Origin of the sequence: Halosimplex litoreum, from assembly GCF_016065055.1 — an archaeon.
In the GTDB taxonomy this organism is placed as follows: domain Archaea; phylum Halobacteriota; class Halobacteria; order Halobacteriales; family Haloarculaceae; genus Halosimplex; species Halosimplex litoreum.
In genome coordinates, this window is the sequence record NZ_CP065856.1 from 3,236,285 (window position 1) to 3,687,353 (window position 451,069).

Here is a 451,069-nt window from a genome sequence, read left to right on the forward strand (position 1 = left end):
GGACGCCGCCGACGAATCGACGCCGGTCTCGACTGTCGCCGAGGGAGACGCGACGACGGCGACGTCGACCCCGGAACCGGAGTCGACACCGACGGCGACGCCAGTCCCCGACGGTGACGACGATGCGTCGGGCGGTGGCGGTGTCGCCGGCCTGGTGGGCTGGCTGTTCGGCGGTGGGCTGCTCGCGCTGGCCGGTGTCTCGATACTGGCGGGCCTGTCGTCGTGGTTGGACGGGGGCGGTTCGGGCGACGGACCGACGCTCGGGCCGTTCTCGTTCGGCTGGTCGTTCGGCGGGGACGGCGTCTCGCCGGCGGGACTGGTCAAGCGGATCCCGCAGACGACCATGGTCGCGCTCGTCGGTGCGTCGACCGGCACTGCCCGGGTCCTGTCGACCGCGGGCTCGGTCGCCGGGGACGTCGCCGCGGGACTCGCGACCGTCGTCGGTGGCGGGTCGCGAGCGACGGGCGGCCTGCTCGCCGGGCTGGGCGGGCTGTTCTCGTCGTCGAGCGGATCGCTGCTGTCGATCGGAGGAGTCCTGTCGGGACTGGCTAGCGGCGAGTCGGACAGTGCGAGCGGGCGCGCGCCCGACGCCGACGCGCGGACGGCCGCGGCCGTCGACCCCGAATCGAGTGACGACCCGATCCGGACGGTCGAGGGGGCGTGGGAAGCGTTCGCCGACCCGCTCGCGGTCCGCGATCGGGAGGCCCGGACACCCGGAGAACTGGCGCGGACCGCGGTCGACCGGGGGGACCCGGCGGACCCGGTCGAACGACTCAGAGACGTGTTCAGAGACGTCCGCTACGGCGGCGTAGCGGCGACCGACGACCGAACGCGGACCGCCGTCGAGGCGGCCAGGGACGTGCTGTCCCGGCGGGAGGACGAGGAATGAACTCGCCGCCGTCGGCCGGACCGGACCGCGACCCCAGCCCTTGGAGTCTGATCATCGTTCCCGACGTCGACTTCGACCGCGGGCTCGGTGGGCGACGGGTCCGACTGGCCGCGGCCGCGGTCGGCGGTATCGCGCTCGCGACGGCGCTCGCGCTGGTCGCCGGCGTCGGCGGCCAGCGATTCGCCGACGCGGTCGACGCGGTGGTCTGGCCGGCCCGCCCGCTCGTGTACTTCGTCGCGCACTTCGCGCTCGTCCTCGGCGCCTGGTCGCTGTGGCGCGGCCGCTCGACGGGCGAGGCGACCGACGTTTCGCTCCCCGACCCGGACGACGCCGGCGGAACCCGAGACCGACTGGTCGGTGATTCGATGGACGAAGTGCTCGACGCGCTCGGCGACCCAGAAGCCCCCGTCAAAGAGTGGCGTCGTGCGGACGTGCGGGCACGGATCCGCTCTCTGGCGGTCGACGTGCTCCGAGAGGCCGGAACCGACGACCCGGAGGCCGCCCTGGCGACGGGCGAGTGGACCGACGACCCGCGCGCGGCGGCCTACCTGGGCGACGACGTGCCGTTGCCGGTCCGGATGCGCGTCGCCGACTGGGCGGGTGGCGATCCCTATCGTCGGCGGGTCGCGGCGACCGTCACGGAGCTGTCGGACGTCGCCGGCGTCGAGACGGAGGTGGCCGAGGCGTGAGCGACACGCGTTCCGGGACGACGACGGACGAGCCCGACCCCTCGGCGCCGGCCGTCGACGCCGACGGGCCGGATACCGGGTCCGAGGTCACGGCCGAGCCCGACGGTCCGGACGCCGATTCCTCGGCTGCTGCCGGCGAGCCGGAACCGTCGATCACGGGCGACGGGTCGGGCGTGACGCTGGCGGCGACGACGGGCGCGGAGACGACGGCGACGGGCGTCGAGAACCGCTGGGTCGCGGGCGTGGTCTTCGCGCTCGTGTCGGTGGCGCTGGGCGTCTTCCTGTCGAACACCGGTCTCTTCCTGGCTTCGCTCGTCGGGCTGGTCTACGCGGCGTACGCGTCGCTGTCGCGGCCGCCGTCGCCGTCGCTGGTCGCGGAGCGCCACGTCGAGCCGGTCGATCCCGCGCCGGGTGACCGAGTCGCGGTGACAGTGCGTGTCGAAAACGCCGGGGACACGCCGCTGGCGGACGTGCGCGTCGCCGACGACCCACCGGCGGACCTCGACGTGGTCGAGGGCGACGCCCGCGACGCGGGGACGATCGAACCCGGCGACCACCTCGCGGTCGAGTACGAACTCTACGCTGTCCGCGGCAAACACGCGTTCGGGGACGTGACGGCCGTCGCGCGCAGCGCGGCCGGCGAGGCAGCCAGGCGGACGGTCTTCGAGGCGGCGCAGTCGATGGTGTGTCACGCGGCGGTCGACTCGCTGCCGCTGGCCACCCAGACGGGGATCGGCGCGGGGCGCGTCGAGACGGATTCCGGCGGCGAGGGGGTAGAGTTCTACGCCACTCGCGAGTACGCGCCGGGCGACTCGGCCAGCCGCGTCGACTGGAACCGATACGCCTCGACGGGCGAGCTGACGACGGTCACCTACCGTGAATCGAAGGCGGCGACCGTCGCCTTCGTCGTCGACGGTCGGATCCAGCGCCGCGCCGCGGACGGCGACCCGGGCGCGCGGGACCTCTGCGGGTACGCCGCGGTCAGGCTCGCGGACGACCTCCTCGACGGGGGGACCCAGGTCGGGGCGTCGGTGGTCTCGGCGGCCGGCGCCGATTACTTCAAGACGCAGGGGACGCTCGCGCCCGCCACTGGGACCGAGCAGTCGCTACGGTTACGAGCGCTGTTGCGGACGAAACTCGGCGTCACGGTGGACGACCTGGGCACGACGGTCGGCCGCTCGTTCGCGACTGCGACCGGCGACGCCGAGGTGGCCGGTCGTTCCGACCGCTCGGCGGGGAGACGAGGGCTCCTCGTCGGCCAGCGCCGGCTGACCGACGAGATTCCGGCCGGTGCGCAGGTCGTCTTCGTCTCGCCGCTGCTGGACGACGACGCCGTCCGGGCGGTCGAGCGGCTGGTCGCACACGACCACGCGACGACCGTCGTCAGCCCGGACCTGACCGGGCGGGCGACGGCCGGTGCGGCGGTCGAGCGGATCCGGCGGGCCGCCCGCGTCGGCTCGGTGACGGGCGCTCGACGGGCGCGCGTCGTCGACTGGTCGCCCGACGAGCCGCTCCAGGTCGCGGTCGACCGCGCGGCCGCGAGGTGGGAGCGATGAGCGTCGCCCACCCGCGGGCCGGTGTCGTGTCGGCGCGGGGCGCGCTCGCGATCGCGGTGTGTGCCGCGGTCCTCGCCCTCGCGCTCTCCGGCGCGGGTGCGGTCGGGGTCATCGGTGTCGGGGGTGCGGTCGTCCTCGGGTGGGGCGTCGGCGCGCTCGACCCGTCGCGGACCCGTCGACTCGCCACCGGGAGCGTCGCTGTCGCGGTCGGCACCACCGGTCTCGTGGCGGCGACTGGGTGGCTCGTCACGACGGCGGGTCGGGCCGGTCACGCGGTGGTGCTCGCGGCGACGGCGGCGGTCGCGCTCGCGGCGCTGGCGGGGCTCTCCGACGGGGCGACCGATCGGCTGACCCGCGTCGCCTCGGAGTCGGGGTTCGTCGCGATCGTGGCGACGGCGCTCGTGGTCGCGTGGTTCCTGCTCGTCGGGACGGGGTTCGCGCCCGAACTGGTCGTGTGGTCGTTCGAGGGGGCGACCGCGGCGCCGGTCAGCGCAGCCGTCTGGTTGCAGGTGCTCGGCGTCGCTGCCGGGATCGCGGTCGATCGGGCGTCGCGCGCGCTCGACTCACTGGTTCCCGGGCGGGCCGCGCCGGAGTCGGGGCTGGCCGCGTCGTTCAGGCTGCCGCTCGACGACCTGCCGCGGTGGTACGCGGTGACGCTGGTCGTCGGGACACTGTTCGGGTCGGCGGCGGTCGTCCGTGACGCCGTCGCTTCGGCGCTCGCCGCGCGGCCGCTCGTCGGTCGCGCCGTCGACGCGGTGTTGCTGAGCGGGGTCGTTCACGGCGCGCTCGGGGTCGTCCTCGCGCTGTCGCTCTGCGTCGCCGCCGCCCCGTCGGTCCACCGAGCGGTCGTCTTCTGGACCGGTCCGTCGCCGGGGAACACGGTCGCGCACGGCGCGGGCGGGCTCGTCGTCGCGTCGCTCGCTATCGGTGGCGGTGCCCTCGCGTCGCTCGCTCGCGTCTTCGGCCTCTCGGCCGCCGCGGGGATCCCGAGCGCGGTCGCCGTGGCCGTGCCCGGGCTCGTCGCCGCCCTCTGTGCGCTCCTGGCGGTGCTGGCGTTCGTCCACGGTATCAACCGCGTGACCGATCTGTTCGTCCGCCGAGGGCACGGCTTCGCGGTCGGTGCCGGGTTTCTACTGGTCGGGACGGCGCTGCTCGCCGACGCGCTCCCGACGGCCGCGGTCGTGCTGGCGGCGGCCGCGGCACTCGCCGTCTGGGACCTGGGCGTCCACGCCGTCGGGTTCGAGCAGGACCTGGGTGGCGTCCGGCCGTCGACGCGGACCGAACTCGCGCACGCGACCGCCGCGGGGGCAGTACTGGTCGGTGCCGTCGTCGTCGCGCTCCTCGTCGGGTACTTCGCCGTCCCGATCCGGGTCCCCGACGACCGGGCGACCGTCGCGCTCGCGCTGGTGATGGTATCGGTCGTCGCCTTCGCGGTCGCGTCGCGCGAGTAGCCGCGGCCCCCATCGCTTAAGCTGGTTCCCGTGGAATCGCCGGATATGGCCGACGAAGATGTGGTCGTGGTCGGCGGCGGGCTGGCCGGGCTGACCGTGGCGGTGTTCACTGCCCGGGCCGGACTCGACACCCGCGTCGTCTCGACCGGCGAGCCGATCCTCCGACGCAACGCCCACTTGGAGAACTTCCCCGGCTTCCCAGCGGGCGTCAACCCCCGACTGCTGCTCGACTCGACGCGCCAACAGGCCGAGCGCAACGGGGTGCAGTTCACCGAGGCCCGCGTCGAGCGAGTCGCCTCGCTCGACCCCGAGGACCCGCCGTACCCCGAGGACGGCGATCTGGGGCCCGACGACGAGGTGTCGGGGTTCACCGTCTCCCTCGACGAGGGCGACGCGCTGACCGCCACCTACGTCGTCGCGGCGTCGTGGTCGGACCCGTCGTACCTCGACGACCTGGACGTCTCGCTGGTCCAGCGCGGGTCGAAGCAGTTCGTCGGTGTCGACGACCTCGGGCGGACGGACGTCGACGGGCTGTACGCGGCCGGCCGGTTGGCCAAGCAGTACCACCAGGCGGTCGTCGCCGCCGGTCACGGCGCGCAGGTCGCGATCACGCTCCTCGAGGATTCCGACCGGCCGTTCTATCACGACTGGGTCGTTCCCGAGGGCTACTTCACCGAGCGCGGGCGGGATGTCCCGCCGGGCTGTGAGGAGATCGACGAGTCCGAGCGGCGGCGTCGCGAGGACGAGGCCCGTGCGGCCGTCCGCGAGTCGGTCGCCGACCCCCATCCCGACGAGCCGACGATGCACCCCAGTGTCGCCGACGAGGAGTGACGCGACCGGCCTCACCGACGGCGAGCGCGTCGCTGGGTGGCCGGGGGCTCGATACATCGGCGCTGGGGCGCTGGATCGGCCGAGGACCGTGTGACCGCGGTTGTGCGCGGTCGATGAACGAACGGAACACTGAATAGCTCGCTCGCGACGACTATCCGGTGGGTGTCAGAGGCATCCCCCATCGGATCGGACACCCACTCTCCCCCTCGGTCCCCGCTTTTCGCTCTTAGCGCGTCGAGCGACGGCGCTTTCGGGCTGAAGCCGCTGTCGGCGGCCGACGCGAGCCGTCTCTTATAAGTCGCGGCGGCGAGAAGGTGCGGGCGATGCTGGACGGCGTCAACGTCGCGCTGGGAGTCACCGGCTCGATCGCCGCGGTGAAGACGGTCGAACTCGCCCACGAACTGCGTCGCCGCGGCGCGAGCGTCAGAGCGGTCACCACCGACGCCGCCGAGGGGATCGTCCACCCGTGGGCGCTGGAGTTCGCGACCGACGAGCCCGTCGTCACCGAGATCACCGGCGCCGTCGAACACGTCGAACTCTGTGGCCGCGAGGGGTGGGCCGACGCCCTCCTGATCGCGCCCGCGACGGCCAACACCGTCGGGAAGGTCGCGGCTGCGGTCGACGACACGCCGGTCACGACGTGTGCGACGACGGCGCTCGGTGCGGGCGTCCCAGTCGTCGTCGCCCCGGCGATGCACGAGCCGATGTACGACCACCCCGGCGTGCTGGCGGCCATCGACCGCGTCGAGTCCTGGGGCGTCCACTTCGTCGACCCCCGCGTCGAGGAGGGCAAAGCCAAGATCGCGACCGAGGACGCCATCGCGGTCGCCACGGCGCGGGCCGCTACCCCGGACCCGCTCGCGGGTCGCCACGTCGTCGTCACCAGCGGCGCCACCACGGAGTCCATCGACCCGATCCGGACGCTCTCGAATCGGGCCTCGGGCAAGACCGGCCGCGCCGTCGCCCGCGCCTGTCACGTCCGCGGGGCGGACGTTACCCTCGTCCACGACGGCGACGAGGTGCCCTACGCCGCAGTCGAGTCGGTCGAGTCGGCGGCGGAGATGCTGGCGGCGACCCGCGAGGCCGCCGCGGGCGCGGACGCGCTCGTCTCGGCGGCGGCGGTCTCCGATTACACCGTCGAACGCCGCGAGTCGAAGATCCGGTCGGGAACGGAGTCGCTGACGCTGGAACTCGATCCGACGCCGAAGCTCGTCGACACCGTCCGCGAGGAGTTCCCGGACCTCCCCATCGTCGGCTTCAAGGCCGAGACCGACGGCGACGACGACGCGATCGTCTCGCAGGCTCGCTCACTGCTGGAGCGGGCGGGGATGGCTTTCGTCGTCGGCAACGACGCGAGCGTGATGGCCGGCGACCGCACGCGGGCACTGATCGTCCATAGCGACGACGCCCGCGAGTTCGAGGGCCAGAAGAGCGGTCTCGGCGCGCGAGTCGCCGACGAACTCGCGGCGGAACTCGACTGAGACGACCCGGCCCCGTCCTCGCGGTCGCACGTTTTTCAGTCGCCGTCGGCCGCGTTCCGAGACCCTTCGGTGCCCAGCTCGTCCGCGGTCGACAGGATCTCGGTGAGAGCGGTGGTCTGCGTGACCCGAACAGCGGCGAGGCCGACGAGGAGGACGTTGCCCCACAGCCCGGGCTGGAAGAGCAGGTAGACGGGTTCCAGCGCCTCGAAGGCGGGAACGGCGTTCGGTACGGTGAGGACCAGGAAGCGCAGCCCGTAGGCGTGGCAATGCACCAGAAGGACGCCGAGCAGGACGAGTTCGGGGTAGCCGTTCCGCTCGATCTCGCCGGCGAGCAAGAGGACGGCGACCGGCAGGAGCGCGACGAAGTAGTATGTGTAGGTCTGGGGGGTCAGCAGCGGGAAGGCGGCGACGCCGAGCGCGAATACCGTCCGGCGCGCTCGCGGCGGCGCGAGGAGAGCGAGGGCGGCGATGGCGGCGGAAGCGGCGACTCTGAACGCCTGGGCCGTCCCGAGCGTCGCGTTCGCGGGGAGCCACGCGAGCGGTTTGTAGTACGGCGCGAGCCACAGCGTCGGCGACCGGGCGCCGTCGCGTCCCTGCGTCACTCCCCAGTGAAGCACGTCGAGATACGTCAGGTGCGCCTCGACGCCGAAAAAGCGGACCGAGAGCCAGACGACGGGCGGGACGACGAGGAGCGCACCGACCAGCCGCCGGCGGTCGTGGAGCAGGTGCGTGCCGATCGGCGCGTAGGCGAACTTGAGGACGGCGACGCCCGCGGTGGCGGCCCCGGCCAGCAGCGCCCACGGGGAGTCGCGGAGGCCGGTGTCGGCGCTGTCGGACCCGCAAGCGCCGGCGTCCGGGCCGACCGCGGGTCCGCGCCCGTCCCGCACCAGCGCCGCGGCGGCGAACGAGAGCAGGCCGCCGATGAACAGCGCGGTCTGGCCGAGCTTGGCGGTCAGGACGGCGGGGTGGAACCCTGCGAGTAGGGCCGCCAGCCCGACTCGCTCGAACCATCTGAGGTCGTAGCCCAGCGCGGCGACCAGCGCCTGCAGCCCGCCCCAGCAGAGGACGCCGCTGGCCAGCAGCCAGGCCATCGCGCCGTCGCGGAACGAAAGCAGCGCCTCGAACGGCCAGAACAACAGGACCACCACGGGCGGGTAGAGGTACGTGCCCCAGAACCCGCCATCCTCGTTCCGCGGGTAGAGCGACCGTCCGTCCTGCCAGCGGTCGACGGCGCCCGTGTAGGCGCCGAAGTCGCCGAAGCGGAAGTCCGACGCGAACTCGACGGACGACCGGAGCCACCAGTCGACGGCCGGATACGCCAGCAGGGACGTCAGGAGGAGCGCGGCGACGGCGACCAGCACCGGGCGTTCGCGGCGGCGCGCCCACAACCGCTGCAAAAGCGACATGCTCGCCGGTACGATATATATACACGAATGTCTTTCCACACATCAAATAGCTCTTTGAGCCTCCGTAACCGAGCGATCTCGACGGCGATGGGGACCTCCGTCGATACGGGAGAGTGGTCCGCGTTCAGGGTTCGGCGACGACGACCAGCCGCGTCGACTCTCGTTCGAGCGGCTCGCCGTCGAGCCCGGCGTACAGCGAGACCGACTCGAAGCCGGCGTCGCGACACAGCGCCGCGAGTTCGGCGGGCGCGTACAGCCGCACGTCGTAGACCATCTCGCCCTCGTAGTCGTACCCCTCGTCGGTCGCCGCGAAGACGCGACGAGTCGTCTCCATGCGGGCCGTCTCGGGGTCGTAGTCGGCGGATTCGACGACCAGTCCGTCCTCGTCGTCCTCCGGGATGCCAGCCGGGCGAAAGTCGGCCAGCACGCCGTCGCGGTTGACGAGTTCGAGGACGAGCGCACCCTCCTCGGCCACCCGTTCGTGCATCCCAGCTAAGACGTCGCGATTCGTCGCCTCGTCGAAGTACCCGAAGGAAGTCCAGAGGTTGTAGACGACGTCGTACTCGTCCGTTCGCTCGGCGAGGTCGCGCATGTCGGCGCGTTCGACGGCCACCGCGTCGCCGACGCCGCGGTCGGCGACCCGCTCGCACGCCCGGTCGAGGTACGACTCGGAGATATCGATCCCCCGGACCGTGACGCCGCGGTCGCCGAGTTCGACCGCGTGGCGACCGATGCCGCAGGCCACGTCCAGCGCCGACTCCGGATCGATGTCGTGGTCGGACAGCAGGGCGAGCAGGTCGTCGGCCTCCTCGGCGGCGTCGTCGAGGCGGTCTTCGAGGTGACGACGGAACACCTCGGGGTTCTCGCGGTAGACCGACTCGGTCCAGTGAGTCATACGGGCCGATCGGTCGGTGGAGTGAAAAGCGACGTGGGGGCGTGCGATCCGGTGGCAGAGACAGTCGCGCCGGGAGGTCCCCGGGGCGACCGGCGATGGCACCGTCGGCGTCGCCGGTCAGACGACCAGGACGAACAGGACGCCGATAGCGACGAGCGCCACGAGCACGATGCTGGTGCTGATGCCGGCGCGGAGGGTCGTCGGTTCCTCGCCGGTCGCGCCCGTGATAGCCGCGCGCGGGCGCGCCGCCACGGCCGTCGAGCGCTCGGCGAGCGCCACCGCAGTGCGGTCGACCGCGGCGTACAGTTCGGTGACGCCGACGACGAGCGCGCGGGTGCCGTACAGCGCCGCGGGGTTGTACAGACTGTCGACGTCGGGGACCCGCCCCACCTTCGACAGGGGCTTCTTGACGAGGACGAACCCGACGAGGCCGATGACGGCCAGCGCGACGCCCTCGACGACGTGGTCGACGGTGTAGGTCTCGTAGACGTGGCCGACGGCGGCGTCACTGGTCACGTCGAAGGGGAGAATCGAGAACAGCGCGCCGTCGACGATCCCGTAGAAGACACACAGCGCGGCGACGCCGACCATGGCGACGGCCTGGCCGCGGTTGGCGTCGGCGACGCTTCCGTCGTACTCTCCGTGGAGGAACGCGTAGTAGCCGAACTTGATAAAGGAGAGGAAGGTGCCGACGCCGCCGACCAGCAGCAGCAGCTCTAGCGTGTAGAAGTCGCCGACTGCGAGCGGTCCCTTCACGAACTCGTAGTGGCTCGCCGAGATGACGATCCCCTTGCTGACGAAGCCGTTGAAGCCGGGGAACCCGGCGATCGACAGCGCCGCGACGGCGAAGGAGACGGCGGTGATCGGCATCTCGCGGCCGAGGCCGCCGAGTTTCTTCAGGCTCTCTTTGCCGGTCCGGTAGACGACGACGCCGGCGGTCATGAACAGCAAGCCCTTGTAGAGGATGTGGTTGAACACGTGGGCCATCGCGCCGGCCTGGCCGAGCGCGGTGCCGATGCCGACGCCGGCGACCATGTAGCCGACCTGCGACTGGATGTGATAGGACAGCAGCCGGCGCATGTCGTTCTGGAACAGCGCGAACGTCGCCCCGAAGACGGCCATCAGTCCGCCCATGTAGGCGATCGCGACGTTGCCCTCGGGGAACGCGCGGTACATGCCGTAGACGCCGGTCTTCGTGGTGAACACGCAGAGGAAGACGCTGGCCGCGACGTGCGGGCGCGGGTAGGTGTCGGGCAGCCAGGCGTGCAGGCCGATGAAGCCGACGTTGACGCCGATGCCGACCGCCGCGAGGACGGGCGCGACCGGTCCGGCCATCCCGGCCTCGGCGGCCGAGAAGAGGAACGAGTCGACTTCGACGTAGTGCCAGACGACGGCGCCCAGCAGGAGCGTCCCGCCGACGCCGTGCAACAGCGCGTAGCGGAAGCCGGCTCGGACCGCCCGGCCGCCGTAGTACCACACGAGGAGGGTGCTGGTCACGGCCATCAGCTCCCAGAAGAAGACGAGCGAGAGCCAGTCGCCGCCGAAGACGGCGCCGAGGCTGGCGGCGACGTAGCTCAGCGCGAACGCGGTCTGGATCGAGTCGGCGTCGCTGTAGTAGGAGTAGATCACCGCCGCCGCGGCGATGAACCCGAAGATCAGGCCCATCAGCGTCGAGAAGCCGTCGACGTTGTACAGCACCACGTCGAACCCGAACAGCTTCGCCGGGAGGTGTTGGCCCTCGGCAGTCAGCCAGACGTAGGGGACGACCGCGGCCGACGCGAGGGCGCCAAGCGCGTGGCCGGCCTTGCGGCCGAGGAACGGGAGTAGCAGCGCCGCGATCGCGACGGGAACGAACGGCGGGACGATCGGGTCGACCATCAGACGCTCACCCCCGTCACGCCGGAGACGACGAGTCTCACGATCCGCAGGAAGACGGCCGCGTCGGGGACGATCCCGAGGACGACGGAGCCGGCCGCGGCGAAGCAGATGGGGCCGAGCATCAGCCAGGTCGACTCCTCGCCGGTCCACCGGCGGTGTTCCCAGGCGAGGTGCTCGTCGTGGCCGTGGTCGTCGGCGTGCCCGTGGTCGCCGTCGGTATCTCCGCCGGCGTCGTCGGAGCCGTCGTCAGGCGACCCGCCGTCGGTAGCCACGTCACGCTCGCCGAAGCGACCGCCGAGGACCGCTTCGACGAGCGGTTTGGGGTCTTCTTCGCCGGGCGATTCGAAGAAGGCGGCGTAGACGATCGGCCAGAAGTACGCGATGTTGAGGATGCCCGAGACCAGCAACGCGCCCGTGAAGACCACGTTCACGCCGCCGGCCTCGACCGTCCCGATGAGCAGGAAGTACTTGCTGACGAAGCCGGCGACTAGCGGGATCCCGGCCATCCCCAGCGCGGCGACGCCGAAGGCGGTCATCGTCAGCGGCATCCGTCTGCCGATCCCCGCCATGTTGCTGATGTCGTCGGTGTGGGTCTCGACGTGGATCGCGCCCGCACAGAAGAACAGCGTGAGCTTCATGAACGCGTGGGCGGGGATGTGCAGGAGGCCGCCGACCAGCGAGTACGGGTGCAACACCGCCAGCCCGAGCACGATGTACGACAGCTGGCTCACCGTCGAGTAGGCCAGCCGGCGCTTGAGGTTGTCCTGGCGGAGCGCGATGACACTGGAGGCCACGAGCGTGAACGCGGCGATGGCCGCGAGGATCGTCCCCATCCCGAGTTCGGCCATCAGGTCCGGTCCGAACACGTCGAGCACGACCCGCGCGATGCCGAAGACGCCGGACTTGACGACCGCGACCGCGTGCAGAAGGCCGGAGACGGGCGTCGGCGCGACCATCGCGTCGGGCAGCCACGAGTGGATCGGCATGAGCGCGGCCTTGACGCCGAAGCCGGTGATCAGCAGGGCGAAGGCGACGCGGGCGACCGTCGGGTCGGCCGTCGCCAGATCGGCGATCCCGCCGGCGGCGAAAGCGGTCGTGCCGGTGGCCCAGTAGATCAGTACCGCGCCCGCGAGGACGGCGACGCCGCCGCCGAAGGTGTAGGTGAGGTACTTGCGGCCGGCGGCGCGGGCCTCGTCGGTCTCGTCGTGGGCGACCAGCGGGTAGGTCGCGACGGTCAGCAGCTCGTAGAAGACGAACAGCACCAGCAGGTTGCCGGCGAAGGCGATCCCGATCGCCGAGGCGACGCTGCCGGCGAACGCCGCGAAGTAGCGGGTCTGGTCGTGTTCGTCGAGCCCGCGCATGTAGCCCACGCTGTAGAAGCTGGTCACCACCCACAGCAGGCTCGCCAGCAGAGCGAACAGGACGCCGAGCGCGTCCGCGCGGAGGACGAAGTCGACGCCAGGGACGAACGTGCCGAAGTCGGTGACGTAGGTGTCGCCGGCGAGCACGCCCGGGACCATGCTGGCGACGATCCCCAGCTTCGCGAGCGCCGCGAGCACCGTCCACGACTCCCGGAGGTTCGGCCGTCCTCGCGAGGCGAGGATCGGGACGATGGCGACGGCCGATACGAGCACTGCGGCGACCGGTCTGAGAGAAGTGAGTTCCGTCATGACAGGAGCCGTTCGATGGTTGGTTCGAGGAGCTGTCCGTACTGGAACGCGGCGACGCCGAGGACGATAGCCAGGACGGCCGCGCCGACGACCGTCGCGCGCATCCCGAGAGAGACGCGCGGGGCCGACCCGGTGGTCTGGTCGCCGGTCGGTCCGGTACCGTCGGTGACGACGGCCGTCGTCGCGCCGGTCTCGGCCGACTCGACGCTGGCGGCGGGTTCGGGCGCTTCGCGGAAGTACATCCGCTCGACGATCCGGGCGAAGTACGCCAGCGTCAGGAGCGTGCTCGCGAAGATGACGACCGCGAGCGGCCAGGCCTCGGCCTCGACGGCGCCCAGGGCGACGTACCACTTACCGACGAACCCGACGGCGGGCGGGACGCCCACCATTGCGAGCGCGAGGACGCCGAACGCCCCCGCGCCCGACGGGAGCCGCTCGGCGAGCCCGTCGTAGCCGTCGATCGAGCGGGCGCCGGTCTCGGTCGCGACCAGCCCGCTCGTCAGGAACAGGCCGCCCTTCATGACCGCGTGGCCGACCAGGTGGATCGCCGCGCCCGTCAGCGCGGTCCCGTTCGCGACCGCGATAGCCGCGAGGACGAGCCCGAACTGCGAGACCGACGAGTAGGCGAGCATCCGCTTGATCTCCGTCTGGCTCACCGCGAGGAGGCTCCCGACGACGATGCTCACGACCGCGGCGACCGCGAGCACCGTCTGAGCGAAGCCGTTGTCGGCGAGGAAGTCGACGGTGAAGACGGTGAAGACGATCCGGATCAGCGCGTAGGCGGCGACCGTCGAGACCAGCGCCGAGATGAACGCGCTGACGGAGTCGGGCGCGCCGGCGTAGGCGGTCGGCTGCCAGGTGTGGACCGGGAAGACCGCCACCTTGACGAACAGGCCGACGACGAGCAGGCCGAACGCGGCCTGCACGAGCGGGTCCTGGTAGCCGACCGCGGCCAGCTGGTCCGACAGGTCGGCCATGTTGAGCGTCCCGGTCGCGATGTAAGCGTAGCCGATCCCGAGCAGGAACAGCGACGCGCCGACCGTGCCGACGAGCAGGTACTTCAGCGCCGCCAGGGCCGAGCGGCCGCCGTCGCCGCTGGCGACCAGCGCGTAGGCGGTCAGGCCCGTGATCTCCAGGAACACGTACATGTTGAACACGTCCCCGGTGATGCTCATGCCGGTCAGGCCGCCGACCAGCAGGAGGTACGTCGCGTAGAAGGGGTTCGACCGCGGGCCCGCGGTGCGCGCGTACGCGAGGACGCCGAGCGAGACGACGGCGACCAGCAGTGCCATCGAGGCCGACAGGCCGTCGACGACGAGTTCGATCCCGAACGGTCGTGAGAAGCCGCCGACGACGTAGCGCACCGGTTCGTCGCCGAACGCGCGCGTGGCGAGCGTCCCGACTGCGAGGACCTGCGCGAGGGCGGTGACGACGGTGATCGGCCAGCCGGTGCGCGGCCGGACGAGCCCACCGAGCAGCACCGCGACCGAGCCCAACAGCGGGAGGGCAACGACGAGGGCGGGCAGGTCACTCATCGTGGCTCACCTGCCGGATGGCCTCCTCGTTGAGCGTGCCGTACTCCTCGTAGACGCGCACGACGAGCCCGAGCGCGACGGCCGTGAGACTCACGCCGACGACGATGGCGGTGAGGATCAGGACGTGGGGCAGCGGGCTGACGTACGGTTCGGGCGCGGTCAGCAGCGGCGGGCTCGCGCCCGTCACGAACGCGGCGGTGATGAAAAACAGGAAGATGCCCGTCTGGAAGACGTTCATCCCGATCACCTTCTTGACCACGTTCCGGTTGGCTATCAGCATGTACGTCCCGACGCCGAGCAGGAGAAACGAGACCAGATAGTAGAGCCGGTCTGCGAGTAGGTCTATCACGCGAGATCACTCCCGTCGTCGGCCATTCCCGCGGCGATGACGAAAAAGAGGCCGGTTACGATCCCGGAGACGACCAGCCCGATCGCCAGCTCGACGAACTCGATACCGTACTTGATCGCGTGGGGGACGGGGTAGACCTCGTACTCGAGGAAGCCACCGCCCAACAGTACCGACCCGATGCCGGTCAGCAGGAAGGCGAGCACCCCCAGGCCGACGAGCGCGACGGCCAGACGGGGGCCGACCCAGTCGCGCGTCGTCTCGATGCCGAAGGCGATCGCGAGCATGAGCACGACCGTCCCGACGATGACGCCGCCCTGGAAGCCGCCGCCGGAGGAGTCGGCGCCGTGGAACATCACGAACAGCCCGAGCGTGAAGACGAACGGGGTGATGATCCGGACCGTCGTCATGATGATCGGGCTCTCGACGTAGAGTCCGCGGCCGTCCTCGGCCGCGGCTCCGTCCCCGACTGGGACCTCTTCGGCGTCGCTCATCCGAGCACCTCCCGGTCGAGGACGACCAACAGGCCGATCCCCGCCGAGTAGACGACGACTGCCTCGCCGAGCGTGTCGAACCCGCGGTAGGCCGCCAGCACGGCGGTCACGGCGTTTTTCACCTCGGTCTCCTCGTAGGCGTTGTCGAGGTAGTAGTCGGTCACGTTATCGCTCGCGACGGCCGACCCGGGGTCGCCGACCGCGGGGAGCGCGACCAGTGTCGTCGACAGCACGGCGACGAGCGCGAGCGAGACGGCCAGGGCGCGCAGGTCGACCGATTCGAGGACCTCGTCGTCGGCCGGGCGAACGGTCTTGGCGATGGTCAGCAGGAACAGGACCGTCATGATACCGGCGCCCACCGCGGCCTCGGTGAGCCCCACGTCTGGCGCGCGCAGGAACACCCAGATGACGGCGATGCCGAGGCTGTAGGCCCCGAACGCGATTATCGACCCGAGCACGTCCCGAAGCAGGGCGGTCGCGACCGCACAGGCGAGGACGAAGGCGACGAGGCCGACTTCGAGTGCCCCCGTCATGAGTCGTCCTCCGTCGTCCACGGCTCGATGCCTTCCTCGATGGCGGCCCGAGTGATCGCGTGGGCGGCCGTGGGGTTCGTGAGGAACATGAACACCAGGAGCAGGAGGACTTTCACCGACGACAGCCCGGGTCCGAACGCGATGGCGACGGCCGAGAGCGTCAACACGGCGCCGAGCGTCTCGCTTTTCGACGTGCTGTGGGCGCGCGTGTAGAGATCCGGGAGTCGGACCAGCCCGACGGCGGCCACGAGCGCGAAGAACACGCCGCCGGCCGCCAACACCAGCACTGCGATCTCGCGGGGCGCCATCAGAGCACCCCTCCGCGTTCGACCGAGAACTTCGAGATCGCGATGCTCAACAGGAAGTTCAACAGCGCGTAGACGAGCGCGATGTCGAGCGCGCCCGCTTCGCCGATGGCCGCCGCCAGCAGCGCGATGACGATGACGACGTTCGACCCGATGACGTTGATCGCGATGACGCGGTCGGGCATCGTGGGCCCGTCGACGATCCGGTAGACCGCGACCAGCGACGTGATGACGAACGCACCGGCGGTCGCCAGGAGGGCGTCTTCGACGAGCGTCACGACTCTTCGCCCTCCTCGGTGGTGCGCTCGCTGGGGCTGGGGATGCGCGCGGCGGCCAGCCCGTAGAAGACGAACCTGACCGCCCGTTCGAGCGACCCGTCGAACAGGTCCGCCCGCGAGTCGCGCGTCAGCGTGTGGACGGTGAAGTGGCGCCGCGACACGTCGACAGTCAGCGTGCCCGGAGTGAGCGTGATGCTGTTGGCGAGCGTCGTCACCGGGAGCGACGACGACACCGCGGCGTCGAACTCGACGAGCTTCGGGTCGATCGGTAGGTCCGGGTGGAGCACGACGTAGGCGATCTTGACGTTCGCTACGACGATCTCCCAGAGCAGATACGGTACGTACAGCGCGAACCTGACGAGTCGCTTGACCGACCGGACGGGCTCGACCGGTGCGGTGAGCGAAACCCCCCACAGCGCCACCGCCACGATCCCGGCGGTGATGGCGCCGGTGACGAGTTCGAACGTCGCCAGCGACCCCGCGAGGAGCAGATAGAAGAGATAGGAGACGCCGAACAGCGCGAGGAACTGCGCGACCGTCCCGCGCCTGACGAGCAGCGGGCTCCGCCGCTGGCGCTGGACCGGCGCTTCCGTCACGTCGAGACCGGCCCGACGAACCTCACTCTGGAGAGGGGGCAACAGCGGCGTCGTCCCGAGCGGATTGAACTCGGGGTCGAACACCGCACAGTCGAGGTCGAACTCGCGCGCGTATCGAGTCAGCACCTCGGCGTAGTCGCCCGGGCTGAACAGGTACTCGCGAGTGCCGACCAGCCCGGTCTCGACGGTCACCGCGTCGCTCTCCTCACCCAGGTCCTCCTCGGCCCAGACGGCCACTTTCTCGAGGAGGTCCCGCGCCTGCTCGGTCTCGGGGGACCCGTCGCCGACGCTCGACCGATCCGAGACCGGATAGACGAAGTGGACCGCAGCGGACTCGGCGCCGTCGTCGATGCGATCGAGCGCCTCCTGGAGCGCGTGCGCCACGGTGGACCGGAGGGTCGGGGACTCCGAGACCGGCACGAGAAAGCCGGCTCCAGTCACTGGGCTGGCCCCCTCGACTCACGGAGCGTCGTTCGGACGAAGGTGGGTGTCATCAATCGTTCGGTTGATTCTTAGCCGGAACTCGTTAAAGGATTTCTTTCTCCCCCGACTGTCTGGCGGTCTCTTCCGTTCTCGTCGCCGCATCGGACGGTCCGGCCGGTTCCTCGCGAGGGAACGCGAGATCGCCGCGCCCGGACACCGTTCGGCGTGGCGAGACGCCATTCATTATCAGTTTTGAGTTCGGTACAGCGTCCCCTGAATTTCCGAATTTGATAATACGGTGGTGACGCTTATGTGTCGCGGCGGGCGAGTCACAGACGACACGCACCGATCGTCGCCGGGTCCGTCGCGGCTGGCTCGGTCCGGTGGCGACTCGCCGGGGACAATCCCCACGCATCGGGCGTGACGATAACCAATGAATCTCAAACGACTACTCAACGACGACGACGCGGTGTCGCCGGTCATCGGGGTCATCCTGATGGTCGCTATCACGGTCATCCTCGCGGCCGTCATCGCGACGTTCGTCCTCGGACTCGGCGACCAGGTCAGTAACACCTCCCCGCAGGCCTCCTTTAGCTTCGAGTGGGAGGTCGATACCAACGACTACGGCAACCTCACGGTCACGCACGACGGTGGTGAAACGATCCAGGCGCAGAACCTCTACCTGCGTGGTTCCGAGGGGTCGAACGCTGCTCCCACCGCCGATCTCGATTCTTTGGGCGAGACCTGGGATAACGATGCGTACAGCGACGATGTCGGCCCGACTTCAGAGGTGCAGGCGGGGATGTCGATCCGGCTCGACGGGATCGGCTCGGACGGCGAGGTCAGCCTGGTCTGGCAGAGTACCACCGGCGATAGCTCAACCACGCTGAAGACGTGGACCGGTCCCGACGCCTGACGACTCACCGAGTTAGGAGCTGTTCCGAACTCGCCGGGTGACTTCTCCCGTCTTTTTCATATCTGATTTCGAAGGTAGGTATCGTATCTGAGAACGAACTGTCCCGGGACAGTCACTTCGGCGAGTCGCAATCGTCCCGACGGCTCCGAAACGCTCTTAGCATATGCCCATCGAATCACATATCGTCGACTGGGCGGGCTGATCGCCCCTCGCGAACACGGGTCCACATCATGAGCAACGAGACGAGACGGTTTCCGACGGGCGCGGACGGGGACGTGGAGCTGTCGAAAGGGGAGATATTCGACGTCCTACAGAACCAGCGCCGTCGGTACGTGCTGGAGTATCTCAAGCGCTACGACGAGCCGGTCGGGCTGAGCGACCTCGCAACGCAGGTCGCCGCCTGGGAGTACCAGACGCCGGTCGAAGAGGTGACCAACGACCAGAAGAAGCGCGTCTACACGACCCTCCAGCAGACCCATCTCTCCAAGATGGAGGAGGCCGGCATCGTCGAGTACGACACCGAGGACAACACGGTCGCGCGGACGCCCTACACCGAGGAACTGACGGTGTACTTGGAGATCGTCCCCGGCTCCGAGTTCCCCTGGCGGGAGTTCTACCTCTCGCTCGGGTCGATCAGCTGCGCCATCGTCGCCGCGCTGTGGACCGGTCTCTTCCCGCTCACGCTCCTGACGCCGCTCGAATGGGCGACCGTCATCGCCGCGACGTTCACCGTCTCCGCTGCCTATCACACCTACAGCGGCGCCGACATGCAACTCGGCGACGACGAGTACGTCCCAGACGAGTTCGAGCAGTAACGACACCGCGATCGGACGTCGAGCCGACACTACTCCGCGACCACAGTTTTGGGAGATATCTCGTCTATCGAGTTCTCTCCGCTGGAATTCTCCGTAGTGATAGCTGGACTGCGCCGACTCAAGACGGGTCTGAACTCGCGAAAACCCGTGAACGGTGAGCGGAATTAACTACCGAGACTGCCGGAGGTGACGATAGCATTCCCGGGGTTCGGCGGGCCTACGCCTGCCGATCGGGATGCAGGCACACACACATATGAAACTCAAGCAACTACTCGACGACGACGACGCGGTGTCGCCGGTCATCGGGGTCATCCTGATGGTCGCGATCACGGTGATCCTCGCGGCTGTCATCGCCTCGTTCGTCCTCGGACTGGGGAACCAAGCACAGCAGGGGGCACCGACGGCGACGATCGGCTTCGACTACGAGCAGATCGACGAGAACTCGGGTGGATCGAACTGGGGGGTTCTGAGCGTCACTCACGACGGCGGCGACTCCGTGAGTAGCAACGAACTGTACGTCCGGGGGAGCGGGTTCAATTCCAGTGGAGCGAACTACGACTCGGGCGCCCCATTCGAGGGGTCCGCCGCCGTGGGTGCGGAACTAGAGAACTACGTCGCCGACAACGGTGGCGGCCAGATCAACCACGTCGAAAGTGGCCCCTGGAACGGCACGGCAAGCGGTGACGACAGCGCCGTCGTCTCGGGGGACCGCGCCAACGTCTACGTGAGTTCGGACTACGAGATCAGCGTCGTCTACCAGGCCCAGGAGGGCGACACCTCCTCGACGCTCAACGAGCAGGACGGCCCCGACGCCTAGTTCGGCTCACTTCGGCCCGATTTTGCGGTTCCGATCCTCGCCAGCCGCGGCCGTCGGCTTTATGACAGTCGGGCGCAGTCATCCGCCAATGGATCGGGGTCGCGCGCTCGTCTACGCCACCGCCGCGGTCATCGTCGGCGTGACCGTCCTCAGCGGCCCCGCTATCGGCCTCGTCGACCTGACGACGCCGCGCTACGACATGTCGGGACTCGGCGAGGGCAACGCGACGGTCGACGAGGTCGAACTCCCGTCGTCGGTTGCGATCGACCGCGGCTATCAGTCACAGTCGTACTATCTCACCGTCCCCGACGCGCGGATCCACCTCGCCGCCATCGACGGCAAACCGACCGTGGCCTACGGCATCGACATCCCCGCGTTGGGGTACTCCCGCTCGACGACGCACTTCCTGAGCGACGGCGACACCGGCTGGGCCTCACTGTCGCTACGCGAGGACACGCTCGCCGACGACGCGGTCGACGCCGACCGGTATAACGGGACGCTCTCGCTCGTGTTGCGCGACAGCGGCGGGAAGACCCTCGTCGCGAACCGGACGGTCCCCGTGGAGGTGAGCGGATGAGCACCGGACGCGCCGAGTCGGTCGCCTCGGTCGACGTTCGCGAACGGGTGGCGACGGCTCGAACGGTGCTCGTCCGCGCCGTCGTCGGCGACCGCCTCGGGCTCGTCGTCTTCCTCGGAACCCTCCTCGCGGTCGGCGTCACCTGGCGGGTCGGCGTGTTCATCACCGACAACTACACGCTGGCGAACGCGCTGGTGGCGCTCGCCGACGGGAGTCTCGTCGTCGACGAGGCGGTGTACGGCTCTCTGGAAGCGCCGGGGATGAACGTCCACGATGGACGACTCTACGGCCGGAACTACGGTCAGGTCGCCGTCGCGGTCCCGCTGCTGTGGGGTCTGCGGGCAGTCACGGCGGTCGCCGATCTCGGGCTCGTCTTCGCGGCCGGGTGGTCGCTCCTCCTGCTGGCGTTCGCGGTCCAGGTCGGCCAGGTCACCGGTCGAGAATCGACCTGTGCGACGACGGGTGCCGTCCTCGCGCTCGCGTCGTTCGCGGCCAGCGCCGCGCTGGCGGAACCGATCCCCCCACGCCTGCTCCCGCTTGCGGCGCTCCAGCTCGGGACGGTCCTCGCCACCGCCCTCGTCGCGACGACCGTTTACCGACTGCTCGCTCGCATGCACGACCGACGGCTCGGCATCGCCGCGGCCGTCGCGTCGGTCCTCGCGACGCCGGTCGGCTTCTGGGCGGCGATCCCCAAGCGCCACGTCACCGTCACGGCGCTCCTCGTGGGCGTGGTCTACGCGTTCTACCGCAGTCGGTCGGTGGGCGAAAACACCGACGACCGCGACGCGCTGCTCTCGCCGACCGGCTTTCGCGCGCTGGCCTACGCCCTCGTCGGGCTGTACACCTGGGTCCACGCGGGCGAGGCGTTCGCCGTCTTCCTCGCGCTCGTCGCCGTCGACCTGCCGACGGCGCCGTCGAACGACCGACGGACCCTCGCCGTCGTCGGCACCGCCTTCGCCGCGTCGCTCGTCCCCTTCTTCGCGACCAACGCCGCTATCTCCGGCGACCCCGTCCGCCCGCCGCGGATGCTCTCGGAGTTCGCCGTCTCGACCGACGGCGGCGCGTTCGGTGAGGCGGGCAGTGGCGGGGGCGGTGGAACCGGTGGCGCCACGAGCGACGGGTCGCCACCGCTCCTACCGGCACCCGTTCGAACTATCGTCGCGACGGCAGCCGAGCGGTCCGGGCTCATCTTCGGCCCGTTCGTCGCCGGTGCGAAGGCCGTCGTCTCCGACCCGGAATCGTTGTACCGAACCTTCGTCCGCGCCGGCTACGACGGGTACATCGGCGCCCGCGACAACGACCAGGCGATCAACCTCTCGGTCCTCGAATCGGCGCCCGTCCTCGCGGGCGTCGCCGCGCTCGTCGCGACCGGGGGACGCCGCGCGACCGACGCGGTTCGCGGAAGCGGGACCGACCGAGGTGTAGGTGACCGCCTCCGACGGTCGGTTCGAGCGGTCCGAACGTCGCCGGTCGCCGCCACCGACGCGTTCGTCGCCCTCGTCGCCGTCCTGTTCACGCTGATCTACATCCCTCGGTTGCCGCTGTTCGCTCAGGTGACCGTCCGATACCTCCTGCCGGTGTACGTCCTCACCGTCTACGCGCTGGCCCGCCAGCCGTGGATGCGTCGGGTTCTGGCCGAGCACGGCCGCGCGGCACTGTGGAGCTACCTCGGCGGCGTCCTCCTGGGCGCGCAACTGGTCTTCGTCGCCGTCACGGTCGGCTCGTTCGGGCGCGGCGGCGCCTTCCAGCTCCACGCCGTCGTCGGCCTCGTCGTCGGCGTCGCCTTCGCCGTCTCGGTGCTCGGGAGCGCCCTCGACGAGCGGGTCGACTCGCTGACGGCCGTCACCGGTGGGCTCGCCGCGGCACTGGGGACCGATCTGGCGCTGCTCTCGGCGTTCGTCTACTTCCGGTACGGCCCTCACGTCTTGCCGGTCGCCGACTGGCTGACCGACCTGCTGGCGTCGGCGTAGCTAGTCAGGCTTTTTGCTCCCCGTGGTCATTCCCCGGGCATGAACCGCCTCAAGCAGTCGCTGCTCGACGCCCCGATCATCGAGAAAGAGGGGTATCACTACTTCGTCCACCCGATCAGCGACGGCGTGCCGATGCTTCGGCCCGAGCTGCTCCGGGAGATCGTCATCAAGATCATCCGCAAGGCCGAACTGGAGAACGTCGACAAGATCGTCACCCCCGCCGCGATGGGTATCCACATCTCCACCGCCGTCTCGCTGATGACCGACATCCCCATCGTCGTCGTCCGCAAGCGCCAGTACGGCCTCGACGGCGAGGTCGCGCTCTCGCAGGTCACCGGCTACTCCGAGTCGGAGATGTACGTCAACGACGTCTACGAGGGCGACCGCGTCCTCCTGCTGGACGACGTGCTCTCGACGGGCGGCACCCTCTCCGGGCTCACCGGCGCCCTCGAAGACATCGGCGCCGACATCGTCGACATCGTCTGCGTCATCAAGAAAGACGACGGCCCCAACAAGCTCGCCGACGCCGGCTACGACGCCAAAACGCTCATCAACGTCGTCGTCGAAGACGGCGAGGTCGTCATCACCGACGACCAGGGCGACGACTGACGCGGCGCTCGATTCCTGCTACACCGCTCCGACCGCGACCGCACCGAAGTACAGCCCCGCGAGCACCAGCGCCGCACCGACGCCCCGCACGAGCCGTCGGATCCCGCTGTTCGACTCGCCGTCGGTCCCGTACTCGCCGCCGCGGTCGCCCGGAACCCGCCCGACAGTGTGCGCGCGGACGACGACCTCGGGCGCCGCGATCAGAACCGCACCGAGACCGACGCCGAGGACCCCGGCCAGCAGCGTTCGGTAGTCCATCTCAGCTCCGCAGCTTCTCGATGCGCTTCTCCATCGGCGGGTGGGTCGCGAACAGCCGCGCGAGGCCGCGCTCCTCGCCGAAGATGCACAGCGCGTTGACCTGCTCGTCGACCGCCGACTCGCTGGCGCGCTCGTTGCCCCGGCTGATCTTCTCCAGCGCACGCGCGAGCGGCTCGCCCGAGCCGATGGCGCCCGCGGCGTCGCTGTCGGCGACGTACTCGCGGTACCGCGAGATGGCCATCACGAACAGCATGACGAGCATCTGGACGACCTGGCCGACGACGATGGCCAGGAAGAAGTCGGCGATCTCGTTGTCGCCGGTCAGCAGGACGACCCACTGGGCGACGATAGCGACGATGGAGGCGATCCCCTGTCCGAGCACCATCATCACCACGTCACGGTTCGCGATGTGGGCCAGTTCGTGTGCGAGCACGCCCTCGACCTCGTCGGCGTCGAGCGTCGCGAGCAGTTCCCGCGAGACCACGACCGTCCCGGCGCCCTTCCGCCCGACCGCGAAGGCGTTGGGCACGCCCATCCGGGCGATCATGAGCCGGGGCTTGTCGATGCCCATCTCCTCGGAGAGTGCCTCGACCTGCCGATGGATCTCCGCGTACTGCTCCTCGGGCATGTCTTCGGCCCCGACGCTCCGGATCGCGGCCCACTTGCCGATCTTGTACTGGACCCCCACGAACAGGACGCTCCCGACCAGGACCAGCCACAGCGGGACCGAGAACGCGCCCATCGCCACGACCGCGGCGACGGCGTAGAACGCGAACAGGATCGATCCAACGACCGCCATCCGCGCGGTGAGACTCGGGTGACGCATACGTGACGTGTTCCCGTCCCGACGCCTCAAGAACCCTCCGCTTGTCGTCGGTCGACTGCGAAGTCGACGCTCGCGGACGTACTCTATCACTGACGGGTGTCTCAGGAGATTCTCCGGGTCACGATAGCAAGCACACGCGAAGCGGTGCTCGCCGTGTCGTTCGCGGCAAAACCATAGCGGGAGGTAGATTTGAACTACGTCCAGACGTGCTCGCTCACTTCGTTCGCTGCGCACGACTCGCCTACTTCAAATCTCTTCGACTCTGGTTGCCGCTCATGCTGGCTCGCACACGCTTCGCGGTGCTCGCCGTGTCGTTCGCGGCAAAACCATAGCGGGAGGTAGATTTGAACCGGAGGCAGACGGTCGCCTCACTGCGTTCGACGCTGCGACTGCCAGGGTTCAAATCTACTCGAGTATTTCGAGGAAACAGGCTCACTCGTCGCTACGCTCCTCGTTCGCGTTGGTTCCTCGAAAATAGCGGGAGGTAGATTTGAACTACCGATCTGCGGGTTATGAGCCCGCCGGAATCTCCTGGCTATCCCATCCCGCTACCAGTTTGTACCGGCGACCACCCATTAAGGGTTGTGATTCGTTCGCCGTCCGTGAATTAGTCCCGCGGTCAGGTCTCGTGGACCTGCCAGGTGAACAGGCTCTCGAAGACGTAGTTGACGAACATCGCGACGCCGATCGCGAGCGGGCTCGCGAGCAGGAACCACAGGTCCGTCTCGAAGACGACGACGGTCACGTCCAGCCGCTGGGTCAGGTACCAGTAGATGCCGAACTGGATGAGCGACCCGCCCGAGCGGACCAGGTGTGATTTGCCCAGCCGATGCAGGAACGCCCTCGACCCGGGTTCCCCCTCGTCGGCGAACGTCCAGTGCTCGTTCACCGCGAACATCACCAGGATGGCGGTCTCGATCCCGATCGCCTTTGCGACCAGTTCCGGAACGCCGAACCCCAGACCGAGCAGCGCGAGCATCGCGTTGTCGGCGACCGCACCGACCGCGCCGACGGAGACGAACTTGCCGAACCGCACGCCCGAGAGCAGCGCGTCGATCCGGGAGTCGTCGCTCCCCTCCAGGCTCGTCTCGCCCGTTCCGTCGACGTTCCCGTCAGTCATGCTTGTCCACCAGCGCGGTCGGGTCCTCGCGAGTCGCGGCGATGGCGTTGTGGACGCGGCTGTCCCGGATCTGTTTCGCGCGGTGGCGCGAAGAGAGCAGCGCGCGGGCGAGTCGAACGGACGTTCGGACCGGCGAGACGGTCGAACCGGGCTTGTCCTCCCAGGTGATCGGCACCTCGGCGACGTCCAGCTCCAGCGCGCCGGCCATCGCGACCAGCTCTACGTCCCAGGCGAAGCCCGGCTCGTAGAGGTGCTGGCGGACGGCCTCCCACGACTCGGCGGTGATGGCCTTCGCACCGCACTGGTAGTCGTACAGATCGGCGTCTAACATCCGGCGGGCCAGCCAGGCGAAGCCGTCGCCGAGGAACCGGCGGGCGAACGTCTGGTGGCTGGTGATCGTCGAGTCGGGGTGGCGGCGGGAACCGACGGCCACGTCGGCGCCCCCGTCGGTGACGGCCGCGAGCACGCGGGCGAACTCGGCGGGGCCGGTGGAGCCGTCGGCGTCGACGAACCCGAGCACGTCGGTGTCGAGCGCCTCGTACCCGGCGGTGACGGCGGCGCCCTTGCCGCGACGGTACGGCGAGCGGTGGACGGTCGCCGGCAGGTCCGAGAGGGCGGCCGCGACCCGGTCGTCCGCGTCGTCCAGTTCGATCCGGATCGCGTCGGGAGCGAGCCGCTCGTCGAGGGCGCGGACGTACCCGGTGAGTCGGTCCACGTCGGGGCGGAAGGCGGGGACCACGAGACCGACGGACGCGCTCATCGTCTGCAGTGACCACCGGGGCGAGTAAAAACCGTTCGGAACGAGCGACATCTTGGCGACCGCGGTCGCAGTCGAGCGTTCGTCGGCCGCGGTCACCGATCCCGACGACCGCTACCGGGAGCCGTTCCCCGGAACCCCAGGTGGTCCACAAGAAGTATAGGCTCCGGAGACGGGCACTCTGATAATGGAGTACGGTCTGGTCCTCTGGTGGCTCGTGGCCTACCTCGCCTTGCTTGCCGTGGGGATGCCGCTCGCGGCCGCCCTGTTTCCCCGCCTCGCCGACCGCGGGGCGGGCGTCGCGCTCCCGACGGCCCTGGCCGTCCTCTGGGTCGTCGCCTACCTCCTCGGACACGTCTCGCTGACCGCCGGCTTGCTCGTCGGCCTCGCCGCGCTCGCGGCCGCCGCCGGCGCCGCGTTCTACCGCGCCAGCGGGACGGAGGGAACCCCCCTGTTCGACCGCCGTCGCTACGCGGAGGCCGCCGCCGTGTTCACCGTCGCGTTCCTGTTCATGATCGCCATCCGCGCGGTCGACGCGGGCGTCCACCCGTTCCTCGGCGAGAAGTTCCTCGACTTCGGCATGCTGCAGTCGCTGTTGCGCGCCGACCAACTCCCGCCGGAGGACATGTGGTTCGCCGGTCGCCCGGTCCAGTACTACTACGGCGGCCACCTGATAACCGCCCTGCTGACGAAGATCACCGGCACCGAGGCCCGCTTCGCTTACAACCTCGCCCTCGCCGGGTTCTACGGCATGCTCGTCACCGCCGCCTACGGACTCGCCGGGTCTATCGGGGCGAGCCGCGGCGTCTCGCGGGTCCGCGCGGGTGGGTTCGCCGCCTTCTTCGTCGGGTTCGCGAGCAACGTTTCGACGCCGGTCTATTTCGTCGCTTGGCTGCTCCCCGACGGGATCGCCTCCTTTTTCGCCGGGTTGTTCGGGACGGGGTTGGGACGGGTCGGCGCCGACGGACTGACGGCGTTTCGCTACTGGGACGCCAGCCGCGTCATCGAGGGGACGATCAACGAGTTCCCGCTGTTCGCCTGGCTCAACGGCGACATGCACGCCCACATGATGTCGACGCCGTTCGTCCTGCTCACCGCGGCGCTGCTCTTTAGCTACTACCGCACCCCCGAGACCGACCTGACCCGACGGCGACTGCTCGTGCTCGCCGTCGTGCCGCCGCTCGCCGGGATGCTCGCCGTCGTCAACACGTGGTCGTTCCCGACCGCCGGCGGCCTGACCTTCCTCGCGCTCGCGCTCTCGCCCGCCGACCCGGTGACGCTGTTGCCCGCGTCGGTCGCCGAGCGCGTCCCTCGACGGGAGAACTGGCAGCGCGAACTCGCCCGTCACGGCGTCGCGCTCGGCGGTGCGGTCGCCGTCGTCGCTCTCGGGCTCGTCTGGTCGCTCCCGTTCTGGCTCGGCACCGCCAGCGGTCGCTCGATCGCCTTCTTCCCCGACCGGAGCTCGCTCGGCGGGCTCCTGTTCGCTCACGGGGCGTTCGTGCTGCTGTTCGCGATTCACCTGGCCCGACACTCCTTCGGGGAGGTCGACCCCCAACACGTCGCCGAAGCGGTCGTCATGGTCGGGATCGCCGTGGGCGTCGCCTGGCTCGGGGGCTCGGCGGCCGCGGTCGGGATCTTCGGCCCGATGATCGTCGTCGCCTGGGTCCTCCTGCGAACGCAGGCCGACGTGGTCCACCGGGCGACCGCACGGGCCGCCGGCACCGCTCGCAAGATGGCCACCGACGGCGGGACTGCGACTGGCGCCGCCACCGGTGAGACGCCGCCCGAAACCGCTTCCGGAACCGACCGCGGCCTCACCGAACGGCTCCGCGACGTGGTCGGCTTCGAGACGCTTCTGATCGTCGCCGGTGCGGGTATCGTCGTCCTCGTCGAGTTCGTCTACGTCCAGGAACAGGCCGGACCGGGGCGGATGAACACCGTCTTCAAGACCTACGCCGACGTGTGGATCCTCTGGGCGGTCGCCGCCGGGGCCATCCTCGCCCACCTCGTCGAGAACCACTCGCCGGGACTGGCGCTGTCGGGCGAGCGCTGGGCGTCGGTCTTCCGCGCGCTCGCGGTGGTTCTGATCGTCTCTACCTCGCTGTACGGCGCGCTGGCACTCGGCGGCCACTTCGCCGGCGACGGCTACTTCAGCAGGTACAACCACCCCGACGACCCCACGCTCGACGGGTTCACCTACATCAACGAGACCCATCCCGAGGAGTACGCCGCGATCCAGTGGTTCGAGGACCTCGAGGGTCAGCCCAACATCGCCTCGGCGCCCGGCCAGGACATGTACCGCTGGACCAACCCCGTTTCGAGCCTCACCGGCGTTCCGACGCTCGCCGGGTGGGCCCACGAGGTCGGGTACCGCGGCGGTGAGTCCTACCGTGCCCGCGTCGACGACGTGAACACCATCTACACCGGGTCCCCCGAACAACGCGCTTACTACCTCGACGTGTACGAGGTCGAGTACGTCTACGTCGGGTCGAACGAACGGTCGGCCTACACGAACGGCGACCTGGCGGTCTTCGACTCGATGGCGGGCGTCACCGTCGAGAAACAGTGGGACGGCGCCGCCGTCTACCGGGTCGACCAGAGCGCGCTGGAGTACACCGGCAAGAGCGACTGAACGGCGGGTCCCTCCCGACCCATCACTGCGACTGGGAGTGGCGCCGCCGGTGGACGATCCCCTGATTGTTCGCCGCCTTCTCGACGAACGACCGGAACGCTTCGCCGGTCTCGCCGTCCTCGTCTAACACCGCCGGCTCGCCGGCGTCGCCGCCTTCGCGGACCGCCGGGTCCAGCGGGATCTCGCCGAGGAACGGCATCCGCGCCTCCTCGGCGAACGCTTCGCCGCCGCCCTCGCCGAAGATGGCGTGGTCGCCGCCGCAGTCCGGGCACCTGAACGAGCTCATGTTCTCGACGATGCCCAGCACGGGCGTCTCGTGCTCGCCGAACATCTCCAGCCCTTTCCGGGCGTCGTCGATCGCGACTTCCTGGGGCGTCGTGACGATGACGGCGCCGGTGACGGGGACGCTCTGGAGCAGCGTGAGCTGGGTGTCGCCGGTCCCCGGCGGCAGGTCGACGACCATGTAGTCGAGGCTCCCCCACTCCACGTCCTCCCAGAGCTGGGTGAGCACCTTGTGGACCATCGGGCCCCGCCAGATGACTGGGTCGTCTTCACCCACGAGAAAATCCATACTCATCAGCTTCGTGCCGTACCGTTCCGGCGGCACCAGCGTCTCCTCGGGGGTCGCCTGGGGTTGTTGGTCGGCGGCGAGCATCCGTGGGACGTTCGGACCGTACACGTCGGCGTCGAAGAGTCCGACCCGGGCGCCGAGTTGCGCCAGCCCCGCCGCGAGGTTCACGGCGATGGTGCTCTTGCCGACGCCGCCTTTCCCCGACGCCACGGCGATGACGTTCTCGACACCTGGTAGCACCGACCCCTCGGCGACGAGCCCGCTGTCGACCTCGGCGTCGAGTTCGATCCGCAGGTCCAGGCCCGACAGTGCCTCGCGGACGGCCCCCGCGATATCGGTCTCGGTCGGGGAGTAGGGCGCCCCCAGCGCCAGCGAGACGCGGACTTCCTCCTCGTCCATCTCCACCGAATTGACCAGTCCGAGCGAGACGATATCGTCGCCCAGATCCGGGTCCTCGACGGTGCCGAGCAGGTCGAGCACGTCGTCTTCGTTCATACTCCGTCTCCGGTGGTCCCGGCGAAAAGGGTTGTGGAGCCTTCCTCGTTCGACTCCGCGCCTGCCGGCGATAGCGTAGAACGCACGATCATACCACGGGGTCTACCAGAATCACGAACATTTTTATATCGGAGGGGCAGAACGTCGTCCCAACGACATGATGTACAGGGGACAGGGGGTTTCGAGAGTCGTAGCGAGCGCCGTGCTGGTCGTCTCGGCGGTGTGTGCCGGTGTTCCGGTCGCGAACGCGACGGGCGCGGGCGGTCCGGACGACGGGGGGAACGAATCACCGCTGGCCGACGCGGGACTGGACCGGACCGTCTCGACTAACACGACGGTGTACTTGGACGCGACGGGGTCTCGCGACCCCGATGGTGAGGTCGACGACTACCGGTGGCGGATCGAGCTGCCCGACGGGACCTACGGGACACCGTCGTGCGAGCGGTGCGGGCGGACGACGTTCGTGCCGCGTGCGACCGGGACGTACAACGCGACGGTCACGGTCACCGACGGGGACGGCGCGACCAGTACCGACACGCTGCGGGTCCACGTCGAGGCGTCGAACGGTCCATCGGTGATGCTCTCGGGACCCGAGAGCGTCACAGAGGGTCGCGTCGCGGAGTACTCGGCGACGCTAGCGGCCGGCGCGAACGACCTGGCGGGGGCGCTCTGGGAGGTGGACGACCGCAGAGTGAATCGGACGGTTCTGACGGGTGAGAGCGCGACCAGTGAGCAGACGGTGGGGTTCAGACGCGCCGGGCAGTTCACGGTCAGAGTCACGGTGGTCGACCGACTCGGTCGCGAGCGCACGGCGACGAAGAACGTGACTGTCACCGAGCCTGCAACGTCCGGCGTGGGTAGCGGTGGCGACGACGGGTCGGAATGTTCGCATTTCAACAGGGACGACGACCGGTACTGTCACCACGATAGTATGACGATCGACAACCAGGGTATCGTCATCTCCGACGCCGACAACGACGATACGACCGAATGGGCTGGCGTCACCCTCGACGAGGAGTTCGCGCAGAACCACGAGGGCGTGTCGTACGACTCTATCGACGACGTCGCGACGTTCGAGAGTAAAGAAGCGTACAAGGAAGCGTTAGGGGTAGATTCTGCGAACGTGGATCCAGATTCTGATGTAAACTCGCGAACTACAGACGCCACTAATGGACAAACAAATAATAATTCGTTCAGTCAGAACAGCTCTGATGACGGATCTGAACAGAATGAAGAAAAATCAGATGAATCAAATGAGATGCCTGACAGAGTTTCTGATAGAATAGATCGAATGAGGGGCTCAAATTCGTTAGAGAGAGACTCTAATAGAGGAGATTACACAACCGAAAGAACCGGACGCGTGCCTCTCCGCAAAGATAACGGTGGGCCTCGGTTTTAAAATATATGAAAAAAATTATTAATAGCGAACAATCGCGGATGGTGAAATTTGCATTGGTTCTATTCGGACTGTTGTTTACGATTGTGATTGTCTCAGTGTATTCTGGTTTAATTCCCTCACTTAGCATCTATTCAAATGATATGGAAGATCCAACTAAAACTTTGACTTCTACAGAAGGCAATTCGAATACGCCAGCAGAAACAGCACCGGATCCGATCCCAAGTACAGTACGTTCTCCTACTCAGTTCCAAAAGTCCACACCTATTCAGACTCCAACCCTCTCATCGACACCAGTTCCAACACCTCGACCGACCGTGTCTCCAACAGCAACACCGGCCCCGACACTAACACCGACACCCACAAGTAAATTTTCGAACAAAAAATATGATGAGTTTGTAGGGGCGGTCTTTGGGGAAACAGAGGTTGATACTGGAGTCCCGATCAGGATCCGTGCATGGAGTGTCGCGGAAGGAAATTCATTGATTGTAGTTTTAAATTTGACATCGGAATCGAGAAATGATGCTAGAAGGGCCAAGGAAGTGAATACGCTTGCCACCAGCGGATATGTACAGGCGGTTGCTCACCACGACCTAGAAAGGATTAATGGTAAAATAACAGATAGGCTACGGATCGCGGAAGTGAACAACACTGGTGCCCAGCCAAAGACCCTCGTTGTCAACACATCACTTGCACGAGAATATTATACGGGTCAGATCGATGCGGCAGAATTCACCGAAGAGTACTGGAAAACTGAGCGAAACATGACGGCTGACGAGATAGAATACGTATACAATATGGATAGCAGGACAGGAAATCAAACGCTCTACAATGGGACCGGCGACTGATCTTACAGATCAGAACTAGTATATCAGTCATATTCCATTGCTAAATTATTCTTTAGCTAATATATATCCGCACCCGACCCTGACACCCTGGCGATGACGTTATCCGACTTCGGTCTCGCGGACGGCGGCCGACTCCACGAACTGTCGCACGACCACCTCTCGAAAACCGAACAGATCGACCACGACGCACCCACGTTCGATACGGGGACGACGATCGTCGCGATCGCTGCGGACGACGGGGTGGTGATGGCCGCGGACCAACGGGCGAGTCTCGGCGGGCGGTTCACCACGAACAAGAACGCCGAGAAGATCTCGCGGGTCCACCCGACGGCCGCGCTGGCGATCTCGGGGTCGGTCGGTCCGGCCCAGATCCTGAGTCGGTCGTTGCGGGCCGAGACCACTCTCTACGAGTCCCGACGAGAGAAACCGATGAGCATGCGCGCCCTCTCTCGGACCGCGGGCCATCTCGTGCGCGGGTTGCCGGTCGCGCCGATCCTCGCCGGCGTCGACGCCGAGGGCGGACACGTCTACGAACTCGACGGCGGCGGGAGCGTGATGGCGACCGACTACGCCGCGGGCGGGAGCGGGATGCAGGTGGCCTACGGCGTGCTCGAACGGCGGTTCGACCCCGGGGCTACGCTCGACGAGGCGACCGAAGCGGCTGTCGACGCGGTCGAAGCGGCGAGCGAGCGTGACACCGCCAGCGGCAACGGCGTGACGGTGGCGACGATCACGGGCGCGGGGGTCGAAATCCGAGGGATCGACGACGGTCGAGACGCGCCGAGCCGCGACTTCACGGGGGAGGAGGTGGCCTGATGCAGTCGAACGACCAGCAGGCGTACGACCGCGGCGTGACGGTCTTCTCGCCGGACGGTCGGCTATATCAAGTCGAGTACGCACGCGAGGCGGTCGAGCGCGGCAGTCCCGCGGTCGGCGTCGCGACCGACCACGCGGTGGTGTTCGCCGCTCACGTCAGCCCGCGGTCGCCGTTGATGGAGCCCGATAGCATCGAGAAAGTCCACGACCTGAACGGACGGCTCGGGGTGGCCACCGCGGGGCACGTCGCCGACGCGCGGCGGCTCGTCGACTTCGGGCGGCAGTTCGCCCAGCGCGAGCGCCTACGCTACGGGGAGGCCCCGGGTGTAGAACCGCTCTCGAAGGCCGTCGCCGACCGGATCCAGGAGTTCACCCAGACCGGTGGAACACGACCGTTCGGGGCCGCGCTGCTGGTGGGCGGCGTTCCGGAGGCGATCCCGGCGGTCGAGGGAGGCGCAGATCCCGACCCGCGGCTCTACGAGATCGACCCCTCGGGAACGCCCACCGAGTGGCGCGCGACCGCGGTCGGCCGCGGGAGCGACGCCGTCCGCGACCACCTCGAAGCCGAGTACTCGACGGGGCTGGACACCGGTGCGGGCGTCTCGCTCGCGCTCACCGCGCTGGCCGAGAGCACCGGGGAGTCGCCGACCGCCGAAGAGATCGACGTGGCCGTACTGGACGGGGACGGTTTCGACGCGCTCGACCGCGACCGACGGGCGACCGCGCTGGCCGACGCAGGACTCGACGCGGCATCGTGACGGGCGTCGCCACGCGTCGGCGGGGATCCGTCAGGACTCGGCGGTCCCCGACTCCGCGGCGTCGTTCGCGTGCACGCCCTCGGTGTCGTCCGTCGACACCGCCGCCGAGTCGCTGTCGGCGTTCGCGTCGACGGGTCCCCCGTCGTCGGCTGGTTTGCTCGCCGTCGGTCCGTCGTCGTGGGACTCCCGGCGGTGGTCGACGACCCGTCCGTCGCCGGCGACGTAGCAGACGAGGTCGTCCCCGTCGAGGCGGACGCTGACGACGATACACCACGGGTCGCGAGAGACGACTCGCTCGCGCCACTCGCTGCCGACGTTCCAGATAGGGCGGTCGCGCACGTCGCTGTCGTGGTCGTGATAGAAGGCGACGACCGCCGGGTGGTCGAGCAGTGTCAGTGCGATCGGGCAGCGCAGGTCGGCGCCGCAGGTCTCACAGCCGTAGACCGCCTGGACCGGGACGTACTCGTCGTTCCCCCGTCGCTCATCGGATACCCGTTCGTCGCGCTGGTCCCCCTCGCTGTCGCAGCCGGCGACTGGTTCGATCCGGGTCGAGACGGGTCCGGCGCACTCGGGGCAGACGCCCTCGCCGAACGAGTCGATGCGTCGGCGGTGGTGGGCGTCGATGGCGTCGGCGAACTCGTCTGAACCGCGGTCGGCGTAGCCGCCCGGGGGGAGCGAGAGTCGAAGGACGGTTCCATCGCAGCGCTCGCAGCCGACCTCGGTGACGTTGTCCGCGACGGCGGCGACGAGCCCGTCGTCGTCACAGAGCGGACACGGCTCGGTCAGGTCGACGGGGTCGCGGTCGACGCTCGCGGTGTACGTGTCGGCGGCGACGGCGCGGGCGACCGAGCGGCCGGCGTCGGTCAACTCGTAGCGCTCGTCCGCCCGCTGGCGGACGAACCGGTCGGTGAGCTGGCGGAGGTGGTAGGCGAACCCGGCGGAGGTGTCAGCGTCGGTGGCCTCGACGAGCTCGGAGAACGCGCGAGGCGACGCCGCGTCGAGCGCGCGGACGACGGCCAGCCGCGTCTCCCCGCCCAGGGCCCCGAACGCGTCGCTCGGTGCGGGGGCATCGGGATCCTCGGCGTCGCTCGCGGTGGCGTCGGCGGAGCCGCGGTCCGGCGCTCCGCACCCGTCCTCGTCTCGCCGGCCGTGGGACATGACACGGTCGTGCGTGCCACGGCCGTTTCAACCTGTCGCCGGGCGTGATCCCCGTGCCGGCCCAGACGGCTGTGCAGAAACCTTGCAACTGGCACCGGCCTTATTACCGCCGGGCCGAAAGAGGAGATATGCTCGCGGACGAGTTCGGTCGGGAAGTATCGGGCGTGCGCGTCTCGCTCACCGACCGATGCAACTTCGACTGCGTCTACTGCCACAACGAGGGGCTGGGCGACACCCGCGGCCCGATGGCGCCCCGCGAGCACGAGATGAGTACCGACGACGTGGTCCGCTTTCTGGAGGTCGTCGCCGAATTCGGCGTCGACTCGGTGAAGTTCACCGGCGGCGAACCGCTCCTGCGCGACGACGTAGCGGAGATCGTCGCCCGCACGCCCGAGACGATGGAGGTCTCGCTGACCACGAACGGGACGATGCTGCCGGGTCGAGCGGCGGATCTGGTCGACGCCGGGGTCGAACGGGTCAATATCTCTCAGGACGCCCTCGATCGGGAGACGTTCAAGCAGGTGACCCAGGCGGGCGCGTACGACGCGGTGATGGACGGCGTCGACGCGGCGCTGTCGGCGGGGCTCGCGCCGGTGAAGCTCAACATGGTCGTCTTCGAGCAGACCGCGGGGTACGTCCCCGAGATGGTCGAGCACGTCGCCGCGAACGAGGGGCTGCGCCTGCAGCTCATCGAGTACATGCCGGAGATCGCCGGCCACCCCGAGTGGGCGGTCGACATCGATCGGGTCCACGACTGGCTCGCCGAGCAGGCCGACCACGTCGAGCGTCGCGAGATGCACGACCGCAAACGGTACTGGATCGCGCGAGACGGCGTCGACGGCGACGCGATCGCCGACGACGGTGCGGTCGACGAGTCGAAGGCCGGGATGGTCGAAATCGTCGACCCCGTGGAGAACCGGACCTTCTGCGCGAACTGTCATCGCGTGCGCGTCACGCACGAAGGGTACCTGAAGGGCTGTCTCAATCGCAACGACGACCTGCGGCCGATGGGCGAGATGACCCGCGCAGGGATCCGCGAGACCTTCCGCGAGACGGTCGCGAACCGCGTCCCCTACTACGGGGAGTACATGATCGAGGAGGACGGTGAGTGGGTCGTCAACGAGAGATATCTGGACGACCCGCCGGCCGGCGGGGCCGACGCGTACCCGACCGTCGACGAGACGCCCGCCGAGACCGACGACTGATGATCGTCGCAGCCGTACTCGCCGGTGCGGCGACCGCGCTGACGGTCGTCCTCGTCTGATCAGCCGAGTTCGGCCAGCGTCTTCGTAACGATTTCTTCGACGTCGGTGGTCCCGTACCGCTCGCGAGTGGTTTCGTGCATGCGTTCGTCGGCCCCATTCCACGACTCGGCGGTCCAGAAGCGGGCGTCTTGCGCGTCGGTCCCGGCGTCGAGCTCGCCACGGGTGTCCGCCCGGTGGACGGCGTACTCGAAGCCGACCATGTGCTTGCCGTCGGCGACCCAGGTCCCGCGGCCGGCGACTAGCGTCAGGTCGTCGCGGTCGACGCGGAGTCCGGTCTCCTCTTCGAGTTCGCGCGCGGCCGCGTGGTCGGGGTCCTCTCCCCAGTCGACGTGGCCAGCTGGCGTGCCCCACTGGCCCGCCGACGGGCCGACGGCGCGCTGGATCAGCAACAGGTGCTCGTCGTCGACGACGGTGACGGACGCGCCGGGGGTCGGGCTGTGGAAGACGTACCGCTCGCAGTCGTCACAGACGGACGCGCCGGGTGCGAGGTCGGAATCGCGGAGCTCCTGGCCGCAGTACCCGCAGTAGTCGGGCGCGAAGTTGGTCATCGATCGGCGGTCGGCCGCCCGGCTGTTAACGCCTGCGTCGATTCGATCGTGAGGGTCCCACGGGACGGCGGGCGGGGGGGTACCGCGCTCCCTCAGGGCCGCCGGAACGTGTAGGTGACGCCGTCGCGCTCGACGCGGAGTTCGCCGGCGTCGTAGTCGAAGACGAGGCGCTCGGCGACACCCGAAAACTCGTGGAGGGGCATCCCGGTCTCGACCCGGCCGCCGGGATGGACCGTGACGTGGGTCGTCCCGCGAAAATCGGCGACGAGCGACCCGTCGTCGCGCTCGGAGACGGCGCTCGGCCCGGCGAAGCGTTCGAGGGCGCGTCTGACGGCCTCGCCGTCGGCCGGGTCGACGGATTCGGTGTCGGAGTCGGCCATATCGACACGACGGCCCGGACGGGCAAAGCGGTGACGGAGGGTCAGGTGAGCGTCGCCGTCGGCCGGTGGGCCGAGGGCCGTGCCACCGATCCCCGCGATGGATTCACTCCGTGATGTTTAAATAGAGGCCGGGAGGTAATTCAGGTACGCTCGTGCAGGGGCACCGGGTCCCGAGTCCGACGCGACGGTTCGCGTGAGGGCGCTAGTATACAACCGCACGCTGCAAGTGCGTGTCGTGGTAGCCAAGCCTGGCCCAAGGCGCAGGGTTGCTAACTCTGTGGCGTACAGCCTCCGGGGTTCGAATCCCCGCCACGACGCTCACACCCGAATCACAGACACATGAGTGCAGAAGACCAAGACCCGGACGAGGAAGAGGAGGACATCCGCTACTTCGTCCGAATCGGCCAGACCGACCTCGACGGCACGAAGTCCGTCGAGCGGTCGCTCACCGACATGAACGGTATCGGCCATCGCGCGGCCCGCATCATCGCCGAGGAGGCCGGCATCGACCGCCGGGCTGTCTTCGGCAAACTCGACGAGGAGGACATCGACGAGATCGTCGCCCTCGTGGAGGGCTTCGCCGAGGAGGCGCCCGAGTGGCTCGTCAACCACCGGAACGACTTCTTCGCCGGCGACAGCACCCACGAGACGGGGACCGACCTCGAGATGTCCCGCCGTCAGGACATCAATCGCATGAAGATGATCGACTCCTACAAGGGCGTCCGGCACAAGCGCGGACAGAAGGTCCGCGGTCAGCGCACCAAGTCCACCGGTCGCTCCGAGGGCACCATCGGCGTCAACGTCGAGGCCATCAAAGAAGAGCAGGCCGAGGCGGCCGAAGCCGAGGGGGATGACGAATAATGGCGCTCGGTAGCAACACCAAGTTCTACGAGACGCCCAACCACCCCTACCAGGGCGAGCGCATCAGCGAGGAGTCCGCCCTGCTCGGCCAGTACGGCCTCAAGAACAAGGAGGAGCTGTGGCGCGCCCAGTCCGAGCTGCGCGCCTACCGTCGGGAGGCCCGGAAGCTGCTGGGCCAGACCGAGACCGAGGGCGCCGCCAGGGAGACCGAGGAGTTCCTCGCTCGCCTGAAGCGCATCGGCGTCCTCGACGAGACGGACTCGCTGGACGACATCCTGTCGCTGGACGTGACGGACATCCTCGAACGGCGGCTGCAGACGGTCGTCTACCGGAAGGGGCTGGCCAACACGACGAGCCAGGCCCGCCAGTTCGTCTCCCACGGTCACGTCACCGTCGAGGGCCAGCGCGTTACCCGCCCCTCGAAGAAGGTCGACGTGAGCGAGGAAGGCGCCGTCGAGTTCGATTCGACGAGCCCGCTGACGGACGAACTCCACCCCGAACGCGCGGAGGACCAATAACATGAGCGAGACCCAGGACGACAAGTGGGGTATCGCCCACGTGCACGCATCGTTCAACAACACGATCATCACGATCACCGACGAGACGGGCGCCGAGACGCTCGCCAAGTCCTCGGGCGGGACCGTCGTCAAGCAGAACCGCGACGAGGCCTCGCCGTACGCCGCCATGCAGATGGCCGAGGTCGTCGCCGAGGAAGTCCGAGCGCAGGGCGTCGAAGGAGTTCACGTCCGCGTTCGCGGTCCGGGTGGGAACCAGCAGACCAACCCCGGTCCGGGCGCACAGGCGACCATCCGCGCGCTGGCGCGAGCCGGCCTGGAGATCGGTCGCATCGAGGACGTGACCCCGATCCCGCACGACGGCACCCGCGGTCCCAAGAACGCAGGATTCTAACCATGGAGGACTACGAGGTCGAGTTCGTCGAACGCGGCGACCGGGAAGCGCGATTCCTGGTGCGGGGGATCACCCCCGCGTTCGCCAACGGCATCCGTCGCGCGATGGTCGCGGACGTGCCCACCTTCTCCATCGACGAGCTTCGCGTCGTGGAGAACTCCAGTGTGATGTTCGACGAGCAGATCGGGCTTCGACTCGGGCTGGTCCCGCTGACCACGCCCGAGGGCGAGTTCGAGATCGGCGACGAAGTGACGCTGGCGCTCGACGTAGAGGGGCCGAGCCGCGAGGAGACGACCGAGACGGTGACGGCCTACTCGGGCGACATCGTCTCCAGCGACGAGATGGTCCGACCCGCCAACGACGACATCCCGATCATCGACCTCAAGGCCGGCCAGCGCCTCGAAGCCGAGGCAGACGCCGTGCTCGACCGGGGTCGAGACCACGCAAAACACCAGGGCGGCGTGGCGGTCGGCTATCGCCACCTCCAGCGCGTCGAGGTCGTCGGTGACAAAGGCGAGTTCGCCGACGAGGAACCGCACATCATCCGCGGCGTGATCGAGGAGGACGGCGAGCTGGTCCACACCGACGAGTTCGGCAACGACCTGACACAGCGCTACCCCGGCAAAGAGATCGAAGTCGAGGACGTGTCCAACGCCTTCGTCTTCCACGTCGAGACCGACGGGTCGCTGACGGTCGACGAACTCGTGACCCGGGCGGTCGGGTCGCTGCGCGACCGCGCGGACGAACTGCGACAGTCGATCCAACTGTAACGATGCACGACACCCCTCGAACCAACGGCGTTCGCATCCGGTCGTCGGGCGGCAGTTCCGACGACCACGAGCGCCCCGCTCGTCCGGCTGGAAACGCGCGGACGGCGGACCGATCGGGCGCTGTGGGCGCCGCGATCGAAAGCGGTTTGAGGGGTGCGGTGAAACAGACGGTTGCGAGCAGGGATAGCCAAGTCAGGCCAACGGCGCAGCGTTCAGGGCGCTGTCCCGTAGGGGTCCGCAGGTTCAAATCCTGCTCCCTGCACTTTTCTAGGAGAAACGTATGAGCAAGAGCAATCCGAGACTCAGTAGCCTCATCGCTGACCTCAAGACGACCGCCCGCAACTCGGGCGGCGACGTCTGGGGCGACGTGGCCGAGCGCTTAGAGAGTCCGCGGCGCACCCACGCGGAAGTCAACCTGGGTCGCATCGAGCGATACGCCCAGGAAGACGAGACCGTGGTCGTGCCCGGCAAGGTACTCGGCAGTGGCGTCCTGCAGAAGGACGTGACCGTCGCCGCGGTCGACTTCTCCGGCACCGCCGAGAAGAAGATCGACCAGGTCGGCGAGGCGGCACCGCTAGAACAGGTACTCGAGAACAACCCCGAGGGATCGAACGTGCGGGTGATCCGATGAGCCTCGCCGAGTTCGAGGCCGACGTGGTCGTCGACGCACGTGACTGCATCCTCGGTCGCGTCGCCTCACAGGTGGCCGAGCGAGCGATGGACGGCGAGCGCGTCGCGGTGGTCAACGCCGAGGCGGCGGTCATCACCGGGAGCGAAGACGACGTGATCGGCACGTTCGAGACGCGCCGGGAGCTGGGCTCCGACCAGGGGCCGGCCTACCCGAAGCGACCGGACGGCATCCTCAAGCGGTCGATCCGCGGCATGGTGCCCTACAAGACGACGCGCGGTCGCGACGCGTTCGAGAACGTCCGCGTCTACGTGGGCAACCCCTACGACGACGACGGCGAGGTGCTCGAGGGCACCTCGCTGGACCGACTGTCGAACATCAAGTTCGTCTCGCTCGGCGAGATCAGCGAGGCGCTGGGAGCCAACAACACATGGTAACGAACACTTCGGGAAAGAAGAAGACGGCCGTGGCCCGCGCGACGATCCGCGAGGGCGAGGGTCGCGTGCGTATCAACGCACAGCCAGTCGAGTTGACCGAGCCGGAGCTGGCCCAGCTGAAGATGCTCGAACCGTTCCGCCTGGCCGACGACGACCTCCGCGAGGGCGTCGACGTCGAGGTGGACGTGCAGGGTGGCGGCGTGATGGGGCAGGCCGACGCGGCCCGCACCGCCATCGCCCGCGGGCTGGTCCAGCACACCAACGACGCCGAGCTGCGCGACGCCTTCATGGAGTTCGACCGGTCGCTGCTGGTCAACGACGTACGCCAGAGCGAGTCCAAGAAGTGGGGCGGCCCCGGCGCACGGGCCCGCTACCAGAAGTCCTACCGGTGATCTCGCCATGATGGTCCCGGTCCGGTGTTTCACGTGCGGCAACGTCGTCGGCGAACACTGGGAGGAGTTCAAGGCTCGCACCCGCGAAGCCGAGGAGCCCGAGGACCCGGAGAAGGTCCTCGACGACCTGGGCGTCGAACGGCACTGCTGCCGGCGGATGCTCGTCTCGCACAAGGACCTAGTCGACATCGTCGCACCCTACCAATGAGCCAATCGTACAACCGCTACGAGAAAGCCCGCATCATCGGCGCGCGAGCGCTGCAGGTAGCCTACGGGGCGCCCGTGCTCGTCGACACCGAGCAGACCCAGCCCATCCTGATCGCCGCCGAGGAGTACGACTCCGGTGCACTGCCGTTCACCGTCCGTCGGGGTGAGCGATGACGCTCGTCACCGACGTGCGGCTGCGCCGCGTGCTCGACTCGCGGGGCAACGCCACCGTCGAGGCCGACGTGCTGACCGAGGAGGGCGGCTTCGGTCGCGCAGCCGCACCGAGCGGCGCCTCCACCGGCGAGTACGAGGCCATCGAGCTGCCGGCCGCCGAGGCCATCGCGAAGGCTCGCGAGGACGCGATCCCCCGACTCGTCGGGGAAGTCCACGCGGGCAACCAGCGCGAGGTCGACGCGGCGCTGGCTGCCGCCGACGGCACCGACGACTTCTCGGGTATCGGCGCCAACAGCGCGGTCGCCATCTCGATGGCCGCCGCGAAGGCCGGTGCCAGCGTGACCGGCGCCCCCCTCTACCAGCACCTCGGTGGGACCTTCCGCGGGAACACGTTCCCGATCCCGCTGGGCAACATCGTCGGCGGGGGCGAACACGCCGCCGACGCGACGGACATCCAGGAGTTCCTCGCGGCGCCCGTCGGGGCGCCCTCCGTGTCGGAGGCGATCTTCGCCAACGCCGCGGTCCACGGGAAAGTCCACGACATCCTCGTGGACCGTGACGAGCCCGCGGGCAAGGGCGACGAGGGCGCGTGGGCACCGTCGATCGACGACGCCGAGGCCTTCGAGATCGTCGACGAGGCGACCACGGCCGTCGCCGACGAGGTCGGCTTCGAGATCCGCTTCGGCCTGGACGTGGCCGCCGCGGAGATGTACGACGAGGACGAGGGCGGCTACGTCTACTCCGACACGGTGCGCTCCACCGAGGAGCAGGTCGAGTACATCGCCGACCTCGTTCGCGAGTACGACCTGAAGTACGTCGAGGACCCCCTCGACGAGGACGACTACGAGGGCTTCGCGGACCTGACCGAGCAGGTCGGCGACCGGACCCTGGTCTGTGGCGACGACCTGTTCGTGACCAACACCGACCGGCTGGGCGACGGTATCCAGCAGGGTGCGGCCAACAGCATCCTGATCAAGCCCAACCAGATCGGGACGCTGTCGGACGCGTTCGACGCCATCGAGCTGGCCGTCGAGAACGCCTACGGCCACGTGGTCTCACATCGGAGCGGCGAGACCGAGGACGCCACCATCGCACACCTCGCAGTCGCGACGGACGCGCCGTTCATCAAGACGGGCGCGGTCGCGGGCGAGCGCACTGCCAAGCTGAACGAACTCATCCGAATCGAGGACAACGCAGTATGAGCGGAAACGAAAACGAAGGTCTCGACGCCAGCGAGTCCGACGTCGACCCCGAGGTCGACGAGGAGACCGCGGCGGCCGAGACAGAGACTGAGGAACCGGCCACTGGGGCCGACGAGCGGGTCGCCGACGAGGCGGCCGACGAGGAGCCGGCCGAGGAGGCCGACGAGGGGCCCGCCCTCGACGAGGACGTCATGCCCGACGACGAGGCAGACCTCCTCATCCCCGTCGAGGACTACCTGGCCGCGGGTGTCCACATCGGTACCCAGCAGAAGACCAAGGACATGGAGCGGTTCATCCACCGCGTCCGCACCGACGGGCTGTACGTGCTCGACGTGAGCATGACGGACACCCGTATCCGGACCGCGGCGGACTTCCTGGCCAACTACGACCCCGAGCAGATCCTCGTGGCGTCGTCGCGCCAGTACGGCCGCTTCCCCGCCGAGAAGTTCGCCGACGCCGTGGGCGCCCGCGCCCGCACCGGCCGCTTCATCCCGGGGACGCTGACCAACCCCGACTACGAGGGCTACATCGAGCCCGACGTCGTAGTCGTCACCGACCCCATCGGTGACGCCCAGGCCGTCAAGGAGGCCATCACCGTCGGCATCCCGGTCATCGCGATGTGCGACTCCAACAACCAGACATCCAACGTCGACCTGGTCGTCCCAACCAACAACAAGGGGCGCAAGGCCCTGTCGGTCGTCTACTGGCTACTCGCCAACGAGACGCTCGATCAGCGCGGCGCAGAGCCGTCCTACGGTCTCGACGACTTCGAGACCGAGATTTAACGGTCGCCGTTCGACTTCCGCATTGTTTTCACTGACTCTGTAGCGACTGCGTCGAGTCGACGCATCCGCACAAAGTATTACCGCCGTGAGTACTGAGAGCGGGGCATGGACGGACGGGAACGCGCCGTGTTCGGGTGGGCGGCCACCGCGGTCGTGTGGCTGGTCGGGATCCTCGCGGCAGCGCCGCTGGTCGGCGGCCACCCGCTGGCGGTGGCCGCGCAGGCCGTCATCGAGGCGTCGCCCGGCGCGGTCGCGACGCTGGCCATCGAGACGCTGGGTGCGGCCGCACAGCCGGCGTTGATGGCCGGGATCGCGATCGCGGCGGTGGCCGCCGCGGCCGGGATAGCCGCCTTCGCGGAGGGGTACGGGACCACTCGGACGCAGGAACGTCGTCTCGTCACCGCGGTTTCGATACTCGTGGTCGTCCTGACGGCGGCGGGTTTCCGGGCGGCGGGCGACGGCGTTTTCTGGCGGTGGACAGCGGCGACGGCGCTGGCGCTGTTGCCTCCGGGGCTCCTCCGGATCGTCGGTGACCGGCACCGCCCAAGCGTGGGGCGGCGCCGGACGCTCCGGAACCTCGGCGGCGCGGTCGGGCTGGCGGCGGGCGGCGCTCTCGCGGCCCGGAGTCTCGGCCGCCCGGGGACCTCCGGCGACGGCCCCCAACCCGGCGAGTCGCTCGACGCGGTCGCCGAGAAGCGCGAGGAGGGGACGACGACGCCGGACTCCGGGCGGACGGCGACGCCCTCGGAGAACGGCGAGGTGCTCGAATCGCGCAGTACCACCGAGAACGTCGTCGTCTCGGTCGCCGAGGCCGACGCCGACCCGTCCTTCGGCTACGGCTTCGCGGGGATGCCGGCGGCGGTCGGGACGGCGGCCGACCACTACGTCGTCGACAAGAACGTCTCGAACCCGAGCGTCGACGCCGAGCGCTGGTCGCTGTCGGTTCGCGGCGCGGTTCAGGAGTCGTACGAACTCTCCTTCTCGGACGTGGTCACCCACCCCGAGGCCCGTGACATAACGGTCACGACGGCGTGTATCTCCAACTCCGTGGGTGGCGACCTGATCAGCACCGCCGAGTGGCGGGCGGTGCCGGTCCGTGCGTTGCTGGAGGAAGCGGGCGTCCCCGACGCCGCCGAGGACGTGGTGACGCTGGCGGCGGACGGCTACACGGAAGCGATCCCGTGGGACGCGGTGCGCGACCGCGAAGACATCGTCCTCGCCGTCGGGATGGACGGCCGGACGCTGCCCAAAGAACACGGGTTCCCGGCGCGGCTGCTGATACCCGGCCGTTACGGGATGAAATCGACGAAGTGGGTCGAGGCGATCGAGGTCAGCGCCGGCGAACACGAGGGCTACTGGGAGGCTCGCGGCTGGGTCGAGGAGGCCGTCGTCAACACGCTGTCGTACGTTCGGGGAGTCCAGCGCCGGGGGGACCGCGTGGCGGTCGGCGGGGTCGCCTACGGCGGTCGACGCGGGATCGACCGCGTCGAGGTGAGCTTCGACGGCGGCGACACGTGGGCCGACGCCGACCTCGAAGCCCCGCCGTCGCCCCACGCCTGGCGGCGCTTTCGTCACGTCGCCGAACTGCCGGACTCGGGACCGAAGGACGTGGTCGTCCGAGCCACCGACGGGACTGGCAGCCTGCAGACGAGCGAGCAGACGGGGGCCCACCCCGGCGGCTCGACGGGCTGGCACTCCGTGACCGTCTCGCTGTAGGCGGCCGTCCCGAGTCGCCGCGGACCAAGCCCGTCGGACCGAGTGCCACTTTTATAACCGAGGTGGCTGAACGGGGGCGCATGGACGAAGGTAACACGCTCGTCAACGCGCTGATCGGTGCCGTGGTATCGACGGTCGCGGGCTTTTTCCTCCCGTTCGCGCCGCTGTTCGGCGGCGCGCTCGCGGGGTACTTCCAGGGTGGGACGCGCTCCGACGGGCTGAGAGTCGGCGCGATCTCCGGAGCTATCGCGCTGTTGCCGTCCCTCGCACTGGGATTTCTCGTCCTCAGTGTCTTCGGGTTCATCGCGCTGGGGAGCGGTGAGGCGGCTGGCCTGGCTATCGGTGGCATCATCCTCCTGTTCCTCTTCGTGTTCGCCGTGCTCTACTTCGTCGGCCTGAGCGCCCTGGGCGGCTGGATCGGGAACTACGTCAAGTACGATACGGACATCGACGTCTGAGCGAGGCGGATACTGGTCGCCTCTCAGCGACCGCCCTTCGGAAACCATTACTTCCCCGCGGGTCCGACGAGCGAGCATGGTTACCGCGAGCGCCCCCGGGAAAGTGTATCTCTTCGGGGAGCACGCAGTGGTGTACGGCGAGCCGGCGGTGCCCTGCGCCATCGACCGCCGCGCGCGGGTGACGGTCGAGCGTCGGGCCGACGACCACCTTCGGGTCCACGCCGAGGACCTCAGCCTCGACGGCTTCACCGTCGAGTACGGCGGCGCGACCGACGCCGATCCGGACGTGGACGTCTCCCAGTCGCTCGTCGAGGCGGCGACGGGCTACGTCGACGCTGCGGTCGAACAGGCACGCGACGCCGCCGACGCGCCCGACGCCGGGTTCGACATCACCATCGAGAGCGAGATCCCGCTCGGTGCGGGCCTCGGCTCCTCGGCGGCGGTGACTGCCGCGGGCATCTACGCGGCCGCGGAGGAACTCGGTGCGGACCTCACGACCGACGAGGTCGCCGAGCGCGCCTACTCCGCCGAGCTGGCCGTCCAGGAGGGCAACGCCTCCCGCGCGGACACGTTCTGTTCGGCGACCGGCGGCGCCGTGCGCGTCGAGGGCAACGACTGCCGCTCGCTGGACGCGCCCGAGCTCCCGTTCGTCGTCGGCTTCGACGGTGGTGCGGGCGACACGGGCGCGCTCGTCGCCGGCGTGCGCGAGCTGAAGGACTCTTACGACTTCGCGGCCGACACCGTCGCGGCTATCGGCGACCTGGTCCGTAGCGGCGAAGCGGCGCTCGCGGACGGTGACACCGAGGAACTCGGACAGCTGATGGATTTCAACCACGGCCTGCTGTCGGCGCTGGGTGTCTCCTCGCGGTCGCTGGACGCGATGGTGTGGGCGGCCCGCGACGCGGGCGCGCTCGGAGCGAAACTCACGGGTGCCGGCGGCGGCGGCTGCGTCGTCGCGCTCGACGAGACCGAGGAGACCGAGACCGCGCTGCGATACCTGCCCGGCTGCGAGGAGACCTTCCGGGCGGAGCTGGACACCGAGGGAGTCCGCGTCGAATGACGACGGTGTTGAAACTCGGCGGGAGCGTCGTCACCGAGAAAGCGTCCCCGGAGACCGTCGACGACGCGGCCCTGGCCCGGGCGGCCGAGGCGGTTGCCGACTTCGACGGCGACCTGGTCCTCGTCCACGGCGGCGGGAGTTTCGGCCACCACGCCGCGGCCGAGCGTGGCGTCACGGCGGAGTCGGGGACCCGCTCGGCCGCCGACGCCCGCGCGATCCACGACGCGATGGGGCGGCTGAACGCCGCGGTGCTGGACGCGCTCCACGAGGCGGGCGTCGCGGCGCTCCCGGTCAGACCGCTGTCGCTCGCCAGCCGCGACGCCGACGGTGACCTCTCGCTGCCGACGAGGAGCGTGGCGGCGATGCTGGCCGAGGGGTTCGTCCCGGTGCTCCACGGCGACGGGGTCGTCCAGTCGGGGGCCGGCGTGACGGTCACGAGCGGCGACGACCTCGTCGTGGCGCTGGCCGAGGACGGCGGGCTCGACGTGGACCGGGTCGGCCTCTGCTCGACGGTTCCCGGCGTTCTCGACGGCGACGGCGAGGTGATCGAACGGATCGAGCGGTTCGCGGACGCCGCCGACGCCCTGGGGGGCAGCGACGCGACGGACGTGACCGGCGGGATGGCCGCCAAGGTAGAGAAACTGCTCGCGCTCGGTGCGCCGGCGCACGTCTTCGGGCCCGAGGGCCTCGACGCGTTCGTCGCAGGCGGGTCACCCGGAACCGTCGTCCGCGGGGAGTGAAGGAGGTCGCGGCGCGGACGAGACGTGTCGCCGACCCGAACGGCGTAACCTATTAGGTCGGGCTAGGCAATGGAGGTGATATGACATCGGTCCCCCGCCGAGCGGCGTTTCGGTACGGCTTCTACCTCTTCTCGTACTGGCTGGTACTGGTGGCGGTCTGCGCCGCGTCGGTCGGTGGTGGCGTCTGGGCGCTCACCGAGGGGAACGTCGATTCGCTCGACGTGACCGCCGAGGGCGTACAGGCGGCGGCCGGCGGCTTCGCGGTCGTCCTCGGCGTCTTCGTCTACGGCGCCGGCCAGGCCGGGCTCGCGTACAAGCTCGTCGCCGACGGCACGCGAGCGGGTGTCGTCGGCGCCGTGGAGCCGTCCGACGACACCGAGAGCACCGCGGGAGACGAGGCCGACGCCGACGACGAACCGGAGTCCGCGGTCGACGACGGTACGGCCGGGGCGAGTTCGACCGCCGGATCCGACGACCCCTCGAGCGGCGGTGCGAACGCCGACGACCGACCCGAGCCAGAGCCCAGGGAGCGAGGGACCGCTACGCCCCGGACCGGGCCGGCGGCGGCCGACAGCCGTGACGACGAGCCCGCTGAACCGGCCGGGGGGTCGCCCGTCTCGTCGGACGGGGCGGACGGGACACCGACGCAGGCCCCCGGTGTCGATCCCGAAGGGGCCGGCGGCGACGAGCGGCCGACCGCTTCGGACTCCGACGATTCGGTCGCGTCCGGGGTCGACGAATGGTCGCCCGGCAGCACGGACGAACCGAACGAGACGACGGCAGACGAGTGGACGTCCCACGGCGGCGCGAGCGACGAAGTGACCGAGGCCGACCACGCGGAGGGGGCCGACACGCTCGCCGGGACCCGCGGAAGCGACAGCGAGGTCCCGACAAGCGAGAACGTCGGCGACGTGACGGAGGCCACGCCGGCGGCGGACAACACTGCGCACTCGTCCGACGGCGAACCCGGGACAGACGACCCGTCCGAACCGGACTCGGAGCCCGACGCCACCGGGGAGGCTGATGCGGCCGCAGACGCTGAAGACGCCGAAGACCCACGGGAATCGCCGGAGGACGTGGCCAACGAGAGCGGTATCGCCGAAGAACTCGGCTTCGGGCAGGCGGGCGGACCGGCCCGGGGGTCGAGAGACGGCCCCGACGCGGCCGAGAGTTCGGACTCCAGCCCGGACGCGTCGAACGACGACGGGGTCGATCCGGACGACGGCACAGAGGGAGGTTCCGGCGCCGGTCAGACGTCCGGCGGCGACGCCACGCGGGAAGTCGGACCGGAGGCCTCCGACGGGTCGGCCGAGGACCCGCTGGCACCGGACGAGTCCGGGGACCCGCTGGGCCCGGACAGCGGCGGCGACCCGCTCTCGTCCGGCGACGGTGAGGACGGCGATAGCGAAGACGGGACACCGGCGGCCGTCCCGGACGACCCGGGCGAGGAACCGGAGCCGTTCCCGACGGACGACGGGGGCGAGTCCGCCGACCCGCTGGCACCGGACGAGTCCGGGGACCCGCTGGGTCCCGGTGGGAGCGACGACCCGCTCGCCGACGAAGAGGACCCGCTGGCACCTGCCAGGGACGGACCGTCCGACGAGCCGACCGCGCCCGGCGGTAGCGAGTCGGACGATCCGCTGGCACCGGGCTCGACCGGTGACGAGCCCGCGACCGACCCTGGCGTGAGCGATGCCGACCCGGAGTCGTCCGAGCGCGACGGCGAAGACGATGGAGACGAGTCGGCGACGGACGAGGACGGCGACTGGACGACGGGACCGGGACACCTCGACGAGGAGTGACAGCTCGCGGAGACGAGTCGGACGCTTTTTAAAACCTCACTGTCTATGTAGAGGTAACCGAGCATACGGCCGCCCGGGTGCGGAGTGGGCGGCCGGCTGACGCATCGGGCGCCGATGCGGACTGCGCTCCGACCGCGCCGGTGGCGCGAGGGCCGTCGCACCCACACGACGGCTCTCGGGTCGGTCGACCGGGGCGGCCCGGAGCGGGGCAGTTACGCGAGCGTCCACTGTTCGCCGGTCGCACCGCCGTCGCGGGCGAGCCTTCCTCGGAGTGCAAACCATGGAAATCGAAATCGCAACTATCGGCGGCTACGAGGAAGTCGGCCGCCAGATGACGGCAGTTCGCGCAGGCGACGACGTCGTGGTGTTCGACATGGGCCTGAACCTCTCGAAGGTCCTCATCCACGACAACGTCGAGACCGAACGGATGCACAGCCTCGACCTGATCGACATGGGGGCGATCCCCGACGACCGCGTCATGTCCGACCTGGAAGGCGATGTGAAGGCCATCGTGCCGACACACGGCCACCTCGACCACATCGGCGCCATCTCCAAGCTGGCCCACCGCTACGACGCCCCCATCGTCGCGACGCCCTTTACGATCGAGCTGGTCAAACAGCAGATCAAAAGCGAGGAGAAGTTCGGCGTCCAGAACGACCTGCAGAAGATGGAAGCGGGCGAGACGATGTCCATCGGGGACCGCAACGAACTGGAGTTCGTCAACGTCACCCACTCCATCATCGACGCCATCAACCCGGTCCTGCACACGCCCGAGGGCGCCATCGTCTACGGGCTGGACAAGCGCATGGACCACACGCCGGTCATCGGTGACCCCATCGACATGAAGCGGTTCCGCGAGATCGGCCGCGAAGACAACGGGGTCCTCTGTTACATCGAGGACTGTACGAACGCCAACAAGAAGGGGCGCACGCCGTCGGAATCCGTCGCGCGACGGCACCTCAAAGACGTGATGTACTCCCTGGAGGACTACGACGGCGGGATCGTCGCCACCACCTTCAGCTCCCACATCGCGCGGGTCACGAGCCTCGTTGAGTTCGCCGAGGACATCGGCCGACAGCCGGTCCTCCTGGGCCGTTCGATGGAGAAGTACTCCGGCACGGCCGAGCGCCTGGACTTCGTCGACTTCCCCGACGACCTGGGGATGTACGGCCACCGCAAGTCCGTCGACCGCACGTTCAAGCGGATCATGAACGAGGGCAAGGAGAACTTCCTGCCGATCGTGACGGGCCACCAGGGCGAGCCCCGGGCGATGCTCACCCGCATGGGCCGCGGCGAGACGCCCTACGAGATCGACGACGGCGACAAAGTCATCTTCTCGGCGCGGGTCATCCCCGAGCCCACGAACGAGGGCCAGCGCTACCAGTCCGAGAAGCTGCTGGGCATGCAGGGCGCGCGCATCTACGACGACATCCACGTCTCGGGCCACCTGAACAAGGAGGGACACTACGAGATGCTCGACGCGCTCCAGCCCCAGCACGTCATCCCCGCTCACCAGGACATGTCCGGCTTTTCGGACTACGTCAACCTGGCCGAGAGCGAGGGGTACAAGATGGGTCGGGACCTGCACGTCACGCGCAACGGCAACCTGATCCAGCTGGTCGAGTAGTATGAGCCGACAGTCCCAGGCGGCCGTCGAGCGGGCCATCGTCGCGCGGCGCGAGCGCGTCAATCAGGCGGTCCCCGAAGAGTTGCCGGTCGGCGAGCCCGAGCGGCTCTACGAGGCGGCGCGCTACCTGCTCGACGCCGGCGGGAAGCGCCTCCGGCCGACCGTCGTCCTGCTGGTCGCGGAGTCGCTGGCCGACGTGGACGCCGACCCCGAGACCGCCGACTACCGGTCGTTTCCGGCCGACAGCGGGACGGTCGACGTGCTCAAGGCCGCGGTCAGCGTCGAGGTCATCCAGTCCTTTACTCTCATCCACGACGACATCATGGACGACGACGACCTCCGCCGCGGGGTCCCGTCGGTCCACCGCGAGTACGACCTCTCGACGGCGATCCTCGCCGGGGACACGCTCTACTCCAAGGCCTTCCAGTACCTCGTCGAGACCGGCGCCGCCCCCGAGCGCACCAACGCGGCGTTGATGGAACTGGCGACGACCTGCACCCAGATCTGCGAGGGGCAGTCGCTGGACATCGACTTCGAGTCCCGCGACGCCGTCGCCACCGACGAGTACCTCGAGATGGTCGAACTCAAGACCGCGGTGCTGTACGCGGCCAGCGCGGCCATCCCGGCCATGCTCGTCGGCGCGGACGACGAGACCGTCGACTCGCTGCACGGGTACGGCCTCGACGTCGGTCGCGCCTTCCAGATCCAGGACGACCTGCTCGACCTGACGACGCCCAGCGAGAAGCTGGGTAAACAGCGCGGGTCGGACCTCGTCGAGAACAAGCAGACGCTCATCACGCTCCACGCACGCGAGCAGGGCGTCGACGTGGACGACCTCGTCGAAACCGACTCGGTCGAAGCCGTCGACGAGGCCGAGATCGAAGCCGCCGTCGAGCGTCTGCGGGAGGCGGGCTCGATCCAGTACGCCCGTGAGACCGCCCGAGACCTCATCGCCAGCGGCAAGGACAACCTCAAGCTCCTCCCGGACAACGATGCCCGCGCCCGGCTGGAGGATATCGCCGACTACCTCATCGAGCGCGAGTACTGACGCCGCGTTCGGCCCGGTCGCGCGGTTCTCGCGCCTTCGCCGTCACCGATAGCGGCTGCGTCGGTCCCGCGGGCGAGGCGCTCACCGTCCGTTCCACGAGTCGAGCCCGTGACCGTCCTCGACGAGGTCGCGCAGTCGGTCGACGAACCGAGCGGCGGGGGCGCCGTCGACCACGTCGTGGTCGAAGGTGACCGTGAGGTGGAGGATCTCCCGGGCTTCGAGTTCGCCGTCGACGATCCGCGGCTTCTCCGCGATGCCGCCGACGGTCAGTTGCACCGTGTAGTTCGTCGGGCTGAGGGCCCACCCGCCGCCGCTGCCGGCCATCCCGACGGACGTCACGGCGACCGTCCCGGCCGTCTCCGTCCAGCGGCGTGGGAACCACTGGGGGAGTCGCCAGACGAGCCGCCGCACGGGGCCCGGGAGCCGGAAAGCGAGCGCGGCCCACCGCGAGAGCTCGGTCGGGTCGGTCGAGCCCTGAGCCGACCGGATATCGTCGTGGAGCGACCGCAGCGAGCGTCGGTTCGCACCGCGAACGACGTGCGGGACGGCGATCCGATCGCCGTCGACAGCGGTCTCGACGAGCACGTTCACGTCCACGTCGTCGAAGACGTGCAATCGCCCGCGCCAGTCGCGATAGGCGTTGACTCGCGGGTGATCCTCGATCGCTCGCGCGAGACAGCCGACGAGGAAGGCGGTGAATGACGGCGCGTCGCCGGTCGCCGCCTCGATCGTTCGGATGGCCTCTCTCGCCGCAGTCACGTCGACTTCGACGAGCCCGTGGACGTTGCTCCGTCGGCCGGCCGCACGCATGTAGTCGACCGTCCCGCGACGGCGCGGTGAGACCCGCTCGATCCGCTCGCCGCGGTGGTCGCGGTCGTCCATAGAGCCAGTAGGGCGGGCGGACGCATACGTGTTGGCTGGGAGACCGGTTGCGTGCGGCGCGGGGCTCGGTTCGACGACGCCGGGGACCGACCGAACCCAACGCGGTTTTCACGCGGGGGACAGAACCGTCCGGTAATGGACGACGACGTACGCGAGCAGGCCGAGGAGGCCGCGGAGGTCAACGCGCTGTTCAACGCGCTGAAACACGACAGCGACGCGCAGGTCGGGGCTATCATGGGGCCGCTGATGGGCGACAATCCCGAGTTCCGCGAGCACGGCGACGAGATGGCCGGCGTGGTGGCGCCGGTCGTCCAGCGGGTCAACGGCATGGACGCCGGCGAGAAACGCGAGCGACTCGCCGAACTCGCGCCCGAGCGTGTCGAGGAGCTCGACGCCGAGGACGAGGAGGACGACCAGGTGCTCCCCGATCTCCCGAACGCCGACGAGTACGACGAGATCCGGATGCGGCTGGCGCCGAACCCGAACGGCCCGTGGCACCTCGGGAGCGCGCGGATGCCCGCCGTCATCGGGACCTACAAGGACATGTACGACGGCTGGATGCTGTGTCGGTTCGACGACACCGACCCCGAGACCAAACGACCGGACCTGGACGCGTACGACGAGATCGTCGACGCGGTCGACTACCTCGGGTTCGAGCCCGACGAGGTGATCGAGGCCAGCGACCGGGTCGATATCTACTACGACCACGCGCGGGAGCTGATCGATCTCGGTGGGGCCTACACCTGCTCCTGTTCCGGCGAGGCGTTCTCGGACCTGAAGAACTCGGGCGAACCGTGTCCCCACCGCGACAAGGACACCGAGACGGTCCACGAGGAGTTCGACGCGATGGTCGACGGGGAGTACGACAGCGGCGAGATGGTCCTGCGAGTCAAGACCGACATCGAGCACAAGAACCCCGCCCTGCGGGACTTCGTGGCCTTCCGGATGATCGATACGCCGCACCCGCGCGAGGAAGCCGCCGACTACCGCTGCTGGCCGATGCTGGACTTCCAGAGCGGGATCGACGACCACCTCACGGACATCACCCACATCGTCCGCGGGATCGACCTGCAGGACTCGGCGAAACGGCAGGGGTTCGTCTACGACTACTTCGGCTGGGAGTACCCCGAGGTCGTCCACTGGGGTCACGTCCAGATCGACGCCTACGACGTGCCGATGAGTACCTCGACTATCATCGAGCGGATCGAAGCGGGCGAACTCACGGGCTGGGACGACCCGCGCGCGCCGACCATCGCGAGCCTCCGACGGCGGGGGATCCGCGGCGAGGCCATCGTCGACGCGATGGTCGAACTCGGGACCTCCTCGTCGAACGTGGACCTGGCGATGTCGTCTATCTACTCCAACAACCGCGAACTGATCGACGAGGAGACCGACCGCGCCTTCCTCGTCCGTGCGGAGGGCCCCGGAACCGAGGGGAGCGTCGACCTGCCGATCTCGGGCGGGCCCGACGAAGGCGAGCCGCTCGTCCACCCCAACCACGAGGACCGCGGCCGGCGCTCGATCCCCGTCGAGGACAGCGTCGTCGTCGAGACGGCCGACCTCCCCGCGGAGGGCGAGCGCGTCTGGCTCAAGGGCTACGGCTGCGTCCGCTACGACGACGGGGAACTCGTCGCGACGGGCGACGACCTCGACGTGGTACGCGAAGGCGACGTGGACGTGATCCACTGGGCACCGGCCGACGGACCGCGCCTGCGCCTGCGGACGATGGACGGCGACGTGACCGGCGTCGTCGAACCGGGCGTCCTCGACTACGAGGTCGAGGACCTGGTCCAGTTCGAACGGGTCGGGTTCGCCCGGCTGGACGACCTCGACAGCGACCCCGCGGTCGCCTACTACACCCATCCCTGACCGTACGCGGACCCCGAGACCGCCGAGGACGCCCGTGATTATCGCCCACGACTGGACACCGGAAACACATCTCTGGCGAACGGGTCCGTCGTGGCGCTCGACGGACACGAGCGTACTCAAGAACGATAACGCTGCATGATGTGTCATGCTCATTGGCTTTCGGGCGGGCCGTGTAACACGGAAGCGTTGTCTATATGAGCGTCATCGCCGAGATTAGCATTCCCGCGACGGAGTTCGAGCTGGGACGTATCATGGACGTGTCTGATTCGGGGACGGTCGAGCTGGAGTCGCTCGTCCCCACCGGGGAGCGGGCGGTCCCCTTCTTCTGGGTCTACGGTGCGGACTTCGAGGCGTTCGAGGAGACGGTCTACGAGGCCTCGTCGGTCGACGACCTCGTCCAGATCGACACCTACGACGACCGCGTCCTCTACACGTTCGAGTGGTCGGTCGAGAACGACGCGGTTTTCCGGGCCGTTCGCGCGGTCAACGCCTACATCCTCAACGCGACCGGAACCGGTGACTCCTGGCGGTTCGAGCTGCGGTTCCCCTCTCACGACGCGATGTCTACCTTTCAGGAGCGGTGTCGCGAGGACGATATCGGCTTCGAGGTCATCCGCGTCTACAACCCGAGCAAACCCGACCTCGGTCCGTGGTTCGGGTTGACCGAGCGCCAGCGCGAGGCGATCGTCCTCGCCGTCGAGGAGGGGTACTACGACATCCCTCGCGACTGCACGACGGTGGAACTCGCCGACGCACTCGGCATCTCCGACCAGGCCGTCACCGAGCGACTCCGGCGAGCGATCGTCAGACTCGTCACCAACACTATCCTCACCTCGCCCGAGAACTGACGGCGACCCCGTCTGAGGTGACTGGCCGAGAGGGAGCGGTAGCGAATCCAGTGACCACGGCGCCGCTCCCCGCCGCTCGCACCCGAGCGGGCCGTCGTCGTGCGGTTCGACGGCAGCAAGGTTTACGGTGGCCCGGCCGGTGACTCTAGGTATCCATGGCCATCGATCCGGAGTTCGAGACCAACCGCGACGTCGCCGAGGAACACGAGGGACACAACGTCTGGGGCCCCGTCGAGGAACCGGAAACGCTGGGCATCCACGGGACGCACGTGGCCGTCGACTTCGACATCTGTCTGGCCGACGGCGCCTGTCTCGAGGACTGTCCGGTCGACGTCTTCGAGTGGGTCGACACCCCCGACCACCCCGAGAGCGAGATCAAGGCCGACCCGGCCCACGAAGACCAGTGTATCGACTGCATGCTCTGTGTCGACGTCTGCCCCGTCGACGCGATCGACGTCGACCCCGGCCGCGCCGGCCGCATCTGAGACGGCCCGGCTCGGTGGCCGGCCACGATCGCGTTCTGTACTTTTACCAGCTGCTTTCCGGATACTCTCCACTGTTTTCACCGAAATCCAAGCTACGGGGGCCGAGAGACCGATTCTCCTCGGAAAGATACCGTTGTTAGTACGTGCCTCAGACGCGCGGTTTCGGTAGACGAAAAATTTACCCATTGTCCGCTCGGCTACCAAACTGTGTGATACCAATATGCATACTGTCGTACTGACCAAAGGCGTCCCGGACTTCAGGGAAGGCCAGGTCTCCTTCGACGATGACGGTCACCTAGAGCGGGGGAAGACGCCGACGGTGATGAACCCGAACGACAGACACGCGCTCAGGGCGGCGCTGCAGACGAAGGTCCGCAACGGGGGGACCGTCTCGCTGATGAGCATGGGGCCGCCGGGCTACATGGAAGTGCTCCAGGAGGGCATGCGGGACGTGTACGCGGACGACCTGTACCTGCTCTCGGACCGGGAGATGGGCGCGGCGGACACCTGGGCGACGGCGATGACCGTCGCGACGGGTATCCAGAAGCTGGCGGACCCACCGGACCTGGTGTTCGCGGGCTTCAAGACCGCCGACGGCGAGACCGGCCACACCGGCCCCCAGACGGAGTGGTGTCTCGACATGCCGCTCGTGACACACGTCATCTCGCTCGACATCGCCGAGGACGAAGGGATCCTCAGGGCCAAGCGCCTCGTCGAGGGGGACGTGGAAGAGATCGAGACCGTCGAGGCGCCGCTGCCGGCGTTCGTCGTCGCCGACCCCGAGTTCGAACCGACCTACCGGCGGGCCGACCACCGACTGAGACACAAAGACCTGCGCGAGACCGCGGGCGACAGGGCAGACGAGTTCGGCGAGTACCTCGACGACGGCTCGGATCTCGACCCGACCGACTGGGACCGGTTCACGATGTGGGACCACGCGGCGCTGAACCTCGATCCGGACTACATCGGGCTCGACGGCTCGCCGACGATCGTCGCTGGCGTCGACCCCATCCCGAAAGCACCCAGCGAGCGGGAGGCGACGGTGGTCGACCCGAACGACGACGCGGCCATGGGGGGCGTCGTCGAAGAACTCGCGCCGTACGCGGGAGGTGACTGACCATGCCGGAGATAGACCCCACGGACCACGAGATCGCGGAGCTAGGGCCGAAGGTCAAGGACGTCGACGATGCCGACGAACTGCGGGAGATGCTGGAGTTGGAGGAAGGCGGGGAGGACCGCGCTCCCGTGAAGACGCTCATCGAGAGCCGCATCGAGAACGTCGAGGGGGAAGACGAGGAGATCGACCCCGAATCCGTCGATCTCTCCGATCTCACCGTCGCGGATATCGCGAACCTCGTGCGGGATATCGACGACGCGGCCGTCCTCGAAGACATGCTGGAGCGCGAGCGAGCGGGCCGAGACCGAAAGACCGCGAAAGGCCAGATCGAAGACCGCATCGAGTCCATCGAGGGCAGCGACGAGGAGGGCGACGGCGAGGAACTGGAGTACGTGCCGCCCGAGGAGAAACACCCGGACCTCGACCACCCCACCGCCGACAAGCAGTGGGTCGAGCGGCTGGAGGACGCCGAATATCGGGACATGTGGGTCTACTGTGAGACCCAGCACGGCGAGCTGATCGACGTCTCGATGGAGATGCTCGGCAAGGCCCGCCAGTTGATGGACGACTACAACGAGGTCCCCGCGAGCGACGCGAGCGGGGAGTCGGAAGACTCGTCTTCCGGAAAGTACGGGGGCGACGAGGACGGCGAGCCCGAGAACGTGGTCGCCGTCCTGATCGGCGATTCCGTGAGTGGTCTCACCGACCAGGTGATCGAGTACGGCGCCGATCGGGTCGTCACCCTCGAAGACGACCGGCTGGCCCGGTTCCGACACAAACCGTACACGGAGATCTTCTGCTCGATGGCTCGCGCGGGCGGCCAGGTCGCCGACGACGACCACGCCGAGGTCGACTGGAAGGACTACGACGAACCGCGCTACACCGTCTTCCCGGCGACGAACAACGGCCGTGACCTGTCGGCGCTCGTCCAGGGCGAACTCGACTCCGGGCTGGCCTCGGACTGTTCGGGCCTCTACATCGAGGAGGCGATGATCTCCAACCCCGCGAAGACGGGCAACCCCGGCGACAGCGTGGAGTTCGAGCGTATCCTGCACATGAAGCGCCCGGACTTCTCCGGGTTCGAGTACTCGACGATCCTCTGTATCGACAAGCCCTTCCGCGACTTCCACCCCCAGGGCGCGTCGGTCATTCCGGGCAGCTTCGAGATCCCCGAGGCCGACCCCGAGCGAGAGGGGGAGGTCGTCGAGTACGAGATGGATCTCGACGAATCGTGGTTCGGGGTCGACGTGACCGACTACGACACGCTCGATTCGGGGATCGACCTCACCGGCCACGACGTGGTCGTCGCGATGGGGCGCGGTATCGGCGATTCGCCCACGGAGGGGATCGAACTCGGGCTCGATCTGGTCGACGCGTTCGACGACGCCGCCCTCGGTCTCTCGCGGGGGGTGATCACCTCCTCGTACAACTTCGAGGGACACGTCGAGGGCTACATCGGCGAGGATCGACAGATCGGCGAGTCCGGGCAGGTCGTCGAACCGGACGTGTACGTCGCCGCGGGCATCTCCGGGGCGATCCAGCACAAGGTCGGGATGGACGAGTCGGACACGATCGTCGCGATCAACTCCGACCCCGACGCGGACATCCGGGGGTTCTCCGATTACTTCGTCGAGGGCGACCTGTTCGAAGTGGTGCCCCGCTTGACCGAGGCGGTCGAGGCGGGTGAACTGGCGACGGCGGTCGCGGAGGCGAGCGACGACTGACCATGACTGACGACTACGAACACTACGAGGCGGTCGTCGTCGGCGCCGGCCCCGGCGGCGCGGCGGCGGCCGCGACACTCGCACGGAACGGCGTAGAGACGCTGGTCCTCGAACGAGGGGTCGACGCCGGCTCGAAGAACGTCTCGGGGGGGCTCATATACGCCGAGGAGTCCTCGCCGTACACGATCGACGAGCTGTTTCCCGGCTTCCGCGAGGAGGCGAGCGACCGCGAGGTCACCGAGCACTACATCCACAACGTCGCCGGGCGAGAGGTGAAGACCTTCGACCTGGGCGAGTTGCACCACCACGACACCGAGTGGGCCGACTCGGTGCTCCGGCGGAAGATGGACTCGTGGCTCGCCCGCGAAGTCCACGAGATGACCCGCGAGACCGGCGGCGGTCTCCTGACGGAAGTCCGGGTGAACGGCCTCCTCCGGGAGGGCGCGGAGATCGTCGGCGTCACCTGCGACGAACTCGACCCCATCGAGGCCGACGTGATAATCGCGGCCGACGGGGTCAACTCCGAGCTGGCCCGCGACGCCGGACTGATGGACTGGGAGGAGCCCGACGAGTGGTTCCAAGGGGTCAAGGCGGTCGTGGATATGCCCGAAGGCGCCATCGAGGGTCGGTTCGACGTCGACGGAGACGAGGGCGTCGCCCACCTGTTCTCGGGCGACCTCTTCGAGAACGTCCGCGGTGGTGGGTTCCTCTACACGAACGACGAGTCGCTGTCGATCGGGACGGTCTTCCACCTCGACTCGATCGCAGACGAGCGCGCCGAGCCCCAGGAGCTGCTGGACAACCTGCTCACCCATCCCCTCCTGACCGACTGGCTCGGCGGCGAGTACGACGAACTGGAGTACTCGGCGAAGCTCGTCCCGGACTCGAAGAAGGTGGCTCACCCCTCGCCCTACCGGGATCGACTCCTGCTGGTGGGCGACGCGGCCGGTCAGATGCAGGCACAGGGACCGATCATCAAGGGGATGAACCACGCCGTCACCGCGGGCGCGCTCGCGGCCGAAGCGTTCGTCGACGCCAGGTCGCGAGGCGACACGGACGCCGCCGGCGAGCGCTACGTCGCCAAGCTGGAGGCCGAGGGCGTGATGGACAAGCTCCGGCCGACCCGCTACAGGACACTGGGGAAGCTCGGCGAGGTCGGGCCGGTCGCCTCGGCGATGGACGCCGTGACCGACTCCGTGGTCGGCCGGGCGGCCATCTCCGCGCTGGGCGACCGGGCGGAGTCGCTGTTCAACTCCCCGTTCCTCATGGGGATGCTCCCGGACACGCGGATGGGCTACGTCACCGTCCCGACGGTCATCGCCGAGGAACTCGGCGAACCGGTCGACGGCCTCAACACCGTCGAGCCGCCGGAACTAGACGACCGGATCGGCGACCTGACCTACGACGTCGACGAGGGCAACCCTCACATCGAACTGCGCGACAACGCCTTCGCCGCCAGCGGAACGGCGGTGACGGCCTGTCCGGTCAGCGCAGAGGACTTCGGCGGGGGCTGCTATCGCGACGAGTACGTCGGCACGAACGGCACCGAGGAGCACGTCGTCAGCCTCGACACCCAGCCCTGCGTCGAGTGCGGCACCTGCGCCGTCGTCGCCGACACCGACTGGACCCACCCCCGCGGCGGCAAGGGCGTCGAGTACGAACGGGGGTGAGACGGGCGGTATCCCGGACTCCGCTCACCGGCTTCCATGTCATCACAGTACCGCGACCGCATCGACGACCTGTCCGAGAAGGCGGCGGCCGCCCGCGAGTCGTTCGACCCGCCGGCGGATCCGCCCGACGAGGAGCGCGCGCTAACCGTCTGCCGGGAGGGCATCGGCGCGGCCGTCGCCGTGTACGTCGACGCCCGCTCGGGCGAGTGGCACCGCTTCGGCGAGGCGGAGTTCGAGCGGCTGGAGCGCGCACTCAACACCTACCTCGAACTGTACGCCCGCTGTTACGGCGTCGACACGGTCCCGGACCACTCCGTCCGCACGGCCGCCGAGGCGCTCCTCGACACCCACGACGTCGTCGACGTGGCCCGGATCCTGACCGGTGTCCCCTCGCGCGACGAGTGAGATCGTCGGCCGACCGATTCGCCCGCAGACGCGGTTTTATGCCGATCGACCGTGATAAACGCTAAGTGTCACGGCGTGGTATGGTCTCTCATGGAGCTCACGGCAGAACTCTCGTTCGACCACGACGACCGGCGTGACATCTACGACTACGTCGAGCGCCACGGGTCGGTCGAGCCCCGGAAGGTCCGGCGGGCGCTGGAGATGGAGCCGCGGGCGTTCGGTCATCACGTCGCGATCCTCAAACGCGACGGTGTCCTGCTCGAATCGGAGGCGGAGTTGCGGATCGCCTACGACGACGAACTGGAAGAGGAGTTCAGTTCGGACGGCGTCCAGGTGACGATCCGCCGCGCCCGGGAGGAGGATCTGACCGGGCTCGTCGGCGTGATCCGCCAGGCTATCGGCGGGGGTACCTACGTCGACGCCGAGACGGTCGCCGACGTGGTCGACCACGAAGAGGTACTGTTGCGACACAACGAGTTGCAGTCCCGGGTGTTCTTCGTCGCCACCGTCGACGGCGAAGTGGTCGGCTGGGTCAATCTCAACACCCACGAGACGGCGAAACTCGACCACACGGCCGAACTCACGGTCGGCGTTCTCGACCAGTACCGCGGCCACGGCATCGGGAGCGAACTCCTCGAACGCGGCGTCGAGTGGGCCAGCGACAACGGCTACGAGAAGATCTACAATAGCGTCCCCGAGGCCAACGAGGGCGCGATCGACTTCCTCGAAGCCCACGGCTGGGAGGTCGAGGCGGTCCGCGAGGACCACTACAAGATCGACGGCGAGTACCTCGACGAAGTGATGCTCGCGACGACTGTCTGAGGGGTCGACGACGCCGCCGCGACTCGCGCCCGGCAAGCCCGGAACCCGCGAGCCGGCGTCGGGTCGATTCGGCGACGGCTCCCCGGTACACCACGGTAGACTTTTATACAGCGTTCTCACAAAGTCGTACCCGATGACGGCCGACGACGAGGACGAACTCGATACGGCGTTCGAGCTGCTGGCCGACCGACGACGGCGTGCGGTCGTCACCGTGCTCCGCACGGCACCTCGAGGGGCGCTGGAACTTCCGGCGCTCGTCGACGCCGTCGCGACGGAGTGCGAGGCCGACCCCGACGCGTTCGCCTCGACGCTCCACCACAATCACCTCCCGAAACTGGACGACGCCGGCGTCGTCGAGTTCGACCGCGAGGAGGGCGTGGTCAGCTACGACTCCCACCCGCTCGTCGAGCGGTGTCTCGACGTGGCTCAGTCCTACCGTTCGGACCAGTGGATGCGCGGCCCCTCGAAGCCGGAGTCGGAGTGACCGACGGTCGTCGCCCTGGCCCTCGTCTTTCGGTGCCTCAGGGCCACTCGCCTTCGTAGCCGTCCAGCGGGTCCGCGACCACGCCGTCCTGCCGGGCGATCACTCGCGCGTGCCCGGTGCAGACCCGCCGGTCGTCCGCCCAGGGGACGTGTACCTCGACGACAGCCTCGTCCTCGCAGCCGTCTTCCGCGCACTCGACCATACTCCCATTTCGGCCTCCGCGAGGGTAGTCTTTGGTGGCGGCATCTCGGAATTTCAGTACAGGTAATGTAGTTAGCGGTGCGGTCGGCGCGTGCTGTCGAGCGTGCCCGCCTCGTGGCGGGCCGCTCGAAACAGCCGCGCGAGGGATTCGCGACGCTCGTGTCGCGAATCGGCTGGGGAGGTACGTGGCTTTTTGCGGTTGCTGTGCTGGGCGGTCCCTGGTGGACTGAAAGGGCGAGGCGTGCTCGCGTCCAGTTTAGTCGCTTGAGCGGGCACTATCCGCGCGGGCGGTGCGGAGAGCGCGGATATCCCGCTCAGCGACCGCGAGCGCGCCGAGGGCTTTCACCACCTGCTGTTCTCTGCGGTCGCGGTCGTTCGACTTCGTTTCGCGACGGGTCCGCACAAAACAACCACTCAACTCGCACACCGTACCGAACAGTCGTGCTCTCGGCCTCACAGCAGGACGACGCCGACCATCGCGACGAGGACGCCCGCGGTCAACAGGATCTGCAGGACGCTGGAGGTGAGCATGCCCAGTAGGGTCACGCCGGCGGCGCGGGCGCTCTCCTCGAACTCGCCGCCGTCGACCAGTTCGAGGACGAACACGGTGCCGGCGGTGCCGACGAGGAATCCCAGCGGGCCCCACACGAGCCCGACGAGGCCGACGACGGTGGCGATCACGGTCGTCCGGGTGGAGGCACCGCCGGCCTTCGCGGAGACGGCACCGGCCAGCCAGTCGGTCGCGACGGCGATCAGCGCGACGAACAGCAGGCCCGAGAGGACGAAGACGTTCGGTTCGGCGAAGCCACTGGCCCACCAGTAGACGACGACGCCGGCCAGCGAGAGGATGCCGCCCGGGACGAGCGGGGTGACGCTGCCGACGACGCCGCCGACCAGCAGGACGAACGCGACGATCACGAACAGGTCTGCGGGGAGGGCGGAGAGTGCGGGGAGTTGCATCATTTCAGTCGCTCCAGCTCTTGGGTCGTCTTGGAGCCGCCGAACCGTGAAAGCAGTGGTCGGGTCGCCGCCCCCAGCGCCCGCATGCACTGGCCGTGGGAGTGAAAGTCCAGTTCCTCGGCGACGGCTCCCCACGAGTGGCCCTGCAGCGCTTTCCGGACGAGCAGCCGCTCCTGGCGGGGCGTCAGCAGCGCCTCGCTCGGTTCGCCGTCGGCGTCTTCGCCCGTCGTCGGCCCGCCGGCGTCGGTCAAGTACCGGACGGTCAGCCGCCGGAGCGGTCGCGGCGAAGTGTCGAAGATGCCGGCACCGCCCGTCATCCCGGCGAGCAGGCGCCACTCCCACTCGGTGAGGTCGAGGTCCGTCGTCCCGTCGACGCTCCGCAACGCCGCGCGCACCACGTCCGGGTCCATATCGTCGAGCGGGTCCGACAGCATCGCCGCGACGCGGTCGACGAACCACCGCGAATGGCGGTCGGCGAGGTCGCGGCCGGCGTCGCTGGTGGGAGCGAGCATCACCGCGGAGTACTCGCCGCTGGCGTCGTTGCGGGTCGTCGAGAGGTGGACGGTCGAGAAGCCGTTGGCACGCCAGAAGTCGAGCAGTTCCGGCGTCGCGCCGTAGCCCGTGCCGAGCCAGTCTACGTCCTCGGCGAACTCCGACCGGACCTCCGCGAGCAACCGCGACCCGAGCCCGCGCGAGCGGACGGCGTGGTGGGTCGCGATCCGGAGCACGCGCAGCCCTTCCGGGACGCCGGCGTCCTCGTCGCGGAGCTGACTCGTCAGCACGTCGGGGATCATGTTCCCCCGCACGCGGCCGCCCTCGTACATGTGCGCCCGCAGGTCCGCGGGGAGGTTCCCCTCGCGCGCCAGCAGCGCGACCGAGACGACGTGGCCCTCGTGGGTGAGCGCGCGAACGGTCACGTTCGGCGCGTCGAGCAGGCGAGCCAGGTCCGACGGCTCCGTGCGGTAGTGGGCGGCGACGAGCAGTCCGAAGGTTTCCCGGAGCAGGTGTTCGTCCGCGAGCAGGTCGGCGGCGTCGAAGGCGCGGTAGTCGGGCGACGGCGAGTCGCGACCGGTGTCTTCCACGAGCGAGTCGACGGCGGGACCCGCGTCGAGTAGGAGCGCGCGGAAGGCCCACACCTCGACGGGATCGCCGGCGGCGTAGCGGATCGGGTCGGTCATCGACACGTCGGTCACGTCGAAGTCGCTCTCCTCGAGGCGGTCGCGAAAGCGCACGGAGAACCCCCGACCCGCGCCCTCGTAGCCGTGAACCGTGGTCGCGAACGCCGCCGCGGGGGCGTCGAGGAACCGTTCGAGCAGCCCCACGGGCAGCGCCGCGGCCTCGTCGACGACGACGGCGTCGGGACCGTCCGGTAGCTCGGCCGCGGTCGTCGGCTTCTCGAAGCGGACGCGGCCCTGAGACGTTTCGAGCAGCGTCGGATCCGACTCGTCGGGGTCGCCCGCGAGCGCCCTCGCGTCGACCAGCACTTCGCGGGCGCGAGCGAACACTTCCGCGGCGCCGCGGTACTGTGGCGCGGTGACGAGCACGTCCCGGCCCGCCAGTGCGAGCGCCCCCGCCGCGAGCCCCGCGGCGCTGGACTTCCCGCGCCCGCGGTCGGCCTCGACGACGAGGGCGGTACCCGGCTCGCCGAGCGCTTCGAGGGCCTCGACGGCCGTCACCTGGTCGTCGGTTCTGCATCGCCGATAGACGCTGTCGGGGAACGCGGCGTCGTCCGGGGCCGCCGGCGGGTCGACGGGGCGGTGCGGCGCGGGCTCGGTCAGCCCGTCGCGCTCGACGGTCGGTTCGGTCGTGCCGTCGCCCACGTCGACGATGGCGATCCCGGGATGAGCGCGCAGCAACCCCACCAGCCGACGCCGGAAGTTGCCCGCCACGTCTGCCACGTCGAACGGCGGGACGGCGAGGCTCTCGTCGAACCCGTCGCGGCGGTCGGGCCACGAATCGAGCGAGGGGACACAGAGGACGAGCAGGCCGCCGCCGTCGACGGCGCCGACCGCTCGCCCGAGCGCGTTCGGGCGACACGCCTCGTGACAGTCGACTACGAGCGCGCCGTGGGTCGTCCCGAGCAGGTCGCCGGCGCTGGCAAGCGTGATCCGCTCCCAGGGCGTCCCCTCGGACTCACCGAGGTAGGTCACGTCTCGCGACTCGATGTCGACCGCGTCGAGGGCGTCGACGGCGGCCGCGCGGGTGGCTTCGCCCTCACCGGCGAGGACGAGCAGCCGCCGTTCGTTGGTCGCGCGGGCTTCCTCGCGGAGTGCGTTCGCGACGCGGTCGACGGTCATGGGCTCCCGTCCGCCGCCGAGCGACAAATGCCCGCCGATCGGGTCGACATAGCGGTCGGCTGCGGGCCGCTTACCGGTCGCGGGACCGTCGGTCGTAACGGCAGTTGATCGGGGGACGACAGTGTGTCGAGGATCTGCCACGCGAGGGCGTCGAGCGGGCGTGACGTGTGCAGGCGGCTCGCACGCGGGGTCGTCTTCGAAAGTGCTTTTAGTACTCCTCTGCCAGATGGGTGTACAGCCCACGCGGGGTTGATGATGCTCCTAGCCTCTCAGGATATTCCGCCGCGATTTTCTCGCGGCGCCCGGGTCCGACCCGGCGGCGGGGGAGCGCGAGCCCACGCGTGGGAGGTGATCCACAAATGCCAGTATACGTAGATTTCGACGTGCCCGCGGACCTCGAGGACGACGCTCTTGAGGCCCTCGAGGTCGCACGAGACACAGGCACCGTGAAGAAAGGAACCAACGAGACCACCAAGGCCGTCGAGCGCGGCAACGCCGAGCTCGTCTTCGTCGCCGAGGACGTCCAGCCCGAGGAGATCGTCATGCACCTCCCGGAGCTGGCCGACGAGAAAGAGATCCCGTTCGTCTTCATCGGCACGCAGGACGAGGTCGGCCACGCCGCCGGGCTCGAAGTCGGCAGCGCGGCCGCCGCGGTCGTCGACGCGGGCGACGCCCAGGACGACGTCGACGACATCGCCGGCAAGGTCGAGGAACTCCGGTAGGTGACCTTCGATGTCTGCTGAAGAATCCGACGGAGACGGCGGTTCCACGGCCGCCGAAGTCATCGAAGTCGTGGGCCGCACGGGGATGCACGGCGAGGCCATGCAGGTCAAGTGCCGGATCCGCGGCGGCGAGAACCAGGGCCGCATCATCACGCGAAACGTCCTCGGGCCGGTCCGGGAGGGCGACGTGCTCCAGCTCCGCGAGACCGCGCGCGAGGCCGACCAGATCGGAGGCCAATAATGCCACGAACGCGCGAATGCGACTACTGCGGCACCGACATCGAGCCCGGGACGGGCACCATGTTCGTCCGCGTCAACGGCTCGACCATCCACTACTGCTCCTCGAAGTGCGAGAAGAACGCCAACCTCGGTCGCGAGTCCCGCGACCTCGAGTGGGCCGGCGAGGAGGAAGCCGCCGAGGCCGACGACGACGAGGAGTCCGAATCGACCGCCGACGAGCGCCCCACGGACATCGAGGACCAGGGCCAGGACGTCGACGCGCCCGGTGACACCGACGAGGACCTCGAAGACGTCGAACCTGACGAGGCCGTCGAGGCCGGCGCCTCCGACCCCGACGAGGCCGAAGCCGACGAGGCGGACGCCGACTCCGAGGACGACGAGTCCGACGCCGACGAGGAGGAGGCCGAGGCTCGATGAGCCACCACGACGAGCGCACGTTCGTGATGGCCAAGCCCGACGCCGTCCAGCGCGGGCTCACCGGCGAGATCGTCACCCGCCTCGAAGAGCGCGGGCTGAAGCTCGTCGGCGCGAAGTTCATGCAGATCGACCAAGAGCTCGCCGAACAGCACTACGGCGAACACGAGGACAAGCCGTTCTTCGACGAGCTCGTCGAGTTCATCACCAGCGGTCCGGTGATGGCGATGGTCTGGCAGGGCGCCGACGCGACCCGTCAGGTCCGACAGATGATGGGCGCGACCGACCCCGCCGACGCCGCACCCGGCACGATCCGCGGCGACTACGGGCTCGACCTCGGTCAGAACATCATCCACGGCTCGGACCACGAGGACGAGGGCGCCAACGAACGCGAGATCGAGCTGTTCTTCGACGAGGACGAACTCGTCGAGTACACCCGCTCGGACGAGCCCTGGGTGTACGAAGACGAAGGCCACTGAGTCGCTGAGTCCCCGCTTTTCCGCCGTCGCTGCGCAGCGGGCGACTCGTCGCCCGCCGACGCGCTTTTATTACAGTCGACCGACGTGCCCAGCGTGTCGTATCGAGAGCCGCGGGCGGCCACGCTTCTGGTCGCTCTCGGGGCGGCGTTCGCCGTCTGGGCGAGTGTCGGTTCGTGGGCGATGACGCCGCTCGCCGTCCCGGCGGAGATGGCGTTGAACCCGAACGTCGGGAAACTCGCGTATCTGGCGGCGGTCGCGCTCACCGTCGCGCTCCGGGGTTGGGGAGGCGAGACGGACTCGCTCGTGTTCGCCGCTGGCGCGTGGCTCGGATTCCTCGCCGTCGGCCCCCCGGTCGTGATGCTCGGTCACGGTCCGCTGAAACTGCTGTTCGGGAGTCTCTGTCTGTTCGCGGCGGGCGTCCTCGGGCGGTGGGGCGACCCGGCGCTTCGGGCCCGGGACGCCGTGCCGGGGTGGCCGTCACCGCCCGCCGACGGGTGGGTCGCCTTCGGCGGGTACCTCCTCGCTGCGCTCGGGTGGGTCCCCCTCGGGCCGGCCGCGGTGACCGCTCTCCGGCATCCGGAGAAGGGACTCCTGCTCGCGCTACTCGTTCTGCCCGGCGTCGCGTTCTGTTGCTACTGGTGGGGGCCCGGCCTGCGCGTCGCGTTCGGATTCGTCGGCGCGGCGTTGCTGTTCGCGGCGCTGCTCCCGCGCGGTTCGGAGATGGACGACACGACGTCCCGACTGGTCCGCGGGTTCGCGCGGGGCGGAGCGGTGTTCGTCGCGCTCGCGTCGGCGGAACTGTTGCGGCGAGCGGTAGGGGCGGTCCGGTCGCCGTCCGGGACGGGGTGACCGGGTCTCGTCCGACGGGCGTCGGACGTTCGGCTTCGCCGCAGGTGATACATTTTTCTCACCCCCTGATCTATAGGGTGTCGTGCAGACGACATCGGCCGCAGATATCGAAGCCGTCCTCGACGAGTCCGGCCCGGACTACGAGGAGTTCAGCTACGAGGCGGCCACGGGGGGGACGCGAGCGGACGTGTACATGGTCACGCTCGTCTACCAGGGTAACGAGTACGAGGTGGTAGTGAAGTTCGAACCGCCGGGCGACGACCGGTTCGCGGTCGAGCCGAAGCTCCACGAGTACGTCGCCGACCGGACCGAGATCCCGATCCCGCGCATCCTCGTCTTCAAGCGCGAGCCCGAGCGGTCGGTGCCGCCCTACTTCGTCACCGAGCGGGTGCGCGGGGACAACCTCGCCGACCAGTACGGCGCGATGGACCAGAGCCACTGGGAGCGGGTCATCGAGCAGGTCGGGACGATCATGGGCGACCTGCACTCGGAGATCGCCTTCGAGGCGTTCGGTCGGCTGATGCTCTACGACGACCGGATCACCATCCGCAACTGGCGGGGTAACTGGCGGGAGTACTTCGCAGACCTGACCCGCTCGCACATCGACCGCCTCGGCGGGACGCCCTTCGAAGGGATGCAGTCACGAGCCCGCGACGCCATCGAAGACACCCTGTCGCTGGTGCCCGAAGACGGGATGCCCCGGCTCGTCCACGACGACATGCAGCCGACGAACCTGCTGTGCATGCTCGACGAGCCGGACCCGATCACCGCGGTGCTGGACTGGCAGGACACGCTGGCCGCCCACCGGGACTACCAGCTCGCCCAGTCGGAGTTCCTCTACATCGACTCGACGTTCGACGACCCGCAGGTCTGCGAGCGCCTGCGCGAACAGCTGTACGAGGGCTACCGGACCCACGCGGCGTTCGACCCCGGCGAGACCTACGAGCGGACCAAGCCGATCTACCAGCTGTCGACGCTCCTGTGGCGGATGACGGGCTTCGACGACGCCTTCGCCGAGGACGACCTCGGCCGCGCCCGCGCGGAGTTCCAGTACCGCCAGCAGTTCGACCGCCTGATCGCCGAGCTCCCGCGGTAAGGACCCGCCGCCCGCGATCCGTTCGATCCGACACGACCCCGTTCGCTGCGACCGGACTTGTTGTGTCGGAGACCTGTTTTCGATAACGAAGTTCTTAAGTTATCGCTCCACAGACATTCCGGCGGGATGCCCTCCGTGCCGTCCCCGACGACCGGCCCCGACGGTTCCGTCCGCCCGCGAGAGTCGACGTCGTCGCTGGCGGGGGCGTCGGTCGTACCACCTGCTCGCGGTCCGGGACTCTGCCGCGCTATCGTCCCCGCCGCTCCCGGCTGCCGTCGAGGACCGCCGACGAACCGCCGCTCGCACTACTGCCGCCCCTACTCCCCATCCCTCCCTTCCGCGTCACCCGCACCGAGTCGCCAGTCGCGAACCGTATCTCCTCCGAGACATGAACCGGACCAAGACGATAGCTCTCGCGCTCCTGATCGCAGTCGCATCGCTTCCGGCCGTCGCGGCCGCCACCAGCGTGAACGTGACCATCTCGTCGGTCGACGTGACCCCATCCGAACCGGTCCCCGGCGACGACGTCACGATCGAGCCGACCATCGAGAACTTCGGCAGTAGCTCCGCGGGCTACTTCGTCGACCGCGTGCGGGTCGTCGAGGCCGACGGTGGACCCCATCCCGAAGAGTACGCCGACGTGAAGAACATCGGGACGATCCCGGCCGGCGGCGAGCGGTCGGTCCCGCTGTCGGTATCGTTCGACGAGCCCGGCACGTACGACCTGCAGGTAAACGTCTCCGGCCGTGACACGGAGCAAGACCGGGTGACACGGCTGAGCTACCCGGTGTCGGTCACGGTCGAACAGCGCTATCCGCAACTGGACATCGACGCCAACGACTCCGTCGCGGGCGTCCGTGCCGACGGCTCGGTCACCGTCGCCAACAGCCTGTCGAGCCCCATCGAGAGCGTCGAACTCGCCGTCGGCGGCGAGAACGTCACCGTCACCAACCGTCGGGAAGTGCTCGCGACGGTTGCGAGCAACGCCTCCCGGACCGTCGCGTTCGACTACCGCGCCGACGACGCGGGTCGCCACCGGATGACGGCGACGCTGACCTACACGACCGCCGGCGGCGTGACCGACACGGTCACCGACACGGTGACCGTCCGGACGGCGACCGAACGGCCGCAACTCGACATCGACACGAACGCTTCGATCGCCGGGCTGGCGTCCCACGGGACCGTCACGGTGGCCAACGGACTCGGCGCGGCGGTGACGAACGCCGAGTTGACCGTCGCCGGCGACGGCGTCACCGTCCGCAACGACCGCTCGGTGTTCACACGCATCGCCGACGGCGAGTCGGCGACGGCCGCCTTCGACTTCCGCCCGTCGACGGCCGGCGACCACGAGCTGACCGCGACGCTCACCTACTCGACGCCGGGCGGGGCGAGCCGGACCGTCACCGAGACGCTCACCGTCGGCGCCGACCCGCTGGCCGACAACGTCGCGCTGGACCTGAGCACCCGCGAGGGAGGCAACTCCCAGGCGGTGACGGTGTCTGTGCTCAACCGAGGTAACGCGCCGATCTCGAACGTCAGCGTCCGCGCCACCTCGCCGAACGCCTCGGTCGGACAGGCGCTCGTCGACCGCGTCGCCGCCGGCGAGTCACGGGCGGTTCGTCTGAACGCGACGCTGTCGGGCGACCGCGCGGCCGTCGACGTGGACGCTACGTACGACGTGGCCCGCCAGCGTGGAGAGGCAACGGCGTCGACAGCGCTCACACAGGCGCCCGGCACGATCAGTCTGACCGGGATCGAGGTCGTCCCCGAGGGCGGGCGACTGCGCGTCTCGGGGAGCGCGAGTAACCTCGGGACGACCGACGCCCAGAGCGTTCTGGTCAGGGTCGACGACACGGAGCGGGTGACGCCGACTGCCCCGAACCCCGAGTACTTCGTCACGACCGTCCCGGCGAGTGACTTCCGTTCGTTCGACGTGTACGCGGCCGTGCGGGGCAACGTCTCGGCGATCCCGCTCGAAGTCGAGTACCTCGTCGACGGCGAGCGACACACGCGGACGTTCGAGGTCGACGCCGCGGGCGCGAGCCGCGCGCTCGCCGTCGGTCCGGACGTCGAACCGCAGTCCGCCGGCGGCGGATTCCCCCTCCCGCTGGCGATCGGTGCCGTCGTGGTGGTGGTCGTGCTCGCGCTGATCGTCCGCACCTGGAGGGCGAGCCGTGGCGGTGATTGAAGCCCGGAACGTCGTCAAGCGCTACCGGACCGGCGGGGAGACGCTGGAGGCCCTGGAGGGGATCGACTTCGCAGTCGAGCCCGGCGAGTTCGTCTCCATCATGGGGCCCAGCGGCAGCGGCAAGACCACGCTGTTGAACCTCCTCGGACTCCTCGACGACCCCAGCGAAGGGGAGGTCCGGCTCGACGGCGAGGACGTGACCGGGCTCTCCGACAGCGAACGGACCCGCTCGCGCAAGCGCACTATCGGGTTCGTCTTCCAGGACTTCTATCTCGTCCCGACGCTCACCGCGAAGGAGAACGTCGAGGTGCCCGCCCTGTTCGACCACGACCCGTCGGTCGAGGAGCGGTCGGTCGACCTGCTCGAACGGATGGGGCTCGGGGATCGGCTCGACCACAAGCCCGACGAGCTGTCGGGCGGGCAGAAACAGCGCGTCGCCATCGCCCGCTCGCTCGTCAACGAGCCGCGCGTCCTGCTGGCGGACGAGCCGACCGGCAACCTCGACCGGGAGACCGGTCGGACGATCCTCGACGAGTTCGTCGCGATCACCGAGCGAGACGTGGCCGTCGTCGCCGTCACGCACGACGAGCTCGTCAACGAGTACGTCGACGAGACGGTCGAACTCGTCGACGGCCACCTGGGCGAGGACGTTCCCGGGGACGGCGGGCACTCGAGCGCCCCGGAAGCGCCCGGCTCGGAGCCGCGACCCGGTGACGGTGATCGGCCGTGATGGAGCGGCTGTTCCGTCGGGTCCCTGCACTGCTGATGGCCCGACGCAACATCGCACGGACGAAAGTCAGATCCGTGCTCGCGGCGCTGGGCATCGTCATCGGCGTCATCGCGATCGCGTCGCTCGGCATGTTCGGATTGACCCTGCGCTATCAGCTCACGGAGAACCTCGGCGATATCGCGAACGAGGTGACCGTCGAGCCGAACCGGGAGGACGTCCGGACGCCCAGAGCCATCTCGCGACGCGAAGTGCGGGACATCCGGCGCATCGCCGGGTCGAGCGCGTCCGTCGTCCCGATCCAGCAGCAGAACCTCCCGGTCTCGCTGGACAGGGGACCGCCGAGCAACCGGTTCGTCCAGAGCGTCGAGTCGCCCGCCGCCGTGTACGACGCCGCGGAGGGGTCGATCCCCGAGAACTTCCGGAGCGGCGTCCTCGTCGGCCAGGGGATCGCCGCCGAGAACGACATCGACCCCGGCAGCACCATCGCTATCAACGGCACGTCGACGCCGGTGCGGGCGGTGCTCGCGCCCGGCGACTCGGTCGGCTTCCTCCCGTCCGAGAACGCCATCGTCGTCCCCTCGTCGTCGTTCGACCGGCGGGGCTACTACCGCGTCATCGTCCAGGCCGAGGACGGCGGGGCGGCGAACGAGACGGCGATGGCGCTGCGCGAACGGCTCAACGAGCGCCGCGATCGGTTCACCGTCGACGACAACTCCGACCTCGCCGACCAGATCGGCCAGACGTTCCGGGCGCTGAATCTCTTCCTGCTCGGCATCGGCTCCATCTCCCTGCTGGTCGCCGGCGTCAGCATCCTCAACGTGATGCTGATGAGTACCGTCGAGCGCCGCCAGGAGATCGGGGTGTTGCGCGCCGTCGGCTTCCAGAAACGCGACGTGCTGAAGATCATGCTCTCGGAGGCCGTCCTGCTCGGTATCGTCGGCGGTATCGCCGGCGCCGCCTTCTCCATCGTCGCCGGGATGGTGATCAATCACTTCATCCTCGGCGACGCGACCCTCGCCTTCAGGCCCGGGAACTTCCTCTACATCGGGCTCGCCTTCGCTTTCGGCGTCGGGACGAGCCTGCTCAGCGGGCTCTACCCGGCGTGGAAGGCAGCCAACGAACGCCCCGTCGAAGCGTTGCGGAGCTGAAAACCCGTCGTGGCGGTCGGCTTCTCCCCGTTTCAGTCGGCGTGGACCGTCAGTCGCGGGCTCGCGCGGTCGACGGCCACCGTCGCGAACTGCTCGAACCATCCGGACTCACCGCTTTCGAGGGCGTCGAGGCAGTCCTGGACGGTAAAGTTGATCGCCCCGGTCTCGTCGGCGCAGGGGAACACCGCCTGCAAATCGCTGCCCGCGTAGACGGCGAGCGACGCCATCGGGAAGACGACCACGTCGTGGACCGCGTCGCTACCGATGTACGAGCGCTGGCGGCGTTCGAAGGCAGGTTCGAGCCGGTAGCCGTTTTCGCTCGCCCAGTCGCCGAACTCGTCGTAGGTGGCCAGCGCCGCGTCGCGGCTGTCCTGTTCGGGCGTCCGGATGCGCTGCCAAGAGGCGTCGACCTCCGTGTCGGTGACGACGCCCTCGGCTTCCAGATCCTCGACGCGCCCGAGGATGCGCTGTTGCCGGTCGTAGCTGCCGTACGTGTCCCCCCGAAGGTAGAGTTCGATCCGCTGGTCGGTCGTGTCCGTCATGGTGTCTATCACTTGATCGATCTCTCGGGCGGCCCCCTCAAAACGCTTTCCGCCCTATTCCTTCGAGGGACTCTAGGGACCTAGTATGGGTCGCGCCGACACCGTTCTCGTGCGGGCCTCGCCACTTCCATGCGACCCGTCTGCGAGCGGAGAGGGCGTCCGTCTGCGCGTTCGGCCGGAGAGATCGAGTCCGCAGTCAGTCGTCGGCGGAGGCGGTCTCGCCCGCGGCGGGCACGTCGATCTCGCCGGCGTCGAGTTCCGCTTCGACTTCGCGGGCGGCGGTGACCATGTTCTCCATCTTCGCGTAGGCCTTCTCACGGGGGAGCAGCTTCAGCCCGCAGTCCGGAGAGATGGTGAGGTGCTCCGGCGGGACGACTTTCAGGCCCTGGCGGATGTTCTCTTTGATCTCTTCGACGGTCTCGACCTCGGCGGTGTGGTTGTCGACGACGCCCAGCGCGAGGTCGAGGGTGAACTCGGGCTCGGTGAACACGTCGATCTGCTCGTAGTCGCCGTTGGTGAGCTCCAGGTCGAGCTCGTCGATCGGGTAGTCGAGCACCTCGGGGTAGATCCGCGAGTAGTCGCCGTAACAGACGTGGAGACCGATGCGGACCTCCTCGGGGATGTCCGCGACGATGCGTTCGAGACAGTCGCCGACGATGGCGTGGTCGTCGGGCGTGGTCGCGAGCGCGGGCTCGTCGATCTGGATATAGCGGGCGCCGGCGTCGACGAGCTGCTCGATCTCCTCGTTGACGAGGTCGGCCAGGTCGTAGGCCAGCGCCTCGTCGTCGTCGTAGGCCTCGTTGAACGTCCAGTTGGCGAGGGTGTAGGGCCCGGTGATGGGCACCTTGACGGGGCGGTCGGCGACGGAGTCGGTGAACTCGAACTCGTCGACGAGCCACTGCTCGCCGTACTCGACCTCCTCGGCGACGCTGGGCTTGTTGAAGTAGTTGTGGCCCCACACTTTGACGCGGCCGTTGAACTCGTAGCCCTCGATGCGCTCGGCGAAGTACTCGACCATCTCCGTCCGTCGCATCTCGCCGTCGACGACGGTATCGAGGCCCGCGCGCTCGTGCTCCTCGGTGATCAGGCGGGCGGCGTCGTCCTTGGCCTCCTCCCACTCCGTGTCACCGAAGTTGTCGTCGTCGTCCTCGTAGAGCTCGCGGGCGCGGTCGAGCCACTTGGGCTTCTTGTAGCTGCCGACGACCGAGGTCAGCAGGAAGTGGTCGTTGTCGTGGTCGGCCGGGCGAAACTGCTCGCGGTTGTCGGCGGGTCGGTCGGTCATGCCGTCACCTCCGCGCGCTCGACGGCGCCAAGCGCCGCCAGCTTCTGCTCGAACCTGCCGGAGGGCAGGTAGAACGTCGGCGTGTTGATCGTCGCGTAGGCCGTCTCGAAGTCGACGCCGTGGGCGTTGTCGAGCGTCCACTCGACGCGTTCGGCGATCTCCGAAGGCTCCTCGACGAGCGTGTTCTGCCCGTCGACGATCCCCAGCGCGATGTCGTCTTTGGCACCGTACTCGCTGATCACGTAGGCGTTGTCCTCGTGGTTGGCGACGAAGTCGAAGCCGACCGCGTCGACGTCGGCGTCCATGAGATGGGCGTACACCTTCTCGTCGATACCGCCGTCGCCCCTGTGGGACTCCCAGTAGGTGTGGGCGACCACGTCGGCCTCGGCGGCCCCCGCGACCGTGTCGATGGCCTCGCTGGCGCGCTCGTCGGCGCCGTCGTCGGGCGCCGACTCCAGCAGCGAGGGTTCCAGCAGGAACAGCGTCTCGACTTCGGGGAACCGCTCGGCCTCGGCGGCGAGGAAGTCGGCCAGCGCCGAGAGGAAGGCGGCCTCGTCGCCGTAGTGCTCGTCCGTCGCGAGCTGGCTCAGCGTGTACGGGCCGGGGAGGACGGCGTTGAGGCTCTCGTCCGTGAGCTCGGCGGTCGCTTCGAGGTCGGTGGCCACGTCGCCCGTGGCCGAGAGGTCGCCGGTCACGACGGGCTCTCGATAGAAGTTGTTGTTGTCGAAGTAGCGGACGATCCCGCGGGTCTCGACGGCGTCGGCGACCGCCAGCGGGTGGGTGAGCATGTCGTCCCACCGGAGCTGGCCCTCGACGACCAGATCGAGGCCGGCGTCGGTCTGGAGGCCGACGACCTCCTCGCGTGCTCGGTCGTAAGCGTCGCTGATCTCGGCGCTCTCGTCACCGGAGACCAGCCCGCCTTTCTGTCGGCCCTTCAAGTTCGCGAGTTCGTCCTTCGCCCAGTCCGGTACCGGAAACAGGCCGGGCGTCGTCGAGCGTACCTGTGTCATTGGAACGTCCTACGAAATGACGCCCTATAATATTTCTTATCTCGTTTGATGCGCTGTGGTAATCTCTGTATCGGAAAGATAGTCAGAAGGTCTATACGAAACCTGTCGGAACACGAGGGCGTGTCACGGATCCCGCGCCCCGGTCCGACCGCGATTCGGGTCCTCGGCGTGGTGGTCGCCGTCGGGTCGCTGGCGCTGTTGCTGTCGTACCCCTACCACATGCGGTATCACTACAGCGTGCCGGCGATCGGCGACCACTACATCGTCCCCTTCCTCGGAGTGTTCCTGGCGTTCGCCTGGGCCGCGGCGGTCGCGTGGGGGGCCGCGACGGCGCTTCGGGGTCGGATCCGTTCGCTGACGCCGCCGCTGGCGTGGATCGCGGTCCCGCTCGCGCCGCTCCCCGCGGCCCTCGACACCTACCACCAGCCGACGACCGACGTGGCGCCGGCGCCGCCGCGGATCGCCGAGTGGACGCCGCCAGCGGGGCCCGTCGAAGTCGCCGTTCGCGTGTTCGAAGTCAACGGGTTCTGGCGGCTGGGCTGTGTGCTCTTCCTCGCGATGGGCGTCGCGCGGGCGCGGGGACAGCGCCGCTGGCTGTACGGGACCGCCGCCGCGCTGGTCTGGTACGGCGGCGCTCACGGTATCGTCACGTCGGGACTGCTCCACGGAGCGCTCGTCCGGTCGTTCGTCGCCGCTGTCCCCGGTGTCGCCCTCTTCGTCCTCGGTGCGAAGCTGGCCGCTCCGGAGGGCGACGAACCCGACCCCGAGAACACCGACGGTGCTGTCGCCGCCTCGTCCTGACTCAGTCGTCGAGCGCGAACCGCATCACCAGCAGCGTCTCGAAGGGGTGTGACTCGCTCGCGACCTCCTCGCTCGCGAGTCCGTTCTCGGTCGCCCGCTCGCGCACCGCGTCGGGATCTGTGAGCGAACTCACCAGTAGATAGGCCGCCCCGTCCGGAGTGAGCACCCGCGATACGTCGTCTAAGAACGGATCGATGGCCGCGCGGCCGTTCTCGCCGCCCGACAGCGCTCGCTCCATCCAGTCGTCCCATTCTTGTTCGGCCTCGGTCGGGAGATACGGCGGATTGAACGTCACCACGTCGAACGCCCGGTCCCGGAATGCCCCCGTCAGATCGGCCCGGACGACCGGCATCCCGGCTTCGGCGGCCTGCCGACAGGCGTGGGGATTGAGATCCGCACCGACCGCGTCGGCGCCCGCCTCGCGCAGCCGCGCGGCCACGTAGCCCGAGCCGGTGCCCACGTCCAGCGCCCGGTCGCCCTCGCCGACGCGCTCGACGACGGCGTCGGCCAGCAGCTTCGAGTCCTCGGCGGGCTGGTACACCTGCTCCACGTCGCGCTGGGCGGCCAGTCCCGGCTTGCCGGCGGATTCGTCACTGTCCGCCTCGTCCGCTTCTGACCGGTCCTCGGTCATTGGGGCTCGCCGGGGTCGCCGACCTCGTACGCCAGCGTCGCCAGGTCCGCGAACTCCGCGGGCGTGACGTTGCCGGCGCGGGCGCTCATCAGGCCTTCGTCGGCGGCCTCGACCACCGCGTCGGGGTCGCCCAGCCCGGAGATGTGGGCGGTGTTCCGGACGGCGTTGCGCATGGTCTTCCGACGCTGGGTGAACACGGCCTTCAGGAAGGCCATGAAAAAGTCCTCGTCGTCGACCTCGTAGTCGGGATCGCTGGGCGTCGTCCGCACCACCGCGCTCTGGACCGCGGGCGGCGGCGAGAACGCTTCTTTGGGGACGGGTTCGACCACCTCGGCGTCGGCGTAGTGGCCCGCCGTCACCGACAGCCGGCCGTAGTCGTCGGTCCCCGGCTCGGCGGCCATCCGCTCGGCGAACTCCCGCTGGAACATGAGCACGAGCGGTCGCTTCTCCGGGAGCAGGCGGAAGGCCAGCTCGCTGGACGGGCCGTAGGGGAGATTCGAGATCGAGGCGGTGAACTCGGGTAACTCGACTTCGAGCGCGTCACCCTCGACGACGGTGAGGGCCCCCGCTTCGATCTCGGGGGCAAACTCCTCGCGGAGGAACGCGGCCAGGCCGGGATCGCGCTCGATAGCCGTCACCCGCTCGCCCGCGGCGAGCAGGCGGTCGGTCAGCGCGCCGGTCCCGGCACCGATCTCCAGGACGTGCGAGAGGTCGACGTCGGCCTCCGTGGCGTACTCGGGTAGTCGGTCCAGCACCCGGTCGTCGACCAGGAAGTGCTGGTCGCGGTTCGGGTCACCGCGGACGCCCGCCCGCCGGAGCAGCGCGTCGGGGTCGCGCGTTCCCGTTTCGGGTTCACTGTCGCTGTCGGCGTCTCCCTCTCGCGTGTGCTCGCCGTTCATTCCTCGTCCCGGCGGGCGAAGGTGCGATACTTGAGGTCGTCCTCGCGGATCTCCTCCAGGATACGCTCGACGACGACCTCGCGGGGGTTGTGCAGCCCCTCGACGCGCTCGCCCAGATCGTCGAAGCTCTCGAAGGGACCGCGCTTGCGCTCGTCGAGGATCGAGTTCCGGAGCTTCTTGCCGATTCCGGGCAGGAGGTTCAGCTGGTGGAGTCGCAGGGTGATCGGCTGGGCGTCGTTGTAGAAGTCGACGAACCGCCGCTCCTCCTCGTCGACGAGGTCCTCGACGGCGTAGTCTAGTTCCGACTGGGCGCCCCCGGTCAGGTCCTCGTACTCGACCTCGCCGGTGCGTTCGATGGCGTCGGCCGCCCGATCGACGACCAGGTCGTCGCCGATCGACACGCCGGCGTCGGGCCCGAGGACCACCTCGAACAGGCGGAAGTCCTCGCGCCCGAGCGCGTATGCGAGCGGTTGTTTCTGATACTGCGGCCGGTCGTCCTCGGTCCGACCGTGGGCGAGAAAGTCGAGGACGATCGCCGTCGGCCCCCCAGGATCGCCGTCGCTGCGCTCGGTGTCGCTCATGACAGACGAGTAGGGCGAGACGGAACTTAAACCCCCGCTGTCGGGCGCTTGGGAAAGGGAGACCGGTCAGGCGTACTTGGCGACGACTTCGAGGATGGCGTCGAGTTCGTCGCCCGAGAGGGTAAAGCGCTCCTGTGCGTAGATCGACCGTAGCTCGTCCCGATCTCGGGGGCGGAGGTTCGCGATCTTGTAGGCGGTCGGTTCGTCGACCTTCTCCAGTTCCTGCAGCTCGGCGACGAACTCGCGGGACTCCTCGGGGTCGAGGACGGCGAAGCGGTTGACGTGCTCGATGGCTCGCGCGAGCTCGTAGCGCATCTCCCGGTCCTCGTCGGCGGCCCGCTCGCGCTCGAGCTCCTCGAGGACCGCCTTGGTCTCGGCGACCGTCAGGTACTCTTCGCCGACCTTCTCTTTGAAGATCGTCATGCCTGGCTGCGGAGGTGGGCGGGCTTGACGATCAGCGTCTTCTCGACACTGCCGTCGGTAACGGCTATCTTGTAGGCAGAGCCCTGTTCACCGACGATCTCGCCGGTCCGACCGTCGAAGCGCGGGTGGTAGCGCCCGTCCGGGACGCTCGGGTCGATCTTCAGGTGGACTTTCTCACCGGTCTCGTACTCGGTGACCGCGCGCTGGGGCGGGGACGTACCGCTGTCTCGAGGGTCGTTGCGGAGCTTCTTGCGCGTCTTCTTCTGGGGTCCGTTGGAGTTAGGCATTCGTGCGGTTCCGTTCTCCGGTCACGCTTATAAATCGCACGTTACGCGGTCGTGTCCGGGGTGCGAGTGGCCGCCACGACCGGACGATCGCCGTCGGCGAGGGCGGGTCTCGCCGGTGGCGCGGCTCGGCGGCCGGACTGCGACGAAAAGCGAGCGAGTCGTTACAGGCGACCGACGTCGCCGACTTCGACGCTTTCGACGCCCTCGACGCCGGAGAAGGCCTCTTCGACGGCCTCGGTGCCGCCGGCCTCGTCCGGGACGACGACGGTCGGGAGCAGGGCGACGAGGCCGAAGGCCACGTCGTCGCGCTCGAAGCCGTTGATCTTCGCGCCCTCGGGCAGCGACGCTTCGAGGCGCTCCTGGAGCGCGTCGAGGTCGATCTCGGGGTTCTGCGGCATGACCTTGATCTGGGCAGCGACTTTCCCCATCGTTACGGCCCCATGAACCCGCAGTCCGGGCACTCGTAGAGGTTGCTCTGCTTGCGGCACTTCGCGCAGCGGTAGATCTGCTGGCCGCAGTCGGGACACTTGAACGCGGCGGCGTTCGTGCCGGCGATGTTGATGCCGCACGAAACGCACTTTTGCTGGCGTTTCTGTTGGCTCTCGCTCATACCACTCCGTATCCTCTCACGGTTTTTAACCGTTGTCAAAGGCGCCGGCCGGCACTCGACGGTCGCAGTGGTCGCGCTGCGTCGCGCTACCCGAAGTTCTCGACTTTCGCGTCCTCGGGGTCCCCGCCCGCGGCTTCCACGGCAGCCGTCGCGTCGTCGAGGAAGTCGGCGAAGCCGTAGACGAACACCTGCGTGTCGTCGGTCAGCTCCGGTTCGACCGACGACGCGAGTGGCGACGACGGTGCGACGACGGCCACGGAGGCCCCGCGCTCGTTCAGCTCCGTCAGCCGGTCGTCGTGGATCGGCGCGGCGTCGCGGTAGACGATGGCGGCCTCGCCGCCCTCGTCGAGCGCTCGCTCGGCGATCCCGATCGCCGGACCGACGCCGGGCCCGCCCGCGAGCACGAGGACCCGATCCTCGCCCTCGTAGTAGGCGTCGCCGTACGGGCCCGAGACGGTGACGGTGTCGCCGGCGGCCAGGTCGGCGAGTTCCGGGCCGACCTCGCCCTCGGGGTCGATGCCGACGGTGATCTCGAACGTCCCCGCTACGTCCGGCGAGGAGATCGTGTAGAAGCGCGCCTCCTCGACGCCGTCGAGGGCGACCTTCACGAACTGCCCGGGCTGGGCGTCGAACCCCTCTGGCGTCTCGAAATCGATGGCGATAGCGTCCTCGCCGACCGACTCGACCGCGACGACGGCGACTTCGGTGTCGTCCATGCTCCCGTGTCGCGGCCGGCGGCGCATGGTCCTTTCGTTCCCGGGTGCGAGCGCCGTCGGTCGAGCCGTCTGGAGCGGGCGTCCGTTCACCATCGCAGGACGCGATCTCCGGACGTTCGAAACCGGCGATTTTCGTCCGTGCGTCCACTTTTCCGTCCGTCTCAGGGGGATTAGTTCCGGCCCATTACAGAAGTCTTTTTGCGGGGCGGGAGATATTCCAATGCAGTATGCCCGAGGACCTGAACTGGGCCATCGGCGGTGAAGCCGGTGATGGGATCGACTCTACCGGGAAGATCTTCGCACAGGCACTCTCGCGTGCCGGCCGTCACGTCTTCACCTCGAAGGACTTCGCGTCACGGATCCGGGGCGGATACACCGCCTACAAGGTCCGGACGTCCGTCGACCGCGTCGAGAGCGTCGTCGACAGACTCGACATCCTGATCGCGCTCACCGAGCGTACGATCGACGAGAACATGGACGAACTGCACGAGGGCAGCGTTATCATCTACGACGGTGAACGCTCCACGATGCAGGACGTCGAAGTTCCCGACGGGATGATCGGCCTGTCCGTGCCGCTGCAGCGACTCGCCGAGGACGCCGGCGGCGCCATCATGGCGAACGTCGTCGCCCTGGGCGCGGCCTGCGAAGTGGCGCAGTTCCCCATCGAGAACCTGGACGAATCACTGAACAAGCGTTTCGGCGACAAGGGCGAGGCCATCGTCGAGAACAACAAGGAGGCCGCCCGCCTGGGCCAGCAGCACGTCCAGGAGGAGTACGACCACGACTTCGACTACGACATCGAGACCACCGACGAGGACTACGTCCTGCTGAACGGCGACGAGGCCATCGGCATGGGCGCCATCGCCGCCGGTTGTCGCTTCTACTCTGGCTACCCGATCACGCCCGCGACCGACGTCATGGAGTACATGACCGGCCGCGTCGAGCAGTACGGCGGCAAGGTCGTTCAGGCCGAGGACGAGCTCTCCGCCATCAACATGGCCCTGGGCGCCGCTCGCGCAGGTGCACGCGCCATGACGGCCACCTCGGGCCCCGGTATCGACCTGATGACAGAGACGTTCGGGCTCGTCGCGACCACGGAGACGCCGCTGGTCATCTGTGACGTGATGCGCTCCGGTCCCTCGACCGGGATGCCGACCAAGCAGGAGCAGGGCGACCTCAACATGACGCTGTACGGCGGCCACGGCGAGATCCCGCGGTTCGTCGTCGCGCCCACGTCGGTCTCGGAGTGTTTCTGGAAGACCGTCGAGGCGTTCAACTACGCCGAGAAGTATCAGACACCCGTCTATCTGGTCTCGGACCTCGCGCTCGCGGTCACCGAGCAGACGTTCCCGCCGGAAGTGTTCGACATGGACGAGGTCGAGATCGACCGCGGCAAGGTCGTCGACGAGGACGAGGTCGACTCCTGGCTCGACGAGCGCGGCCGCTTCCAGGCGCACTTCCCGTCCGCCGACGGCGTCAGCCCGCGGGCGTTCCCGGGCACGACCGACGGCGCGCACATGACTACCGGCCTCGAACACGACGAGCTCGGGCGCCGGACCGAGGAGGAGGCGGTCCGCCTCGAACAGGTCGAGAAGCGCCAGCGGAAGGTCGAGACCGCCAAGGAACAGGAGGAGTGGGACTACCGCGAGTTCGGCGACAGCGAGGCCGACACGCTCGTCATCTCGTGGGGCTCCAACGAGGGCGCCATGCGCGAGGCCCTCGGATTCCTCGAGGAGCGCGGCCACGACGTGCGCTTCATCTCGGTGCCCTACATCTTCCCGCGGCCCGATCTCTCCGCGGAGATCGAGGCGGCCGACGACGTGATCGTCGTCGAGTGTAACGCCACCGGGCAGTTCGCCGACGTCATCGAGCACGACGTGCTCGAGCGCGTCCAGCGGGTCAACAAGTACAACGGCGTGCGATTCAAGGCCGACGAACTCGCAACGGAGATCGAGAACACACTCACGGGCGCCGACGCCGGCGCCACGGAGGTGGAGGCAGAATGAGCTCCGACGTTCGATTCACAGACTTCAAATCCGACAAGCAACCGACCTGGTGTCCCGGCTGCGGCGACTTCGGGACGATGAACGGCATGATGAAGGCCCTCGCCGAGACGGGCAACGACCCCGACAACACGTTCGTGGTCGCCGGCATCGGGTGTTCCGGCAAGATCGGCACCTACATGCACAGCTACGCGCTCCACGGTGTCCACGGCCGCGCCCTGCCCGTCGGCATCGGCGTCAAGCTCGCCAACCCGAACCTCGAAGTGATGGTCGCGGGCGGCGACGGCGACGGCTACTCCATCGGCGCGGGCCACTTCGTCCACGCCGTCCGCCGCAACGTCGACATGTCCTACGTCGTCATGGACAACCGCATCTACGGCCTCACCAAGGGCCAGGCGTCGCCGACCAGCCGCCAGGACTTCGAGACCTCGACGACCCCCGAGGGCCCGCAGATGCCCCCGGTCAACCCGCTCGCGCTCGCGCTCGCGTCCGGAGCGACGTTCATCGCACAGTCGTTCTCCTCGGACGCCCAGCGCCACGCCGAGATCATCCAGAAAGCCGTCGAACACGACGGCTTCGGGTTCGTCAACACCTACTCGCCCTGCGTGACGTTCAACGACGTCGACACCTACGACTACTTCCGCGACTCCATCGTCGACCTCGACGAGGAGGACCACGACCCCCACGACCGCGAGGCGGCCAAGCAGAAGATCCTCGAGGGCGACAAGGAGTACATGGGCGTCATCTACCAGGACGACGACTCCGTCCCGTGGGAGAAACGCGAGGGCATCGACCAGGACATGTCCGACATCCCCGACGGCGCCCCCGAAGACGCGATGGACCTCGTTCGCGAGTTTTACTAAACCATCTTTTTCACGGAGGGGTGGGCAAACCGCGCCCACCCCTCAACCAAAAACATGGGTGAAAAAGCCGCCTCCGCGTGGCTTTGCCCCGCTCCGGCGGTCGAACCGCGCGCCGAGGCGCGCGGATACTGACCGCGACGCCATCCGCACTGCAACTGCACCGCACAGCATCGCCACAGCACCCGCACAGCACTACCACCGCACCCGCACCGCATCCGCAACCGGATCCTTTCAACCCGAAATCACTTGGCCGACCGCCGTCTCAGTGCTCGACGTGCAGCGGCTCGGCACCGCACTCGTCGCCCTCCTCGCCCTGGTCGCGCTCGCGGGAGCCGCGGGCACGTTCGGCGCAGTCGAGGGCCCCGCACTGTCCGGTGGCGGGACGCCGACGGGACCGGCGACGCCCACCGAGGTGCCGCCGCCGACCGGCGCACCGGGTGGCGCGGCCGATTCCGAGGTCCGGCGGGCCGACACTCCGACGACGGCCGCGGCGGACGACTCCGGCGGCGTCTCGCCGTTCGTCGTCCCCGCCGTCGGCGGCTCGCTGCTGGCGGTCGGCCTGCTCGTCGTCTTCCTGACCGGGCACGACGACCGGGCGCCCGCTGCTCCCGAAGAGGGATCCGAGGGCGAGGGCCCGACACCGGCCGTCTCGCCGTCGTACGACTCGCACGACGAGAACGCGGTCACGCGGGCGTGGCGCCGACTCCACGACCGGTCGGACGCCGAGGAGACGGCGACGCCCGGTGACGTGGCGGCGCGGGCACTCGACCGCGGCCTGCCGGGAGACGCGGTCGCGACGATCACCGACCGGTTCCGCGTGGTCAGATACGGCGGGGAGTCGGCCGAGGGCGACCGCGGAGAACCCGCCGTCGAGGCCGCCGCAACGATCGATTCGGGGGACGAGACGGACGGTCCGCCCGCCGAGTCCGACGCGGCCGACGCCGAACCGGCCGACTGCGACTCGACCGACGGTCGGTAAAAACTTGTAGTTGGGACGAACACTCTCGCCTGTGAGACGATTCGTGACCGCCCTGATCGCCCTCTTCGCGCTGGTCGCGCTCGTGACGGCCGCCGGGTCGTTCGGCGGTCCCGACCAGCCGACGCTGTACTCCGGAACGACGCCGACCGAACCGATGCCGGTCGGGCCGCCCCCCGCCCCAATCGGCGACGCTGGAAACGGCACGAACGCGACCGACTCGCGCGACGTGATCGACAGGGAAACACCGGTTCCGCCCCAGGAGAGCGGTGACGGTGGCGGCGTCTCGACGCTGCTCGTCGCCGGCCTCTTCGGTGGCCTGCTCGTCGCGGCCGTCGTGGCCGTCCTGTTGACCAGGGACGACGCCAGAGCGCCGCCGCGAGACGAGAGCGGCGGCGGCGGGCCCGACGGACCGCCCACACCGACGGTCGAACCGACCTACGACTCGCCCGCCGACAACGCGGTCGTCCGCGCGTGGCGCCGCCTGCGCGACCGCTCGGGCGCCGACGAGACGGCGACGCCCGGTGAGACGGCGGCGGCGGCCGTCGACCGGGGCTACCCCGACGACGCCGTCGAGAGCGTGACCCGCGGGTTCGAGGCGGTCCGATACGCCCGGCGGTCCCCGACGGACGAACAGGACCGGCGCGCTCGCGAGCTGTCCGACCGGCTCGACGCCGGCGCCGACGCCGGGACCGACGGCGGTGAGAACGCGTGAGTCGACGCCGTCGAGCCCTGTTGGCGGTGGGACTCGCCGCCGTCGTCGCCGGGGTCGTCCTGACGTTCCGGCCGGGACTGGTCGCGTTCGACTGGGCGACGCTGGCGACGCTCGGCATCTGGGTCGTCGCACTCGCGGGCGTCGCGGCCGCGGCTTTCGAACGGTTCGAGAGCGACGACGCGCCGCTCGGCGGTCTCCCGCGGGTGGGCGAACGGCCCGACTACGGCGTGCCCGGCGACGACCTCGCCGCGGCGGTCGCGGACGCCGGCGCCGGCCAGCGCGACGCGGCCGACCGCGACCGCGTCCGCGAGCGGTTGCGCCTCGCCGTCGTCGACGCGCTGGAGCGGTTCGCGGGCGACACGCCCGAAGAGGCCGAACGCCGAGTCGCCGAGGGCTCGTGGACCGACGACCCCGACGCGGCCGCGCTGTTCGCCGACGGCGACGACTCCCGCCACGAGGGCGTCGAGCCCGACTTCGACCGGCGGGCCGAGCGCGCCGCGGCGGCCGTCGCACGGCTCCGGGACCGAACTGACCGGGGCGAAGCGATCGGCACGGACCGGAGCGATCGAGTCGGCGATTCGCGCCGTTCCGGAGGTGTCGCCGATGACTGAGGCGACGACCGTCGGTGCCAGCCTCTCCCGCGGGGAGGGGCGGCTCGAACGGACCGGCCGCTGGGGCGGGATCCACGGGCTCGCCCTGGCGGCGACGGCGGTCGCCATCCTGGTCGGGAAGCCGGTCGCCATCCTCACGGGACTGGCCGGCGTCGGCTTCGCGGCCTACAGCCGGATCGCCGAGGCGCCCGAGCCCGAACTGGCCGTCGAGCGCCACGTCAGCGACACCGACCCCGAACCGGGCGAGACCGTCCGCGTCACGCTCACCGTCGAGAACGAGAGCGGGACGACGCTGCCGGATCTGCGCTTTGCCGACGACGTGCCGGCGGGTCTGGAAGTCGTCGACGGGACCGCACGGCACACCACCGCGCTGCGACCGGGCAAGCGCGCGTCGATCGCCTACGAGTTCGAGGCCGTTCGAGGTCGCCACGAGTTCGACAGCCTCACCGTCGTGACCCGGGATATCAGCGGTGCGAGCCGCCGTGTCGCCCGGCGGGCGACCGACCGCTCGACGGTGGTCTGTCGCCCGACGTTCGAGGGACGGACGGTCCCGCTGGGCGAGTTGGCGACGCAGCTGCCCGGCAGCCAGCCCGTCTCGGCGACCGGGGAGGGACAGGCCTTCCACTCGCTGCGGGAGTACCGGACGGGCGACCCGCTCGGGAGCGTCGACTGGAACCGCTTCGCCAAGGACGGCGAACTCGCGACGCGTCGGTTCGAACAGCCCCGAACGGTGAAAGTCGTCCTGCTCGTCGACGCGCGGGCCGCCGCCTACGTGACCGCGGGTGACGGACGCCCGGCCGTCGACGCCTGCGCCCACGTCGCGGGCGCGCTCGTCGGTGGCCTCGCCGAAGCGGACTGTCACGTCGGGCTGGCGGCGCTGTCGCCGCGGGAGTGCTGGCTCCCACCCGCTTCCGGTCGGTCCCACCGCGAGCGACTGCTCGACGCGCTCACCACGCACGACGCCTTCGGCTGGCGTCCGCCGACGGAAGGTGACGAGGCGACGGGCGACGGTGACGGTTTCGACCGCTTGCTGACGCGAATCCCGGGCGACGCGCAGGTCGTACTCTGCTCGCCGTTCGTCGACGACCGGCCCGTCGAAGTCGCCCGGGCGCTCGACGCCCGGGGGCACGACGTGACCGTCGCCAGCCCGGACGTGACCGCCGACGACTCCGCCTATCGCCGCCTCGCGGCCACGGAGCGGCGGGTCCGTCTCGACCAGTGCCGCCGCGCGGGGACCGCCGTCGTCGAGTGGACCGACGGCGGCGACCGCGGGTCGCCGCGACCCCGCACTGGGACGGCCGCGGTCGACGGATCCGGTCCCCGCGTCGCGACCGACGGGGGTGAGGGCCGATGGCGGTGAGCCGTCCGCCCGACCGACGGCGGCCGCGGGCGAGCCACGCGCTGGCTGTCCTCGCGTCGGTCGCGGTGGTTGCGGCGGTCCGCGGGTCGACGATGGCGACGCTGCTCGGGCTGGCCGGCGCCGGGGCGGTCCTCGCCGGGCTGGTCCGGCGCTCGGAGTCGTCGGTCGTCTTCGGCGGTGCGGCGCTGTTCGCCGCGACGGTGCTGGCGGCGACCGGGCCCGCGTCGGTGGAGTCTGTCCTCCTCGGCGGGTTCGGCGCCGTGATCGCGGCGGATCTCGGGACCTTCGGGCTCGGGATCGACCGCGACGCCGACCCGGCGGTTGCGACGACCCGGGTCGAGCTGTTGCACGCCGTCGGGAGCGGCGTCGTGGCGGTCCTGACCGCGGGCGTCGGCTACGCGTTGTTCGAGGCCGCCCCACGCGGCGGCTCGCTCGGCGTCGTCGCGCTGTTGCTCGGCGGCGTCGTGCTGGCGTGGCTGTTGCGCGAGTGAGTCGGCCGGTCGCCGACGCGACCGGGGCGTCGGTCGACCGCCCGCGGACCGCGTGCGCAGGGCGGAAACGTCTCACACGGGTTCGTCCCGTTCAGGAACGTTCATTACGCAGACGCCGGACCAATGTCTATGAGCGACCGCTTTGACGTGGTGATCGCGGGTGCCGGTCCCGCCGGAGCGCAGTGCGCGCGGGACCTGGCCGCCAGGGATTACGAGGTGCTCGTGCTGGAGACCGAACCCGAGGCGGAGTTCCCGCGTCAGAGCAACAAGTCGACCGCCGGGACCTTCCCCTCGATGATGGCGTCGTTCAACGTCCCGGACGAGGTCGTCATGAACTACACGGAGACGGTGGTGCTGGAGTCACCCAACGACCACTTCGTCCGCGACCAGCCCGGCGCGGTCCTGGAGTTCGCCGACTTCAAGCGCTGGCTCGTCGCGGAGGGGCGCGAGAACGGTGCCGAGTACCGCTTCGACTCGCGAGTCTCCAAGCCTATCGTCGAGGACGGCGAGCCGGTCGGCGTCCGCTACGACGGCAGCGAGGAGGTCTACGCCGACGTCGTGGTCGACGCGACGGGGCCGGCGGCGCCGCTGGCGAAGGATCTCGACGTCACCGACCTCAAACGGGAACGCCAGGCTATCGGCGTCGAGTACGAGTTCGAGGGTGTCGAGGCCGACCACCCCGAGTTCGCCGATTGTACCGACGCGATGATGCTCCGGCTCGACCACGACCTGGCCCCCGGCGGCTACTCGTGGCTGTTCCACACCGGCGAGGACACGGCGAAGGTTGGGCTCTGTTACATCCAGAACGACAGCCACCGTGACTACGCCAAGGAGGGGATGGGGATCGACGACTACCTCGAGTACTGGCTGGAGAGCGACCCTCGATTCGAGGACGCGACGCGACTGGACGGCAAGCAACACCGCGGGTCGGCGCACATCCAGAAGCCCGGGCAGATGACCACCGACAGCTTCATCGCGATCGGCGACACCGTCCCGACCATCGACCCGCTGTGGGGCGAGGGCATCCACAAGGGGATGCGCTCGGCGCGAGCGGCAGCGGCCACGGCCGACCGGGCGCTGACCGGGACGGTCGACACCTCCGCCGAGCAGATGGAGATCTACAACACGCTCTGGCACAGCGACGTGGCGCCGAAGATGGACACGCGCCTGCTGATGACCGAGTTGCTGTATCTCACGCCCAACGACCGCTACGACCGGTTGATGGCCGACCTGCGTCGGGCCGACGGCGATACGCTCGCGAAGATCAACAACGGAAATCGGCTGGCGATGCGGGACCTGGTCCACCTCGACGACCTGCCCCTGCTCGCGCGGTTCGTCCGCGAGCGACTGGACAACTGACCGCGATGGACCGCTCGGGGCCTGACCGAGCGGTTCGCGCGCGGTCGGAAGCTGGAGTCCGCGATCCACGCGCGTTTCCATCGGCGGGCCGACAGGATTTTACCACTCCGGGTCGCGTCCACGGGCATGGAACGGGAACCGAGCAGGCGACGATTCGTCAGGGGTTGCTGTCTCGCCGGTGCGGGGGCGCTCGCGGCGAGCCATTCGGTCGGCGGCGCGACGGCGAGCCGCCGGCAGGAAGTGCCGCCGACGCGCTGGAACCGGACCTACGATCAGGGGACGACCGCGGACGCGAACGGGCTGGCACCCGCGCCGGACGGCGGATTCGTCGTCGTGGGGACGACCGAATCCGGGGACGACGCCGTGAGCGAGATCTGGCTCTACAAGACGAGCGCCGCCGGTCGATTGGAGTGGCAGACGACGTTCGCCGAACGGGGTGTCACGGAAGGGTTCGACGTGGCGGCGGTCGAGGACGGATTCGTCGTCGTCGGCCACACTCACGAGGAGGGCGATAGCGACCAGGACGCGATCGCCGTGCGCGTCGACGGCGAGGGGACCGAACAGTGGCGGCGAACGTTCAACGCCAGACCGAGGACGACCGACACGATGCGAGCCGTCACTGTCGACGACCAAGGGCGGTTCGTCTTCGTCGGGTGGACGAGCCGATTCAGGGACGCGTGGGTGGTGCGGATGGCCGACGACCAGTCGATCGACTGGGCGGAGACCTACGGTCCGGGCGACCGCAACCAGCTTCACGGCGTCGTCGCCGCGGACGGAGGGTACGTCGCGGTCGGCGAGACCGACGACACCACCGGTGACACTGCGGGGTGGGCCGTCAAGCTCGACGACGGGGGTGCACAGATGTTCTCTCAGCAGTTCAAGAAACGATCGGGCGACCAGATCAACACGTACGACGACTACAACGTCCTCTACGACGTGGCGGAGACGCGCAACGGGTTCGTCGCCGTCGGCGCCAACGCCTTCGACCCGCAGACGAACGACCGGCGAGGCTGGGCGCTGGAGATCAACATCAACGGCGGCAAACTCTGGGGAACGCGCGTCGAGTCCGACACCCACACCGTGTTACGGAGCGTCACCGGTGGGAACCTGGAGTACTACGTCGCCGGCGAGACCGCCACGAACGGCAGCGGCGACGACGCCAGAGGGTTCGTCGCGAACCTCGGGATCGAGGGCGAACCCAAATGGCAACACAGCTACGGTTCGGGTTCGAGTGAGTTCTCCGCGTTCCACTTGACGGGCGGCGAGGGGATGGTCTGCGTCGGAAGCACGGCGGCGTCGGCCGGCGGTGACACGAGCGGCTGGGGCGTGAAGGTCGGCGGCGAAGCGGTGGCGACTGCCACCCCGTCGGCGACGCCCAGCTCCACTCCGTCGCCGACGCCCGCGCCCGACGACGGCTCGACACCGACGTTCACTCCGACGCCGACCGACGAACCGGACGGCACAGACGCGATGGGTGCCGGGACGAGCACTCCGGCGCCGACGGCCTCGGGCGGTCCGGGGACTGCGACTCCCGATGGCGACGGCGGGGGCGAAGCGACGACGACCGGCGACGGCGATGGCGGCGGGCTCTCGCCTGCGGTCGTCGGTGTCGGCGCGGTCATCGTCGCCCTCGGGAGCGCCGGCGTGCTCTACAACCGGTTCCTCGGCGACGACGGGGGCCCGGCCGGGTCGGACGGGGGTGCCGACGGATCTTCGTCCGACGGCACCGACGACGGTGGTGACGGCGGCGACGACAGCCCCGACCCCGTCGAGACCAGCGAGCCCGACACCGACGGTACCGAAGAGGTTCAGGCAGCCCAGACAGTCGTCGAGGGTCCCGACGACGAGACCGCGGAGTAGCGGAGAGCCCGGGGGCCAGCTTCCGGAGTCGCAACCCATATTGGCCGTTCGTCCCGACTCCCGTGTATGTCTCGAGAGACCCACTCGTCGGAACGCACGGATCGAGTCGACGGGATGCCGACCTTCGGACTCGGAACCTGGGAGAACGAGAACCCACAGCAGTGCGCCGAGAGCGTCCGGACGGCGCTGGAGATGGGGTATCGCCATATCGACACCGCCCAGATCTACGGCAACGAGTCGGCCGTCGGCGACGGTATCGCAGCGGCCGGGGTTCCGCGTGAGGAGGTCTTCCTCGCGACGAAGGTGTGGATCGACCACCTCGACCGCGACGGCGTGATCGAGACGACCGAAGAGAGCCTCGACAAACTCGGCGTCGACAGCGTCGACCTGCTGTACGTCCACTGGCCGTCGCGGACTTACGACGCCGCGGAGACGTTGCCGGCGTTCGAGGAACTGGTCGATCGTGGCCTGACCGACCGCATCGGCGTCTCCAATTTCGAGCCGCACCACCTCGAGACGGCCCGCGAGGTGCTCGACGAACCGATCTTCGCCAACCAGGTCGAGTGTCACCCGCTGCTCCAGCAGGAGGAACTTCGAGAGTACGTCGAGCGAACGGATATCGAACTCGTCGGTTACTCGCCGCTGGCCCGCGGCGGCGTCTTCGACGTACCCGAACTGTCCGAGATCGCCGAGAAACACGGCGTCAGCGAGGCGCAGGTGTCGCTGGCCTGGCTCCGCGAGACGGGCGTGACGGCGATCCCGAAGGCCACCAGCGAGGCGCACATCCGCGACAACTGGGAGAGCCTCGACCTCGAACTCGACGGGGACGACCTGGCGACCATCGAGGGGATCGACCGGACCGACCGACAGGTCCACACCAGCTTCGCCCCCGACGCCTGGGACTGACGACGGCAGGCGCCCACGGTTCGACCCGGGATCCGAGTTCAGTTCTCGGAACTGGCGATACTGTCGTCGAGAAGACGTGTCGGGCGTGAGTAGCGAACGGCGGCGGCGAGCAACAGAAGAGGTATACAGGGCGCTGCCAAATTCCGGAACATGTCAGTCGGGAACCGGCAGGGGGTCGTCGAAGCCATCCGCTTCGACCTGAACAAGTTCCACGAGACCTGGATGGGGCTGCTCTATCCGCGCCAGCGTGGCGCGGGCGACACGGTCCTCGGGAAGTGGCAACCGCAGACCACGCGCGAGCGGGTCACCTACACCGCGTGGGCGGCGCTGGGGGCGCTCGTCGTCGCGGTGCTGTACCCGCTCGCCCTGTTCGGCGTCGTCGTCCGCTTCCACGCCCGGAAGATCGACGTCTCCGTGGAGAAACTCGGTGCGGTCGGCGTGCTGCTGCTCGCCGTCCTCGTCTGGGGCGGACTGGCGGCGCTCGTCGAGTTCCGCCTCGATTACTCCAGCCAGGAGGCCAACGCCATCATCGCCGCCAGTGTCGTCGCCATCGTCTCAGCGGGGCTCGCGGTGGCCTTCCGTGCGATCGGCGGGCGGATCACGACGATCGTCTTCGCCTACCCCTTCGGCATGACGGCCATCTTCCTGCCGCCGGTCGTCGCCGCCCTCGTCTCCGACGACGTGGCGCAGTTCAGCATCGCCTACGCCGACCAGATCGCCGAGCTCGTCCGCCAGGAAGTCCTCGGCCCGGTCGGGCTCCGGAGCTACGTCGTCGAGAAGTTCGACATGACGGAGTTCGCCTACGTGCTCATCTGGATCGGCATCTCCGTCCCGCTGGGATGGCTGCTCGGCACCACCGTCGCGCTCGCCGACTTCATCCGCCCGAAAGGAGAGTAAGCCCTCGGGCTCGTCGCCCGCTTCGCTGTCCGTGACTCACAGCACGCCGGCCGGATCGATAGCCGTCGGCTCGGGCGCGCTTTCCGCCCCGTCGCCGCTCGCGACGGCGACGGTACCCGTCGACTCGCGGTCGACGAGTACCGTCCCGCCCGCCAGTACCGGCGCGAGGACGCCCGCGACGACGGTCCCCGGTTCGGCCAGGGGCGCTCGCACGGCGACCTCGTCGCCGCCGTCGAGGTCGTACTCCTCGACCACCCGGTCGGCGGCCCCAAGCAGTCGCTCGTGGGTGAACGCCTCGTCGGCGGTCGCGAGCGCGGCGTCCGTCGGGACGACCCGGTCGGGCGGACTCGTCGGGTTCTCGCTCCACATCTCGGCCTCGAAGTGTGCGAACTCGGGATCGTCGGGCACGTCGCCGTAGACGAACGTCTTCGTTCCCGGGCCGGGGTCGTACGCGTCGGCGCGAGCCGCGGGGACGACCAGCGCCTTCGCGGACGGCGACTCGTCGGGGTCGAAGCGGGTCGTCGCACCCAGGAGGCTCGCGCCGAACAGGGCGAGCAGCGGCGGCGGGGTCAGCGAGTCGCCCGCGTCGACGCCGACGGTCGCGCCGCCGCGGACGCCGTAGTGGCGCAGGATGTTGCCCGTCTTCCAGGTGTTCGTACAGAACTTCTCGTAGCTGTACGACCCGGCCCGGCTGTCGGTCCGCACCGCGAGGTCGTCGGTGCGCCGCTCGCGAGCGACGAGGTCCCCGATCACGTCCATAGCGGCGCTTCGGACGGTGTCGGCAAAAGGAGTCCGACACGGAGTGGGAGAATCCGTCCGGGCCGGGTCGTCGACGTGCGGTTCCATCGGCCGAGTCGTCGCTCCCGCGACGCTCGGTTCGCGTGTGGGTGTCTCGGTCGTTTCTGGTCGACGTGGTGTGGAAGAAACGGAGCGGAAAGCGGCCGCAGTCGACGGCAAGCGTTGAAATCCCTCGCCGCGCTCGCTAGCAGTTGGATCGACCGCAGTCGACGGCAAGCGTTGAACGCCCTCGACGCGCTCGCTCACGGCTCACTTCGTTCGCCGTTCGCATGTCGAGGCGCTCGCTTCGCTCGCGCCTCGCACTCGCGGTCGCTGAAGCGGGATATCCGCGTTCTCCACACGGCCCGCGCGGATAGTGGCCCGCTCAGACGACCACGCGAACGCGAGCGCGCCTCGCCCGTTCAGTCCGCCAGGGCGACACGGCATCGTGGCCGTCCCGCACAGCACCGCAGACGGCCACACACCTCCCCAGCCGATTCCTTCGCTCGCTGTGCTCGCTCAGTCATCCCTCGCGCGACTGTTTCGAGCGGCCCGCCACGAGGCGGGCACGCTCGACAGCACGCGCCACCGCAACCGCTAACTGCCTCACCGTCTCGAGCGCACCGATGCCGCGAGCGCACGAACGACGACCCGCGGGACGGATGAGTAAGCGTGATTGCGACCCGCTCCGTACTCCCCGTCGTGACACAGTGGGTCGAGAACCCGACGGGCGGGCGCGACCGCGGGGTCGCGGCGCTCGCACGCGCGTGGGCGGAGGTGCTGGTCAGGCCTCGTCGCCTCTTTCGGTCGGGCGTGGCGCCGGGGGACCAGGCGCCCGGGCTGGTGTTCGCCGGGGCGGTCGTCCTCGTCGAGGAACTGACACGCGTCGCGACCGGAGCGGCCGCCTATCCGGTGTTGAGCGGACAGCCGGTGCTCTCGACGCTCCTCTTTCTGGCGCTCGCGGTCGTGCTCGTCGCGCCGGCGTCGTTACACCTCACCGCCGCGCTGCAGACGGTGATCCTCATCGCGGCGGCGCCGAACCGTGCGGGCGTCAGCGAGACGGTGCAGGTCATCGCCTACGCCGCGGCGCCGTGCGTGTTCGCCGGGCTCCCGTTCCCGGGCGTCCGCGTCGCCGCGACCGCCTACGCGAGCGTCTTGCTGGCTGTCGGGGTCAGCGACGTCCACGACGTCGCGTTGCCGAAGGCCGCCGTCCTGACGGCCGTCCCCGCGGCGCTCGTCTTCGGCTACGGCTTCCGCGGGTTCGCCGCGCTCTCCGAACTGACCGGACTCACCTGGGCCGACGTGGCCGCGAGTCTCGCCTGAATCGATCGCGAGCGCCACCGCGCGCGGTGGCCGCTCCGCCCCACCGACCACGGTCGTTTAAGCGCGCGCCGACCGGATCGCGGATATGTTCACGCTCGACCTGGAGGAGTTCACGTTCGAACTGAAAGAGGGAGCGATCAAGCACGTCGGCCCATCGAACACGTCGGCGACGGCGAAACTGTACGACGTGGAAGGGGTGGAGGTGCGGGAGTTCGGTGACGAGCGCGTCAAACTCGCCTTCGAGGACGACGAGGGCAACGAGGTGGAGGTCGCGCTGTTCCCCGAGGCGGCCGCGGAGGTCGCCCGCGGGATCGAGGCGCTCGAAGACGACAGCCGCGTGTTCGAGTGAGTAGAACGGCCCGAAACGGACTATAGCGACTTCTGAGGGCGTTTCGGTCCCGAACTAGGGCGAAAATCCGGGCCGGCGAGTGACGGACGCGTTTCGACAACCGTTTTAGGCCCGGGGCATTTCTACCTGCCAATGGGTTCGTGTATCATCTGCGGGAAGTCTGTCGACGGTCGCATCTGCGACCTTCACGAGGAAGACGTCGTCTTCGAGTTCCGCGGGAACCAGCCCGACCAGCTGTCGGTCAACCGCTACTACCGCGGAACCGTGGACGGGTACGCCGAGTTCGGCGTGTTCGTCGACATCGGCGACAGCGTCACTGGACTGCTCCACCGGAGCGAACTCGACCGACGACTGGAGAGTCTCGACTGGGAGTCCGGCGACACCGTCTTCGTGCAGGTACAGCAGGTGCGAGACAACGGGAACGTGGATCTCGGCTGGTCGATCCGCCAGGCCGAAGAGGAGTTCCGCGGGACCCTCGTCGACGACCCCGACCAGGGCGCACCGTATCTCAAAGAGGACGAATCGGGAAATGAGGACGCGGCAGCCGACGACGGTTCGGCTGCCGACGCGTCCGGCGACAGCGAGGAAACCGACGCGGCCGAGGAAATCGACGAGGCCGACGCAGCAGCTACCGACGACACGGACGTGACGACCGAGAGCGACGAGAGCGACCAAGGGGTCGAGCCGACCTCGACCGCCGACGCCGCCGCGACCGAGGCGGACGCGGGGCCGAGTGAGGGCGGGGCGGCCGCGGCCAGTGGTGGCGCCGCCGCTGCGGTCGCCGAGGAGGAGACGGACGAGAGAACGGACGAAGCGACGGAGCCGGGTCACGTCGCCATCGAGACGCTCGAGGATCGAGTCGGGGAGACCGTGCGACTCGAGGGCGTCGTCGAGAGCGCTCGTCAGACCAGCGGACCGACCGTCTTCGAGATCCGCGACGAGACCGACAGCGTCGAGTGTGCCGCGTTCAAGGAGGCGGGTGTTCGCGCCTACCCCGAGATCGACACCGACGACGTGGTCCGCCTGGACGGCGAGGTCCGCGAACGCCGCGGCGAGCTCCAGGTCGAGACCGAGGCGCTGGTGAAACTGGAGGACGAAGACCGGGCGACCGTCGAGGACCGGCTCGCCGACGCGCTCACTGCCCAGGCCGAACCGGAAGCGGTCGACCCTATCGCCGCCGACGAGACGGTCGAGGCGCTGGCCGACGACGTGCGTGACGTGGCGACCGCGGTCCGCCGCGCGGTGCTCGAGGAGCGACCGGTCGTGGTTCGCCACGCGGCGACCGCCGACGGCTACGTCGCCGGCGTCGCGCTGGAGCGGGCGACGCTCCCGCTCGTTCGCGACCAGCACGACCAACACGACGCGGTCTACCACTACTTCGACCGCCGCCCCCTCGAAGAGGGCGTCTACGACATGGACGACGCGACGAAGGACGCGACGCGGATGCTGGAAGCCCGCGAGCGTCACGACGAGAAGCTGCCGCTGTTCGTCTTCGTCGCCGCCGGCGCCACCAGCGAGTCGCTCGACGGCTTCGAGCTGCTCGACCTGTACGGCGCGGGCCGCGCGCTGGTCGACGACGTTGCGGTCGACGCCGAGATCGGCGAAGCGGTCGACGTCGCGGTGGCCCCCGACGGGACCGACGCACAGAAGACCACGACCGCGACGCTTTCCGCCAACGTCGCCGCCCACGTCAACGACGACGTGCGCGACGACCTCCAGCACCTCCCCGCCGTGAGTTACTGGGAAGACACGCCCGAGGCGTACGCCGACGCCGCCAGCGAGGCCGGCTACGACGCCGACGCCGCCCGCGAGGTTCGCGAGGCCGTCGCGCTGGAGGCGTACTACCAGTCCTACGAGGACAAGCGCGAGCTGATCACCGACCTGCTGTTCGGCGAGGGCGACGGCCCCGGCGGACTCGCCGGTCACGTCAGCGAGCAGTTCCGCGAGAAGCTCGACACCGAGATCGAGACCGCGGAGGCCAACCTCGACACCCAGACCATCGAGGGAACGGAGATCGCGGTGCTCGACACCGACGCGTTCACCCACCGCTACGAGTTCCCGCCGACCAGCCTCCTGCTCGACGAACTCCACCGCCGCCACCGCGACGACGTGAGCGCGGTCGTCGGCGTCTCCGACGACGAACTCCACATCCGCAGCGACCACGCAATCGACGTGCGCGACGTGGTCGACCGCGCCCGCGAGTGGGTGCCCAACGCCGGGCTGACGGCCAAGTCCGCCCGCGACGGCAAGCTGGAGTACATCGCCGGCGAGCGCTCGGCCGTCCTCGACACGGTCATCGACGTCGTCGCCGACGAAGTGGCCTGACGACGGATCTTTTTGCCGTTCCTCGCCGTTCGATCGTCCATGAGCGACGGCGATAGCGACCCGGTCGTTTCGGCCGCAGACTTCGACTGGGACGAGTACGACCACGGCGAACGGGAGTTCCGTCGGAAGCGCCTCGGTGGCGCGGCCGGCGGCGAAGACTTGGGCACGAGCCTCTACGAACTCGAACCGGGAAAGCGGACGTGGCCCCGGCACTACCACGCCGGCAACGAGGAGGCCATCTACATCCTCGGTGGTGAACTGACGCTGTATCTGGAGCGTGGCGCGGACTCGGACGAGGAGGGCGAGCGGGCGGTGACCGAGCACGCCCTCGAACCGGGCGACTACGCGGCGCTGCCGAGCGGGCCGGACCACGCCCACGAGGTCGAAGCCCGCGGCGACGACACGGCTCGGTTTCTCGTTATATCGACGATGAACGAGCCCGACCTGTCCGTGCTCGTCGAGCGCGACGCGGCGATGCTATTCGCAGGGGGTGCGCCCGGCAACTACGACGACCGCTACATCTCGCAGACCGTGGACCTGGACGCCGAAGTAGAGTACTGGGAGGAGTAGGCGATTCCGGCCTCTCTGGGTCGACCACCGCTATCGTCGGCTCCGGATACATCGTCGCGGCGTTCGCCAGTACTTCTCATCTACAAGCACTCCACTATCGACTATCAGTCAAAATACCAATATCTGAAACCATTAGGTAAAATGTTTTCTAGACATAACAAGCAACAATAACAAACGCCCGGCAGTAGTAGTTGGCTCGCAATGAGCAACGAAGAGACAAGCAGCCGGTCGATGGACAGCGACACTGATCATTCCGAGGCAAGCCGCCGACAGGTGCTACAGGCGGTCGGTAGCAGCGCGGTGCTGGGTGTGGGCCTCTCGCAAGCCTCTGGGAGCGTAGCGGCTCGAGACGACGATAGCTACGAGACGGAACGACTCTCGAAGAAAGAGGCGGGAGAACTCCGTGGCGAAGTGATGTCTTCGAGCGCGTTCAAGACGGTTCGCCAGGAGTTGCAGGATAGGGACTTCTGGCCGAGCTTCGGTGAGAGCGCAGTGGCTGCGAGAGTCACAAGTACGGAATCCGATGAAGAGTGGTCCGTATTCAAGATGAACTGTGAGTACAGAGGAGATAAATCTGGTGATGATGGCAACAAAGCGATTCTGTACGCAAGGAAGGACGACGGAAGGCTGTTCGTCCGTAGTATCTTCCGGAGAGACAGTGATCCAGTCAACGTCTACGAATACGAGTGCGATGTCGGAGACAATTCGTCAGCAGGTAGCGCGGAAGAGATGTCACATTTCGTGATCCCTGTCTCAGGAGGAGGTGACAACTGATGCCCCCCGAGATCTCCGGTTACGACTGTGGTGGTTCGATACAGGTCGAAGAGCTATGTGGGTTATTTCACGATAGCGATAGTCAATTGAACGATTTCTTCGACGACCTCGGTATCGAAACCAGTTTCAAAGAAGTCTCGTGTGCAAGTGTCGGGATATCTAGTGGAGCGGCCGCAGCTACAGGGGTACTAAGCGGATGGCAAGGATTTGCCCTATTTAGTACGGTCTGTGGTGGAACTACGATGGGTTGTATCATTAACGATGCGATACGTAACAATACGCCCTGCGGAAGTCAAATTATCGACGTTTACATTCCAGAGTCGATCGATGACGGTGCCGAGTATCCACCTGTGCTATTACTAATTCGATGCGAGAAGGATGTTTCAGACGATATTGAGCAACTGACTGAAGACATTACTGATAGACTGGACAATGCAGCCGATGAGGCAGTCGATATTACAATAAAAACTGGTACCGAGATCGCCGATCAATTGAAGGACGCAGCCGGGTCGTTAAACCAACTCACCGACGATATTATAGATGCGGGTCAAGATATAATCTTCTGAACGACAGACGATGTCTTCTATTCTGGACTGGGATCGATACGAGATAGCGATCGTGGTGGTACTGTACCTCCTCGCAGGTGTCGAATTAACCAGGGGGGACGAGGATGGATTCACCATCTATCTTGCCGCGGGAACGGCTACTCTCATTATTATGCTCTCGATCAAGTGGTGGCAGTCAGACAAATAGAGAATCAATGAAGATCGTATTCACAGGATTCGAACTATTCGGTATCGCGTTGGTCCTCACCGCTGCCATCGTCACGACGTACGACTTTGGGGTCCATTACGGGACGACGAGTGGATGGATCCTCTTAGCCTTGCTCGGGATGGCGATAGCCACCATCCACAACATCAGGTATCCGCGCGTGGATCAGAACCCGAACGATGCAACGACCGAGTAAGGATTTCTAACTCTGCCTTGTTCGTTCACCATTTTCGTTCCGTCGACAAAATCGATGCGGACGCACGGTTACGGCCCGGATCTGGAATCTCGGTGAAGAACGACGCACGAGATCCCGAATCGGTTTACCAACCGCCTTCGGCTGGCGCTTCCATCTGAGAAGCGGATAGCAGCACGACCGGGCCAGTGGCGAAAAGGGCCGTTTGAACGTACGGAAGCAGTTTTTCCGTGGGGAGCGACCCGGCGACTATGCGACGACGCGCCCTCCTCGCCACCCTGGCGTTCGGGTTGACGGGCTGTCTCGACCTGGTTGGTCGGGACGGCAACGGACCGACAGCCCACGGTACTGGCCCCGAGCCGACGCCCGCGACGGACGCGACGACGCGAACCGTCGAACCGGCCGAGCAACGCGCTCCGCAGTCGGACCCCGAAGCCGAGTCGCCGACCGAGACGTATCGGCTCGGCGACGGGCCGCCCAGCGGCGCGCAGGCGCACGAACTCGTCGTCTGGCGGGACGGGCCGGTGCGGCCTGTGACCGTGGAGGTATCGGCGCCGGAAGCGGACATCGCCGTCTCGCCGACGCCACAGCTGGAACCCGGTGCGTACCTGCTGTTCGAGCTGACCGAGCGGGTCGACTACGAGGTGGCCGTCCACGTCAAGGGCGGGACGTGGTACGGGTTCGACCTTCCGGGGAGCTACGTCGACTGCAACGACTCGCGGACGACCGTCCGAGTGCCCGAGTCCGAGCCGGTCGAGTACGGGACGTTCACGACAGCCATGGGCTGTCGGGTCACCGTATCGTCACCGACCGCCGACGGAGACGAGTGAGCCGGTCGGGGATCGGTGAAACGGCGACGCCGTTCCTGGCTCGGCCGTCCGCTCACTCGCCCGCCTTCGGGTCGAACACGCCCCGTCGAAGGCCCTCGCGAACGGGTTCGTGTTCGGCGTCGGTCGGCGGCGGCGCGGTGACCAGCAGCGCCTCCAGCCGGCCGCCGTCGTCGGCCTTGACGCCGCGGTCGATCCCTGCGAGGACCGCGACCACGTCGCCTGGTTCGACGCGGTGGTCGGTGTCGCCCTCACGGACGACGCCCGTCCCATCGCGGACGTGGACGACCACGTCGCTGTCGGGCGCGTGGACCGGGATGAACTGCTCGGGCTCGAAGTAGCCACAGACCGCCTTCAACTGGTCGCTTCGGAACGCCTCGCGGGCGCTGAAACTGTCATCGTCGTACTCCCGTTCGGCGTCGAAGTCCGTCGCTGGCATCGTCTAGACGACGGAGCGGCGGGGAAAGGCCGCTTGGCCGAACGGGTTCGGTCGCTGTCGACGGCGCCCGAACGAGACGGTCGCAGATCAGTCCCGAACCGCGCGGATCCCCTTCTTCGCTCCGTAGTAGGCCCACTCCGCGGAGTAACAGAAGACGCAGCCGCGGAACGTCGGCCTGTTCGACCTCTCCTCGGACTCGCCGGCGTCGGCGGTAGCGGTCATGTACGGAGCGGAGGACTCGTCGGATAAGAAGGTACCGTCGACGTGCGCGGCGAGCGCACGGGCCGAAGGCCGCGCGATAGGCGAGCGACACGCTTATTCGCGCCAGGCGACGATCCCTGACAACGCGATGAGCACCGAGACGCCGGACGCGAGCGAGCCCGAAGCGGACGAACCGGAGGCGTTCCTGAAGGCCTGCCGGGAACTCGTCGACCGCATCCTCGCCGGCGAGATCGAGAAAGACGACGTCGAGAACGCGAAGAAAGAGGTCTGCGGGAAGTACTCCTCCCCGAAGGTCCCCAGAAATTCGGACCTCATCGACTTCGGGCCCGACGAGCGCCGCGAGGAGCTGGAGGCGGTCCTCCAGCGCAAGCCCGTTCGCACCGCGTCGGGCGTCTCCCCGATCGCGATCATGACCTCGCCGAAGCGCTGTCCCCACGGGAAGTGTCTGTACTGTCCCGGCGGTCCCGACTCGGAGTTCTCCTCCGCGCAGTCGTACACCGGCCACGAGCCCGCGGCCGCCCGCGGGGTCCAGAACGACTACGACCCCTACGGACAGGTGCGCCTGCGGCTCGAACAGCTCCGCCAGATCGGCCATCCGGTCGACAAGGCCGAGCTGATCCTGATGGGCGGGACGATGACCGCCCGGAGCCACGACTACCAGGAGTGGTTCGTCAAGCGCGCCCTGGAGGCGATGAACGAGTACGACCCGGAGGGAAACCCCCAACCGGCGGAGGACAGGAGCTTCGCCCAGGACCCCGAGGATCGCGAGTTCAGCTACGTCGAGGACGTGATCGCCGAGAACGAGACCGCCGAGGTGCGCAACGTCGCCACGACGTTCGAGACCAAGCCCGACTGGTGCGACCCCGAGCAGATCGACCGGATGCTCGACCTCGGCGCGACGAAGGTCGAGGTGGGCGTCCAGACCACCTTCGAGCGGATCAATCGGGAGATGCACCGCGGCCACGGCACGCAGGACGCCATCGACGCCAACCGCCGGCTGCGCGACTCGGGGTTCAAGGTCGGCTTCCACATGATGCCCGGCCAGCCCGGGATGAGCAAGGAGATGTGTCTGGAAGACTTCCGACGCATCTTCGAGAACACCGACTGGCGACCCGACTTCCTGAAGATATACCCCACGCTCGTCGTCGAGGGGACCGTGACCTACGACTGGTACCGAAAAGACGAGTTCGAACCGCTCTCCAACGACGAGGCGGCCGAGTTGGTCGCGGAGATCAAGTCGATGATCCCCGAGTACACGCGCCTCCAGCGAGTGCAGCGGGACATCCCCGCGGACTTCATCGAGGGCGGCGTCTGGAAGTCCAACCTCCGACAACTGGCCCGCCAGCGCATGGACGAGCACGGCTGGACCTGCGACTGCATCCGCTGTCGGGAAGTGGGGCATCACGACGAGGAGCCCGAGGAAGTCACGCTCGCCGTCGACACCTACGAAGTGGCGGGTGGCCGCGAGCACTTCGTCAGCTTCGAGGACCGCCAGAAGGGGGTTCTGGTCGGGTTCTGTCGGCTGCGGTTCCCGAACGACCCGGTCCGACGCGAGCTGCAGGACGCTGCAGTGGTCCGCGAACTCCACGTCTACGGGAGCGAAGTCGGGGTGGGCCAGTCCGCGGGCGAGGGGAGCGGGAGTCACCAACACCAGGGGTACGGCAAGCGACTGCTGGCCGAAGCCGAGCGGCTGGCCGCCGACGCCGGCTACGACAAGCTGGCCGTCCTCTCGGGTATCGGCGTTCGGCAGTACTACCGCGAGAAGCTCGGCTACCGCCAAGACGGCCCGTACGTGAGCAAGCGACTGTGAGAGCGGCCGATCCGTCGTCCCGAGCGCGAACGGGGTGAGCGCTCGGCTTTTTCGCCCACGTTTTTGCCGAGCGGGTCGCCGAGCGACCCCGAGGGAAAAAGGTGGGACCTGGCCCGTACGTGAGCAAGCGACTGTGAGAGCGGCCGATCCGTCGTCCCGAGCGCGAACGGGGTGAGCGCTCGGCTTTTTCGCCCACGTTTTTGCCGAGCGGGTCGCCGAGCGACCCCGAGGGAAAAAGGTGGGACCTGGCCCGTACGTGAACAAGCGGCTGTGACCGAGGCCGCCAGTCACAGCCGGACGGGAGACCGCTACTCGTCGGTCGCGTAGCCCCCGTAGTCGATTTCGGCCCAGTAGAGGCCCCCATCGTAGCGGACGACGTAGGACCCACCGTAGTCGGTCTCCTCGACCGGATTTTGGGCGCGGAACCGGTCGACCAGCGCGTCGAACGCTCGGTTGTCGCTGTCCTCTACCCAGTAGGTCTCGTTGAGAGAATCGTTCACGAGGTCACGCTCCCCCTGGGAGAGCCCGGAGAGTTCGAACTCGTAGCGCTCGCGGAGCGAGTCCGCGTAGGTCTCGTGGCTCCCGGCGACCTCGCTCGCCTCGTAGCGGTAGACGGTCAGCTCCGTCCGTTCGGCCTCCACGTCGATAGGGTAGACCTCGCCTTCGTATCTCACCGCGTCGTACTCCTGTGCCGGCACCAGCACCGACGACTCGGCGTCGTCTTCGGTGTAGGTGCCGCCGACGCCGAAGTCGAATCCCGGTTCGAGGGCGCCCTCGTCGGGCAGGTCCCGAGAGAGCACGAACGCCAGGGCGTCCCTGTCGACAGCCGGTAGCTTCTGGTAGTCGACGACCCGCCCGTCGACCGTGGAGGCGTTGAAGTCGATCCGGATCCCGAACTCGTAGCCCGGTTCGGTCCCGTTCTCGGCGTACTCGACGGCGTAGAAACGGCCGTCGTGCCGGAACGGGAGCTGCTCGTCGACGGGTGGGCGCTCGCCGACTGCCGTGGCGGTGCCGTTATCGATCGCTCGCCGCACCACGCGTTCGTCTTCGTCCGGCGAGCCGTCCGTAGGCAGGACGTGGCTCGCCTCCTGGGCGAGCGCGCGGTCGTCGACGGGTGTCAACGACAGCGACCCCTCGGCCGAACAGCCGCTTAGCCCCGCGACGAGAGCGACGAGTGCGAGAGCGAGCGCCGTCCGGTGTCGCATACCGGACGGTCGCGGACGCGATAGGAGTGTCTTGTGCAGACACAAACCCTGATTTGACCCTCCGACGACCGGTATCGGTCGCGGCCAGCACCGTTTTGCCGCTCGCTCGCTAACTGGACTGTACATGCCGAAGCGACTCGCCGAGGGGGTCTGGCTGCTCGACATCGGACTGGTGCCGCCGTTCGCGACCAACGGCTACCTCGTCGACGACGGGACCGTCACCCTCGTCGACCCCGGACTGCCCTGGAACCGCCCGTCTCTGGGCGCCGAGCTGTCGGAGATCGGCTACGAGGTGGGCGACGTCGACCGCGTGTTCCTCACCCACTACGACATCGACCACACCGGTGGCCTGCGGGCGCTCGACGGCGAGTTCGACGGGCCGGTGTACATCGGCGCCGACGACCTCGCGCTCGGACGCGGCGAGAGCGAGCCGAAGCTGCTCCACCACAAGGGACTGTTCCACCGCGCGGCGCGGCTGATCTATCCGCTCCCCGACCACATGGACGTGCGCGGCGTCGAAGACGGCGACGAGATCGGCCGGTTCACCGCCTACCACACGCCCGGCCACAACCCCGGCCACACCGTCTTCGTCCACGACTCGGGCGCGGCTTTCCTCGGTGACCTCACCTGGGAGGACGACGGCCGGCTCACCCCTCCGTTCTGGCTCGACTCCTACGACATGCGAGCGCTGACCGAGAGCATCCGGGACCTGAGCCAGCGCGCTCCCCCGTTCGAGGTCGCCGCGATGGGCCACGGCACGCCGCTGATCTCGGGCGGGCGACAGGCGCTTTTGGAGTGCGCCGCTCGGTTGTGAGAGAAACCGGGTTGCCCCGGCCCGCGACGGACGGTGCGACAGGCATTTGCCGCCGAGCACGGACGGTGTGATATGGACAGAAAGCGGGAACTGACGAGCGTCGACCTCGCGGCGCTCGCCGGCGAGCTATCGGACTACGAGGGTGCGGGCGTCGGGAAGGTCTACCTCTATCCCGACCGCGACCTGCTGCGGTTCCGGATGCGCCACTACGACCTGGGACGGACGGAGCTGCTCGTCGAGGTCGGCGAGGACAAACGGGTCAACGTCACCGACCCGGACAACCTCCCGGCGGCGCCCGAGCGACCGCCGAACTTCGCGATGATGCTCCGCAACCGGATGCAGGGGGCCGAACTGGTCGACGTGTCGCAGTTCCAGTTCGACCGCATCCTCGAACTCACCTTCGAGCGCGACGAGGAGACGACCACGATCGTCGCCGAGCTGTTCGGCGACGGCAACGTCGCCATCCTCGACGGCACCGGCGAGGTGATCGACTGTCTCGAAACTGTGCGGCTCAAATCGCGGACGGTCGCGCCGGGCGCCCAGTACGAGTTCCCGAGCGCGCGGTTCAATCCGCTGGGCGTCGACTACGACGCCTTCGAGGCGCGGATGCGCGACTCCGACTCCGATCTGGTCAGGACGCTCGCCACGCAGCTCAACTTCGGCGGCCTCTACGGCGAGGAGCTGTGCACGCTCGCGGGCGTCGATTACAACGTCCCAATCGAGGAGGCGACCGACGACCAGTTGCGGGCGCTGTACGACGCCCTCCGGCGGCTGGCCGACCGGTTGGCCGACAGCGATCTGGACCCCCGAGTCTACTACGACCTCGACGACCCCGACGCCGAGGATCCGACGGACGACGACGGCGCGATCGAGGGCCAGCGCGTCGACGTGACGCCGATCCCGCTGGCGGAGTACGACGACCGCTACGGCGAGCCGTTCGACTCGTTCAACGAGGCGCTGGACGACTACTTCACCTTCGCCAGCGACGAGGACGACGATACCGGGGGCGACGCCGCGGGCGGCGACCGGGGACGGCCCGACTTCGAGTCGGAGATCGCCAAACACGAGCGGATCATCGAGCAACAGCGGGGGGCAATCGAGGACTTCGAGGCCCAGGCCGAGCGCGAGCGCGAGAACGCCGAGGCGCTGTACGCCAACTACGACCTCGTCGACGACATCCTCTCGACGGTTCAGGGCGCCCGCGCGGAGGACCGCTCGTGGGACGACATCGAGGAGCGCTTCGCGGAGGGCGCCGAGCAGGGCATCCCCGCCGCCGAGGCGGTCGTCTCCCTCGACGGCAGCGAGGGGACCGTGACCGTCGAGATCGACGGCGAGCGGGTCACGCTGGTGGCGAACGAGGGCGTCGAGAAGAACGCCGACCGACTGTATCGGGAGGCCAAGCGCATCGAGGGCAAGAAGGAGGGCGCCGAGGAGGCCATCGCCCAGACCAGAGCGGAACTGGAAGCAGTCGAGCAGCGCAAAGAAGAGTGGGAGGCCACCGACGCCGGCGACGCGGGCGGGAACGGGGGCGGAGACGGCGACGGCGAATCGGACGACGAAGACGGGCCAGTCGACTGGCTCTCCGAGCCGTCGATCCCGGTCCGCCAGTCCGAGCACTGGTTCGAGGCGTATCGGTGGTTCCACACCAGCGACGGCTTCCTCGTCATCGGTGGCCGGGACGCCGACGACAACGAGGATCTGGTCAAGAAGTACCTCGACCGCGGTGACCGCTTCTTCCACGCGCAGGCCCACGGCGGCCCCGCGACGATCCTCAAGGCCACCGGCCCCTCCGAATCGTACGACGACGACGTAGAGGTCCCCGAGTCGAGCAAGCGCGAGGCCGCGCAGTTCGCGGTCTCCTATTCGTCGGTCTGGAAGGACGGCAAGTTCGCCGGCGACGTGTACGAGGTCGGCTCCGACCAGGTGTCGAAGACGCCCGAGAGCGGCGAGTTCCTGGAGAAGGGGGGCTTCGCCATTCGCGGGGATCGCACCTACTACGAGTCCACCGAGGTCGGCGTCGCGGTCGGGATCACTTGCGAGCCCGAGACGCGCGTGATCGGCGGCCCGCCGGCGGCCATCGAACCGAAAGCCGAGACGACCGTCGAAGTGGAACCGGGACAGTTCGCCCAGAACGACATCGCGATGCGGCTCTACCGGGAGTTCAAAGGCCGCTTCGCCGACGACGCGTTCGTTCGGAAGGTCGCCAGCGCCGACCGCATCCAGGAGTTCCTCCCGCCGGGCGGCAGCCGGTCGGTCGACGACTGAGCGGATCCGACGGTCGGAACGGTTCCGACCGCGTTCAGTACTCGTTACCCAGGAAGATGTCGGCCGGGTCGGCGCCACCGCGAGACGGCATCAGCGGGTAGCTCCGCCCGCTGACGGGCGGTGGTCCCTGGTCCGCGGGGGTCGCCATCGATCCGCCGGCCGCGGTGGTTCCGGACCCTGTCGGTGCGTCGGGACCCCCCTCGTGCCCTTCCGGACCGAACGAGACCGTCGGGAGCCCCTCCGGGTTGTATCCGGTGTCGCCGGCGCTGGCGCGTCCGGCGGAGAGGTGTTCCCCCGGGAGAGAGTCGAGTTCGGTCGGCTCGTCCGCGGTCCTCTCGATGGCTTCCCCGCGGTTACTGCCGACCGACACGCCCTCTCCTTCGTCGTCGATAGTGATTGAGACTCGCATAGTCGATCACTTCCAGTGGTAGACGTAGCGAGCCCGGAAGCGCGTCGCGACGTTCGCGATGTTCTTCACGTTGATGTAGTAGAACAGCCGGCCGTTCGAGTCCATCTTGACGGAGTGGACGGAACTCTCGATGCGACCCTCCGGGTTCAGCGGGTCGACGTAGTAGTCGACCGAGTATCGGGGGTCCCACGGACCGGACCACCAGAGCTGGTGCTGTCCGGGGTTCAACGACCCGGAGAAGTGGTCGACCGGGTCGCTGACGCCCTGGATCGTCGCCTGTTCCGTCGTGGCGGTGTCTATCGCCCCAGCGGCGTCTTGGGCCGACGGTGCTCGGCGGCGTTGGTCGCCGATGGGTGTGGCCGGCTGGCCCTGCTGCATCTGACCCGCCGACGGGGTGCCGCCCGCGTTCCCGCTGGCGCCGGAACTCGTTCCGCGGCGGGCCGACATCGGTTCGAGCGTGCCGTGTTCGTCCTGCACGGTTCCCATCGGGATACCGAGGGTGATCCGTGGGCTCCCGGCGAACAGGAGGTCCGTGCCGTAGAACCCGTCTGAACGGAGCGTCCCGATGACGCTCCCGCTGTCGCCGCCGCTGCTCATCGCGCCGAAGACGTCGAGCCCCTCGAACTCCAGTGGCTCGGTGAACGGGTGGCCGTAGTTGACCTTCGCGCGCAGGTCGGTCGCGATCAGCTTCGAACTCGTCACGCCCGTCGTCCGCCCACTCTTGACGTGGGCCTCTCCGTACCGGGCGTTCGCCCAGCCCTCGAGGTCCGGGATCCCGAGGATGTCCCCCTCGACGATATCGTCCTCGACTCGGACGAGCGCGCTGTCGGTCCGATTGACCTCGTCTTCGCTCAGCTCGGACCACTCGAGGAGCTCCCCGATGGTGTCGTCCGGCGCCGACCCGCCGTCGTGACGGCCCGGCTGGAGGATGCTGTCACCGGCGCTCGCCCGTTTGGCGGGTGCCGCGACGTGGGCGTTGGTCAGGAAGACCGTCTCGTTGTCGCTCGTGTACAGCGGTGAGGTTCCGAGTGTCCCCGCGGAGATTTCGGTGTGTCCGACCGACACGCCGGCCGAGGCCGGTCGCCACTTGTCCATCCGCGTCTGGGCCGGTCCCACCGCGCCGACGTACTCCTGTCGGCCTGGCCGCTCGATCGGTCGACCCGTCGCCGGCTCGCTGGGCCGCCGGGACACCGATTCGTCCGACCGCGCGTACTGCTGGGCCAGCGCGTAGAACTCCCCACCCGCGTCCACCACGTCCGTCTGTACGGTCTCTTCGTCCGCGTCGACGGTCTCGGGAACGAGGTCGTCGTCCGCGAGCTCCGCCGCCGGCAGCTTCCGTCGGACGATCACCACGACCGCCTCCTCGTCGAGGACGTCCCCGTCGCTTCGCTTTGGCCCCCGTCCCACTGCCATCACGTTCGGTTTCTCCAGTAGTTCGTCCTCTGTCGACGACGGGATGTCGCCGCTGAATGATTTCACTTGCATATATCGGTTACCCTCGCTTGCCTCCCCCCTCGGAAGGCGTCTCGTGGTTCGATTCTCGAACGGATAAACCGGGGAAATAGTTCTCGATATGAGAAATCGATCGATATCGTTCGTTTGATATTTATTTCGAACAGTATCTCCGAGTTATACACTGTCGACGATATCGGTTCGCCGGGCCATCGCCGTCCGATATCGCGTAACTACCCGACCGAAAGGTCGTCCGAACGGTCGCAGTCTCGCAGGCCCCGACGACGACACACTCACCCGATCGTGGTCCGCCTTTATCGGCACGGTCGTCCGTACCACCTGCGTGTCGAAAGCTGGTACTGAGACGTAGGGTCTCGATCGGTACCGGCGACCACCGAGCCAAAATCTGGCTGTTTCCGTCGATCGCACGCGGACATCGCACGGTCGACGCGCCGTTCGGCGGGGACTACCGTCGACCCCCGTCCCCCCACCGACCTCGGTCGTCGTTCGGTTTCGGGTACCGTTCGGTTTCGGGTACCGTTCGGTTTCGGGTACCGTTCGGTTTCGGGTACCGTTCGGTTTCGGGTACCGTTCGGTTTCGGGCACCGTTCGGTTTCGGGTACCGTTCGGTTTCGGGTACCGTTCGGTTTCGGTCAGGACTCCGGTTCGACGCCGACGGCGTCGTAGTCGGCCTCGCGGAGGGCTTCGACCAGCCCCTCTTGATCGACGTCGGCCTCGTAGTAGAACACCACGTCGAAAGTGCCCTCGCGGAGCAGCTGCTGGCACTCCCAGACGAACTCGTCGTCGTCGAGGGTGAGTCCCTGGTGCTGGTTGACGCCGAACTCGCCGTCGTCGTTGCCCGAATAGACGTACGTGTCGGTCGGCTCGATGCCGGCGTACTCGGCGATGTAGTTGCCGATCTCCAGGGTCGACTCGTGGAGCGTCGGTTCCTGGTCGCCCGACAGGTCGGTGTGGACGATCACGCCGACGAGCTCGATCTCGCCGGGTTCGAGGAGTGCCTGGGCGCGCTGGTAGAGGTCGGTGTCGACGGCGTCTGCGTCACTCATTGTCGCCACTCCGACGCGCTGGCTCTTGTGTCCCACGGTCTCGAGCCGGGAAACGCCCGGCGATCGCGACCGCTCGCCGAAGGTATTCGGGTCGGAAGCGGCGCGGGTTCGGTGGCGAGAGCGGCCGCTCACCGGTGAGACGGACCGTGGTGGGAACCCACCAGGAGCCGCAGTTACAGGCGCTCGAGGTTCGTCGCGCGCGGGCCTTTGTCGGCCTGCTCGATGTCGAACTCGACTTCCTGTCCCTCTTCGAGGTCCGGACCGCCCACGTCCTCCATGTGGAAGAAGACGTCCTCGTCGGCGTCTTCCGTGTCGATGAAGCCGTAGCCGCCGGTGTCGTTGAAGAAGTCGACCTTGCCGGTCGCCATCGTTACAGACGCTCCAGGTTGGTCGCTCGGGGACCCTTGTCCGCTTGCTCGATATCGAACTCGACTTCCTGACCCTCTTCGAGGTCGGGGCCGCCGACGTCTTCCATGTGGAAGAAGACGTCTTCGTCCGCGTCGTCGGTGTCGATGAAGCCGTAGCCGCCGGTGTCGTTGAAGAAGTCGACTTTCCCGGTCGCCATTGTTACAGACGCTCCAGGTTCTCGGCGCGCGGGCCTTTGTCTGCCTGAACGATGTCGAACTCGACTTCCTGCCCCTCCTCGAGGTCAGGACCGCCGATGTCCTCCATGTGGAAGAACACGTCCTCGTCGGCGTCGTCAGTGTCGATGAAACCGTAACCGCCAGTGTCGTTGAAGAAGTCAACCGTACCGGTCGCCATTGCAGTTACCCAGACGAGATGAGCCTATTAAAGTCTGGCGGGTCCTTCGAAAAGTGTGCTACCACACGTCACGTTTCGAGCGCGACCGCCTCGGCGAGCCGCTCGACGGGGTGTGGCGGCGAGTCGCCCGCTTCGTGGTCGTCGAGTTGCGACCGGCAGGAGGCGCCGGGGGCGACGACTTCGTCCCCGGGACTGTCGTCGACCTGGTCGTAGAGGATCGACGCGATAGCCTTGCTCATCGAGTAGTGTTCGGCCTCGTAGCCGAAGCTGCCGGCCATGCCGCAACAGCCCGAATCCAGGGCGTCCACCTCGTAGCCCGCGCGTCGGAGGGCGCCGACGGCGTGGTGGTCCTTCTTGATGGCTTTCTGGTGGCAGTGGCCGTGGTAGGTGAGCGACTCGGCGGGGGCGTCGAAGTCGATCGACTCGTCGAGGCGGAAGCGGTCGACGTACTCGCAGACGCCGTAGGCGTTGGCCGCGACCGTCTCGACGGCCGCGCCCGAGAGCAGATCCAGGTAGTCGTGCTGGAACATCACCGCGTCTGACGGTTCGACGACGACCAGATCCCAGCCGTCGGCGATCCGCGGGGCGAGTTCGTCGACGTTGCGGTCGGCGCGCTCGCGGGCGGTGTCGAGAAAGCCCTTCGAGTGGGCGGCGCGGCCGCTGGCGGCCACGTCGTCGGGGACGTCGACGTGGACGCCGGCCGCTTCGAGGACGCGAACGGCCGCCTTCCCCGCTTCGGGGTGGCTGTAGTTGGTGTACGTGTCGGGGAAGACCAGCGCCTTGCGCTCGGCGTCGGCCTCGGGGACGCCCGCGTCGCGGCCGGCGAACCAGTCGACGAACGACTCGCGTTCGAACGTCGGGAGCGTCCGCTCGCGGGCGATCCCCAGCACGCGCTCGGCGACGAGACCGCTCCCGGGGAGCTTCTGCAGCCAGTTCGAGACGGGCGCGGTGGCGGACCCCAGCGCGCTCAGCCGGTCGACGTTGGCGAAGACGCGCTCGCGGAGGCTCGTGCCGTGCTCTTCGTGGTGGGCGTGTTCGACCTCCGCCTTGAGCTTCGCCATGTCGACCTCGCTCGGGCAGTCTTTCGCACAGCCCTTGCAGCCGATACACAGGTCCATCACCTCGCTGACGAACTCGTCGTCGGTCGGGTCCTCGGGGAGGTCGCCGCTCATGGCTTGACGAAGCATGTTCGCCCGGCCTCGCGTGGCGGTCACCTCCTCGTCGGCCGCGCGGTAGGTCGGGCACATCACGCCGCCGGTGGTGTCCTGGCTGCCGCGACAGCCGCCGCAGCCGTGGCAGAGCTCGACCATGCCCTGCATGCCGTTGTCGTTGTCCCAGTTGAGGTCGGGCTCGAAGCCAGCATCGAAGCCGTAGTCGGGGTCGAACCGCAGGTCCTCGGTCATGTCGACGGTCCGGGCGCGGTCGGGCGCCTCGCCAGCCGCCACGTCGGCCGCGTCGACGCCGACGACCTGCCCAGGGTTCAGGAGCCAGTCGGGGTCGAAGGTGGCCTTGATGTCGCGGAACAGGTCCCACACCTCCTCGCCGTAGAGTTTCCGGTTCCACTGGGTCCGGGCGCGGCCGTCGCCGTGCTCGCCAGAGACCGACCCGTCGTACTCGACGACGAGGTCGGTCACCGCGTCGGCGATGGACTCCATCGCGGCCACGCCGTCGACGCTCTTCGTGTCGATCAGCGGCCGGATGTGCAGACAGCCCGGCCCCGCGTGGGCGTAGAAACTCGCGTAGGTGTCGTGGTCCTCCAGGACCGCCTGGAAGTCGGCGACGAACTCCGCGAGGTTCGCCGGCGGGACGGCGGTGTCCTCGATGAAACTGCCGTGTTTCGCGTCGGTCGTCCGCGAGAGCAGGATCGGCAGGCCGCTCTTGCGCAGTTTCCAGAAGCGAGCGCGGTCGGCTTCGTCGTGGGCCTCGCGGGCCGCGAACGCCCGAATCGGCGCGTCGGTCACGTCGGCTGCCCCCTCGGTCGGGCCGGTCTCGGTGGTCGCCGCGCCGACCAGGGCGTCGCCGAGCCGCTCGGCGTCCACCGTGTCGCCCACTCGGTCGGCGATCAGGTCGGCGACCCGCTGGCGCCCCTCCTCGTCGGTCTCGGCGTAGAACTCCACGAGCAGGACCGAGCCCGTGCCCTCGGGGAGCACCGAGTCGACCAGGTCGCCGAACTCCTCGGTGTCCGCGGCCAGATCCAGCAACACGTCGTCGAGCACTTCGACGGCGGCGGGGTCGTGTTCGAGGATCGGCTGGACGTCCTCCAGCGCGTCGAGCAGGTCGTCGTAGGTGAGCAGCGCCAATCCCTTCGTCTCGGGGACCGGCTCTAGCGAGACGGTCGCCTCGGTGACGATCGCGAGGGTGCCCTCGCTGCCGGCGAGCAGACGGGCGACGTTGACGGTCGCCGGAGGTCCCTCGGGAGCATCGGCGCCCTCTGCGTCCAGTGCTTCGCGGGCCTCGGCGACGAACGTGTCGAGGTTGTAGCCCGAGACGTTGCGCTTCAGCTCGGGAAACGCCGCTTCGACGGCGTCGATCTCCTCGTCGACGACCCTGGCGAGGACGGTATAGATGCGAGCTTCGAGGTCTCCGTCGGGGTCCGCGCGCTCGCGGAGTTCGTCCAGTGTCACCGCGCCGAAGCGAGTGACGGTCCCGTCGGCGAGGACGACTTCACATTCCTCGACGTAGGCGTCGGTCTTGCCGTACTGCAGCGAGTGGGCGCCCGTGGAGTTGTTACCGATGGCACCGCCGAGTGCGGACTTGTCTCCCCAGGCGGGGTCGGGCGCGAACTTCAGGCCGTGGGCGGCCAGCTCGGCGTTCAGCTCGCCGAGGATGGCGCCCGGCTCGGCGCGAGCCGACCGCCCGTCGGGGTCGACCGCGAGAACCCCGTCCATGTGGCGAGTGAAATCGAGGACGACGGCCTCGTTGACGCTCTGGCCCGCGAGTGACGTGCCGCCGCCCCGGGGGAGTACCGGGATGGCCCGCTCGGCGCAGTAGGAGACGACGGCTGCCACGTCGGCGGTCGACTCCGGGTAGACGACGCCGACGGGCGTCACTTCGTAGATGCTCGCGTCCGTCGCGTACAGCTGCCGCGAGTAGTCGTCGAACCGCACCTCGCCCGCGACCCTGTCGTCTAAGTCCGCGACCAGTCCCGGTCGTGCCACCGCGTCGGCCGCGTAGTCGTAGTCCGCTCGTGGGTCGCCCGCCGGGTCGGACTCCGACCGGTCGCTCGTTCCCATGCTCCATGGCTACGCGACTCGGTGGATTAAACCCCAGCCATCGCTAGCGGGGGCGGTTCGGTCGACGGGAGAGTGGCGGCCGGAGGCCGCCGCCCGTCGCGATGTCAAAAAGCTACCCGTAGCCGAGTAGCCGTTCCGATGACAGCACCACGGTAGTGGGCCAGTGGTGGTGGTGGCTGCAGTGGCTGGCAGTGGCTAGTTCGCGTGCGATACTCGTCGGCTCGGGGTCGTCCCCCGACGGCTCGAACGTGCTCGGCCGGACGCTGTTTCACTCCGACCGTTGCATTTCCACATCTGGCGCTTTCGGACATAAGTCTTGTCTACAATGAAGTGGTGTGGTCCTAATATCGATTATCCGTACACGAATTCTCGGAACGATCGATCGCGACTGGTTCGCGAAGGGAGCCGAACGGCGGAGTTCGAACGGGAGCGCCGCCACCGTGGTGGCGGGTGCGAGAACCGATCAGAACTCCTGCCAGTCGGTGGGCTGGCCGGCGAGGCCGAGGACGCGAGCCTCGCGGCGGCCGTCTTCCTCGCGGATCTCGATCATGCCGTCGAAGGCCTGTTTGATGACCTGCAGGGTCTGGTCGTCGTGGGCCGAGGAGTCGATGGTGAACAGGCCGAGGTAGCCGGCGGAGTCGAACCGCGAGGAGAGGACGTGGCAGAACTTGAAGACGGTCTTGCGGTCCGTGTAGGTGAGCATCGTCGACAGCGAGGTGAGCGCGAAGCGCCCGTTGTCGGCGCCGTTGTTGTGGAGGTACTCGAGGCACTCGGTGATCCCGATACCGATGCCGGTGAGATCGCCGGGCGAGGAGACGTGGTAGACGTAGCTGCCGGCGGCGGTGGCCTCGCCGCGGCGGCTGCCGTCGCCGCGGCAGTCGACGACGCTGATCCTCGATTCGTCCGCTCGGGGCGCGCGATCGAGGAAGTCTTCGAGGACGTTCTCGGCGCGGTCGCCCGTGGTGACGACGAGCGAGCCCTGGTCGCGCTCGGCACCGTCGGCCAGCACCGACAGCGCCAGGTCCTCTTTGCCGCTCATGGCGGGGCCGGAGACGAGGATGTTCGACCCCGGGCGGACCGACTCCAACGCCTCGAAGTCGAGCACGTCGGTCAGATCGTACATCGTCTCGGAATCACTACTCCTCGACATCGCTCAGTCCCCGCAGGGTCGCGATGAAGTCTTCGTCGTCGTCGATACCACCCAACGTGTCCGACAGGTCCTCCTGCAGTTCGTCCACCCGTTCGCGGAGTCCGAGATACTCCTCGTTGTCGGCGAGTTCGGCGCTGCTCTTGGTCGCTTCGAGCGTCGCCTGTTTCTCGACCAGCGAGTAGTACTCCTGTAGCATGTCGTCGTAAGCCGACCGTTCCAGCAGGTTCTCGACCGTCTCGTGGAGCTGCTGGCTCCGGATCGGCTTGCAGAGATACGCGTCGAACCCCATCTCCAGGATGTCGAAGTCGGGCTCGACCGCCGTCACCATCGCCACCCTGCAGTCGAGCTCACGCTCTCGGATCCGCGCTAACACCTCGTCACCGGAGAGCCCCGGCATCATCCGGTCGAGGAGGACCACGTCGACCTCGTCGTCGAGTTCGGCCAGTCCCTCGTCGCCGCTCCCGGCCATCCGGACCGCGTAGTCGTCGGCGAGCCAGAGGTTGTACGTCTCCGCGACGTCGGGCTCGTCCTCGACGATGAGCACGACTGGCGTTTCCGATCCTGTCATCTGCTCTCTACGGCGTCGTTATCGTTCATCACACATAGCCCTGTGGGTCCGAGTCGTTCGCGTGATAGCGCCACGTGACGGGTTTTCCTCCGTCTCGCCGACCTCGCGGAACCCCCGATGGTCGCCCCGACCGCGGCGGTCGTGGCACGGAGCCCCGACCCCGGTCGCGCCGGGCCAGTCGCGAACCGGTACCCTCACCGCTCCGGCGCGAGTATCGACGGCCGTGATCGAAAACGTCGCCCGCGGCCAGCAGGTCTTCACCAGCAACGCCTTCCTCGTCACCGGCGAGCGCACCGTCCTCGTCGACGCCGGCAGCGAGTTCGACGCCGCCGCCGAAGTCCGCGACCGCGACACTGCCCTCGACGCCGTCGTCCTCACCCACACCCATCCCGACCACGTCGGCAACACTGGTGCCCTCGTCGAGGCGTTCGACTGCGACGTGTGGGGCTTCGACCCCGACCACGAACTCGTCGACCACGCCATCGCCGACGGCGACTCCGTCCAGATAGGCGACCACAGCTACGAGGCGTTGCACACCCCCGGTCACAAGGACGACCACCTCTGTCTCTACGCCGCCGGCCCCGAGGTCCTGTTCGCGGGTGACCTCGTGTTCGCCAACGGGAGCTTCGGCCGGACGGACCTCCCCGAGGGCGACCGCGGAGTCCTGATCGACAACATCGAGTACCTCCGCGACGCCGTCTCGCCGGAACTGGCCGAGATGCACACCGGCCACGGCCCCAGCGTCACAGAGGACCCCTACGACCACGTCGAGGCTGCGCTCCGGGCCGCGAAGTTCTGAGACGGCGGCGGGGTCCGAGGTCTCGTGACCGAACGCCTCCAGTACGGCAAATAGCGGTGCGGCGGTCCGGGCCGTCGTGCGTGTCCTCACGAGACCCGGACCGGGCGGGACGGCTCCCCGTCGTCAGAACGAGTCTTTGATCTTCTCGAAGAAGCCCTGGCCGACGTCGACCTCCTCGCCGCCGGCCTCGGCGAAAGCCTCGAGGGCTTCGCGCTGTTCGGCGTTGAGGTCGTCGGGCGTGACGACCTGGACCTGGACGTACAGGTCGCCGTCACCGCGCCGTCGGAGGCGGGGCATGCCCTTGCCGGAGAGCCGGAACGTCTCGCCGCTCTGGGTGCCGGCGGGCACGTCGAGTTCGACGGCGCCGTCGACGGTCGACACCTCGACGGTGTCGCCGAAGACAGCCTGCGGGAAGGAGATGGGCTCCTGGTGGTGCAGGTCGGCGCCCTCGCGGTCGAAGTCCGGATGCTCCCGCACCGAGACCTCGATCAGCAGGTCGCCTTTGGGGCCGCCGCGCTCCCCGGGGGCGCCTTCACGCTCCATGCGGAGGGTCTGGCCGTCCTCGATACCGGCGGGGATCTCGACGGAGAGGCTGGCGTCCTCGCGGACGACGCCGTCGCCGCGACAGGTCGAACAGGTCTCCTCGTAGACGGTGCCCTCGCCCTCGCAGCGCCGGCAGGTCTGGCGTTGCTGGACTCGGCCCATCGGCGTCTGCTGGGTGGTCGTGGTCTGGCCGCGCCCGTTGCACTCGGGACACTGCCGGGAGTCGGTATCGGGTGGGTGGCCCTGGCCGTTGCAGTCGGGACAGCTGTCCGGGCGGGTGACGTTCAGTTCCTTCTCGACGCCGTGGTAGGCGTCTTCGAGGTCGATCTCGAGGGTCGTTCGGAGGTCCCGGCCTTGTCGAGGCCTGTTCGAGTCGCCGCGGCCGCCGCCCCCACCGAAGAACGTCTCGAAGATGTCGGACATGTCGCCGAAGGGCCCTTGGCCGCCGCCACCGCCCATGCCCCCCATACCGCCCATCCCCCCCACGCCGCCGGCACCGCCGTTGTCGGTGGCGCCGTGTTTGTCTGCCTCGACGTAGCGGTCGTGGCCGAGCTGGTCGTACATCTGCCGTTGTTCCTCGTCGGTGAGGACCTCCTTGGCTTTCTTGACCTGCTTGAACTTCTCCTCGGCGTCGTCCTCGTCGCTCACGTCGGGGTGATACTCCCGGGCTTTCTCCCGGTAGGCCTCCTGGATATCCTCCTCGCTGGCGTCTCGGGAAACCCCCAGCACCTCGTAGAAGTCCTCGCTCATCGCTTGTGCCGGTGTAGTCGATTGAGGTACTTCAATAGAACGGGTCTCGACTCGCGGCGGTCTCGACCGGAGTGTCGTCGGTCTCGGGCGGCATCGAGGCCGTCTCGGACGGCGTCGAGGCTGGCTCGATCGCTACTTCGTAGTCCCGGTCGTCGCCGGGGTAGTCGAACGCGAAGGACATCGACCCCTCGTCGTAGAACACGTCGTAGCGGACGGAGTTCGAGGCCGTCTCGCCGGGCGGGACCGTCACGTCGACCCGCTTCGGGAGGCCGCTGTGACGGAAGCCCGCGAGGAAGCGCCCCTCGCGGTCGCCGTCGTTGGTAGCGGTCACGCCGAGTTCGATCGAGCCGTCAGCGGGGATGGGCTCGGGGATCGACACGCTCGATAGCGAGAGGTCGGGCGCCGAGGCCAGCTCCGTCACGTCCGACCCCGACAGCGGGTAACGACGACCGTCCACCGCGAGCGCGGCGCTCTCGGTCTCGACGGTCGGCACGTCGAATCGGAGAGCGCCCTCTCGTCGCTCGTCCGTGTACACCGACGATACGCCGGGCGTCCGGTTGTGTATCCCCTCGACGGATCGCGCCGGCTCGAACCGCCGGTCCACGAGTTCGAGCGCGAACGCCTCGGGCGGTCGACCGAGTTCGCCGGCCGGCAGGGAGACGAACGCGAACTGGGAACGGGTCGGCTCGGTCACGCCGATGCCGTCCACGTTCACGATGTGACGGTACGACGCCCGGAGGACCGTCGGGACCGTCGGGAGCGACTCGGTGGCGGTAGACTCCGCCGTCGCTGTGGAAGTGGCCGTCTCGCTCGTTGCAGGCGGAGTATCTCGGCCCGGAGAGTCCGTTTCGGGCGAATCGGGTCCGCCGGCACAGCCGGCGAAGCCGGTCGCGAGCGGCAGGGCGGCGAGGAACTGGCGGCGACGTATGCCGAAGCGTCCCGCGCCCTATAGTAAGTGTCTTCTGTCCGGAACGAACCCGTTCGGACTCAGTCTCGATACGGCGGCTCGTCGAATGCCGCGCTGCAGCCGTCGCAGACGGCGACGATACCCCCGTCGTCCAGCGTCAGCGTCAGCGCGTCGCTCCCGCAGTCGGGACACGGTGCCGGGACGCGCTCGGTGTCGCAGCCCGGACAGACGAACGCGAGTTCGTCCCCGCTGGCGTCGAGCGCGAAATCGGCCTCGCCGCAGCCGAGACAGCGAACGGGCACGCGAACGTCGGCTGTTTCGCGGGGCGCACCGACGGCGAGTGCGACCAGATCCGATTCGCCGCGGTTGTACCCCGACTGGTACTCCTCGGGGGCGAACCGGACCGCCTCGGCCGCCTCGACGGTGATCTCGCGGGCGGTCTGAAGAGCGCCAGCGTCGTCGGGGTCGTCAGGGTCGCGACCGGGGAGCGTCTCGAAGGTCGCGGTTCCGTCGAGGACGACGAAGACCTCCTCTTGGTCGACGTGAGCGTGGAGGCCGCTCGGGAACCCCTCACCCGGGGGGACTCGGTAGCGGTTGATCGACACGCCGTCGGTGCCCAGCGGGCCGGAGAGCCCGCGGCGGTCGGTACCCGCCGCCGATACGTCGGTCGGCTCGTCGTCGTCGAACGCGACGCGTTCCATGTCGGCCAGTCAGGTTCGACCGAGAAATTTCTGTGGGCGGATGCCCCGATGGCCGGTGAACTCCGTCCTACACCCCGAGCCACTCGTCGTTGCGGACTTCGTAGTCGTTCGACCGGCAGAAGTCGGCGGCGCGGCGGCGCACGTCACGTGACCCCGGAAGTGTCTCCCGCTCGCGGATCCGTTCGACGAGCCAGTCGGCGATCACTTCGACGCCCTCGTCGTCGTCGTCGGCGTCGATCGCTTTCAGCTCCCGGAGCGTCCGCTCGTAGGCCTCGTACTGCGAACTCCCGAACTCGGCGGACTGGTGGTCGTCGGCCGCCTCGACTACCCGTTTCATCGCCGCGGCGACGGTCGGTCGCTGGACCCGTGCGCGGACCGCTTCGGGGCCTTCGTAGGTGTCGGTCTCCGTCCGCGGAACCAGTTCGGCGACGTCGTGGGTCCCTTCCGCGGAGTCGATCGCTCGGTCGCCGACCGCCTCGACGACGTCGGCTCCGGTCGCGGGGAAGGTCACCGACGCCAGCTCCGCGTCGAGCTCGTCGAGCTCGCTGTCGTCGAGCGGTGGCTCGGTCTCCTCCCATCGCTCCAGCTCCTCTATGATCTCACGCCGCCGCTGTCGGTTCTCCCGGTCGCGCGCCTGTTTGTCTCGTCCCTCCTTTCTGTCTGGCATCCCCGCGAAGTTGGTCCGTCGCCGACCTAACGGTGGACCCGGCACTCGCCGGTAGCGTCGTGACAATCCCGGTTCAAAAATCGAGTTCAGCGAACCCCTTTACCGACGGCGACCGATCGTTGTGCCATGGCAACGGAGCCCACAGACGGGCCGGACGGCTACGAAGAGGCCGCGGACGTCGAGACACTGCGGGAAGACGGCCGCGCGGTGACGACGGTCGGCGGCCACAGCGTCGCGCTCTTTCACCACGAGGGCGAGGTGTACGGGGTCGACAACCGCTGTCCGCATATGGGCTTCCCGCTCGCGAAGGGGAGCGTCGAGGACGGCCTGCTGACCTGTCACTGGCACCACGCGCGGTTCGAACTCTCCTGTGGGGACACCTTCGACATCTGGGCCGACGACGTGCAGACGTTCCCGACGGCGGTCCGCGACGGCATCGTCTACGTCGACCCCGATCCGGAGACGGACGTGGCGCCGGAGGTCCACTGGCGCAACCGTCTGGTCGACGGTCTCTCGGAGAACCTCTCGCTCGTGCTCGCCAAGAGCGCGATCCACCTCGACCACCACGACGAGGGCTTTTCGACGCCGCTGGAGACGGCGGTCGACTTCGGGACGACGTACCGGGTCGACGGCTGGGGTCGGGGCCTGACGACGCTGGGCGCGATGGCGAACCTCTACGACGAGGTCGACCACGACGAGAAACGACGGGCGATGTTCCTCGGTCTCCGCGAGGTGGCGAGCAACTGCGCGGGCGAGCCACCCAGATTCGACCAGTACGCGCTGAGCAACGAGGACCTCGGCAAGGACCGACTCAAGTCGTGGTTCCGCGAGACCTGCGAGGTGCGGGACTCGGACGGTGCCGAGCGCTGCCTGCGGGCGGCGACGGCGACCCTGCCGCCCGAGGATCTGGCGGAGATCCTCGTCGCCGCCGCGACCGACCACCTCTACATGAACAGCAGCCACACGGTCGACTTCGTCAACAAGGCCTTCGAGACGCTGGACCACGTCGGCTGGGACCGGGCGCCGGACGTGCTCGCCGCGACGGTCGACACGATCACCGGCGGCTCCCGGGCCGAGGAGAGCAGTTCCTGGCGCCAGCCGGTCGACGTGGCGCAGCTCTGTTTCGACGCTGACGACGACGTCCCCGACCTCGCCGCAGCGGGCGACGGGAAGACCTGGGACCGCCCCGACGACTTCGTCGACCGACTGCTGGGCGACGACGCCCGCGCCATCGACGAGGCGCTCCGGGAGGCGGTCGCCGCGGGCGCGACGACCGAGCAACTCGCTCACGCCGTCGCCGTCGCGGCGCTCCGGCGGGTCGCGGGGTTCGCCACCAGCAACGAGTTCGGCGACTGGAACACGGTCCATCACACCTTCTCCTTCGCCAACGCGAGCGAACGGCTGGCGAGTCGTACCGACGCCGACGACCTGTACCGTGCCTGCTGGCAGGGCGCGATGTCGGTCTACCTCGACCGCTTCCTCAACCAGCCCGCCGCGCCGCTACCCGAAGTCGGCGCCGGTGAGGACGAGGAGCCCGCCGAGCTGCGCGAGCGGCTGCTCTCGACGTTCGACGAGCAGGGCCGCGTCGACGAGGCCGGGCGGATCGTCTCCCGGCACTTCGACGCCGGCGGCGATCCCGACGCCCTGAAGCGGACGATGGCCGAGGGACTCCTCCGAGAGGACGCGGGCTTTCACACCCTCCAGAACGTCGAGGGCGGGTTCGCGCAGTTCGCGGCCGCCGAGAGCGATAGCGAGCGTCGGTTGGCGTTGATCGCGCCCGCCAGGTACATGGCCGCGCACTTCCCGACCCGACGGGAGAACGAGCAGACGTTCGCCATCGCCGAGCGACTGTATCGAGGCGAGGCGATCCACGAGGCCGCGGACGACTGACGCGGCCGGTCGACTCGCTCCCCGCCGCCGGCGCCGACCGCCGCTGGCCTTGAGAGCGCCTGCAATACGCTGATTCGGTTCGCGGTCGCAGTCGTGTGCGTGCGTTCACACGTCTCGGGCCGAACGCGGCGACCCGCGGCCGGGGCCGTGATAGCCGGGCGGCGGGAGGTCGGGCGATGAGCTTCCTCACGATACTGCCGCTCGCGATCGTGATGGTCGCCGGTCCGCAGATCCTCTCGGCGATCTTCCTGGCGACGAGTCGGGATTGGCGGCGCAACTCCGCGCTGTTCGTCTCCGGGGCGGCGCTCTCTATCTCGACGGTGGTCGCGCTGGCGTACTTCCTCGGCATCGGGTCGCGAAGGGCCGGCGACGACTCGAACGGACTCCTCTCGACGGTGGTGCTCGTCCTGATCCTCGCGGCGATGATCTCGACGTTCCTCGGGCGCGAGGAGTCCGAGCCGCCGAAGTGGATGGGGAAACTGGAGCGGGCCACGCCGCGATTCTCCTTCCGACTCGGATTCCTGCTGCTCGGCGTGTTCCCGACCGACATCATCACGTCGGTCGCTGTCGGGTCGTACCTCGCTTCGAACGACCTCCCGCTGGTCGACGCCGCGCCGTTCGTCGCGCTGACCCTGCTGTTGCTCGCGCTGCCCTCGCTCGGTGTCCTCCTGCTCGGTGACCGCGCGGAGACGGCCCTGCCGCGGATCCGCGACTGGATGAACGACAACGCCTGGCTCGTCAACGAGGTCGTCCTCGCCTTCTTCTTCGTGTTGACGGTCACGTGAGCGCCGCTCCACCGAGGAGTCAGTTCGGTCGCCAGCCGCGGGACCCCGACACCTAACTACCAGGCGCGAGTTGCGTCGGGTAATGACGAGAGGGTCGTCCCGGCTGGTCGGCGACGAGCGCGGCGGGGTCGAGCGATGGGTCGTCTGGCTGGTCGCGCTCGCCGTCGTTGGCGGGCTCGTCGGCTCGGTGGTCTACCTCGACGACGAACTCCGCCGGGACAGCCCCGGCGCCGACTTCTCCGTGTCGTTCGATTCGCAGACGGGAACGATGACCGTCGAACACGCCGGCGGCGACCCGATCGTCGACCGGACGACCGAACGGCTCTCCCTCGTCGTCCTCGACGGCTCGACCGGGACGACCGAGGAGGTCGTCTGGGTGAGCGATGCACCCGGCGCGACCAAGCGCGGGGTGGGGTATCCGGTCCGGCCCGGCGACTCGCTGACGATCGACGACCCGCGCGTCGACAGCGACGGCGACGGGAGCTACCTCGACGCCGAGCGCAGCGTGGGGGTCTACCTGGAGTCCGGCGATTCGGTGCGGGTCGTCTGGACCGGGTCGATGCGCGGGACGACCCAGACCGTGACGCTCGCCAACGCGACGCTGGCGTGATTCGGTTGCGTTCTCCGAGTGGACGAACGTGCGAGAGACAACGACTGATGAAAGCCCTCGACCCGCTCGCGGTCGCTGCGCGCCATATCCGCGCTCTCCGCACCGCCCGCGCGAATAGGGGTCGCGCAGACGACTGAACTGCACGCGAGCAGGGCGGTCGGCGGAGCCGACCGCCGCAAGCCGTGGCGGCTTCGCCGCCACGCGCGCCTCGCCCGTTCAGTCCACCAGGCGACCCGCACAGCGCCATACCACACACCTCCCCAGCCGATTCGCTCACTGTGTTCGCTCATCCCTCGCGCGGCTACGGTCGCGCGCACGAGAGCGCGCGACAGCGCGCGCCGTCCGGACGTTTCACCGTTCTCGACCGCTTCAGACCCCTTTCCGCATCAGGTGGCTGCGGAGCACGTCGTTCTCCTTGGACCCCGCGACGGGGTTGACGAGCACGACGACGTCGTCGCCCCCGAGGTGGCCGCCGTCGGCCAGTTCCTGGGCCGCCGCGGCGCCGACGCCGCCGGTGGCGCTGACCTCGATGCCTTCCTCGTTCAGCTGAACTGCGGCTTCGAGCGCGTCGTCGTCGCTGGCGCCGACGGCCCAGCCGCCGGTGTCCCGGACGGCGTCGAGCGCGAGCGCGCCGCCGGCCGGGTCGGGGACCTCCAGCGAACCGATCAGCGTATCGGGCCGCTCCCAGAGTTCGGTGTCGTCCGCCCCCTCGTCGTCGGCAGCGACGACGGGCGCACAGTGTTCGGGCTGGCCGACGTGGAGCGCGGGCGACTCCTCGACGAGGCCCGCCGCCTGCAGTTGCTCGGCGGCGAGGTGGCTGCCGACGACGCCGAGGCCGTGGCCGGTCGGGTGGACGACGGCGTCGGGGACCGCCCAGTCGAGCTGCTCGACGACCTCGAACAACAGCGTCTTGGCACCTTCGTGGCGGTAGGGAGTGTCGAAGGGCGCCAGCGAGTGCCAGTCGGCGTCGTCGTCGTCGGCCATCGCGGACTCGAAGGCGTCGACGGCGTCGGGGTAGCGCCCCTCGACGACGCTCATGTCGCCGCCGTGGACGTTGGTCATCGCCTTGGCGACGAACGTCGAGCGCGTCGGAACGAACGCCTCCGAGTCGAGGCCGGTGCGGGCGGCGTAGGCGGCGGCGCTCTGGCCGGCGTCGCCCGTCGTCGGGAGCGCGACCTCCTCGGCGCCGTGGTCGCGCGCGGCGGTCACGGCGAGGGCGGTCCCCCGGTCGGCGGTCGTGCCGGTCGGGTTCGCACCCTCGTCTTTGAGGTAGACGGCCCCGACGCCCAGCTCGTCGGCGAACTCGGGTGCGGCGACCAGCGGTGTCGTCCCCTCGTCGAGCGTCGCGAGGGCGTCGCCGGGGAACGGGAGCAGGTCGGCGAAACGGGCGATCCCGTCGAAGCGCTCGTCGGCGAGCGACTCGCGGGTCACGTCGACGGTTGCGTGGTCGTAGCTCGCGCGGAGGACGCCCTCGCAGTCCGGGCACCGGCGCGGGGCGGTCGCGGGGTCGTGGGTCGCCGCGCAGTCGACGCAGACGAGGCCGTCGAGCGACGTGGTCGTATCCATATCGGGCTCGCAGGCTCGGACCGACTAAGCACTGTTCGTTCGTGGCTGGGGGAGCGGCGAACGCGTTCGCCTCGTGGGGCGGCGCCCGACGGCGACCGGAGACAGGGGGCGTTTAGTGGGTCGGGCCGAAGGGGAGGGTATGAGTGAGGTCGTCATCGTCGGCGGAGGACTGGCTGGCCTGGTCGCCGCGCGGCGCCTGGCCCGGGACGGCGCGGACGTGACGCTGTTCGAACGCCGCGACGAGCTGGGTGGGCGCGTTCGTTCGCGCGAGGTCGATGGGTTCACGCTCGACCGCGGGTTCCAGGTGATGTTCACCGCCTATCCCGCCGTCCGCGAGGAACTCGACCTCGACGCGCTGGACCTTCGCACCTTCGCCCCCGGTGCGACCATCGCCCGCCCGGACCACCGTTCGACGCTCGCCGACCCGTTTCGGGCCCCGCTCTCCGCCATCGAATCGGCACTCAACCCCGACGTGACCCTGATGGACAAGCTCCGCGTCCTCCAGCTCCGCCGCGAACTCGGCAACGCCGACCCCGACGCCCTCCTCGACGGGCCGACCGAGAGCATCCGCGAGTACCTCGACAGGAAGGGGTTCTCCGAGAAGTTCGTCGAGAACTTCGCCGCGCCGTTCTACGGTGGTATCACGCTCGACCGCTCGCTGTCGACCGACGCGGGGATCTTCCGCTACACCTTCTCGATGCTCTCGCGGGGCGCCACCGCCGTCCCCGCCGACGGTATGGGTGCTATCTCCGACCAGCTCGCCGTCCGCGCCCGCGACGCTGGTGTGTCCATCGAGACCGGAACCGAGGTCACCGCCGTCGACGGTGGCGCGGGCGAGGCGACCGTCGAAGCCGGGTCGGAGACGGTCGACGCCGACGCCGCGGTCGTCGCGACCGACCCCAAGCGCGCCCGAGAACTGACCGGTGTCGAGTCGATCCCGACCGACGCGCGCGGCTGTGTCACCCAGTACTTCCGGACCCGCGAACATCGGTCGCTCGATACCGGCCACCGACTCGTCCTCAACGCGGTCGACAGCTGTCCGAACACGATCGCTCCGCTGTCGACCGTCGCGCCGGAGTACGCGCCCGACGGCCACGCACTGCTCTCGGCGACGACGCTCGGCGTCCCCGACCGCTCCGACGAGGAACTCGCGACCGCCGTCCGCGACGCCCTGGTCACCTGGTACCCCGAACACCGATTCGACGAGCTCGAACTTCTCGCCACCGACCGGATCGAGTTCGCCCAGTTCGACCAGCCGCCGGGCTTCCGCGACGGTCTCCCCGCCGTCGACGCGCCCGAGGGAGCAGTCTGCCTCGCCGGCGACTACACGCAGTGGTCGTCGATCCAGGGCGCCCTGGAGAGCGGTCAGGTCGCGGCCGAGGCCGTCTCGGACACGGTCTGAGTCGCCGACGGCCGACTCGGCTCAGTCGCCAGCGGTCACGCCGGTCGTACCGGACCCGTCGAAGCGCAGTGGGTCGTCGGTCCAGTCCACGTCGGTGTTCTGCCGCGAGCAGTACGGCGCCAGCGACGACGCCGAGACCAGTCCGCGGAACACGCCGTCGTCGACGACAGGCAGGTGTTTCACGCCGACGGTCCGCATCCGCTCGGCGGCCTCGTACACAGACGTCCCCGGAGTGATCGTCGTCACCGGCGCGGACATGATCGCCCGAACCGGCGGTCGCTCGTCGGTCTCGGCGACCATCGCGACGATGTCGCCCTCGGTGACGACGCCGAGGACCGCCTCCGCGTCGAGCACGACCAGCGCCGACGCGTCGGGCGCCCGCAGCTGCTCGGCCGCCTCGGTCACGGGCGTCTCGGGCGTGATCGTCCGCGCGCTCGGAGTCGTTACGGTCTCGATAGTCGTCTCGATCATCTGTGGTCATTGCTACCAACCTACAGTACTTAATCGTCATGGACATACATTCTAGACAGCCTAGTATTGTTCGTAGATTTTCGTTATAAACGCCAGTGAAATGCCTCTTCGATCAGTCAGGCTTTGTGAAACTGGACGTCGATACGCTCGCCGGTCCCGTCACAGCATTCGCGAGAACTGACCGAGCGGCGGAAACGTGAGCGTCTCCTCGCTCTCTTCGTCGAAGACGACCGGTCGGTACTGCGAGACGCCGGTGACGACGGGCGACAGTTCCGGCCGCGCCGTCCCGACGCGGCCGTTGACCGAGACGCCTTCGACGAGGCGGTTGAACGACGGGAGCACGAGCACGTCCGAGCGGCGATAGGCGCCGTCGCCGACGAGAAAGCAGGGGCGTTTCTGGCCCTCGATCTCGATGGCCGGGTGGTCGTGGCCGACGACGTAGGCGTCGGCCGCGGCGTCGGGCTCCTCGTGGCCGTGGGTCACCACGACAGTCTCCTCGCCGTCCGTGTCGAGTTCGTACTCGTCGTGGAGTTCCCCCGAATAGGCCGCGCCGAGCATCGTGTCGTGGTTACCCTCCACGACGACGAGGCGCGCGCCCGCCTCCCGGACCGCCCGGACCACGCCCGACAGCGCCTCGTCGGCCGAATCGGGCACGTAGTCGAACGAGTGGAACACGTCGCCGGCGAGGACGACTTCGTCGGGCTCGAAGCGGTCGAGCAACCCCGCCAGGCGCTCGACGCAGTCCTCGCCGGCGCCGATCGGGAACTCGACGGTCGAGGCCTCGACCTTCCCGAAGTGGGTGTCCGCGAGGACGAGCGTGCCGTCGATGTACGCCGCCCGGTCGCGATACTCGGGGTCCATCGCCCGACTCTCGGTACCCGGTCGGCAAATGCCTGACGCACCGCCGGGACGGTCGACCGCGTTCGCCCCCTACTCGTCGTCCGCCGTCGTCGCCCGGTACTCGGCGGCGGTAACGGTGAACCGATGTACGTCGGCGACCGAGCCGTCCACGTTCACCTCGAAGTTCCGCAGGAGACCCTCGCGGCGGCCGCCGTGGGCTTCGACGTACCGTGAGACGGCTTTTCGGGACTTCTCGTTACCGTCGTGGACGGTCACGACCACCGTTTCGAGGTCGAGCCGGTCGAAAGCCACCTCCATGAACGCGGCCGCGCGCTCGCCGGAGTAGCCGCGGCCCCAGAACGGCTTTCGGAGCCACGCGCCGAACGTCGCGGTCTTCGCGTCCCAGTCGACGGCGAGACCGGTGAGGCCCGCGAACTCGCCCGCGCCGTCCTCACCCGGTTTCGGGCGGATCACGTAGGTCGCGCCCTCCCCGCCCTGGCGTTCGTCGGTGACCAGTTCGAGGAACTCCGCGCTCTCTCTCGGCGTCTCGTGCGGGTCCCAGGTGACGTATTCGGTGATCTCGTCGATATGGGGCGCGCCCTCGCGGACGTGTTCGTACAGTGCGAGCGGGTCGACGGTCTCCGTCGTCGCCGCTTCGAGGACCAGCCGCTCGGTCTCGACGCGCTCGGGGAACAGGTCGGACACACTTCGACGCGGGCGGGCCAGCAAAAAAGCGCTTTCCCGGGGATGACACGGCGTCGCAGGGGCCGACCCACGGCGGGGAGATTTATACCGGCGGGGTCCCCAGACGGGAGTATGGTCGACGTCCTCGCGAACAAGCGCGCGGCGACGCGGTTTCGCGTCCTCGTGGAGATCGCCGAGCGCCAGCCGGCGGTCAGCCAGGGCGAGATCGCCGAGGCCGTCGGCGTGACCAGCCAGGCCGTCAGCGAGTACATCCGCGACCTCGTCGAGGACGGCCTCGTCGAGAAACAGGGCCGCTCGCGCTACCGCGTCACCACCGAGGGCGTCGACTGGACGCTCCAGGCCGCCGCGGACGTGCGCCGCTTCGCCGAGCACGTCACCGACGACGTGCTGGGTTCAGTTCAGGAGGACGCCGCCGTCGCCACCGACGCCATCGAGGAGGGCGACACGGTCTCGCTGTCGATGCGCGAGGGGCTCCAGCACGCGACGCCGCTCGATCCCGACGGCGGAGCGGCCCAGACCGAAGCTGCCACCGGCGTCGCCACGACCGACGCCGCCGCGGGCGCGGTCGTCGGTGTCACCGGCTTCGAAGGGGTCATCGATCTGGACCCCGGTGAGGTCCGGGTTCTCCAGGTGCCGTCGATCCGCTCGGGCCGCCCCGACGACGACCGACTCGACGACCTGGCCGACGCCTGCGACGGTGCCGATCTGGTCGTCGCCTCGGGGGTCGAGGCCGTCGGCGCGCTGCGTTCCGTCGACGTGGATCCGGCGACGTACTTCGCCGCCGGCGAAGTTGCCGCCGACGCCGCCTCTCGCGGTCTCTCGGTCGTCGTCGTGGCCATGGCCGACGGGGTCGGCCGGGTGACCGACGCCCTCCGCGACACCGGCGTCTCCTACGAGGTGCGATGATGACCGACGAACTGGACACAGCAGTCGAGGACTTTCTCGACAAGACCGACGCAGCGCTCTCCGAATACGACGACGGCTACGCCGACGCCGACGCGACGCTCCGCGTCGTTCGCAGCCACCTCGCCGACCTGCGCGAGGCCGCCGAGGAGTGAACCGCTCCCGAACGCTTCCCGTCGAACCGTCGATGTGCTCGACCGTTCGGCTTAGGTTCCGCCGTTCTGTGCGATGAAGAACAGGACCAGAACGACGACGATGGCGAGCATCAGCAGTCCGCCGCCGCTGCTCTCCTCCGCCTCGTCGTACTCGTTCCGGGTCTGGTTGACGTAACTCGCCGAACAGCCGAGCTCGGCGGCGATTTCGGCGTCGGACTGCGAACTGTCCCGTCGATGCTCCGAGATGATGTCCTCCTGTAGGTCGCTCCAGTCACTCATGTTCACACGGCCACGCTGGGTGGCAACGAGCGAATACGTCTCTCGTACCCACACTTAGTTCCTGCCATCGGTGACCCGGTGCGCCTCCACGGTGTTCGAGGACTTGCGGGGGCAACACCGATAACGGAGCCACGCGAACGATTCGCACATGACAGACGTAGTGATAGTCGACGGTTCGCGGACCGCTCACGGCGCGATGCTCGGCTCGCTCTCGGACGTGCGCGCGCCGGAGTTGGGCGCGACGGTGCTAGAGGACCTGATCGACCGCTCGGGCGTCGAACCCGAGGATCTGGACTGGGTCGGCCTCGGCAACGCCGTCCAGGCGGGCGTCGGGCAGGTGCCCGCGCGGCAGGCGGTCACCCGAGCGGAACTTCCCGAGGAGACGCCGGCGACGACCGTCAACGAGGCGTCGGGGTCGGGGTTACGGGCGATCACGCTGGCGGTGGATCGCATCGCTGCCGGTCGGGCCGACATCGCCGTCGGTGGCGGCATGGAGTCGATGTCGAACGCTCCGTACCTCCTCAGAGAGCTTCGTGAGGGGCGCCGGCACGGCGACACCGAACTCGTCGACTCGATGATCTACGACGCGCTGTGGGACGTGGGTTACGACGCCCACATGGGCGAGCTCACCGAGCGACTGGCCGAAGCGCACGATATCGGCCGGGAGGAGCAGGACCGCTACGCCCAGCGGAGCAACCGTCACGCCGCCGATTCGGTCGCGGAGGGCCGCTTCGACGAGGAGGTCGTCCCAGTCGAGGTCGGTGACCGTCTCGTCACGACCGACGAGGGGCCTCGAGCCGACACGTCGTTGGACCGGCTGGCCCAGCTCCCGGCGGCCTTTCGGGAGGGCGGTACCATCACGCCGGGCAACGCCTCGAAGCTCGCCGACGGGGCCGGCGGTGTCGTCCTCGCGAGTGCGGAGGCGGCCCGCGAGCACGGTCTGGGTCCGATGGTCCACGTCGAGGACTACGCGGTCGCCTACCGCGACCCCGCGGAGTTCTCGCAGGCCGTGGGCGACGCCATCGAGAAGCTGCTGGGGCGGAACGACCTGGCCGTCGACGACGTGGACCACTACGAGGTCAACGAGGCCTTCGCCGCCCAGACGGTCTACGTGCGCGATAGGTTGGGGATCCCGGAGGAGCGGCTGAACCCGCTCGGCGGTGCGGTGGCGCTGGGCCACCCCATCGGCGCCAGCGGCGGGATCCTGACGACGACGATCGCCCACGCGATGGTCCGGGAGGACCACGACTACGGGGTGGTGGGGATGAGCGTCGGCGGCGGCGGGGCAGTGATGGCGTTGCTGTCGAGGTAGCGGTTCGACCGCCGGCGTCGTCGCGAGTGAGCGTCGGCGGCGGCGGGGCAGTGATGGCGTTGCTGTCGCGGTAGCGGTTCGACCGCCGGCGTCGTCGCGAGTGAGCGTCGGCGGCGGCGGGGCAGTGATGGCGTTGCTGTCGCGGTAGCGGTTCGACCGCCGGCGTCGTCGCGAGTGAGCGTCGGCGGCGGCGGGGCAGTGATGGCGTTGCTGTCGCGGTAGCGTGGTGGTGTCGCGGTAGCGGTTCACCGCCGGCGGAATCTCTTTGTCGCCGACGGCTGTCGGTTCGACCATGACACTGACAGCGGTGATCGCCGGTGTCGGTCCCGGCCTCGGTGAATCGCTCGCGCGCAAGTTCGCCGCCGAAGGCTGTCGAGTCGCGCTGTTGGCGCGGTCTGGGGAGTATATCGACGGTCTCGCCGATGACCTGCCCGGTCCAGGGGGACTCGCCGTCCCGACCGACCTCGCAGAACCCCACGAGATCCGGGCGGCGTTCGAGACGGTCCGTGCGGAACTCGGGCCCGTCGACGTGCTGGTCAACCACGCCAGCGCGGGCTCGTGGTCGGGACTGCTCGACGCGTCGGTCGAGGACGTCGACCGGGCGTGGGCGGTCAACGGCCGCGGGGCGTTCGTCGCCTCGCAGGAGGCGGCCGAAGACATGGTCGACGGCGACGGTGGGACCATCGTCTTCACGGGTGCCACGTCGGCGCTCCGGGGGCGCGACGGCGCGATCGGTTTCTCCGCGGCGAAGTTCGCCGCCCGTGGGATGGCCGAGAGCATGGCGCGGGAACTCGGGCCCGAGGGCGTCCACGTCGCCCACGTCGTGATCGACGGGCAGATCCTGCCACCCGGGGCGAGCGAGGGCGACACCGACCGCGACGCGGAGTCGTACCTCGACCCCGACGAGATCGCCGAGAACTACTGGCACCTCGTCGAACAGGACCGCTCGGCGTGGACGCTGGAGCTGGATCTACGGCCCCACGTCGAGGCGTTCTGACCCTCTCGCCGGACCCGGTGTCGTTTTGAGCGCGACTCCCTAACCACGGGTCGATGGACATCCGCAGGCGCCTCGTCGACGCCGAAACGGTCGACCGACTCGTCGACCGCACGCCAGCGCCGCTGTCGGTCGCCCGGGTCGGGCTCGGTGCGATGGTGTTGCTCGCCGGCGTCCACAAGCTGTTCGCGCCGGGCGTCTGGGCGACGTACGTCACCGACTGGCTGGCACCGTGGCTGGTCGTCTCGCCGGTCGCGTTCATGCTGATCAACGGCGTCCTCGAGGTGGGGTTCGGTGCGGCGATCGTCGCCGACCGGGCGACCGCGGTCGCAGCCGGCGTCGCCGCCGTCTCGTTGTCGGGGACGACCGCCTACCTCGCCGTCGCTGCGGTCGTCGAGGGGGGCTTCTTCGTCGACGTGTTCGTCCGCGACGTGGGCCTGTCGGCGCTGGCGTGGGCCGTACTCGTCGACGCGCTCCGGCGGTCCCGTCGATGAGCGGGCTGCGTCGCGACCGAGCGGCGAATCCGAACTGCGCAGAACGAGCGGCCGCAGTCGGTCAGTCCTCGCCGTCGTGTTCGAGGCCCTCGGTGAGCGCGACGACGTTCTCGGTCTCGCCGTCGAGCCGTTGCGGGTGGACCCCGACGGCGACGACGTAGTCGCCTTCGTGCTGGAACTTCGTGGCGTGGACGTACACGTCGACCTCTGTGCCCGAGAGCGCCGCCGTTCCCTCGAACTGCTGGAGGGTGCGCTGGCTGCCTAGCGTCTGCACGCTCCGGTTCTGGACGCGATCGCCGACGCGCAGCCCCTCGTACTGAGACTCGAACTGTGCGAGGACTTCCTGGGTAGACATGTCAGCGATGGGATTGAACGTCTGGCCGACGACGTCCACTTCCGGGCTGGCGAAGGTGACGAACACCGCCGCTCGCTGGGAGCCCAGCGGGCCGAGGTCCACGGCGCGCTCGTATCTGGCTTGCTGGTTGGTCACTTCGACCTGTCGGGTCTGGCCGGCGGCGCTGAAGTTGCGCGTGACCGTCGAGTTCTCGACGGCGAGCTCCTCGTAGCCCGTCTCCGAGATGGCATCGTCGCTCGCCGTCGCCGGCGACGCGCCGAACGCCAGCGCGCTCTGCCCGGTGATGAACCCACAGCCCGCCGTCGCCGTCACGAGGACGACCGCCAGTGCCGCGAGCAGCTGCCGTGTGTGCATACTCCGACGTTTCGTCAGACCACGGGTAAGTGTGGTGATCCCTCGAAGTGACCGATATCGTCGGTATAATCGGTTCCAGCGCCGGCTGATACCGCGACCCGACTCGTAATTATTGGTTTATTTATGTCTAGAGGAGAGTCAGTTCTCGTGGATGAGCCCGAGGATCCGTTCCTGGTACTCGCCGAATGCGGCGTCGGTCCGGCTGCGCGGCCGGTCGAGGTCCACGTCGACTACCTCGGCGACGGTACCTGGGCCACTGGAGAGGACGACGACGCGGTCGGCGAGCGTGACGGCTTCCTCCACGTCGTGGGTGACGAACAACACGGTCTTTTCGGTCTCGGCCCAGATATCGAGCAGTTCGTCGTGGAGCATGGTGCGGGTCTGGGCGTCGACGCTACCGAACGGTTCGTCCATCAGGAGCAAGGCGGGGTCGACGGCGAGCGCGCGGGCGATGCCGACGCGCTGTTTCATCCCGCCGGAGAGCGCGTTCGGGTAGGCGTCCTCGAAGCCGTCGAGCCCGACGAGGTCGATCATCTCCTGGGACTGCTCCAGGCGTTCGCTGGCGGTCGTGTCCTGCTGTTCGAGGCCGAAGGCGACGTTCTCGAGGACCGTGCGCCAGGGGAACAGGCCGTACTCCTGGAAGACCATCCCGCGGTCCATCGCCGGGCCGGTGACCGGCTCGCCGTCGAGGCGGACCTCGCCGTCAGTCGCTCCTTCGAGCCCGGCGATGATCCGGAACAGCGTCGTCTTCCCGCAGCCCGAGGGGCCGACGAGACAGACGAACTCCCCCTCCTCGACGGAGAAGGAGACCCCGTCGAGAGCGCGGACCGGGTCGTCGTCCTCGGTGCCGAAGACCTTCGTCACGCCGTCGACGGTGACGCGGCGGTCGCCCTCGGCGGCGCCGTCTACTCGCGCCACGCCAACACCCTCCCTTCGACGCGGCGAAACAGGGCGTCGCTCGTCAGGAAGACGAGGCTGATGACGAGCATGTAGACGACGCTGACCTGCGTGTCGAGGTTCTGCGAGGCGTTGATGATCTGGTAGCCGACGCCCGGCGCACCGAACAGTTCGGCGGCGACGACGATCATCCAGCACTGCCCGATGCTGGTCCTGATCCCGGTTAGGATCTCCGGCGAGGCGCTGGGCAGGACGACTTTTCGGATCATCCCCCAGTCGCTGTGGACGCCCAGCGACGCGGCGACCTCGCGCTGACCCTGCGGGACGCCCTCGACGCCGCTGTAGGCGTTGTAGAAGTTGATCCAGAACGCGCCGATGGCGACGATGAAGATGGCGCCGCCGTGGCCGATACCGATCCAGACGATTGCGAAGGCGATCCACGCCAGCGGCGGGATCGGACGGAGCACGCGAGTCACAGGCGTGAACAGGTCGTCGAGCGTCTCGCTCCAGGCCATCGCGACCCCGAGCGCGACTCCGAGGACGGTCCCGATCAGGAGGCCCGGGACGTAGTGGACGAGGCTCTGGAACAGCTTGACGACGAGTTTGCTCCCGGTCAACTCGCCGAGAAGCGGGAGCGTGACCGTTTCGGTCTTTGCGAGTTCGCCCCCGAACGCTGCCGCGACCGCGACCGGCGACGGGAGGAGGTAGGTCCGCCCGATCGCCATCGCGCCGGCCTGCCAGACCGCGAGAAAGGCCAGTGACCCGACGAGTCCGAGCAGGATCGAACGGCGGTCGAACCGCTCGGCGAGCGAGGCGCGTGCCCCGGTCGCGGCGGTCTCGGTCTCCCCGTCGGCCGCCGTCTCGACGCTCATAGGGAGTCGTACACCTCGAAGTCGAACATCGCGGACTTCGAGAGGTTCTGATCGGTCTTGCCGAGGCGGTTCGCGTACTCGCTGAACGTGACGGCGTGCTCCTCGATCGCGTGGGGGTCGCTGACGAAGGCGCTGGCTCTCGAGTCCATCGCGGCCTGGGCCGTCGACTCCTCCAGCGAGTCGATGAACGACGCGGCGTGGCCCGCGGCCGTCTCCGGCTCGTTCACGGCGAGGTCGGTCGCCTTCCGGTGCTGGCGCAGGAACTCGACGGCGATCTCGGTGTTGTCTTCGCGCAGGCGGTCGTGCATGAGCGTCACCGCCGCCGGCTGGCCGGGCATGAAGTCGCCGGCCCACGCGATGGACTGAAACGGTGCGTCCTCTTGCTCGACGATCGTCGGCACCGGCTCCATGATGCTCGTCCCGTCGACCTCGCCGGCCAGCAGCGCCTGCTGGACGGCCGACGCGCCGCCCAGGCCCGTGATGTTCACGTCTTTCTCGGGGTCGAGTCCGAGTTCCTGGTCGATCCAGTAGCGCAGCAGGATGTCCGGGACCGACCCCGGCGGGAAGGTGCCGAAGGTGAACTTCCGTCCGTGCTGTTCTTCGAACTTCGCGAAGGCGTCTTTGCCGTGTTCGTCCCACAGCGCCGCGAACTCGTCGCTCGCGAGGACTTTCATCGCGTTCTCGATGTTGGCGGCGGTGATCTTCGAAGGGATCCCCTTGTCCATGATGATCATCGCGGGGACGACCCCGAACATCATCACGTCGAAGTTCCCCTTCGCGGAGGCCTGGACGATGCTCGGCCCGTCGGGGAACTGCTCGCCGGTGACGGGAACCGACAGCTCGTCGAAATAGCCCTCCTCCTCCATCACGAAGTACTGCATGTCCGGGTAGATAGGCATGTAGGCCACCCGCAGCTCGTCGAGACCACTCGACGACCCCGTCACGCCGCTACAGCCCGCCAGACCCGTACTCCCCAGGAGTGTCGTGCCACCGATGCCTTTCAGATACGCCCGCCGCGAGACGCCCGCGTCGTCGCCAGTCATTGTACAGGAGTAACGGACAGAACCACTTCGAGCATCCGATACCCGTAAGTAGAGCCGTCAGCCCGGCCGTAGTGGAACCTCCTCGAGAGCCGCTGAGACTCGGAGATACGCCGAAAGAAGCGTGCCACAGGCAGCATCGGCGTCCGAGATAGCGGCAGATACTGCACGGTCCGGCGAGTCGATCAGCCCGAGCGGGCGGACGTGGAGAGAGTGCGAGTCGGACCCTCAACAGTTATCGGGGAGCGCGCCCGCGAGTGAGGTATGACGGAGTTCTCTCGACGCGTCGAACAGGTGTCGATAAGCGGGATCCGGGAGGTCTTCGAGGCCGCCGGCGAGGACGCGATCAACCTCGGGCTGGGCCAGCCGGACTTCCCGACGCCAGAGCACGCCCGCGAAGGCGCTATCGAGGCCATCCGCGCCGGCGAGGCCGACGAGTACACCTCGAACAAGGGCACCGAGTCGCTCCGGGAAGCCATCTCACACCGCTACGCCGAGGACCGCGGGATGGAGGTCGATCCGAACGATGTCATCGCCACCGCCGGCGGCAGCGAGGCGCTGCATATCGCCATGGAGGCCCACGTCGACCCCGGCGAGGAAGTGATCTTCCCCGATCCCGGGTTCGTCTCCTACGACGCGCTTACCCACATCGCCGGCGGCGAGCCGAAGCCCGTCCCGCTGCGCGAGGACCTGACGATGGCCCCCGAGACCGTCGAGGAGGCCATCACCGACGACACCGCCGCGTTCGTCGTCAACAGCCCCGCCAACCCCACCGGTGCGGTCCAGTCGCCCGAGGATATGCGCGAGTTCGCCCGCATCGCCGACGAGCACGACGTGCTCTGTATCTCCGACGAGGTGTACGAACACATCGTCTTCGAGGGCGAACACCGCTCGCCCCTAGAGTTCGCCGAGAGCGACAACGTCGTCGTCGTTGGCGCCTGCTCGAAGACCTACTCGATGACGGGCTGGCGGCTGGGCTGGGTCACCGGCTCGAACCGCCGGATCGAGCGGATGCTGCGGGTCCACCAGTACGGCCAGGCCTGTGCCACCGCCGCCGCCCAGCACGCCGCCGAGGCCGCGCTGACCGGGCCGCAGGACCCAGTCGACAAGATGGTCGCGGCCTTCGAGGAACGGCGCGACGTGTTGCTGGACGGCCTCGCCGACATCGGCCTGGACTGTCCCACGCCGAAGGGCGCCTTCTACGCGATGCTGAAGGTCCCCGAGGGTTTCGTCGACGAGGTGATCGACCGCGGGGTCGTGGTCGTCCCCGGCGAGGCCTTCGGCGACCACGGCGAGGGCTACGCCCGCATCTCCTACGCCGTGAACGTCGAGACGCTGAAGGAGGCGCTGGCGGTCATGGGCGAGGCCTACGACGCGGTGGCCTGAGCGACTGGCCGAGGCGGTCGCGGCCGACATTCGCGTGCGGAACGTAGAAACGTCTCGCGGTCGTACCTGCGGTCAATGGACCAACTGACGCCGTCGAACGTCCCCACCTACGAGACCAAGGCGGAGGGACGGTCGCTGTGGGACCGCTGCGCAGACCGCGGGCTCCCGGTGGTCGCCGTCCGCGAGGGCGAGCGCGGCTACGTCGTCCGCTACGACCTCCAGCACCTCGACGGCCAGCTCTCCGAGCGAGCCCTCCGGAGGCTCCGCGAACACGTGCGCTCGCTGCGGTCGTACTCCGTCCGCGTCGACCCCGACTCACAGACCGAAGGCGTCGGCGGCGAGACCGGTCACGTCGCGGGCGAACTCCACGCCGAAACGGAGGACGACGCCCGCAGGCTCGCCTCCCACGTCTCCTCGTTCGTCTTCGACGACGACAACCTCGTCTGAGCGGCCACTGCGTCGCGTCTCCACGCGCTACGTAGATTCCCGTCGCCCGTGTAGCGTCTCGTGGACGCCGAGCACCAGCGCCGGCACGACGACCATGAAGATGTGTTCCTCCAGGGGGATGCCGACGAACTCGACGCCGGTTCGCAGCGGGATGGCGAACACGCCGACTTCGAGCGTGTACCAGTCCCAGACGTACGCGAGCGGGTAGACGACGGCGACGGTCACTGCTGTCCGCCGGAGCGCCCCACGGCCGGCCCGGACGAGCAACCCGAGTGCGAACGACCCGAAGACGACCTCCGTCGCGAGGTAGGTGTACGGCCCCAGGACGCCGATGTCGGGGAGCGGGACCGCTGCGAGCGGTTCGACGACGGCCGCGACCCCCAGCACGACTCCGCCGACGGCGCCCCCGAGCGCGAGACGGCCCGAGGCTCGGTCCGTGGGGCCCGCCGCGACCGCGAGCGCGGTCGCGATCCAGACGACCGCGGCGAGGCCGGCGCTCGGCGGGACGACGCCCGCGACGGTCGCCCAGAGCGCGAGGACACCGAGAGCGAAGGTGGCGGCGACGAGCCGCGCCGCGCGGTCGCTGTCCATACCGTCGTATGAGGTCGCACTCACATGAGCGGTCGGGTGCGCTCCCGAGCGTCGTTCGATCCGTGTCACCACCGCGTCGACGTCGGAGCGGGAACGGCGCGAGCAGCGCGGCTCCGAACGCTCGCCGACGCAGTGCCGCCGGACGAGGAGAACGGACGCGTCGTCGCCCGCTTCCCCAGAGAGAGTTCCCCTCCCAGCACCCCCGCCCAGAAGCGGAGGATGAGGGGAACAGAGACCAACTCGGCCAGGCCGAGAAGCAACGGGGTCCCGAACATCGTCCGTCTGAAACGTGCCCCAGGGCCACGTATGCTTTCGGAGTGTCGAGCGGCCGATGCTGGTGTCCGTGATCGACACCGCTGCCGCTTCGGTCCGAGACCTAATCCTGCGAAAGAACGTTGTCGCTCCCGGCCGAACGGGATCCCATGGCGGAGGCAACGCACGCCAGCGAGGAAGTGCCGGTCGTTCGAGCGCTGCTTTCGCAGGTGCACCCAGTGTTCATGCTGCCGCCGCTTTCGGCGTCGCTGTTCGGCGGCGTCTTCGCCGGATCGGTCGACCCGGTAGCCGCGGGGGCACACGTCGCCGCCCTCTTTTTCGCCGTCTACACCGCCCACGTCAAGGACGGCTACGTCGACTTCCACGTCCGCGGCGAGGACGACAGCCATCCCCTCTCGGCGCCGGCCTGCCGGCGTGCGCTCGCCGGATCGACCGTGGGGTTCCTGGGGGCACTGGCAGCAGTCTGGGCGCTCGCGGGACCGGGCGCGGCCGCGCTGACCGCGCCGACGTGGGCGCTGGGATACTTCCACGCCCCGCAGCTGGATACCGACACCGTCGGCGCCACGATGGGCTACCCGACCGGGATCGCGCTCGGACTGCTCGGCGGGTTCTACGTCCAGGCCGGCCGGCTCACGCCCGCCGTCGTCGGGCTCGCCGGCGTCTTCCTCCTGTTTCTCTCGGGAATCAAAGTGATCGACGACGCCCAGGACTTCGAGTACGACCGCTCGATCGACAAGCGAACGGTCGCGGTCGTGCTCGGCGAACGCGGCGCCTACCGGGCCGCGTACGCGCTCATGGCGACGGGGATGGTCGCCGTCGTCGCGCTGGCGCTGGGGCTCCGTGCGATCCCGCCCACCGCCGGACTGGCCGCGGTCGTCTTCGGCGCGGTCGCGCTACTCGCTCGTCGCGCCGACCCGGAACTCGCGACCATGCTGCTCATCCGCGGCTCCTACCTCTTCCTCGCCGTCCTCGTCGCAGCGGTGTGGTTCCGACCGCTGAGCTGAGCGGAGTGGATCGACGGCCGACCAACCGCGTTCGTTCGACCGGTCGCGCTCGACCGGAGTAGGCACCGGATACGCTCTCCGCGGACCGCCACCGATTTAGGGTCGGACGCGGTACCTTAGTGGCGGTATGGACGACCTCCGAACCGGACTCTCGTACGGCGACGTTCTGCTGGTTCCCCAGCGGTCGCCCGTCGACAGCCGAAGCGACGTCGACCTCTCGACGCGGCTGACCGACGACGTCGAACTCGACACCCCCCTACTGTCGGCCCCCATGGACACCGTGACGGGCCCCGACGCGGCGATCGCGATCGGCCGTGCCGGCGGGTTCGGCACGATCCACCGGTTCATGACCGTCGACGAACAGGCCGCCGCCGTCGAACGCGTGGTCGACGCCGACCAGCAGGTCGGCGCCGCCGTCGGCATCGCCGAGGACGCCGTCGCCCGCACGGCCGCCCTCGTCGACGCCGGCGTCGACTGCGTGATGGTCGACGTGGCCCACGGCCACCTCGACCGCTGTCTCGACACGGTCGAACGCCTCCGCGCGGAGTTCCCCGACACCGACCTGGTCGTCGGCAACGTCGCGACGCCCGAGGGCGTTCGCGATCTGGCGGCCGCCGGCGCCGACTGCGTGAAGGTCGGCATCGGTCCCGGCTCGCACTGCACGACCCGCCGGGTCGCGGGCGCGGGCGTCCCGCAGCTCACCGCCGTCGACGACTGCGCCGACGCGGCCGACGACCTCGATATCCCCATCGTCGCCGACGGCGGCATCCGCTCGTCGGGCGACGCCGTCAAGGCGCTGATGGCCGGCGCCGACACGGTGATGATGGGGAGTCTCTTCGCCGGCACGGAGGAGACGCCACCCGGGATCGTCGAGGTCGACGGCGAGCGCTACAAGAAATCCCGCGGCATGGCGACGACCGCCGCCGCCGAGGACCGATCGGACAAGGAAGGCGCCGGCGAGGCGGTCGACGCCGACGAGGGCGTCGAAGGCTTCACCGAGTACAAGGGTCCGCTCGGCGACGTGGCCGCGGAGTTCTGCGCCGGCATCAAGTCCGGTCTCTCCTACTGCGGCGGCCACACGATCGAGGCGGCCCGCGAAACGGCCGAGTTCATCCGCGTCGAACAGGCCGCCAAGGAACGGGAGGGCGCCCACGGCGACCACGACTGGGAGACCGTCGTCGTCGACGACTGAGGTCCCGGTGGGACGGCGAGCGGACCGGCGCGGTTGTTTTCACCGAGGCCGTCGAACCCAGAGTATGAGCATCGCCGCGGACGGCGTACGGTCCGGCGAGATGACCCTGGCGTTCGAACTCGACGCCATCCGCGCCTTCGACGACCCCGGGGTGGTGGTCGCCGACGCCCGCGAGTGGAGCCGCTCCGTCGGCGTCGTCGCCAACGACACCGAGGCGGTTCGCGCCTTCGTCGACGAACGGGACCTCCGGCAGGACTTCGAACTCGGGGATCGGGACATCTGGCTGATCATGGAGGGGATCCGCGAGGACAGCGACGCGCCGCGGCACGTCTTCGTCGGCACGACCCCCGAGGACAGTCGGATCGCCGACGCGACCGGCTGGGAGTACCGCACGCCCGCCGAGGTGGCCGACGCCGCCGGGTGGTCGCTCGCCGCCCGCGACGGCCGTTCCGGGTCGTCCGATCCGGGACTGTTGGCACGCCTCTGGGCGCGTCTCTCTCGGTGAGAAGTCACCCGGACCGCTGCCCCATCAGTTCGCCGTCGAGACGATCTTGATCACGTCGCCCTCGTCGAGTTCCTCCTCGTCGCTGACCCGCATGTTCTTCCGGGCGTCGACGGCGTGGAGGTAGCCGTCGCCGATGTCGGAGTGGACGGCGTAAGCCAGGTCCTTCGGCGTCGAGCCCTCACCGAGGAGGAACGCGTCGGGGAGGGTATTCCCCTGCCCGTCGGTCCAGTGGGTCTCGTCCTGGACCGGGTAGGCCGTGATCTGGTCGAGCACGTCGTAGACGGCCGTGTCGAGCGCCCCCTGGACGCCGGTGCCGCCGTGGTCGGCCATCACGTCGCGGATCTGCTCCAGTCCCTGGGCCTGCTGGTCGCTCACGTCGCCGACGATCTCGAAATCGGCGTCGCCGGGGTCGTAGTCGACGACGCCCGCCTCGGCGGCCTTCCGCAGAGCGAGTTCGCCGTCCGCGGTGGTCGGGATTGTCGCCTCGTTGCGCTCCTTGAGCGCCTGAACGTTCTCCGGCGGCGCCACGTCGGCCTTGTTGGCGACGACGACGATCGGTTTCGTGCGTGCCCGGATCTCGCTCGCCAGTTCCTCGCGATGGGCGTCGGTCCACTGGATCGGGTCCGACGGGTAGTCCAGATCCCGCAGCGTGCGGGCCACGTCCAGCTCGGTCGCACCGACGCCGGTCAACAGCTCCGTCAGTTCCTCGTCGATGTCGAAGTCGGGCGAACGCGAGGCCCGCTCGACGCCCTCCCAGTTGCGGTCGACGATGCTCGCCAGCCACAGGTCCATCTCCTCCTCGATGAACTGGAGGTCCTCGACGGGGTCGTGCTCGCCCACCTCGACGGGTTCGCCCTCCTCGTCGGTCCCGCCGGACGCGTCGACGACGTGGAGGATGGCGTCGGCGTTCGACAGCTCGTCGAGGAACTGGTTGCCCAGGCCGCGGCCCTCGTGGGCGCCGGGGACGAGGCCGGCCACGTCCAGCAGTTCGACGGGAACGAACCGCTTGCCGTCGTGGCAGTTCTCCTGCCCGCAGCGCTCCTCGCGGTCGAGACAGGGGCAGTCGGTGCGGACGTGGGTGACGCCGCGGTTGGCGTCGATGGTCGTGAAGGGGTAGTTGCCCACGTCCACGTCGGCCATCGTCGCCGCCTTGTAGAAGGTCGACTTGCCGGCGTTGGGCTTGCCGGCGAGCGCGACAGAGAGCATGCGACCGAGTACCGTCGGCCGGGAGAAGCCGCTTTCGGTCCCCGCTATCCGTTCGACGGCCCCTCGGTCGGATTCCTCTCACGGCTCGACCCGTGGGCTTCCCCCTCGACTCTCCGTGATTCGCCCTCGACCGACAGCCCCCACGGGATCGCTACTCCGAACCGACATCCAGGACGACGTTGATCAGCCCCCAAGAACCGACCGCGACGACCAGGAGCACGACGCCGACCCAGCCGGGAATCTGTGACTCGACGGTCGTTCGCGACGCCCGCCGCCCCATACCGAACGCTGCCAGTCCCATCAGCAGGAAAAACAGCGGTACTCTCTGTACGAGCCGTTCGACGTAACTCATAGAATATCTTTTTTGCCAATATGTTATAAATTTATCTACTACTGGTGCTCCTCGGTAGCGTCGGGTTCGTGGGGGCGTCGATCGGACGTCGGCAGTGTGTCGGCGAGTCAGTCCGCGTCGGGGACGACTTCGGCGTCGTCGTGACCGGTCTCGCCGTGACCCGTATCGGACCCCATCATCGGAACGACGCCGTCTAGATCCGCCTCGACCGCCTCGCGGCTCTCGACGGCGGACGGGTCCTCCGTCCCCTCACCGCCGACGCTGTCTTCGGGGTCTGCCCCCTCGTCGGTCGCTTCGTCGTCGGCAGCCGTCGGCTCGTCGTCGGTCGCTCCGGCGTTGTCCGACTCGGTCGCGTCGTCCTCCGTCTCGACCGCTCCGTCGCCGTCCTCCCTTGCGGGAGCGGGGCCGAGCGCGTCGCGAACCTGCGTGAGTTCGCCGCTGACGCGGATCTTCCCCTCGACGACGGCGTGTTCGTGGAGCTCGACGTCCGCGGCGGAGATGTCGCCCCAGACGGTCGCGCCCTTCGCGACGGACACGTCCCCGCCGCGGGTGGTCACGTCGCCTTTGATCTCGGTGTCCGGACCGACGACCACGTCGCCGCGGGCGCGGAGGCTACCGAAGATCGTGTTGTCGCCGCCGACCTCCAACGACTCGGCGCGGACGTTCCCGTGGAGGCGGCAGTCGTCGCCGACGGTGGCCGGCGTCGAGACGCGCCAGGCGTCGTCGCTGACGCGGGCGCCTCGCGGGATCACGACCGGCTGGGCCTCGTCGTCGTCGGCGTCGACGAGTTCGCTCGCCAGGTCTTCGGCGGCCTCCTCCTCGCCGATACGCAACAACTGCGAGAGGTAGACGACGAGGAAGACGACCGTCGGCATCGGGTTGCGGATCTTGATGTGGCCGTTGGCCTCGAAGCTCTGCTCGATGTCGACGTCGTCGCCGATGTCGACGTTGCCGGCGACCTTGAGTTCGCCGCCGACGCGTGTTCGCTCGCCGAGATAGGCGTCGCCACCGACGAGCACGTCTTCCTCGACTTCGCTCCACATGTCCAGCCGGCAGTCGCCTGCGGCCTCGATGTGGCCGTCGAAGGTGACCCGCTCGCCCGCCATGACGTCGTCGCCGCGGACGCCGAACTCGACGGTGCTCTGCCCGCCGACGATCACGTCCCCCTCGGTCACCAGGTCGTGCTCCTCGACCGTGGTTCCGTCGGGGATCGCGAGTTCGTCGAGCGGGTCCGAGCGGATCGGCACACCCGACATAGCGATTTCGGTCGTAATAAACCCTCACACCGCGCACGACGGGCGTCTGACGCGTGTCTGACGGTGCCGGTGTGGGTAGGGGGCGCCCCGCCGTGGCGCAGCGCGGCGCGCGGATCTCCAGATATTTATCCGGCGGCGGTATACGAGTGGACATGACGGTACTTTCCTTCGACGAGCAGGGAGTCGACGTGGTGTACGAGGGTCACGACTTCCGCCTGGAGAAGTCGCTCATCGAGGACGCTACGGAGAAACCCTACCCGGAGGTCACCGACCACGAGGTGCTCAGACTGGTGGAGAAAGACGCCGCGCCGTCGGGCGAAGCCCGCCGGATAGCCGACATCGTGGAGTGACCACGGCCCGTCTCAGGTCCCGGTCTCGACGCGGGTCTTCACGTTCGCCAACGTCGTCCGCAGCTCTCGCTCGTTGTACCGCCGGACGAACGGCGCGGCGACGGCCGACAGCACTCGTCCGGGCACCTCGTACCGACCGGTGTACGTGAGCCGGGTCCGACCCTCGAGGGACTCGAACGCGAGGTCGATCTCGCCGGTCAGCTGACCGCGCATCTCCAAGACGATCCGCTCGTCCGGTTCGTGGGTCGTCTCGACGAGTTCCCCGTCGAGCGCGACTCCGGCCATCCGAAACGTGTAGTCGAGACGTTTGCCACCGTTGGCCAGCGACTCGACGTTCCGGGCCTCGGCGAGGCTCGGCGTCACCGTCACGTGGTTGTGCGGGTCGTCCATGAACGCGAACACGACGTCGACCGGCGCGTCGACCACCGTCGATTCGCTGACTTCGATCATGACCCATCGTCGGGGACCCAGCACCGAAAAGGGACGCCCGACTCAGAGCGGTCCCGAGAACGCGAAGAACGGGACGACGAACAGCAGCGCGAACAGCACCGCGAGGACGAGGCCGTAACTCGCCAGTGTCGCCGCGGCCGCGACCCACGCGGGGCCGTCGAAGCGGTCGAGCGCGTTCACGGTCGGAGAACGGCGCCCGCGGACTTAGTCGTTCGGTCGGGATCGAGTGTAGATCTCCCGATCGATCCCGTCGCTGTCCCGCGATCGCAACCACGAGCCAAATTCTTTAGGCCTGCTCGGTAACCGACTGGAGTCAAAACGATCGGGTAATGAGTGTGCTCCGGGCAGTAACGCTGCCGTCGGCGTTCGACGACTTGGACGTCGGGGTCGCCCTCCACGACGCCGAGAGCGGTGGGGTTCTGGACGCGAACGAGAGTCTGGAGCGACTGTATGGCTACTCGACGGCGGAGCTCCGTGAGATGACCGTGGGGGAGTACACGGCGCCGTCGACGAAGTACACGCAGGCGGAGGCCACCGAGCGGATCCGGGCGGCCGCCGAGGGGGAGCGCCAGTCCTTCGAGTGGCAGGTCGAACGGGCGACGGGTGAGCTGCTCTGGGTCCGCGTGCGGCTCAGTCCGACGACGATCGACGGTCGGACGTGCGTCCTGGCGGAAGTCGACGATATCACGGAGTACCGAACCCGCGAGCGGCGGTTGCGACTGCTCTCTCGGATCGTCCGCCACAACCTCCGCAACAGGATGAACCTCGTGCAGGGTCGGGCCGGTCACCTCCGGCAGGCGATCGACGACGAACGATTGGCCGCCGAGGTCGAGGCGATCGAGTCGGTCGCCGACGAGGTCGGCGGGCTCAGCGATTCGGTCTCCCAGATCGAGGAGATGGCCGAACCCGACGCGACCGAGCGGGAGCCGACGAACGTCCGCGCGGTCGTCGGGCCCGTCGTCCAGGCTGCACGCGAGGCCTACTCCGATGCGGACCTCTCTCTCGCTATCGACGAGAACGCCTGGCTCATGGCCGACGACGGGTTGCGGTACGCGCTCGAACACGCCGTCGAGAACGCGCTCGAGCACAACGACCGCGACGCGCCGACGGTCGAGGTGAGCGTGACCGCGGACGACCACGGTCAGTGTGTGATCCGGATCGTCGACGACGGGCCACCGATCCCCGACGTGGAGACCGACGTGCTCGACGGGACCGTCGCGGCCAGCAGCACCTACCACGGCACCGGTGTCGGCCTCTGGGTGATGCAGTGGTGCGTCAACTCGCTGGGCGGCGAACTCTCCTTCCGGGAGACCGACCCGCGCGGGAACGTGGTCGAGATCGCGCTGCCGAGAGTCGACGACGACCACGGGCGTCGCTGACGGGAACGAGCGTCGGTCCCGGTCGGCGCCGACTCGTCGACCGGAACGGGGGAGAAGGTGGACGCGGTGGCGGTCGTCTCAGGCGAAGGTGCGCGAGACGTCCTCGTCTTCCTCCTCGGCCTGGATCTTGTCCCAGGCGTCGAGGAAGTCCTGCATGCGGACCTCGGTGCGGTCGTCGCGGATGGCGAACATCCCGGCCTCGGTGCAGACGGCCTTCACGTCGGCGCCGGAGGCCTCGCCGGTCATGTCGGCCAGCTCCGTGAAGTCCAGCTCCTCGTCGAGGTTCATCGAGCGGGTGTGGATCTTGAAGATCTGCTCGCGGCCCGCGACGTCCGGTTTGGGCACTTCGATCAGGCGGTCGAAGCGACCAGGGCGGAGGATGGCGCGGTCGAGCATGTCGAAGCGGTTGGTGGCGGCGATGATGCGGATCTCCCCGCGCTCCTCGAAGCCGTCCATCTCCGAGAGCAGCTGCATCATCGTCCGCTGGACCTCGGCGTCGCCGGAGGTCTTCGAGTCCGTCCGCTTGGCTGCGATGGCGTCGATCTCGTCGATGAACAGGACCGACGGCTCGTGCTGACGGGCGAGTTCGAACAGGTCGCGAACGAGCTTGGCGCCCTCGCCGATGAACTTGTGGACGAGCTCGGAGCCGGCCATCTTGATGAAGGTGGCGTCGGTCTGGTTGGCGACGGCCTTGGCGAGCATCGTCTTGCCGGTGCCGGGCGGGCCGTGCAGGAGGACGCCGCTCGGCGGCTCGATGCCGACCTCCTCGAACATATCGGGGTTCTTCAGCGGCATCTCGACGGTCTCGCGGACCTCTTCGAGCTGGTCCTCGATACCACCGATGTCCTGATAGGTCACGTCCGGCGACTGCTCGACCTCCATAACGCGAGCGCGCACGTCGGTCTCGTCTTCGAGACTCTTGACGATCGAGAGGGAGTTGTTGACCGCGACTCTCGAGTCGGGTTCGAGGTCGTCGCGCATCTCGTCGGTGACCTCGGTGATGGCCTCCTGGTTGTTGCCGTGCTGTTTGATGATGACGCCGTCGTCGGTCAGCTCCTGCACCGTGGCGACGAACAGCGGCGACTGCTTGAGCTTCTTGTTCTCGTGGGTGAGCCGCTCTAATTTCTGCTGGTACTTGTTGTTCTCCGCGTTGGCGTCCAGCAGCTTGTCCCGCATCTCCTCGTTCTGTGATTCGAGCACCTCGAGGCGCTCCTCCAGTGCCTCGATTTTGTCCTGTTGGGAGGCGTCGTCGTCGTACGGCAGGTCCACCTCGTCCACGGTGTCGGTCATTACACCCCTGCTAGCGGATGGGATAATAAGAGGTTTCGGGTCCGACGGGTCACTTGCCGATCGGAGACGTCTCCGGAACGTCCGACGCCGTCTGCCGATTCTTCCGGTACGACTGTGTGATATGTTACCGTAGATATCTAAGACCTCGACCGGCACGGTGTGGGCGACGCGGTTCTTGCCGATAGATTCACGGAGGTAATTATTCGAAACGGGAAATATTATTAGTCTGTATCCAGAAGCGGGAGACACGATGAGCACGTCCGAAACTACGGAAGCGGAATCGGCGGCCGGAGAGGGCTGGGACGCCGTTCGCGACCTGCCGCCCAGCGCCAAACTCGTGGCCAAGACCCTGGAGTACAACGACGCGCTGACCCAGAGCCAGCTCGCCGAGGAGACGCTGCTGCCGCCACGGACCGTCCGCTACGCCCTGAACCGGCTCGAAGACGTCGACGTGGTCAGTTCGCGCTTCTCCTTCGCCGACGCCCGCAAGCGCATCTACACGCTCGATATCGAATAGGCCCGACCCTCGGCCGGCCCGCAGCCCTCACCTTCTCGCCGTCCGCAGGTTTCTAATTCGCCGTACTCCGGGAGTAGGTCGACCGTACCCGCCGGGAGCACTTTCACCGCGCTCGCGACACCTCTTTAGGTCGGGGTTTCGTACGCTGTCGTAGATGACGCGTGTGATACACACGGGGGACACTCACCTCGGCTACCGGCAGTATCACCGACCGGAGCGCAAGCGGGACTATCTGAACGCGTTCCGGCAGGTGGCCGACGACGCCGTGGCCGAAGACGTCGCCGCGGTCGTCCACGCCGGCGACCTGTTCCACGACCGGCGGCCGACCCTGGACGACATCATGGGAGCCCTCTCGGTCCTGCGGACGCTCGACGACGCCGGCGTGCCCTTCCTCGCCGTCGTCGGCAACCACGAGGCCAAACGCGAGGGCCAGTGGCTCGATCTGTTCGAGTCGCTCGGGCTCGCCACCCGACTCGGCCCCGAGCCCGTCGAGGTGGGTTCGACGGCGTTCTACGGGCTGGATTTCGTCCCGCGCTCGAAGCGCGAGGGCTTCGAACTCGACCTCGAACCACACGACGCCGACCACGCCGCCCTGGTCACCCACGGCCTGTTCGAGCCGTTCGACTTCGGCGAGTGGGACCCGGCGGAGATCTTCGCGACGACCGATATCGAGTTCGACGCGCTCCTGCTGGGGGACAACCACCACCCCGAGACCGCGCAGGTCGACGACACCTGGGTCACCTACTGCGGGTCGACCGAGCGCACCAGCGCCAGCGAACGCGACGAACGGGGGTACAACGTCGTCGCCTTCGACGGCGACGTGGACGTGCGTCGACGCGGCCTCGACACCCGCGAGTTCGTCTTCGTCGACCTCGAACTCGGCGAGGGCGAGGGCGTCGACCGCGTCCGCAAGCGCGTCGGCGAGTACGACCTCGACGACGCGGTCGTCGTCGTCACCGTCGACGGCGAGGGCGAACCGGTCACACCCGCGGCCGTGGAGGAGTTCGCGCTCGACCACGGGGCGCTGGTCGCCCGCGTCACCGACCGTCGGGAGACGGCCGAGGAGGGCGAGCGGGAGATCTCTTTCGCCGACCCCGACGACGCCGTCCGCGAGCGGGTCCGCGAGCTGGGTCTCAGCGACGCGGCCCGCTCGATCGACGAGACGGTCCGGGCCAGCAAGGTCGCCGACTCGAACGTCGACGACGTGGTCGAAGACCGGGTCGCCGACCTCGTCGAGGACGGCGACCTCGCGGCGTTCGAAGCGGTCGATCTAGCGGGCGACAGCGACGAATCGGAACCCACCGACGCCGGCGCCAACGGGCACGAAACCACTGAATCCGACGGCGAAGCCGAAGCCGCCGAACCCGGCGACGGAGCCGTCACCGCAGGCGCTGCGGCCGACGGCGGGGCCGACGCACCTCCCGAGAGCGAAGGCGAGGACGGAGCCGACGGGGAGAGCCCCGCGGAGGACGGCGACGGCCAGGCGACCTGGGGTGAGTTCCAGTGAGGTTCGAGCGCGTCAGACTCTCGAACTTCAAGTGTTACGACGACGCGGACGTGCGGCTGGACCGCGGGGTGACGGTCATCCACGGCCTCAACGGCAGCGGCAAGTCCTCGTTGCTCGAGGCCTGTTTTTTCGCCCTCTACGGCTCGAAGGCGCTGGACAACACCCTCGACGAGGTCGTCACTATCGGGGCGGACGACGCCGAGGTAGAGCTGTGGTTCACACACGACGGCGACTCGTATCACGTCGGGCGTCGCGTGCGCGCGACCGGCGAGCAGGCCCAGACCGCCAAGTGCGTCCTCGAAGGCCCGGACGTGACCATCGAGGGGGCTCGGGACGTACGGGCGCACGTCGAGGAGCTGTTGCGCATGGACGCCGAGGCGTTCGTCAACTGCGCGTACGTCCGCCAGGGCGAAGTGAACAAGCTCATCAACGCCACACCCGGCGAGCGCCAGGACATGCTCGACTCGCTGCTCCAGCTCGGCAAGCTGGAGGAGTACCGCGAGCGCGCCAGCGACGCCCGCGTCGGCGTCGACCGCGTCCGCCGGGACAAGCGCGGTTCGCTCTCCCAGCTCGACGACCAGATCGAGGACAAAGAAGACGAGAACCTCCACGCGCGGCTCAACGACCACCGGACCGAACTGGAGGAGGTGACCGCCGAGATCGACCGGTTCGAAGGCCAGCGCGAGAAAGCCGTCGAGACGCGCGATCGGGCGGCGGAGATCCTCGACTCCTACGAGGAGAAACACGCGGAACTCGACGACGTCGAATCGGATATCGAGGAACTCCGGGAAGCCATCTCGGAGACCGAGCGCGACCGGGAACAACTGGCCGAGCAGGTATCAGACCACCGCGAGACCCGCGAGGACCACCGCGCGGAACTGGGCGACCTGCTCCCCGAAACCGAGCTGGAGGGCAGCGCCGACGACCCGCCCGAACCGGCCACCGTCGAGTCGCTGCTCGAGGACCTCGCCGAGCGTGACGACGAACTGCAGGAGACGCTGCAGGACGTGACCGCGGCGGTGTCCGAACACAGTACGAAAGCCGAGAATTTTCGCGAGGCGGCCGCCGACCTCGAATCGCAGGCCGAGTCGAAGCGCGAGCAGGCCGCCGACCTCGAATCGGACGTGGCCGAGACGCGCGAGTCGCTCGCCGACCGTCGCGAGAAGATCGAGGATCTGGCCGAGCGAATCGAGTCCTTGGAGAGCGAGTTCGACGACGCGCCCGTCGACTTCGGCGAGGCCGAGTCGTTCCGTGCGGAAGTCGCCGAGGAGCTGAACGAGGTCCGCGAGCGGGTCGCCAGTCTCGAAGCCGACGCCAAGAATCAGCGAGAGGGGATCGCGGAGGCCGAAGCGCTGCTGGAGGAGGGCAAGTGTCCCGAGTGCGGCCAGGACGTCGACGGCTCGCCCCACGTCGAGTCGATCGACGACGATCGCGAACGTCTGGCCGACCTCGAGGCCGACCTCGAAGACGCCCGTGAGCGCCGCGACGACCACGAAGACCGGATCGAAGAAGCGGAACGGCTCGTCGAGGTCGAGTCCGAGATCCGGGAGTGTCGCACGAACCGCTCGAACGTCGAGCAGCTCGTCGACCAGCGCGAGGCCACGCTCGAAGAGAAGACCGAGCAGGCCGAGCGGCTCCGCGAGGAGGCCGACGACCTCGACTCGGAGGCGGCGGAGAAGCGGGAGGCGGCGGAGGAGCAGGCCGACGCCGCACAGGAGTCCCGCGATCGGGTCGGCGAGATCAACGGCGAGCGCGGACGCATCCGCGAGCGCCGCGAGCGCCTGGAGCGCGTCGACGAACTGCTCGAGGCGATCGCCGACGCGACCGACGCGGTCGAGCGCTTGCGCGACCGGCGCGAGCAACTGGCGGAGACCAACGACGAGCGCCGCGAACGGCTCGCGGAGAAACGCGACCGGCGCTCGGACCTGCAGGCGGAGTTCGACGACGAGCGGGTCGAGGAAGCCCGAGAGCAGCGCGACAACGCCGCTGACTACGTCGAGAAGGCCGACGCCAAGCTCGAATCGCTGCGCGAACGGCGCGACGAGCTACAGAGCGCGATCGGCGGCGTCGAGGCGGAGATCGAGGAGCTCGAATCGCTGCGTGAGCGCCGCGAGGACCTCGCCGAGCGCGTCGAGCGCCTCGACTCGCTGTACGACGAGGCCGAACGCCTCCAGCGGATGTACGGCGACCTCCGGGCCGAGTTGCGCCAGCGCAACGTCGAGAGCCTGGAGGCGATGCTCAACGAGATATTCGATCTGGTCTACCAGAACGATTCCTACGCCCGGATCGAACTCTCCGGCGAGTACGAACTCACCGTCTACCAGAAGGACGGCGAGCCGCTCGACCCCGAACAGCTATCGGGCGGCGAGCGCGCCCTCTTCAACCTCAGCCTCCGGTGTGCGATCTACCGGCTGCTCGCCGAGGGCATCGAGGGCGCGGCGCCGATGCCGCCGCTCATCCTCGACGAGCCGACCGTCTTCCTCGACTCCGGCCACGTCTCCCAGCTCGTGGAACTCGTCGAGGCGATGCGCGAGTACGGCGTCGAGCAGATCCTCGTCGTCTCCCACGACGACGAACTCGTCGGCGCCGCCGACGATCTGGTCCGCGTCGAGAAGGACTCGACGACGAACCGCTCGTCGGTTCGGCGGGAGCGTCCGGAGGACCGGCTCGCCGAGGCCGTCGAAGCCGACGATTGAGGCCGGACCGGGTGCAACGCTCGGATAGGTCCGGGGTTCTGGCGACCCGTGTTACCGAGCGGGCCGCGCGAGCGAGTCGCCGGGCGGCGTCAGAAGCCCGATTCCGAGTACGTACCACACGGTCCCGACACCGAGTGTGTACGCGACCCCCGGACCATCAGAACACGAGGCGGGTCAGTCCCGCGGTACCGATGACGTAGCTGACGACGGTCACCACTGCGAATCCGCCGCCCGCCCCCAGTATCGCGAGGAACAGCTCCAGCGCGACGGCGGCGGCGACGCCGACCGCGAACGCGACCGGGGTCCGCTTCGGACGCTCGCCGACGAGGTGTGTCCGCAGTCGCGCCCCGTTCATATCCCTCCGTCGCGAGCGCTGACGTGAATGTTTTGTCAGGATTCGCCGGTGGTCGGGTCGTCGCCGGTCGCCTGGCTGTCCGCGCTTTCGCTGCCCGCACCGTGACCGCGCATCGCGGCCAGCCCGGCGCTCGCTCGCTCGGTCGTCTCGTAGCCGCGGACGCCGGTCGCGTCGGTCTCGGCCACCAGCCCGGCGGCCCGGTACTCCGAGAGCAGGCCGTGCAGGTCGCTCTCGCAGAGGTCTACCGCGCCCGTCAGCGTCCGCACGTCGACGGGCGAGCGGGCGTCGATCTCGAGCAGGAGCCCGAGCGAGCGGTCGTCGTGGACGGCGCTCGCCACGGCCCGGACCGGTTCGGGAACGGCGCGGCTGGCCGTCTCCAGCGGCGACTCGCCGTCGACCGGTTCCAGTTCGTCGTTGGCGACGTGGCGGCGCTCCCCCGTCTCGGGGTCGCGGACGAGCGACGAGTCGCTCGACTCCTTCAGCAGGATCAGGCGGCGACCGGCGTCGTCGCGGACCGTTCGCATAGCTGCTCGTAGCGACCTCGCGGGGTTAGCGGTTCCGGTCGCGGCGGCGAGCGGTCGGGCCCGGTCCGCCGCTCTCAGTCCTCGGTGGCTTCGGAGTCGGTGGCTCCGCCCTCGGTCCCGCCGTCGGCGGCGGCCTCGGGCGATTCGGACGCTCTGGAGCGACGGAACGCGCGGTACTCGCGGACGCCGTAGAGGAACGAGACCACACCGAGGGCGACCAGCGGGCCGCCGACGTTCCAGTCACCCTCGAAGTAGATGAACATCGGCCCGAGCGCGAGCGCGAGGAAGGCCACGTCGAAGACGACGACCAGCCGCCAGAACGTCCGGCTCACCTCGGGGTCCACGTCGGTGTCGAACGCGTCGGCGTCGTCGACTTCACCGTCGTCGGCCCCCTCGCCACTGCTCTCGCCGTCGTCCTCGCCGGGAATCGAGACGGACGGGACGTCGACCTCGGGCACGTCCGGACCGAGCGAGTGCTCGAAGCGCTCGGGGTCGCCCAGCAGGCCGCTCTCGTCGTCCGCACCGTCCTCGGACACAGCCGCGAGTAGCGCGCTGACCGGCAAAAGGGTTCCCACTCGGTCAGGGTCGGAGGGTCGAGCGAGTTTCAGACCATCCGCCCGAGCGAGACGGCGTCGTCGGACTCGACCCAGGCGAGCGGGTTGTCGGTGTCGAAGAGGACCACGCCGCCGTCGACCTCGTAGGCGTCTGTGGCGGCGACGCCCTCGGGGTCGGCGGGTGCGACTCGCACGTCCACGGACGGCTGGCTCTCGGCACTGTCCGCCTCGTCGGGTCGCGTCGCGTGGTCCGTCATGGCTTCACGCCCGGGTTTGGTACACCGTGACAAGTATCTTCTGCCTGTACCAACACTGGCCGGTCCAGCGCTCTCCCGCGTTCGGTGCAGCGGAAGGCTATCGCGGATGCGGTTGGCGGTGCTGTCGGCGCGTGCTGTCGAGCGGTGCGAGGGCGACTGGAAGGAGCCCCCGATGCGAGCGGGGAGCGAAGCGACCCGCGAGCGTGCCCGCCTCTTGGCGGACCGCTCGAAATAGCCGCGCGAGGGATGAGCGACGACAGGAGTGAATCAGCTGGGGAGGCTCGTGGCCGTCTGCGGTTGCTGTGTGGTGGCGGTGCTGTCCCTGGTGTCCGCGCGACAGCGTTCGCGCGGGGTCGGGAGAGCTTGCTCTCCCGGTGGACTGAACGGGCGAGACGCGCGTGGCGGCGTAGCCGCCACGGACTGTGGCGGTCGGCGGAGCCGACCGCCCGCTCGCGCTTGTGTAGTCGCCTGAGCGGGCACTATCCGCGCGGTGCGAGGCGCGCAGCGCCTCGAAGCGAATAGCGTGGGAGCGAAGCTCCCACGGACCGTGCGAGCGGGCCAGTGGCCCGCGAGCAGACGGCCCTGCCGTGAGCGGGCGGTGTCGGGAGCGCGGATATCCCGTCTCAGCGACCGCGAGCGGGTCGAGGTCGTTCGACGCCTGCTGTCTCCGTCGAGTGCGGTCGCGGCTGTTCGAGTTCAGTCCGCGACTCGTCCGCCAGAACAACTCCTCGACTCGCACCCGAATCTCTCGCTCCTGATCCCCGATACCGCGACTATTTTAGTCGGGCCCCGCCAAGCCCGACCAACATGGAGCAAACGGAGTTCGGGGACTTCGGGGCCGGAGCGGATCGGCCCGCCGACGAGGCCGAGGCCGTCGCCGGGAACGACACCGGCGGCGAGGTCGCGACAGTCGTCGACGCCGACTCGGCACGGTTCCCCGACGCCCAGGGCACGGTCACGCTGACCGTCACACAGGTTGACTACACCGTCGAGTACAGCGGTGACGACGAGTTCCCAGTCGTCCACGTCTTCGGCCGTCGAGAGCCAGGCCCGGACGACGATCACCCGCCCCTCGAACACGTCGAGGTGTACGACTTCGAGCCGTACTTCTACGCGCCCATCGAGAACGTCGACGACCAGCGCATCGCGGGGTACGACGGCCTCGTCGACTACCGCGAGACCGACGAGCAGGGCGAACCGTTCGAGTCCATCCGCGGCGACCGCCTCGCGAAGATCGTCGGCCGCACGCCCCGCGACGTGGGGCAGATCCGCGACGACTTCGAGCACTACGAGGCGGACATCCTCTTCCCCAATCGCCTGCTCATCGACAAGGACATCGAGAGCGGCGTCCGCGTGCCCGAACGGCGCACCGACGACGGCACCATCCGCGTCCCTCATCAGGAGGTCGAGGCCGTCGACGACAACGCCACGCCGCGGGTCAACACCTTCGACATCGAGGTCGACGACCGCAACGGCTTCCCCGAGGACGGCGAGCAGACCATCGTCTGTCTCACCTCCCACGACTCCTACGACGACAAGTACATCAACTGGCTCTACGAGTCGCCCGACGGCGTCGACGGGCCCGCCGCGCTGGGGGCGTACGACCCGATCGAGGCCGATATCGACGCCGAGGTTCGCGTCTTCGACTCCGAACCGGAGATGCTCGACGCGTTCATCGAGTACATCGAGGAGACCGACCCGGACCTGCTCACTGGCTGGAACTTCGCCGACTTCGACGCGCCCTATTTCCTCGACCGCGTCGAGGAACTGGCGGGGCCGAACCACGACTACGACCTCGACATCGACCGACTCTCCCGGGTAAACGAGGTGTGGCGCTCGGACTGGAACGGCCCGGACATCAAGGGCCGGGTCGTCTTCGACCTCCTGCGGGCGTACAAGAGCACGCAGTTCACCGAACTGGAGTCCTACCGCCTGGACGCCGTCGGCGAGATGGAACTCGACGTGGGCAAGGAGCGCTACCCCGGCGACATCGGCGACCTCTGGGAGGACGACCCCGAGCGCCTGCTGGAGTACAACCTCCGGGACGTGGAGCTGTGCGTCGAACTGGACCGCAAGCAGGACATCATCGCCTTCTGGGACGAGGCGCGCAAGCTCGTGGGCTGTAAGATCGAGGACGCCCCCACCGCCGGCGACGCCGTCGACATGTACGTCCTCCACAAGGCCTACGGCGAGTTCGCGCTCCCCTCGAAGGGCCAACAGGAGGCCACCGACGAGTTCGAGGGCGGCGCCGTCTTCGACCCGATCACCGGGGTCCGCGAGAACGTCTCGGTGCTGGACCTCAAATCGCTCTACCCGATGTCGATGACGACCATCAACGCCTCGCCGGAGACGAAGGTCGACCCCGAGACCTACGGCGGCGAGACCTACCACACGCCCAGCGGCGTCCACTTCCGGAAGGAACCGGACGGCATCATCCGGGAGATGGTCGACGAACTCCTCGAAGAACGGGAGGAGAAGAAGTCCCTGCGAAACGACAACGCCCCCGGATCTGAGGACTACGAACGCTACGACCGGCAGCAGGCCGCGGTGAAGGTGATCATGAACTGCTTCACGCCGGACACCGACGTGCTCACACCGGACGGCGTCCGCAACATCCGGGACCTCGACGTGGGAGACTCCGTCTACTCGCTGGACCCGGAGACGATGGAGATGGAGGTCAAGCCGGTCGTCGAGACGCACGCCTATCCCGACTACCGGGGCGAACTCGTCGACGTCGAGACGAGCAAGACGGACTTCCGCGTGACGCCGAACCACCGGATGCTCGTCCGGAAGAACGAGCGAAACGGGATCTCCTGGGATCAGGACGACTACCGGTTCGTCGAGGCCGGCGACCTCGATCGGGCGACGAACTACGAACTCCCGCACGGCTGGGACGGCCCGGACGGTGAGCGGATCGACGAGGTCGACTTGACCGAACTACTCGACGACTACGAGGTGTGGGTGCGTCCGGAGGTCCACGGCCACACGTTCGCCGCCGAGATCGGATACTACCCCGACAAAGTGCTCAAAAACGACGTCGGGCAGGAGGGGTACGTCTTCTCCGCCGAGGAGTTCGAGGCCCACAGGGAGTACATCGACAGCGTCGCCGAACGATGCTTCGTCCACGCCGAAGCGAACAGGAAGTGGATCCCGAGAACCTACGGCGGTGACGACTTCCTCGAACTGCTGGCCTGGTTCGTCACCGAGGGGAACGTCTACACGTCCGAAGAGAAGCAGTTCGGCGACAACCTTCGTGGGTCCGCGACTACGGTCAAGATCGCACAGGACGCTCCCGTGGCGACCGACGGAGGCGAAGGCGGCGCGGCTGCCATCGAAGACGATCACCACGCCGCCATCGGCGATCTGCTCGACAGGATGGGCTTCGACTACTACGTCGACGACCAGTCCTACCAGTTCACGTCGCGGCTCCTCGGTCGGTATCTCGAAGACGCCTGCGGTGACGACAGCTTCGCCAAGCGGGTCCCGGAGTTCGTGTTCGATGCATCACGCGAACAGAAGCGACGGTTCCTGGACGTGTTGCTCGACGGCGACGGTGACCGTCAAGAGAACTCCTGGCGGTATTCGACGGCCAGCGAGGAACTGCGCGACGACGTGCTCCGTCTGTGCGCCCATCTCGGCCTCACCGCGAATTACCGGAAAGACAGCGGCAGCTGGCGGATCTACGCCACCGAGAACGCGAAGAACACGCTCCGGATGCACCGCAGCGGCTCGCGCAGCGAGGCCGAAGACGGCGTCTACTGCGTCACGGTCGAAGACAACCACACGCTGATGGCGGGCCGCAACGGGAAGTTCCAGTTCGTCGGCCAGTCGCTCTACGGCGTCTTCGGCTGGGACCGCTTCCGCCTCTACGACCGGGAAATGAGTGCCGGCGTCACCTCCACGAACCGGGAGGTCATCAGCTTCACCGAGCAGGCGGCGAACGAACTTGACAAAGAAGTTATATATGGAGATACTGACAGTGTCATGCTCGAACTCGGCGGAGAGACGCCGAAAGAGGAGGCTATCGAGCGCTCGTTCGAGATAGAGGATCACATCAACGACCGCTACGACGAGTTCGCGATCGAGGAGCTCAACGCCGAGCTCCACCGCTTCCAGATCGAGTTCGAGAAGCTCTATCGGCGCTTCTTCCAGGCGGGCAAGAAGAAACGGTACGCCGGGCACATCATCTGGAGCGAGGGGAAAGACGTCGACGACATCGATATCACGGGCTTCGAGTACCAGCGCTCGGACATCGCGCCGATCACGAAGGAAGTCCAGCTGCAGGTCATCGAGATGATCGTCCACGGGGAAGACCTCGAGGACGTGAAAGACTACGTTCACGACGTCATCGAGGACTTCCAGAACGGCGAGGCCAGCCTCGACGACATCGGGATCCCCGGCGGTATCGGGAAGAAGCTCGACAACTACGACACCGACACCGCGCAGGTCCGCGGCGCGAAGTACGCCAACCTCCTGCTGGACACCAACTTCGCGAGCGGGTCGAAGCCCAAGCGGGTCTACCTGAAGAAGGTCCACCCCGAGTTCTTCCGGGAGATCGAAGCCGAGATGGATCTCGACCCCGCGGAGGACCCGCTGTACGGCGAGTTCAAGCGTGACCCGGACGTGATCTGCTTCGAGTACGCCGACCAGGTACCCGACGCCTTCGAGGTCGACTGGGACAAGATGCTCGACAAGACGCTGAAAGGCCCCATCGCCCGCGTTCTCGAAGCGCTCGACATCTCCTGGGAGGAGGTCAAAAGCGGCCAAGAGCAGACGGGCCTCGAGAGTTTCATGTGAGTGCCGGGTGCCCGTCCGTCCGAGCGTCGAATCGGCGGGGCTCCGCCTAAGCGGAGTCTACACCTCGGGCGCGCTCCCGGGGCCGTGGTTCGGGTTCGTCGCGGGTCCTGGTCGGAGCGTTCCGTCGCGAGTCGACCGCCCGGTAGAGCGCGGCGGCGAGACCCAGTCCTGCGAGCGCGAACGCGGCCCGGCGGCCGGACCGGCCGGCTCTCGGCACCCGTTCGGTCGCCCGTGCCGTCAGCGAGTGCTGTGCTTCGACGAGGTCGCCGAACTCGCGGGCGAAGCGTACGACCTCCTCCCAGTCGGTGTACTCGTAGTCGCGAGAGGTATCGGTGTCGCCCGTCGTCACTGCCGCGGCGAGTTCGAAGAACCACTGCACCGGGCGGCTGTACCGTGTGTAGTTGATGGCTCCGGCGAAGTTCCCGACACGGTCGGGATGCCAGCCAGTGTCCGCGAAGAGGTCCTCGGCCCACTGGAGCGAGCCCGACTGCGCCGACTCCCACGGCACGGCGGCGGCGAAGGATAGCTGGAAGAAGGCCGACGGCCGCGACGACAGCGCCGCGCGATGCTCCGCGACGAACTCGACCACGGCCCGCTGGTGTCGGTTGTTGTTCACCGAAGCGCCGACCACCACGCCGTCGAACGAGTCGACCGACTCGGCCGGCGGGTTCGAGACGTGCCGGGTCGTCACCTCGTGGCCGCGGTCGACGAGCACGTCGTCGATACGTCTCGCGACCACCGCGGTCTGGCCGGTGGTAGTCCCGTAGATGACGAGGATCGAGGCCATACCGATCGAACGATCGCCGGAGAGAAAGCTTCATTTGCCGTCTGGCGCGGACTGTTCGTCGACTGTATGCGTGCAGTTCCGTCGGGTTCGATGCGACCACGGAGTTTCCAATACCCTAAACTCGATTTACGAATCGCAAACGTCGGTCGTGGAAACTCGAAACTATTATCAGCGATAGCCCCGTGATTTAGGATGACCGAAATATATGGCTGTACTCGAAATAGACAACCTGCAGGCGAAGGTCGCAGAGGACGGCGGTGAACAGATCCTCGAGGGTGTGGACCTGGACGTCGAGTCGGGCGAGATCCACGCGCTGATGGGTCCGAACGGGTCGGGCAAGTCCACACTGGCGAAGGTCATCGCGGGCCACCCGGCCTACGAGGTCACTGGCGGCGAAGTGCGCTTCCACATCGAAGAGGACGAGTTCGAGGACATCGAGGTCCCCGCGGATCTGCAGACGTGGGACCTGCTCGATCTGGAACCGAACGAGCGCGCGGCGCTGGGTATCTTCCTGGCGTTCCAGTACCCCGCCGAGATCGAGGGCGTGACGATGGTGAACTTCCTGCGGACGGCGCTCAACGCGAAGCTCGAGGAGCGCGAGGAGCTGTTCGAGGACGAGGACGAGGAGGATGAAGCCGAAGCCGACGAGGGCGGTGACACCAAAGAAGACGCCGCGGGCTACGACACCTCTCCGATGGAGGGGCCCGCCGACGAGGGCGAGGTCGGCGTCGCGGAGTTTCAGGAGATCCTCCAGGCAAAGATGGAGCAACTCGACATGGACGAGAAGTTCGCGAACCGCTATCTCAACGCGGGCTTCTCCGGCGGCGAGAAGAAGCAAAACGAGGTCCTCCAGGCGGCGATCCTCGAGCCGTCGGTCGCGGTGCTCGACGAGATCGACTCCGGGCTGGACATCGACCGCCTGCAGGACGTCTCCCAGGGTATCAACGCGCTGCGCGACGAGCAGGGCGCGGGCATCCTGCAGATCACCCACTACCAGCGCATCCTCGACTACGTGGAGCCGGACCACGTCCACGTGATGCTCGACGGCGAGATCGCCAAATCCGGCGGCGCGGAGCTGGCCGAGACCCTCGAGGACGAGGGCTACGACTGGGTCCGCGAGGAAGTCTACGAGGCGGCCTGACGTGCATAGCCTGATACGGCTACAGACCATACACACGATACAACAATGAGCTCAGATCAAGACCATCTCAAGGAGACCGACACCGAGGCCCGCTTCGAGTTCAAGAAGGAGGAAAAGTCCGCCTTCGAAGCCGAGAAGGGGTTGACGGAGGAGACCATCCGGGTCATCTCCGAGGACAAGGACGAACCGGAGTGGATGCTCGAGCGGCGCCTGCGCGCGCTGGAGCAGTACCACGAGATGCCGATGCCCGACGACTGGCCGGGCGCACCCGACATCTCGGAGGTCGACGTCGACGAGATCGTTCCCTACATCCGCCCGGACATCGAAACGCGCGGCGGGGTCGACGACTGGAACGACCTCCCCGAGGAGATCCAGGACACCTTCGACAAGCTCGGTATCCCCGAGGCCGAGAAGAACGCCCTCTCGGGCGTCGGCGCCCAGTACGAGTCCGAAATCGTCTACCAGAACATGCAGGAGCGCTGGGAGGAGAAGGGCGTCATCTTCTGCGACATGGACAAGGCGGTCCAGGAACACGAAGAGATCGTCGAGGAGTACTTCATGACGAAGGCCGTGCCGCCGAGCGACAACAAGTTCGCGGCGCTGCACGGCGCCATCTGGTCCGGTGGGTCGTTCGTCTACGTCCCCGAGGACACGACGGTCGACATGCCCGTCCAGGCGTACTTCCGGATGAACTCCGACGGCATGGGCCAGTTCGAGCACACGCTCATCATCGCCGAGGAGGGCTCGGAAGTCCACTACATCGAGGGCTGTTCCGCCCCGAAGTACTCGGAGTTCAACCTCCACAGCGGGGGCGTCGAAGTGTTCGTCAAGGAAGGTGCCCACGTCCAGTACTCGACGGTGCAGAACTGGTCGAAAAACACCTACAACCTCAACACCAAGCGCGCCATCGCCGAGGCCGACGCCACGATGGAGTGGGTCTCCGGCAGCATGGGTTCGAAGGCGACGATGCTCTACCCGAGCACCATCCTCAAAGGGCCCGGCGCGACGGACAACCACATCACCATCGCCATGGCCGGCGAGGGCCAGGACATCGACACCGGCGCGAAGGTCTACCACAACGCGCCCGACACGAAGTCGACCATCGAGTCCAAGTCCATCGCCAAGGACGGCGGCCGCACCAACTACCGCGGTTTGGTCCACATGGCCAACGGCGCCGAAGGCGCGTCGACGTCCGTCGAATGTGACGCGCTGATGTTCGACAACGACTCGACGTCGGACACGATGCCGTACATGGAGATTCAGGAGAACGAGGTCGACGTGGCTCACGAGGCGACCGTCGGCAAGATCGGTGACGAGGACGTGTTCTACCTCCAGAGCCGCGGCCTGGACGACGACGACGCAAAGCAGATGATCGTCGCCGGCTTCATCGAGCCGATCACCGAGGAACTGCCCATCGAGTACGCGGTCGAGCTCAACCGCCTCATCGAACTGGAGATGGAGGGCTCGCTCGGGTAACCCCCGGTGATCACCATGAGTACGCAGGTACACGCGAACCTCACAGAGGCACAGGTAACGGAGATCAGCGAACAGCTCGACGAGCCCGAGTGGCTCCTCGAGACCCGTCTGGACGCGCTGGCCGCGCTCGACGAGCTGGACATGCCGGACGTCATCACGACGCCCGGTCCGCGCCACTGGACGAACCTCGTCGACCTCGACTACGAGTCACTCGTAGACCCGCTGGAGTGGGAGCAGGAGAAAGACCGCGTCGAAGCCGAAGGCGCCGACGTGCTGGCGTGGGACGAGGCCCTGGCCGAGCACGGCGACCTGATCGAGGAGCAGTTCGGGAGCGTCGTCGACCCCCAGCGTGACTTCCTGACGGCGCTGTCGACGGCGCTGTTCTCGGCGGGCACGCTCGTCTACGTTCCCGAAGGCGTCGCCGCCGAGGACGTGAAGATCCGGACGACACAGAACAGCCGCTCGCTGTTCAACTACACGCTGGTCGTCGTCGAGGAGTCGGCCTCGGCCACGATCCTCGAACGACAGAGCATCGGCGCCGACGTCGAGGGCGACCAGTACTACTCGGGCGTCGTCGAGGTCGTCGCCGGCGAGAACGCGAACGTCCAGTACGGGGCGCTCCAGAACCTCGGCGAGGACACCTACAACTTTCAGGTCAAGCGCGGCCACGCCGCCGACCACGCCTCAGTCGACTGGATCGAGGGCAACATCGGCTCGCGGCTCACGAAGTCCAGCGTCGAGACCCGACTCCTGGGCGAGGGCTCGGAGAGCCAGATCGTCGGCGCCTTCTTCGGCCACGACGACCAGCACTTCGACATCAACAGCCGCGTCTGGCACGAGCACGAGCACACCACCGCCGACCTCGTGACCCGCGGCGTCCTCGACGACGAGGCTCGCTCGGTGTACGAGGGGGTCCAAGACGTTGGTACCGACGCCTGGGACACCAGCTCTTACCAGCGCGAGAACACGCTGATGCTCAGCGACGACAGCGAGGCCGACGCCTCGCCGAAGCTGATCATCAACAACCACGACACCGAGGCCAGCCACTCCGCGACCGTCGGCCAGGTCGACGCCGAGGAACTGTTCTACATGACCTCCCGCGGCGTCGACGAGGAGCGCGCGAAGAACATGCTCGTCGAGGGCTTCTTCGTGCCCGTCCTCGAGGAGGTCGCCGTCGACGAACTCCGCGAGGACATGGACGAGTTGATCGTCGAGCGGCTGACCGAGTAATTCCCTCCCGTTTTCGCCCGTCCTGGCGACGTTCCACTCCCGTTCCCGGGTCTCGAAAACGCGCCCGTCGGTTAAGTATCGTGATGACGTTAGACACACCAACGCATGCGTCCACTGCACCTCTTGCCCCTCGTGGTCGCCCCGGTCGTCCCGCTGCACACGGGCCACCTGCATCTGGTGACGGACTCGGTCCTCGGGGTGGCGGTCGGGGTCGCCGTCGTCGGGCTGTACGTGCTCGCGCTCCGCTGGGCCGGTGACGACCGGACGGGCGGCCGCGACCACGGGCCCCAGGACAGGGAGAGTCGTTCGAATCGGTGAGCCCGTGGTGGCCGGCGAGTGCGCCGACTGCGTCCTTACAGTCGCAGTGGCGAGGGAAGGACTTACGTCCCCGCCTGCCTGACCACTGTCTATGAATCACGCGACGGGCGTCGACCACCAGGGGGGCCCGCGATGAGTCTCACCGTGCCCGTCGGGTCCGACCACCAGCTGGCCCGCCTGCTCCAGATCGGTATCGTCCTGGAAGAAGTCGTCGAGGCGCGGGCGTCGAAACACGCCAGCGACAGCGGAGCGGACCTGACCGACGACGTGCGAGCGATGCTCGAAGACGCCGCCGAGGAGTCCGCCCGCCACCGCGACCGCCTGGAGGACCTGATCGGAGAACTCGACGCCGAGACGGTCGCCTACGAGGAGATCGAGGCGCTCGTCGAGGCCCAGTACGAGGCCGACGAGGACTTCGACGGCGTCCTCTACGACCAGCTGTGTAACGAGGAGACGGCCTACAAGTTCTACGACGACCTCATCGAGGCCGTCGAGGCCTCGGACGTACAGTTCGGTATCGACCGCGGCCGACTGCTCGACACCCTCGCAACCATCCGCGAGGAGGAGGCCGAGGGCGTCGAAGAAGTGACCGAACTCATGGAGGAGCGACGATGACCGCCGACGGCCCGGTGTGCCGCCGGCAACCCACTCGAACGGAGGGATTCCTGTGAACACGGCCGACCAGTACCTGAAAGCCATCTACCTGATCCAGCAGATCGAGGACGGCCCCGCGTCGACCGGTGACCTCGCCGACCGACTCGACGTGAGCCCCGCGAGCGCCAACGAGATGATCGGCAAGCTCGAAGACCAGGGGCTGGCCGAACACGAGAAGTACAAGGGCGTCTCCCTCTCGGACGAGGGCATCGTCCGCGCCCGCGACGCGCTCCAGAACTACTGCATCATCGAGCGGTTCCTCGTCGAGGTCCTCGAAGTCGAGGAGTTCCGCGGTGAGGCCCGCCAGCTCGAGAGCGTCATCGACGAGACCGTCGCCGACCGACTCGACACCATCATCGACCGCGACCCCGCCTGTCCCGACTGCTTCGACTCCGAAGACGACGTCTGTGGCCTACTCGAAGTCCCCGCGACCGCCGACGACTGACGGTCAGAGCGTCCGGCCGTACGTTTTTGACGGATACCGCGACCACTCCGTGGTGTGCCCGACTGTCCGACCTGCGGGACGTCGCTTTCGAGCGAGGCCGGCAAGCGCCAGCACCACGCGAAAGTCCACGGCGAATACCTCCCGAATCGGACGTGTGAGGACTGTGGAACAGACTTCTACGACCCGAAGGCGCGGCTCGCCTACTGCGACGACTGCGACCCGAACGCGGGCGAGAACAACGGCAACTGGAAGGATGCGACCGAACGGACCGACTGCGAGCGCTGCGGCGACGAGTTCGAGTACTACCCCTCGGACAAGAGAGGCGTCTACTGTCGCGACTGCGTCCGCGAGGCCGACGAGTTCCTCGGGGACAGCTACGCCGAAGTGCACGATATCGAGCGCGTCGAACGGGAGTGCGAGTACTGTGGCGATTCGTTCTCGGTTCTGCCCTGTGCGATACGTGACGGTGGCGTGCGCTTTTATAGTCGGGACTGTCTGAGTGACGCACTCTACGACGGCGGAAGCAATTCTGGAGCGTACAGCGGTGACTGGTACCGAGTGAGGCGCCGGGCGCTCGACCGTGACGACCATCGATGTCAGCACTGCGGGAAAGAGCGCGAGGAGATCGGTCGCGAACCGGACGTCCATCACATTACACCGATCCGTACGTTCGACGACCCACAGAGGGCGCATTCGGTCGATAACGTCGTGGCGCTCTGTCGGAGTTGTCACCTACGCGCCGAGTCAGGAGAGATTTCGGCCACGGAAATCCGACCGGAGTGACCGTCGCACGATGCCGGAACGAATAAAATGACTCGGCGATAATGGTGAATCGAAGTCCCGTGGTGTAGTGGCCAATCATATGGGCCTTTGGAGCGACACGGCGTACGCGACCCATTCATACGCCGTGTTGCGGAGCGAGCCTATGACAGCGGTTCGAATCCGCTCGGGACTATGACAAAAAATTACACTTCTTCCGAACCTGAGTCTTGAGGTGCGACGGGTCACTCTGGTAGCGTTCGTGCCGCTCAGACCGGTTCGTGCGTCGCCCGATACCCTTCGTCGGTCGACTCGACGGACTCGACTTCGTAGAAGCGGATCTCGCGTTCCTGCTTCGTCCTGACCGGGAAGTCGTAGTGGACGGCGTCGTAGCCGAGGTCGTCGCCTTCGGCTCGAACGTCGGCGACGAACTGGCGGTGTCGGTCGAGGCGTTCGGCGACGACCGACCGGGACAGTGCGGACGCGTCGGCCACCGCGTCGTCGAACACCTCGGCGAAGGCGGCTTCGCGCTCGTAGCCGACGGAGTCGCGGCCGGCGACGAGTGCGGCCAGCGAGGTGGTGCCGGTGCCCCAGAACGGATCGAGGACGGTGTCGCCGTAGGCCGAATACATGTTGACGAGGCGGTAGGGGATCTCGAAGGGGAACGCGGCGGAGCGCTCGCGCAGGTCGTCGTGGTCGAGGCTCTGGAGTTCGCCGCTCACGTCGGTCCACACGTCGGAGAACCAGCGGTTGCGCTCCTCCCAGAAGTAGGCGGCCTCGTAGCGCCGGTCCGCGCCGGGCTCGAACGACCGGGAGTCGCCGCCGTTGCGGAAGAGGAGGACGTACTCGTGTTCCAGCGTGACGTAGGCGTTCGGTGGGAGCATCCCCGAGCCCATAAACTTCGCCGCGCTGTTGGTGGGCTTGCGCCAGAGCACGTCCGGTAGCGGGTCGAACCCCAGCGACTGGAACGCTTCGAGCACGCGAGCGTGGTTGGGGTAGACCCGGAAGCTCCCGTCGACGGTCCGAGTCGCGTCGCCGACGTTGACGCAGGCGATCCCGCCGTCGACGAGCACCCGCTCCAGTTCCGCCCACACCTCGTCGAGGACCCCGTGCATCGCCTCGAAGGCGCGCTGGCCGTCGCCGTCGGCCAGTGCGTCCCCGACGGCGGGATCGAGCGCGCCGAAGGTGTCGTCCCACATCTCGATCATCGGGTACGGCGGCGAAGTCACGACCAGGTCGACGCTGTCGTCGGCCAGCGTATCGAGTTCGCGCGCGTCGTCGACGACCACCCGATGACTCGTCTCCATCGTCTCCCACCTCCCGCCCGCGGTCCTTGAGTCTCCCGGCATCGGACCGCCCCTCGATGTCCCTTCTCGGAGCTGTTCGCGGCGAGTTGGAGTAGTCGCACGCGGCAACGAGCGCCGAAAAGCCCTCAGCGCGCTCGCTAGCTGTCGATTTTACCGCACTCGACGGTGGGTGTTGAAAGCCCTCGCCGCGCTCGCTAGCTGTCGATTTTACCGCACTCGACGGTGGGTGCTGAAAGCCCTCGCCGCGCTCGCTAGCTGTCGATTTTACCGCACTCGACGGTGGGTGCTGAAAGCCCTCGCCGCGCTCGCTAGCTGTCGATTTTACCGCACTCGACGGTGGGTGCTGAAAGCCCTCGCCGCGCTCGCGGTCGCTGAGACGGGATATCCGCGCTCTCCGCACGGCCCGCGCGGATAGTGGCCCGCTCAGACGACCACGCGAACGCGAGCGCGTCTCGCCCTTTCAGTCCGCCAGGACCGCCCCGCACAGCACCGCAGACGGCCTCGTGCCTCCCCAGCCTCTTGCGCTCCGCGCGCCTGCGGCGTGCGGTGCTCATCCCTCGCGCGGCTAGTTCGAGCGGCCCGCCACGAGGCGGGCACGCTCGACAGCACGCGCCACCGCGACTGTTCCGTACTGGCTCGATCCGAACGCTGACGACCCGATCAGAGATACGCGGCGTCCCACCGGGTCGGTTTGCGGGCGTTGCCGCAGCTGTCGCACTCGATGCGGCCCATCGCGTCCATGGCGTTGGCGAGGCGGTTGCAGTTGCTGCAGAAGTAGCCGTAGTGGTCGGTTCCGTCCTCGTCGCTGTAGACGGTGTAGAACTTCGCGGCGGAGCCGTCGTCCCAGTCGGTCTCGTCGACGTAGACGGTCGCGCCGTCGGCGCTCTTGATGGCCTGGAGGCCGTCGTCACCGGACTCGGCCCAGACGTTCTCGACGTGGTGGTGACCGGCGATCTCGAGGCCGGCCTCGTCGACCCGCTCGAAGCCCTGGGCCTCGTAGAACCCGTTGCCGTCGATGTTGTCGGCGAGGACGCGGCCGACCATCCGGTCCGCGCCGGCATCGGTCAACCGCTCGCGGGTCTCCTCGAACAGCGCCGTGCCGACCCCCTCGCCGCGGTAGGCCGGGTCGACGTGGAGCCACAGCAGCGTCGCGTCCCCGCCGGCGAGTTCGCTCTCGGCGAACCCGACGACCTGTCCCTCGCGGTCGGCGACGAGCAGGTGCCGGTCCTCGTCGTTCGTCGCCTCGTCCAGCGCCGCCTCGTCGTACCACTCGGAGACGGCGCCGGTGATCGCCTCCGGACTCAGCGAGTACGACGCCTGCAGCGACCGCCGCGCCACGTCCCGGATCGCCGGTCGGTCCCCCCGCTTTGCGGTGCGTACGTTCATACGTCAAACGTTGACACGCACCACGATAAAACCACGCCACACCACCGATCGCGTTCCGAATCGAGAATCGTTCCGGCCGCACGCTGGACGCGCGTCGAGATCGACGGGGGATACGGAGTGGCACCGGGGCGGCGTTCGGGTTCGCCGAACGACGGATCGGCCGACTGTGCGTGGTTCGTCGGCCATAGATCGGACGTATAGGATTCAAAACCGCTGTTTTCGCCGGTTTCAGCGGGGTCGAAACCGGCGGGCCACGGGTGTCGTAACGCCTAAGAGTCGAACGCGCCTTTCTATCCGTAAGATGACTAACGCACGTATCTCTTGGAGGTGGTTCCGTGGGCGTCGAAATTAGGGAGTCGCCCGTCTCGGCCGAGGCGTTCGCGGAGATGGAGGCCTTCGTCCACGACTACCTGGCGGCCAGCGTCGAGAGCGAAGACGACGGCGGTCGCATGCGGTGGTACCCCTGGCACTCCGCGGAGTACCGGTTCAACCACATCCTCAACGTGGTCGAACTCTCCGAGGAGATCGCCGAGGCGGAAGGCGCGAACGTCGACGTGACTCGCGTCGCCGCCCTCTTCCACGACATCGCGAAGCTAGAGGTCGACCAGGATCTTCACGCGGAAGAGGGCGCCCGCGTCACCCGCGAGTACCTCACCAGCCACGGCGACTACCCGGCGTCGTTCGTCGACGAGGTCTGCGCCGCCGTTCGCGACCACTCCTATCAGGGCGAGCTGACCGACCTGCCGCTGGAGACCCAGTGTCTCATCGAGGCCGACCTCCTCGACAAGGTCGGCGCCAACGGTACGGCGCTGATGCTGTTGCGGATGGGCTACGAGTCCCGCACGCACATCGACGCCGCCGAGATGGTCGGACGCGTCCTCGAACGAGGCGTCGACGCCCGCGACCGCGTCCGCAGCGACGCCGCCGAGAGCATCTGCCACCGGCGGCTCAAGCGCGTCAGGTGGTTCAAGGAGTGGCTCGAAGGCGAAGTCGCCGACGTCGAGCCCGAAGAGCAGCCCGGACCGCCCGGCGGGTCGGACTGACGGGCCGAACGGCGAGCGACTCCGGCGGTCGATCGCCCGAGGACGGCCGACTGCTCCTCGGATGGCAACCGCAGTTCACAGGCCGGCCAGCGTCCGGACCGCCGTCCAGCAGAAGGTGACGCCGAAGCCCGCCAGCACCAGCGCCGAGACGACCGCGGCGGCGGCTGCGAACGCGTCGACTCGTCGCCCGACGCTCACCAGCGCCGCCGGAAAGGCGGTGATCCAGACGACGATGCCGCCGAACAGCCCCGCCAGCAGCGCCGGGCTCCCCGTGCGCACGACGAGCGTGCCCGTCAGGTCCGCGCCGACGACGGGCAGGTACGACAGCACGTCGACGGTTCCCGGTTCGAGCAGACCGACGCCGACGGTCAGCCAGAACAGGATCTGGTAGGGGTTCGTCAGCGCGAGGACGAAGGCCTTCGTGAACCCGCGGGCGTCGGCGTCGTCGGCGTCCGGGCCCGAATCACCCGACAGAAAGTCCGAGCGGGCGTCCCGCGCGGCGCCGGCTGCGAAGTACAGCATCAGCAGGCCGCCGACGCCGACCATCGCCGCGCGGACGGTCTCGGCGCCCTGCAGGAAGGCGACGACGCCCGCGAGCGACAGGACGAAGAAGACGAGGTCGGCGGTCATCGCACCGAGCCCAGCGGTGAAGCCCGCGATCCATCCGCGGAGGGCGCTCTCCTCGGCGATGACGGCGTTCATCGGCCCTGGCGGTGCCGCTAGCGCGAGACCGAAGACGACGCCGACGCCGAACGTTCCCGCGGCGGTCGCGACGCTCATCGGAGCGCTACTGATACATGCCCATCGGCTGGGCTCTCGAACTCTCGTCCTGTGCTTCCTGCATCCGCCTGGCGAGGTTCTCCCGAGCCTGGCTGATCTCCTCGGCCTGTTCGACGAGGTGGTCGGTGTCCACGTCGACGCCGCCGATCGGGCCGATGCCGTCCAGCAGGACGACCCGCGCCGCCTCGGGGTCGGGGAAGTTGCGGTTGGCCTCGACGACGAGTCCGAGCGCGTCGAGGCCGCTCCGTTCGGCCTCGTACAGCAACGCGCCGGTCGGGCCGCTGATGACGCCGCTCTCGGCGGGCGCCGCGATGTCGTGCTCGTCGAGTAGCCGGGTCGCGTCGCCGCTGGCGACGCCGTAGAGGCTCGGGACGCCCTCTTTGTCCGCAGGGAGCCCGGAGACGTACAGCCCCGTCGCGTCGCGTTCGTCGAGCCAGCCGGTCAGACAGGTCGCGAAGTCCTCGGCGGCGTTCGGCGAGACCGGCACGTCGCTCTGGAGCACGAGCAGATCCCGGTCCTCGTCGGCGTAGAGCCGCACCGGCGGCTGGTAGGTCGGGTCGTCCTCCCCGAAGACGGCGACCTCGGGGAGCCCCTCGCAGCGACACGAGCCGTAATGCGTCATCTCGAGCGCGTCGACGAGGTGGTCCGCGGCGATCTTGCCGACGAGACCGACGCCGGGGAGCCCCTCGATCAGCGTCGGCTCGTCGAGTTCGATGTCCTCGCGGTGTACGTCGATCTGCGCCATACCGTTGTCCCGCCCGCCAGCGGCTTAAAACCGAGCGCGGACGGGCCGACTTCGGGCCCGCGTTCGGTCGCGACCGGCCGCGTCGGGTCCGAGCCGAGGGGGTTAACACGGGCGACAGCGAAGGGAGCGCCAATGGACGTACTGGAGCGCTACGAGTCGCTCGTCGACGATTTCGACGCCTTTCGCGCGGCCTGTGACCGCCCGCTCCCGTCGGTCGTCCGCGTCAACACGCTGAAGACGACCGTCGAGCGGGCGAAGGCCGCCCTGACGGAGGCCGATATCGCCCACGAACCCGTCGGGTGGCACGACGGCCTGTTCGCCCTCCCCGACGACCAGCCCGGGACGAACTGGCCGTACGTGCTCGGGTGGATCCACGGTCAGGAGGAGGTCTCGGCCGTCCCCGCCGCCGTGCTCGACCCCCAACCCGGCGAGCGCGTGTGGGACGCCTGCGCCGCGCCGGGCAGCAAGACGACTCAGCTCGCCGCGCTGATGGACGACCGCGGCCTGCTGGTCGCCACCGACAACAACCTCGGGCGGATCTCCGCGCTCCGGTCGAACGCCGAGCGCGCCGGCGCCACGAACGTCGCCGTCACCCACGAGGACGCCCGCAATCACTCGCTCAAACCGTTTCGCGCCCCCGATTCGGACGTGCGCGAGGGAGCGCCCTACGACCGCGCGCTCGTGGACGTGCCGTGTTCCTGCGAGGGGACCATCCGCAAGAACCCCGACGCGCTGGACGACTGGGAACTGGACCACGTCGAGGGCATCTCGGGCGTCCAGAAGGGCGTCCTCCGCCGCGCGATCCAGACCACCCGCGAGGGTGGGACGGTGGTCTACTCCACCTGCACGTTCGCCCCCGAGGAGAACGAGGCCGTCCTCGACCACGCCCTGGCCGAGGAGGCCTGCGAGCTGGTCGAGTTCGACCTCCCGCTCGATTCGACTCCCGGCGTCACCGAGTGGCAGGACGAGCGGTTCGACGACTCGGTCGAGCGGGCCAAGCGCATCTACCCCCACCACAACGACACCGGCGGCTTCTTCTGCGCGAAACTGGAGGTGACCGCCGAATGAGCGACGGAGACGACGCGAGCAGTGCCGAGTCGACGCCCGCGAACGACGGGACGCGCTTCGATCGGCTGCCCGCGACCGCCGACGAGCGGGTCGTGGAGGGCCGCCCCACTCGCGAGGAGGTTCTGGACTGGTGGGACGAGCGGTTCGCGATCCCGCCGGAGACGTTCGACGGCCACACGTTCTGGGAGCGCGGCTCGGGCAAGATCTGGGCGTTCGCCGACGACGTGGACTCGCCCGTGGCCGTCGAGGGGCTCGGCCTCGCGTTCCTGCGGACGCGTCGCGAGCACTGGAAGCCGACGCTGGAGGCGGTCCAGCGGTTCGGCGACAGCGCCGACGAGTGTGTGATCTATCTCTCTCGGGAGGCAGCCGCCACCTTCGTCGCCGGCGACGACCAGGAACTGGACTGGGACGGCGACTGGGGCTACCTGATCGTCGCGACGGAGATCGCCGGCGAATCCGAACCCGTCGGCGTCGGCCTCTACGTCCACGGCGAACTCCGCTCGCAGGTCCCGAAGGGTCGCCGCCGGGAGCTGTAGGGGCCGAACGACACTGCCGCCTACGCCTCGCACTCGCGCTCGCGGACGGTCCCGCCGCTTAGCCCCTCCCACTCGACGCGATAGCCGAGCGCCGACAGCGCCGCACCGGCGTCGTCGAGGCCGTACTCGTCGAGGATATCCTCCGCTTCGCTCAGAGTCATCCCGGCCTCGATCCGCTCGCCGAGGGCCGCGAGTACCGCGGGTCTGACGAGCGTTCGACCGACGCGCTCGTGCTCGGGGAACGACTTGCCGTCGACGGCGTCCTCGCTGACGCCGTACTCGGTCGCCAGCGACTCGATGGTCACCACGTCGGCCTCGGGCCGGAGTTCCTCGGGCAGGTCGGCGGCGTGTTCGGCGACGAGGTCGTCCTCGTAGCGCCGGAGCGCGTCGCGAACGTCCTTGACGCGGACGGTGCCGGAGTAGGGGATCGCGCGGTGGTCGCGCGCTTCGATGGCCTCGCCGGCGCCGAGGCTCTCGTCGACGGCCACCAGCAGTTCCACGTCGTCGATCGCGTCCAGCTGAGCGAGTTTCTTCTCGACGTACTCGGGCGTCCAGAAGCCCATGATCTCGAAGAACACGCGGAAGTCGGCGTGGCGGTAGTCGAAGGCGAAGTCGGGGATGGCGACGCTGGCGCCCGCTTCGAGCGGTTCGGGCTCGCGCACGAGGTCCCAGTCGAGCCCCAGCGACTCGAAGCGGGTCGCGAAGTCGGCCTCGACGCCGCTGTCGTAGCTCACCTCCGTGACGGGTTCGACGCCCGGGACCGCCACGTCCGAGTCGGTCAGGACCATCTCGCGGTCGGTGCCGCGGTCGTCGACGGTCGCCGTCAGCGTCCACTCCTCGGCCGTGGCGACGGTGCGAAGCAGGCGGGCGAACCGGGTGCCGTAGCGCCGGGTCGCCCGGAACAGGGCGTCCGGGCCGGTGACGACGACCTCGCGGCCGGCGTCGGTCGTCCGGACCTCGTACATCAGTCGGAGGCGCTTGACGGCCGAGACGAGCGCCTTCGGGTCGGACGAGCGGACGCGCACTTCGGTCGCGTCGAACAGCGCCGTCTGAGCCAGTGAGAGGTTGTACTGGGCGACCAGCTCTTCTGGGTCCCATCGCGGGTCGATCTCGGCGAGGACCTGTCGGTCGTCGAGGTCGGCGTACAGCGTCGCGGCGAGATCGTCGGGGTCGGCGTCGAGGCGGTCGGCGGCCCGCCGGAGCGCGCGCTCGCGGTCGTCGGCGGTGACGACGCCGACGGCTTCGCTCGCGGCGAAGGCGGCCTCGCGGGCACGGCGGGGGTCGACGGGCGCGCGGACCTCGAAGCGGGCCTCCCGATCCAGGAGCTTGGCGAACCCGCGGACGAGCTTGAAGTCGTCGGCGTCGCGTTCGAGGTCGGTCAGCGCCGAATCGAGGTCCGAACGGGTGTGGTCGACGTGGCCCTGGTAGACGCCGAGGACGCGGGCCGCGAGGTCGCGGTGGTCCTCGTCGGCGAACTGCGGGTGGAAACCGCCGCCGGCCCGCGAGACGCGCAGCAGGTCCTTCGTGAGCACGGCCGCCACTCGGTCGGCGGACGGTAAAAACGCGACGGGGCGGGCCGACCCATCGCTCGGGTTACTCCGGTTCGGCGGCGCCGGAGCCGGGCCCTTCGGAGCCGCTCGGGACGCTGGTGAACTCGTCGAGCGTCACCTCGCGCTCGGCCGGGGGCAGTTCCCGGTCGGGGTTTGCCAACAGCGGGAGGACGAGTCGCATGAAGACGACGACGAACACCAGCAGGACCGGCCCGAGGAAGATACCGTACCAGCCGAACAGCGCCGGGCCGAACAGGTACGCGAACATGACCAGGCCGGTGTTGAACATCCGCCCCGAGAGGTACGGTCGGATGTACGTGCGGACGACGTTGTCGAACGCCAGCATCATCACGGCGAGGAAGAGGACCGGGTACCAGAGCAGCCGCGGGTCGGTCGTCGCGGCCTGGGCGGCCATGACGCCCGCGATGAGGAAGTAGACGATCGACCGGCCGACCAGCGGGACGAGCGTGAACACGCCGGTGACGACGGCCAGGAGGACGATCGATGGGATCGCGATGTCGCCGGGCGCGAGCAGGTCGAAGGCCGTGTAGATCACCGAGGTCAGCACGACGATCGCGAGGATGGTCAGCGTGTAGCCGAAGAAGATGGAGCGCAGTCCCTCGTCGACCGTCGAGAGGTAGCGGACCGCCAGGCTGTCCTCGCCGAACACCTCGGACTCGAACCAGCCCGCGATCCCGCGGTCGCTGACGAGCAGGAAGAAGCCGATCAGCAGCGAGACGAACACGTTGTACAGCGTCGCGCCGACCGCACCGATCAGGCCGGTGACCGAGCCGACGACCGCCTGCACGGACGGGTCCCGGATCAGCGTGACGGTGACGTCGTACACCTCGGTCGGGGTGTCGGGCAGGTCTGCGGGCCCGACGGGCAAGCGGCCGAGGAGGTCTTCGAGGGGTACGTTGGCCAGCGCCGAGGCGAACTGTCCGGCGGCGACGACCAGCAGCGCCCCCAGCAACAGGACCACCGGGAGGACGATCAACAGGAGCGTGAGCATCGCGACCAGCCCCGGCGAGCCGACGCGACTCTCGAGCCGTCGGGTGATCGGGCGCGACACGTAGTAGATGAACAGCCCGAACACGAGCCACGGGAGGAATCGAAGCGCCACGAAGGCGAGGACTCCCAGCAGCCCCAGTCCGAGCACCCACCAGGCCAGGCGCCGCGGGGCTACGTCGTCGACGGTTCCCGGCATCGGCGTGTCAGCGTGTGCCATACTCTGAGCTACGATACCGGTCGGAAAGTGTGTTGTCTCGGTTTCACGTAGCGATACCTGTCGTTCGCTGACGGGAAACGATCCGGTAGCGAGGCCGGCCAGGGCGTCGTCGGAGCGTCCACGGCCGACGGGAAGATACTTACCGGACCGCACTCGGGGGAGCAGTATGCAACGACGGACGGTCCTGCGCGGGCTGGCTGCCCTCGCGGCGGGGGCGGGCGCGGGCTGTACGGCCGACGGCGAGGTGCCGGCGACGGCACCCGAACCACCCGAGGGGATCGCCACTCCCGAGGAGGGCGGCGACGGTGGAGATAGGGGGGGCGGTGGCGACGACGGCGACGCCGAACCGACGCCCGACCAGCAGCGGTTCGTCGTCCCAGGGCGGACGTTCCGGTCCGACGAGAACGGCGACCTAGTGGTCGAAGTGACCGTCCGCAATCGCGTCGGCGTCGCTCACGAGGCGGTGATGACCGTGACCGTCGAGGCCGGCGACAGGACTTTCTCCCCGTCTCGACACGTCGTCCTCCAGCCCCAGGCCAGCGGCCTGTTCGAGATCCGCTTCCCTATCACGGAAGGCCAACTGACCGGTTTCGCCATCTCTTTCGACTCCGGTCCACCCGAGACGCCGATCCCCGACGGGACCGTGACGCCCTACCCAGAAGACAGGGTGGCTACCGAAACCGGAACACGGACCGACCGGGTAGACCGAACGGCGACGGACCCGAGTGCGTCCGCGACGGCGGTCGCCGCGTCGACTGACTCCACCGGATCGACCGCGAGTTCGAGCGAGTAGCCGAGTTCGCGGGCCAGGGGTGTGGCGCGCGCCGCGGACGCTCGGTCGTAGCGACCCGCTCTACCGTCGTTCGTCGTACCGGACCGGCAGCGATTCGACGCCGTAGACGAACGCGCTTCGGGTCGGCTGGAGCGTGGTCTCGGCGAGTCGCACGCCCTCGACGCGGTCGAGCAGTTCCGAGAGCGCGACCTCGGCCTCCAGCCGTGCCAGCGGCGCTCCCAGACAGTAGTGGGTGCCGTGGCCGAACCCGAGGTGCTGGTTCGGCGACCGGTCGGGTCGGAACGCGTCGGCGTCGTCGAACCGACGCTCGTCGCGGTTCGCGGAGCCGAGCCAGACGACGACGCGGTCGCCCGCCGCGATCGTCTCGCCGCCCATCCGCACGTCCTCGGTCGCCACGCGACTCATCGCCTGGACGGGCGAGCGGTACCGCAGCACCTCCTCGACGGCGCGGGTGAGCGCGCGGTCGTCGCCGCGCAACCGCTCGAACAGGTCGGCGTCTTCCTCGGCGAACGTGCGCACGGCGTTGGCGATCAGGTTCGTCGTGGTGATGTTGCCGGCGACGAGCAGGAGCATACACGTCCCGAGCGCCTCCTCGTGAGAGAGGCGCTCCCCGGCGTCGGTCTCCTCGGTGACGATGACCGACAACAGGTCGTCGCGGGGGTTCTCACGGCGCTCCTCGATCGCCTCCAGGAAGTACTGCCCCATCTCCATCTGGCTCCGCTGCTGGCGCTCGGTGAACCGCTCGGCGCCCTCGTCGTCGCTCGCGGCGGCCACGAGGGTGTCCGACCAGCGCTTGAATCGGTCGCGGTCCGACGGCGGGATCCCGAGCAGCTCGGCGATGACCGTCACCGGGAACGGGTACGCGAGATCCGCGACCACGTCCAGCTCTCCGCCGCCGTCGACGGCGTCGTCGAGCAACTCGCCGGCCAGTGCACGGAAGTGTGACTCGCGGTCCGCGAGGGTTCGGGGCTGGAACCAGTCGTCCACGACGCCCCGAAGTTCGTCGTGGCGCGGCGGGTCCTCGAACAGCATCGTGTCGAGGATGAGCCCCTCTCCCGGCTCGGTCGGCTCCTCGAAGTCGTCGGCCCGACTCGGGTCGACCGAGAACGTCTCGTCGTCGTCGAGCGCACGCTTGACGTCCTCGTACCGGAAGACGTCCCAGGTGCGACGCTCGGGGTCGTATCGGACCGGCGCCTCCTCGCGCATGCGTCGGTACCAGTCGAACGGGTCGAGCCAGGACTCGCGGTCCTGCAGCGCTTCCGGGACTCCCTGGAGTCCCCGGGGACCTGCCGAACTCATACCTGTGCTTCGAGTGCGACCGTGCTAAACCCTCCGCCGGGTCGGGTCCAGTTCGCACGTAGACCGGCGGTACGTGGCCTGTTCGCGGCGCAAATGGGCACGCTTCCGGAAGTGTGAGCCGTCACCGCCGCCGTCGCGCCACCCGTTCCTCCGCGGTCTCCTCGGTCACGATCTCGTACAGTAGCGCCCGCTGGCCGAGAGGCGCCACAGCCGCCTCTCGAGCCTCCGAGTCCGCGGACTCGGAGACGCCGGCCTTCGGACGCAAGATCCGCCCGAGCCGCTGGGTGAACTCCCGCTCGCTCCCGCTGCCCGAGAGGACGACCGCGACGTTGGCGTCGGGCACGTCGACCCCCTCGTCGAGGACGTTCGCCGTCACGACCCGCGAGTACTCGCCCGAGCGGAACCGCTCCAGTATCTCTCGGCGCTCGTTCGCACTGGTCTCGTGAGTGATCGCCGGGATCAGGAACCGCTCGGAGAGGCGATAGACGAGGTCGGTGTGGGCAGTGAAGACGATGATCCGGTCGTCTCGGTGGCGGTCGAGCAGCGTTTCGAGCCGGTCGACCTTCGCGTCGGCGTTCATCATCACCTCGCGGGCGCGCTGTTTGGCCAGCAGCGCCTCTCGCGCCCGGGGGTCGCTCCCGGAGCGCTTGACGAGCTCCTGGTAGTCGCTGCCGCTTCGCATCTGGATGCCCGACGTGGCGAGGTAGTCGGTGAACGTCTCCTGGTGGCGTTCGTACACGTCGCGTTCCTCGGGCGTCAGCTCGACTTCCAGACGCTTGATGTCGTAGTCGGCGAGGTGTTCGCCGGCGAGTTCGTCGACGGCGACGCGGTGGACGAGCGGCCCGACGAGCGCTTCGACCGCCTCGTGGGCACCGTCGGGGCGCTCGAACGTCGCGGTCAGGCCAATCCGGGCGGGCGCGGCGAACAGGCGGGCGATGTCGCGGTAGCCCTCGCCGCCGAGGTGGTGGACCTCGTCGAAGACGACGAGGCCGAACCGGTCGCCGAGTTCGTCCGCCCGGAGGTACGCCGAGTCGTACGTCGACACCGTCACGTCGGCGAGTCGTTGCTCCCCGCCGCCCAGCTGGCCTACCTCGCGGCCGAACTCCCGTTCGAGTTCGCGGCGCCACTGTTCGAGCAGGTCGATGGTCGGGACGACGACGAGCGTCGGCGCCTCGATGGCTTCCATCGCCGCGATACCGACGACGGTCTTGCCGCTTCCCGTGGGGAGTTCGAGTACCCCTCGCCGGTCGGCGCCTTCCCAGTCGTCGAGCGCGTCGCGCTGGTACTCGCGGAGTTCGTACGTCGAGTCGAGCGAGAGGGGCGGCAGGTCGAACACACGGTCCTCGTAGGCGATTCCGCGTTCCTCCAGCGCAGCGAGGAGGTCGACGTAGCGGTAGGCAGGCGCTCGACCGGTCTTCGAGCGGGCGTCCCGTTCGACGAACGGCAGGTCCCCGAGCGCGTCGCTCCCGGTGATCCGGACGGTGCCCTCCTCGTAGACGAGCCGGACGGTCACTGTCCCGGGATACCGCTCCCCGGGAGTTAAGCGGTGCGGGCCGCGGTCGCCCGGCCGGTGTCCGTCGCGAAGGCGGAGCGGCCGACCCGTCGTCGGTCGGATTCTCAACCCTTTTGTCGCCGCGGCGACTGGCTTGGGATATGAGCGAGCAGGACGCGTCCGACCCCGCTGAGGCCGCAGACGAGCAGCCAGGCGCGACCGCGCAGGAGGGGGGCGCGAGCGACGACCCCGTCCGGCCCGACGAGGTCATCGACGCCGAGGAGGCGGGCGACGGCGACGCCCACGGCGAAGCGACGGTCGACGGCGCGGTCGACGTCGACGAGGAGCTAGTCGACCGGGTCGCCGAGTCCGACCCCGAGTCGGTCGCCCACGAGCTCGCGGCGCTGCGGACGCGCGTCGACGGTCTGGAGGACCAGCTCGACGCGCGTGAAGAGGAGCTCGACGACCTGACCGACAAGCTCAAGCGCAAGCAGGCGGAGTTCCAGAACTTCAAGAAGCGGATGGAGAAACGGCGCGAGGAGGAACGCGAGCGGGCGACCGAGGACCTGGTCACTCGCCTGCTGGACGTGCGGGACAACCTCCGGCGCGCGCTCGAACAGGACGAGGACGCCGACATCCGCGGCGGCGTCGAATCGACGCTGCGGTCGTTCGACGACGTGTTCGACGCGGAGAACGTCGACGTGGTCGAACCCGAGCCGGGCGAGGACGTGGACCCGCACCGCCACGAGGTGCTCGTCCGCGTCGACTCGGACCAGCCCGAAGACGCCATCGCCGAGGTCCATCGCCCGGGCTACGTCATGGCCGACAAGGTGATCCGCGAGGCGCAGGTCACCGTCAGCGACGGACCCGCCGAGTGACGCCACCGCCGGACGTGGTGACGGCGCCGAACCTGTACTTGGGTTGATTTTTCGGCGACGTTACGCTCGTATTGCGGTCGGATTTATAGGCACCGGTCGGTGTCGGGAGCGGAGCCACAGATCGGCCGTTTCCGGGCGTCTGTAGGGGGTCACCGTCGGTCGCGTCTAGCAACTTTTAACCGGCACAATCGGGTATAGACGCGTAAGATGGCGAGCAACAAGATTCTCGGAATCGACCTCGGGACCACGAACAGTGCGTTCGCGGTCATGGAGGGGGGCGACCCCGAGATCATCGTCAACCAGGAGGGCGAGCGGACGACACCCTCGGTCGTCGCGTTCGACGACGGCGAGCGTCTCGTCGGCAAGCCCGCGAAGAACCAGGCCGTCAAGAACCCCGACGAGACGATCCAGTCCATCAAGCGGCACATGGGCGAGGACGACTACTCGGTCGAACTCGACGGGGAGGAGTACACGCCCGAGCAGGTCTCGGCGATGATCCTCCAGAAGATCAAGCGCGACGCCGAGGAGTACCTCGGCGACGACGTCGAGAAGGCCGTCATCACCGTCCCGGCGTACTTCAACGACCGCCAGCGCCAGGCGACGAAAGACGCCGGCGAGATCGCCGGCTTCGAGGTCGAGCGCATCGTCAACGAGCCGACCGCGGCCGCGATGGCCTACGGCCTCGACGACGAGTCCGACCAGACCGTCCTCGTCTACGACCTGGGCGGAGGCACCTTCGACGTCTCCATCCTCGACCTCGGTGGCGGCGTCTACGAGGTCGTCGCCACCAACGGTGACAACGACCTCGGTGGCGACGACTGGGACCACGCGATCATCGACTACCTCGCCGAGCAGTTCCACGACGAGCACGGCATCGACCTGCGCGACGACCGCCAGGCGCTCCAGCGGCTCACCGAGGCCGCCGAGGAGGCCAAAATCGAGCTCTCCAACCGCAAGGAGACACGCATCGACCTGCCGTTCATCACGACGACCGACGACGGACCCCTCGACCTCGAGGAGAAGCTCACCCGCGCGAAGTTCGAGTCGCTGAGCGAGGACCTCGTCGAGCGGACCGTCGGCCCGACGGAGCAGGCCCTCGAGGACGCCGGCTACGGCGAGGGCGACATCGACGAGGTCATCCTCGTCGGCGGCTCCACGCGGATGCCACAGGTCCAGAACCGCGTCGAAGAGATGACCGGCCAGGAGCCCAAGAAGAACGTCAACCCCGACGAGGCGGTCTCGCTCGGTGCGGCCATCCAGGGCGGCGTCCTCAGCGGCGACGTCGACGACATCGTCCTGCTCGACGTGACCCCGCTCAGCCTCGGCGTGGAGGTCAAGGGCGGTCTCTTCGAGCGGCTCATCGAGAAGAACACGACCATCCCGACCGAGGAGTCGAAGATCTTCACCACCGCCGCGGACAACCAGACCCAGGTCCAGATCCGCGTCTTCCAGGGTGAACGCGAGATCGCTTCGGAGAACGAACTGCTCGGCGAGTTCGCGCTCTCGGGTATCCCGCCGGCTCCCGCGGGCACGCCGCAGATCGAGGTGTCGTTCAACATCGACGAGAACGGCATCGTGAACGTCTCCGCCGAGGACAAGGGCTCGGGCAACGAGGAGAACATCACCATCGAGGGCGGCGCCGGTCTCTCGGACGACCAGATCGAGGAGATGCAGCAGGAGGCCGAGGAGCACGCCGAGGAGGACGAGCAGCGCCGCGAGCGCATCGAAGCCCGCAACGAGGCCGAGAGCACGATCCAGCGCGCCGAGACCCTGCTCGAGGAGAACGAAGACGAGGTCGACGCGGAACTCGTCGAGGACATCGAGGCCGAGATCGACGAGGTCCGCGAGGTTCTCGAAGACGAGGACGCCGAGACCGAGGAGTACACGGAAGCCACCGAGAGCCTCGCCGAGGCGCTGCAGGAGATCGGCAAGCAGATGTACCAGGACCAGGCCGCCGAGGGCGCGGCCGGTGCCGGCGGCGCAGCCGGCGCGGCGGGCGCAGGCGGCATGGGCGGTATGGGCGGCGCCGGGCCGGGCGGTGCTGCTGGCGCCGGCGGCGCGGCCGGCGGTCAGGGCGAGGAGTACGTCGACGCGGACTTCGAGGACGTCGACGACGAGGACGAGGACTGAAACGACGAGTCTTCGCCGTCGACTCGACAGACGGAGACGACGAGTAAGGGCGGACGTCGCCCGCGTCGACTCGACAGACGGAGGCGTCGAGTCCGAGCGTCTCGGAACGAGTTTAGACGGTGATTTCTTTCGGATCTCTCTCCGACGACGGCGACGGACGGGTACCGAGAGCGACCGTCAGTCGGGACCGAACGGCACGTCCCGGTGACGGTATCGTCCCGGTACGTCGGTCGCGAGAGGGTCCCGTGACCGGCGGACGCAGGACGGTCAGCCCGCGTGGCGTTTGGCCGTCGTGTAGGCTTCTCGGACGCGTTTGAACTCGTCCTCGTCGCCGCCCTGGTCGGGATGGGTCTCCTTGACCTTTCGTCGGTAGGCGGCTTTGACCTCGTCGAGGCTGGCCGTCGTCGCGAGGCCGAGTTCGTCGAACGCGGCCGTTGCGGGGTCGCGGGTCTCGGCCGGCTCGGCCGGACCGAAGTCGACGTCGGGCACTTCGAAGGGCAGACGGTCGCCCAGGTGGACCCCGGGCATCTCGTGCTCGACGAGTATGGGGACGGTCGGCGAGCGGTCGATGCGGTAGTACGCCTGTGCGTCGAACGTGATCGCTACGTCGCGCTCGGGGAGGTAGAAAGCGACCGACTGTCCCTCGACGAGGTGCTCTTCGGCGTAGGCCTCCCCGATGGCGTCGAGGTAGTCACGCAATTCGACCCGGCGGCGCCGCTCGCCGCCCTCGCGACCGTGGGGATGTCGCCGCGTCGGAAACAGCCGGTCGGCGGCGACGAACAGGCAGGCGGCGAGGACGCTGCTGGCGAGGCCGAGGCCGAGCCCGACGAGCAACCAGCGGGGCAGCCCGAACAGCGCGTCGAGTACCACGCGCGACCGTTGGCGTCGCTCGACTATCAAAGTCTCGCCAGCGGATCGTCGGTCGGGTCCCGGGCGGGAGGCGAACGAGGGAGGGGCGACCGTCGAGTGACTCGTCGCGGTCTGGCGCGAGAACCGCCGCGATCAGCCGATGTAGCGCAGGTCCTCGTCGGAGGGCGTCGGCGTCCCCTGGTCCATCTCCTGGATCTTGCGGACGACCTCTTCCATCTCGTCGGCCCGCTCTTCTAGGGAGGCGTAGTCGACCTCGAAGTCGACGACTCCCTGGAGCACTTCGAGGACCGCCTGTGCGCTCTTGGGGTCGACGAGGTAGCCGCTGGTCTCGCCCATCAGACAGGCCGCTTCGAAGCCACGGCGCTCTCCGAGACCGAGCAGCAGGCCGCTGACACCGACGATACCGCCGGCCGGCTCGTCTTCGCGGAACTCGACGCCCACGTCTTCGAGGTCGTCGACGACCTCGTCGGTGGTCGCGGCGCCCAACACGGAGTACTCCTCGATGAGTTCACCGGTCGGGACGCCGCCCAACGCGAAGGCGCGGGAGACGCCGTGGTCGTCGGCGACGTCGAGGAAGGTCTCGGTCAGGCCGTAGTGGCCGCGGTTGTCCTGGGCCTGGTGGTCGCCGGTGAGTACGAGCATGTCTCGGCCGTCCTCGGGGCGGACGGCGTGGAACTCCGCGCCCGCCAGCTCCGTGCGGCCGTCGTCGACGCTGACCTGTGGCGGGAAGTGCGTCGAGTGGACGCGCTCGACGGGCTCGCTCTCGATCTCTTCGAGGAGGTGTTCGGCGGCGAGTTTGCCGACGTGGCCCACGCCGGGCAGTCCCTCGACCAGTACGGGGTCGTCGAGATCCACGTCCCCCAGCGCTTCGCGTTCGAATTCGTCCATGCGCCCTAGTCGCGGCGCCGCTGCTTAAGTGCGCGTCGATACTCCCCGTAGCTGTCTTCGGGCGAGAACGGTGCCGGCGCGGAGTTGACCGCCTCGGCGCCACAGTCGGGACAGGTGTCCGAGAGCGTGTACCGCGGCCGATCGTGGGCCGACCGCCACGCCGAACAGACGAGAATGTCGGATTTCATGGGTGGACTGAGTCGGGACTGCCGACGCGGTGGCGCCCGCAGGCTACTCCGCTTCGACCTCGCGGTCGCGGTGGTAGCGCCCGGCGCCGCCGTGGTCGCCGACGACGTCGACGGCGCGGTCGGCGCTCTCTTCGAGGTGAGACTCGGCGGTCTTGTAGTCGGGCGCCCGTACCTGGATGCGGTACTCCGGCGAACCGACGTACGTGACGTCGAGCTCCACTTCCTCGGGGATCTCGCCGTTGCCCTCGGCGGCCTGCAGCGCCTCCTTGAGCACGTCGACGCCGTCGCCGCTGGGACACTCCAGCGTGACGTAGCCGGTGACGTTGACGTACGGCACCGAGACGTTCTCGCGGGCGGTCTCGACGATGGCCTCGACTTCCTCGTCGTCCAGATCCGTCTCGTCGAGTGCCTCCTCGCCGTGGATGGCGGCCTCCTCGAAGCCCTCGTACATCGAACCGAAGGCGGCCAGCAGCTCGTTTGCGATCGCGGCGTAGGTCTCGTCGTCGATGTCCTCGCCGAACGCCAGCAGCATCCAGTTGTCGGCCTTCTGCTCGTTTTTCCACTCCTGAATCTTGTCCTTGCGCTGGTGGTCGTTGACGTCCTTGATCGAGAGATCGATCTGCTGGGACCCCTGATCGACGTCGAGCACCTTCGCGACGACCGTCTGTCCCTCCGAGACGTGGTCGCGGACGTTCTTGATCCAGCCGGAGGCGACCTCGCTGATGTGACAGAGACCGCGCTTGTCCTCGTACTCCTGGAGGTCGACGAAGACGCCGAAGTCCTCGATCTCGTCGACGCGTCCGACCACGAGCTCACCGGGGTCGGGCCAACCGCTGTATTTCATTATCGTGCCTCGACGGTCTCGAGGACCTCTCCCTCGATGGTCGCTTTGCCGCCGGTCGGTCGGGCGAGCGTGTGCCCGCAGACCTCGCAGGCGACCTCGCTCGCGGCCTTGCCGAAGACGATCTGTTCGTTCTCACAGTCCGGGCACGCGACGCTGAAGAAGTTTCCTGCCATCGTTAGTCCTGAAGGTCCAGTTTGCCGGCGCGCCATCCCTCGCGGAGGTGGGCCTTGCCGCAGTCGGAACAGCGGTACTTGAGATCGGTCTTCTGGGTCGGTTTCCCACCGGAGGGAACCTTCGAGAACTTGCCCGCGTTCCCGTAGCCCGAGCGCGTGCGCTCGGCCTGGCGCCCGTTGACCTTCGTCATCCCCGAGGTGCGACCGCTCCGAACGCGCTCGACCTCGTGTTCGTTGTGCTCGTCGCAGTGCGGACAGTACGTGTTAAATCGGCGTGGCATCTCCATAGATATCGACCTTGCGGACGGCTTGGACATCCCCGCTTAAAACCCGTTTGGTTCGCACCGAGCGATCGCCCGAGATCGCCGGCTCGCGCCCCCTCTCGTGTGAGATCGATGCGCACGATGCGGGGCGTCTCGCCGTCGATCACAGCGTGGTCGTCACCTGTTCGCCGCTGACGACCTCCGGGACGATCACTTCGTCGGCACCCGCGCGCCGGGCGACCGACTCGTACATCTCGTCGCCGACGCGGGCGACGATTCGCGCGTCGGGCGCGAGTTCGTCCGTCGTGATCGCGACCTGAATGTTGACGTTCGCGTCGTCGACGGCACCCACGACGGCGTCGGCTCGTTCGGCGCCGGCCTCGACGAGCAGTTCCTCGCGCCGGGCGTCGCCCTGCACGGCGAGGAGGCCGTCGTCGAGCGCGCGCTCGTACTGGCCGTCACCGGTCTCGACCACGACGACCGGTCGGTCCCGGTCGCGAAGCTGTCGTGCGATCGTCTTGCCGAAGGTGCCGTACCCGCAGACGACGACGTGATGCTCCGTGTTCTCGATGGTGCGTTCGACCTGCATCCCTCTGAGTTCCCTGCCGATCTGTCCGCCGAAGGTCGCCGAGACGACCGTCTCGCCGATCCACAGCCCCGCGAGGATCAGCCCCGACTCGACGACGAGTGCGAACGCCCGCAGCGACCGCGCCGGCGCGTCGTGGGACGCGACGAATATCTCGATGCTCGTCGGGTCGAGCAGCCAGAACAGCGCCTCGACGGCGCCGACACCCGCGAGAGCGCCGAACCCGACCACGCCCGCGACCACCAGCGCCGCGAACGCGGCGACCGGGCGGCCGACGCGGCGCGTCAGGGGGCGACTCAACAGCGCTCGGACGTACTCGCCTGCCACGGTTCCCTGGCTCTCGGCGGCGCTGATAAGTCTCACCTGTTAAGACATAATGTCCCCTTGGACGATTCCCGGGACCTTCGACGCCGGACGGCGGTCCGTGGTCGGTCGCCATCGGGCGAGCCCTGGCCGCGGATCGCCCGCGCTCGGGCCGCTGGGGCGGCACTCGTTCGAAGTCACTAAGTACGCCTCCGTCGAATCGTCGGGCATGAAGAAGCTCATCGTCCACGGTGACCCCGGATTCCGGAAGGACGCCGTCATCTCTGTCGACGGCGAGGAGCTGGTCGTCTTCGGCGTCGCGCGCCAGGGCGACTGGCACGGCCCCGACCGCCCCCAGCTGTGGTGTACCGTGGGCAGCGAAGACGAGCGCGACACCTATCAGCGCCGCGAGTACATCCCCAACTTCCTCGACACCGAGGCGGTCGACGCCGAAGCGGTCGAAGTCGTCGAGAAACCCAGCGCCTGAGCTACCCGTTTTCCGAGGTCAGACGAGGTCGACGTACGGCGGCGTCTCGTCGTAGGCCACCACCGTGCTCGTCCCCGGCGAGCCGGTCGGTGACTTGCGGAGGGTGAGCCACTCGATACCGTCGTCGCCCCGTTCGATCCGGATCGTCTGGCGGCTCGTGTCGACGAGGAACTCGACGAGCGACGTGTCCTGGACGGCCGGATTGATGGTGTAGACGACGATATCGTCCTCGTCGGTGTGGTGGGCCGCGGCGTGGTAGCGCACGTCCCTGACGCGCTGGCGCGACACTTGTTCGAGCAGTGGTTCGGTGTCGACGAAGGCGAACAGCGGTCGGTCACCGCTGCGCTCGTAGCAGCACTCGCTCAATCGGCGCCAGTCGCGCTCCTCCTCGTCGTAGGTGAGGACGTTGCGGTGGTCGTCCCCGTTGCTCTCGGCGAGTTCGAGGACGAACAGCCGGTCGTCGTCGAGCAGCCCCTCGACGGTCCAGTCGGTGTCGCTCCAGTAGCGGTCGAGCCGGGAGAGCGATACCTCCGCGGGGAGGGCGACGGCCGCGGCCATCCCCGCCTCGATAGCGCTCGCGAGCATCCGCGCGTTGATCGCGTAGTAGCCGGTGGTGCCGTCGTGCGACAGGAGGGTGAACCCGCCGCGGACGAGCCCACCGCCAAGTAACCCGTCGAGCGCGTCGATCCCGGTCGAGAGGTGGTCGTGGCCGAGGAGTTCGCTCGGTGGCGTGCGCTGGGTCGGCTGGACGGTCGCGCCGTCGGCGCCGAGGACGAGTTTGTGTCTGCGAGTGTCGTGGTCGCGCCCGCGGAGCTTTCCGACACGCAGGAACGTGTGGCGCTGGTTCGCGCGCTCGACCGACGACAGCTCGATCACCCCGTGCGTCGCGTACCGCAACAGGTCGCTGGCGACGCCGTCACCGGTCCCGCCGTCCTCGGCAGTCAACAGCGACGTGGCGTCGAAAGTGTCGGAAAACAGACGAATCAGGTCGTACGTCGAGCGCCAGAACGAGACCTCGTCGGCGGCGATCGGTCGCAACCCCGAGAGGCTGTCGAGCAGGATGCGGTCTTTCGGGCCGTACTCCGAGAGGTAGTGGACGACGTTCTCCCGAGTAAAGGGGAGGTCGAACCACTCGGCGACCGCGCGGTCGCCGCCCTCCAGCGTGCGGACGACCAGGTCGTCGTCCCGTTCCATCGTGTCTCCGGGCTCGCAGTGGACGGTGATGACGGTCAGGCCCTCGTGGCCCAGGTCGAACGGGTACGGCTCGAAGGTGTCTTCGAGTTCATCGACGGTCTGTTCGGTACTGACGAACAGACAGTCCTCGCCCGCGTCGAGTCCGGCCTCGAGGAACTGCATGCCCAGCGTCGTCTTGCCGGTCCCTGGCGGTCCGGAGACCAGTAGGCTTCGCTTGTCCGGCACGCCGCCACCGAGCAGTTCGTCCAGCCGTTCGCACCCGGTCGAGAGGCCCATCGTTTCTCAATGGGGTTCGTTCGGTAAATCAATTTGGCAGACTACTGTGGTATCTCGGCTGTTCGCGGTGTGGTCGTAGTCGCGGTCGCTGCCGACCGTCGGCGGGGACGAACGAGCCGCGGCGGTGAGGGCGGCTCCCACCCGAAAGAAACGCTTTACTGTCGGCCGGGGCGACGACTCGGTATGGACACGGCCGAGCGATTCGAACTCGCGACCCGCAACACGGCGGAGGTCGTCGAGGAATCGGAGCTGGAGGAGCTGTTCGACGACGGGGAGCCGTCGGTGTACATCGGCTACGCCCCGACCGGCGAGATGCACATCGGCCACTTCACGACGATGCGCAAGCTCGCCGACTTCCTCGGCGCCGGGATGGACGTGACCGTCCTGATCGCCGACCTCCACGCCCACCTCGACGACAACAAGAGCCCTTTCGACCTGCTGGAGGCCCGCTCGGCCTACTACGAGGCGACCATCGAGGCGATGATCGACGCCGCCGGCGCCGACGCCGACCAGATATCGTTCGCCCGCGGCAGCGACTTCGAACTCGGCGAGGACTACACGCTCGAACTCCTGCGGATGGCCGCCGAGACGACCATCTCCCGCGCTCAACGGGCCGGCAGCGAAGTCGTCCGCGAGTCCGACTCACCCAAACTGGGCGGGCTGCTCTACCCGCTCATGCAGACCCTCGACGTGGACGCGCTGGACGCCGACGTGGCCTACGGCGGCATCGACCAGCGGGGCATCTACATGCTCTCGCGAGAGATCCTCCCCGACCACGGCGGCGACGCGCCCGTCTGCATGTTCGCCCCCCTGCTGTCGGGCCTCTCGGGCGGGAAGATGTCGGCCTCCGACGAGTCCTCGAAGGTCAACCTCAACGACTCCCACGACGAGGTCGTCGAGAAGATCGAACAGGCGTACTGTCCCGCCGGCGAGCGCGAGGACAACGGCGTCCTGGAGTACATGGAGTACCTCGTCTTCCCTATCCTCGACGAGCGCGACGAGGAGTTCGTCGTCGAGCGCCCCGAGGAGTACGGCGGCGACCTGACCTACGAGGACTACGGCTCGCTGGAGGCGGACTTCCTCTCGGGCGAACTCCATCCGGCCGATCTCAAGCCCTCGGCGGGTGCGGCCATCTCCGAGGTCGTCGCCCCCATCCGCGAGCGACTGAACGACCGGCCCGAACTGCTCGCCGAGGCCTACCCCGAGAAGTACGACTGAGCAGTGACCGACGACGAATCGCCGGGAGACGGACCGTCTACGGGGTCGGTCCGCGCCACCTACGACCGCATCGCCGCCCACTTCTCGAAGACCCGCGAGTACGCCTGGCCCGAGATCGAGACCTTTCTCGACGACCGGTCCGGTGCGGTCGGGCTGGACGTGGGTTGCGGTAACGGCCGGCATACGGAGTTGCTCGCCGAGCGGTGTGAGCGAGCGTTGGGCGTGGATCTGAGCCGGGAGATGCTCGCGACGGCGCGTGAGCGGTCGGCCGAACGCGGCTTCGACTACGGACTGGCACAGGCTGATGCGAGTTCGCTGCCGGTTCGGAACGATCGCGTGGACATCGCCGTGTTCGTCGCGACGCTGCCCCATCTGCCGACGCGAGAATCGCGCGTCGTGGCGCTCGACGAACTGGCGCGAGTGCTGTCCCGCGAGGGGCGTGCGCTCGTCAGCGCCTGGTCGACCGAACACGACCGCTTCGACGCCGACGAGGGGTTCGATACTTCGGTGGAGTGGACGCTGCCCGGTGGGGAGGGCGTCGAGCGGTTCTACCACATCTACGACCCCGACGAGTTTCGGCGCGATATCGAGGCGAGTGGGCTGGAACTGGTCGACTTCGAGGTCTCTAGCGGGAACTGTTACGGTACGGTCCGACCCGAGTGAGTCGCGACGACCCAGTGTCGGAACCTCCGGCAGGCGCCCGACGGGGTGGCCGACCACGACGCCACGGTCGCCCACCGCCACGATCGGTCCGGGTCGAAAGGAAACACCCTTACTTCGGGGTGTAGAACGAACGGATGCGCGACGGTGGTGAGCGAACGCGGTTCGTTCGCGACCCCCGAAGCGAGAGACGCGACGCGCGCCGGTGGTCTAGTGGTAGGACCTGAGCCTTCCAAGCTCATGGCCCGGGTTCAAATCCCGGCCGGCGCAGTGAGCGACCGACGAGAGCGAACGAGCAGGCCAAGGATTTGAACCCTGGGAGTCACAGCCCGCGCAGGGCCGGAGGCCCGAGCAGGAATGTCTCCATCCGGTTCAAATCCCGGCGGGCGCACTTTTTCCTCACTTCGGTCGTGCGCCGCCCGATGTCCGCGAACGCGGGGCGTTCGCTCACTCCCGGCCGGCGCACTCTTTCCTCACTTCGGTCGTGCGCCGCCCGATGTTCGCGAACGCGGGGCGTTCGCTCACTCCCGGCCGGCGCACTCTTTCCTCACTTCGGTCGTGCGCCGCCCGATGTTCGCGAACGCGGGGCGTTCGCTCACTCCCGGCCGGCGCATCCCAATCCGCTCGAAGCCGCCTCAGGGGCGGTGCTTCCGGTCGGTACCAAGCGGAGACGAGCCGAATCGTGCGGCTCCCACACAACGCCTCGGCACCGGGTTTCGCAGCACTGTTCGGGAACGCTCACGAGCGCCTCGTGGAGCGTTCGGTCGAGACGAGTGGGTCGGTCGGACGCCACTCGTGGGTAACGCGCTGTTACCGGTGGTAAGCGGAGCCAATCGACGACCGGCCGGGCCCGTTCGGTGTGAGGAACCGGCGTGGCCGGTATTCGGTGATGCAAAGTTCGGACTGGCCGCGACCGGACGGGGTTGCTCGAGCTTACGTTTCGCGGCGAGTCCGTGGGCGGAGGATAACAAAGTGTATCTCGGCCTTGTCCTCAGTCGCATGACTTACGATAGATACACGAAAGCGATAGTCGGAGCCGTCGCGCTGACACTCGTCGTGAGCGCGCTCGCGGCGAGCGGAGCGGCGTCGTTCTCGGCACAGGAAGAGACGACCACACAGACCCAGGAGACGTCGTACCTGCGGATCGGGCACTTCTCGCCCGACGCGCCCGCGGTCGACGTGGCGATAGACAACGAGACTGTCGTCGAAGGCGCGGAGTTCGGTGACGTGACCGGATACCTGGCGCTGGACGGCGGCAACTACACCGCGACCATCACGGCCGCGAACCAGTCGAGTAGCGTCCTGTTCGAAGGCAACCTGACGCTCGAACCGCGGACGGTCGGGACGCTCGCCGCCAGCGGCGAGTTCACGACCGGGTCCGAAACCGAGTTCGAGCCGGTCCTCTTCGAGGACAACGCCTGGGAACCGGACAACGATACCGCTGCGGTGAGCATCGTCCACCTCTCGCCGGACGCGCCCTCGGTCGACGTCGTCGTAACCGAAGGCCCGACCGAGAACGAGACGGAGACCGAAACGGCGACCGAGACGGAGACGGAGACCGAAACGGCGACCGAGAACGAGACGGAGACCGAAACGGCGACCGAGACGGAGACGGCCACCGACTTCGCTACGGCGACCGAGACGGAGACGGCCACCGACTTCGCTACGGCGACCGAGACGGAGACGGCCACCGACTTCGCCACGGCGACCGGGACGGCAACGTCGACGCCCTTCGGTGCGACCGAGACCGCAACCGAAGCGGGCGGGGCCGGAACGGCCACCGACACCGTCGGCATCGACAACCTAATGCCTGCACAACAGGAGAGCGACGAGACCTACCTCGCGCGGAACCTCTCGTTCCGCAACGCTACTGACTACGTGAACGTCCCGGCCGGTGACTACACGGTCGAACTCCGTAACAACGAGACCGGTGAGGTGCTCGCTACCGTCAACCTGCCAGGTCTCGAGGGTGGTACCGCCTATTCGGTGTTTGCAGCTGGCTACGCCAATCCCGACGAGGCGCCTGCCGGCTCCTCGTTCGTCACGATTCCGGCTGAAGATGCGACTCTAACCGTCTCCCTGCCCGAGGTGGCGACCGACATGGCCACCGACACCGAGACGGCCACCGACACCGAGACGGCCACCGACACCGAGACGGCCACCGACACCGAGACGGCCACCGACACCGAGACGGAAACCGACACCGAGACGGCGACCGATACCGAGACGGAAACCGACACCGAGACGGCGACCGATACCGAGACGGAAACCGACACCGAGACGGCGACCGATACCGAAACGGAAACCGACACGGAAACCGATACCGAGACGGCTACCGACACAGGCGTCGGAACGCCGACGGAGACGGCGACCGAGGCCGGCGCGTAGACTCACGAACGAGACTTTTTTTGAGCGGTGTCGAGCGATGTGAAGAGATTCAAGATAGCAGCGTGCGAACGCTCGAGCGTGAGCGACGACACGCGAACGAACGGCGACGACGACCGGACGGTTAGCGACGCCGCTCGCGGCGACCAGTCAGGGCCGGAGAAGGCCGTCGACGAGTCGAACCCGCGCTACGGTCGGGTGACTCGACACCCGACTGCGGGGCCGTACAACTCCATCTTCCACTGGACCGACGCCCGCCACCCGCTGCGGGTGATGGTCAACTACGTCGTCGTCCTGGCCTGTCGAGTGTGTCCGAGCATGCGGTTGAAAAACTGGCTGTTGCGTCGCATCGGCGTCACCGTCGGAGCGGGTGTCGCATGGGGACTGGAGTCGACCCCCGACGTGTTCTGGCCGGATCTCATCACGGTCGAAGACCACGCGATCGTCGGCTACGACGCGACCGTCCTCTGTCACGAGTTCCTCCAGGACGAGTACCGCACGGGCGAAGTCGTCATCGGTGAACGGGCGATGGTCGGGGCCGGCGCCGTCGTCCTCCCGGGGGTCGAGGTGGGTGCGGGCGCCCAGGTGGCCGCCAACTCGCTGGTCACCGAAGACGTGCCGCCCGGCGCGACGGTCGCGGGCGTCCCGGCGACCGTTCAGGATGGAGACTGAGCGAGTGGTCGGGGCCGGTGGACTCAGTCTCGGATACGGACGATACCGCTCGCGAAGACCGTCTGGTTCGGGAGGATGTACTCCTCGCCGTCGCTCTCGATGCGCGTGGTGAACACGTCGACTTCCTGGACGATGCCTTCGTTGTCGTCGATGCGGACGCGGTCGCCGATGCTGTACGGTTCCCGTAGCAGGAGGTAGATCCCCGCGGCGGCCGAGCGGAGCAGGTCCCAGAACGCGACGAGCGCCACGACGACGACGGCGAAGGCGTAGACGCCCAACAGGACGACGAGCGCCATCGTTTCGACACCGAGCTGGCCGAGCGCGATCAGGATGGCGACGTAGAAGATGCTGTACTTGACGAGTTCGGGGATGATGCTGACTTCCGGAAGCTTGACGCTCCGGAGGCGCTCGCCGACGGAGAGCTTGGCTTTGTCGCCGACGACCAGGCCGATGATGAGCGCGAAAGCGGCGACGAACAGACTCGGGAGGAACCCGGTGAACCGCTGCCAGAACAGGTCGGGGTTGCCCAGCTGCGCGAGGTTCACCGCGAGGACGATGGCGAGGACGTAGGCGAAGACGGCCGCGATCGTCGAGACGATGCCGACCGTCGACGTGCCGAAACTTCTGGCCGTGCGCTCGAACGGCGTTCCTTCGACCGCGTCGGAGACACCGGCGCTCCGCAGGAACGTCCGCGTCCACCGCCAGACGATGTAGCTCCCGATCACGCCGACGAACAGGACGGCGATCGAGGCGGCAAACGCCCCGCGCTCGGAGAACACCGACCGGATGACTTGTGGCCACTCGATCTGCATCAGTACGCCTCCGGATCCAACTCCAGAATGAGTTCACCCGCCTTGAACGCCCGTACCAGCCCGTCGCTCTCCGAAAGGACGATCGCGATAGCGTTCGTATCCCGCGTGATCGCGCCGGCAGCCATGTGGCGCGCGCCCAGGCCCTTCGGGATGTCGACCCCCTCGGCGGAGGGTTCGAGATACCGGTAGGCGGAGACGATCTTCCCCGAATCGGAGATGACGAAGGCGCCGTCGAGCCGCGAGAACTCCTTGAGCATCACGTTCACGATCGGGTCGCCGACGTGGACGTGCGATTTCTCGAAGGGGTTGTACGAGAGGGGCCGCGACTTGTTCATCACCTTTCCTGCGTCGCCGACGACGAACAACGCGCCGACGGGCTTGCCCTTCTGACCCTTCTTGCCGAGTTCGACCGCGACCTCGAGGACATCCCTGATCACCGAGGGCTCGGCCCGCGAGTTGGCGAACAGGTCGTAGACGCCCGACTTCTCGAACTCGTCGGCGCGGACCCGCGCGACCGTGTCGGCGTCCTCGCCGAACACCTTCGCGAGACAGACCAGGTCGGCGTCCTCGTCGACGTAGCCGTGGTCGACGGCCCCCTCGACGCCGAAGCGGATCCGGTCGCGCAAGTCCTCGAACTCCAGCGGCAACTGCACGAACGCGTCGGCCTCTACGTCGTTGTCCGGTCCGACCACGACCACGTCGTCGCCGGCCAGCGTCTCGTAGTGAGACTTCCCCGGCGAGAACAGACAGACCGCGTCCGCGTCGGCGACCAACTCCTCCAGAAACTCGTCGAGCCCGGTCATTGTCGTATCAACTCATCCGACAGGAAAAAGCGTTTCGGCACGTCTGACCCATGTCACGCGTTCGTCTTGCGTGGTGGCAGAACTGCTGGTCCGCGACCATCGGAGGCGTCTGAAAAGACACTACTATGATAATTCTGGGAGCGCCTGGTAGCGCGACAGCACGCGGTCGCGAACGTCGGCCATCGGGACGCCGGTGGCGCGGGCGAGCGCGAGCGCACCGCCCATCGCGACGCCCTCCTTGGCCTCACCGCGGACGTAGCCGTCGAACGCCGGATGGTCGCCCTCGTCGAACCCCGGGTCGGTGACCGTCACCGACAGGTCCAGCGACTCGGCGACGGCGTCGAGGTCAACCGAGGTGTCCGCGGCCACGAAGCTCGTCGTCGCCAGTTCGAGCCGCCCCTCGACGCCGGCGTGGCGCACCAGCGTCGCCACCGTCGCCATCTGGGTCCCACCGGCCAGCGTCACCGCCGTGTCGGTCTCCAGACAGCCCAGCGCGGTCCCCGCGACCACGGCGAGTACCGGATCACCCATCCGTCGGAGCGCGACCTTCGGCTCGCCCGCCGCCGCCCCCTCGTCGAGACCGCTCGTCACCAGGCCCTCGGCGACCACCTCGCGCTTTCGCTCGAGTGGGTTCTCCGGGAGCGAGGAGGAGACACCGACCCCCGCCCCCCGGCCTTCGCGCTCGCCCAGCGCCGCCTGGACGCCCAGCGCGGTCGTCGTCCCGCCGGGGATCGACTCGCCGAGATAGATCGCCTCGTCCGGGAGCGCCCGCCCGAACTGTCGCGCCGCCTCGAAGGCGCCGTGCGCCGTCGAGACCGGGTCTTCCTCGCGGACGTCGCCTCCGGGTCTGGCACCCACGGTCACCGTCGGCGCGCCCGTCGGCTCGGCCAGGCCGGCGTCGACGACGGTCAGGTCGAAATCAACCAGATCCCGCACGGCCCGGGTCACCAGCGCCGGCGTCGGCGTCCCGGTCGGACTCACCGGCACGACCGGCGCCCGGATCGGCTCGCCGTAGCTCACGATCTCCGCGTCGGCGCTCGGCGTGTGGACCATCGCGTCGGCGTCCGCCCCGGCCGCGCTGATCCCGTCGATCGTCGCCGTCTCCGTCGTCCCGACGGCCAGCACTACCCGCACTACTCGGTCCTCCGTGGAGCGCGGTCGAACTCTCTACCCACTCGGTCGGTCATACCGTCGGATTCGGCGGCGAGCGGTTAACTCCGTCGGCACCGGTGTCGGCCGTTCGAGAGTAGCGGTCGGGCAGCCGAGTACGTCCGCCGCGTGTTGCTCGCAGCAAACTGCGCGGGACCGGATCCGAACCGGACCCAGACGTGCTCGCTCGCAACGCTCGCTGCGCGCGACTGGTAGGGTTCATATCCGGTCCTGTTCTCTCACTCCGAACCGCTCGCTACGCTCGCGATTCTCCGTTCAGTGCGCGGGACCGGATTTGAACCGGCGGACCCCTACGGGACAGCGTCCTAAGCGCTGCGCCGTTTCCTGGCTTGGCTACCCGCGCCCAGTCGACGGTATCCCCGACGGCGACAAGAAGGTGTCGTTTGCCTCGACGGAGCGGTCAGTCGGCGAACTCGACGCCGCGGAACTCGAAGCGAGCGCCGCCGTCGTCGCTCTCGGTCACCGCGGCCTCCCAGCCGTGAGCGCGCGCGACCTGCCGGACGATCGCCAGGCCGTACCCGGTCCCGTCGGTGGTCGTCGAGTAGCCGGACTCGAACACGTCCCCGCGGTCCGCGGCCGGGATACCCCGGCCGTCGTCTTCGACGACGACACACCCGCGGCCGTCGACGCCGACCCTGACCTCTACCGTCCCGCGTCCGTCGCCGGTGGCCCCGTGGTCGGCCGCGTCCTCGGGAGCGTGCGATTGGGGGCTCGTCGGGCCGTGTTCCACGGCGTCCTGCTGAGCTTGCGAAGCAGGGCTCGTGGAACCGTGTTCCACGGCGTCCTGCTGAGCTTGCGAAGCAGGGCTCGTGGAACCGTGTTCCACGGCGTTGACGAACAGGTTCTCCAGCAACTGTGTCAACCGGCCGCGGTCGGCGACGACCGTCGCGTCGTCGGTGACGACCAGCGAGCTCTCGCCGGTGGCGACGTGGTCCCAGCCGCTGCGAGCGACCGCGTCGAGCGAAACTGGCTCGGTCTTCCCGAGTTCCTCACCCTGGCGAGCCATCTGGAGGAGGTCACGGAGCAGCTCGTCCATCCGGTCGAGCGCCGAGAGGGCGTCGTCGAGGTGGCGCTCGTCGCCGGTCTGGCGAGCCATCTCGATACGGTGTTTCACCGCGCCCATCGGGTTGCGTAGGTCGTGACCGATGACGCTGGCGAACTCGTTGAGCCGGTCGTTCTGCTCGCGCAACTGGCGCTCGCGCTCCTTCTGGTCGGTGATGTCGACGTAGACCGCGTAGCCGACGGGCCGCTCGCCGGACTCGACGGGGATGTTCCGGAAGAGGAACTCACGGTTCCCGTCGGTGGTCTCGCGCTCGATCTCGACGTGGAGGCGCTCGCCGGCGCGGACTCGCTCGTCGAGCGACGCCGCCTCGTCGCCCTTTCCCTCGGGCACGACCAGGTCGTTGAGCGGTTCGCCGACGGCGACCCCCGGCTCGTAGCCGAACGTCTCGACGAACGCCCGGTTGGCCGATTCGACGACGGGTTCGCCCTCGACGAACGCGTACTCGATGACCGGGTCCGGCGTGTCGGCGAACAGCGCGTCGAGTCGCCGCTTCGCCCCCCGGTCGCGCTCGTTGGCACCATCGCGTTCGATCGCGCGGTCGACGGCGCTTACGAGCGCACGGTCCGACGACGCGGGCACGTACTCGTCGGCGCCGGCGGCGACCGTCCGATGGGCGAGCGACTCGTCGCCGGCGCGTGCGAACACGACGACCGGCGGAGCGTGCTCGCTCTCCTCGACCGCTTCGACCGTCTCGACCGCTTCGATCGCCGAGCGCGCGTCGGTGTCGCAGACTGCACACCGGGGTCGCTCGGCTGCGACCGCGGCTGCGGCCGACTCGGGCGACGACCGGACGACCGCGTAGCCGGCCCGCTCCAGCCGTTCGGGGCCGCCGGTCCCGTCCGGCCCCGTTTCCCCCTCGGTCGCCGACCGCTCGCCGACCCACAGTACCCGCACCCCGTCGCTCATTGTCCACCACTGTGTCCCCCGCTCGTTTACATGTATCGGCCTGGTTGCCGGAACTGATAGCGTCGCTCAGTCCCGCGCCGACCCGCGCTGTTCCGTTCCACCCCGTCGGCGTCAGTGGGTCGCACCGACGTTCTCTAGACTTTCCGGGCAGGCCGGGTCGGGCTCGATGTTCGCGTACTCGACGACGCGCCGGCCCAGCGTCCGCACGCGTTCGGCGTCGCGCTCCTCGCGCAGCCGCTCGCCGTCGAACTTCGACCGAACCGTCGGGAGCGCGACCTGGTGCGGGACGACCCAGGCGTTGAGAGCCCGGCAGACCGACCGCAGGTGGTCCAGCGAGGTGATCGGGAAGGATCCGCCGGCGACACAGAGCAAGCCGACGGTGGCGTGTTCGAACTCGTCGAACCCGCAGTAGTCCAGCGCGGTCTTGAGCACCGACGAGTACGACCCGTGATAGACGGGCGTCCCGAGGACGACCGAGTCCGCCCGTCTCACTCGCTCGCGCAGTTCCGCGGCGTCACCGGCGTCGCGGTCGTCGCCGTCGAACAGGGGCAGGTCCAGCTCCCGAAGGTCCAACAGGTCGACGCTGGCACCCCGGTTCTCGGCCTCGTCGAGCGCGATTCGCAGTGCCTTGCGCGTGTAGCTCTCCTCGCGGAGACTGCCGCAGAGAGCGACGACGTGGGGTCGGTCTGGCATACCGGTACTCCGACGGGACCGGAAAAAAAGTCTCGCCAGTTCGGCTCGCCGCGCGCCGCTCACCGTGCCAGGCTGGCGACGCCGGCCTCGTGGTCGAACGCGACCAGACCGTCGTCGTCGAGATCCGAGAGGAGGCCGGCGAGCCACTCGCGGCCGTACTCGCCGTCGGGCGCGTAGTCGACACGGATCTTCGGGCCGAGTTCGTCCAGCGCGAGCTCGTCTGACCGGCCGAGGACGTTCACGACTCGCCCGCGCATCTGCCGGCGACTCCCCTCGAAGTCGGGTTGGGTCGGCACGTCCGGCGCCGTGAAATCACCCGTCGCGTAGGCGTGACACCACTCGCGCCACGGGCAACTCGCCTCGTCGCAGGTGGGCGTCTTCTCGCAGGCTACCCCGCCCAGTTCCATGATCGCGTTGTTCCACACCCGTGATTCGCCCTCTGGCATCAGTTCCGAAGCGACTCGCTCGAAGGTGTCGTCGTCGTCCGGCACGTCGAACGCGCGGTAGAGCACCCGTTTGACGTTCGTGTCGACCACGGCGTTCCCGTTATTAAAGGCGAAGCTCGCGACGGCGTTGGCGGTATAGGGCCCGACGCCCATCAGATCGGAGAGTTCGTCCGGTTCCTCGGGGAACTCGCCGCCGTAGTTACCCTCGACCTGGCCCGCGGCCTCGTGGAGGTACTTCGCGCGGTTGTTGTAGCCGAGGCTGTGGTCGCTCCAAAACCCCACCACGTCGGCGCGGTCGGCGGCCGCGAGATCCGCGGTCGTCGGCCACCGATCCAGGAAGGCCTCCCAAGCGGCGACCACCCGCGAGAGCTGGGTCTGCTGGCTCATCACCTCGGAGACGAGGATCTCGTAGGGGTCGTCGGTGCGCCGCCAGGGGAAGTCGCGGTGGTCGGCCTCGTACCACGTCACCAGCGCGTCGCGGACGGCGTCGGCGTCGTCGGGCAGGAACGCGTCCGCGTCTGGACCGGCGTCGGCGTCACTCATCGACAGTCGGTATCGGTCGGACCCGCTTGTGGGTGGCGATCGCTGACGGGCCAGACCGCGAAAACGGCGTCAGACCGTCGCTGTGAACGCGGGCGCGGCAGCCACGAAGGCGCCGACGACCGACTGGAGCGCGTTCGAGACGGCGGCGACGACCGTCTCCCAGATAGAAACGTCCGTGACGATGGCGAGGAACGTGTCGAGACCGAAGAAGAAGAACACGCTCGCGCCGAACAGGTGGGCCTTCGCCGCGTCGAACCGATGGGCGAACGTGCTGAAGAAGTACGCGTTGGCGAGGCTGATCGGGACGATGACGAGCATCTCCCCCACCCAGATGCCGGGGTGGGCACCGTACTGGACGGCGAGGCTGATCGTGACGATCTGGGTCTTGTCGCCGAACTCGCCGACCGCCATCAGCACGAATATCGGCAGGAAGCTCCCGAAGCGGTCGGGCACGTCCCGGCCCAGCACCGACACGTCGAGGTCCCCGCTCCCCCCGACGCCCGCGTACCCGCCGTCGGTCTCTGCCGCGACGGCCTCGGCGGACGGCTCGGCGTCGGGGCGGGCGCGACCTCCCTCGGGGATCGACCGGACCAGCAGGACCCCGAACAGCAGGAACAGTCCCCCGGAGATAGCGTCGAGGTACACCGGCGGGAGCGCGCCCTTCAGCGCCTGGCCGAACCAGATCTCCAGCGCCGTCCACCCGGCGAACGCCAGCCCAGCCGCGCCGACGACCGTCAGCGGCCGGAACCGCGTCGACAACCCCGCGATGATGAACTGGACCTTCTCCCCTGGCAGGACGATCAGCTGCGCCACCATCGCCGCGAACATCACCGTCAGAAACCCGTCCACGACTGACTCACCCCCTTCCGACCGGGTGACCACACGGCGGTGATCCGCCGGACGGGCTGCACGTGACGCATCATATCCCCAAATTAGACCCGTCTAAATCAAAAGCCTGGCGAACGCGGTACCGGGCGACTGTGAGCGAACCGATCGGGGTGGCCACCGTCCGACGGCGTCAGTCCGGTGCGACCACGTCGGCGCGGTCGAGCGGGGACGCCTCCGTCCAGTAGCGCTCGAAGGCGCTGTCGGCCCACTCGCGGACGACGGGGTCGTCGGTGTCGATGGACGCGCGGAGGACGCCGCTGTCGTCGCGGACCAGCAGGTGGACGCGGTCGTCCGCGACGGTCCCGGCGACCGGGACGCCCGCCGAGCGGACGCTGACGGTCGCGGCTTCCGCGTCGACGAGCGCGAGCAGATGCTCTCGAAGCGTCGCGTCGCTCGCGAGCGCCTCGACCGCACCGGGCGAGAAGACGCCGCGGAATCGAACCGTCTCGTCGGTCGCCCGGTCGGCCATCAGCGAGAGCGTCTGTTCGTTGAACGCGTGGGAGAAGGCCCGGACCTCCGCGGCGTCGCGCTCCAGGTCGAGCAGTCGCTGGACCGGCGCGTTCGGGCGAGTCCCCGTCGGGACGGTGATCGTCGCGTCGGTCAGGCGGGCGAGGTCGAACTCCAGCTCGTCGGTGGGGAGGTACGCGACGATGTCGCGCAGATCGCGTTCGAGATCGAGCGCTTCCAGCAGGTCCGAGAACGCGTCGGCCACGAGTCGCCCCGTCGCCGTCGATTCGTAGCCGCCCTCGCTCCGCTGGACCCACGACCGGTCCTCGAAGTCGGCCAGGATCCGCCCGAGCGTCGCCTGCGAGGCGCCGGTCTCCTCGGCCAGGTCCGACCTGCTCCGCGAGCCGGCCGCCAGCGACTGTAACACCGCCACGCGGTTGGCCGAGAGCGCGAGGAACTCCACGTCTTCGAGCGCCGCATCCATACCGGGAGTGGCACACCTCGGGGTAAACAGTTTTCGGGCCGACCGAGCCGCCCCTCGTCGCTCGACTCGCCGGCCGATTTCACGGCGTGACAGGCTTTCAGCCCGTGCAAGCACGACGATCGATGCGGCGTTTCCCCGCCGCTCAAAAATTTCTAAACGGGACTATAAGGCCCCCTATCGTACGATTTGTTACGATGTCCTCTCGCTCACTCTACTCACAGTCGGTTCGGTCGGCGTGTGCTACCCGGTCGTCACGTTCGGGTGCGACCGGTCGGGGCCCCTCGGAGGTGGCGTGGTGATCGACCGCCGCACCGTCGTGGCCTTTCTCGCGACCAGCGTGCTGTTCGGCGGGACGTTCGTCGCGGCGAAGGCGGGGCTGGACAGCTTCCCACCGCTGCTGTTCGTCGCGCTCCGGTTCGACGTGGCGGCCCTGGCGCTGGCGGCCTTCGTCGTTCTGACCCGCTCACGCGAAGCGCTCGTCCCCCGGACCCGGGGCGACCTCGGCGGGATCGTCGCGACGGGGCTGTTCGCTATCGGCCTGACGAACGCCCTGCTGTTCGTCGGCCAGCAGTACGTCACCAGCGGCGTGGGCGCCATCATCGCCAGCCTCAACCCCATCCTGACGCCCGTCTTCGCCGCGTTCCTGCTCGCCGACGAGCGTCTCTCGGCGCGCGGGGCCGTCGGCATGGCGCTGGGCCTGCTCGGCGTCGGCCTCGTCGCCAACCCCGATCCCGCGACGCTGCTCTCGGGCGGTCTGTTCGGCGAGGCGGTCATGCTCGTCAGCGCGACCTGCGGCGCGCTCGGCTCGGTGCTGATCCGGCGAGCCGACGCCGACCTCGACAGCACCGTCCGGACCGCCTGGGGCCTCCCGCTGGCCGCACTGGTCACCCACGCCCTGAGCGTCGCCGCCGGCGAGTCGGTCGCCGCGGTCTCCTGGACGCCCCGGGCCCTGCTCGCGCTGGGGTACGTCGCCCTGTTCGCCGGTGCGCTCGCCTACATCGCGTACTTCGGACTCATCGACTCCGTCGGGGCGATCCGGGCCAACCTCGCGTTCTACGTCGTCCCGGTCGTCGCGACGCTCGGCGGGTGGGCGCTGCTGGGCGAGACCATCTCGGGACTCGCCGTCGCCGGCTTCCTCGTCGTCTTCGCCGGCTTCGCCGTCATCGGAAGCGAGTCGTTCGCCCAGCCCGGCCTCCGGGAGACGCTTCCGGGGCGCCTGCTCGCCTCCGAGAGCCTGCGCTCGCTCGACGACGCCTACGCGACCGACGGCGGGACCGCCTCAGCCGACCCCCACTCTGTGAGCGACTGCCGGATCGACGGCAGCGGGCCGGGCTGTCCCGCCGACGACTGACCCTCCTCCGACGCACCGACCCACCGCCAGCCGCCTTCGCGTCACTCCCCTTCGAACTCGGGCTCGCGGCTCGCGACGAACGCGCGGACGCCCTCCTCGTGGTCGTCGGTCGACGCGGAGACGATCTGGGCGGCGGCCTCGTTCCGGACCGCTTCGTCGAACGAACTCGTCGGTCCCTGCTCGACGAGCCGCTTCGACTGTTTCAGCGCGACCGTCGGTCCCGAGGCGATCCGGTCGACCATCCCCGCGACGCGCCCCTCGAACGCCTCGTCGGCGTAGACGTGGTTGAACAGGCCCACCTCCTCCGCGCGGTCGGCGTCGATGAGTTCGCCGGTGTACAGCAGCTCCTTCGCGACGTTCTCGCCGACGATCCGCGGGAGCAGGTGCGAGGCGCCCGAATCGACGTTGAGGCCGACCTGGCGGAAGCCGAAGCTGATCGACGCCGACTCGCTGGCCAGCAGGAGGTCGCAGGCGACCGCGAGCGCGCCGCCGGCGCCGTAGGCGGGGCCGTGGATCTTCGCGACGGTGGGCAGGTTGCAGGTCGCGACCGCCCGCACCGCGCCGGCGGTCTCCTCGACGATGCGCTCGACGCGCTCGTGGGCCGGCACCGCACCGTCTCGCGGGTCGCGCTGCTCCCCGCTCGACCGTTCTGAGGGCTCGCTTCGCTCGCCCTCCAGCCCCTCGACCATCGCGTCGATGTCGCCGCCGGCGCAGAATGTAGGGCCGTTGCCCGCGAGGACGACGCAGCGGGCCTCGTCTGGGACCGCCTCGATCGCGTCGATGAGGTCGGTGGCGACGCCGCTGGTCAGCGCGTTGCGCATCTCGGGACGGTCGAGCGTGACCGTCGCGACGCCCTCGGCAACGTCGAGCGTGACGTGTTCCATGGCCCCACCGTGGGCCGCCGCCCCGTTAAGCGTGCGTGGCGATGGCGCGCGCCCGACCGCTTGCTCACCGCGCCCGACCGACGCCGGTCGGTCCGTCGGTCGTCGGCCCCACACTCGTTTGGGGGTATTTTGAGGGACGAGTCCGGAGTCGTGACCGTATGAGAGTTCACTGGCACCGTCGCGACCTGCGGGCGGCGGACAACCGCGGCCTCGCCGGCGCGGCCGGGCTGCTCGAAGACGTGCCCGCCGACGGCCCGGTCGTCCCGCTGTTCGTCTTCGACCGCGACGTGCTCGCCCACGCCGGACCGCCCCGCGTCGCGTTCATGCTCGACGCGCTCGACTCGCTACGCGAGTGGTACCGCGACCGCGGGAGCGACCTCCTCGTTCGCCGTGGCGACCCTCGTGAGGTCGTCCCCGCCGTCGCCGACGAGTTCGACGCCGACGCCGTCACCTGGGGCGCCGAGGTCTCCGGGTTGGGTCGCGAGCGCGACGACGCCGTCGCGGCGGCCCTCGACGACGCCGGTGTGACCCACCGGGCTTTCGAGGACGCGCTGCTCCACGAGCCCGGCTCGATCCGCACCAACCAGGGGGAGGTGTACTCCGTGTTCACCTACTTCTGGAAGAAGTGGCGCGACCGGGAGAAAGAGTCGCCTGCCCCGGTGCCCGACGATTCCGATCTGGCCGAGGTCGACGACGGCGACGACACGCCCCTGCCGACGCTCGACGACCTCGGCTTCGACGAACCGGAGGCGGACGTACCGCCGGCGAGCACCGACGCGGCGCGCGACCTCCTCGACGCCTTCTGCGAGGGGGACGTGTACGACTACGACGACCGCCGGGACTACCCAGCCGACGAGTGTACCTCGCGGCTCTCGGCGCACCTGAAGTTCGGTACCATCGGCATCAGAGAGGTCCACGAGGCGGTCCGCGAGGCCAAGTCGGCCGCGGCGGGCGCCGACTACGACTCCGCCGAGGAGTTCGAGTCCCAGCTCGCCTGGCGGGAGTTCTACCACCACGTCCTCTGGAACGAGCCGAGCGTCGTCACGGAGAACTTCAAGTCCTACGAGCACGGCATCGAGTGGAACCACGACCCCGAGGCGCTACAGGCCTGGAAAGACGGCGAGACGGGCTATCCGATCGTCGACGCGGGGATGCGCCAGCTGCGCCGTGAGGCGTACATGCACAACCGCGTGCGCATGATTGTCGCCTCCTTTCTGACCAAGGATCTCCTGCTCGACTGGCGGGAGGGCTACGACTGGTTCCGCGAGAAGCTCGTCGACCACGACACCGGAAACGACAACGGCGGCTGGCAGTGGGCCGCCTCGACCGGCACGGACGCCCAGCCCTACTTCCGCGTGTTCAATCCGATGACACAGGGCGAACGCTACGACCCCGACGCCGAGTACATCCGCACGTACGTCCCCGAACTGGGCGACGTGCCGGCCGACGCGATCCACGAGTGGCACGAACTGGACCAGGGTCGCCGCGAGATGCTCGCGCCGGAGTACCCCGCACCGATCGTCGACCACAGCCAGCGCCGCGAACAGGCCATCGACATGTTCGAGCGGGCACGGGGGGAGTGAGCCCCGCGAACTCGACGAAAGATCGGGACGAGTCCGGCGAGAGATGCGCGGTGACCGACCCCGACAGTAATCACGTCGCCGCTCGTACGGTGGGGCGATGCGACTCGATGCGGACAACGCCGTGGCGTACCTCCGGGAGTCTGGCGTGATCCCTGCGGACGCGAGCGCGGCGGTCGAACCACTCGGCGGCGGCGTCTCGAACGCCGTCATCCGGGTCTCGTGGGCGGACGACGCGGTCGTCGCGAAACAGCCGTTCCCGGACCTCGACGTCGCGGAGCAGTGGCCTGCGGACGTGGCCCGCGTCCACAACGAGGCGGCCGCGGCGCGCGTCTACGGTGACGTCGCAACGGCCGTCGACGACCGCGGAATCCACGTGCCGGGCGTCCGTTTCGAGGACTCCGCGGAACACGTGATCGTCCTCGACGCCGCACCCCCTTCGGCCGAGACGTGGAAGGCCGACCTCCTCGCCGGCGAGGTCGACCCCGAGATCGCCACGCGACTCGGTGCGTTTCTCGCGGCCGTCCACGAGACCGCCGGCGGTGACCCCGAGGTCGAAGCCGCGTTCGACCGATACGAGCCCTTCGAACAGCTCAGGCTCGACCCGTACCACCGCACCGTCGCGGAGCGCCACCCCGACCTCGCCGACCGCATCGAGCGCGAGGTCGAGCGGATCCGCACGACGCGCTCGACGCTCGTCCACGGCGACTACAGCCCGAAGAACGTCCTCGTCGACGAGTCGACCGGGGACACTCGGCTGTGGGTGCTCGACTTCGAGGTGGCCCACTGGGGCGACCCGATCTTCGACCTCGCGTTCGTCTGCTCGCACCTGTGCATCAAGTCGGTGTACCGGGCCGAGCACGGCGAGCAGTACGTCGCCGCGGCCGAGTCGCTGCTGGCGGCGTACCGCGACGCCGTCGGACTCCCGGCCGAACGCGAACGCCACTTCCTGACCGAACTCGGACTCTTGCTCGTCGCGCGGGTCGACGGGAAGTCACCCGTCGAGTACGTCGAGCGCGAGTCGACGGCGGAACTGATCCGGACGCTCGGCCGGCGGTCGCTGACCGGTGACGTCGAGACGTTCGACGAGTTCGCCTCGATACGACGCGCGGAACTGGAGACAGTATGACGAAACGAACACGGACGGAGACCGAGAGGGACTGGCATCGATGACGGAGATAACCGACGTGCGGGCGTGGGAGGTGCTCGATTCCCGGGGCGACCCGACGGTCCGGGCCGCGGTCGAGGCGGGCGACGTGACCGGCCGGTTCACCGTCCCGGCGGGCGCGAGTACCGGACGCCACGAGGCGGTCGAGCGCCGCGACGGCGGCGACCGCTACCGCGGATTGGGCGTCCGTGACGCCGTCGCGGCCGTGAACGACGACCTCGCACCGCTGGTCACGGGTCGCGACGCGACCGACCAGTCCGAGCTAGACGCGGCGATGGTCGACCACGACGGCACGGCGTCGCTCGAACGACTGGGCGCCAACGCCGTCCTCGCGGTGTCCGGTGCGGTCGCTCGCGCCGCGAGCGCGGCGACGGATCGACCGCTCCACGACCACCTGGCCGCGACTCACGACACCGCGCAGTCGCTCCCACTCCCGATGGTGAACGTGATCAGCGGCGGCCTCCACGCCGAGGGCGGTATCGAGGTGCAGGACTTCCTCGTCGTCCCGACGGGCGCGGAGACGTACGGCGAGGCGCTGGAGGCCGCCTGGGACGTCCGGCGAGCGGTCCGCGACGGGATCGTCGCAGACGGCCACCGGCCGCTCGTGGCCGACGAGGGCGGCTTCGCCCCGCCGCTCGCGAGGGTTCGAGACGCGTTCGAACGCCTCGTGAGGGGGATCGAGTCCGCCGGCTACGAACCCGGCCGCGACGCCGCGATCGCCGTCGACGTGGCGGCGAGTCACTTCTACGACGCGAACGCGGAGACGTACGAGATCGAAAGTGAGGGACGGACGCTCGACCGCGCGGGGATGGCCGACCTCGTCGCCGAGTGGGTGGACGCGTACCCCGTCGTCTCGGTCGAGGACCCGCTCGCAGAGGACGACTGGGACGGCTGGGTCGGGCTCGCCGACAGGCTCCCCGCGGGCGTGCAACTGCTCGGTGACGACCTGCTCGTCACGAACGCGGACCGGCTCGACCGGGCGTTCGAGCGCGGCGCGGCCTCGGCGGTACTGGTAAAACCCAACCAGGCCGGGACGCTGACCCGCGCCGTCGAGGTGGTCCGCGAGGCGGAGCGGGCGGGTCTCGCTCCAGTCGTCTCGGCGCGGTCGGGCGAGACCTGTGACGCGACGATCGCCGACCTCGCCGTCGGTCTCGGCGCCGGCCAGATCAAGATCGGCTCGCTGGCCCGCTCCGAACGACTCGCGAAGTACAACCGACTCCTCGAGATCGACCGGGAACGGTCGCTTCCGCTCGCCGACCCGTTCGGCGAGTGACCGCCGGTCGACCGCCGCTCGACGGCCCCGGCGACCCTCACTCCGCGGCGAAGGTGAACACCGGCTTGCAGGTCTCCGAGTCGAGGAACGTCTCGAAGGCTGTCTCGGGGTCCGCTGGCGAGAACGACGTGTCGACGATCTCGGCGGCGGCGACGGTCCCCGCGTCGAGGAGCGAGAGCGCCCGCTCGAAGTCGCGCCACACCGACCCGTAGGAGGTCTCGACCTGCACCTCGCTCCTGACGAGATCCGAGAGAGCGACCTCGCTGGCTTCGCCGGGGAGTCCGACGACGACGATCTGGCCGCCCTTGCGCACCCGTTCGACGGCCGTCTCGATCCCGCTCCGGTGGCCGGTGGTGTCGAAGACGACGTCGAATCCAACGCCGTCGGTCGCCTCGGCGGTGACCGTGCCGAGGTCCGTCTCGTCGAGATTCACCGCGTCGATGCCGAGTCGTTCGACCAGCGGGAGCCGGTACGCCGTGTCGGCGCCGAGGCCCGAGACGGTCACGTCGGCCCCGAGCGCGTCGGCGACCGTGGCGACGAGCACGCCGATGGGACCCGGCCCCTCGACGAGGGCGGTGTCGCCGGGCGTCAGGACCGACTGTTCGTAGACGGCTCGGGCGGCGACGCTCAGTGGTTCGGTGATCGCCGCGTGTTCGAGAGGGACTCCGTCGGGGACGACGTGCAGATTTTCGGGGTGCGCGACGGTGCGGTCGGCGTAGGAGCCGTCGCGGTGCATCCCTTTCACGGAAAAGGCCGCGCAGACGTTCTCCTGGCCGTTGCGACACTGGAAACACTGTCCACAGCGCCGCGTCGGGTCCTCGACGACGCGGTCGCCCGGTTCGACCTCGGTGACCGACTCGCCGACCGACTCGACGACGCCGGCGTACTCGTGGCCCATCACGCGCGGCAGTTGGACCCACTCGTAGCCGCCGTGATAGCGGTAGGCGTGGGCGTCGCTCCCGCAGACGCCAGTCGCGTGGACCGCGACGCGGGCCTCCTCGGGACCGATGGCGGGCGGTTCGCGCTCCGATACGTCGACTGATTCCGGTCCGGTTTGCACGATGGCTCTCATGGGTTAGGAGGCTCCGACACCCCGGTCGTCGGTCGACGATTCGTCGCCAACTGATAAAACACCACCGCGACCAGACCTATCGGGACGGACGATCGGCCGGTTCGAACGCTGCGGTCGAATCGCTCGAATCGGCCGGCTCCAGCGCTGCTCCGTTCTCCCCTTCCTCAAAGTTTAACAGGAATCCAGCCGACCATACGAACGGAGGAGATCTCTATGCCAGAACATTCCGATCCCGAGCTTCCGCCGCTCCCGTACGACTACGACGCGCTCGAGCCGCATATCAGCGAGCAGGTGCTGACGTGGCATCACGACACCCACCATCAGGGGTACGTCAACGGTCTCGAATCCGCCGAGGAGACACTCGCCGAGAACCGCGAAGCGGGCGAGTTCGGCTCGTCGGCCGGCGCGATCGGCAACGTCACCCACAACGGCTGTGGCCACTATCTGCACACGCTGTTCTGGGAGAACATGGACCCGAACGGCGGCGGCGAGCCCGACGGTGACCTGGCCGACCGCATCGAGGAGGACTTCGGTTCCTACGAAGGCTGGAAGGGCGAGTTCGAGGCCGCTGCCGGCGCCGCCGGTGGCTGGGCGCTGCTCGTGTACGACCCGGTCGCCAAGCAGCTGCGCAACGTGGCCGTCGACAAGCACGACCAGGGCGCTCTGTGGGGCGCACACCCCGTGTTGGCCCTGGACGTCTGGGAGCACTCGTACTACTACGACTACGGTCCGGACCGCGGCGACTTCATCGACAACTTCTTCGAGGTCGTCGACTGGGACGAGGTCGCCGACCAGTACGAGACCGCCGTCGGCCACTTCGAGTAACGACGAGTCAGTTCACCACGGTCATTTTTTGTGCCCGACCGGCCAGCCGCTGGTCTCCGCAGTTCGTCGGTACTCTACCGGGGCCACCGCTCGCGTTTCGAGGGCTTTAGGCGTCGACCGGCTGTACCCGAGTCCATGCCACGACCGAAAGACGACTTCGACGACCTGCGGCCCCTAAAGTTCCACGAACCGGCGGAAATACTCGACAGCGACGAACTGTACACCATCTACGAGATCGGTCGCCTGCTGCAGGGGCTCGACGCGGAGGCCGAGCTGGACATCGAGACGGAGAACGTCCTGCTGGACTGGGCCATTCCATGGATGATGGGCCACAGCGAGCAGTTCGTCTTCGCCGAACCGGAGGCCGACGACGAGCCGGGGTACTACGGGCTGGCGCCCGGTGTCGACGCCGAGGACACCGCCGAGCAATGATGCGCGAACGGGACCGGGAACCGGGGGAGCGACCGGAACGGGAGCGCGACCGATGAGACTGCTCGTCGCCGGCGGCGCCCGGGTCGACGCCGGGAAGACCACCTTCTCGACGGGGCTGGTCGAGCGGACGGGGGCGGTCGGGTACAAGCCCCGCGCCGGTAACGACTACTGGTTCGACCACGACGACTATCTGGAAGCGACCGCTAACGGCCGCCTCTACGGCAAGGACGCACGCACGCTCGCCGCGGCCAGCGCCGCCGACGTGCGACCCGAGGATATCAACGCCGTCCACCGGCTCTGGCGACCCAGCCCGGGCGGCGGGAGCGGACTGCTCGGCAAGGACGACCGGGAGTTCCTCGTCGACCGCGTCGGCGAGTCGTTCGTCGTCAACGGGACCGTCGACCTCCCCGAGTCGGTCCGCGAGGCGCTCGCGCTCGCCGACGCGCCGCGGGTCTCGACCGTCGCGGGGTTCAACGAGGTGATGACCGATCGGCACCTCGCAGAGCAGCGCGCGCTGCGCGAGAAGATCGAGTCGGCCGACCGCGCGGTCGTCGAGTCCTACGCCGACGTGGCCCGACCGTTCCGCGAGATCGACCCCGACGCCGTCGCCGTGGTCGAACCCGGTCGGGTCCGCGTGTACGACGGCGACCGCTACGCGAAGGGCTGTGCCATCGCCAGCGGCGGCCCCGACGCCGGGCAACTGGAAGAGCGGGTCGGCGACGTGACCGGCCTGATCGAACCGACGACCGACGCCCGGCTGCCGCCGCTCTCGAAAGCCGAGCGGGGCGACCCCGCTGCCGTCGCCGACGCCTACGACCACGCCTACGACGCCGTTCTCGCCGCCGCCTTCGACTGACCCGACCGGACGTGCTCGACGCGACCCGGGAATCGACCGCCATGCGTTCGTCGTGGATTTATGTCCCTCGGATCCGTAGGGAGCGGTGATGTACAGCGCCCGCGATCAGGTCGAGAACTCAGAGTGGCTCGACGAGGTCGAAGCGACCGCCGAGCGCCTCGACATGGACGAGGCCGCTCGGTCGCGGGCGGCCGACCTGTTCCTCTCGAACGTCCCCGAGACCGACCGCTCGAAGCGGGCGGTCCTCGCGACGAGCGTCTACGTCGCCGGGCTCGTCGAAGGCGACGGTCGCAGCCAGCAGCGCGTCGCCGAGGTCGCCGACGTCTCCCGGCTCACGATCTCGAAGCGCTACGAGGCGATGCTCGAGAGTCAGGGACTGGACGCGCCGAGCTGGTAGTCGTCCTCGGAGCGGCCAGCCGGAGTCCGAACGGGAGTCAGGCGTCGTCGGCTCCGGCTTCGGGGCCGCCGTCGGCCGACGTGTCGGTGGCGCCGCTGGCGGTCTCGGCGTCGGTTTCCCCGGGGGCGCCGCGGCCGGCGCGATCGGGGGTGAGTGCGCCGTGTTCGTCGATCTCGCCGCGGACGATGCGAGTGCTGGAGATGATCTCGCCGTCCTCGGCGTAGACGTGGTCGACGACCTCGATGTCGAGCGGCTCGACGCCGTCGTCGCGGCGGATCTCGTTGATGCGCTTGCCGCCGGTCTCGGTCTCGGGGGAGACGACGATGGCGTCGAACTGCGGTTCGGGAGCGAACCCGGTCGGGTCGTCGATCCGCCGGATCTCGTAGTCGCGGTCGTATTCGTCGGCGAGCGCGGCGAGCTCGGCGTCGAGGTCGCGGTGGCGCTGGTCGTACGGGCGGACGTAGCGGTCCTCGCGTCGGGTCTTCGGGGCCAGGCCGTCGCTCGTCAGACCGACCGTCGCGTCGCCCAGTTCGAAGGCGCGCCTGAACAGCGCGCGGTGCCCGTCGTGGACCGGGTCGAAGGTACCACCCAGCGCGACGTTCATACTGGCTCAGTCGGGCCAGGCCGGTAAAGTGCCTTCGGCTTTCGGTGCCCGCCGCCACGGCGCGATAGAACGGTTCTCTCGGTCTCGTTCGTCGTCCGGGTCGCCAGTGTCGCCGATCTACTCGTCCGGGTGGCCAGTGTCGTCGCGTGGCGGGTCGTCCGCGTCGTCCACACCGTCCGCGGTTCCCCACTCGTCGGTTGCGCCGTCGTCGACTGCGTCACCGTCGCCGGCTGCGCCGTCACCGTCGGCGTCGCTCCCCTCGTCGGTCTCGGGGTCGTCCTCGACGGTGATGGTGACGGGCTCGGAGTCGACGGTCGGATGCTCGTCGTCGCTCCCGAGGATCTCGTCGAGGTTGAACACCGTGTTGAGCTCTTCCTGTACGTCGTCGACGACGTTGCCGACGAGTTCGCTCGGCGCCATCGCCGCGTACTCGTAGGGGTTGTTGCCCGCGCCGTCGTTCTCGCGTTTCCCCCTGGTCACCTTCCCCTCGTCGTGGAGCTCCGCGAGCGCTTCGCGGACCGTACTGGGATACAGTCCCGTCCCCTCCGCGATCTCGTCGCTCGTGCTGTCGGCGTTCTGTCGGAGATAGACGTAGATGCGGGCGCGGGTCTCGGTCTCGAGCACCCACGAGAGCATGTCCACGATCCCCTCGTCGAAGCCCGTCACCGCCCTGTCGGCCTCCTCTTCCAGCCGTTCGCGGACGTTGCCTCCCTCCTGGGCGTCCGCGTCGGGCTCGTCGGTCCCCTCGCTGTCGTCGGCAGGATCGTCTGTAGACATACGTCGCCTCTACGAGGACGAAAGCCCCAGCCGGGTAAAAATCTTGCCGACGTTCTCACTCGCGCGAAATCGCCGGACAGCGCTCTGCTCTCGCCGCGCTCACTCGTACTGCAAGCGCAACGAGTCACAGAGCGCGTCGGCGCCCTCTTGCCCGCGCAGCCGACGCTGGCGTTCGGCCCCGCTCTCGGCCTCGTAAACCTCGCGGATGCCCGAGACGCCCAGGCGCTCGGCTTCGCGGTCGACGATCTCGCCCAGGTCGACGGTCGACTCGAACTCGCGACCCAGCAGCGCGGCGTCGTGGCCGTGGCGCATCGCGCGCCACTTGTGCTCGTCGTACAGCTCCCGGCGAGCGTCGGTGGTCGACTCGCCGTCCTCGTAGCGGGCCGCCAGGTCGGAGACGAGCGCGTGGGTGTACTCGACGAACGCGAGTACCTTGTCGGGGTCGGCCTGGCCGTCCGGGGTGCGGACTTCGACGGTGCCGTGCCCGGAGTGGGGGCGCACGTCGAACCAGAGCTCGCCGCGGTCGTCGATACTGTCGGTGGCCAGCATCCGCCGCTCGAACTCGTCGAAGGCGTCGTAGTCGTCGAAGCGGGTCGGCATCCCGGTGTTGGGAAGCGCCTCGAAGATCTTCGCTCGGGCCGACTGGAGGCCGGTGTCGAAGCCGTTCCAGTACGGCGAGTTGGCCGACAGCGCCAACATGACGGGCAGGTGCCAGCGCAGTTCGTTGGCGATCCACACCGCCTTGTCGGCGTCGTCGACGCCGACGTGGACGTGTAGCCCAGCGGTCGTGTTGCGGTGCTGGGGATACTGGATGCGGTCGAGTTGCGCTCGATAGCGCGATTTCTCGGCGTGTTCGAGTTCGCGCCACTTCGCCAGCGGGTGGAGCCCGGCAGCGGCGATATCGAAGCCGTGAGCGGTGGCGTGGTCGACCAGCGCCTCGCGGACCGCGAGCAACTCCGCCCGAGCGTCGGCGGGGTCCTCGATGATCGACGTCTGGGACTCGATGACGCACTTGAACAGCTCGTGGTCGAGACGTCCCTCCAGGAGTTCGGGTGGGTCGGACTCGTAGACGAGTTCGTCGGTGCCCGAGGTGGGCCGGCCGTCCTCGTCGACGACGTAGTACTCCTCTTCGATGCCGATCGTCCCCATCCGACTGAACGCCTCGCGCGAGCCCCGGTCCATCGCTCCGTACGACGGGGCGACGGCGCTAAAAATTTCCCTTCGCAACACGCCCGCTGCCGTGCCCCGTCTCTCTGGCACCGCCAGCGCGACCGCTCTGGGGTGTTAGAGAGACGGGGTAGGTCAGTCGACGGTGGCCCACGTGGAAACCACGCGAGCTGAAAGGTGTCGCTGACCGTGCCGTCTGTTACGATCGACCCCTTGCCGACGGATAACACCTCCGGTACGCCGAGGAATGCCCGGCGAGGCCGCGACCACTCACCGCGGTGTCGCGACCACGCCGAGGTGGTCGTCGTGGTGGGGGGTCAACCGCCGGGTTTCGAGCACCTCGTAGGCCGATTCGAGTTCGGCGAGCGCGTCGTCGAACACGTCGGCGGGGTCGCGGGTCACGTCCTCGCTGCGGGCCTTGATCGCCAGCAGGAGTCGGCCGTCCTCGCGGAGGAACTCGGCGTTGGCAGTCGCCACTTTCGCCTGCCCCCGCGTCGCTACGTCCTGGACGATGGCGTCGACCGGCTCGACGACGTGGGCGTAGGTCCCCGGCTTGCGCGCGTCCTTCAGCAGGGGAAAGAGGTTCCCACGGGGCTCGGCGGCGTCCAGCAGGTCCCGGACCGGCCGGGCGGCGAACTCGACGCCGTAGGTCGGGCCGGCGAAGTCGGCGACGTGGCTGGCGGTCGTCCCCGACGCCGCGCCGAGATAGAGGACGGTCTCGCCGCCGACCAGGCCGGTGTCCATCCCGAGTTCGAGCATCGCGCCCAGCTTCGAGCGGTCGGGGTTCCAGGCCCGGTACTCGCCGTCGGTCGGCTCGCCGTAGTGGGGCTCGCCGCGGGTCGCCAGCCGCTCGCGCCCCTCGAACGCGCGGCGCTCGACACCCGCGGGCAGATCGCTCACGAGCCGTCACCTCCGTCGGTCGCGGCGCCGTCGTCGCTCTCGCCGCCGCTCCCGGCGCCGTCCCCGTCGACCCCGCGGACGGTCGCGATGCGCTCGTCGAGTTCGGCGTCGAGGTCGGGCTTGCGCTCGCCGCTGTAGTGGTCGACGCGCGCTGCGATGGTGAGTTTGCCCGCCAGCGCTCGCGCCGCCGACCCGCGCTTGTCCGGGCGCGTCCCGCGGACGTACTCGTGGGTGAAGATGACGCCGTGTTTCGGCGACGGCGCCGACCCGCGGAGGTGCGCGAACAGCGCGTCTTCCGCACCGAGGACCTGCACCGTACTGGAGGGCTGTTTCGCCAGCGCGTCGAGCCCGCCCGACAGGGAGACCAGCCGCGCCGCCAGCACCGGCCCGGCCATCGCGGCGAGGTTCGGCGTGACGGAGGGGGTCGTCTCCTCGACGTAGGCCCGGAGTTCGTCGGCCTCGTCGGCCAGCGCGGCCGTCCGCTCGGCGAGCGCGACCAGGCGGGCCTCGCTCGGGTCCGCGGGTTCCTCGGTGCGTTCGGCGAGGTCGCGGGCGTACTCGACGCCGGTTCCAGCGTCCTCGAAGCGGGTGCCCGCCCACTCGGCGACGCGCTCGGCGAGTTCGTTGGCGGTACGCTCGCAGTCGTCCATGGCGCGGACCGCGTGGATGAGCTGTTTGTCGTCGGCGCGCTCGCGTTCGTGGACGCCGGCGCTGGCGGCGGCCATCGTCGCGTCGTGCAGGCGCTCGTAGTACTCCGACTCGTCGTCGGCGAACCCCTCGTCGACGGCCAGGGCCGGCCAGTCGGCTGAAGAGTCCGCCGACCCGCCGCGGACCCGGTCGGCCGCGGCCTCGGTGTCCCCGGGGTCGAGCCCCGCGAACCATCCGTCGTGTTCGGTCATGTCTGCGAATTCACCGCCGGTCGGAAAAAGCACGCCGGTGTCGCCCGGTTCGCCCGAGTCGTCTACGCGCGCTGCTCGCCGGTTTCGCGATCGCTCGACTCTCCGGGCGAGAGGGAGCGATAAGCCGAGCGATCGCCGTCCGCGGCGGCTCCGCGACGGTCGATCTCTTCCGTCTGCGTACCCCTCCGACCGCGATATCCATTCGTCACGCCCGCCCCACACGGCGACTCCGTCCTCTTCCGAGCGGACCGCTGTTAGCACACTTCTCGGAATAGTTATGATTTCACGGAGCCAACTGGGTGGTGATTACGATGGCACCGAACGACCCGTTCAGCGAGATGGACCGACTCTTCGAACAGATGCGACGGAACATGCACGCGGCGTGGAACGCGCCGATCGGGTCCTGGGACGAGCGGGGGCCCCGACCGGCGTTCGAGGCCGAGCGACGGGGGGCGGACGACGGCGAGATGGTCCGTCCCACAGGCGACTACGGCGACGTGAACCTCCAGTTCGAGCGGATCGACGACGAGTTCGTCGTGATCGGTGACCTCCCGGGGTTCGAGCGCGAGGAGATCGACGTGCAGTTCGACGACGGCTACCTCTCGATCGAGGCCGTCCACGAGGTCGAGGACGACGAACACTACCGGACCCGCCACGTCTCCGAGCGGGCGCGGATCGCCGACGACGTGGTCGCCGACGAGGCCACCGCCACCTACAGCAACGGCGTCCTCGAACTCCGCTTCCCGCTGGCCGATTCCGGCGACGGCGCGACCGCCATCGACGTGGAGTGAGCCACCGCGCGGACCTCTGACAACTCCGTTTCCGTTTTCCGCACGTTCAACCACCGAGAGCCGACCGAACGTTCGATAACATATATCACACCTGGGATCCTACGGGACGTATGAATTCTCCGGAGCCCACTGGCCAGTGGTGGGCCGCAGAGCAGTCCTACACCGACGCGGTCGTCGGGGAGGACACGCTCGCAGCGATGTTCGAGGGAGCGGCCGACCGCTACGGGTCGGCGCCGGCCCAGCGCTACAAGGGCGGCGTCTACGACCGGTCGCTCGCACCCGGGGTGATCCCGGCGGCGCCCGACGGGGAGTACGCCGACGTCTCCTACGAGGAGATGCGGTCGATCGTCCGGCGACTGGCCGCGGGGTTCCGGGACCTGGGGGTCGAAGCGGGCGACCGAATCGCCATCTTCGCGCCGACGCGGATGGAGTGGGCGCTGGCGGATTTCGCGGCGCTCGCGGCCGGCGCCGCGGTGACGACCGTCTACACCGATTCCTCGCCGAAACAGGTGCGGTACCTGCTCGACGACCCCGAGGCGACGGGCGTCGTCGTCGGCGACGATTCGCTGCTGGAGCGAGTGCAAGCGGTCGAAGAGGACCTCGATCTCTCCTTTTCGGTCGTGATGGACGAGACCGCGCCGGACGGTCCGGCGGCAGACCGCGAGGACGCTCTGACGATGGCGGAGCTGTACGAGCGTGGCGACGAGACGTTCGACCCGGACGCCTACCGGAGGTGGATCGACGAGCGCGACCCCGACGATCTGGCGAGTATCATCTACACCTCGGGCACCACGGGCCAGCCGAAGGGCGTCCAGCTCACCCATCGAAACTTCCGGGCGAACGTCAACCAGTGTCGCAAGCGCATGGGGCCGCGCCCGGACAAGGGCGAGACACCGGTGCTCGACGAGGGCTCGCGGACCATCTCCTTTCTCCCGCTCGCACACGTCTTCGAGCGACTGGCCGGACACTTCCTCATGTTCGCCTCCGGGGCCACCGTCGGGTACGCCGAGAGCCCGGACACGCTCCCCGAGGACCTGGGCTTGCTCAGCCCGACGACGGGCGCGAGCGTCCCTCGCGTGTACGAACGTATCTTCGACAATATGCGCGAGCAGGCCAGCGACTCGGCGGCCAAACAGCGGATCTTCGAGTGGGCCGTCGGCGTCGCGCGCGACTACGCGCGAGCCGACAGTCCGGGCGCCGTTCTCAGCGCCAAACGCTCGCTCGCCGATCGGCTGGTGTACTCGACGGTCAAAGAGCGGATGGGCGGGGAGATCGAGTTCCTCGTCAGCGGCGGCGGGAGCCTCAGCCAGGAACTCGCGGAGATGTTCCTCGGGATGGGGATCCCCATCGTCGAGGGGTACGGCCTGACGGAGACGGCGCCAGTCCTCTCGGTCAACCCGACCGAGGCGATCCGTCCCGGGACGATGGGCCCGCCGGTGACCGAGGTCGACGCCCGCGTCGACGAGTCGGCGGTCGGCGACGGCCAGTTCCCCGAGGCCGAGGGGCCGGTCGGCGAGCTCGAAGTGACCGGCCCGAACGTCACCGACGGCTACTGGAACATGCCCGCCGAGACCGACGCGACGTTCACCGCGGACGGCTACTTCCGGACGGGCGACATCGTCGAGATAACGCCCGAGGGGTACCTCCGGTACAAGGACCGGCTGAAGCAACTCATCGTCCTTTCGACGGGGAAAAACGTCGCGCCGGAGCCGATCGAGGACCGGTTCGCGACCAGCGACCGGGTCGACCAGGTGATGGTCGTCGGCGACGACCGCAAGTTCGTCGGTGCGGTCGTGGTCCCCAACTTCGAGGCGGTCCGACGGTGGGCCGACCGCGAGGGGATCGACCTGCCGGCCGACGACGAGGCGGTCTGCCGCGACGAGCGGGTCCGCGAGTGGGTCGGCCAAGCGCTCGACGAGGTCAACGCCGACCTCGAACGGGTCGAGCGGATCAAGGCCTTCGAGCTCGTCTCCCGAGAGTGGACCGCCGACAACGACCTGTTGACCCCCTCGATGAAGAAAAAGCGCCGGAACATCCGCCACGTCCACGACGAGGCCATCGAGCGGATCTACGAGGAGCGGGCCGCCGCTACCGCCGAGTGACCACTGACGGGGCCGGTCGGTGGCGGGGGTGCGGGCCGGACCGCGTGGCGACGGTCGGGCGGCCCGACGCCGTTCGGATGACGTAATCGCTTTGCCGGACGGTCTCGCAGAGGACGATATGACACCGAGCGGCGGGCGGTACGACGCGATCGTCCTTGGGGTCGGCGGCGTCGGGAGCGCGGCGACGTACCACCTCGCCCGCCGCGGCGCCTCCGTCCTCGGTCTCGAACGGTTCGACGTGCCCCACTGCCGAGGCTCCTCGCACGGGCGCACCCGACTGTTGCAGCGCTCGCTCGACACCGAATCGACGACGATGGCCCTCGCCGACCGCGCCCACGACGCCTGGCGCGCGCTCGAGACCGAGACCGGGCGCGACCTGCTGACCGAGACGGGGTCGCTGGCGGTCGCCGTCGGCGGCGACGACCCCGTCGCGAGCGCGCGCCAGGCCTGCGAGCGCCACGACCTCGACTACGACTCGCTGTCGGGCGCCGATCTCGCCGAGCGGTTCTCCGGCTACGACTTCCCCGACGACGCCGACGCGCTCTATCAGCCCGACGGCGCCGTCGTCGCCTCGGAGCGGGGAGTCGTCGCGCACGTCGCCGCGGCCCTCGACGCCGGAGCCACGGTCCGAGCGCGCGAACGCGTCGTCGACTGGGAGCCGGTCGACGGCGGCGTCCGCGTCGATACCGACCGCGACACCTACCGCGCCGACCGGCTGGTCGTCACCGCCGGCGCGTGGGCGGCACGGGCCGTCGACGCCCTCGAAGGCCTGCTCGAACCCTGCCGCCACGCGACCGCCTGGTTCGCCCCGAGCGGCGACCGGTCGGCCTCGCTCGCGACCGGTGACCGCCTCCCGCCGTTCGTCGCGACCGTCGACGGCGAGAACTACTACGGCCTGCCGGGCCCGGATCTGCCGGGGATGAAGTTCGGGCGGAGCGATTTCAGACCCACCGCACCGGACGCGCTCTCCGACCCGACCCAGGCCGACGAGCGGCCGCTGCGCGCGTTCGCCGACGAGTACGTCCCCGGCGCCGCCGGGCCGACGCTGCGACTCTCGACCGGGCTGGTCACGAACTCCCCGGACGGCCGGTTCGTCCTCGACACGCTCGCGAACGGACGCGTGGCGGTCGCGGCCGGGCTGTCCGGACGGGGCTACAAGTTCGCGCCGGCGCTGGGCGAGATCCTGGCCGACCTGTCGCTCGACGGCGAAACGGAGTTCGATATCTCGGGGTACGCGCTCGACCGGTTCGAGTGATCACTCGTCGGTCGACCGCGGTTCCGCTCCGTCTCCGGTCGGGGAGTCGTCGGCCGACACCTCGCCGTTCGACTGCGCCGACCCCGTTCCCGGACCGTCGACGGGTGCGAGCGCGCCACTTTCGCCGTCGTCCGGGCGGAACTCGTAGCGTGTCGCACCGTCGAGGACGACGAAGGTCCCCGAGTCGGTGTCTTCGATGACGCGGCGCTCGGAGTCGATGGCCACGTCGACCAGCCCCGTCAGCGAGTCGACGGTGACGACGCGGTCGTCGCCGGCCGGTGGGACCCGACCCGTCGAGATCCACTCCCCGAAGGAGTCGCGCTCGCGGGCGAGCGCCATCGTTTCCCGCGTCTCCGAGTCCACGTCGAGTCGGCCGGTACGGTCGAGCGCCGCGACGAGCACCGCGCCGACGAGTCCGACGACGAGCGCGAGGGCCCCGCCGTAGCGGGCCAGCGGGTCCGGGTCGACGGGAACGGTCACCTGCTCGGTGACTGGTTCGTTCCGCTGGCCCGCGGTCGTGGTCGTGACGCTGTAGGAGTCGCCCCGCGGCGTCACTTCGAGCGTCGCCGTCCGGTCGCCCTCGAACGTCTCGCCGGCCGCGGTCGCCGAGACCGTCGTGTCGGCGACCAGCCGGACCTGGACGTCCCCGCGCGAGGAGCCGAGTTCCTCCCGGACCTGCTCGGCCAGCTCCGACTGGGCCGTGACGTTGAACTCGTAGGGGACCGCGAACTCGCGCCCGGGCGCCAGCGACTCGGTGCGTTCGGATGCCACCCGCTCGCTCACCCGCCAGAGGACGCTCTCGCCCTCGCCGGCCTCGACGGCGCGGACGACGAGTCGGAGGTCGGTTCGCACGGTCGCGGGGTCGGCGTCACCACTGTGGCGGAAGACGTAACTGCCGTTGAGCGTCGGTGTCACCGACGAGAAGTACACCGAGCGGTTGCGCAGGACCGCACCAGCGTCGAAGGCGCGCGTGTCCCGTTGGACGACCGCGCCGTGCCGGAGTTCGTCGTCGGCCGTCCACGTTGTGACGGTTCGCTCCTCGGTCGTCGTGTCCGGACCGGTGAACGACTGGTAGGCGACAAAGCCGCCGGCGGCGGCTAACAGAAGACAGCCCAACACGACGACTCTCGGGTTGGCATTAAGATACGCGCGAACCCGGAAAACTGCGGAATACTCCTCTCGTTGCGCCACGATATTTCGTATTCTATGCAGACTACAAAAATAGCGGGGGTAGATGTCGCGGGACTTCCCTGCGAGCGTCGTGGCGTGGAAGATCGATCTACGATATTCGGGTCGAAGATCCAAGAATCGATCGGCGTGTCAGCAACTGACGTTGGAGACGTTCTCCGAGATGCGGCTCTCGGGTACTTTCGAGCCGTTGTCCTGTACCGACTGGTTAGCGACCACTTCGCCGGTAACCCTGGCGTTTTTTTCCAGTGTGACCGATCCGTTCTTCGAACGGACTGAACCGTTGACCCTGACGTTTTTACCGACGACGATATCGCTACTGGCGCATATGTCTCCGTTGATGGTCGTACTCCCTGGGCCGGTGAGTGTGACAATTCCCCCGGCGTCGATGCTCCCGTTGACAGTCCCGTTTTTGCCCACCGAAACACTTCCGTTTGCGGAAACATCTCCGTTCTGCGTCGAGTTCTTCGTCACATCAACACTTCCACTGGTGTCGATGTTTCCGTTCTCTTTTCCGTCGACGACGACATCACTCGACTCACAGGAGATCGGGAACGCGGATGTGGTCACTCGTTCCGCGTCGATCGACGCGTTGTCTGCTGTCGCAGAAAATTGGAGGCGGACACGGTAGGAGTCTCCGAGACTGTCGGTCGTCGAATTACACCGGAGCCGTACACCGAACTGGTCGGCCCCGCCGACCGTCTCGTCGATACTCGCTGTCAACGGGGGGTTCTGAACGACCGTTCCGTCCGACTGGGTAACCCGGACCATCGTAACAGACAGGTTGCCCTCCAAGATCCCCCCAACGTTGTCGATCAGTTCGAACAGGACGGTCGAGTCATCGCTATCGGTGATCTCCGCCGACCCGGATTCATCGGCAATCCCCAACAGCGCTGTCTCGTCCTGATCTGCGATATTAACGGCGACACCCCGACTGGCCTCGACGGACGTGAACGCCGACGAGCCGAGCCCCATCGCGAGCGCACCGCTCCCGAGACAGGCCAGCGCCGCCCGCCGCGTCAACTTCTCACCCATGCTGTCACCCTATCGACCGCCCACCGATCGCAAAACGGCATCGGGCCCACGACCGATACCGTTCGGCTGTTACACGTCAATAGAGTTGTTGATGGATAAATGCTTTTCGTTGCCGGTTGAATTCGAAATGCCGTAGTACGGTGTGTATAGGCCCTTTCGGGCGTTATCTCGTTCTGAAACAGCCTCTCTGAGGCACAAACTATTTATCTGAGAACAATATGGTATGTAGTAACCACCGTTCAGGTGGGTGTGTGTGAAACGATGAAAATGAATCGGCGGCAAGCACTGATAGGTATCGGGTCACTGGCTGTGGGTAGCGGCGCCGCGCTGGGGAGCGGGGCGTTTACGAGCGTCGAGGCGAACCGATCGGTTGACGTCTCAGTCGCCTCAGACAGTAGCGCTCTGCTTGGGATCTCTCCGAGTGGACCGTACGCCGAGGACAGTAGTTCCTCTGACGAAGCAGTTACACTAAGCATCGGTTCTGCTGGAAGTAACGCCGATGGGATCAACGACGATGCGATAACCAATCTTGGCGATGTGCTGACGTTGACGAACCAGGGCGACTCAAGTGAGGGCGCTGTCAGTGTCTCGTTCCAGAATGAATCGAGCGGCACAGTCGCAGTCGAGATCACTGGGAACGATGTGGACACTGTCATCGAACTATCGTTCGATTCCAACGTTGACGAGTCCAGTTTGTCTGCAGGAAGCGGTGTCGACGTAATCGCGACGGTGAATACTGGCTCACAAGCAGACGTCTCGAATGCTGACACAGAGGACTCGGTTACCATCGTCGCGAACTCGGTCTAGCGCCCGAGCCACGACAGCCTATCGCCTCTTGGCATCGACAGCGAAGGTCAGCAGTTCCCTCACTCCCTGAGGGCCATAGCTACAGTATACAGAATCACCAGGGCCGAGGGACTCAAACGACCGAAAGTAAGAATTCAGAGTAGTTCGATATATGTGAGATATTTGGTCCGGATCTCCGCGGCTGCTGTGCTCTGTTTAGGATTTGCTCTCGGAACCGGCGCGTTCACCAGCGGCGACCAGGTCGTCGACGGTGTCTTTCTCAACCCAGCCAACTCCGAGAACGGCGACGCCTACGCCGAACTCAACGATGAGAGACAGCTCCGCGTCGAACTGACGAACCTCAACCCCCAGGCGATAACGACGGTCGACGACGTGTTCACGATATCGACGACGAACCACGGGAGTCGCGTCTGGATCGAACACGACGCGGACCAAGACGTGACGTTCTACCGCTCGGACACAGGTGACTCCATCGGGAGCCAGAACGAGCAGATCACTCTGAGCGAGAACGAGACGGTTCCGGTCGGACTGCGGGTTGACGCCGAGAGCGAGACGGTCGTGCTGAGTCGGATCACCGTCCGTGCCGAGATCAGACCGACGGCGACCGCCGGCCCGACGGCCGCTCCGACCACGACCGTCTCGGCCGGGCCGGGCCCGTCCACGCCGTCGCCGACACCCGACCCGACGCCGGTCCCGACAGCGCCGCCAACGACAACCGCGACCCCGGCGCAACCGACGAGCACCCAGGCGCCGACCACGGCTCCGGTGACCACGGCGGCGCCGACACCCGCCACGCCGACGGCCGCTCCGGGGACTACGACCGCGCCCGGGACGACGACCACACCGACGACCAGTCCGACGGACGACGGTCCGACGGCCACCGAAGACAGCGGTTCGACGCCCGACGGGACGACGGCACCGCCGACGACCGCTCCGCAGACCACGAGTCCGCCGTCGACGACCGCGCCGGCCATGACGGCCCCACCGGACGACGGGTCGTCGACTCAGACGGCATCGACGCCGACGGCCGAGTCCGACGACGAAGCGCCGACCGCCTCCGTACCAACGACCGCGCCGCCGCAGGACGATCCCGGAACGAGCGTCGCCCCCGGCGTGACGGTGTCGACCCCCGACGACGGCGACACGGAGATCGGCGGGTTCTCGCCGGTCCAGCTGGGCGGTGCCGTCGCCGCGCTGGCCGCGCTCGCGCTCGGACTCCTCGCCTGGGGCCTGCTCGGCTCGTCGTCGGCGCTCGTCCTCGTGGCCGACGCCGGAGACGGGCTGGCAGTCCGCCCGCAGTCGCTCACCGACGACTGGTACGACACGCGCGAGGACGGCTTCGCGTTCCGGTTCGCAGAGACCGACACCTGGGTCGAGGCCGCGGGCGACGGCCCCGTCACCTTCGAGCGAGCGGTGACCGTCACCAACACCGGCGATGAGCCCGCGCGGGTCACCGTCCCCGACGCCGAGTCGCTCTCCGGCGTCGGGCTCTCAGCCGACGGCGTCGACCTGACCGCCGACGGGTTCGTCCTCGACGGCGGCGAGAGTGCCGACCTGACCCTCGAACTCCCCGCCGACTTCGACCCCGACGGGGAAGTCACACTCCGGTTCCGACGGTCTCCGCTCGACTGATCTCGGTCGATATCGTTCTCGATTTTCGGACTATATCTAAAATGGGTGTATATGCCCAATAGTGAGCTCTTTGAACACTTCGGCCGCGCTGAGTATCGCTTGTGATACTGTTGCCGTGTAGCTTTACAACGGCTCGGTCGAAGGGTCGGTCAGTGAGCGATCCGACGTCGGTGCGCCGGTCGAGCGCCCTGCGACTGCCGAGGGGAGTCGCCGAGCGAACGCGGTGGCTCGATCTCCTGGCGTTGCTGGCGGTTCCGCTCGTGCTGGTCGCGGTCTTCGAACTACCGGAGACGCTCCGGCGGTCGCTGGCTTTCGAGTACACCGACCCCTCGATCACGGCCGCGTTCGTCTCCGCGTACGTCCACGTCGGTCCGGCGCACTTGTTGACTAACGTAGGTGGCTACCTGCTCGTCGTGCCGACGGCGTACCTGCTGAGCGTCGCCAGCGGCCATCGACGCCGCTTCTTCCTGGCGTTCGCTACCTTCCTCGTCGCGTTCCCGCCGGTGCTGTCGTATCTCAACCTCGCCGCCGTCCGGACGGCGAGCGGGCTGGGCTTTTCGGGCGTCCTGCTGGCGTTCGTCGGCTATCTCGCCTACGCCATCGCCGAACACCTCCAGGTGAACCTCCGGATCGGGCCGACGACCTCGGTCGCTCCGACGCTGTTCTTCCTCGGGTTCGCCGTCGCGGCACCGCTGAGCGTTCGGTCGGTCACCGTCGACCGCGCGACCGTCGCGCTCGGGACCGGCGGACTCGTCCTCGCGACGCTGCTGTCGGCGCTGCTGTTCGCGCTATCGGCCGCCGACGAGTCCGGATCGCTGCGGCGTCGACTGCGACTCGCGACCGCTCGCCGCGGCTCGTTCGAACTCGGCGTCCTCTCGCTCGGACTGTTCCTCGCCTTCCAGTTCGTCGCCTTCCCCCCGCGACCGACGGCCGGCCCGGGAACGGTCAACCTCTACACGCACCTGCTCGGCTACGCGCTCGGATTCATGGTCACCTACGTCAGCGTCCAGCTGTTCGCCCGTCTGGACGCCGGTCGGCCTGCACGATGACCCGGGTCCTGGAGCGCTAGCCGTGAGGAATCACCGCCCAAAGGCCCGGCCGGGACGCTTAAACCCGACCGTTCCCGATCGATGAGCGTGACGCTCCGGGCCTACGCTGCACGCGCGTTCGAGGTGGCACTCGTGGTCGCGCTCGTCGCGCTGGTCGCCGGAGCGGTCGTCGGCCAGCCCGTCCTCCTGAGTTTCGTCGAGACGGGCAGTATGGAGCCGACCATCGACACCGGCGACGGGTTCGTCGCCGTGCCGTCGGTCCTCGCCGGCCCGCCCAGCGAGGGCGACGTCGTCGTCTTCCGCGCCCAGGAATTGCAGGGCGGCGGACTGACGACCCACCGCATCGTCGGCGAGACCGACCGCGGCTACGTCACCCGCGGCGACGCGAACCCGTTCACCGACCAGGACGGCGGCGAGCCGCCGGTCACCGAGGACCGGATCGTCGCCCACGCGCTGCAGGTCGGCGGGGACGTCGTCGTGATCCCGTTCCTCGGGACGGCGATCGTGGGCGTGCAGGACGCGATGATCGGCCTGCAGAACGCGATCGCAACGTCGGTCGGCGTCGACGCCTTCCTCGGACCGCAAGGTGTCGGACTGGTACTGTTCGGCGTCGGGATCGCGCTCTTCGGGCTCTCCGCAGTGCTCGGCCGAGTCGAAGGACCCTCGCGTGACCGCCGTCGGGACCGCTCGCGCGGCGGCGGCCTCGACGCACGACGAGCGACGCTCGTCCTGCTCGTGGTCGTCCTGTTGCCGGCCAACGCTGCGATGGTCGTCCCCAGCGGCGTCCACGAGATGACCGTCGACGGAGACACGATCGCCACGGCCGAGGATATCGCGCCGGGAGAACAGGCCTCCTGGGAGTACACGGTCCGCAACAGCGGGTTCGTCCCGGTGGTGGTCGTCTTCGAGTCGACCGACCCCGAAGTCTCGATCCCCCAGTACCGTCGGGCGCTCGGTCCCGGTGGCACCCGCGAGCTGTCGATCGGCGTGACGGCGCCACCGCCGGGCGAGACCCGCACCGGAACTGTCCGCGAGTACCGGTACCTGCTCGTCCTGCCGCCCGCGGTGATCGAAACGCTCCACGATAGCGGCCCGGTGGTCGCCTGGAGTGTGATCAACGCCGTCCTCGCCGGTGGACTCCTCTTGCTCGTCTCGAAAACGGTCGGCTTCGGCCGCGTCCGCACGGGCGCGGCCAGCCGGGTCTCCCTGTGGGTCCGCCTGCGCCGGCGGTTCGGGTGAGAAGATCGACTCGACGGGTCGGTCGGACCGCCGAGTCGCCGTTCAGGCCAGCCACTCCTCGGGCTTGGTGTCGTAGTCGATGTCGTCGGCGGCGAGGTGCTCGACGGCGTCCCAGGGGAGTTCCTCGATCGTGACCTCGTCGCCGTCGTAGCGGATCAGCCGGCCCACTTCCTCGGGTTCGGGCTCCCGATCCCGTCGTTTCGCGACCTCCACGTCGTGTTCGTCGAACTCCTTGACGATGGTCTTGAGGTTGACGGGCCGACCCCAGAGTTCGAACACGCGTTTCAGGGTGTCCTCGGCCTGCCCGAGGTCGAGCATGACGCCGTTGTACTGGTGGGCCAGCAGGAGTTCGTTGCGGTTGTTGTAGTTGCCGTCCTCGACGACGACGGTCGGCTTGCCGAAGTTGGTGAACTGCAACATTAGCTTCTTTTTCACGTCGGTGTAGTCCGTCGAGGTGACCCGGTAGTCGCCGGTCGACTGGGTGTACTCGTAGGTGAAGTACTCGTTCTCGTCGACGAACTCCTGGGTGAGGAACTCGTCGAGGAAGGTCACGTCGTTGTGGGACTCGCGGATCTCCCGCATGCGGTCCCAGCCGCGGGCGTAGTCGACATCGGCGAGAGCGTCCTCGACGGAGCCGTACCGCGAGTCGTCGAACATGTATCGCGAGACCCGTTCGAGTTCCTCCTGACTGACCCGCGAGAGGAACCCGCGGTTCTGTGGCTTGGTCAGCGAGTAGTGTCGTTCGGCCAGCCCCTCGTAGGTCAGCACCTTCCAGGGGTAGGTCTCGACGTCGATCTCGCCAGCCCGGCTCGCGGGCTCCCCGCTCGCTCGTTCGGAGTCGCTGTGCGCCTCCCGCGCCGCTTCGAGCGCCCCGGCGTCGACCCGCGGGTCCTCGGGGTCCAACTCGTCGAGGTGTTCGACTACGGAGGCCATCTCGGCGTCGGGTTCGACCAGTTCGAGCACCCGCTCGAAGTCGACGGTGTCGTGGAAGTTACGCCAGGTGACGCCGTCGACGCGGAGCAGGCGCTCGACGATCTCGCGGCGGTTCGTCGTGTTCTCGACGTAGTTCCAGATCTCCAGGCCGAGTTTGTAGGGGTTGAGCCCGGACGACCCGAGCACCTTCGCCATGTGGTCGGCGTAGAGGACGAACTCGTCGTCGCCGGCGAAGGTCTCGCCGGTCATCATCGCCGACTCCCAGTAGGCGGCCCACCCCTCGTTCATCACCTTCGTCATCTTCTGGGGGGCGAAGTAGTACGCCTCCCGGCGGAGCATCTCCAGCACCTCTTTCTGCCAGTCGGCCATCTCCGTGGCTTTGGCGGCGTCGCCGTCGTACTGCATGCCGTGCTTGCGGAGGAACCCGAGCACGTCTTTCTCCGGTTGGGCCGGGAACGTGGCGCCCTCCTCCTCGTCGGTCTGGGCCTCCAGCCACTCCTCGGTGAAGACCTGCCCTTTGACCTCCTCGGAGAGGTCGAGCTCTTCGAGCTGTTCGGCCACGTCGGCGGTGTCGTGCTCGTCGATGAGGTCGATCCGCGTGTCGATCGGCTCGTAAGGGACGTGCTGGTCGATGTTGTCCTCCAGCGTGAGGACGTGGTCGACCCACTTCTCGACCTCGCCGCGGTCGATCTCGGGGTCGGTCATGAACCCCTCGATGGCGTCGGCGTGACGCGCGAGCATCGCCGCGGCGTTGGGTCTCTCGGCGAACATGCCGAACCACTCGTTGTTCGCGAAGAAGTCGGCGTGGGCCTCGACGTGGGTGATCACCGCCTTCTGGTCCGCGAGGGTGTTCGACTCCTGGAGGAAGGCGTGGGAGGGGTCGTCGTTGTTGACGATCTCGAAGGCCTTCCCGCCGAGGAACTGCCCCTGTTTCTGCTGGCGGTCGTACTGCATGCCCCAGCGCCAGTGGGGGTACCGCTGCTGGAACCCGCCGTAGGCGATGAGTTCGTTCATCTCGTCGTAGTCGACGATCCAGTAGTTCACCTCGTAGGGGTCCAGTCCGAACTTGCGGGCGAGTTCGTTCGCTTCGTCGACCGGCTCTTCGAGGTCCGCGGCGATGCGCTGGGCCTCGATCCGGTCGCTCATCGGTCTGCTCATTGTGAGTCGTCCTCCGTGCTGAGGATGTCGTAGATAGCGTCGACCACGTCGTCCGGCCCGGAGACGTAGGCGACTGCCACGTCGTCGGCGTCGCGGAAGCTGCGCTCGACCTCCTCGGCGTGGGTCGCGTTGATCGCGTTCCCGCTCGGCTGGGTCTCCACGTACGCGTGGAGGTTCGCCGGGATCTGCTCCATCAGTGGGACGACGTGCTCTTCGGTGTCGTTGCTGGAGTTCTCGGAGTCGCCCGCCGCGAAGACGTAGCGGTTCCACTCGCTCCAGGGGTACTCCTCCAGCAGCTCGGCGGCCAGGTCGTACGCGCTGGAGATGCGGGTGCCGCCACCGGAGCGGATGCCGAAGAACTCGTCGCGCTCGACCTCCCAGGCGTCGGCGTCGTGGGCGATGTAGACGAACTCGGCGTTGTCGTACTTGCCCTGGAGGTACCAGTCGAGGGGGGTGAACGTCCGCTCGACCAGTTCCCGTTTCTTCTGGCGCATCGACCCGGACACGTCGCGGATGTTGACGACGACGACGTTCTTCTCGCGCTCCTCGACGATCTCGGGGTAGCGGTAGCGCTCGTCCTCCCGGCGGAAGGGCACCTCGTCGATGCCCTCCCGGCGGATGCGCTGGGCGGTGTCGACCCGTTCGGTCTCGGCGTCCATCTCCTCGAAGCTCGCCCACGTCGTCCGTTCGTCGCTCGGTATCTCGTCGTAGGCCTCGTCGATCCAGGCCCGGGAGACAGGCATGTTCTCGCCGCGGGCCCACTCGAACACCTTCGCGGGGCCCCAGCCGTCGATCTTCAGCGCCTCGCGGACGTAGTCCCGGTCGAAGTCCATCGCGAGCTTGCGCTTGAGCCCTTGCTTGAACAGCCGCTCGAAGTCCAGCGTCGAGGTCGGGCCCGAGCGGGTGATGTCCGTGAAGTCGCCCTCGGTCTCCTCGATGACCTTCTTGCCTTTCGGTTCCAGGTCGAGCCCGAGCTGTTCGTCTAACTCCTGGGCGAACTCCTCGGGGTCCATCTCGTAGTACTCGTGCTCGCCGCCCTCCTCACCGGGGTCGCCGTCCTCGTCGCCGTCGTCGCCCGGCTGGGGCTCGGCGTCGACGGGGTCGCCTTCCTCGGCGTCGCCCTGGCCGACCCCGCCCTGGTCGCGCCGGTCGTAGGCGAACTCCGGGAGGTCGACGATCTTGATCGGGACCCGCACCGAATCGGGGCGGCTCTGGCCCAGGTCGCCGTACTGGATGAACTCCGAGAGGTCCTGTCGGCGGTCCTCGCCGACTTCGCGGTAGCGTTCGAGGTCGTCTCTCAGTCCCATCCGTCGCTCACCTCGGGTCTCGGTTCAGTGGCTATCAGTCCCATTTGTAACTCACCTGGCTCATGACGTGGCGGCTGGTCAGCTCGGCCGACGCCTCACTGTAGTCGTACATCTCCTGCATGTTCCGGACGGTCTCGTCCTTCAGGTTGGCAGTCTCCGTACCACTGGGCGGTTCGTCCCACTGGCGGGGGTCGAAGTCCTCGTAGGTCCGTTTCACGTCGTCCCACGAGTGGCTGCCCAACACCGTCTGGATCACCGGGATCTCCTTGGGCGAGACGTCCGCGACCCTGAACTCCTCGTCGCGGCGCTGCCAGGCGTGGCGGTTGAGGGCGGTGATGATCTTGTCCTCGCGGAACGCCTCGACGGCGTCGTCGGGTCGGTTCCCGGCGTAGTTGCTCTCGTCGAAGCGACCGAGGTGCTCGACCTCGAAGACCTTCATCTTCAGCGGGTCGGGGTCGACGTACTCGCCGCGGTCGTTCTCGATCTGCTCGTCGGTCGACCACGCGTAGACGTGCTCGATGTACTCCTCGACCGTCGCCTCGTCGACGCGCTTGTCTCGCATCATCGCGTCGAGCACGTCCGACTCCTGCTCGCCGAAGACGTGGTTTTTCACCGGCACCACGCGCTCCTCGAAGTCGGCCGCCTCGGCGTTCGAGAAGACCGGCGCCGTCGACAGGTCCTCGGCCATCGCGTTGAGGATGTCACGGGGCATGACGACGTGCTCGACCGGCAGGTCCCCGTGGTGGCGGTCCTGCTCACGATGGAACAGGTCGGCGATCTCGTCGCGCGTGTACGTGACGGGGATCCCGTGGTCGCCGTCGGTGCCCCCCTCGGTGAACTCGAACTCGTCTGCCTCGACGCGCTCGTCGCCCTCCCGGAGGTAGCCGCGGTCGAAGAGGAGGGCTTTGTCGACCAGGTCGTGGCCGCTGGGCACGTCGCTCACGTCGAGCCTGGTGACGACCGCGTATAGCGCTGCGGCCTCCAGGGCGTGGGGCGCCAGTTCCTTCGCGTTGATCTCGTCGTGTTCGTCGCGGACCCGCACCGTCAGGGGCTCCTGGATCCACTCCTCGAGTTCGCCCCACGACTCGGCGTCCCACACCTCCGTCTCGTCGGTCAGCTCCCGTCGCAGGAGCTCGGTCTCCAGCGAGAGGTTGGTCAGGTAGGTAAACTCGTGTTTGTCGAGGCGGCGCTTGAGTGCCTTCAGCGGGTCCTGACCCTCGCGGTCGGCGTGCTGGTTGAGCTGGGCCTCCAGGTCGGGGTTGGAGATGATGACCATCTGGGTGTCGATGTCCATCCCGATGCCCTTGTCCAGCTTCACCGACTTCTCGTCGGGGACGTTCAGCAGCTTCTGCAGCAGGTCGGCGTGCTGGGCGGCGTCCTCGACCACGGTGAGCAGGCCGTTGCCCTGCGAGAGCACGCCGTCGTAGGAGAAGGCCTGCGGGTTCTTCCGGCCGCGGGAGTCCAGCTCCTGGAGCATGCCGCGCATCCACGAGCCGACCAGCCGCTCTTTGGGCGGGCCCTCGTCCTCGGAGTGGAGGACGCCGATGCCCCGGCCCACGTCGACGACGTAGTTCTTGACGCGGAGGTGCTGGGGGTCGGTGATCGCCGAGAACAGCTCCGTGACGCCCTGCCGCCGGTAGTGTTCTTCCAGGTAGTCGTAGGCCTCCCGGCAGAACGGGTCGAGTTCGCCCTCGACGCGGACTGGGATGTGGTCGTCGGTGTTCTCGTTGAGCCGGGCGACCAGGTCCTCGCGAACGTCCTGGGGGAACACCGAGAGGGGATGGGACTGGACGGGGCTCTCGTACCAGTCGTCCTCGTCTGCGACCGGCTCGTCGGCGTAGGTCAGCCCGGCCGAGTCGCCGCTGGTTCCGGCGACGTTCCACTCGACGGTGTACCGGCGGCCCTCGTCGGTCTTCGAGTACTCGCGCAGGCCGTTGATGAGACAGCGTTTGAGTTCGGACTTGCCCGTGGCCGTGGGGCCGTCGAGCCAGACGATCTTCTCGTCTTTGCCCCGGCCGGCGGCGATCGACCGCAGGTCGTCGACGAAGGCGTTGAGAACCTCGGTGTTACCGAGGATGGCGTGTTCCCCGTCGTTGTGCGGGTCGTCGAAGAAGCGATAGCGCTCCTTCCCCTCGCCCTCCTCGATTACCGTCCGAGTACCCGCCGCTTCGATGGCGCTGAGGAGGTACTTCGAGGCGTGGGCGGCCAGGGCCGGGCGCTCGAGCACGAGGTCGACGTACTCGGCGAGGCTCCGCGGCGCCTCGTAGGTCCGGTCGAGCGAGGCGTCGGCCTCGCCGATGAAGTCGTTGCCGCTCATGTCACTCTTCCATCTCGCTCTTTGCGACCTCCGCACCGGCGAACTCTAGCACCTCCCGCGCACCCTCTTCGGAGTAGCCCTGTTCGATGAGCGCGTCGATCCACTGGTTGCGCTCGTCGTCGTCCATCTCGCCGCTCGACACGAGTGCCGAGAAGTTGATGTTGTGCTTCTTGTCCTCCCAGAGCTTCCGTTCGAGGGCGCGCCGCAGGCGGTCGTTGTCCTGCGGGTTGAACGTGTCTCCTTCGCGCGCGCGCCGGGAGACCCAGTTGCTCACTTCCTGGCGGAAGTCGTCTTTTCGATCCTCGGGTAGGTCCAGTTTCTCCTCGACACCCCGGAGGAACTGCTCGTCCGGTTCCTGCTCGCGGCCCGTGATCTCGTCTTCGACCGTGTCGTCGTCGATGTAGGCCATCACGTGGTCCATGTACTTCTCGCCCTGGCGCTGGATCTCGTCGACGTCGTAGGCCAGCGCGTGGCGCACGTCCTCGATGGCTCGCTCCTTGTACTCCTCGCGGACGAGTTCGAGGTAACGGTGGTAGGTCTCGAACCGGTCTTCTGGGATCGAGCCGTGGTTCTCGATGTTGGCTTCGAGGTGATTGAACGTGGTCAGCGGCGAGAGGAACTGCCGATCCCGGTGCATCGAGTCCATGATCGCCTCGGCGATCTCGTCGCCGATGAACCGCGGGGAGACCCCCTCCATCCCCTCGCCGATCTCGGCCTTCTCGGCGGCCTCGTCGCGGAGCTTCTTCACGTCGACGTCCTCGGCCTCGTCGATCTCGCCGTTGTAGGCCTTGGCCTTCTGGATCAGCGTGACGTTGCCCGTGTCGGGCTCTTCGATGCGGGTGAGCACGCCGAACAGGCCGGCCATCTGTAAGGTGTGGGGCTCGACGATGATGTCGGGAAGATCCGCGTTGTTCAGCATCTTCCGGTAGATCTTCGCCTCCTCCTCGTACTGGAGGACGTACGGGAAGTCGATCCGCTTGGTGCGGTCGTTGAACGCCTCCATCTTCTCGTCGCCCTTCTTGTCCTTGTACTCGGGCATGTTCGTCCGCCCGACGATCACCTGGTCGATGTCGATCCGGGGGTTGTTCTTCGGCTTGATCGTCTGTTCCTGGGTGGCGTGCAGGAAGTCGTAGAGGAACTCCCGCTGCAGCTTGAGCAGTTCCTCCCCGGAGAAGATACCGCGATTGGCGTTACAGAACGCCCCGGAGTAGTCGAACGCCCGGGGGTCCGATTCGCCGTAGACGGCGATCTTCGAGTAGTTCACGTCCCCCGTCAGCTCGGTTTCGTCCTGGTTTTTCTTGTCCTTGGGCTCGAACGTCTCGATGGCCTGGCGCATGTTCTCGTCGGCGACCAGGCGGACGATCTCGACGTGGTTCTCGAGGACCTGCTGGAGGTCGTCGTCGTAGTGAGCCAGCAGCCGGTCCATGTAGAACTCGCTGGCCGGATCGAGGGCTTGCTCGTTGCGGATCGTGTAGGGGGCCTCCAGCTCCTCGTTGATGTCTTCGATGACCCGGTCGCGTTGCTCCTGGGGGAGCAACACGAGCGGGTCCTGGTCCATCGGGGAACGGACGGTGTCGTCGGCCGGATCCTGGTCACCGATTACGTCACAGAGGTTCGTCCACCGGAAGGTGTACATCCGCCCGGCGTCCGAGCGAGTGTAGTCCTCGTAGTAGCGACGCACCTGGCGGTCGAAGTCGGACTTGCCGGAGCCGACCGGGCCGAGGAGGAGTTTGATACGTTTCTGGGGGCCGAGCCCGCGCGCGCCAGATTTTACCTTGTTGACGAACTCGTGGATCGACTCGTGGACGATCCGTCCGTAGAAGGTATTCTCACCGTCGTTGAGTGGGTCTTCCGAGGCGAGATCGTACTCGACGACGCCGGCGTCCTCGTCGTACTCGGTGCCGTAGTAGTCGAACATGTCGGCAACGCGCTGGTGGGCGTTGCGGGCTATCTTGGGCTCGTCGTAGAGCTGATCCAGGTACGCGTCGAACGACCTGTACTCGCGCAGGTCCGCCGGGATCGTGTCTCTGTACTCTTGGCTCAGCTCTTCGAGGGTTTCCTGTGTCATGCTATCACGGACAGTTCGCGTCGAACTGTACTTGCGTCAACGCGCGTGCGGTGACGGTCGCGACCGGCGAAGGCCGCTCGTGGGCTCGATGCATCGCCCCCGGGACTGCCCACTCGCCACCGCGGCGCCGCTCGACGACGAGTGGCCGTCGAAACCGCCGGGACGAGTCTAGAGTCACGTGTGAACACCTACCGACCGCGAATCGCACGGGCGACCCTGCGGTGTCTTGGGCAGCGTACCGTGGCGCAACCACCGATACTATTTATCGTATGAGTTCTGCCGAGGTATAAGCCTTTCCGCGACAACTGCGTATTCCCCCGTTAATTCCGAGGAATGAAACTCGAAAATAGCACGAAGGAGGTGGGTTCGTGTGATTTGTAACCATGCGAAGCGTGATTGGTATATAAACGGCGGACGCCCAAGCCGGACGCGCTCGCCCCGGCGGCGGATCTGCGGGTGGACCGAACGGGCGTACGGAGTGGGAGCGACCAGGCGGACGAGTCGGGGTATTCGGGCCGGCCGGGCGCGGTGCGGTTCCGGGACCGCTACCGGTACCGACCGCGACACTCTTGGGCCGCGGGCGCCGACCGTGAGACATGACACTCGAGGGACTGGCCGACGGCTGGGTGGTCTGGTCCGAGGAGCGCGAGAAAATCGTGTTGGCGTACCGGCCCGACGTCTTCGACGGTGTGGGGTTCCCCGCGCCGTGTCTGCCCACGATCTACCTCACCAAGGGTCGCCGTAGCCGTCACCCGGGAACGGAAACGCGACCGAGCGACCCCTGGGTCGTCACGCTCTCCCTCGAACCGGAGGTGAACCGCTCGCCCGACGAGTACGAGACCCGCGACGCCGCCACGGCCGGCGCCGTCGAACTAGCCGGACGCTTCGCCGCGGGCGAAATCGATTACCGTGCTATCTACCAGGTCCCCCGCGAGGACTACTTCGCGAAGCTCGACGAGCTGACCGAGCGCCGCGGCTGACACGCCGCCAGCCCGGGTTACCGCCGCGACCGGAGAACACCTCTAGCGTGGCCCGGCCGGGAAGCTTAATCCGCGTCATCGCCAACGCACGGGCATGTCGACGCTCACGCTCATCGGTTCTCGCCTGGCCGAACCCGGACAAGAGTTCGTCTACCGGGGCGAGGCGAGCGTCTGTGACGGCTGTCCGTACCGCGACCAGTGCCTCACCCTCACCGAGGGGCGACGCTACCGCGTCGACTCCGTCCGCGAGAACGCCAGCACGCTCGACTGCGCCGTCCACGACTCGGGTGTCGTCGCCGTCGACGTCGTTCCCGCCACCGTGCGCGCGAACGTCGCCAGCGCCAGCGCCTACGCCGGCAGCAAGGTCTCGTTGGAAGGGTCCTGTCCGCACACCGACTGCCCGAGCCACGAACTCTGTGAACCCGAGGGCGTCGACTTCGACGAACAGCGCCGCATCGAATCGGTCGTGGGAGACCCACCCCACGATTTCTGCGCGCTGGATCGGGAGCTGACGACCGTCGAGTTCGAGGCCCACGAGGAGTGACGCCGCGCGACCCGCGAGCACCCGAGTGACGCGGCCGACCGACGGGCACGCCGTACGTCGACGACGACTGGGTGAGCAGTCCCACAGCCGGGAAGACCGTGCTCTTCACCGAGCGCCCGGACGACCCCGGTCGGGACCCGCTGCGGTTCGAGATGTGGCTCGACGCCGACGGGTCGCACGGTCCGATGCGTCACGTCCACCCAGAGCAGGAGGAGTTCTTCACGGTCGTCGGCGGGCGACTCGGCGTCTCCCACGAGGGGGTGCCGGCCGAGTACGGGCCGGGCGAGCGCGTCGAGATCGCCGCTGGCGACGAACACCGGTTCTGGAACGCCGGGTCGACCGAGCTACATCTCCGTGGGGGCGTCGATCCGGGGCTCCGAACGGAGGCGTTCATGCGAATCACCTACGGGCTGGCCCGAGACGGCGAACCGGTCACGCCGTCCGGGATGCCCCCGAACCTCGTCCAGGTCGCCGTGCTCCTCGCCGCAGCGGTCGGGCGACTGCTCGGGTACGAGAACGAGTATCCGGAGCATCGGCCCTGACGGTCGACTCGCACGCTACGAGTCTGCCGTCGTTCACCCCGAGAGCGTGCCGACCCGCTCGGCTGTGTAGCCGAACACGTCCTCGTAGCCGTACGCCGACAGCAGGACGGGGTGGAAGTCTTTCTCCGCGAGCACGGCCTCGCCGTCGGCGGCCGCGATCCGCTCGCCCGCCAGCACCTCCTCGAAGTTGTCGACGAACACCTCGTACTCGTCGGCGGCTGTCTTGGGGACGGGGTCACCCAGGCGGAAGACGGGGAGGTCGGTCCGGCGGTGCGCCTTCTCGTCGGGCAAGGCACCGGTCGCGGCGAGGAATTCGCCGACCACCTGTCGAGCGTTTTCCGCCGCCTGCTCGGTACCCTGATACCCGCATTCGACCTCGACCGTGTCCGGGGCGACTTCGAAGATACGACCCTCCGCGTGGCCGGTCTCGACGACCGCGTCGACCGACAGCCGAGGACAGATCTCGCGCGCGAGGTCGCGGACTCCGTCGACCAGCGCGAACATGCCGCCGTAGGACTGTGTCGTGTGCAGCGCGAGCGTCACGCAGCCGCGGAGCTCCTCGCCGAGCGCGTGCGCCAGCCGTATTTCGTGGCTCCGCCCGTCGGCGCGGCCCGGGAACGACCGGTTCAGGTCCGCCTCAACGTAGCGCTCGCCCCGTTCGATGGCCGCCTCGTTGGCGATCACGAGCTTCACGGGCCGAGCTACCTCGGGCCGGGACTGCATGAACTGTTCGACCGCCCGGACGCCCGCGGGCTCGTCGCCGTGGATCCCGCCGACGACCGCGATCTCGGGCTCGCCGTCTCCCAGCGTCTCGACTCGCATTCGCCCCGATATTACGTGTTCGGCCGTTTATGTGGTGTGTTTCGTCCCGACCGCCGTACCGTCGGCGCCCCCGAAACGGCCTCGGTAGTCGGCCTTCTCCAGCGCGCACGCGGGCGGGACTGGTAGGGGGCCGGCGCGCGACCGACGAGCGGTCCGCGCCGGTGCCCAGTTGGTCCGCGCGGCGCGCCCCCCGTCGCCGAACCGGCCCGTTCTCCCGCAGTTCCTGTCGTCCCAGCTATCGGATCCGCTGCTCCGGTGGGAAGCTATCACTGGCAGCGACGGTTCGACCGATCCTGATACATAAAGCCGTCCATTCGATCCCGTCAGAGAGGGCTTCTAACGCGTGTTTTTCCCTCACAAGGCGGCCCTCGCTTCGTAAGGGTTTTACAGTCGTCACCCATCGGATGAAATACGTTCGACGCGCGGTGGAAGCGGGGGTCACCCGTGGTCCGCCGTGCTCGACACATGCGGAGCGGAAGACAGCTCCTTCGACCGGGCTCACACTTAAATCCGGTGTGGCTGCGTACGCCACTCCGGTGCAGTCGTGTGATTCCGAACGAAGGTCGGCGCGTCTTTCGGAACCATTAAGTGGGGTAACCCACTACGATGATATCCGCACGAGGGACGACGGGCGACCCACCTGGGACCCGGCGTCCGACCCATGAGGATTCCACCCCTGCGGTCCGCCGTACAGATGGGATCTGATGTGAGCCTTGACAGTTCGGTGATACCCGACGCGGTGCGATACGGTGTCGCCGACTGACGGACCAGACATACACGCACACGTTCACACGTGTGCTACACGTTGATAGCGTGTCTCCGCCAGATCCCGGCTTCGCCGGGAACATTCCGGTTGATCCTGCCGGAGGCCATTGCTATCGGAGTTCGACTTAGCCATGCTAGTCGCGCGGGTTCAGACCCGCGGCAAATAGCTCAGTAACACGTGGCCAAACTGCCCTACAGATCGGAATAACCTCGGGAAACTGAGGCTAATGCCGAATAGAGCTTCCACGTTGGAGTGCCGGAAGTTCGAAACGCTACGGCGCTGTAGGATGTGGCTGCGGCCGATTAGGTAGACGGTGGGGTAACGGCCCACCGTGCCGATAATCGGTACAGGTTGTGAGAGCAAGAGCCTGGAGACGGAATCTGAGACAAGATTCCGGGCCCTACGGGGCGCAGCAGGCGCGAAACCTTTACACTGCACGACAGTGCGATAGGGGAACTCCGAGTGCGAGGGCATAGAGCCCTCGCTTTTCCACACCGTAAGGTGGTGCGGGAACAAGTGCTGGGCAAGACCGGTGCCAGCCGCCGCGGTAATACCGGCAGCACGAGTGATGGCCGATTTTATTGGGCCTAAAGCGTCCGTAGCTGGCCGTGCAAGTCCGTCGGGAAATCCAGTGGCTCAACCTCTGGGCTTCCGGCGGAAACTGCTCGGCTTGGGACCGGAAGACTCGAGGGGTACGTTCGGGGTAGGAGTGAAATCCCGTAATCCTGAACGGACCACCGATGGCGAAAGCACCTCGAGAGCACGGATCCGACAGTGAGGGACGAAAGCTAGGGTCTCGAACCGGATTAGATACCCGGGTAGTCCTAGCTGTTAACGATGCCCGCTCGGTTCGGCGCAGGCTACGAGCCTGTGCCGCGCCTCAGTGAAGACGTAAGCGGGCCGCCTGGGAAGTACGTCCGCAAGGATGAAACTTAAAGGAATTGGCGGGGGAGCACTACAACCGGAGGAGCCTGCGGTTTAATTGGACTCAACGCCGGACATCTCACCAGCACCGACAACGGTAATGATGGTCAGGTTGATGACCTTACCCGACGCCGTTGAGAGGAGGTGCATGGCCGCCGTCAGCTCGTACCGTGAGGCATCCTGTTAAGTCAGGCAACGAGCGAGACCCGCGTCCGTAATTGCCAGCAGCACCCTCGTGGTGGCTGGGTACATTACGGAGACTGCCACGGCTAACGTGGAGGAAGGAACGGGCAACGGTAGGTCAGCATGCCCCGAATGTGCTGGGCAACACGCGGGCTACAATGGCCTGGACAATGGGTAACTACACCGAGAGGTGACGTTAATCCCCTAAACCGGGTCGTAGTTCGGATTGAGGGCTGAAACTCGCCCTCATGAAGCTGGATTCGGTAGTAATCGCGTGTCAGAAGCGCGCGGTGAATACGTCCCTGCTCCTTGCACACACCGCCCGTCAAATCACCCGAGTGGGGTCCGGATGAGGCCATCATGCGATGGTCGAATCTGGGCTCCGCAAGGGGGATTAAGTCGTAACAAGGTAGCCGTAGAGGAATCTGCGGCTGGATCACCTCCTACTGACCGGGACCGGGGCGTCGCCCCGGCCCACAAGTCCTGCCCCGACGAGGCAGGCACCGGTGACACCCGACCGCGCCGGTCGGGCACCGAACTGTCAAGGCTCACGTCACCCCCTCACGGGGGAGACCGAGCAGGCAGCGCACCTCTTTCGAGGTGTTCTCGGTTCGACTCCGAGTCGGTCAATACAAGCGGGCAACGGCGCCCGCCGAACTGATGCACCAGCCCGTGAAAACGCGGCTGGGAAGGGTTCGATGCCGTCTCCGACGACCGCCGGGGATGGACGATGACGACCGTGTGTACGTGCAATCCAGACGTCAACTGGATCCGTATCATCGGGATACGTGTATCCGACGTAGTGGCTACTATGCCACTCGGTGAATGGCTCGGCTCGAGTGCCGACGAAGGACGTGCCAAGCTGCGATAAGCCTGCGGGAGCTGCATGGAAGCGAAGAACGCAGGATGTCCGAATGGGAATCCCCACCGCAATTGCTTCGCGCAATGGGGAACGCCGGGAATTGAAACATCTTAGTACCGGTCGGAAAAGAAATCAAGTGAGATATCGTCAGTAACCGCGAGTGAACGCGATACAGCCCAAACTGAAGGCTTCGGCCGATGTGGTGTATTGGGCCGGCGATCAGCGTCCGAACGTTCTTGTGAAGTCTCCTGGAACGGAGTGCGATACAGGGTGAAAGCCCCGTAGCGAGAACTTCTACGACGTGAGCCGGTTCCGGAGTAGCGGGGGTTGGAAATCCCTCGTGAATACGGCAGGCATCTACTGCCAAGGCTAAATACTCCTCGAGACCGATAGCGAACAAGTAGCGCGAGCGAACGCTGAAAAGTACCCTCAGAAGGGAGGCGAAACAGGGCCTGAAATCGAGTGGCGATGGAGCGACGGGGCATGAAAGGCCCCTCCGAAAACGACCTGCCCGCGAGGGCACAGTAGGACCGGAGGGGAGCCGATGTTCCGTCGTACGTTTTGAAAAACGAACCAGGGAGTGTGTTTATTCGGCGAGTCTAACCGGTTCATCCGGGAAGGCACAGGGAAACCGACATGGCCGCAGCGCTTTGCGTGAGGGCCGCCGTGTTCAAGCGCGGGGAGTCGAATTGACACGACCCGAAACCGGACGATCTACGCGTGGGCAAGACGAAGCGTGCCGAAAGGCACGTGGAGGTCTGCTAGTGTTGGTGTTTTACAACACCCTCACGTGACCTACGTGTAGGGGTGAAAGGCCCATCGAGTTCGGCAACAGCTGGTTCCGACCGACAAATGTCGAAGCATTACCCCTGTCGAGGTAGTTCGTGGGGTAGAGAGACTGATTGCGCGGACCGCCCTCGAGAGAGGTCGGCCGTGCTGTCAAACTCCGAACCTACGAACGCCGTCGACGCAGGGAGTTCGGTGCGCGGGGTAAGCCTGTGTACCGTGAGGGAGACAACCCAGAGTCGGGTTAAGGTCCCCAAGTGTGGACTAAGTGCGATCGAAGGTGGTCTCAAGCCCTAGACAGCCGGGAGGTGAGCTTAGAAGCAGCTACCCTCCAAGAAAAGCGTAACAGCTTACCGGCCGAGGTTTGAGGCGCCCAAAATGATCGGGGCTCAAGTCCACCACCGATACCTGACCACGCCCGTAACACGGCGATTGTGTAGGTCGGCGTTCCGATTGGGTGGAAGTACGGCCGAGAGTTCGTATGGACCGATTGGAAACGAAAATCCTGGTCATAGTAGTAGCGACAGTCGGGTGCGAATCCTGACGGCCAAAAGAGCTAGGGTTCCTCAGCACTGTTCGTCAGCTGAGGGTTAGCCGGTCCTAAGTCTCACCGTAATTCGAATGAGACGATATGGGAAGCAGGTTAACATTCCTGCGCCGCTGTCAATTGAAAGTCGACGCCTCGGGTTCACCTGAGCCGGGCCATCGCCCGGTCGAACTATCCAACTCCGTGGAAGCCGTAATGGCACGAAGCGGACGAACGGTAGGATAGCGAAAGTCAGGCTAGCCTGGGGCCCGTGAAAAGACGATGACAGTGTCCGTACCGAGAACCGACACAGGTGCTCATGGCGGAGAAAGCCAAGGCCTGTCGGGATCAATCGACGTTAGGGAATTCGGCAATCTAGTCCCGTACCTTCGGAAGAAGGGATGCCTGCCTCGGGAAGAGGCAGGTCGCAGTGACTCGGGGGCTCGGACTGTCTAGTAACAACATAGGTGACCGCAAATCCGCAAGGACTTGTACGGTCACTGAATCCTGCCCAGTGCGGGTATCTGAACACCTGGTACAACAGGACGAAGGACCCGTTAACGGCGGGGGTAACTATGACCCTCTTAAGGTAGCGTAGTACCTTGTCGCTTCAGTAGCGACTCGCATGAATGGATCAACCAGAGCCCCGCTGTCCCAACGTTGAGCCCGGTGAACTGTACGTTCCAGTGCGGAGTCTGGAGACCCCCAAGGGGAAGCGAAGACCCTATAGAGCTTTACTGCAGGCTGTCGCTGAGACGTGGTCGCTACTGTGCAGTGTAGGTAGGAGCCGTTACACAGGTACCCGCGCTAGCGGGCCACCGAGGCATCCATGAAACACTACCCGGTAGTGACTGCGACTCTCACTCCTGGCGGAGGACACCGGTAGCCGGGCAGTTTGACTGGGGCGGTACGCGCTTGAAAAGATATCGAGCGCGCCCCAAGTCCATCTCAGCCGTGTCGGAAACGCGGCGAAGAGTGCAAAAGCAAAAGATGGACTGACAGTGTTCTTCCCAACGAGGAACGCTGACGTGAAAGCGTGGTTTAGCGAACCAATTCGCCCGCTCGATGCGGGCCATTGCTGACAGAAAAGCTACCTTAGGGATAACAGAGTCGTCACTCGCAAGAGTACATATCGACCGAGTGGCTTGCTACCTCGATGTCGGTTCCCTCCATCCTGCCCGTGCAGAAGCGGGCAAGGGTGAGGTTGTTCGCCTATTAAAGGAGGTCGTGAGCTGGGTTTAGACCGTCGCGAGACAGGTCGGCTGCTATCTATTGGGGGTGTCATTGGTATCTGACGGGAACGTCCGTATAGTACGAGAGGAACTACGGATGGTGGCCACTGGTGTACCGGTCGTCCGAGAGGGCGCTGCCGGGCAGCCACGCCACACGGGGTAACGGCTGAACGCATCTAAGCCGGAAACCCACCTGGAAAAGAGATACCGCAGAGGTCACTCGTAGAAGACGAGTTCGATAGACTCGGGGTGTGCGCACCGAGGCAACGAGGTGTTCAGCCCGCGAGTACTAATCGACCGAAGCCACCAATCATTCCGTATCTGATATACGTACCCGATGATTCGGGTCCGGGCGTAAACTGGATTGCACGTACACGCGGTCGTCGCATCGAGCTACCGATACTGGCATCCGAACGGAGCGTTCGGACGCGGTTCGATTCCGCGGATCGGCGTTAGGGCGGCCATAGCGGCGGGGCGACACCCGTACCCATCCCGAACACGGACGTTAAGCCCGCCTGCGTTCCGGCGAGTACTGGAGTACGAGAGTCTCTGGGAAACCTGGTTCGCCGCCTCCACTCATCTCCCGGCCACATTCGGCCGGATTCACTACCCTCGACCAGCAACCGCTGGTCGAGGGTCTCCGTATTTTATACGCGGAGCGGCAGCTATCGCGGTCGCGATCGTTCGAGAAGGAGTTACTCCAGTTGTTCGGCGTAGGTGAAGTCGAGTTCGGTCGCTTCGGGGTAGTCGCCGTCGAGTTCGATCCGCCAGTCGTGGATCGCGGTCGGGTCGGAGAGTGCGGTCGAGAGTGTCGCGCGTACGTCGGCGAGGTCGACACCGTAGAAGTCGTCGGGGAGCCCGTCGAGATACTGGAGCGCGGTAGAGAACAGCGAGCGCATGCCGTCGTCGTTCTCGAAGTCGAAGTGCTTGTACGCGCCGGCTGCGACCTGGACCATTCCGTGAAGGAACTTGCTCTCTGCGGAGCCGCGGCCGTAGTTGTACCACTCGTCCTCGAAACAATCGTGTGATTCGTGGAACTCGCCGCTGTTGAACAGGGCGACGCCGTGGACGACGGCGCGCCGGAGTGTGCCGTGCTCCCAACCGTTGGACGCGCCGCGGTCGGCCCGCCACCCGGTGGGATCGCCCGACGTAGGTGGTCCGACGCCGTAGTCCCGGGTGTGTTCGTCCATTGTGAACTATTCGGAGTTCCCGCAGTGTAATCCCGTCGGTCCGGGCGAAGGATGATGCGGTCTGTACGGGCCAGCGCGAACGGGAACCCACGGTTGTTAACCCCTTCCCTCCCGAGCGAGAAGTCATGGAAGCCTCGTTCGAACACGAAGTTCCGGTTCGCTATCGCGACCTCGACACCTACGGTCACGTCAACAACGTCGTCTACGGTACCTACTGTGAGGAGGCGAGAGTCGCCTACGTCGAGGAAGTACTCGAGCTCGACGAGCTCGACGAGTTCACGGCCGTCGTCGCGTCGCTAGAGCTCGATTTCCGGTCGTCGGTGACGGAACTGACGGCGGTCGACGTGGGGGTCTCGGTCGTTCGAATGGGGGAGTCGAGTTTCACGATGGCGTACGAGATCCGGCAGGACGGCGAGCTGGTCGCTGAAGCGGAGACGACACAGGTGTTCGTCGATCCGGAGACGCGCGAATCGCGACCCGTCCCGGATGCGTGGCGCGAGCGGGTTCGCGAATTCGAGGGACTGGACGACTGAGCCGCGTGTCGTTCAGACGGTCTCGTCGGGCTCGTAGGCGTCGGCCATGCGCGTGGCTTCGGTGGCGTAGCGTTCGCGCTCCTCGGGGTCGGTGACGCTCCCGAGGTTGTTCGGGGGGACGTCGACGGCGGCAGTCGTCTCGCGCACGTCGTTCGTGAAACTCGTCAGTGCGCGTTCCTTCCGGAAGTAGCGTCGGCCGTCCGGGGTGGCGTAGACGAGGATGATGATGTTCTGTTCGTCGTCGGAGTAAGTGCGTTCGACGAGCCAGGCGCGGACGGTCCCGTCGTCCGCCGCCGCGGTCGAGCCTGCTGTCGGGGTGTCCGTCTGTTCGGTCATGCCGAAGCGTAGGTGTCCGACGTGCATAGGGGTTCGCTCGACCCCTCGGGAGGGTCGACCGCGGCGTGGTCAGGCCCCCACCGGGTCGGGTCGCTCGCCGACGGTGATCTGGACGCGCTGGACGTCACCGTCACGGAGGACGGTCAGGTCGACCGTATCGCCGGGCCGAGTCTCGGTGACGAGGTACGTGCCGAGAGCTTCGCCGCTCCGTAACTGCTGACCGTCGATTGCGAGGATCAGGTCCCAGTCGGTGGGGACGAGGCGATCCCCGACTGTTTCGACTTCGGTCGGGCCCTGTAGCGCGCCGGCCGAGGGGCCGTCTTCCAGAACGGAGACGACGGCGAGGCCGGTGGTGCGGTCGAGATCGTTACCGTCGGCGATCGTGGGGGTGACGGGCGTCGTCCGGACGCCGATGTACGGGTAGTCGAACTCGCCGTCGTCGAGGAGTTCGGGGACGACGCGCTCGACGACCGACGGGGAGACGGCGAAGCCGATGTTTTCGGCGCCCTGTCGGGCGATGCCGGCGGTGTTGACGCCGACGACGTCTCCGTCACAGTTCACCAGTGGTCCGCCGGAGTTGCCGGGGCTGATCGGCGCGTCCGTCTGGACGACGTTCGGGATCTCGAAGCCCAGCCGGGTCGGAAGCGTCCGGTTCAGGCCGCTGACGATCCCGTGGGAGATCGTCTCGTCGAGCCCGAATGGGTTGCCCAGGGCTGCGACGCGCTCGCCGCGCTGAGGGTCGGTGTCGGCGAGCGAAAGCGCCCCAGTTCCTGCAGGTGGATCGGACACGCTCACCACGGCGAGATCGGCGTAGGTGCTGTGGCCGACGACGGACCCCGACCGGAACTCGCTCCCCTCGAACTCGACCTCCACTTCGGCTGCGCCACTGACGACGTGGGCGTTGGTCACGACGTAGGTGTCGTCGGTCGCATTCGTGTCGGTCCCGTTCTCGACTTCGTACACGAACCCGGAGCTCTGTCCGGAACTCGTCCGGATGGAGACGACCGACCCGGCGGTCTCGTCGAACAGCGACTGGTAGTCGCAGGCCGGTTGCCCCTGTCGAGCGTCTTCGAGGGGGGCCGCGCCCGGTACGATCGCCGTCACCCCCGCGACGCTGCCCGCGGTGAGCAAGACCGTCACGAGTACCGCTGTCGTTGTCCGTCGCATCGTCCGTTCGTCGCTTCGAGCCGGGGAAGGCCCCCCGAATCGTTTCGTCGCGATGGCACGGTCAAATCCGAACTACCGACCGGAGTTGAAACCGGTTACTACGGAGGCCGATACCGGGTACCAGATAGGCGGTCGATACCCCAGACCTCTCTCCGAGCGGCAGTCCGCGGGACGGCGAGACCGTAGCCTATTCAAGCGCCTCGATCGAATCTGGACGTGCGTGCGAGGGTAGCCAAGCCTGGAAACGGCGGCGGACTCAAGATCCGCTCCCGTAGGGGTCCAAGGGTTCAAATCCCTTCCCTCGCACTGTGTGGCCCTCGCGGCCCCTCGCAAAACAGTGCAGGAAGCCCGCTTCGGAGCGGTCTTCCCTCGCAAATTCCTTACCGACGTTCCAGACGGAGCTACAGCTTGAAACGGCGGCGGACTCGGGATCCGCTCCCGTAGGGTCCTCGTGAGCGAAGCGAACGAGGGATCGGAAGTCGCGTTCGCTGAGCAGGTCGAGGCGAACCGTCTTCCGGTGGTCCGAGAGTTCAAATCCCTTCTCTCGCAAACTTCTCACGGAACTGGCGCTCGAGCGATTACTTCGTCCAGAAATCGGTCTCTCGGGGGCAGGTTTATGAGAATCCAGTCTAAACGTTGAGGTATGGCAACGGACGACACGGCGACCAATCCACTCGACGTGCCACCGCTGGAACATACCGCTTTCTTCGACATCGATACCAGAGACGGTTACGTCCGCATCGACCAGTCGTGGGGCGACCAGACGCTGTACACGCCCGAGGAGGCACGCGACATCGCCGAGTCGATTCTGGAGATGGCCGACGACGCGCAGGGGTCAGAGTAACGGTCCGAGACCCGGAGGTCGTCCAATCGACCCTACCGGGGTGGGAGGCGCGCTACAGTTCGTCGAGCCCGTCCACTCGGTGATCACCGAGGACGCATTGACCGCGTTCGAGCGGGTCGGCTCGCTCGACGTGAACGGCGTCGAGCCCGGCGTTCCAGGCGGCGCCCACGTCGACGGGGTCGTCGCCGACGAGGGCGCCTCGGTGTCCAGTTGAACCGATGTCGAGGCGGCGTATCGCGTGCTCGACGGGAGTCGGGTCGGGCTTCCAGCCGACGTCGTCGTCGCAGCAGACGACGGCGTCGAACCAGTCGGCGATGTCGTGGTACTCGAGGAGCGGTTCGGTGAGATAGGACTGACAGTGGGTAACGAGGCCGGTCGGGCGGTCGAGGTCGCGGACGAACGCGGCGGCGTCGTCGTAGACGAACGTCGACTCGGCGCGGGCGCGCGGATCTTCGACCGCGTGGAAGGTCTCCCAGAACCGTTCGGGTGTGAGCGCGCGGTCGGCGAAGACCTCCTCGCGGGCGCCGCCGACGCCGTACCACAGCAGCTCGGCCTCGCGGTCGGTGAACGCGTGGCCCAGTCGGTCTCCGATCTCGGTAACGAGTCGTCGGGGGTAGTCGGGGTCGATGTCGACGACGGTCCCGTCGAGATCGAACAGCCAGAAATCGTACGCGTCACGGGCCATCGGGATCTCTTCGGTAGGTCGGTGGCGAGTAAGTACCTTCCGGCGACGGCCTCGTCGTCGAGTACCTCACGCCAGTCCCGTAGCGGCCCGACCGGGCGGATTTAAGCACCGGACGGACGACGGTGTCGACGTACCATGGACCTACGGACGCTAGTGAGCGACCCTGAGGCCTTCTTTACCGTCCGACAGGAGGGCACCTCGCTGGTCGGACCGACGGCAGTGGTCGCCGGCCACGCGCTGCTGGCGCTGGCGGTGACGGCCGTCGTCCTGCAGGCGGTCGGCGACGTCGTGACGCCTGCCGACGCGGGGGCGATCGTCTACGCCTCGGGCGAACGACGCATCTCGGCGCCCCGGCAGGTCGTCCTCTCGCTGTGGGCCACGGGGGCGCTCTACTTCGTGGGCTGGATCGCCGTCGCGGTCGTCGCCTACCTCGTTTCGCTGTACTTCGACGGTAACGGGTCGTTCCGTCGCCTTCTCGCGTTCGTCGGATGGGCGTTCGTGCCGACGCTCGTTCCGACGGCCGTGCGGACGTTCGCGGTCGCAGCGATGTTCCTCGACGCTCCCGAGTTCGCTACGGAGGCGGCCCTCCAGGAGTGGGCTCGGTCCGAACTCGCGGACCATCCGGCCCGCTTGGCGGCGATCGCCGTCCGTCCGCTGTTTACGCTCTGGACGGTCTCTCTGTGGGTTCTCGCCGCCGAGTACGCTCGCGAACTCACCCGACGACAGGCGCTCGCCGCCGTTGCCCTGCCCGCGGCGCTCGCGACGCTCAACGCCGTCGGGACGCTCGCGACGGCCGCCGGTCGCGTCTTGGGCCTGCTGTAGGCGCTCAGATCTCCTCGGTGACGTGGATCGAACTCCCGAGGTACTTCGTCAGCGCCTCGTCGACCGTCTCGGCGTTGAACGCGTCCAGATCCGCGGCGACCGCCGCGCGCAGGTCGTCGAGGTGGGCCCGTGTCGTCCGCAACTCGCGGAAGTCGACGCTGTCGACTCCCACGTCCAGCGTCTTCGGCGACCGCGCGCATGTGTGCCGCGTCGCCGCACTCGCCACGCCAGAGGTTGTCCCGGAAGTACAGCCAACCCGGCTCCCCGGGGGGATCCGCCCCCCGGAACACCGTCGTCTCGAAGGTGTCGGGCTGGGCCCAGACGTCCCGATCGGTGGGGTCGAGCCGCACCGTCACTCGAAAGACGTAGGCCGCGGCCGGTGAGCCGCTCCCGCCGTCGTCGCCCCGCCCCATCTCAGCGCAGGTCGTCGAACCGCTCGGCGAGTTCGATATCTTTGTCGGTGATGCCGCCCTCGTCGTGGGTGGTCAGCCGCACTTCGACTTCGCGCCAGCCGATGGTCATCTCGGGGTGGTGGAAGGCGTCCTGGGCGACGCCGCCCGCGCCCGCGGCGAAGCCGACGCCGTCGAGGTAGGCGTCGAACTCGTAGGTTCGGACGATCTCGTCGCCGTCGCGCTCCCAGTCGTCCGGTAGCTGTGCCTCGACCTCATCGTCGGATAGCAGATCTGCCATGTCGGACCCGTGGGGCGGTACGCGCATGAAAGTTCGGCCGACGAGTCGAAGCGTCCGGGGTCTGGGTCGAGACGACCGCTCCTCGAATTCGAAGTGCGAACACGACGACCGCTCCTCGAACTGGAACCGCAGACAGCGTGAAAGCCCCCGACCGCTCCGGTCGGCCCCTTTCGTTCCCACCCACGTCGGCTGATCGGCCAGTCTGTGCGGGCGGGAATGAAAGGAGCGACGCGCTCGACGAAGGACGGGGAAGCAAGCACCGCAACGAGCGAAGCGAGTGAGGAGCACAGCGAGCCGCCCGAGTCGAGCGCGTCGGGGATTTCACGCTGTTTGCGGTGGCAGTCGGTGGTGTAGCCTCGATCAGGGGCGCGGTCACGGGAGTTGGCACTGACGGACGAAGCGAACTGTCGCAGGCAAAGTTAGTTTAGGATCGCACCGCGCCTAGTCGTCGCCCATCTGGTCGAAGGCGGCGTCGGGCATCTGGTCGCGGAGGTGTTCGGGGATCGCGTCGCCCCCGTGAGACTCGCTCTCCGCGCCGAACTCGGGGTCGAACAGCTGGAGTGCGGTGTTGATGGTCGACCAGTCGTCTTCCTCGGCGGCGTCCCGCAGGCTCTTGGTCGGCGCGGCGAGCAACTGGTTGACGACGGCGTCGGCCATCGCTTCGACGACCTCGCGCTGGCTCTCGTCGAAGTCGCCCTTGTCGAGGGCGGTCTCGACCTCCTGGGCCTTGACGCGCTCGGCGCTCTCGTACATCGCCGAGATGACGCGGTCGGCCCGCTTGCGCTTGTACTGGGCGAGCAAGTGCTCGAACTCGACGTCGATCATCTCCTCGACGGCCGTGGCTGCCTCCGCGCGCTGGGCGCGGTTCTCGTCGGTGACCGTCTGCAGCGCGTCCAGGTCGCGGACGGTCACGTCGGGGAGTTCGGTCACGGTCGGCTGCACGTCACGGGGCTGAGCGATGTCGACGACGAAGGTTTCGCCGGTGTCCGAGACGGTCGATTTCTCGAAGACGTAGTCGGTCGACCCGGTCGCGGTGACGACGACCGCCGCGCGCTCGACGGCCCCGTCGAGGTCGCCCAGTTCGACGACGGTCGCGCTGGCGTCGACGGTCTCGGCGAGGTGCTCGGCCCGCTCGACGGTGCGGTTGGCGACGTAGAGGTGGTCGACCCGCGACGCGAGCGACTGGGCGGCGAGCCGACCCATCTCGCCCGCGCCGACGACCAGCGCCTCGGCGCCGTCGACGCCGACCTCCTCGTCGGCGAGCGTGACCGCCGCGCTCGCCAGCGAGACCGACCCCTCGTTGATGGCCGTCTCGGTGCGCGCGCGTTCGCCGACGTGGATCGCTTTGGTGACGCCCTCTTCGAGCAGGCGACCGACGCCGCCGGCCGCGCGGGCGTCCTCGTAGGCGTCTCCGACCTGGCCGAGGATCTGGTCCTCGCCGACGACCAGCGATTCGAGCCCGGACGCGACCCGCATGAGGTGGCGCAGGCTCTCCTCGTGGCCGAGTTCGACCAGTACGTCCGATGGCACGCCCTCGAAGAAGGCGGCCAGCGCCGCGCGGCCGTCGGGGCCGTCGCTCGTGACGACGTAGGCCTCGACCCGGTTGCACGTCTGGAGGACGTACGCCTCTTCGACGGCGGGCACCGACAGCAGGCGCTCGACGCCCGCGCGCTGGCTCTCGACGGTCGCGGCCTCGAGCTCGTCGATCGTCGCGTGGTCGATGTCGACGCTCGCACCCGAGATGACGCCCGTGCCGACCGTCACGCTGTCTCACCTGTCACGTCCGAGATCACGTCCGCTGCCACTTGTCGAGGGTTCGGTTTCCCACTATCTAAAGCCTTCCAAACCGCGTCCGACCGCACGACCGCCCGCACCGCCTCCCTGCGCAGGTCCGGATCGACACCGTCGGCCTGTAGCTCCGTCCGGATCTCGCCGGTCAGTTCGGCCATCGCGCCCGCGTCGGCGATCTCGTTCTCGATCCGCTGGCGGAGCAGCCGACTCAACGCCGGGCTCGCGCCGCCGGTCGCCACCGCCGCGACCACCGGGTCGTCCCGGACCGTCGCCGGGACGACGACGCTTCCGGGGTCGCGCTCGCCGTGTTCGTCGGTCCGATTGACCAGCGCACCGCGTTCGCGAGCTTCGGTCTCGATCCGCTCGTTCAACGCCCCGTCGTCGGTCGCCGCGACCGCGAGTGCGGGGTCGGTCCGGTCGAGCCAGTCGGGAACGTCGTCGGGGTCGGGCGCTTCGCGGACCAGTTCCGCGCCGCCGAAGTCGGCGTCGGCGAAACTCGGGCTCACGACGACCACGTGTGCCTCGCGGTCGAATCGGCGGGCTTTCCGGGCACCGACGCGGCCGCCGCCGAATATCAGGACCGTCTCGTCGTCGAAGTCGTGGAGCAGTGGGATCACGGGTGGTGTTTCGGTGTATCGTGTTCGTCGGTGACTCTCAGGCCGTGTTCGCGTCCGCTCGTTCCTCGATGCGGATGCCCGTCTTCTTCAGGATGCCCGTCGAGAACAGGGTGTCCCAGTCGTCGTCGGTCACGTCCCAGTGTTCGGCCATCTTCTCGCGGACCTGCTCGACGCGGGCCTCGCTCTCTTCCTCGCTGCGGCCGTGGGTCATCGCGAAGAAGTTGTACGGCCAGACGCCCTCGTGGCGCGGCCGCCGGTAGCAGTGGGTGACGAAGTCGAAGGCGGCGACCGCCTGCCCCACTTCCTCGACGGTTTCGTCGGGGACGTCCCAGACGGTCATCCCGTTCTCGGAGTAGCCAAGCGAGTAGTGGTTCGGGATGACGCCGACCCGCCGCACTTTCCCCTCGTGGTCGAACCGTTTGATCGTCGAACGCACCCACTCGGCGTCCTCGTCGAGTGCGTCGGCCACGTCTTCGTAAGGCGTCCGCGTCGTCGGCAAGCCGCCCTGGATCTCGACGACGAGGTCGCGCTCGCGTGGCGTCAGACTGTCGCGGTCGGCCGGTTCGACGGCCGGTCCCAGCCCCGACAGGTCGATCCCGCCGTCGCTGTCTTCGAGCGGCCCCTCGACGGGGAACTTCGCACCGACGTGGAACTCCCGCTGTTTGGGGAGGTTGTACGTCTCCTGGCCGGTCTCGTCCTCGATCTCGGCGAGTACCTCGTCGACGCGGGCCTCGTCGGCGACGCTGACGACGAACCACATGTTGAGATGGGGGTGTTCGCGCTCGTAGTTGTGCGCCACCTCGGCGTGAGCGTTGACCTGCTCGGCCACCTCGTCGAAGCGCTCCTCGGGCGCGTGCATCGCGACGAGCGTGGCCGTCCCACCGATCGCCTCGGCGTCGATGAGCGCGCCGAATCGCGTGAGGACCCCCTCCTCGTCCATCGCCGCGAGGCGCTCGTGCAGTTCGTCGGCAGTCACGTCCACCCCGTGCTCGCGGAGCGCCTCGGCCGCCGGCTCGTAGGGGTCCGCGACGACCGGGAACCCGCCCTGGTAGGCGTTGAGGATCGCCCGGTCGACGTCGTCGAGGTCGGTCATACCCCGAACTCAGGTATCGAGCGGCATAAACGGCCCGTCTACGCTCGAGCGGCCGCGAGGGCACGTCCCCAAAACGGTATGTCGCACGCTAGCAAACGGAGATGCATGTCCGACGACCGAAACGACGGCGCCGCGGAGATGATCGAGCGGTGGAACAGCGTGTTCAGGTCGCTCGCGGCGGAGCCGCACAGGCAGATGGTGGTGGCGCTGCTGGAGGCCCCGCCCGACCGGGAGCTGTCGCTCCCGGAGGCGGCCAATCCGCCGTACCTGCCCGGTGATCCCGAGAAGCTGTACGTCGAGCTGGTCCACTCGCACCTGCCGGCGTTGGCCGAGCACGGTTTCGTCGAGTGGGACCGCGAGCCGCTACGCGTCCGTCGCGGGCCGGCCTTCGAGGAGGTCGCCGTCGTCTTCGAAGCGCTGCACGCTCACGCCGACGAGATCCCGGTGCAGCTCACCGAGTCGTGCCAGCGTCTGGAAGAACGCAGAGAAGGGTGTGAAACGTGAGCGCGACGGACGCCCTCCCGCTGGGTCTGGTGCGAGCGGTCGCCGCCGTCGAGAGCGTCGAACTACACTCGGCGTCTCGGCGTACGACTACGTCGCCACCGAGGCCCTCGGTTCGATGGCCGCGATGGGGCGCGAAGAGTGGGAACTGACATTCGTGGTTCTCGGCCACTCCGTGACAGTCGACGGGACCGGCGCGATCCGGGTCGACGGCGACCTGATCCGTCGGAGCGAGGGGGTCGGTCCGGACGAACCGCTGTAACCGGACGAAGGGGGACGCGACTACTCGAAGACGAGGCCCTCGTCGTCGTACAGCGGGAACTCCTCGCAGAGACCCTGTACGATCTCGGCGACCTCGGCCTTGACGTCCTCGTCGTCGGGGTTGTCGATGACCTCGGCGATGCAGTGGCCGACGGTCTCGCAGGCGTCCTCGTCGAAGCCGCGGGTCGTCAGCGCGGGCGTGCCCGCGCGGATGCCCGAGGCGACGAACGGCGAGCGCGTCTCGCCGGGGACCGTGTTGGCGTTGAGGACGATCCCCACGTCTTCGAGCGCTTCCTCGGCCTGTTTCCCGGTCACGTCCGGGTGGGAATCGCGCAGGTCGACGAGCACGAGGTGGTTGTCGGTCCCGCCCGAAACCAGCGAGAAGCCGTGCTCTTCGAGGTGGTCGGCCAGCGCCTGGGCGTTCTTCAGGGTCTGCTCGGCGTACGCCTCGAAGTGCGGCTGCAGCGCCTCCTGGAAGCCGACGGCCTTGCCGGCGATGTTGTGCATGAGCGGGCCGCCCTGGGTGCCGGGGATGATCGCCGAGTCGATGGCGTCGCCGTACTCCTCGTCGGCCATGACGATGCCGCCGCGGCCGGCGCGGATGGTCTTGTGCGTCGAGCCCGTGACGAAGTCCGCGACGCCGACCGGCGAGTCGTGGACACCGGCGGCGACCAGGCCGGTGATGTGCGCGATGTCCGAGAGGTGGTAGGCGTCCACGTCGTCGGCGATGGCCTGGAACTCCTCCCACTGGACCTCGCGGGGGTACGCGGAGAAGCCCGAGACGATCATGTCCGGGTCGAAGTCCTCCGCGTGGGCGCGGACCTCGTCGAAGTCGATGCGGCCGGTCTCCTCGTCGACCTCGTAGTTCTCGACCTCGTAGACCTGACCGGCGAAGTTCTTCGGGTGGCCGTGGCTGAGGTGGCCGCCGTGGGTCAGGTCCAGCGAGAGGATCTTGTCGCCGGGTTCGAGCATCGCGGTGTAGACGGCCATGTTCGCCTGCGAACCCGAGTGAGGCTGGACGTTGACGTACTCGGCGCCCCACAGCTCCTTGGCGCGGTCGATAGCGAGCTGTTCGACGGTGTCGGCGTGCTCGCAGCCGCCGTAGTAGCGCGAGCCCGGATAGCCCTCGGCGTACTTGTTCGTCAGGACCGAGCTCTGGGCTTCGAGCACCGCCTCGCTGACGTGGTTCTCGCTGGCGATCATCGCCAGCGTGTCGCCCTGGCGGTCGACCTCCGCTTCGAGCGCGTCGGCGACTTCGGGGTCCACCGACCGGACCGTCTCGTAGTTCATGGTGTCCACTCGGCGTCGCTCCGTCAATAATCTACCTTTTCGACGAGCCACCGAGCCCGCTCGTCGCCGGTCTGCGCCGTGAATTCGGAGTCCCGGACGGGACCGTGATGGATCGCCGGCCTGGGGCCCCCTTCGGGTCAATTCAACGAGCACTGGCGGTAAAATTAAGTGTGATAATGAGAAATACCATAGCTATCAGATGAGTTCGAACTTTCTCGAGGCGGACGTGGGTGCCGTTCTGGCGGGCGTCTTTCGGGACAGCAGCGGCGTCGTCTACGCGGTCAACCCGACACGCGAGACTATCTCCGAGCTGATATTCGGGCTCCACGAGGTCGAGGCGCGGCCGACGGTTCGGCTGCTCGCTCCCGGTGACCCGATCAAGGACGTGCTCGCGGACTTCGTCGTCGCGGGGCACGCCGCCGACCTCGTCGACGCCGGGACGCTCGAGTTGCGGGTGCTGGCGGACGCTCCCGAGGCGTCGCTGCTGGTGACGGAGTCTGCGGTCGTCTCGCTGGTCGTCGCCGACGAGCGCGTCGGCGGACTGACCACGACGGACGACGCCTTCGTCGGTGACATGCGGGGGCGCTACGAGCGCGAGTGGGCCGACGCGGAGGCGTACTCGCTCCGGACGCCGCCGCTGTCGGCGGTCCGCGAGACACTCGCCGCCGACATCGGTGCCGACACGGCCGAGGACTTCGACGACCTGCTCGACTCGCTGGACGTCGCGAAGGGCGACGGCGAGGGGCTGGGCGAAGTCGCCATCGCCCTGCTGGTCGCTGCGCGCAACGGCCAGTTGCTCTACGATATGAGCAAGTGGGGCGAAGACGTGGGGCTGGCGAGCAAGGCCACCTTCTCGCGGATGAAGACCCGTCTCGAGGACAGCGAGGTCGTCACCACCGAGAAGGTGCCCATCGACGTGGGTCGGCCGCGTCTCCGGCTCCGGCTGGCCGAGGACCTGCGCGACCTCGACACGCCGGAGCTGGGAGCGGTCGCCCAGGATCGACTGGACGAGTGACCGTCGCCGCGAGAGCGCCGCCCACTGAAGTGCCGAGGACCGACCCGCCCCGAAGGTCGCCGACGGCCGGTCACCGCTGACGAGTCCCCGGGCTTTTCTACCCGTCGCGCCCTCCGGGCTGGCATGACAGTCGAACTCGTCGGATCCGGCCCCGCTGCCGACGCGGTCGCGGCGGCGCTGGGCGACGCGGACGAACCGCTCGAACGGCCCGAGAGCGCGGCGTTCGATCCCGGGACGCGACTCGCCGTGGTGGTCGACCGGGCGGGCGCGGCGACGTTCGAGCGAGCGAGCGACCGGGCGCGAGAGGCGGGCGTCCCCTGGCTCGCGGTCGAACTCGGCGGTGTCGGTGGCGTGCCGGTCGTCGACGCGTCCGTCGCGGCGTTCGACCCGGAGGGGGCCTGCTACCGGTGTCTCGCTGCACGCGTGGAGTCGAACGTCGACGCCGACGCCGACCCGACCGCCGCGCCGGCCGACGCCACTGCTCGCTTCGCAGGCGCCGTCGCCGGCCGTCGCGCTACCCAGCTACTCGACCCCGCAGCGACCGACCCGCTCGGGACCGTAGTCGAACTCCCGCACACCGAACGCGAGTTCCTCCCGGTGCCGGCCTGTGACTGCGGCGAGGGCCGCGACCGCGTCCTCGACCGCGGCCACCTCGAACGGGACGTGGAGCGGTCGCTCTCGCGAGCCGAACGCGGCCTCGACGACCGCGTCGGCGTCGTCCAGCAGGTCGGCGAAGCCGAGTCCTACCCGGCGCCGTACTACCTCGCCCAGATCTGCGACACGAGCGCGTTCGCTGACGGCGCCGCCTCCAGACAGGCGGCCGGCGTCGACCCCGGCTGGGACGCCGCGTTCATGAAGGCGCTCGGCGAGGCCTACGAGCGCTACTGCGCCGGCGTCTATCGCGAGGGGGAGTTCAAGACCGCCGCAGCGACCGATCTCGCCGACGCCGTCGCGCCCTCGGAGTTCGTTCGCCCCGAGAGCTGGGTCGGAGCCGAAGGCGGCGGGACCGATTCGGGCGGCGACCGCGCCGAGCGCCCGTGGGTCCGCGGGACGGACCTGGTCACGGAACAGCCCGTCTCCCTGCCCGCCGAGGCCGTCCACTACCCGCCGCCCGAGCGGACGATCCGCCCCGCCGTCACCACGGGACTCGGCCTCGGGAACTCCTCCGTCGAGGCGCTGCTGTCGGGGCTGTACGAGGTCGTCGAGCGCGATGCGACGACGATCGCCTGGTACTCCACGTTCGACCCGCTCGGTCTGGACGTGTCCGACCCCGGCTACGAGCGGTTGGCCGCCCGCGCCGGCGCCGAGGGACTCGACGCGACCGCACTCCTGCTCACGCAGGACGTCGACGTACCCGTCGTCGCGGTCGCCGTCACCCACGAGGCGTGGCCGGAACTCGCACTCGGGACGGCCGCCCACCTCGACGCCGGCCGCGCCGCTCGCAACGCCCTCGCCGAAGCGGTCCAGAACTGGGTCGAACTCGACGGGATGGGTCGCGAGGGCGCCGCCGAGACCGACGGCGCTATCGGCCACTACGCCGACCGCCCGGCCATCGTCGACGAGTTCGTCACCCCTGAGACGACCGTCGACGCCGCCTCCGTCGGACCGGCGACCGTCCCCGAGGGCGGCGCCCACCTCGACGCCGTCCTCGACCGTGTCGTCAACGCCGGTTGCGCCGCGTACGCCGCCCGGACGACCACCAGAGACGTGCGACGGCTCGGTTTCGAGGCCGTCCGCGTCGTCGTCCCGAGCGCCCAACCGCTCTTTTTCGGCGACCCCTACTTCGGCGAGCGCGCCCGCTCGGTCCCCACCGACATGGGCTTCGAGCCCGCCCTCGACCGCGACCACCACCCCTATCCCTGACGGGCCGCCAGCCGCTTCGAGTCCGTCCGCTGCCCCGATTTATTGTACCCCGCCCAGGACGCGGAATATGCAACGAAAACGACTAATACGAGGATTTATGTCGGCGGGTGGGCATAGTTGACACGGAACCTGGCGTCGCTTCTGCAGGCCCGAAGCGGACCGTCAGAGGAGTGCATCATGGTATCCGAGTTCGACCTCCCGTGTACAGACTGCGACCGAGAACTGGTGCGGACGAGCGTGGCGTCGCCCGCGACGGGCGGCGAGGTGACCGTGGCCGAGTGCCCGACCTGCGGCAGTCGCTACTACCCGGAGTCGGCGCTCGAAACGGTCTGACGGTCGGGATTCTCCGTCGGCTTTCGACGTACCCAGGAGCGGCCGGGCCGGCCCGTCGGCGACCCGACGGCCGCCGCTCAGATCGCGAACGTCACTCGGAGGATGTCCCGGGTGCCCGGGCCGAGCCCGACGGCCGCGGCCGCGACGAGCAAGAGCACGGCGTAGCGCGGGCTCTCCTCGAAGATCCGCTCGTCGAACAGCCACACGATCCCCAGGGCGACGGCGAGTTTCACGAACAGGAACGGCCAGGAGGTCCCGACGACGGCCGACAGCGACGCCGGCTGAAGCGCCTCGGTGACGTCGATGATCGCCCGGTTGGCGACGTGTTTCGCTCCGTAGGCGTCGATGGGGTGACCCAGCTCGGGCAGCCAGTCGGCGGCGACGACGTTGGCCACGCCGTCGATGGCGTGCGCCCAGAGGATCCCCAGTCCGACGATCCCCGTCCCCGCGTTGATCGCGGGCTCGTAGCGGTCGGCGCCGACGTACAGGAGGTAGGCGAGCACGGACGCAAGTCCCACGTCGACGAGCAGGATCTGCGGATAGAAGGAGACGTACTCGCGGGTGAACGCGACGACGAAGAGGTACCCGAGCGTGAGCGCGAGGACCCCGATCCCGAACCCGGCCAGCGCCCGGTAGCGGTTCCGAACCAGCTCCCGAGCTTCGAGCCACATGCTCGCCAGCAGCGCCGCGAGGGTGATCAGGAACACCGTCACGTAGATGATCGGGCTGATGAACAGTACGTTCAGCGGATAGCTGACGACCGGCTCGACGCCGGCCGCGACCGCGGCGTCGGTCGCGTCCTCGACGACCCGGACGGCGCCGCCGAACAGCATGAACGGGACCAGCGAGAGGAACAGTCGTTTGTCCCCGCCCACGTCCAGCCGGTCGAGCAGCAGGTAGACGCCGCCGAGCATGAACACCAGCACGGCCATGTAGCCGAACGTCGAGACGGTCGTGTAGCCGGTCTCGGCGACGACGCCGGTCGCGGCCCGACAGGCAGCGCTGCTCCCGAGCAGTTCGATCCCGTCGCCGGTCAGGACGGCACAGCGGGCGTTGTTGGCGTCCGAGTAGATCGGTCCCCAGAAGTACCGCCAGACGAACTGGTCGTAGACCTGCCGGGTGGCGACGAGGGACCCGACCGCGAGCGCCGCCACGAGCGCGACGAACGCCCCCAGCCAGGTCCGCTCGGTCAGCACCTGCTCGTTCTCCATGGCCGGTATCCCGCGCGTCTCGCTGTTTAGCCTTCCGGTGCGAGGTCGACCGCAGGGAGACCTCGAAGCGAGCGGCGGAGCCGCGAGCCGCGTGGCCGAGCGCAGCGAGGCCACGGACCTGACGAGCTGGGAACGAAGCGACCCACGAGATACGTCGGCGAGCGGACGACACGACCACCGGCACGCCGGCCGACCCGCTACACCGACTCGGCCGCCCGCGCGACCTCGCAGACCGCTTCGTGAGCCTCCCCGTTGCTCGCGACGACCCCCTCGCTGTCCCGGGTCCACGGCTCGCCGGCCAGGTCGGTGACCGTTCCGCCGGCCCGCCGGACGAGGTGGATCCCGGCCAGCGAGTCCCACGGATCGGGCGTGTACGTCGAGAACGCAGCGTCGAGTTCGCCGCTCGCGACGAACGACAGCGTCGCCTGCATGCTCCCGAACCGCCGGAAATCACCCAGATCGTCGATCACTGCCTCGGCGATGGCTCCCAGCTCGTCACCCGCCCCGCGCTCGAAGCGGCCGACGGGCGCGACCGCGAACGTCTCCGGGTCGGTCCGGTCGCTGACCGACAGCGCCGACCCGTTCCGGGTTCCCGTCTCGGCCCCTGCGGCGTACATGTCCTCGGTCGCCGGCAGGTAGACGGCCGCCGCAGCTAGATCCCCGTCGGCCACCGCCGCGACCGCGGTCCCCCAGGTACGCAGCCCGCGCGCGAAGTTCGCCGTCCCGTCGATCGGGTCGACGACCCACGTGTCACCGGTTTCGGGAACCGCCGACAGGATCTCCGTCTCCTCGCCGGCCGGCCCCATCGGCACCGCCTCCTCTTCGCCCACGACCGCGTCGTTCGGGAACTCCGCGCGCAGCGTCGAGACGACCTGCCGCTGGGCGTCTCTGTCGGATTCGGTCACCAGGTCGTTCTTGTCCGCCTTCGTCTCGACGGCCAGGTCCCCGCGGAACGCCTGCCGAGCGACGGCGCCGCCCGCCCGCGCCGCCCGCTCGGCCACCGCCACTCGCCTGTGTGCGTCTGTCACGGTTCGGTGTCCGCGCTCCGCGGAAAAAGGGGCTGTGGTACCGTCGTCCGCCCGACCCTCACCGGGACTCGAACCCGTCGAGCCCGTCCACCAGCGGGGAGACGTCTTCCAGCAGTCCGTCCAGTTCCCGCACGCTCGGCTTCTCCAGTCGGTCGGGGTTTGCCAGCACCCGGACGGACTGGGAGCCGACGGGGACGAAGCCGAGCCCCAGTTTCGCGGCCGTCGCGCGCAGTCCCAGCCCCGCGTCGGCGTCGCCGGCGGCTACGGACCTGGCGGGACTCTCGAAGGCTCGCGCGGCGCGGTCGAACCCCGAGACCGACTCCGTGACCGTCCGCCGCTCGACGCCGCGGTCGTCGGCCAGGTCGGCCAGCGCGTTCGAGAGGTTCGTCCGCAGTCCCGACTCGGTGCCGCGGTTGACGAACGACAGGTCCCTGTCGACGAGGTCGGCGAGCCCCGTCACGCCCGCCGGGTTGCCGGCGGGGACGACCAGGCCCCACTCGCGGGACCAGCCGCCCAGGTCCGTCGCGTCGGCGACGCCCTCCGCGTCGGCGTCGTACGGGCCGGCGACGACGGCCACGTCGGGCAGACGGTCGCGCAACTCTCGGAGTCCGCCCCTCGAACCGCGAGCGAGGTACCGCGGCCGCTCCAGGCGGTCCAGAGCCCGCGAGAGCGCGGGGTCGTCCTCGCCGACGCCCAGCAGCGTCGGCGGGCGCACTTCCGGCGAGAACAGGTCGACGGTCACACTCTCGCCGGCCGAGAGACGGTTCCTGTCGGCGGGCACGTCGACGACGCCGTCGGCCGCGGTGAGCGTCGTCGTCGCGCCGCTGCCCTTGTCGACGGGGTAGACGAGCGTCTCGCCCGCCTCGTCCTCGATTAGCCCGACCGCGAGCAGGCGCCGGCGCCCCTCCTCGGTGCGCTCGGTGACGGCCATCTCCCCGTCGATACGGGCGGTTCGCGACTCGGGGAGCCCCGCGGACGACCGGATCGCCGGCGCGACGAACGTGCGGAAGATGGTCAGCGCCGACACCGGGTAGCCCGGCAGGCCGACGTAGGCGGCGCCGTCTCCCCTCGTCTCACCGCTCTCGTCGCTCGCACCGGATCCGCCGCCGATCCGGCCGACGAGCATCGGTTTCCCGGGCTTGATCGCGACGCCGTGCAACAGGAGTTCGCCCCGGTCTTCGACGACGCGATACACCACGTCGACGGCGCTGGCGCTGGTCGACCCCGAGGTCAACACCAGATCGCAGTCGGCGGCCGCGTCGAGGAGCGTCTCCTCCATGGCGTCCATGTCGTCGCCGACGTGGGGGTAGACGACCGGGTCGCCGCCGGCCTCCTCCACGGCGGTCGCCACGGCGTAGCTGTTCACGTCGTGGATCTGGCCCGCTCGGTGGTCGAGGTCGCCACCGGGACGGACGAGCTCGTCACCGGTCGAGACGATGGCGACCCGCGGTGTCGCCCGGACCGGCACCTCGTCGACGCCCAGCGCCGACAGCAGTCCGATCTCCCGAGGCGTCAGACCGGTTCCGGGACCGAGAGCGCGTTCGCCCGCTGCGATGTCCGCGCCGGCGAGCATGACGTTCTCGCCGGGCGTGACTGCGGTTTCGATGCGCACGTGGCGGTTCGCGTCGGAGTCATCTTCCCCCTCGTCCGGCGCTATCTCTTCGGTGCGCTCGACGATCACGACGGCGTCGGCGCCCTCGGGCACGACGGCGCCGGTCGATATCTCGACCGCCTGGCCGTCGTCGAGCGCCACGCCAGGCGTCTCGCCGGCGTGGACGCTCCCGACGACGGGGAGCGTAACGGGCTCCGAGTCGGCACCGTAGGTATCCGACGCTCGCACTGCGTAGCCGTCCATCGCGGCGCGGTCGAACCCGGGCACGTCGAGCGCCGCGTCGATCCGCTCGGCGAGGACCCGACCGCGAGCGTCTTCGAGCGGGACGCGCTCGGTCCCCGGCGACAGGTCCAGGGAGGCGACGACTTCACGGGCCCGCTCGGGGTCGGCCAGGTCGCGGAACTCCTTGCGCTCGCTCATATCGACGCCTCCCACCGCTCGACGGAAACCGTTTCGCCCGCGGCCAGCCGTCCACGTTCGGGTTCGACCGCCACCCAGCCGTCGGCCCGCGCCAGCGTCGACAGCGGTTCGTCCGCCACCGGGCGAGCGGTCGGCACCGCCGTCCCCCTGCGGTCGCCCTCGAGCGCCACCGGATGGACCGATTCGATCCCGCGCTCGCTCTCGACCGGAGCGCCGAGTTCGGCCCCGAGGGTCCGCGGTTCGGGCGGTTCGCGGCCGGCGAGCCGGGCGACCGCCGGGGCGACCAGTCGCGTCGTCGCGACGAACGCCGCGACGGGGTCGCCGGGGACGGAGAGGACGGGCCGCTCGCGGACGACGCTCAACGCGGTCGTCCCTGCGGGATCGGCGGCGACGCCGTCGACGAGCACCTCACCCAACCGCTCGACCACACCGACGATCCGGTCGGACTCGCCGGCGCCGGTCCCGCCGACCGTCACGATCAGGTCCTTTGTCAGGTCGCGCTCGACGGCCGGCCTGAGGGCGTAGGACTCCGACTCCACCGGGTCTCGAAGCACCACCTTCCCGCCAGCCCGCTCGACGAACTCGGCGACGGTCGTCCCGTCGGTCTCGACGACTTCGCCGGGGTCGGGGTCGCCGCCGGTCAGACCGCCGCCGACCGGGACGATCCCGACCGTCGGCCGCTGGCAGACCTCGAGGCGCGTTCGCCCGACAGCGGTACAGAGCGCCGGGTCCGACGGACCGACCCGGTCGCCCGCGACCAGGACCGCTTCGTCGACCGCGACGTCCGCACCGGCCGCGCGAACACCCTCGCTCGGTTCGACGGGAGCGGTGACGGTCAGTTCGGTGTCGGCCACGGTCGAGAGGCCCGTCCCCGGCGCGTCGACCGCCTCGAGGGCGACGACTGCGTCGGCGCCCTCCGGCAGCGGCCGACCGGCGTCGACTCGGATTCCGTCCCCGGGTTCGATGCCGGCGGCCGTCCCGTCGTCGGGGCGCTCGGCGAGCGAGAGCGCGACGGGGTCGCGGTCGGTCGTGCCCTCGGTGTCGGCGGCGCGAACGGCGACGCCGTCGCGGGCGGCCTGATCGAAGCCGGGAACGGGGCGGCGGGCGACGACGGGCGCGGCGACCGTGCGGTCGACGGCGGTGCTGACCGGCAGCGTCTCGGTCCGGTCGATCGGGGAGACGAGTTCGTCGAGGCGCTCGCGGACGGTCGCGAGCGCGGGTGGGTCCGCCGTCGTCCGGCGTCGTTCGTCCATACCCGAGGTTTCGGCGCGCGGCAAATAAGCGGTCGGACGTCGCCGTGGCGGTCGGTCGCCGACGGTCGACCCGCCGCGGTCGGGCGGGTGCGACCGCGGGGTTTAACGCCGTCGCATCCTTAGCCACGGTTATGTCAACGTTGCGTGATGCGCTCCGAGACCTGCCCGACGCGGTGTTCGCGGACGTGTTGGAGAGCGACGACGCGTACCTGCTGGTGCTGGACCTGCCGGGCGCGGCCGAGGCGACGGTCGACGCGGCGGTCGAAGGCAGTCGGCTGCGCATCGAGGCGCGCCGCGAGAAGGACGTGCCCGCCGACTTCGACTACGTCTCGGAGGAGCGCTCGCTGTTTCTCGACGTCGAACTGCCGCTCCCGCCGGGCGTGACCGGCGCGGGCGCCGCCGGCTCCATCGACCGGGGCGTCCTCGAACTCGAACTGCCGAAGGCGGAGGCCGCGCCGGAGACACAGATCCCGATCGACGAGTAGCCATTCACGTGAATCCACGCGCCTACTGGCGGTTCGTCGTCGTCACGTGGCAGTTTCTGCCGTTGCTGGTCGCGTACACGCGGGACCGCAACCGGTTTCTCTTCTTCGGCAGGGGTCGGTCGGTCTCCTCGGAGACCCGCCGCGAGCGAGCGCGGGTCCTGCTGGACACGCTCCTGACGCTCGGGCCGACGTTCATCAAGCTCGGCCAGCTGCTGTCGACGCGGCCGGACGTGCTCCCGCCGGAGTACATCGAGGAGCTCGAAGAGCTACAGGATCGAGTCCCGCCGGCCGACTGGGAGCGCGCTCGCGAAGTACTCGAATCGGAGGTCGGGCCGGTCGAGCAGGCGTTCGACGAGTTCGACACCGAGGCCATCAGCGGGGCCAGCCTGGGCCAGGTGTACTACGCGACGACCGAGGACGGCGAGGTCGCGGTGAAGGTGCGCCGGCCGGGCGTGAAAGGCCTCATCGAGTCGGACCTGCGGGTGATCCGCTGGTCGCTCCCGATCCTGATGTACTTCGTCGACGAGTCGCGCTCGTTCTCGCTGCAGACGCTCGCCGACGAGTTCGACAAAACGATCCGCGAGGAGATGGACTACGGCCGCGAAGCGGAGATGCTCACCGAGATCCGCGGTAACTTCGCCGACGACCCACGGCTCCGGATCCCCGAGGTCGACGAGGCCCGGTCGACGAAGCAGGTGCTCACGATGGAGTACGTACCGGGCACGAAGATCACGAACATCGACGAGCTGGACGACCGCCACCTCGACCGGACGGAACTGGCCGAGACCCTCCAGGAGGCGTACCTCCAGATGATCATCGAGGACGGGGTCTTCCACGCCGACCCCCATCCGGGGAACCTCGCGGTGCAGGACGACGGGACGCTCGTCTTCTACGACTTCGGCATGAGCGGCTACGTCGACCCGTTCATCCAGGACAAGATCGTCGACTTCTACGTCGCCGTCGCCGACCAGGACATCCAGGCGATCCTCGACACGCTCGTCGAGATGGGCACGCTCTCGCCCGAAGCCGACCGCAAAGTGATGGCCGACGTGCTCGAACTCGCCATCGCGGACGCCCGCGGGGAGGACATCGAGCAGTACCGCGTCCAGCAGATCGTCCAGCAGGTCGAGGACACCATCTACGACTTCCCGTTCCGCTTGCCGGCCAACCTCGCGCTCGTCCTCCGGGTCGCGACCGTCGTCGAAGGGGTCTGCGTGACGCTGGACGAGGACTTCGACTTCATCGACGTGGCCACGGGCTATCTCCGCGAGCAGGGCTTCCTCGCCGACACCGCTCGCGAGTACGTCGAGGACCGCGTCGACGAGGTCCAGGAGGCCACGAAGTCCGCGGTGCGGACGCCGCCGAAACTGGAGGAAGTGCTCGACCAGGCCATCAACGAGGACCTGCAGGTCGAAGTCGACATCCGCGACTCCCAGAGCCTCCTCGATCGGATCGCGAAACGGCTCATCTACGGGATGGTGCTGGCCAGCGCCGTCTTCTCCTCGGCCGTCCTCGTCGCCTTCGAGCAGTTCACGGCCGCTGCCGTCGCGGTCGGCTTCACGGTGTTCGTGGGGCTGCTCCTGTTTCTCTCCTTCCGCGACCGCAAAGGCATCCGCGCCCAGCCGCAGTTCACCCGACAGAGCATGCGCGAAGGCGACCGCGAACGGTAGTGACGGCCTGGAGAGTGCAGCGGTGGGGTCGAACCGCCTGGATTTCCGGGGCGGAGACGTTCCGTACCGTTTATACCGGTCGCTCGTTTACGCCGCGGTATGGCAACGAAGCAGGTCGAGGTCCGCGATCTGGACGAGGGCAGCTACGTCATGATCGACGACGTAGCCTGCAAGATCAACGCCTACAGTACGGCCAAGCCCGGCAAACACGGCAGCGCGAAGGCTCGCGTCGAGGCCGAGGGCGTCTTCGACGGCAAGAAGCGCAACCTCTCCCAGCCGGTCGACGCGAAGATCCGCGTCCCGATCATCAACCGCAAGCAGGGGCAGGTCGTCTCGACCTCCGGCGGTGACGAGGCGCAGGTCATGGACCTGGAGACGTTCGACACGTTCACGCTCGCGCTCCCCGACGGGGTCTCGATGGAACCCGACGACGAGATCGAGTACCTCGAGATGGAGTCCCAGCGCAAGATCGTCTGAGGCCCGAGTAGGATGTTCCCCGGCGCGGCCGCCGCGCGGGCCGACGCAGCGTACGCGCTCGTCGGCGCACCGCTCGACGCCTCCACCTCGTTCGAGCCCGGGGCCCGCTTCGGCCCCGACCGCGTCCGGCGGTACGCCGAGGCCTTCGACGACTACGACCACCACACCGACCGGAACTTCTCCGAGTTGGCCGTCTACGACCACGGCGATATCGGCCCCACCGCCGACACCGAGGAGTATCTCACGTTCCTCCGCGGGGCCTGCACCGACTTTCGCGAGGAGGGGGCGGTCCCGCTGCTGGTCGGCGGCGAGCACACGGTGACCGTCGCGGGCGTCCGCGCGGTCGACCCCGACGTGTTCGTCTGTCTCGACGCCCACCTCGATCTCCGGGAGTCGTACGCCGGCGACCCGCTCAGCCACGCGACCGTCACTCGCCACGCCCTCGACGTGGCGGACCGAGCCGTGATCCTGGGCGCGCGCACCGGGAGCGAGGCCGAGTGGGACCGGGCGAGCGAAGCGGACGTTCGCGTCGTACCGCCAGCCGAAGTGACCGACTGGGAACCCGACTTCGACGCCGACGAGTCGGCCTACCTCAGCGTCGATATCGACGGGTTCGACCCGGCCTACGCGCCCGGGACGGGGACGAAGGAACCGTTCGGTATCGAACCGCGGACGGGGCGGCGCGTCGTCCGCGAGGTCGCCCCGCACGCGGCGGGGTTCGACGTCGTCGAGGTCAACGACCGCGACGACGGCCAGGCGGCGACCCTGGCGGCGAAGCTCCTGCGGGCGTTCGTCTACAGTCACGCGGCGGATCGATAGGGGGTGCGAATCGGGCCGTTCCCGCCGCCGGTTCGCGGCCCGCTCCGACCGTCGGCACCGACTGTTTTACGTCGGCCGAGATACACGGTGGGGGCATGGACCGACTCTCGTCCTGTTACTTCTGTGGCGCCGCCCTGGACGCCACGCTCGAAGAGCATCCCGTGGTCCCCGCCGCGCTCCACCCGGGGACCGAGACTCAGAAGACGGTCGTCCTCTGTCGCACCTGCCGGCGGAAGCTCGACGCCGTCCTCGACACCGTCGTCGACGCGGTCGAAGCCAACGCCGGTGACGTCACCGCCGGGTCCGGCTCAGGGGGGGCGGCGGGCTCGGACGGATCGACGGGTTCGGGCGACTCGACGGCTGGGGCTGGCGCCTCGGAGGGGGACATCGAATCGACGCTCGGCGACGACGACGAGATCCTGTCGCCGCTGGGCGACGAGGAGCCGACCGCCGAGGAGGCCGCCGAGGCCTCGGACATGGAGTTCGGCGACGACCGCGCGGCCGACGACGAGTCCGATTCCGAGAGCGAGTCCGAGGACAGCGACGGCGAGTCGAAAGCGCGCAAGTACACCCGTTCGCGGGGCGCGGGCTTCCGCAAGGAGGACGACGGCCCGACCGAGACGGGGTCGCTCACCGGAGGCTCCTTTGACGCCGAGGACGAGGAGGACGACACCGACTCGAGGTCGCTGACCGGCGACGCGTTCTCCGACGACGGTGACGACGCTCGCTCCGCCGGAACGGACGGCTCGACCGCCGAGTCGACGGGCGATCCGCTGGCGAACGGGTCCTCGGACGGATCCGCCCAGACCCCGTCGGACGAATCCGGTGGCGACGCCGGGTCGGCCGACGAGTCGGGCGGGTCGTCCGGCGACGGGTCGGACTCGGGCGAGAGCGGCGGCGACCACCGCGTCTCGATGAGCCGCCTGGAGAACACGAAGGTGATGCGCCTGCTGGAGAACCGCGAGTTCCCGGTCGAAAAGGCCGAATTCGTCACCGTTGCGGCCAACGCTTACCAGGTCTCCCAGAGCGACTGCGAGAAGGTGATCGACCTGGCGGTCGAGCACGACCTCCTGCGCGAGGAGAACGGGCAGCTCTACGGCGGCGACCCCTGACATCGGCGCCACGGTCCCCCTTTGCTCCGAACGTCACGTTTCGACGCGCTTTCCGAACCCACAACGAATAGGGGCGCCTCGGTCGAACGGGCGGGCATGGACCTCTCGACAGTCTGCGAGCGCTACGACGAGCGGCTCTCGCCCGGCGAGTACGCCGACGTGGACGCCAGCGCCAACGGCCTCCAGGTCGGTCCCGACGAGGCCGACGTGGAGACGGTCGCGTTCGCCGTCGACGCCGCCGGTGCGACGATCGACGCGGCACTCGACCGCGGCGCGGATCTCCTGGTCGTCCACCACGGGCTCTCCTGGGGCGGCATCGACCGCGTCACCGGCCTCGACTACGACCGCATCGCGCCCCTGATCGAGTCGGACCTCGCGCTGTACGCGATGCACCTTCCGCTCGACGGCCACGACGACCTCGGCAACGCCGCCGGCGTCGCCGACCTGCTCGGGCTCGAAGCCCGCGAACCGTTCGGCGAGATCGGCCCGGTCACCATCGGCCAGCGCGGACGGGCCCCGGAGCCGTTCTCGCCCGACGGATTGGCGTCGCTGCTCGAATCGGAGCTGGACACCGGCGGCGAGGGCGTCCAGCACTTCGCCTTCGGGCCCGACGAGATCGAGGACGTGGCGGTCGTCACCGGCGGCAGCGCCGACTGGCTCGAAGAAGCCATCGACGCCGGCGTCGACGCGTTCGTCACCGGGGAGGGGAAAGGGAAGGTGTACCACCAGGCCCGCGACGCCGGCGTGAACGTCTTCCTCGGCGGCCACTACGCCACCGAGACCTTCGGCGTGCAGGCGCTGCAGGACCTCGCCGAGGAGTGGGGCCTGGAGACGACGTACGTCGACCACCCGACCGGGCTCTGAACGGGTCGACCCCGGTTGCGCGACGACGGTTGCGAGGGGATCGCAGGCCACCGGTATTCTCAAACCCTTCCGCCTCGGACCGGGCCGTATGCCTATCGAGGTCGAGGGCGCGTCGACGACGGCGCGCGTGATGGTCGACGACGAGTCGCTGGTCGAGGAGAACTGCCTGTCCCAGATCCGGGACCTCGTCGACCACGAGGCGTTCACCGAGCCGGTCCGGATCATGCCCGACACGCACTGGGGTGCGGGCGCGCCGATCGGCTTCGCCATGCCGTTGGCCGGCCGGGTCGTCCCGAACGTCGTCGGCGTCGACGTGGGCTGCGGGATGGCCGCGACGAACCTCGGCCCCGAACTACCGCTGGAACACGACGAGCGCGAGCGCCTGGTCCGCGAGGCCGTCCCGACCGGGCGGTCGGTCCACGACTACGACGACGCTCCCCACCTGGTCGAGCGGTTCCCCTTCGAGCGGGCCGACGACGTGTTCGACCGCTTCGAGACGGCCTACCGCGACCGGTTCGACCGCGCCGTCGACCCCATCGAGTTCGACTTCGACGGCTACGACGGCGACTACTTCGAGTCGCTGTGCGAGCGCGTCCTCGCCGACCAGGCCCAGGGGATGGGCTACGTCATCGAGAGCGCCGGCACCCTCGGCGGCGGCAACCACTTCGTCGAGTTCGCCCGCGCACAGGCGTCGGGCGACTACTGGCTGGTACTCCACAGCGGGTCGCGCTACCTCGGCAAGGCCGTCGCCGAGTACTGGCAGCACAGGGCCAACAGCTACCGCAACACCGACGCGATCCGCGAGGCCGTTCCCGACGAACTGACCGAGTACCTGAAGTCCGACCCCGAGACCGTCGCCGACGCCGACTGCTTCGAGTGGGTCACCGGCGGCAAGGGGGAGTCCCACCTCCGGAAGGACCGCATCCGCGCGGACTTCGAGGGGCGCCGCATCGAGGAGGTCTTCGACACGCTCGGCGACCTGCGGCCCGAGACGGGCCGCGACAGCGACCTCGACTACCTCGACGGTCGGGAGGCCCACGGCTACCACGTCGACATGCTGTTCGCCCAGCAGTACGCCCGCTGGAACCGGGAGCTGATGAGCGACGCCATCTGCGAGACGCTGGGCGTCGAGCCCGTCGAGCGGTTCCAGTCGGTCCACAACTACATCGACTTCGAGGATCTGACCATCCGGAAGGGCGCGACGCCCGCCCGCGAGGGGCAGCGACTGGTCGTGCCGTTCAACATGGCCGAGGGGTCGGTGCTGGCCCGCGGGAAGGGCAACGACGAGTACCACCGGACCGCACCCCACGGCGCGGGCCGCGTGATGGGTCGGCGGCAAGCCCACGAGGAGCTGTCGGTCGATGCGTTCGCCGACGCCATGGACGGGATCTACTCCGAGTCGGTCGGCGAGGCGACGCTGGACGAGGCCCCGATGGCCTACAAGTCCGCCGAGCGCATCGCCGCGGCGCTGGCCCCGACCGCCGAAGTCGAGGACCGGCTCGAGGTCGTCCACAATCTCAAGGCCACGGATTGACCGCCGGATCGGACACCGGAGCGGCGGTCCGTCAGTCGACGCGGTTCCGTTCTATCAGCGGGACGATCCGCTCACGAACGACGGTCGCATCGACGCGGTTCCAGCCGCGTATCGAGACGCCGCTGCCGAGTATCACTCGCCGTCGGCCGAGACCGACAGTTCGAACCACCAGTCGACGACGGTCGGGCCAGAGTCCGTCCCCTCCTCCTCGGCGGCTTCGTCCCACAGCGCGACCGACGCGTCGAACCGGTAGGTCCCCGGTCGAAGGTAACCGTCGACCGTGTAGTCGTCCCATACCTCGTAGGTGGTCGCGACCGTATCGTCCGATTCGAAGGGGTATCGTCCGCAGCCGTAGCCGTCGAAGCCGACGCTGTCGCGCGGCGGGCGGTCGCGCGTCCAGCACTCGCCAGCGCGGTCGGTCGGCGCGTCGCCCACCCGGTAGAGCCAGAGCCCGTTCGGCTCGCTCCGGCCCGCCCCTCGGTTCAGGATGTGGCAGCGACCGTCGTCGATGACGTCGATCTCGCGGTCCGGTCCGTCGTTTCCCAACCCGACGGTCACCCGCGCCGGCGCCTCCGCGGTCGACCGTCCTCGTTCGATCGTGACGGTCGCCGAGAACTGTGCCTCGTCGGAGGCCGTCGCCGACCCCGCGAGTTCGACGCGGCGGGGCTCGGGTGACTCACAGGTCGGCTGGGTCTCGGTCTCCGAGTCCGTCCGCTCCGGCGACCCCACCGTTCGACAGCCGGCGAGCGCGGCCGAGGCACCCAGCGAAGCGAGGACCGTTCGTCGTCGCACACCGCCCGGTTCCGGTTCGACCGGTATAGGCTTCCGGGGACACCGACCGATTCGACCCGTGCGCCGCGGGCCGCCGTGGTACTACCCCTCACCCGATACGTACAGTGTGAAACTGTCGCACGACGCTCGAAACGGCCGAAAACCGGCGATCGGACGTATTCGATTGGAAACGCTTTAGCCCGACGCTCGGATACTGCGGGCAATGAGTTACCGCATCGGACTCGTCGGCAAGCCCTCGGTGGGCAAGTCGACGCTGTTCAACGCCGCGACGATGAACGACGTGCCGGAGGGCGCCTATCCGTTCACGACGATCGACCCGAGCGTCGGCGAGGCGTACGTCCGCGTCGACTGCGCCGCCCCGGAGTTCGACCACTCCTGTACGCCGAACACGGGCTACTGCGAGGCGGGCAAACGGTTCGTCCCGACCAAACTCGTCGACGTGGCCGGCCTCGTCCCCGGCGCCCACGAGGGGCGCGGGCTGGGCAACCAGTTCCTCTCGGACCTGAACGAGACCGACGTCCTGGTCCACGTCGTCGACTTCTCCGGCGAGACCGACATCGAGGGCGAGGCGACCGAGGACCACGACCCCCGCGAGGACATCGACTTCCTCGAAGCGGAACTTGACATGTGGTACCTCGACATCCTCGAGAAAGGCATCGAGCGGTACAGTTCGGGGTATCACGGCCAGGATCGCGACATCGAGGTCGACCTGGCCGAGCAGATGAGCGCGTTCGGTATCGGAGAGGACGCGATGAAGCAGGTCATCCTCTCGCAGGGCCTCGATCTCGACCCCGACGAGTGGGAAGAGTCGGACCGCGAGGCGCTCGCCCGCGAGATCCGCCTGCGGACGAAGCCGATGGTCGTCGCCGCGAACAAGATGGACAAGCCGGTCGCCCAGGACAACTACGACGAGATCACGAGCGACGACGACTACGACCACCTGACGTTCGTCCCCGTCTCGGCTCACGCCGAGAAGGCGCTCAAGTCCGCCGACGAGCAGGGCGTCGTCGACTACCGCCCCGGCGACTCGGACTTCGAGATCGTCGACGACGTGAGCGGCGAGCAGGAGGCAGGGCTCGAACAGATCCGCGAGTTCGTCACCGAGTACGAGGGCACCGGCGTCCAGCGTGCGCTCGAAACCGCGCTGTTCGACGTGCTCGACGCTATCGCCGTGTTCCCCGGCGCGGAGAAACCCCAGGAGGACGGCACGTTCCTCCAGGACTGTTTCGTCCTCCCGGACGGTTCGACCGCCGAGGACTTCGCGTACTTCCTGCACACCGACATCGGCGAGGGGTTCCTCCACGCGACGGATATCCGCTCGGGCCGGCAGGTCGCCGCCGACACCGAGCTCGACCACCGCGACGTGGTCGAGATCACGACGACGAACTGAGCGAGCGATTCAAGAGACCGTGCGCCCTCACCGGTGACAACGTGACGACGCCGTCGTACGACGACGTCGCGACCCACGAGGACCTCCTCGCGTGGTCGCGAGCCTACTGCAAAGACGTTCGCCGGGAGTGGCTCGTCGACGTGCGCTTCGACCTCGTCGAGTGGGAGGTCTCGACGCGGTCGAAACGGCGCGCGGCGGCGGTCAAACGGCCGAAGATCCCCGAAGCCGAGGTCGGGACGCCGATCGACTGGGAGCGCGCCGAGGCCGCTGGCGGTCGGGTCGCCGACGGGCGGCCGTTCTCGGCGACGATCTCGCTGACCTGGGACGCCTTCGACGCCTTCGACCGCGCCCAGTGGGAGTCGACGCTGCGGCACGAACTCGTCCACCTCGAACAGTACCAGCGCTGCGGCACGACCGGTCACGGCCCGGCGTTCGAGACTCGCGCGCGGGAACTCGACACGGAGGTCCACTGCGAGACGTTCGCCGAGGCGAAGTACGTCCTCCGCTGTGGGGAGTGCGACGCGCTGGTCGCTCGCCGCTACCGCGACTGCAAGATCGTCCGGCGAGCGGAGGAGTACCGGTCGTCGTGTTGCTCGGCGGCGCTGGCCGTCGAGTAGCGATCCGTGGGCGACCGCAGCTGTCGGCGCTCGCTCAGACCATCGCGCCCGCGTCCTCGTCGCGGTGCTCGCGAGCGTACGCGACGAGGCGGTCGGCGTACGACGAGAAGAGCGGACACCGCACGTTCGTCTCGGCCAGCGCGCGACGCGTGTTCTCGTCGGTGTACGTGGTGGGCTGGGAGAGGTAGGAGAGCGCCGCCGGCTCGACCCCCAGTCCGTCGGCGACTGTCGGCACCCGCTCGGTCGCGACGCGGGCGAGTTTCGTCGTCCCGCGGACGGGGACGGCCCGGCGACCGGCCGCCCGCGCGAGCGTTCGGACGAGTTCGCGTATCGTCGGCGGATGCGGATTACAGAGCTGGTAGACCTCTCCGACCGAGTCCTCGCGGGCGGAGATGGCGGCCAGTGCGTCGACGACGAAGTTTCGGGGGACGACGTTCAGCCGATGGGCCGAGGGGCGCAGCGGAACGGGCACGACGGCGACGGGCCACTGTCGGAGGATCAGTTCGAGGAGATAGTACGGCCCGTCGAACTTCTGGGTTTCCCCGGTTCGGCTGTCGCCGACGGCGATGGCGGGACGGTAGACCGTCGCCGGGAGCCCGTCGGCCATCGCGGCCCGGACGAGTCGCTCGGCTTCGAACTTGGTGGCCTCGTAGTAGTTGTGAAACGACTGGCCGACGGCCAGGTCGCGGTGGGTGAAGACCCCGTCGTAGCGGCCGCTGACGTAGCAGGTGCTGACGTGGTGGAAGCGGTCGACGTCGGCGCCGAGCGCGAGCCGGAGGACGTGGCGCGTCCCGTCGACGTTGACCCGCTCGGCGAGCGGTCGCGCGACGCCCAGATCGTAGACGGCGGCGAGGTGGTAGACGACCCGGGTCTCGCGCCGGAGGCGGTCGTAGTCGTCGACGGCCAGGTCGGGGTCGGTGATGTCGCCCTCGACCAGTCGAATCCGATCCCGCGGGACGCCCGCGGCGTCGGCGAGGGCGGCGGCCCGTCGGGCGGCCACATCGCGGTACTGCGTCTGCACGAGACAGGCGACGGGTTCGTCGCTCCGTTCGAGCAGCCGCTCGACGAGCGCGGAACCGAGGAAGCCGGGGAAGCCGGTCAGCAGTCGCACCGTCACTCCCCCCACGGACCGGGAAGCGACCGGTTCCGGAGCCAGCGCAGCGGACCGAGCGTCGCCGTCGCGGCCGCGGCGGCGAGGCGGTTCGGGACCGCGTCCGGGAACGCGAGCGGATGGCCGCGCTGGGTGACGACCGTCCGCGAGTCGGTGTAGTCGCGGATCCCCTCGCGGCCGTGGCGGCGACCGACGCCGGAGTCGCCGACGCCGCCCATCGGCGCGTCCGTCGAGGCCCACATCGCCCGGTACCCGTCGTTCACCGAGACCGTCCCGGCCTCGATCCGGCGAGCGACGCGCTCGCCGCGGGCACGGTCGCCCGTCCACACGCTCGCGTGGAGGCCGTAGTCGGTGTCGTTGGCCCGCTCGACGGCCTCGTCGACGCCGTCGACGGGGACGAGCGAGACGACGGGGCCGAACGTCTCCTGGCTCGCCGCTGTCGCTTCTTCGGGGAGGTCGGTCAACACCGTCGGCTCGTAGACCCACGGACCCACGTCATCGCGTCGTCGCCCGCCGGTCTCGACGGTCGCGCCGCGCTCGCGGGCGTCGGCGACGTGCGACTCGACGGTGTCGAGCTGGTGGTCCCCGATCAGCGACCCCACGTCGGGTCCCCAGCCGAGTCCGACGCCGAGGGACTGGCGTTCGGTCGCGGCGACGAACCGGTCGCGGAACTCGTCGAAGGCCGAGCGGTCGACGTAGACGCGCTCGGTCGCGATGCACAGTTGCCCGGCGTTGGCGAACGAGCCGTTGACCAGTCCGCGAACCGTCTTCGCGAGGTCGGCGTCGTCGAGGACGACGGCGGGGTTCTTTCCCCCGAGTTCGAGCGAGGCGTCGATCAGGTGCTCGCCGGCCAGCGCCGCGACCTCGCGACCGACCGCCGTGCTGCCGGTGAACCGCAAGTGGTCGACCCGCGAGATCAGCGGTTCGCCCAGCCGCTCGCCGTCGCCGGTAACGACCTGGAGCAGACCCTCGGGCAACCCCGCCGATTCGAGGAGTTCGACCGCTCGGAGCGCGGAAAAGGGGGTCGCCTCGGCGGGCTTGAGGACGGCGCCGTTGCCGGCCAGCAGCGCGGGCAGGAGGTCCGAGACGGCGAGCGTGAGCGGGTAGTTCCACGGGGAGATACAGCCGACGACCCCCACCGGGCCGACGTGTTCCACGGCGCGGGTGAGCCCGGGGACCACGCCCGTCCGCCGTGTCGGTTCGAGGTGGCCGGGGCCCTCGCGGGCGTAGTAGTCGGCCGTGGCGACGAGGTCGAGGACCTCCTCCAACGCGTCGAAACGCGCCTTGCCGGTCTCGACCTGGACGATATCGAGCAGGTCCGGGCGGGTCGCGGTCACCGCGTCGGCGAACCGCCGGAGAACGTCGGCGCGCTCGGCGATGGGCGTCGCGGCCCACTCCCGCTGTGCCTCGCTCGCCGCCTCGACCGCCGCAGCCACGTCCTCGGCGGTACACGACGGGACGGTACCCACGGACTCACCGGTAACCGGCGAGCGGACGTCGAGCGGGGCGCGGTCGTCGACCGTCGTGACGCCCGTTCGCAGGCGGCCCTGGCGACCTGTCGACAGCACCGACTCGACCTTCGAACGACTCATGGCGGTAGCAAGGGAGCCACACATTTCGGTGTTTCCCGCGAGCGGGGCCCGTGGGTCGCAGGTCTCCCGGTCCGTCGTCCGGCCGCGACGGCCCGCTCCGGATCGCGGCCTTGAAACGCGCGGCCGGCCGACGGTGGAGCAATGACCGACGAGACGCCCCGAGAGACGTTCGAGCACGACCCGATCGGCCACGCGGAGGCGCGAGCGGGTATGACGGTCGGCGCGCTCGCCGACGAGTACGGGTCGGCCGGCATCGGCGCGAACGCGCTCCACGAGGCCGTCGACGTGTACGCCGAGATGCTCGGTGACGACGACGTGACCAACTTCTTCGGCCTCGCGGGCGCGATGGTGCCGACCGGGATGCGCCGGATCGTCGCCGACCTGATCCGCGACGGCCACGTCGACGCGCTGGTCACGACCGGCGCGAACCTCACCCACGACGCCATCGAAGCCATCGGCGGCAAACACCACCACGGCGAGGTCCACGCCGAAGGCAAGACCGAGCGCGAGCACGACGAGCGCCTGCGCGACGAGGGCGTCGACCGCATCTACAACGTCTACCTTCCCCAGGAGCACTTCGCGCTGTTCGAGGGGCACCTCCGCGAGGAGGTGTTCCCGCCGCTCGAAGCCGAATGCGAGGAGTCGGGCGCCGTGAGTATCCAGCGGTTCACCGAGGAACTCGGGCGGGCCAACGCCGAGGTGAACGAGGCCGACGACGTCGACGAGGGCGCTGGCGTCGCAGCCGCGGCCTACGAGCACGACGTGCCGGTCTACTGCCCGGCGGTGCAGGACTCCGTGCTCGGCCTCCAGGCGTGGATGTACTCCCAGACGAGCGAGTTCACGCTGGACGCACTTTCCGATATGACGACCATCACCGACCAGGCGTTCGACGCCGAGAAGGCCGCCGCCATGGTCGTCGGTGGGGGCGTCCCGAAGAACTACACGCTCCAGACGATGCTCGTCGCACCGGACGCCTACGACTACGCCGTCCAGCTGACGATGGACTCCCCCGAAACGGGCGGACTGTCCGGTGCGACGCTCGACGAGGCGCGTTCGTGGGGCAAACTGGAGAAGGCCGCTCGCAACGCTTCCGTCTACGCCGACGCGACGATCACGCTCCCGCTCGTCGTCGCCGCTGCGCGCGAACGGATCGCGGACGGCGAAGGCGACCGCTAACGACTTCTGGCCCCACCCGTACACGATCGCTACTCCCCCCGTCGACCGGTCGGGCGCCCGTTCTCCGGGACCGAATGATTTACTCGGGTTTTAATAATTAATTCTATGTGCTCGATTAGCAAACGAACAGAGAATATATCACCTTTATCACGACCGAATGTGATCGATCGAGTACGATGTCACAACACGGGACGGCGATCGAGTCGCCGACCGCGGCGCTCGGGGACCCCCGATCGGCGGACAACGTCGAGTACGACCCGTCGTTCGCGTCGTTGCGCGAGCACTCGGCCGGTCTGGAGACGACGACGGAGTACGGCTCCCCGTCGTACGTGAGCGAGCACCGGTCGCGCAACGCCGACCGGACGGCCAACGCGCTCGACCGCGATTTCGGCACCGTCGACCACGGCCACGTCGAGACGGCGGTCGACGCCGCCGCCGACCGCGAGATGGTCTGTCTGGACCGGCAACTGGGTCGCCATCCGGACAACACCTACGTCTGTCGCTACTACGTCCCGAAGGAGTACAGCCGCATCGCGTTGGCGTGGGCCAAGCTCTTCGAACCCGCACCCGCCGATGCCGACCCCGACTTCGTGACCGTCCAGGTGCCGGACACCGACGAGGTCGCCGTCCGCGTGCTCCCCGACGAGGGGTTCACAGCGGTCCTCGGCACCGACTACACCGGCGAGGCAAAGAAGTCCTTCCTGCGGCTGTTCATGTTCGACGCGAAACGCCAGGGCGGCCTCGGCCTCCACGCCGGGACCAAGCGAGTCCGACTCCAGTCCGACGAGGACGGCCAGTCAGCGGCCGGCGACTCCGACCTGGAGACGGTCGGGCAGGTCTTCCTCGGCCTGTCGGGGACCGGCAAGTCCACCCTGACCGCCCACGACCTGGGCCTCGAAGCGCCGGAGGACGCGACGATGCTGCAGGACGACGTCTGCGCGTTGCGACCGGACGGGACCGTCGCCGGCAGCGAGGGCGAAGGGCTGTTCATCAAGACCATCGGCCTCGACGGCGACGAGCAGCCGGATCTGTACGAGGCCGCGACCCACGAGTCGGCGGTGCTCGACAACGTCGACGTCGCCGAGGACGGAACGGTCGACTTCGACAGCGACGTCCACACCGCCAACGGTCGCGCCGTCGTCAAGCGCGAGCACCTCCCGTCGGCCGACGAGGAGATCGACCTCCCGTCGGTCGACCAGGTCTTCTTCATCACGCGCAACCCAGCGATGCCGCCGCTCGCGAAGCTCTCGCCCGAGGAGGCCGCCGCGGCGTTCATGCTCGGCGAGTCCGTCCAGACGAGCGCGGGTGACCCGTCGAGCGCCGGTGAGGCCATCCGCGTCGTCGGCACTAACCCCTTCATCGTCGGCAGCGAGGGCGAGGAGGGCAACCGCTTTCGCGATCTGGTCGCCGACCTCGACGCCGACGCGTACCTGCTCAACACCGGGACCGTCGGCGACCGCGACATCGGCGTCGACGACACCGTGGCCCTGCTCCGGGCGGTCAGTCGCGGCCGCGTCGAGTGGACCGACGACGCGACGACCGGGCTGACCGTTCCCGACACCGTACCGGACCTGGACACGAGTCGGTTCGACGTGGGCGAGGCGCTCGACGACGCCGACGAGCGCATCGCCGACCTGCGAGCCGAGCGCCGCGAGTACCTGGCCGAGTTCGAGGATCTCGACGACGCGATCCGGAACGCGGTCTACTGAGTCGGGAGCGACGGACGGAGGAGCCGTTCGGGCCGGTGGAGGAGTCGGTCGCCGACGAACGACGACGGTCGGTCGACGACGGTCGAGCGTCAGCGGGGATCAGACTTCCTGGGCTCGCTCTCTGGAGACTTCGGCGATACCGCTGTTGGCCGAGCAGGTCGGGCAAGCGTGGACTTCGCCGCCCTCGTCGGCGAAGACGCGTGCGAACTGTTCGGAGACGTGCGTATCGCAGTGGGCACAGGCAGGCATACGTTGAAATTCCCGGACTGTCGTCCGTTCGAAGACAGGTCTCGATCCCTACAAGACCGTTTTCCGACCTGGGACCCAATTTCCCCCGAATTGCGGTCGAAATCAGACTCAGAAGGGCTGTCTCTGCGGGTCGGGCGCCGCGCACTCGTGACCGCGAGCGGTGACACGGGGCTGTCAGGCGCCTCGGTTCGGACCGGCCAGACGGCGCGTTCGGGCCCTTCAGGCGTCGCCGCGAGCGCGGTCGACGAACTCGTCGGGCAGGTCGTCGATCTCGCCGGCCTGGACCGCCCAGAGGTTGGCGTAGAGGCCGTCTTCCTCCAGCAGTTCCTGGTGCGTCCCGCGCTCGACGACGCGCCCCTCCTCCAGCACGAGGATCGTCTCGGCGTCGGTCACCGTCGACAGCCGGTGGGCGATGACGAAGGTGGTCCGGTCGGCGGCCAGGCGGTCGAGCGAGCGCTGGATGAGGACCTCGGTCTCGGTGTCGACTGCGGAGGTCGCCTCGTCGAGCACGAGGATGTCGGGGTCCTGCAGCACCGTCCGGGCGATGGAGATGCGCTGGCGCTGGCCGCCCGAGAGGCGGGCGCCGCGTTCGCCGACCTGGGTGTCGTAGCCGTCGGCCAGTTCCGTGATGAACTCGTGGGCTTCCGCGGCTTTGGCGGCCTCGACGATCTCCTCGCGCGTAGCGTCGAACTCGCCGTAGCGGATATTCTCGGCGACGGTCCCGTCGAAGAGGTACGTTTCCTGGCTGACGTAGCCGATCGACTCCCGCAAACTGCCGACGGTCACGTCGCGGACGTCGTGGCCGTCGACGCTGATCGCCCCCTCGTCCACGTCGTAGAGCCGCATCAGGAGCTTGACGGCCGTCGACTTGCCGGCGCCGGTCGGGCCGACGAACGCGACGGTGTCGCCGGCGTCGGCGTCGAAGCTCACGTCTTCGAGGATGGTCTCCTCACCGTCGTATGAGAAAGTCACGTCGTCGTAGGCGACGTCGCCGCGCACGGACTCCAGCTCGACGGCGTCGGGCGAGTCCTCGATGCGAACGGGCGTGTCCATCAGCCCGAAGATCCGCTTGCCGGAGGCCCTGGCGTTCTCGAACCAGTCGATGATGTTCGAGATCTGGGCGAGCGGGTCGATGAACCGCTGGGTGAGGAAGATGAAGACGACGAAGTCGCCGACGGTGAGCTCGCCCGAGAAGAACAGCGGCGGGCCCGAGAACAGCCAGAGGCCGCCGACGACGAACGTGGCGACGAACGACAGCCCGGCCAGGAGGCGCATCCCCGGACGGTAGAGGAAGGCCAGTTTCAGCACGTCCATGTTCGTCGTGTAGAAGTTCCAGGAGGCCTCCTCGACGCGGTCGGTCTCGAACTCCTCGGTGTTGGCGGTCTTGACGAGCTGCATCCCGCCGATGCTGTTTTCGAGGCGGGTGTTGAGGTCGCCGACGCTGGAGCGGACGGCGTCGTATCTGGGCGCGACCCGGCGGCTGAACCAGATAGTAAAGAGGGTCATCAGCGGCACGCCGACGAGGGTGACGAGGGCGAGCTGCCAGTTCATCGAGAGCAGCAAGGCACCGATGGCGACGACCATGATGACGAGGCGGAAGCCGTTCTTCAGCGCCTGGTCGAGGTAGCGTTCGAGGTTCGTGGCGTCCTGGTTGAGGATGGACATCGCCTCGCCGGTCTGTTGCTCGTCGAAGAAAGCCATGTCCAGTTCCTGCATCTTCCGGAAGGTGTCGACGCGGACGGCGTGGAGCGACCGGTGGGCGAAGATGTCGCTCGTGATCGCCTGGGCCCACGTCGTGACCGCGGTGACGACGAACGCGCCGACGATCAGGTACACGGAGAACCAGAACTGCGCTCTCGGCTCGGTCGGGAGCCACCCTTGGGGCACGAGCGGCAGCGAGTAGGCGTTCGAGCCGCTGAAGATGGCGTCGATGGCCGTCCCGAGTACCAGCGGTGGGACGAGACTGGAGAGGCGGGCGACGAGGTTCATGGCCACCGCGACGGCGAACCAGTGGACCCGCGGCAGGCCGTACTCCTTGAATACCCGACGGAGCGGCGCCGCTACCTCGTCGACCCGGTCTGCGACCGCGACTGTAGTGCCCTCGGACATTCGGTCGTGTCGGCTCAGTCGACAGACGTGCAAAAGCGTTCGCATTACGGGAGGTCGATAGGTCAGATACCGGAGAGCGATTCCGGGACCCGTGGCGGACTCGTTCGGGCCCGGGAATCCGTTTCCCGACCTATCAGTTATCGGTCAGCGACGAGCACGTGGACCGGTCCGGAGCGGTCGACGCCGACCGGTCGGTCGAACGCAGCCAACAGGTCGCGGCTGGTCGCGACGTGGTCGGAGACGCCGGGGATAGCGACGCGACCGCCGGCGAGGGCGAGGAAGACGAGCAGCTGGTCCGCCGTGTGTGAGTCCACGGCGGCGTCGCTCCCGCGGAAGCGGCGGACCTGGTCGGTGACTTCGGCGGCGACCGCCTCGGCGGGCGTGCCCGGTGCGCCGTAGGCGTCGAACCCGGCCAGTGGGTGGTGCCGGTCGTCCCACTGCCCTTCCAGACCGTCGTCGGTTCCCTCGCTGTCGCCGTCGTGGGTCGCGCCGTCGAGCCGCACGGCGAGAGCCGATCCCGGACCGTCGCTAGCGACGTACGCCGCTCGCCGCTCGAGGACTTCGATCCCCCGTTCCTCGAGCGCGTCGGTCGCGGCGTCGGCCTGGCGGTCGGCCACCTCGGCGTCGACGAGGTCGGTAGCCGCTTTCGAGTAGACGCGAGCGCCAGTGGGTTCAAGCGGTGTGTCGAGGGCGACGGGCGAGAGCGTCGAGGGCCAGAGGAACAGGGTGGCGCGGCCGCCGCCGGCGGGGTAGAAGCCGGTCCGGTCGAGTTCGACCGCGGCCGCGAGACCGAACCGACGGAGCAGTGGGAGTTTGACCCCGCGGTAGTAGGCCAGCGACGGTGACCACGACACGTCGGTCCCACCCGTGGCGGTGACCGCGAGCGGGTCGTCGATCGCCGCCGCCAGCGGGAGGAGCGTGTCGAACAGTAGCGTGACGCTCCCAGCCGTCCCGACGTCGACCTCGTAGCGGCCGCCCGTAAGCTCGCCGGGGTCGAACGTCACCGACTCCGAGCCCAGATCCGTTCCCTCGACGGTCGCGTCGGCGACCGCAGCGGCCGTCTCGACGGCGGCGAGGTGCTGGGGTTTCAGCCCCGGTTCCGGCCGGTCGCCCCGCACGTCGCCGATCGCGACGGGCTCGGCGTCGAGCATCGACAGCGTGAGCGCGCTCCGCAACAGTTGTCCGCCCCCGTCGCTCCCGTCCACCTCGAACATACGCGAGGGTAGCCGGTCGCCCGGTAAAGTGTTCCCGGTGACCGCCACCGTCGCGTTCGCGCCGGCACGGCGGTCGCGGGCCGGTGGGGACGGAACTGACGGTTTCACGGCGTGAAGCGCCGGTCGCCGACGGTCACCGACCGGCGGGATGTCTGACAGCGTGCGGTCGAGCGAGCGACCTCGGCCCGGTCGTCACTCCGTGCGGCTCTGGACCATCCGCTCGACGCGGCCGACGAGCGTGTCGGCCCCCGTCGCGCGCTCGACCATGTCGCTCATCTTCGTCTGTTCGAAGTAACTCGCGAACGCGAGTATCGTCGGCGGCCAGAGGCCGACGAACAGGCCCTGCTCCTTGTCGCCCCGGGCGTAGAAGAAGAACCACGACAGCACGACCGACCCCGCCGCGAGGATCACCGCGGGGTCCGTCCCTGTGTCTCCGGCCGCCTGCATCGCGTCTTGCTGTTGGTCTTGGGTTGCCATGCACGCCTCCTTGCGGTGGCTGGGGCTTAGTTAGCCGCCGAGTAGCCGACACAAGCCGAGCTTACCGTCGGCAACCCGAGCGTACCCGGGGACCGCGTGCCGATCGGGCCGTCGTCCGCGGTGGAAACCGACTTCCCGGCCGACCGCGTAGGCTCGGCCGGCCGATGACGACCCGCGGTTCCGAGCCGGCCTGACGACCCGGCCGTGACGACCCCTATGAGTTCCGAGGCCGAACCGTTCCCGACGAGTCACGTCTCCGCGTTGGCGTTCCTGGACGCATCCCGAGCCGACTCGTTCGTCTCACCTGCCGAATCTCGGGACGAGTCGGACCCGTCCGGTGAGTCGTCGTCCGGTATCCGGCGCGGCAGGAACGTCGAGACGACGAGCAAGAGCAACACGACCAGTAGGAGCACCAGCAGCGTCGCGCGCTGGGCGTCGAACATCGCGGTCTCGAAGACCCGTTCGAGCAATCGCCGCTGGGCGGGCGCCAGTCGACCCAGGAACTGCTGTTGGGTGGCTTCGGTCGCCGTCTCGGCCGCGTCTTCGAGGGCTATCACCAGGTCGGCCCGTCGGTCGGCCGAGACGGTCGCGTCTTCGGCTCGGAGCACCCCGTCGACGACGCCTCCGTAGAACCGACCCAGGAAATACGAGCCGACCACGGCCGTCCCCAGGGAGAACCCGATCGAGCTGCTCACGTTCAGGACCCCGGAGGCCTCGGGGGAGTCGGCGGTCGGGACGGCCGACATCGTCATGTTCCCGATCTGAGCCACGACGAGCCCGACGCCCGCGCCGTAGAGCGCGACCGGGAGGGCCATGCGTCCGATCGTCTGGTCGGGGCCCGTCTGCTCGTACAGCAGTCCCAGTCCGAGACCCATGCAGACGATGCCGACCTGGATCAGCGTCCTCGGCGAGACGTACGCCCGCCAGTCGGCCGTGAAGGTAGCGAAGAGGATCGACGCGACGGAGTACGGGAGCAACGCGACGCCGGTCTCGAAGGCGCTGTACCCCAGCACCGCCTGGAGGTAGACGGGGAAGACGAATCCGAACCCGGCCGAGACGATCGAGCGAACGTTGTACGTGACGACGCCCGCCAGGAACGGGCGGTTCGTCAGGACGCGCAGCGGAACGAGCGGCGCGCGCCCGGCGCGTTCCAGTCGGCGCTCGTACTGGACGAACGCGGCGAACGCGAGGAGCCCGGCGCCGAGGAGCCAGACCGCCGGCGACGTGCCCAGCGGGTTGAACTGCACGCCGCCGACCGAAAACGGGCGCCGTTCGACGACCCACCCGTACTTCCCGCTGAGGAGGAACCCGGTGACGAGCGCCGTCGAACCGACGATGGCCAGCGCCGTCCCGCCTCTGTCGAGCGAACCGCGCGTCTCCGACAGCGGCTCGGGGCTCACGTATCGAACGAAGACGAGACTCGTCGCCACACCGACGAGCTGGAGCGCGAACCCCCACCGCCAGCTCGCGTACGTGGTCAGCACGCCGCCGATGATCGGCCCGAGCGTGGATCCGGCCCCGTGTACGCCGGCGAGGAGTCCGAACGCCTTCGCGCGGTCGGTGTCCTCGTAGCTCGCCGTCAGCACGGTGAACGTCAGCGGGAACAACACGGCGGCAGCGCCGCCTTCGACGAGCGACCAGCCGACGTAGAGGACCGTCGTGTTCCAGCTGATCGCCGCCACGACCGTCCCGGCGGCGTAGACGACCAAGGCGACCGCCATCACGCGCCTGCTGCCGTACCGAGACGGCAGCGTCCCGGCCGGGAGGATCAGCGCGGCGATCACCAGCGAGTAGAGGGCGACCGCCCCCTGGATCGCGGTGACCGTGGTATCGAACTCGGCCACCATCGTGGGGATCGCGACGTTCATCAGCGACGCGTTGATGACCACGATGAACGTCGTCAGACTCACGGCGACTGCCGGGCCCCAGTATCTCGCTCGCGCCCCGACTCTCTCGGGGAGACGGGAGGGGTCGTCGGACGCGGGATCGTTGGGGGGCGGATCGTTAGGGGGCATCCAGTGCGCACCCACTGCGGCCCTCAGCCGGTGCGGACTTAGTTACCGAGCGGCAAACGCGGCGTTCGGTCCTGCGATGCGAGGCGGCCGCGCGCTCCCGACACCGTCGCTCGCGTTCGACTCCTGAACGACGTAGCGGTAGCCGACCATCGAGTCGAGCAAGCTGTCGACGGGCGCGCGGTCGTCGCGCAACACCGGTACGTCGTCGGTTCGGGGCGGGTCGGCGTAATCCTCGATCGCGTCGGAGAGGTCGATACCGATGTCCCGTCGGTCGTTGCGGTCGCGCAGTTGCGCCTCCGAGATCCGGGCGTCGGACTTCGTCGCGACGATCTCGATGTTCTGGACGATGCCCGCGCCGCCGGTCGGGAAGCTGTACGTCTGGGGGAACACCCGGTCGACGGTCGCGTACTGCGCGCGGTAGAACTCCGAGGCGGGACCGCTCGCGGCCGAGATCACGTTCGCGAACAGGATCCCGTCGTCGTCGAGCCGGTCGCTCGCCAGACCCACGAACTCCCGCGTCGTCAGCTCGAAGGGCACCTTGTCCTTCTGGTAGGCGTCGAGGACGACGAGGTCGTACGTGCGGTTCGTCTCCCGCAGGAACTGGCGACCGCCCCGGTTGTAGACGTTCAGCCGCTCGGACTCGCGCACGCCGAAGTACTCCTCGGCGGCCGCGATCACGTCGGGGTCGATCTCGGCGACGTCGACGGTCACGTCGTAGTCGTTCGCGAAGCGTTTCGGGCCGGTGAAGCCGCCGCCGCCGACGAACAGCACCCGGTCGATCTCGTCGGGGTCGTCGGCGAACAGGAAGGGCAGGTGGAAGTAGCGGGTGTACTCGAAGACGTGTCGGTTCGGGTTGGAGAGATCCATCGCGCTGTGGGGCTGGCCGCCGAGGTACAGCGTCCGGGTGTCGCCCAGGTCGACCACCTGTAGCTCCTGGTAGGGCGTCTGGGTCTGGTGGACGACCTCGCCCTGGACGGTGTAGCCGGCGGCGCCCGTGGCGGCCGAGGCGACGAGCAACAGGGCGACGAACCCGGTGAGCGTCGCGCGCCGGCGGCCGACCGGGCGGCTGACCGCCAGCGCCGCCAGTATCGAGAGCCCGCCGAACACGAGCGCGATCGCGTCGATCCCCAGCGAGGGGATCAGGAAGTACGTGGTCGCGAACGCGCCGACGATGCTGCCGACGGTGCCGAGCATGTAGACGTGGCCGGAGGCCTCGCCGACGCCCTCCTTCGCCGATAGCTCGGCGGCGTAGGGGCTGATGTAGCCCAGCATGTACGTCGGCGGGCCGAACAGGATCGTCACTGCCGGGAGCGAGGCGACCCGGCTCGGCAGTGGGAACCCCGCGGCCGCGCGCAACAGCAGGTCGCCGGCGAACACCAGCACGGCGACGTACGCGGCGGTGAGGAGGAACACGCTCGCCATCCGCCCGTTCGTCGCCCGCTCGGCGGCCTGTTTGCCGCCGCGGTGGTAGCCGTAGCTGAGCGCCGCGAGGAAGACGCCGATGATGGTGCCCCAGGTGTAGATGCTGCTCCCGAACTGCGGCGCGATCATCCGACCGGCGAGAATCTCCAGCCCCATGCTCGCGACGCCGGAGACGAACACCGCCGTCTCCGGCTTGCTCAGTCGGAGCGACTCCAGCGAGCGAGTCGAACCCATTGTCGGTGGCAAGGGCCGAAGCGGGATAACTGTTCGACAGCGACCGCGGGACGGTCCGAGCGCTCCGCCTCCGTCTCAGCGGGCGCGGAACGACCGGATCGTGTCGCGCTTGACCTCGCGCCGCTCGACCTGCTCGAAGCCCAGGTCCCCGAAGACCTCGTTCCAGTCGCGATAGTACAGCGGGAACTCGTCGCGGACGAAGTTCACGTCGGGGTCCTCCTCGCGCTCCTCGCGCTCGGCGTCGGCGGCGGCGTCCTCGATCTCGGCGGTCACGAGCGCGTCGCCCGCGATCCGGGCGATCTCCGCGAACACCCACTCGGCGTCCGGGTGGATGTGCTGGAGCGTCTCGACGGAGTAGACGGCGTCGAAGGCGTCGTCGTCCAACTCCTCGACGACGTCCTCGATCGCCTCGGCGTAGAAGGTACCCGAGTCCCACAGGTCGGGGTACTGGTCGGCCATCACGTCGAAGGCGTCGGGGTTGAGTTCGACCCCGTGGAGGTCGGTAAAGCCGTCGTCGAACAGGTGCGAGAGGTGACGCCCGGAGCTACAGCCCAGCTCCAGCACCGACGCGTCGCGGCCGACGCGACCGCGAAGGATCTCGCGGACCGTCTCGCTCGTCTCGTCGGGGCCGTAGTGGGCGTAGTACGCCGGCGAGTACTCGCCGGTGCGGTCGGCCCACTGGCGCCGAACGTCGTGAGAATCCACACTGTGACGGCGGGCGCCAACCGTATAGTCCCGTCGGGCCGGCCCCGACACCAGAGCGGTCCCCGGTGGCCTCCGACGGCGAGAACTGCGGATCCCGTCGGCAACCGTCCCCGAACTGCCGGATCGGTCACCGATCCGAGACGAAATGTTGTATGTGGACGTTCGTGTTCCCAAATGCGCTTTAGAAAAAATTCGTTTTCTAAATTCTATTTTTTGCGGACGAATGCGGAATACTTATCCGTGAACCGGGCATCCGTTTATTCGCAATGGCAAACGGTAAGGTCGACTTCTTCAACGACACTGGCGGTTACGGTTTCATCGACACCGAGGACTCTGACGACGACGTTTTCTTCCACATGGAGGACGTTGGCGGTGAGGATCTGACGGAAGGTACCGAGATCGACTTCGAGATCGAAGACGCCCCGAAGGGCCCGCGCGCGACGAACGTCGTCCGCGCCTAACTGAGGTTCGTACCGTCGCCTGACGGCGACCAAACATCTCGATTCTACCGACGACTTCACCGGCGAGCGACCGCGCTCGTCGGACCGGTCCGCGCTCCCGTCCCGGAGCGACGTGTTTCTTTACCGGTCGGTCTCTCGAGGGGGTATGAGCAGCGACGGGGGCGATCCGCCCGACGACACCCGCGAGCGAGTACGCTTCTACCTGCTCGACCACCGGACCCCGCTCGGGAAGTTCGTCGATATCGGGCTGCTCGCGCTGAATCTGGTGTTCATCGGCGTCTTCGTCGCCCAGACCTACCCCGTAGATTCGGCGACGCGGGCGCGCCTCTGGGACCTGGAGGTCGCTATCGCGGGCGTGTTCGTCGTCGAGTACGTCCTCCGGCTCTACGGCGCCCGCGACCGACTCTCGGAGGTCACCAACCCCTACACGGTCGTCGACCTGCTGTCGGTGCTCCCGACCGTCCTCGTGATCCTCTATCCGGTCCCGGCGGTCGTGTTGAACGTGGGATTCCTGCGCGTCCTCCGGGTGATCCGTGTACTGCGGTTCTACCGGTTCACCCGCGACGAGGACTTCTTCTTCGGGTCGGTCTCGGGCGGTGCGCTCCGGGCGATCAAGCTCCTGTTGACGGTGCTGGTCGTCCTGTTCGTCTCGGCGGGGCTGTTCTACACCGTCGAACACCGCGCGAACCCGAACGTCGAGCACTTCGGCGACGCCTTCTACTACGTGGTCGTCACGCTCTCGACGGTCGGCTTCGGCGACATCGTTCCGGTGACGCGAGCGGGCCGATGGGTCACCGTCACGAGCGTCCTCGCGGCGATCATCGTCATCCCCTGGCAGGCGAGCAAGATCGTTCGCGCGTGGACTAGCGACGACAAAGTGCCGACGACCTGCCCCGACTGCGGCCTCACCGGTCACGACCCCGACGCCTCCCACTGCAAGGCCTGCGGCCACGTCGTCTATCAGGAGTACGAGTCCGACGAGTGACGACCCGGCGGACGGATGTGGGAACACTGCCCCACACGCGGCCGCACGCTGATACCTGGTTGTATCTCGTAACCCGGTTCGGTCCGTCCAACGGGGTTCCACGTCCGATAGCTGATACTTATCCGGATACGGTACGACGGTCCAGACGAGATGACCGACGCTTCGAGCGGTTCCGACGGAAGCGACGAGGAACGAACGGCTGCGGACGGCGGCGAGGCGGTGGCCGTCGAGCGGTCGCCGCTGACCGAGTTCACGCCGGAGGTCGCCGCGAATCGCGACCCCGACCACGACGTGGCGCCGGTGTTCGTCAACCGGTGGTCGCCGCGGGCGATGACGGGCGAGACCGTCGCCGACGAGGACCTGCGGGCGCTGTTCGAGGCCGCGCGGTGGGCGCCCTCGTCGCGCAACAACCAGCACTGGCGATTCCTGTACGCCGAGCGCGACGACGAGATGTGGGAGACGTACCTCGACCTGCTGGCCGAGGGCAACCGGGCGTGGGCGGTCGACGCGGGCGCGCTGCTGGTCGTCGTGTCGAAGACGACCTTCGACTACAACGGCGAGCCGGCCGGCAGCCACTCGTTCGACACGGGCGCGGCGTGGCAGAACCTCGCGCTGGAGGCCACGCGCCGTGGGCTGGCGACCCACCCGATCGGCGGCTTCGACCACGAAGCCGCCCGGGAGCGACTGGACGTCCCGGAGGAGTTCGACGTCGAGGCGATGGTCGCGGTCGGCCACCGCGCCGACCCCGAGACGCTGTCCGAAGACCTCCGCGAACGGGAGGTCCCCAACGGCCGTAAGCCCCTCGAAGAGATCACCCACGAGGGCAGTTTCGACGCCGACGGCGACTGACAGCGTTCGGTGACGGTCGCGGTCGGGCCCTCGGCGAAGGCCCGGTACTCAGTCGGCGCTCACTTCGGTCCCGCACTCGGGGCAGACGAGGTCGAACCCCTCGTCGGCGGGGACCGCCCGGACGTTCTCCTGGTCGCACTCCGGACAGGGCTGGGGGATCCGCACGTCCTCGCTGTCACGCGGTGCGCCCATCGCGAACGCCAGGAGCTCGCCGTCGCCGTCGTTCCTGCCGGACTGGAACTCGCCGGGCGCGAAGCGGACGGCCTCGCCCGACCCGACGGTGACCGGGTCGCCGGTCGTCTCGAAGACGGCCTCACCTTCGACGACGACGAACACCTCCTCCTGGTCCATGTGGGCGTGCAGCGCTTCGGAGAACCGCTCGCCGGGTTCCAACCGGTAGCGGTTGACCGCGAAGTCCGTCGTCCCGAGCGGGTCCGAGAGCCCTCGGCGATCGATGTCGCTGCCCATCGTCGTCGGCTCGACGTCGTCGATGTCGACTCGTTGCACGATCGGCGATTGGGACCGACGTCGCAAAAACGGTCGGGGAACAGCGATCCGGACCCGCACCCGCCGGGGCTCAGTCCCCACGCGCCGAGAACGGGTTCGGGAACGGTCGGGCGGCCTCGACGGTCTCCGAGACCTGCGTGACGACGAGGGCGAGGCCGACGCAGCCGCCGACGGTCGCGAGGACGAACGGGACGGCGAAGCCGAACCCGACGAGGATACCCGAGAACAGCGTCCCGAAGGCGACGCCGAGGCCGAAGCCCATCGTCAGGACCGACAGCGTCGAGCCGGAGGTCCCCTCACCGGCGAGGTCTCCCGCGAGCGCCAGCGACGGCGCGAACACCGCGGCGACCGCGACCCCCTGCAGGAAGCGGACGACGACCATCGCCGTCGACGAGTCGACGAACCCCTGGGCGAACGTCGTCGGGAGCAGCAGGACGAACCCCGCCACGAGGAACGGGCGCCGCCCGTAGCGGTCGCTCAGTCGTCCAAGCGGCACCTGGAAGACGACGTTGGCGAGGACGGTCGCGCCGAACTGCACCGAGAAGAGGAACGTGCCCTGGTCGAGGCGGGTGTTGATCGTGTTCGCCAGCGGCGCGTAGATGGCGATCGACAGCGCCATCACGACCGTCGCGACCCCGAGCGCGAAGACCGGGTCGAGCCCGCCGTCGGACGAACGGACGCGGATCGCGATATCCTCGGCGGCCTCGCCGCTGGTGCGTTCGGGGTCGTGGATCAGTAGAGCGACGAGCAGGAAACTGACCGTCGCGCCGGCGACGGCGACGAGGAAGGCGGCGTCGAACCCCGAGACCGTCACGCCGCCGACGGTGTAGGGCCCGGCGGCGACGACGCCGCCGGCGACCAGCGGGCCGATCCCGAACCCGAGCAGCCGGAAAGTGTTGAACAGGCCGAAGTTACTCCCGCGCTCGTCCTCGTCGGAGAGTTCGTTGACCAGCGCGACGGTGACGGGGATGTTACAGGCGGCGCCGACCCCCTGCAGCGCCCGCATCGCCATGATCGCCCGGTAGTCGGTGAAGAAGACGTAGCCGGCGCTGCCGACGGCGACGAGGGTCAGGCCGACCAGCAGGAACACGCGGCGGCGGCCGGTCCGGTCCGAGAGCGACCCCGTGAACGGCTGGCCGAAGCTGTTGAGGAAGCCAAAGAGCGAGAGGACGACGCCGATCAGCAACTCGGTCGTGACGGTGAACGTGACGCCGCCGACGGTCGTCGTCGTGCCGACGACCGACGGAAGCGCGACGAGTTCGCTCCCGATGTACAGCGGGAGCACGACCACCAGGAAGGAGTTCGCCAGCGCGTTGACCATTCTGGCGAGCGCGAGCGCGAGGATCCGCCCGTCGACGTCGAACTCCATCACCGCGTTCCAAGGAACGGACCGCTATCAGTCTGTTCACCGAGGCGCAGCCGCCATCGGGTGCGTGGCCGCCCGGTATCGGCGGCGTCGGTCAGTCGCCGGATCCCTCGCGGGCCGCTCGAATGTGCTCGCGGGCCTCCTCGGGAGTCATCCCGCGGACGTCACAGGCACACGACAGCAACTCGGGGTCGGTCAGCTCGTCGACTTGCTCGACGGCCTCGCGATTCAGCGCGTCGGCGTCGGGGTCGTACTCGAAGGTGACGCGGTGAGAGACCTGCGTGACGCCCTCGATGCGGTGGTCCTCGTCGGGGTCGGGGTTCGCGATGGCCTCGGCGTGTTCCGCTCGCATCGTCTCCTTCCACTCGTCGAGGGTCGCCTCCGGGTCGCGCTCGTCGCTCATGTCTCGGGAATACCGGGGACGGGGGAAAAGTCCGACGGGCCCCGGTCGCGGGGGACGGGCGCTCGTCCGCGGCCGACGAGCGCGCTCGGGGCTACAGCTGCAGTCGGCGGACGGTCGTGCCCGACGACTCCACGTCGGCGGCGCCGGCGGCGACGATCACCTGGTTCTCGCCGCGCTCGATGCCGACGGTCGTCTCGAACTCGGTCCCGTCGGGTTCGAGGACGACGCCCTCGACGGGCGTCTTGACGGCGACGCGCTCGCCGGTCGTCTCGCCGGAGACGACCAACTGGTCGCCGCGGAACTCCGTGTCCACCCGGAGCGCGGGGCTTCGGTCGGGTTCGTGGAGCCGTTCGTCGCGGTAGCGCTCGCGGACGACGGCGGGCGTCTCGACGGGTTCGCCGGCGCTGACGCCGTGCGCCAGGCGGACGTACTGGGCCATCGACCACGCCAGCGGCGTCGCCGAGCCGGTCCCCTCGCCGAACACCCAGTCGTAGTCGGTGGCGTGCTCGCGGTCCCACACCTGTTCGGCGATCATCCGCCCGGAGTTGGCGAACTCCTGCATCGCGCGCAGACAGTCCGCCGGGGAGAGGTCGGGCTCGTCCAGCTGCAGCTCGTACTCGCCGCGCTCGCCGGTCAGTAGCGGCCAGAGCCGGCCCTTGCCCTTGTGTTCGACCGACCACGGACCGCCCACGTCGCCGCGCTCGCGCTCGCCGTAGCCGTCGCCGTTGTAGCGATAGAACCCCGCCGCCGAGCCGGCGTCGACCCTGATCGTGTCGTCGACCTCGGCGACGGAGTTGCGGACCACCTCGTCGTCGGCCTGTTTGATACCCAATCTGACCAGATCGAGGAAGCCGCCGTCGATGATGTCCCGTTCGTCCAGGGTCGGGCCGGCGTTGGCGAGCGTCCGCAGGTGGCCGGCCTCGGGGTCGCCGTCGCGGGTCACGCGGACGTAGTAGGGCGTCTCGTCGTGGCGCTCGGTCCCGGTCTCGGTGGCGGTCCAGTCTTCGACGTTGTTGACCCACTGGTCGGCCAGCGCCGTCCAGACGAGGGCGTCTGCCTCGTGACCGGTGTCGACCGCGAGCTTGCCGGCGCAGGCCAGCCCGGCGATCTCGGCGGCGATCGAGGAGGGCGAGTAGCCCGATTCCTCCTCCCAGCGCTCCTGTGCGCTCTCGGGGCCGTTGCGGGCGACGTAGTCGGCCGAGCGGCGGACCTGTTCGTAGTCGTAGTCGACCTCGTCGAAGTCGAGGCCGCGCTCGGCGAGGTGGTAGGCCATCACCGCCGGGTAGGAGATGTTGTCCATCTGCTCGCCGCCCCAGCGGGTGATGCCGTTGACGTAGGTGTTCTGCGGGATGAAGCCGTCCTCGTCCTGCTGGTACTCGTAGATGTACGCCAGCTGTTCGGCGGCCACCTCCAGCTCGCCGACGGTCTCGAAGACGGTGAACACCTGGTAGAGGTCCCGCGACCAGACGAAGTTGTAGCCGTAGCCCTTCGGTTCGTCGGCCGAGACGGCCTCGCCCCACGGGACCGACGGCGAGGCGATGGAGGCGCCGGCGTAGGTCTTGTCCTCGACGGCGTAGAGGCTCATCAGAGCGGTGCGATACTGGGCCGCCAGATCGCGGTCGTCGGCGACCGAGTCGGGCAGCGAGCGGTCGGCGAGGAAGTCCGCCCAGGTGTCGGTGTACTCGGCGCGAACGGTCTCGAAGCCGCGGTCGAGGGCGCCGTCGGCCTCGCCCAGCGCGGCGGCGGTGTCGGCGGCGCGGGCGAACCCGAGCGCGAGTTCCGAGTCGACGGCGGCGCCGGTGCCCAGGCGGCCGACGAGGACGACGCTCTGGTTGTCGACAGTGTCGAGCGGTTCGGGACGGACGCCCTCGGCGAACAGCGCGCGCAGCGGCTCGCTGCCGGCGGCGCCGACTGTCGCCCACTCGAAGCGGTCGCGGGCGGCCATCGCCATCGCGACGGAGTAGCCTTCGCCGTCCTCGTCGACGAGGAACGGCTCCTCGGTCTCGCCGGTGTAGGCGGTCGGATCGCGGGCGACGAGGTGGTGGGCGCCTTCCTCGCCGAGGCGCAGGCCGCGGTCGGCCGCGGCGCTGTTGACCAGCGCCGTGTCGGCGACGGCGAACACCTCGTAGTCGCCGTCGTCGTCGTCGGCCGAGAACTGGACGTCCGCGAGCACCGCGTCGTGTTCGGGGTCGGTCGCGTACTCGACGGTCAACTCCCACCGGTGGCCCCGGCCGTCCCCGGCCTCGGTGAAGACGTGCCGGAACAGCAGGGCGTCGTCCGACGCGGGTTCGACCCGTCGCTCGACCGTGTCGTCGCTGACGCGCGACTCGTTGTGCGTCCGGATGGTGTAGTCGTCGTCCGCCCGGTCGTTGACCAGAAAGTCGAGCGTCCGGAGGTTCATCAGGTCGACCTGCGGGAACCGCACCTCCGTCATCGCGCCCTCGGTGAGCGTGAACCACACTCGCGAGGGGTCGGCGGCGTCGTGGTCGGCCGCGGTGCCGAGCCCGTACTTCTCGCCGGTCGTCCAGCGCATCCGGTCGGTCGGACCCTCGATATCGGACGTACGAGCCGGCAGCGCCGCCTCGGCGTCGAGCAGCGCGGTCGTGCGCAGCCGGAGCGCGTGCGACCAGCCCAGCGGCGCCGCGCAGTCGAGATCCCCGTCGTCGAACGCCTGCTCGGCGAGGTAGCCGGCGTCGGTCGTCAGCGGGCCGTCCTCGCCCAGCAGCTCGTAGAGGTCCGCCGCGCGGTCGAGGTACGCGTCGCCCTGCCGACCGCGCTCGTTCAGGAGGACCCCGACTTCGGCGGCGGCGACGGCGCCCATCCCCGTCGTCGCCGACCACACCTTCTCGCGGTCCTGGTCGGCGGTCCGCCAGTCGTCGCCCTCGTAGCGGACCAGGCCCGCCAGCTCGCTCTCGGGGGGGTTGCGGAACAGGCCGTCCAGCGTCGTCACGACGTGCTCGGCCACCCGCTCCAGCCGGTCGTCGTCGAGCGTGGTCTCCGGGACCGCGTCGTAGGCCGCGACCGCTTCCGCGAGCGACAGCGTCGCCGCGTCGAGCCGGCCGTCGGGCTCGCCGTCGACCAGCCGCATCGGATACGCGCCCCGCTCGGCGTCGTAGACCTCGTCGAGCCCGTCGAACACCGCCTCGGCGGCCGCCAGCGCCCGGTCGGCGAGCTGGCGGCCGACCGGCGCTCGCGCGACCGCCGCGAACGCCTGGACGTACGTCGCCGCGGTGTGGGTGAACCGCCCGGTTGCGTCCTCCCAGACGTTCTGGCAGGGTGCGGGCAGCCCGTCGTCGCCGACGGTCCGTGTGAGTGCGTCGACGGCCTCTGCGACGGTCTCGCGGACCGAGACGGTCAGGTCGTCGTCGAGGACGGCCCGGCGCTCGCGGAGCAGCGTCGCGAGGAAGGCCACGGCGGAGGCGGTCTGGTCGGCCTGGTACTCGACGGCGTCGTCGTCGCGCTCGACGTTCGCGTTGGCCCAGCCGGGCGCGAGCGAGCCGTCGACCGCCCAGACGCGGTGGGGCCAGGTGCCGTCGGGCAGCTGGGCGTCGCAGTGGAAGCGGGCGGCCCGCTCGACGAGTCCGCCGACCGGGAGGTCGAGACGGTCGCCCGCGGCGAGGACGTGGCGGGCGACCTCGGCGTCGTCGCGGAACCAGACGTAGCCGTAGCCGCCCGAGTTGGTGTGGAACGGGTCGAACTCCGGGGCAGCGATCCGCGCGCCGGTCGGCCCTTCGAGCAGGTCCGCGACTCGCAGGTCCGACCGCACTAGGTCCGACCGCGGCGTCGACTCGGGCACGTCGACGGTCGTCCGGTCGCGAGCCGCCGCACGGAGTTCGTCGGCGCTCGCGTGGCCGCCCGCACAGGCGCGCAAGTCCGCGAGCGCCCCGCCCCTGTCTACCTCGCGGTGGTCCGACAGCTGGGTGACCAGCGTCGTCCGGTTGCTCCGCCCCTCCCGTTCGAGCGGGGCGGTCACGACGAAGTCGCCGGTCATCCGCGTCTGGTCGCGGGCGCGTTCGCCCTCGCCGCGCGGGAAGTCGACCGGGTCGTCGTCGACGATCTCCGCGAAGCGCTCGGGTCGCTGGCCCCGGACCCCGCTGATACCCGTCGAGGCCGTCAGGTAGTCGTGTTCCGTCCGATGGAAGACCTCCAGCACGCTCGATCCGGTGGGGCCACTATCTTCGTGGACCAGCGCGCCGACACCGGCTTCCTCGCCCTCGGGCGCCATCGTGAGGAAGCCGACCAGCTGGGCGTCCTGCGGGACGGCCCCGCGCAGTTCGACGTGCGTGACGTGGGCTCGTCCGAGCGTCAGGTCGTACTGGTGGACCGTGAACGAGCCCGCGTCGTACTCGGTCTCGACCAGCCGCGTGTCGCGATAGTAGTGCTGGCGGATGGTCTCCAGATCGGCGAACCAGTGGGTCCCCCGCTGGGTCCGAACCCCCAGCTTCGAACGGTCGATCCCGTGTAACCCCGAGAGCGGCGCGGAGTAGTCGCGCAGCGACCCGTTCGGGTCCACGTGGACCAGCCGGTCGCCGTGGCCGGAGAAGGCGCCGGTGACCGTCCTCGTCTCTTCCGGGAAGCGCTCGCCGCGTGCTCGTTTGTACTCGTCGAGCGCCGTCGTCAGCCGCATACCGTCACCACGCCCGTTCCGTATATAAATCCCGCCTCGCCCGCAGGCGTTGCCACGCGGTCACACCGAGCACGGATCGACGGACCGCAACGCCGCGAACGACCCGCGAGCGCGCCTCGACGGCGCGCGACCGGTCCGGCCGTCAGCGTCTCGTTCCCGACGGGGCCGCCGGCAGGACGGCGACGCTGTCGACCCGGAGCCCCTCGACCGTCGCGACGGACTCGCCGGTCAGCAGATCCGTCGCGCTCGAAGCGGCGTCGACTGCCACCGTCGCCGGCTCCGCGCCGAAGTTCAGGACGACGACGACGGCGTCGTCCGATTCGCCGCCCTCGCGGCGGAACGCGACCACGCGGTCGTCCCACCCCTCGCGAACGTCGTACTCGACCCGTTCGAGGTCGGCCGCGGTCGCCAGCGCGGGCCGCTCGCCCCGGAGCGCGGTCAGCCGGCGGACGTGCTCGCGCAGCGACTCGTCGGCGTGGGCCCAGGCGAGGTCGTCGCGTTTGCCCCGCTGGCCGAACTCCTGGCCCGCGTAGACCATCGGCGCGCCGGGCAGCGTGAAGAGCGCGCCCAGCGCCGCCTCGGCTTCGGGTCGTCCGCACTCGACGAGATAGCGCGTCTCGTCGTGGTTCTCGGCGTAGAGCATGAACCCGGCGTGGTCGGGAAAGCCCGATCGGGCGCGGTCCTCGACGGCGTCGAGGACGGCCTCGGCCGGCTCGCCGTTGCCCACCCGCCGGAGCGCGGCGTAGGTCGTCGAGTCGAAGTGGACGTCGAACAGCCCCGCCTGGAAGTCGGGGATGTAGGGGATGGTCTCGTCGAGCAGCAGGAACTCGCTGTCGCGGGCCTTCAGCCGGTCGTGAACCTCCCGCCAGAAGGCGTTGGGGACCGCCCACGCCATGTCGCAGCGGAAGCCGTCGACCAGCGGCGCCCACTCGTCGACCGCGTCGAGCAGGTGCCGGCGCACCGGGAGATGCGAGAAGTCGAAGTTGGCGATCAGCTCCCAGTCGAAGTACGTCTCCGGCTCGCCCGGGCCGCGCCACTCGTACCACTCGCGATACTCGCTGTCCGGGTCCGAAACCGCCGCCTGGTAGTAGGGGTGAGCCCGCGCGGAGTGGTTGCAGACCAGGTCGAACAGCACGCGCATGCCGCGGTCGTGAGCGGCGTCGATCAGTCGTTCGTACTCCTCGCGGGTCCCCAGGTCCGCGGCGAGCGAGAAGAAGTCGGTCACGTTGTAGCCGTGGGGCGCGTCGTCGGTCGAAAGCACCGGCGTCAGCCACAGCGTGTCGACGCCGAGCCCCTCGATGTAGTCCAGCCGCTCGCGGATGGCGTCGAAGACCCCGCCCGCCGTCGCGGCGTCGCTGCCCTGTCCGGGGAACGTCCGCACGTAGATCTCGTAGATGACCGAATCCTCGGCCCACGCCGGCGGGTCGTAGGGGCGCTGGATGGTGACGTCCCCTCCGTCGAGCCGGATATTGACCGCGTCGGGGACGCTGTACCCGTGGCGGCCCACCGCGACGGCGTGGACCCTGGCGCGGTCGGAGACGGCGTCGAGCGGGATCGTCACCGTGCCGTCCGCGATCCGGGCGTCCTCGCGGTCGAGGTCGTCCCGGTCGTCGAACAGGACGGCCACGTCCAGGTCGGCGGCCGTCTCGGCGCCGTCGGGGTGGGGCCGCGGGTCGGCCTCGACGACGACGTCGTCGCCCGCGACCGTCGCCGAGAGCGAGAGTCGCGGTCGGCCGCCTCCGTCGGGGTCGGCTGGCGTTCCGTCGGTCTCGTCCGTCCGTCCGGAGCCGTCACCGGCGTCGCCGCTCGCGCCGGCGGCGGCCTCGTCGGCGGTGGTCTCGGTCGCGCCCGACCGGGGATACGACGGGGCCTCCGACGCGGGCGCGAGCCCGCCGGGGAACGCGCGGACGGTCAGTTCGTGACGGCCGTCGGGCGCGTCGAGCGCGACGACGTAGCGACCTGGCTCGTCGGGGTTGAAATACTCGACCGGTTCGTCGCCCAGCGTCGCCGTCGAACCGGCGGGCGCGGCCGCGACCGTCCAGGCGTAGGTCGCCGCCGGATCCGGATCGCGCGGCGCGAGTTCGACCTCGTCGCCGACGGCCACGAATCGCGGCGGTCCCGGGTGGTGCATGCCCCCACCTGCGCGCGTCTCCGCCTTCGGGTTTGCGGTGTGCGCCAATTCGGCGGTCGGGCGCGCAGTCACGCTCGCGGGCGTCCCGTGCCCGGACCGCGAGTCCCGAGGACCGGCGACGCGAACAGTTAAGTCGTTCTCGGCCCGCGGTTGGGGCATGACCGCGGCGAACGCGACGGGGCCAGTATCGGTCGACGTCGACGTCGACGACGGGCGAACGACTATCGAAGTGACGGGCCAGCGCCGAGTGGCGACGGTCGTCCGTTCGGAGTCGGGCGAACGGATCTACCTCCCGCCCGAACCCACCGAGGACGAGGACGGCGAGGCGACGCCCTACCGGCCGACCGGCGGCGACAATCCCTACGAGGGCATCGCCGACGACAGCCCGTACGGGTCAAGTCGGCGCGCGCCGGCGACGATCGGCCGGTCGCCGACCGCCGACGGCTTCCGCATCGTCCACCCCGAACCCGTGACGGACGTGCGACTGCTGCGCTGAAGGGCCGCCCGGGTCGGATCGAACGCCGACCCTACTCCTCGAGGATCTCTTCGTAGAACGCGACGTGCTCGTCGGCGACCGTCTCCCAGGTCCGTTCCTCGTACTCCAGGGGCGTGTCCGCGGCCAGCGCCTCGTCGATGCCGTCGGCGATGGAGTCGGAGTCGGTCTCGACCTCGACGACGCAGTCGTCGGGCAGGACCTCCGCCGCCCCGGACTCGCTGGCGACGACGCGGGTGCCGACCGACAGCGCCTCGACGATGGTGATCCCGAACGGCTCGGCCAGCGACGGCGAGACGAACAGATCCGCCGAGGCGTAGTAGTCGCCCAGCTCCGGCTCGGGGACGTAGCCGACGAACTCCACCTGGTCGTTCAGGTCGAGCAGGTCGACGAACTCCTTCAGCTCCTCGGTGAGGTGGCCCGTGCCGCCGAGGACGAGCGTCGCGTCGGCGCGGCGGAGCTTCGAGAGCGCGTAGATCAGGTGCGAGATGCCCTTCTGGTCGGTGTGGCGGCCGACGAAAAAGAGCATGGGGCCGTCGATGTCGAGTTCGGCTTTCAGGTCGCGGCCGGTGGGTTCGACCGAGGAGAAGCCGTTGTGGACGACGCGGGCGTCGCCGCCGTACTCGTGGACGATGTTCCGGCGAACGAGGTCGCTGACGGCGATGAGTTCGTCGGCGCGGTCGACGATCCGCTGTTCGGTCTCGACCTCGCGGTCCGGGGGCTGGCGGTTCCGGTCGGTCGTCAGCGAGTGGAACGTGGTCACCCACTCGGCGTCGTGGGTCGCCTGGGCGCGCGAGCCGGGACCGTAGCCGAACCAGTCGTGGGTGTGGACGATGTCGGCGTCGGCCGCGTAGTCGACGAACTCGCCGGCGAGTCGATTGATGCGCGTGCTCACGTCGCCGTCGCCGGTCGGGACGCCGTGGATGTTCTCGCGACCCTCGGGCGCGTACTCCGCCGGCAGGACGAGCTCGACCGCGACGTCGTCACGTGTGTCGAATCTGTCGACGAGTTCGCCGACCGCGGTGTCGAGGCCGCCGCTGACGTTCGGCGGGAATCCCCACCCGAGCATGAGAACGCGTGGTACCATCTACCAGCCAATTCGCGTTGCCCCCACTTTACCGATTCGGCCGAGAGAACGCCACTCGCGCCGACACGTTGGTCTATCGACTCGTTGTTCCGACCGCGAAGCCGGTCACTCGTCGGGCGAGGCGCCGCACCCGACGCAGACGTACGCGCTGTTCGATTTCACGACAGGGGAATCGCACGACGGGCAGTTCAATCGCTCGTTCCGAGTCTGACGGGGGTATCGACTCATGTCCAACGATATGGGCACCAATCCAATAAAAGTTTACTATATCTACCCACAATGGAAAAATATTGGTGAATATGGGATAATAATAAATCATACGTTGCGGATCGTACGTCTCAATACCAGTGGGGAGCCAGGGGTCGGAGGTCTGGGTTCGGTCCCGTGTCGGGTCGGGACGGCGACGGCGTACCCCGAGTTTGAAATCGTCGCGGAGTCAAGGCGAGGCCATGCAACAGCAACGCCGGAGTGGCGTGTTCCTGCATCTCACCTCGCTGCCGGGTCCCCACGGGGTCGGCGACCTCGGCGCGGGGGCGCGGACGTTCCTCGACTTTCTCGACCGGGCCGACCAGTCGCTGTGGCAGTTCTGTCCGGTCGGGCCGACCTCGGACGCATACGGTCACTCCCCCTACGGCTCCTCGTCGGCGTTCGCCGGCAACCCGCTGCTGGTCGACCTGACCGACCTGGTCGACCGGGGGTACCTCGACGAGTCCGACCTCGACGGCCCCGAGGGCACCGAGCCCGGGAGCGTGAACTACGAGGTCGTCGCGCCGTTCGTGCGCGACCGGCTGCGCACAGCCCACGAGACCTTCGCCGCGAAGGCCTCGGGGGAGGAACGCGCCGCCTTCGAGTCGTTCCGCGAGCGCGAGTCGGCGTGGCTGGAGGATTACGCGCTGTACGCGGCGCTCAAAGGCGCCCACGGTGACGCGGCGTGGACCGACTGGCCCGCGGATCTGGTCCGGCGCGAGGCCGACGCGCTTTCGGCCGCGCGGGAGACCCACGCCGAGGCCGTCGACTACCACGCGTTCGTCCAGTGGGTCTTCGACACCCAGTGGCGCGAACTGCGCGCGGCGGCCGCCGAGCGCGGCATCGAACTCGTCGGGGATCTGCCCATCTACGTCGCGCTCGATTCCGCGGACGTGTGGGCCAACCAGGAGGCGTTCCGGCTGGACGACGACGGGCGACCGACGGCCGTCGCCGGCGTCCCGCCGAACCCCGGCGACGACGGCCAGCGCTGGGGCAACCCCGTCTACGACTGGGGCCGCCTGCGCGAGACCGACTACGAGTGGTGGCGCGACCGCCTCTCGCGGCTGCTCGACCTCGTCGATCTCGCCCGCATCGACCACTTCAAAGCGTTCGACGAGTACTGGGCGATCCCCGCCGACGCCGACGACCCCGCCGCCGGCGAGTGGCGACCCGGCCCGGCCGACGACTTCTTCGAGACCGTACGCGAGCACCTCGGCGGGCTCCCGTTCGTCGTCGAGGACCTGGGCTTCCTCGACGAGAGCGTGGTCGGCCTCCGCGACCGATTCGAGTTCCCGGGGATGCGGGTGCCCCACTACGCCGACTGGTGCGCCGAGACCGACCGGTACAAACCCGCTACGTATCCCCGCCAGTCCGTCGGCTACACCTCGACCCACGACACCGACACCGCCGTCGGCTGGTACGAGTCGCTGTCGGAGGAGCAACGGGACTGTCTCCACTACGCGCTGGCGACCGACGGCGAACGGGTCGCCTGGGACCTGATCGAGGCCGTCTGGGACTCCGACGCGGCGCTGGCGCTGACGACCGTCCCCGACCTGCTCGAACTCGGAAGCGAGGCGCGGTTCAACGTCCCCGGCACCGCCGAGGGCAACTGGCGCTGGCGGGTCACCGCCGACCAGTTGGACCCCGACGTGGCCGACGAACTCGCGGGCGTCACCGCGGCGACGCTGCGGTAGCTCGGGCGACGCGGTACGTCTCTTCGCGTCCCCGCGGTCCCGCGAGTCCGGAGACGGGGAGAGACCCACCGCGAAACCAAGAGATACGGCCGCCGCGGTGAACTCCCGGACATGGATCCGACGCTTCGCGATTCGCTGGACGGACAGGTCGCGCTCGTCACCGGTGGCAACCGCGGCATCGGTCGTGAAATCGTCCGCGGACTCCTCGACCACGGAGCGACCGTCTTCGCCGGCGTCCGCGACCCCGACGCGGACGTACCGGAGAGCGCGACGCCGGTCGAGCTCGACCTGACCGACGAGGCGTCGCTAGCTCCGGCCGTCGAAACAGTCGTCGCGACGGCCGGCCGGCTCGACGCCCTCGTCAACAACGCCGGCGTCGGCGGGACCGGGTCGGGCGTGGCCGACCTCGACACCGCCGCGTTCGACGAGGTGCTCGACGTGAACCTCCGCGGCGCGACGCTGCTGGCCCGGGAGGCGCTCCCGTACCTGCTCGACGGCGAGGGCGGGCGCGTCGTCAACCTCTCCTCGGGTGTGGGCATCCTCTCCGACCCCATCGAGGACGGGATGCCGGCCTACCGGATCTCGAAGGCGGGGATCAACGCCTTGACCGTCTCGCTCGACCGGACGTACGGCTCCGAGGGCCTGATCGCAAACTCCGCGGACCCGGGCTGGGTCGCGACGGAACTGGGCGGGTCCGAGGCGCCACGCGACCCGGCGAAGGGCGCCGAGACGCCCGTCTGGCTCGCCCGGTTCGCCCCGGACTCGCCGTCGGGGCTGTTCTGGAAGGACCGCGAGGTCATCGACTTTTGATCCGCCGCCCGCGGCGCATCGAGGGTCCGGCCGGAGGCGACGGGCGAGCGTCGCGCCGCTCAGTCGGCGAGCGGTCCCTCGCTCGCGTCAGTCCCGTTCGACGCCCCCGCTCCGGTCGCGGTCGCCGATGGCGCGACAGGCTCGACGGCCACGGTGTCCGGCCCGTCGACCGTGACCTCGTACCCGCAGTATTCGAAAGCAACCCTCGGGGACCCTCGACCGACCGCAGCCGGCCGGAACAGGTCGTTCAGCGCCTCGGGGTCGACGGTGTCGGACAGCGGCGGCAGGTCGACCGGGTCGACCCGTTCGGCGGCGGCGACTGTTTCGAGAACCGAGAGCACGGCCGTGCTTGCATCGTCTTCCATGGGCGCGTCCATTCCACCTGGCGTAATAACGCTGCTTGCGAGGTCACTGCGACGCCCGAACGGATGAGACTCGAACGCGTGCGCGCTTCGTGTCGGCCGCACCCGACCTGACTGCGGTCGCTCCCCGGCACGCCCCAACCGCTATCGATGGTCGGGAGACGCTCGGCGTGGCCGAACTCTCAGAAGTAGCTGGGATCGGACGTGTCGTCGACGTCACCGGCGTGGCCGGGGCTACCGGCGGCGCGACGTGCGGTCGCCGCTACGGCGCGGTCGCACTCGAAGAGAATCAGTCGATGTGGCCTTCGTCGCGGAGCTGCTCGGCGTCCTGTTCGGAGTAGCGCCACTCGATGTTGGCCTTCTCGTCCTGCCAGTCCCACGGTTCGACGAGGACGACGTCGCCCTCGCTGATCCAGGTCCGGTACTTCATGCGGCCGGGGATCCGGCCCATGCGGTCGACGCCGTCCTCACACTGGACGCGCACGTGGTTCCCGCCGTTGTGCTGTGTGACCACCGCGAACAGTTCGTCGTTCGAGGGCATCCGGAGGTTCCGACGCCCGCTGTTGTCGCTCTCGCTCACAGGAGAAGTACGAGCCCGACACGTTTAAATCACCTGAGTCTCGCGGTACCACGACCCACGCGTCGTCGCCCGGGGGCGCTGTCACGACGGGGGCTCAGACGTGTCGGACGAGCGCCCGCACCTTCGAGAGGTCACTCGCGTCGAAGGGGTACAACTCGAGGTAGTCCTGGAGCGTCAGCTCGTAGCGCTGGAGCCGGTCGACCTGCGCGTCCGAGAGGCGGCCGGCACTGGCGACGAACCGCCGCTGCTGGCCGGCCGTGAAGTCGTAGAGCAACTCGCAGACGATCCGCTGTATCCGCCAGTCGAGCCCCTTCTCGTCGTTCCAGCGGTTCTCGTAGACTGCGAGCCGTTCGCGGGAGGTGTCCCCGCGGTCGAGCGCGGCGAGCGCGACGGTCGCGGCCATCTCCGCCGACTCCATCCCCGGGCGAATCCCTTCGCCGAAGAGGGGATTGATGCTCGAGACGGCGTCGCCGACGGCGACCAGGCCGTCGGTCGCGCGCTGGTTGATGGAGTTGTTCGAGACGGCGTCGCCGGCGTGAGCGGCTCTGATCGATTCGACCTCCCAGCGCGGGTCGGCGGCGAGCCAGTCCTCGACGTAGTCGTCGATGGTGCCGTCGTCCGCCGGGGCGTGCGTCTCGTAGAAGTCGTCGATCCAGCAGATCCCGGCCTTGAACGCGTTCTCGCCGGCGGGGAACGTCCAGGCGTACCCGCCCGGCGCGTCATCGTGGTCGAACCGGAACAGCATCGAATCGAGGTCGTAGCGGCCCTCGACCTCGTACTCCTTGCCGACGCCGTGCTGGGCCGACTCGGGATCGAACATCCCGAGTTGCTTCGCGAGCACGGCCCGCGGGCCGGTCGCGTCGACGACGAGATCAGCGCGGAGTTCGCGGTGCTCCCCACCGGCCGTGTACTCGACGCCGACGACGCGCCCGCCCTCGCGGATGGGCGCCTGGACGCGTGCGCCGGTCCGAACCTCGGCGCCGCGGGACTCGGCGTCCTCGCCGAGGTACTCGACGAACGCGGGGAAGTCGAGCACGTGCCCCGGGATATCGAGCGTCGAACTCGCACCGGGCGCCTCGAAGACGACGTTCTCGTTCTCGGCCATGACCACGTCGTCTGGGATCCCGTAACGGTCGATAACTTGTCGGAAGGTGCCACCGGTGGACTTGTCGTTGTCCGAGAGGGCGTCGTTGGCTTCCAAGACGGTGACATCGTACTCCGAGCGGGCGCCGATCTCGCGGGCGAACTGGAGGCCGGCCGGCCCGCCTCCGGCGACCACCACGTCAGCGTCTGCCGACATGGCTCGAGCTATCGACCAGTCCGACTAATCCGTTCCGATGTCGCCCGACGGCGAGGGCTCACGGGGAGTGCGACTCGGGAGAACCAGACCAGACCCGAACGGCCTCGGGTGGCCGCTCAGTACTCGTCGAGCGGCTGCTGGCGTATCTTCGAGCGCAGTTCGGCGACGGAGGGGTCGTCCTCGCCGGAGAACATGGCGAACAGCGTCGTCACCTCCGAGCGGGAGACCTTCACGTCCCCCTCCTCGATCACGTCCTCGGGGCGCTCCTCGAGTTCGCGCAGCGTGCCGACGGCCAACAGGAAGGGGATCGCCCACGCCGAGAGGGTGTTGCCGCGGATCTCCGGCATGGCTTCGAGCCAGGTCTGGGCGCCGTCGAGGTAGCCTTCGGCGCGGTCGACGACCCGGCGGATGACGGGGACGAACTCCTCGCCGTTGTCACCGTCGCGGATGTCCTCGGTGTCCAGTTGCTGGTCGTCGAGCAGCTCCTGGGGGATGTAGACGTTGTTCTCCTCCTCGAAGTCGGTGGCCACGTCCTTGGAGACGTTGACCAGCTGGAGGAGCATGGCGAACGAGCGGGCGTTGTTCTGGAGCGTCTCGCTGACGGAGTCGTCGACGTTGCGCGAGAGCAGCCCAGTCACGAGCGTCCCGACGGTGCCGGCGGCGTACCAGCAGTACTCCTCGAGTTCGCCGAAGGTCTGGAGGCGGAGCCCACCCTGTTCGGCGTAGCGCTCGACGAACATCGCCATCCCGCTGACGAGCTCGCGGACCGGCGGCCGGATCGCGGACTGAGAGTCGTCGTCGAGCCCGTCGAACGCGCGGAACACGCGCGGCGACTGGGCGACGACCTCCCAGTCGTCGTTCGGGCTCTCGGGGATCCACTCGTCGATGGCGGCCCGGAACTCGGCGATCACCGCGTCGTCCTCGGGGTCGAGCACCCGGTTGTACAGGTCCAGCAGGGTCCGCTGCTCGGCCGGCGGGATGTGCCCGGCGTCCTCGACGGTGTCCGCTATCCGACAGAGGAGGTAGCCGACACAGATGTCGCGCGACATCGGCTCGTCGAGCTCCGCGACCGTCAGCGCGAACGTGCGCGATACGTCCTGGACGGCGTCGTAACAGTAGTCGAGGTCGTCCTGAAACATCTGCTCGGTCTGGTTCCGTGACATTCCCGATACACCCTCTTCGCGTTCCACAAGTAAAAAGCTCGCCTACTCCCCGCCGCGACGCCGAGTCCACCCCCTCCCGGACACCTCGAACGTCGCCTGTCGAGCCCCTCGGTACGTCGGAAATATACGAAAAACATCATATTCGGTCGGCGTCGTCAACGGCGGGTCGATCGACCGATCGACATCCCGGGTCTCGGGACCGCGAACCACGGGAAAGAAAGGCTTTTTCGGGCGTGTTCCAACGGTCAAATATGGGTCGTGCGGGGACACGCTTTCGACGGCAGTTGCGAGCGAGCAGCCCGTGGCTCGTCATGGCCGCGGTGGTCTACGCGGTGCTGTTCGGCGCCGGGCTGGCCGCGATGGCCGCGTACTACGACGCGGACCTGGTCGCGGCGGTCACGGGCTCGGTCGGCGGCTGGCTCTTTCTGGCCTCGGTTGGCGGGCTCGCGGCGTTCGGCGCCGAGCGCGTCCGGGAGTACTTCCGGCCGAACTTCGAACCCGGTCACCCCCGCGACGAGTACCTCGCCTCGACCGCGCTGTGGTTCGACGACGAGGAGTGAGCGGGGAGCGCTCGCGACCGACCGGAGACTCGCGACCGACCAGAGACTCGCGACCGACCAGTAACCGATCACCGACCGGCGACGTCGCTGTCTGACGGTCCGGGGCCGCCGATGTCGGCGACGAACTCGTCGAGTGCGTCGGGGTCGTCCCCGCCGGGCAGCGGTTCCGTCGCGGTGCGGCAGGGCTCGTCGACGCCGAGGCGCTCGCAGACGGTGTCGACCGTCCGCTCGGCCATGAGCCGGTAGGTCGTCAGCTTCCCGCCGACGACCGACAGGAAGCCGTCGACCCCCTCGTCGGCGTGGTCGAGCAGGAAGAACCCTCTAGAGATGCCCCGGCCGCCGCGTTCGGCCTCGTCGGGTTCGTACAGTGGCCGGACACCCCACCACTCGCGGACGTGTGCGGCGTCGGACAGCGACGGACACATCGCCGCACATTCCTCGCGGACGCGCTCGCGCTCCCAGTCGGCGCGCTCGTAGTCGTCGGGGTCGTCGACCGTGACGCTCGTGGTCCCCAACACCGCCTCGCGCTCGTGGGGGACGACGATGTCGCCGTCGCCCGGCTCGCGACAGCGGTTGAGGACCGTTCCGAGGTCGGAGTGCTCGACCGACTCCATCAGCCCGCGAGTCGGTCGCATCTCGACGGTCGCCCCGGCCATCGCTGCGACCTCGCCGGCCCAGGCGCCCGTCGCGTTGACGACGACGTCCGGATGGACCGTCTCGTCGAGGGCGCCGCCGACCGCGACGCCGGCCACCTCGCCCTCGTCGACCCGGATCCCCTCGACCGGCGAGTCGTAGTGGACGGCGGCGCCGCGGTCGGCCGCGTCGCGGGCGTTGGCGGCGACGAGCCGCGACGGCGAGACGACGGCGTCCGGGACACGCATCGCTCGCTCGACTCCCTCGGCGAGGGCGGGAACCGCGGCCCGTGCCTCGTCGCCGTCGATCACTTCGACGGGGATCCCGATCGCCTCGCAGGCGTCGCGCTTGGCCTCGAAGTACTCGGGGTCGTCCCCGGCCAGCTGGACGAACAGGCCGCCGGTGTCGGCGATGGCCGCGCCCGCGACGTCCCGAAGCGTCCGGTTCTCGGCGATGCACTCCTCGGCGCCGGTCTCGTCGGCTTCGGCGTAGCGCGCGCCGCTGTGGAGCAGGCCGTGCGAACGGGCCGTCGTTCCGTCCGCGAGGCCGCCGCGGTCGACGAGCGCCACGTCACACCCGCGGAGCGCGAGGTCGCGCGCGACGCCCGCGCCGGTCGCTCCGCCCCCTATCACGAGGACCGTGGTGTCTATTGCCATACCCGAACATAGGGACGGAGACGGATGTGGGTGCCGACGGCGGGAGCCACTCGGTCCCCGACCGAGTCCGGAACGGGCTCGTGACGGTCTCGCGGTCCCCAGGACATCGCTCGGCCCCTCGAACCCCCGTCGCGTGGGGGAACAGTGATTACGGCGGCGGACGGAGGTTCGCCAACAGTCGATGACTCGGTACAACCACGCCAGAGTGCAGGAGTACTGGCAGTACGTGTGGGACGCCGACGGAGTCTACGAGGTACCCGACGACGCCGCCGACCCGACGTACGTCCTCGGGATGTTCCCCTACACCTCCGGCACGCTCCACATGGGTCACGTCCGCAACTACGCCATCACCGACGCCTACGCCCGCTACCGCTCGCTGCGGGGCGACGAGGTGCTCCAGCCGATGGGCTGGGACGCCTTCGGCCTCCCCGCCGAGAACGCCGCCTACGAGCGCGACACCGACCCCGAATCGTGGACCCGCTCCTGTATCGACCAGATGCGCGAGGAGCTGGAGACGATGGGGTTCGGCTACGACTGGTCGCGGGAGGTCACCACCTGCGACCCCGAGTACTACCGCTGGAACCAGTACCTCTTCAAGCGGTTCTACGAGGAGGACCTCGTCGAGTACACCGGCGCCCGCGTCAACTGGTGTCCGGACTGCGAGACCGTCCTCGCCGACGCGCAGGTCGAGCGGCCCGACGACGCCGAGGCCGAGGCCAGCGCCGTCGACCACGCCCACGCGGCGGGCGTCTGCTGGCGCTGCGAGACGCCCGTCGAACGGCGCGAACTCGACCAGTGGTTCTTCACGATCACCGACTACGCCGAGGAACTCGACGCCGGCCTCGACGACCTCAAGGAGTGGCCCGACAGCGTCCGCGACATCCAGCGCAACTGGATCGGTCGCCAGGAAGGCGCCCACGTCTCCTTCGACCTCGAAGGTGCGCCCCTCGACGGAGCGAGCGAATCGGTCGACGTGTTCACGACCCGGCTCGACACCGTCCACGGCGCCACCTTCGTCGCGCTCTCGCCGGGCCACGACCTCGCGCGGGCGGTCGCCGAGACGGACGAGGACGTGGCCGAATACGTCGACGACGTGACCAGTGCGGGCGCCGACGCCGGCGGCACCTCCGGCGTCGAGACGGGCCTGACCGCGACGCATCCGATCACGGGCGCGGAGCTACCCGTCTACGTCGCCGCGTACGTCCTCGACGACGTCGGCACCGGCGCCGTGATGGGCGTGCCCGCGCACAACGAGCGCGACCACGCCTTCGCCGCGGCGCAGGACCTCCCGGTCGCGGAGGTCGTCGAGCCGGTCGACGGCAGCGGGACCGACCTGCCCGGCGCGCCTTACACCGACGACGGGATGCTCGCCAACAGCGGCGAGTACGACGGGCTCGCCAGTTCGGCCGCCCGCGAGCGTCTGCTGGGCGCCGACGGCGTCGAGTCCGCCGTCGAGTACCGCCTGCGCGACTGGCTCATCTCCCGCCAGCGCTACTGGGGTACCCCGATCCCGATGATCCACTGCGACGACTGCGGGCGAGTTCCGGTCCCCGACGAGGACCTGCCCGTCGAGCTCCCGCCGTACGTCCGTACCGCGGGCAACCCTCTCGAAGAGAGCGAGGAGTGGAAGTCAGTCGACTGTCCGGACTGCGGCGGCCCCGCCGAACGGGAGACGGACACGATGGACACCTTCGTCGACTCGTCGTGGTACTTCCTCCGCTTTTGCTCGCCGAACCTCGATTCTGCGCCGTTCGACACGGATCGGGCGAACGACTGGCTCCCCGTCGACGTGTACGTCGGCGGCGAGGAACACGCCATCCTCCACCTGCTGTACATCCGATTTTTCACCCGGGCACTGGCGGACCTGGGACTGCTCGACACGCGCGAACCGGTCGAGCGGCTCATCAACCAGGGCACGGTGCTGTACGACGGCGAGAAGATGTCCTCCTCGAAAGGCAACGCCGTCGCACCGCACGAGTACGGCGCCGAGACCACTCGACTCTTCCTGCTGTCGGCGGCCCACCCTGCACAGGACTTCGAGTGGACGGTCAAGTCGGTCGGCGACGTGTACGACTTCCAGCAACGGCTCTACGCGATGGTCGCCGACCGCGACGACGTGGCGACCCGCGAGGAGGCCGCACCCCAGGACGCCTACCTCGACCGGGAGGTCGACCGGACGATCACCGCCGTCGCCGAGGAGTACGAGCGCTTTCGCTTCCACCGCGTCGTCAGCGAGACCCAGCGGTTCGCCCGGCTGCTCAGGCGCTACGCCGAGTACGGGCCCGTCGACGAGAGGACCTACCAGCGAGGGCTGGCCGCGCTGACGCGCTTCGTCGCGCCGATGGCACCCTATCTCGGCGAGGAGATGTGGAACCTGCTCGAGACCGACGGGATGGTCGTCGAGGCGGAGTGGCCGGCCGTCGAGGAGACGATCGACGACTACGAACTGGAGCGGCGGCTGGTCGACCGGACGCTCGACGACGTGCGCGACATCACCGAGGTCGTCGACATCGACGACCCCGACACCATCGAGATCGTCGTCGCCGAAGACTGGAAGTACCGCGCATACGAGCACGTCCGGGGAGCCGACCCCGGTGACGCGGTCGTCGGGTCGGCGCTGGACGACGAGGCCGTCGGTGCGGGCGGCGACCGCGCCGCCGAGTACCTCGGGGAGCTGGCTGGACAGGCCGGTGCCCTCGAACCCGTCCTCGACGCCGAGCGGGAGCTGGCCGTGCTGGACGCGGCCGGCTGGCTGTTCGCCGACGAGTTCGGCGCCGAGATCGAGGTTCGACGCGCCGCCGACGACGACGACCTCGCCGGCAAGGCCGAGCCCGCCAAGCCCGCGATCCACATCGAGTGATGGCTGCCCGCGGTCCGACGCGGCGGTGGCCCGTTCGGGGGGTCGACTGACCGTGCCGGCGTCTCGTCGAGCCGTCCTCGCGGGCTCCGCCGCCTCGGTCGCTGCGCTGGTGGGGACGGGTGGGGGCGTCCGGTGGCGGACACGCCGCTCGGTGCCGGCGAGGGTCCACGAGGATGCGGACGCCTGGCTCGGGTTCGGCGGCGACGCGATGCTCGGCCGGAGCGTCGACGACCGCTGGGCCGGCAGCGAATCGGCTGGCTCGTCCCGCGACCCCGCCGGGGTGTGGGGGTCCACGCTCCCTGCCCTGGGCGACCTCGACGGTCTCGTCTTGAACCTCGAATGCACGCTGTCGACCCGCGGCGAGCGAACGCCCGATCGGGGGTACTACTTCCGGGCTGACCCCGGCTGGGCGGTGCCGGCGCTGGAGGCGGCCGGGACCGCCGCCGTCTCGCTGGCGAACAACCACCTGCTCGATTTCGGGCCGACCGCGCTTTCCGACACCGTCGACGCCCTCGACGACGCCAGAATCGCCGCCGTCGGCGCCGGCCGCGACCGCGCGGCGGCGTTCGAACCGACCGTCGCGTCCGCGGGTGCCCTCGACGTGGGCGTGATCGCGCTGACCGACCAGTCCTCCTCCTACCGCGCTGGCCCCGATGACCCCGGGACGGCGTGGCTGCGGCTGGACCCCGGGCGGTCCGAAACCAGAACGCGTGTGGGTGCGATGCTGGCGGCCGTCTACGCTCGCGATCCGGACCTCGTCGTGGCGTCGCTGCACTGGGGCCCCAACTGGGAGAGCCGCCCGTCGGCGACCCAGCGGCGGTTCGCCCGGTGGTTGATCGACCGGGGCGTCGACGTCGTCCACGGTCACAGTGCCCACGTCCTCCAGGGGATCGAGGTGTACCGCGGCCGGCCGATCTGCTACGATCTGGGCGACTACGTGGACGACTACGTCGTCGAGGAGGGCCTGCACAACGACCGGAGCGTCCGCGTCGAACTCGTCGTCGCGGACGGGCGGCTCGACCGCCTGGACGTCCTCCCGGTCGAGATCGCCGACGAACGGGTTCGGCGGGCGCCGGACGAGGTGGCCGCGTGGGTTCGCGAGCGCGTTCGAACGCTCTCCGCGGCGTTCGGGACGAGCGTCGAGCGAAGGGGCCGAGGGCTGTCGGTCCCGCTGGCCGACGGCTGACCGGACGCGGCGGCCCGCGACGCGGTCGACGGCCGCGCGCGGCAATACGACCCGTTTAGTCGGAGGAGTCCGAACGGCCGCCATGACATCGATCGGAGTCGTCGGCGCGGGCGCGGCGGCCGCGGCCGCGACGTACGTGCTCGACGGGGCGGTCCCGTCGGCCGAGGTGACGGTACTGGAGAAATCCCGGGGCGTCTGCGGCCGGGCGGCCACTCGCCGCCGGGGCGACGTGACCTACGACTACGGCGCCAACTACGTCAAGAGCGACGACGACCGCGTCGTCGAACTGCTGACCGAGACGCTCGATTCGGACGGGCTCGTCGACGTGACCGAACCGATCTACACCTTCGACGCGGAGGGCACGGTTTCGGAGGGGCGCGACGCGGACGACCACAAGTGGAGCTACCGCGCGGGGCTGACCCAGATCGCGAAGCGGCTGCTCGGCGAGACCGACGCCACGGTGGAGAACGCGACCAGAGCCGAGACGCTCGTCCGCGACGGCGAACGGTGGCGCGTCGTCGACACCGACGGCGGAGAGTGGGGGCCGTTCGACGCTCTGTTGCTCAATCCGCCCGCGCCCCAGAGCGCCGAGTTGCTACGTGAGGCCGAGTGGGAGAGCGAGGCCCGGCGGGACCTCGCCGAGGCGGCCGATGCCGTCCCCTACCGCACGATCTGGACGGCGGTGCTGGGCTACGAGTTCGAACTCGACCGGCCGTACTACGCGCTGGTGAATCCGGACCGGGACCACCAGATCGGCTGGATCGCCCGCGAGGAGTGCAAGGCGGGCCACGTCCCCGACGGCGAGTCCGTGCTGGTGGTCCAGGCCAACCCCGACTGGTCGGTCGAGCGCTACGACGACGACGCGGCCGAGAACGTGGCGGAGTTGGCCGACCTGACGGCGGAAGTGCTCGACGACGAGCGACTGGCCGACCCCGAGTGGACCGACCACCAGGGCTGGCGCTACGCGCTCCCGGACGAGGGCGTCCGGCGGGGCGCGGTCGACGACGCGGCCCAGGCGGACCTGTACGCCCTGGGCGACTGGGTGGCCGGCGAGGCCCGCCTGCACGCCGCGCTCCGGAACGGGCTGGACACCGGCGAGCAGGTCGCTTACGCGCTGGAGTAGCGGGGTCCGACGACGGACTGCGGGCAGACGGAGCCGGTCGCGTCGTCCGAACTACCCAGGATGGCGGGCGGGGCGAGCAGTCCGATACCGAGCGCGACGGTGAGCGCGAACACCACTCCCGACTGTGGATCGGCGATCGGGGTGGCGGCGCCCAGCGCGGCGAGAAGCGGGAGGAGTCCACCGACGAGCGCCAGCCGCCACAGCGACCGGTCGACCGTCGTTGCCTCGCTGGCGACCGCCCAGGCGGCGGCTCCGCCGACTGCGAGTCCGAGGAGGGAAACGGCGTCGCGGTCGGCACCACTGACCGCGACGGCGAGGAGGGCGGCTGCGACCGCGAGCAGGAAGGCGAGCCGAGGATCGCGACCGGTGAGTCCGAACGCGACCACGAGGAAGACGGCGCCGAAGACGATCCCGGCCAGCACGTCGCGGACGAAGTGGACGCCGAGGACGACTCGCGAGAGCGCGATCAGGGAGACGAGGCCACCGGCCGCGGCGTAGCGGACTCTGGAGGAGCCGACGTCGAGGTCGAGGGCGAGAGCGCCGTAGGCGACGGTCGCGCCCATGGCGTGGCCGCTCGGAAAGCTGTGGCCGCCGGCCGGGACGGCGTTGACCGACGCGGGCGGTCGCGGCGCGGCGAAGGCGTGTTTGAGCGCGGTCAGCAGCGCCATCCCGGCGACGACGACACCCATGGCGTGAGCGCCGCGCTCGCGGTCGCCGAACCAGTAGTCGAGCGCGAACGCGGCCAGGAAGACGCCGAGGTTCCCGAGTCGAGTGATTCCGCGGAACACCGGCACGAGCCACGACGGCACGGCCGCGCGGACGGTTTCCCCCAGCGTCCCGAGAGCGACACTGCCGGGCATCGTCACAGATCGGTCCCGGGAGTACTTGGACGTGTGGCCGGCCATCGCCGGCCGTTCGGACACCACGTCGGTCGGGGCTGTCGACGGGCACTCGTCGGTGGGGCGACACGCTACCGGCGCGGAGTCGACTCGAAACCGGCTCCGAGCGCCGGAGTACCACGACCTTACCGAGACGCGCGCGGGCGGTCACGCCGCCGCGGGCTCGTCGGTCGGCGCCGAGACGGCGGCGTCGGCGTACCACAGCACGGAGAAGTCCTGCGGGCTCGGCAGCGCACAGGCCATCCAGCCGACGGCGGCGAAGCGGACGAGGCCGTCGGTCGCGAACGGGTCGGCGACGACACCCAGTGGGACGGCCGCGAACGGCACGGCCAGCGCCAGCGGCATCATCGCCGAACACCGCAGGACCCACACAGGGGTCTCGGCGGTCGGACGCGGCTTGACCGCGGCCCAGCGCCCCCGCAGGCCCGCCCCGAGGACGCCGGTGTCCTCGCCGGGGAACCAGTCGATCCGGTAGGGGACGCCCGCGGCACCCAGTGCGGCCGCGTGGGCGAGTTCGTGGGCGACGAGGCCGGCGCTGACCGCGAGGGCGAGCACGGTCACGGCCGCGGCGATCTCGATAGGCGTCATCTACTCGGGGTACGGTGGTCGTACCGGGCCGGTAATCGACTATCAATCTATCGGTCCCAGCGACCGGTCACGTCAGACGACGACGGCCCCGATATCACGACCGAACCGCCCGAGAGCCCGTTCCACACGACGGGCACCGACCACACCACCCGCATCGGTAGTACCGAGGAAGACACGGGGGAGTTCTACCGTGACCTGCTGGGAATGGCGCTCGTCCTCCGCCGGTCACCCCTCGACGACCCCGACTCTACGCATCTCTCCTTCGACGCCGGTGACGCCCGCATCATCACCTCCGTGCTGACCGACGACCGGGAGTCGTCGGCTGCGCCGCTGGGCCACCAGGTCGGGTCGGTCCGCCACCTCCCCCTCGGCATCGACCCGGAACGATTCGGCGAGGTCGAGCCCGCGCTGGAGGAGTTCGGCCACGGCTACAACGAGTTCGACCGCGGTATCGTCCACTCGCCGATCACCCGCAACCGGGACGGCCCCTCTGTCGAACTCGCGACCGTCCTGCGGATCCGCGTCGCCGACGACGCCGAGTCCGCCGAAGCCGAGCACTTGGAGCAGACGCTCGACGAATTCGGCATCGACGGCGAACCCGTGGAACTCCCGGACGCGCCGACCGGCCCCGGTGTGGCGTACCAGCACGAGCACGGCGGCACCGCGCACACCCGGACTCGCCGGGAACGGCTTCCGGGAAACCAACCTCTAAGCGAGCGGCCGCCGTGGGTCCGATATGGAGTACAGACGACTCGGAGAGACGGGACTGCAGGTGTCGCCGGTCTGTCTCGGCACCTGGCGCTTCGGCAAGGACCACGACGGCGTCGTCGAGACCGACCGCGAGGACGCCCACGAACTGCTCGACGCCTACGCCGAACGGGGCGGCAACTTCATCGACACCGCCAACGGCTACGGCGGCGGCGACTCCGAACGCTGGATCGGCGAGTGGCTGGAGGGCGAGGACCGCGAGGACTACGTCATCGCCTCGAAGTGTTTCTGGTCCACCGTCTCGCGCTTCCAGGAGAACCTCTCGAAGAAGAACGTCCGGGCGGAGGTCGAGGGCTCGCTCGACCGACTCGGCACCGACTACCTCGACGTCCTCTACCTGCACCGCTTCGACGACGACACACCGATCGAACACACTCTGCGGGCCGTCGACGACCTCGTGAGCGAGGGGAAGGTCCACTACGTCGGCATCTCGACGTGTGACGCCTGGAAGCTCACCAAGGGCCTCTGGAAAGCCGACGTGAACAACTACGAGGCCTTCAGCCTGACCCAGCCGCTCTTCCACGCCGCCTACTACGAGGACGTGGCCGAGTACCTCGACGTGTGCGCGGACCAGAACCTCGCGGTCTGCCCGTACTCGCCGCTCGCGGGCGGGTTCCTCACCGGCAAGTACGAGCGCGTCGGCGACGGCACCTACGACCTGGACGCCGACGAGGGGACCCGCGGCGACCTCGACCCGATGTTCGAAGACTGGTACGTCTCCGAGCGCGGCTGGCACGTCCTCGACGCGGTGCGCGCGGTGGCCAACGAGGTCGACGCCTCGCCCGCACAGGTCGCGCTGCGGTGGCTGATGGACCAGTCGGAGTTCGACTGCGTCCCCATCGTCGGCGCTCGGACGGTGGACCAGCTCGACGAGAACATGGGCGCCGTCGACGTGTCCATCTCCGACGAGCAGTTCGACCGCATCTTCGAGGCCCGGTACGACGACGAGGGTGAGCTGTACGAGACGAACGCCTGACCACGCCGCGGGCAGCCCCGCCTCGCGAGCGTCTCCGTGTGCGCTCCGAGAACCCGCGCCCGGTTCTCGGTCGCCCGCTGAATCGGGAGGGTCGTCCGGCGTTCGTGCCGTCCCTCTCACTCTCCGCCTGTTCATCGCCCGTTTCCACGGGGTAGCAGTGCCGTACTCGCCCGTTCGGAGAGTCAGGACGACGCCGTCGACGGTGGGTCAGTCACGGTCCCATCTGTAGATGACGAAGGCGAGCAACCCGCCGAAGAACGTCATGATCCCCAGTCCGCTCACGGCGAGGGCCCACAGCGCCGCGTTGTCGTTTCCGCGTCGGGAGGCGTCGGTGTACACCCAGTAGGCCAGAACGAACGGGACGGCCAGCAGGAGCAGCCCGATTATCAGGATGATGAACAGTTCGGTACCGCCGGGGATGCCGGCCTGCAGGGGAACAGTCACAGGATATGTTCACTATCCGAACGGTGAAATGGTGCGGGGGTGACGGACGGAGTCCGCAGGCTTATCCGTCGTCCACCGCTCGAACGGGTATGGCTATTTCCACGGGCGACACCGTGACCATCGAGTACACAGGTCGACTGGACGACGGCAGCGTCTTCGACACGTCGCTGGAGTCCGTCGCCGAAGAGGAGGGGCTCGCCGCGGACCAGCCCGGCCGCGACTACCAGCCGCTCACCGTCGAGATCGGCTCGGGCCGCATCATCGAGGGGCTCGAAGAGGGCCTGAAGGGCATGGAAGCCGGCGACGAGGACAGCGTCGAGATCGAGCCCGAACGGGCCTACGGCGAGCGCACTGACGACCGCGTCGTCGAGTACGGCGCCGACGAGTTCGCCGAGATGCTCGGCGGTCGCGAAGTCGAGGCGGGTCTCGAGATCCAGACCGAAGAAGGCCTCCCGGGCGAGGTCGTCGACGCCGACGACGAGACGGTCACCGTCGACTTCAACCACGAGCTGGCGGGCGAACGGCTGACGTTCGAGGTCGAAGTCGTCGCCGTCGAGTGAGGGCCGGGTCCACAGCGGACCGCCGACCGGTTCGTCTCGCCGACGGCCGGGAGTAAATCAACGCATTACCGACGTTATACGGGGAATAACTACGGAACGGGGAGTGGTACCTCGCAACATGGCCGGGACCGACGACCGGGGACTGCGGGGGGGACCGCTCGGCGCGTGTCCGAACTGCGACGTGATGATCCCGACGGCGAATCTGCTGATCCGCTACGAATCGGAGGGGGAGTGGCCCCGGCTCTTCGCCGAGTGTCCCGACTGCGAAGACCCGGTCCATCCGGAGTGAGCCCCGTGAGCCTGTTCGCATCGCTGGTCACGCGGGCCGCGCCAGAGACGGTCGTCGCCGAGTGTCGCCGCTGTGGCACCACCGTCGAACCCGGGACCGCCGTCTGCGCGACCTGCGGCTCCGAGGACATCGTCCGATACACCATCGACTGACCGATCGACTCACCGCTCGACCGGCCGAAACGTGGCCGCCCGGAGTCCGTCGGGTCTCAGTTCCCCGGGCTTAGCCGTCGAACGCTTCGACGAACGACTCGGTCGAGTCGCGCCACGCGTCGATTATCTCGTCGTCGTTCTCGCTGTCGTAGTCGTCGATGGCGTCGCGGCGCTGCAGGTCGTCGATGGTCCGCTCGACGCCCTCGCGGAAGGAGACGGTGTACTCGAAGTCGAGGTCCCGTTCGGCCTTGCCGTTGTCGAACACCGTCGAGTACTGGAAGTGGTCGAGCAGCGGGTCGATGCGGTCGGGGACGGCCGCGACGAGCTTCTCGGTGGGGATGTACACCATCTCGGGCTCGGGCGCGTCCATGGCGTCGGCCACGTACTCGTGGTACTGGTTCCAGGAGATGACCTCCTCGCTGGTGACGTGATACGCCTCGCCGTAGGCGGTCTCGTTGCCGATGGCGTTCACGAACGCGCCTGCCACGTCGTCGCGGTGGCAGGGACCCCACAGCGTCGCGCCGTCGCCGTGAACGATTATCGGCTCGCCCTTCCGCACGCGGTCGAGGTAATAGGTACCCCACCCCATCGTGTGGATGACGGGGCCGCCCTCGCCGTAGGTGCTCCACGGACGGATCACGGTCGTCTCGAAGGCGTCGCCGTGTGCCTCGAAGAAGATGTCCTCGCACTCGGCCTTGTCCGCGCCGTAGTCGCTGACCGGCGGGTGGCGGGCGGCGTCTTCCGTCGCCGGGTTGGCGTCCAGTGGACGGTGGTACACGTCGACCGTCGAGCAGAAAACGAACTGCTCGACGCCGTCGAAGGCTTCGACTGCGCTCTCGGCCTGGTCCGGCGAGAAACACACCATGTCGATCACGACTTGCGGGTCGACCTCGGCGGCCACCTCGGCCAGCCGGTCGTCGTCGTTACGGTCGCCGTGGACGTGGGCGACCGCCTCGGGGAGGTCGGCGTCGGTCTCGCCGCGGTGAAAGGCGGTCACGTCGTGGTCCGCCGCGACCGCCTGGCGCGCGATGCCGGTGCTTATCAGCCCGGTCCCGCCGATGATGAGTACGTCCATGGGCCACCCATGGCGACGGCGCGGATAAAACGTCGCCTCGCGGAAGCCCCCGCCGCCGTCGGTCTCGTCGTCGCCGACTGTACCCGTCGTTCCGGTCGGTACTTCCCCCGACGGAACGCTTTTGCCTGAGTCACGCATCCACCGGTCCGTGTCTCACGATTACGATATCGGCGTTCAGAGCGTCGTCTTCCGGGACTTCTCGCTCGTCGACCTGCTCGCAGAACTCGACGAGACCGACGTGACCCACCTCGAACTGTGGGGCCACCACCTCGCACCGGACCACGACGACGCGACGGTCGCGGCGGGACTCGACGCCCTCGAGGCGGCGGACGTGACCGTCTCTGGGTACGGCGTCGCCGACCTCGAATCGCCCGACGAGGCCCGCGACCACGCTGCCTTCGCCGACCGCCTCGGGGCCGACTACCTCACCGTCAACTACCCGCCGACCGCCGACGCGATCACCGAGGAGCTGATCGACCTCGCGGCGGAGTTCGGTATAGACGTCGGGATCCACAACTACTCGTCGGTCCACCACGACGACCTCTCGCGAGTCTTTTCGACCATCGACGACGTTCGCGGCGTCCTCGACCGCTACGACCACGACCGGCTGGGCCTCTGTATCGACACGGGTCACTTCCTCGTCGAAGACGTGCGGCCCGACGACGTGGTCAGGAACCTGAGCGACCGCATCGTCGCCTGCCACCTCAAGGACACCTCCGAGGCCGAGATCGAGGACGTGCCCGGCGCGGGACAGCTCGACGTGGCGTCGTTCGTCGCCCTGCTCGACGAACACACCGAGCTGACCGCGCCGCTGGTGATCGAGTACGAGCTCCCTCAAGACCGCGCCCCGGCCGCCCTCCGCGAGGCCGTCGCGACCGTCCAGCGCGCGCTCGATGGCTGATACCCGGATCCGCCGGATCCGTCCGCCTCCACGTCGGTGAAACGGGCCAAAATCGGTTGAAATCGAGCTAGCGACGATCCGTATTTAGGGTCGCAGGGTCCCCCGCTCCGGGTGTGAACGCATCGAACCAGATCCCCGAGGATCTCCCAATCGCGCGCACCGCCGTCGACGACGAAGCGGTCACCGACGCGCTGCTCAGGGCGGCCAGGCGAGCCCACGTCGACCTCGACGAGGCCGACCCGCAGATCTACGACCAGATCGACGCGGGTGCGCTCGACGCCCTGACCGCACACGGTCGCGCCACCGAGGCCGCTGGCGACTTCGTCCTCGTCGCCGACCTGTGGGGCCGCACGTTCGTCGTTCGACCGGACGCCGTCGATGTCTACCCGTGACGACCCCGCTTCATCGTCGCCGATTCCGGTCGACCCCCGCCGGCGGATCGAGCGGATCGTTCGCCCTGGAAACCGGTACTACCGGTGGCGTACGATCGGGCACAATCGGGAACGATAGAACCAACGACGACGGCGATTTACCGTGGTAGGGGACATCGGTCGGGATTCGAGTGCACGCACGGAGATCCCCGACCGGTCGCCGATCGCCCGGACCGCCATCGGGTCCGACGAGGCGGCGAGCGACGCGCTCGCCCGGGCGGCCAAGCGCGGCCACCCCGACCTCGCGCTCCTCGTCGACGACCCGGATATGGCCGACCAGATCGACGCCGAGGCGCTGGACGCGCTGGTGGCACACCGTCGGTCGCAGGGTCCGGACGGCGCGTTCGTCCTGGCCGCCGAGCTGTGGGGGCTCCTGTTCGTGATCACGACCGACGTCGTCGAAGCGTATCCCTGAGACGATGCCGCCCCGTGCCCCCGTGCCCGTCGACCCGCTCCCCGGAGCGTAAGGTGTTTGCGACGGCCTTCCCTGGGGGAGGGTATGAGCCTCGACGATCTGCAGGACGACGTGCAGGGCGAGTACAGCGACCTCGACGAGCAGCTGTCGGTCGACACCGACCGCGAGACGCGCAACGAACTCGCGATGCTGCTCGCGGCGCTCGACACCGACGACCCCGACGAACTCGTCCGCCGGGCGGTGCACATGCTGTTCCAGTCCACCGTCGAGACCGGCAACCTCGACTTCCACCTCCGCACCGAGTACGACGTGACCTACGACGAGTACCTCTCGGGGATGACCTTCGAGGAGATGACCGGCGGCGCGGAGATGCCCCAGACGGGAACGGGCGACCCCGACGACCGACGATATCAGTTCTAAGGACCCCATCTTTTTCCCGACGGGTTCCCTCGCGCGCCTTCGGCGCGCTGCGGGAACTCCGTCGACAAAAACATGAGTGAAAAAGGCCGGCCGCTCACTTCGTTCGCGGCCGGTGAATCGCGCTCGCTACGCTCGCGAGAATGCTAACTACAGGTGATGTACTGAGCGGTGTGGTTGGCGCGTGCTGTCGAGCGGTGCGGGGTCGACCGGAGGGAGACCTCGATGCGAACGGGGAGCGAAGCGACCCGTGAGCGTGCCCGCCTCCTGGCGGGCCGCTCGAAACAGTCGCGCGAGGGATGAGGGAGCCTGCGACCGAATCGGTTGGGGAGGTGTGTGGCAGTCTGCGGTGCTGTACGGGGCGGTGCTATCCTGGTGGACTGAAAGGGCGAGGCGCGCTCGCGTTCATGTAGTCGCCTGAGCGGGCACTATCCGCGCGGGCTGTGCCGAGAGCGCGGATATCCCGATCAGCGACCGCGAGCGTGCCGAGGGTTTTCATCGCCTGCTGTCGAGTGCGGTCGTTGTCGTTCGACTTCGTTCCGCGACTCGTTCACCAGAAGCCACTACTCAACTCACACGCCGAACTGTGCGGTTATCGAGGAGAGACGCCTGTCCCGGCCCGAGGCGATATCACAGCAGAAACGTCACTAAAAATCCCACAGCGGTCGCGAGCGTGATGTACGGGCCGGCCTCCTCGTAGGCGTCGGGGTTGATTTCCCCGGCGAGGCTGGCGAGGATGGCGCCGGCGGCGAACGAGCGGATGGCGCCGATCCAGTAGTCAGGCAGGGGCGGGAGCAGGTGATAGCCGGCGATCACCGCCCCGCTGACGACGACTGCGGTGACGGCCCAGCCGGCCATCGTCCGCCGGTCGCCGTGGGTCTCGGACATGTTGGTCCCGGACATCATCGACTGGGAGCCGTTGGTGACGGCGAGCCCGAACAGCAGCGCGAGCGCGCCCTGGGCACCGCCGGCGAGCAGCGACCCCATCGCCGCGTTCTCGGGGATGCCGTCGGTGGTGACGATGGCCCACAGGCCCGCGCCCTGCTCTTGGCTCTCGTCGTCGGCCCAGCGGTCGATGAGTACGTCCAGCGTCCCGAAGACGGGGATCCCGCCGAGAAAATAGCCGGAGGCCGGATACCGGCCGACGTTCCGGAACGCCGGCTCGAACAGTTCGAAGGCGAGCGAGACGACCAGCGACCCGCCGCCGACCGCGAGGAGCGTGGCCTGCCACTTGCGCTCGGGGACCGCCCAGATGCCGACGGCCGACCCGAGCAGTAGCGACAGTGCCGAGAACCCGGCGTAGAACCACGGGTTCGAGAGGACGGCACCCCCGTCGACTGTACGACGGTCCCGAAGCCACTGGGACCGACCGCGAGGCCGCGACCGACCGCGCCGACGACGGATACCACGGTCGGCCGTCGGCCCAGATCCGGATGTCTATACGTGGATTACTCCGGGTAGTCACGAATTTCGTCGGGGGTCGCGGCGTTACCGGGGTTCGTCAGGGAGCGCCGAGGGTCAGGCCACGTCCCCGATAGCGTCGGTCAACAGATCGACGCCGAGGCCGATCTCCCGTTCGGTCACGTCGAGCGGTGGGAGCACGCGCAGGGTTTTGTGCCCGCAGGCGAGCGTCAGCAGGCCGCGCTGCATCGCCGCGGCCTGCACGTCGTCCCGGCGCTCTTTCGAATCGAACTCGACGGCCAGCATGAGGCCCTTCCCGCGCACGTCGACCACGGGGGCGAGATCGGCGTCGCGCATCGACTCGAGGAACTGCCGGCCGCGGACGACGGCGTTGTCCATCAGGTCGTAGTCGTCGATCACGTCCAGCGTGAGCGCGCCCTGCAGGGCGGAGACGATGTCGCCGGCCCCCCACGTCGAGGAGAGCCGGCTGGTTTGCTCGGGGAACACCTCCTCGCGGGAGATGGTGGCGCCGACGCGCAGGCCCTTGGCGCTCGCGATCACGTCGGGGTCGAACGGGTAGTGGTCCGACGCCCAGAACTCGCCGGTGCGGCCCACGCCGGACTGGATCTCGTCGGCGACGAGGGTCAGGTCGTGCTGCTCGCAGACCTCGGCGATCTCCTCGGCGAAGGCGTCGCTCGGGAAGCGATAGCCGCCCTCGCCCTGGATCGGTTCCACGATCAGGTACGCCACGTCGTCGGGATGGACGGCGCCGCGCTCGGGGTCGAGCAGTTTCCGCAACTGGGAGGTCTCGCCGTGGAAGAAGCCGCAGGTACAGCTCTCTGGGTCGCAGGTGCGGTCGTCGCAAAAGGGCACGTCGTGGACCTTCGGGATCTCGGGGAACTCGCGGCGGTAGACGGATTTGGAGCGGTTGAGCGAGAGCGCGCCGAGGGTGCGGCCGTGGAAGGCGCCCTGAAACGTGATCCCGTAGTCGGCGCCGGTGTGGTCGTAGGAGATCTTGATAGCGTTCTCGACCGCTTCGGCCCCCGAGTTCGAGAGGAAGACGGTGTCCATCCCGTAGTGGTCGCTGCGGTCGGTCAACCGGTCCATCAGGTCCGCGGGGGTGGGGAAGTCGTGGTCGCCGAGTTCGCCGCTGGCGACGTAGAAGTCCTGACCGGCGATCTTCATCGGATCGACGAGGTCGAACCCCTCCATGCGCTCCACGAGTTTGGGGTTGTTGTACCCCAGCGGCGAGGCGGCGACGTGGCTGGTGAAGTCCACGAGGACGTTGCCGTCGACGTCGGTGCAGAAGGGGCCCTCGGCGGGTTCGGTGTAGTCCCAGACGAAGTCGTAGACGTAGGTGCTCGGGGCGGCCGACTCGTGGTGGAACTCGACCCACTCCCGGGCGCGCTCGCCGGGGATCGACGACACCGTCGGTTCCGCCGTGTCCCTGTCCATGTCGACACTGAGGGAGAGTCGGCAGTTAAGTGATCTGACGGCGTCCGTCACGGACCGCTCGAACGCCCGCGGTGGGCCGTCGGTCCCGGCGACCGAACGGGGCGCTCGGTCACATCGTCGCCACGGCGGTGACGGCGCCGGCGGCGACCAGCAGGACGGTGCTGACGGTCGCGGTCTTGACGGCGAACTCCCGGTCGGGGCCGGCGAAGGTCAGCCCGGCTTTGACGACGATGCTGGAGGCCGTCGAGAGGAGGATGGCGAGGACTGCCGCCTCCGCCGAGAGGCCGCCACCGCGGTAGAGGATCACCGCGGAGGTGGTCGCGCCCGCGGACGAGACCAGCCCGGTGAGCGCGGCAGTGACGTAGAAGCCCAGGCGGCCGAACTGCGCGGCGGCCAGCCCGCCGGCGACGACGACGATCAGGAACAGGCCGCCGAAGCTCAGGACGTTCCGCAGCGAGAAAGGGCTCTCCAGGTCCATCTCGAGGTTCTCCGTCCAGTCGGCGGTGTAGGCGGCGATGGCGACGCTACCGAGTATCACCGCGCCGAGCGGGACGACCGCGCCGAGCAACAGGCCCGTCTCGAATGTAAAGAGGAGCGCGATGGTGAGGTTGCGGGCGGCCATGGCCGCGTCGGCCAGCAGGATGGCCGCGACGGCGTAGGAGCTGACGGCCGGACGCTGTTCGACGTGGTCGAGCATCGCACCGACGACCGCGGTCGAGGAGGCCAGCCCGCCGAAGAAACCGGTGACGGCGATGCCGCGGCTGCCGTAGGTCTGGACGATGGCGTAGTTGACGATGCCGATGGCCGCGACGGTGACGACCATCAGCCAGATGACGCGCGGCTCGACTTCGACTATCAGGTCGCCGGCACCGACCTCGTAGCCCCCGGCGGGGAGCAGTGGGTAGACGACGAACGCGAGGATGGCGAACTCCGCGGCCGAGCGCAGTTCGGTCCGGGTCATCCCCCAGGCGAAGCTGTGCAGTTCGCGCTTGAGCACGAGCAGCAGGGCCGAGAAGACCGTCACCGTCACCGCCTCCAGCGTGTAGCCCGAGGCGACGAGCGTCCCGACGGCGTAGGCGACCAGCATCGACGTCGACGTGGTCAGCGACAGCCCCTGGTCGCTGTCGTCCTCGGCCAGCAGTCCCCTGACCGCCAGCAGCGTCCCCTGAACGATGACGAGGACGCCGCCGACCACGACTAGCGGGGTCGAACCCAGCACCGTGAACGCGGCGCCGAGCATGCTTATCAGCGAGAACGTCCGTACGCCCGCCGACTTGTGCGACCACTCGCGCTCCAGTCCGAGGAACAGCCCGAGCACACCCGCCAGCGTGATCTGGAGCACCTCCGCGTCCAGCGGGATCGACGAGAACTGCGCGACTCCCGACACTGACCGACGTATGCCGTTCTCGGTTATAAATAGCGGGTCGATATCCGCCTCGACCTCCCGCACGACCGACCCGTTTTACGTGTCCGCCGGGAGAGACCACGGACGATGGTAGAGTTCGAGTTCGCCCCAGACTGGGGACGGATCGGCTGGGCCGCGGTCGGGGCGGTCCTCGTACTCGCCCTGCTGTGGGTGTTCTACTCGTTCGTCGGGACCTTCGTGTTCGCGCTCTTTATATACTACTCCATCAGGCGGGTCCACGGGGAGATACGTGACCGGATCGGGCAGCCGACCGTCTCGGCCGCGCTGGCGCTGGTCGCGCTCGCGCTACCGGCGGTGTTGCTCCTGCTGTACGCCACGGCCATCGGCGTTCAGGAACTCCAGGAGTTCGCCGGCACGACCGACCTGAACCAGTACATCGCTGTCGCCGACCCGTATCTGAACGTCACGCAGGCCGTCGAGAACCCGCGAGGCGTCTTCGAGGGTGCCGGCGGGATGGATCTGGTGGGCTCGGCGCTGTCCCGCGGGACCAGTTATCTGGGCTTTCTCGGGACCGGCCTGTTGCACCTGTTCGTCATGTTCGCGGTCGCCTTCTACCTGCTGCGCGACGATCACAGACTGGCTGAGTGGGTGGCCGAGTTCGACGACGACGGGCCCACGGTCTTCGAGGAGTTCGCCCGCGAGGTCGACGACAGCCTGGAGATGATCTTCGCCGGCAACATCCTCAACGCTGTCGTCACCGCCACCGTCGGCGCGATCACCTACAGCGTCCTCAACGTCTTCGCGCCCCCCGAAGTGGCCGTCCCCTACGCCGCGCTGGTCGGCCTGCTCGCCGGGATCGCCAGCCTCGTCCCCGTGGTCGGGATGAAGCTCGTCTACGTGCCCGTCTCGGTCTACCTCGCCGCGACCGCGTTCACCGAGGGGACGGGCTGGGTGTTCGTCGGCGCGTTCGTCCTCGTGTCGTTCCTGATCGTCGACGTCATCCCGGATCTCCTGGTCCGCCCGTACGTCACCGGCGGGACGCTCCACACGGGCAGTGTTATGTTCGCGTACATCCTGGGCCCGCTGCTGTTCGGCTGGTACGGCCTGTTCCTCGGCCCCGTCATCTTGGTCTTTTTCACGCACTTCGGTCGGGTCGTCGTCCCCGCCCTGCTCGGCCGGGACCGACCGGCGGACGGCGACCATCGCAACGGGAGCGACGACGGCGGCGACACGACCGAAGCCGACGCGACCAGGGGCGACGGCGCGGCGGCCGAGAGATCTGAAACGAAGCGAACGAGCGGGACCGGTTCGGAGAGCGACTCGGACGTGGGCGGCGAACACGCCGATCCCGGCGCCGGTGACGACGCGTCTGACCGGTCCCGGTCGTCGGACGGCTAGCGACGGCGGCTAGAGGTCGACGTACTGCTCTTCCCACTCGCGGCGGGCCTCGATCTCTCGTCGGCCCCGCCGGGTGAGGCTATAGAAGTTCGTCCGTCGGTCGCGCTGGCCCTTCTCGACGAGCCCCTTGTCGACGAGCGTGTCCAGATTCGGGTACAGCCGGCCGTGGTGGATCTCCTTCTCGTAGTACTCCTCGAGTTCTTCCTTGATCGCGAGCCCGTGCGGTTCCTCTTTCCCCGCGATGACGTACAGCAAGTCACGCTGGAATCCTGTCAGGTCGTACATCGGTAATGTCCGTCCGTAAGTTACTGTCGGATATTGATAAATATGTCGGCTGATGGGCGTGCCTGAATATTCGAACGTCCGGATTACTTCGGCGTTACCCGCTCTCTGAATGCTAAAGCCGTTGAGGTATCTCGAGTAGCGGTCGTATTCGATCGATTTCAGGTATCGGTGTCGAAAGGTCAGCTCCGGCCGTGGTCCGCGGTGGCTCGGCCCCCGGTGCAGGCAGACACTTATCTCGGCCGAGCGCGTACGGAAGATATGGTCGAAACAGTCCTCTTCGAAGACGAGCGACGACTCACCCGGACGGACGTGGCCTCGTACCTCCGGACGATCGCCGATAGACTGGAGACCGGCGAGCCGCTGACACTCGAAACAGGTGCCGACTCCGCCACGGTCGACGTGCCGCGTGAGGTCGAGTTCGAGGTGAAAGTCGAACGTGAGGGACCGGCCGACGGAGTCGGAGAGCTCGGCCTTGAACTCGAACTCGAGTGGAACGAGGACGCCGAGATGTCGGGCGACTCGCTGTCCATCCAGTAGAACCGCTCGACGAACGGAGAACCGCTCGACGAACGGGTGGTTCGCCGGTCGAAGAGGCACTCCGACGAGGCGAATTCTCCGGCAGGGTGCACGCTCCCGGTCGAGAGGCACCGGAGCAGCCGCTGTGCGACGGTAACGACGAGCTACCGATACAGGCAGAGCTGGCGGATCGACGCCGCGAAAGGAATGGAAAGCGCCGCGTGGGCGAAAAGCCCACGCGAACGCTTGCCGCCCTGAATTGGTCCCCGCTGACGCTTCGGCCCTCCAAGCGAAGCGTCATCTGTATTTCTGGCCGGGAACAACTTAAAAGTACCGACCTATGGTCCCCTCGTCGTCCGACGATCGGGTACGGAGTGCTCCGAGAGGTCGACGAGTGGGGCTCACGAGTGTCTCTCGGTGGTTCGACCGCGTCGACTTTAGGCGTTCGGGCGCAAGTCGGCCCATGAAGATCCGCGGCGAGCGCGAGTGCCGGGCGTGTGGCACTCGCTGGTCGTACTACGAGACGGGGAGCGTCGTCTGCCCGGACTGCGGGAGCATCCGGAGCGTCGGGCTCGACGACCCCACCGAACACACCGCCGGCAACGCCCGGCTGGACCTGACCGAGATCCGCGCGCTCCTCGACGACCAGCCGCTCGCGGACGTCGCCGAGGCGGCCGCCGAGCGCTGCCGGGAGTACGTCCGCCAGTGCGGGTTCGTCAGTGGCGGGGAGTTGCGCCCGCTCGACGACACCTACCTCGGGGCCGCCGAGTTGCGGCTTGCGGGCGAGGAAGTCGCCCGGGCGATGCACCTCACCGACGACGAGGAGTACTATTTCCTCGACCTGCTCCGCGGCGCCGACGCGGGCGAGCGCCCGCCCGCCGACGAGGTCCCCGAGTCGATGCGGGCGGTCCGCGGTCTCGCCTACGCCCGCGCGGTCGACGCCTACCGCTCGGATCTGCGCCGATACCTCGAGGACAACCCCGACGCGACCGTCCGGTCGCTGCTGACGACGCTCCGGGACCACCAGAAGCGGATCGAGGCGCTCGACGGCGACGTCTCCGCCCGAACCGCGGGCGAACTCGTCTACGTCGTCCGCGCCGTCGGCCGCGCGCTGGCCGACGACGACGAGACCGCCCTCGCCGAGGCCCAGCGTCGACTCGACGGCTTCGAGATCGACCTCTGAGGCGGCGTCAGTCCAGCGTCGACTCGACGCCGGACTGCAGCGCGGCGGCGTTGACGGTGTTGTACAGGAGCATCGCGCGGGTCATCGGACCGACACCGCCCGGGACCGGCGTGATGGCCGACGCTTTCTCCTCGGCGCTCTCGAAGTCCACGTCGCCGACCAGTTCGTAGCCCTTCTCGGTGTCGGCGTCGACCTGGTTGATGCCCACGTCGATCACGACCGCGCCCTCGCCGACCATCGAGCCGTCGATCATCTCCGGGACGCCCGCCGCGGCGACGAGAATGTCGGCCTCCCGGGTCTTGGCGGCCAGGTCCTCGGTTCGGGAGTGGCAGACGGTCGTCGTCGCGTTGCCGCCGTCGCCGTACTGGATGAAGAGGTTCGCCATCGGCTTGCCGACCAGCCGCGAGCGGCCGACGACGACGGCCTCTTTGCCTTCGGTCTCGACGTCGGCGGCTTCGAGCAGTCGCTGGATGCCGTGGGGCGTGCAGGGCTTGTAGCGGGCGTCACCGGCGACCAGCCGGCCGATGTTCTCCGGATGGAGGCCGTCGACGTCCTTCTCGGGGTCGATGCTGCGGAGGACGCGTCGGTCGTCGACGTGGTCGGGAACGGGCATCTGGACGAGGATGCCGTTCACGTCGTCGTCGTCGTTCAGGTCGTCGATGGTGTCGTACAGCTCCGCGGCGTCGGCGTCGGAGTCGATGTCCACGTCGACGGTGTCGATGCCGACCTCCTCGCAGTCGTTCTGCTTCATCGAGACGTACGTCTCGCTGGCTGGGTCGTCGCTCATCAGCACCGTCGCGAGCGTCGGTGTCACGTCTTCCTCGGCGAGGTCGTCCACCGCGTCGCTCACGTCGGCGCGCACGTCCTCGGCGACCGCGTTGCCGTCGATGATCTCGGTCATACTTCGAGGAGCGAGCGGAGACGGCAAGAAGGTCCCGGAAACAGGGCCGGGACGGTCGACACAGTCGACACAGTCGCAGGCGACGCCCGCTCGTCGCCTCCGGCCGGTCAGGGGAGCAACCGCTCTTCGCAGGACCCGCAGACGAACAGGCCGTGCGACTCGGTGAGGTCGGTCAGCGACTCGCACAGGTCGCACTCCCGATAGACCGTCCGAGAATAGCCGTCCGCTTGCTCGACGGGGTCGTTCGGGCCGAGCGACGCGCCGCCGCCGGCCGGGGAGGGGGGTTCGGTCACGGTCGATTCGAGTACGTCCCGCGGAGACAAGAACGTGGCGGGTGGCCCGCACCGACAGAACGCCGGTGCGGTCCACCCGGGTCGCCGCCGAATAACAGCACACTTGCCGCCGGAGGCAGAGATGCGAGTATGCAGGTCAACGACCGCCACCCGACGACGGAGGGTCGGGAGCGGGTCACCCTCGTCCCGGAGAGCCTGGACGACCTCTGGCACCTCACCTACGTCGTCGAGCCGGGCGACCTCGTCTCCGGCGACACGACGCGGCGCATCCAGCGCAACGACGACGACATGCGCGACACCGGCGGCGAGCGCGAGCACATGTGGATCGAACTCGAGGTCGAGACCGTCGAGTTCGCCAAGTTCGCCAACCGCCTGCGCGTCGGCGGTGTCATCGTCGACTGCTCGCGGGAAGACCAGCTCGACTTCCACCACACGATCAACCTCGAACCGTTCGAGGAGCTAGAAATCGAGAAGATCTGGAAGCCCGACCAGGACGACCGTCTCTCCGAAGCGGTCGAAGCCACCGAGAACCCGGACGTGGCCGTCGCCACCGTCGAGGAAGGCGAGGCGTACGTCCACACCGTCGCCCAGTACGGCACCGAGGAGCGGGCGTCCATCACGGGCCCCACCGGTAAGGCCGCGTGGGGCGACGGCGCCCGGCCGCGCGAGGAACTGTTCGAGGAACTGGCGACGGTCCTCGCACGGATGGACGTGGAGGCGATCATCCTCGCCGGGCCCGGCTTCACCAAGCAGGACGCGCTCGACTACATCCAGGAGAACGAACGGGACCTGTCCGACCGGATCACGACCGTCGACACCACCGGCGTCGGCGACCGCGGCGTCCACGAGGTGCTCAAACGGGGGGCCGTCGACGAGGTCCAGACCCAGACGCGCATCTCCGCGGAGGCCGACCTGGTCGACGAGCTGACCGAGCGGATCGCGACGGGTGCCGAAGTCGCCTACGGGCCCGAGGGAGTCGCCGAGGCCGCCGACTTCGGCGCCATCGAGCAGCTACTCGTCCTCGACGAGCGCCTGCGCGCCGAGCGCGGCGACGAGGGCGACTGGGACATCGACGTCGACGACGTCATCGAGACGACCGAACAGAAGGGTGGCGAGGTGACCGTCTTCTCCGGTGAGTTCGACCCCGGCCAACAGCTTCGCAACCTCGGCGGCATCGCCGCGCTGTTGCGCTACCGGATCGACTAGTCGACCGCCGGAGTCCACCGAGGGTCCGCCCGCGCCGCACGGGTCGGAACCGCCGCCGTGCGACTGCTCTTCGCCCGTCTCACAGTTGATAACGGCGGCGAAAGGGTTTATATACAGGTTCCCGAAGCTACGATAATTACTCAGAGGTCGCCATGGGATTCGAACAACGACAGGACTTCGCACGGCAGGTCGCCGACCTCAACAAGTACGGACAGGCGCTGAACCAGTGCGAATCCGTCGACGAGGTCGTCTCGCTGACGCTCGAGGCGATCACGATCCTCTTCGAGCTGACCGACGTGACCGTCGTCGAGGTCCGCAACGGCGACTTGCACGTCGTCGGGAGCACGAATCCCGAGGTTTCGGCCGGCGGAGCTCCCAGTGAGGTGGCCCGCGAGGCACACGAGACCGGTGAGACCGTCACCGTCTCCGGCGAGGCGGCGGGGCTCACCGACGACGACGACACCGCGGCGACACTGGCCGTTCCCGAGGGGATCGTCGACGAGCCGATCTGCGTGATCGTCGTCCGTTCGTCGAGTGACGAGGCGTTCGGCGACGAGGTGGTCCGGCCCATGGAGATCCTGGCGACCCACGCCGCGACGGCCATCAGCAACATCCGCTCGCGCGAGCGGCTGGAGCGCGCCCGGCAGGACCTCGAGACCCGCAAGGAGATGGTCGAGATGTACGACCGCCTGCTCCGCCACGACATCGGCAACGACCTGCAGATCATCGCCGGGTTCGCAAACGCCGTCTCGGAGCTCGTCGAGGACGAACGGGCCGGCGAGTACGTCGGCAAGATCGAACGCGCGGCCGACAACTCGGCGGACCTCATCCAGCGCGTCGGCGATCTGGTCTCGACGCTCGAAGCCCAGAACGAACCCGACGCCCGGGACCTGCGACCGCTACTCGAAGACACCGTCCGTGACGCGACCGACCAGTACGAGAGCCTCTCGGTCGAGTTCGACCCCGCCGAGTTCGAGCACCGCGTCTACGCCGGCGACCTCCTCGACTCGGTGTTCACCAACGTTCTCACCAACGCCGCGGTCCACAGCGACGGCGACGTGACCGTCGACCTGTACGCCGAGACACCTGCCCCCGACCGACTCGTCGTGGGGATGGCCGACGACGGGAGCGGTATCGACTCCGAGTTGCGCGAGGACATCTTCGAGATGGGCGTCAAAGGAGAAGACAGCGAGGGGACCGGGTTCGGCCTCGGGTTCGTCCGCGCGCTTACCGAGTCCTACGGCGGGGGGGTCGACGTCCGCGAGAGCGCGGCCGGTGGCGCCGACTTCCGCGTCACGCTCGAACGGGTGTAGCCGGACCGAGATTTATCTCCCCGCCGCACCACGTCCCGATAGAGACCTCGCGATGGACCGACTCACCGGCGACTGGGACCGCGAGCGGACCGAACAGTTCCTGGACGAACAGACCATCCCGGTGCGGCTCGCGACCCACACACCGCGAGACGGCCTCTGGATGCTCTCGCTGTGGTACCGCTACCGCGACGGCCACCTGGAGTGTGCTACCGGCGCCAGTGCGAAGGTCGTCGACTACCTCCGCGAGAACCCCGGAGTCGCCTTCGAGATCTCGACCAACGACGTGCCCTACCGAGGCGTGCGCGGTGCGGGAACCGCCGACATCGCCCCCGACGACGACAAGGCCGTCCTCCGTGACCTCATCGAGCGCTACCTCGGCGACACCGACTCGAAGCTCGCCCGCTCGCTCCTCTCGCCCGACCGCGACGAAGTGCGCATCCGCGTCGACGTCGACCGCGCCTACACCTGGGACTTCTCCGACCGGATGGGCGGGGAGTGAGTGTCGCTCTAGGGGTCGCACACGGTGGCGCGCGCTGTCGAGCGTGCCCGCCTCGTGGCGGGCCGCTCGAAACAGTCGCGTGAGGGATGAGCATCGCAGCGTGCGAGAAGCGCAATCGGCTGGGGAGGCTCGTGGCAGTCTGCGGTTGCTGTGCGGGGCGGTCGGGGTGCTGTCCCTGGCGAACTGAACGGGCGAGGCGCGCGTGGCGGCGTAGCCGCCACGGACTGTGGCGGTCGGCGGAGTCGACCGCCCGCTCACGCTTGCGTGGTCGCCTGAGCGACCCCCATCCGCGCGGGCGGTGCCGAGAGCGCGGATATGTCGCTTCAGCGACCGCGAGCGCGTCGAGGGCGTTCATCACCTGCAGTCTCCGTCGGGTGCGGTCGCGACGCCAGCGAAAGGCGGGACGAACGACTTCCGAGAACTTCGAACGAGAACCACGACCGAATCAGTCGATGTCGAGCGACAACCCGTCGGAGGCGAAGCGAACGTCGCCGTCGTAGCGCTGGTCGATCGAGTCCAGCATCTCGTCGTGGCGGCCGTCGGTGTGGGGGTAGAGGTGGGTCAGGTACACCCGACCGACTTCCGCGTCGGCTTCCGCCAACGCCGTGCCCAGCTCGCTCGGTGTCGGGTGGTTGTCTACGTCGACGCTGTCGGGGAACGAGCAGTCGTGGGCCAGCACGGCGGCGCCGTCGGCGAACGCCACCAGTTCGGGAAACGCCTCGGTGTCGCCGCTGAAGACGAACGCCGGGCGGTCGCCGTCGTCGTCGTCGGCGTCCGACGGGGACGCTCCCGACTCCTCGAAGCGGTAGGCGAGACAGTCCATCGAGTGTCGGACCTCGAACCCGGTCACGTCGAAGCCCGCGAGCGAGAACGACTCGGGGCCGACCTCGCGAAAGTCCAGGTCCACGCGGCCCTGCATGTAGTCGTGAACGCCGAGCAGGTCCGATATCAGGCCTTCGGTGCCTTCGGGACCTGCTATCGTCAGCTCGGTCGCGCCGGCGAGCCAGCGGGCCTTCAGCAACGGGAGGAGGTCGGAGACGTGGTCCAGGTGATGGTGGGTCAGGAGGACGGCGTCGATCCCTTCGTAGCCGACGTCTGTCCGCTGGAGGCCGTGGAGGACGCCGCTGCCGCAGTCGACGAGCAGGTTCCCGCCCCCGGACTCCAGCAAGATGCCGGTCTGGAAGCGCTCGCCGGTCGGCATGGCGCTCCCGGTGCCCAGAAACGTGACGCGCATACCGCTCCCGTCGGGCGCGACCGACAAAAGTCGTGTCGTGGGTCCGGGCAGCCCGGACCGCGAGCGTTCGCTACTCGTCGGTCGTCCGGGCCGACGGCGTGAGCCGGCTGTTGTGCCGCCGGTCGACGTCGACGTACTCGACGTTCGACGTCGTCGGCGCGGCCTTCTCGTACCGACCGCCGTTGGTGGCGTCGTGCATCGCCGGCCCTTCCAGGTCGGGGCCGCCCGTCTTGAACCGCGTCGGCGGCGGCGCGACGTCGTTGTCGGTCCCGTCGCGGCCGACGAACACGGTGTCTCGGGTCTCCGAGCCGCCCATCGCGAAGTGACCGATATTGAAGTCGGCGATCACGCTGTCCTCGAGGACGGACGTCTGGAACTCGGTCCAGACGGCCGAGTGTTCGCACTTGTAGGCGGTGAAGCCGGTGAGGCGGTCCGTCCGGTCGCTCGGGATCTCGTCGGGGTCGATCTCCATCGGTTCGAGCTGCATCATCAGCCCGATCCCCTGACAGAGGTGCTGGTAGTGGGACATCCGCCACGAACGCAGGAGTTGGTCGCCGTCGACGTCACCGGTGTAGCCGTCCAACTGCCGCTGCGGGCGAACCGAATAGGAGTGGGCGACGTTGTCCTCGAACCGGACGTCGAACTGGGTCGCGTCGAGTCCGACCTCGGTCTCGTCGTGCCCGTCGTAGAAGAAGCCCATCGCGCCGTAGCCGCCGGCGGCGTGGTTCCCCACGAGGGTGTTGTTGGGGTTGGAGATCCAGAACGCGGCCGGTCGGAACGCGTTCTGCTGTTTCGGTCGGCGGCGCACGTCGCCCGGGTTCACCAGATCCCCGCCGAAGGCGCGGTCGCGCTCTCTGACGACCTTCGTGAGCATCGCGAGGTTCTCGCTGAAGACGTTGCCCTCCTCCGCCGGGAGGCCCTGCTCGACGAGATAGGAGTGGCCGATCGTGTCGAACACGACGTTGCGCTCGATCTCGACGTTGCCGGTCCCGTGAGCGTTGATGCCGCGATTGAAGCTGTGCCAGACGCTGTTGTGCTTGAGGTACGACCCTTCCTGGTCGCCCGCGTGGTGGAAGTGCAGCGGGTACCTGGCCCGGTGGCCGGACTGGCCGCAGCGGAACGCCTCGAGCCCCTCGATCCGAACTCTGCCGGGGTCGGCGAAGATGGCGTGGCCGCCGAAGCCAGCGGCGTACTCCGAGTCGACACCGCTGTCACGGTCGACGTAACTGAGGTCGTCGCCGCGGAGTTCGACGTTTCGCGTGAGCAGTCCGACTTCCGCTCGCATGTCGAGGTCCGCCCCGGCGTGACGCTCGACGGCGCCGTAGTGGTCGTGGTCCAGCGGGTCCTCGAGCGTCACCTCGTTCCCGTCGACCGACTCGACCGTCCGCCGTTCGGCCTGCCAGGGATCCGAGCCGCTAGGCGCGATCGCGATCCGGTCGCCCGCCTCCCAGTCGACCGCCTCGGCGAGCGTGAGCGTCTCCGCGCCCGCGTCGGCGTGGGCGTCCAGTTGCGTCCAGTCGGTCTTGTCCCGACTCGCCCCGTGGATCTCGATCGATCCGCCGTCCCAGGTGCCGAGGAGCTTCGTCCCGATCGCCATGACGTCCTCACCTCTGACGTTCCCGTGGCCGAGTCCCACGAGCGTGATCCGGGCGTCGTGCTCGTACGGGTCCGCCTCGGACCCGATTCGAACGAGTGCGTCCGACCCCTCGGCGAGCAGCCACGTCGTCGTGAGTTCCAGGTCGACGTCGTCGCCGTCGTCGTCCACTGGCACGATCGAACAGGCCTCGACCTCCTGCCAGACCCGTGCCTCGCCCGGCTCGTCGTCCTGCGTGTACCACTGGGCCTCCCAGTTTTTGCCGTCGTACGAGACCACGTCACCCGACCGGTAGGCGGTCTCGTGAGAGTCGCTCGGTCGCCAGCGAGGGGCACACGCGGCTGCGTCACCGTCGAACTGGCCGCCGTCGTCGGTGTTCTCCGTGCCGGGTGACCCGGCTCCGACCGCCGCGTCGGCGTTCTGTCCGTCGGTTTCTCCCTCGCCACTCTCGTCACACGGCCCGATCTCTTTCCAGGGCCCGTAGCGCCGTGCGCCCGGCTGGTCGCCCCTGGTCCACCACTTGGCTTCCCAGCGCGTGCCGTCGTACGTCGCCTCGTCACCGTCCCTGTACACCGTCTCTGAATCCCAGGCCGGTGCACAGGGCGACTCACCACCGCTATCGTCGTCACCGTCGGCGCCGTCTCCACTGCCTCCCTCACCGCTTCCACTGCCGCCGTTATCGCTTCCGTCGCTGCCGTCACTGCCGTCGTCGTGGGTCGATTCGACGATCGATCCGTCGGCGAATTCGAGCGTCCCGTTGACGAGGACGCCGTTCAGCGGCGGCGGGCTCGTGTCGAGGATGACGTGGTCGCCCTCCTCGATAATCACCTTGTCTCCCCGTTCGGGAAGCGAGCCGTCCCACGTCTCCGGGTCCGACCATTCGGTCCGTTCGTCGTCTGTCTGTGCCGTTCCCGTTTCCGTCGCGAGGGCTCCCGCAGCGACGAGACCGCCGGCCGCCTGAAGAAACCGTCGCCTGTCCAGCGCCCCCCGATGCGTATCGCTATCGTCGTGATCTGACATTGTTGGTGTGCGTGTTCGTTCCGTCGGCTCTGGGACGTCGACGAACGAACGCCGCACCGGTCCGGGCCGTCCCACACGGCGGATCTATCGCTCCCGTCGTGTGGAGACGCGACGCTGCGAAGCCGATTCCCCCCCTTGCAGCACGGGTCCCCCTGTCGCACGTCCCAGTTCGATCGTCTAGTTGCGTTCAATTAAACGTTCTCATCGAAAGACACGATCGGGTAGTTGAGGATACTACCAAGTTACTAGCCAGATACTGGCCGGCCGGGGACCCCACTCGCTCGCCGTTCCGGACGGGACCACTTTCACTCCACGGTCCAAACCCACTTGACGGCGTAGTCCCAACCGGAGAGCCGAGGTCACATGGGAGGACGCGAGCTGTTGGACGCGGCGGACGTGGGCGTCGACGCCGCCGAGGCCGCGATCGACGACGGCGACGTGCTCGAGTTGCTGGAGCCGCCGGTCCGGGAGTGGTGGGTCGAGCAGTTCGGCGCGTTCGTCCCCGAGAACGACGGGTTCTTCACGCCGCCCCAGAAAGAGGCCGTCCCGCTCATCCACGAGGGCGAGAACTCGCTCATCGCGGCGCCGACGGGCAGCGGCAAGACGTTGAGTGCGTTCTGTTCGATCATCAACGAGCTGTTCCGCCGCGAGCGCGCCGACGGACTCGAAAATTCGGTGTACTGCCTGTACGTCTCCCCGCTCAAGTCGCTCGCCAACGACATCCACCGCAACCTGGAGGTGCCCCTCGACGGCATCACGGCGAAACTCGACGAGCGGGGCGAGGACGCCGAGATACGCCACGCGATCCGCCACGGCGACACCAGCGACAGCGAGCGCCAGAAGATGCTAGAGACGACGCCGCACATCCTCAACACGACGCCCGAAACCCTCGCGATCCTCCTGAACAGTCCGAAGTTCAGGGAGAAACTGCGGACCGTCGAGTACGTCGTCGTCGACGAGATCCACAGTCTCGCCGAGAACAAGCGCGGGACACATCTCTCGGTGTCGCTGGAGCGACTCGAGGCGCTCGCCCACGGGTCGCCGACCCGCATCGGCTGCTCGGCGACGGTCGAACCACTCGACGCGATGGCGGAGTTCCTGGTTGGCCAGGCGTCGCCCGGCGGCGACCCCCGCGACTACGAACTCGTCGACGCTCGCTTCGCCCGGGAGTTCGACGTGGAACTGACGTGTCCGACCGACGACCTGGTGAACACGCCGCCGGACGTGGTCACCGACCGGTTCTATCGCGACCTGGACGACCTGATCGGCGAGCACACCAACACGCTCGTGTTCACGAACACCCGGTCTGGCGCCGAGCGCGTCCTGCAGAACCTCCGCGAGCGCAGCGACGACTACGACGAGGACAATTCCGGCTGTCACCACGGCAGCCTCTCGAAAGAGCGTCGCCAGGAGATCGAGGAGAAGCTCAAATCCGGCGCCCTCGACGTGGTGACCACCTCGACGAGCCTTGAACTCGGCATCGACATGCCCCACATCGACCTGGTCGTGCAGGTCGGATCGCCCAAATCCGTCGCCGCTCTGCTCCAGCGCGTGGGCCGGGCGGGCCACCAGCTCGGCGAGACGGTGACGGGCCGGGTCGTCGCGCTCGATCGCGACGAACTCGTCGAGTGTGCGGTGATGCTCAAGAAGGCCGAGGAGGGGTTCGTCGACCGGGTGTTCGTCCCCGAGCGCGCCCAGGACGTGGCTGCCCAGCACGTCTACGGCATGGCGATCGCCGAGATCCGGCCCGAGGCGGAGACCCGAGCTATCCTCGAACGGGCGTACCCCTACCGGAACTACACCGACGAGGAGTGGGAGTCGCTGATGCGGTATCTCACCGCCGACTACGAGGGGATGGAGGACAAGAACGTCTACGCGAAGGTGTGGCGCGACACCAACGACGCGCCCGACGGCGAACACCACTACGAGGAGTACCCCGTCGGCGAGGACCTGATGGGCAAGCGCGGCCGGCTCGCCCGGGTCATCTACATGACCAACATCGGCACCATCCCCGATTCGTTTACTTGCGACGTGTACACTCGGTCGGGCGACGAATGGGTCGGCCAGTTAGACGAGGAGTACCTCGACACCCTCGAGTCGGGCGACGTGTTCGTCCTCGGGGGCCGGAACTTCGAGTACCGCTACCGCCGCGGGTCGAAGGTGTACGTCGACCCGACGAGCGCACGACCGACCGTCCCCTCGTGGTTCTCCGAGCGGTTGCCGCTCTCCTACGATCTGGGCCGGGAGATCCTGATCTTTCAGCGGGAACTGCTGGAGAAGATGGATCGGGGCGGCGCCGGTGCGGTGCGACACTGGCTTCGGGAGTACCCGCTGGACGAGCACAGCGTCCGGGCCGTCGCGCGGATGTTCGAGCAGCAGGTGAAGTACGCCGGCGCCGAGAGCGTCAGCACCGACGAGCGCATCGCCGTCGAGGAGGAACTCGACCGCGAGGAGTACGAACGGCGCTACTACGTTCACTCGAACTACGGTCGCCGGTTCAACGACGGCTTCTCGCGGCTGCTGGCCTACCGGATCGCACAGGAGGCCAACGCCAACGTCCAGGTCGCCGTCGCCGACAACGGCTTCTCGCTCTCGATGCCGCTGAACCGGAAAGTCGACGTGCTCGGTGTCATCGACGATATCCACCCCGCCGACGTGCGCGCGGACCTGCGGGCGAGCCTGGACGGCACCGACCTGCTCCAGCGCTACTTCCGGATCGACGCGACGCGGGCGCTGATGATCCTCAAACGCTACAAGGGCTACGAGAAGTCGGCGGCCGAACAGCAGATGAACTCGGAGATGCTGCTCGGGTTCGCCGAGGGCCTGGAGGGGTTCGCCGTCATCGAGGAGACCTATCGGGAAATTCTGGAGGACAAGCTCAACGTCGGTGCGATCGAGGACGTGCTGGAAGCCGTCCAAGCCGACGAGGTCGCCGTCGAGCACTTCCGCGTCCGCTCGCCGTCGCCGCGGGCGTTCGGCCTCGCGACGCTGATGGCCTCGGACGTGGTGCTCGCCGAGGACGAGAGCGAGGTCCTCCAGCGCTTCCACGAGCGCGTCATGGAGGAGATCGGCGAGGAAGATCTCGGCGAGTCCTCGCTCACGGGATAACTCACCACGGTCGGCCGTTCTGCCGTCGGCACTGGATCCCGTCGCGCCAGCCGCCACGGGGTCTTCGGCCCCGCCGCGCCAAGTTCCGTCGGGCCAGCGAAACCCGCTCGTCGCCACATTCGAGGACGCGCCGACGTTTTTCGAGGACCGTTCGGCAGGCCCGTTCGTCGGTTATCTCGTATCCTTGCGACCCGACGATGTGATGGGCTTCCCCAGTGGAGAGGTCGACCGCCTCGGCTAGCAGTCGCTGATAGGCCGGTTCGGTGCTACGCGTACAGAGGAGTTCAGTCGCGAGATTGTGGAATCTCAGTCCCGCGTCATCGGCCGGTATCCGTCGCATCTGTGGGTCTAACGGTGGATCGTTGAGTGCGTCCCTGATGACTGACCGCACCTCTCGGGCGGTCTCACGGGATAAATCCAGGCTGGCTGTCAGCACGCCCAGCCCACAGGCGGCCCCCACCCGGACTGGCCAGGGCGGATCGTCCCCGGTGACCCGGTCGAAGACGTCGAGGTCGTCTGGGTCGCCGCAGTACCCGAGACCGAACAGTGCCGCACCGCGTTCGTGAGGGTCTGAGGTGTCTTCAGCCGTCCGTCGCAGTCGCTCGCGGCCGTCCGATGGGCCGGCGAGTGCCGCGGCGCCCCATCGTCCGCGGGACGGGGTCTCCGAACCGAGCACGGCAGTGACCGACGATCGGTCGACCGGGAACGTCGCGCCCGCGTGGGTCCAGCCTGAGCGGAGCGCGAGGCCGAGCGCCCTTTGTTCGCGGGCCTCGTCGGCCGATTCGAAGCGGTTCCACAGTCGCGGCGCCACCAGGGCGGCCGTCTCTGGCGCGTTCGCCAACGCCCCCGCGACCGCCGTTCGAACCCTGGGCGACTCGTCGGACAGCCCCTCGCGCGCCATCGAGGGAGTGAACGCGTTCGCTTCGGCGAGGGCGTACGCAGCGCCGGCGCGCCCGACGGGCGTGTCGGCGTCGGTCAGCTCCGCGACGACGTCCTCCCGGGGCGTCGAGAGTGTCGCGCTGAGGGCGTCCGCCGCGACGTGTGCGACGCCGTCGTCGTCGTGATCGAAGAGAGCGATCAGGTCGTCGGACGCGTTCCGAAGCCGCTCGACCGGTGGATCGGGCGACTCGCCGCCGGCACCGAGGGCTCGCCGGAACGCGACGACCGCGCCCGACCGGACCCTCCGGGACGGGTCGTCGAGACCGTCGACGAGCAGCGTCACGCCGTCGGATTCGCCCGCGACTTCCAGCGCGGCGATGCGGACCCGTTCGTCGTCGTCGCGGTCGTAACAGTGCCGGGCGACCGTCCGCAACTCCTCGTCGGACGCCGACGCGACCGATACTGAGAGCGCGGCCATCGCGACGCCACGGACTCGCGGAGACGGATCGTCGCGGACCCGCTTGACGAGTTCCCGCCTGGCCGCGCGACCTTCCATCGTCGCGAGCCCGCTGGCAGCCGCCCGGCGGACCTCGGTGTCGTCGTCGAGGAGGCTGGCGAAGTACCCGCCTTTCGTCCCGTCGCTGTCGGACGTCCACTCTCTGTCCGCGAACGCGTCCAGCAGGGCGGCCCGAAGAGCGGGTTCGTCCGGTTCAGTCGGGTCGATCGGGACCCCTGCGGTGGTGAGCCGTCGGCGCCGCTCCGAATGGTCGGAAACCGATGCAGCGACCGACAACACCGCACTCGCGCGCTGCCGCGGCGCTCCTTCGGCGAGGATTCGGTCGAGCCACTCGCGGTCAGCGTCCCGACTGTCGCCCGGTCCGTGTTCGGGGTTCCAGCCGTCTAGCCCGCCGACCGCGGCGCACAACCGGGTTGGCGCATCAGGTTCGGCTTCGAACGGCGGGTCAGGGAGTCGGCCGAGACACTTCGGTCTGCGCGCCGTCGGGTCGCGAAGCGACCAGGCCGCTCCCCCCGAAATATTGAGCGAAATAAGGGCGACGCTCCCGTTTTTGTACTCTCGAACGGCCGTCGCGGGCGTCGACAGCAGACGCTTGCGGCCGACCCGATCGACGAGATTGGGGCCGAAGAACGTTACCGGTCCCGATCGCCACCAGGCACCGGGGTGGAGCCATCTCGGCGGTGGTCGCCCGATCTGTGCGAACTCGGCGTGTCCGTATCGAAACCCCACCCGGTCGAACAGCGGTCCGAGTGTTGCTACGTAGTCGAGGAGCACGTCGGGATCCTTGTGGGGTTTCGGAAGCCAGAAGCCGATCCGGTGGTCCATATACGGCCGGTCGTGTTTACCGATCGGTGGCCTGAACGTGACCTCGAATGGCGAGCTCTGGAACTCGCTGTCAGGACAGTCGAAGGTCAACTCGACCGACCACTCGTCGCTAGCCGACACAAGGTCGAGGTCCGACTGGGTCGGTCCGTCGCGCTCGTACCCCAGCTCGTCGAGCGCGTCGGCGAACTCGCCGATAAAGGCCGCGTCGAAGGGCTCCGGTCGCTCGAAGTAGAGGATAACGTCCGACCCCATGGCGACTTCCACGCGTACCCGTGGGAAAAACGTTCCCTGGGTGTGTCACTTCGTCACCGAGGTCAGTACCCGCCGGCCTCACTATCGCTGTCGCGGGGAGTACCCGTCCACGGCCCGCCCATCCGGAACTCATACGGATTGTTGCAAACGTGTACCGGGTCGCCCGTACGACTGCGTGCGGTCGATCCCGGACTGTCTTACAATACTCCGCATCAGATGCGGCCGATATCGACCCTACATCCCGTCGTCGGTCTCGGTCCCGCCGCCCATCGTCTCGTTGCCCATCCCGCCCATGCCGCTGTCCGTCTCCGTCGCATCCATTCCGCTGCCCATGCCGTCGTCGGTTTCGTCGCCCATCCCATCCATTCCGCTCTCGGTGTCGGTCGTCCCCATCTCGCCGTCCATGCCACCGTCTGTCCCGGTCATCATCCCGTCGCCCATGCCGTCGGACCCGTCCATCGACCCGTCCATCGCGTCGGTGGAGCCGTCGTCCATCGACCCGTCGGACCCGTCCATCGAGTCGTCCATCGCGTCGGTGGAGCCGTCGTCCATCGAGTCGTCGCCGGAGTCGCCGGAATCGTCGGTCGGGGTCCCCTCGCCCTGATTCGAACAGCCGGCGAGCGTACCGACTGCGGCGGTCGCGAGCGCGCCGCGAACGAACGTGCGTCGAGTGTGTTCCGTCATGGCTTCGTCAGCGACCGCGCCCGGCTGCCGGATAAGCTATTTTCGAACTCCCCTCGGAAGGTCCGCAAACTCCGTTCGGTCCGCGGTCGGAGTGGGTACAAACTCCGTTCAAAATTCGGGGGCCGAGCGAGTCCCGTGCAGCCGGCGGCGACGGCGGCCGCGACTCACTCCAGACGGTCCACGATCCCGCGGTCTCCGTCGACTCGGACGCGCTGACCGGACCGGATCCGCGCCGTCGCGTCGTCGACGGCGACGACCGCCGGGATGCCGTGTTCGCGCGCGACGAGCGACCCGTGGGTCAGCCGCCCGCCGACCTCGGTCACGAGCCCGGCGGCGTTCAGGAACAGCGGCGTCCACCCCGGGTCCACGTACGGGCAGACGAGTATCTCGCCGGCCTCGAGGTCGGCCGTCGCGGGGGTGGTCACGACGCGTGCGACTCCCTCGACGACGCCCGCCGAAGCACCGGTGCCGGCGAGGGCCGCCGAGGGGTCGCTCGCCCGCTCAACGCGCGCCCGCGGAACCTCGCCGTCGCTGGTGACGAACCGTGGCGGCCGGAGCCGCTGGTGGCGCTCGAACTCCCGGCGGCGGTCCGAGAGGTCGACGCTCGCCTCCGGGTCGTCCAGGAGGGTCGCGAGTTCGTCGAGCCGGAGCAGCCACACGTCCTCGGGGTCGTCGAGCCGTCCGGTTTCGGTCAGGGTCTCGCCGGCGCCGAGCACCTGTTCCCGGGTCTCTGCGAACAGCGGCGAGATGCCGAACTTCGGGAGTTCGCGGACGCCGAAGTAGCCGCGATACACCGCGGCGAGGTGGTCGACCAGCCGCCGTCGAACGGGGCCGGCGATCCCGGTATCGGCCGCCGAGCGGAGTCGCTCGCGGGCCGCCGTTGCCCTCGCTCGCAGGCGCCGGCTCCGATCCCGTGGGCTCTCGTCGGTGTCGGCGGCCAGGAGTCCGCGGACCGTCCGGAGCAGCGGGGCGGGGTCGTCCCGGTAGCGCGGTCGGCTGAAGTCGATCTCGCCGGCGGCGCGGAAGCCGTACTCGTCGAGAAAGGCGTCGAGCGCGGCCGCGAAGGCCTCGCCGCCCTCGCGTCGGCGGACGGTCTCGTACTCCTCACCGGCGCGGAGCGCGTCGGCCACTGCCGGGTTCTCGCGGGCGACAACCGCCACGTCGCCCAGCGCGAGGTTCATCGCGGTCACGGGGTCGTCATCGATGCCCCGCACGAGCGCCTCGATGTCGTCGCGGCCGTCCGGACAGAGCCGCTCCAGGAGCGGCCGCGCGACCATCGCCGCGTAGAACGGGTAGAACTCCTCGAAGACCCACTCCAGCGAGGCGGCGGTCTCGTTCATCGCGCGGCGGATCCGCGTGTCGTGGTCGGCGCCCGCGCGGATCCGCCCGACCGCCTCGTCGCACCGCGCCCCGTAGAACCGGCGCGTGCGAACCGGCGCCGACAGCGGGTCGGGGTCGACGAGCCCGGAGACGAGTCCGACGACCATCTCGGCGACCCGGGGAGCCAACCGGGAACACAGCGAGCCGGCCGTCCGTATCCGCGACACCGCGTCCGTCTCGACGGGTGGCAGTTCGTCGGCGCGCTCGTCCAGCAGGTCACGCAGGTCGGCGACCATCGGTTCGTCGATGGCCTCGAAGCGGTCGAACAGCAGGTCGCGGAGCCGGGGCCGAGCGAGGTAGGGCGTGATGTCGATATACAGTCGGCCGCCCGCTTCGGCGCCGAACCGCCCCGGGATCCCGAACTGTGCCGTCACCTCGTCGGTGAGGCGCCGCCAGTAGTCGAGCACGAACGGCGGCATCGCGTCGGGCATTCCCTGGCGATGCCCGAAACTGTAGTACACGCGGAGCTCGTCGGTCGGTGCCCCGTCCGGAACCGGGAACAGCGCAGTGACCGGGCGGGCTTGCAGGACGTGGAATCGCCCGTCTGCGAGCGCCCATTCGACGTCCTGTGGCTCGTCGAACAGGGACTCGATGCGGTCGCCGTAGGCCGCGAGCGTCAGGACCTGGTCGTCCGTGAGGACGCGGCCCGTGCTGTCGGCCTCCGACACCGGAACGCGCTCCGTCCCGCCGCCCCCCGTCGGTCGGACCGCCTGCTCGGGTTCGCCGACGCGGTAGTCGAGTATCTCGCCGCTCCGTTCGTCGACCCGGACCGTGTCCGCGGTGACGCGCCCGCCGACCTGCGCCTCGCCCAGCCCGTATCCCGCGTCGATCGTCGTGACGGTTCGTGTGCCGGTGACTGGGTCGGCGGTGAAGGCGATTCCGGAGGCGTCCGCGTCGACCATCTCCTGGACGACGACCGCCATCGACACCTCGCCGTGGTCGATCCCGTTCCGGGCGCGGTAGGCGATCGCCCGGTCGGTGAACAGGCTCGCCTGACACGCCCGGACGGCCGCGACGACCGCCTCGGGCCCCGATACGTCCAGCACGGTCTCGTGTTGGCCCGCGAACGAGGCCCCCGGGAGATCCTCGGCCGTCGCGCTCGACCGCACGGCGAACGCCGCGTCGGCCGGAAACGCCGACAGTTGCTCGGTGACGGCCGCGCGGACCCGTTCGGAGACCGGCGCCTCCCGTATCGCCGACCGCAGTCGCTCGCCGAGGTCGGCGGCGTCCGGCTCTCCGGGTTCGAGTCCGTCGAGCCGGTCGACGAGGTCCGGGACGGCTGTCCCGTCGACGGCGTCGTGATACGCCGCCGTCGTCACGCAGAACCCGTCGGGGACCGGGAGGCCGGCACCCGCGAGCCGCGCCAGGTTCGCGGCCTTCCCGCCGGTCAGTTCGCCGTCGGTCGCTCGTTCGGCCGTCAGCGGGAGCGTGGACACCTGAGACATGGCTGATCACCGGAACCGCGGCGGCGGTTCTCGATGGGTGCTAGACGTTCGTCCCGAGCGACAGTAACGGTGTCGGGGGCCCGGGTGAGGGGCGGTCCGCGACTCAGACGAGCAAGGTATCGAGCGCGTCGGGGACGACGAGCACATCGCTGCCCGGTTCGACGGCGTCGGCGACGGAATCGCGGGTGTCCATCAGACACTCCTCGACGACTGCCGGGGCCTCGCTGTCGGTGACGTAGATGTCGTGGTCCCTGAGCGCGCGGGCGACGACGAACGCACGCTGGGCGCCGGGCTCGTAGCCCTCGCGCATCTCCTCGTAGAGCGCTTCGGCGCTCTCGGCCGATGAGAGCCGGTCGTAGAAGCGGCGTTCGCCGGTCCCGTCGCCTGCACCTTCCGGGAGCGCGGCGGGGATCACGACGCGGCCGCCGTCCCGAAGGGGATTGTTCGCACCCAGGACCACGTAGGTCGCCGCTCGCGTGGTCTGGTAGAGGTTGGCGTCCTTCGGCGCACCGACGCCCGCGACGACGGCGTCGTATCCGTCCACGACGGGCGTGGCGAGCGCGTCGCGGGCCGTCTCGGCCAGGTCGCGGACCACTGCCCGAGGATCGCCCGCGGCGGCGCCGAGGATGCCGCTGGGGCTGTGGGTCACGTTCAGCGAGAACGCGACGCCCGCCAGGTCGCCCGCCTCGTCGACGAACTCCCGGAAGGGGTTGTCGTCGACGCGACCCAGCCGCACGCCGTCGCGGGCGAGCAGTTCGGGGCCGTGGGAGTGGCCGATCTGCGACTCACTGCCGGCGCCGACGACGACGGTCTTGGCGCCGCCGGAGAACCCGGCGTACTGGTGGGGTTCGACCATCCCCGTGGCGAGGACGGTGTCGACCGCCGTCAGGGTCTCGTTGATCTCGATGGGGACCCCGTCGACCGTCCCGACCTCGACTATCGCGTCGGGGTCGTGGTTGATCGCGAGGTCGGCGTGGTCGCCGAGCGCGCGCTCGATCTCCGCCTCGTCCATCGGTCGGTGGAGTCCGAGCCCGAGGATCACCGTCACCTGCTCGCGGGCCACGCCCGCCGTCCGGAGTTCGTCCAGCAGGACATCGAGCAACACGTCGTCCGGGGTCGCGCGGGTCACGTCGGTGACGACGATTCCGACGGTGTCGTCGGGGTCGACGCGACGAGCGAGTCGCGGGCCGTGCGGGTCGGCGACGGCTGCTTCGGCGGCCGACCGCGGGTCCACGGCTTCGCCCCCGGGCGGCCGACAGACGGTCACGTCGCAGTCGGGGAGCGATACGGAGACGGTCCCCTCGCCCAGCGGGAGTTCGACTGACACGTTCGTCCGTAGCACGGCCGCCACCGAGAGCCTACCGGTCACCACCGGTTCGGAACTCCGCTCTCAGTCGCCCGTGGACGTGCCCTCGAACCCGTCGAACCGCCCGACAAGCGCCGGCAGCGCCACGATACCGACGACTAGTCCGAGGTTGGCGACCGCCGTCGGGATCAACGCCGGCTCGACCGTCTCGACGACGACGATGGCGGCGACGAGGAACGCGACGCCGCCGCCGGTGAGCGCCGCCCGCTCGGTCCACGAGCGGAACCGCTCGGCACGAGTTCGCCACAGCGCCCCCGCCAGCCCGCCGACGCTCCCCCCGGCGGCCAGCGCCGCGTCGCCGGGTTCGGTCGTCAGGACCGCGGCCGGCACGGCGCAGACGACCGCGAGTCCGAAGACCGCAGCCGGGCCGCGGTCGAGCGCGACGGCGACCACGCCGACCATCACGAGTCCGACGGCGACGCCGGCGAGCACGTCGCCGAGGTAGTGGACGCCGATGACGACCCGGGAGAGCCCGACCAGGGCGACCAGCGCGCCCGCCCCCGCGAGGAGCGTCGGGTCACGGTAGCGGTCGAGCGCCACCAGGGTCCCGCCGTAGACGGTTGTCGCCGCGATGGCGTGCCCGCTCGGGAAGCCGACGGGGCTCGGGTCAGCGGCGACCCGCCGGACGGCCGCCGGCGGTCGCGGCAGCCCGAACCAGTACTTCAGCGCCAGCGTCAGCGACACCGCGACGAAGGCGACGCCCACCACCGTCAGCAACTCGCGCCGGCGGGACTGGTCGTTCCAGTACGCCAGCGACAGCGCCACCATCAGGAACTTCGCGCCCCCGAGGACCGTGAGCAGCCCGAACACCGGCACCAGATACCCCGGGACGGCCCCCCGGATCGCCTCGCTCGCCGCGACCAGCCGGAACATATCCGAGTCGCGGCCCGCCGCCCGTTTATACCTTCCCACCGCCGGTGGCCGCCAGCGGCCCCGCCGAGGCGACCGGAAAACTAATCATAAATCCTCGCCACGGAGTGAAACTGAAACGGTCGGTAACTAGATATAAACCCTGGCCACACGGTGAAAGTGGAGCGGCGACTCACTAGTCAAAAGTGATAGCCACGGGGTGAAAGTGAAAGTACGGATCGCTAGTAAAAAATCATGGCCACGGGGCGAAAGTGGAAAACGACGGTTGACGACTTCCAGCAGTGAAAATACGATCGCCGGTCAGCGCGCCCACTCGACCATCCGACCGTAGGTGTCGTCGGTGGCGAGAGCGTCGGCGTCGCCGACGAGGACGAGCGCCTTCTTGGCGCGGGTGAGCGCGACGTTGACGCGGCGGTAGTCCTCGAAGATGGGCGAGTCCAGCGACCCCGTCGCGACGAACGAGATGACGATGACCTCCTTGCTGGAGCCCTGGAAGCGGTCGACGGTGTCGACGGCCACGTCGTCGGGGAGTCGCTTGCCGATCGCCGCGACCTGCGCGCGGAACGGCGCGATGACGCCGATCTCGTCGGCCGGGACGCCCGCCTCGCGATAGGCCCCGACCGTCTCCGCCACGGTCTCGGCCTCGGTCGGATTCGTGTTCCCGTTCGCACTCCCGTCGGGGTCGACGAACGCGACCTGGTTTCGGAGGTGGTCGGGGAGCGCGCCCACGTCGACACCGTCGAGTTTTCGGAGGTGCTGGCCCGCCACTTCACCGGTCGCGGGTCGCAACTGCCCGTCGTAGAACTCCCGGGATGCGAACGCCTGGATGCGCTGGGCCATGCGGTACTGCCGGTCGAGCATGACGGAGGCGTCGGGATAGCGCTCGATGAGCCGCTGGAACAGCGACCGCGAGAGCGCGGCGCCGGGGGCGGGGTTCCCGTCCTCGTCGGTCGGGAGGTCACCGGCGTCGGGCTCGTCGGCCTGGACGACCGGCGGGAGCTGCTGGTGGTCGCCGACGAGGACGAACCGCTCGGCGAGGTTCGTCGCCGCCAAGGTACCGGGTTCGGTGAGCTGGCCGGCCTCGTCGACGACGGCCACGTCGAAGTCCTGCTCGCGCATGATCCGCGAGCCGCAGGTAGCGGTCGTCGCCGCGACGACCCGTGCGTCGCGCAACTCGGCAACCCGCTCGTCGGGGTCGCCCGCTCGTTCCAGTCTGTACTCCTGCATGTCGGCGCGGACGCCGCTCTCGGTGCCGACGCGGACGAAGTCGGTAAAGCCCTGCTCGACGAGCGCTTCGAGCGCGTTGTCGACCGCCCGGTTGGTAAAGGCCGACAGCAGGACGCGTTCGCCCCGATCGACGAGCGCTTGCACGACGTGTGCCAGCGTATACGTCTTGCCGGTGCCCGGCGGGCCGTGGATCAGCGCGCAGTCCTCGCAGCCGACCGCGAGTTCGACGGCCTCGTTCTGGGCGTCGTTGTTCGGAACGAACGTCTCCTCGACCCGGCCGAACTCGGGTTCGCGACGGCCGAACAGCACGTCCTTCTCCTCGGGCGACTGGGTGAGGACGGCGTCGTGCAGCGCCGTGAGCATCCGGTCGGTCGAAAGTTCGGAGGGGTACACGTCGAGGCGACGCAGTTCGACCGGCTCGTCGGCGGTGACGACGATCTCCGGACCGCGGGCGGCCTCGCCGCCGTCGGCGGTCGGGTCGTCGGTCTCCCGGTCGTCACCGCTCCCTCCAAGCCGCTCGACGCGGGCGAGTTCGGCCTCGCCGGCGATCGGGTCGCCGTCGCTCGCGAGGACGAGATCGCCCTCGCGGATCTTCGAGACCGCGCCGGTCCCGCGAGCGCGCAGTTCCCAGGTGCCGCCGTCGAGTTCACGCCGGTCGGTCGGTTCGAGGTCGACGAGCGCGCGGTCGTCGTCGGCCCGTTCTTCGGGGCTCTGCTCCCAGAGCTTGGCGTACTCCCGGTGGACGGCGCGCCGTTCGCGCTCGATGGACTCGTAGACGCGGTCGAAGTACTCGCGCTCTTCGTCGGGGACCGGCGAGCCGACCACGCCGGCTTTGGACTCCTGGCCGAGCCGGCCGGAGACGGCCATACAGGTGTCCTGCTCGAAGCAGTACTCGCACTTGGCGTCGGCCTCGTAGCCGGTCGGCACGTCGACGCCGTACTCCATGGCGGCCAGCGCGTTGCGGGTCCGGAGGACGAACTTCAGGAAGCCCGAGCCGATCGAGAACTCCTTGGCGGGCGAGAGGTCGCCGGACTCCTCGTTGCGTTCGACGGCGGCGTTCTTCGTGTACAACAGGGTGCCCGTGTCCGGCGGTTCGCCGCGACGCTCGCCGAGGATGAGCGCGTAGCAGGTCGCCTGCACCTTGTCGTGGAATCGGGGTTCGCGCTTGGTGTTCTTGCCCGTCTTCAGCTCGACGGGCATCCCGCGACGAACGGCGTCCGCTCGCCCCTTCAGCCCGTAGGTCTCGCTGACCAGCGTCATCTCCGAGCGCCACTCGTCTTCGTCCGTGAGCGTTCCCTGCTGGAGCCACCCTTCGATCGCCGAGGCGTTCTGGCGCACCTCCTCGCGGACCTCTTCGGCGCTCCGGCCGAGCATCCCGAGTTCGAGCCCGGCCTCCTCGACGCGCTCGTCGATGGACTCGTCGAGGTCGCGCCCCCTGAGGAGGTCGCCGAACACCTCGTGGACGATGGTCCCCTTGACCACGGGGTAGGCGTTGGGCACGCCGCCGATCTTGTTGAGGTAGTACATCCGCGGGCACTGCACCCACGAGCGCACGTCGGTCACGTCCACGAGGAAGTCCGGTTCGACGACGACCATCGAGTCGCCCGTCGTCGAGAACTGCTGTTCGCCGCGGTACTCGCGCTCTTCGGGGTCGGTCACCGCCAACTCCATCCCGGTTTCGAGGTACGTCGCCGTCTCGGTCCACTTGTCCCACAGCGTCACGGTCGTCGGCTCGCCACGGCCTCGGTCGGGCCTGAGACTCACCTCGACGAGTTCGCTCTCGCCGTACTGCGTCGAGACGGTCTTCGGGTCGCTCACGTCGACGACGACACCGCGGATAGTCACGCTCCGATCACGGGCGGGCCGCGGGAAAAACGCTGTCGATTAGATGGGGTCGCCGGCCTCGTGGTCTCGGGAGTCGTCGGGCTCGGACTCCCGGTCGCCCCCGCCGTCGACTCTGGGTCGCCCCGGCTCGTCGAGTTCGGTCTCGGTCCGGTCTTCGCGCTCGTTCCCGTCGGGGTCGGGCGCGTCGGGCGAGACGGCGGGCACGTCGACCGCCGCGAGGGCGTCCGAGACGACCCGTTCCGGGTCGATCCCTTCGACGGTCGCCTCGGTCGTCATGACCAGACGATGTGCCATCGTCGCGCGGGCGAGCCGTTTGACGTCGTCGGGCGTCGCGTAGTCGCGGCCGGCGACGACTGCGCCGGCCCGCACTGCCTCGAACACGCGCTGGACGCCCCGCGGCGAGACGCCGATATCGGTGCGGCCGTCCTCGCGGGTCTCCCGGGCGATGTCGATGATGTACCGCCTGACCTTGTCGTCGACTCGAACGTCTTCCGCGAGGTCCTGCAGTGCGAGGACGGTCTCGGGCTCGACCACGGGGTCGACGCTCGGCGCCAGCGACCGGCGGCTCGCGCGCTTGTCCAGGAGGTCCATCTCCCCCTCGACATCGGGGTAGCCCATCGAGGTCTTCACCGCGAAGCGGTCCCGCTGGGCTTCGGGCAGCCGGAAGGTCCCCTCCTGCTCGACGGGGTTCTGGGTCGCGATCACGACGAACGGCTCCGGGAGGTCGTGAGTCGTGCCGTCGACGCTGACCTGCCCCTCCTCCATCGATTCCAGCAAGGCGGCCTGAGTCTTGGGCGGCGCGCGGTTGATCTCGTCGGCCAGGACGACGTTGGTGAACACCGGTCCCTCGGCGAACTCGAAGGCGCGGTCGTGCTCGTTGTAGACGTTCGAGCCGGTCACGTCCGCCGGGAGCAGATCGGGGGTGAACTGCAGGCGGGTGAACCCGAGCCCGAGCGACTCGGCGAGGACGCGAGCCAGCACCGTCTTCCCCGTCCCCGGCACGTCCTCGACGAGGACGTGTCCCCTCGCGATGACGGCCGAGAGCGTCTCGAACAGCACCGACCGCTCGACGACGACGGCCTCCTCGACCCGCTCGACAACGTCGAGACACGCCGCCGTCGCCTCGTCGACGGTCAGCTCCTGGTCGGCCATACCGACGCCTGTGACCCCACCGACAAGAAGCTATGCGTTCCGTCGGTACGAGTCGGTTCGTGTTCGGAACTCATCCCCGGAGGAGCGCACCGAGCACCAGCGTCCCGACGACGGCAGCGGTCATGGCGAGGGTGTGACCGCCGCCGCCACCGGTTCGAACCGCGTACAGCGCGGTCGCGCCGAGGACCGCGACCGCCCCGATACCGACGGCGAAGACGCCGTGGTACAGTTCGAGCCGCCTGGTGTCGGGACGGTGGCCGAGTTCGGCCGTGAGCCCGAGCCCGAACGAGCCGATGTCCCAGACGACCAGCGCGCCGGCGACGGTGGCGAACACCAGCGGCGCGGGCAGCCCCATCGAATCGGCGCCGACGGCCGCCAGGACCAGCCCGACCGCCGCGAGCGCGGGCCCGCCGACCCGGTCGGGGAACAGGCCGACCCGGACGGCGACGAGGGCCGTCCCGACGGCGACGAGCACCGCCAGCGGCACGAGCAACACGCCGCCGAGGGCGACGAGCGGATTGAAAACGAAGAGCCCTGCCGCCCCCGGGAGGGCGCCCAACAGCAGTACGACCAGATACCCGCCGCCGGCCACGCCGGCCGCGACCGTCTTCGTCTTCCGCTCGCCGTAGCGCTGGGTCACCTGCCGGGCGGCCACGGCGGTGCCGGCCGTCAGGAGCGCGAGCCCGCCGACGGCCAACAGCGGCCCGACGACCGGAGCCGACGCGAGGACTCCGACGACCGGGGTCGCGCCGGGGACGAGCGCCAGCGCGGGCGAGTCGGTCGCGGTGAAGACCAGCGAGACGAGTCCGACGCCGACGGCGACGACCGCGGCCAGCGCGACCGCTCGCTTGCCCCGTCCGAGACGCCGTCGAACTGCCTCGCGGCGGGACCGAGGGGTTAGCTGGACGACAGGGAGCGCGCCAACTGAGAGGCGGACCGCACCGAACACGGCGCCGAGGAGCAACAGGAAACCGACGGCGGCGACCGTCGGGTTCTCGGCGGTGACGGTGCTGTCGACGAGGCGCCGGCCGAGATAGCCCGCGCCGAGGGCGATCCCGCCCCCGATCAGCCAGCCGAGCCCGAAGACGTACGAGAGGATGCCCTGCGAGAGCGCCGAGTCGAGCGCCTCGCCGTCGGCCGCGTCCGCCCACGCGGCCGCCGTCCCAACCAATGCGAGCGCGTAGCCGCCGACGAGAAACGGGTTTCCGGGGGTCAACGCGACGAGCAGTCCCAGCAGCGTCGCGCCGGGGAGAAAGAGGAGGTGGCCGACGACCGTCTCGCCGAGGCCGTTCCGGTCGAGCAATGCGACGCCGGCGGTCGCCAGCCCGGCCACGAGCCCCAGGCCCGTCAGGAACGTGGGCTGGCCGACGACGACCCCGGTCGCCAGCGCGAGGCCGACGACGGTCGCGGCCGCGATACCGAGGCTCGTCGCCCTGGGTCGGCCCTCGTCGCCGACCGCAGAGGGCCGGTCGAGTCGCGGACCGAACGGCATCAGGCGCCACCCCCTGTGGCCCCCGCCGAGCGCCTGGCTTCGACTTCGAGCGCGTACTCCAGCGCCAGCGCCAGCGGCGTCCCGCGGCGCCAGTCGACGGTCCGCGCGCCGGTCGACTGACAGCGCGCCAGCCGCGTCCGCCGCCGAATCCCGTCGAGCCGGCCACCGACGGTCGTCGCCGAGACCACGTCCGGCGAGAGGACGGTCCGCGCCCGCCCGAGCGAGGCCCACGTCTCGACGGCCTCGACGGGCCGGCCGTCGAGCAGCGGCGAGACGAGCAGCAGTTGCGCGCGTGGCTCCGCTACCTCCGCGACCTTCCGGAACTGGTAGGTCGCGTCGACCGGCGTCTCCACGTCGTACTCGACGGCGCGCTCCACGCTCGCCGTCAGTCGCGAGCGGTGGTTCGATCCCGAGCCGGGCTCGATCCAGTCTAGTCCGCCCGGCCCCCTGGCCTCCCGGCCGACGACGGCCAAGCCCACGTCGTGGCCGGCGCGCATGAGCGCGGTGACCGTCCGTACGGCGGCGTAGGCCGACCGTTCGACGGCCGTGGGCCGTCCGGGACCGGCGGCGACGCGGTTGCGCCCGCGGGCGTCGAGGACGACCACGACCGTCGTCGAGACCCACCGCTCGTACTCGACGGTGGCGAGTTCGCCCCGCTGGGCGTAGCCGCGCCAGTCGATACGGTCGGCGGCGTCGCCGTGGCGATACTCCCGCGTCGAGTGAAACTGCACACCCCGTCCCGGTCGGTCGGCGGTGAGCCGGCCGACGAAGTCGTCGCCGCGCTCGGCCAGCGGCGGCGCGTCGGCGTCCAGCCGACAGACCAACCGCTCGTCACCCGACGGCTGGGGCTCGACGGTCGCGACCATGCCGGCTCCGGCCGACCGCAAGCGGGCCCGCGGCGAGTCGAAGTCGTACTCGCCGCGACGAGCGACGACGGTGTACTCGACCGTACGCGACTCGCCAGGGCCGAGCGTCGCCCCCGCTCGGGGGGACCCGTCGACGACCTGCAGGTCGTCGGGCACCCCGTCGACGAGCCGCAGGTCCGACAGCGTCCGGTCGCCCTCGTTGGTCGCAGTCAGCGCGACGGAGACCGGTCGTCCCGGCGGTGCCGGTGTCGGGTCGACGGTCCGGGAGACGGCCAGGTCGTCGGGCGGGTCCACCGTCGAGAGCGTGCCGTAGGCGACGAACACGAGCGGGATGGCAGCGCCGAGGACGAGCGTCGCGCTGCGGTTCCAGACCCCCGCGACGGCGAGGACGAGCGCCGCCGCGACCGCCCCGCGCCAGCGGACCCGCCGCCTACGCATCGTCCCACACCTCCCCGAGCAGGTCCTCCGAGTCCTCCGCGTCACCCTCGGTCCCGAGGTCGTCGCCTCGCTCGGAGGAGCGGGACCCGCGAACCGACGCCCCGTTCGCGTCGCCGCCGGCCGCATCTTCTCCGTCGTCGGGCTCGCCGTGTTCGGCCGCACCCGACCGCTGGAGCCGCCCGTCGGCGGCACGCTGGAGGCCGCCGAGCGCGGGCGCCAGCGTCGGGACCGTTCGCGGGGCGTCCCGACCGACGACCGACGGGAGTTCGCGCTCGGCCGCCTCGTCGACGGCCGCGACCGCGCGAGCCGTCCCGCGGCGGACGACGCGCTCGGGGAACAGCCACGCGCGCAGGCGCTGTCGGAGCGACAGGCGGGGGAGAGCGACCCGTTCGTCGACGACCGCCGCGGCGACGGGGTCGTCCGTCCAGGCACCGGTCGCGAGCGCCTCCTCGACGTCGTCGGTATCGCTCCCCCCGGCCGCGAGCACCCGACTCAGCGCGTCCCGGAGCGGCGGCCGGACGACCGCGAACCCCTCCTCGACCGTCTCGGACTCCCTGGCGCGCTCGCGGGCCTGCTCCACGAGCGCCGCGAGTTCGTCGCCGGTCACGTCCGCGGGGTCGGCCGTCTCCTCGGGCGTTCCGTCGACCAGTCCGCCGCCCTCGTCCCAGGGCGCCGGCGCGACCGCCTCCCCGTCGGCGCCCGACCGGTAGAGTTTGCCCGCCGCGAGGCCGAGACCGGTCACCACGAGGAGGAGCGCACCCCCGCCCGCGTCGGAGGCCGACACCGGCGTCAGCGTGACCGCGAGCACGAGCCCCACGCCGATCGCGCCGATCCCGGCGACGCCAACCAGTCCCGCGAGCCAGCGGTTCACGGTTCGTCCTCCTCCCGTTCACGTTCACGCTCGCGGTCGATAGACTCGAAGGCCTCACGGGCGCGGTCACCACGGTCGCCGGCCGGCCGGTCGCCGTACTCGACCTCGCGGAAGGCATCGGTCAACGCCCGTACCGGCCGCTCGGGTAGCCCGCGTTCGATGGCCGCCCGCGACACTTCGCCCGGCGTCGACTGGCGCCACCTGCGCGGCCGGACCCGCTTGGCGAACCGTCGCCAGAGCGCGCGGATCGACCGCCGCTTCCGGCGGCCCCCGTCGTCCCCGGTCGCGCTGGGACCGGTCGCGACCGCCGAACGCCCGCCTTCGCTGGCCCCGTCGTCGGTGTCGGGCACCTCTCGAGTCAACCGGCGGTACGCGACGGCGGCGATCCAGAGCGCGACGAGTCCGCCGAGGAACCCGAGGGGCCCGAACAGGCGCGTGAGCGCCGCGAGCAGTCCGGCCGCGAGCAGGGCGGCCGCGACGCGGCGGACGGTGAGTCGAGCCGACGCGAGTCGAACCGCGATCCACCGTCGCACCCGACCGGGGAGCGCCCGGAACCACCCCCAGAGACGGGCGGCGATCGCCCGGAGCGACAGGGGGAGGTCGGCGACGCGACTCGCGAGTCGGCCGAGCAGCGCCGCGAGTCGGTCGAGCCCCGCCGCGACGCCGTCGGCGACCGCGAGCGCCGCGCGGCGTGTCCACGCTGTGAATCCGCTCGACCGCTCCGCGACCGTCCGGCCGCCCGCCGCGACCGCTCGCCGATGTCGAACCGCTGCCACGAGACCGACGAGAGTGCCAGTCGCGAGCAGCCCGACCCCCTCGCCGACGGCGAAGCCGACGAACAGGGCGACGAGTGCGACCCACCACGTCGCGATGCGTCGTGCGGCAGTTCGATCGCGAACCCGTGCGGCGGCCCCCGTCGCGACGATCCCCCCGAACAGCACGAGTCCGCCCCCGAGCATCGTCGACGCGTAGGCGGTCCACAGCGGCACCGTCGCCGACTGGCGGTCGGTCTCGACGACGACCGTCCCACGGGGGTCGGCGGGGAGCACGAGAGCCACCGTGCCGTTTCGGTCGGTCGATCCCAGCCGCGACCCGTCGATTGCGACCCGGGCGTCGGTCGCGGGGTCCGGGCCCGCGGCGGCGGCCACCAGCGCCGGCTCGCCGGGGACGGGCAGTCCTTCCTGGGGGACGATCGCGGCCTCGAGTTCCCACACGTCGATAGTCCGCGAGCCCGAGAAGTCGCCGCGCTCGACAGTCACCGACAGCTCGGCCGCGTCGGCCGGGACTGCGAGTTCGTAGCGTCCCTCGGCGGTCGTCCGCCCGACCCGCTCCCCGCCGACGGTCACGGCCGCGCGACCAACTGGAATCCCCTCGATCGCGGCGCGGACGGTCACGTTCGTGCCGGGGTAGGGGTCGCCGACGACCGAGACGTTCACCGCTCCGTCGACCGCGTAGCCGCCGGTGTCGTTCCCGTCGCCCGTCCGCTGTCTCACGCCGGAGTTCGGGCCGACCCCGTGCGCTCCGCGGTGGGCGCCGACCGCCGCCCACCCGACGCGGTCGACCGACCTCGCGCCGGCTCCGACGGACAGCTCGACGGGGCCGTCCCCCTCGTCGTCGGTCGGCGGTCGGAAGAACTCGCAGTCCTCCCCGGGCAGCCGGACGGTGACGTTCAGCTGGCGCGTGTACGGCACGCGGCCGTCGACGCGACCGGCCCGGTCGGTCCGGCCGACGAAGCGGTCGCCGAACCAGACGGACACGTCGGGCGCCGGTCGCAGGTCGTCGTAGACCCGCACGGAGACGACGTCGCCCGGGACCGGATCGTCCTCGACGACGACGCCGCACCCCCGCTCGATCGGGGCCCCGTCGTCGCCCGGTATCGGCAGCGGCTCCTCGACACCGTCCCCGTCGTCCTCGCCGCCTCCGTTGCCGCCACCGCTCCCACCGCCGTCGCGTCCACCGCCACCGTCGTCGTTCGATTCGCGTCCCGGGTCGAACCCGCCACCGTCCGGCGAGACCGGTGCGACGAACGCGGCGACGACGAGCCCGATCAGACAGAGCCCGACGAGCGCGGCCTGACGGCGGTCGACACCTGCGGCTTCGCCGCGGCCGGTCCCGTCCGTCGGTTCGCTCTCTGACACGGTCTGGCCCTCTCGACCGGCACCGCGGGCGCGGCCGCCGCCGCGGTCGCCGGGTAGTTGTACACCTGTCAGGTTCCCCCGACTATGAATCGTCCGGTCGCGGGAGTCGCCGCGGGGCCGCGAACCGTCGGGCGGACGGCCGGGACCGATGCCTTCATTCACCGGGGGCACCTACCCGCGACCGACATGCGCGTGCGCGACTGGCAGGACATCCTGGAAGACGTCGTGGAGAGCGACGCCGACCCCGGCGGCTGGCGCGCGGCCGGCGGCGACCGCGCGAGCGGTATCGGGGAGGATCTGTACTTCGGGCACCCCTCGGTGGGGGTGTTCCAGGTCAAGACCTACGCGAGAAACCCCTACGAGGTGCAGGGGGTCGGCGCAGAGGTCGCACGCAAGATCGACGACGATCTGGACCCGCTGTTCCCCGAGGAACCGGGCGACGGCGGGATGTTCGGCGTCCAGCAGCCGATGGAGGACGAAGCGGCCGCCGAGGACGCCGCGACCGAACTGGAGGAGGTCGTCCAGGCCCACGCCGACGCGCCGACGACGCCCGACGCCCTGTTCGAGGACGTGATGGACACGCTCGACTCGCCGGCCTACGGCCCGATGGAGTACGACCAGTACGGCCGCCCCGACCGGGTCGAGGACCTGGCCGACACGTTCGAGGAGGCCGAGCAGCTGCTCGACTCCGAACTCGACGACCTGATCGACGAGAACGTCGACAGAGGGTTCCAGTGATGAGCGCCGCCGACCGGGTCCGGACCTACTACGACGCGCTCCGCAGCGGCGAGCCGCTGGCCCCCTTCTTCGCCCCGGTCGACGGCGCGGTCAAGGTCGGCATCTCCGAGCGACTCGTCGGCGGCGAGACCGTCGCCGACGGCCTGCGCGACCAGAGCGAGCACACGACCGACTGGAGCGTCGACAGTCGGGACTTGCGGGTCACCGAGCGCGAGAGTCACGCCTGGTTCGGCGACCGCGTCTCGCTGGCCTGGACCGACACCGACCGGCGCATCCGCTACGAGTTCGACACCCGCTGGAGCGGCACGCTCGAACCCCGCGAGGTGTCCGACGAGGGGATCGCGTCCCCGACCGAAGGGAGAGACGACGGAAACGACGACACGGCCGACGACGGAAGCGACGACCGGTGGCAGTTCGTCTCGATGCACGTCAGCACGGCGAGGGATCTCTGATGGACCGGACGACTCGACGCTCGGGAGGTGAGCGCTGATGGTCGGTCCGATCTCGGCCGAGGAGCGCTCGGCGTTCAACCGCCGGGTCGTCTACGGGACGACGTTACTGGTGGGGCTGTCGGGCGGGTTGATCACGCTGCAGATAGAGACGACCGCGGTCCAGACCCTGGGCGCCGTCGTCCTCGGGCTACTCGTCGGCTACCCGCTGGCGCAGTACGTCGTCCCGACCGGCCCCGCGCCGGCCGACCGTCAGCGCGAGCGCCTCGACCGCGAGAACCCCTTCACCGACGGCGGTGACGGTACCTCGGACGCCGAGGGCAGCCGACGCGGCGGTACCGACCCCGAACGCGAAAGCGGCCGGGGTGACGGTGCCGGCGAGTCCCGCCGGTCTCGGTCGCGCTCGGACGATTACGGACGGCGCTGACGGGACGACACGGCGTGAAGACGGTTCTGCGGCCTCACTCGGCGACGCGAGCGAGCCACAGCGTCGGGTCGTCGAGTTCGGCGTCCGTGGGGAGGGTCTCGGGCGACTCCCAGACGGTGGCGGCGCCGGCGACGCCTCGCTCGTCGGCGACGACGTCGAAGAAGGCCTTCCCGCGTTCGTACTGACGTCGTTTCATACCGAGGCCGAGTAACCGGCGCATCACCCGGGAGAGGGGGCCGCGGCCGCGACGGCGCGCTTCGACTTTCTCGCGGAGGTCGGCGTACTCGTCGTCGAACGCCCGGTCCATGACGAGCTCGGCGTAGCCCTCGACGGCCGTCATCGTGGTGTCCAGACCCTGCAGGGCGTCGCGGTCGAGGCTCCCCTCGCCGAGCGCCGCGACGGCCTCCTCCATCGTCGTTTCGAGGTGCTCGGACAGCCAGGGGGCGGCGCCGAACTCGGCGGCGTGGGCCACTTCGTGGAAGGCGATCCAGCGGCGGAAGCGGTCGAAATCGGCGTCGAGGGCGTCGGCCACCGTCTCGATGTTCGGGTGGACGAAATACAGCGCGTGGTCGTCGCCCTCGGCGAGCAGCAGGGGGTCGTACTGCCCGAGGACGTTGTTGCCGAGGAAGGCCAGGGCGACGCTCATCGTCCCGGTGTTGACGACCCGGCTGGCGCCGGGGAACATCGTCACCTGTTCTTCGAGCGGGCGCATGACCCGCTCGAAGGTGGCGACGTTGGCGTCGACCCAGTGGTGGCGGTTCTGGATCTCGACGACCTCCGGCAGGTCGAACTCCACGGCGCCGACCGACCGCACGCGGTCGCGAGCGTCGCGCACGTCGGCCGCGTAGGCGGCCTCCTCCTCGCGTGTGAGCGCGATCGACCCGGGGTCGGTCGAGGCCTTCGCGGCGTCGGCGACGGCGGCCCAGTCGACCGGCCCGTCCCCCGACGCCGTCGTGACCGCCCGGACGCTCTCGTACAGTCCCATACCTGACCCACGTCATCCGACGGGATAGGCCTTCTCCCCGCCCGTCCTCAGAGGCGCGCCCGGAGCCCGCCGCTCTCGGCCTCCTCGCCCGCCGACTCGTCGAGGACCGGCTCGCCCGACCCGCCGAGCAACCGCCGGAGCGCGACGACTGCGAGGATCATCCCGGCGAAGGTGAGGACGATCCCGAAGGGGTTGGTCCCGTCCTCGTCGCTCGCCGTCTCCGCCGTCTCGTCGCCCTCGTCCTCCCCGAACGGGAGGCCGCCGAATCCGGTGTCGTCGTCGGGCTCGCCCTCGCTGTACGGTGCGTTGGCGGTGAACTCGGCGCCGTCGAGGTGGATCTCCAGGAGCGTGAACTTCGCCATGGATGACGTTCGACGACGGGCCAGATAGTGGTTTCCCCGGCATACCCGTGGCGGGGGATCCCGACGACACGCCGGCGGACGGGGCCCGCGCGGTGGCCCTGGGGAGGCGATGCAGCGGCGTTACCGCGCCTCGGCGAGGAACCAGTCGAGGACGCGTTCGACGGCTCGACGGACTGTCTCGCTGGTCGAGGACTTGTCGACGCCCATGGCGTCGGCCACCTCCGCGAGGGTACACTCGCGCGGGACCGCGAAGTACCCTTCCCGGAGCGCGACCAGCAGCGTCTCGCGCTGGCGGTCGGTCAGCACCGCCGAGCGGTCGTCGCCGTGAACCACGGAGAGGAGGTCGTACCGCCGGTCCGCGGCGTCGAGGCGGTCGCCGAACGCGTCGAACTGCGCCCGCGTCGCCGTGACGGTGAACTCGATCGAGCCGTCCTCGACGACGACCGGAAACTCCGGCGTGAGCGCGGAGTCGCCGAGGAACTCGAACAGCCCCTGCTCGCGCGTCTCGTACCTGACCAGCGCCCGGTCGGAACCGGTGTACAGCGGGGCCGACGAGACCACGTCCGGATGCTCGCGGAGCCCGTCGAGGGCGCTCTCGGGGTCGACCGCCAGTATCTCGCCGAGTTCCAGCGTCCGGTCGTCCAGCGGGACGCCGGTGAGGAGCCGGAAAGTCGCGTCCGAAAACGCCTGCGACACCTCCCCGACCCAGACGTCACCGGGCAGCGCCATCCGGATCCGAGCCCGGATCATCGGCGCGACCTCCACGCCGCGGACGGGCGGTTCTCCCGCGTTCTCGTCGGTCGACGGCACATATCCCGAGTGACGGGCGGGTCCACATAAATCCGGGTCCGCCGCGCGCCGGGAGGCGAACGGGGCGGTCGGTGTCGCTGTCGACCGGTCCCGCGGCGCGGTCGGTCACTCGACCCCGCGGCGCCACAGGACGAGCGCGTGGCCGGCGCCCGCGAGGACGACGCCGATCAGCGCGAGCAGGACCGCGAACGCGACGTACCCCCACATCGGGTCGGCGTAGGGGAGGATCACGTCCGTCGGCGGTTCGACCGCCCACGGACTCAGGTGAAAGAAGACGAGCATCCCGGCGCCGAGTACCATCACGGTCGTCCAGTAGCGAACGCTCTCGCGACCGGTCACCGACAACAGGAACCCGACCGCGACCAGCGGGTAGACGGCGAGACTGTAGGTGAACGGGTTCACTTCCGGCGTGATCGGCCAGCCCACGTGGTTCCCGCGGATCACGTGGTCGACGTGGTGGGCCAGCCCCAGCAGCGTCGCGAGCCCGAATAGCAAGTACGACCGCAGGGACAGTCCCTCGTCGGCGCGTTCGGACGACTGTCGCGTTCTCTCGCTCATACTCGACGGTCGCGCCCGCCACGGGTCAGCCTGTGCCCAACGTGTTGGGCGAGCCGGTCGCGGCCGTCGGACCGCCCGTGCGGCGCGACGCCGTGCCCCCGCGCGCTCGGCGCGGCGGTGACGGTCCCCGTTGGGCGGTGTCGACCCCGGGACTACTTGAGCGATCCCGTCCCACGGTCGATATGGCCCCGGAGATCACCAAGATCGAGAGCGTGGAGTTCGCCTACGAGATCCCCGAGATGGGGACCGACCAGCACGGGTTCAACCTCGTCTACGAACCCGGCGAGAGCGTCGAGCGTAAGCTGTTCGCCGTCACCGTCCACACCGACGCGGGGATCACCGGCGAGTACGTCGGCGGCAACTCCCCCGGTGCCGCCCAGATCAACACCTTCGCCGACTACCTCGTCGGGAAGAACCCCCTCGCTCGCGAGAAACACTGGTCGGAGATCAAACGCGCCTTACGCAAGTACGACCGCATGGGCATCGGCCCGGTCGACATCGCGCTGTGGGACTTCGCCGGCAAGTACTACGACGCGCCGATCCACGAACTCCTCGGCACCTACCGCGAACGGCTGCCCGCCTACGCCTCGACCTATCACGGCGACGAGAACGGCGGTCTCGAAACCCCCGAGGACTTCGCCGACTTCGCCGAGGAGTGTCTGGATCTGGGCTACCCCGGCTTCAAGATCCACGGCTGGGGCGGCAGCGACGGCTCCCGTGACCTCGACCGCGAGATCGACGCCGTCCACGCCGTCGGCGAGCGCGTCGGCGACGAGATGGACCTGATGCACGACCCGGCCTGCGAACTGGAGACGCTAGCCGACGCCCTGGAACTCGGTCGGGCGCTCGACGAGCAGGACTTCTTCTGGTACGAGGACCCCTACCGCGACGGCGGCATCTCACAGCACGCCCACCGCAAGCTCCGCCAGCAGCTCGACACGCCGATCCTCCAGACCGAGCACGTCCGCGGCTTGGAACCGTTTACCGACTTCATCGACGCCGAGGCGACCGACTTCGTCCGCGCCGACCCCGAGTACGACGGCGGGATCACCGGCGCGATGAAACGCGCCCGTGTCGCCGAGGGTCACGGCCTCGACGTGGAGTTCCACGCGCCGGGCCCCGCCCAACGGCACTGCATGGCCGCCGTCCGCAACTCCAACTACTACGAGATGGCGCTCGTGCATCCCGACGCGCCCAACACGACGCCGCCGGTCTACGCCGGCAACTACGAGGACCAACTCGACAGCGTCGACGACGAGGGCACCGTCCCCGTCCCCGACGGCCCCGGCCTCGGCGTCGAGTACGACTGGGACTACATCGAGGCCAACGCGACCGGAAGCGTCCACGTCTACGAGTAGCGGAGGCTCGGCCCGACCACCGTCGCCGGCCCCGTCCCCGTCGCCGCCGTCGAAGCCACTAAGCCGCCGTCGGCCTGAGCGGACCCATGCGACTGTTCTGGCACCAGCGCGACCTGCGACTGCGGGACAACCGCGGGCTGGCGACCGCCGCCGCGGACGGCCCGGTCGTCCCCGTGTTCGTCTACGACACCGACTTCCTCGAACACGTCGGGCGTCGTCAGCGCGCCTTCTTCATGCGCGGTGTGCGACGGCTTCACGAGGCCTACCGCGAGCGCGGCGGGGACCTCGTGGTGCGGACGGGCTCCCCGAGCGAGGTACTGCCCGAAGTCGCCGACGAGTTCGGGGCCGACACCGTCGTCTACAACGACCACTACCGCCCCGCCCGTCGCGAACGCCAGCAGCGCGTCGAGGCGGTCTGCGATCGGGCGGGCCTCGACACCGTCGGCGAGACGGATCTGGTGCTCGTCGACCCCGGCCGCCTCGACGACCGGTACCCGAACCACAGCCAGTTCCACAACGACTGGCAGCAGGTGCCGAAGTCCGCGCCCGCACCGGCGCTCGAGGCCGACGACCTGGCAGAATTAGACAGCGGGGAGACCGTTCCGGTGCCCGACGCGGACATCGACCTCCCGGAAGCGGGCTCCGACGCGGCCCGCGAGCGCTACGACGCCTTTCTGCAGGATGGGATCTACAGCTACAACGACACTCGCGACGACCTCCCGCTGGCGGTCGAGCGGCCGACCCAGGCGGTCTCGCGCATGTCGCCGTACATCGCCGCGGGGATGATCGGGATCCGCGAGCTGTGGCGCGACGCGACGGAGATCCACGACTCGGTCTCGGGCACCGAGCAGCGCAACGTTCAGAAGTACCGCTACGAACTGTCCTGGCGCGAGCAGAACTACCACCTGCTGTACTACAACCCCGACCTGCCGGTGGCGAACTACAAGTCGATCCCCAACGAGATCGAGTGGCGCGACGACCCCGACGAGTTCGAGGCCTGGAAGCGCGGCGAGACGGGCTATCCGCTCGTCGACGCTGGGATGCGCCAGCTCCGCGAGGAAGGGTATATCCACAACCGGCCGCGCCAGGTCGTCGCCTCCTTTCTCACGAAGCACCTGCTGGTAGACTGGCGGAAAGGGCTGGCCCACTTCGCCGCCCAGCTGGTCGACCACGACCCAGCGTCGAACTCGGGCAACTGGCAGTGGATCGCCTCCACGGGCACCGATTCCGTGGACGTCCGCATCTTCGACCCCGTGAGCCAGCTGAGCAAGTACGACGACGGAGCGACGTTCGTGAAGGCGTACGTCCCGGAGCTTCGGAACGTGCCGGCCGGGAAGGTGGTCGACTGGCCGACGCTTCCCGCCGCCGAGCGCGAGGAGTTGGCGCCCGACTATCCCGACCCGATCGTCGACCGCAACGAAGGCTACGAGCGCGCCCAGCGTGTCTTCGAGCGGGCGCTGGGGAAGCGATGACGGAGGCGGGCGGATCCGTGCTGGCCGAGGCGTCGGCGGACGCGCGCGTCTGTGTGGTCGCGACACGACCGGCGACCTTCGAGCGCTGTCGCGAGGGGTTCTACCCGGCACCGGCCTCGTACGACCGGGTCGACGAACCGTTCGATCACGTTGCGTTCTACCGGACCGCACCAGTCTCGGCGGTCACACACGTCGCTCGCGTGACCGAGCGAGTCGACCAGCGGCGGGGCGACCCCGGGCCGCTCTCGGAGCGCGACTGGCTGGCGACGATCGACCCGTTCGTCGACACCGACGCCGTCGTGGTCTTCGAACTGGGACACCTCGAAGCGCTGGCGAACCCGATCGAGAACGACGTGAACGGCCTCCGCGGCGCGTGGTACTGCACGGTCGGCGACCTCGACGGTGCGACCGGCCTGTCTGACCTGACCGAGCGCGACGACTCCCGCTGAGTGGCCGGCGAACCGCGGGCCACGAACCGGCCGACCGCCGGGCAACAGCCAAGTCCCCGCCGGCCGATGCGGTAGCCATGGCAGCCTACCGCGCGGGTATCGTCGGGGCCGGTGGCATCGCCGGACTCGGTATCCTCGGGATGCACGACGAGGCGGACATCGGCGAGAAGAAGTTCACGGCCAGCCACGCCGGCGGCTACGCGGCCACCGACGACGTCGAGCTGGTCGCAGTCGCCGACGTCGACGAGGACAAGCTCGACCGTTTCGGCGACGCCTGGGACGTCCCGACCGAACGGCGCTACGTCGGCCACGAGGCGATGCTCGACGCCGAGGATCTGGACGCCGTCTCGGTGTGTACGCCCTCTTTTCTCCACCGCGACCACGTCGTCGACGCGGCCCGCTCGGCGGCCGACCCCGAGGTGATCTGGTGCGAGAAGCCGATCGCCGCCTCCGTCACGGACGCCGAGGAGATGGTCGAGGCCTGCGAGGAGACCGACACCGAGTTGCTCGTCAACCACTCCTTCCGGTTCACCGAGAAACAGGAGCGGCTCCGCGAACTCGTCCGCGAGGAGGGGCTCCTCGGGGAGGTACACGCGGTGTCGATGCAGTTCCGGATGGAACTGTTGCGCAACTCGACGCACCTGCTGGACATGCTCGTCTCGCTGCTGGACGCCCGGGCCGAGCGGGTCTCGGGGTACATCACCGGCGAGAACGAGGCCATCGACACGCTGGCGGGTGGCGACGGTGCGGGCGAGGCGGCCGGGACGGCTCCCGCGGTCGACGACGCCGGCGGCGGCGGCTTCGTCGTCATGGACGACGGCACGTTCGCGACCGTCGACTGCACGATCCCGCGGGCGGACTCCTCGATGACGATGCAGTTCGTCGGGACCGAGGGTAAGCTGTATCTCAACAACGACGACGGCGAGTGGCGCTACTGGCGGTTGGCGGAGGGCGACCACGTCGAGGCGGACCTGGCCGACTACGGTATCGAGGGCGCCTGGACGTGGGACGACGACTACGAGCGAGCGTTCCCCAACGCCGCCAGCCACGTCGAGGAGTTGCTGGACGGGACCGCCGAGAACCGCTCGACCGGCCGCGAGGCGACCCGGTCGCTGGAGATCATCGTCGGCTTCTACCTCTCGCATTACACCGGCGGACAGGTGTCGATCCCGCTCGACCGCCCGCTTCGCGACGCCGAGATCACGTCGTGGTAGGCGTGGCTCGGTTCGCCCGTCGCGTCGACCGCTCGCTCGTCCGCCAGTCACACGATTCAAGCGCGTTCGCACGAACGTCACGGCATGGAGCGAGAACACAGGGCGTTTCTGGAGGACCTGCTCTCGACGGCGAGCCCGTCGGGCTACGAGGTCCCGGGCCAGCGCGTGTGGGTCGAGTACGTCGAATCGTTCGCCGACGACGTCGAAGTCGACGAGTACGGCAACGCCGTCGCGGTTCACGAGGGACGCGACGACGCAGACGCGTCGGTCGCGTTCGCGGGTCACGGCGACGAGATCGGGTTCGTCGTCCGCGAAGTCACCGACGACGGCTTCCTCTCGATCGGTCGCGTCGGCGGCTCGGACAACACGGTCACCCAGGGTCAGCACGTCACCGTCCACACCGACGGCGGGCCCGTCGAGGGAGTCGTCGGCCAGACGGCGATCCACCTCCGTGACCGCGACGACGACTCGGCGCCGGACATCGCCGAACAGTGCGTCGACATCGGCGTCGAAGACGGCGAGGCCGCCGCGGACCTCGTCGAGGTGGGCGACCCGATCACCTTCGTCCAGCGCGTCCGGGAACTCGAAGACGGTCGGCTGACCGCTCGTGGGATGGACAACCGGGTCGGGATCTGGGCGGCTGCGGAGGGGTTGCGCCGGGCCGTCGAGGCCGGGGCGGACGCGACGGTGTACGCGGTCAGCACGGTCCAGGAGGAGGTCGGGCTCCGGGGCGCCGAGATGGTCGGGTTCGACCTGGACCCCGACGCGGTTATCGCCTGCGACGTGACCCACGCGACGGACTCCCCGGGGGTACCCGGGAAGCAGTCGACCGGCGTCGAACTCGGCGGAGGGCCCGTGGTCGCTCGTGGGAGCGTGAACCACCCCGCGGTGGTCGCGGCCGTCCGCGAGGCGGCCGACGACCAGGGGATCGACGTGCAACTCGAAGCGACCGGGAGTCGGACGGGGACGGACGCGGACGCCTTCTACACCGCACGCGGGGGCACGCCGACGCTCAGCCTGGGCGTCCCCAACCGGTACATGCACACCCCTGTCGAGGTGATCGACGCCGACGACCTGAACGCGACGGCGGACCTCCTCGGTGCGGTCGGCGCCGCGGCCGACTCGCACGCCCCGTTCGGCGTGGACATCTGAGCGCGGCCGGGTCACCGGCGGAGACCGTGCGGGCCCTCGGTCCGATTGGGCAAGCGGTACGTTTATGCACGCGACGGCAGGCAGTTCGGGTATGAGTGGACGACCGCTGGACGTGCTCGAGGCCTCGCTCGGCGAGGAGGTCACGGTCCGTCTGAAGGGCGGCGAGGAGTACGTCGGTGAGCTCTCGGGCTACGACCAGCACATGAATCTGGTTCTCGAGGACGACCAAGACACAACGATTATACGCGGCGACAACGTCGTCTCGATCAACCCATGACTGGTGCAGGAACCCCGAGTCAGGGGAAGAAAAACACCACGACACACGTCAAGTGTCGTCGGTGCGGTGAGAAATCGTATCACTCCAAGAACAAAGTCTGTGCGTCCTGCGGGTTCGGCGAGTCGGCCAAGCGACGGGACTACGCCTGGCAGGACAAAGCGGGCGAGTAAGGAATGCACGAGAAGTGCGGCGTTGTCGGCATCTCTACCGCCGACCGAGACGTCGCCCGCCCCCTCTACTATTCGCTCTACGCCCTCCAGCACCGCGGCCAGGAATCGGCCGGGATCGTCACCCACGACGGCTTCCAGCAGTACGAACACGTCGAGATGGGACTGGTCGGCGACGTTTTCGACGAGTCCGACCTGGACTCGCTCAACGGCTCGAACGGCATCGGCCACGTCCGCTACCCCACCTCGGGGTCGGTCAACAACTGCTGTGCGCAGCCGTTCTCGGTCTCGTTCAAGAGTGGCTCGCTCGGCCTCGCCCACAACGGCAACTTGATCAACACCGCGGAGATCCGTGAGGAACTCGCCGCGCTGGGCCACGCCTTCACCTCCGACGGCGACACCGAAGTGATCGCCCACGACCTCGCTCGCAATCTCCTCGAAGAGGACCTTGTCCGGGCGGTCAAACGGACGATGAGCCGGATCCACGGCTCCTATTCGCTGACGATCACCCACGACGAGACGGTCCTGGGCGTGCGAGACCCGCAGGGCAACCGACCACTGTGTATCGGTGAACTCGACGACGGCTACGTGCTCGCCTCCGAGAGCGCGGCGATCGACACGCTGGACGGCGAACTCGTCCGGGACGTGCGGCCGGGTGAACTCGTCGTGCTCCACGACGACGGCAGCGGCTTCGACACCTACCAGCTCGTCGAGACCGAACAGACCGCTCACTGCTTTTTCGAACACGTCTACTTCGCGCGGCCGGACTCGGTCATCGACGACGAACTCGTCTACGAGGTTCGCCGTGACCTGGGCGGCGCGCTGTGGGAAGAATCGGGCATCGAGACCGACGTGGTGATGCCCGTGCCCGACTCGGGGCGGGCGTTCGCTTCGGGCTACGCCGACGCCGCGCCCGAGGGCGTCGACTTCGCAGAGGGGCTGATGAAGAACCGCTACGTCGGGCGCACGTTCATCATGCCGACACAGGACGAACGCGAGCGGGCCGTCCGGCTCAAGCTCAACCCGATCAAGAGCACGGTCGAGGGCAAGACCGTCACGGTCATCGACGACTCCATCGTCCGCGGGACGACCTCCTCGCAGCTCGTGGAGTTGCTCTACGAGGCCGGCGCCGAGGAGGTCCACGTCCGCATCGGCGCGCCGCCGATCGTCGCGCCCTGTTACATGGGCATCGACATGGCCAGCCGCGACGAACTCATCGCGGCGGACAGGTCCGTCGAGGAGATCCGCGAGGAGATCCAGGCGGACTCGCTGTCGTATCTCTCCATCGAGGCCATCGCCGACGCGCTCGGCACGTCCGACTCGGACCTGTGTCTGGGCTGTGTCACCGGCGAGTATCCCTACGACATCGAAGGAGAACGGACCGACCGCGAGGTCACCCGACCGGTCGTCGGGCACTCCTCGGCCGACGACTGACGTTTCACCCGCCTTCGGCCCGTCGCCGCGTTTCGTTCCGGGTCAGACGTACCCGAGTAGGTCGATTCCCACGTCGAAGTGGTCGAGGACGACGTACCCCAGGTAGATCCCGACGACTCCCAGCACGCCGGCTGCGTTCGGGGGCGCCGGGATCGGGACGTTCAGGAATCGGAAGACTGCACCGGTCAGAAACCCCGTCAGCAGGGCGAGAGCCGCGGTAGTGGCCGACACCATGGCACTCCGTACAGTGACTCGCTACTCAGGAGTTTCGACACGCTGTCGGACAGCCTCCACGCGACGGATCGCCGCTGGTGCTATCGCTGTGTAGGTAACTCCCGCAGAAAGGTGGGGTGGGTGTGGGGGTGGGTGGGTGGGTTGGCACCGAACTGGTGCCGCAACTACGAATATCGGCCGACCCATAATAAAGCTTGTGCAAAAAATATCGATTTTGATTTTGGTTAGTTTTTCAGATGATATACGCCGCGAAGAAGCGAGAGCGTGGCTGTCCGGTGACGTATCGAGCCGTCTTCCCGGCCCCGCCCCGGATATCAATTCTGTGAACGAGGGGGCAACCTATTTGCGCGAACTGACGAACGAACGGACGATGAGGCCCGAACGACCGACCGACGACGGGTCGAGGTGGGGGCGGTGGCGATGACCACGGAGCCGGCGGTGCTGGTCGTCGACGACAACCGGGTCGTCGCGGACACGTACGCGGCGTTTCTGACCGACGAGTACGCGGTCGAAGCCGTCTACGACGGTGAGGCGGCACTGGACGCGGTCGGTCCCGGGGTCGACGTGGTCCTGCTCGACCGGCGGATGCCGGGGCTATCGGGCGAGGAGGTGCTCGCGCGGATCGAGGAGCGGGTGCTTGACTGTCGGGTCGTGATGGTGACGGCGGTCGACCCGGCGGTCGACGTCGTCGACCTGCCGTTCGACGAGTACGTCGTCAAGCCGATCGGTCGGCCGGAACTGCTCGCCGTCGTCGAGGAGATGCACCGACGGGCCACCTACGACGACGCTCTAAGGGGTTTTCTCGCGCTCGCGTCGAAGAAGGCGACGCTCGAAGCGCGCGTCGACGAGGCGGAACTCGCCGACAGCGAGCCCTACCAGCGGGTCGAGGAGCGCCTGGCCGAACAGCGGGAGTCGCTCGGGATCGAGACCGAACGCCTGGAGGGGGTCGTCTCGGGAGAGACGCGGGACATCGTCGACACGAGCGATGCCGGGGCGCTCACCGAGTGACGTGAAGCCGTCCAGGCGGCGTCGTCCGGTCCCGTCGACTCCGGTACGCTTACGGCGTCCGCTCCGTAGCGGACTGGTAATGGAGGGGACCCTGTGGTACGTGCTCACCGGGACGCGCGGGGGGCGAAACCGGATCAGGATCCTCCAGGCGATCGACGAGCGGCCCCGCAACGCACACCAGCTGGCCGACGACCTCGATCTGGACTACAAGACCGTCAGGCACCACCTCGACGTGTTGCTGGACAACGACATCGTCGACAAGAGCGGCGACGACTACGGCGCCGTCTACCTGCCGACCGACCGGGTCCGGGCCAACTGGGGAACCGTCCAGGAGATCTTCGAACGGGTCGAGTGAGTATGGTCGAAATTAGGAACACGTATATTCGGCGGGGCGGACAAGGGAGGAACGGATGAGTCTCTGGCTGGACGCCGCGAGCGCGGCCGCGACCCTGAACGTCGTCCTCCTGGTCGCACTCGTCGGCATCTGGGCCCGCAACTACCTGGAGTTCCGGTCGAAGCACCCGCTGGGCCTGCTCGTCTTTGGCCTCCTGTTGCTGGCCGAGAACTGCCTGTCGGTCTACTACTACGTGATCGACCCGGAGGTGGCGAACCTGTTGCGCTCGGCGGCCCCCGTCGCCGGCCGCGCCATGACCTTCGTCCAGATCCTCGAACTCGCCGCCATCCTCTTTCTCGCCTGGGTCACCTGGGACTGAGCGGGGAACCGCGGGTTCGCGGGCCCACCGGGTCACTGACCGCGTCGTCGACCGCGATCCGACACGGAGTTCGAACGAATTTGGGTGACTCCCGGGCGTGGGTACGGTGTCACGTCGGAAAATCTTCACGTCGCTCGTTTCCTGGGCTTCTAGCGATGACACGCAAGACGCGACGCGACCTGCTCGCAGCGCTCGGTGCATCGGCCGCGGTCGGCCTCGCCGGCTGTGGATCGGACGGGGGATCCACCGACACCGAAGCCGACGACGACGAGGAGACCGACGCCATGGACGGCGGGATGGACACCGATACCGACGCCATGGGCGACGGCATGGGCACCGACACGGAGACCGACTCCGGGATGGGTGGTACCGCGAACGTCCGCGTGGCCCACTTCTCGCCCGACGCCCCGAACGTCGACGTGTACGTCAACGACAGCGAGACCCTCTCTGACGTGCCGTTCCGCGCGATCAGCGACTACCTGGAGCTGCCCGCCGGGACCCATACCGTCACGATCACCGCCGCGGGCGACGCCGACACCGTCGCCTTCGAGGGCGAGGTGACCGTCGAAGCCGACACCGACTACACCATCGCCGCGATCGGCGAACTCTCCAGCGAGGACAGCGAGTTCCGGCCGCTCGTCCTCGAAGACGACAACAGCGACGTCGGGTCGGACATGGCCCGGGTCCGCCTCGTCCACGCCTCGCCCGACGCACCGGCGGTCGACGTGACCGCCGCCGGCGGCGACACCGTCCTGTTCGACGGCGTCCCGTTCGGCGAGTCCGGGTACGTCGAGGTACCCGCGGGAACCTACACGCTGGGCGTCCGCGGCGATACCGACTCCAACGACGGCGATATCGTCGCCGAGTACTCCGTCGAACTCACCGGCGGCACCGTCTACACCGGTTTCGCCGGCGGCTACCTCACGCCCGGCGACGAGGACGCCGAGGGGCCGTTCGACCTGACGTTCGCCGTCGACTCGGGCGCGGGCGGCGGTGGCCTGGTCGAGACCGGGTCGGTCCGGGTCGCGCACATGTCCCCGGACGCCCCGAACGTGGACGTGTACGTCGACGACAGCCAGGCGCTCTCGGACGTGCCCTTCGGCGCCGTCAGCGACTACATGTCCGTGCCCAGCGGCGAGCGGACCGTCACGATCACCGCCGCGGGCGACGCCGACACCGTCGCTTTCGAGGGGCCGGTCACCGTCGGCACCGGCGACTACACGATCGTCGCCGCGGGCGAGCTGACGAGCGAGGACACCGAGTTCCAGCCGCTCGTCCTCGAAGACGACAACAGTGACCCCGGGGGAGACATGTCGCGGCTCCGCGTCGTCCACGGCTCGCCCGACGCGCCCGCGGTCGACGTGACCGCCGCCGGCGGCGACGTGGTACTGTTCGACGGGGTCGCCTTCGGAGAGTCCGGCTACACCACCGTCGAAGCCAACGACTACACCGTCCAGATCCGCGGCGACACCGACTCCAACGACGGCGATATCGTCGCCGACTACGACGTGTCGCTCAACGGCGGCACCGTCTACACCGCCTTCGCTCAGGGCTACCTGACCCCCGACGACGAACCCGTCGACGAGAGCTTCGATCTCAACGTCGTTCAGGACGCGAGTTACTGACGACTCGCACAGTTCGGGGCCCGCCCCACGGGACCGATCGGTCGGACGCGGTCGCGGTCCGCTTCGGAACCGCAAGCTCGATCCCCCCGTAGACCTCGTTTCTCGAAGGGAAATCGCATTGAGACGGGCGCCCGTCGGTCCGAGTGAGATGACGGCGGAAACCGACGGAGGACCGCGAGTGCGATGAACCGCAACGACCGGGCTATCACCGGCTTCGCGATGGCCGCCCACGGGCTGGTCCACACCTACGAACTGGCCGTTCCGATCCTGTTGACCGTCTGGATCGTCGAGTTCCCGGTCACTTCGGCGACGCTGGGAACCGTCGTGGCCGTCGGGTACGGACTGTTCGGCGTCGGCGCGCTCCCGGCGGGCCTGCTCGTCGACCGTTTCGGCTCGCGAACGCTGGTCGTCGGCTGCACGTTCGGGATGGGGCTATCCTTTCTGCTGTTGGGCGTGCTCCCGGGGGTCGCCGGTATCGCCGTCGCGCTCGCTCTGTGGGGGATCGCGGCCAGCGTCTACCACCCCGCGGGCCTGACGCTCATCAGCAAGGGCGTCGAGGAACGGGGCGCCGCCTTCGCCTACCACGGGATGGCCGGCAACGTCGGGATCGTCGCCGGTCCCTTCCTCACCGCGCTCCTCCTCGTCGTCGCCGACTGGCGGGTCGCCGTCGCCGTGCTCGCGGTCCCCGCGTTCGTCGCGACCGTGGCCGGCCTCCGCGCGGAGTTCGACGAGACCGCCGCGGTCGGTGGGCGGGAAGCGGCCGCCGACGGTGGTGACGCGCCCGAAACCGACATCGGGTCGCTCACGGAGTTCCTGACGGCCTCGCGGGCCGTGTTCACCGTCGGCTTCCTGACCGTCTTCGCGCTCGTGCTGTTCAACGGCCTGTACTATCGCGGGATGTTGACGTTCCTCCCAGATCTCCTGAGCGACTTCCTCGAACCGCTGGTCGGGTCGGCCGCCCGGTCGCTCGGTCCGTTCTCCGAGGGGCCGGCCGCCGGGGAGTTCGACCGCTCGCGATACCTCTACGCCGGCCTCCTCGCCGTCGGTATCGGGGGCCAGTACGTCGGCGGTCGCCTCACCGACGCCGTCGAACCCGAGCGTGGTCTCGTGGTCGCGTTGACCCTGTTGGTCGCGATCGCGCTCCTGTTCGTTCCGGCCTCGGGCTCGCTGCCGGCGCTGCTCGCGGTCAGCGGCGCCCTCGGGTTCGTGCTGTTCGGCATGCAGCCGCTCTCCCAGGCGACGATCGCGAAGTACTCGCCGCCGGAACACCGTGGCCTCTCGTTCGGCTACACGTACCTCGCCATCTTCGGGATCGGCGCGGTCGGTGCCTCTATTACCGGGTGGGTGCTCACCTACGGCTCGACGTGGCTGCTGTTCGTGGTGCTGGCCGGCTTCGCGGCCGCGGCGCTGGCGCTGGCGCTGTCGCTGGTCGTGCGCGGAGAGTGACCGACCGAGACGGCCGTCGCTCGTCGATTCGCTTCGGTAGGAAGTTTGCGTGGGTGCAGTTCCGATGGACCGGATTCGCTTCGCTCACCGGTCCATCGACGTCACGCTCGCTGCGCTCGCGTGACTCCCTGAGGGATGCACCTGCACTGCCGCCCACAGTTCGGGAACCGTGGGGATACCTGTGGCTCGTCGATTCGCTTCGGTAGGAAGTTTGCGTGGGTGCAGTTCCGATGGACCGGATTCGCTTCGCTCACCGGTCCATCGACGTCACGCTCGCTGCGCTCGCGTGACTCCCTGAGGGATGCACCTGCACTGTCGTCCACAGTTCGGGAACCGTGGGGATACCTGTGGCTCGTCGATTCGCTTCGGTAGGAAGTTTGCGTGGGTGCAGTTCCGATGGACCGGATTCGCTTCGCTCACCGGTCCATCGACGTCACGCTCGCTGCGCTCGCGTGACTCCCTGAGGGATGCACCTGCACTGCCGCCCACAGTTCGGGAACCGTGGGGATACCTGTGGCTCGTCGATTCGCTTCGGTAGGAAGTTTGCGTGGGTGCAGTTCCGATGGACCGGATTCGCTTCGCTCACCGGTCCATCGACGTCACGCTCGCTGCGCTCGCGTGACTCCCTGAGGGATGCACCTGCACTGCCGCCCACAGTTCGGGAACCGTGGGGATACCTGTGGCTCGTCGATTCGCTTCGGTAGGAAGTTTGCGTGGGTGCAGTTCCGATGGACCGGATTCGCTTCGCTCACCGGTCCATCGACGTCACGCTCGCTGCGCTCGCGTGACTCCCTGAGGGATGCACCTGCACTGTCGTCCGCCGTGGGCGGACTGGTAGTGCGTGGGACCGGATTTGAACCGGCGGACCCCTACGGGACAGCGCCCTCAACGCTGCGCCGTTGGCCTGGCTTGGCTACCCACGCACTCGTCTGCTCTTGCGGTTTTCCGCATTCGTTCATTCCCGAGGGGCATTAAAATCACTGTCGGTTTCGCCGCTCGATGTGTGACGACCCCACGCTCCCGTCGGCCCGTCGACGACCCACTCGCACCGTGGCCGTTTCCGGGTGGCGATTCCGGCGGACTGTCAGGTCATCCCGACGAGGGAAAACGGGCCATTCAAATAGGGGGGCTCCACTACCCCCAGCATGGCCAAGTACTCGACCGGTGGCGCCGGCTCCAGCGCCAGCGACAGTTGCGAACTCTGCGGCGCGGAGAACGTGGATCTACAGACCGCGAGCGTCGCCGGGGCGACGCTCAGCGTCTGCTCGGAGTGCGTCCAGCACGACGAGACGCCTGGTGGGGGGTCCGACGGCGGCGACGACGGGCGCGACCGAAAACGGCAGGCGGCACAGAACGCGGCTCGCATGCAGGACGCCGCCCAGGCCGACGCCTCCCACTGGGAGGACGGCGCCGATTACGACGACGACCAGCTCCCGTATCTCGTCAGCGACTACGGCGACGTGCTCGTCGCGGCTCGCCAGGACGCCGGCCTCCAGACCGGCGAGCTCGCCGAAGCCGTCGACGCAGCGGAATCCGACGTCCTCGCCGTCGAGCAGGGACGCGCGACTCAGGCGAACGTCGGCGGGTCGCTCATCGGCGCCCTGGAAGCCGAACTCGACGTTCGGCTGGTCGACGGGGAGTGACCGTCGGCGACCGGCCGGTGTTTTCAGCGCGAGAAGTCCCTCGAAGGGCATAAATAGCTGACGTGTGTGGCTGTTTTCAGTAGGGGGGAGTGGTATGTTCGACACAGCCGACGGCGAGAGCGGAGTACTCGGGGTATCGACACCGGTCGGTGTGACGCTCATGGTCGTCATCGTCGTGTTGTTGGCGACGCTCGTCACCGTGACGACGACCGATCTGGCGCGGTCGACCCAGGACAGCGCGCAAGTTCACGGCGTCGGGACCTTCGACGTACAGTTTCTGGAGAGCGGGAACGACTCGCTGCGGATCTCGCCCGACACGCTGCGAAACGAGGACTCGACGTACGTTCTGGAGGTCAACGACAACCGTGTCTATCGGTGGGACGGCCACGAGCCCCTGGAGTTCACGTGTCTCTACCCCGGCGACCACATCGAGATCGTCTCGAAGGAAGGCGAGACGACCTACCCGGTTCGGGACTACCGGATGGAACGGGGCCTCTCCTGTGAACGTATCAGGGCCCTCCCGGAGAAGTTCGAGTACGCCTACATCGAGGATCAGACGGGCCTCGACAAGGTGCGCGTCCAGCCCGAGTTCACCTTCGGTATCGAGATCGACCCCGACGGTCCCGACGACGACAACTTCGGCGGTTCGTACGTGAGCGACGTGGGCAAGATCCCGGTCACCAACCAGTTCCACTACATCCGGAAGTACGACAAATCGATCGAGGGCGTTCCACCGCCGGTCTGGGTCATCGTGATGACGGACAACGTCCACAAGACGGGTAACGCCGGCGGCCTGAACTGGACGGACGACCCCGACAAGGCCTACGGAAAGGACGCCTACACGATTCAGGATACCGGGAGCACCAACGAGATCGATCCGATCACCGATAGCTCGACGGAACCGACCAACGACATCTACATGGTCTTCAAACCCGGCTGCTCGGGGAGCCGACTCAAGATCATCGACGTGGTCGCCGGCTACAACAACCGGATCTACGTCAACGGTCAGGTGGCCGTCTCGGACACCTACGACTACAGCGAGTACAACACCAGCCGGACCGAGCCCCCGGTCGAGCTGAACGCCCCGGCCGTCAACTGTCCGACCAGTCCCTGACCACTGCGCCACCGGCCGCGCAATTTTTGCCGCCGCTATCCCAATAACGTGCCATGGAGCTATCGGCCACGCAGGCGGCGATCCGCGAGGCTGTCCGAGAGTTCGCCGAGTCGGAGATCCGTCCGGTCGCGGCCGAGGCGGACCGCGAGAGCGAGTTCCCCGAGGACGTGTGGGACGGGCTGGCCGACCTCGACCTGACGGGACTGACCGTCCCCGAGGCCTACGGCGGGTTCGACGCCGACCGGCTGACCTACGCCGTCGTCAACGAGGCGGTCGCCTACGGGTCGCTGGCCGTCGCGACGGCGCTGTCGGTCCACTGTCTGGCCACCTCCTGTATCGCGGAGTTCGGCGAGGAGTCGGTCCGCGAGGAGTGGCTGCCGGAGATGGTGGACGGTCGGCCGGTCGGCGCGTTCGCGCTCTCGGAACCCGACGCCGGGTCGAACCCCGCAGAGATGGCGACGACCGCCCGCGCTGTCGACGGCCGCGACGCGTACGTCATAGACGGGAAGAAGCAGTGGATCACCAACGGCGAGCGCGCCGGCGTGGCGGTCGTCTTCGCGAAGACCGACCCGGACGACCCCGAGTCGGTGACGCAGTTTCTGGTCCCGACCGACGCCGCCGGGCTCGAAGTCGGAAAGAAAGAGGACAAACTCGGCCTGCGAGCCAGCGACACGACGAGTCTGGTCTTCGACGGCGTCGAGGTGCCGGCGCGCTACCGGCTGACCGAACCCGGTCGGGGGCTGGCGGCGGCCTTCTCGATCCTGACCGGCGGGCGGATCGGCATCGCGGCCCAGTCGGTCGGGCTGGCGCAGTCCGCGCTCGACGAGGCGGTCGCCTACGCCGGCGAGCGCGAGCAGTTCGACCGGCCGATCGCCGACATCCAGTCGATCCGCCACAAGCTGGCGGACATGGAGACGAGCGTGCGGGCGGCGCGGGCACTGACCCACGAGGCCGCGGCCGCACAGGACCGCGGGGAGTCGGCGCGGACGGCCGCGAGCGTCGCGAAGTACTTCGCGAGCGAGGCGGCGGTCGACGTGACGAACGAGGCCGTCCAGATCTACGGCGGCTACGGCTACACCTCCGAGTTCCCGGTCGAACGACTCTACCGGGACGCGAAGGTGACGACGATATACGAGGGGACCAGCCAGATCCAGAAGAACATCGTCGCGCGGGACCTGCTGGGTGAGTAGCCGGCGGTTGGTCACTCGCTCGCCGGTGCGGTACTGCGACCGCCCGATGGTACCCTGACCGTCCCCGGTCGACACGCATTTGCTGGCTCGATCCCTACCGTCGCCCGTGACGGAGTACGACGCCATCGTCTACGACCTGGACGGGACGCTCGTCCGCCTCGACGTGGACTGGGGGGACGTGGCCGAGCGGTGCGCGGCGATCCTGCGGGCCCGAGGCCACGACGTGTCGAACGCGGACATCTGGGCAATGCGCGAACTCGCGGCGGCCGAGGGCCTGCTCGACCGCGTCGACGACGCTATCGCGGAGTTCGAACGCGACGGCGCGCGCAGCGCCCGACGGCTCGCACTCGCCGACGAACTCCCGCACTCGATCCCGGTGGGGGTCTGTTCGCTCAACTGCGCGGCGGCCTGTCGGATCGCGCTCGAACTTCACGGCATCGACCGCCACGTCGACGCGGTCGTCGGCCGGGACTCCCACGAGACGGTCAAGCCCGACCCGGGGCCGCTGGTCCACGCCGTGGAGCAACTCGGCGCCGAGCCCACCTCGTCGCTGTTCGTGGGCGACTCCGACTCCGATCGAGAAGCTGCCAGTGCCGCCGGGCTCGACTTCCGATGGGTCGAAGACCGGGTTTGAGAAACTTTCAGCCGTTGACGCGGCGCTCGTAGACGTAGACGGACAGAGCGGTGACGATCCAGACGACCGCACCGACGCGGACGGCGAACAGCGCGCGCTCGGTCCACGTCGTCAGCTCGACGGCGAGCGACAGCATGGCCACCAGGGGTGCTCCCGCGACGATCGTGGCGACGAACGTGAGCTGCATGACCCGCCCGTAGTCGACGCCGTCCGGGTCGGTCCGCTCGACGCGCGCTGGCATATTCGCGAGTTTCGGCGACGGCGCCTTGAGTCCCCCGTTTTCCGCTCGGGACCGTCGCCACGAGCGTCCGTACCTGCGTCTCAGCCGTCGAGCGAGTCGAGGAACCGGCCGACCGTGCGGTCGAACGCCCCCGTCCGTTCGACCATCGCGAGGTGGGCGGCGTCGGGGATCTCGACGTACTCGCAGTCCGGCAGGCGGTCGGCGAGAAACTCGTGATAGGAGGGCGGCGTCAGCGAGTCGTGTTCGCCGACGACGGCCAGCGCGGGGAGGGCGATCTCGTCGAGCCGGTCGCGAACGTCGAAGGCGTGGCAGGTCAGGAAGTCCCGACGGGTGACGGACTGGCCGGTCGCACGCATCTGTTCGCGCGACCGGTCGAGCGTCCGCTCGTCGGCGTCGTGGAACAGTCGATCCGGTTCGTGGAGGACGTCGACCGCGCGGTCGAAGTCGTCGGCGAGCCACTCGCGCAAGCGCTCGTCGACCCCGAGTTTCGCGCCGGTGCCGGCCAGCACCAGCGCTCCGGGGTCGAAGTCGGTGTCGAGCGCGATCCGGAGGACGACGGCACCGCCGAGGGAGTTGCCGACGAGCGCGTCGGCGCCGGTCGCCTCCGCGACGGCGATCACGTCTCGTGCGTACGCGTCGAGCGTCGCGGGCCCCGGATCGGTCGTCACGTCCGCCGAGTCCCCGTGGCCGCTCAGATCCAGCGCGGCGGCCGGGCGGAGGGGTCCGTCCGGGCCGTACTGTGCGGCCCACAGGCGGTGGGTCGCGCCGCTACCGTGGACGTACAGCGCGACCGCGTCGCCGACCGCTCCGTCCTCCCCCGCGAGCCGATAAGCCGTCTCGCGGCCGTCGTGGCGAACGGTCTCCATATCGACCGTTGGTCGGCCTGCCTGAAAGCCGTAGCGACCGTCGCGAGTCGGTACTTCGCCCAAACTCCCCAGACGCCTGTCAGTGTGAACCGCAATTGTACCGATACGGGTCGAACCCCCCACGTACGGGGGTGCTTTGGCGATAGATTTAAATAGTTATCTCGCTAACTACGAGTTAGTATGACCGGAACCCAACAGCTGGCCGACGACGTCGGCCTGCGGCGCTACGAGTACGACGAGGAGACGGTGCTGGCGGCGGACCTCGGCCCCGGCCGGGAGGCCTCGGTCGACGTGCTCGACGACGCGGTCATCGTCGTCGTCGACGGCGAGCAGTACGATCTGGAGCTTTCGGGTGACGCGCGAGCGTTTATCCGCAACGGTGTCCTCACTATCGAGGTGAGCCCATGAGACTCTCTGTCAAGCCGCTCAAGCAGAAGGACGCGGGGCGCGGACTCGCCGCGATCGACCGCGCGGCGATGGCCGAGCTCGACCTGGAGAACGGCGACTACATCGTCATCGAGGGCGACGGGTCCCGCGCGGTCGCGCGGGTCTGGCCGGGCTACCCCGAGGACGAGGGTCGAGGTGTCATCCGGATCGACGGTCGGCTCCGCCAAGAGGCCGACGCGGGGATCGACGACAACGTCGACGTCGAGAAGGCCGACGTGAACCCGGCGGCCCGGGTCAGCGTCGCTCTCCCACAGAACCTCCGGGTCAGGGGCAACGTCGGCCCGATGATCCGCAACAACCTCAGCGGGCAGGCCGTCACCGAGGGCCAGACCGTGCCCGTCAGCTTCGGGCTCGGTCCGCTCTCGTCGATGAGCGGCCAGAAGATCCCGCTGAAGATCGCCGGCACCGAACCGTCGGGCACCGTCGTCGTGACGGACTCGACGGAGGTCGACGTGGCCGAGAAGCCCGCCGAGCAGATCACCGGCGCCGCGCCCGGCGCCGCCGAAGGCGGCGCGCCCGACATCACCTACGAGGACATCGGCGGCCTGGACGACGAGCTCGAACAGGTCCGCGAGATGATCGAGTTGCCGATGCGCCACCCCGAGCTGTTCGAGACGCTCGGTATCGAGCCGCCGAAGGGCGTGCTCCTCCACGGCCCGCCCGGCACCGGCAAGACGCTCATGGCGAAAGCGGTCGCCAACGAGATCGACGCGTACTTCACGGACATCTCCGGCCCGGAGATCATGTCGAAGTACTACGGGGAGTCCGAAGAACAGCTCCGCGAGGTCTTCGACGAGGCCGAGGAGAACTCTCCCGCCATCGTCTTCATCGACGAGATCGACTCCATCGCGCCCAAGCGCGGTGAGACCCAGGGTGACGTCGAACGGCGCGTCGTCGCGCAACTGCTGAGCCTGATGGACGGTCTCGAATCGCGCGGGCAGGTCATCGTCATCGGCGCGACCAACCGCGTCGACGCCGTCGACCCCGCGCTCCGTCGCGGCGGTCGCTTCGATCGGGAGATCGAGATCGGCGTTCCCGACAAGAACGGCCGCAAGGAGATCCTGCAGGTCCACACCCGCGGGATGCCCCTCGCGGAGGGCATCGACCTCGACCAGTACGCCGAGAACACTCACGGCTTCGTCGGCGCTGACCTGGAGTCGCTGACCAAGGAGTCGGCGATGAACGCCCTGCGGCGCATCCGCCCCGAGCTCGACCTCGAATCGGACGAGATCGACGCCGAGGTGCTCGAACACCTGGAAGTCTCGGAGAACGACTTCAAGCAGGCGCTGAAGGGGATCGAACCCTCGGCGCTGCGGGAGGTGTTCGTCGAGGTGCCGGACGTGACCTGGGACCAGGTCGGCGGGCTCGAAGACACCAAAGAACGGTTACGCGAGACGATCCAGTGGCCGCTGGACTACCCCGAGGTGTTCGAGGCTATGGACATGCAGGCCGCCAAGGGCGTGCTGATGTACGGCCCGCCGGGCACGGGGAAGACCCTGCTCGCCAAGGCCATCGCCAACGAGGCCCAGTCGAACTTCATCTCGATCAAGGGTCCCGAACTGCTGAACAAGTTCGTGGGCGAATCGGAGAAGGGCGTCCGCGAGGTCTTCGAGAAGGCTCGCTCGAACGCACCCACGGTGGTGTTCTTCGACGAGATCGACTCCATCGCGGGCGAACGCGGACAGAGCGCCGGCGACTCGCAGGTCGGCGAGCGCGTCGTCTCCCAGCTGCTGACCGAGCTGGACGGCCTGGAGGAGCTGGAGGACGTGGTCGTCATCGCGACCACGAACCGTCCGGACCTCATCGACAACGCGCTGTTGCGGCCCGGTCGCCTCGACAGGCACGTCCACGTGCCCGTCCCGGACGAGGAGGCTCGCCGGAAGATCTTCGAGGTCCACACCCGCGACAAGCCGCTCGCCGAGGGCGTCGACCTCGACGACCTGGCGGCACGCACGGACGGCTACGTCGGCGCCGACATCGAAGCCGTGACCCGCGAGGCGTCGATGGCCGCGACCCGCGAGTTCCTCGCGAGCGTCGACCCCGAGGACATCGGCGACTCCGTCGGCAACGTGAAGGTCACGATGGAGCACTTCGAGGACGCCCTGGAGGAGGTCTCCCCCAGTGTCACCGAAGAGACCCGCGAGCGCTACGACGAGATCGAAGAACGGTTCGACACCGCAGAGGCCGAGACCGGCGACGACGAGCTCGGCCGCACCTTCCAGTAGCGCGGTCGCCGCGGTTCCGTCTTCTGTAGCTGCTCTCGTTTTGTGGCTTTTTACGCTTCAACAACAAACAGAGGCTTCTCTCGGTCTGAGAAGGCTTTTCGGGAGAGGGTATCTATGGATCTGACAACCTAGTAACGGAAAAGTTGCATGAGATAGGCTCACCTACTGGAGGGGCTACTGTAACGTGTACAGGTGTTGCTGTCTTAGGCGGTGTTGGGAGTGCGTTTGGCGGTCCAGTCAGTGTCGTAGGGGGTGCGAGTATCGTTGGCGCAGTCTGTACTGCTAGTGCTGCTGGCTGTTTCGCTGAAGATGTATTCTCCGAACAGACCGGTTGCGACGGTGTCGAATTTGAGGTGTATGTCTCGTACGAGACGAAGCCGGCAGTGTACATCGTCCCTCTGTGTGAGGGGGACCTCTTTGACGAGGATCTAGTTGACGACCTGGAAGATGTTGGCGAAAATGCCTGGAGAACAGCAACAGACATCGCTGACGACCTCGCAGACGGGATCGGAAGTCTCGCCGACGAGGGATTAGACTTAACAGGGCTGTAACGTATAACCAGTAGTTGTCTCAGGCATACAATTCTAACATATGAACCACGTTAGTGCGTTTTATTTGATGTTCTTAATATTGTCTGGATTCATGCTGGTCGTCTCCCTATCAGATTTCTCGCAATATACGTCACCATCCGATGCGATAGTATTTGCAGGATTCATAGGACTGGCAATAGTGGGTTGGTGGCGCGAAGCGAAAGGCTGAGCACAGATCTATCGATCCCATCAATCACTTTCGGAGTTTTTCGGGTGTTACAATCGCTCGGTGACTCGTAGGGTACGTTCGCACTTTCAGCTGGATCGATGCTTCGTCCACACTGGGTTCTCGTCCTACCATGTCGTCGGTCGAAGGTCGGTATTACCGCGTCGGGTCGTCTGATCAAATGACAGTTGTACACAAGGAATCCTCGTTACTACCCCAATGCGACAAATATTAATATGTGGTTATATACCCTAAATAATTAATACTATATTATCTCGCGTCGTGAATCAGTACGTGCCCCACCATCAGGACGTCGCCGACGACGCGGAGACGAAATCGACCTACGAGTGTCTCGTCTGCGGGACCATCGTGAAGGCGGAGTCGCATCCGGGCGAGTGTTCGGAGTGCGACGGCGAGTTCCAGAATCGCGCGATGTCGCTGGAGTAGCGGTCCCCACCATGTCTTCCGACACACCACCGCAGTCGACAGCCGATAGTACCGAACCCCGGGTCGAGGACTCGGAGTCGGCGCTTGCGACGGCCCGCCGTCAGCTGCGGCGGGCGGCCTCGCTGGTCGACGTCGATCCGAACGTCGTCGAACGGTTCCTCCACCCCGACGCGGTCCACGAGGTGACCGTGCCGATCGAGCGCGACGACGGGAGCGTCGAGGTGTTCCGCGGCTTCCGCGCCCAGCACGACAGCGTCCGCGGGCCGTACAAGGGCGGGATACGGTTCCATCCGGAGGTCTCCCGCGAGGAGTCCATCGGCCTCGCCATGTGGATGACCTGGAAGTGCGCGGTAATGGACATCCCCTTCGGCGGCGCGAAGGGTGGCGTCGTCGTCGACCCCAAGGAGCTGAGCGAAGACGAGCGCGAGCGCCTGACCCGACGGTTCACCGACGAGATCCGCAACGTCATCGGGCCGACGACGGACATCCCCGCGCCCGACATGGGGACCGACGCCGAGACGATGTCGTGGATGATGGACGCCTACAGCATGCAGGAGGCCGAGACTATCCCGGGCGTCGTCACCGGGAAGCCGCCGGTCATCGGCGGTAGCGAGGGCCGCGCCGAGGCGCCGGGCCGGAGCGTCGCCATCGTGACCCGTGAGGTCGCCGAATACTACGACACGCCGCTCGCCGAGGCGACCGTCGCCGTGCAGGGGTTCGGGAGCGTCGGCGCGAACGCCGCGCGGTTGCTCGACGACTGGGGCGCGACGGTCGTCGCCGTGAGCGACGTGACGGGTGCCGCCTACGACCCCGACGGCCTCGACACGCGCTCGATCCCGTCCCACGAGGAGCAACCCGAAGCCGTCGCGGCCCACGCCGACCGCACCATCCCGAACGGCGAACTGCTGGAACTCGACGTGGACGTGCTCGTTCCTGCCGCCGTCGGCAACGCCATCACCGAGGCGAACGTCTCGGAGGTCCGGGCGGACGTCGTCGTCGAGGGCGCGAACGGGCCGGTGTCGTTCGCCGCGGACGAGATACTCGCCGACCGCGGCGTGTCGGTGATTCCGGACATCCTCGCGAACGCCGGCGGCGTGACCGTCTCCTACTTCGAGTGGCTCCAGGACATCAACCGCCGATCGTGGTCCGCCGAGCGCGTCAACGAGGAACTGGAGACCGAGATGCTCGCGGCGTTCGAGGCCGTCGCCGACGAGTTCGAATCGAGCGACGGCACCTGGCGCGACGCCGCCTACGCCGTCGCGCTCTCCCGCATCGCCGAGGCACACGAGGCGCGCGGGCTCTGGCCCTGACAGTCGGTCTACGGCCTCTCGGCCAGGCCGGACGCCCTCGTCGGAGTCGCTCGCCGCGCCCGAAGCGCAACTGCATTCACGGTCGAGTCCTCAGTTACGACCGATGAACGTCAGGGAGCACGTCCCCGCGGTCTCCGGTATCCTCTCGGTCGTCGCGCTCGGACTCGTCTTCGCGGCGGCACTGCAGGCGATCCCACAGAGTTTGCTACCGCGAGCACCCGACGCGGTGCTCGAAGCGATCCCGCACGTCAACGCTATCGTGAGCGCGACGGCGATCGGAACCATCGTCGTCGGCGTCCGAGCGATCCGCAGGGGCGACGTGGCCCGCCACCGCGCGGCGATGCTGTCGACGACCGGCCTGTTCGCTCTGTTCCTCGTCGCGTATCTCTACCGGGTCGCCCTGCTGGGCCCGAGCGACTTCTCCGGCCCGCCGCTGGTCGAGGGCGTTATCTACCCCGGGATCCTCGCCGTCCATATCCTCCTCGCTATCGTCTGCGTGCCGCTCGTGATCTACGTTCTCCTGTTGGCCCTGACCCACTCGATACCAGAGTTGCGCGAGACGCGCCACCCGACCGTCGGCCGCATCGCCGCGGCGCTGTGGCTGATATCCTTTACCCTCGGCGTCGTCGTCTACCTCATGCTGTACGTGTTGTTCTGAACTGCCTCACCGCTCCGACCCCGCGCTGGTTCGAACCGGGCCAGTCAGCGCGCCGGGGCCCTCGCCGAGGACGGCCAACAGCCACTCGACGGTCCGTTCGCGCGACGACGAGGAGAACAGTTCGTGGCCGCCGTCGTAGAGCACGGTGCGCTCGGCCGGGGCGTGGTCACCGATCGCGTCGACGCCGACGACCTGGTCCCGGAGCGAGCAGAAGACCACGCTGTCGTCGCGGAAGTCTGGCAGTCGCGACTGGGCGTCGGCGACGGCCCGCAGGAACGCCGGCGCGATCCGGTCGGGCCCCTCGACGCGCTGGCGTTCCGTCGCGAGGTCGCCGAGCGCTCCCTCCTCGAAGGGAACGGGAACGACCGGCCGGTCGGTGGGCAGCGCGGCGGCGACCCGTCCGAGGAGACCCTCGTCGGCCATCCCCCACCAGGGACTGAGATACACTCGTCGAGCGGGCGAGTCGAGGTGTGCGGCGACCAGTCCGCCGGTGCTGTGCGAGAGGATCCGGTCGGGCCCGGTGGCGTCGTGGTGTCGCTGGGTCGGGCGGACGTACCCCGCCTCGAAGTCGCTCCCGTGGTCCGGAATCTCGCCCACGTCGACGGTGTAGCCGGCGTCGACCAGCTCGTCGACCAGCCACCGGACGTTCTCGTGGTGGGTCCGATTGCCCCAGCCCAGGACGAAGAGGACGCGCACGTCGCCGTCGCCGAACTCGGTGAACTGCACGACCGGTGACTGGGAGCGGTAGCACAAAAAGGCGCCCCCAGCCGCGACTATCGGGCCCGGGGCCCGCCCCGTTCAGTCGTCGGTCTCGTCCACTGCGTCGGGAGCGTATTCCAGTTCCCCGGCTCCGACGAGCGCCTCGAAAGCGTTGTCCTCGGCCTCGAGCGGGAAGTCGACGCGGCCGCGCTTCCGGGCGGACTCGTAGGCGCCGAAGATGATCTCGGCGGTCTTGAGGCCGTTTTTGACGCCGAGTTCGGACTCGCGGCCCTCGGCGAGTGCGTCGACGACCTCACTGGCCGCGCGGTCGATGTACTCGCTGCCGTACTGTCGGCCCTCGGCGTGGGCGCTGTGGAGATCCTCGCCGTCCACGTCGATAGCCTCCCACGACCCCTCGCCGGCGCGGCGGATCTCCAGCATGTTGCCCGTCTCGCTGTCGATTCGGATCTCGCCGTCGGTCCCGCGGATCACGTGGGCGGCGTCGGCGAAGTCGCTCCCTTCCCCGCCGGAGATAACGCCCTGGACGCCGGTCTCGTACTCCCAGAGCGCCCAGGCCTGGTTCTCCTGATGCATGCCGAAGCGCACGTCTTCCTCGCGGTAGTCGATCTGTGCGATGACCCACTCGGGTTCGGCCTCGTCGGCGAACATCCCCGTCAGGTCGATGGTGTGGGCACCGGTGTCGTAGAGGTCGCTCCACGTGGTCTCGATCCGCTGGAGGTCGCCGATCGCCCCGTCGTCGATCAGCCGTTTCGCCTCGCGGAACGGCTTGCCGAAGCGTCGCTGTCGGTTGAACGTGAGCTGGACGTCGCGACGCCAGCAGGCCTCGGCCATCCGGCGGGCCGACCCCCAGGTGTGTGCCATCGGTTTCTCGGCGTGGATCGCCGAGACGACGCCGCTGCGGGCGCAGTCGACGACCACGTCCTCGTGGATCGCCGGCGGGACCGCGACGGTCACGACGTCGGGCTCGACGGCGTCGAGCATCGCCTCGTAGTCTTCGAAGAGGTTCCCTTCGGGGAGGTCGAACGTTCGCCCGAACGCCTCGGCGTTCTCCGGGACGATGTCCGCACAGGCGACGACCTCACAGCGGTCGTCGTTCTCGAACGATTCGGCGTGGCGGTAGCCCATCGCGAACCCCTCGACGGTCGGGTTCTCCGGGTCGGGCCCCGTTCCGACGACGGCGACGGTGTACGTCATGCACACATCCAGTGAGAACGCGCTAAAGTCGCTTTCGGTCGCTCTCCTTCGCGTATATCGACGTGTATCCCGGTAGTGAACGATTCGAACGGTTCTCGCCCGGCCACGCCACTCGCTACCGTCGACCGTTCGATTCTACCAAACGGCTTGGAAAAGATATATCACTTGCTTCTCACCAATATATAAACAGTCGAGCTATCGACATGCCAATGATAACTGTCGACGGATCAGAAATTACGTACGAGCGGCAGGCGAAGAACAGATCGGAGAGCGTCTTCGAGGCGCAACTGGTCGTCGAGTCGCGGACGGGCGAGCGGTCGGTGCGGTCGTTCGAGATCGACGTGTCGGCGCGGGACGACCTGACGGCCGAGCGGATGGAGACCGCGCTCGCCGAGTGGAAGGAGTCCCACCCCACCCTGACGGTCGACCAGGTAGTCGTCGAGGAGACGAAACGGTGCGGCTTCGGCCGCCGCGTCGGCGAGGCCGACGCAGAGGACGCCGCAGACGCGACCGCCGCGGGCGACGACTCGGGGCGGACACAGCCGCTGTACCGCGGCGGTGCGCAGTCGGTCCCGCGGTCACCCGTCGGATTCGGTGACGTGCCCGTCGAGCGCGGCGAGGAGGTCACCTTCCACGTGGCCGGCCCCGACTCCTCGGTCTACGGGACCTCCAGTGGGACCGTCACCGGCGTCAAGACCGGGACCGAGGACTACAACGTCCTGATCATCGAGACCGACTCCGGTACCAAGCGCGTCCGCGAGGACTGGGTCGTCGACGAGAGCGACGACGACGTGGAAGCCGAGGCCGACGACGCGGCCGACGACGGTGACGTCGAGAACGACGAGTCCTGAACGGCGAGCGGTCGCCGCGGGGCCGTTTCTCGCGGGTTTCGAGCGAGCACCTGGGTGCGTGAACCGAGCGAGGAGCCTCGCCCAAAAATAGACGACCGCTAGTAGCTGCGTTCCTTGGGCTCGTACTCCTTCTCGGCTTCGAGGAGCACGGGCTTGTAGTACAGCTCGGGGTTGCCGTCGTTCCAGGCGAGCATGGTGTGTTTGAGCCACTCCTCGTCCCGGCGCTCCTGATACTGCTCGCGCCAGTGGGCCCCGCGGAACTCCTCGCGTGCGAGGGCGCCGACCGCGATGGCTTCGGCGATGTCGATGATGTTGCGGGTCTCCATCGTGTGCATCAGGTCGGTGTTGTAGGTGCGCGAGGGGTCCGAGGCGGCGACGTGCTGGTAGCGCTCGCGCGCCTCGCGGATGTCGTCCAGCGCCTCTACGAGGTTGTCCTCGCGGCGGAAGACGTTGACGTTGGCCGTCATCGTCTGCTGGATGTCCTCGCGGACCTGCGCGTGGTTGACGCCCTCGTCTTCGAGGAGGCGGTCGACCCGTTCTTCCTGGCGCTGGACTTCGGCGTCGACGACCGTCCCGGCGTCGATCGCCGCGCCGTCCGCGGCGACACTCCGGTTACCGGCGTCGACGGCGCCGATCTCGACTTCCTCGGAGAGGTCGCCGGCCTCGCTCTTGGCCGAGGGACCCGTCGATATCTCGGCCTCTTTCATGTCGCCGCCCGCGGCGTGCTTGCCGGCGCGGGCGCCGAACACGAGCAGTTCGGGCAGGGCGTTGCCGCCGAGGCGGTTGGCCCCGTGCAGCGAGACGCAGGCGGTCTCGCCGGCCGCGTAGAGGCCGTCGATGCAGGTGTGGCCGTTCTCGTCGCACTCGACGCCGCCCATCTGGTAGTGCTGGCCGGGTTTGACCGGCATCGGCTCGTCGAGGCCGTCGACGCCCTCGAAGTCCTCCGCGAGGTGGAGGATGTTCTCGAGGCGGTCGAGGATACGCTCCTCACCGAGGTGACGCATGTCGAGGTGGACGTACTCGTCCTCGATACCGCGGCCCTCGTTGACCTCCGTCAGTTCGGCCCGCGAGACCACGTCGCGGGAGGCGAGTTCGCCGTCGTTGTTCGCGTAGCCGTACTCGAACATCAGCCGCTCCTCCTCGTCGTTGTAGAGGATGCCGCCCTCACCGCGGACCCCCTCGGAGATCAGAACCCCGGTAGAGGGCAGCGTCGTCGGGTGGAACTGGACGAACTCCATGTCCTCCAGCGGGACGCCCGCGCGGTAGGCCATCGCGTAGCCGTCGCCGGTGTTGGCGACGGCGTTGGTGGTGTGGTCGAACACCTGGCCGGGGCCGCCGGTGGCGAGGATGACGCCGTTGGTGGCGCGGTAGCCCTGGATCTCGCCGCTGGCGATGTCGTAGGCGACGACGCCGTGACACTCGCGGTCCTCGACGTCGTCGTGGTCGGTCACCGCCAGGTCGAGTACCTGCTGTTCCTCGTAGACGGTGATACCCCGTTTGACGACCTGCTCGTACATCGTGTGGAGCAGGTGGTGGCCGGTCTCGGCGCCGGCGTAGGTCGTGCGGGGGTGGCTGAGGCCGCCGAACGGTCGCTGGGAGACGGTGCCGTCCTCCTCGCGGGAGAAGGGCATCCCCCAGTGTTCGAGCTGGATGACCTCGTCCGGAGCGTCCTGAGCGAAGGTCTCGACCGCGGGGGCGTCCCCGAGGTAGTCCGAGCCCTTCATCGTGTCGTAGGCGTGTAGCTCCCAGGAGTCCTCCGGGTGCAGAGCGGCGTTGATGCCGCCCTCGGCCGCCCCGGTGTGGCTCCGGACGGGGTGGAGCTTCGTGACCATCGCCACGTCCGCTCCCTCTTCGTGTGCCGCGATCGCCGCGCGCAGGCCTGCGCCGCCCGCGCCGACGACGAGTACGTCGTGTTCGTGCATGGTTACCAGAATTTGAGGTTCGACTTGACTGCTTCGCGCTTCAGCTCCTGGATGTGCTCGGTCAGCGGGATGTCCTTCGGGCACACCTCGGTGCAGGAGAACTGGGTCTGACAGCGCCAGACGCCGTGTTCCTGCTCGATGATCTCCAGTCGGTCTTCCTTCTGGATCTCGCCTTCCCGCTCGTCCATCGCGAACCGGTACGCCTTGTTGATGGCCGCCGGGCCGAGATACTCGTTGTCTCCCGCCGCGATGTTACACGAGGACATGCAGGCGCCACACCAGATACACCGCGTGGACATCTTGACCTTCTCGCGGTTCTCGGGGGACTGGCGCTGCTCCTCGCGCTCGCCCTCCGGGAGCTCGTCGGGCTGGAAGTACGGCTCGACGGCCTCCATCTGCTCGTAGAAGTGCTCCATGTCCACGACCAGGTCCTTCACCACGTCCTGGTGGGGGAGCGGCTCGATGCGAACCGGTCCTTCGAGGTCGGCCATCTGGGTCTTGCACCCGAGTCGTTGCTGGCCGTTGACGAACAGCGCGTCGGAGCCACAGACCGCCTGTCGGCAGGAGTGGCGGAAGGTCAGCGACGAGTCGTAGTGGTCCCGAGCGTAGATCAGCGCGTCGAGGACGGTCATCCCCTTGAAGAAGGGGACCGAGAAGTCGTCGAAGCGCGGCTCGGACTTGCCCTCGACCTCCGGGTCGTAGCGGAACACCTTGATCTGGACGGTGTCGTCGGCGTCCCGGACCTCCTCGCGGGCCTGCTCCTCGCGTTCGCGGGCTTCGGCGCGGGCCTTCTTCTCCGAGAGGCGCCGTTCCTGGGGCGACTGCTCGGCCGGTTCGGCCGTCTCGGCCTCGGTCTGCTCTTCTGTCTGCTCTTGTTCGATTTGTGTGCTCATAGTAGGTCGGTCATCGCGAGTGCCACGCGGGTTCCCTGGACGATCAGTGCTATGCTCGCCAGCGTCAAAACGGCCCCGACTGCCGTCTTGCGAGTGCCGCTCAGGCCCTGATTGACGAGGGCGTTGTAGACGCCGTTGACGCCGTGGAAGGTCGCGGTGACGAGGAACAGCCACATCGTCGCGAAGTAGCCGACCTGGCTCATCCGCGCCTCGGTGCCGGCGAAGGTGATCTCGGCGGCGTGGTTGACGAAGTGCAGCAGGAAGAAGTGGAAGGCGAGAACCCCGACCAGGAAGACCGCCGTCAGTCGCTGGAAGAGCCACTTGACGCCGCCGCGCTCGAACGACGAGTAGTGCTGTGCCATGAGTTACACCCCCGCGAGGAACGTCGGCACGCTCGCGACGACGATGGCGGCCGTCACGACGAGCGACGCGTAGAAGCTCTTGTCCTGATTTTCGAGTCCGAACCCGAGGTCGACGAACAGCAGCCGAACCCCGTTGAGGATGTGGAAGACGGCCACCGACAGGAGGCCGACCTCCAGCACACGGACGATCAGCAGTTCTTCCAGTCCCTGGAGCGTGTTCGTGTACAGCACCTCGCCACCCGTCGCGGTGCTCAACACGGCGATATGCGTAAAGAGGTAGCCGACGAGCACCCAACCGGTGAACTTGTGGAAGATCCAGGCCCACATGCCCGGCTGGAACTCCCGCCACCGGCCGAAATCCTCGACCGCTCCGCGGTCGTACGTTCCGCTCATACAACGGGCGCAATGGTAGCAGGGGCTATAGTAGTTTCTACACCGCCCCGTCTCGGCCGCCGAACACGTTCACGCGCGTCCACAGGACGCCGGGTTCGGTGGGTGTTTCGGGGATTATCGCCGGTTCCACCGGCCGACGTATCACTCCGATAACAGAGCCGCGCCAGCGAACCGGCGTCGCCCGCTCGCGCGCGCGACGCTCACTCGGCGACGGTGGGCGACGTCGGGTCCCGTGGCGAACCCGTCCCGTCGCTGCGTTCGATCGCGTCGAGCGTGTCGCCGTCGAGTTTGACGAGGTGACAGAGCGGATTGCCGGGGTAGACGACGGGGTTCTCGAGGATACCGACGAGCAGTCCAGTGAAGGGCGCCTCGACGTGGGTGCGTTCGGTCTTGAACGGGTTGGCGATCGTGCAGATCGTCTCGCCCTCGCGGACGACGCCGCCGCGGGCGGCGTGCATATCGACGAGACCGCCCGCGTCGGCACGCAGCCACGTCTTCTCGCTGGATCCTTCGACGATCGTCCGCCAGCCGGGCCAGCGGACCCGTTCGGTCGGCAGGATGCCGAACTCGGCGAGGACGCTCTCGACGCCGACCAGGGCTCGGTCGATGAACTCCCGCTGGAAGCGGTGGGCTTCGCCCATCTCGACGGTGACCGTGGCGGTGCCGGCCTCGCTGGCTTCCCGGCGGAGCGTCCCTTCGGGGCCCTGTCCGTCGATGATGACGTTCGAGGCGAACGCCTTCGCGACGCGGGCGACCGACGAGTCGGCCATGTCGGCACGGACGTGGAGCATGTTCGTCCGGCCGCGGGTGGAGGTGTGCAGGTCCAGCCCCACGTCACAGGGCGCGACGAAGTTGTCGAAGATGCGTCGGGCCATCCGCTTGGCGCTGGTCGACCCCGCTTTGCCGGGGAACGAGCGATTCAGGTCGCGGTCGTAGACGGGGAGGTAGCGCTCCTGTGCGATGAAGCCGGGCACGTTCAGTACGGGGAGACAGATGAGCGTCCCCCGGAGGTCGTCCAGGTCCCACTCGTGGGCGACCTCGCGGACGACCTCGACGCCGTTGAGCTCGTCGCCGTGGGCGGCGGCGCTGAGGAAGGCGGTGGGTCCGGGCTCTTCCCCGACGACGACCGTCACGGGGATCCTGACGGGGTCGCCGAGGTAGGTCTCGCTGACGGTGTAGCGCACGTTTGTCCGTTCACCCGGGTCGACCCGACCGCCGTCGTAGGTGAACGGCTCGGCCTCGTCCATACCGTCTCCAGCGCCCGGGGGTTGAAACGTGTGGCGACCCGCGGAGCGATTCCGGTTGGGTGAACGTTCCGATTCGGCGTCAAATGGCCTCGTGCGGCCGGCTCGCGACCGTTAGTACTTTCGGCCGCCCGGGCGATTACGGGATATGACGACTTCTGACTCGGTTTCGGTGGGGGTGTTGAGCCTGCACAACAGCAAGGAGACGAAAGCGATCCTCAACGCCGTCGACGCGCTGGGCCACCACCCCGAGTGGCTACGCCGGGAGAACACGACGATACGCGTCGAGGGGTCGGAGCCGAAACTCGAACCCGACGTAGACGTGATCGCCAACCGACTCCTCCTGTCGAAGTCGACCGAACCCTGCGAGGAGATGGGGCTGGCCAACACCTTCGAACAGTTCGTCCCGATGCTCAACGAACCGGCGAAGACGCTCACGTCGATGCACAAGGTGGCCTCGGCGGTCGCGCTCTCGGAGGCCGACGTGCAGGTACCCGACGCCCTGCTCGCCCTGTCTTCCGACCGGCTGAACTTCGAACGCGAGCAGTTCGGCGAGGAAGCGGTGTACAAGACCGCCATCGGAACCAACGGCGGCGGCACGTGGAAGGTCGACGCCACCGAGCGGGTCAACGCCCGCGTCGGCAACCGCTACGCGTTCCTCCAGAAGCTGCTCGACCGGGGTGACGTGCCGACGCGCGACCTCCGCGTCTACGTCGTCGGCGGCGAGGTCGTCGGCTCGATGTTCCGCTACGCGCCCGACGACGAGTGGCGGACCAACGTCGCCCTGGGCGGCCGCGTCGAGGACGCCGCCGGCGAAGTCGACGACGCAGTCATCGAGACGGCACGGACGGCGGTCGAGGCCGTCGGTCTGGACTACGCCGGCGTCGACCTCATGGAGGGTGAAGACGGCTGGTACGTCCTCGAAGTCAACCCCACCGCGGGCTTCAAGGGCCTGTTCGACGCGACCGGGACGAGCCCGGCCCCCTACATCGCCCAGCGAGCCATCGAGCGCGCCGGCGGCAGCGTCGACCGCGACCGGGTCGAGGAGCTGTCGGGCCTCCTCGACGACTCGGTGCCCGCCTGCAAACCGCCCTCTGTCAACTCCGGGGCCGCCGACTCGCTCGTCATCGGCTACACCGAGGAAGTCCTGATCAGCGGGACGAAAGGCTCGGAGTCGGTGGTCGCCAAGTCCGACACCGGCGCGACCCGAACCAGCATCGATACCCGTCTCGCCGCCGACATCGGTGCCGGCCCGATCAAGTCGATCACGAAGGTCCGCTCGGGCTCGAACAAGTCCTCGAAGAGTCGTCCGCTCGTCGACGTGGTCGTCGGCGTCGGCGGCACCCGCCACACCGTCACCGCCAGCGTCGAGGACCGCAGCCACATGAACTACCCCGTCATCCTCGGCCGCGACATCCTCGGCGACTACCAGGTCGACGTCTCCCGGCAGGCCGACAACGAGTCCGACTCCGAGATCGAATCAGAGGAGTAGACGCGCGTCTTCAGTCTTCGTTCCCGTCCGCGATCCGCTCCGCCAGCGACCGCGCCGTCGCCACGCGCTCGTCGGCGTCCTCGTCGCCGGTCCCGTCGACGTTCGAGAGGAGATCCGCCACGTGGCCGACCCGTTCGCGGACGGTCGCCCTCGCGCCCTCGTCGTCCGCGTCGCTCGCCAAGGCCGCGGCGTCGCCGGCGACCGCCTGCGCCTCGCCGACCCACCGGCTCGCCGTCCGGTCGACGGGTCGTTCCTCGGTCGCTTCGAGTTTGGCGTGGAGCCGTTCGACGCGTTCGGCGAGCGAGTCGCCCGCGACCTCGGTGTCGCCCTCACCGCGGCCGTCGGTGTCGTCACCCACGGTTCACCCCTCCACCGCGCGCCAGAGGTACAGGCTGGCGTAGCTCCGGTAGGGAGCCCACCGCTCGGCGGCGTCGGTCATCTCGGCGCGAGTCATATCGGCGTCGAACAGCCGGTCCATCCCCTCACAGATGCCCAGGTCGCCGACCGGAAACACGTCCTCACGACCGAGCCCGAACAGCAGGAACATGTCGGCGGTCCACGGGCCGACCCCGTGGACGTCGGTCAGCTCGGCCCTGACCGCGTCGTCGCTCGTGTCGGCGAAGGTGTCTCGATCCCACTCGTGGGTCAGGAACGCGTTCGCCGCGCTCTTGGCGTAGTCGGCCTTCGCCTCGGAGAGTCCGGCGTCGTGGAGTTCGGCGTGGTCGGCCTCGACGACGGATTCGGGGGTCACCTCGACCGCGTCGAACAGCCGCTCGCGGATGGCCGCGGCGGCGTCCATCGACACCTGCTGGCGGATCAGCGAGACGACCAGCCGCTCGTACAGATCGTCGGCCGGCTCGATCGAGACGGGGCCGTGCTCGTCGACGACCGGCCCGAGCACCTGGTCGTCGGCGAGTTCCTCGATAGGGTCCGCTGTCATCGCTAGAACGTCGGGCTCGGGACGGCATGGGGGTTTCGGCCCGACTCGAGCGCCACTCAGCTCGCGCCCGCGGCGCCGCAACAGGCCGGCGGCTCCGGCGGGCCCGCCGTCTCGCCGTCCGGGTCGTCGGTCGACTCGTCGTCCGGGTCGGCGGTCGTCTCCGGGTCGACCGCGGTGGGCTCGCTGGCCTCGTCCGCGGATTCGACCCCGTTACCGCCGTCGGTTCCGTCGCCGCCGTCGACGACCTTGGCTGGATTGCCGACCACGGTCGCCCCCGGCGGTACGTCGTCGACGACGACCGCACCGGCGCCGACCGAGGCGTCGTCGCCGACCGTGATGTCGCCCACGAGCGTCGCGTTGGCGCCCAGTGTCACGCGGTCGCCGACGGTCGGGTGCCGTTTGACGGGACGGGGGTCGTCGCCCCCCAGTGTCACACCGTGGTACATCACCACGTCGTCACCGACCTCCGCCGTCTCGCCGACGACGACGCCCATCCCGTGGTCGACGAAGACCCGTCGGCCGAGGTCGGCGCCCGGATGGATCTCGACGCCGGTCAGGAAGCGGGTGAGTTGTGAGATGAGTCTGGCGGCGAAGTGGAACTCGCGGGTCCACAGCCAGTGGGCCAGCCGATAGGCCCAGACGGCGTGGAGGCCGGCGTAGAGGAGTACTTCGGCGCTGCTCTTCGCGGCGGGGTCGGTCTCGCGGGCTGTGCGAACGTCCTCGCGGAGTCTGTCGAACATTGTGGGTCGGTGTCGTGGTCGGTCGAGTGCGGGTCGATGCAGACAAAAAAGAGCGGTCGCTCAACGACAGCAGCGCCGAACGTCGTTCGGCTGGTCGGAGTCCGTGCGGCCGGACGAACGCGAGCGCCCGAAGTGCATGGTTCCGAGTCGATTTGCCAGCGGCTTAAATCGACCGACCCGCTCTACAGTAGAATCTGAAAGACATCGCTCGGACGATCCCATGATAGCGTGCGATCGACCGTGCAAACGCTTTCAAATTCTACTATAGCAGTCGCTTCGATCGCCTCGCGTCTGACCGAGCGCTCTGGACACGCTCGTCCGGAGAGGCGCGGGGATCGCGGGAAAACGTCTCCCCGGTGGCGACCGCCCGGGTCTGGTCGTCGGCGACGCGATGGACTTCCCCACGGATCGCTTCGCTCGTCTGGGAGGGGAAGTCCGTGCCTCACCGGTGGTCCGGTAGCGCACGGAGACGATCGAAATCAACTCTCAACTCGGAGAGCGTTTACGGCCGAGAGAAACCTTGAAACGGGAGCCGAGCCAGGTTGCACACGTCATGGACTTCGAGGATATCGAACAGGTCGCGGTACTCGGTGCGGGGAACATGGGTCACGGGATCGCCGAGGTCGCGGCCCTGGCGGGCTACGACGTGACGATGCGTGACATCAAAGAGGAGTTCGTCGACGACGGCTACGAGAACATCGAGTGGTCGCTCGGCAAGCTCGCCGAGAGCGGCCAGATCAGCGACGAGGAGGCCGACGCCGCGCTTGACCGAGTCGAACCGCTCGTCGACTTCGAACCCGCCGTCGCCGAGGCGGACGTGGTCATCGAAGCGGTCCCCGAACGGATGGACATCAAGAAGGACGTGTACGGCGAGCTGTCGGAGTACGCGCCCGAGGAGGCCATCTTCGCGACGAACACGTCCAGCCTCTCGATCACCGAACTCTCGGAGGTGACCGAGCGACCGGAGCAGTTCTGTGGGATGCACTTCTTCAATCCGCCCGTCCGGATGGCGCTCGTGGAGGTCATCCGCGGCGAACACACCGCCGACGAGACCCTCGACGCGATCGAACAGTTGGCCGAGGCCTTCGACAAGACGCCCGTCCGCGTCCGTAAGGACTCGCCGGGGTTCATCGTCAACCGCGTGCTCGTCCCGCTGATGAACGAGGCCTGCTGGCTCGTCCACGACGACGTGGCGACCGTCGCCGAGGTCGACTCCACGACCTCCTTCGACATGGGCCTGCCCATGGGCGCGTTCGAACTCGGCGACCAGGTCGGCCACGACGTAACCCTGCACGTCCTCGAATACCTCGACGAAGTACTGGGCGACGCCTACGAGCCCTGCCCGCTCCTCGAAGAGAAGGTCGACGCGGAAGAACTCGGCAAGAAGACCGGGCAGGGCTTCTACGACTACGAGGACGGCGGCGTCGAGATCCCCGCCGACGAGGGCCGCGACGACGTCGAGGCGCGCCTGCTGGCCGTCATGGCCAACGAGGTCGGCAAGCTCGTCGAGAACGACGTCGCACCGGTCTCGGACATCGACGAGGCGATGATGCTCGGTGCCGGCTTCCCGGAAGGCCCGGGCAAGCGCGCCGACGCCTACGGGCTCGGCGAACTCGTCGCGACCCTCGAGCCGGTCCACGAGGAGACCGGCGCGGCCCGCTACGAGGTGTCCGACGGCCTGCGCGCGGCGGCCGAGGAGGGCGGCTTCTACGGTGACGACGAGGAGGGCGAGACCGTCGAGTACGAGCAGATAGTCGTCGAGACCGACGGCGCGGTCGGGTACGTCCAGCTCGACCGCCCGGCGCGGATGAACACGATCACCGTCGACATGATCGACGAGGTCGACGCGGCGCTCGACCAGTTCGAGGACGACGACGAGATCCGCGCCGTCCTGCTGGAAGGCGCCGGCGACCGGGCGTTCTCCGCCGGGTTCGACGCCGCGAGCGCCGCGCCCGGCAGCGGCCTCGAAGCCAGCGAGATGTCCCGGAAGGGCCAGCGCGTGTTCGGCCGGCTGGAGGAGGTCGGCATGCCGGTCGTCGCGGCCATCGACGGCTACTGTCTCGGGGGCGGGATGGAACTCGCGACCGCAGCGGACATGCGCATCGCTAGCGAGAGCGGCCAGTTCGGCCAGCCCGAGCACAACCTCGGGCTCCTGCCCGGCTGGGGCGGCACCCAGCGCCTCCCGCAGGTCGTCGGTGAGGGGCGAGCGAAGGAGATCATCTTCACCGCCAAGAACGACTACGACGCCGAGACGATGTACGACTACGGCTTCGTCAACGAGGTCGTGAGTCCGGACGAGTACGACGACCGCAAGTGGGAGCTCGCCCGCGACCTGGCCGCGGGGCCGCCGATCGCCCAGAAGTTCACCAAGCGCGCCATGCTCGCGAGCCGCGACGACACCGACGCCGGTCTCGAGTACGAGGCGTCGGCCTTCGGCCACCTGTTCACCACCGACGACGTCTGGGAGGGCCTCGCGGCGTTCCAGCAGGACCGCGAGCCGGAGTTCGAAGGGGAGTAAGGCCGCGTCCGGGCCGTTCTTTCCGTTCTCTCAGTCGTCCTCGGCGGCGTCTAGCGCCTGCTGGGCGACCCGTTCGCTGGCCTGCTCGACGAACTCCTCGGGGAGGTCCTCGATCTCGCCGGCCTGGACGCGCCAGAGGTTGGCGTAGAGCCCGTCGCCGCCCAGCAGGTCCTCGTGGGTGCCGCGTTCGACGATCTCGCCGTCGTCGATGACGAGGATGGTGTCGGCGTCGCGGACCGTCGAGAGCCGGTGAGCGATGATGAAGGTCGTGCGGTCGGCGGCGAGTTCGTCGATCGAGCGCTGGATGAGCATCTCCGTCTCGGTGTCGACGGCGGAGGTCGCCTCGTCGAAGATCATGATCGCGGGGTGCTGGAGGATGGTCCGCGCGACGGCGACGCGCTGGCGCTGGCCGCCCGACAGTTTCACGCCGCGCTCGCCGATGTCGGTGTCGTAGCCCTCGGGGAGATTCTCGATGAACTCGTGGGCCTCGGCGCGCTTGCAGGCTTCGACGACCGCCTCGCGGGTGGCGTCGAACTGGCCGTACTTGACGTTCTCGGCGATGGTCCCGTCGAACAGGAAGTTGTCCTGGCCGACGTAGCCCATCGACCCCCGCAGGCTGGCGAGCGTCGCGTCGCGCACGTCCGTCCCGTCGACGCGGACCTCGCCCTCGTCCACGTCGTACAGCCGCAGCAACAGCTTGACGATGGTCGTCTTCCCCGCGCCGGTCGGCCCGACGAGCCCGACGGTCTCGCCCGGTTCCACGTCGATGTCGACGTCGTCGAGCACCGTCTCGTCGCCGTCGTAGCTGAAGGTCACGTCGTCGTACTCGACGCGGCCCGCCACGTCGCCAAGGTCGACGGCGTCCGGCCTGTCCTGGATGCGGACCGGGAGGCTCATCAGCCCGAGGATGCGCTTGGTCGAGGCCTTGGCGTCCTCGTAGCGCTCGACGATGTTGCCCATCTGGGCGAGCGGGTTGACGAGCCGCTGTGTTAGCAGGAGGAAGGTGACGAGCACGCCGGCGGTGAGGTCGCCCGAGAACGGGCCGGGCGGCCCCTGGATGAGCCAGATCCCGCCGACGATGAAGGTCGCGATAAAGGAGAGGGAGGTGAGCACGCGCAGGCCGGGGCGGTAGACGAAGGATAGCCGAAGCGCCAGCCAGTCGAGCTTGAAGTAGCGGTAGGAGTGGTCCTCGACGCGCTGGTCCTCGTACTCCTCGGTGTTCGACGACTTGATCACCTGGATGCCACCGAGGTTGTTCTCCAGGCGGCTGTTCAGGTCGCCGACCGACTCGCGGATGTCGGCGTAGCGCTCCTCGGCCAGGCGCATGTACCAGTAGGTGAACACCGCCGACAGCGGCGCGACGACCATGGTGACGGCCGCCAGCTGGGGGTTCAGCGCGACGAGGAAGGCGGCGGTCCCGAGCATGAGGACGATCAGCTGGATCAGCTCGCCCATCATCGAGTCGAGGAACTGCTCCAGCCGGTTGACGTCGTTCGAGAGGATGGAGATGAGCTCGCCGGTCTGGACCTCGTTGAAGAAGTCCATGTCCAGGCGCTGCATCTGTTGGTAGGTGGCCGTGCGGGCCTCGTGTTTCACCCTGTGGGAGAAGAGGTTCAGGGTGGACGAGCGGACGAAGATGAGCACGGCTTGCCCGATCATCGCGACGGCCATACCGCCCACGACGAACCAGAACTGCCCCATCTCCGTCGTCGGGAGCAACGACTGGGGGACGTAGGGAAGCGTGAACCCCGCCTCTTCGTTGAACAGCGCGTCGATGGCGACGCCCAACAACACCGGCGGCACCAGCGAGAAGAAGCGCGACCCGATGCTCGCCAGCACGCCGACGACGAACCAGCGCCGGTGGCCGTGGCCGAACCGCTGGAACAGCTGCAACAGTGGGTGATCCAGTTCCTCTCGGTGTTTCTCGATGTACTCCGAATCTATCGCCTGGTCTGTACTCACGGGTTTGACTGTCGCGCCTGTTAGCCATCCCCGCTCAAAAAGGGGCCGGTCCGCAACAGATTCGCCGCTTGTTCGACGGGCGAGCGGCGACCGGTCGCGCGTCGACCACCAGCGAGAAGGCCATCAGCGACGCGCTTCGTCGTCAGTCCCAGAAGCTCCGGGTGCGGGCGTACTCGCGCTCTCGGCGCAGGATATCCCGATAGAACTCGTCTTCGTCCTCGCGGAGTTTGTTGATGATGCGGGCGGCGTTGCGCGGGCCGACGCCGCGGGCAGCTAGGGCGATCACGGCCTGCTTGCCGTGGGCCTGGACCAGGCTCGCCGACTTGTACGCTCGCTCGGTCTGTTTCTCCTGCTCGTCGTCCTTCTCCGTCGCTTTCACCGCCGAGACGACCTCGTCGGCCCAGGGATTGAGCGCGGCGATCCGGGTCGACCCGCAGTCGGGACACTCCGGCCGGTCCCGGATCCGCTTGACCGGTTTCTTGCGCTCCCAGTCCCGGCAGTGCAGACAGAAGAGGATCATCCGGTCGCTCCGGATGCGCTCTTTGACCGTCTGGATGACGCTCGCGTCGGCGTGGTCGGGGGAGAGTAACTCCTGGCCGGCGCTGCGGCCGCCGAGGCCGATCGGGGTGCGGTCGCCGAGCAACTCGACGGAGAGGTCGCCCGATTGGATCCGTTCGAGCACGGCGGCCGCCCCGTCCACGTCGAGTTCCTCGTGGAGGATCTCGCGGACGGCTTCGTCGTAGACGGGCGTGTCCTCCAAGGCGTCCATGAGGCGGTCGCGGCCGAACCGATTCGAACTCCCGCGACCGCGCCAGCGCTTGAGTGCGCCGAACTTCGTCGCGACCTGGGCGACCTTGAACTTCAGCGAGTCGGCGTTGTTCAGCGAGAGTTCGACGAGTTCGGCGACGTGGTCGGGGTCGGTGTCTTCGAGCACGTCCAGCGCGTCGGTCGCCGAGGCGTTGCGGGGCACTTCCAGTTCGATCCGGTAGGGGTCGATCTCCATCCCCACCGACGAGCCGGTGGCCTGCCCGAGCAGTGCCGACAGCAGCCGCCCCAGCGTCTCGTTGATCTTGTGGCCGAACGCGGCGACGACGACGAGTTCGCGCCCGCGGAACTCGACCAGTATCGTGTCGTCGGTGGGGATCGGATGCTCGGGGTCGTGGTCGGCCAGCTGTTCGAGGCCGACGGCGACGGTGTCGGCGTCGCCGTCGTAGCGAGCGGTGAACTCCCGCGCGACCGAGTCGACGGGCGCGCCCGACGCCAGTTGCCGGCCAGCGATACCGCGCAGCTCGCCGACCTCCTGGGCGACGGCGTAGGGGACGGGGATCTCCTGGCCGGTCCAGGAGGGCACCTCACCCCCCGGGTCCTCGACGGGCGAGACGGTGACGACCTCTTCCTCTTCGTCGATCTCGGTGATGCGCCACATCTCGCCGCGCTGGATGAATATCTCCCCGGGCGTCGCGAAGTTGACGACGAACCGCTCGTCCAGCGTGCCCACGTCGCGGCCGCTGGCCACGTCCTCGACGCTGTAGGTCGCCTCGTCGGGGATCATCGAGAGGTTGTGATAGAAGTACTGCCAGGTGCCACGGCGCTTCTGGATCTCGTCGACGTCCTCTTCGAGCCAGACGACCTCGTTGCCCGCCAGCTCGCGGACGACCGACTCGAACGCCCGTTCGTCGAGGTCGCGGAACGGGTAGGCCCGGGTGAGGATCTCGTAGGCCCGCATGGCCCGTATCTCGCCGAAGTCCATGACGAGGCCGGCGATCTGGTTGGCGACGGTGTCGAGGCTCCCGTCGTGGATGTCGGCGGACTCGACCTCGCCCGAGCGGGCCTTGCGGGCGATCGCGAGCGCCTCCAGGGTATCGTCGGGGTGGGTCGTCACGACGGTGCCCCGCGAGACCTGGTCGCGGCGGTGGCCGGCGCGACCGACCCGCTGGAGCAGGCGCGTCACCTGTCGCGGGCTGTTGTACTGGATCACGTGGTCGACGTGGCCCACGTCGATCCCGAGTTCCATCGACGACGTGCAGAGCAGCCCGTCGAGTTCGCCCGACTTGAAGTCGTCTTCCACCTCGATACGGGACGCCTTGGCCAGCGAGCCGTGGTGGACGCCGACGTTCGCGTCGAGTTCTTTGAACCGCGAGCCAAGCGCCTCGGCCAGCTGGCGCGTGTTGACGAAGATCAGCGTCGACTCGTACTCTGAGACGAGTTCGGTGATGTAGCGGACGTGACTCGCGAACTCCGGTTCGGTCATCAGCTCGCCGGCCAGCCGCTCGTCCTCCTCGCGGATCTCGGGCGAGCGGACGCGCACGTCGAGGCGACTGCCCACGTCGATCTCGACGACCGTCGAGCCCCGGCCGCCGGTGAGAAACCGGCCCACCTCGGCGGGGTCACCCACGGTCGCCGACAGGCCGATCCGCTGGAAGTCGTCGGCGAGTTCGACCAGCCGTTCGAGCCCGACGGTCATCTGCGCGCCGCGCTTGGAGACGGCGAGTTCGTGGACCTCGTCGACGACGACGTGGTCGACGTCGGCCAGCGCGGTCCGGAGCTTCGACCCGGTGAGCATCGCCTGGAGCGTCTCGGGCGTCGTCACGAGTACGTCCGGCGGGTCGTTCGCTTGCTTCTGACGCTGGTAGTCCGTCGTGTCGCCGTGGCGCACCTGCACGTCCAGGTCCAGGCGGTCGCCCCACCACTCGAGTCGTTCGCGCATGTCGCGGTTGAGCGCGCGGAGCGGCGTGATGTAGAGCGCGCCGATGCCGAACCGCTCTTCGCCCTCGAGGGCGTTCAACACGGGGAGCATCGCCGTCTCGGTCTTGCCGGTCCCGGTCGGCGCGACGACGAGGACGTTCTCGCCGTCGACCAGGGGCGGGATCGCCTCGCGCTGTGGCTCGGTCGGCGTCGTGAACCCGCGCTCGGACAGGGCGGCCCGGACCTCCGGTCCGAGTGCGGTGAACGCCGCCGGATCGCCCGAGTGGGCGGCGCCCCCGTCGGCTCCGTCCGACCCCTGCTCGTCCAGAGATTCGGCGTCACCGGTGGCACCGGCGTCTGTCATCTGGCGTGCCTACGGGTTTGAACCGATTAAGCGCCCCGATCTCTACACCGATCGATAGTATTCTGTGATATTGGGGTTATAGAGAAATATTAGTTTTGCGCCGATTCCCAGCGGGGGGGAGGACCGGAGAGGTGTTAACAGCGGTCGGCACGAACGACGATACGAGGAACGCCCTCTGAGGACACATGTGTGAACACACTCACAGGACGGGACGGGAGCGAGTCGCCGGATCGCGCGCCCGCGGGAACACGAGGCCTGACCGGGCCGAGACAGCCGCGACCGCTTCGATCCGCCGACGGACGGTTCTCCTCGGTGGCGCGGCGACGCTAGCGGCGCTCGCGGGGTGTGGCGGGTCGGACACGTCGGACGCGCCCGAGGCTGTCGGGCTGACGACCGAGGACCGATGCGACGTGTGCGGGATGGTGATCCCGAACCACCCCGGTCCGAGCGCCGAGATATTTTACGCGGACGAGCGACCCTCGGGCCACGACAACCCGGCGCGGTTCGACAGCACCTGGGAGGCGTTCCAGTACGACTTCGAGCGTCGGGACAGGGGCTGGAACACTGCCGCGTTCTACGTCACCGACTACTCCGCAGTCGACTACTCGGTTTCCGAGGAGGGCGGGGACTCGGTCATCTCCACTCATCCAGAGGCCGACGCGTTCGCCGACGCCGACTCGGTCACGTTCGTCGTCGGCTCGGCGGTCAAAGGCGCGATGGGCAGGGACCTGATCGCCTTCACGGAGCGAGGCGACGCCGAGTCGTTCCGCGACGAGTACGGCGGGTCCCTCGCCGCGTTCGACGAGGTGACCCCCGAGACGATCGCACAGCTCGGCCGGGCCTGACGATGGACGTACGGTTCGTCGGGGCCGCCGTCGTCGCGCTCGTGGCGGTGAGCGCCGCCGGGTTTCTGGTCGGTACCGGCGGGGGCGAGATCCGGCCGGTCGACTTCGAGGAGACGCTGCGGATGGGGATGACCGGCGTCGACGTGCGGACGGCCGAGGCCAGGGGTCACGCCCTCCCGCGGGCGCAGGTGTTCTACGGCCAGTACGAGTACGTCGTCGGCTACTACGGCGTCGAGTCGCTCGTCTCCCAGCTGGAGAGCGGGACGGCCGCCCGCCAGTTCGGCGACCCGCTCGCCGTCTTCGTGACCGACTTCTCCGGTTCCGACCCGTCGCTGGTCGACGGCGGCGCCATCGACCCGAGCACCGACCCGGCCGTCGGGTGGGTCCGGGCAGACACGGCGGTCTACGTCGTCGACAGCGGCGCGCGGACGCCGACCGGCCCGACCGCACTCCCGTTCTCGGATCGGGCGGACGCCCGCGCGTTCGCGGACGAGTACGGCGGCCGGGTCGTGTCGTGGACGGCGCTGCCGGCGGCCGTCGAATCCGGCGGGCGAGCGACCGAGGCGTCGCTGCGCGAGGCGGTCGAGAACCGCTCGGCCTGGGCCGACCGGACCGTCGACGACCGGCGAGCGCTCCGCGAGCGCCCGGTCTCGGTCGTCGTCGGCCGGGACGCGCCGGACCTGGCCGGCGCCGTCGCGGCCGCCCCGCCGAACACGACGGTCGAACTACCGCCCGGCACCTACGACGCGAACCTGACCGTCGCGAAGCCGGTGACGATCCGCGGGTCGGGACCGGAGACGGTGCTCGACGGCGGCGGGAACGGCACCGTCCTGCGGGTCCACGGCGATCGGGTCGCGATCACGTCCCTTTCGGTCGCCGGGGTCGGTACCGTCGGCTCGCGGTCGCCGCCCGAGGACCCCGACGACCCCGTCGGAACCACGCTGGTCTACGCTCGGAGCGACGCGGGCATCGCCCTGGTCGACGCCGAGGAGTCGCTCGTCGCCGACGTGCGGGTCGACACCGCCTCGACGGGCGTCAGTCTCCGACACAGCGACCGGTCGGTCGTCCGGAACGTCACGGTTCGGGGGGCCGACACCATCGCCGCCGGCTCGATGGGGGTGTTGCCCATCTCCTCGCGGGTCGTCGTCGAGGACGTGGAGACCCGCGGCGGCCGCGACGGCGTCTACGTCCACCGTGCTCACGGGAGCGTGATCCGAGACAACCACATGGTCGGCGGTCGCTACGGCGTCCACGAGATGTTCACGTCGGACTTGCTCGTGGCGAACAACACGGTCCGCGAGACGGAGGGCGCGGTCGTCCTCATGACGCGGCCGTCGAACAACGCCGTCGTGGGCAACCGCGCCGTCGACAACCGTGCGGGAGTCGTCGCAGTCGGCGACGCGTCGCTGTTCGCCGACAACGTGCTGGCGGACAACCGGATCGGCCTCGATCTCGGGTCGACCCGCTCGCTCGTGACCGGCAACACCATCGCGGACAACGACGTTGGGATCCGGTCGGTGACGCTACTGCCGACGAACGACCTGATCGCCAACGACGTGGTCGACAACGAACGGCCGGCGGTCGCGTCGAGCGGTCCCGTCCACGTCTGGACGGTCGCCGACCGCGGCAACTACTGGGGACCGGTCCCCGGGCTCGACCGCGACGGCGACGGCGCCGTCGACCGACCGTTCCGCCCGACCGGACGCGTCGACGTGGCGGCCAGTCGAGCGCCGGGAGGCCCGACGCTCTCGCGGGCGCCCGCGCTCGGCCTCCTGCGAGCGGTCGCCGGGACCGTTCCGGGTCTACGCGAGGGCGGCGCGGTGGACACGGCGCCCCGGGTCGAACCGGTCCGCCCCCAGCGGCTCCGGGAGGTGCGAAACGGAACGTATGAGTGAACACGACGGCTCGACGACGGAGACGGCACCGGACGGTGACGAGACGACCGAGCGCGCCGCCGAGGCGACGGACGACGGCGATCCGGTCGACGGAGGGGGCGCTCGCGACGCCGACGGGCCCGGCGATGCCCTCGCGGTCGACGGTGTCGCACGGTCGTTCGGCGACGTGAGCGTCCTCGCGGACGTGTCGTTCACGGCCGACCGCGGGACGGTCGCCTGTCTGGTCGGCCCGAACGGTTCCGGGAAGACGACCCTCTTGCGGGTCGTCGCGGGCCTGCTCGCGCCGGACGCCGGGTCCGTCCTGCTCCCCGACGGCGGCGACCGCGCGGTCGGGTACCTGGCTCAGACCCCCGCCTTCCGTCCGCAGTTCACGCTCGCCGAGACGCTGGGGTTCTACGGCGACCTCGCTGGCGTCGACGTCGACCCGGACGGGGTGCTGGAACGGGTCGGCCTCGAAGCGGTCGCCGACCGCCGCGTCGGAGCGCTGTCGGGCGGCATGACGCGTCTGTTCGGGATCGCGGTGGCGACGATCGGCGACCCGCCGGTGCTCGTCCTCGACGAACCCTCCAGCGGACTCGACCCGACCATGACCGAGCACGTGGGGTCGGTCGTTCGCGACCTGGCCGACGAGGGCCGGACGGTCCTGCTCGCGACCCACGAGCTGGGCACCGTCGACCGCGTCGGGGACACCGTCCTCGTCCTCGACGACGGGGTGATCCAGACGGCGGCCGCGCCCGACGCGTTGCGCCGCGAGACCGGCTCGGAGACGCTCACACACGCCGTCAACCAGTTCGTCCACGGCGGCGCCGGCGACCTGACGGTCCGCGCCGGCACCTGGGAGGGCGCGGATGAGTGAGGACTCGACGGCCGACGCGACGGCTGGGGCCGCCGCCGGCGAGCGCGGCACCACCGACCGTGGCGTCGGCGACCGGCTCCGGTCGCTTCGGGCGGTCGCCCAGCGGGCGTTCGACACCGTCGTCCGGACGCGAGCGTACCTCGCGCTGGCGCTCGTCTACGGGCTCGCCGTCGTCGCGCTCCCGCTGGCGGGCGGCGTCGGCGGGTACCTCCCGCTCGTCCTCGACCTGTCGACGCCGGTGGAGGTGCTCGTACCGCTGGTCGCCTTCGGGTTCGGGACCTGGAGCGTCCTCGCGGACGCGGCGAGCGGGGAACTCGACGCGATCCGGACCTTCCCGGTCGACCGCTCGACGTACGTCCTCGGGACGTTCCTCGGTCGCGCGGTCGGGCTGCTCGTCGCAGTCCTCGCGCCGCTGGTGGCGCTGGGCGTCTCGGTCCCGTTCGTCCGGGAGCCGTCGACGGCCGTGTTCGTCTCTCACGCCACGGTCGACTCGCCGACGTTCTTCGCGCGGTTCGTCGCGCTGACGGCCGCCTACGCGCTCGTCTCGCTCGCACTCGCGATGGCCGTCTCGTCGCTCGCCCGCTCGCGCCGCGCCGCCGTCGCGGCCGCCGTCGTCGTCGCGCTGGCGGCCGTCGTCGGTGTCGACGCGCTGGTGGTTCTGGGGCTGGCTCAGGGGGTCGTCGGCCCGGACACGCTCGCGGTCGCGCTGGGGCTGAGCCCGACCGGTGCGTTCCGCGGCCTGGTCCTGTCGACCGCGACCGGCGGGATCGTCTCGACCGGGCCGCCCGCCGCGGACGTCGCGACGAGTCTCGTCGGTCTCCTCGGGTGGTTCGCCGTCGGACTCGCCGTCGCCACGCTGGGTGCGTGGTCGCCCGGTAGGCGGTGACCGGTCGTCCGCCGGGCGTGGGGACTGCCGTGGGCGGTCCCGTGTTTGGCAGCGACGGACACCGACGATGCCGTCCGGTTGCGACACTCGGGGTCGCGTCCGAGGAGCGCCCGGGTCCGCCTTCGCGGCGGTACCGGCGAGACGACGGGAGCGGTCGGCAGTGTGGCTCGCCCTCGGCGTCGGCCTCGGACGGATCGTCCTGTCGGTCGCACTGATAGACGTGGTCCGACCGCTCGCCCCGACGGACGCGTTCGTGCTCAGAACGACTGCGCGAACGTCAACAGGTCCACGCCGATGATAAACAGCACGACGAGGACTGCGACGAGGATGATCGCTTTCAGGAACCACGGCATCGATTGGTCGGCTGCAGGCGTATCGCTCATACGTCGGCTAGTCGCGGCGGTTCCCTCAACCCACCGTTGTCACACGACAACGACGGCGGTCGGTCGGCCGACGGCAGCGCGGACGCAGTCGCGTCACCGGGTCGCCGCCGCGACCGAAACTGACTGGCTACTGGCCGAACGAGTTCGGGATAGATGCGGGAGTTCGTCTTCACGCTGACGTACGAGACGGGGGTCGACCCGCTGATGGACACGCTCGCGGCCGCGCCGGAAGCGCGGTCGACGGCGCTGGTCTGTCCGGGCTCCGAGTCGGAGGTATGGCGGCTCGACAGGGTCACGGGCCCGCAGGAGACGGTCGAGCGGGCAGCGGCGCTGATCGCCGACGAGAACCGTGATCTGATCTCGGTCAGCGACCGCGGCTGCGCGGGGCGTCGATACAGTGACGTGCTCTCGGTGTCGGCGCGGCGGGCCGTCGTGTACACTCGCGTCTCCGAGGCGACCCGCTGTGACGCCGTCTCGCTGATCGCCAGGCGATATCTCACCGGCGGCGTCTTCGCGGAGGTGACCCGCCGCGGGTCCGAAGCGCGCTGGCGGATCCTCATGGAGAGCGACGAGAAGGTCGGGATGCTCTACGACACGGTCGGCGGAACGCTCAGGGAGGGGATCACCTACCGGTTCGAGCACCTCGAAGACGCCACGGAGTCGCCGTCGAACCCGTTCGCGTCGCTGTCGCTCCGGCCCGAGCAGCGACAGGTGCTCGAACTGGCCGCGGAGATGGGATACTACGAGACCCCACGGGAGACGACGCTCGACGATCTGGCGGCCGAACTGGACTGCCCGCGGTCGACCGTCTCCTATCGGCTCAGGCGCGCCGAGGCGGAACTCGTGGCCGGATTCATCTCGACGACCTGAGTCCGGTCGTCCGGGGAGCGACGAGGTACCGGCGTCGGCGACGCCGACGACGCCGACGACGCCGACCGCGTCAGCCGAAGACGACCCCGAGGGCTGCGTCGACGAAGCCGACCGGGACGGGCGGCGCGGCGGGGTCGAACGGTCCGTCGGCGACCATCGAGAAGATGGGGAAACCGTAGGCGATGGCGACGAGGACGACCGCGACGGCCGCCCACAGTTTGAAGTTGTCGAGGACTCGCGGGCTGTCCTCGGGGCCGGAGATCGGTTCCGGGAGGTGGCTGTCGACGCGGAGGCGCCCGCGGCCGCGGTCGGCGAACCAGGTCGCCAGCATCACCGCTGCGAACAGCACCGCACCCAGCGTCAGCAGCGTCCCGCCGACGGCGATCTGGAGGCGCATCTCCGGGATCGACCCCAGCGCCGCCTCGAAGGAGAACTGGTCGTACTGGGGCTCGGCGGTGCGGCGCGGGACGCCCGCGAGGCCGGCGCGGTGCATGGCGTTGGACATCAGCGCCATGCCGATGAACCAGATGTACGGCTGGACCTGGGCGAAGCCGTACAGCTGGAGTCGTTTGCCGGTGATCTGCGGGTACAGCCAGTAGCTGACCGCCATCATCGTCAGCGCGCTCGCGGTGCCGACGGTGAGGTGGAAGTGGCCGGGCACCCAGAGCGTGTTGTGGACCAGCGAGTTGATGTTCATCCCGGCGTTGACGATGCCCGAGAAGCCGCCGGCGGCGAACATCAGCCCGGCCAGCGCCATCCCGGCGAAGGCGGGGTTGGCCCACGGGAGCGCCTTCATCCAGCCGAAGTAGCCGCTACCGCCGCGGCGGCGGGCGCCGTACTCCATGCTGGCGACGACGGTGAAGGCGGTGAGGAAGCTCGGCAGCAGGAGGAACATCGTGTTCGTCATCGCGACGAACTTGAAGCCCTCGGCGATGCCGGGGTCGGCGTACTGGTGGTGAAAGCCCACCGGCGTCGAGAGGATCAGGAAGAGGACGAACACGACTCTGGCGAGCGGGTCGCTGAAGAGCCGGCCGCCGGCGAGTTTCGGGAGGATGGTGTACCACGCGAAGTATGCCGGCATCAGCCAGAAGTAGACGACCGGGTGGCCGAAGAACCAGAACAGCGTCCGGGTGAGCAGCGGGTCGACGCTGTCGATCAGGCCGAGCGACAGCGGCAGCAGGAAGACGAGCACCTCGACGGCGACGCCGACCGTCGAGATGTACCACATCAGCATCGTCGTCAGCACCATGAACGTCTGGAGCGGGACGCGCTCGCCGGGGTTGTCGCCGCGCCAGCGGAGATACGAGCGGATCCAGTCGAACCCGGCGAGCCACGTGCCGACGAGCCAGGCCGCGAGGCCGGCGTAGAACAACGGGTGGGCCTGCAGCGGCGCGTAGAAGGTGTAGAGCACGTCCGCCTCGAAGGGGACCTGTCCGACGAAGCCGCCGAAGATGGCCGTCGCGACGGCGACGGCGCCACCGAGCTGGAGGCCGAACCAGGCCATCGAGAACCGCGGGCTCGGGAGGTCCCGTCCGAGGCTGCGGGTCGTCCCCCAGGTGAACGCGCCCGAGAGGAAGAAGATCGTGAAAAACAGCGCGAGCAGGACGCCGTGGCCGGTCAGCACGGAGTAGTAGTCGCTCGACTCGATCACGCCGCGGAAGACGTTCGTCCGGTGGAGCGCCTGGACGATCCCGAGCACTGCCCCGACCAGCAGGGCGCTGAACGAGACGCCGAAACACAGGCGGGTGATCCGCGCGGCCGACGGGTACTGGTCGACGAACGCGAGCCGGTCACCGGCCGTCAGCTCGGCCTGTTCGGCGGCCTCGTTCGTTCGCTCGTCGTGTGCGTGGGCCATCGTCACTGCACCTCCGTGCTCGCGTCGAACTCGGACTGGGGGACCACTTCGAGCGTCCCGGCCATGTCGTGGTGGCCCTCGCCGCAGTACTCGTTACAGACGAGCCCGTACTCACGTGGCTCGTCGAACTCGGCGGTGACGGTGGCCTTCTGGCCTGGGATCGCCATCGTGTTGATGTTCGTGCCCGCGACCTCGAAGCCGTGGAGCACGTCGACGCTAGCCACGTGGAACGTCACGGTGCTACCGGCCGGGACGCGGATCGGCTCGCCGGTGCCGGGGACGAACGCGAACCGCCGCGTCTCCACGTAGACGTCGTAGTGGTCGGGTTCGCTCCCCTCGTAGACGCCGGGGTCGCGGAAGCTCTCGCTCGCGGCCGGATCCGTCGAGTCGACCTGACCGCCCTCGGCGTCGACCATCCCGTAGCCCGCGACGGCGGCCCCGTAGGTGACCGTCCCGACGAACAGGACGATCATGCCGAGTGCGGCGACCAGCCAGATCCGCTCGAACCTGTGGACGTGCATCTCAGCCCACCACCGTCGGTCCGTTGCCGAGGAACTCCACGAAGTACATGAACAGCCAGGTCAGCGTGACGACCAGGAAGTAGACGGCCAACAGCGCCGCCGTCCCAACGGGGTCGAACGCGTCGTGGTCGACCGATTCGGTCTCGGCTTGTGCCACCTCGGACTCGTACATCGGCCCGCCGCGAGTACCGGCGACCGCTGCCCGCTCGCCGGCACCAGCGGTCTCCGTTCGCGCCCCGTCGAACGACGGCTCCGGCGGCGTCCGCCACCCGTAGTAGTACACGGCTCCCGCAGCGAGCGCGGTGACGAGTGCGCTCACGGCCGTCACGGCCAGGAGCGACCCGCCACCCGCTGCGGTCGCGAGCACGGTATCGACTTCAAAACCCTTCATACTGGGTGTCGTTCGACCCCGGTCAATTGTAGCCTGGCTTGTCGCAGGACAACCGACGATCGGCCGACGTGGCGGTTGTCGCGGGACAAGCCGGCGCTTATGTTTCGGGGTTCCCTCGAACGGTGACACCCCAGTGGCGGTCGGTGCGGTCCGGCGGCCACCGAACAGCAATGACCGGACGCACGACACGACCAGAGCGGTCGGACGCGCTCGTCTCCCCCGAGTGGGTCGACGAGCGGCTGCCCGCGGCCCGCTCGGACGACCCGTCGTTGCGACTCGTCGAGGTGGACCTGAACACCGGGTTCTACGACGAGGGCCACCTCCCGGGGGCGGTCGGGCTCGACTGGCGGTCGGACTTGCGACACGACCGACGTCGGGACGTCCCGTCGGCGCGAGCGTTCGCGGACCTCCTCGGCGACATCGGCATCACCGAGGAGACGACGGTCGTCGCCTACGGCGACAACGCAAACTGGTTCGCCGCGCACTTCTACTGGCTGTTGACCTACTACGGCCACGACGACGCGTACCTGCTCGACGGGGGGCGCGAACACTGGGTCGAGTCGGACCGGCCGACTACGACCGAGGTCCCGTCGTTCGACTCGCGCGCGTACCGGGCGGCCGGTCCGTACGAGCACGTCCGCGCGTACCGCGACGACGTGGCGCGGGCGGTCGACGACCGGACGGCGCTGGTCGACGTGCGGCTGCCCGAGGAGTTCGACGGGACCGTCGTCGCACCGCCCGGGATGGACGAGTTCGCCCAGCGCGGCGGGCACGTCCCCGGCGCGGTCAACGTCGTCTGGTCGGAGAACGTCGCGCCCGACGGTCGGTTCAAATCCCGAGCCGAACTCGAGGCGATCTACCGCGACCGCGGCGTCACGCCCGACCGGAGCGTCGTCGTCTACTGCCGCATCGGCGAGCGCTCGTCGCTGACGTGGTTCGTCCTCTCGGAGTTGCTCGGGTACCCGTCGGTCCGCAACTACGACGGCTCGTGGACCGAGTGGGGCAATCTGGTCGACGCTCCCATCGAGACCGGCCGGCCCGGCTCGGGTGAGCGGGACGGTTAGCCGTCGACCGGACGCGTCGAGTTGAGAACCACGAGGAGGCTGCTTGTCGCCATCGCGACGGCGGCGAACAGGGGGTTGAGGACGCCGGCGACGGCCAGCGGGAGCGCGACCGCGTTGTACAGGAACGCCCAGCCGAGGTTCTCGCGGACGCGGCGGCGGGTCCCTTCGGTCGTCGCGAAGGTGGCGGGCAACGGGGTCAGCGAGTCGCGGGTGACGACGACGTCGGCGGCGTCGACGGCCAGGCGCGTCCCCCGCTCCATCGCGATGCCCAGGTCGGCGGCAGCCAGCGCCGGCGCGTCGTTGCTCCCGTCGCCGACCATCGCGACCGGCCCCTCGGCCGCGAGGCGGTCGACGACCGCGGCCTTCGCCTCCGGCGGGACGCCGGCGAACACCTCGTCCACGTCCGGGTGGGTCTCGAACCGTCGCGCGGCCGCCCGGTCGTCGCCGGTGATCACGACGACCCGCCTGTCGGCGGCCAGGTCGCCCACGACCGTCTCCCAGTCGTCGCGCACCTCGTCGCCGACGACGACCGCGCCGCGGACGCGGCCGTCCCAGCCGACGTAGCTCGGGACGGCGTCGGCCGGTGCGTCCGCGTAGGCGAGCGCCACGTCCTCCGGGACCGCCCAGCCGCGCTCGTCGAACAGCGCGGCGTCGCCGACGAGGACGCGCCGGTCGCCCACGGTCGCCTCGACGCCCTGTCCGGGGTGCGTCTCGAAGTCGGCCACGGCGGCGTCGGGGAGCGTCCCGGTCGCGACGACCGCCTCGGCGACGGGGTGAGTCGCGAACTGCTCGACCGCGGCCGCCAGCGCCAGGGTCTCCTCGTGACCCACGACCTCGCGGACGGTCATCGATCCGGTCGTCAAGGTGCCGGTCTTGTCGAAGGCGACCGTCTCGACCTCGGGGGCCGTCTCCAGCGCCGAGCTGTCGGTGATGACGACGCCCGCCGCGAGGGCGTCGCGGATGCCGGCCACGACGGCCATCGGGGTGGCCAGCCCGAGCGCGCAGGGACAGGAGACGACGAGAACGGTCAGTCCGGTCAACAGGACGGCCGTCGGTGCCGACCCCAGCAGGAGGTGGACGACGGTCGTGCCGACCGCGAGGAGGAAGACCAGCGGGACGAACGCCGCGGCGATACGGTCGACGAGCCGCTGCGCTCCCGGAGACCCGCTCTGGACGGCCCACAGCGTCTCGACGAGACGGTCTGCGGTGCTGGTCGGGTCCGGGTCGGCGCGGACCACGAGGCCGCCGTCGGTGACGGTCCCGCCGCCGACCACTTCGTCGCCGGACTCCTTCGAGACGGGCAGCGACTCGCCGGTGACCAGCGACTCGTCGACGGCCGCCGTGCCCTCGGCGACGGTGCCGTCGACGGGGACGCGCTCGCCCTCGCGGACGACGAGTTCGTCGCCGCCCGCCACCGCGTCGCGCGCGACGGATTCGGTCCCTCCAGCCGTCCGACGTCGAGCCGTGTCGACTCGCTCCTCGGCCGCCTCGGAGAGCCGCCCGGTCGCCCGCCGCCGGACGCGGTCGCGGTAGTAGTCGCCGACCGTCACCGCGAGCACGACCACGACGGCCACGTCGAAGTAGAGATCCGTGTGGCCCAGAGTCAACGCGAGCGTGCTGTAGGCGTAGGCGGTGACCGCCGCGACGGCGACCAGGAGGTCCATGTTCGGCTCGCGGACCCGCAGGCTCACGGCGGCGCCCCGGAGCAGTGGCGCACCAGTGTAGCCGACGACGACCGTCGCCATCGCCCACACGTTCGCGAAGAGGAACCCGCCGGCCGGCCCGTCGAGGTCGACCAGCAGCGAGTCGGGCGCGACGCCGAGGTAGACGGGGTAGAGAAAGAGGACGTACCACGCCATGATCATCATCCCGAAGAAGCCGCCGACCAGCAGGCGCCCGACCGTCTCCTGGTCGTCGTCGCCGGCCTCGCCGCCGGTCGGCGCCGCCTCGTAGCCGTAGTCGGAGACGCCGTCGGCGACGGCCCCCTCGTCGGTCAGGTCGTCGTCGTAGACGACGCGCATCATCCCCGAGGTGTAGCTCGCTTCGGCCGCTCGCACGCCGGCCGCGTCGGTCGCCGTCGCTTCGAGAAAGGACTCGCAGGTGGCGCAGTGCATCCCCGATACGTCGAGGTAGGCCCGCTCGCCGTCGACCTCGTCGACTGCCGGGCCGCCGTCGAGCGCGTCGGGGTCGGCCTCGGCGGGCGCCTCGTCGAGGGTGCGAGCGACCTCCAGACAGCCGCGACAGCAGAAGTCGCCCTCCACGTCGTCGGCGGCGTGGGGCGAATCGGGGGTCGGGAGTCCACAGAGGGTACACTCGGCCATAGTCACCCCAGCGGCTGGTAGGCGGGCAGCGGCGGGTGGGGCAGGTGGATACCCAGTAACATCAGGCCGTGGGCGAGCGGGAGGTAGCCCATGATCAGAAACGCGACGCCGAGCGCCCGGTGGAGCGGTCCCTGAACTCGCGGCGAGACGGCCCCGAACGCGACGCCGTAGGCGAACACCGCCGGGACGGTCGCCAGTCCCAGCGTCGCGAGCGCGAGCGCCCCGTAGACCGGCGACCCGGTGGCGAAGGCGTAGAGGAACGCGGGGTACAGCAGCGGGCACGGGAGGAGCCCGTGGACGGCGCCCAGCGCCGCGATGCGCGGGCCGCGGACCCAGCGGTCGACGCGGGCCATCAACGCACTGCTCACCCGCTCGAACGCCGAGGGCGTCCAGGCGTGGCCGAGTGCGCCGGCGGTCGACCCGGTGAGCGCGTACGTCGCGCCGGTCAGCAGGATGAACCCGCCGACGAGCACGCCGGCGACCGCTCGCACGTCGTCGGCTATCGCCGCGACGCCGGCGGCGTCGTACAGCACGGTCCCCAGCGCGCCCATCAGCGCGCCGATCAGCGCGTAACTCGCCGTTCGACCGAGGTTGAACAGCAGGTGCTGGCGGATCTCCGAGAACCCGGCGGGTCCGTCGTCGCCCAACCGGTCGGCGTACAGCGTCACCAGCGGGCCGCACATCCCCAGACAGTGGGCCCCACCGAGTAGCCCGACCAGCGCGAAGACGGCGAGGCCAGCGTCCGCACTGCCGACGGTCGTGGCGGCCTGGAGCGGCGTCATCACCGCCCGGTCAGTCGCGCCGGCAGGTACTGCTCGTCGGCCGACCCGAACATGATCCGCACGGCGACCACGATGAGGACCGTGTTGAGTATCGCCAGTACCGCGACCGGTTCGAGTCCGAGCGCGAACGCCAGCGCCGACGGGATCGCGAGCAGCCCCACCAGCGGGAGCCACGAGAGCGGGATCGAGTCCATACGATCCCCTGCCCACTTCGATCGATTAAATTGCGCCTTGTCGCAGGACAACCGCCGGTGGATCGCGGCGACGGGGTCGAGCGCGGCCGTCGTCGACCGACCGCCTCACTCGCCGTTCCACTCCGAACGGAGCAGCCCGTACTGGACCATGTCGCGATACGCGCCGTCGACGAACATGAACTGTCTACGCCGGCCTTCCTCGACGAACCCGAGCGACTCCAGCAGGGCCCGTGAAGCGTCGTTGTGCTCGAAGGCGCCCGCGCCCACGGCGGGCCGGTCGTAGGACCGAAAGCAGTGGTCGACGACCAGTCCGACGGCTTCCCTCCCGTAGCCCTGGCGGTGGACTTCCGGGACCAGCCAGTAGCCCAGTTCCGGGCGCCGATAGCCCACGTTGTCGGCCGTCACCTCGCCGATCCGTCGTAGGTCGTCACCGTCCGCGCCGCCCGGGCCGCTCTCGTCGTCGAGACAGACGAGGAAGCGGTCGGTGTCGTCGTCTTCGTCGAGGTCGAAGTCCGCGCGAGTGCGGAGTGGGTTTCCGAGGGGATAGCGGATCTCGGGGTTCGCGCCGGCCCGCTGGAGAAACGGCACGTCCTCTGTCTCGACGGTCCGGAGCGTGACGCGGTCGCCGACGGCGATGCGTGCGCCTGGCATGGCAGTGGCGTCGCCGCGGAGGGGCAAAGGTCTGTCCCAGGACGGGACGGACCGTCGCCCGGAGAGAGAAATCCTTTTGCCCGATTCGGCCACAGTGTCGGGTATGGACTGGCCGCACGATCCCGACGGGAACGAGGGCAGCGAGGGGCGCCGCAAGTACGGGCAGGCGGTGCTCGCCAAGAAGATCGACGAGGGCGAGGACTTCCCGCTCTCCCAATCCGAGTTCGTCTCGGAACACGGCGACGAGCCGATCCGCATCGACTACGAGACCGTCGTCAGTGTCTCGGAGATCTTCGAACACGTCGACCAGGCGGAGTTCGAGGACTTCCCCGACTTCCACAAGGCCGTCGGGGCGGGACTGCGCGAGGCCGACTACTGGCCCTACCGGCTCGAACACGCCTAGAGGGCGGTTCGGACGCGGCTGCTCCGTGTCGGCCCGCCACCGTCGATCCGGGCCCGGTGACCGATGTCTTTTCCCGACCCGGACGAGTACCGGGTTCCATGTCCGGGAGCGGAGACGCCCCGAGCGACCGGTTGCGCGAGCGAGCCGACCAGAGCCGGCTGAAACTGTGGGTCCTCCTCGAGGCCGACCGCTGGCTCGTCACGGGTATCCTCGTCGCCGCCGTCTTCTGCGTGCTCGTCGGCGCGGGGTATCTCTATCCGACGACGGAGAACGCTATCCGCACGAGCGACTCCGTCGACACGCTGTTCCAGGGCTTTCTCACCGCCACGATCACCGGCGTCACGCTCGTGTTGACGCTCAACCAGCTCGTCCTCTCCCAGGAACTGGGCGCCGTCAAGGACCAGCGCGAGCGCATGGAGGGCGCCATGGAGTTCCGCGAAGACGTGGCCGACGTCATCGAAGCGGCGGTCAGCCCCTCCCGGCCCGCGCAGTTCCTCCGGGCGCTCGTGCAGGTGTCGGGCGAGCGCGCCGAGGACCTCCGCGAGGCGGTCTCCGACGCGGGCGACGGCGACCTGCAGGCGGAGATCGCCGACCTCACCGACAGCCTCGTTGGCAACGCCGATAGCGTCGCCTCGGGCCTGGACGACGCCCGATTCGGCGAGTTCGACGTCATCTCCTCGGCGCTGAACTTCAACTACTCCTGGAAGATCTTCACCGCCCGGCGCATCCACGAGCAGTACGGGGAGGATCTGGACGAGGAGGGCACCGAGGCGCTCGAACGGCTGATCGAGGTGTTGCGGCTGTTCGGCCCCGCCCGCGAGCACTTCAAGACGCTGTACTTCCAGTGGGAGCTGATCAACCTCTCGCGGCAGATCCTCGCCGCCGCGATCCCGGCGTTGCTGGTCTCGGCGGTCATGATCATCTTCTTCAACGACGCCACCTACAGCGTGACCGTCTTCGGCATCGAGACCCTGGCGCTGGTCATGGCGCTCGCGGCCACCGTCGCGGTCGTCCCGTTCCTCATCCTGCTGGCGTACGTCATGCGGATCGCGACGGTGACCCAGCACACCCTCTCGATCGGCCCGTTCATCCTCCGGGAGACCGACGACGTGACCGAGGTGGAGTGGAACCGCGACGGGTGAGCCGGGTCGCCAACGCGACGATCGCCGGCCGCCAGCGACGAGCGACTGCAGGGCCGGGGCTTTTGCCTTGCCCCTTCCATGGGCCGGTATGACCGACGACCCGGACGCCTGGGAGTACGAGACCCTCGACCCACCGAGAGGCGAGACGAAGAAGGAAGCCACCGACCCGAAGCGTCAGCTGAACGACCTCGGAGCGGAGGGCTGGGAGTTCGTCGACACGATCGACTACGTCGGCGGTGGGACGAAGCTTCTCGTCTTCAAGCGTCCGGTCGACCGGTCATGAGCGGCGAGGCGGACTCGACGAGCGACGACTCCGACACGGACTCCGGCGACGCCGACACCGACCCCCGCGAGTCCGACACCGAGATCGACGCGTCGGCGGACACCGAGATATCGACGGCGGACACGATGCGCGAGCGCGCCGACGAGAGCCGCCTCGCGCTGTGGCTGTTGCTGAAGGCCAATCGCCTCCACATCACCGGCGTGCTCGCGGTCGTCGTCTTCGCCACCTTCGTGGGCGTCGGGAGTATCGTCGACGGCTTCGTCGCGACGCTCCAGGGCGGCGACACGAAGGGTGCGCTGTTCTCGACGATGCTGGGTGCCATCATCACCGGGACGACCCTGGTCGTGACGATCAGCCAGCTCGTCATCTCCCAGGAGAACGGGCCGCTGGGTGACCAGCACCAGCGCATGAGCAACACGATGGACTTCCGCGAGTACGTCGGCGACATGTACGACGAGCCGGTGCCGGTCGACCCGTCGGCGTTCCTGCGCGAGCACGTGAACGCGGTCCAGCGCCAGGCGAAGGCGCTCCGCGAGGCCGTCTCCGGCAGCGACGACGACGACCTGCGCACCGAGGTCGACGAGTTCACCGACAGCGTCACCGGCAACGCCGACGCCGTCCGCGACCAGCTCGACGGCGCCGCTTTCGGCACCTTCGACGTGCTGTTCGCCGCGCTGAACTTCAACTACGCCTGGAAGATCTTCCAGGTCGAGCGCATCGGCTCCGAGCACGAAGCGGCCATCGACGACGAGATCGACGGGCGGCTCACCGACCTGCGGACGACGCTGTCGATGTTCGGCCCCGCCCGCGAGCACATCAAGACGCTCTATTTCCAGTGGGCGCTCGTCGATCTCTCGCAGTACATCCTCTACGCGTCGGTCCCCGCGCTGGTCGTCACCGGCTCGCTGCTCGCGTTCGCCGGATCCGGCCCCATCCCCGGGACGACGCTGGGCGTCGACAACGTCCTCTGGGTCGTCGGCGCCGGGTTCACCGTCTCGCTCGTCCCCTTCCTGTTGCTCGTCGCCTACATCGCCCGGATCGCCGTCGTCGCCAAGCGAACGCTGGCTATCGGCCCGCTCGTCCTCCGCGATTCACAGCGGTGAGTTCGATCTGCTCACTTATCGGTTGGTTCCGGTTGTACTGGAGCGAAACGAAGTCGAGCGACAGCGACCGCACTCACCGGGGACAGCAGGCGATGGGCGCCCTCGGCGCACTCGCGGTCGCTGCGGCGGATATTCTCGCTCCGCTCGAATAGTGCCGCCGCAGACGACTGAACTGCACGCGAGCGCACCTCGCCCGTTCAGTCCACCAGGAGAGCAAGCTCCCCTGAGCCCTCGTTCGCTCCGCTCACGAGGACGCCGGGACCGCACAGCACCATGACCGCCGCGCGCAGCACCGCAGACGGCCACGAGCCTCCCCAGCCGATTCGCTCACTCCGTTCGCTCATCCCTCGCACGGTGCTGGCGCGTCTGGCGAGATCGAAGCTCTCGCTAACCCTCGTTCGCTGCGCTCACGAGAAAGACGAGACTCGCGACAGCGCGCGCCACGGCGGATTGCTATCTCTCTCACCTGTACCGAGCGGCTGTGTAGCCGGATTGGTCGGTGAGATGGCGGTATCGAGGTAATTCGGGGGCGTTCGGATGTCTGGGGCACCGGCAGACGAGCGCAATTTACATAGGCTATCCTCCGTTACCGGTGAGCAATGAGTTCAGAGACGGCCGACCACCGACGGCTTATCATCGCGGGATCTGGTATCGCGGGGCTGACGGCCGCCATCTACGCGGCGCGGTCGAACCTCGACCCGCTCGTGCTGGAGGGCGACGAGCCCGGCGGACAGCTCACGCTGACGACCGACGTCGAGAACTATCCCGGTTTCCCCGAGGGCGTCGGCGGCACGGAGCTAGTCAACGACATGAAGGCCCAGGCCAAGCAGTTCGGTGCCGAGATCACCCACGGGATCGTCACCGACGTCGACGACGAGGGCCGACCCTTCGAAGTCGAACTCAACACCGGCGACACCTACACCGCCGACGCGGTCATCGCCGCCAGCGGTGCGAGCGCCCGCACGCTGGGGATCCCCGGCGAGGACGACCTGATGGGCTTCGGCGTCTCGACGTGTGCGACCTGCGACGGCGCCTTCTTCCGTGGCGAGGACATGGTCGTCGTCGGCGGCGGCGACGCCGCCTTCGAGGAGGCCGACTTCCTGACTCGCTTCGCCGACACCGTCTACCTGGTCCACCGCCGGGAGGAGTTCCGCGCCGAGGACTACTGGGTCGACCGCCTGATGGACAAAGTCGACGACGGCGACGTGGAGATCATGCGAAACACCGAACTGCTGGAAGTCCACGGTTCCCAGGAGGCGGGCGTCGACCACGTCACCCTCGCGGAAAACGAGTCGGGCCACCCCTCGGAGAAGCTCGACGACTCCGAGACCGAGACCTTCGACTTCGACGTGGGCGCCGTCTTCGTCGCCATCGGCCACACGCCGAACACGGACTACCTCGAAGACACAGGCGTCGAACTCGACGACGAGGGCTACGTGAACACGCGGGGTAGCCGCGGCGGCGGCGAGGGCGGAGACCAGACCGCGACCGGCGTCGAGGGGCTGTTCGCCGCGGGCGACGTGGTCGACCACCACTACCAGCAGGCGATCACCGCCGGCGGCATGGGCTGCAAGGCCGCGATCGACGCCGACGACTACCTCGAACGCGAGGTTCCGACTGCCGGGGAGACCGAGGCGGCCGCCGAAGCCGACGACTGACGGGTCGGTCTCTCTCTTGGCGTGTTTCGCCCGCAGCGCACGCTTCCACCAGACCCATATGGCGGCTCTCCCTACGAGTGCCATGGCAGAATCCGAGACGGTCACGCTCACGCTCGAATCCGACGAGGACACGGACGAACTCGAAGTCCCCGCTGCGCTGATCGAGATGCTCGCCGAGGGCGACGAGGCGCCGCCCGAGGTCGTCGGCGACATCGCCATGTTCGGCCTCGCCCAGCGCATCCACAGCGCCACTCACCACAGCGAAGGCGAGGTCAGCGACGAGATCGCCGAGGCCGAGACGCTCACTCTGGACCTGTTCGAGAAGCGGTTCGGCAACTCGTTCGCGGAACTAACCGGCCACAGCCACTGAATCGTCGTTTCTCGCGTTCGTGACGAACGACGGTGTCGTGCGGGCCGCTCAGGGGACGTCCCAGCGGATCAGGACGCCGTCGTCGACGCGTTCCACGTCCCGCAGCGACAGCTCCGGGAACTCCCCGACGAAGCCGTCGCCGTCGGCCAGCGTGGGCGCCTTCCAGCCGCCGATGACGGCGGGGCCGACGAACGTCGAGAGCTCGTCGACCATGTCGGCGGCGAACAGCGAGAAGATGAGTTCGCCGCCGCCCTCGACCATCAGGCGCTCGATGCCGTGGTCTTCGAGCTGTGCGAGCGCCTCGGGGAGGTCGACCTGCTGCTCGCCGGCCGAGACGACCTCCGCGCCGGCCTCGGAGATCTCGGCGACGAAGTCCTGCGGGGCGGCCTCGCTCGTCAGGAGGTAGGTGTCGGCGCGGTCGTCGAGGACGCGAGCGTCGTGAGGGGTGCGGACCCGAGAGTCGGCGACGATACGGGCGGGGTTCTCGGGCTTGCCGGCGTCGCGACGGCGTTCGCGGCGGGCGTCGTCGTCGACGGTCAGCGAGGGGTCGTCCGCGAGGACGGTGCCGACGCCGACCATGACGGCGTCGCTCTCGGCGCGCAAAGCGTCGACGCGGTCGAAGTCGGCGGGGCCGCTGATCTCCACCTGTTCGCGCTCGCGGGTCGACAGCTTCCCGTCGGCGCTCATGGCCGCGTTGACGACGACGTACATACCCGGTAGCTACGCCCTCGCCGGAAAACCGCTTTCGGTGTTACCCGCACTCCGTTCGATGGCAGCCGTCGCTCGCGCTCCCCGTCGCCCGGCGCTCACTCCGGTCGTTCGGTCAGCTTCCGCGCGTCGAGGCGCTTGGCGCCGTCGACGCCGGCGGCGCGGAACGCGACCGCGTCGCCGTCGGTCCACAGCGCTTCGAGGTCGAAGACGTACTCGTCGGTCCAGCTCTTCAGTCTCGCTTCGCCGGTCTCGTCGATCTCCAGAAAGTGCGCGGCGTCTCCTGGGTTGCGATCTCCCACTCGTCGTCGCCCATGTCGAACGACTCGCTCTCGGTGTCGGCCCACGCGAAGACACAGCGGTACTGCCGGCGCGGTCGGTCCGAGCGCTCGTGGTCGACGCGCTCGTCGGTCTCGAAGTCGACGCCCCTGGTCGAACACCACGCGCGGAGGTGTGCCTCGTCGAACCGCTTGGGCCCCTTCGCACCCGCCCCCGACCGCCGCCAGAGCACGTGTGACTCCGACGGCTTCCCCCGGAAGGTCGGAGGTCGCATACTCCGGACTGGGCCGTCGACGGATAAATAGCTACCTCGAACGTCAGCCGCGGTGATAGCTCCGCAGGGGCGTGAGCCCCGGACGCCGCCACGGCGGGGCTCGCGCCGTCGGTCACCCGACGGGAACGATTTTTACCGAGGCCAGCCGAAGGTCCGGTGATGAGCTTAGACGACCATGCCGAGGAGCTCGCCTCCGACCTCGGCGTCGACAAAGAGGAGGTCAAATCGGACCTGGAGAACCTCGTGGAGTACAGCGTCCCCGTCGAGGAGGCCAAAGACAGCCTCCGCCGCAAGTACGGTGACGACTCCGGCGGCGGGGGCGGCCCCACGACGAAGTCCATCGCCGAGATTACCACCGGCGACTCGAACGTGACCGTCACCGGGACTGTCCTCACCGTCGGCAAGCGCTCGATCCGATATCAGGGCAGCGACAACGTCATCTTCGAGGGCGAGATCGCCGACGAGACCGGCAAGATCTCCTACACCGCCTGGGACGACTTCGGTCTCCAGGCCGGCCAGACCATCACCGCCGGCAACGCGGGCATCCGCGAGTGGGAGGGCGAACCGGAACTCAACCTCGGCGAGAGCACGACCATCGGCCTCGCCGACGAGGACCTCGCGGTCGACTTCCCGGTCGGCGGTGATTCCGGTCTCGCAGAGCTCGAAGTTGGCGACCGCGGTCGCAACGTCGAGGTCACCGCTCTGGAGGTCGAGACGAAGACAATCGACGGCCGCGACGGCGAGACCGATATCCTCAGCGGCATCCTCGCCGACGAGACCACGCGGCTGCCCTTCACCGACTGGGAGCCCCACGAGGCGATCACCGAGGGCGCCTCGATCCGCCTGGAAGACGCGTTCGTTCGCGAGTTCCGCGGCGCGCCCTCGATCAACGTCTCGGAGTTCACGACCGTCACCGAACTCGACCGCACGGTCGAGGCGACCGACGAGGCCCCCAGGCTCGCGATCCGTGACGCCATCGAATCGGGCGGCCTGTTCGACGCAGAGCTGGTCGGCAACGTCATCGCGGTGCGTGACGGGTCCGGGCTCATCGAGCGCTGTCCAGAGTGCGGTCGCGTCGTGCAGAACGGGCAGTGTCGGACCCACGGTGCCGTCGACGGCGTCGACGACCTGCGGATCAAGGCCATCCTCGACGACGGCACCGGCACCGTGACCGCGATCCTCGACGACGAACTCACCGAGGCGATCTACGGCGGTGACATCGAGGACGCGAAGGCCCACGCCCGCGAGGAGATGGACCAGGAGGCCGTCGCCGACGACATCCGCGAGACGCTCGTCGGCCGGGAGTTCCGCGTCCGCGGGTCGCTGTCGGTCGACGAGTACGGCGCCAATCTGAACGCCCGCTCGTTCGACGAGACCGACGACGACCCCGCGAGTCGCGCCGGCGACCTGCTGACGGAGGTTCGCGGATGAGCGGATCGGAAGACCAGGGCGGCGCGGGGCGACGCGAGGTCGCCTATCGCCTGTTCGCCGCGGAGTTCGACGACGCCGACTTCTCCTACTCGGAGAGCGACGAGGAGCGCGCCCCGAACTACGTCGTCTCGCCGACGGGCGGCCGCGTCAACCGGCTGTTCGTCGTCGGCGTCCTCACCGAGGTCGAGGACGCCAGCGAGGAGGTGCTCCGCGCACGGATCGTCGACCCGACGGGCGCGTTCGTCGTCTACGCCGGCCAGTACCAGCCCGAGGCCCAGGCCTTCTTCGACCAGGCCCAGGCGCCGATGTTCGTCGCCGTCACCGGGAAGGCCCGCACCTTCCAGCCCGACGACTCGGACGTGACCTACACGTCGATCCGGCCGGAGAACGTCAACGAGGTCGACGCCGAGACACGGGACCGCTGGACGGTCGGCACCGCCCGGCAGACGCTCGACCGCGTGCGGACGATGGCCGGCGCTCTCGCCCGGGAGGAACGGGGCGACGAACTCCGCGCCGCACTGGAGGCCGAGGGCGTCGATACCGGACTGTCCGCGGGCATCCCGCTCGCGATCGACCACTACGGCACGACGGCGTCGTATCTCGACGCGGTGCGCGACACGGCCGTCCAGGCCCTGGAGGTCGTCGCGGGCGAGCGCGAGGAGGTCGACCCCCACGCCGCCTCGCCGGACGCTCCCGGCGGCGTCGACCCGGCGACACTGGCTACCCTCGACGTGACCGCGAGCGTCGGCGGTGGGACTACCGACCTCGGGGGGACCGACGAGCCGACGACCGCGAGCGACGACACCGCGACCGCCGCGGCCGGCACCGGTGAATCGGATTCCGACGCCGACTCCGTCGATACCGACACCACGACTTCGACCGCCGAGACCGATACGTCCGGGCCCGAACGCGACGAGTCCGTGACCGCCGACACGAGCACCCCGACTGCGCCCGAAGGCGACACCGAGCCGGTCGAGTCCGCGTCGGCGGAGGCCGCGGAGACGAGCCAGTCCGAACCCGCGGAGTCGGTTGAATCCGAACCCGAACCCGCGGAGTCGTCGGGCGTCGACGCCGAACCCACCGCGACCGCCGCCGGCAGCGGTGCCGAGACGGGCGCTCCCGACGCCGGCGCCGATTCGCCCGACGCGGGGGCGGACGCCGCGGGCGCGGACGACCTCGACGACTTCGACCCCGGAGAGTTCGAGCTCGACGACGAGGAGCGCGAGGAGATCGAGGCGGAGTACGGGACCGGCTTCACGAGCGGCAACGAGGTCGACGAGCCGGGCGAGGCGGACATCGAGACGCCCGACCCCGAGGAACTGGCCGAAGCCGAAGCGGAAACGGCCGAGCAACCGGCCGACACGGGAGCGGACGCCGGCTCAACCGCGTCCGAACCGGAATCTGCGGCCGACGCCGAACCGGCCGACGACGCCGAACCGGCCGAAGACGTGGACATCGAGGACGCTGTGATGGACGCGATGGCCGAGCACGACGACGGCGACGGCGCGCACGCCGACGAGATCGTCGAGGCGGTGACCGATCGGACCGGCGCCGCAGACGAGGCAGTGCGCGAGGCCATCCAGGACGCGCTGATGGGCGGTCGCTGCTACGAGCCCGAGGACGACGTGTACAAGCCGATCTGATGGGCGTCGAACCGATTCCCGACGAGCCCGCGGCGGTCGCGACCTGCGGTAACGAGCGCGCGCTCGTGATCGCGGACTTCCACGCCGGCATCGAGGCCGGCCTGCGCCGGGACGGCGTCGAACTCCCCGACCACGCGCCCGACCGCCGCGAGTCGCTGTGTGCGCTCGTCGACCGGGAGCGACCGGACCGCCTCGTCTTCCTCGGCGACCTGGGCCACGCCATCGGCGACCCCGGCCGCGAGGAACGCGAGGAGGTTCTGGCGCTGTTCGACGCACTCCCAGCCGATCTGTCGGTGACGCTCGTCAAGGGTAACCACGACGGCGACACCGAGTCGGTCCTCGAACGGGTCGACCAGCCCGTCGAGATCACGCCCGGCCACGGCGTCCGTCTCGGCGAGGTCGGGTTCGCCCACGGTCACACCTGGCCGAGCCCGGACGTGCTCGGCGCCGATATCGTCTGCGTCGCCCACGAGCACCCGGTCGTCCGCCTCGAAGACGAGGTCGGCGGCGCCCGCGTCGAGCGGGTGTGGCTCCGCGGCGGTCTCGACCCGGCGCCCTTCCGCGAGTTCCACGACGCCGACCTCGACGCCGGCGGCGAACTCGTCGTCTGTCCGGGATTCAACGACCTCTCGGGTGGCACCTGGGTCAACGTCGACGGCCAGGACTTTCTCGCCCCGTTCCTTCCCGACGGGCTGGTCGACGGCGAGGCGTACCTCCTCGACGGCACACGCCTGGGTGACTATCGACGAGTGTGAGTCGGTCGACCAGGCGTTGGTTTCCGGATCGTCCCGAGGTGCTCAGTTCAGGACAGGAACTTAGGGGAGCGGGTGGCGCGTGCTGTCGAGCGGTGCGAGGTCGACCGCAGGGAGACCTCGATGCGAGCGGGGAACGAAGTGACCCGCGAGCGTGCCCGCCTCGTGGCGGGCCGCTCGAAACAGTCGCGCGAGGGATGAGCGGAGGAACGGAGTGACGGAGTGAATCGGTTGGGGAGGAGTGTGGCCGCCTGCGATGCTGTGCGGGGCGGTCGCAGTGCCGTGCGGTCCCTGGTGTCCTGACGAGCGAAGCGAGTCAGGGCCCAGGAGAGCTTGCTCTCCTGGCGGACTGAAAGGGCGAGGCGCGCTCGCGTCGGGAGTCGCCTGAGCGGGCTCTATCCGCGCGCTGGGAGGCGCGCAGCGCCTCGAAGCGAACGGCTTTGCCGTGAGCAGGCGGTGCCGAGAGCGCGGATATCCCGGTCAGCGACCGCGAGCGCGGCGAGGGCTTTCGTCGCTTGCCGTCGACTGCGGTTATTTTCTCTCGACTTCGTTCCGCGACTCGTTCACCCGAAACCACTACTCAACTGGCACACGGACCGAATGACGTCGATCGGTCCGTCAAAAGACATTTCTCCCGCGGTCACGAAACGGCGCGCATGTCGCGAACGGTCGACCTCTCGGTCCCCCGCTGGGTTCGCATCCTGTTCGTGTTCTTCCTGCTCGGCGGCGCGTTCGTCACCGGTACCGCTGCCCTCCTCGACATCACCGTCGAGACGCTCGGACTGGCCGAGAACGCCTACATGTCGAGCCTCGCCCTCTCCGTGTTCGCGTACCTCGTCGTCTGCGCGGTCTGGTTCGCACGAACCACCGACACCGACGGCGGCTCCGTCTGGTCGGCCATCCCCGACTCGCAGTACACCGGCCAGCACGCCGAGAGCGGTGGCATCGCCCGGAAGGAACAGGAGGACGCGATCCGCGAGTTACAGGAGAGCGAGGAGTAGCCCTCACTCGCGGTGAACCGTTCAGCCGGCGGGTCCGAACGCGTACAGTCCGTCGTCCGCGGTGACGAACAGTCCACCGTCGAGCACGACGGGCGGGTACCGCGCACCACCTCGAGGTACGTCGCCCTCCCAAATCCGAGGGAAGGTATGCGACCAGAGCCAGTCTCCGGTCGTCCTGTCGACGGCGTGCAGCGAGCGGTCGTCGAATCCGGTCGCGACGTAGATCGCGTCCGAACCGACGGCAGGGGCCAGCGGGTCGGACTGGTCGTTCAGCCACCGCTGTCGTCCGTCGCCGGCGTCGAGCGCGTACACGCCGTCGGTCGCCGCGTAGTACAGCGTCCGCTCCCCGTAGGCGAAGCCGCCCGACGGCGGGGCGACGGATCGCCGCCACCGCACGACCCCGTCCGCCGCCGAGAGCGCGCTGACGACGCCCGATTCGTCGGCGACGAACACCGAGCCGTCACCGACCGTCGTCGGCACGCGAACCGACTCCACCGCGTCCGAGACCCAGCGTCGCTCCCCGTCGGACTTCGCCAGGGCGACCACCCGGCCGTCCGTCGTGGCCGCGAAGACGTGCGCGTCGCCGACCGCGAGTCCCGATTCGATATCGGCCTCGGGCTCCCGGAACGCCACCTCCCAGACCGTCTCGCCGGTCTCGCCGTCGACCGCGACGACCATCGCCGGTGTCCCGTCGTAGCGTCGTCCGGCGAGATACAGCCGGTCGTCGTCGACGACCGGCGCCCAGCCGACGTGGGCGTCCGTCTCCTCCTGCCAGCGGACGGTCCCGTCCCCTGCGTCGAATCCAGTCAGCTCACCACTGTTACTGAAGACGTACTGTCCGACCGCCGGCGAGCGATTCGTTCCGGTTCGGTCAGGCCCCTCCCAGATCGAGTCGCCGGTCGCTCTCGAATGGGCCGCGATCGTGACGCTCGCGGACCCGTTCGCCCGTTCGAGGAACATCGTGTCGCCGTCGAACACCGGTGCGCTCGCGGCCGGCAGCCGCCAGTAGACCGAGCCGGAGTCGGGCAGGACCGTGGCATCGGGCTTCGCGAGCGTGTTCGCCGCGTCGGCGCGGTACTGGCGCCACTGGCCGGAGACCGACAGCGGTCTCGGCGAGCGGTCCGTCCCGAGTTCGGACCCGTCGTCCGCTCCCCCTCGACCTCCGACCAGGTATCCGACCGTCCCGCAGAGCGCGACGCCGGCCCCCGCTCTGAGGACGTTCCGCCTCGACGTGATAGACGCCACACACGACCGCCGTCTCGATCCGATAAGTGCTTTCGGGAACTTCGACGTGGCGGTGAGCGCACGCGGTGCTCTCTGGGGACGGTCGCCAGAAAACGGTGGGACGGGGATTCGAACCCCGGAGTCCGTGAGGACAACTGCTCTCAAGGCAGTCGCGTTAGGCCACTTCGCTATCCCACCGCACTCCGGAGTTTCGCCCCTCGGACCTAAGGGTTGTCGGTCGGTTCCGCGGGACGCCCCGCGTCGCCGCTCAGTCCCGACCCACGGCCAGGCCGCCGTCGTCGACCGACGCGATCAGGCCGAGGTCCTCGACGACCGCTGCGGTGCGGGACGGCACCCACAGGTCGGCGCGGCGGCGCGCCCGGATCTGCGACACCAGCGTCGCGAACCCGCCCGGTGTCTCGGCGACGGGGAGCAGCTCCAGGAAGTCCACGTCGAGGCCGGCGTCGCGGCCGCGGTCGGTCAGCGTCTCGACGGCCGGCTGGGCGAAGGCGTTCTCGAAATCGATCGGTTCGGTGAACGCGGCGTAGGAGACCCGGCCGTCGGTCGCAGGGCCGAGGACGACCTCGGCGCCGCGGAGCTTCATCGCGGCGCTGTCGACGATGCGGCGCTGGAGCATCGCGGCCGCGGGCCGCGCGACGGCGGCGCTCTGGACGCCTTCGCGGTCGAGCAGGTGAGTGATCGTGTTGCCGACGCGGGCCGACAGCGACGAACCGACCTGCACCTCGTAGCGGGGCGCGTCGGGGTCGTCGAGCGCGGGCGCGAGCAGCGAGCGTACGGCGTCGCGCGCCGCCTCGTCCGTCGCGGGTTCGGTCGGGTCGTCGGCGTTCACTGGGAGGTAGTTGACGAGCAGTTCGGCCCCGCTGGCGCGGACGGCGACGGCCACGTCTCGGGCCATCGCCGCGTAGAGGTCGGCCGCCTCCTCGGCGGTCACTGCATCGGCGTCGACGAGATGTTCGAGGACGGTCCCGGGCTCGGCCGGCCGGACGAAGAGGGCGACTGTGGTCATACTCGTAGAGCGGGCCGACTGCACCTTGAAAGCGCCGTTCCGACCTGTCACCGTCCCCCAGAGAACCCGGTGCGAACTCCCACCGACGCGGCGCTACGACGCCGCCCGACCGCCGTCGTCGCCCGATGCCGGGGTAGTCGCGTTCACGACCGTGCCGTTCTCGGTGTCGTCCTCGACGACCGGGGTCGAGTAGGGATCGGTCGGGTCGGTCCCGTAGCGCAGTTCCGTGCCGTCGTCGACGCCGTCGGCGTCGGTGTCCGCGGTGAATGGGTGGGTGCCGTTCGCGCGTTCGGCGGCGGCGGTCAACCCGTCGCCGTCGGCGTCGAAATCGCCGCCGGGGGCGGTGTAGGCGTAGGGCGACCGCGGTGGCGAGACCGGTGCGCCGCCGCGGACGTGGTCGTCGAGCCACTCGCGGTGGGACTCGCCGCTGACGTTCGCGAGGACCGACGCGAAGACGTCGTAGGTTATCAGCCCGTCGTGCTCGTTCAGCCGGCGGAACACGCGCTGGAGGGTCCGATTGCCGTCGGTCGCGTTCCGGATCCGACCGTCGAGCGCGGCGAGGACGCGCCCGCCTTTCGCGTACGGGACGTACGTGTTCGACCACGACGAGCGGTCGGTGAGCGTCGCGTTCGCGCCGCGTTCGTTCCCGAGCGTCGCTCGAAGCCGTTCGAACTCACTGGGGCGATTCGGTGGGACTCGCACCGAGACGACGGCGGCGTAGTAGCTCGCGCTCGCCTCTCGGAACCAGGCCATCTCGCCGCCGAGGACGAACGACTGGCGAGTGTGAACGTACTCGTGGATCCAGGTGTTGGGCGGCGTGCCCGCGTCGGAGCCGGCCGACACCCAGAAGTCCTGATGATCGCCGTCCCCGAGCGCGGCGGCCCCGCCGTGGCGCAGCGGCCGCGGCCCCGCGAAGGCGGTGACCACCGAGTCGCGGGCGCCGACGCGGAGCTGGTCCGAAGCGACCGACAGCACGCGAAGGACGCGCTCTGGGTCGTCCGCTAGCTCGGCGGCCGTCGGGCGGACGAGCCTGATCCGCTGGGCGGTCGCGTTGGTCGTCGACGCCTCGAACCCGCCGAGGTAGACGATCGACGGCCCGGCGAACCCGCGCTGGTCGGGTCCGACGCGCGTCCGCCGGTCGATCCGGGCGTTCGCCTGCCAGGAGTAGACCCAGCGGTCGAGGACTGCGTCGCGGTAGGCGAAGTCTGTCCGCGGGTTCGCGAGCGCCCAGTCGCCGGTGTCGACCCAGCGGAGGCCGCCGAATCGCCGACTCGACCGATTGACCGCGACCCGGAGCGTCACCGACGGCTCGGTCGTGTTCCCGTCCCAGGTCCACCGCCCGTTCGCCCGGGCCGCGAATCCGGTCGCTTCGACCACCCGCCCACGGGTGTAGTTGTAGACGACTAGCGCCGAGACGTTCTTACCGACACTGTAGCGCTGTGTCGCCAGGATCGTCCCCGACGCGTTCGGTACCTGCCGATAGGTCACGGTCTGGACGACCGCCGACCCGGTCCCGTTGTTCGCCGCCGGAGCCGCGATCCCCGATCCGCCCGCCCAGCCCGCTTCGCCCCCGAGATCGGTAGTCGCTCGAACGCCACCGACCGGTCCCGAGAGGACGCTCGCGACCGCGAGCACGAGCGCGACGACGGCGACCGATCGGGTGCGTGACACACTAGCGGTGTGTGACAGGCTGTCGCATAAATCTGCTGGCGGCACGGTCCGGTCGTTCGCCGGTGGCCGAGCGCGCCCGTTTCAGCCCTCGAACTCCGACTTCGTCACGCGTTCGACGACCGTCTCCTCGACGTCCCGGAGGTCGTAGTCGGGGACGGATCCGCCCGTCCGCGTGACGTACATCGGTTCGACGAGGCGTCCCGGTCCGGTGGAGTCGGTGCGGTCGTCACCCTCCGCTACACCGCCGCGTTCGGTTCCGTCGGGCCCATCGCCGTCGAAGTCGTCACCGTCGGGCTTACCACCGTCGGAGTCGTCGACATTCGCTGGTTCGAGACCGTAGATCTTGCAGAACCGGTCGATCTCGTCGGGTTCGACGGTGTCGTCGCGGACCGCGGTGGCGAGGTCCCGGGAGAGCCACTCGGTCTCGCTGACGCTCGGTTCGAGCACCATCGCCTCGTCGACGAACCGGACGAGATACCAGTTCAGATCGTTCAGTAGCGCGACCGCGGCGCCGAGACTCACGGTCGCCAGGCCGACCGTGTTCTCGAACGGTTCCCGCAGGTCGTAGGTGGCCAGGGCGTCGCGAGCCGTCTCGCGGGAGAGCAACTCGTAGCGGAGGTTCACGTCGTCGGCGCCGACCAGGCACACCCGCGTCATGGTGACCTGGAGACGCGGGCGCCCCTAAGCGGTTTCGCCTTCCGCGGGGTCTCGGTCCCCGACTCCGTCCCGTGCGCCCTCGACGACTTCCAGGCGGTCCGCGACCGCCCGCGCCCGCTCGCTCAGACCCGCGGGCTCTCGCTCCCGGATGGCGCCCAGTCGACCCCGGGTCTCGGGGTAGTCCGGCGCGAGGCGGTCGCAGCCGGCCGGGATCGTCGACTCGTGGAACGTGCCGATCTCGTCGGCTCGCGCCGTTATCTCGGTCTTGTCGACGGTCAACAGCGGTCGGTGGACCGGCAGGTCGACCGCGGCGCTCGTGACCGCGAGGTTGGCCGTCGTCTGACTCGACTTCTGGCCGACGGACTCGCCGGCGACGATACCGACCGCGCCCCGTTCTTCGGCGACGGCCGCCGCGACACGGAACATGAACCGGCGAAGGACGAGCATCCGCCCCACGTCGACCGCCTCGGCGATATCGGCGACGGCGTCGCCCGCCGGTGCGATGCGGAGGCGAACGTCCCGGGTCGGGGCGTATCGAGCGAGCGTCTCGGTCGTCGAGACCGCGCGCGCCCGGTGGTCGACGCCGCCGTAATCGCCCAGGTCGACGTACAGCGGGATCACGGGCGCACCGCGTTTCATCAGCTCCCACGCCGCGACGGGGGAGTCGATCCCGCCGCTCAGCAGCGCGACGACGGGGTCCTGCGTGCCCAGCGGGAGCCCGCCCGGCCCCGCTCGCTTCTCCAGAAAGACCAGGGCGTCGTCCTCGCGACAGTCGACGAACAGTTCGGTGTCGGGGTCGTCGAGGTCGACCTCGGGGTCGACCCCCGCCGCCTCGGCAGCGTTCCAGACGGCGCTGCCGCCCTCTCGCTCGATGTCGGTGCTCGAGAACGGATGGGCGGACTCCACGCCCGCGCGGCGGGCCGAGACGGCGAAGGCTCCGCCGTCGTAGCCCTGGCGGGCGGCCTCGGCGAGGGCCTCGCGGATGGATTCGATGGTCGGGTCGACGCGGACGGCCGGACTGGCCGAGACGACGCCGAAGGTGTCTGCGGCCGCGGCGGTGGCGCCCTCGGGGTCGTCGGTGTGGAGCCACAGGCGGAAGCGTCGCTGTTCGATCTCGGCGTCGACGCCCCGGTCTGCGAGGACCGCGTCGAGGTTCTCGCGGAGCCGACGTTCCATCTTCGTGCCGACGTGCTCGCTCTTGGTCCCGATCTCGCCGTGGCGGACCACGACCACGTCGGCGCCCGGCGGATGCATGGCTACCCGTTGACGACCCCTGGTATAAACAGGCTTCGTACGGCGGCCGCCCCGTGACGACGTAGCGAGCGCGGGCAACGAGGGAAAGCGAGCCGCTGGAGCGTCCGCTCAGAACGTCGAGAGTTCGCCGTCGATGACGCGACGGGTAATCGAAGTCACGTTCGCGAGTTCCTCGTCGATGGCGGCCGCGACCTCGTCCTCGATGTCGGCGACGGAGACGCCGTCCTCGGTGACGAGTGTCGCGTCGGCGACGTGAGGCTCGTCGATGGGGCTCCCGATCTGGCTGAGCAGGCGGATCTGGAGCTGGCGGATGCCGTCGACCTCGGCGACGACCGACCGGGCGATCTCAGTCGAGAGCAGGTTGTATATCTTTCCGATGTGGTTGACGGGGTTCTTCCCGCTGGTGGCCTCCATGCTCATCGGGCGGTTGGGCGTGATGAGGCCGTTGGCGCGGTTGCCCCGGCCGACCGACCCGTCGTCGCCCTGTTCGGCTGAGGTGCCGGTCGTGGTGAGATAGATGGCGCCGTCGTCGTAGTCGTCGGCGGTGTTGACGTGGACCGTCACCTCGCGGTCGGTGTACTCGCCGGCGACCTCGCCGACGAACTCGCGGACGCCCGCGACCGTCTCGCGGTACTCCTCGAGGCCGTCGACGTGGGCGTCGACGGCGGCCGCGGCGACGGTCACGTCGATGTGGTCGCCCTCGCGCTTGCCCATCACCTTGACGTCCTGGCCGACGGCGGGGTTGTCGTCGCTGTACTCGCCGTTGAGCCGGCGCTCGACGTTCAGGACGATCTCCTCGGTCTCCGAGAGCGGGGCGTGGCCGACGCCGTAGCTCGTGTCGTTGGCCATCGGAACCGTGCCCTCCTCGCCGAACACCTCTTGCAAGTCACCGCTGCCCTCGCCGAGGCGCACGTCGACGATCACGTCCGTGCCCACGTCGAGATGCGGGAAGTTCGCCTGGAGGTAGTCGCGGGCGGCCTCCAGCGCGATGGTCTCGGCGGGGATCTTGGTCCCCTCGTACTCCTTGGTCGCGCGGCCGACGATGAGCAGATAGATGGGTTCCTGTACCTCGCCGCCGCCGAACGCGGGCGCGGCGTTGCCCGCGACCAGTTGCGTCTCGTCGGTGTTGTAGTGGAGCACCTTCCCGACGCGGTCGAGGTAGGTCTGGGCCAGCGCCTGGGAGACGCTCTCGGCGATGCCGTCGCAGATCGAGTCGGGATGGCCGAGCCCCTTCCGCTCGACGATCTCGACTTCCTGGTCCTCGACGGCCCGCCCGGCCGCCGGCTGGACGCTAATATTTCTGTCCGTCATTGTCTCCGCGTTGGATACCCCCGTTCGTATAACTTGCGGAAACCGGAACGGCCGATCTAATTACTCTCCTGCATTACCGTGACCGTCGGCGCCGCCGTCGTCGTCGCCGTCTCCGTCGAGCAACAGCCCGAGATAGGAGGTGCGGATCTGCTCGGTGGGGTCGAGTCCGAGGTCGTCGAGGACGGCACGGGCGCCCTCTCGTGCAGCCTGGATATCGTCGTCTTCCGTCTCGGTCTCGACCTCGACGAACTCGCCGAGGCCGTCGACGCGGTCGAGCGTGACGGTGTAGCCGTCGAGACGGTAGTGTGCCCGCTCCTTGCGGACCGTCGCGGCCGGTTCGAAGCCCAGCCCGTCGAAGATCCCTTTCGCCGCCCCGTCGTCGGCGACGGTCGTCTCGTGTTCCTCGCGGGACTTCGACTCGGCCTCCAGCAGCGGTCCCTTGTAGGTGATCTTCGCCGTCTCGAACGCCTCGTCGGCACTGGCCTCGCCCGCCTCCGGTTCGCGCTCGCGGCGGATCCGAAGCGCCTCGTCGGTCTCCGCGAAGTTCCGGTGGGGCGCGTCGTAGTAGGTGTCTTCCTGGACGACGCTATCGACGAACTCGGCGCCAGCCGCGTCGAGCGCCGACTCGACGGTCTCGTGGTCCGCGCGGACCTTGACCTCGACTTCGTACATGGGCGAGCGGACTCGTCTCGGCGGCAAAAGCGCGCCGCTCTCTCTGTGACTCCGACTCCGGTGTTCGATCCCGCCAACGGACGCGACACGCACGGCGGAGAGACCGTGACACAAGACCTATACACCACGTCCGGTCGACGAAATTACATGAGTCGGTACCGACGGCGGTCCGTCCTTGCCGGTCTCGCGGCTCTCGGTGGGCTATCCGGATGCTCGTTCGAGGGGAGCGACCCGGAGCGGTCGGCGAGCCCGGGTTCGGACGAGCCCACTGCCTCGGATCACTCGCCGTCGAGGACTGACACCGACACCGACACTCACACCGAAACTGCACCGCGGACACCGGTACCGAGTGTCCGAGAAGTGCTTCCGGAGGCAGGAGACGGCTGGCGGCTTCTCGACACCGGAGATGTCGTTCCCGTGCCGTTGACGGCGGAAGACCACGTACGCGGCGACTACCGCGGTCCCGACGGGACGGAGTTCCGCGTGGTCGTCATGGAGTTCTCCCGCCCGGTGATCGCGGAGTTCAACGCCGAACGCCTGGCCTGCGAGGCCGAGTGGAGCGTCGCGCTCCAGTATCGAACGCTCGCGATCGCGGCCAGCACCGGGACGACACAGGAGAGGCTGACCCCGGAACATCCCCCACGGATGAGTCAGACGGCCCTTCCCGGGACGAGTGGGGACCCAAGACGACTGCTCCGGCGGTCACCCGTTCTGTCTCGGGACCCCATCGAGACCGGGGCGATCGATTCCTGTTGAGTTCCCACGTCGATCCGAGCGGAGTCCCGAACCGGCCGCGAATCGGGATCAGCCGTCGAGCGCGTCGCCGACCCGCGCCGCGAGTCCGTCGGCGATGGACTCCATGCCGGCGTCGCCGGGGTGGAGCAGGTCGGTCGTCAGCCCGTCCGTGGCGGACAGTCCGCGCCCGTCGACGACGGAGACGTTCCCCGAGTCACACCCTTCGACGACGGATTCGAGCGCCTCGCGGTAGGCCCGCGCTCGCTCGCGGTCCCCGCTCTCGCGGAGGTCGGCGTGGTAGGGGAACAGCGTCGCGCAGACGACCGGGCGGTCCGGGTCCGCCGCGGCCACCGTCTCGACGAGATACGCCGCCCGCTCGCGGAACTGTTCGACGGTGAACCCTCGGTTCGCCATGTTGACCGACAGCGCGAGCGTCGCCACGTCCCAGTCGTCGCGGCCGGCGATGTAGTCGGCGACCGCCGGCTCGCAGTAGGCCGCGCCCGACATCCCGAGGTTTATCGCGTCCAGATCGAGACCACGGGCCACCCGCGAGACGTAGTTGAGGTGGGTCGCCGACGCGGCGGCACCTTCGGTGATCGAAGTGCCGTAGGCGAGATACCGGCGGTCGGGCGTCTCGGCGGGGTCGGGCGGTCGGCACTCGCCGGTCACGTCGTGGAGCGCGACCGGCGCCCACGGTTCGAACCGGACCCGACAGACCCACGGGTCGAACGCGCTCGCGGCCTCGACGGCGGCGTCGGGGCTCAGGTCGGTCAGCGGTTCGGGCACCGACAGCTCGAACGTCGTCGGTTCGGGACCGAGTTCCAGTACCTCCTCGCCCTGGAAACTCCCCCAGAACGGGCGGGCGACCGACTCCGCGGCCGCCGAGAGCGTCAATCGAACGGTCTCCGTCCCCCGAGGAACGAAGCGTATCTCGCACCCGGCTGGGTGGCGGATCCGCTCGCGGGCGGCCACGTTGACGGTCGCCGCGACGTCCCTCGGGACGCGCCTGAGTTCCTCGCCCGCGTCGGTCCAGTCGGGGTCGGCCAGGTCGGCCACGTCGTGCAACGCTACCGACGGGTGGTCGGCTCCCGGAGACATCTGTGGATACACCACCTGTCGGCACCGGCGACGAAACCGTTCCGGTCGCGGCGCGCCGTGCCGGGAGTCGCCCCCGACGACCGCCGGCGTTTCCCGACCCAGAGAACTGTCCACGATCCAACGGAAATCGAGTTCAGATTAGCCTCAAGTCGGTACAGTCCTCACCGTCGATCGCATGTCGAACTACGAACTCGACCCGCTGCCGTACGACTACGACGCGCTGGAACCGCACGTCAGCGAACAGGTGCTCACCTGGCACCACGACACCCACCATCAGGGCTACGTCGACGGCTGGAACGCCGCCGAGGACACCCTCGCGCAGAACCGCGAGGACGGCGACACCGCCGGCTCGGCGTCGGCCATCCGCTCGGTCACACACAACTCCTCGGGCCACATCCTGCACTCGCTGTTCTGGCAGAACATGAGCCCCGAGGGCGGAGCCGAGCCGGAGGGCGAGCTGCGAGAGCGCATCGAGGCTGACTTCGGCTCCTACGAGGCGTGGAAGGCCGAGTTCGAGGCCGCCGCCTCGGACGCCTCGGGCTGGGCGCTGCTCGTCTACGACAGCTTCAGCGAGCGCCTGCGCAACGTCGTCGTCGACGAGCACGACCAGGGCGCGGTCTGGGGCGGCCACCCGATCCTCGCGCTGGACGTCTGGGAGCACTCCTACTACTACGACTACGGCCCCGCCCGCGGCGACTTCGTCGACAACTTCTTCGAGGTCGTCGACTGGGACGAGCCCGCGGCCCGCTACGCCGAAGCCGTCGAGCGCTTCGAGTGAGACCGTAGCCGCGCCGACGGTCGCTCAGCGAATCGACCGTCAATCCACGAATCGAACGCGACTCCGCGAACCGTTCCCGACCTCGGCCGGATCGGTGGGCATCGATCCACGGCCGTCCGTTTTCGACCGCGACCGGGCGACGCGACAGCCGACGAACCGGTGACGGCGCCCGGCGTGCGGGACCAGTCCACACACGCGTTCGAGAGAGACGAGTTTTTATACCCCGAGTCCAACTTCCCGAGTACGACGTGGACGCGTCGTGGGCTCCGTTGGTGTAGTCCGGCCAATCATTTCGGCCTTTCGAGCCGATGACCTGGGTTCAAATCCCAGACGGAGCACTACCACCTTATCGCGGGCGAACTTCCTCGCGAGCCTCCGGCTCGCTCCGGGAATCCACCCGTCGAAAACGGGGGTGAAGACACCGGGAGAGCACGCTCTACCGAGCCTCCGCTCGCGAGGCTCGCGACCGGTAAACCGCGCGCCTGCGGCGTTCGGTTTGGCTGTACAGGTGATGGAGTGAGCGGTCGGCGGTTGCGGTGGCGCGTGCTGTCGGGCGTGTCCGCCTCTTGGCGGACCGCTCGAAACAGCCGCGCGAGGGATGAGCACCGCACGCCGCAGGCGCGCGGAGCGCAATCGGCTGGGGAGGTGTGTGGCTGTCTACGGTGCTGTGCGGAGCGGTTGGGGCCCCTGGCGGATTGAAAGGGCGAGGCGCGCTCGCGCCCTGAGTCGCCTGAGCGGGCACTATCCGCGCGGGTGGTGCGGAGAGCGCGGATATCCCGGTCAGCGACCGCGAGCGCGGCGAGGGCTTTCGTCGCTTGCTGTCGCGTGAGGTCGATCCGTTTCAAAGCGAGCGCGGCGAGGGCTTTCGTCGCTTGCCGTCGAGCGCGGTCGCATCCGATCGACTTCGTTTCACGACTGGTCGAACAGAAACAACTGATACACTCGCACGTTGTACCGAACACCGAGAGTCACGTCCGAACGCTTAGGCCCGCGCCGACACTGGATCCCGAGTATGCCCGCCGACCTCGAAGAGAAGACCGACCGATACGAAGGACTGCTCGCCGAAGCGCTCGACGCCGCCGAAGTCGCCCCGCCGGAGAGGACGCCGATGGCCGACGCCGCCGCCGAGTGCGAGGAGATGGCCCGCTCGTACCTCGAAGACGGTCGCCACTTCCGCGAGAGCGACGACCTCGTCAACGCGCTGGCCTCCTTCTCCTACGGCCACGCCTGGCTCGACGCCGGCGCCCGCATCGGCCTGTTCGACGTGCCCGAGGAGGGGCATCTGTTTACAGTTTGAATAGACCGTTCGCTCTCGAATTTCATCCGTGATTTCTGGAGGTTCGAGTTTAAGTGACTCGCCGGGGTACGTCGAGTAACGACCTTCCGGGGGCTTCTCATGTCACGCGAAGCGACGAACGGACCGAGCGCGGACGGACGGCTCGCGGCCTTCCAGCAGTGGCTCTCGCGAGCGGCGGGGGCGCTGACGGGCTCGCGGATCCACGTCCCCAACTACGACCCCGCTCGCCACGGCCGGCTGGTCGCCGACGACCCGCCGGCGGGCGGTCGCGAGATCGACCGCTACTGGCTCAACGCCCCCTTCGCCTACGTCTCGATCGCCTACGACGACGAGGAGAACGAACACCGCTATCGCGTCGTCGAGCCGACGCTGGACGAGACCGAACGGGACCTGCTGCACCGAGTGTTCGACGACATCCGCGACCCCCTGCTGTACCGCGACGACGTGAGCGAAGACCCGGCCGACGCCCTGCGCGAGGAACTCCGCCAGCGCCTCGAAGAGTACGGCGTCGACGTCGCGACCGAGACGTTCTATCGCCTGTTCTACTACCTCCATCGCTCGTTCCTGGGCTACGGGAAGCTCGACCCCGTCATGCACGACCCGCGCGTCGAGGATATCTCGTGCGACGGCGCCGGTCTGCCCGTGTTCGTCTACCACGAGGACTACACCGACGTGGAGTCGACGGTCGTCTTCGAGCGCGACGAACTCGACGACTACGTCATCCAGCTCGCCCAGCGCTCGGGCCGTCACGTCAGCGTCTCCGACCCCGTCGTCTCGACGACGCTGCCCGACGGCTCCCGTATCGAACTCGCGCTCGGCGAGGAGGTCACGCCGCGCGGGTCGGCCTTCACCATCCGGAAGTACGCCGAGGAGCCGTTCACGCCGGTCGACCTGATGAACTACGGCACCTACGACGACCGGATGCTGGCCTTCCTCTGGCTCTGCATCGAGAACAACAAGAGCCTCATCTTCGCCGGTGGGACCGCCGCGGGCAAGACCACCTCCATGAACGCCGTCTCGATGTTCATCCCGCCCCGGTCGAAGGTGATCACCATCGAGGACACCCGTGAACTGTCGCTGTATCACGAGAACTGGCTCTCGTCGGTCACCCGCGAGCGGATGGGCGACGGCGACATCACGATGTACGACCTGCTGCGCTCGTCGCTTCGGCACCGCCCGGAGTACATCGTCGTCGGCGAGGTCCGCGGCGAGGAGGCGATCACCCTGTTCCAGGCGATGAACACCGGCCACACCACCTTCTCGACGCTGCACGCCGACTCGGTGCAGACGGTCATCAACCGTCTGGAGAACGAGCCGATCAACGTCCCGCGGCCGATGGTCCAGAGCCTCGACGTGTTGAGCGTCCAGGTCCTGACCCGATCCGGTGGCGAGCGGGTCCGGCGCGCCCGGACCATCGCCGAGATCGAGGGCATCGACCAGCGGACCGGCGAACTCGACTACTCGAACACCTACAACTGGGACGGCACCGGCGACTCCTTCACCCGCAACAACAGCGAACTCCTCGACGAGATCCGCGAGGAACAGGGCTGGACCCGCGCCGAGTTGCTCCGCGAACTGCGCAACCGTCGGCGCTTTCTCACCTACCTGCAGGACAACGACATCACGGACTTCCGACGGTTCACGGCCATGGTCAACAAGTACTACGCCGACCCCGACGAGGTCGTCGCCATGATCGACGAGGCCGACGTGACCGTCGACGAGGGGACCGATCCGGCGATCGCCGACGACACCGACCCGGCGGTCGACGACGGGTCCGAACCGTCGGTCGACGACGGGTCCGACCCGGCGGTCGGCGACCAGCAATGAGTTCGGTACTCGGGCTCGCCCCGTTGGCCCTCGCACTGGCGCTGGTCGCGCTCATCCCGTTGTCGTCGGTCTACTCCAGTCTCGACACCTGGTTCACGCGGACGGCCCGGCGCTACTTCGGCCGGTACGTCCCCGAGGCGGCCCCCGACCGCCGAACCCGGCTCAAGGAGGCGTACGTCGACAAGACCTACCGCGCCTACGCCGCCGAGACGTACCTCGTGACGGTCGTCGCCGCGCTGGCCGGCGCCATCGTCGGCGTCTACGTCTTCGGCGGTATCCTGCTCGTGCTCCCGGCGGTCGGCGAGTTCGTCCAGGCGCTGCCCGACGCGATGGCGAACGCGCTCGGCCGGCCGGAGCTGGAACCGGAACTGACGCCGAATCAGGTGTTCGCCGTGTTGACCGCCGGCGGAGCGGTCTCGGGGCTCGTCGTCGCCGGATTCACCTACTGGTACCGCTGGGAGAGCCCCCGGAGCCACGCCGAGGTCCGGCGGCGGGGAATCAACGAGGGGCTACCCCGGACGGTCGCGTTCGTCTACGCCCTCTCCCGGGGCGGCATGTCCACCCCGGGCGTGATGCGCACCCTCGCCGAGAACCGCGACGTGTACGGCCACGGCGCCGACGAGATCTCCGTGGCCGTCCGCGAGATGGATCTGTTCGGCCGCGACATCATCACCGCCGTCCGCAACGTCTCCAAACGCACGCCCAGCGAGCAGTTCAAGACCTTCGGCGAGAACCTCGCGAGCGTCCTCCAGAGCGGACAGAACCTCCCCGAGTTCCTGCGCGACCAGTACGAGCGCTACCAGGAGGAGGCCGTCGACCGCCAGGAGGACATCCTCGAACTGCTGTCGACCATCGCCGAGGCCTACGTCACCGTTCTCGTCGCCGGGACCCTCTTCCTGATGACGATCCTGCTCGTCTTCGGGCTGACGACCACCCAGACGATCAACTTCCTGCGGCTGCTCGCCTACCTGATGATCCCGCTGGCGAACGTCCTGTTCATGGTCTACCTGGCTGGCAAGCTCGACCTGCTCGGCGTCGCGAGCGGCAGCGAGACGGGGGCGCTGGCCGAGTCGATGCGCGGACGCTCGGGCCGCCCCGGTTCGGACCCGGAACCGGCCGAGGGCGAATCGACCGACGGGGCGTCGACGGGTGAGGGCGTCGACGGGGCGACCGCTGGCGAGCGCGCCGACGCCCCTGTGGCCGACGGCGGCTACACGGCCTCGGCGCCCCTCCGCGAGCAGCTGGCGGTGTACGACTCCCTGCGCCGCGTCCGGGCGCTGATCGACCGGCCGTTTCGCGGGCTCATGCGGCGCCCGACGGCGGTCCTCTACGTCACCGTCCCGCTGGCGCTGCTGTCGATCGCCCTCCGAGCGCCGGCGGCGATCACGGCCAACGGCGTCCAGGCCCGCGCCCTCGACGACGTACTGGTTCAAGCGACGCTACTGGTGGTCGGCACGTTCGCGGTCGTCTGGGAGATATACACCCGCCGGATCCGCCGGATGGAGGCGGCGCTGCCGGAGCTACTCGAACGGCTCGCGAGTCTCAACGACGCGGGGATGTCCGTCGTCGAGGGGTTCGAGCGCGTCCGCGAGAGCGACCTGGGCGTCCTCTCGGTCGAGGTCGATCGGATCTGCCGGGACCTGACGTACGGAGCGAACGTCGACGACGCCCTGCGCCGGTTCGGCCTCCGCGTTCGCACGACCGCGACCACCCGCGTCGTCACGCTGCTCACGAACGCCCTCCGTGCGAGCGGCGAGCTCGCGCCGGTCCTGCGGATCGCCGGCGAGCAGGCCAGCGCCGAACTCAAACTCCGACGCAAGCGCCGCCAGCAGATGTTCACCTATCTCGTCGTCATCTACATCTCCTTCGCCGTGTTCCTCGTCATCATCGTCGCCGTCCAGGAGGTGCTCGTGCCGAGCCTCCCGAACAACGTGCCGACGCCCGAGAACAGCAACCGGCTGGCGGTCAACGTCGAGTCGTTCGCCCGCTTCGGCCAGGTGAACAAGGCCGCTTACACCCTCGTCTTCTTCCACACGGCCATCGTCCAGGCGGTCCTCTCGGGCTTCATCGCCGGCCAGCTGGGCGAGGGGTCGCTCAAACACGGGGCCAAACACGCGGCGATCATGCTCGCCGTCGCCTACGGCGCCTTCCTGCTCCTGTCATCGCCGGTCGCGCAGGTCACCTTCGACGACCAGACGATGACCGGCGAGACAGTCACCGTCGACTCCGTCTCGCTCTCGGAAGGCGGCTACGTCACCGTCCGCGCCCGCACCGCCGACGGCGAGGTCGTCGGCCACAGCGAGTACCTCGCCGCGGGCGAACGAGAGGAGCTGCGCATACGTCTCGAATCCACCTACAGCGAGGAGATGGAGCTGTACGCGGTGCCACACCTCGACACCGACGGCGACGAGCGCTTCGGCTACACCGGCGGCTCTGTCGACCGCACTTACCCGACCGAACGGACGCGGATCTACGACGTGGCGCAGGTCCAGCGGTCCGACCGGGGCGGGAGCCAGTCGCTCCAGCGTGCGGTGGGGCGACCGGCGTCCGTCGGGTGGCCGACCCCGCCCGGGGTCGGCAGCTTTTAGACCGCCCGGGGACCTACCGACGAGGCGATGGAGCTGGCCGCCTTCGCCGAGCGCGCCCGGGCGATCGAAGCCGAGAGCGCCGACACCGACGTCGTCGAATCGGTGACCGACCTGCTGAGGGTGTCGAGCCAGGACCTGCCCGTCGTCGCCCGCTACGTCCAGGGCCGCGTGTTCCCGGCCCACGACTCGACGAAACTCGACATCGGGCCGGCGCTCTGTTACGAGGCGATCGCGAAGGCGGCCGGCCGGAACGTCACCGCCGACGACGTTGAGGAGCGCGTCGCCGACGTCGGCGACGTGGGCGAGGTAGCAGCGAGCTGCGACTTCGGCGGCCAGCGGGGGCTGGCCGCGTTCGGTGGGGGTGGCGGGGCAGGCGCTGAGGCCGGTGAGGGCGGGACCGGTGGACTGACCGTCGCCGAGGTGGACGCCGAGTTGCGCGCTCTCGCCGCGACCGACGGGTCGGGTAGCCGCGACACCAAGCGGGACATCCTGTTCGGGCTGTTCAACCGGACGGGCGACGACGAGGCGCGCTATCTCGCTCGGCTCGTCCTCTCCGAGATGCGGATCGGCGTCGGCGACGGCGCCGTTCGAGACGCGATCGCCGACGCGTTCGACGTGCCGGTCGACGCGGTCGAGCGAGCGCTGCAGGTGACAAACGACCACGGCGAAGTCGCGGTGGTCGCCCGCGACGAGGGCCTCGGCGGGCTCGAATCGCTCGGGCTCGACGTGGGGCGGCCGGTCGGCGCGATGCTGGCCCAGGCCGGCACCGTGACCGACGCGCTCGACGACTGGGAGCGGGTCGCCGTCGAGACCAAGTTCGACGGGGCCAGAGTACAGGTTCACTACGACGGCGAGGAGACGACCCTCTTCTCGCGGAACATGGAGGACGTGACCGACCCGCTCCCGGAGGTCGTCGAGTTCGTCGAAGACACCCTCGACGCGCCCGCGATTCTGGACGGCGAGGTCGTGGCCGTCGCCGACGACGGCTCGCCGCTCCCGTTCCAGGAAGTTCTCCGGCGATTCCGCCGGAAACACGACGTCGCGAAGGCCCGCGAGGACGTCACCGTCGAGTTCCGCGCGTTCGACTGCCTGCACGCCGCCGGCGACGACATGCTGGACGAGCCGCTCACCCGGCGCCACGACCGCCTGGCCGACGCGCTCGGCGATGCCGGCGCCAGGGCGCTGTCGGAACTGACCGTCTCCGGAGACTCCGACGAGATCGCCGCAATCGAGGCCGACGCCCTCGATGCGGACCACGAGGGGATCATGCTGAAAAACCCCGAGTCGGCCTACACCCCCGGCCGGCGCGGCAAGCAGTGGCTCAAGCGCAAACCCGACGTGGAGACGCTGGATCTGGTCGTGACGGGCGCCGAGTGGGGCGAAGGCCGGCGGGCCGAACTGCTGGGGACCTTCGAGATATCGGCTGCCACCGACGACGGCTTCGCCGCGCTCGGCAAGGTCGCGACTGGGATCACCGACGAGGAACTCGAAGCCCTGACGGCCCTGCTCGAACCCCACGTCCTGGCCGAAGACGGCGCCGATGTCGAGATCGATCCCACGGTCGTCTTCGAGGTGGGCTACGAGGAGATCCAGGCGTCACCGACCTACGGAGCCGGCTACGCGCTGCGGTTCCCGCGGTTTCTCGGCGTGCGCGACGACATCGACCCGGGAGACGCCGACTCGCTGGAGCGGGTCGAACGGCTGGCCGACCGGCAGTAGCGACTCACCGGTTCGCGACGCCCGAGAGCCGGAAGGCGCCACCCGAAGCCGAACCCTTAACCGCGTCTCGGCGGAAATCAGGGGTATGACTGTCCGACACGACGGCCTGACCGTCGACTGGCTCGGCTACGCCACCCTCCGAATCGAGAGCGACGACACCGTCGTCTACCTCGACCCCGGCCGCTACGGCACGCTCACCGGTGAGTGGGAGCCCGACACCCCCGACGTCGGCCACCCGCCGGGACAGGACTACCGCGCCGAGGACGCCGACGTGGTCTGTGTCACCCACATCCACCACTACGACAGCGACGGCGTCGAGCGCGTCGCCAACGAGGACACGACCGTCGTCGCCTTCGAAGGCATCGACGTGAGTGACACCGGCCGCGAGCTGACGCCGGTCGACGAACTGCCCTACGAGGTCGTCGAGGTTGGGATGGAAGACGAACTCGTCGTCGGCGACGTGCCCATCATGACGGTTCCCGCCTACAACGACCCCGACGGGAAGAACGTCGACGAGGACGGCGACCCCATCCACCCGAAGGGGATCGGCTGTGGCTTCGTCGTCACCGTCGACGACACCAACGTCTTCTGGACCGGCGACTCCGACGCCCTCGACGGTCACGAGGCGCTCGACGTGTCGCTGTTCGTCCCCTCGATCGCGTCGTCGTTCACGATGGACCGCCACGACGCCGCCGACCTCGCCGAGGCGATGGACCCCGACCTGGTGCTCCCGATCCACTACAACACGTTCGACGCGCTCGAAGCCGACAGCGGCGCCTTCGCCGAGGACGTGGCGAAACGCGGCGTCCCGGTCGTGCTGGACGAGTCCTGACTCGCCACGAACGCAGCGCCGTTCTCGGGGTGGTTCAGGGTCGCTCGATCGTCGTCCGTTCGAGCGTGTGTCGCTCGCCCTCGGACTCCCAGTCGACCCTGACGGTCGCGCCCGTCGGTACGTCCGCTATCGACAGGTCGTCGCCGACGGTCACTTCGCCGTCGTCACCCTCCACGTCCGACCAGACAACGCGCTCGTCGCCGTCGACGAACACGTGTACGGTGTCGCTCGCGACGGCGTCCCCGTCCGAGTGAACGATCTCGATGCCGCTTTCGGTCGGCTCGATCTCGAACGACGCGTCGGGCGCTCCCGGACCGGCACCGACTCCCAGCCCGAACACCACCGATCCGATCGCAGCGGCGCCCACGATAGCCGTCGTGATCAGTCCGATCAGCCAGACACTCCGATTCCACAGTTCGTACACCCGATCCGTCTCCCCGGAACTCTCGTCGGTCACGCCGTCCTATCAATTCGATTTTAACATAAACCGTTCGGTGCTCGCCGTGTTCGGACGGACTTTGCCTCGCCGACGGCCGGCACGTACGCCCGCTCACAGCACGCCCATCTCGTCGAGTCGCTCGGGCAGATACGTGTCCGTGACGAAGTCCAGACCGTACGACGCGAGACTCTGCTGTTCGGACTTCTTCCCGATGTCGAGCTGCAGTTCGATCTGTTCGGTCCAGTAGTCGGACTGGAATCGCGGGTCCTCGAGTTCGCTCTCCAGCGCGTTCACGTCGGAGTCGCTCAACGGATCGGTCGGCAGGTCGTACTCGACGATGTCCTCGGGCTGGACGCCGATGAACTGCGCTTCGGGCGTCGCGAGGTACTCCGAGAGGTGCGCGCTCTTGATGGAACCGTAGGAGACCGACCCGAAGATGCGGTAGGACCACGGGTCACCGTCCGTGAAGACCGTGACCGGCAGGTCAAGTTCGTCGTGCAGGCGCTTGGTCAGCCGCCGGGTCGCCCGCGCGGGCTGGCCGCCGAGGTGAACCACGAGCGCGTCGTGTTCGTCGTCGAAGCCGTTCTCGACGAGGCGATCGCGCATGCCACCGGTCTCGACGCAGAGGACGAACTCGGCGTCGTTGTCGAGAAACTCGATGGTGTCGGGGTTGTTGGGGATCTGGTAGCCGCCCTGTCCGACGTCGTCCTGACAGTGGATCTCCCGGTCGCCGCGGTTGGTCTGCTCGCGGAGCAGCAGCGGCCCCATCACCTTCGCGCCCGACTCCTCCGGGCGCATGTGGAAGTCCTCGCGTTTGACTTCCGAAACGATCTCCAGGTCCTCGATGAGGTTGTTCGACTCGTCCTGACTGGAAAACTGCGCCTCGTCGACGTCCCACGATTCGCTGAGATAGTAGAGTTCACGCAGGGTCGACGAGCGGTCCTGGTCGAGCTGGCGGGCCAGGAAGTCGATGGTGTAGGTGGCCTTCAGCAGCTTCTCCGCCCCGGAGATGGTCTTGGCGGTGCGAGTGCTCTCGCGGTCGCCGTACACCCAGACGTTCTTGTCCTCGTCGTACTCGATGTTGGACTTGGTCCGGGTCGGAATCCGCATCGTCGGTACGTCGCCGCCCTCGAACTGCTCGTAGAACTCCTCGGCCAGGTCGATCAGCTGTTCTCTCGCGTCGGCGTCGGTGTCTGTGTCTGCGCTCATTGGTGTGTGTCAGTGTGTGCGCTCGTCGCTACGCGTCGATCGTGACTCGCTCGTCCTCGATGCCCTCGACGGAGATGTCGAACTCCGCGTCTGCGCCCACGTCGTACTCCAGCGTGGCCTCGTCGCCGGCCGACACCGAGGTCGACCACTTGACGAACCACTCGCCGTCCATCTCGACGACGCTCGCGTCGCCGTTGGCCAGGACGGGCTCGCTCCCGGCGACGATGTCCGTGATCTCCACGTCCGCCGCTCGGTCGGAGTTGTTCTCGACGACCAGCTGGACGGTGTCGCCGTCGCGCTGGCGCTCGACGAGGACGTTGTTCATGATCCGGGCGAGCGTGTCGTCGATGTCCAGGTCGTCGTTGTCGGTGACCGCCGAGAGTTTCTCGGCCATCTCCGGCAGGATCGTCGCCAGCTTGTCCTGCTTCTCGCGGCGCTGTTGCATCGAGCGCCGTTTCTTCAGGAACGACTTCAGCTCGCGAGCCGCCTCGCGCATCGCGAGTTCGATCTCCGATTCGAGCTCGGGAACGTTCGCGACGGCGTCCTTGGACTCGCTGGTGAAGGGCACGTTCGTCGAGGCGACGTGGACCATGATGACGACCGGGCCGTTCGGGATGCCGCTTCCACCGGGCTGGTCTAAGTTGTAGTTGCGCCAGTTGATGTCCTTGACCACGTCCGTCGTCGCACAGGCGCCCCGTTGATAGACGAGCGGGACGCGGTTGGCGAAGCGCATCACCTCGGCTTTGCCCTCGGCTTCGACGTCGCCGCCGTACGCCAGGCCGGCCTCGACGATGAACGGGTCGCCGCCGTGGACGGAGGCGTCGCGGGTCGACGCCGCGTAGAAGTCGGCGTCGTACTCCTTGCGCAGCCCCTCCTCGATGAGGTCCGACTCGATGGGCGAGAGACAGTCCGTCGGCGGCGCGATGATGTCCGTCTCGCGCATGGCGTCGAGCAGCTCGCTGGCGGCGTCGCGGTCGCCGGCGATGGCCGTCACGTTCGGCGGGTCGTCCGGGACGCCGCGGGCGCGCTCCCAGATGGCTTCGACGACGTTCTCGC

438 protein-coding genes, 10 tRNA genes, 3 rRNA genes and 2 pseudogenes (2 of these 453 cut by a window edge) are annotated in these 451,069 nt (G+C 68.7%); 239 read left to right on the forward strand and 214 right to left on the reverse strand.

All coding sequences use genetic code 11. The features are described from left to right. From I7X12_RS16050 to coaBC, 6 genes are all read left to right on the forward strand, one after another. Positions 1-889: the 3' portion of a DUF4129 domain-containing protein gene (locus tag I7X12_RS16050; RefSeq protein ID WP_198061049.1), read on the forward strand. The gene continues 209 nt to the left of window position 1, outside the view; only the last 889 of its 1,098 coding nucleotides appear in the window; its start codon lies beyond the left edge, outside the window; the stop codon is at positions 887-889. After that, positions 886-1,578 carry a DUF7269 family protein gene (locus I7X12_RS16055; protein ID WP_198061050.1) on the forward strand — a complete coding sequence of 231 codons (693 nt, stop codon included), beginning with the start codon at positions 886-888 and terminating at the stop codon, positions 1,576-1,578. The genes I7X12_RS16050 and I7X12_RS16055 overlap by 4 nt, the downstream gene beginning before the upstream one ends. After that, on the forward strand, positions 1,575-3,134 hold the full coding sequence (locus tag I7X12_RS16060) for a DUF58 domain-containing protein (protein WP_198061051.1): 1,560 nt from the start codon (positions 1,575-1,577) through the stop codon (positions 3,132-3,134). Before I7X12_RS16055 ends, I7X12_RS16060 begins: the two co-directional genes overlap by 4 nt. After that, on the forward strand, positions 3,131-4,585 hold the full coding sequence (locus tag I7X12_RS16065; RefSeq protein WP_198061052.1) for a hypothetical protein: 1,455 nt from the start codon (positions 3,131-3,133) through the stop codon (positions 4,583-4,585). Before I7X12_RS16060 ends, I7X12_RS16065 begins: the two co-directional genes overlap by 4 nt. A gap of 45 nt (positions 4,586-4,630) precedes the next feature. Next, on the forward strand, positions 4,631-5,416 hold the full coding sequence (locus tag I7X12_RS16070; protein WP_198061053.1) for an FAD-dependent oxidoreductase: 786 nt from the start codon (positions 4,631-4,633) through the stop codon (positions 5,414-5,416). 323 nt (positions 5,417-5,739) lie between these two features. Next, complete coding sequence (coaBC, locus tag I7X12_RS16075) at positions 5,740-6,897, forward strand: bifunctional phosphopantothenoylcysteine decarboxylase/phosphopantothenate--cysteine ligase CoaBC (protein WP_198061054.1); 1,158 nt, start codon at positions 5,740-5,742, stop codon at positions 6,895-6,897. Between the two features lie 35 nt (positions 6,898-6,932). Here the strand turns inward: coaBC and I7X12_RS16080 are convergent, their stop codons facing one another. The 11 genes from I7X12_RS16080 to I7X12_RS16130 all read right to left on the reverse strand — a co-directional run bounded on the left by I7X12_RS16080 (position 6,933) and on the right by I7X12_RS16130 (position 17,274). Further along, positions 6,933-8,303, reverse strand: a complete 1,371-nt coding sequence (locus I7X12_RS16080) for a glycosyltransferase family 87 protein (protein ID WP_198061055.1) — start codon at positions 8,301-8,303, stop codon at positions 6,933-6,935. 124 nt (positions 8,304-8,427) lie between these two features. Continuing rightward, entirely contained in the window at positions 8,428-9,198 is a 771-nt protein-coding gene (locus tag I7X12_RS16085; RefSeq protein ID WP_198061056.1) for an SAM-dependent methyltransferase, read from the reverse strand. A 117-nt stretch (positions 9,199-9,315) separates the two neighbouring features. Beyond that, on the reverse strand, positions 9,316-11,076 hold the full coding sequence (locus I7X12_RS16090; protein WP_198061057.1) for a Na(+)/H(+) antiporter subunit D: 1,761 nt from the start codon (positions 11,074-11,076) through the stop codon (positions 9,316-9,318). After that, positions 11,076-12,746, reverse strand: coding sequence for a cation:proton antiporter (locus tag I7X12_RS16095; RefSeq protein ID WP_198061058.1), 1,671 nt, complete (start codon positions 12,744-12,746; stop codon positions 11,076-11,078). Before I7X12_RS16095 ends, I7X12_RS16090 begins: the two co-directional genes overlap by 1 nt. Next, complete coding sequence (locus tag I7X12_RS16100; protein WP_198061059.1) at positions 12,743-14,281, reverse strand: monovalent cation/H+ antiporter subunit D family protein; 1,539 nt, start codon at positions 14,279-14,281, stop codon at positions 12,743-12,745. The genes I7X12_RS16095 and I7X12_RS16100 overlap by 4 nt, the downstream gene beginning before the upstream one ends. Continuing rightward, complete coding sequence (locus I7X12_RS16105; RefSeq protein ID WP_198061060.1) at positions 14,274-14,630, reverse strand: cation:proton antiporter subunit C; 357 nt, start codon at positions 14,628-14,630, stop codon at positions 14,274-14,276. The genes I7X12_RS16100 and I7X12_RS16105 overlap by 8 nt, the downstream gene beginning before the upstream one ends. After that, positions 14,627-15,121: an MnhB domain-containing protein gene (locus I7X12_RS16110; protein WP_198061061.1), complete on the reverse strand. Its 495-nt coding sequence runs from the start codon at positions 15,119-15,121 to the stop codon at positions 14,627-14,629. The genes I7X12_RS16105 and I7X12_RS16110 overlap by 4 nt, the downstream gene beginning before the upstream one ends. Continuing rightward, the gene (locus tag I7X12_RS16115; protein WP_198061062.1) at positions 15,118-15,654 is read right to left on the reverse strand and encodes a DUF4040 domain-containing protein; all 537 of its coding nucleotides are present in this window, start codon (positions 15,652-15,654) and stop codon (positions 15,118-15,120) included. The genes I7X12_RS16110 and I7X12_RS16115 overlap by 4 nt, the downstream gene beginning before the upstream one ends. Beyond that, complete coding sequence (gene mnhG / locus I7X12_RS16120; RefSeq protein WP_198061063.1) at positions 15,651-15,962, reverse strand: monovalent cation/H(+) antiporter subunit G; 312 nt, start codon at positions 15,960-15,962, stop codon at positions 15,651-15,653. Before mnhG ends, I7X12_RS16115 begins: the two co-directional genes overlap by 4 nt. Beyond that, complete coding sequence (locus I7X12_RS16125) at positions 15,962-16,237, reverse strand: cation:proton antiporter (RefSeq protein ID WP_198061064.1); 276 nt, start codon at positions 16,235-16,237, stop codon at positions 15,962-15,964. The genes mnhG and I7X12_RS16125 overlap by 1 nt, the downstream gene beginning before the upstream one ends. Further along, positions 16,234-17,274 (reverse strand): monovalent cation/H+ antiporter subunit E, encoded by a 1,041-nt coding sequence (locus I7X12_RS16130; protein WP_198061065.1) that lies wholly within the window; start codon positions 17,272-17,274, stop codon positions 16,234-16,236. Before I7X12_RS16130 ends, I7X12_RS16125 begins: the two co-directional genes overlap by 4 nt. 415 nt (positions 17,275-17,689) lie before the next feature. Here I7X12_RS16130 and I7X12_RS16135 point away from each other — a divergent pair, with 415 nt between their 5' ends. The 6 genes from I7X12_RS16135 to hpt all read left to right on the forward strand — a co-directional run bounded on the left by I7X12_RS16135 (position 17,690) and on the right by hpt (position 22,960). After that, the gene (locus I7X12_RS16135) at positions 17,690-18,172 is read left to right on the forward strand and encodes a type IV pilin (RefSeq protein WP_198061066.1); all 483 of its coding nucleotides are present in this window, start codon (positions 17,690-17,692) and stop codon (positions 18,170-18,172) included. Between the two features lie 230 nt (positions 18,173-18,402). Then, entirely contained in the window at positions 18,403-18,987 is a 585-nt protein-coding gene (locus tag I7X12_RS16140; protein WP_198061067.1) for a DUF7344 domain-containing protein, read from the forward strand. Between the two features lie 253 nt (positions 18,988-19,240). Next, positions 19,241-19,804: a type IV pilin gene (locus I7X12_RS16145; RefSeq protein ID WP_198061068.1), complete on the forward strand. Its 564-nt coding sequence runs from the start codon at positions 19,241-19,243 to the stop codon at positions 19,802-19,804. A gap of 88 nt (positions 19,805-19,892) precedes the next feature. Continuing rightward, entirely contained in the window at positions 19,893-20,381 is a 489-nt protein-coding gene (locus I7X12_RS16150) for a hypothetical protein (protein ID WP_198061069.1), read from the forward strand. Next, positions 20,378-22,351 (forward strand): hypothetical protein, encoded by a 1,974-nt coding sequence (locus I7X12_RS16155; protein ID WP_198061070.1) that lies wholly within the window; start codon positions 20,378-20,380, stop codon positions 22,349-22,351. The genes I7X12_RS16150 and I7X12_RS16155 overlap by 4 nt, the downstream gene beginning before the upstream one ends. Before the next feature lie 39 nt (positions 22,352-22,390). Further along, positions 22,391-22,960 (forward strand): hypoxanthine/guanine phosphoribosyltransferase, encoded by a 570-nt coding sequence (hpt, locus tag I7X12_RS16160; RefSeq protein WP_198061071.1) that lies wholly within the window; start codon positions 22,391-22,393, stop codon positions 22,958-22,960. An 18-nt stretch (positions 22,961-22,978) separates the two neighbouring features. Here the strand turns inward: hpt and I7X12_RS16165 are convergent, their stop codons facing one another. The 5 genes from I7X12_RS16165 to I7X12_RS16185 all read right to left on the reverse strand — a co-directional run bounded on the left by I7X12_RS16165 (position 22,979) and on the right by I7X12_RS16185 (position 25,924). Continuing rightward, positions 22,979-23,218 carry a hypothetical protein gene (locus I7X12_RS16165; RefSeq protein ID WP_198061072.1) on the reverse strand — a complete coding sequence of 80 codons (240 nt, stop codon included), beginning with the start codon at positions 23,216-23,218 and terminating at the stop codon, positions 22,979-22,981. Between the two features lies 1 nt (position 23,219). Further along, a complete protein-coding gene (locus I7X12_RS16170) occupies positions 23,220-24,044 on the reverse strand; it encodes a M48 family metallopeptidase (RefSeq protein ID WP_198061073.1) in 825 nt (274 codons plus the stop codon). A 475-nt stretch (positions 24,045-24,519) separates the two neighbouring features. After that, positions 24,520-24,594 (reverse strand) — tRNA-Met (locus I7X12_RS16175). A gap of 69 nt (positions 24,595-24,663) precedes the next feature. Then, a complete protein-coding gene (locus tag I7X12_RS16180) occupies positions 24,664-25,164 on the reverse strand; it encodes a GtrA family protein (RefSeq protein ID WP_198061074.1) in 501 nt (166 codons plus the stop codon). Then, on the reverse strand, positions 25,157-25,924 hold the full coding sequence (locus I7X12_RS16185) for a glycosyltransferase (protein ID WP_198061075.1): 768 nt from the start codon (positions 25,922-25,924) through the stop codon (positions 25,157-25,159). The genes I7X12_RS16180 and I7X12_RS16185 overlap by 8 nt, the downstream gene beginning before the upstream one ends. A gap of 184 nt (positions 25,925-26,108) precedes the next feature. Here I7X12_RS16185 and I7X12_RS16190 point away from each other — a divergent pair, with 184 nt between their 5' ends. After that, positions 26,109-28,553, forward strand: a complete 2,445-nt coding sequence (locus I7X12_RS16190) for a DUF2298 domain-containing protein (RefSeq protein WP_198061076.1) — start codon at positions 26,109-26,111, stop codon at positions 28,551-28,553. A 22-nt stretch (positions 28,554-28,575) separates the two neighbouring features. On the opposite strand, the gene I7X12_RS16195 is transcribed toward I7X12_RS16190, so the two are convergent. After that, positions 28,576-29,619: an Mrp/NBP35 family ATP-binding protein gene (locus I7X12_RS16195; RefSeq protein ID WP_198061077.1), complete on the reverse strand. Its 1,044-nt coding sequence runs from the start codon at positions 29,617-29,619 to the stop codon at positions 28,576-28,578. 337 nt (positions 29,620-29,956) lie between these two features. Between I7X12_RS16195 and I7X12_RS16200 the strand changes: the two genes are divergently transcribed. From I7X12_RS16200 to I7X12_RS16215, 4 genes are all read left to right on the forward strand, one after another. Further along, positions 29,957-31,018 (forward strand): PKD domain-containing protein, encoded by a 1,062-nt coding sequence (locus tag I7X12_RS16200; protein ID WP_198061078.1) that lies wholly within the window; start codon positions 29,957-29,959, stop codon positions 31,016-31,018. 314 nt (positions 31,019-31,332) lie between these two features. Then, the gene (locus I7X12_RS16205) at positions 31,333-31,863 is read left to right on the forward strand and encodes a hypothetical protein (RefSeq protein WP_198061079.1); all 531 of its coding nucleotides are present in this window, start codon (positions 31,333-31,335) and stop codon (positions 31,861-31,863) included. Positions 31,864-31,956: 93 nt separating this feature from the next. After that, positions 31,957-32,679, forward strand: a complete 723-nt coding sequence (locus tag I7X12_RS16210) for an Ntn hydrolase family protein (RefSeq protein WP_198061080.1) — start codon at positions 31,957-31,959, stop codon at positions 32,677-32,679. Then, complete coding sequence (locus I7X12_RS16215) at positions 32,679-33,437, forward strand: archaeal proteasome endopeptidase complex subunit alpha (protein WP_198061081.1); 759 nt, start codon at positions 32,679-32,681, stop codon at positions 33,435-33,437. The genes I7X12_RS16210 and I7X12_RS16215 overlap by 1 nt, the downstream gene beginning before the upstream one ends. Positions 33,438-33,467: 30 nt before the next feature. Here the strand turns inward: I7X12_RS16215 and I7X12_RS16220 are convergent, their stop codons facing one another. Then, entirely contained in the window at positions 33,468-34,595 is a 1,128-nt protein-coding gene (locus tag I7X12_RS16220) for an ArsR/SmtB family transcription factor (RefSeq protein WP_198061082.1), read from the reverse strand. Positions 34,596-34,723: 128 nt separating this feature from the next. Here I7X12_RS16220 and moaA point away from each other — a divergent pair, with 128 nt between their 5' ends. After that, the gene (gene moaA / locus I7X12_RS16225) at positions 34,724-35,800 is read left to right on the forward strand and encodes a GTP 3',8-cyclase MoaA (protein WP_198061083.1); all 1,077 of its coding nucleotides are present in this window, start codon (positions 34,724-34,726) and stop codon (positions 35,798-35,800) included. A gap of 59 nt (positions 35,801-35,859) precedes the next feature. Here the strand turns inward: moaA and I7X12_RS16230 are convergent, their stop codons facing one another. Both I7X12_RS16230 and I7X12_RS16235 read right to left on the reverse strand, forming a co-directional pair. Beyond that, positions 35,860-36,408 carry an NUDIX domain-containing protein gene (locus I7X12_RS16230; protein ID WP_198061084.1) on the reverse strand — a complete coding sequence of 183 codons (549 nt, stop codon included), beginning with the start codon at positions 36,406-36,408 and terminating at the stop codon, positions 35,860-35,862. A 92-nt stretch (positions 36,409-36,500) separates the two neighbouring features. Continuing rightward, positions 36,501-36,788, reverse strand: coding sequence for a hypothetical protein (locus I7X12_RS16235; protein WP_198061085.1), 288 nt, complete (start codon positions 36,786-36,788; stop codon positions 36,501-36,503). 232 nt (positions 36,789-37,020) lie between these two features. Here I7X12_RS16235 and I7X12_RS16240 point away from each other — a divergent pair. The 20 genes from I7X12_RS16240 to idsA3 all read left to right on the forward strand — a co-directional run bounded on the left by I7X12_RS16240 (position 37,021) and on the right by idsA3 (position 51,604). Next, positions 37,021-37,105: transfer RNA gene (locus I7X12_RS16240), tRNA-Ser, on the forward strand. 22 nt (positions 37,106-37,127) lie between these two features. Further along, positions 37,128-37,649: a 30S ribosomal protein S13 gene (locus tag I7X12_RS16245; RefSeq protein ID WP_198061086.1), complete on the forward strand. Its 522-nt coding sequence runs from the start codon at positions 37,128-37,130 to the stop codon at positions 37,647-37,649. Continuing rightward, a complete protein-coding gene (locus I7X12_RS16250) occupies positions 37,649-38,167 on the forward strand; it encodes a 30S ribosomal protein S4 (protein WP_198061087.1) in 519 nt (172 codons plus the stop codon). The genes I7X12_RS16245 and I7X12_RS16250 overlap by 1 nt, the downstream gene beginning before the upstream one ends. Before the next feature lies 1 nt (position 38,168). Beyond that, positions 38,169-38,558, forward strand: coding sequence for a 30S ribosomal protein S11 (locus tag I7X12_RS16255; protein ID WP_006883726.1), 390 nt, complete (start codon positions 38,169-38,171; stop codon positions 38,556-38,558). Positions 38,559-38,560: 2 nt separating this feature from the next. Further along, entirely contained in the window at positions 38,561-39,328 is a 768-nt protein-coding gene (locus I7X12_RS16260; RefSeq protein ID WP_198061088.1) for a DNA-directed RNA polymerase subunit D, read from the forward strand. 177 nt (positions 39,329-39,505) lie between these two features. Further along, positions 39,506-39,590 (forward strand) — tRNA-Leu (locus tag I7X12_RS16265). An 18-nt stretch (positions 39,591-39,608) separates the two neighbouring features. Next, positions 39,609-39,959 (forward strand): 50S ribosomal protein L18e, encoded by a 351-nt coding sequence (locus I7X12_RS16270; protein ID WP_006883728.1) that lies wholly within the window; start codon positions 39,609-39,611, stop codon positions 39,957-39,959. Then, the gene (locus I7X12_RS16275) at positions 39,956-40,393 is read left to right on the forward strand and encodes a 50S ribosomal protein L13 (protein WP_198061089.1); all 438 of its coding nucleotides are present in this window, start codon (positions 39,956-39,958) and stop codon (positions 40,391-40,393) included. The genes I7X12_RS16270 and I7X12_RS16275 overlap by 4 nt, the downstream gene beginning before the upstream one ends. Then, positions 40,387-40,785 (forward strand): 30S ribosomal protein S9, encoded by a 399-nt coding sequence (locus I7X12_RS16280; RefSeq protein WP_198061090.1) that lies wholly within the window; start codon positions 40,387-40,389, stop codon positions 40,783-40,785. The genes I7X12_RS16275 and I7X12_RS16280 overlap by 7 nt, the downstream gene beginning before the upstream one ends. Before the next feature lie 7 nt (positions 40,786-40,792). Then, positions 40,793-40,993, forward strand: a complete 201-nt coding sequence (locus I7X12_RS16285; RefSeq protein ID WP_198061091.1) for a DNA-directed RNA polymerase subunit N — start codon at positions 40,793-40,795, stop codon at positions 40,991-40,993. After that, positions 40,990-41,166, forward strand: coding sequence for a DNA-directed RNA polymerase subunit K (locus I7X12_RS16290; RefSeq protein WP_006883732.1), 177 nt, complete (start codon positions 40,990-40,992; stop codon positions 41,164-41,166). The genes I7X12_RS16285 and I7X12_RS16290 overlap by 4 nt, the downstream gene beginning before the upstream one ends. Beyond that, on the forward strand, positions 41,163-42,368 hold the full coding sequence (gene eno / locus I7X12_RS16295; protein ID WP_198061092.1) for a phosphopyruvate hydratase: 1,206 nt from the start codon (positions 41,163-41,165) through the stop codon (positions 42,366-42,368). Before I7X12_RS16290 ends, eno (I7X12_RS16295) begins: the two co-directional genes overlap by 4 nt. Beyond that, positions 42,365-43,153, forward strand: a complete 789-nt coding sequence (gene rpsB, locus I7X12_RS16300; protein ID WP_198061093.1) for a 30S ribosomal protein S2 — start codon at positions 42,365-42,367, stop codon at positions 43,151-43,153. Before eno (I7X12_RS16295) ends, rpsB begins: the two co-directional genes overlap by 4 nt. A gap of 105 nt (positions 43,154-43,258) precedes the next feature. Beyond that, positions 43,259-44,869: a molybdopterin-dependent oxidoreductase gene (locus I7X12_RS16305; RefSeq protein ID WP_198061094.1), complete on the forward strand. Its 1,611-nt coding sequence runs from the start codon at positions 43,259-43,261 to the stop codon at positions 44,867-44,869. Between the two features lie 80 nt (positions 44,870-44,949). Further along, positions 44,950-45,327, forward strand: a complete 378-nt coding sequence (locus I7X12_RS16310) for a DUF5518 domain-containing protein (RefSeq protein ID WP_198061095.1) — start codon at positions 44,950-44,952, stop codon at positions 45,325-45,327. A 76-nt stretch (positions 45,328-45,403) separates the two neighbouring features. Beyond that, a complete protein-coding gene (mvk, locus tag I7X12_RS16315; RefSeq protein WP_198061096.1) occupies positions 45,404-46,387 on the forward strand; it encodes a mevalonate kinase in 984 nt (327 codons plus the stop codon). After that, positions 46,384-47,127: an isopentenyl phosphate kinase gene (locus tag I7X12_RS16320; RefSeq protein WP_198061097.1), complete on the forward strand. Its 744-nt coding sequence runs from the start codon at positions 46,384-46,386 to the stop codon at positions 47,125-47,127. Before mvk ends, I7X12_RS16320 begins: the two co-directional genes overlap by 4 nt. 80 nt (positions 47,128-47,207) lie before the next feature. Beyond that, positions 47,208-48,929: a hypothetical protein gene (locus tag I7X12_RS16325; protein WP_198061098.1), complete on the forward strand. Its 1,722-nt coding sequence runs from the start codon at positions 47,208-47,210 to the stop codon at positions 48,927-48,929. Between the two features lie 280 nt (positions 48,930-49,209). Beyond that, on the forward strand, positions 49,210-50,556 hold the full coding sequence (locus I7X12_RS16330) for an RNase J family beta-CASP ribonuclease (protein WP_198061099.1): 1,347 nt from the start codon (positions 49,210-49,212) through the stop codon (positions 50,554-50,556). Between the two features lies 1 nt (position 50,557). After that, entirely contained in the window at positions 50,558-51,604 is a 1,047-nt protein-coding gene (gene idsA3, locus I7X12_RS16335; RefSeq protein ID WP_198061100.1) for a geranylfarnesyl diphosphate synthase, read from the forward strand. A gap of 81 nt (positions 51,605-51,685) precedes the next feature. Here the strand turns inward: idsA3 and I7X12_RS16340 are convergent, their stop codons facing one another. Next, entirely contained in the window at positions 51,686-52,486 is an 801-nt protein-coding gene (locus I7X12_RS16340) for a 2-oxo acid dehydrogenase subunit E2 (RefSeq protein WP_198061101.1), read from the reverse strand. Positions 52,487-52,621: 135 nt separating this feature from the next. On the opposite strand from I7X12_RS16340, the gene I7X12_RS16345 reads away from it, so the two are divergent. The 9 genes from I7X12_RS16345 (at position 52,622) to I7X12_RS16385 (ending at position 61,910) form a co-directional block, all read left to right on the forward strand. Further along, a complete protein-coding gene (locus I7X12_RS16345; RefSeq protein WP_198061102.1) occupies positions 52,622-54,355 on the forward strand; it encodes a glutamate--tRNA ligase in 1,734 nt (577 codons plus the stop codon). A gap of 194 nt (positions 54,356-54,549) precedes the next feature. Next, positions 54,550-55,203, forward strand: a complete 654-nt coding sequence (locus tag I7X12_RS16350; protein ID WP_198061103.1) for a helix-turn-helix domain-containing protein — start codon at positions 54,550-54,552, stop codon at positions 55,201-55,203. A gap of 155 nt (positions 55,204-55,358) precedes the next feature. Then, positions 55,359-55,688, forward strand: a complete 330-nt coding sequence (locus I7X12_RS16355; protein ID WP_198061104.1) for a 4Fe-4S dicluster domain-containing protein — start codon at positions 55,359-55,361, stop codon at positions 55,686-55,688. Positions 55,689-55,908: 220 nt separating this feature from the next. Then, the gene (locus I7X12_RS16360; protein ID WP_198061105.1) at positions 55,909-56,805 is read left to right on the forward strand and encodes an electron transfer flavoprotein subunit beta/FixA family protein; all 897 of its coding nucleotides are present in this window, start codon (positions 55,909-55,911) and stop codon (positions 56,803-56,805) included. Between the two features lie 2 nt (positions 56,806-56,807). Then, positions 56,808-58,529 (forward strand): electron transfer flavoprotein subunit alpha/FixB family protein, encoded by a 1,722-nt coding sequence (locus I7X12_RS16365; protein WP_198061106.1) that lies wholly within the window; start codon positions 56,808-56,810, stop codon positions 58,527-58,529. A 2-nt stretch (positions 58,530-58,531) separates the two neighbouring features. Next, a complete protein-coding gene (locus tag I7X12_RS16370; protein ID WP_198061107.1) occupies positions 58,532-60,199 on the forward strand; it encodes an FAD-dependent monooxygenase in 1,668 nt (555 codons plus the stop codon). A gap of 36 nt (positions 60,200-60,235) precedes the next feature. Then, positions 60,236-60,604, forward strand: coding sequence for a hypothetical protein (locus I7X12_RS16375; protein WP_198061108.1), 369 nt, complete (start codon positions 60,236-60,238; stop codon positions 60,602-60,604). 90 nt (positions 60,605-60,694) lie between these two features. Continuing rightward, positions 60,695-61,426, forward strand: coding sequence for a GNAT family N-acetyltransferase (locus I7X12_RS16380; protein WP_198061109.1), 732 nt, complete (start codon positions 60,695-60,697; stop codon positions 61,424-61,426). 133 nt (positions 61,427-61,559) lie between these two features. Then, complete coding sequence (locus tag I7X12_RS16385) at positions 61,560-61,910, forward strand: DUF7344 domain-containing protein (protein ID WP_198061110.1); 351 nt, start codon at positions 61,560-61,562, stop codon at positions 61,908-61,910. A 37-nt stretch (positions 61,911-61,947) separates the two neighbouring features. Here the strand turns inward: I7X12_RS16385 and I7X12_RS16390 are convergent, their stop codons facing one another. The 3 genes from I7X12_RS16390 to tmcA form a co-directional block, all read right to left on the reverse strand. Beyond that, positions 61,948-62,112, reverse strand: coding sequence for a hypothetical protein (locus tag I7X12_RS16390; RefSeq protein WP_198061111.1), 165 nt, complete (start codon positions 62,110-62,112; stop codon positions 61,948-61,950). A 452-nt stretch (positions 62,113-62,564) separates the two neighbouring features. Beyond that, on the reverse strand, positions 62,565-63,071 hold the full coding sequence (locus I7X12_RS16395) for a DUF456 domain-containing protein (RefSeq protein WP_198061112.1): 507 nt from the start codon (positions 63,069-63,071) through the stop codon (positions 62,565-62,567). Next, positions 63,071-65,368: a tRNA(Met) cytidine acetyltransferase TmcA gene (tmcA, locus tag I7X12_RS16400; protein ID WP_198061113.1), complete on the reverse strand. Its 2,298-nt coding sequence runs from the start codon at positions 65,366-65,368 to the stop codon at positions 63,071-63,073. The genes I7X12_RS16395 and tmcA overlap by 1 nt, the downstream gene beginning before the upstream one ends. Before the next feature lie 359 nt (positions 65,369-65,727). Between tmcA and rpl7ae the strand changes: the two genes are divergently transcribed. The 9 genes from rpl7ae (at position 65,728) to I7X12_RS16445 (ending at position 73,234) form a co-directional block, all read left to right on the forward strand. Then, positions 65,728-66,090, forward strand: a complete 363-nt coding sequence (gene rpl7ae / locus I7X12_RS16405) for a 50S ribosomal protein L7Ae (protein WP_198061114.1) — start codon at positions 65,728-65,730, stop codon at positions 66,088-66,090. A gap of 10 nt (positions 66,091-66,100) precedes the next feature. Next, positions 66,101-66,331, forward strand: coding sequence for a 30S ribosomal protein S28e (locus I7X12_RS16410; RefSeq protein ID WP_135362901.1), 231 nt, complete (start codon positions 66,101-66,103; stop codon positions 66,329-66,331). After that, positions 66,331-66,747 carry a 50S ribosomal protein L24e gene (locus tag I7X12_RS16415; protein ID WP_198061115.1) on the forward strand — a complete coding sequence of 139 codons (417 nt, stop codon included), beginning with the start codon at positions 66,331-66,333 and terminating at the stop codon, positions 66,745-66,747. Before I7X12_RS16410 ends, I7X12_RS16415 begins: the two co-directional genes overlap by 1 nt. Continuing rightward, a complete protein-coding gene (gene ndk, locus I7X12_RS16420; protein WP_198061116.1) occupies positions 66,744-67,223 on the forward strand; it encodes a nucleoside-diphosphate kinase in 480 nt (159 codons plus the stop codon). The genes I7X12_RS16415 and ndk overlap by 4 nt, the downstream gene beginning before the upstream one ends. Positions 67,224-67,316: 93 nt before the next feature. Then, complete coding sequence (locus I7X12_RS16425; RefSeq protein ID WP_198061117.1) at positions 67,317-68,072, forward strand: hypothetical protein; 756 nt, start codon at positions 67,317-67,319, stop codon at positions 68,070-68,072. Positions 68,073-68,154: 82 nt separating this feature from the next. Beyond that, a complete protein-coding gene (locus I7X12_RS16430) occupies positions 68,155-69,168 on the forward strand; it encodes a phosphotransferase family protein (protein WP_198061118.1) in 1,014 nt (337 codons plus the stop codon). A gap of 388 nt (positions 69,169-69,556) precedes the next feature. After that, a complete protein-coding gene (locus tag I7X12_RS16435) occupies positions 69,557-71,356 on the forward strand; it encodes a COG1361 S-layer family protein (protein ID WP_198061119.1) in 1,800 nt (599 codons plus the stop codon). After that, on the forward strand, positions 71,343-72,086 hold the full coding sequence (locus I7X12_RS16440) for an ABC transporter ATP-binding protein (RefSeq protein ID WP_198061120.1): 744 nt from the start codon (positions 71,343-71,345) through the stop codon (positions 72,084-72,086). Before I7X12_RS16435 ends, I7X12_RS16440 begins: the two co-directional genes overlap by 14 nt. After that, positions 72,086-73,234, forward strand: a complete 1,149-nt coding sequence (locus I7X12_RS16445; protein ID WP_232342886.1) for an ABC transporter permease — start codon at positions 72,086-72,088, stop codon at positions 73,232-73,234. Before I7X12_RS16440 ends, I7X12_RS16445 begins: the two co-directional genes overlap by 1 nt. A 32-nt stretch (positions 73,235-73,266) precedes the next feature. On the opposite strand, the gene I7X12_RS16450 is transcribed toward I7X12_RS16445, so the two are convergent. From I7X12_RS16450 to I7X12_RS16460, 3 genes are all read right to left on the reverse strand, one after another. After that, positions 73,267-73,788 carry an HTH domain-containing protein gene (locus I7X12_RS16450; RefSeq protein WP_232342888.1) on the reverse strand — a complete coding sequence of 174 codons (522 nt, stop codon included), beginning with the start codon at positions 73,786-73,788 and terminating at the stop codon, positions 73,267-73,269. Between the two features lie 184 nt (positions 73,789-73,972). After that, positions 73,973-75,058, reverse strand: a complete 1,086-nt coding sequence (locus I7X12_RS16455) for a methionine synthase (protein ID WP_198061121.1) — start codon at positions 75,056-75,058, stop codon at positions 73,973-73,975. Further along, complete coding sequence (locus tag I7X12_RS16460; protein WP_198061122.1) at positions 75,055-76,068, reverse strand: 5-methyltetrahydropteroyltriglutamate--homocysteine methyltransferase; 1,014 nt, start codon at positions 76,066-76,068, stop codon at positions 75,055-75,057. Before I7X12_RS16460 ends, I7X12_RS16455 begins: the two co-directional genes overlap by 4 nt. A 120-nt stretch (positions 76,069-76,188) precedes the next feature. Here I7X12_RS16460 and I7X12_RS16465 point away from each other — a divergent pair, with 120 nt between their 5' ends. Further along, the gene (locus I7X12_RS16465) at positions 76,189-76,869 is read left to right on the forward strand and encodes a hypothetical protein (protein WP_198061123.1); all 681 of its coding nucleotides are present in this window, start codon (positions 76,189-76,191) and stop codon (positions 76,867-76,869) included. Position 76,870: 1 nt separating this feature from the next. Here the strand turns inward: I7X12_RS16465 and I7X12_RS16470 are convergent, their stop codons facing one another. The 8 genes from I7X12_RS16470 to I7X12_RS16505 all read right to left on the reverse strand — a co-directional run bounded on the left by I7X12_RS16470 (position 76,871) and on the right by I7X12_RS16505 (position 81,016). Then, positions 76,871-77,500, reverse strand: a complete 630-nt coding sequence (locus tag I7X12_RS16470) for a HemK2/MTQ2 family protein methyltransferase (RefSeq protein ID WP_198061124.1) — start codon at positions 77,498-77,500, stop codon at positions 76,871-76,873. Continuing rightward, the gene (locus I7X12_RS16475; protein WP_198061125.1) at positions 77,497-78,399 is read right to left on the reverse strand and encodes a 16S ribosomal RNA methyltransferase A; all 903 of its coding nucleotides are present in this window, start codon (positions 78,397-78,399) and stop codon (positions 77,497-77,499) included. Before I7X12_RS16475 ends, I7X12_RS16470 begins: the two co-directional genes overlap by 4 nt. Beyond that, a complete protein-coding gene (locus tag I7X12_RS16480) occupies positions 78,396-78,980 on the reverse strand; it encodes a DUF655 domain-containing protein (protein ID WP_198061126.1) in 585 nt (194 codons plus the stop codon). Before I7X12_RS16480 ends, I7X12_RS16475 begins: the two co-directional genes overlap by 4 nt. 66 nt (positions 78,981-79,046) lie before the next feature. Then, entirely contained in the window at positions 79,047-79,403 is a 357-nt protein-coding gene (locus tag I7X12_RS16485) for an RNA polymerase Rpb4 family protein (RefSeq protein ID WP_198061127.1), read from the reverse strand. Then, entirely contained in the window at positions 79,400-79,690 is a 291-nt protein-coding gene (locus tag I7X12_RS16490; protein WP_198061128.1) for a 50S ribosomal protein L21e, read from the reverse strand. The genes I7X12_RS16485 and I7X12_RS16490 overlap by 4 nt, the downstream gene beginning before the upstream one ends. A 161-nt stretch (positions 79,691-79,851) precedes the next feature. Beyond that, positions 79,852-80,118 (reverse strand): elongation factor 1-beta, encoded by a 267-nt coding sequence (locus I7X12_RS16495; RefSeq protein WP_198061129.1) that lies wholly within the window; start codon positions 80,116-80,118, stop codon positions 79,852-79,854. A gap of 2 nt (positions 80,119-80,120) precedes the next feature. Next, entirely contained in the window at positions 80,121-80,300 is a 180-nt protein-coding gene (locus tag I7X12_RS16500; protein ID WP_006883773.1) for an HVO_2753 family zinc finger protein, read from the reverse strand. A gap of 86 nt (positions 80,301-80,386) precedes the next feature. Beyond that, complete coding sequence (locus tag I7X12_RS16505) at positions 80,387-81,016, reverse strand: FAD-dependent oxidoreductase (protein WP_198061130.1); 630 nt, start codon at positions 81,014-81,016, stop codon at positions 80,387-80,389. A 227-nt stretch (positions 81,017-81,243) separates the two neighbouring features. On the opposite strand from I7X12_RS16505, the gene I7X12_RS16510 reads away from it, so the two are divergent. The 11 genes from I7X12_RS16510 (at position 81,244) to I7X12_RS16560 (ending at position 93,057) form a co-directional block, all read left to right on the forward strand. Continuing rightward, positions 81,244-83,022 (forward strand): 2-oxoacid:acceptor oxidoreductase subunit alpha, encoded by a 1,779-nt coding sequence (locus I7X12_RS16510; protein ID WP_198061131.1) that lies wholly within the window; start codon positions 81,244-81,246, stop codon positions 83,020-83,022. Then, the gene (locus tag I7X12_RS16515; RefSeq protein ID WP_198061132.1) at positions 83,019-83,882 is read left to right on the forward strand and encodes a 2-oxoacid:ferredoxin oxidoreductase subunit beta; all 864 of its coding nucleotides are present in this window, start codon (positions 83,019-83,021) and stop codon (positions 83,880-83,882) included. Before I7X12_RS16510 ends, I7X12_RS16515 begins: the two co-directional genes overlap by 4 nt. A gap of 265 nt (positions 83,883-84,147) precedes the next feature. Beyond that, a complete protein-coding gene (locus tag I7X12_RS16520; protein WP_198061133.1) occupies positions 84,148-84,861 on the forward strand; it encodes a DUF4129 domain-containing protein in 714 nt (237 codons plus the stop codon). A 31-nt stretch (positions 84,862-84,892) separates the two neighbouring features. Further along, positions 84,893-85,573 carry a DUF4129 domain-containing protein gene (locus tag I7X12_RS16525; protein ID WP_198061134.1) on the forward strand — a complete coding sequence of 227 codons (681 nt, stop codon included), beginning with the start codon at positions 84,893-84,895 and terminating at the stop codon, positions 85,571-85,573. Then, positions 85,570-86,184 carry a DUF7269 family protein gene (locus tag I7X12_RS16530; RefSeq protein ID WP_198061135.1) on the forward strand — a complete coding sequence of 205 codons (615 nt, stop codon included), beginning with the start codon at positions 85,570-85,572 and terminating at the stop codon, positions 86,182-86,184. The genes I7X12_RS16525 and I7X12_RS16530 overlap by 4 nt, the downstream gene beginning before the upstream one ends. After that, a complete protein-coding gene (locus I7X12_RS16535) occupies positions 86,177-87,544 on the forward strand; it encodes a DUF58 domain-containing protein (protein WP_198061136.1) in 1,368 nt (455 codons plus the stop codon). Before I7X12_RS16530 ends, I7X12_RS16535 begins: the two co-directional genes overlap by 8 nt. Further along, on the forward strand, positions 87,535-88,035 hold the full coding sequence (locus I7X12_RS16540; protein WP_198061137.1) for a DUF7519 family protein: 501 nt from the start codon (positions 87,535-87,537) through the stop codon (positions 88,033-88,035). Before I7X12_RS16535 ends, I7X12_RS16540 begins: the two co-directional genes overlap by 10 nt. 129 nt (positions 88,036-88,164) lie before the next feature. Beyond that, positions 88,165-89,394: a digeranylgeranylglycerophospholipid reductase gene (locus tag I7X12_RS16545; RefSeq protein ID WP_198061138.1), complete on the forward strand. Its 1,230-nt coding sequence runs from the start codon at positions 88,165-88,167 to the stop codon at positions 89,392-89,394. A 126-nt stretch (positions 89,395-89,520) separates the two neighbouring features. Further along, positions 89,521-91,254: a hypothetical protein gene (locus I7X12_RS16550; protein ID WP_198061139.1), complete on the forward strand. Its 1,734-nt coding sequence runs from the start codon at positions 89,521-89,523 to the stop codon at positions 91,252-91,254. A gap of 66 nt (positions 91,255-91,320) precedes the next feature. Further along, entirely contained in the window at positions 91,321-92,160 is an 840-nt protein-coding gene (locus I7X12_RS16555) for an aldo/keto reductase (protein WP_232342890.1), read from the forward strand. 150 nt (positions 92,161-92,310) lie between these two features. After that, positions 92,311-93,057: a hypothetical protein gene (locus tag I7X12_RS16560; RefSeq protein ID WP_198061140.1), complete on the forward strand. Its 747-nt coding sequence runs from the start codon at positions 92,311-92,313 to the stop codon at positions 93,055-93,057. Positions 93,058-93,093: 36 nt separating this feature from the next. Here the strand turns inward: I7X12_RS16560 and I7X12_RS16565 are convergent, their stop codons facing one another. Continuing rightward, a complete protein-coding gene (locus I7X12_RS16565) occupies positions 93,094-93,816 on the reverse strand; it encodes an acyl-CoA synthetase family protein (RefSeq protein ID WP_198061141.1) in 723 nt (240 codons plus the stop codon). Positions 93,817-94,536: 720 nt separating this feature from the next. On the opposite strand from I7X12_RS16565, the gene I7X12_RS16570 reads away from it, so the two are divergent. From I7X12_RS16570 to I7X12_RS16605, 8 genes are all read left to right on the forward strand, one after another. After that, positions 94,537-95,157, forward strand: a complete 621-nt coding sequence (locus I7X12_RS16570) for a YIP1 family protein (protein WP_198061142.1) — start codon at positions 94,537-94,539, stop codon at positions 95,155-95,157. Between the two features lie 85 nt (positions 95,158-95,242). Next, the gene (locus tag I7X12_RS16575; RefSeq protein ID WP_198061143.1) at positions 95,243-95,506 is read left to right on the forward strand and encodes a hypothetical protein; all 264 of its coding nucleotides are present in this window, start codon (positions 95,243-95,245) and stop codon (positions 95,504-95,506) included. Between the two features lie 132 nt (positions 95,507-95,638). Continuing rightward, a complete protein-coding gene (locus I7X12_RS16580; protein WP_198061144.1) occupies positions 95,639-97,831 on the forward strand; it encodes a DHH family phosphoesterase in 2,193 nt (730 codons plus the stop codon). Between the two features lie 39 nt (positions 97,832-97,870). After that, positions 97,871-98,401, forward strand: coding sequence for a cupin domain-containing protein (locus tag I7X12_RS16585; RefSeq protein WP_198061145.1), 531 nt, complete (start codon positions 97,871-97,873; stop codon positions 98,399-98,401). Positions 98,402-98,602: 201 nt separating this feature from the next. Next, the gene (locus I7X12_RS16590) at positions 98,603-99,175 is read left to right on the forward strand and encodes a hypothetical protein (RefSeq protein ID WP_198061146.1); all 573 of its coding nucleotides are present in this window, start codon (positions 98,603-98,605) and stop codon (positions 99,173-99,175) included. Continuing rightward, a complete protein-coding gene (locus I7X12_RS16595; RefSeq protein WP_198061147.1) occupies positions 99,175-99,741 on the forward strand; it encodes a hypothetical protein in 567 nt (188 codons plus the stop codon). Before I7X12_RS16590 ends, I7X12_RS16595 begins: the two co-directional genes overlap by 1 nt. Positions 99,742-99,935: 194 nt before the next feature. Continuing rightward, positions 99,936-100,142 carry a hypothetical protein gene (locus tag I7X12_RS16600; RefSeq protein WP_198061148.1) on the forward strand — a complete coding sequence of 69 codons (207 nt, stop codon included), beginning with the start codon at positions 99,936-99,938 and terminating at the stop codon, positions 100,140-100,142. 248 nt (positions 100,143-100,390) lie between these two features. Further along, positions 100,391-100,969: a hypothetical protein gene (locus I7X12_RS16605; protein WP_198061149.1), complete on the forward strand. Its 579-nt coding sequence runs from the start codon at positions 100,391-100,393 to the stop codon at positions 100,967-100,969. A gap of 52 nt (positions 100,970-101,021) precedes the next feature. Here the strand turns inward: I7X12_RS16605 and I7X12_RS16610 are convergent, their stop codons facing one another. Then, a complete protein-coding gene (locus I7X12_RS16610) occupies positions 101,022-101,405 on the reverse strand; it encodes a cupin domain-containing protein (RefSeq protein WP_198061150.1) in 384 nt (127 codons plus the stop codon). 87 nt (positions 101,406-101,492) lie between these two features. Next, a complete protein-coding gene (locus tag I7X12_RS20735) occupies positions 101,493-101,627 on the reverse strand; it encodes a hypothetical protein (protein WP_269750330.1) in 135 nt (44 codons plus the stop codon). Between the two features lie 127 nt (positions 101,628-101,754). Here I7X12_RS20735 and I7X12_RS16615 point away from each other — a divergent pair, with 127 nt between their 5' ends. Further along, entirely contained in the window at positions 101,755-103,437 is a 1,683-nt protein-coding gene (locus I7X12_RS16615) for a tRNA uridine(34) 5-carboxymethylaminomethyl modification radical SAM/GNAT enzyme Elp3 (RefSeq protein WP_198061151.1), read from the forward strand. Between the two features lie 308 nt (positions 103,438-103,745). On the opposite strand, the gene I7X12_RS16620 is transcribed toward I7X12_RS16615, so the two are convergent. Next, entirely contained in the window at positions 103,746-104,642 is an 897-nt protein-coding gene (locus tag I7X12_RS16620; protein WP_198061152.1) for a hypothetical protein, read from the reverse strand. A gap of 124 nt (positions 104,643-104,766) precedes the next feature. Here I7X12_RS16620 and I7X12_RS16625 point away from each other — a divergent pair, with 124 nt between their 5' ends. Further along, positions 104,767-105,456, forward strand: a complete 690-nt coding sequence (locus tag I7X12_RS16625; protein ID WP_198061153.1) for an MBL fold metallo-hydrolase — start codon at positions 104,767-104,769, stop codon at positions 105,454-105,456. 72 nt (positions 105,457-105,528) lie between these two features. After that, positions 105,529-107,721 (forward strand): ribosome rescue protein RqcH, encoded by a 2,193-nt coding sequence (gene rqcH / locus I7X12_RS16630; protein ID WP_198061154.1) that lies wholly within the window; start codon positions 105,529-105,531, stop codon positions 107,719-107,721. Positions 107,722-107,755: 34 nt separating this feature from the next. Here the strand turns inward: rqcH and I7X12_RS16635 are convergent, their stop codons facing one another. From I7X12_RS16635 to I7X12_RS16675, 9 genes are all read right to left on the reverse strand, one after another. Next, positions 107,756-108,130, reverse strand: coding sequence for a hypothetical protein (locus I7X12_RS16635; RefSeq protein WP_198061155.1), 375 nt, complete (start codon positions 108,128-108,130; stop codon positions 107,756-107,758). A 6-nt stretch (positions 108,131-108,136) separates the two neighbouring features. Then, positions 108,137-109,615 (reverse strand): chymotrypsin family serine protease, encoded by a 1,479-nt coding sequence (locus I7X12_RS16640; RefSeq protein ID WP_198061156.1) that lies wholly within the window; start codon positions 109,613-109,615, stop codon positions 108,137-108,139. Between the two features lie 620 nt (positions 109,616-110,235). Beyond that, positions 110,236-110,649, reverse strand: coding sequence for a DUF5778 family protein (locus I7X12_RS16645; protein ID WP_198061157.1), 414 nt, complete (start codon positions 110,647-110,649; stop codon positions 110,236-110,238). Positions 110,650-110,822: 173 nt separating this feature from the next. Further along, complete coding sequence (locus I7X12_RS16650; RefSeq protein WP_198061158.1) at positions 110,823-111,017, reverse strand: cold-shock protein; 195 nt, start codon at positions 111,015-111,017, stop codon at positions 110,823-110,825. A 2-nt stretch (positions 111,018-111,019) separates the two neighbouring features. Continuing rightward, entirely contained in the window at positions 111,020-111,214 is a 195-nt protein-coding gene (locus I7X12_RS16655) for a cold-shock protein (protein ID WP_006883801.1), read from the reverse strand. Between the two features lie 2 nt (positions 111,215-111,216). Next, complete coding sequence (locus tag I7X12_RS16660) at positions 111,217-111,411, reverse strand: cold-shock protein (protein WP_006883802.1); 195 nt, start codon at positions 111,409-111,411, stop codon at positions 111,217-111,219. A 68-nt stretch (positions 111,412-111,479) separates the two neighbouring features. Beyond that, on the reverse strand, positions 111,480-114,644 hold the full coding sequence (locus I7X12_RS16665; protein ID WP_198061159.1) for an FAD-binding and (Fe-S)-binding domain-containing protein: 3,165 nt from the start codon (positions 114,642-114,644) through the stop codon (positions 111,480-111,482). 463 nt (positions 114,645-115,107) lie between these two features. After that, the gene (locus I7X12_RS16670; protein WP_198061160.1) at positions 115,108-115,767 is read right to left on the reverse strand and encodes an RAD55 family ATPase; all 660 of its coding nucleotides are present in this window, start codon (positions 115,765-115,767) and stop codon (positions 115,108-115,110) included. Between the two features lie 13 nt (positions 115,768-115,780). Next, positions 115,781-116,362 (reverse strand): HalX domain-containing protein, encoded by a 582-nt coding sequence (locus I7X12_RS16675; protein WP_198061161.1) that lies wholly within the window; start codon positions 116,360-116,362, stop codon positions 115,781-115,783. 223 nt (positions 116,363-116,585) lie between these two features. Between I7X12_RS16675 and I7X12_RS16680 the strand changes: the two genes are divergently transcribed. Continuing rightward, positions 116,586-117,161 (forward strand): MBL fold metallo-hydrolase, encoded by a 576-nt coding sequence (locus tag I7X12_RS16680; protein WP_198061162.1) that lies wholly within the window; start codon positions 116,586-116,588, stop codon positions 117,159-117,161. Between the two features lie 123 nt (positions 117,162-117,284). Here the strand turns inward: I7X12_RS16680 and dnaJ are convergent, their stop codons facing one another. The 4 genes from dnaJ to I7X12_RS16700 all read right to left on the reverse strand — a co-directional run bounded on the left by dnaJ (position 117,285) and on the right by I7X12_RS16700 (position 120,729). Further along, positions 117,285-118,454: a molecular chaperone DnaJ gene (dnaJ, locus tag I7X12_RS16685; protein WP_198061163.1), complete on the reverse strand. Its 1,170-nt coding sequence runs from the start codon at positions 118,452-118,454 to the stop codon at positions 117,285-117,287. Positions 118,455-118,485: 31 nt separating this feature from the next. After that, positions 118,486-119,148, reverse strand: coding sequence for a hypothetical protein (locus tag I7X12_RS16690; RefSeq protein WP_198061164.1), 663 nt, complete (start codon positions 119,146-119,148; stop codon positions 118,486-118,488). 293 nt (positions 119,149-119,441) lie between these two features. Continuing rightward, on the reverse strand, positions 119,442-120,062 hold the full coding sequence (locus I7X12_RS16695) for a cupin (protein WP_198061165.1): 621 nt from the start codon (positions 120,060-120,062) through the stop codon (positions 119,442-119,444). Between the two features lie 67 nt (positions 120,063-120,129). After that, positions 120,130-120,729: a DUF5789 family protein gene (locus I7X12_RS16700; RefSeq protein WP_198061166.1), complete on the reverse strand. Its 600-nt coding sequence runs from the start codon at positions 120,727-120,729 to the stop codon at positions 120,130-120,132. A gap of 126 nt (positions 120,730-120,855) precedes the next feature. Between I7X12_RS16700 and I7X12_RS16705 the strand changes: the two genes are divergently transcribed. The 3 genes from I7X12_RS16705 (at position 120,856) to I7X12_RS16715 (ending at position 124,014) form a co-directional block, all read left to right on the forward strand. Further along, positions 120,856-122,619 (forward strand): Rieske (2Fe-2S) protein, encoded by a 1,764-nt coding sequence (locus I7X12_RS16705; RefSeq protein ID WP_198061167.1) that lies wholly within the window; start codon positions 120,856-120,858, stop codon positions 122,617-122,619. Between the two features lie 176 nt (positions 122,620-122,795). Next, positions 122,796-123,404 (forward strand): GAP family protein, encoded by a 609-nt coding sequence (locus I7X12_RS16710; protein ID WP_198061168.1) that lies wholly within the window; start codon positions 122,796-122,798, stop codon positions 123,402-123,404. An 82-nt stretch (positions 123,405-123,486) separates the two neighbouring features. After that, positions 123,487-124,014 (forward strand): type IV pilin, encoded by a 528-nt coding sequence (locus tag I7X12_RS16715; RefSeq protein WP_198061169.1) that lies wholly within the window; start codon positions 123,487-123,489, stop codon positions 124,012-124,014. 369 nt (positions 124,015-124,383) lie between these two features. Here the strand turns inward: I7X12_RS16715 and I7X12_RS16720 are convergent, their stop codons facing one another. Continuing rightward, complete coding sequence (locus tag I7X12_RS16720; RefSeq protein ID WP_198061170.1) at positions 124,384-125,580, reverse strand: threonine synthase; 1,197 nt, start codon at positions 125,578-125,580, stop codon at positions 124,384-124,386. A gap of 139 nt (positions 125,581-125,719) precedes the next feature. Here I7X12_RS16720 and I7X12_RS16725 point away from each other — a divergent pair, with 139 nt between their 5' ends. Beyond that, on the forward strand, positions 125,720-126,982 hold the full coding sequence (locus I7X12_RS16725) for an NAD(P)/FAD-dependent oxidoreductase (protein WP_198061171.1): 1,263 nt from the start codon (positions 125,720-125,722) through the stop codon (positions 126,980-126,982). 21 nt (positions 126,983-127,003) lie between these two features. Here I7X12_RS16725 and I7X12_RS16730 read toward each other — a convergent pair whose 3' ends face one another. The 3 genes from I7X12_RS16730 to I7X12_RS16740 all read right to left on the reverse strand — a co-directional run bounded on the left by I7X12_RS16730 (position 127,004) and on the right by I7X12_RS16740 (position 128,998). Further along, entirely contained in the window at positions 127,004-127,453 is a 450-nt protein-coding gene (locus I7X12_RS16730; RefSeq protein WP_198061172.1) for a CBS domain-containing protein, read from the reverse strand. A gap of 159 nt (positions 127,454-127,612) precedes the next feature. Next, a complete protein-coding gene (locus I7X12_RS16735) occupies positions 127,613-128,314 on the reverse strand; it encodes a metallophosphoesterase (RefSeq protein ID WP_198061173.1) in 702 nt (233 codons plus the stop codon). A gap of 69 nt (positions 128,315-128,383) precedes the next feature. Next, positions 128,384-128,998 carry a GNAT family N-acetyltransferase gene (locus I7X12_RS16740; protein ID WP_394355615.1) on the reverse strand — a complete coding sequence of 205 codons (615 nt, stop codon included), beginning with the start codon at positions 128,996-128,998 and terminating at the stop codon, positions 128,384-128,386. A 111-nt stretch (positions 128,999-129,109) separates the two neighbouring features. Here I7X12_RS16740 and I7X12_RS16745 point away from each other — a divergent pair, with 111 nt between their 5' ends. Both I7X12_RS16745 and I7X12_RS16750 read left to right on the forward strand, forming a co-directional pair. After that, positions 129,110-129,904 carry a DUF7839 domain-containing protein gene (locus tag I7X12_RS16745; RefSeq protein ID WP_198061174.1) on the forward strand — a complete coding sequence of 265 codons (795 nt, stop codon included), beginning with the start codon at positions 129,110-129,112 and terminating at the stop codon, positions 129,902-129,904. Beyond that, positions 129,904-130,056: a hypothetical protein gene (locus I7X12_RS16750; protein WP_198061175.1), complete on the forward strand. Its 153-nt coding sequence runs from the start codon at positions 129,904-129,906 to the stop codon at positions 130,054-130,056. Before I7X12_RS16745 ends, I7X12_RS16750 begins: the two co-directional genes overlap by 1 nt. A 51-nt stretch (positions 130,057-130,107) precedes the next feature. On the opposite strand, the gene I7X12_RS16755 is transcribed toward I7X12_RS16750, so the two are convergent. Next, positions 130,108-130,335: a hypothetical protein gene (locus I7X12_RS16755; protein WP_198061176.1), complete on the reverse strand. Its 228-nt coding sequence runs from the start codon at positions 130,333-130,335 to the stop codon at positions 130,108-130,110. A 148-nt stretch (positions 130,336-130,483) separates the two neighbouring features. Here I7X12_RS16755 and I7X12_RS16760 point away from each other — a divergent pair, with 148 nt between their 5' ends. The 3 genes from I7X12_RS16760 (at position 130,484) to I7X12_RS16770 (ending at position 133,135) form a co-directional block, all read left to right on the forward strand. Further along, on the forward strand, positions 130,484-131,647 hold the full coding sequence (locus tag I7X12_RS16760; protein ID WP_198061177.1) for a thiolase family protein: 1,164 nt from the start codon (positions 130,484-130,486) through the stop codon (positions 131,645-131,647). 292 nt (positions 131,648-131,939) lie between these two features. Then, the gene (locus tag I7X12_RS16765) at positions 131,940-132,644 is read left to right on the forward strand and encodes an SDR family NAD(P)-dependent oxidoreductase (protein WP_198061178.1); all 705 of its coding nucleotides are present in this window, start codon (positions 131,940-131,942) and stop codon (positions 132,642-132,644) included. Positions 132,645-132,697: 53 nt separating this feature from the next. Next, positions 132,698-133,135: a DoxX family membrane protein gene (locus I7X12_RS16770; protein WP_198061179.1), complete on the forward strand. Its 438-nt coding sequence runs from the start codon at positions 132,698-132,700 to the stop codon at positions 133,133-133,135. Positions 133,136-133,196: 61 nt separating this feature from the next. Here I7X12_RS16770 and I7X12_RS16775 read toward each other — a convergent pair whose 3' ends face one another. The 4 genes from I7X12_RS16775 to I7X12_RS16790 form a co-directional block, all read right to left on the reverse strand. Next, the gene (locus I7X12_RS16775) at positions 133,197-133,844 is read right to left on the reverse strand and encodes a DUF6517 family protein (protein WP_198061180.1); all 648 of its coding nucleotides are present in this window, start codon (positions 133,842-133,844) and stop codon (positions 133,197-133,199) included. 138 nt (positions 133,845-133,982) lie between these two features. Continuing rightward, positions 133,983-134,762 carry an ABC transporter ATP-binding protein gene (locus tag I7X12_RS16780; protein WP_198061181.1) on the reverse strand — a complete coding sequence of 260 codons (780 nt, stop codon included), beginning with the start codon at positions 134,760-134,762 and terminating at the stop codon, positions 133,983-133,985. After that, on the reverse strand, positions 134,750-135,613 hold the full coding sequence (locus I7X12_RS16785) for an ABC transporter permease (RefSeq protein WP_198061182.1): 864 nt from the start codon (positions 135,611-135,613) through the stop codon (positions 134,750-134,752). Before I7X12_RS16785 ends, I7X12_RS16780 begins: the two co-directional genes overlap by 13 nt. Continuing rightward, positions 135,610-136,512, reverse strand: coding sequence for an ABC transporter substrate-binding protein (locus tag I7X12_RS16790; protein WP_394355632.1), 903 nt, complete (start codon positions 136,510-136,512; stop codon positions 135,610-135,612). Before I7X12_RS16790 ends, I7X12_RS16785 begins: the two co-directional genes overlap by 4 nt. A gap of 405 nt (positions 136,513-136,917) precedes the next feature. Here I7X12_RS16790 and I7X12_RS16795 point away from each other — a divergent pair, with 405 nt between their 5' ends. Together I7X12_RS16795 and I7X12_RS16800 are read left to right on the forward strand one after the other, a co-directional pair. Continuing rightward, positions 136,918-138,039 (forward strand): pyridoxal phosphate-dependent aminotransferase, encoded by a 1,122-nt coding sequence (locus tag I7X12_RS16795; RefSeq protein ID WP_198061184.1) that lies wholly within the window; start codon positions 136,918-136,920, stop codon positions 138,037-138,039. A gap of 75 nt (positions 138,040-138,114) precedes the next feature. After that, positions 138,115-138,486 carry a hypothetical protein gene (locus tag I7X12_RS16800; RefSeq protein ID WP_198061185.1) on the forward strand — a complete coding sequence of 124 codons (372 nt, stop codon included), beginning with the start codon at positions 138,115-138,117 and terminating at the stop codon, positions 138,484-138,486. A gap of 27 nt (positions 138,487-138,513) precedes the next feature. Here the strand turns inward: I7X12_RS16800 and I7X12_RS20925 are convergent, their stop codons facing one another. Then, entirely contained in the window at positions 138,514-139,077 is a 564-nt protein-coding gene (locus tag I7X12_RS20925; RefSeq protein ID WP_198061186.1) for a lycopene cyclase domain-containing protein, read from the reverse strand. A 422-nt stretch (positions 139,078-139,499) separates the two neighbouring features. Between I7X12_RS20925 and I7X12_RS16810 the strand changes: the two genes are divergently transcribed. The 3 genes from I7X12_RS16810 to I7X12_RS16820 all read left to right on the forward strand — a co-directional run bounded on the left by I7X12_RS16810 (position 139,500) and on the right by I7X12_RS16820 (position 142,051). Further along, on the forward strand, positions 139,500-140,354 hold the full coding sequence (locus tag I7X12_RS16810; RefSeq protein WP_198061187.1) for a UbiA family prenyltransferase: 855 nt from the start codon (positions 139,500-139,502) through the stop codon (positions 140,352-140,354). A 127-nt stretch (positions 140,355-140,481) separates the two neighbouring features. Then, positions 140,482-141,546 (forward strand): guanosine monophosphate reductase, encoded by a 1,065-nt coding sequence (locus tag I7X12_RS16815; protein ID WP_198061188.1) that lies wholly within the window; start codon positions 140,482-140,484, stop codon positions 141,544-141,546. A gap of 64 nt (positions 141,547-141,610) precedes the next feature. After that, positions 141,611-142,051 carry a DUF7124 domain-containing protein gene (locus I7X12_RS16820; protein ID WP_198061189.1) on the forward strand — a complete coding sequence of 147 codons (441 nt, stop codon included), beginning with the start codon at positions 141,611-141,613 and terminating at the stop codon, positions 142,049-142,051. A gap of 24 nt (positions 142,052-142,075) precedes the next feature. On the opposite strand, the gene I7X12_RS16825 is transcribed toward I7X12_RS16820, so the two are convergent. The 3 genes from I7X12_RS16825 to I7X12_RS16835 all read right to left on the reverse strand — a co-directional run bounded on the left by I7X12_RS16825 (position 142,076) and on the right by I7X12_RS16835 (position 144,856). Continuing rightward, complete coding sequence (locus tag I7X12_RS16825; protein WP_198061190.1) at positions 142,076-143,257, reverse strand: redox-regulated ATPase YchF; 1,182 nt, start codon at positions 143,255-143,257, stop codon at positions 142,076-142,078. 151 nt (positions 143,258-143,408) lie between these two features. Next, positions 143,409-143,609 (reverse strand): hypothetical protein, encoded by a 201-nt coding sequence (locus tag I7X12_RS16830; protein ID WP_198061191.1) that lies wholly within the window; start codon positions 143,607-143,609, stop codon positions 143,409-143,411. Positions 143,610-143,716: 107 nt separating this feature from the next. Then, the gene (locus tag I7X12_RS16835) at positions 143,717-144,856 is read right to left on the reverse strand and encodes a polymer-forming cytoskeletal protein (protein WP_198061192.1); all 1,140 of its coding nucleotides are present in this window, start codon (positions 144,854-144,856) and stop codon (positions 143,717-143,719) included. Between the two features lie 161 nt (positions 144,857-145,017). Here I7X12_RS16835 and I7X12_RS16840 point away from each other — a divergent pair, with 161 nt between their 5' ends. Beyond that, the gene (locus I7X12_RS16840; protein ID WP_198061193.1) at positions 145,018-145,215 is read left to right on the forward strand and encodes a DUF5800 family protein; all 198 of its coding nucleotides are present in this window, start codon (positions 145,018-145,020) and stop codon (positions 145,213-145,215) included. Between the two features lie 12 nt (positions 145,216-145,227). On the opposite strand, the gene I7X12_RS16845 is transcribed toward I7X12_RS16840, so the two are convergent. Continuing rightward, positions 145,228-145,665, reverse strand: coding sequence for an SRPBCC family protein (locus I7X12_RS16845; RefSeq protein ID WP_198061194.1), 438 nt, complete (start codon positions 145,663-145,665; stop codon positions 145,228-145,230). Positions 145,666-145,707: 42 nt separating this feature from the next. After that, positions 145,708-145,845: a hypothetical protein gene (locus tag I7X12_RS16850; RefSeq protein WP_198061195.1), complete on the reverse strand. Its 138-nt coding sequence runs from the start codon at positions 145,843-145,845 to the stop codon at positions 145,708-145,710. Positions 145,846-145,994: 149 nt separating this feature from the next. Here I7X12_RS16850 and I7X12_RS16855 point away from each other — a divergent pair, with 149 nt between their 5' ends. Then, on the forward strand, positions 145,995-147,044 hold the full coding sequence (locus I7X12_RS16855; protein WP_198061196.1) for a sensor histidine kinase: 1,050 nt from the start codon (positions 145,995-145,997) through the stop codon (positions 147,042-147,044). A 78-nt stretch (positions 147,045-147,122) separates the two neighbouring features. Here the strand turns inward: I7X12_RS16855 and pan1 are convergent, their stop codons facing one another. Beyond that, on the reverse strand, positions 147,123-148,334 hold the full coding sequence (pan1, locus tag I7X12_RS16860; protein WP_198061197.1) for a proteasome-activating nucleotidase Pan1: 1,212 nt from the start codon (positions 148,332-148,334) through the stop codon (positions 147,123-147,125). Between the two features lie 250 nt (positions 148,335-148,584). Between pan1 and I7X12_RS16865 the strand changes: the two genes are divergently transcribed. The 3 genes from I7X12_RS16865 to rad50 all read left to right on the forward strand — a co-directional run bounded on the left by I7X12_RS16865 (position 148,585) and on the right by rad50 (position 153,054). Then, entirely contained in the window at positions 148,585-148,851 is a 267-nt protein-coding gene (locus I7X12_RS16865) for a MarR family transcriptional regulator (RefSeq protein WP_198061198.1), read from the forward strand. A gap of 154 nt (positions 148,852-149,005) precedes the next feature. Next, entirely contained in the window at positions 149,006-150,358 is a 1,353-nt protein-coding gene (mre11, locus tag I7X12_RS16870; RefSeq protein ID WP_198061199.1) for a DNA double-strand break repair protein Mre11, read from the forward strand. Further along, a complete protein-coding gene (gene rad50, locus I7X12_RS16875) occupies positions 150,355-153,054 on the forward strand; it encodes a DNA double-strand break repair ATPase Rad50 (protein WP_198061200.1) in 2,700 nt (899 codons plus the stop codon). Before mre11 ends, rad50 begins: the two co-directional genes overlap by 4 nt. A 157-nt stretch (positions 153,055-153,211) precedes the next feature. Here rad50 and I7X12_RS16880 read toward each other — a convergent pair whose 3' ends face one another. The 4 genes from I7X12_RS16880 to I7X12_RS16895 form a co-directional block, all read right to left on the reverse strand. Further along, positions 153,212-153,409, reverse strand: coding sequence for a hypothetical protein (locus I7X12_RS16880; RefSeq protein ID WP_198061201.1), 198 nt, complete (start codon positions 153,407-153,409; stop codon positions 153,212-153,214). 35 nt (positions 153,410-153,444) lie between these two features. Further along, positions 153,445-153,933, reverse strand: coding sequence for a DUF7346 family protein (locus I7X12_RS16885; protein WP_232342891.1), 489 nt, complete (start codon positions 153,931-153,933; stop codon positions 153,445-153,447). A 74-nt stretch (positions 153,934-154,007) separates the two neighbouring features. Further along, complete coding sequence (locus I7X12_RS16890; protein ID WP_198061202.1) at positions 154,008-154,469, reverse strand: DUF7322 domain-containing protein; 462 nt, start codon at positions 154,467-154,469, stop codon at positions 154,008-154,010. 68 nt (positions 154,470-154,537) lie between these two features. Then, complete coding sequence (locus I7X12_RS16895; RefSeq protein WP_198063944.1) at positions 154,538-154,744, reverse strand: DUF7331 family protein; 207 nt, start codon at positions 154,742-154,744, stop codon at positions 154,538-154,540. Positions 154,745-155,551: 807 nt separating this feature from the next. On the opposite strand from I7X12_RS16895, the gene I7X12_RS16900 reads away from it, so the two are divergent. After that, complete coding sequence (locus I7X12_RS16900; RefSeq protein WP_198061203.1) at positions 155,552-159,541, forward strand: DNA polymerase domain-containing protein; 3,990 nt, start codon at positions 155,552-155,554, stop codon at positions 159,539-159,541. A 46-nt stretch (positions 159,542-159,587) separates the two neighbouring features. On the opposite strand, the gene I7X12_RS16905 is transcribed toward I7X12_RS16900, so the two are convergent. Further along, positions 159,588-160,328 (reverse strand): flavodoxin domain-containing protein, encoded by a 741-nt coding sequence (locus tag I7X12_RS16905; RefSeq protein WP_198061204.1) that lies wholly within the window; start codon positions 160,326-160,328, stop codon positions 159,588-159,590. A gap of 205 nt (positions 160,329-160,533) precedes the next feature. On the opposite strand from I7X12_RS16905, the gene I7X12_RS16910 reads away from it, so the two are divergent. The 8 genes from I7X12_RS16910 (at position 160,534) to I7X12_RS16945 (ending at position 166,547) form a co-directional block, all read left to right on the forward strand. Further along, the gene (locus I7X12_RS16910) at positions 160,534-161,469 is read left to right on the forward strand and encodes an ABC transporter ATP-binding protein (RefSeq protein WP_198061205.1); all 936 of its coding nucleotides are present in this window, start codon (positions 160,534-160,536) and stop codon (positions 161,467-161,469) included. Positions 161,470-161,514: 45 nt separating this feature from the next. After that, positions 161,515-162,945 (forward strand): Fe-S cluster assembly protein SufB, encoded by a 1,431-nt coding sequence (sufB, locus tag I7X12_RS16915; protein WP_198061206.1) that lies wholly within the window; start codon positions 161,515-161,517, stop codon positions 162,943-162,945. 15 nt (positions 162,946-162,960) lie between these two features. Further along, entirely contained in the window at positions 162,961-164,175 is a 1,215-nt protein-coding gene (gene sufD, locus I7X12_RS16920) for a Fe-S cluster assembly protein SufD (protein WP_198061207.1), read from the forward strand. A gap of 105 nt (positions 164,176-164,280) precedes the next feature. Continuing rightward, positions 164,281-164,493 (forward strand): hypothetical protein, encoded by a 213-nt coding sequence (locus tag I7X12_RS16925; RefSeq protein WP_198061208.1) that lies wholly within the window; start codon positions 164,281-164,283, stop codon positions 164,491-164,493. Positions 164,494-164,625: 132 nt separating this feature from the next. Next, a complete protein-coding gene (locus tag I7X12_RS16930) occupies positions 164,626-165,108 on the forward strand; it encodes a ferritin-like domain-containing protein (protein ID WP_198061209.1) in 483 nt (160 codons plus the stop codon). A gap of 52 nt (positions 165,109-165,160) precedes the next feature. After that, on the forward strand, positions 165,161-165,592 hold the full coding sequence (locus tag I7X12_RS16935) for a metal-dependent transcriptional regulator (RefSeq protein ID WP_198061210.1): 432 nt from the start codon (positions 165,161-165,163) through the stop codon (positions 165,590-165,592). A gap of 54 nt (positions 165,593-165,646) precedes the next feature. After that, positions 165,647-166,375 carry an HNH endonuclease gene (locus I7X12_RS16940; protein ID WP_198061211.1) on the forward strand — a complete coding sequence of 243 codons (729 nt, stop codon included), beginning with the start codon at positions 165,647-165,649 and terminating at the stop codon, positions 166,373-166,375. A gap of 53 nt (positions 166,376-166,428) precedes the next feature. Next, positions 166,429-166,547: transfer RNA gene (locus I7X12_RS16945), tRNA-Gln, on the forward strand. 73 nt (positions 166,548-166,620) lie between these two features. On the opposite strand, the gene I7X12_RS16950 is transcribed toward I7X12_RS16945, so the two are convergent. Next, positions 166,621-167,658, reverse strand: coding sequence for a DNA-methyltransferase (locus I7X12_RS16950; RefSeq protein WP_198061212.1), 1,038 nt, complete (start codon positions 167,656-167,658; stop codon positions 166,621-166,623). 660 nt (positions 167,659-168,318) lie between these two features. After that, positions 168,319-169,044 carry a GNAT family N-acetyltransferase gene (locus I7X12_RS16955; RefSeq protein ID WP_198061213.1) on the reverse strand — a complete coding sequence of 242 codons (726 nt, stop codon included), beginning with the start codon at positions 169,042-169,044 and terminating at the stop codon, positions 168,319-168,321. A gap of 335 nt (positions 169,045-169,379) precedes the next feature. Between I7X12_RS16955 and I7X12_RS16960 the strand changes: the two genes are divergently transcribed. Next, positions 169,380-170,087, forward strand: coding sequence for an HD domain-containing protein (locus tag I7X12_RS16960; protein ID WP_198061214.1), 708 nt, complete (start codon positions 169,380-169,382; stop codon positions 170,085-170,087). A 75-nt stretch (positions 170,088-170,162) separates the two neighbouring features. Here the strand turns inward: I7X12_RS16960 and I7X12_RS16965 are convergent, their stop codons facing one another. Beyond that, positions 170,163-170,867: a LysE family translocator gene (locus I7X12_RS16965; protein ID WP_198061215.1), complete on the reverse strand. Its 705-nt coding sequence runs from the start codon at positions 170,865-170,867 to the stop codon at positions 170,163-170,165. 7 nt (positions 170,868-170,874) lie between these two features. Then, the gene (locus tag I7X12_RS16970) at positions 170,875-171,612 is read right to left on the reverse strand and encodes a proteasome assembly chaperone family protein (protein WP_198061216.1); all 738 of its coding nucleotides are present in this window, start codon (positions 171,610-171,612) and stop codon (positions 170,875-170,877) included. Positions 171,613-171,744: 132 nt separating this feature from the next. On the opposite strand from I7X12_RS16970, the gene I7X12_RS16975 reads away from it, so the two are divergent. Together I7X12_RS16975 and I7X12_RS16980 are read left to right on the forward strand one after the other, a co-directional pair. Next, positions 171,745-172,680 (forward strand): RsmB/NOP family class I SAM-dependent RNA methyltransferase, encoded by a 936-nt coding sequence (locus tag I7X12_RS16975; RefSeq protein WP_198061217.1) that lies wholly within the window; start codon positions 171,745-171,747, stop codon positions 172,678-172,680. Next, positions 172,677-173,216 carry a DUF7122 family protein gene (locus I7X12_RS16980; protein ID WP_198061218.1) on the forward strand — a complete coding sequence of 180 codons (540 nt, stop codon included), beginning with the start codon at positions 172,677-172,679 and terminating at the stop codon, positions 173,214-173,216. Before I7X12_RS16975 ends, I7X12_RS16980 begins: the two co-directional genes overlap by 4 nt. A 20-nt stretch (positions 173,217-173,236) precedes the next feature. On the opposite strand, the gene I7X12_RS16985 is transcribed toward I7X12_RS16980, so the two are convergent. Further along, complete coding sequence (locus I7X12_RS16985) at positions 173,237-174,748, reverse strand: DUF790 family protein (RefSeq protein ID WP_198061219.1); 1,512 nt, start codon at positions 174,746-174,748, stop codon at positions 173,237-173,239. 61 nt (positions 174,749-174,809) lie between these two features. Continuing rightward, positions 174,810-175,994, reverse strand: a complete 1,185-nt coding sequence (locus I7X12_RS16990) for an AI-2E family transporter (RefSeq protein WP_198061220.1) — start codon at positions 175,992-175,994, stop codon at positions 174,810-174,812. Between the two features lie 166 nt (positions 175,995-176,160). On the opposite strand from I7X12_RS16990, the gene I7X12_RS16995 reads away from it, so the two are divergent. Further along, on the forward strand, positions 176,161-176,787 hold the full coding sequence (locus I7X12_RS16995) for a hypothetical protein (protein ID WP_198061221.1): 627 nt from the start codon (positions 176,161-176,163) through the stop codon (positions 176,785-176,787). 60 nt (positions 176,788-176,847) lie between these two features. On the opposite strand, the gene I7X12_RS17000 is transcribed toward I7X12_RS16995, so the two are convergent. Both I7X12_RS17000 and I7X12_RS17005 read right to left on the reverse strand, forming a co-directional pair. Then, a complete protein-coding gene (locus I7X12_RS17000) occupies positions 176,848-178,086 on the reverse strand; it encodes a cytochrome P450 (protein ID WP_198061222.1) in 1,239 nt (412 codons plus the stop codon). A gap of 121 nt (positions 178,087-178,207) precedes the next feature. Beyond that, the gene (locus I7X12_RS17005; protein WP_198061223.1) at positions 178,208-179,599 is read right to left on the reverse strand and encodes a DEAD/DEAH box helicase family protein; all 1,392 of its coding nucleotides are present in this window, start codon (positions 179,597-179,599) and stop codon (positions 178,208-178,210) included. A gap of 140 nt (positions 179,600-179,739) precedes the next feature. On the opposite strand from I7X12_RS17005, the gene I7X12_RS17010 reads away from it, so the two are divergent. After that, the gene (locus I7X12_RS17010; protein WP_198061224.1) at positions 179,740-180,456 is read left to right on the forward strand and encodes a nucleotide exchange factor GrpE; all 717 of its coding nucleotides are present in this window, start codon (positions 179,740-179,742) and stop codon (positions 180,454-180,456) included. A gap of 207 nt (positions 180,457-180,663) precedes the next feature. Next, the gene (gene dnaK / locus I7X12_RS17015) at positions 180,664-182,586 is read left to right on the forward strand and encodes a molecular chaperone DnaK (protein WP_198061225.1); all 1,923 of its coding nucleotides are present in this window, start codon (positions 180,664-180,666) and stop codon (positions 182,584-182,586) included. Between the two features lie 267 nt (positions 182,587-182,853). Here the strand turns inward: dnaK and I7X12_RS17020 are convergent, their stop codons facing one another. From I7X12_RS17020 to I7X12_RS17050, 7 genes are all read right to left on the reverse strand, one after another. Next, positions 182,854-183,456 (reverse strand): J domain-containing protein, encoded by a 603-nt coding sequence (locus I7X12_RS17020; RefSeq protein ID WP_232342892.1) that lies wholly within the window; start codon positions 183,454-183,456, stop codon positions 182,854-182,856. 132 nt (positions 183,457-183,588) lie between these two features. After that, positions 183,589-184,344, reverse strand: a complete 756-nt coding sequence (locus tag I7X12_RS17025) for a proteasome assembly chaperone family protein (protein WP_198061226.1) — start codon at positions 184,342-184,344, stop codon at positions 183,589-183,591. A 5-nt stretch (positions 184,345-184,349) separates the two neighbouring features. Next, positions 184,350-184,532, reverse strand: a complete 183-nt coding sequence (locus tag I7X12_RS17030) for an RNA-protein complex protein Nop10 (protein WP_198061227.1) — start codon at positions 184,530-184,532, stop codon at positions 184,350-184,352. A 43-nt stretch (positions 184,533-184,575) separates the two neighbouring features. After that, positions 184,576-185,376 carry a translation initiation factor IF-2 subunit alpha gene (locus I7X12_RS17035; RefSeq protein ID WP_198061228.1) on the reverse strand — a complete coding sequence of 267 codons (801 nt, stop codon included), beginning with the start codon at positions 185,374-185,376 and terminating at the stop codon, positions 184,576-184,578. Next, the gene (locus tag I7X12_RS17040) at positions 185,376-185,549 is read right to left on the reverse strand and encodes a 30S ribosomal protein S27e (protein WP_198061229.1); all 174 of its coding nucleotides are present in this window, start codon (positions 185,547-185,549) and stop codon (positions 185,376-185,378) included. Before I7X12_RS17040 ends, I7X12_RS17035 begins: the two co-directional genes overlap by 1 nt. A gap of 2 nt (positions 185,550-185,551) precedes the next feature. Next, positions 185,552-185,836, reverse strand: coding sequence for a 50S ribosomal protein L44e (locus I7X12_RS17045; protein ID WP_006883878.1), 285 nt, complete (start codon positions 185,834-185,836; stop codon positions 185,552-185,554). Positions 185,837-185,975: 139 nt separating this feature from the next. Then, entirely contained in the window at positions 185,976-186,725 is a 750-nt protein-coding gene (locus tag I7X12_RS17050) for a potassium channel family protein (RefSeq protein ID WP_198061230.1), read from the reverse strand. Between the two features lie 205 nt (positions 186,726-186,930). On the opposite strand from I7X12_RS17050, the gene I7X12_RS17055 reads away from it, so the two are divergent. After that, positions 186,931-187,188 (forward strand): HAH_0734 family protein, encoded by a 258-nt coding sequence (locus tag I7X12_RS17055; protein WP_198061231.1) that lies wholly within the window; start codon positions 186,931-186,933, stop codon positions 187,186-187,188. Between the two features lie 18 nt (positions 187,189-187,206). On the opposite strand, the gene I7X12_RS17060 is transcribed toward I7X12_RS17055, so the two are convergent. Continuing rightward, the gene (locus I7X12_RS17060) at positions 187,207-188,658 is read right to left on the reverse strand and encodes an RAD55 family ATPase (RefSeq protein ID WP_198061232.1); all 1,452 of its coding nucleotides are present in this window, start codon (positions 188,656-188,658) and stop codon (positions 187,207-187,209) included. Positions 188,659-188,841: 183 nt separating this feature from the next. Here I7X12_RS17060 and I7X12_RS17065 point away from each other — a divergent pair, with 183 nt between their 5' ends. The 5 genes from I7X12_RS17065 (at position 188,842) to I7X12_RS17085 (ending at position 193,593) form a co-directional block, all read left to right on the forward strand. Further along, on the forward strand, positions 188,842-189,876 hold the full coding sequence (locus I7X12_RS17065; protein WP_198061233.1) for a tyrosine--tRNA ligase: 1,035 nt from the start codon (positions 188,842-188,844) through the stop codon (positions 189,874-189,876). 3 nt (positions 189,877-189,879) lie between these two features. Further along, positions 189,880-190,539 carry a class I SAM-dependent methyltransferase gene (locus tag I7X12_RS17070; RefSeq protein WP_198061234.1) on the forward strand — a complete coding sequence of 220 codons (660 nt, stop codon included), beginning with the start codon at positions 189,880-189,882 and terminating at the stop codon, positions 190,537-190,539. Positions 190,540-190,735: 196 nt separating this feature from the next. Then, positions 190,736-190,806, forward strand: a tRNA-Gly gene (locus I7X12_RS17075). Positions 190,807-191,331: 525 nt separating this feature from the next. Then, on the forward strand, positions 191,332-192,924 hold the full coding sequence (locus I7X12_RS17080; RefSeq protein WP_198061235.1) for a DUF4397 domain-containing protein: 1,593 nt from the start codon (positions 191,332-191,334) through the stop codon (positions 192,922-192,924). A gap of 195 nt (positions 192,925-193,119) precedes the next feature. Beyond that, on the forward strand, positions 193,120-193,593 hold the full coding sequence (locus I7X12_RS17085; protein WP_232343159.1) for an acyltransferase: 474 nt from the start codon (positions 193,120-193,122) through the stop codon (positions 193,591-193,593). Positions 193,594-193,616: 23 nt separating this feature from the next. Here I7X12_RS17085 and I7X12_RS17090 read toward each other — a convergent pair whose 3' ends face one another. The 9 genes from I7X12_RS17090 to I7X12_RS17130 all read right to left on the reverse strand — a co-directional run bounded on the left by I7X12_RS17090 (position 193,617) and on the right by I7X12_RS17130 (position 201,848). Next, positions 193,617-194,405: a mechanosensitive ion channel domain-containing protein gene (locus I7X12_RS17090; RefSeq protein WP_198061237.1), complete on the reverse strand. Its 789-nt coding sequence runs from the start codon at positions 194,403-194,405 to the stop codon at positions 193,617-193,619. After that, on the reverse strand, positions 194,405-195,208 hold the full coding sequence (dacZ, locus tag I7X12_RS17095; RefSeq protein WP_198061238.1) for a diadenylate cyclase DacZ: 804 nt from the start codon (positions 195,206-195,208) through the stop codon (positions 194,405-194,407). The genes I7X12_RS17090 and dacZ overlap by 1 nt, the downstream gene beginning before the upstream one ends. Positions 195,209-195,331: 123 nt before the next feature. Then, positions 195,332-196,342: a nicotinate-nucleotide--dimethylbenzimidazole phosphoribosyltransferase gene (locus I7X12_RS17100; protein WP_198061239.1), complete on the reverse strand. Its 1,011-nt coding sequence runs from the start codon at positions 196,340-196,342 to the stop codon at positions 195,332-195,334. Positions 196,343-196,637: 295 nt separating this feature from the next. Continuing rightward, a tRNA-Leu gene (locus tag I7X12_RS17105) sits at positions 196,638-196,721 on the reverse strand. A 57-nt stretch (positions 196,722-196,778) separates the two neighbouring features. After that, positions 196,779-198,347: a receiver/sensor box histidine kinase gene (locus I7X12_RS17110; protein WP_198061240.1), complete on the reverse strand. Its 1,569-nt coding sequence runs from the start codon at positions 198,345-198,347 to the stop codon at positions 196,779-196,781. A 111-nt stretch (positions 198,348-198,458) separates the two neighbouring features. Beyond that, positions 198,459-199,040 carry an NADPH-dependent FMN reductase gene (locus I7X12_RS17115; protein ID WP_198061241.1) on the reverse strand — a complete coding sequence of 194 codons (582 nt, stop codon included), beginning with the start codon at positions 199,038-199,040 and terminating at the stop codon, positions 198,459-198,461. 59 nt (positions 199,041-199,099) lie between these two features. Beyond that, positions 199,100-200,029, reverse strand: a complete 930-nt coding sequence (locus I7X12_RS17120) for an A/G-specific adenine glycosylase (protein WP_198061242.1) — start codon at positions 200,027-200,029, stop codon at positions 199,100-199,102. Between the two features lie 69 nt (positions 200,030-200,098). Next, entirely contained in the window at positions 200,099-200,878 is a 780-nt protein-coding gene (locus I7X12_RS17125) for a TMEM165/GDT1 family protein (RefSeq protein WP_232342893.1), read from the reverse strand. A 169-nt stretch (positions 200,879-201,047) separates the two neighbouring features. Further along, positions 201,048-201,848: a helix-turn-helix transcriptional regulator gene (locus tag I7X12_RS17130; protein ID WP_198061243.1), complete on the reverse strand. Its 801-nt coding sequence runs from the start codon at positions 201,846-201,848 to the stop codon at positions 201,048-201,050. A 295-nt stretch (positions 201,849-202,143) separates the two neighbouring features. Here I7X12_RS17130 and I7X12_RS17135 point away from each other — a divergent pair, with 295 nt between their 5' ends. Next, positions 202,144-203,199, forward strand: coding sequence for a DMT family transporter (locus I7X12_RS17135; protein ID WP_198061244.1), 1,056 nt, complete (start codon positions 202,144-202,146; stop codon positions 203,197-203,199). A 41-nt stretch (positions 203,200-203,240) separates the two neighbouring features. Here the strand turns inward: I7X12_RS17135 and I7X12_RS17140 are convergent, their stop codons facing one another. Continuing rightward, the gene (locus I7X12_RS17140; protein ID WP_198061245.1) at positions 203,241-204,083 is read right to left on the reverse strand and encodes an enoyl-CoA hydratase/isomerase family protein; all 843 of its coding nucleotides are present in this window, start codon (positions 204,081-204,083) and stop codon (positions 203,241-203,243) included. Positions 204,084-204,241: 158 nt separating this feature from the next. On the opposite strand from I7X12_RS17140, the gene I7X12_RS17145 reads away from it, so the two are divergent. The 3 genes from I7X12_RS17145 (at position 204,242) to eno (I7X12_RS17155) (ending at position 208,104) form a co-directional block, all read left to right on the forward strand. Beyond that, on the forward strand, positions 204,242-205,666 hold the full coding sequence (locus tag I7X12_RS17145; RefSeq protein ID WP_198061246.1) for a cryptochrome/photolyase family protein: 1,425 nt from the start codon (positions 204,242-204,244) through the stop codon (positions 205,664-205,666). A 97-nt stretch (positions 205,667-205,763) separates the two neighbouring features. Continuing rightward, on the forward strand, positions 205,764-206,792 hold the full coding sequence (locus I7X12_RS17150; protein ID WP_198061247.1) for a phosphotransferase family protein: 1,029 nt from the start codon (positions 205,764-205,766) through the stop codon (positions 206,790-206,792). A 40-nt stretch (positions 206,793-206,832) separates the two neighbouring features. Continuing rightward, complete coding sequence (eno, locus tag I7X12_RS17155) at positions 206,833-208,104, forward strand: phosphopyruvate hydratase (protein ID WP_198061248.1); 1,272 nt, start codon at positions 206,833-206,835, stop codon at positions 208,102-208,104. A 37-nt stretch (positions 208,105-208,141) separates the two neighbouring features. Here eno (I7X12_RS17155) and I7X12_RS17160 read toward each other — a convergent pair whose 3' ends face one another. Next, positions 208,142-209,176 (reverse strand): zinc-dependent alcohol dehydrogenase, encoded by a 1,035-nt coding sequence (locus tag I7X12_RS17160; protein WP_198061249.1) that lies wholly within the window; start codon positions 209,174-209,176, stop codon positions 208,142-208,144. 213 nt (positions 209,177-209,389) lie between these two features. Here I7X12_RS17160 and sod (I7X12_RS17165) point away from each other — a divergent pair, with 213 nt between their 5' ends. The 4 genes from sod (I7X12_RS17165) to I7X12_RS17180 all read left to right on the forward strand — a co-directional run bounded on the left by sod (I7X12_RS17165) (position 209,390) and on the right by I7X12_RS17180 (position 211,686). Next, positions 209,390-210,001, forward strand: a complete 612-nt coding sequence (gene sod / locus I7X12_RS17165) for a superoxide dismutase (RefSeq protein ID WP_198061250.1) — start codon at positions 209,390-209,392, stop codon at positions 209,999-210,001. A 135-nt stretch (positions 210,002-210,136) separates the two neighbouring features. After that, positions 210,137-210,433 carry a DUF5827 family protein gene (locus tag I7X12_RS17170; RefSeq protein WP_198061251.1) on the forward strand — a complete coding sequence of 99 codons (297 nt, stop codon included), beginning with the start codon at positions 210,137-210,139 and terminating at the stop codon, positions 210,431-210,433. Between the two features lie 52 nt (positions 210,434-210,485). Further along, positions 210,486-211,289, forward strand: a complete 804-nt coding sequence (locus tag I7X12_RS17175) for an ATPase (protein WP_198061252.1) — start codon at positions 210,486-210,488, stop codon at positions 211,287-211,289. Positions 211,290-211,377: 88 nt separating this feature from the next. Further along, entirely contained in the window at positions 211,378-211,686 is a 309-nt protein-coding gene (locus tag I7X12_RS17180; protein WP_198061253.1) for a transcription initiation factor IIB family protein, read from the forward strand. A 37-nt stretch (positions 211,687-211,723) separates the two neighbouring features. Here the strand turns inward: I7X12_RS17180 and I7X12_RS17185 are convergent, their stop codons facing one another. From I7X12_RS17185 to I7X12_RS17205, 5 genes are all read right to left on the reverse strand, one after another. After that, entirely contained in the window at positions 211,724-212,290 is a 567-nt protein-coding gene (locus I7X12_RS17185) for a phosphopantetheine adenylyltransferase (RefSeq protein ID WP_198061254.1), read from the reverse strand. Positions 212,291-212,407: 117 nt separating this feature from the next. After that, on the reverse strand, positions 212,408-213,067 hold the full coding sequence (locus I7X12_RS17190) for a winged helix-turn-helix domain-containing protein (RefSeq protein ID WP_198061255.1): 660 nt from the start codon (positions 213,065-213,067) through the stop codon (positions 212,408-212,410). Between the two features lie 99 nt (positions 213,068-213,166). After that, positions 213,167-214,249 (reverse strand): glutamate--cysteine ligase, encoded by a 1,083-nt coding sequence (locus I7X12_RS17195; RefSeq protein WP_198061256.1) that lies wholly within the window; start codon positions 214,247-214,249, stop codon positions 213,167-213,169. Positions 214,250-214,504: 255 nt separating this feature from the next. Continuing rightward, entirely contained in the window at positions 214,505-215,134 is a 630-nt protein-coding gene (locus tag I7X12_RS17200) for a fibrillarin-like rRNA/tRNA 2'-O-methyltransferase (RefSeq protein ID WP_198061257.1), read from the reverse strand. Then, positions 215,131-216,033 carry an NOP5/NOP56 family protein gene (locus I7X12_RS17205; RefSeq protein WP_198061258.1) on the reverse strand — a complete coding sequence of 301 codons (903 nt, stop codon included), beginning with the start codon at positions 216,031-216,033 and terminating at the stop codon, positions 215,131-215,133. Before I7X12_RS17205 ends, I7X12_RS17200 begins: the two co-directional genes overlap by 4 nt. A gap of 311 nt (positions 216,034-216,344) precedes the next feature. On the opposite strand from I7X12_RS17205, the gene I7X12_RS17210 reads away from it, so the two are divergent. The 3 genes from I7X12_RS17210 (at position 216,345) to solA (ending at position 220,181) form a co-directional block, all read left to right on the forward strand. Next, complete coding sequence (locus tag I7X12_RS17210; protein WP_232342894.1) at positions 216,345-216,824, forward strand: Hsp20/alpha crystallin family protein; 480 nt, start codon at positions 216,345-216,347, stop codon at positions 216,822-216,824. A gap of 110 nt (positions 216,825-216,934) precedes the next feature. Continuing rightward, positions 216,935-218,926: an AMP-dependent synthetase/ligase gene (locus tag I7X12_RS17215; RefSeq protein WP_198061259.1), complete on the forward strand. Its 1,992-nt coding sequence runs from the start codon at positions 216,935-216,937 to the stop codon at positions 218,924-218,926. A 118-nt stretch (positions 218,927-219,044) separates the two neighbouring features. Then, positions 219,045-220,181: an N-methyl-L-tryptophan oxidase gene (gene solA, locus I7X12_RS17220; RefSeq protein WP_198061260.1), complete on the forward strand. Its 1,137-nt coding sequence runs from the start codon at positions 219,045-219,047 to the stop codon at positions 220,179-220,181. Here solA and I7X12_RS17225 read toward each other — a convergent pair whose 3' ends face one another. Then, a complete protein-coding gene (locus tag I7X12_RS17225; RefSeq protein WP_198061261.1) occupies positions 220,182-221,300 on the reverse strand; it encodes a DUF5305 domain-containing protein in 1,119 nt (372 codons plus the stop codon). A 201-nt stretch (positions 221,301-221,501) separates the two neighbouring features. Beyond that, positions 221,502-222,404, reverse strand: coding sequence for a bactofilin family protein (locus I7X12_RS17230; RefSeq protein WP_198061262.1), 903 nt, complete (start codon positions 222,402-222,404; stop codon positions 221,502-221,504). A 267-nt stretch (positions 222,405-222,671) separates the two neighbouring features. Between I7X12_RS17230 and I7X12_RS17235 the strand changes: the two genes are divergently transcribed. The 4 genes from I7X12_RS17235 to I7X12_RS17250 all read left to right on the forward strand — a co-directional run bounded on the left by I7X12_RS17235 (position 222,672) and on the right by I7X12_RS17250 (position 227,131). Next, positions 222,672-223,211 (forward strand): hypothetical protein, encoded by a 540-nt coding sequence (locus tag I7X12_RS17235; RefSeq protein WP_198061263.1) that lies wholly within the window; start codon positions 222,672-222,674, stop codon positions 223,209-223,211. Between the two features lie 162 nt (positions 223,212-223,373). Further along, on the forward strand, positions 223,374-224,843 hold the full coding sequence (locus I7X12_RS17240; RefSeq protein WP_198061264.1) for a RodZ family helix-turn-helix domain-containing protein: 1,470 nt from the start codon (positions 223,374-223,376) through the stop codon (positions 224,841-224,843). Between the two features lie 152 nt (positions 224,844-224,995). Continuing rightward, entirely contained in the window at positions 224,996-225,892 is an 897-nt protein-coding gene (locus I7X12_RS17245; RefSeq protein ID WP_198061265.1) for a hypothetical protein, read from the forward strand. Positions 225,893-225,973: 81 nt separating this feature from the next. Next, complete coding sequence (locus I7X12_RS17250) at positions 225,974-227,131, forward strand: signal peptidase I (protein WP_232342895.1); 1,158 nt, start codon at positions 225,974-225,976, stop codon at positions 227,129-227,131. Between the two features lie 42 nt (positions 227,132-227,173). On the opposite strand, the gene I7X12_RS17255 is transcribed toward I7X12_RS17250, so the two are convergent. From I7X12_RS17255 to I7X12_RS17270, 4 genes are read right to left on the reverse strand one after another with little or no spacing between them, the layout of a single operon-like run. Continuing rightward, entirely contained in the window at positions 227,174-229,210 is a 2,037-nt protein-coding gene (locus I7X12_RS17255; RefSeq protein ID WP_198063907.1) for a SpoVR family protein, read from the reverse strand. A gap of 8 nt (positions 229,211-229,218) precedes the next feature. Further along, positions 229,219-230,529 (reverse strand): YeaH/YhbH family protein, encoded by a 1,311-nt coding sequence (locus tag I7X12_RS17260; protein ID WP_198061266.1) that lies wholly within the window; start codon positions 230,527-230,529, stop codon positions 229,219-229,221. Between the two features lie 34 nt (positions 230,530-230,563). Further along, complete coding sequence (locus tag I7X12_RS17265; RefSeq protein WP_198061267.1) at positions 230,564-232,846, reverse strand: PrkA family serine protein kinase; 2,283 nt, start codon at positions 232,844-232,846, stop codon at positions 230,564-230,566. A gap of 1 nt (position 232,847) precedes the next feature. Then, complete coding sequence (locus I7X12_RS17270; RefSeq protein WP_198061268.1) at positions 232,848-234,914, reverse strand: PrkA family serine protein kinase; 2,067 nt, start codon at positions 234,912-234,914, stop codon at positions 232,848-232,850. 596 nt (positions 234,915-235,510) lie between these two features. Here I7X12_RS17270 and I7X12_RS17275 point away from each other — a divergent pair. From I7X12_RS17275 to I7X12_RS17285, 3 genes are all read left to right on the forward strand, one after another. Continuing rightward, on the forward strand, positions 235,511-235,894 hold the full coding sequence (locus tag I7X12_RS17275; RefSeq protein WP_198061269.1) for a DUF5820 family protein: 384 nt from the start codon (positions 235,511-235,513) through the stop codon (positions 235,892-235,894). Between the two features lie 94 nt (positions 235,895-235,988). Beyond that, on the forward strand, positions 235,989-236,438 hold the full coding sequence (locus I7X12_RS17280) for a UPF0179 family protein (protein ID WP_198061270.1): 450 nt from the start codon (positions 235,989-235,991) through the stop codon (positions 236,436-236,438). Positions 236,439-236,509: 71 nt separating this feature from the next. Then, on the forward strand, positions 236,510-236,980 hold the full coding sequence (locus I7X12_RS17285) for a cupin domain-containing protein (protein ID WP_198061271.1): 471 nt from the start codon (positions 236,510-236,512) through the stop codon (positions 236,978-236,980). A gap of 33 nt (positions 236,981-237,013) precedes the next feature. Here I7X12_RS17285 and I7X12_RS17290 read toward each other — a convergent pair whose 3' ends face one another. After that, the gene (locus I7X12_RS17290; protein WP_198061272.1) at positions 237,014-237,802 is read right to left on the reverse strand and encodes a M14 family metallopeptidase; all 789 of its coding nucleotides are present in this window, start codon (positions 237,800-237,802) and stop codon (positions 237,014-237,016) included. 846 nt (positions 237,803-238,648) lie between these two features. On the opposite strand from I7X12_RS17290, the gene I7X12_RS17295 reads away from it, so the two are divergent. From I7X12_RS17295 to rrf, 3 genes are all read left to right on the forward strand, one after another. Continuing rightward, a 16S ribosomal RNA gene (locus tag I7X12_RS17295) occupies positions 238,649-240,120 on the forward strand. A 352-nt stretch (positions 240,121-240,472) separates the two neighbouring features. Continuing rightward, positions 240,473-243,393, forward strand: a 23S ribosomal RNA gene (locus I7X12_RS17300). 141 nt (positions 243,394-243,534) lie between these two features. Beyond that, positions 243,535-243,656 (forward strand): 5S ribosomal RNA (gene rrf / locus I7X12_RS17305). The 16S, 23S and 5S rRNA genes sit together here, the layout of an rRNA operon. A 120-nt stretch (positions 243,657-243,776) precedes the next feature. On the opposite strand, the gene I7X12_RS17310 is transcribed toward rrf, so the two are convergent. Beyond that, entirely contained in the window at positions 243,777-244,271 is a 495-nt protein-coding gene (locus I7X12_RS17310; RefSeq protein WP_198061273.1) for a DUF309 domain-containing protein, read from the reverse strand. Positions 244,272-244,396: 125 nt separating this feature from the next. On the opposite strand from I7X12_RS17310, the gene I7X12_RS17315 reads away from it, so the two are divergent. Beyond that, complete coding sequence (locus tag I7X12_RS17315) at positions 244,397-244,804, forward strand: acyl-CoA thioesterase (RefSeq protein WP_198061274.1); 408 nt, start codon at positions 244,397-244,399, stop codon at positions 244,802-244,804. A 12-nt stretch (positions 244,805-244,816) separates the two neighbouring features. On the opposite strand, the gene I7X12_RS17320 is transcribed toward I7X12_RS17315, so the two are convergent. Beyond that, complete coding sequence (locus I7X12_RS17320) at positions 244,817-245,140, reverse strand: hypothetical protein (protein WP_198061275.1); 324 nt, start codon at positions 245,138-245,140, stop codon at positions 244,817-244,819. A gap of 69 nt (positions 245,141-245,209) precedes the next feature. Beyond that, positions 245,210-246,307 carry a S1C family serine protease gene (locus I7X12_RS17325; RefSeq protein WP_232342897.1) on the reverse strand — a complete coding sequence of 366 codons (1,098 nt, stop codon included), beginning with the start codon at positions 246,305-246,307 and terminating at the stop codon, positions 245,210-245,212. 222 nt (positions 246,308-246,529) lie between these two features. Here I7X12_RS17325 and I7X12_RS17330 point away from each other — a divergent pair. Together I7X12_RS17330 and I7X12_RS17335 are read left to right on the forward strand one after the other, a co-directional pair. Continuing rightward, positions 246,530-246,613: transfer RNA gene (locus tag I7X12_RS17330), tRNA-Leu, on the forward strand. A gap of 337 nt (positions 246,614-246,950) precedes the next feature. Further along, positions 246,951-247,151, forward strand: coding sequence for a hypothetical protein (locus I7X12_RS17335; protein ID WP_006883934.1), 201 nt, complete (start codon positions 246,951-246,953; stop codon positions 247,149-247,151). A 52-nt stretch (positions 247,152-247,203) separates the two neighbouring features. Here the strand turns inward: I7X12_RS17335 and I7X12_RS17340 are convergent, their stop codons facing one another. Beyond that, positions 247,204-247,836, reverse strand: a complete 633-nt coding sequence (locus I7X12_RS17340) for an HAD family hydrolase (protein ID WP_198061276.1) — start codon at positions 247,834-247,836, stop codon at positions 247,204-247,206. 135 nt (positions 247,837-247,971) lie between these two features. Here I7X12_RS17340 and I7X12_RS17345 point away from each other — a divergent pair, with 135 nt between their 5' ends. Beyond that, a complete protein-coding gene (locus tag I7X12_RS17345) occupies positions 247,972-248,658 on the forward strand; it encodes a YIP1 family protein (protein ID WP_198061277.1) in 687 nt (228 codons plus the stop codon). 4 nt (positions 248,659-248,662) lie between these two features. On the opposite strand, the pseudogene lwrS reads toward I7X12_RS17345, so the two are convergent. From lwrS to ahbB, 5 genes and pseudogenes are all read right to left on the reverse strand, one after another. Beyond that, a pseudogene (gene lwrS / locus I7X12_RS20930) lies at positions 248,663-249,071 on the reverse strand (LWR-salt protein). 1 nt (position 249,072) lies between these two features. After that, on the reverse strand, positions 249,073-249,348 hold the full coding sequence (locus I7X12_RS17355; protein ID WP_198061278.1) for a 4a-hydroxytetrahydrobiopterin dehydratase: 276 nt from the start codon (positions 249,346-249,348) through the stop codon (positions 249,073-249,075). A gap of 441 nt (positions 249,349-249,789) precedes the next feature. Beyond that, entirely contained in the window at positions 249,790-251,112 is a 1,323-nt protein-coding gene (gene hemA / locus I7X12_RS17360) for a glutamyl-tRNA reductase (RefSeq protein ID WP_198061279.1), read from the reverse strand. Next, on the reverse strand, positions 251,109-251,756 hold the full coding sequence (locus I7X12_RS17365) for a precorrin-2 dehydrogenase/sirohydrochlorin ferrochelatase family protein (RefSeq protein WP_198061280.1): 648 nt from the start codon (positions 251,754-251,756) through the stop codon (positions 251,109-251,111). The genes hemA and I7X12_RS17365 overlap by 4 nt, the downstream gene beginning before the upstream one ends. A 37-nt stretch (positions 251,757-251,793) precedes the next feature. Further along, a complete protein-coding gene (gene ahbB, locus I7X12_RS17370) occupies positions 251,794-252,849 on the reverse strand; it encodes a siroheme decarboxylase subunit beta (protein WP_198061281.1) in 1,056 nt (351 codons plus the stop codon). Between the two features lie 105 nt (positions 252,850-252,954). Between ahbB and I7X12_RS17375 the strand changes: the two genes are divergently transcribed. Continuing rightward, positions 252,955-253,353: a DUF7344 domain-containing protein gene (locus tag I7X12_RS17375; protein ID WP_198061282.1), complete on the forward strand. Its 399-nt coding sequence runs from the start codon at positions 252,955-252,957 to the stop codon at positions 253,351-253,353. A 115-nt stretch (positions 253,354-253,468) separates the two neighbouring features. Continuing rightward, positions 253,469-253,612, forward strand: coding sequence for a hypothetical protein (locus tag I7X12_RS17380; RefSeq protein ID WP_198061283.1), 144 nt, complete (start codon positions 253,469-253,471; stop codon positions 253,610-253,612). 20 nt (positions 253,613-253,632) lie between these two features. On the opposite strand, the gene glyA is transcribed toward I7X12_RS17380, so the two are convergent. Continuing rightward, positions 253,633-254,901, reverse strand: coding sequence for a serine hydroxymethyltransferase (gene glyA, locus I7X12_RS17385; protein ID WP_198061284.1), 1,269 nt, complete (start codon positions 254,899-254,901; stop codon positions 253,633-253,635). A 199-nt stretch (positions 254,902-255,100) separates the two neighbouring features. Here glyA and tbsP point away from each other — a divergent pair, with 199 nt between their 5' ends. The 3 genes from tbsP (at position 255,101) to I7X12_RS17400 (ending at position 258,112) form a co-directional block, all read left to right on the forward strand. Continuing rightward, a complete protein-coding gene (gene tbsP, locus I7X12_RS17390) occupies positions 255,101-255,916 on the forward strand; it encodes a transcriptional regulator TbsP (RefSeq protein WP_198061285.1) in 816 nt (271 codons plus the stop codon). Between the two features lie 123 nt (positions 255,917-256,039). Beyond that, a complete protein-coding gene (locus I7X12_RS17395; RefSeq protein WP_198061286.1) occupies positions 256,040-257,779 on the forward strand; it encodes a YcaO-like family protein in 1,740 nt (579 codons plus the stop codon). Between the two features lie 177 nt (positions 257,780-257,956). Next, positions 257,957-258,112: a hypothetical protein gene (locus I7X12_RS17400; RefSeq protein WP_198061287.1), complete on the forward strand. Its 156-nt coding sequence runs from the start codon at positions 257,957-257,959 to the stop codon at positions 258,110-258,112. Positions 258,113-258,189: 77 nt separating this feature from the next. Here the strand turns inward: I7X12_RS17400 and I7X12_RS17405 are convergent, their stop codons facing one another. The 4 genes from I7X12_RS17405 to I7X12_RS17420 form a co-directional block, all read right to left on the reverse strand. Further along, complete coding sequence (locus I7X12_RS17405; protein WP_198061288.1) at positions 258,190-259,323, reverse strand: DUF63 family protein; 1,134 nt, start codon at positions 259,321-259,323, stop codon at positions 258,190-258,192. Positions 259,324-259,520: 197 nt separating this feature from the next. Further along, positions 259,521-260,351, reverse strand: a complete 831-nt coding sequence (locus I7X12_RS17410; protein ID WP_198061289.1) for an inositol monophosphatase family protein — start codon at positions 260,349-260,351, stop codon at positions 259,521-259,523. Between the two features lie 58 nt (positions 260,352-260,409). Continuing rightward, positions 260,410-262,383, reverse strand: coding sequence for a molybdopterin biosynthesis protein (locus tag I7X12_RS17415; protein WP_198061290.1), 1,974 nt, complete (start codon positions 262,381-262,383; stop codon positions 260,410-260,412). Next, positions 262,380-263,636 (reverse strand): molybdopterin molybdotransferase MoeA, encoded by a 1,257-nt coding sequence (locus I7X12_RS17420; protein ID WP_198061291.1) that lies wholly within the window; start codon positions 263,634-263,636, stop codon positions 262,380-262,382. Before I7X12_RS17420 ends, I7X12_RS17415 begins: the two co-directional genes overlap by 4 nt. Before the next feature lie 131 nt (positions 263,637-263,767). On the opposite strand from I7X12_RS17420, the gene I7X12_RS17425 reads away from it, so the two are divergent. From I7X12_RS17425 to I7X12_RS17455, 7 genes are all read left to right on the forward strand, one after another. Then, on the forward strand, positions 263,768-264,121 hold the full coding sequence (locus tag I7X12_RS17425) for an Hsp20/alpha crystallin family protein (protein ID WP_198061292.1): 354 nt from the start codon (positions 263,768-263,770) through the stop codon (positions 264,119-264,121). An 8-nt stretch (positions 264,122-264,129) separates the two neighbouring features. Next, positions 264,130-265,791, forward strand: a complete 1,662-nt coding sequence (locus tag I7X12_RS17430) for an ABC1 kinase family protein (RefSeq protein ID WP_198061293.1) — start codon at positions 264,130-264,132, stop codon at positions 265,789-265,791. Positions 265,792-265,890: 99 nt separating this feature from the next. Further along, on the forward strand, positions 265,891-266,268 hold the full coding sequence (locus I7X12_RS17435) for a translation initiation factor IF-5A (RefSeq protein ID WP_198061294.1): 378 nt from the start codon (positions 265,891-265,893) through the stop codon (positions 266,266-266,268). A 12-nt stretch (positions 266,269-266,280) separates the two neighbouring features. Then, positions 266,281-267,087 (forward strand): agmatinase, encoded by an 807-nt coding sequence (gene speB / locus I7X12_RS17440; RefSeq protein ID WP_198061295.1) that lies wholly within the window; start codon positions 266,281-266,283, stop codon positions 267,085-267,087. A 95-nt stretch (positions 267,088-267,182) separates the two neighbouring features. Continuing rightward, entirely contained in the window at positions 267,183-268,199 is a 1,017-nt protein-coding gene (locus tag I7X12_RS17445; RefSeq protein ID WP_198061296.1) for a hypothetical protein, read from the forward strand. A gap of 96 nt (positions 268,200-268,295) precedes the next feature. Beyond that, the gene (locus tag I7X12_RS17450; RefSeq protein ID WP_198061297.1) at positions 268,296-269,063 is read left to right on the forward strand and encodes a Nif3-like dinuclear metal center hexameric protein; all 768 of its coding nucleotides are present in this window, start codon (positions 268,296-268,298) and stop codon (positions 269,061-269,063) included. A gap of 88 nt (positions 269,064-269,151) precedes the next feature. Beyond that, positions 269,152-270,597, forward strand: a complete 1,446-nt coding sequence (locus tag I7X12_RS17455; RefSeq protein ID WP_198061298.1) for an RtcB family protein — start codon at positions 269,152-269,154, stop codon at positions 270,595-270,597. Positions 270,598-270,729: 132 nt separating this feature from the next. Here the strand turns inward: I7X12_RS17455 and I7X12_RS17460 are convergent, their stop codons facing one another. Beyond that, entirely contained in the window at positions 270,730-271,389 is a 660-nt protein-coding gene (locus tag I7X12_RS17460; protein ID WP_198061299.1) for a hypothetical protein, read from the reverse strand. Between the two features lie 202 nt (positions 271,390-271,591). Here I7X12_RS17460 and I7X12_RS17465 point away from each other — a divergent pair, with 202 nt between their 5' ends. After that, positions 271,592-272,779, forward strand: coding sequence for a redox-regulated ATPase YchF (locus tag I7X12_RS17465; RefSeq protein WP_198061300.1), 1,188 nt, complete (start codon positions 271,592-271,594; stop codon positions 272,777-272,779). Positions 272,780-272,820: 41 nt separating this feature from the next. After that, complete coding sequence (locus tag I7X12_RS17470) at positions 272,821-273,396, forward strand: SprT-like domain-containing protein (RefSeq protein WP_198061301.1); 576 nt, start codon at positions 272,821-272,823, stop codon at positions 273,394-273,396. 34 nt (positions 273,397-273,430) lie between these two features. Here the strand turns inward: I7X12_RS17470 and I7X12_RS17475 are convergent, their stop codons facing one another. Beyond that, positions 273,431-274,507: an SDR family oxidoreductase gene (locus I7X12_RS17475; protein WP_232342899.1), complete on the reverse strand. Its 1,077-nt coding sequence runs from the start codon at positions 274,505-274,507 to the stop codon at positions 273,431-273,433. 2 nt (positions 274,508-274,509) lie between these two features. Beyond that, positions 274,510-276,099, reverse strand: a complete 1,590-nt coding sequence (locus I7X12_RS17480; protein WP_198061303.1) for a succinic semialdehyde dehydrogenase — start codon at positions 276,097-276,099, stop codon at positions 274,510-274,512. 141 nt (positions 276,100-276,240) lie between these two features. On the opposite strand from I7X12_RS17480, the gene I7X12_RS17485 reads away from it, so the two are divergent. Both I7X12_RS17485 and I7X12_RS17490 read left to right on the forward strand, forming a co-directional pair. Then, a complete protein-coding gene (locus I7X12_RS17485) occupies positions 276,241-277,275 on the forward strand; it encodes a deoxyhypusine synthase (protein WP_198061304.1) in 1,035 nt (344 codons plus the stop codon). 176 nt (positions 277,276-277,451) lie between these two features. After that, complete coding sequence (locus I7X12_RS17490; protein ID WP_198061305.1) at positions 277,452-278,984, forward strand: phosphoenolpyruvate carboxykinase (ATP); 1,533 nt, start codon at positions 277,452-277,454, stop codon at positions 278,982-278,984. Positions 278,985-279,083: 99 nt separating this feature from the next. On the opposite strand, the gene I7X12_RS17495 is transcribed toward I7X12_RS17490, so the two are convergent. The 7 genes from I7X12_RS17495 to I7X12_RS17525 form a co-directional block, all read right to left on the reverse strand. Continuing rightward, entirely contained in the window at positions 279,084-279,233 is a 150-nt protein-coding gene (locus I7X12_RS17495; RefSeq protein WP_198061306.1) for a DUF7563 family protein, read from the reverse strand. 219 nt (positions 279,234-279,452) lie between these two features. Further along, a complete protein-coding gene (locus I7X12_RS17500; protein WP_198061307.1) occupies positions 279,453-281,342 on the reverse strand; it encodes an ABC transporter ATP-binding protein in 1,890 nt (629 codons plus the stop codon). 137 nt (positions 281,343-281,479) lie between these two features. Then, positions 281,480-282,556 carry an RNA 3'-terminal phosphate cyclase gene (gene rtcA, locus I7X12_RS17505; RefSeq protein WP_198061308.1) on the reverse strand — a complete coding sequence of 359 codons (1,077 nt, stop codon included), beginning with the start codon at positions 282,554-282,556 and terminating at the stop codon, positions 281,480-281,482. Between the two features lie 192 nt (positions 282,557-282,748). After that, on the reverse strand, positions 282,749-283,033 hold the full coding sequence (locus tag I7X12_RS17510; RefSeq protein ID WP_198061309.1) for a hypothetical protein: 285 nt from the start codon (positions 283,031-283,033) through the stop codon (positions 282,749-282,751). Positions 283,034-283,281: 248 nt separating this feature from the next. Further along, on the reverse strand, positions 283,282-284,943 hold the full coding sequence (locus I7X12_RS17515) for an MFS transporter (protein ID WP_198061310.1): 1,662 nt from the start codon (positions 284,941-284,943) through the stop codon (positions 283,282-283,284). Between the two features lie 147 nt (positions 284,944-285,090). Continuing rightward, positions 285,091-286,704, reverse strand: coding sequence for a spermidine synthase (locus tag I7X12_RS17520; RefSeq protein WP_198061311.1), 1,614 nt, complete (start codon positions 286,702-286,704; stop codon positions 285,091-285,093). A gap of 75 nt (positions 286,705-286,779) precedes the next feature. Next, a complete protein-coding gene (locus I7X12_RS17525; RefSeq protein WP_198061312.1) occupies positions 286,780-287,409 on the reverse strand; it encodes a class I SAM-dependent methyltransferase in 630 nt (209 codons plus the stop codon). Between the two features lie 266 nt (positions 287,410-287,675). Between I7X12_RS17525 and I7X12_RS17530 the strand changes: the two genes are divergently transcribed. From I7X12_RS17530 to I7X12_RS17540, 3 genes are all read left to right on the forward strand, one after another. After that, complete coding sequence (locus tag I7X12_RS17530) at positions 287,676-287,870, forward strand: cold-shock protein (protein WP_006883975.1); 195 nt, start codon at positions 287,676-287,678, stop codon at positions 287,868-287,870. A 145-nt stretch (positions 287,871-288,015) separates the two neighbouring features. Beyond that, complete coding sequence (locus I7X12_RS17535; protein ID WP_198061313.1) at positions 288,016-288,855, forward strand: ion transporter; 840 nt, start codon at positions 288,016-288,018, stop codon at positions 288,853-288,855. 150 nt (positions 288,856-289,005) lie between these two features. Then, complete coding sequence (locus tag I7X12_RS17540) at positions 289,006-289,704, forward strand: nitroreductase family protein (RefSeq protein ID WP_198061314.1); 699 nt, start codon at positions 289,006-289,008, stop codon at positions 289,702-289,704. Positions 289,705-289,752: 48 nt separating this feature from the next. Here the strand turns inward: I7X12_RS17540 and I7X12_RS17545 are convergent, their stop codons facing one another. The 5 genes from I7X12_RS17545 to malA form a co-directional block, all read right to left on the reverse strand. After that, on the reverse strand, positions 289,753-290,211 hold the full coding sequence (locus I7X12_RS17545) for a cupin domain-containing protein (protein WP_198061315.1): 459 nt from the start codon (positions 290,209-290,211) through the stop codon (positions 289,753-289,755). A gap of 70 nt (positions 290,212-290,281) precedes the next feature. Beyond that, positions 290,282-291,580 carry an MFS transporter gene (locus I7X12_RS17550; RefSeq protein ID WP_198061316.1) on the reverse strand — a complete coding sequence of 433 codons (1,299 nt, stop codon included), beginning with the start codon at positions 291,578-291,580 and terminating at the stop codon, positions 290,282-290,284. Positions 291,581-291,671: 91 nt separating this feature from the next. Beyond that, complete coding sequence (locus I7X12_RS17555; RefSeq protein ID WP_198061317.1) at positions 291,672-291,980, reverse strand: hypothetical protein; 309 nt, start codon at positions 291,978-291,980, stop codon at positions 291,672-291,674. A 91-nt stretch (positions 291,981-292,071) separates the two neighbouring features. Then, a complete protein-coding gene (locus I7X12_RS17560; protein WP_198061318.1) occupies positions 292,072-296,607 on the reverse strand; it encodes a glycoside hydrolase family 15 protein in 4,536 nt (1,511 codons plus the stop codon). A gap of 142 nt (positions 296,608-296,749) precedes the next feature. Continuing rightward, on the reverse strand, positions 296,750-298,738 hold the full coding sequence (gene malA / locus I7X12_RS17565) for an alpha-amylase MalA (RefSeq protein WP_198061319.1): 1,989 nt from the start codon (positions 298,736-298,738) through the stop codon (positions 296,750-296,752). A 157-nt stretch (positions 298,739-298,895) separates the two neighbouring features. On the opposite strand from malA, the gene I7X12_RS17570 reads away from it, so the two are divergent. After that, on the forward strand, positions 298,896-299,234 hold the full coding sequence (locus tag I7X12_RS17570; RefSeq protein ID WP_198061320.1) for a DUF7510 family protein: 339 nt from the start codon (positions 298,896-298,898) through the stop codon (positions 299,232-299,234). Between the two features lie 31 nt (positions 299,235-299,265). On the opposite strand, the gene I7X12_RS17575 is transcribed toward I7X12_RS17570, so the two are convergent. After that, entirely contained in the window at positions 299,266-300,318 is a 1,053-nt protein-coding gene (locus I7X12_RS17575) for a glycosyltransferase family 4 protein (protein ID WP_198061321.1), read from the reverse strand. Positions 300,319-300,767: 449 nt separating this feature from the next. Here I7X12_RS17575 and malQ point away from each other — a divergent pair, with 449 nt between their 5' ends. Together malQ and I7X12_RS17585 are read left to right on the forward strand one after the other, a co-directional pair. Then, the gene (gene malQ, locus I7X12_RS17580; RefSeq protein WP_198061322.1) at positions 300,768-302,258 is read left to right on the forward strand and encodes a 4-alpha-glucanotransferase; all 1,491 of its coding nucleotides are present in this window, start codon (positions 300,768-300,770) and stop codon (positions 302,256-302,258) included. Positions 302,259-302,369: 111 nt separating this feature from the next. Then, positions 302,370-303,068 (forward strand): SDR family NAD(P)-dependent oxidoreductase, encoded by a 699-nt coding sequence (locus I7X12_RS17585; RefSeq protein ID WP_198061323.1) that lies wholly within the window; start codon positions 302,370-302,372, stop codon positions 303,066-303,068. A gap of 59 nt (positions 303,069-303,127) precedes the next feature. Here the strand turns inward: I7X12_RS17585 and I7X12_RS17590 are convergent, their stop codons facing one another. The 4 genes from I7X12_RS17590 to I7X12_RS17605 form a co-directional block, all read right to left on the reverse strand. Continuing rightward, on the reverse strand, positions 303,128-303,433 hold the full coding sequence (locus I7X12_RS17590; protein ID WP_198061324.1) for a HalOD1 output domain-containing protein: 306 nt from the start codon (positions 303,431-303,433) through the stop codon (positions 303,128-303,130). A gap of 286 nt (positions 303,434-303,719) precedes the next feature. After that, positions 303,720-303,971 (reverse strand): translation initiation factor eIF-1A, encoded by a 252-nt coding sequence (locus I7X12_RS17595; protein ID WP_049930512.1) that lies wholly within the window; start codon positions 303,969-303,971, stop codon positions 303,720-303,722. A 133-nt stretch (positions 303,972-304,104) separates the two neighbouring features. Continuing rightward, positions 304,105-305,310: an NAD(P)/FAD-dependent oxidoreductase gene (locus I7X12_RS17600; RefSeq protein WP_198061325.1), complete on the reverse strand. Its 1,206-nt coding sequence runs from the start codon at positions 305,308-305,310 to the stop codon at positions 304,105-304,107. Between the two features lie 116 nt (positions 305,311-305,426). Then, positions 305,427-306,473: a phytoene/squalene synthase family protein gene (locus tag I7X12_RS17605; protein WP_198061326.1), complete on the reverse strand. Its 1,047-nt coding sequence runs from the start codon at positions 306,471-306,473 to the stop codon at positions 305,427-305,429. A 251-nt stretch (positions 306,474-306,724) separates the two neighbouring features. Here I7X12_RS17605 and I7X12_RS17610 point away from each other — a divergent pair, with 251 nt between their 5' ends. After that, entirely contained in the window at positions 306,725-307,033 is a 309-nt protein-coding gene (locus tag I7X12_RS17610) for a hypothetical protein (protein WP_198061327.1), read from the forward strand. A gap of 68 nt (positions 307,034-307,101) precedes the next feature. Here the strand turns inward: I7X12_RS17610 and I7X12_RS17615 are convergent, their stop codons facing one another. After that, positions 307,102-308,322, reverse strand: coding sequence for an FAD-dependent oxidoreductase (locus I7X12_RS17615; protein ID WP_198061328.1), 1,221 nt, complete (start codon positions 308,320-308,322; stop codon positions 307,102-307,104). A 181-nt stretch (positions 308,323-308,503) separates the two neighbouring features. On the opposite strand from I7X12_RS17615, the gene leuS reads away from it, so the two are divergent. The 3 genes from leuS (at position 308,504) to I7X12_RS17630 (ending at position 313,491) form a co-directional block, all read left to right on the forward strand. Then, positions 308,504-311,182 (forward strand): leucine--tRNA ligase, encoded by a 2,679-nt coding sequence (gene leuS, locus I7X12_RS17620; RefSeq protein WP_198061329.1) that lies wholly within the window; start codon positions 308,504-308,506, stop codon positions 311,180-311,182. A 52-nt stretch (positions 311,183-311,234) separates the two neighbouring features. Beyond that, a complete protein-coding gene (locus I7X12_RS17625; protein ID WP_198061330.1) occupies positions 311,235-312,368 on the forward strand; it encodes a CapA family protein in 1,134 nt (377 codons plus the stop codon). 82 nt (positions 312,369-312,450) lie between these two features. Next, positions 312,451-313,491 (forward strand): NAD(P)/FAD-dependent oxidoreductase, encoded by a 1,041-nt coding sequence (locus I7X12_RS17630; RefSeq protein WP_198061331.1) that lies wholly within the window; start codon positions 312,451-312,453, stop codon positions 313,489-313,491. Here I7X12_RS17630 and I7X12_RS17635 read toward each other — a convergent pair. The 3 genes from I7X12_RS17635 to I7X12_RS20805 form a co-directional block, all read right to left on the reverse strand. Continuing rightward, positions 313,476-314,351 (reverse strand): phosphatase PAP2 family protein, encoded by an 876-nt coding sequence (locus tag I7X12_RS17635; protein WP_198061332.1) that lies wholly within the window; start codon positions 314,349-314,351, stop codon positions 313,476-313,478. The genes I7X12_RS17630 and I7X12_RS17635 overlap by 16 nt on opposite strands. A 186-nt stretch (positions 314,352-314,537) precedes the next feature. Continuing rightward, positions 314,538-314,978 carry a hypothetical protein gene (locus I7X12_RS17640; protein WP_198061333.1) on the reverse strand — a complete coding sequence of 147 codons (441 nt, stop codon included), beginning with the start codon at positions 314,976-314,978 and terminating at the stop codon, positions 314,538-314,540. Between the two features lie 225 nt (positions 314,979-315,203). After that, positions 315,204-315,647, reverse strand: coding sequence for a hypothetical protein (locus I7X12_RS20805; RefSeq protein WP_198061334.1), 444 nt, complete (start codon positions 315,645-315,647; stop codon positions 315,204-315,206). A gap of 67 nt (positions 315,648-315,714) precedes the next feature. On the opposite strand from I7X12_RS20805, the gene I7X12_RS17650 reads away from it, so the two are divergent. Then, a complete protein-coding gene (locus I7X12_RS17650; RefSeq protein WP_198061335.1) occupies positions 315,715-316,722 on the forward strand; it encodes an aldo/keto reductase in 1,008 nt (335 codons plus the stop codon). Between the two features lie 207 nt (positions 316,723-316,929). Here the strand turns inward: I7X12_RS17650 and I7X12_RS17655 are convergent, their stop codons facing one another. After that, entirely contained in the window at positions 316,930-317,166 is a 237-nt protein-coding gene (locus I7X12_RS17655; protein WP_198061336.1) for a hypothetical protein, read from the reverse strand. Positions 317,167-317,255: 89 nt separating this feature from the next. Between I7X12_RS17655 and I7X12_RS17660 the strand changes: the two genes are divergently transcribed. The 3 genes from I7X12_RS17660 (at position 317,256) to I7X12_RS17670 (ending at position 318,167) form a co-directional block, all read left to right on the forward strand. Continuing rightward, a complete protein-coding gene (locus I7X12_RS17660; protein WP_198061337.1) occupies positions 317,256-317,726 on the forward strand; it encodes an FKBP-type peptidyl-prolyl cis-trans isomerase in 471 nt (156 codons plus the stop codon). A gap of 118 nt (positions 317,727-317,844) precedes the next feature. Beyond that, on the forward strand, positions 317,845-318,015 hold the full coding sequence (locus I7X12_RS17665) for a DUF7837 family putative zinc-binding protein (protein ID WP_198061338.1): 171 nt from the start codon (positions 317,845-317,847) through the stop codon (positions 318,013-318,015). 5 nt (positions 318,016-318,020) lie between these two features. Beyond that, the gene (locus tag I7X12_RS17670; RefSeq protein WP_198063945.1) at positions 318,021-318,167 is read left to right on the forward strand and encodes a hypothetical protein; all 147 of its coding nucleotides are present in this window, start codon (positions 318,021-318,023) and stop codon (positions 318,165-318,167) included. 70 nt (positions 318,168-318,237) lie between these two features. Here I7X12_RS17670 and I7X12_RS17675 read toward each other — a convergent pair whose 3' ends face one another. Next, a complete protein-coding gene (locus I7X12_RS17675; RefSeq protein WP_198061339.1) occupies positions 318,238-319,242 on the reverse strand; it encodes an NAD-dependent epimerase/dehydratase family protein in 1,005 nt (334 codons plus the stop codon). A 148-nt stretch (positions 319,243-319,390) separates the two neighbouring features. Between I7X12_RS17675 and I7X12_RS17680 the strand changes: the two genes are divergently transcribed. From I7X12_RS17680 to I7X12_RS17695, 4 genes are all read left to right on the forward strand, one after another. Beyond that, positions 319,391-320,143 carry a sugar phosphate isomerase/epimerase family protein gene (locus I7X12_RS17680; protein ID WP_198061340.1) on the forward strand — a complete coding sequence of 251 codons (753 nt, stop codon included), beginning with the start codon at positions 319,391-319,393 and terminating at the stop codon, positions 320,141-320,143. Positions 320,144-320,256: 113 nt separating this feature from the next. Then, complete coding sequence (locus tag I7X12_RS17685; protein WP_198061341.1) at positions 320,257-320,535, forward strand: hypothetical protein; 279 nt, start codon at positions 320,257-320,259, stop codon at positions 320,533-320,535. A 142-nt stretch (positions 320,536-320,677) separates the two neighbouring features. Continuing rightward, positions 320,678-320,989, forward strand: coding sequence for a hypothetical protein (locus I7X12_RS17690; protein WP_198061342.1), 312 nt, complete (start codon positions 320,678-320,680; stop codon positions 320,987-320,989). Between the two features lie 84 nt (positions 320,990-321,073). Then, the gene (locus I7X12_RS17695) at positions 321,074-321,409 is read left to right on the forward strand and encodes a hypothetical protein (RefSeq protein WP_198061343.1); all 336 of its coding nucleotides are present in this window, start codon (positions 321,074-321,076) and stop codon (positions 321,407-321,409) included. A gap of 627 nt (positions 321,410-322,036) precedes the next feature. On the opposite strand, the gene I7X12_RS17700 is transcribed toward I7X12_RS17695, so the two are convergent. From I7X12_RS17700 to I7X12_RS17710, 3 genes are all read right to left on the reverse strand, one after another. After that, the gene (locus I7X12_RS17700; RefSeq protein WP_198061344.1) at positions 322,037-322,393 is read right to left on the reverse strand and encodes a ZIP family metal transporter; all 357 of its coding nucleotides are present in this window, start codon (positions 322,391-322,393) and stop codon (positions 322,037-322,039) included. 531 nt (positions 322,394-322,924) lie between these two features. Next, the gene (locus tag I7X12_RS17705; RefSeq protein WP_198061345.1) at positions 322,925-324,262 is read right to left on the reverse strand and encodes an aminotransferase class III-fold pyridoxal phosphate-dependent enzyme; all 1,338 of its coding nucleotides are present in this window, start codon (positions 324,260-324,262) and stop codon (positions 322,925-322,927) included. Between the two features lie 109 nt (positions 324,263-324,371). Then, positions 324,372-325,649, reverse strand: a complete 1,278-nt coding sequence (locus tag I7X12_RS17710) for an MgtC/SapB family protein (RefSeq protein ID WP_198061346.1) — start codon at positions 325,647-325,649, stop codon at positions 324,372-324,374. A gap of 105 nt (positions 325,650-325,754) precedes the next feature. Here I7X12_RS17710 and I7X12_RS17715 point away from each other — a divergent pair, with 105 nt between their 5' ends. Then, positions 325,755-327,026, forward strand: coding sequence for an AI-2E family transporter (locus I7X12_RS17715; RefSeq protein ID WP_198061347.1), 1,272 nt, complete (start codon positions 325,755-325,757; stop codon positions 327,024-327,026). 9 nt (positions 327,027-327,035) lie between these two features. Here the strand turns inward: I7X12_RS17715 and I7X12_RS17720 are convergent, their stop codons facing one another. After that, positions 327,036-327,311: a PadR family transcriptional regulator gene (locus tag I7X12_RS17720; protein ID WP_123539147.1), complete on the reverse strand. Its 276-nt coding sequence runs from the start codon at positions 327,309-327,311 to the stop codon at positions 327,036-327,038. A 258-nt stretch (positions 327,312-327,569) separates the two neighbouring features. Here I7X12_RS17720 and I7X12_RS17725 point away from each other — a divergent pair, with 258 nt between their 5' ends. After that, a complete protein-coding gene (locus tag I7X12_RS17725) occupies positions 327,570-327,848 on the forward strand; it encodes an amphi-Trp domain-containing protein (RefSeq protein ID WP_198061348.1) in 279 nt (92 codons plus the stop codon). 442 nt (positions 327,849-328,290) lie between these two features. Further along, positions 328,291-329,010: a DUF7117 family protein gene (locus I7X12_RS17730; protein ID WP_198061349.1), complete on the forward strand. Its 720-nt coding sequence runs from the start codon at positions 328,291-328,293 to the stop codon at positions 329,008-329,010. A gap of 7 nt (positions 329,011-329,017) precedes the next feature. Here the strand turns inward: I7X12_RS17730 and folD are convergent, their stop codons facing one another. Both folD and I7X12_RS17740 read right to left on the reverse strand, forming a co-directional pair. Further along, positions 329,018-329,911: a bifunctional methylenetetrahydrofolate dehydrogenase/methenyltetrahydrofolate cyclohydrolase FolD gene (gene folD, locus I7X12_RS17735; protein ID WP_198061350.1), complete on the reverse strand. Its 894-nt coding sequence runs from the start codon at positions 329,909-329,911 to the stop codon at positions 329,018-329,020. Positions 329,912-330,018: 107 nt separating this feature from the next. Further along, positions 330,019-330,204 (reverse strand): hypothetical protein, encoded by a 186-nt coding sequence (locus I7X12_RS17740; protein ID WP_198061351.1) that lies wholly within the window; start codon positions 330,202-330,204, stop codon positions 330,019-330,021. Positions 330,205-330,333: 129 nt separating this feature from the next. Here I7X12_RS17740 and I7X12_RS17745 point away from each other — a divergent pair, with 129 nt between their 5' ends. From I7X12_RS17745 to I7X12_RS17755, 3 genes are all read left to right on the forward strand, one after another. Continuing rightward, positions 330,334-331,410 (forward strand): mRNA surveillance protein pelota, encoded by a 1,077-nt coding sequence (locus I7X12_RS17745; RefSeq protein ID WP_198061352.1) that lies wholly within the window; start codon positions 330,334-330,336, stop codon positions 331,408-331,410. A 152-nt stretch (positions 331,411-331,562) separates the two neighbouring features. Continuing rightward, positions 331,563-332,723, forward strand: a complete 1,161-nt coding sequence (locus tag I7X12_RS17750) for a sensor histidine kinase (RefSeq protein ID WP_198061353.1) — start codon at positions 331,563-331,565, stop codon at positions 332,721-332,723. 52 nt (positions 332,724-332,775) lie between these two features. Then, a complete protein-coding gene (locus I7X12_RS17755; RefSeq protein WP_198061354.1) occupies positions 332,776-333,222 on the forward strand; it encodes a pyridoxamine 5'-phosphate oxidase family protein in 447 nt (148 codons plus the stop codon). A gap of 445 nt (positions 333,223-333,667) precedes the next feature. On the opposite strand, the gene I7X12_RS17760 is transcribed toward I7X12_RS17755, so the two are convergent. Together I7X12_RS17760 and I7X12_RS17765 are read right to left on the reverse strand one after the other, a co-directional pair. After that, a complete protein-coding gene (locus tag I7X12_RS17760) occupies positions 333,668-334,456 on the reverse strand; it encodes an MBL fold metallo-hydrolase (protein ID WP_198061355.1) in 789 nt (262 codons plus the stop codon). A 70-nt stretch (positions 334,457-334,526) separates the two neighbouring features. Next, complete coding sequence (locus tag I7X12_RS17765) at positions 334,527-337,070, reverse strand: G8 domain-containing protein (RefSeq protein WP_198061356.1); 2,544 nt, start codon at positions 337,068-337,070, stop codon at positions 334,527-334,529. Positions 337,071-337,433: 363 nt separating this feature from the next. Between I7X12_RS17765 and I7X12_RS17770 the strand changes: the two genes are divergently transcribed. Beyond that, complete coding sequence (locus tag I7X12_RS17770; protein ID WP_198061357.1) at positions 337,434-340,178, forward strand: ATP-dependent helicase; 2,745 nt, start codon at positions 337,434-337,436, stop codon at positions 340,176-340,178. Position 340,179: 1 nt separating this feature from the next. Here the strand turns inward: I7X12_RS17770 and I7X12_RS17775 are convergent, their stop codons facing one another. The 11 genes from I7X12_RS17775 to I7X12_RS17825 form a co-directional block, all read right to left on the reverse strand. Continuing rightward, positions 340,180-342,651, reverse strand: coding sequence for a HEAT repeat domain-containing protein (locus I7X12_RS17775; RefSeq protein WP_198061358.1), 2,472 nt, complete (start codon positions 342,649-342,651; stop codon positions 340,180-340,182). Positions 342,652-342,885: 234 nt separating this feature from the next. Next, entirely contained in the window at positions 342,886-343,335 is a 450-nt protein-coding gene (locus tag I7X12_RS17780) for a twin-arginine translocation signal domain-containing protein (protein WP_198061359.1), read from the reverse strand. A gap of 164 nt (positions 343,336-343,499) precedes the next feature. Next, positions 343,500-346,160, reverse strand: a complete 2,661-nt coding sequence (locus I7X12_RS17785; RefSeq protein ID WP_198061360.1) for a PEP/pyruvate-binding domain-containing protein — start codon at positions 346,158-346,160, stop codon at positions 343,500-343,502. Between the two features lie 103 nt (positions 346,161-346,263). Then, entirely contained in the window at positions 346,264-347,487 is a 1,224-nt protein-coding gene (locus tag I7X12_RS17790) for a lactate racemase domain-containing protein (RefSeq protein ID WP_198061361.1), read from the reverse strand. A gap of 63 nt (positions 347,488-347,550) precedes the next feature. Further along, the gene (locus tag I7X12_RS17795) at positions 347,551-348,399 is read right to left on the reverse strand and encodes a phosphatase PAP2 family protein (RefSeq protein WP_198061362.1); all 849 of its coding nucleotides are present in this window, start codon (positions 348,397-348,399) and stop codon (positions 347,551-347,553) included. 297 nt (positions 348,400-348,696) lie between these two features. Continuing rightward, positions 348,697-351,468 (reverse strand): AAA domain-containing protein, encoded by a 2,772-nt coding sequence (locus tag I7X12_RS17800; RefSeq protein WP_198061363.1) that lies wholly within the window; start codon positions 351,466-351,468, stop codon positions 348,697-348,699. A gap of 39 nt (positions 351,469-351,507) precedes the next feature. Then, the gene (locus tag I7X12_RS17805; protein ID WP_232342903.1) at positions 351,508-352,620 is read right to left on the reverse strand and encodes an AAA family ATPase; all 1,113 of its coding nucleotides are present in this window, start codon (positions 352,618-352,620) and stop codon (positions 351,508-351,510) included. Between the two features lie 70 nt (positions 352,621-352,690). Continuing rightward, positions 352,691-354,112 (reverse strand): DUF7519 family protein, encoded by a 1,422-nt coding sequence (locus I7X12_RS17810; protein ID WP_198061364.1) that lies wholly within the window; start codon positions 354,110-354,112, stop codon positions 352,691-352,693. Then, positions 354,112-355,416, reverse strand: a complete 1,305-nt coding sequence (locus I7X12_RS17815; RefSeq protein WP_198061365.1) for a DUF58 domain-containing protein — start codon at positions 355,414-355,416, stop codon at positions 354,112-354,114. The genes I7X12_RS17810 and I7X12_RS17815 overlap by 1 nt, the downstream gene beginning before the upstream one ends. Beyond that, entirely contained in the window at positions 355,409-356,287 is an 879-nt protein-coding gene (locus tag I7X12_RS17820) for a DUF7269 family protein (RefSeq protein ID WP_198061366.1), read from the reverse strand. The genes I7X12_RS17815 and I7X12_RS17820 overlap by 8 nt, the downstream gene beginning before the upstream one ends. After that, positions 356,284-358,425, reverse strand: a complete 2,142-nt coding sequence (locus tag I7X12_RS17825; protein WP_198061367.1) for a DUF4129 domain-containing protein — start codon at positions 358,423-358,425, stop codon at positions 356,284-356,286. Before I7X12_RS17825 ends, I7X12_RS17820 begins: the two co-directional genes overlap by 4 nt. Before the next feature lie 186 nt (positions 358,426-358,611). Here I7X12_RS17825 and I7X12_RS17830 point away from each other — a divergent pair, with 186 nt between their 5' ends. Genes I7X12_RS17830 through I7X12_RS17840 form a run of 3 tightly spaced genes read left to right on the forward strand, consistent with a single transcriptional unit; the run spans position 358,612 to position 360,039 of the window. Continuing rightward, a complete protein-coding gene (locus tag I7X12_RS17830; RefSeq protein ID WP_198061368.1) occupies positions 358,612-359,163 on the forward strand; it encodes a hypothetical protein in 552 nt (183 codons plus the stop codon). Next, positions 359,163-359,615, forward strand: a complete 453-nt coding sequence (locus tag I7X12_RS17835) for a hypothetical protein (protein WP_198061369.1) — start codon at positions 359,163-359,165, stop codon at positions 359,613-359,615. Before I7X12_RS17830 ends, I7X12_RS17835 begins: the two co-directional genes overlap by 1 nt. A 37-nt stretch (positions 359,616-359,652) precedes the next feature. Then, positions 359,653-360,039: a hypothetical protein gene (locus tag I7X12_RS17840; RefSeq protein WP_198061370.1), complete on the forward strand. Its 387-nt coding sequence runs from the start codon at positions 359,653-359,655 to the stop codon at positions 360,037-360,039. A gap of 34 nt (positions 360,040-360,073) precedes the next feature. Here I7X12_RS17840 and I7X12_RS17845 read toward each other — a convergent pair whose 3' ends face one another. The 4 genes from I7X12_RS17845 to I7X12_RS17860 form a co-directional block, all read right to left on the reverse strand. Beyond that, positions 360,074-361,024: a zinc-dependent metalloprotease gene (locus tag I7X12_RS17845; protein WP_198061371.1), complete on the reverse strand. Its 951-nt coding sequence runs from the start codon at positions 361,022-361,024 to the stop codon at positions 360,074-360,076. A gap of 47 nt (positions 361,025-361,071) precedes the next feature. Next, entirely contained in the window at positions 361,072-361,386 is a 315-nt protein-coding gene (locus I7X12_RS17850) for a hypothetical protein (RefSeq protein WP_198063946.1), read from the reverse strand. Positions 361,387-361,506: 120 nt separating this feature from the next. Then, positions 361,507-362,196 (reverse strand): helix-turn-helix domain-containing protein, encoded by a 690-nt coding sequence (locus I7X12_RS17855; protein WP_198061372.1) that lies wholly within the window; start codon positions 362,194-362,196, stop codon positions 361,507-361,509. A 105-nt stretch (positions 362,197-362,301) separates the two neighbouring features. Continuing rightward, positions 362,302-362,754 carry a hypothetical protein gene (locus I7X12_RS17860; protein WP_198061373.1) on the reverse strand — a complete coding sequence of 151 codons (453 nt, stop codon included), beginning with the start codon at positions 362,752-362,754 and terminating at the stop codon, positions 362,302-362,304. Positions 362,755-362,936: 182 nt separating this feature from the next. Between I7X12_RS17860 and I7X12_RS17865 the strand changes: the two genes are divergently transcribed. The 8 genes from I7X12_RS17865 to purF all read left to right on the forward strand — a co-directional run bounded on the left by I7X12_RS17865 (position 362,937) and on the right by purF (position 370,277). Then, on the forward strand, positions 362,937-364,112 hold the full coding sequence (locus I7X12_RS17865) for a mandelate racemase family protein (RefSeq protein WP_198061374.1): 1,176 nt from the start codon (positions 362,937-362,939) through the stop codon (positions 364,110-364,112). A gap of 86 nt (positions 364,113-364,198) precedes the next feature. Further along, positions 364,199-365,584, forward strand: a complete 1,386-nt coding sequence (locus I7X12_RS17870) for a cryptochrome/photolyase family protein (protein WP_198061375.1) — start codon at positions 364,199-364,201, stop codon at positions 365,582-365,584. Further along, on the forward strand, positions 365,581-366,033 hold the full coding sequence (locus I7X12_RS17875; RefSeq protein WP_198061376.1) for a hypothetical protein: 453 nt from the start codon (positions 365,581-365,583) through the stop codon (positions 366,031-366,033). The genes I7X12_RS17870 and I7X12_RS17875 overlap by 4 nt, the downstream gene beginning before the upstream one ends. Before the next feature lie 77 nt (positions 366,034-366,110). Next, positions 366,111-367,247, forward strand: a complete 1,137-nt coding sequence (locus I7X12_RS17880; protein ID WP_198061377.1) for a Gfo/Idh/MocA family protein — start codon at positions 366,111-366,113, stop codon at positions 367,245-367,247. A gap of 84 nt (positions 367,248-367,331) precedes the next feature. Continuing rightward, entirely contained in the window at positions 367,332-368,399 is a 1,068-nt protein-coding gene (locus I7X12_RS17885; RefSeq protein WP_198061378.1) for a M20/M25/M40 family metallo-hydrolase, read from the forward strand. A 91-nt stretch (positions 368,400-368,490) separates the two neighbouring features. Next, positions 368,491-368,676, forward strand: coding sequence for an LSM domain-containing protein (locus I7X12_RS17890; RefSeq protein WP_198061379.1), 186 nt, complete (start codon positions 368,491-368,493; stop codon positions 368,674-368,676). Beyond that, positions 368,673-368,846, forward strand: coding sequence for a 50S ribosomal protein L37e (locus I7X12_RS17895; RefSeq protein ID WP_198061380.1), 174 nt, complete (start codon positions 368,673-368,675; stop codon positions 368,844-368,846). Before I7X12_RS17890 ends, I7X12_RS17895 begins: the two co-directional genes overlap by 4 nt. A gap of 3 nt (positions 368,847-368,849) precedes the next feature. Beyond that, positions 368,850-370,277, forward strand: a complete 1,428-nt coding sequence (purF, locus tag I7X12_RS17900; RefSeq protein WP_198061381.1) for an amidophosphoribosyltransferase — start codon at positions 368,850-368,852, stop codon at positions 370,275-370,277. 42 nt (positions 370,278-370,319) lie between these two features. On the opposite strand, the gene I7X12_RS17905 is transcribed toward purF, so the two are convergent. After that, positions 370,320-370,511, reverse strand: a complete 192-nt coding sequence (locus I7X12_RS17905; protein ID WP_198061382.1) for a XapX domain-containing protein — start codon at positions 370,509-370,511, stop codon at positions 370,320-370,322. 420 nt (positions 370,512-370,931) lie between these two features. On the opposite strand from I7X12_RS17905, the gene I7X12_RS17910 reads away from it, so the two are divergent. The 5 genes from I7X12_RS17910 to I7X12_RS17930 all read left to right on the forward strand — a co-directional run bounded on the left by I7X12_RS17910 (position 370,932) and on the right by I7X12_RS17930 (position 375,303). Further along, positions 370,932-371,519: a response regulator gene (locus I7X12_RS17910; protein ID WP_198061383.1), complete on the forward strand. Its 588-nt coding sequence runs from the start codon at positions 370,932-370,934 to the stop codon at positions 371,517-371,519. Between the two features lie 79 nt (positions 371,520-371,598). Next, a complete protein-coding gene (locus I7X12_RS17915) occupies positions 371,599-371,874 on the forward strand; it encodes an ArsR/SmtB family transcription factor (protein ID WP_198061384.1) in 276 nt (91 codons plus the stop codon). 55 nt (positions 371,875-371,929) lie between these two features. Beyond that, a complete protein-coding gene (locus I7X12_RS17920) occupies positions 371,930-372,232 on the forward strand; it encodes a hypothetical protein (protein ID WP_198061385.1) in 303 nt (100 codons plus the stop codon). A 155-nt stretch (positions 372,233-372,387) separates the two neighbouring features. Continuing rightward, the gene (locus I7X12_RS17925; RefSeq protein ID WP_198061386.1) at positions 372,388-373,857 is read left to right on the forward strand and encodes a DUF4397 domain-containing protein; all 1,470 of its coding nucleotides are present in this window, start codon (positions 372,388-372,390) and stop codon (positions 373,855-373,857) included. A 183-nt stretch (positions 373,858-374,040) separates the two neighbouring features. Then, a complete protein-coding gene (locus I7X12_RS17930) occupies positions 374,041-375,303 on the forward strand; it encodes an MFS transporter (protein WP_198061387.1) in 1,263 nt (420 codons plus the stop codon). Positions 375,304-376,141: 838 nt separating this feature from the next. Here the strand turns inward: I7X12_RS17930 and I7X12_RS17935 are convergent. Beyond that, a tRNA-Leu gene (locus I7X12_RS17935) sits at positions 376,142-376,226 on the reverse strand. Between the two features lie 222 nt (positions 376,227-376,448). On the opposite strand from I7X12_RS17935, the gene I7X12_RS17940 reads away from it, so the two are divergent. The 4 genes from I7X12_RS17940 to I7X12_RS17955 all read left to right on the forward strand — a co-directional run bounded on the left by I7X12_RS17940 (position 376,449) and on the right by I7X12_RS17955 (position 379,884). Further along, positions 376,449-376,946 (forward strand): helix-turn-helix domain-containing protein, encoded by a 498-nt coding sequence (locus I7X12_RS17940; protein ID WP_198061388.1) that lies wholly within the window; start codon positions 376,449-376,451, stop codon positions 376,944-376,946. Between the two features lie 94 nt (positions 376,947-377,040). Next, entirely contained in the window at positions 377,041-378,060 is a 1,020-nt protein-coding gene (locus I7X12_RS17945; protein ID WP_198061389.1) for a hypothetical protein, read from the forward strand. 53 nt (positions 378,061-378,113) lie between these two features. Further along, a complete protein-coding gene (locus I7X12_RS17950; protein ID WP_198061390.1) occupies positions 378,114-379,250 on the forward strand; it encodes an acyl-CoA dehydrogenase family protein in 1,137 nt (378 codons plus the stop codon). A 106-nt stretch (positions 379,251-379,356) separates the two neighbouring features. Then, complete coding sequence (locus tag I7X12_RS17955) at positions 379,357-379,884, forward strand: HAD family hydrolase (protein WP_198061391.1); 528 nt, start codon at positions 379,357-379,359, stop codon at positions 379,882-379,884. A 7-nt stretch (positions 379,885-379,891) separates the two neighbouring features. On the opposite strand, the gene I7X12_RS17960 is transcribed toward I7X12_RS17955, so the two are convergent. After that, the gene (locus tag I7X12_RS17960; protein ID WP_198061392.1) at positions 379,892-380,125 is read right to left on the reverse strand and encodes a DUF5822 domain-containing protein; all 234 of its coding nucleotides are present in this window, start codon (positions 380,123-380,125) and stop codon (positions 379,892-379,894) included. Positions 380,126-380,205: 80 nt separating this feature from the next. Beyond that, positions 380,206-380,991, reverse strand: a complete 786-nt coding sequence (locus I7X12_RS17965) for an alpha/beta fold hydrolase (protein ID WP_198061393.1) — start codon at positions 380,989-380,991, stop codon at positions 380,206-380,208. A 180-nt stretch (positions 380,992-381,171) separates the two neighbouring features. On the opposite strand from I7X12_RS17965, the gene I7X12_RS17970 reads away from it, so the two are divergent. The 6 genes from I7X12_RS17970 to I7X12_RS17995 all read left to right on the forward strand — a co-directional run bounded on the left by I7X12_RS17970 (position 381,172) and on the right by I7X12_RS17995 (position 386,834). Continuing rightward, complete coding sequence (locus I7X12_RS17970) at positions 381,172-381,399, forward strand: DUF7127 family protein (protein WP_198061394.1); 228 nt, start codon at positions 381,172-381,174, stop codon at positions 381,397-381,399. After that, on the forward strand, positions 381,396-383,663 hold the full coding sequence (locus I7X12_RS17975; protein ID WP_198061395.1) for a CDC48 family AAA ATPase: 2,268 nt from the start codon (positions 381,396-381,398) through the stop codon (positions 383,661-383,663). Before I7X12_RS17970 ends, I7X12_RS17975 begins: the two co-directional genes overlap by 4 nt. A 383-nt stretch (positions 383,664-384,046) precedes the next feature. Next, positions 384,047-384,214 (forward strand): hypothetical protein, encoded by a 168-nt coding sequence (locus I7X12_RS17980; protein ID WP_198061396.1) that lies wholly within the window; start codon positions 384,047-384,049, stop codon positions 384,212-384,214. Positions 384,215-384,713: 499 nt separating this feature from the next. After that, positions 384,714-384,866, forward strand: a complete 153-nt coding sequence (locus I7X12_RS17985) for a rubrerythrin-like domain-containing protein (RefSeq protein ID WP_198063909.1) — start codon at positions 384,714-384,716, stop codon at positions 384,864-384,866. 11 nt (positions 384,867-384,877) lie between these two features. Then, on the forward strand, positions 384,878-386,176 hold the full coding sequence (gdhB, locus tag I7X12_RS17990) for a glutamate dehydrogenase GdhB (RefSeq protein ID WP_198061397.1): 1,299 nt from the start codon (positions 384,878-384,880) through the stop codon (positions 386,174-386,176). 103 nt (positions 386,177-386,279) lie between these two features. After that, on the forward strand, positions 386,280-386,834 hold the full coding sequence (locus tag I7X12_RS17995) for a DUF420 domain-containing protein (protein ID WP_198061398.1): 555 nt from the start codon (positions 386,280-386,282) through the stop codon (positions 386,832-386,834). 6 nt (positions 386,835-386,840) lie between these two features. On the opposite strand, the gene I7X12_RS18000 is transcribed toward I7X12_RS17995, so the two are convergent. Both I7X12_RS18000 and I7X12_RS18005 read right to left on the reverse strand, forming a co-directional pair. Further along, positions 386,841-387,560 carry an alpha/beta fold hydrolase domain-containing protein gene (locus I7X12_RS18000; protein ID WP_198061399.1) on the reverse strand — a complete coding sequence of 240 codons (720 nt, stop codon included), beginning with the start codon at positions 387,558-387,560 and terminating at the stop codon, positions 386,841-386,843. A 72-nt stretch (positions 387,561-387,632) separates the two neighbouring features. Beyond that, complete coding sequence (locus I7X12_RS18005; protein WP_198061400.1) at positions 387,633-388,748, reverse strand: Gfo/Idh/MocA family protein; 1,116 nt, start codon at positions 388,746-388,748, stop codon at positions 387,633-387,635. Positions 388,749-388,957: 209 nt separating this feature from the next. Here I7X12_RS18005 and I7X12_RS18010 point away from each other — a divergent pair, with 209 nt between their 5' ends. After that, positions 388,958-389,599, forward strand: coding sequence for a hypothetical protein (locus I7X12_RS18010; RefSeq protein WP_198061401.1), 642 nt, complete (start codon positions 388,958-388,960; stop codon positions 389,597-389,599). Between the two features lie 98 nt (positions 389,600-389,697). On the opposite strand, the gene I7X12_RS18015 is transcribed toward I7X12_RS18010, so the two are convergent. The 5 genes from I7X12_RS18015 to I7X12_RS18035 all read right to left on the reverse strand — a co-directional run bounded on the left by I7X12_RS18015 (position 389,698) and on the right by I7X12_RS18035 (position 394,416). After that, on the reverse strand, positions 389,698-391,521 hold the full coding sequence (locus I7X12_RS18015; RefSeq protein WP_198061402.1) for an FAD-binding protein: 1,824 nt from the start codon (positions 391,519-391,521) through the stop codon (positions 389,698-389,700). Positions 391,522-391,523: 2 nt separating this feature from the next. After that, positions 391,524-392,414, reverse strand: a complete 891-nt coding sequence (locus I7X12_RS18020) for a succinate dehydrogenase/fumarate reductase iron-sulfur subunit (protein WP_198061403.1) — start codon at positions 392,412-392,414, stop codon at positions 391,524-391,526. Further along, a complete protein-coding gene (locus tag I7X12_RS18025) occupies positions 392,411-392,776 on the reverse strand; it encodes a succinate dehydrogenase hydrophobic membrane anchor subunit (protein ID WP_198061404.1) in 366 nt (121 codons plus the stop codon). Before I7X12_RS18025 ends, I7X12_RS18020 begins: the two co-directional genes overlap by 4 nt. Before the next feature lie 3 nt (positions 392,777-392,779). Further along, positions 392,780-393,169, reverse strand: a complete 390-nt coding sequence (sdhC, locus tag I7X12_RS18030) for a succinate dehydrogenase, cytochrome b556 subunit (RefSeq protein WP_179908888.1) — start codon at positions 393,167-393,169, stop codon at positions 392,780-392,782. A gap of 200 nt (positions 393,170-393,369) precedes the next feature. Continuing rightward, on the reverse strand, positions 393,370-394,416 hold the full coding sequence (locus tag I7X12_RS18035) for a succinylglutamate desuccinylase/aspartoacylase family protein (RefSeq protein ID WP_198061405.1): 1,047 nt from the start codon (positions 394,414-394,416) through the stop codon (positions 393,370-393,372). Positions 394,417-394,561: 145 nt separating this feature from the next. Here I7X12_RS18035 and I7X12_RS18040 point away from each other — a divergent pair, with 145 nt between their 5' ends. Next, positions 394,562-395,905: a putative ATP-dependent zinc protease gene (locus tag I7X12_RS18040; protein WP_198061406.1), complete on the forward strand. Its 1,344-nt coding sequence runs from the start codon at positions 394,562-394,564 to the stop codon at positions 395,903-395,905. A gap of 10 nt (positions 395,906-395,915) precedes the next feature. Here the strand turns inward: I7X12_RS18040 and I7X12_RS18045 are convergent, their stop codons facing one another. From I7X12_RS18045 to cysE, 3 genes and pseudogenes are all read right to left on the reverse strand, one after another. Continuing rightward, positions 395,916-396,263 (reverse strand): hypothetical protein, encoded by a 348-nt coding sequence (locus tag I7X12_RS18045; protein WP_198061407.1) that lies wholly within the window; start codon positions 396,261-396,263, stop codon positions 395,916-395,918. A 3-nt stretch (positions 396,264-396,266) separates the two neighbouring features. Next, entirely contained in the window at positions 396,267-396,845 is a 579-nt protein-coding gene (locus I7X12_RS18050) for a DNA-3-methyladenine glycosylase family protein (protein WP_198061408.1), read from the reverse strand. Between the two features lie 239 nt (positions 396,846-397,084). After that, positions 397,085-397,585: pseudogene (cysE, locus tag I7X12_RS18055) on the reverse strand (serine O-acetyltransferase); the annotation flags it as partial. Between the two features lie 553 nt (positions 397,586-398,138). On the opposite strand from cysE, the gene I7X12_RS18060 reads away from it, so the two are divergent. Continuing rightward, on the forward strand, positions 398,139-400,103 hold the full coding sequence (locus I7X12_RS18060; RefSeq protein ID WP_198061410.1) for a 3-hydroxyacyl-CoA dehydrogenase/enoyl-CoA hydratase family protein: 1,965 nt from the start codon (positions 398,139-398,141) through the stop codon (positions 400,101-400,103). 30 nt (positions 400,104-400,133) lie between these two features. Here I7X12_RS18060 and I7X12_RS18065 read toward each other — a convergent pair whose 3' ends face one another. Further along, positions 400,134-402,065, reverse strand: a complete 1,932-nt coding sequence (locus I7X12_RS18065; protein WP_198061411.1) for an ABC transporter ATP-binding protein — start codon at positions 402,063-402,065, stop codon at positions 400,134-400,136. A gap of 142 nt (positions 402,066-402,207) precedes the next feature. After that, the gene (locus tag I7X12_RS18070; protein ID WP_232342905.1) at positions 402,208-405,114 is read right to left on the reverse strand and encodes a DEAD/DEAH box helicase; all 2,907 of its coding nucleotides are present in this window, start codon (positions 405,112-405,114) and stop codon (positions 402,208-402,210) included. Positions 405,115-405,299: 185 nt separating this feature from the next. On the opposite strand from I7X12_RS18070, the gene I7X12_RS18075 reads away from it, so the two are divergent. Genes I7X12_RS18075 through I7X12_RS18090 form a run of 4 tightly spaced genes read left to right on the forward strand, consistent with a single transcriptional unit; the run spans position 405,300 to position 409,596 of the window. Beyond that, on the forward strand, positions 405,300-405,959 hold the full coding sequence (locus I7X12_RS18075; RefSeq protein ID WP_198061412.1) for a nitrous oxide reductase accessory protein NosL: 660 nt from the start codon (positions 405,300-405,302) through the stop codon (positions 405,957-405,959). A gap of 2 nt (positions 405,960-405,961) precedes the next feature. Next, positions 405,962-407,854, forward strand: a complete 1,893-nt coding sequence (locus tag I7X12_RS18080; protein WP_198061413.1) for a NosD domain-containing protein — start codon at positions 405,962-405,964, stop codon at positions 407,852-407,854. After that, positions 407,847-408,710 (forward strand): ABC transporter ATP-binding protein, encoded by an 864-nt coding sequence (locus I7X12_RS18085; protein ID WP_198061414.1) that lies wholly within the window; start codon positions 407,847-407,849, stop codon positions 408,708-408,710. Before I7X12_RS18080 ends, I7X12_RS18085 begins: the two co-directional genes overlap by 8 nt. Further along, positions 408,703-409,596 carry an ABC transporter permease gene (locus tag I7X12_RS18090; protein ID WP_198061415.1) on the forward strand — a complete coding sequence of 298 codons (894 nt, stop codon included), beginning with the start codon at positions 408,703-408,705 and terminating at the stop codon, positions 409,594-409,596. Before I7X12_RS18085 ends, I7X12_RS18090 begins: the two co-directional genes overlap by 8 nt. A 257-nt stretch (positions 409,597-409,853) precedes the next feature. On the opposite strand, the gene I7X12_RS20740 is transcribed toward I7X12_RS18090, so the two are convergent. After that, the gene (locus I7X12_RS20740; protein WP_269750334.1) at positions 409,854-409,979 is read right to left on the reverse strand and encodes a hypothetical protein; all 126 of its coding nucleotides are present in this window, start codon (positions 409,977-409,979) and stop codon (positions 409,854-409,856) included. A gap of 153 nt (positions 409,980-410,132) precedes the next feature. Here I7X12_RS20740 and I7X12_RS18095 point away from each other — a divergent pair, with 153 nt between their 5' ends. Continuing rightward, on the forward strand, positions 410,133-410,849 hold the full coding sequence (locus I7X12_RS18095; protein ID WP_198061416.1) for a helix-turn-helix domain-containing protein: 717 nt from the start codon (positions 410,133-410,135) through the stop codon (positions 410,847-410,849). Positions 410,850-410,919: 70 nt separating this feature from the next. Here the strand turns inward: I7X12_RS18095 and I7X12_RS18100 are convergent, their stop codons facing one another. From I7X12_RS18100 to I7X12_RS20935, 3 genes are read right to left on the reverse strand one after another with little or no spacing between them, the layout of a single operon-like run. Then, on the reverse strand, positions 410,920-412,704 hold the full coding sequence (locus I7X12_RS18100) for a b(o/a)3-type cytochrome-c oxidase subunit 1 (protein ID WP_198061417.1): 1,785 nt from the start codon (positions 412,702-412,704) through the stop codon (positions 410,920-410,922). Positions 412,705-412,706: 2 nt separating this feature from the next. Continuing rightward, a complete protein-coding gene (locus I7X12_RS18105; protein WP_198061418.1) occupies positions 412,707-413,225 on the reverse strand; it encodes a cytochrome c oxidase subunit II in 519 nt (172 codons plus the stop codon). Position 413,226: 1 nt separating this feature from the next. After that, complete coding sequence (locus tag I7X12_RS20935) at positions 413,227-413,397, reverse strand: cytochrome oxidase (protein ID WP_394355633.1); 171 nt, start codon at positions 413,395-413,397, stop codon at positions 413,227-413,229. Between the two features lie 389 nt (positions 413,398-413,786). Between I7X12_RS20935 and I7X12_RS18115 the strand changes: the two genes are divergently transcribed. Continuing rightward, positions 413,787-414,680 (forward strand): sulfurtransferase, encoded by an 894-nt coding sequence (locus tag I7X12_RS18115; RefSeq protein WP_198061419.1) that lies wholly within the window; start codon positions 413,787-413,789, stop codon positions 414,678-414,680. Here the strand turns inward: I7X12_RS18115 and I7X12_RS18120 are convergent. From I7X12_RS18120 to I7X12_RS18135, 4 genes are all read right to left on the reverse strand, one after another. Then, the gene (locus I7X12_RS18120) at positions 414,677-417,001 is read right to left on the reverse strand and encodes a heavy metal translocating P-type ATPase (RefSeq protein WP_198061420.1); all 2,325 of its coding nucleotides are present in this window, start codon (positions 416,999-417,001) and stop codon (positions 414,677-414,679) included. The two genes, I7X12_RS18115 and I7X12_RS18120, sit on opposite strands and share 4 nt — an antisense overlap. Before the next feature lie 2 nt (positions 417,002-417,003). Further along, positions 417,004-417,783, reverse strand: a complete 780-nt coding sequence (locus tag I7X12_RS18125) for a sulfite exporter TauE/SafE family protein (protein ID WP_198061421.1) — start codon at positions 417,781-417,783, stop codon at positions 417,004-417,006. Then, the gene (locus tag I7X12_RS18130) at positions 417,783-417,977 is read right to left on the reverse strand and encodes a hypothetical protein (protein WP_198061422.1); all 195 of its coding nucleotides are present in this window, start codon (positions 417,975-417,977) and stop codon (positions 417,783-417,785) included. Before I7X12_RS18130 ends, I7X12_RS18125 begins: the two co-directional genes overlap by 1 nt. Before the next feature lie 105 nt (positions 417,978-418,082). After that, positions 418,083-418,628, reverse strand: a complete 546-nt coding sequence (locus tag I7X12_RS18135) for a GNAT family N-acetyltransferase (RefSeq protein WP_198061423.1) — start codon at positions 418,626-418,628, stop codon at positions 418,083-418,085. Between the two features lie 103 nt (positions 418,629-418,731). On the opposite strand from I7X12_RS18135, the gene I7X12_RS18140 reads away from it, so the two are divergent. The 6 genes from I7X12_RS18140 (at position 418,732) to I7X12_RS18165 (ending at position 423,587) form a co-directional block, all read left to right on the forward strand. Next, positions 418,732-419,031 carry a DUF5785 family protein gene (locus I7X12_RS18140; RefSeq protein ID WP_198061424.1) on the forward strand — a complete coding sequence of 100 codons (300 nt, stop codon included), beginning with the start codon at positions 418,732-418,734 and terminating at the stop codon, positions 419,029-419,031. A 98-nt stretch (positions 419,032-419,129) separates the two neighbouring features. Continuing rightward, a complete protein-coding gene (locus I7X12_RS18145) occupies positions 419,130-420,173 on the forward strand; it encodes a hypothetical protein (protein ID WP_198061425.1) in 1,044 nt (347 codons plus the stop codon). Between the two features lie 88 nt (positions 420,174-420,261). After that, the gene (locus I7X12_RS18150; RefSeq protein WP_198061426.1) at positions 420,262-420,456 is read left to right on the forward strand and encodes a DUF4177 domain-containing protein; all 195 of its coding nucleotides are present in this window, start codon (positions 420,262-420,264) and stop codon (positions 420,454-420,456) included. Next, positions 420,453-421,559, forward strand: a complete 1,107-nt coding sequence (locus I7X12_RS18155) for a hypothetical protein (RefSeq protein WP_232342909.1) — start codon at positions 420,453-420,455, stop codon at positions 421,557-421,559. The genes I7X12_RS18150 and I7X12_RS18155 overlap by 4 nt, the downstream gene beginning before the upstream one ends. A gap of 599 nt (positions 421,560-422,158) precedes the next feature. Then, positions 422,159-423,217 (forward strand): NAD(P)/FAD-dependent oxidoreductase, encoded by a 1,059-nt coding sequence (locus I7X12_RS18160; protein ID WP_198061427.1) that lies wholly within the window; start codon positions 422,159-422,161, stop codon positions 423,215-423,217. 82 nt (positions 423,218-423,299) lie between these two features. Next, entirely contained in the window at positions 423,300-423,587 is a 288-nt protein-coding gene (locus I7X12_RS18165) for a DUF7545 family protein (protein ID WP_198061428.1), read from the forward strand. A 48-nt stretch (positions 423,588-423,635) separates the two neighbouring features. Here I7X12_RS18165 and I7X12_RS18170 read toward each other — a convergent pair whose 3' ends face one another. From I7X12_RS18170 to I7X12_RS18180, 3 genes are all read right to left on the reverse strand, one after another. After that, a complete protein-coding gene (locus tag I7X12_RS18170; RefSeq protein ID WP_198061429.1) occupies positions 423,636-424,298 on the reverse strand; it encodes a 2,5-diamino-6-(ribosylamino)-4(3H)-pyrimidinone 5'-phosphate reductase in 663 nt (220 codons plus the stop codon). Positions 424,299-424,393: 95 nt separating this feature from the next. Beyond that, entirely contained in the window at positions 424,394-424,597 is a 204-nt protein-coding gene (locus I7X12_RS18175; RefSeq protein WP_198061430.1) for a hypothetical protein, read from the reverse strand. Further along, complete coding sequence (locus I7X12_RS18180) at positions 424,528-424,848, reverse strand: hypothetical protein (RefSeq protein WP_198061431.1); 321 nt, start codon at positions 424,846-424,848, stop codon at positions 424,528-424,530. The genes I7X12_RS18175 and I7X12_RS18180 overlap by 70 nt, the downstream gene beginning before the upstream one ends. 159 nt (positions 424,849-425,007) lie before the next feature. Here I7X12_RS18180 and I7X12_RS18185 point away from each other — a divergent pair, with 159 nt between their 5' ends. The 4 genes from I7X12_RS18185 to I7X12_RS18200 all read left to right on the forward strand — a co-directional run bounded on the left by I7X12_RS18185 (position 425,008) and on the right by I7X12_RS18200 (position 429,675). Next, on the forward strand, positions 425,008-426,279 hold the full coding sequence (locus I7X12_RS18185; RefSeq protein WP_198061432.1) for a Single-stranded DNA binding protein: 1,272 nt from the start codon (positions 425,008-425,010) through the stop codon (positions 426,277-426,279). Continuing rightward, positions 426,276-427,922 carry an RPA family protein gene (locus tag I7X12_RS18190; protein ID WP_198061433.1) on the forward strand — a complete coding sequence of 549 codons (1,647 nt, stop codon included), beginning with the start codon at positions 426,276-426,278 and terminating at the stop codon, positions 427,920-427,922. Before I7X12_RS18185 ends, I7X12_RS18190 begins: the two co-directional genes overlap by 4 nt. Then, positions 427,922-428,677: a metallophosphoesterase gene (locus tag I7X12_RS18195; RefSeq protein WP_198061434.1), complete on the forward strand. Its 756-nt coding sequence runs from the start codon at positions 427,922-427,924 to the stop codon at positions 428,675-428,677. The genes I7X12_RS18190 and I7X12_RS18195 overlap by 1 nt, the downstream gene beginning before the upstream one ends. Positions 428,678-429,330: 653 nt before the next feature. Next, on the forward strand, positions 429,331-429,675 hold the full coding sequence (locus tag I7X12_RS18200; protein ID WP_198061435.1) for a hypothetical protein: 345 nt from the start codon (positions 429,331-429,333) through the stop codon (positions 429,673-429,675). Positions 429,676-429,696: 21 nt separating this feature from the next. Here the strand turns inward: I7X12_RS18200 and I7X12_RS18205 are convergent, their stop codons facing one another. From I7X12_RS18205 to cyaB, 8 genes are all read right to left on the reverse strand, one after another. Then, on the reverse strand, positions 429,697-430,920 hold the full coding sequence (locus I7X12_RS18205) for an outer membrane protein assembly factor BamB family protein (RefSeq protein ID WP_198061436.1): 1,224 nt from the start codon (positions 430,918-430,920) through the stop codon (positions 429,697-429,699). Positions 430,921-431,013: 93 nt separating this feature from the next. Further along, positions 431,014-431,097 (reverse strand) — tRNA-Ser (locus tag I7X12_RS18210). Positions 431,098-431,167: 70 nt separating this feature from the next. After that, positions 431,168-431,926, reverse strand: a complete 759-nt coding sequence (locus I7X12_RS18215) for a glycosyltransferase family protein (protein ID WP_198061437.1) — start codon at positions 431,924-431,926, stop codon at positions 431,168-431,170. Positions 431,927-432,019: 93 nt separating this feature from the next. Then, entirely contained in the window at positions 432,020-433,597 is a 1,578-nt protein-coding gene (locus tag I7X12_RS18220) for a hypothetical protein (protein ID WP_198061438.1), read from the reverse strand. An 81-nt stretch (positions 433,598-433,678) separates the two neighbouring features. Further along, positions 433,679-434,254: a DUF5804 family protein gene (locus I7X12_RS18225; RefSeq protein ID WP_198061439.1), complete on the reverse strand. Its 576-nt coding sequence runs from the start codon at positions 434,252-434,254 to the stop codon at positions 433,679-433,681. Positions 434,255-434,278: 24 nt separating this feature from the next. Further along, complete coding sequence (locus I7X12_RS18230; protein ID WP_198061440.1) at positions 434,279-435,508, reverse strand: tRNA sulfurtransferase; 1,230 nt, start codon at positions 435,506-435,508, stop codon at positions 434,279-434,281. Between the two features lie 108 nt (positions 435,509-435,616). Next, complete coding sequence (locus I7X12_RS18235; protein WP_198061441.1) at positions 435,617-436,819, reverse strand: methionine adenosyltransferase; 1,203 nt, start codon at positions 436,817-436,819, stop codon at positions 435,617-435,619. Between the two features lie 60 nt (positions 436,820-436,879). Beyond that, the gene (gene cyaB / locus I7X12_RS18240; protein ID WP_198061442.1) at positions 436,880-437,491 is read right to left on the reverse strand and encodes a class IV adenylate cyclase; all 612 of its coding nucleotides are present in this window, start codon (positions 437,489-437,491) and stop codon (positions 436,880-436,882) included. Between the two features lie 105 nt (positions 437,492-437,596). Between cyaB and I7X12_RS18245 the strand changes: the two genes are divergently transcribed. Then, a complete protein-coding gene (locus tag I7X12_RS18245) occupies positions 437,597-438,247 on the forward strand; it encodes a hypothetical protein (protein WP_198061443.1) in 651 nt (216 codons plus the stop codon). A gap of 48 nt (positions 438,248-438,295) precedes the next feature. Here the strand turns inward: I7X12_RS18245 and I7X12_RS18250 are convergent, their stop codons facing one another. Continuing rightward, positions 438,296-439,324: a GDSL-type esterase/lipase family protein gene (locus I7X12_RS18250; protein ID WP_198061444.1), complete on the reverse strand. Its 1,029-nt coding sequence runs from the start codon at positions 439,322-439,324 to the stop codon at positions 438,296-438,298. Positions 439,325-439,499: 175 nt separating this feature from the next. Here I7X12_RS18250 and sod (I7X12_RS18255) point away from each other — a divergent pair, with 175 nt between their 5' ends. From sod (I7X12_RS18255) to I7X12_RS18285, 7 genes are all read left to right on the forward strand, one after another. Further along, the gene (gene sod / locus I7X12_RS18255) at positions 439,500-440,102 is read left to right on the forward strand and encodes a superoxide dismutase (protein ID WP_198061445.1); all 603 of its coding nucleotides are present in this window, start codon (positions 439,500-439,502) and stop codon (positions 440,100-440,102) included. A gap of 263 nt (positions 440,103-440,365) precedes the next feature. Next, a tRNA-Glu gene (locus I7X12_RS18260) sits at positions 440,366-440,440 on the forward strand. 674 nt (positions 440,441-441,114) lie between these two features. Then, the gene (locus I7X12_RS18265) at positions 441,115-441,399 is read left to right on the forward strand and encodes a DUF357 domain-containing protein (RefSeq protein ID WP_198061446.1); all 285 of its coding nucleotides are present in this window, start codon (positions 441,115-441,117) and stop codon (positions 441,397-441,399) included. Positions 441,400-441,498: 99 nt separating this feature from the next. Continuing rightward, positions 441,499-443,226, forward strand: a complete 1,728-nt coding sequence (locus tag I7X12_RS18270; protein ID WP_198061447.1) for a type II/IV secretion system ATPase subunit — start codon at positions 441,499-441,501, stop codon at positions 443,224-443,226. Continuing rightward, entirely contained in the window at positions 443,223-445,814 is a 2,592-nt protein-coding gene (locus tag I7X12_RS18275; RefSeq protein WP_232342910.1) for a type II secretion system F family protein, read from the forward strand. The genes I7X12_RS18270 and I7X12_RS18275 overlap by 4 nt, the downstream gene beginning before the upstream one ends. Before the next feature lie 27 nt (positions 445,815-445,841). Then, positions 445,842-447,533, forward strand: a complete 1,692-nt coding sequence (gene ligA / locus I7X12_RS18280) for an ATP-dependent DNA ligase LigA (RefSeq protein ID WP_198061448.1) — start codon at positions 445,842-445,844, stop codon at positions 447,531-447,533. A gap of 85 nt (positions 447,534-447,618) precedes the next feature. Next, on the forward strand, positions 447,619-448,365 hold the full coding sequence (locus I7X12_RS18285; RefSeq protein WP_198061449.1) for an MBL fold metallo-hydrolase: 747 nt from the start codon (positions 447,619-447,621) through the stop codon (positions 448,363-448,365). Between the two features lie 34 nt (positions 448,366-448,399). Here the strand turns inward: I7X12_RS18285 and I7X12_RS18290 are convergent, their stop codons facing one another. From I7X12_RS18290 to I7X12_RS18300, 3 genes are all read right to left on the reverse strand, one after another. Beyond that, positions 448,400-448,822: a type IV pilin gene (locus I7X12_RS18290; RefSeq protein WP_198061450.1), complete on the reverse strand. Its 423-nt coding sequence runs from the start codon at positions 448,820-448,822 to the stop codon at positions 448,400-448,402. 93 nt (positions 448,823-448,915) lie between these two features. Next, a complete protein-coding gene (locus tag I7X12_RS18295; protein ID WP_198061451.1) occupies positions 448,916-450,013 on the reverse strand; it encodes a DNA topoisomerase IV subunit A in 1,098 nt (365 codons plus the stop codon). A 28-nt stretch (positions 450,014-450,041) separates the two neighbouring features. After that, on the reverse strand, positions 450,042-451,069 hold the end of the coding sequence (locus tag I7X12_RS18300; RefSeq protein WP_198061452.1) for a DNA topoisomerase VI subunit B. 1,411 nt of this gene lie beyond the right edge of the window; the window shows 1,028 of its 2,439 coding nt (coding positions 1,412-2,439); its start codon lies off the right edge, out of view; it ends in the stop codon at positions 450,042-450,044.

Coding starts and splice junctions, on each gene's coding strand:
- I7X12_RS16055 (WP_198061050.1), top strand. CDS start 886: ATGAACTCGCCGCCGTCGGCCGGACCGGACCGCGACCCCAGCCCTTGG.
- I7X12_RS16065 (WP_198061052.1), top strand. CDS start 3,131: ATGAGCGTCGCCCACCCGCGGGCCGGTGTCGTGTCGGCGCGGGGCGCG.
- I7X12_RS16070 (WP_198061053.1), top strand. CDS start 4,631: ATGGCCGACGAAGATGTGGTCGTGGTCGGCGGCGGGCTGGCCGGGCTG.
- coaBC (WP_198061054.1), top strand. CDS start 5,740: ATGCTGGACGGCGTCAACGTCGCGCTGGGAGTCACCGGCTCGATCGCC.
- I7X12_RS16080 (WP_198061055.1), bottom strand. CDS start 8,303: ATGTCGCTTTTGCAGCGGTTGTGGGCGCGCCGCCGCGAACGCCCGGTG.
- I7X12_RS16085 (WP_198061056.1), bottom strand. CDS start 9,198: ATGACTCACTGGACCGAGTCGGTCTACCGCGAGAACCCCGAGGTGTTC.
- I7X12_RS16090 (WP_198061057.1), bottom strand. CDS start 11,076: ATGGTCGACCCGATCGTCCCGCCGTTCGTTCCCGTCGCGATCGCGGCG.
- I7X12_RS16095 (WP_198061058.1), bottom strand. CDS start 12,746: ATGACGGAACTCACTTCTCTCAGACCGGTCGCCGCAGTGCTCGTATCG.
- I7X12_RS16100 (WP_198061059.1), bottom strand. CDS start 14,281: ATGAGTGACCTGCCCGCCCTCGTCGTTGCCCTCCCGCTGTTGGGCTCG.
- I7X12_RS16110 (WP_198061061.1), bottom strand. CDS start 15,121: ATGAGCGACGCCGAAGAGGTCCCAGTCGGGGACGGAGCCGCGGCCGAG.
- I7X12_RS16115 (WP_198061062.1), bottom strand. CDS start 15,654: ATGACGGGGGCACTCGAAGTCGGCCTCGTCGCCTTCGTCCTCGCCTGT.
- mnhG (WP_198061063.1), bottom strand. CDS start 15,962: ATGGCGCCCCGCGAGATCGCAGTGCTGGTGTTGGCGGCCGGCGGCGTG.
- I7X12_RS16135 (WP_198061066.1), top strand. CDS start 17,690: ATGAATCTCAAACGACTACTCAACGACGACGACGCGGTGTCGCCGGTC.
- I7X12_RS16140 (WP_198061067.1), top strand. CDS start 18,403: ATGAGCAACGAGACGAGACGGTTTCCGACGGGCGCGGACGGGGACGTG.
- I7X12_RS16145 (WP_198061068.1), top strand. CDS start 19,241: ATGAAACTCAAGCAACTACTCGACGACGACGACGCGGTGTCGCCGGTC.
- I7X12_RS16150 (WP_198061069.1), top strand. CDS start 19,893: ATGGATCGGGGTCGCGCGCTCGTCTACGCCACCGCCGCGGTCATCGTC.
- I7X12_RS16155 (WP_198061070.1), top strand. CDS start 20,378: ATGAGCACCGGACGCGCCGAGTCGGTCGCCTCGGTCGACGTTCGCGAA.
- hpt (WP_198061071.1), top strand. CDS start 22,391: ATGAACCGCCTCAAGCAGTCGCTGCTCGACGCCCCGATCATCGAGAAA.
- I7X12_RS16165 (WP_198061072.1), bottom strand. CDS start 23,218: ATGGACTACCGAACGCTGCTGGCCGGGGTCCTCGGCGTCGGTCTCGGT.
- I7X12_RS16170 (WP_198061073.1), bottom strand. CDS start 24,044: ATGCGTCACCCGAGTCTCACCGCGCGGATGGCGGTCGTTGGATCGATC.
- I7X12_RS16180 (WP_198061074.1), bottom strand. CDS start 25,164: ATGACTGACGGGAACGTCGACGGAACGGGCGAGACGAGCCTGGAGGGG.
- I7X12_RS16185 (WP_198061075.1), bottom strand. CDS start 25,924: ATGAGCGCGTCCGTCGGTCTCGTGGTCCCCGCCTTCCGCCCCGACGTG.
- I7X12_RS16190 (WP_198061076.1), top strand. CDS start 26,109: ATGGAGTACGGTCTGGTCCTCTGGTGGCTCGTGGCCTACCTCGCCTTG.
- I7X12_RS16195 (WP_198061077.1), bottom strand. CDS start 29,619: ATGAACGAAGACGACGTGCTCGACCTGCTCGGCACCGTCGAGGACCCG.
- I7X12_RS16210 (WP_198061080.1), top strand. CDS start 31,957: ATGACGTTATCCGACTTCGGTCTCGCGGACGGCGGCCGACTCCACGAA.
- I7X12_RS16215 (WP_198061081.1), top strand. CDS start 32,679: ATGCAGTCGAACGACCAGCAGGCGTACGACCGCGGCGTGACGGTCTTC.
- I7X12_RS16220 (WP_198061082.1), bottom strand. CDS start 34,595: ATGTCCCACGGCCGGCGAGACGAGGACGGGTGCGGAGCGCCGGACCGC.
- moaA (WP_198061083.1), top strand. CDS start 34,724: ATGCTCGCGGACGAGTTCGGTCGGGAAGTATCGGGCGTGCGCGTCTCG.
- I7X12_RS16230 (WP_198061084.1), bottom strand. CDS start 36,408: ATGACCAACTTCGCGCCCGACTACTGCGGGTACTGCGGCCAGGAGCTC.
- I7X12_RS16235 (WP_198061085.1), bottom strand. CDS start 36,788: ATGGCCGACTCCGACACCGAATCCGTCGACCCGGCCGACGGCGAGGCC.
- I7X12_RS16245 (WP_198061086.1), top strand. CDS start 37,128: ATGAGTGCAGAAGACCAAGACCCGGACGAGGAAGAGGAGGACATCCGC.
- I7X12_RS16250 (WP_198061087.1), top strand. CDS start 37,649: ATGGCGCTCGGTAGCAACACCAAGTTCTACGAGACGCCCAACCACCCC.
- I7X12_RS16255 (WP_006883726.1), top strand. CDS start 38,169: ATGAGCGAGACCCAGGACGACAAGTGGGGTATCGCCCACGTGCACGCA.
- I7X12_RS16260 (WP_198061088.1), top strand. CDS start 38,561: ATGGAGGACTACGAGGTCGAGTTCGTCGAACGCGGCGACCGGGAAGCG.
- I7X12_RS16270 (WP_006883728.1), top strand. CDS start 39,609: ATGAGCAAGAGCAATCCGAGACTCAGTAGCCTCATCGCTGACCTCAAG.
- I7X12_RS16275 (WP_198061089.1), top strand. CDS start 39,956: ATGAGCCTCGCCGAGTTCGAGGCCGACGTGGTCGTCGACGCACGTGAC.
- I7X12_RS16280 (WP_198061090.1), top strand. CDS start 40,387: ATGGTAACGAACACTTCGGGAAAGAAGAAGACGGCCGTGGCCCGCGCG.
- I7X12_RS16285 (WP_198061091.1), top strand. CDS start 40,793: ATGATGGTCCCGGTCCGGTGTTTCACGTGCGGCAACGTCGTCGGCGAA.
- I7X12_RS16290 (WP_006883732.1), top strand. CDS start 40,990: ATGAGCCAATCGTACAACCGCTACGAGAAAGCCCGCATCATCGGCGCG.
- eno (WP_198061092.1), top strand. CDS start 41,163: ATGACGCTCGTCACCGACGTGCGGCTGCGCCGCGTGCTCGACTCGCGG.
- rpsB (WP_198061093.1), top strand. CDS start 42,365: ATGAGCGGAAACGAAAACGAAGGTCTCGACGCCAGCGAGTCCGACGTC.
- I7X12_RS16305 (WP_198061094.1), top strand. CDS start 43,259: ATGGACGGACGGGAACGCGCCGTGTTCGGGTGGGCGGCCACCGCGGTC.
- I7X12_RS16310 (WP_198061095.1), top strand. CDS start 44,950: ATGGACGAAGGTAACACGCTCGTCAACGCGCTGATCGGTGCCGTGGTA.
- mvk (WP_198061096.1), top strand. CDS start 45,404: ATGGTTACCGCGAGCGCCCCCGGGAAAGTGTATCTCTTCGGGGAGCAC.
- I7X12_RS16320 (WP_198061097.1), top strand. CDS start 46,384: ATGACGACGGTGTTGAAACTCGGCGGGAGCGTCGTCACCGAGAAAGCG.
- I7X12_RS16325 (WP_198061098.1), top strand. CDS start 47,208: ATGACATCGGTCCCCCGCCGAGCGGCGTTTCGGTACGGCTTCTACCTC.
- I7X12_RS16330 (WP_198061099.1), top strand. CDS start 49,210: ATGGAAATCGAAATCGCAACTATCGGCGGCTACGAGGAAGTCGGCCGC.
- idsA3 (WP_198061100.1), top strand. CDS start 50,558: ATGAGCCGACAGTCCCAGGCGGCCGTCGAGCGGGCCATCGTCGCGCGG.
- I7X12_RS16340 (WP_198061101.1), bottom strand. CDS start 52,486: ATGGACGACCGCGACCACCGCGGCGAGCGGATCGAGCGGGTCTCACCG.
- I7X12_RS16345 (WP_198061102.1), top strand. CDS start 52,622: ATGGACGACGACGTACGCGAGCAGGCCGAGGAGGCCGCGGAGGTCAAC.
- I7X12_RS16350 (WP_198061103.1), top strand. CDS start 54,550: ATGAGCGTCATCGCCGAGATTAGCATTCCCGCGACGGAGTTCGAGCTG.
- I7X12_RS16355 (WP_198061104.1), top strand. CDS start 55,359: ATGGCCATCGATCCGGAGTTCGAGACCAACCGCGACGTCGCCGAGGAA.
- I7X12_RS16360 (WP_198061105.1), top strand. CDS start 55,909: ATGCATACTGTCGTACTGACCAAAGGCGTCCCGGACTTCAGGGAAGGC.
- I7X12_RS16365 (WP_198061106.1), top strand. CDS start 56,808: ATGCCGGAGATAGACCCCACGGACCACGAGATCGCGGAGCTAGGGCCG.
- I7X12_RS16370 (WP_198061107.1), top strand. CDS start 58,532: ATGACTGACGACTACGAACACTACGAGGCGGTCGTCGTCGGCGCCGGC.
- I7X12_RS16375 (WP_198061108.1), top strand. CDS start 60,236: ATGTCATCACAGTACCGCGACCGCATCGACGACCTGTCCGAGAAGGCG.
- I7X12_RS16380 (WP_198061109.1), top strand. CDS start 60,695: ATGGAGCTCACGGCAGAACTCTCGTTCGACCACGACGACCGGCGTGAC.
- I7X12_RS16385 (WP_198061110.1), top strand. CDS start 61,560: ATGACGGCCGACGACGAGGACGAACTCGATACGGCGTTCGAGCTGCTG.
- I7X12_RS16390 (WP_198061111.1), bottom strand. CDS start 62,112: ATGGTCGAGTGCGCGGAAGACGGCTGCGAGGACGAGGCTGTCGTCGAG.
- I7X12_RS16395 (WP_198061112.1), bottom strand. CDS start 63,071: ATGCAACTCCCCGCACTCTCCGCCCTCCCCGCAGACCTGTTCGTGATC.
- tmcA (WP_198061113.1), bottom strand. CDS start 65,368: ATGACCGTCGACCGCGTCGCGAACGCACTCCGCGAGGAAGCCCGCGCG.
- rpl7ae (WP_198061114.1), top strand. CDS start 65,728: ATGCCAGTATACGTAGATTTCGACGTGCCCGCGGACCTCGAGGACGAC.
- I7X12_RS16410 (WP_135362901.1), top strand. CDS start 66,101: ATGTCTGCTGAAGAATCCGACGGAGACGGCGGTTCCACGGCCGCCGAA.
- I7X12_RS16415 (WP_198061115.1), top strand. CDS start 66,331: ATGCCACGAACGCGCGAATGCGACTACTGCGGCACCGACATCGAGCCC.
- ndk (WP_198061116.1), top strand. CDS start 66,744: ATGAGCCACCACGACGAGCGCACGTTCGTGATGGCCAAGCCCGACGCC.
- I7X12_RS16435 (WP_198061119.1), top strand. CDS start 69,557: ATGAACCGGACCAAGACGATAGCTCTCGCGCTCCTGATCGCAGTCGCA.
- I7X12_RS16445 (WP_232342886.1), top strand. CDS start 72,086: ATGGAGCGGCTGTTCCGTCGGGTCCCTGCACTGCTGATGGCCCGACGC.
- I7X12_RS16455 (WP_198061121.1), bottom strand. CDS start 75,058: ATGACCGACCGACCCGCCGACAACCGCGAGCAGTTTCGCCCGGCCGAC.
- I7X12_RS16460 (WP_198061122.1), bottom strand. CDS start 76,068: ATGACACAGGTACGCTCGACGACGCCCGGCCTGTTTCCGGTACCGGAC.
- I7X12_RS16470 (WP_198061124.1), bottom strand. CDS start 77,500: ATGACCGAGGACCGGTCAGAAGCGGACGAGGCGGACAGTGACGAATCC.
- I7X12_RS16475 (WP_198061125.1), bottom strand. CDS start 78,399: ATGAACGGCGAGCACACGCGAGAGGGAGACGCCGACAGCGACAGTGAA.
- I7X12_RS16480 (WP_198061126.1), bottom strand. CDS start 78,980: ATGAGCGACACCGAGCGCAGCGACGGCGATCCTGGGGGGCCGACGGCG.
- I7X12_RS16485 (WP_198061127.1), bottom strand. CDS start 79,403: ATGACGATCTTCAAAGAGAAGGTCGGCGAAGAGTACCTGACGGTCGCC.
- I7X12_RS16490 (WP_198061128.1), bottom strand. CDS start 79,690: ATGCCTAACTCCAACGGACCCCAGAAGAAGACGCGCAAGAAGCTCCGC.
- I7X12_RS16495 (WP_198061129.1), bottom strand. CDS start 80,118: ATGGGGAAAGTCGCTGCCCAGATCAAGGTCATGCCGCAGAACCCCGAG.
- I7X12_RS16500 (WP_006883773.1), bottom strand. CDS start 80,300: ATGAGCGAGAGCCAACAGAAACGCCAGCAAAAGTGCGTTTCGTGCGGC.
- I7X12_RS16505 (WP_198061130.1), bottom strand. CDS start 81,016: ATGGACGACACCGAAGTCGCCGTCGTCGCGGTCGAGTCGGTCGGCGAG.
- I7X12_RS16510 (WP_198061131.1), top strand. CDS start 81,244: ATGCCCGAGGACCTGAACTGGGCCATCGGCGGTGAAGCCGGTGATGGG.
- I7X12_RS16515 (WP_198061132.1), top strand. CDS start 83,019: ATGAGCTCCGACGTTCGATTCACAGACTTCAAATCCGACAAGCAACCG.
- I7X12_RS16535 (WP_198061136.1), top strand. CDS start 86,177: ATGACTGAGGCGACGACCGTCGGTGCCAGCCTCTCCCGCGGGGAGGGG.
- I7X12_RS16540 (WP_198061137.1), top strand. CDS start 87,535: ATGGCGGTGAGCCGTCCGCCCGACCGACGGCGGCCGCGGGCGAGCCAC.
- I7X12_RS16545 (WP_198061138.1), top strand. CDS start 88,165: ATGAGCGACCGCTTTGACGTGGTGATCGCGGGTGCCGGTCCCGCCGGA.
- I7X12_RS16550 (WP_198061139.1), top strand. CDS start 89,521: ATGGAACGGGAACCGAGCAGGCGACGATTCGTCAGGGGTTGCTGTCTC.
- I7X12_RS16555 (WP_232342890.1), top strand. CDS start 91,321: ATGTCTCGAGAGACCCACTCGTCGGAACGCACGGATCGAGTCGACGGG.
- I7X12_RS16560 (WP_198061140.1), top strand. CDS start 92,311: ATGTCAGTCGGGAACCGGCAGGGGGTCGTCGAAGCCATCCGCTTCGAC.
- I7X12_RS16565 (WP_198061141.1), bottom strand. CDS start 93,816: ATGGACGTGATCGGGGACCTCGTCGCTCGCGAGCGGCGCACCGACGAC.
- I7X12_RS16575 (WP_198061143.1), top strand. CDS start 95,243: ATGTTCACGCTCGACCTGGAGGAGTTCACGTTCGAACTGAAAGAGGGA.
- I7X12_RS16580 (WP_198061144.1), top strand. CDS start 95,639: ATGGGTTCGTGTATCATCTGCGGGAAGTCTGTCGACGGTCGCATCTGC.
- I7X12_RS16585 (WP_198061145.1), top strand. CDS start 97,871: ATGAGCGACGGCGATAGCGACCCGGTCGTTTCGGCCGCAGACTTCGAC.
- I7X12_RS16590 (WP_198061146.1), top strand. CDS start 98,603: ATGAGCAACGAAGAGACAAGCAGCCGGTCGATGGACAGCGACACTGAT.
- I7X12_RS16595 (WP_198061147.1), top strand. CDS start 99,175: ATGCCCCCCGAGATCTCCGGTTACGACTGTGGTGGTTCGATACAGGTC.
- I7X12_RS16600 (WP_198061148.1), top strand. CDS start 99,936: ATGAAGATCGTATTCACAGGATTCGAACTATTCGGTATCGCGTTGGTC.
- I7X12_RS16605 (WP_198061149.1), top strand. CDS start 100,391: ATGCGACGACGCGCCCTCCTCGCCACCCTGGCGTTCGGGTTGACGGGC.
- I7X12_RS16610 (WP_198061150.1), bottom strand. CDS start 101,405: ATGCCAGCGACGGACTTCGACGCCGAACGGGAGTACGACGATGACAGT.
- I7X12_RS20735 (WP_269750330.1), bottom strand. CDS start 101,627: ATGACCGCTACCGCCGACGCCGGCGAGTCCGAGGAGAGGTCGAACAGG.
- I7X12_RS16615 (WP_198061151.1), top strand. CDS start 101,755: ATGAGCACCGAGACGCCGGACGCGAGCGAGCCCGAAGCGGACGAACCG.
- I7X12_RS16620 (WP_198061152.1), bottom strand. CDS start 104,642: ATGCGACACCGGACGGCGCTCGCTCTCGCACTCGTCGCTCTCGTCGCG.
- I7X12_RS16625 (WP_198061153.1), top strand. CDS start 104,767: ATGCCGAAGCGACTCGCCGAGGGGGTCTGGCTGCTCGACATCGGACTG.
- rqcH (WP_198061154.1), top strand. CDS start 105,529: ATGGACAGAAAGCGGGAACTGACGAGCGTCGACCTCGCGGCGCTCGCC.
- I7X12_RS16635 (WP_198061155.1), bottom strand. CDS start 108,130: ATGCGAGTCTCAATCACTATCGACGACGAAGGAGAGGGCGTGTCGGTC.
- I7X12_RS16640 (WP_198061156.1), bottom strand. CDS start 109,615: ATGCAAGTGAAATCATTCAGCGGCGACATCCCGTCGTCGACAGAGGAC.
- I7X12_RS16645 (WP_198061157.1), bottom strand. CDS start 110,649: ATGAGTGACGCAGACGCCGTCGACACCGACCTCTACCAGCGCGCCCAG.
- I7X12_RS16650 (WP_198061158.1), bottom strand. CDS start 111,017: ATGGCGACCGGCAAGGTCGACTTCTTCAACGACACCGGCGGCTACGGC.
- I7X12_RS16655 (WP_006883801.1), bottom strand. CDS start 111,214: ATGGCGACCGGGAAAGTCGACTTCTTCAACGACACCGGCGGCTACGGC.
- I7X12_RS16660 (WP_006883802.1), bottom strand. CDS start 111,411: ATGGCGACCGGTACGGTTGACTTCTTCAACGACACTGGCGGTTACGGT.
- I7X12_RS16665 (WP_198061159.1), bottom strand. CDS start 114,644: ATGGGAACGAGCGACCGGTCGGAGTCCGACCCGGCGGGCGACCCACGA.
- I7X12_RS16670 (WP_198061160.1), bottom strand. CDS start 115,767: ATGTACGATCTGACCGACGTGCTCGACTTCGAGGCGTTGGAGTCGGTC.
- I7X12_RS16675 (WP_198061161.1), bottom strand. CDS start 116,362: ATGACAGGATCGGAAACGCCAGTCGTGCTCATCGTCGAGGACGAGCCC.
- dnaJ (WP_198061163.1), bottom strand. CDS start 118,454: ATGAGCGAGGACTTCTACGAGGTGCTGGGGGTTTCCCGAGACGCCAGC.
- I7X12_RS16695 (WP_198061165.1), bottom strand. CDS start 120,062: ATGGAACGCGTCGCGTTCGACGACGACGAGCCGACCGACGTATCGGCG.
- I7X12_RS16700 (WP_198061166.1), bottom strand. CDS start 120,729: ATGCCAGACAGAAAGGAGGGACGAGACAAACAGGCGCGCGACCGGGAG.
- I7X12_RS16705 (WP_198061167.1), top strand. CDS start 120,856: ATGGCAACGGAGCCCACAGACGGGCCGGACGGCTACGAAGAGGCCGCG.
- I7X12_RS16710 (WP_198061168.1), top strand. CDS start 122,796: ATGAGCTTCCTCACGATACTGCCGCTCGCGATCGTGATGGTCGCCGGT.
- I7X12_RS16715 (WP_198061169.1), top strand. CDS start 123,487: ATGACGAGAGGGTCGTCCCGGCTGGTCGGCGACGAGCGCGGCGGGGTC.
- I7X12_RS16720 (WP_198061170.1), bottom strand. CDS start 125,580: ATGGATACGACCACGTCGCTCGACGGCCTCGTCTGCGTCGACTGCGCG.
- I7X12_RS16725 (WP_198061171.1), top strand. CDS start 125,720: ATGAGTGAGGTCGTCATCGTCGGCGGAGGACTGGCTGGCCTGGTCGCC.
- I7X12_RS16730 (WP_198061172.1), bottom strand. CDS start 127,453: ATGATCGAGACGACTATCGAGACCGTAACGACTCCGAGCGCGCGGACG.
- I7X12_RS16735 (WP_198061173.1), bottom strand. CDS start 128,314: ATGGACCCCGAGTATCGCGACCGGGCGGCGTACATCGACGGCACGCTC.
- I7X12_RS16745 (WP_198061174.1), top strand. CDS start 129,110: ATGGTCGACGTCCTCGCGAACAAGCGCGCGGCGACGCGGTTTCGCGTC.
- I7X12_RS16750 (WP_198061175.1), top strand. CDS start 129,904: ATGACCGACGAACTGGACACAGCAGTCGAGGACTTTCTCGACAAGACC.
- I7X12_RS16755 (WP_198061176.1), bottom strand. CDS start 130,335: ATGAGTGACTGGAGCGACCTACAGGAGGACATCATCTCGGAGCATCGA.
- I7X12_RS16760 (WP_198061177.1), top strand. CDS start 130,484: ATGACAGACGTAGTGATAGTCGACGGTTCGCGGACCGCTCACGGCGCG.
- I7X12_RS16765 (WP_198061178.1), top strand. CDS start 131,940: ATGACACTGACAGCGGTGATCGCCGGTGTCGGTCCCGGCCTCGGTGAA.
- I7X12_RS16770 (WP_198061179.1), top strand. CDS start 132,698: ATGGACATCCGCAGGCGCCTCGTCGACGCCGAAACGGTCGACCGACTC.
- I7X12_RS16775 (WP_198061180.1), bottom strand. CDS start 133,844: ATGCACACACGGCAGCTGCTCGCGGCACTGGCGGTCGTCCTCGTGACG.
- I7X12_RS16785 (WP_198061182.1), bottom strand. CDS start 135,613: ATGAGCGTCGAGACGGCGGCCGACGGGGAGACCGAGACCGCCGCGACC.
- I7X12_RS16790 (WP_394355632.1), bottom strand. CDS start 136,512: ATGCCTATCTACCCGGACATGCAGTACTTCGTGATGGAGGAGGAGGGC.
- I7X12_RS16795 (WP_198061184.1), top strand. CDS start 136,918: ATGACGGAGTTCTCTCGACGCGTCGAACAGGTGTCGATAAGCGGGATC.
- I7X12_RS16800 (WP_198061185.1), top strand. CDS start 138,115: ATGGACCAACTGACGCCGTCGAACGTCCCCACCTACGAGACCAAGGCG.
- I7X12_RS20925 (WP_198061186.1), bottom strand. CDS start 139,077: ATGGACAGCGACCGCGCGGCGCGGCTCGTCGCCGCCACCTTCGCTCTC.
- I7X12_RS16810 (WP_198061187.1), top strand. CDS start 139,500: ATGGCGGAGGCAACGCACGCCAGCGAGGAAGTGCCGGTCGTTCGAGCG.
- I7X12_RS16815 (WP_198061188.1), top strand. CDS start 140,482: ATGGACGACCTCCGAACCGGACTCTCGTACGGCGACGTTCTGCTGGTT.
- I7X12_RS16820 (WP_198061189.1), top strand. CDS start 141,611: ATGAGCATCGCCGCGGACGGCGTACGGTCCGGCGAGATGACCCTGGCG.
- I7X12_RS16825 (WP_198061190.1), bottom strand. CDS start 143,257: ATGCTCTCTGTCGCGCTCGCCGGCAAGCCCAACGCCGGCAAGTCGACC.
- I7X12_RS16830 (WP_198061191.1), bottom strand. CDS start 143,609: ATGAGTTACGTCGAACGGCTCGTACAGAGAGTACCGCTGTTTTTCCTG.
- I7X12_RS16840 (WP_198061193.1), top strand. CDS start 145,018: ATGACGGTACTTTCCTTCGACGAGCAGGGAGTCGACGTGGTGTACGAG.
- I7X12_RS16845 (WP_198061194.1), bottom strand. CDS start 145,665: ATGATCGAAGTCAGCGAATCGACGGTGGTCGACGCGCCGGTCGACGTC.
- I7X12_RS16855 (WP_198061196.1), top strand. CDS start 145,995: ATGAGTGTGCTCCGGGCAGTAACGCTGCCGTCGGCGTTCGACGACTTG.
- pan1 (WP_198061197.1), bottom strand. CDS start 148,334: ATGACCGACACCGTGGACGAGGTGGACCTGCCGTACGACGACGACGCC.
- I7X12_RS16865 (WP_198061198.1), top strand. CDS start 148,585: ATGAGCACGTCCGAAACTACGGAAGCGGAATCGGCGGCCGGAGAGGGC.
- mre11 (WP_198061199.1), top strand. CDS start 149,006: ATGACGCGTGTGATACACACGGGGGACACTCACCTCGGCTACCGGCAG.
- I7X12_RS16880 (WP_198061201.1), bottom strand. CDS start 153,409: ATGAACGGGGCGCGACTGCGGACACACCTCGTCGGCGAGCGTCCGAAG.
- I7X12_RS16885 (WP_232342891.1), bottom strand. CDS start 153,933: ATGCGAACGGTCCGCGACGACGCCGGTCGCCGCCTGATCCTGCTGAAG.
- I7X12_RS16895 (WP_198063944.1), bottom strand. CDS start 154,744: ATGACGGACCACGCGACGCGACCCGACGAGGCGGACAGTGCCGAGAGC.
- I7X12_RS16900 (WP_198061203.1), top strand. CDS start 155,552: ATGGAGCAAACGGAGTTCGGGGACTTCGGGGCCGGAGCGGATCGGCCC.
- I7X12_RS16905 (WP_198061204.1), bottom strand. CDS start 160,328: ATGGCCTCGATCCTCGTCATCTACGGGACTACCACCGGCCAGACCGCG.
- I7X12_RS16910 (WP_198061205.1), top strand. CDS start 160,534: ATGGCTGTACTCGAAATAGACAACCTGCAGGCGAAGGTCGCAGAGGAC.
- sufB (WP_198061206.1), top strand. CDS start 161,515: ATGAGCTCAGATCAAGACCATCTCAAGGAGACCGACACCGAGGCCCGC.
- sufD (WP_198061207.1), top strand. CDS start 162,961: ATGAGTACGCAGGTACACGCGAACCTCACAGAGGCACAGGTAACGGAG.
- I7X12_RS16925 (WP_198061208.1), top strand. CDS start 164,281: ATGCGTCCACTGCACCTCTTGCCCCTCGTGGTCGCCCCGGTCGTCCCG.
- I7X12_RS16930 (WP_198061209.1), top strand. CDS start 164,626: ATGAGTCTCACCGTGCCCGTCGGGTCCGACCACCAGCTGGCCCGCCTG.
- I7X12_RS16950 (WP_198061212.1), bottom strand. CDS start 167,658: ATGGAGACGAGTCATCGGGTGGTCGTCGACGACGCGCGCGAACTCGAT.
- I7X12_RS16955 (WP_198061213.1), bottom strand. CDS start 169,044: ATGAACGTACGCACCGCAAAGCGGGGGGACCGACCGGCGATCCGGGAC.
- I7X12_RS16965 (WP_198061215.1), bottom strand. CDS start 170,867: ATGAGCGTCGCGACCGCCGCGGGAACGTTCGGCGTCGGCGTCGTCTTC.
- I7X12_RS16970 (WP_198061216.1), bottom strand. CDS start 171,612: ATGGCGCAGATCGACGTACACCGCGAGGACATCGAACTCGACGAGCCG.
- I7X12_RS16975 (WP_198061217.1), top strand. CDS start 171,745: ATGGACGTACTGGAGCGCTACGAGTCGCTCGTCGACGATTTCGACGCC.
- I7X12_RS16980 (WP_198061218.1), top strand. CDS start 172,677: ATGAGCGACGGAGACGACGCGAGCAGTGCCGAGTCGACGCCCGCGAAC.
- I7X12_RS16990 (WP_198061220.1), bottom strand. CDS start 175,994: ATGGCACACGCTGACACGCCGATGCCGGGAACCGTCGACGACGTAGCC.
- I7X12_RS16995 (WP_198061221.1), top strand. CDS start 176,161: ATGCAACGACGGACGGTCCTGCGCGGGCTGGCTGCCCTCGCGGCGGGG.
- I7X12_RS17000 (WP_198061222.1), bottom strand. CDS start 178,086: ATGAGTTCGGCAGGTCCCCGGGGACTCCAGGGAGTCCCGGAAGCGCTG.
- I7X12_RS17010 (WP_198061224.1), top strand. CDS start 179,740: ATGAGCGAGCAGGACGCGTCCGACCCCGCTGAGGCCGCAGACGAGCAG.
- dnaK (WP_198061225.1), top strand. CDS start 180,664: ATGGCGAGCAACAAGATTCTCGGAATCGACCTCGGGACCACGAACAGT.
- I7X12_RS17025 (WP_198061226.1), bottom strand. CDS start 184,344: ATGGACGAATTCGAACGCGAAGCGCTGGGGGACGTGGATCTCGACGAC.
- I7X12_RS17030 (WP_198061227.1), bottom strand. CDS start 184,532: ATGAAATCCGACATTCTCGTCTGTTCGGCGTGGCGGTCGGCCCACGAT.
- I7X12_RS17035 (WP_198061228.1), bottom strand. CDS start 185,376: ATGAAATACAGCGGTTGGCCCGACCCCGGTGAGCTCGTGGTCGGACGC.
- I7X12_RS17040 (WP_198061229.1), bottom strand. CDS start 185,549: ATGGCAGGAAACTTCTTCAGCGTCGCGTGCCCGGACTGTGAGAACGAA.
- I7X12_RS17045 (WP_006883878.1), bottom strand. CDS start 185,836: ATGGAGATGCCACGCCGATTTAACACGTACTGTCCGCACTGCGACGAG.
- I7X12_RS17055 (WP_198061231.1), top strand. CDS start 186,931: ATGAAGAAGCTCATCGTCCACGGTGACCCCGGATTCCGGAAGGACGCC.
- I7X12_RS17060 (WP_198061232.1), bottom strand. CDS start 188,658: ATGGGCCTCTCGACCGGGTGCGAACGGCTGGACGAACTGCTCGGTGGC.
- I7X12_RS17065 (WP_198061233.1), top strand. CDS start 188,842: ATGGACACGGCCGAGCGATTCGAACTCGCGACCCGCAACACGGCGGAG.
- I7X12_RS17090 (WP_198061237.1), bottom strand. CDS start 194,405: ATGCAGATCGAGTGGCCACAAGTCATCCGGTCGGTGTTCTCCGAGCGC.
- dacZ (WP_198061238.1), bottom strand. CDS start 195,208: ATGACCGGGCTCGACGAGTTTCTGGAGGAGTTGGTCGCCGACGCGGAC.
- I7X12_RS17110 (WP_198061240.1), bottom strand. CDS start 198,347: ATGAGCGACGGGGTGCGGGTACTGTGGGTCGGCGAGCGGTCGGCGACC.
- I7X12_RS17115 (WP_198061241.1), bottom strand. CDS start 199,040: ATGCCAGACCGACCCCACGTCGTCGCTCTCTGCGGCAGTCTCCGCGAG.
- I7X12_RS17120 (WP_198061242.1), bottom strand. CDS start 200,029: ATGAGTGACGCCGACGCCGGTCCAGACGCGGACGCGTTCCTGCCCGAC.
- I7X12_RS17130 (WP_198061243.1), bottom strand. CDS start 201,848: ATGGATGCGGCGCTCGAAGACGTGGAGTTCCTCGCGCTCTCGGCCAAC.
- I7X12_RS17140 (WP_198061245.1), bottom strand. CDS start 204,083: ATGGAACACGTCACGCTCGACGTTGCCGAGGGCGTCGCGACGGTCACG.
- I7X12_RS17145 (WP_198061246.1), top strand. CDS start 204,242: ATGAGAGTTCACTGGCACCGTCGCGACCTGCGGGCGGCGGACAACCGC.
- I7X12_RS17150 (WP_198061247.1), top strand. CDS start 205,764: ATGCGACTCGATGCGGACAACGCCGTGGCGTACCTCCGGGAGTCTGGC.
- eno (WP_198061248.1), top strand. CDS start 206,833: ATGACGGAGATAACCGACGTGCGGGCGTGGGAGGTGCTCGATTCCCGG.
- I7X12_RS17160 (WP_198061249.1), bottom strand. CDS start 209,176: ATGAGAGCCATCGTGCAAACCGGACCGGAATCAGTCGACGTATCGGAG.
- sod (WP_198061250.1), top strand. CDS start 209,390: ATGCCAGAACATTCCGATCCCGAGCTTCCGCCGCTCCCGTACGACTAC.
- I7X12_RS17170 (WP_198061251.1), top strand. CDS start 210,137: ATGCCACGACCGAAAGACGACTTCGACGACCTGCGGCCCCTAAAGTTC.
- I7X12_RS17175 (WP_198061252.1), top strand. CDS start 210,486: ATGAGACTGCTCGTCGCCGGCGGCGCCCGGGTCGACGCCGGGAAGACC.
- I7X12_RS17180 (WP_198061253.1), top strand. CDS start 211,378: ATGTACAGCGCCCGCGATCAGGTCGAGAACTCAGAGTGGCTCGACGAG.
- I7X12_RS17185 (WP_198061254.1), bottom strand. CDS start 212,290: ATGAACGTCGCGCTGGGTGGTACCTTCGACCCGGTCCACGACGGGCAC.
- I7X12_RS17190 (WP_198061255.1), bottom strand. CDS start 213,067: ATGTCTACAGACGATCCTGCCGACGACAGCGAGGGGACCGACGAGCCC.
- I7X12_RS17195 (WP_198061256.1), bottom strand. CDS start 214,249: ATGGACCGGGGCTCGCGCGAGGCGTTCAGTCGGATGGGGACGATCGGC.
- I7X12_RS17205 (WP_198061258.1), bottom strand. CDS start 216,033: ATGACCGAACACGACGGATGGTTCGCGGGGCTCGACCCCGGGGACACC.
- I7X12_RS17210 (WP_232342894.1), top strand. CDS start 216,345: ATGGCACCGAACGACCCGTTCAGCGAGATGGACCGACTCTTCGAACAG.
- I7X12_RS17215 (WP_198061259.1), top strand. CDS start 216,935: ATGAATTCTCCGGAGCCCACTGGCCAGTGGTGGGCCGCAGAGCAGTCC.
- solA (WP_198061260.1), top strand. CDS start 219,045: ATGACACCGAGCGGCGGGCGGTACGACGCGATCGTCCTTGGGGTCGGC.
- I7X12_RS17230 (WP_198061262.1), bottom strand. CDS start 222,404: ATGGGTGAGAAGTTGACGCGGCGGGCGGCGCTGGCCTGTCTCGGGAGC.
- I7X12_RS17235 (WP_198061263.1), top strand. CDS start 222,672: ATGAATCGGCGGCAAGCACTGATAGGTATCGGGTCACTGGCTGTGGGT.
- I7X12_RS17250 (WP_232342895.1), top strand. CDS start 225,974: ATGAGCGTGACGCTCCGGGCCTACGCTGCACGCGCGTTCGAGGTGGCA.
- I7X12_RS17255 (WP_198063907.1), bottom strand. CDS start 229,210: ATGAGCGACCGGATCGAGGCCCAGCGCATCGCCGCGGACCTCGAAGAG.
- I7X12_RS17260 (WP_198061266.1), bottom strand. CDS start 230,529: ATGGGACTGAGAGACGACCTCGAACGCTACCGCGAAGTCGGCGAGGAC.
- I7X12_RS17265 (WP_198061267.1), bottom strand. CDS start 232,846: ATGAGCGGCAACGACTTCATCGGCGAGGCCGACGCCTCGCTCGACCGG.
- I7X12_RS17270 (WP_198061268.1), bottom strand. CDS start 234,914: ATGACACAGGAAACCCTCGAAGAGCTGAGCCAAGAGTACAGAGACACG.
- I7X12_RS17275 (WP_198061269.1), top strand. CDS start 235,511: ATGACACTCGAGGGACTGGCCGACGGCTGGGTGGTCTGGTCCGAGGAG.
- I7X12_RS17280 (WP_198061270.1), top strand. CDS start 235,989: ATGTCGACGCTCACGCTCATCGGTTCTCGCCTGGCCGAACCCGGACAA.
- I7X12_RS17290 (WP_198061272.1), bottom strand. CDS start 237,802: ATGCGAGTCGAGACGCTGGGAGACGGCGAGCCCGAGATCGCGGTCGTC.
- I7X12_RS17310 (WP_198061273.1), bottom strand. CDS start 244,271: ATGGACGAACACACCCGGGACTACGGCGTCGGACCACCTACGTCGGGC.
- I7X12_RS17315 (WP_198061274.1), top strand. CDS start 244,397: ATGGAAGCCTCGTTCGAACACGAAGTTCCGGTTCGCTATCGCGACCTC.
- I7X12_RS17320 (WP_198061275.1), bottom strand. CDS start 245,140: ATGACCGAACAGACGGACACCCCGACAGCAGGCTCGACCGCGGCGGCG.
- I7X12_RS17325 (WP_232342897.1), bottom strand. CDS start 246,307: ATGCGACGGACAACGACAGCGGTACTCGTGACGGTCTTGCTCACCGCG.
- I7X12_RS17335 (WP_006883934.1), top strand. CDS start 246,951: ATGGCAACGGACGACACGGCGACCAATCCACTCGACGTGCCACCGCTG.
- I7X12_RS17340 (WP_198061276.1), bottom strand. CDS start 247,836: ATGGCCCGTGACGCGTACGATTTCTGGCTGTTCGATCTCGACGGGACC.
- I7X12_RS17345 (WP_198061277.1), top strand. CDS start 247,972: ATGGACCTACGGACGCTAGTGAGCGACCCTGAGGCCTTCTTTACCGTC.
- I7X12_RS17355 (WP_198061278.1), bottom strand. CDS start 249,348: ATGGCAGATCTGCTATCCGACGATGAGGTCGAGGCACAGCTACCGGAC.
- ahbB (WP_198061281.1), bottom strand. CDS start 252,849: ATGACCGACCTCGACGACGTCGACCGGGCGATCCTCAACGCCTACCAG.
- I7X12_RS17375 (WP_198061282.1), top strand. CDS start 252,955: ATGTCCGACGACCGAAACGACGGCGCCGCGGAGATGATCGAGCGGTGG.
- I7X12_RS17380 (WP_198061283.1), top strand. CDS start 253,469: ATGGCCGCGATGGGGCGCGAAGAGTGGGAACTGACATTCGTGGTTCTC.
- glyA (WP_198061284.1), bottom strand. CDS start 254,901: ATGAACTACGAGACGGTCCGGTCGGTGGACCCCGAAGTCGCCGACGCG.
- tbsP (WP_198061285.1), top strand. CDS start 255,101: ATGAGTTCGAACTTTCTCGAGGCGGACGTGGGTGCCGTTCTGGCGGGC.
- I7X12_RS17395 (WP_198061286.1), top strand. CDS start 256,040: ATGACAGTCGAACTCGTCGGATCCGGCCCCGCTGCCGACGCGGTCGCG.
- I7X12_RS17400 (WP_198061287.1), top strand. CDS start 257,957: ATGGTATCCGAGTTCGACCTCCCGTGTACAGACTGCGACCGAGAACTG.
- I7X12_RS17405 (WP_198061288.1), bottom strand. CDS start 259,323: ATGGAGAACGAGCAGGTGCTGACCGAGCGGACCTGGCTGGGGGCGTTC.
- I7X12_RS17415 (WP_198061290.1), bottom strand. CDS start 262,383: ATGAGCGAGCGCAAGGAGTTCCGCGACCTGGCCGACCCCGAGCGGGCC.
- I7X12_RS17420 (WP_198061291.1), bottom strand. CDS start 263,636: ATGGACGAACGACGCCGGACGACGGCGGACCCACCCGCGCTCGCGACC.
- I7X12_RS17425 (WP_198061292.1), top strand. CDS start 263,768: ATGTCAACGTTGCGTGATGCGCTCCGAGACCTGCCCGACGCGGTGTTC.
- I7X12_RS17435 (WP_198061294.1), top strand. CDS start 265,891: ATGGCAACGAAGCAGGTCGAGGTCCGCGATCTGGACGAGGGCAGCTAC.
- speB (WP_198061295.1), top strand. CDS start 266,281: ATGTTCCCCGGCGCGGCCGCCGCGCGGGCCGACGCAGCGTACGCGCTC.
- I7X12_RS17445 (WP_198061296.1), top strand. CDS start 267,183: ATGGACCGACTCTCGTCCTGTTACTTCTGTGGCGCCGCCCTGGACGCC.
- I7X12_RS17450 (WP_198061297.1), top strand. CDS start 268,296: ATGGACCTCTCGACAGTCTGCGAGCGCTACGACGAGCGGCTCTCGCCC.
- I7X12_RS17455 (WP_198061298.1), top strand. CDS start 269,152: ATGCCTATCGAGGTCGAGGGCGCGTCGACGACGGCGCGCGTGATGGTC.
- I7X12_RS17465 (WP_198061300.1), top strand. CDS start 271,592: ATGAGTTACCGCATCGGACTCGTCGGCAAGCCCTCGGTGGGCAAGTCG.
- I7X12_RS17480 (WP_198061303.1), bottom strand. CDS start 276,099: ATGAGTCGTTCGAAGGTCGAGTCGGTGCTGTCGACAGGTCGCCAGGGC.
- I7X12_RS17485 (WP_198061304.1), top strand. CDS start 276,241: ATGACCGACGAGACGCCCCGAGAGACGTTCGAGCACGACCCGATCGGC.
- I7X12_RS17490 (WP_198061305.1), top strand. CDS start 277,452: ATGTCACAACACGGGACGGCGATCGAGTCGCCGACCGCGGCGCTCGGG.
- I7X12_RS17495 (WP_198061306.1), bottom strand. CDS start 279,233: ATGCCTGCCTGTGCCCACTGCGATACGCACGTCTCCGAACAGTTCGCA.
- I7X12_RS17500 (WP_198061307.1), bottom strand. CDS start 281,342: ATGTCCGAGGGCACTACAGTCGCGGTCGCAGACCGGGTCGACGAGGTA.
- rtcA (WP_198061308.1), bottom strand. CDS start 282,556: ATGTTCGAGGTGGACGGGAGCGACGGGGGCGGACAACTGTTGCGGAGC.
- I7X12_RS17510 (WP_198061309.1), bottom strand. CDS start 283,033: ATGGCAACCCAAGACCAACAGCAAGACGCGATGCAGGCGGCCGGAGAC.
- I7X12_RS17520 (WP_198061311.1), bottom strand. CDS start 286,704: ATGGGTTCGACTCGCTCGCTGGAGTCGCTCCGACTGAGCAAGCCGGAG.
- I7X12_RS17530 (WP_006883975.1), top strand. CDS start 287,676: ATGGCAAACGGTAAGGTCGACTTCTTCAACGACACTGGCGGTTACGGT.
- I7X12_RS17535 (WP_198061313.1), top strand. CDS start 288,016: ATGAGCAGCGACGGGGGCGATCCGCCCGACGACACCCGCGAGCGAGTA.
- I7X12_RS17540 (WP_198061314.1), top strand. CDS start 289,006: ATGACCGACGCTTCGAGCGGTTCCGACGGAAGCGACGAGGAACGAACG.
- I7X12_RS17550 (WP_198061316.1), bottom strand. CDS start 291,580: ATGGAGTTCGACGTCGACGGGCGGATCCTCGCGCTCGCGCTCGCCAGA.
- I7X12_RS17555 (WP_198061317.1), bottom strand. CDS start 291,980: ATGAGCGACGAGCGCGACCCGGAGGCGACCCTCGACGAGTGGAAGGAG.
- I7X12_RS17560 (WP_198061318.1), bottom strand. CDS start 296,607: ATGCGGCTGACGACGGCGCTCGACGAGTACAAACGAGCACGCGGCGAG.
- malA (WP_198061319.1), bottom strand. CDS start 298,738: ATGCACCACCCGGGACCGCCGCGATTCGTGGCCGTCGGCGACGAGGTC.
- I7X12_RS17570 (WP_198061320.1), top strand. CDS start 298,896: ATGACCGCGGCGAACGCGACGGGGCCAGTATCGGTCGACGTCGACGTC.
- I7X12_RS17575 (WP_198061321.1), bottom strand. CDS start 300,318: ATGGTACCACGCGTTCTCATGCTCGGGTGGGGATTCCCGCCGAACGTC.
- malQ (WP_198061322.1), top strand. CDS start 300,768: ATGCAACAGCAACGCCGGAGTGGCGTGTTCCTGCATCTCACCTCGCTG.
- I7X12_RS17585 (WP_198061323.1), top strand. CDS start 302,370: ATGGATCCGACGCTTCGCGATTCGCTGGACGGACAGGTCGCGCTCGTC.
- I7X12_RS17590 (WP_198061324.1), bottom strand. CDS start 303,433: ATGGAAGACGATGCAAGCACGGCCGTGCTCTCGGTTCTCGAAACAGTC.
- I7X12_RS17595 (WP_049930512.1), bottom strand. CDS start 303,971: ATGCCCTCGAACGACGAACTGTTCGCGGTGGTCACACAGCACAACGGC.
- I7X12_RS17600 (WP_198061325.1), bottom strand. CDS start 305,310: ATGTCGGCAGACGCTGACGTGGTGGTCGCCGGAGGCGGGCCGGCCGGC.
- I7X12_RS17605 (WP_198061326.1), bottom strand. CDS start 306,473: ATGTCACGGAACCAGACCGAGCAGATGTTTCAGGACGACCTCGACTAC.
- I7X12_RS17610 (WP_198061327.1), top strand. CDS start 306,725: ATGGGTCGTGCGGGGACACGCTTTCGACGGCAGTTGCGAGCGAGCAGC.
- I7X12_RS17615 (WP_198061328.1), bottom strand. CDS start 308,322: ATGGCAATAGACACCACGGTCCTCGTGATAGGGGGCGGAGCGACCGGC.
- leuS (WP_198061329.1), top strand. CDS start 308,504: ATGACTCGGTACAACCACGCCAGAGTGCAGGAGTACTGGCAGTACGTG.
- I7X12_RS17630 (WP_198061331.1), top strand. CDS start 312,451: ATGACATCGATCGGAGTCGTCGGCGCGGGCGCGGCGGCCGCGGCCGCG.
- I7X12_RS17635 (WP_198061332.1), bottom strand. CDS start 314,351: ATGCCCGGCAGTGTCGCTCTCGGGACGCTGGGGGAAACCGTCCGCGCG.
- I7X12_RS17640 (WP_198061333.1), bottom strand. CDS start 314,978: ATGACGCCTATCGAGATCGCCGCGGCCGTGACCGTGCTCGCCCTCGCG.
- I7X12_RS17650 (WP_198061335.1), top strand. CDS start 315,715: ATGGAGTACAGACGACTCGGAGAGACGGGACTGCAGGTGTCGCCGGTC.
- I7X12_RS17660 (WP_198061337.1), top strand. CDS start 317,256: ATGGCTATTTCCACGGGCGACACCGTGACCATCGAGTACACAGGTCGA.
- I7X12_RS17665 (WP_198061338.1), top strand. CDS start 317,845: ATGGCCGGGACCGACGACCGGGGACTGCGGGGGGGACCGCTCGGCGCG.
- I7X12_RS17675 (WP_198061339.1), bottom strand. CDS start 319,242: ATGGACGTACTCATCATCGGCGGGACCGGGCTGATAAGCACCGGCATC.
- I7X12_RS17695 (WP_198061343.1), top strand. CDS start 321,074: ATGAGCCTCGACGATCTGCAGGACGACGTGCAGGGCGAGTACAGCGAC.
- I7X12_RS17700 (WP_198061344.1), bottom strand. CDS start 322,393: ATGGGGTCGCTGCTCGCCGGCGGTGCCCAGGGCGCGCTCGCGCTGCTG.
- I7X12_RS17705 (WP_198061345.1), bottom strand. CDS start 324,262: ATGGACAGGGACACGGCGGAACCGACGGTGTCGTCGATCCCCGGCGAG.
- I7X12_RS17715 (WP_198061347.1), top strand. CDS start 325,755: ATGGTAGAGTTCGAGTTCGCCCCAGACTGGGGACGGATCGGCTGGGCC.
- I7X12_RS17720 (WP_123539147.1), bottom strand. CDS start 327,311: ATGTACGACCTGACAGGATTCCAGCGTGACTTGCTGTACGTCATCGCG.
- I7X12_RS17725 (WP_198061348.1), top strand. CDS start 327,570: ATGGTCGAAACAGTCCTCTTCGAAGACGAGCGACGACTCACCCGGACG.
- I7X12_RS17730 (WP_198061349.1), top strand. CDS start 328,291: ATGAAGATCCGCGGCGAGCGCGAGTGCCGGGCGTGTGGCACTCGCTGG.
- folD (WP_198061350.1), bottom strand. CDS start 329,911: ATGACCGAGATCATCGACGGCAACGCGGTCGCCGAGGACGTGCGCGCC.
- I7X12_RS17745 (WP_198061352.1), top strand. CDS start 330,334: ATGCAGGTCAACGACCGCCACCCGACGACGGAGGGTCGGGAGCGGGTC.
- I7X12_RS17750 (WP_198061353.1), top strand. CDS start 331,563: ATGGGATTCGAACAACGACAGGACTTCGCACGGCAGGTCGCCGACCTC.
- I7X12_RS17755 (WP_198061354.1), top strand. CDS start 332,776: ATGGACCGACTCACCGGCGACTGGGACCGCGAGCGGACCGAACAGTTC.
- I7X12_RS17760 (WP_198061355.1), bottom strand. CDS start 334,456: ATGCGCGTCACGTTTCTGGGCACCGGGAGCGCCATGCCGACCGGCGAG.
- I7X12_RS17765 (WP_198061356.1), bottom strand. CDS start 337,070: ATGTCAGATCACGACGATAGCGATACGCATCGGGGGGCGCTGGACAGG.
- I7X12_RS17770 (WP_198061357.1), top strand. CDS start 337,434: ATGGGAGGACGCGAGCTGTTGGACGCGGCGGACGTGGGCGTCGACGCC.
- I7X12_RS17775 (WP_198061358.1), bottom strand. CDS start 342,651: ATGGGGTCGGACGTTATCCTCTACTTCGAGCGACCGGAGCCCTTCGAC.
- I7X12_RS17780 (WP_198061359.1), bottom strand. CDS start 343,335: ATGACGGAACACACTCGACGCACGTTCGTTCGCGGCGCGCTCGCGACC.
- I7X12_RS17785 (WP_198061360.1), bottom strand. CDS start 346,160: ATGTCTCAGGTGTCCACGCTCCCGCTGACGGCCGAACGAGCGACCGAC.
- I7X12_RS17795 (WP_198061362.1), bottom strand. CDS start 348,399: ATGTTCCGGCTGGTCGCGGCGAGCGAGGCGATCCGGGGGGCCGTCCCG.
- I7X12_RS17805 (WP_232342903.1), bottom strand. CDS start 352,620: ATGGCCGACCAGGAGCTGACCGTCGACGAGGCGACGGCGGCGTGTCTC.
- I7X12_RS17810 (WP_198061364.1), bottom strand. CDS start 354,112: ATGCCGTTCGGTCCGCGACTCGACCGGCCCTCTGCGGTCGGCGACGAG.
- I7X12_RS17815 (WP_198061365.1), bottom strand. CDS start 355,416: ATGCGTAGGCGGCGGGTCCGCTGGCGCGGGGCGGTCGCGGCGGCGCTC.
- I7X12_RS17830 (WP_198061368.1), top strand. CDS start 358,612: ATGCGCGTGCGCGACTGGCAGGACATCCTGGAAGACGTCGTGGAGAGC.
- I7X12_RS17835 (WP_198061369.1), top strand. CDS start 359,163: ATGAGCGCCGCCGACCGGGTCCGGACCTACTACGACGCGCTCCGCAGC.
- I7X12_RS17840 (WP_198061370.1), top strand. CDS start 359,653: ATGGTCGGTCCGATCTCGGCCGAGGAGCGCTCGGCGTTCAACCGCCGG.
- I7X12_RS17845 (WP_198061371.1), bottom strand. CDS start 361,024: ATGGGACTGTACGAGAGCGTCCGGGCGGTCACGACGGCGTCGGGGGAC.
- I7X12_RS17850 (WP_198063946.1), bottom strand. CDS start 361,386: ATGGCGAAGTTCACGCTCCTGGAGATCCACCTCGACGGCGCCGAGTTC.
- I7X12_RS17860 (WP_198061373.1), bottom strand. CDS start 362,754: ATGAGCGAGAGAACGCGACAGTCGTCCGAACGCGCCGACGAGGGACTG.
- I7X12_RS17865 (WP_198061374.1), top strand. CDS start 362,937: ATGGCCCCGGAGATCACCAAGATCGAGAGCGTGGAGTTCGCCTACGAG.
- I7X12_RS17870 (WP_198061375.1), top strand. CDS start 364,199: ATGCGACTGTTCTGGCACCAGCGCGACCTGCGACTGCGGGACAACCGC.
- I7X12_RS17875 (WP_198061376.1), top strand. CDS start 365,581: ATGACGGAGGCGGGCGGATCCGTGCTGGCCGAGGCGTCGGCGGACGCG.
- I7X12_RS17880 (WP_198061377.1), top strand. CDS start 366,111: ATGGCAGCCTACCGCGCGGGTATCGTCGGGGCCGGTGGCATCGCCGGA.
- I7X12_RS17885 (WP_198061378.1), top strand. CDS start 367,332: ATGGAGCGAGAACACAGGGCGTTTCTGGAGGACCTGCTCTCGACGGCG.
- I7X12_RS17890 (WP_198061379.1), top strand. CDS start 368,491: ATGAGTGGACGACCGCTGGACGTGCTCGAGGCCTCGCTCGGCGAGGAG.
- I7X12_RS17895 (WP_198061380.1), top strand. CDS start 368,673: ATGACTGGTGCAGGAACCCCGAGTCAGGGGAAGAAAAACACCACGACA.
- purF (WP_198061381.1), top strand. CDS start 368,850: ATGCACGAGAAGTGCGGCGTTGTCGGCATCTCTACCGCCGACCGAGAC.
- I7X12_RS17905 (WP_198061382.1), bottom strand. CDS start 370,511: ATGGTGTCGGCCACTACCGCGGCTCTCGCCCTGCTGACGGGGTTTCTG.
- I7X12_RS17910 (WP_198061383.1), top strand. CDS start 370,932: ATGACCACGGAGCCGGCGGTGCTGGTCGTCGACGACAACCGGGTCGTC.
- I7X12_RS17915 (WP_198061384.1), top strand. CDS start 371,599: ATGGAGGGGACCCTGTGGTACGTGCTCACCGGGACGCGCGGGGGGCGA.
- I7X12_RS17920 (WP_198061385.1), top strand. CDS start 371,930: ATGAGTCTCTGGCTGGACGCCGCGAGCGCGGCCGCGACCCTGAACGTC.
- I7X12_RS17925 (WP_198061386.1), top strand. CDS start 372,388: ATGACACGCAAGACGCGACGCGACCTGCTCGCAGCGCTCGGTGCATCG.
- I7X12_RS17930 (WP_198061387.1), top strand. CDS start 374,041: ATGAACCGCAACGACCGGGCTATCACCGGCTTCGCGATGGCCGCCCAC.
- I7X12_RS17940 (WP_198061388.1), top strand. CDS start 376,449: ATGGCCAAGTACTCGACCGGTGGCGCCGGCTCCAGCGCCAGCGACAGT.
- I7X12_RS17945 (WP_198061389.1), top strand. CDS start 377,041: ATGTTCGACACAGCCGACGGCGAGAGCGGAGTACTCGGGGTATCGACA.
- I7X12_RS17950 (WP_198061390.1), top strand. CDS start 378,114: ATGGAGCTATCGGCCACGCAGGCGGCGATCCGCGAGGCTGTCCGAGAG.
- I7X12_RS17960 (WP_198061392.1), bottom strand. CDS start 380,125: ATGCCAGCGCGCGTCGAGCGGACCGACCCGGACGGCGTCGACTACGGG.
- I7X12_RS17965 (WP_198061393.1), bottom strand. CDS start 380,991: ATGGAGACCGTTCGCCACGACGGCCGCGAGACGGCTTATCGGCTCGCG.
- I7X12_RS17970 (WP_198061394.1), top strand. CDS start 381,172: ATGACCGGAACCCAACAGCTGGCCGACGACGTCGGCCTGCGGCGCTAC.
- I7X12_RS17975 (WP_198061395.1), top strand. CDS start 381,396: ATGAGACTCTCTGTCAAGCCGCTCAAGCAGAAGGACGCGGGGCGCGGA.
- gdhB (WP_198061397.1), top strand. CDS start 384,878: ATGTCTTCCGACACACCACCGCAGTCGACAGCCGATAGTACCGAACCC.
- I7X12_RS17995 (WP_198061398.1), top strand. CDS start 386,280: ATGAACGTCAGGGAGCACGTCCCCGCGGTCTCCGGTATCCTCTCGGTC.
- I7X12_RS18005 (WP_198061400.1), bottom strand. CDS start 388,748: ATGACGTACACCGTCGCCGTCGTCGGAACGGGGCCCGACCCGGAGAAC.
- I7X12_RS18010 (WP_198061401.1), top strand. CDS start 388,958: ATGATAACTGTCGACGGATCAGAAATTACGTACGAGCGGCAGGCGAAG.
- I7X12_RS18015 (WP_198061402.1), bottom strand. CDS start 391,521: ATGCACGAACACGACGTACTCGTCGTCGGCGCGGGCGGCGCAGGCCTG.
- I7X12_RS18020 (WP_198061403.1), bottom strand. CDS start 392,414: ATGAGCACACAAATCGAACAAGAGCAGACAGAAGAGCAGACCGAGGCC.
- I7X12_RS18025 (WP_198061404.1), bottom strand. CDS start 392,776: ATGGCACAGCACTACTCGTCGTTCGAGCGCGGCGGCGTCAAGTGGCTC.
- sdhC (WP_179908888.1), bottom strand. CDS start 393,169: ATGAGCGGAACGTACGACCGCGGAGCGGTCGAGGATTTCGGCCGGTGG.
- I7X12_RS18035 (WP_198061405.1), bottom strand. CDS start 394,416: ATGGACGAGGCCGAGCCGTTCACCTACGACGGCGGTCGGGTCGACCCG.
- I7X12_RS18040 (WP_198061406.1), top strand. CDS start 394,562: ATGACGACTTCTGACTCGGTTTCGGTGGGGGTGTTGAGCCTGCACAAC.
- I7X12_RS18050 (WP_198061408.1), bottom strand. CDS start 396,845: ATGACAGCGGACCCTATCGAGGAACTCGCCGACGACCAGGTGCTCGGG.
- I7X12_RS18060 (WP_198061410.1), top strand. CDS start 398,139: ATGGACTTCGAGGATATCGAACAGGTCGCGGTACTCGGTGCGGGGAAC.
- I7X12_RS18070 (WP_232342905.1), bottom strand. CDS start 405,114: ATGACAGACGCCGGTGCCACCGGTGACGCCGAATCTCTGGACGAGCAG.
- I7X12_RS18075 (WP_198061412.1), top strand. CDS start 405,300: ATGTGTGAACACACTCACAGGACGGGACGGGAGCGAGTCGCCGGATCG.
- I7X12_RS18080 (WP_198061413.1), top strand. CDS start 405,962: ATGGACGTACGGTTCGTCGGGGCCGCCGTCGTCGCGCTCGTGGCGGTG.
- I7X12_RS18085 (WP_198061414.1), top strand. CDS start 407,847: ATGAGTGAACACGACGGCTCGACGACGGAGACGGCACCGGACGGTGAC.
- I7X12_RS18090 (WP_198061415.1), top strand. CDS start 408,703: ATGAGTGAGGACTCGACGGCCGACGCGACGGCTGGGGCCGCCGCCGGC.
- I7X12_RS20740 (WP_269750334.1), bottom strand. CDS start 409,979: ATGAGCGATACGCCTGCAGCCGACCAATCGATGCCGTGGTTCCTGAAA.
- I7X12_RS18095 (WP_198061416.1), top strand. CDS start 410,133: ATGCGGGAGTTCGTCTTCACGCTGACGTACGAGACGGGGGTCGACCCG.
- I7X12_RS18100 (WP_198061417.1), bottom strand. CDS start 412,704: ATGGCCCACGCACACGACGAGCGAACGAACGAGGCCGCCGAACAGGCC.
- I7X12_RS18105 (WP_198061418.1), bottom strand. CDS start 413,225: ATGCACGTCCACAGGTTCGAGCGGATCTGGCTGGTCGCCGCACTCGGC.
- I7X12_RS20935 (WP_394355633.1), bottom strand. CDS start 413,397: ATGTACGAGTCCGAGGTGGCACAAGCCGAGACCGAATCGGTCGACCAC.
- I7X12_RS18115 (WP_198061419.1), top strand. CDS start 413,787: ATGACCGGACGCACGACACGACCAGAGCGGTCGGACGCGCTCGTCTCC.
- I7X12_RS18120 (WP_198061420.1), bottom strand. CDS start 417,001: ATGGCCGAGTGTACCCTCTGTGGACTCCCGACCCCCGATTCGCCCCAC.
- I7X12_RS18125 (WP_198061421.1), bottom strand. CDS start 417,783: ATGACGCCGCTCCAGGCCGCCACGACCGTCGGCAGTGCGGACGCTGGC.
- I7X12_RS18130 (WP_198061422.1), bottom strand. CDS start 417,977: ATGGACTCGATCCCGCTCTCGTGGCTCCCGCTGGTGGGGCTGCTCGCG.
- I7X12_RS18135 (WP_198061423.1), bottom strand. CDS start 418,628: ATGCCAGGCGCACGCATCGCCGTCGGCGACCGCGTCACGCTCCGGACC.
- I7X12_RS18140 (WP_198061424.1), top strand. CDS start 418,732: ATGGACTGGCCGCACGATCCCGACGGGAACGAGGGCAGCGAGGGGCGC.
- I7X12_RS18145 (WP_198061425.1), top strand. CDS start 419,130: ATGTCCGGGAGCGGAGACGCCCCGAGCGACCGGTTGCGCGAGCGAGCC.
- I7X12_RS18150 (WP_198061426.1), top strand. CDS start 420,262: ATGACCGACGACCCGGACGCCTGGGAGTACGAGACCCTCGACCCACCG.
- I7X12_RS18155 (WP_232342909.1), top strand. CDS start 420,453: ATGAGCGGCGAGGCGGACTCGACGAGCGACGACTCCGACACGGACTCC.
- I7X12_RS18160 (WP_198061427.1), top strand. CDS start 422,159: ATGAGTTCAGAGACGGCCGACCACCGACGGCTTATCATCGCGGGATCT.
- I7X12_RS18165 (WP_198061428.1), top strand. CDS start 423,300: ATGGCAGAATCCGAGACGGTCACGCTCACGCTCGAATCCGACGAGGAC.
- I7X12_RS18170 (WP_198061429.1), bottom strand. CDS start 424,298: ATGTACGTCGTCGTCAACGCGGCCATGAGCGCCGACGGGAAGCTGTCG.
- I7X12_RS18180 (WP_198061431.1), bottom strand. CDS start 424,848: ATGCGACCTCCGACCTTCCGGGGGAAGCCGTCGGAGTCACACGTGCTC.
- I7X12_RS18185 (WP_198061432.1), top strand. CDS start 425,008: ATGAGCTTAGACGACCATGCCGAGGAGCTCGCCTCCGACCTCGGCGTC.
- I7X12_RS18190 (WP_198061433.1), top strand. CDS start 426,276: ATGAGCGGATCGGAAGACCAGGGCGGCGCGGGGCGACGCGAGGTCGCC.
- I7X12_RS18195 (WP_198061434.1), top strand. CDS start 427,922: ATGGGCGTCGAACCGATTCCCGACGAGCCCGCGGCGGTCGCGACCTGC.
- I7X12_RS18200 (WP_198061435.1), top strand. CDS start 429,331: ATGTCGCGAACGGTCGACCTCTCGGTCCCCCGCTGGGTTCGCATCCTG.
- I7X12_RS18215 (WP_198061437.1), bottom strand. CDS start 431,926: ATGACCACAGTCGCCCTCTTCGTCCGGCCGGCCGAGCCCGGGACCGTC.
- I7X12_RS18225 (WP_198061439.1), bottom strand. CDS start 434,254: ATGACGCGGGTGTGCCTGGTCGGCGCCGACGACGTGAACCTCCGCTAC.
- I7X12_RS18230 (WP_198061440.1), bottom strand. CDS start 435,508: ATGCATCCGCCGGGCGCCGACGTGGTCGTGGTCCGCCACGGCGAGATC.
- I7X12_RS18235 (WP_198061441.1), bottom strand. CDS start 436,819: ATGACGGACAGAAATATTAGCGTCCAGCCGGCGGCCGGGCGGGCCGTC.
- cyaB (WP_198061442.1), bottom strand. CDS start 437,491: ATGTACGAAGTCGAGGTCAAGGTCCGCGCGGACCACGAGACCGTCGAG.
- I7X12_RS18250 (WP_198061444.1), bottom strand. CDS start 439,324: ATGTCTCCGGGAGCCGACCACCCGTCGGTAGCGTTGCACGACGTGGCC.
- sod (WP_198061445.1), top strand. CDS start 439,500: ATGTCGAACTACGAACTCGACCCGCTGCCGTACGACTACGACGCGCTG.
- I7X12_RS18265 (WP_198061446.1), top strand. CDS start 441,115: ATGCCCGCCGACCTCGAAGAGAAGACCGACCGATACGAAGGACTGCTC.
- I7X12_RS18270 (WP_198061447.1), top strand. CDS start 441,499: ATGTCACGCGAAGCGACGAACGGACCGAGCGCGGACGGACGGCTCGCG.
- I7X12_RS18275 (WP_232342910.1), top strand. CDS start 443,223: ATGAGTTCGGTACTCGGGCTCGCCCCGTTGGCCCTCGCACTGGCGCTG.
- ligA (WP_198061448.1), top strand. CDS start 445,842: ATGGAGCTGGCCGCCTTCGCCGAGCGCGCCCGGGCGATCGAAGCCGAG.
- I7X12_RS18285 (WP_198061449.1), top strand. CDS start 447,619: ATGACTGTCCGACACGACGGCCTGACCGTCGACTGGCTCGGCTACGCC.
- I7X12_RS18295 (WP_198061451.1), bottom strand. CDS start 450,013: ATGAGCGCAGACACAGACACCGACGCCGACGCGAGAGAACAGCTGATC.